The organism is Streptomyces bauhiniae (genome assembly GCF_004784475.1).
GTDB lineage: Bacteria > Actinomycetota > Actinomycetes > Streptomycetales > Streptomycetaceae > Streptomyces > Streptomyces seoulensis.
Window position 1 is genome coordinate 113,393 of sequence record NZ_SRRT01000007.1, and the last position, 385,661, is coordinate 499,053.

The window sequence follows — 385,661 nt, forward strand, 5'->3', positions numbered from 1 at the left end:
CTGCGCGATGCCCTCCGGCGGAATCGGCGGCACGGGCGGCACCGGCGGCAGCGGCGCCCGCACCGGCGCGGGCCGCGCGGGGCCGTCCGCGACCTGGTGCAGCTCGCCCTGATGGGCCAGCAGCTCCTGCATGCCCTCCTGCCGGCTCGCATGGTCGGTTCCGTACGGCGCGATGGACGCGATCCGCGCCTGCGGCCACTGCTCCCGGATCATCCGCGCGCAGTAGGCGCCCGGCAGCTCGCAGGACTCCAGTTCGGTGTGCAGCTCCAGCACCTGGTCCGGCGGCACGTTCATCGCGCGCAGCTCGTGGAAGATCTGCCACTCCGGGTGCGGGGTGCCCGGCGCGGAACGCCGGATGAGCTGCTGCTCCGAGCCGTCGTGGGCGCGGTAGCGCAGCACCGCCTGGTAGCCGGGGCCCACCATGGGCTGCCCCTGCGGCGGATACCCGTACGCGCCGGGCTGCCCCGGCATCGGCGCGGCGGGCGGGGGCATCGCGCCGGGGGGCGGCATGGCACCGGCCGGGGGCGGCATCGCTCCGGGCGGAGGCATGGCGCCGGGCGGCGGCATGGGCGCGCCCTGCGGCGGCGGACCCGCGTGCGGCATCGGCTGCGGCGCGGGCGGCGGGCCGGGCGGCATGCCGGGTACGGGCGGCATCCCGGCCGTCGGCTGGGTGCCGGGCGCGGGGGGCGTGCCGGGGGCGGACGGCGGCGGGGGCACGCCGGGGCCGCCGGGCGAGGGCGGGGACAGCACGGTCTCCGCATGGTGCACGGCACCGGGCGCTCCGGCGGGCCGGGGCGGCGCCGGGGCGTTCGGCGGCTGCGGTGCCCCCTCCGGCCCGGAGGGGCTGTCGAGCGAGGACACAAGCTGCGTCGGTACGTACCCCTCGGCGGCGCCGCCCGGCGTGCCGGGGGCGCCCGGCGGGTGCGGGAGGGCGTTGCCGCGCGGCTTGCGGGGCGGCGGGGCGGCCTTGCTGGTCGCGGCGTCGGCGATGTCACCGGCGTTCGGCGGCAGCGGCCGGGCCGGGGCGGGAGGAGTACCGGTGCCCTGGGCGGGCGTCTTGGTGCCGTCCACCGCAGGGGCGACCGCGGTCGGCGGGAGCTGGCTGCCGCCCGACATCAGGGCCGTCTTGGCGTCCGGCGCGGCGGCGGGCGGGGGCGGGGTGCCGTCGTGCACCGGCGGCGCGAACACCGTCGCGGGCAGCGGCACCGAACGGTCCTCGCCGTCGCCGTTGGTGTCCGTACCGGCCCACGGGGTGTCCCCGTCGCGGCGCTCCTCCTCCGCGTCGCCCTGGGCGGCGGGCCAGGCGGCCCCGGTGTCCGGGGCGGCGGCGGGGAGGCCGGCCTGCGTCTGGGCGAGCCCCGGGGAAGAACCCTGAGCCGGCACCGAGGGCGCACCCTGACCGGACCCCGTGTCGGCACCCTGACGCCGGTCCGGGATGCCCAGCTTGTCCGCCGCCTCCTGCAGCCACTCCGGCGGACTCAGCAGGAACGAGGTCTGGTTGAGGTCCACCCGCGCGGCGGGCGGCACCGGCACCGCGTCCTCGACGTCGTCGGGGCGGCCGTACAGCTCCTCGTACCGGCGGACGACCTCGCCCACCGGCAGCGCGGGCCACAGCGTGGCCTCGCCGCTGTCCCGGGCGATGACCAGGCGCTGGCCGCCCGCGTCGGAACGCGGGCCGTCGGCCCGGTCCTCGCCCCACACCACGAACCCGAGGTCGAACTCCCGCACCCGCACCTCGCGGTGCTGGTACGCCGGGACGTCCCCGTTAATCCATTCCTCGCCGCGCTCCTGCGCGCGCGCAAACGTCACCATGACCCGGACCTCACTCCCCCGCCGGCGCCGACGCCGCGGACACCGGGACGGCGTGCGCGAAGCCGCCGTCCACCATCAGACTCGCCACCGTGTCCAGCTCCGGCGGATCACCGGCCAGCCGGGACAGGAACGCGTCGAAGTCGTCCCCGCAGGGCAGCAGCAGCCGCTCCACGCGCTCCGCCGCCGACCACGACGGGTCGGTGTCTCGTACGTCGTCGTACGCGCAGAACCACACCGAACCGGCCCGCTCGCCCTTCACCTTCACCGCGACCAGACCGCCCTGGACGAACGCGACGCCCAGGTAGTCCTTGGTGAGGTGGTCGCGCAGGCACTTGTTCACGTACACCAGGTCGTTGACCGCGGCCTCGTCGCGGACGGTGAAGAACGGCTGGTCCAGCAGCAGGCCCAGCTCGGCGTCGAGCGCCGCGCCCACCGGGGCGCAGCCGCCGGCCGCCTTCAGGAACGACCGGTAGGCGCCGGGCAGCCGGTAGCCGAGGTCCTCCTCGACGCCCTGCACCTGCGACTCCGTCACCGCGATCCCGGACTTGGGGAGCGCGAAGTGCGCCGGACGCGTCTCGTTCAGCGGGCGGGTACCGCGCTTGGCGTGGTCCACCACCGCCGTCGCCACCCCGCCGTGGTGCCGCAGCAGCGCCTTCACCTCGACCGGGATCAGCTCAAGACGCCGGGAGTTGGCGACGTGGTGCCACGTCCAGCCGTGCGGCGTCGCCACCTCCGGCACCGTGTCCCACAGCTCGTGCCCGGACGCCGCGAGCACCGCGTTCGCCGACACGTAGTCCGTGAGCCGCAGTTCGTCGACGCCGAACCCCTCCGGGGGCTCCGCGATCTCGGCCGCCGCGCGCGCGTACGGCGAGAAGTCGGGATGACCGTGCTCGTCGATCCGTACGCCGCGCGGATGGCGGGCCGCCCGCACCGGGTCCGGGAAGTGCACGACCTGCCCGGCATAGGCCGCGTTCGGCGGCGCGGCTTCCTGCCCGAGCCGACCTGTCGTCATGGCGGTTGCCCCCTGCGGCACTCTGTACGAGCCGGGACGCCCCGACCCGTATCCGACTGTCTTCAACGTCACCGACGCCCTTGCCCGCGCCCCGGCGCGGTGCCGACAGCCTATGCGGTACGCGTACACCGGTCACCGGCCCACCGGACCCCGGCCCTCCGCCCCGCCCTCTCGAACACCCCCGCGAGAGCCCGTCAGTTGTGTGACCAACCGTCACCGCACGTGACGGCGGAGTTCCGCCCCAGCGTGTCGCACCGCCCCAGCTTCCGCAGCCGCCACGGCATTTGGCACTCTGTGTCCTCCGGGCGAGGGCCCAGGGGAGGGAAGACGACCATGAACACGATGCCGACCGGAGGTACCGACGTGCGGGCCGGCGACCCCCGCATCGGCTGGAGCGACAGCAGCGAACCTCCCGCCCCCGCCCTGCTGCACCGCCGCGACGGCATCCTGCCCGCCGTCGCCGCCGCCCTCTCCGTACGCGGCGCCACCCTCACCGGCACCGCCGCCCGCGGCGACCAGCCGACCCCCCTGCACCACCTCGTGCAGGACTTCCTCGACACCCTCACCAGCGGCCAGCGCGACCGCTTCACCGGACGGTGTGCCGAAACGATCCTCATCTCCCGTCACCTCACCGCGGCCGACGCCACCCGCAGCCGGCGCTCCGCCCGCCGCCCCATGACCAACGGCGAGGCCCGCAAGTCCCTGAAGCACGCCAAGCTCACCGCCCGCCGCATACGCGAGGACGGCGACCCGCTGCACGGCAGCTTCGCCACCCCCTGCCGCGCCTGCGCCGCGCTCAGCGCCCACTTCGGCGTCCGCATCGTCGACCCGGCCACCACCGGCGACTGAACCCGCTCCCGCCGGGCCACGTACTCAGCTCACCAGCACGACAACCGATTTCGACAGGGCAGATGCACTCCGACCGCACCTCCTCCCCCCGGCTCACCGCACCCCACGGGCCGGGCGGCACCGCACCCCGCTTCCCCGGCGCCGTCGACAACGCGCTGCGCACCGCGGGCTGGCACCCCGGCCGCTGGGACATAAAGCAGGCCGAGATCTGGGCCGACACCCTGCGCGAACACCTCTCCCCCGCAGGCCACCGGCACGCCGTCTTCCCCGCCGCCGTCGAAGCCTGGGCCGAGTTCGGCGGACTCCACATCACCCCCACCGGCACCGGCCGCCAGATCGCCCCGGCCAACCTCCACCTCGACCCGCTCCAGGGCCTGCACCTCGCCCGCACCCTCGGCGACCTCGGCCGCGCCCTGGCCACCGAACTCAGCCCGCTGGGCGAGGAGACCGACACCGCCGCCCTCCTCGCCATCGACACCCAGGGCCGCGTCTACACCCTCGACCACACCGGCGACTGGTACCTCGGCCCCGACATCGACCACGCGCTGACCGCGCTCATCGCCGGCACCCAGCCCGTCCGCCTCACCACCGGCTGACCCCCGCCGCGCCCTTCACCGCGAACACCCAGCGGTTGGCGGCCAGCGCGTCGTCCGGCTCCGGCCGCGGACCCCGCCCATACCGGCGGACATGGTCGTACGGCGTCCCCACCTCGGTCCGCCAGCCCCGGCCCGCCAGATCCGCCGCCGAGTCCGGACGCGGATCACCGTCGAACAGCGCCAGCAGATCCACCCCCAGCCGCTCCCGCGCCTCCGCGTACACGGGGCTGTCCCGCACCGCGCGGGCCTCCTTCAGCAGCTTCACCTCGTAGCCGAGCATGCTGTCCGGCGCGCTCAACTCGTCGACGGTCCGGACGAGTTGGCGTTCAGCGTCCGCCGGGAGATACAGCAGCAGCCCCTCCGCCAGCCACGCCACCGGCAGCCCCGGGTCCAGACCGGCGCCGAGCAGCGCCGCCGCCCAGTCCCCGCGCAGATCCACCGGCACCGGTACCCGCCCGGCCGACGGCACCGCGCCCGCCTCGGCCAGCACCCGCTCCTTGAAGCCGAGCACACCGGGGCGGTCCACCTCCCACACCGTGCTGCCCGAGGGCCAGTCCAGGCGGAAGGCGCGCGTGTCCAGGCCCGCCCCCAGCAGCACGAACTGCCGGGTACCGGCCCGCGCCGCCGCGCGCAGCGCGTCGTCCAGCACCCGCGTCCGCAGCCCGAAGTACCGGGCCAGGCGCCCCCACACCGGATCGGCGTCCCCACGCGGCACCTCCTCGGGGGACACCGGCCACCGCGCCGACACCGGCGCCGCCCGTACGAAGCGCTCGGCGTACGGGTCACGCGCCAGCGCGTCCGGGCGGCGCGCCTCGATCGCCCGCGCCGCCGCCACCAGCAGCGCGGTCACCCCTACCCCGGCGTCGACTCCGAAGTCACCGGCACCGGACCGGCCGGCCGCATGGACGGTCGTGATGATTCCTCCTCGGTCGAGGGACACGCGGCCCACAGCTCCGGGTCCGCACGCGTCGTCAGCCGGGCCCCGTACACGCGCTCCATGAACGTGAGGATCACCGGCTCCGGCAGATGCAACGGCGTGGTGCAGTCCGTCAGCACCGACACCTCGAACCCCTTCTGGAACGCCGTCCGCGCCGTCGCATCCACACACACATCGGTGAACACCCCCGCGAACACCAGCCGCACCACCCCCCGCTCCCGCAGATACCGCTCGAACCCCTCCGCCAGGAACGCGTCGAAACACGCGTACTTGGTGAACACCCGCTCCCCCGCGGCCGGCACCACCCCGTGGAACTCCGCGCCCCGACTGCCCGTCAGGCACTTCGGCCGCTTGCGCCGCGCCCGGTCCCGCCGCCGCCAGCTCGGCCCCTGATGCTCGACGTCGCCCAGGAAGCGGACGAAGACCACCTCCACCCCGGCCGCCCGCGCCTGCTCCACCACCCCGGCCGCGGCCCCCGCCGCATCCGCCACCACCTGAGGATCGCTGCCGTGGCGGGCGGCGGCCGACGCGTCGCAGAAGTCGTTCTGCAGGTCGACCACCACCAGCACCGACCCGCTCACGCCCCCGCCACCAGCGCCTCCGCCCCCAGCCCCGCCAGCACCCCGGCCACCACCTCACCCGTCGACGCCGAACCCCCCACGTCCGCCGTGCACACCCCCCGCGCCGCCAGCCCCGCCAGCGCGCCCTCCACCGCGGCCACCGCCCCCGCACACCCCGCGTGCCGCTCCGCCACGGCCGCCGCCGCCCGGATCGTCGCCACCGGGTTCACCAGGTCACGGCCCTCGAGATCGTCCGCCGAGCCGTGCACCGTCTGGAACTCCACCAGCCCCGCCACCTCCGGCAGCAGATGCACGTTCTCCGTGAACCGGCTCTCCTGCCGCTCACCCCCGAACCGGTCCAGCAGCACCACATGCATGATGTCCGCCCACTCGTTCCCCGCCACCACCACCGTCCGCGGCGGCAGCCCGTGCGCGATCAGATCCCGGTTCACCGTGTCCGGCTGGCACAACCGGATCTCCACCCCGTGCCGCTCCGCCGCCCGCCGCACCCAGTCGTCCAGCGCCCCGTCCAGCAGATGGAACTTGTACGCCATCACCACCCGCGCCGCCCCGCCCTCGGGCCACACCTGCCGCGCCCGCGCCAGCGCGCAGTCGATCACCTCGTTCGTGATCCCCTCGGCGAACTCCATCGTCCGCACCACCCGCCCCGGCTCGTGCCGGTTCTCCCCCGTGTAGAACCCCTGCGCCTGATCCCGCACCAGCAGCAGCTCCGGCGCTACCCCACCCGGCGGACCCCCCAGCCCGTCCACCTTCACCGCACGAAGACGCTGCCGCACCAGATACAACGACTGCGCGTTGACCGCCGTACGGAACACCGCCGAGACCCCCCGGCCCGCCAGATGCCGGCAGAACCCCTCGTAATGCGCCGCGTCCTCCGCCGTCAGCGCCGCGACCCGCTCCGGCGCCTCACCCCGCAGCGACACATACGAGTGGTAGACCCGCTCCGCACGCTCCACCCGCACCGGCACCCCGTACGCCCCCGCCAGATGCCCCAGCACCCGCTCGAAGACCCCGGCCACCTCCGCGCCCGTACCCCGCCCCACGGCGAGCCCCACGACCGTCACCCCGGACCGCCCCTCTCCCCGAACCGACCCGACGTCCCTCAGACCGCCGCGCCCACCAGGTGGTCCCCCGGAATCCCCGCCTTGTCCGGCGCGTAGAAGTCCTCGATCCCCGCCACCCAGGTCGCCACCGCGATCCGGTCCTCCCCGTCCGGCTCGAACGCGTCGAACAGCGCGTCGATGTTCGGGCCCGCGAAACCGATCGCCCGCATCAGCGCCGTGAACAACGGCCGCTCGATCGCCCCGTCGCCGTCCGGGTCACCCAGCGCCGCCAGCGCCTCCGCGAACTCCCGCACCGTCCCCGAGAACCGCTCCGGCGCCAGCACACACGCCCGGTACTCCTCCAGCGTGATCCGCCCGTCCCCGTCCGCGTCCAGCTCCGCCTCCAGCGTCTCCCAGTACCGCTGGAACGCCGCCGACATCCGCGCCCTCGCCCCCTCCCCCGAACCCTCCGCCGCCGCCGTCACCCGCGACGCCATCAGCTCGAAGTCCTCCGGGTCCAGATGACCGTTGCCGTTCGCGTCGAACAGCGAGAACACCAGCGTCACCCGGTCGATGGCCTCAGTACGCATGACTCCCCAGACCCTTTCGTCGACTCGCCCCGAACCCCTCGGCACGCACCGACACACTGCGTCTGGAGAGCCCCCCGCATGCCGGACGGCGGACACGTTCATCCAATGGGTGGATTCAGCACGTACCGAGGATTGGACGGCGAACACGACATAAGCGGCCACCGGAAAACGCGGCCCCTAGGCCGCCGGAATCACCGCCGACACCCGGAAACCACCGGCGTCCGTCGGTCCCGACACGAACACGCCGCCCAGCGCCACGACCCGCTCCCGCATCCCCAGCAGGCCGTTGCCGCCCGACGGCAGACCCGCCGACGCCGAACCCGGCTCCGGCGGCGAATCGTTCTCCACCTGCATCGCGATCTCCGCCGACCGATGGGCGAGCCGCACATACGTCTTCGCACCCGCCGCGTGCTTGTGCACGTTCGTCAACGCCTCCTGCACCACCCGGTACGCGGTCTGCTCCACCTCCGCCGGATACGACCGCAGCTCACCCTCCACCGACAGCGCCACCACCATCCCGGCCGCCGCCGACTGCCCCACCAGCTCCTCAAGCTCCGACAGCCACGGCCCGTCCACCACGACCACCTCGGCCGCCGCCTTCGACGCCGCCTCCGCCGCGGCCGCCCCCACCGCCGCCAACGGCACCGGAACCGGCTCCGGCTCCACCCGCCGCCGCACCGCCTCCCCCGAGTCCCCCGACCGCAGCACCCCGAGCATCTCCCGCAGCTCGGTCAACGCCTGCCGGCCCATGTCCCCGACCAGCGCCGCGTTCCGCACCGCCTTCTCCGGGTCCTTGCGGGCCACCGCCTGCAACGCCGCCGCGTGCACCACCATCAGACTCACCCGGTGCGCCACCACGTCGTGCATCTCCCGCGCGATCCGCGTGCGCTCCTCGCTCCGCGCCCACTCCGCGCGCTCCTCCGCACGCTCCGCGAGCAACTGCAGCTCCCGCTCCAGGCTGTCCGCCCGCTCCCGCAGGCTCTCCATCAGCCGGCGCCGGGCACCCACGTACATCCCCAGCAGCAGCGGCGGCGCCGTCACACCCAGCGACGTGGCCACCGCGGCGAACGGCACGAACCAGTCGCCCAGCGTCAGATCCCCGCGCGCCATGTCCTGGCGCACCCGCACGAACGTCACGATCATCGTGCCCACCAGCGACATCCCCGCCAGCGACACGATCACCCGGCGCGGCAGCTCGCACGCCGCCAGCGTGTACAGGCCGACGACGCCCATCAGGAGGCCCATCTCGGCAGGCGTCACCGCGACCGCCACCAGCACCACCGCGACCGGCCACTTCCGGCGCACCAGCAGCGTCGAACCCGCCAGCAGCCCGAACACCACACCGAGCCACAGCGGCACGCCCGCGTCCCGCGCGAACGGCACGCCCTCCGCGCCGCACTCCGCCGCCGACGCCAGCCCCAGGCCGACGTCCAGCACCGCACCGCGCCGTCTCTCCCACCACCACGGGCCGGTCGGCGCCCTGGTGTGGTCTTCCCCCGTCGTGGTCATGCCCTCCAGCCTACGGGCGCCCCCGGCCCCATTTCCGGTGACTTTCCCCTACCCACCCGGACCACGGACGCCTCCGTCACTCGAACTACTGAACTCCACCGTCCGCGCCCCCGGAGCCCCACATTCCGCCCGGACGATATGCAAATGGCACATTCACCAGGCAAAACCTCCAAGTACGCCGACTTCGAAAACCTCCGCGCCCAGGCCATCACCCTCCGCCGCCAGGGCATGAGCCTCCGCCAGATCCGCGACCACCTGAAAATCCACAACAACGACCTCCTCAACCGCCTCGTCCACGGCGAACCGGCCCCGGACTGGACCAAACGCCCCAACGCCAAGGACGACCTCCGGGAGCGGGCCCGGGAACTCCGCCGCCAGGGCCATACCTACGACCAGATCGAAGCGGCACTGGGCTGCTCGCGCAGCTCGGTGTCGTTGTGGGTGAGAGACCTGCCGAAGCCCGAGCCCCGGGACCCGACCGAGCAGGCGAAGCTGGCCGCGCGGAAGAGGTGGGACCACGAGCTGGCCATCCGTGACGACCAGCGCCGCAGGACCAAGGCTGCGGCCACCGCGGAGATCGGCGCGATGACCCCTCGCGAGCTCTTCATGACAGGCGTGGCCCTGTACTGGGCCGAGGGAGGCAAGGACAAGCCGTACGCCAGGCGCGAGAACGTGCAGTTCGTCAACAGCGATCCGGGAGTGATCCGGGTGTTCCTCGCCTGGCTCGATCTGCTTGAGGTGGAGCGCGAGCGCCTGCGGTACCGCGTCATGATCCACATGACCGCCGACGTCGAGGGCGCACAGCGCTACTGGGCCGGGCTGGTCGGCGTCGACACGTCGGCGTTCCAGCCGACGACCATCAAGAAGCACAACCCGAAGACCGTACGTAAGAACGTGGGCGAGGACTACCGGGGTTGCCTGGTGATCAATGTCCTACAGGGTGCCGACCTGTACCGTCGCATCGAAGGGTGGTGGACCGGCATGGTCGATGCGGTCTCGGGACTTACGCCGCCACTGTCCTCCGGTAAGGTCTGACGCAGCGATCCGCCGTAGTGTAATTGGCAGCACGACACCCTTTGGAGGTGTTCGGTCTAGGTTCGAGTCCTAGCGGCGGAGCTGCACTTCTGGGTCCTGACAGCACTGTCGGGACCCAGTCTCATGTCCGCCAAAACACCCCCCGGTATTCTGCCGCCAGTCACCACCTTCCCAGAGCCGAAAGGCAACTCCGTGAGCGCCATTCGCCCGGCAGCCGTCGTCGTTCTCGCAGCGGGTGAGGGCACCCGTATGAAGTCGGCCACACCGAAGGTCCTGCACCGGATCTGCGGCCGCTCCCTGGTCGGCCATGTGCTGGCCGCCTCCCGTGAACTGGACCCCGCCGAGCTGGTGGTGGTCGTCGGCCATGCCCGTGAGCAGGTCGCCGCACACCTCGCCGAGATCGACCCCGAGGTCCGTACGGCCGTGCAGGAGCAGCAGAACGGCACCGGGCACGCGGTGCGGATGGCGCTGGAGGAGCTGGGCGGCCCGGTGGACGGCACCGTCGTGGTGGTCTGCGGCGACACCCCCCTGCTGACCTCGGACACCCTGGCGGCCCTCACCGGCACGCACCAGGCGGACGGCAACGCCGTGACCGTGCTGACCGCCGAGGTCCCGGACGCGACCGGTTACGGCCGGATCGTGCGGGACGGCGCGAGCGGCGCGGTGACCGCGATCGTGGAGCACAAGGACGCGACCGACGAGCAGCGGGCGATCGCCGAGATCAACAGCGGTGTCTTCGCGTTCGACGGCCGGCTGCTGGCGGACGCGCTGAAGCAGGTGCGTACCGACAACAGCCAGGGCGAGGAGTACCTGACCGATGTGCTGGGCATCCTGCGGGCGGCCGGGCACCGGGTGGGCGCGTCGGTGGCGGGTGACCACCGGGAGATCGCCGGGATCAACAACCGGGTGCAGCTCTCGGAGGCCCGCCGGACGCTGAACGACCGTCTGCTGACGGCCGCGATGCTGGACGGCGTGACCGTGGTGGACCCGGCGACGACGTGGGTGGACGTGACGGTCGGCTTCGGCCGGGACGCGGTGGTGCACCCGGGTACGCAGCTCACCGGTGCGACGCGGATCGAGGAGGGCGCGGAGGTCGGCCCGAACAGCCGCCTGAACGACACGGTGGTGCACGCGGGCGCCCGTGTGGACAACACGGTGGCGGACGGCGCGGTGGTCGGCGAGGGCGCGACGGTGGGCCCGTACGCGTATCTGCGGCCCGGTACCCGGCTGGGGGTGAAGTCGAAGGTCGGTACGTACGTGGAGACGAAGAACGCGTCGATCGGTGAGGGGACGAAGGTTCCGCATCTGTCGTACGTGGGGGACGCGACGATCGGTGACTTCACGAACATCGGCGCGGCGAGCGTGTTCGTGAACTACGACGGTGAGAGCAAGCACCACACGACGGTGGGGTCGCATTGCAAGACCGGTTCGGACAACATGTTTGTGGCTCCTGTCACGGTCGGGGACGGCGCGTACACCGGCGCGGGGTCCGTGATCAACAAGGATGTGCCGCCCGGTGCGCTGGCCGTGGCCCGTGGTCAGCAGCGGAATATCGAGGGCTGGGTGGCTCGTAAGCGTCCTGGGAGCGCGTCCGCGAAGGCGGCTCAGGCGGCGTCCCGGCCGGGCGTGGACGAGGGCTGAGGGAAGGCTCGCCGGAAACGGCTGCGTCAAACACGGCGTACCGTGATAAGTGCACAACCGCACCCCTACCAGCCGATTCGGCCCTCTCGTGCCCCGTCGAGAGGTCGCTTGGCCGGCGGCTGGCTGAGAACCTCTGAGGAGACAGTGCTGTGACCGGGATCAAGACGACCGGCGAGAAGAAGATGATGTTCTTCTCCGGCCGCGCCCACCCCGAACTTGCCGAGGAGGTCGCTCACAAGCTCGGTGTGGGGGTCGTCCCGACCAAGGCGTTCGACTTCGCCAACGGTGAGATCTATGTGCGTTATCAGGAGTCGGCGCGTGGCGCGGACTGTTTCCTGATCCAGAGCCACACGGCGCCGATCAACAAGTGGATCATGGAGCAGTTGATCATGATCGACGCGCTGAAGCGGGCGTCGGCGCGCTCCATCACGGTGATCGTGCCGTTCTACGGGTACGCCCGGCAGGACAAGAAGCACCGTGGCCGTGAGCCGATCTCGGCGCGGCTGATCGCGGACCTGATGAAGACGGCGGGTGCGGACCGCATCCTGACCGTGGATCTGCACACCGACCAGATCCAGGGCTTCTTCGACGGTCCGGTGGACCACCTGTTCGCGCTGCCGCTGCTGGCGGACTACGTGGGCGCGAAGGTGGACCGCTCCAAGCTGACCGTGGTCTCCCCGGACGCGGGCCGGGTGCGGGTCGCCGACCGCTGGTGCGACCGCCTGGGCGCGCCGCTGGCGATCGTGCACAAGCGCCGGGACAAGGACGTGGCGAACCAGGTCACGGTGCACGAGGTCGTGGGTGACGTCGAGGGCCGTATCTGTGTGCTGGTCGACGACATGATCGACACCGGTGGCACGATCTGCGCGGCCGCGGACGCGCTGTTCGCGCACGGGGCCGAGGACGTCATCGTGACGGCGACGCACGGTGTGCTGTCGGGTCCGGCGGCGGACCGGCTGAAGAACTCGCGGGTGAGCGAGTTCGTGTTCACCGACACGCTGCCGACGCCGGGTGAGCTGGCGGCGGACCTGGACAAGATCACGGTGCTGTCGATCGCCGGGACGATCGCCAGCGCGGTGCGTGAGGTGTTCGAGGACGGCTCGGTGACGAGCCTCTTCGACGAGCAGTGAGGTTTCTGCGGGCCTGCTGAGGCGGTCCGGGAAGATCCTTTTGGGCGCGGCCCCCTTGCCGAGTAGACTGCGACAGTTGCTCGGCGAGGGAGGCCGCGCTCGTGTTTCACGGGTGCCGGTTGTCCGTTATCGACGCGCTCTTCGTAGCAGGCCGTTCGTGGCCGGGTGACCACGTCCGTCTCTACCTGTACGAGGAGTGATCCACATGTCCGAGGTCAAGCTCGCCGCCGAGTCCCGCACCGAGTTCGGCAAGGGTGCCGCCCGTCGCATCCGCCGTGACAACAAGGTCCCCGGTGTCCTTTACGGCCACGGTTCCGAGCCGCTGCACCTGACCCTGCCGGGCCACGAGCTGCTGCTGGCGCTGCGTACGCCGAACGTCCTGATCGCCCTGGACATCGACGGCAAGACCAACGAGCTGGCGATCCCGAAGTCCGTGCAGCGCGACCCGCTGAAGGGCTTCCTGGAGCACGTCGACCTGCTGCTGGTCAAGCGTGGCGAGAAGGTCACCGTCGAGATCCCGGTCGTCGCCGAGGGCGAGCTGGCCCCGGGCGGCAACCTGCTCGAGCACGTGCTGAACGCGCTGCCGGTCGAGGCCGAGGCCACCCACATCCCCGAGTCCGTGACGGTCTCCGTCGAGGGCCTGGAGGCCGGTGCCTCCATCCACGCCAAGGACATCGAGCTCCCCAAGGGTGTCTCCCTGGCCGTCGAGGACGACGCCGTCGTCCTCCAGGTCCTGGCCGCCCAGGTCGAGGAGCCGGCCGAGGACGAGGCCGCCGCCGAGGACGAAGAGTCCGCCGAGGCCTGAGCCGTACCGGCTTGAATCATCCGTCAGCCGTCGTCCCCGTTCTCCGGGGGCGGCGGCTGGCGCATATCGAGGAGAGATGGGTCGTTGAGTACCCCCGCGAACGCCCCTTGGCTGGTGGTCGGGCTCGGTAATCCGGGGCCGGAGTACGCGATGAACCGGCACAACGTCGGTTTCATGGCGGTGGATCTGCTCGCGGAGCGGATCGGCGGGAAGTTCAAGCGTGCGGGCAAGGCGCAGGCGCAGGTGCTGGAGGGCCGGATCGGTCCGGTGGGCCCGGCCAACCGGCGGGTGATCCTGGCCAAGCCGATGTCGTACATGAACCTGTCGGGCGGTCCGGTGAACGCGCTGCGCGACTTCTACAAGGTGCCGCTCTCCCAGGTGGTGGCGGTCCACGACGAGCTGGACATCGACTACGGCGCGCTGCGGCTGAAGCTGGGCGGCGGCGACAACGGGCACAACGGCCTGAAGTCGATGACGAAGGCGATGGGCCCCGACTACCACCGCGTCCGCTTCGGCATCGGCCGTCCGCCGGGCCGGATGCAGGTCGCGGACTTCGTCCTGAAGGACTTCGCCTCCGCCGAACGCAAGGAACTGGCCTACTTCGTGGACCGCACCGCGGACGCGGTGGAGTGCCTGGTCACGGAGGGGCTGGAGCGGGCTCAGTCGGCGTACAACTCGTAGCGCCCGGGGTGTTGGCGGCACCCCGGAGTTGACCCGCCGTAGGGGTATGGCCAATGATCCCGGCCATGCCTGCCTCTGCCAGTTCCGCGCGTTCCGGGTCCGTCGTCCGGGTGGGGCGGGTCGTGGTCGCGGGGGTGTTCGCCGCGTTGATCGTGTTCGCCGGGGCGTGGGGGTCCTGGGGGACCGCGCAGCACGCGATGCTGCCCAAGGGGCGCGAGCGCGGCACCCTGACGGTGACGGACTGTCTGCCCCAGCGCTGCGAGGGCACGTTCAAGCCGCTGTCGCCGGGCGCCACCGCGCGGCCCTCCGTCCGCATCGAGCGGTCGGTGGTGGTGCGCGAGGGACACAGCTACGACGTCGTCCTCGAACCCGGTACGGACGTCGCCGTGCGCGCGGGCGTCTCCGGGGTCCTGCTGGCCTGGCTGCCGCTCGGGGGCGCGCTGCTGCTGGCCTCGGTGGTGGTCGCGGGCGGCATGCGGATGCCCCGGCTCGCCTGGGTGCTGGGCCTGGCAGGCGCGGGCCTGCTGACGGCCGCGTTCGTACTGTCCTGAGAAAGCTGTCCTGAGAAAGCTGTCCTGAGAAAGCTGTCCTGATACGCCGGTGCCCCCGGAGCCGGCCTGCTCCGGGGGCACCGCCGTACACGCGTCGGGTCAGCCGGTGTTGCGCAGGCCCGCCGCGACGCCGTTGACGGTGAGCAGGAGGGCGCGGCCCAGGGTCGGGTCGGGCTCCTCACCGGCGGCGGCCGCGTCGCGCTGGCGCTTGAGCAGGGCGACCTGGAGGTAGGAGATCGGGTCCAGGTAGGCGTCGCGGATGCTCAGGGTCTGGCGCAACTCGGGCTGGGCGGCGAGGAGTTCGGTCCCGCCGGTGATGCGCAGCACCTCGGCGACGGTCAGCTCGTGCTCGGCCTTGATGGTGTCGAAGACGTGCTTGAGCTCGTCGGGGACGAGGGTGTCGACGTAGTGCTGGGCGATGCGCAGGTCGGTCTTGGCGAGGGTCATCTCGACGTTGGAGATGAAGTTCCGGAAGAAGTGCCACTGCTCGTGCATCTCGCCGAGCACGGTGTCCAGTCCGGTCTCGCGCAGGGCCTTGAGCCCGGAGCCGACGCCGAACCAGCCGGGGACGATCTGCCGGGACTGGGTCCAGCCGAACACCCACGGGATGGCGCGCAGTCCGTCCAGCGAGACGCCCGAGCCGGGGCGGCGGGAGGGCCGCGAGCCCAGGTGCAGCTCGGCGAGCTGGTCGACGGGGGTGGAGGCGAGGAAGTAGTTCGGCAGGTCGGGGTCCTCGACGAGCCGGCGGTAGGCGGCGTGGGCGGCGTCGGAGACGACGTCCATGGCCGCGTCCCAGCGGGCGAGCGCCTCGTCGGACTGGCGGGGCGCGGTGTGCAGGGCGGACGCCTGGAGCGTGGCGGCGACCGTCAGCTCCAGGTTCTCCCGCGCGAGGGACGGGATCAGGTACTTGTCGGAGATGACCTCGCCCTGCTCGGTCACCTTGATCTCGCCCTCCAGGGTGCCCCAGGGCTGGGCGAGGATCGCGTCGTGCGAGGGGCCGCCGCCCCGGCCGACGGTGCCGCCGCGGCCGTGGAAGAGGCGCAGCCGCACCCCGTAGCGGTGGGCGACGTCGCGCAGCCGGCGCTGGGCGCGGTGGATCTCCCACTGGCTGGTGGTGATGCCGCCGAACTTGGAGGAGTCGGAGTAGCCGAGCATGACCTCCTGGACGTCCCCGCGCAGCGCGACCAGGCGCCGGTAGGAGGGGTCGGAGAGCATGTCCTCCAGGATGGTGTCGGCGGCCTTCAGCTCGTCGGTGGTCTCCAGCAGCGGCACGATGCCGATCTTCGCCCAGCCGGCGTGCAGGTCGAGCAGTCCGGCCTCGCGGGCCAGCACGGTCGCGGCGAACACGTCGTCGGCGCCCTGGCACATCGAGATGATGTACGACTCGACGACCTCGGGCCCGAACACCTCCAGCGCCCGCTTGACGGTCTGGAACACGCCGAGGGTCTTGGCGGCTGCCGCGTCGACCGGGGCCGGGCTCGGGGCCAGCGGGCGGCGCGAGCGCAGCTCCTTGGCGAGCAGCTTGGCCCGGTACTCGCGCGGCATGTCGGCGTAGCGCCAGGACTCCTCGCCGAGCCGGTCGAAGAGCTGGCCGAGGGCGTGGTGGTGGGCGTCGGCGTGCTCGCGGACGTCCATGGTGGCGAGCTGAAGGCCGAAGGCGGCCAGGGTGCGGATGACGCGGTCGATACGGCCGTCGGCGAAGAGGGCGCCCCGGTGCTCGCGCAGGGAGGTCTGGATGATCCGCAGGTCGGCGAGGAGTTCGGCGGTGCCGAGGTAGTCCCGGCCCTCCTCGTGCGGGGTGTTGCGGGCCAGGCGCTGCTTGGTGTTCTCCAGCTTCTGCCGGATCGCGGTGGCCTTGAGCCGGTAGGGCTCCTCGGCGTTGAGCCGCTTGTAGCGGGGGCTGATCTCCGGCAGCCGCTCCAGGTCGGCCTCCAGGGACTCCAGGAGTTCCCGGGTGGCCCCGGCGTAGCGGATGGAGTTGGAGAGCAGGCCGCGGAGCTGGTCGATCATCTCCAGCGCGTCGTTGATGCCGTGCTCGTGCTGGAGGATCAGCACGTCCCAGGTGACCTGGGGGGTGACGTTGGGGTTGCCGTCGCGGTCGCCGCCGATCCAGGTGCCGAAGGTCAGCGGCCGGGTGTCGGGCGGCAGGGTGACGCCGACCCGCTCCAGCTCGGCGGTGAGGTCCTCCAGGACGTCCCCGACGGCGTCGGCGTGCAGCTCGTCCAGGTAGTAGATGGCGTTGCGGGCCTCGTCGGTGGGCTCGGGGCGGACCACGCGCAGTTCGTCGGTCTGCCAGACGAGGTCGATGTTCTCGGCGAGCCGTACGTCGTGGCGGCGGCGGTCGGAGTCGAGGACGGGGGTGTCCAGGAGTTCCGCGATCCGGCGCAGCTTGTTGAGGACCGAGCGGCGGGCGGCCTCGGTGGGGTGGGCGGTGAAGACCGGGCGCACGTTGAGGTTGCGGACGGTGTCCCGCAGGTGCTCGGGGTCGGCGTCCTTGAGCCGGTCGGCGGTACGGGAGAGCAGGCCGCCCTCGCTGGCCCGGCGGGCGCGCAGCTCGCGGCCCCGGTGCACCTGCTCGGTGACGTTGGCGAGATGGAAGTAGGTGGAGAAGGCGCGCACCAGCCTGGCGGCGGTCTCCAGCTCGGTGCCGCGCAGCAGCTCGGCGGCGGCCTCGCCGTCCTCGCGGGTGAGGCGGCGGACCTTCTCGACCAGTTCCAGCAGCTCGGGGCCCTCCTGGCGGACGAGGGTCTCGCCCAGGAGATCGCCCAGGCGCCGGATGTCGGCGCGCAGCGCCTGGCCGTTCGTGGTGGTCTGGTCGTCGACACTGCTCACAGGTGCGGCTCCTTGCGGTGTTGAAGCTCATCCGGCGGGAACCCGGACACCCATCCATCACACGGCAAAACGCCGCATACCGGCCGGAACGTCCGGGAAGTAAACAGAGCGGACCGCGCTGTCCGACCGCCTCCAAGGATAGGTGTCCCGGTGGACGCGCAGGAGCTCGGGCTCTTGCCGCCGCCCTGACCGCTGACATACTTACGACGCCGTAGGTTACGGAACCGTAGGGACGTACCGTCCGTTCCGTACCTGTCCGGTACCCCCTCGACCCCCGCCCTCGACCCCACAGGGGACGCGCATGACCTCAAGTAGTTCCGATGTGATCGACGAAGCCCGCAGCGACGGCGCCACCGCCACGCTGGGCGGCGAACAGAAGCGCTCGATCGAACAGATCGCGCTCCTGGTGTTCATCGTCGTACCGTTCCTGGCCCTGCTGGCGGCCGTGCCGCTGGTGTGGGGCTGGGGGGTGAGCTGGCTCGACCTGGGCCTGCTGGTGTTCTTCTACTTCCTGGGATGCCACGGCATCACGATCGGCTTCCACCGGTACTTCACCCACGGCTCCTTCAAGGCGAAGCGGCCGCTCAGGATCGCGCTGGCGATCATGGGGTCGATGGCGGTGGAGGGACCGCTGGTGCGCTGGGTGGCCGACCACCGCAGGCACCACAAGTTCTCCGACGCCGAGGGCGACCCCCACTCGCCGTGGCGGTTCGGGGAGACGCTCCCCGCGCTGCTGAAGGGCCTGTGGTGGGCCCACATCGCCTGGATGTTCGACGAGGAGCAGACCCCGCAGGAGAAGTACGCGCCGGACCTGGTCAAGGACCCGGCCATGCGGGCGATCTCCCGGCAGTTCGCGCTGTGGACGGCCGTCTCGCTGCTGCTGCCCCCGCTGATCGGCGGGCTGGCGACGATGTCCTGGTGGGGCGCCTTCACCGGGTTCTTCTGGGGTTCACTCGTCCGGGTGGCCCTGCTGCATCACGTGACGTGGTCGATCAACTCGATCTGTCACGCGGTGGGCAAGCGCCCGTTCAAGTCCCGCGACCGCTCGGGCAACGTGTGGTGGCTGGCCGTGCTGTCCTGTGGCGAGTCCTGGCACAACCTGCACCACGCCGACCCGACCTCGGCGCGGCACGGGGTGGAGCGCGGGCAGATCGACTCCTCGGCCCGGTTCATCCGCTGGTTCGAGAAGCTCGGCTGGGCCTATGACGTGCGCTGGCCGTCGCGCTCGCGCATCGACGCACGCCGTGCGGACGACGACGGTTCCTCCCGGCGCGGGAAGGCTGCCGCGAAGGCGGCATGATGGACGGCGTGGCCACCGACTCCAGCAGCACCTCGAGCAACGACAAGACGCGGCGGACCCGCCGGACCCGGATGACCGGTGCGGAGCGCCGCCAGCAGTTGCTGGAGATCGGCCGGACCCTCTTCGCGGCGAAGGGCTTCGAGGGCACCTCGGTGGAGGAGATCGCGGCCAAGGCCGGGGTCTCCAAGCCGGTGGTGTACGAGCACTTCGGCGGCAAGGAGGGGCTGTACGCGGTCGTGGTGGACCGGGAGATGCGGTGCCTGCTCGACATGGTCACCGGCTCGCTGACCGCCGGCCACCCCCGCGAGCTGTGCGAGCAGGCCGCGTTCGCGCTGCTGGACTACATCGAGGAGTACACGGACGGTTTCCGCATCCTCGTCCGCGACTCCCCCATCCCGCAGTCCACGGGGTCTTTCGCCTCGCTGATCTCCGACATCGCCACCCAGGTGGAGGACATCCTGGGCCGCGAGTTCAAGAGCCGCGGCTTCGACTCCAAGCTCGCCCCGCTCTACGCCCAGGCCCTGGTCGGCATGGTCGCCCTCACCGGCCAGTGGTGGCTCGACGTCCGCCGCCCGAAAAAGGCCGAGGTAGCCGCCCACCTGGTCAACCTCGCCTGGCACGGCCTGGACGGCCTGGAACAGAAGCCCCGCCTGATAGGCCACCGCAAGAACTAGGCCCCCTTCACGGCCACCGCGAACAGGCGCCGGAAGGGCAGGACCGTGCCGTAGGGGGCGGTCGGGTACGCCTCGCGGAGGAGGTCGCGGTATTCGGTGACGAAGGCGTCCCGCGCCTCCGGGTCGTCGGCGAGTGCGGTCAGGGCGGGGCGGAGGCCGGTGCCCTTGACCCAGTCCAGGACCGGGTCGTCGCCGGAAAGGACGTGCTGGTACGTGGTCTGCCAGACGTCGGCGGCGCAGCCCAGGCGGGCCAGGCGGTCCAGATAGACGCCGGGGGCGTGGACGGAGTCGGGGGCGCGCAGGACGCCGGCCAGGCGGGGGGCCCAGCGGGGCGTGGCGGCGAGTTCGCGCATCAGGGTGTGCAGCGGGGCGTCGGTGTTGTCCGGCACCTGGAAGGCGAGGACCCCGCCCGGCTTCAGCGCGCCGGTCCAGTCCGCGAACCGGTCGAGGTGGCCCGGCACCCATTGGAGCGTGGCGTTGGAGAACAGCAGGTCGTGCGGGCCCTCGGGCGTCCAGGTGCGGGCGTCGGCGGGGGCGAAGTCGATGGCGGGCTGCTCGGTACGGGCGCGCTCCAGCATCTCGGGCGAGTTGTCGTAGCCGGTGACCCGGGCGCCGGGCCAGCGTTCCGCGAGCAGCGCGGTGGCGTTGCCGGGGCCGCAGCCGAGGTCGGCGATGCGGGGGCGCTCGGAGGGCAGGCCGGGGACGCGGGCGAGCAGGTCCGTGAACGGGCGCAGCCGATGGCCGGAGTGACGGAGGTACTGGGCGGGGTCCCAGGAGGGCGTCGTCATGACAACCACCTTCCCGGAGAATTTCTCTTGATGTCAAGATACTCAGCTTCAAGAGACTTCACGTCGACACAACCACTACACTGATCTCCATGGAGGACGAGGTCGATCGGCTGGTCGCAGCATGGCGCCGGGAGCGCCCTGACCTCGACGTGGAACCACTGGAAGTGCTGAGCCGGGTGAGCAGGCTGGCCCGGCACCTGGACCGCGCCCGCAGGCTCGCCTTCTCCGAGCACCAGCTCGAGCCCTGGGAGTTCGACGTGCTGACCGCGCTGCGCCGCGCCGGCACCCCGTACCAGCTCTCCCCCGGCCAGTTGCTCACCCAGACGCTGGTCACCTCGGGCACGATGACCAACCGCATCGACCGGCTGGCCAAGAAGGGCCTCGTGGAGCGGCTGCCCGACCCCAGCGACCGGCGCGGGGTACTGGTGCGGCTGACCGACACCGGCCGGGACCGCGCCGACGAGGCACTGGCGGGCCTGCTGGCCCAGGAACGGGCCATCCTCGGCGAGCTGTCCCGCGCCCAGCGCGGCGAACTCGCCGGGCTGCTACGCCAGTTGACCGCCCCGTTCGACAACGTCCCCGGTTAGGTCGACCGGTCCCACCCCGGCCCGCCGGGCCAGCGCCACGGCGGCCAGCGTGGAGTGCACGCCCAGCTTGCCGAGCACGTTCTGCATATGGGTGCGGACGGTGTGCGGGGAGAGGAACAGCCGCTCCGCGACCGCCTTGCGGCCGAGCCCGGCGACCATGCAACGCAGCACCTCCCGCTCGCGCGGGGTCAGCGACTGCACCAGCCGCTCGCTCTCGCTGCGGTGCTTGCGCGCCGCCGTCAGCTCCTTGAGCACGCCGGTGAGCAGCGCGGCCGGCAGATGCGTCTCGTCCCGCAGCACGCCCCGGATCACGGTGAGCAGCCGGGACAGCGAGCAGTCCTTGGCGACCCAGCCGGAGGCGCCCGCCTGGAGCGCGAGCGCGGCCCGGTGCGGGTCGTCCTTCTCGGCGAGGACCACCGTGCGCACCCCGGCCTGCGCCGAGCGCACCCCGGCGACCAGCGAGATCCCGTCGACCAGACCGTCCGCGTCGCCCGCCTGCACCGGTACGGCCGTGCGTCCGCCGGGCAGGGCCCGGCCGAGGTCGGCGTCGACCAGCAGCACGTCGTAGCGGCGGCCCTCGGTGGCGGCGCGCTCCAGGCAGCGCAGTGCGGCCGGGCCGCTGCCCGCTGCGGACACGTCCACGTCGGGCTCGGCGGCCAGCGCCGCCGCGAGGGACTCGGCGAAGATGCGATGGTCGTCGACGACCAGCACTCGGATGCGAACCACGAAACCCCCTTCCCCAGGCTCCACTTGGAGCAGGGGTCACCCACGGCCCGGCAACGGCGCGGCGGCCGCCGTCGCGGGAACAGCTACCCCCGGCGCGGTCGCCGTACCCGCCCGTCCCGCCCCCTGATCGGCCACCCGCCCCCACGGGGACCGCTCTTGAGGGCCCTCAGCGTACGGGCGGCCCCAGGCCGTGGGGAGCCGATTGACGGAACTGACCGGCCGTCGCGTTTATGGTGTGCCGCATGTTTCGGATCGAGACGGAAGTGGACAAGGACCGACGGGATCTGCTGCGCGCGCGGCTGCGGGACACCAACACGGCGGCCTCCCCGGTACTGGCCGCGCTGCGCGGCTCACCGGGCGACCGGCACACCCCGCTGCACGTGTGGGTGCTGGACGAGGCGGGCGGTCTCGCCGGGGGGCTGGTCGGCCATACCTGGGCGGGGTGGCTGCACGTCACGTACCTGTGGGTGGACGCCCGGTACCGGGGCGCGGGACTCGGCTCCCGGCTGCTGGAAGAAGCCGAGCGCGTCGCGCACACCGGCCGGGGCTGCACGCGCTCCCGCGTGGAGACCTGGGACTTCCAGGCACCGGCGTTCTACAAGGACCGCGGCTACGACGTGGTGTCCGTGATCCCCGACTATCCGCCGGGGATCACGGAGTACACGCTGACCAAGCGGCTCGGCTGAAGCCCCGGGGCTCAGCCCAGGCGGCGGGCGCCCGGCGAGGGCACCGCCTCGAAGACGCGCGGGGCGGTGTACCCGGCCGCCGCGAACGCCTCCTCGACCGCCTTGGTGAGGGTGTCCACCGCGGACGCCTCGGCCAGCGCGATCGCGGAGCCGCCGAAGCCGCCGCCGGTCATCCGGGCGCCGAGCGCGCCGGCGGCCAGCGCGGTGTCGACCGCGAGGTCCAGCTCCGGGCAGGAGATGCGGAAGTCGTCGCGCAGCGAGGCGTGGCCCTCGGTGAGGACCGGCCCGATGGCCCGGACGTCGCCCGAGGTCAGCAGCTCCACCACCCGCTCCACGCGCCGGTTCTCGGTCACGATGTGCCGCACCAGCCGACGCACCTCATCCGCGTCCTCGTCGGAGCCGAGTTCCTCCAGCGCCGCGTCCAGCCCGTCGTACGCCACGTCGCGCAGCGCGTCCACGCCGAGCAGCGCGGCGCCCTTCTCGCAGCCGGCCCGGCGCTTGCCGTACTCGCCGCCGCTGTGGGCGTGCTTGACCCGGGTGTCGACCACCAGCAGGCGCAGGCCCTCGGCGGCCAGGTCGAACGGGATCTGCCGCTGGGACAGGTCGCGGGTGTCCAGGAAGAGCGCGTGGCCCTCCTCGCAGCAGGCCGACGCGGTCTGGTCCATGATGCCGGTGGGCGCGCCGACGTAGACGTTCTCCGCGCGCTGGCACAGCCGGGCCAGCTTCCAGCGCGGCAGCTCCAGGCCGAACAGGTCGTCCAGCGCGAGCGCGACGACGACCTCCAGCGCGGCCGAGGACGACAGCCCGGCGCCGGTCGGCACGGTGGAGGCGAGGTGGACGTCGGCGCCGGTGACCGGGTGCCCGGCCTCGCGCAGCGCCCACACCACGCCCGCCGGGTACGCCGTCCAGTCGTCGTCGGTGCCCGGCGCGAGGCCGTCCAGGGCGAGTTCGACGACCTCGCCCTCGACCTCGCCCTCGATGTCGGCCGAGTGCAGCCGCAGGACGCCGTCGGTGCGGCGGGAGACGGCCGCGGTGACCTGGTGCGGCAGGGCGAACGGCATGACGAAGCCGTCGTTGTAGTCGGTGTGTTCGCCGATCAGGTTGACCCGGCCGGGCGCCGCCCACACCCCTTCCGGTGCCGCCCCGTACAGCTCGGCGAAGCGTTCCCGGACCTGCTGTGCCCCCACTAGTGCTCCCTCTGCGTGTCGCGCGCGAACTCCCAGGCGTCCGCGATGATCCCGGCGAGGTCCGCGCGGGACGGGTTCCACCCCAGTGTGGCGCGTGCGGTCTCCGCCGACGCCACCAGGACCGCCGGGTCGCCGGCCCGGCGCGGGGCGGTGACCTCGGGGATGGGGTGGCCGGTGACCTCGCGGGCGGTCTCGACGACCTCGCGGACGGAGAAGCCGTTGCCGTTGCCGAGGTTGCAGATCAGGTGCTCGCCGGAGCGCGCGGCGCCGAGGGCGAGCAGGTGGGCGTCGGCGAGGTCGGCGACGTGGATGTAGTCGCGGACACAGGTGCCGTCGGGGGTCGGGTAGTCGTCGCCGTAGACGGAGATGGCCTCGCGGCGGCCCTGGGCGACCTGGAGGACGAGCGGGATGAGGTGCGACTCGGGGTCGTGGCGCTCGCCGTACGGGCCGTAGGCGCCGGCCACGTTGAAGTAGCGCAGGGAGACGGCGGCCAGGCCGTGGGCGTGCGCCTCGCTGGTGATCATGTGGTCGACGGCCAGCTTGGAGGCGCCGTAGGGGTTGGTCGGCCGGGTCGGGGCGGACTCCGGGATCGGTACTTCCTCGGGCTCACCGTAGGTGGCGGCGGTGGAGGAGAAGACCAGCCGGCTCACGCCCGCCTCGCGCATGGCGGCGAGCAGGGCCATGGTGCCGCCGACGTTGTTCTCCCAGTACTTCTCCGGCTTCACCACCGACTCGCCGACCTGGGAGAAGGCGGCGAAGTGCAGCACCGCGTCGTAGGAGGGGTCGAGCCACTTGGCCGCGTCGCGGATGTCGCCCTCGACGAAGGCGGCACCGGCGGGCACGCCCGCGCGGAAGCCGGTGGAGAGATTGTCGAGGACGGTGACCTCGTGCCCCGCCTCCAGCAGATGCTGGGCGACGACGCTGCCCACATAGCCCGCGCCACCCGTCACCAGGTACTTCATGAACTCGCTACCTCTCGCAGTCGCTCGGCCGCGCGCTCCGGCGGCACGTCGTTGATGAAGACGTTCATGCCGGACTCGGAACCCGCGAGGAACTTCAGCTTGCCGGAAGTGCGGCGGATGGTGAAAAGCTCCAGGTGGAGCGCGAAGTCGTCCCGCGTCACCCCGTCGTAGCCGGGGAGGTCGCCGAACGGGGCCTGGTGCCAGGCCGCGATGTACGGCGTCGGCGCCTCGGCCTCCGGATTCTTCTCACCCTCCGGCCGCCCGAAGATCCGGTCGAAGCGCCTCAAGAGTTCCAGATAGACCTGGGGAAACTCTGTGCGCGCGGCCTCGTCCAGGGCGAGCAGGTCGGGCACCCGACGCTTGGGGTAGAGGTGGACCTCGTAGGGCCAGTGCGCGGCGAACGGCACGAAGGCCGCCCAGTGTTCACTCTCCAGGACGACCCGGTCCCCGGCGAGTTCGCGTGCCAGGACGGCGTCGAAGAGGTTCTCCCCGCCGGTGGCGGCCTTGTGGCCGGCGAGCGAGCGGAGCATCAGTGCGGTGCGGGGGGTGATGAAGGGGTAGGCGTAGATCTGGCCGTGGGGGTGACCCAGCGTCACCCCGATCTCGGCGCCCCGGTTCTCGAAACAGAAGACCTGCTTCACGGAGGGCAGATGCGACAGCTCGGCGGTGCGGTCGGTCCACGCCTCCAGCACCAGCCGCGCCTGCTCGTCGGTGAGGGAGGCGAAGGACGCGTCATGGTCGGAGGTGAAGCAGACGACCTCGCAGCGGCCGGAGTCGCCGGCGAGGGAGGGGAAGCGGTTCTCGAACACGACCACGTCGTAGGTGGAGTCCGGGATCTCGCTGAGCCGCCCGTCCCGGCTGGGGCAGAGCGGGCACTCGTCGGCCGGGGGGTGGTAGGTGCGGCCCTGGCGGTGGGAGGCGACGGCGACCGAGTCGCCGAGCAGCGGGTCCCGGCGGATCTCGGAGGCGGTGACCGTGGGCTCCAGCGGCCGCCGGTCCACCGCGTCGCGCACGGTGTCGTCCCGCAGGTCGTAGTAGACCAGCTCACGCCCGTCGGCCAGCCGGGTCGAGGTCTTCTTCACGCCGGACTCCTCGCTCTCACTCAACACAATCAAACATAACAAACCACAACCCGACAACGGGTCGCACGATCACAATCGAACAAAGAACACCAACAGAACTGTTCAAATAATGAACGCCGCGGCGTAGGTTCCGCTCTGGATCAGTTCGCGCAACGAAGCGAGTTCTCATGCAGACCCCCCCGACCGGACCCGCGCCCCTGGCGGCGGGCCCCAGCTATCTGGCGGCGGAGCTACGGCTCCCCACCAACTGGCTCGACTACACGATCCTGGCCATCTACTTCGTCGTGGTTCTCGGCATCGGCTTCGCGGCCCGCCGCTCGGTGAAGACCAGCCTGGACTTCTTCCTCTCCGGACGCTCGCTGCCCGCCTGGATCACCGGCCTCGCCTTCATCTCGGCGAACCTGGCGGCCACCGAGATCCTGGGCATGGCGGCCAACAGCGCCCAGTACGGCGCGTACACCGTGCACTGGTACTGGATCGGCGCCATCCCGGCCATGGTCTTCCTCGGCCTGGTGATGATGCCCTTCTACTACGGCAGCAAGGTCCGCTCGGTCCCCGAGTTCCTGCTGCTGCGCTTCGACAAGGCAGCCCACCTGCTCAGTTCGATCCTGTTCGCCTTCGCCGCCATCCTGATCGCGGGCGTGAACCTGTACGCGCTGGCGATCGTGGTGGAGGCCCTGCTCGGCTGGCCGCAGTGGGTGGCCATCGTGGTGGCGGGCGCCTTCGTGCTCGGCTACATCACGCTGGGCGGCCTGTCCTCGGCGATCTACAACGAGGTGCTCCAGTTCTTCGTGATCCTGGCCGCCCTCATCCCGATCACCATCCTCGGCCTGAAGAAGGCCGGCGGCTGGGACGGCCTGACCCACAAGCTGGACGCGGCCCACGGCGCCAACTTCACCACTGCCTGGGGCGGCACCGGCATCGGCAGCGCCAACCCGCTGGGCGCCAACTGGCTGACCATCGTGCTCGGTCTCGGCTTCGTGCTGTCCTTCGGCTACTGGACGACCAACTTCGCCGAGGTGCAGCGCGCGCTGTCCGCGAAGAACCTCTCCGCCTCCAAGCGCACCCCGCTGATCGCGGCCTACCCGAAGATCTTCATCGTCTTCCTGGTGATGATCCCCGGCCTGGTCGCCGCCGCCCTGGTCCCGAAGATCGGCCAGCCCGGCTCCGGGCTCCAGTACAACGACGCGATTCCCTACCTGATGCAGGAGCTGCTGCCCAACGGTGTGCTCGGCATCGCGGTCACCGGTCTGCTCGCCGCCTTCATGGCGGGCATGGCGGCCAACGTGTCGTCCTTCAACACGGTGTTCACCACCGACATCTGGGCCCGCTACGTCAAGCCCGGCCAGGAGGATGCCTACTACGTCCGCTTCGGCCGCTGGATCACCGTGATCGGTGTCGCCGCGTCGGTCGGTACGGCCTTCCTGGCGTCGTCGTTCTCGAACATCATGAGCTACCTCCAGACGCTGTTCTCCTTCTTCAACGTCCCGATGTTCGTGGTCTTCATCGTCGGCATGTTCTGGAAGCGCGCCTCGGCCAAGTCCGGCTTCTGGGGCCTGCTCGCCGGTACCGCCACCGCGATGGTCAACTACTTCGTGTTCTACAAGGAGGGCATCATCTCGATCCCCTCCGACCAGGGCGCCAACTTCGTCTCCGCCATCGCGGGCTTCGTCGCGGGCGCGGTCGTGATGGTCGCGGTGTCGCTGTTCACCAAGCCCAAGCCGGCCGAGGAACTCCAGGGCCTGGTCTACGGCACCACGTCGCCGGGCATGTCCGAGGCACCCGCCGAGGGCGACGACGCCTGGTACCGCAAGCCCGCCCTGCTCGGCTGGGGCGCGGTCGTCCTGGCCGCCGCCTGCTACATCCCGTTCTCGTTCTGATCGCGGGAGGATGAGGAAACCATGACCGACGAATCCCCCCGCCCCGAGCACACCGGGTCCGCGCACGGCGCCACCGAGCACGACGTCCAGCGCGAGGTCACCGAGCTGGAGGGCAAGTCCGCCACCGCGGCCCGCATCTTCGACCTGCGGCGCATCATCGGCGGCCTGTTCGTGCTGTACGGCATCATCGTCACGATCACCGGCATCACCGACTCCCAGGCCGCGATCGACAAGGCCGAGGGCGTCAACATCAACCTGTGGACCGGCATCGGCATGCTGATCCTCGGGGTGTTCTTCCTGGCGTGGCTGAAGCTGCGGCCGACCCCGCCCCCGCTGCCCGCCGAGGACGCGGGCGACGAGGAGCCCGTGCACTGACCGCGCGCGGGACCGGAGCCGGAGCTGTGGACTACAGCTCCGGCTCCGTCGTGTGCGGGGTGGCACCGGCGCGGTCCAGCAGGCCGGTACGGGCCGCGAGGGCGGCCGCCTCCAGCCGGGAGCCCACGCCCAGCTTCATCAGCACCCGCTGCACATGGGTGCGGGCGGTGCTGGGCGCTATCCCCATGCCGGCCGCGATCAGCCGGGTGTCCTCGCCGTCGGCGACCCTGACCAGCACCTCGACCTCGCGCGGGGTGAGCAGCCTCAGCAGCCGCTGACCCTCGTCGTCGGGCTGCACGGCCGGGTTCAGCAGCTCGGCGAAGGCACCCTGGAGCAGTTGGGGCGCGACGGCCGCCTCACCGGCGCGGGCCTTCAGGATGGCCCGCTCGACGCCCTCGATGCGCTCGTCATGCCGTACGTACCCGGCGGCGCCCGCCGCGAAGGCGGCCGCGATGCCGCGCGGGGACGGGACCGGGCCGAGCACCAGAACCGCCACCTGCGGGCGCTCCCGCTTGATGCGGGCCACCGGGTCGAACGCGCCCGGCTCGGCGGGTGCCGCGGTGCCCAGCAGGCACACCTCGGGGGCGCGCGATATCACCAGCTCGGCCGCGCCCGCGGCCGGCGCCGCCGCCGCGAGCACCCGGTGCCCGCGCAGCTTCAGCGCCGACGCCAACGCCTCCGCCAGCAGGCGGTGGTCGTCGACGACCATGAGCCGCACTCCCATAGAGCAACCCCCCAGTCCCTCCGATGTCCCGGAAGTTACACGCTCGGGGCGCCTGCCGTGCGGGCTTCGCTCAGTCGCGGGTGCCGAAGGCCACCACGCAGTTCTTGTCCTTGTCGAAGCTCCCGATCGGCTTGGCCGCGTTCGGCGCCGCCATGAACAGCCTGCCCTGGCTGTACCGGTACTCCGAGTAGGCGGGCAGGAGCCCGCTCGTCAGGGACCGGTCGCCCTGCTCGGGGGGCAGGTCCATCAGCGTCGTGGACTTGAAGCTCGTTCCGTCGATGGTGACGACCTGGGCACCCTTGTCGTACGGCGGGTCCTTGTACGCGATCAGGTTGCCGCCGTCCATGCGCAGCGGGAACAGCGTGGAGCCCTCGCCGGCCTCAGCCCGCTGGCCGGTCTGCTTGCCGGTGGCGAGGTCGAAGGCGACGACCTCGTTGGTCTGGACGAGCTTGCTCTTGCCGCTGCCGCTGTGCTCCTTGGTCGCCAGGTACAGCTTGCCCTGGCCCGCGACGACGCCCTTGCACTCCTCGACGAGGGTGATGGTCTCGCACTCGCCGTCGTAGGTGTCGCCGGAGACCGGGATACGGGCCAGCAGCCTGCCGGTGCGGTTGTCGATGGAGAAGTAGTCCGAGACCCCGCTGCCGCCGCTCGCGCTGTGCCCGGCGTCCGCGCCGACCACCAGCGGGTCGGTGGAGACGATGCCCGCGTACTCGATGCCGGCGCCCATCTTGTACTCGGCGATCACCTTGCCCGAGGCGGGGTCGATGTTCTGGATGTTGAGGGTGCGGTTGTCGAACGCACCGCACTTGCGGACCGCGACCAGCTTGGTGCCGCCGCCGTAGCCGACGTCGTTGCACTCGTCGCCGGGCTTGGGCTGCCAGAGCACCTTGCCGGTGCCGATGTCGTAGGCCGCGCCGCCGCCGAGGCCGCCGACCGCGACGGTCTTCCCGGCGACGGTGACGTTGTGGAACTGGGTGGCGAACTCACCCGTGCCGACCGACTTGGTCCACAGCTTGGTGCCGGCCCGCACGTCGATGCCCGCGACCTGGGTGCAGCCGGGGCGGCTGTCCTTGGTCGGCATGGAGGGCTGGTAGACGATGCCGGTGCGGCCGTCGGCGGTGACGTGCTCGGTGGCCGCGCAGACCGGGCCGGGGAACTTGAGCGTCCACTTCTTGTGGCCGTCGGCCGGGTCGTAGCCGGTGATCTCGGCGATGCCGCTCTTGGCGTAGACGCCGGCGCTGAGCCAGGAGCCCGGCGTGCTGACGACGTTCTCCTCGGTCTTGGGCTGCGGGACCTTGAACAGGACGTCGGCGGCCGGGTTGTCCGGCACCTTCTCCTTGCCGCCGGTCGCGGTGCCGGTGCCGTTCCTGTCGCCCCCGGCGCGCGTGCTGCCGCCTGTGTCGGAGGAACGGGAGTACCAGACGCCGGAGCCGATGATCAGGCCGATGGCGACGACGGCCGCGAGGATGATCACGGCGATGGTGCGGTTCTCCTTGGCACGGACGTCACCGCCCGCCACGACCGTGGGCGGCTGGGCGGGGTATCCGTAGCCCGGCTGCTGCGGCTGGGCCGGGTAGCCGTAGCCGGGCTGCGGCTGCGGCGGGGGTGCCTGCGGGTAGCCGTACGTCGGCTGCGGATTGGCCGGCGGGACGGGCGGGGTCGGCGGGGTGGGCGGCTGGTCCTGGGGCGGACCGGAGGGCGGCTGGTCGCTCATCGTGAGGTACCTCGAAGCGGCTGGTGGGGACGGCGGGCGCGGCGGGGAGGAGGGGGTGGGCTACTTGCCGTAGGCCATCATCAGCTTCTCCTCGGAGTCGTCCTGGCCGCTCAGCCGGTCGGTGGCGATGAAGAAGCGGCCGCCGGACCAGACCGTGGTGGCGTCGAAGAAGCCGTTCTCGATCTTCGCCGCGCCGCCCGGGTTCTGGAGCAGCGTGGCCGGCCGGTGCGCGCCGGAGCCGGTCGGGATGGACAGCACCCGGCCGCCCTCGTTGTAGGAAGCGTCGGCGTAGGCGATGAGGTTGCCGCCCTGGAGTCCGACGGGGGCCATCGGGCGGGCCAGCGGGGACTTCACCCGCCACTTCTCCTTGCCGTCGGCCAGGCCGATGGCGATGATCTCGTTCGCGCCGGTGGTGGACTCGGTCGGCAGATACAGGGTCTTGGCGTCCACCGCGACCGCCTTGCAGTTCTGCAGGGCGCGGTCCAGGGAGAGGAAGCCGCAGCCGAGGGCGAACTTCTTGTCGACCTTGACCTCGGAGGTGAAGCGGCCGCGGCTGTCCAGAGTGGAGATGTTCCACGCCTTCTTGTCGCGGTTGGTCAGGTAGACCACCAGCGGGTTCAGGGAGAAGACGCGCTCGGCCCGCCAGCCCTTGGTGACGGTCCGGGTCCACTTCGCCTTGCCGGTGGCCGGGTCGAGTTCGCGGATCTCGTCGCGCTCCTTGGCACCGCCCGCCCCGCAGGAGGCCACCTGGACCAGGCGGCCGCTGTCACCGGCGTACCCGGCCGGGTAGCAGTCCGTGCCGTACTTCTTGAGGTCGTACAGCTTCTTGCCGGTCGACGCGTCGTACGCGGTGCCCGACATGTCGCGGCCGACCACCAGGGTCCTGCCCGCGAGGGTCAGCTCGATGCTGCGGGTGCTGTCGAACAACTGGCTGCCGTCGGCGACTTGGGCGTGCCAGCCCTTCTTGCCGGTGTCCAGGTCGATCTGCTGGAGCTGGTTGCACTTGGCGCGGTCGGTGGTGCCGCTCATGTACGCGACGACGATCCTGCCGTCCGCGTCGGGGCGCTTGGTGACCGCGCACACCTCGTACGGCAGGGCGATCGGGGCCCAGGCGGCCGTGCCGTCCGCGACGCGGAAGCCGACGACCTCCTTGTACGCGGCCTTCACCGCGGTCTTCTCCGTGACCCAGAGGCCGGGCGCGTCCGCGCCGTTGCCGGGGGCGTCGGGGGCGGACTTGTACCAGAGGACCTTCGCCTCGCCGGGCTTGCGGCCCGCGTTGAGATCCTCGGCGTCCGTAGGGCCGTCGCCCTTGCCGTCGCCGGTGTCGGCGGAGGGGGAGGCGGTGGCGGACTGCTTGGTGTCGCCGCTCGGGTGGGCGACGGGCTTGTCGTCGTCCCCGCCGCCGCTGGTGACCGCGTACACGGTGCCGCCGACGAGCAGCAGCGCGACGGCCACGGCCCCGGCTATCAGCGCGGTGCGCTTCTTGTTCCCGGGCGGCTTGCCGGGGCCACCGGGCTGCGGGTACGCCCCGTAGGGGGCCTGCCCGTAGGGGCCGGGGGCCTGCCCGTAGGGGCCGGGCTGGGCGTATGGGCCGGGGGGCTGCTGGGGATAGCCGTAACCGGGCTGCGGCTGCTGAGGTGCGCCGAACCCGCCCTGCGGCGGCGGCTGTTGAGGAGCACCGAAGCCCCCCTGCGGCTGGCCCTGCGGTGGCTGATTCTGCGGCGGGCCGAAGCCGCCGTGCGGCGGCTGACCGGGCGGCGGCTGGCTCATCAGCGCTGCTCCCCCTCGTTCACTGATTTTTAGCCTACGAAGGGTCTTTCTATCACCGACCAACGACGGCACAGGGGCCCGCGAAGGCCCCTGTGCCCAAGGTCGAACCACCCCGTGATGCGGCCGTTACGGACCCGCCGGTATGGCCGGATTGCGTCGTCCGGGCTACGCGTCCTCCGCCAGCTCCAGCCAGCGCAGCTCCAGTTCCTCGCGCTCGCCGACGAGTTCGCGCAGTTCGGCGTCGAGTTCGGCGACCTTGGCGAAGTCGGTGGCGTGGTCCGCGATCCGGGTGTGCAGCTTGGACTCCTTGTCGGAGAGCTTGTCCAACTGCCGCTCGATCTTCTGGAGTTCCTTCTTCGCGGCCCGCTGGTCGGCGGCGCTCTTCTCCGTGGCGGCCGGGGTGGGCGCGGCGGCGGCCGAGCGCTGGGCGACGGCCTCCTCCATGCGCAGCCGGCGCTCCAGGTACTCGTCGATGCCGCGCGGCAGCATGCGCAGGGCACCGTCGCCGAGGAGGGCGTAGACCTTGTCGGTGGTGCGCTCGACGAAGAACCGGTCGTGGGAGATGACGACCATCGAGCCGGGCCAGCCGTCGAGGACGTCCTCCAGTTGGGTCAGGGTCTCGATGTCGAGGTCGTTGGTGGGCTCGTCGAGGAAGAGGACGTTGGGCTCGTCCATGAGCAGACGCAGCAACTGGAGCCTGCGACGCTCACCGCCGGAGAGGTCGCCGACCGGCGTCCACTGCTTCTCCTTGGTGAAGCCGAAGGTCTCGCAGAGCTGGCCCGCCGTCATCTCGCGGCCCTTGCCGAGGTCGACGCGCTCACGCACGCGCTGCACGGCCTCCAGCACCCGCCAGTTGGGGTCGAGTTCGGCGACCTCCTGGGAGAGGTAGGCGAGCTTGACCGTCTTGCCGACGCTGACCTTGCCGCCCGCGGGCTGCTCCTCGCCGCCGGAGCGGGCGGCCTCGGCCATGGCCCGCAGCAGGGAGGTCTTGCCGGCGCCGTTGACGCCGACCAGGCCGATGCGGTCACCGGGGCCGAGCTGCCAGGTGACGTGCTTCAGCAGTTCCTTGGGGCCTGCGGTGACGCTGACGTCCTCCAGGTCGAAGACCGTCCTGCCGAGCCGGGAGGAGGCGAACTTCATCAGCTCGCTGCTGTCGCGGGGCGGGGGCACGTCCTTGATCAGCTCGTTGGCCGCCTCGACGCGGAAGCGGGGCTTGGAGGTGCGGGCGGGGGCGCCCCGGCGCAGCCAGGCCAGCTCCTTGCGGACGAGGTTCTGCCGCTTGGTCTCCTCGGTGGCGGCGATGCGCTCGCGCTCGGCACGGGCGAAGACGTAGTCGGAGTAGCCGCCCTCGTACTCGTAGACCGTGCCGCGCTGGACGTCCCACATGCGGGTGCAGACCTGGTCCAGGAACCAGCGGTCGTGGGTGACGCAGACGAGTGCCGAGCGGCGCTCGCGCAGGTGCCGGGCGAGCCAGGCGATGCCCTCGACGTCGAGGTGGTTGGTGGGCTCGTCCAGGACGAGGAGGTCCTGCTCCTCGATCAGCAGCTTGGCCAGCGCGATCCGGCGCCGCTCACCGCCGGACAGCGGGCCGATGACGGTGTCGAGACCCTTGGGGAAGCCCGGCAGGTCGAGCCCGCCGAACAGGCCGGTCAGTACGTCCCTGACCTTGGCGTTGCCCGCCCACTCGTGGTCGGCCAGGTCGCCGATGACCTCGTGCCGGACGGTGGCCTCGGGGTCGAGCGAGTCGTGCTGCGTCAGCACCCCGCTCCGCAGTCCCCCGGAGTGCGTGACCCGCCCGCTGTCGGCCTCCTCGACCTTGGCGAGCATCCGGATCAGCGTGGTCTTTCCGTCGCCGTTGCGCCCGACGACCCCGATCCGGTCCCCTTCCGACACACCGAGCGAGACGCCGTCCAGCAGGGCCCGCGTGCCGTAGACCTTGCTGACGTTCTCGACATTGACCAGATTGACGGCCATTTCACTCCTGTGCAGGGGGATCGATCAGCCTTCAAGCGTAGGCCCTGCCGGGCGGGGGGCGGGGCGCGCGGGTGCGGTCACTCTTTGTGATGACGTGATCGACGTTCGGCCGCTACCGTGGAGGCTCAGGCAGCAGGATCCCGTTCATGGGAGGAACCATGACCGCCGAGTCCATCGAGCACCGTCCGCACTGGCCGGTGCCACCCAAGGACGGCTACACCGTGGACGACCTGTTCACACTGCCGGATCTCCCGCCGCACACAGAGCTGATCGACGGGAGCCTGGTTTTCGTGACCCCTCAACGGATCTTTCACTCCGACACGATCGACATGCTGATCCACGGCTTGCGCCGAACCGTGCCATCGGAGCTGAAGGTCAAACGAGAGATCACGGTTGTCCTCGACCGCCGGAACGTCCCCGAGCCCGACCTCTGCGTCGTACGCGCCGAGTCCGTCATCGACCGCCGCCAGACACGGTTCGAGGCGGCCGACGTCCTGCTCGCCGTGGAGGTGGTCTCCCCGGACTCCGAGGCCCGGGACCGCGACACCAAGCCGCACAAGTACGCCGCGGCCGGCATCCCCCACTTCTGGCTGGTGGAAATGGCCGGCGAGGACGACCACCCCGTGGTGCAGGTGTACGAGCGCGGCGAGGCCACCGGAACCTACGCCCTGACCGGCATCCACCACGCACAGGTCAAGCTGACCGCGCCCTACGGGATCGACATCGACCTGACGGAGATCGACCGCCTCTGAGGCTCAGAGGATCGTCGCCCCCGGCACCGGCCCCGCAGCCGTGCGCGTCGTGCGGCAGGTGCCGGAGTCTTCGAGGGCCTGGGCGACCCGGGTCGCCGTGGTCGCGTCCGGGACCAGGAAGGCGGTCGTCGGGCCCGAGCCGGAGACCAGGGTGGCGAGGGCGCCTGCCTGGCGGCCGGTGGCGAGGGTGGCTGCCAGCTCCGGGTAGAGGGAGAGGGCGGCGGGCTGGAGGTCGTTGGTGAGGGCGGCGGCCAGGGCTTCCGGGTCGCCCTTCGAGAGGGCCGTCAGGAGGGTCGGGTCGGCCTCCGGGGCCGGAATCTCCCGGCCCTCCGTCAGGCGGTCGAACTCGCGGAAGACCGCCGGGGTCGACAGGCCCCGCTCCGCCATCGCGAACACCCAGTGGAAGGTGCCCCCGACCTCCAGCGGAGCCAGCTTCTCGCCGCGTCCGGTGCCGAGTGCCGCGCCGCCGACCAGGCTGAAGGGGACGTCGCTGCCCAGCTCGGCGCAGATGTCGAGCAGCTCGGCCCGCGTGGCGCCCGTACCCCACAGCGCGTCGCAGGCGACCAGCGCGCCCGCGCCGTCCGCGCTGCCGCCGGCCATGCCGCCCGCGACCGGGATGTCCTTGGCGATGTGGAGGTGGACGGCGGGCTCGATGCCCCGGCGTCCGGCGAGCGCGAGCGCGGCGCGGGCGGCCAGGTTGGTGCGGTCCAGCGGGACCGACGCGGCGTCCGGCCCGGCGCAGGTGACCCGGAGTTCCTCGGCCGGGGTCACGGTGACCTCGTCGTACAGCCCGACCGCGAGGAAGACGTTGGCCAGGTCGTGGAAGCCGTCGGGGCGGGCCGCGCCCACGCCGAGCTGGACGTTGACCTTGGCGGGGACCCGTACCGTGACGCTCACGCGGCTGCTCCCCCATGGCCCTTGTGCTCGGCGATCGCCGCGAACTCCTCGACCGTGAGCGCCTCGCCGCGCGCCTGCGGGGAGACCCCGGCGGCGACCAGCGCGGCCTCGGCGGCGGCGGCCGACCCGGCCCAGCCGGCCAGCGCGGCGCGCAGGGTCTTGCGGCGCTGGGCGAAGGCGGCGTCGACCACGGCGAAGACCTCCGCGCGGGTGGCCGACGTCTTGACCGGCTCGGTGCGCCGGACCAGCGAGACCAGGCCGCTGTCCACGTTCGGCGCGGGCCAGAACACGTTCCGCCCGATCGCCCCGGCCCTCTTGACCTCGGCGTACCAGTTGGCCTTGACCGAGGGCACGCCGTACACCTTGGAGCCGGGCGCGGCGGCGAGCCGGTCGGCGACCTCGGACTGGACCATCACCAGGGTGCGCTCGATGCTCGGGAAGGTCGCGAGCATGTGCAGCAGCACGGGGACGGCGACGTTGTAGGGCAGGTTGGCGACGAGCGCGGTCGGCGGCGGGCCGGGCAGTTCCCCGACGAGCATCGCGTCGGAGTGCACCAGCGCGAACCGGTCGGCGCGGTCGGGCATCCGGGCGGCGACGGTCGCGGGCAGCGCGGCGGCCAGTACGTCGTCGATCTCGACGGCGGTGACCCGGTCGGCCGCCTCCAGCAGGGCCAGGGTGAGGGAGCCGAGTCCCGGCCCGACCTCCACCACCACGTCGTCGGGGCGCACCCCGGCGGTGCGCACGATACGGCGGACCGTGTTGGCGTCGATCACGAAGTTCTGGCCGCGCTGCTTGGTCGGCCGTACGCCGAGCACGGCCGCCAGTTCGCGGATGTCGGCGGGACCGAGGAGGGCGTCGGGGGTGGGGCTGCTCACGGGACAAGGGTACGGGGCGGCACGGGCGCCGCCGCCCCGCCTCAGCCGCGCAGGCGTGCCCCGCAGTGCGGCCAGGGCGAGGTGCCGTGCCGCAGGTACAGGGTCTTGGCGCGCCGGGTCTGCTCCTCGGGCGACGCGTCCTGCGGGCGTCCGCTGCCGCCGAGGCCGTGCCAGGTGGCGGTGTCGAACTGGTAGAGCCCGCCGTAGGTGCCGGAAGGGTCGACGGCGTCGGCCCGGCCGCCGGACTCGCAGACGGCGAGCGCGTGCCAGTTCAGGCCGTCCGCGCCGGAGGCGGTGGCGGGGCGCGCCTTGGTGCCGACCCGGACGAGCTGCCGGCGCGGCTCGCGGACCACCTCGGAGTGCTCGCGGCGGGGGCGCTGCCGGACGCCGTTGACGGTGCGCAGCAGGTAGGTGGTACGCCGCAGCCCCGGCCGCCCGGCCTGGTCGACCACCTCCGTGCCCTTCGGCAGCGTGGGGTCCTCGGTGCGGCGCACGGCGTACGGGATCTCCTCGTCGCGCCTCTCGTGGGTGCCGGTGATCCGCAGCACGGTGACAGTCTGCCCGTCGCGCGGGAAGGAGGTGCCGGGCACGGAGGTGGTGTCCTCGCCGTGCAGGGTGATCCCGGCCTCGCGCAGCGCCTCGGTGACGGTGGCCGCGTTGGTGCGCAGGGTGCGGGTGCGGCCGTCGGCCATGATCGTGACGCTGCGCTCGGTACGGACGTCCAGGGCGAGCCCGGCCCGCCCGATGGGCAGCGAGCGGGACGCGGAGAGGTAGGCGCCCTCCGCCCGTACGCCGAGCTGCCTGAGCGCGCCGTCGACCGTGTCGGCGGTGGTCCACACCACGCGGCGCTCGCCGTCGATGGTGAGCCGGACCGGGCGGCCGTGGCGTACGGCGATCTCGTCGCCGTCGGTGAGGGGGGTGCCGGGGGCGGGGGCGACCACGTCGTGCGGGCCGACCCGGACGCCCTCGTCGGCGAGGAGGCCGGTGACGTCGTCGGCGAAGGTGTGCAGGGTGCGGGGGTGGCCGTCGACGGTCAGCTCGACCGCCTTGTCCTCGGCGACGAAGGCGGCGGTGCCGCCGGCGAGGAACGCGACGACCAGCGCCTGGGGCAGCAGCCGGCGCACCGGTGACTCGGGCCGTTCGGCGGCCCGCCGTCTGCGCCCCGCCGGTCTCGCGCCCTGCGGCGCCTGGCGGGGCGGGGGTACGGCCTCGTAGGCGGGCCGGTAGGTGTCGGGAGGCACGCCGTACGGCAGGGTCAGCGCGCTGTGCACCGACGGCACCGCCGGTTCGTCGCCGAGGGTGCCGTGGGGGCCGTACCGCTCGTACTGCTGGGTCACGCCGACACGCTCCAGGGGGCGTTGGCCGATCGGGCCCCCAGAACCTAGCGGAGCGGGCGTCACTCTCCAAAGCGGCACGGCCACACAGGGTCACGGCTCGAACTGGCGCTCTCAGTATCCGAAAGCGCGCGCCGTGTTGGCGCCGAGGGCCCCGGCCAGAGTGTCCTCGTCGGTCCCGCGTACGGCGGCCATGGCGCGCACGGTGACCGGGATCAGATACGGCGCGTTGGGGCGGCCCCGGTAGGGCGCCGGGGTGAGGAAGGGGGCGTCGGTCTCGACCAGGACCAGTTCCAGCGGGGCCACGGCCAGGGCGTCCCGGAGGTTCTGGGCGTTCTTGAAGGTGACGTTGCCGGCGAAGGACATGTAGTAGCCCTCGCGGGCGCAGATCTCCGCCATGTCGGCGTCGCCGGAGTAGCAGTGGAAGACGGTGCGCTCGGGGGCGCCCTCCTCCTTCAGCACGCGCAGCACGTCGGCGTGGGCGTCGCGGTCGTGGATGGCCAGGGTCTTGCCGTGCCGCTTGGCGATCTCGATGTGGGCGCGGAAGGACCGCTCCTGCGCCTCCTTGCCCTCGGGGCCGGTGCGGAAGAAGTCGAGGCCGGTCTCGCCGACGCCCTTGACCTGCGGGAGCGCGGCGAGCCGGTCGATCTCGGCGAGCGCCTCGTCCAGCGCGGCGTCCCCGCCCGGCACGCGGGCCCCCTGCCGGGACCACCCGTCGGGGTCGCCGTGCACGATGCGCGGTGCCTCGTTCGGGTGCAGGGCGACCGTCGCGTGGACCCGGTCGTGCGCGGCGGCCGTCTCGGCGGCCCAGCGGGAGCCCGCCAGGTCGCAGCCGACCTGCACGACCGTGGTCACGCCGACCGACGCGGCCTTCGCCAGCCCCTCCTCGACGGTGCCGGACTGCATGTCGAGGTGGGTGTGGGAGTCGGCCACCTCGACGCCGAGGGGTGCGGGGAGCGGGGGCGGCGCGTTCTTGTCACCGGCGTTCGAAGGCATGCCCCGATCCTACGGAAGGGGCGCGCTAGCTCGCCCGGCGCTGGAAGGGATGCAGCAGGTCGGAGAGGTGCCAGTGGTGGGTCTCCGGGGCGGGCGCCTCCGGCACCGGCACCGGGCGGCGCACGGAGGACACCTGTCCGGCACGCATGATCCGTACGACGTGCCCATCGCAGTTCTCGCACACCGGCCGGCTCAGCGGGGACGGCACGACGGTGCCCTCCACGACGTACCGGACGCACTCATGGCCCCCGGTGTCGGTGTGGTGCTCTATCGCGTACGACTGCTCCCAGCCGTGCCCGCACCTCATGCAGGCGAACGCGTACGACTCGTGAACGGCGGCGATCTGCCCGGCGACCTCACTCATGCCCAGCTCCTGCGGTCCACTGGCGCCCCCGGTCAGGGAGGCGGGGGACGGCTTTCCGCCCCTTCGCCCAGTGGACGCCCGCTCCGCCCCGAAAGCACGCGACCTGTCGACTGTTGGACCCGCCTTGGCCGACCCTTGCCGAACCGCTCCGCTGAGGCCCCCGATCCCTTTGCCCACCCAACCCCCCGTTTGCCCACCCATGGGGCGCACCCCGGCCCACGCGCCGCCCAAGGGGCGCCAGGGCCCCGCCCCCAGGGGGCCCGCCTCGCGCGGGGCGAAGCCCGCGTCGGCGCCTGGCTGCGGGGCGAACGTCGGGGGCGCCGCAAAGACTCACCCCGCGGCCAACCCCCGCTCAGCCCGCGGAGCGCTTCGCCGCCACCACCGCGTCGAAGACGACCCGCTTGGGGAGGCCCGCCTCGGCCGCGACCGCCGCGATGGCCTCCTTGCGGCGTTCGCCGGCGTCCTCGCGGATGCGGACGCGGCGGACCAGTTCCCCGGCGTCGAGTTCCTCGGGGCCGGACTCGGGGGCGCCCTCCACGACGACGGTGATCTCGCCGCGTACGCCCTCGGCGGCCCAGGCGGCCAGGTCGGCGAGGGGGCCGCGCTTGACCTCCTCGTACGTCTTGGTCAGCTCGCGGCAGACGGCGGCCCGGCGGTCGGCGCCGAAGACCTCGGCCATCGCGGCGAGGGTGTCGTCCAGGCGGTGCGGGGCCTCGAAGTAGACGAGGGTGCGCCGTTCGTCGGCGTTCTCGCGCAGCCGGGACAGCCGTTCACCGGCCTTGCGGGGCAGGAAGCCCTCGAAGCAGAACCGGTCCACCGGCAGCCCGGACAGCGCGAGCGCGGTGAGCACGGCGGACGGGCCCGGCACGGCGGTGACCAAGACGTCGTGCTCGACGGCGGCCGCGACCAGCCGGTAGCCGGGGTCGGAGACCGACGGCATCCCGGCGTCCGTGACGAGGAGCACACGGGCCCCGCCGCGCAGCTCCTCCACCAGCTCGGGGGTGCGCGCGGACTCGTTGCCCTCGAAGTACGAGACCACCCGGCCGCCCGGCGTCACACCGAGGGCCTGGGTGAGGCGGCGCAGCCGCCGGGTGTCCTCGGCGGCGATGACGTCGGCCTCCGCCAGCTCCTTGGACAGCCGGGGCGGGGCGTCCGCGACGTCGCCGATGGGGGTACCTGCGAGGACAAGGGTTCCAGTCACGGGACCATCCTCCCAGGGGCGCCGACCGGCACGGAAAACGATCGCGTCCCAATCGGTACCGCGCTTGCACGGGACTCACACGGCACGTTTCCCTACCATGGCGCGGTGACCAGTACCGCGTCCTCCACGGACCTCCGGCAGGGCCAGGCGCCGCCCGACGACGAGCGGCCCTCCTGGCAGCGGCGGCTGCGCCGATTCGGCTACGTACCTCCCGCGGGCGCCCCCGCGGCCGATGTACGGGACCGGCTCGTGCCGCCCTACGCGCAGCCCTCGCCGAGGGTGTGGCAGGTGCTGGGCTGCCCGCCGCACCTGGCGGACCGGATCACCCGCTGGTCGGGCTGGGGCGGGCCGCTGCTGGTGACGCTGCTCGCGGGCCTGCTGCGGTTCTGGAACCTGGGCAGCCCGCGCGCGGTGATATTCGACGAGACGTACTACGCCAAGGACGCCTGGGCGCTCGTCCACCGGGGCTTCGAGGTCAACTGGGACAAGAACGCCAACGACGCGGTCCTCGCCACCCACGGCCACCTCGCGATCCCGTCGGACGCGGCGTACGTGGTGCATCCGCCGGTCGGCAAGTACGTGATCGGGCTGGGCGAGCTGATCTTCGGCTTCGACCCGTTCGGCTGGCGGTTCATGACCGCGCTGCTCGGCACGCTGAGCGTGCTGCTGCTGTGCCGGATCGGGCGCCGGATGTTCCGCTCGACGTTCCTCGGCTGCCTGGCGGGCGGGCTGATGGCGGTGGACGGCCTGCACTTCGTGATGAGCCGGACCGCGCTGCTGGACGGCGTGCTGATGTTCTTCGTCGTCGCCGCCTTCGGCTGCCTGGTGGTGGACCGGGACCGGGCGCGGGAGAAACTCGCCGCCGCGCTCCCGGTCGGCCCGGACGGCGTCGCCCGCCCGGACGCCCGCCTCGCCGACACCTTCCGCTTCGGCTGGCGCCCCTGGCGCTGGGGCGCGGGCGTGATGCTGGGCCTGGCCTTCGGCACCAAGTGGAACGGCCTGTACATCCTGGCCGCGTTCTGCCTGATGGCGGTGTTGTGGGACGTGGGCGCCCGCAAGGTGGCCGGCGCCCGGCACCCGTACGAGGCGGTACTGAAGTACGACACCGGGTTCGCGTTCCTGGCGACGGTGCCGGTGGCGATCGCGGTGTACGTCGCCTCCTGGACCGGCTGGATTCTCTCCCCCACCGACGGCACCGGCGGCTACTTCCGCAACTGGGCCGCGACCGACGGCCGGGGCGGCTCCTGGACCTTCCTGCCGGACTGGCTGCGCAGCCTGTGGCACTACGAGCACGAGGTCTACAACTTCCACGTCCACCTGTCGTCCCCGCACACCTACCAGTCCAACCCGTGGAGCTGGATCGTGCTGGGCCGCCCGGTCTCGTTCTTCTACGAGTCTCCCGGCCCCGGCTCGGCCGGCTGCCCGATCGGCACCACCGACAAGTGCGCCCGCGAGGTCCTCGCCCTCGGCACCCCCATGCTCTGGTGGGCCGGCTGCGCTGCGATCCTCTACGTCCTGTGGCGCTGGGCCTTCCGCCGCGACTGGCGCGCCGGCGCCATCGCCTGCGGCGTCGTGGCCGGCTACCTCCCCTGGTTCATGTACCAGGAACGCACGATCTTCCTCTTCTACGCGGTCGTCTTCGTCCCCTTCCTCTGCCTCGCGGTCGCCATGCTCGCCGGCGCGATCATCGGCCCCCCTCATTCCACCGACACCCGCCGAGTAATCGGCGCCACCGCCGCCGGCGTCCTGATCCTCCTGATCACCTGGAACTTCATCTACTTCTGGCCCCTCTACACGGGCGAGGCGATCCCGATCGACTCGTGGCGGGGGCGGATGTGGCTGGATACGTGGGTGTAGCGGCAGACACGCCAGGTTTCGCCACCCCCGTAGGCGTCCTGCCTGGGGGTTAGGAATGCGCCACGGGAACGCGCCAGTCGAACGCCACCGGGACCGCCACCGGCAAAACGGGGCGAATCACCATCCGGGGTGGGGCGCGGGGCGGTTGAGTGGGTGGGGGGCGGTGGGGTTGGCTCTCTTGTGGAGGCCCCGGGGGGAGAGCCTTCGGCACGGTCCCCGTAGACGTGGGGTCCGGGTTCGGCCACGCACGCCGGAGCCGGGCGGACGGGCGGGGACGGGGCGGGTCCGGGCGTACGCACGTCGTCCGGGCCCGCCCCTCGTGCGTGGGCCGTTCAACGTCTCCGTTCGGACAAGTATCGGAAACGGCCGCCCCAACTGCCTGTGGAGCACATACAGTTCCGTCCGCACCAGCTTTTGAACACGTTCAGGAAGTCGGTGCGGCAACGGGGACTTCACGGGGAGGAATCGCTTCATGGGCAAGGGAGTCAGAGTCGCGGTCGTCAGCGGCGTGTGCGCCGCGATGCTGGGCGGGGCGGGGTACGGCATGTACAACATCGCCTCCGCGCTGAACGGCACCGCGACCGGCGGCGTCAAGGCCGTACCGACCGGGCCGCCCAGCCGCGAGGAGGTCGAGCAGACCACCGCGAAGTTCTTCGCCGCCTGGGAGAAGGGCCGGCCGGAGCAGGCGGCGAGTCTCACCAACTTCCCCGAGGACGCCGAGTCGCTGCTGACGGCGTACGGCACGGACGCGCACATCACCGGCGTACACATCACCCCCGGCAGGGCGAAGGGCGACACGGTCCCCTTCCAGGTCCGGGCGACGGTGTCGTACGGGGAGGAGTCCCGGCCGCTGGCGTACGCGAGCCGGCTGACCGTGGTGCGCGGGGTCAACTCGCACCGCCCGCTGGTCGACTGGGACCCCGCGCTGGTGCACCCGAAGCTGGCGAAGGGCGACTCGCTGACCGTCGAGGAGTCCGCCACCCCGCAGATCGACGCCGTGGACCGGAACGGCCAGGTGCTGACCAAGGAGAAGTACCCCTCCCTCGGCCCGGTCCTGGACGAGCTGCGCAAGCGGTACGGGGACAAGACCGGCGGCCGGGCCGGCGTCGAACTGGTGGTCCGGCACGAGGGCAGCGGCGCCGCCGACACCACGCTGATGACCCTGGTCAAGGGCAAGCCGGGCAAGCTGCGCACCACCCTCAGCGCGAGCGCCCAGGCGGCCGCCGAAGCGGCGGTCACCGACTACACCAACTCCTCGGTCGCGGCCGTACAGCCCAGCACCGGCGAGATCCTGGCCTTCGCCAACCACCGCGACGACGGCTTCAACGCGGCCTTCCTCGGCGAGCTGGCCCCCGGCTCCACCATGAAGATCGTCAGCGCCGCCACCCTCATCGACTCCGGCATCACCTCGGCCAACGGCCCGGCGCCCTGCCCGCCGTCGGCGGTGTGGCAGAGCCAGACCTTCACCAACCTCACCGGCCTGACGCCGAACGAGAACGCCACCCTCTCCGAGAGCTTCGCCCGCTCCTGCAACACCGCGTTCGTGAAGTTCGCGGACGAGGTGAAGGCGGACTCGCTGGCCATGGAGGCCGCGCAGCGCTTCGGCATCGGGCGGAACGACTGGAAGGTGGGCGTGCCCTCCTTCGACGGCCGGGTCCCCTCACCGGACGGCCCCGACCGCGCGGCCGGCCTGATCGGCCAGGGCCAGGTCCAGATGAGCCCGCTGAACATGGCATCGGTGACGGCGACCGCGAAGACCGGAACGTTCCGCCAGCCGGTGATCGTCCCGCTGAGCCTGGACGGCCGCCGGGCCGCCACCGCGCGCGGGCTGGCGCCGGGTACGTCCCAGCAGTTGCGGGAGATGATGAACCGCACCGCGCGCAGTGGCACCGCGGCAGGCGTGATGGCCGGGCTCAGCGGGAACGTGGGCGCGAAGACCGGTTCGGCGGAAGTCGACGGGCAGTCACGGTCCAACAGTTGGTTCACCGGATACCGGGACGACATCGCGGCGGCCGCGATGACGGAGGACGGCGGGCATGGCATCGACGCCGCCGGTCCGATTGTCGCAAGAGTGCTACGGAGTGCGGGCTGAGATCGGCCGAGTCCGCGCAGACTCTAGGCTGTTGAGGTCGTTGGGGACGTGTGAGGGCTGCGGGGACCCTGGGGAGAGCGCGGAGGACTTGGGACTGTGGGCAAGAGAAGGCGTGCCGCCGAACGGCCGAAGCGGAAACCCGCCGTACTGGGCGGCATGATCGCCCTCGTCGTCGGCGGCGCCGGGTTCGGCCTCTACGCGCTCTACGGCGGCGGGGCGTCCGCCGACGAGGCGTCCACGTTGTCCGACCACAAGAGCGTGAAGACCGGGCCCCCCAGCGCGCTGGAGATCAAGACGGCCACCTCCCGCTTCCTCACCGCCTGGCAGCAGGGCCGTGTCACCGAGGCGGCCGCCGCCACCGACGACGCCAAGGCCGCGACCGCCCTGCTCACCGGCTACACCAAGGACGCCCGCCTGAAGGACGTCACCCTCACCGCGGGCCGGGCGACCGGCGCGAAGGTGCCGTTCGACGTCAAGGCGACCGTCTCCTACCAGGGCGTCAGCAAGCCGCTCGCGTACACGAGTTCGCTGACCGTGGTGCGGCGGGCGAGCGACGGCGCGGCCCTGGTCGGCTGGCAGCCGGCCGTGGTGCACCCGGAGCTGAAGGACGGCGACACCCTGGTCACCGGCGCGTCCGGCACCCCGCCGGTCAAGGCGCTGGACCGCGCCGGCGGCGAGCTGACCGTGACCGCGTACCCCTCGCTGGGCTCGGTGCTGGACGGGCTGCGGGAGAAGTACGGCAAGACGGCCGGCGGCAAGGCGGGCGTGGAGCTGCGCGTGGTGCGCGGCAAGGCGTCCAAGAAGGCCGGGCTGTCGGACAAGACGCTGGTGGAGCTGAGCGAGGGCACACCGGGCACGGTGAAGACCACGCTGGACCCGAAGTTCCAGGCGGCGGCCGAGCAGCAGGTGGCCAAGCGGGAGCAGGCGTCGGTGGTGGCGCTGCGCGCCTCGACCGGTGAGATCCTCGCGGTCGCCAACAGCGGCCACGGCTTCAACATCGGCTTCCAGGGCTCGCTGGCCCCCGGCTCCACCATGAAGGTGATCACCTCCTCGCTGCTGATCGAGAAGGGCCTGGCGGAGGCGGACAAGAAGCACCCCTGCCCGAAGACCTTCACCTTCGGCGGCTGGAAGTTCCACAACGACGACGACTTCGAGATCAAGAACGGCACCTTCAAGGCGAGCTTCGCCCGCTCCTGCAACACCGCCTTCATCAGCCAGGCGAAGAAGCTGAAGAACGACGACCTGACCAAGCAGGCCCAGCAGGTCTTCGGCCTCTCCATGAACAACTGGTCGGTCGGCGTGCCCACGCTGGACGGCTCGGTGCCGGTGCAGTCGGCGGCCCAGATGGCGGCCTCGCTGATCGGGCAGGGCGGGGTGCGGATGAACCCGCTGAACATGGCCTCGGTGGCGGCGACGGTGAAGACCGGCACCTTCCACCAGCCGTACCTGGTCGCCCCGTCCGTCGACCACCGCACGCTGGCGACGGCGTCCCGCACGATGTCCCCCAAGACGCTGGGCCAGCTCCGCGAGCTGATGAACTTCACCGCCGCGTACGGCACGGCGGCCGAGGCGATGTCCGGGCTGGGTCCGGACTACGGCGCCAAGACCGGCTCGGCCGAGGTCGACAACCAGAAGAAGCCCAACGGCTGGTTCACCGCCTACCGGGGCGACCTCGCCTCGGCCGGTGTGGTGCAGGCGGGCGGCCACGGCGGCGACACGGCCGGGCCGATCGTCGCCACCCTGCTCAAGCTCGGGAGCTGATCAGTTCCGTACGGGCTCGGCCGTGTAGGTGCGCAGCAGGAACCGGGTCAGCGACTTCACGTCGAACTGGACCACGTCCACCCCTTCCGGGGAGTGGAACTCCAGGACCGCCTGCACGCGCCCGCACGGCCAGACCCGTACGTCCCCGCTCTCGGCGGGGGCGCGCAGGCCGTCCTCCAGCAGGGAGCGGGAGAAGGTCCATTCGGCGGGGCCGGGCAGTCCGACCTGTACGGCGAGGGGGTCGGCGTCGGGGTCGTAGCGGAGCACCACGCGTACGGCGTCGGGGTCGTCCTCCGCGTCGGTGACGATGTGGGCGCGTGTGTACTGCTCGACTACGGACATCGGATCGCCCTCTCACGTTCAGTGACCGCCACGAAGGCCGCACAGCCGTTTCGTCTCTAATGTCGCATATTTTCTGATTTGCGCCCTCGGGAGCCGACTGGGAGTCCGCTGGGAAGCGAGACCGCCTCGCTCTTGCAAGGCATTCGCAACAAGCGCTTAAAATTGAACGGTGCATGTACCTGACGGATTCATCGACGCCCCCACCTCCGCTGTCACCGGGGTGGTCGCCGCGGGCGCCCTCGCGGTGAGCCTCCGCGGCGCCCGCCGCGAACTGGACGAGCGCACCGCGCCGCTGGCCGGCCTGGTCGCCGCGTTCATCTTCGCCGTACAGATGCTCAACTTCCCCGTGGCGGCCGGAACAAGCGGCCACCTGCTGGGCGGAGCGCTGGCGGCGATACTCGTCGGGCCCTATACGGCCGTGCTGTGCGTGTCGGTCGTGCTGCTCATGCAGGGCGTGCTGTTCGCGGACGGCGGGCTGACCGCGCTCGGCGTGAACATCACGGACATGGCGATCGTCACGACCGTGGTCGCGTACGCCGTCTTCAAGGGGCTGCTCGCGGTGCTGCCCCGCTCCCGGCGCTCGATCACCGCCGCCTCCTTCGTCGCCGCCCTGCTCTCCGTCCCGGCCGCGGCCGTCGTCTTCACGCTGATCTACGCGATCGGCGGCACCACGGACGTGTCCATCGCCAAGGTGGCCACCGCGATGATCGGTGTCCATGTGCTGATCGGCATCGGCGAGGCCGTGATCACCGCGCTCACCGTCGCCGCCGTCGTCGCGGTCCGCCCCGACCTGGTCTACGGCGCGCGCGGACTGCGGCAGAAGCTCCGGCTCCGGGTCAACGGCGAGCTGGTCGACGCCCCCGACGCCGCCCCGGCCCCGGCCGCCGCGCGCACCTCCCGGCGCACCCTGTGGATCACCGGCCTGGTGACCTCCCTCGTCCTCGCCGGGTTCGTCAGCTTCTACGCCTCCGCAAACCCGGACGGCCTGGAGAAGGTCGCCCACGACAAGGGCATCGACAAGAAGACCGAGCCGCACCACTCCTCCGACTCCCCGCTGGCCGACTACGGCGTCAAGGACGTGGCCAACGCCCGGCTCTCCGGCGGTCTCGCGGGCGTGATCGGCGTCGGCGTCACCGTCGTCGCGGGCAGCGCGGTCTTCTGGGCGGTGCGCAGGCGCCGTGACCACGACGCCTCTCCCGCGAACACGAGCGTCTGACATGGGAGCGGGCCACGCCCACAAGCTCTACCGGCACGGGCACTCCGCCGTGCACCGGCTGCCCCCGCACACCAAGCTGGCGGCCGTCTTCGCCTTCGTCGTGGTGGTGGTCTCCACCCCGCGCGAGGCGATGTGGGCGTTCGGGGTGTACGCGGTGCTGCTGGCCTGTGTCGCGTACCGGGCGCGGGTGCCCGCCGGGTTCCTGCTGAAGCGGCTGCTGATCGAGGTGCCGTTCGTCGCGTTCGCGGTGCTCATGCCGTTCGTCGCGGAGGGCGAGCGGGTGCACGTCCTCGGGCTCTCGCTGAGCGTCAACGGGCTGTGGGGCGCGTGGAACGTGCTGGCCAAGGGCACGCTGGGCGTCGCCGCCTCGGTGCTGCTCGCCGCCACCACCGACCTGCGCGAACTGCTGCTCGGGCTCCAGCGGCTCAAGCTGCCGCCCCTGCTGGTGCAGATCGCCTCCTTCATGATCCGCTACGGCGACGTCATCACCGACGAGATGCGCCGGATGCGGATCGCCCGCGAGTCGCGCGGCTTCGAGGCGCGGGGGGTACGGCAGTGGGGGGTGCTCGCCAAGTCGGCGGGCGCGCTGTTCATCCGCTCCTACGAGCGTGGCGAGCGGGTCCATCTGGCCATGGTGAGCCGGGGGTACGCCGGGTCGATGCCGGTCATCGACGAGGTCACCGCCACCCGTGACCAGTGGCTGCGCGCGCTGGCCCTGCCCTGCTCCGCCCTCGTCGTCTGTCTGCTGGGATGGTTCCTGTGAGTACCGCACCGCTGTCGCTGGAAGTCTCCGGCCTCGCCTTCGCCTACCCCGACGGCCATCAGGCCCTGTTCGGCGTCGACTTCACCGTCCCGCGCGGTGAACGGGTCGCGCTGCTCGGGCCGAACGGCGCGGGCAAGACCACGCTCGTGCTGCATCTCAACGGCATCCTGTCCGGCGGTACCGGCACGGTCACCGTGGCCGGACTCCCGGTCGGCAAGCGGCACATGGCTGAGATCCGGCAGAAGGTCGGCATCGTCTTCCAGGACCCCGACGACCAGCTCTTCATGCCGACCGTGCGCGAGGACGTGGCGTTCGGACCGGCGGCGGCCGGGCTGAAGGGGGCCGAGCTGGAGGAGCGGGTGCGGACCGCGCTGGAGCAGGTCGGCATGGCGGAGTTCGCCGACCGGCCTCCGCACCATCTGTCCTTCGGGCAGCGGCGCCGGGTCGCGGTGGCGACGGTACTGGCGATGCGGCCGGAGATCCTCGTGCTCGACGAGCCGTCATCCAACCTCGACCCCGCCTCGCGGCGCGAACTGGCCGACATCCTGCGGTCGTTGGACGTCACGGTGCTGATGGTCACGCACGATCTTCCCTACGCCCTCGAACTGTGCCCGCGTGCGCTGATCCTCAGTGACGGGGTGATCGCGGCCGACGGTCCCACCGGCAAGCTGCTCTCCGACGACGCGCTGATGCGGGCGCACCGGCTGGAGCTGCCGTTCGGGTTCGATCCGCGCACGGTGGCGTTGGACGCGTAGGAGTTGTGGGGCGCGGAATCCAAGGCCGTACGGCCGTGTTTCACTCGTGAGTGCGGGCGAGGAAAGGGATACGGCGTGGATGTGCGGGTGAACGGCACGGTGGCCGAGGGCTTCGAGCCGGTGGCGGAGGCGTTCGCGGCGAACTTCGCCCGGCTCGGGGAGCGGGGCGCGGCCGTGGCCGTGTACCGGGACGGGCACCGGGTCGTCGACCTGTGGGCGGGCACCCGTGACGTCGACGGCTCCGCCCCCTGGGAGCGCGGTACCGCGCAGATCGTGCGGTCCGCGACCAAGGGGGTCGCCGCCGCCGCGCTCCTGCTGCTGCACCAGCGGGGTCTGCTGGACCTGGACGCCCCGGTGGGCGCGTACTGGCCCGAGTTCAAGGCGGCGGGCAAGGAGCGCACCCTCGTCCGCGATCTGCTCGCCCACCGGGCGGGCGTGCCGGTGCTGGACCGGCCGCTGACCCCCGCCGAGGCCGCCGACCCCGACCTCGGCGCCGCCGCCGTCGCCGCGCAGGCGCCGGTGTGGGAGCCGGGCACGGACCACGGGTACCACGCGCAGACGTATAGCTGGCTCACGGGTGAGCTGGTCCGCCGGGTCACCGGGCGCCCCATCGGGGAGTTCATCGCGTCCGAGGTCGCGGCGCCGGCCGGGGCGGACGTGTGGCTGGGGCTGCCCGCCTCGGAGCAGGCGCGGGTGGGCCGGGTGGGGCCGGTCTCGGCGCCCGAGACGCCGGGTGCGCTGAAGGTACGCCCCAAGCGGGCCGTCGCGGACGCCTACACCGACCCCGCCTCCCTGACCCGCCGCGCCTTCGCCGCGATCACCCCGCTGCCGGACGAGAACGATCCCGCCTACCGTGCGGCCGCCCTCCCCGCCTCCAACGGCATCGCCACGGCGGACGGACTGGCCCGCGTGTACGCGTCCCTCATCGGCGAACTGGACGGCGGTACAAGGCTGTTCACCCCGGAAACGATGGAGCTGGCCCGCACCGAGACGTCGGCGGGCCCGGACCGGGTCCTCGTGGTCGGTACCCGCTTCGGCCTCGGCTTCATGCTCCACGGCCCCGCGTCCCCCCTCCTCTCCCCCACCGCCTTCGGCCACCCCGGCCGAGGCGGCGCCCTCGCCTTCGCCGACCCCGCCTCCGGCATCGCCTTCGGCTACGTCACCAACGGCTTCCAGGGCGGAGTGACAGCAGACCCGAGGGCCCAGGCGCTGGTGCGGGCGGTACGCGGTTCGCTGGGCTGACCTCGCCTACACGTGGATGGGGTGCGAGATGCGCCCCGAGTCCGCGTCGATCTCCTCGTGGGCCTTGGTCAGCAGGCGCATGGCGAGTTCGTTCAGGGCGCGGGCGCCGGCGATCTCCTCGCCGACCCTGGGCTGGTTGGAGTCGACCTGGTGCCGGGTGGCGTGGCCGTGCGCCCGTACCTCACTGCCGTCCGCCAGCCGTACGAGCGCCACCGCGCGCGTGTGCTGGTCGTCCTCCTCGAACTCCAGCTCGATGTGCCAACCCACGGTGTTGTGCATCATCCCGACCACCTCCGAAAGCCACCGTGTCCCCTGTTTCCAGGGTGCGCCCGCCTCCGGCGAAGTTCACGTCGGGCCGGTACCGGTCAGCCGGCCGTGTTCTCCTCGAAGCTCGCGAAGTACGCCGCCGCCATGTCCTCGTCCCCGTGGCCCTGGGCGGCGGCTCGGGCGAAGCGGTCGGCGGTGGCTTCGGCGAGGTCGAGGCGGACGCCGCCCCGGTCGGCGGCGGCGGTGATGAGGCGGGCGTCCTTCTCGGCGGTGGCGACGGCGAAGGAGGCCGGAGTGAGCTTGCCGTCCAGGACCAGGGCGGACTTGGTGCGGAGGTAGCCCATGTCCAGCGGGCCGCCCTCGATGAGGTCGAAGAACGAGCGCGGGTCGACGCCGAGCGCCTGCGCGAGCGCCAGCACCTCACCCGTGGCCGCGGTGACCGCGAGCACCCAGTTGTTGGCGACCAGCTTGAGCCGGCTCGCGCTGCCCTCCGCCCCGTCCTCGCCGGTCCACACCGTACGGGAGCCGACCGCGTCGAAGACCGGCGCGAGGGCGGCCCGCCCCGGCTCGGGCCCGGCGGCCAGCACGGTGAGCTGACCGTCCTCGGCGGGCTTACGGGTGCCGAGCACGGGCGCGTCGTAGAACTCCAGCCCGTGCTCGCGGGCGAACGCGGCGAGGCGGCCGGTCAGTTCCGTACCGGCGGTGGTGCTCTGCACCCACAGCGTGCCGGACCGCAGGGCGGGCGCCGCCTCGCGCATCACGTCCAGCACGGTGTCCCCGTCGTACAGCATGGTCAGCACCACGTCCGCGCCCTCGACCGCCTCGGCGGCCGTGCCGGTGACGCGGACGCCGTCCTCCGCGAGCGGCTCCGCCTTGGCGCGGGTGCGGTTCCAGGCGCGTACGGGGAGCCCGGCGGCGGCGAGGTTGCGGGCCATGGCGGCGCCCATGATGCCGGTGCCCAGCACGGCGACGGTCGGCCGGTCGGTGGCGGTCATACGGTGGCTCTCCTTCTCACGGGGTGCGGTCCCAGGAGGGGCTGTCGATCATGCCCCTCGCCCCCATCCTGCCCGCAGACCCGGCCCACCCCGCCGTGACTCAGCGGGCCTGTTCGTCCCGGGTGAAGAATTCGATCAGTTCCGCCGACGTGGGCTTGTGGTGCGCCTCGGCGGCGGCGTCGGCGCTGCGGGGGAACAGCGCCCGCTCGTACGCGGCCAGCGCGGCCTCCGTGTCGGCGGGGTACGCGGCGAGGGCCTCGCCGAGTTCGGCGGCGTCCAGCATGGCGAGGTTGGCGCCCTCGCCGTTGGGGACGGAGATGTGGGCGGCGTCGCCGAGGAGGGTCACACCGGGTACCCGGTCCCAGCGGTGGCCGATGGGCAGCGTGTAATGGGGGCGCAGCAGCGGTGCGGTGTCGGAGCCGGTGATGAGGGTGCTGAACTCCGGTGCCCAGTCCGCGAACTCGGCCGCGATCCGGGTGGTCGACGCGGCGAGGTCGGTGAAGTCGATGCCGGCGAACCAGTCCAGGGGCCGCGCGAGCGTGACGTAGGCGTGGACGGTCTCGCCCTTCTCCCGGTGCGCCCCGATCCAGCGCCCGTCCCCGTCCGGGTCGACCGCGCCGAACATCCCGCCGCCGACCATCTTGGCGACGGCGGGGTGCCGGGTCTCCACGTCGAAGAGGTAGGTCTCGACGAACGCCTCCCCCGCGTACTCCGGCACCGCGTCGGAGAGCAGCGGCCGCACCCGCGACCAGGCGCCGTCCGCGCCGACGAGGAGGTCGGCCGTGACGGAGGTGCCGTCGGCGAAGGTCACCTCGTGGCGCCCGTCGGCCAGCGTCCGGGCGCCGCTGACCTTGTGCCCCCAGCGGACGGTGCCCTCGGGCAGCGAGTCCAGCAGAATCTGCCGCAGCTCACCCCGCTGCACCTCGGGGCGGCCGCCCGTACCGTCGTCGCCCTTGTCGAACAGCAGCGAGCCGTCCCGGTGGAAGAACCGCATCGCCTGCCGGCCCTCCAGCACGATCCCCCGGAACTCGTCCATCAAGTCGGCTGCCTTGACGGCCAGTTGCCCGTTGTAGTCGTGAATGTCGAGCATCCCGCCCTGCGTACGCGCCCCCGCCGACGCCTCCGCCTCGTACACGGTCGCCCCTATCCCGCGCACCTGCAACACCCGAGCCAGCGTCAGCCCCCCGAGCCCCGCACCGATGATCGTGACGTGAGTGGACATGCTCTCTCCTCGCTGTAGGGAACCAGCCGGGCGATCCCTGACTGGCACCCCCAACGTCCCAACCCACCCCGACACCCCACCGACACCGCTCCGACAGCCCCGACAGCGGGCCGACAAGGGTGCGCGTGAGGAGCTTTTACTCGGGCCGCTCCTCGTCCCACGTATGCCGCCCGCCGTGCTCCTCGAAGAGACAGCAGCTCTCCCCCGGCGCGCCGGCGCTCGCCACCGGACAGTCGGCGAGGACGACCAACGCGGCCTCGCTGTCGGACCAGCGCAGCCACGACGCGGTGGCGTACTCGGCATCATCCAGGAAGCCGTAGTGATCACCGGTCCGGTGCTCGGAGAGCTGGCACTGCACGGCACGGTCGACGTGGCCCGAAGATGACCGCTGCTGCGCCTCTCGCAGAATGTCCAGCGGCACCCGCCGCCAATGCGCGCACCTCGTCATCGCGCCGTCCTGACACCGGCTCCGCAGCGCGGACACGAACAGGGCGGAAAGCCGACGGGGTTCTCCGAGAGCCTCCGCCCCTTCTGCTCCAGCACTTCCACGACCCGGCCCCAGGTCCGTCCGGAATCGTGAGAGACCCGGCGCGTCATGCGAACCCGCGGCCGAGAACCGGAGTCCTCCGTGGGTGGCCCGCTGTCACTGGAGTACCCCTGCCCGTCACCTCTGGCAGCCATGGCCTCACCTCTCCGTCGTACAACCCCGATCCGGGACGACACCCAGGAAATCGCCCGAAGCCGGAGATGACCACGGCATCCATGCGGCACTCTGGTCGCATATCCGCGCACGCACCGTAGCCAAGGGCCGGGGTGGGAAGGGAGCGGCCATGGGACTGGCACGACGGCGGAAGGCCCTGGGCTACAGTCAGGAAAAACTGGCCCAGTTGCTCGGCGTGGACCGCACCACGGTCGGGCGGTGGGAAAGCGGCAGGATCGCTCCCCAGCCGGCTCAGCGGCGAGCGTTGGCAGCCGTGCTCGAGATCAGCCTGCACGAGTTGGACGCCCTTCTGGCGCCGCCGCGACCCAGCGGCGGAGCGGACCAGGGACGGCTGTCCGGCGGCCCTCTGGACGCGGGAGACTCCGACGAGATGATCCGCCGCGAATTCCTTCGCCTGCTCACCGTCAGCGGGGCCCTTGCCGTGCTCCCCGCTGAAGAGGCCGAGGCACTGGCCGACGGGGTGCGCAGGGGCGCTCCCGCCGACTTCGCCCGCATGAACGGCCACCTGTGGCAGGTCTACCAACTGGCCCGCTCCAAACGGTCCGTCCATCCTGTCGTGCGCGACCAACTGACCAGACTCACCGAGGCGCTGGCGCAGAACCGGAGCGGGACGCGTCCCATGCTGACCGCAGCGGCGGACCTCTTCCAGTTGGCCGGTGAGGTGGCCTTCGACGCCGACCGGCATTCCGACGCAGTCTCCTCCTACGCACTCGCCGCCTCCCTCAGCAAGGACGCGGGCGCGTACGACCTGTGGGCCTGCGCCCTCGTCCGGCACGCGTACGTCGAGATGGCGGAGCACCGCTACACCCAGGCCGCCGAGATGCTCGGCGCCGCCGAAGCCCTGGCCGCCCAGGGCGACAGTGCCCTGTCGACCCGCTACTGGGTGGCTTCCGTACGGGCGGAGGCCCACGCCGGGCTCGGGGATCTGGACGCGTGCGAGCGAGCGCTGGACCGGGCGGAGGAGGTGCGGGGCCTGAACGGGGACGGCGGCAACGGCGGCTGGCTCAGGTTCGACGGCTCACGCCTGGCCGAGGAGCGCGGGGCACGGTATGTGCGGCTGGGGCGCCTGGACTTGGCGGACAGCACGCTGAAGAAGGCGCTTGACCAGGGGCCCTTGGCCTCCGGTCAGTCGTTCCGGCGGCGGGGCACCGTACTGGTCGGCCTGGCGGCCGTCGGGGCGAAGCGGGGAGACCCCGAGCAGGTGGTCGCGTACGGCAGTCAGGCCGTCGAGCTGGCTCGCACCTCCGCCTCGGGATATGTCGCCCGTAGACTCCGTGATCTGTACGACGAGTTCGGCACCCTGCGCCGTGATCGACGCGTGGCGGAACTGGGGGCGGAGATCGTCGCGCTGAGCACACCGTCACGAGAGGGGTAACCATGTCGGAGACCGAGGGCGCACGACTCTTCCGGGAAGCCTGGATCGCCGGTGTGCATCGCCATTTCCCCGGTGAGCCCAAGCCCGGTTACGTGGCCCCGTGGGACGAGACCCCGCAGTGGGAGCGGGAGGCGGCGGGGGCGGTGGCCGCGCAGGTGCGTCAGTTCGTGAGCCTCAGTGACGGTGCCGCCGCGCGGCTGACCCGCGAGCAGAAGGGCCGGTTCGTCGCCATCTGCTGGACCGCCCAGATGTACCGGCACTTCACCGACCCCAAGCCGGCCTACGTGGCCGACTGGTCCGAACTCCCGGCCTGGCAACAGGAGACCGACGCGGACATCTTCGAGACGATCGAGAAGTCGGTGGACTGACCACCCCCTCGCCTCACCCCGCGTGCAACATCAACCCGATCCCCACCACCAGCAACCCCGCCGCCGCGACGCGCGGAGCGCCGAAGCGTTCCTTGAAGAAGAGGGCGCCGATGGCCGCGCCGACGATGATGGAGGACTCGCGGAGGGCGGCGACGGGGGCGAGGGGGGCGCGGGTCTGGGCCCAGAGGACGAGGGCGTAGGCGGCGACGGAGAGGACCGCGCCGAGGAGACCGAGTTTGGCGTACGGCTTGAGCTGGCGGACCATGTCGCCGCGGACCCGGTAGTACATGTACGCGGGGATGAAGATGCCCTGGGCGGCCATCAGCCAGGCGATGTAGCCGAGCGGGGTCTGCGCGTGCCGGACGCCGATGCCGTCGAGGACGGTGTACACGGCGATGGTGAGCCCGGTGGCGACGGCGGCGCCGATGGCCTTCCAGTCCGGGCGCCGCCCGCGCAGCCCCCACAGACTCACCCCGGTCAGCCCGACGCAGGACACGGCGCCCGGCCGCCGCCCACCCGCCGGGCACCTCGTGCGCGAACAGGGCGGCCAGCACGGTCACCACCAGCGGAGCGGTACCGCGGGCGATCGGGTACGCCTGCCCGAAGTCCCCGAGCCGGAAGGAGGTCATGAGCAGCGCGTAGTACGCGACATGCACCCCGGCGGAGGTGAGCAGATACGGCCACGCGGGCCCGGCCGGCCAGGGTGCGAACAGCGCCATCACCAGCCCGACGACCAGGCCGCCCCCGGCGATCAGTGTGAAGCCGGTCAGCTTGTCGCTGATCCGGTGGGCGATGGCGTTCCACCCGGCGTGGGTGAAGGCGGCCAAGAGGACAGCGGCGGTGACGAGCGGCGTCACCGGTCAGGACCAGTCGTCGTCATGTCCGGCACGCTAACCGATCACTGTGTGGCCTGTACACGGAATTTGACCGGGGTCACCCGGCACTCATCACCCGAACAAACCCGGCCAGTTGCACGGAGTCACTGACTCGGGGCCCGGAACACCCTTAGGCTGCGGAGCATGAATGGGACCGAGGGCGCTCGACTGTTCCGGGAAGCCTGGATCGCGGGGGTCCGCCGCCACTTCCCCGGTGAGCCCGAACCCGGATTCGTCACCCCGTGGGAGGACGTACCGGAGTGGCAGCGGGAGGTCTCGGGGATCGTCGCGGAGCGCATCCAGGGCCTGATGAAACTCAGCGAGGGCAACGCCGCCCGGCTCTCCCGCGAGCAGAAGGGCCGCTTCGTCGCCATCTGCTGGGCCACCGAGGTCAGCGACCAGCTCGACGAACCCGACCCCGCCGAGCTGGCCGAATGGCCCGACCTCCCCGTCTGGCACCGGGAGACGGTGGCGGACGTGTTCGAGGCGCTGGAGAAGACGGCGTGACGACGAACGGCCGGTGAGGCATCCGCCCCACCGGCCGTCCCCCTACAGCACCGTCAGGCGCGGACCAGTTCCCGGTCCCCGTCCGGGTCGGAGTCCGTCTTCAGGCCCTCGCCCTCGACGTCCACGTTGGGCAGGGCGCGGTCCAGCCAGACCGGGAGCCACCAGGCGCGGCGGCCGAGCAGGGCCAGGACGGCCGGGACGATCGCCATGCGGACGATGAAGGCGTCGAAGAAGACGGCGATGGCCAGGCCGAAGCCGATCATCTTGATCATCGACTCGCTGGAGCCGATGAAGCCGGAGAAGACGGCGATCATGATGACGGCGGCGGCGGTGACGACGCGGGCGCTGTAGCGGAAGCCGGTGACGACCGCCTGGCCGGGGTTCTCCCCGTGGACGTACGCCTCACGCATCCGGGTCACGAGGAACACCTCGTAGTCCATGGCGAGTCCGAAGACCACACCGACCATGAAGATCGGCATCATCGACATGACAGGACCGGTCTGCTCGACGTTCATCAGGCCGGACAGCCAGCCCCACTGGAAGACCGCGACGACCGCGCCGAGGGCGGCCAGCACGCTGAGCAGGAAGCCGAGGGCCGCCTTCAGCGGGACCAGGATCGAGCGGAACACCACGATCAGCAGCAGGAAGGCGAGGCCGACGACCAGCGCGAGGTAGGGCAGCAGCGCGTCGTTCAGCTTCTGCGAGACGTCGATGTTCATCGCCGTAGCGCCGGTGACCAGCAGCTTCGCGTCCGTCGCGGAGGCGATCGACGCGCTCTTGCCCCGGATCGCGTGCACCAGGTCCTCGGTGGTGGCCGAGGACGGCTGGGACTTCGGTACGACGGTGATGATCGCGGTGTCGCCCGCCTTGTTGGGTGCCGGCGGGGTGACCGTGACGACGTCCTTCAGACCCTTGATCTCGTCGCCGACCTTGGCGAACGCGGCCTTCTTGTCGGCGCTGCCCTTGGCGTCGACGACGACCATCAGCGGGCCGTTGAAGCCGGGGCCGAAGCCGTCGGAGAGCAGGTCGTAGGCGCGGCGCTGGGTGGTGGAGACGGGCTGGGAGCCGTCGTCCGGGAGGCCCAGCTCGAGTGAGGCGGCCGGGACGGCGGCGGCACCGAGGCCGACCACACCGAGCAGCAGCACGGTGACCGGGCGCCGGACCACGAAGCTGGCCCACCGGGTGCCCATGTTGGGACGGCCGGCCTTCTTCGCCGCGCGCCCCCCGCCGAGCAGCTTGCTCTTCTCGCCGGCCGGCTTGACCGTACGGCCCGCGTACCCGAGCAGCGCCGGGATCATGGTGAGTGCGATCAGCACCGCGATGGCGACCGTGCCCGCGGCGGCCACGCCCATCTTGGTCAGCATCGGGATGTTGACCACGGAGAGCCCGACCAGCGCGATGACGACGGTGAGGCCCGCGAAGACCACCGCCGAGCCCGCCGTACCCACGGCGCGGCCCGCCGCCTCCTCGGGGTCGCGGCCCTCGGCCAGTTCGGCGCGGTAGCGGGAGACGATGAAGAGGGCGTAGTCGATGCCGACCGCGAGGCCGATCATCGTGGCCAGGGTGGAGGTGGTGGAGCCGAGGTCGAGCGGGGTGGCCAGCGCGGTGATCGTGGAGACGCCGATGCCGACGCCGATGATCGCGGTGAGCAGCGGCAGCCCGGCCGCGATGAGCGAGCCGAAGGTGATGACGAGGACGACAGCCGCGATGGCGATGCCGATGATCTCGCTGGAGCCGGTCTCGGGTGCGGTGGTGAGCGCGTCGCCGCCGATCTCGACCCTCAGCCCGGCGTCCCGCGCGTGCCCGGCGCTCTCCTTGAGGGCGTCACGGGAGGAGTCCTCCAGCTCCATCCCGGAGACCTTGTACTTCACCGAGGCGTAGGCGATCGTGCCGTCCCGGCTGACCGCCTTGCCGGTGTACGGGTCGGTGACGGAGGCGACCTCGGAGCCGGAACCCAGCTCCTTGACCGTCTTCTGCACGGCCGCCTTGTTGCCGGCGTCGGTCATCTTCTGGCCCTCGGGCGCCTTGAAGACGACGCGGGCGGTGGCGCCGTCGGCGCTCATGCCGGGGAAGCGCTGCTCCAGCAGGTCGAAGGCGCGCTGCGCCTCGGTGCCCGGGATGGAGAAGGACGAGTTCCCGGCGGGCGGCGCGGAGGCGGCGCCCACCCCGGCGAGGGTGAGCAGCGCCACCCACAGCAGGGCGACGAAGTGCCGTCGCCGGAAGGCGAATCGGCCGAGTTTGTACAGGTACGTGGCCACGAGGGCGTACTCCCGGTCAGGTCGTGGAGAGCATCTGGGCAGGAAAGGTCAGCCCGGCGACGTGAGCGGAGACGTCAGGAGGTGGGCTTGCTGGGGAGGGGTCGGTCAGGTGGTGGGGACGCCGAGAGCGGGGAGGATCACGGCGTCGATGTAGGAGCTGATGAAGTCCTGGGTGGGAGGCTGCTCGTCGATGAGCGCCCGGGTGGCGAACGCGCCGATCATCATGTGCACCACGAAGGGCAGCGCCGGGTTGTCCGGGGCCACTTCGCCCCGGTCCACGGCACGCGAGAGCATCCGGCGAAGCTCGGTGATCTCGGGCTCGATGATCTGCTCCCGGAACGCCTGCAGCAGGTCCGGGTTGGTGTGGGTGGCCATGGCCAGGCCCCGCATGAGGGCGCTGTTCTGCTCCATGGCGCAGTCGTCCTCGCGGTGCACGGCCGCCAGGAAGTCCCCGCGCAGCGAGCCGGTGTCCACGTCGGAGATCCGGCCGGGTTTGGTGTGCCGGATCGCGCGGGCGACCAGTTCGGCCTTGCCGCCCCACTGGCGGTAGAGCGTGGCCTTGCTGGAGCGGGTGCGGGCGGCGACGGCGTCCATGGTGAGGGCGTCGTAGCCGACCTCGCGGAGCAGGTCGAGGACCGCCTCGTACAGCTCGGCCGCGCGCTCGGGCGTGAGCCTGCTGCGGCGCACGGTGGCGGCGTCGGTCATCCGCCTCACCCTCTCCCGCTGATCAAGACGACGCTGTACGGGACTCCGTACAGGATGACGGTACCCCGGCCTTCTACGAAACGAAACCGTTTCGTACGGCCCTGGGGCGTGTCCTGCGTCACGGGGCGCGGGGCCGCACGAGTTGCTGTGCCTCTCGTGCCGGAAAAGCATGGATGGGTGAGCTATCTGCGGCTTCCCCACATCAGTGACGATCTGCTGTGCTTCGTGGCCGAGGACGACCTCTGGCTGGCGCCGCTGGACGAACCGGGCCGCCCCTGGCGGCTCACCGCGGACCGCACCAAGGCCGGACACCCCCGTTTCTCGCCCGACGGCAAGCAGATCGCCTTCACGAGCTGGCGCAGCCTGGTGCCGGAGATCCACCTGGTGGACGTGGCCGGCGGCCCGGCGCGGCAGCTCACGTACTGGGGCAGCGCCGACACCCAGGTGTGCGGCTGGACGCCCCCCGACCAGCACGGAAAGAGCGACATCCTGGCCGTCGCCTCGCACGGCCAGCCCTTCTCCTACTTCACCTGGGCCCACAAGGTCGGCACCGACGGCAGCCCCGGCGGACGGCTGCCCTGGGGCCCGGTCGGTGACATCCAGGTCGCGGACACGGCCGGCGAGCACCAGACCCTTCTCCTCACCGGCACGCCCCCGCACGAACCGGCGTCCTGGAAGCGGTACCGGGGCGGTGCGACGGGACGGCTGTGGCTCCAGGGGCAACGGCTGCTGGAGGACATCGACGGCCAGCTCTCCTCCCCGATGTTCGTCGCGGGCCGCATCGCCTTCCTCTCCGACCACGAGGGCATCGGCAACCTGTACTCCGTCGCCCCCGACGGCACCGACCTGCGCCGCCACACCGACCACGACGCCTTCTACGCCCGGCACGCCGCGACCGACGGCGAGCGGGTGGTCTACCAGTGCGCCGGTGACATCTGGATCGTGGACGACCTCTCCCCCACCGGCACCCCGCGCAAGCTCGACATCGACCTGGGCGGCGCCGCCCCCGGCCGCCGTCCCTACCAGGTGCCCGCCGCGCACAACGTGGACGGCCTCTCCGTGGACGAGACCGGCCGGGCCAGCGCGGTCACCGTCCGGGGCAGCCTGTACTGGCTCACCCACCGCGACGGCCCGTCCCGCACCATCGCCGACACCCCCGGCGTCCGGGTCCGGCTGCCGGAGATGCTGGGCTCGACCGGCCAGCTCGCCTACGTCACCGACGCCGAGGGCGACGACGCGATCGCCATCGCCCAGCTCCCCCGCGCCTCCGGCGGCCGCGAGCCCCGGCTGCTCGGCGAGGGGAGGCTCGGCCGGGTGCTGGAGCTGGTCTCCGACCCGGAGGGCGAACGGCTGGCGGTCGCCTCGCACGACGGCAGGCTGCTGCTGATCGACGTAGCCGAGGACGAGGAGGGGAGGCAGCCCGGCACCGTCACCGAGCTGATCCGCTCCGACAACGGCCCCGTCCGCGACCTCGCCTTCTCCCCCGACGGCGCCTGGCTCACCTGGTCCCACCCCGGCATCGGCCGCTCCCTGCGCAAGATCAAGCTGGCCCGGATCAAGGACCGCCTGATCGTGGACGTCACCAACGGCCGCTTCGAGGACGAGAACCCGGTCTTCACCAGCGACGGCCGCTACCTCGCCTTCCTCTCCTGGCGCGGCTTCGACCCGGTCTACGACGTGCACACCGGCGACCTGTCCTTCCCGCTCGGCTGCCGTCCCTACCTGGTCCCGCTGAACTCGGCCACGCCCTCCCCGTTCGCGCTCAATCCCGAGGGGCGTCCGGCGGCGGGCGGGCTCGATCCGCTGGAGGCAGGGTCCGGCGAGGGCGGCACGGTGACGGTGGAGGTGGAGGGGCTGGAGAACCGGGTGACGCCGTTCCCGGTGATGTCCTCCAAGTACTCGGCGCTGCGCCCGGTCGCGGGCGGCGGGCTGGTCTGGCTGCGCTGGCCGATCTCCGGCGCGCTGGGCGAGACCTTCGTCAACCCGGCCGACATCAGCGGCCGTCCCACGCTGGAGCACTTCAACCTCAGCAAGGCGAAGAAGACCGAACTGGTCGGCCACCTCGACTGGTTCGAGGTGAGCGGCGACGGCACCCGGCTGGTCGTGGTGGACGAGGGCGACCTGCGTGCGGTGCCCGCCACCGAGCCCGGCGACAGCGACAGCACGGTCTGGATCGACCTGCGGCGCATCCTGCACGAGGTGGACCCGGCCGCCGAGTGGCGCGGTGCCTACGCCGAGGGCGGCCGGCTCATCCGGGACTACTTCTGGGACCCCGGCATGTGCGGGATCGACTGGCCGGCGATCCTGGAGCAGTACCGCCCGCTGGTCGAACGGGTCACCTCCCCCGACGAGTTCGCCGACCTGATGCGCGAAGTCCTCGGCGAACTGGGCACCTCGCACGCCTATGTCACCCCGGCCCGGCGCAACGAGGGCCCGCCGCACTACCAGCGCCGGCAGGGCCTCCTCGGCGCCAACTTCGTCTGCCGGGACGGCGCCTGGATGGTCGCCCGCATCCTCGACGGTGACTCCTCCGACTCCCGCGCCCGCTCCCCGCTGGCCGGCACCGGCATCCGTGAGGGCTCCGTGCTGACCCATGTCAACGGGCGCCCGGTGGACCCGGTGACCGGGCCCTACCCGCTGCTCGCGGGGTCCGGCGGCACCACCGTCGACCTCACCTTCACCCCGCCGCCGGGCGAGCCGGGCCCCGCCCGCCGGGTGGCCGTGGTCCCGCTGCTCGACGACCGCTCACTGCGCTACCAGGACTGGGTGGCCAAACGCCGCGAGGTGGTACGGGAGTTGAGCGGCGGCAAGTGCGGCTATCTGCACATCCCCGACCTGGGCGGCTCCGGCTGGGCGCAGTTCAACCGCGATCTGCGCCTGGAGGTGTCCCGGCCCGCGCTGATCGTGGACGTACGCGGCAACGCGGGCGGGCACATCAGCGAGCTGGTCATAGAGAAGCTGACCCGGACCATCCTCGGCTGGGACCTGACCCGCGACGCGGAGGCGGTGTCGTACGCCTCCAACGCGCCGCGCGGGCCGGTCGTGGCGCTCGCGGACGAGGCGACCTCCTCCGACGGCGACATGATCACCGCCGCCTTCAAGCTGCTCGACCTCGGCCCGGTCGTCGGGCAGCGCACCTGGGGCGGGGTCGTCGGCATCACCGGCCGGCACCGGCTCGGGGACGGCACGGTGATCACGGTGCCGATGAACGCGGCCTGGTTCGACGAGTACGGCTGGTCCGTGGAGAACCGGGGCGTCACGCCGGACCTGGAGGCGCTGCGCACCCCGCTGGACTGGGCCGAGGGCCGCTACGCCCAGCTCGACGACGCGGTGGAGCTGGCGCTCGACATGCTGGAGACGACCCCGGCCGCGGTGCCGCCCGACTACAGCGACGTACCGGACCGCTCGCGGCCGAAGCTGCCGCCGCGCGAGGAGGGGGCATAGAAAAGGGCGGGACTTCCCGCCACTTACAACGTATAGCGCAAGGGGGGCCTTGCGGCAAGGCCCCCCTCATGCCGCAGAATCGCTCGCCGAGCCCAGAACCTGCGGAAATGAGTGATCCACTACATGTGTGCGCTGCTGTCCGAGCGTGAGCCCGCGCCGGAGTCCCGCGCGTTCGACCTTCCCGACCGGCTCGCCGCCAAGGCCGACCCGGTACTGATCGCCGCCGACGAGCGGCACTTCGCGGAGATCTCCGCGAGCCTGGAGCAGACCGTCGCCGAGCTGTCCGACACCCTGGACGCCCTGCGCCGGGCACCCGGCGGGGCCGGCCGGGAGGCGCTGGAACGGGACCTGGAGATCCACCGGCTGACCGCCCGGCTGCGCGCCCTGCGCCGCTTCGGCCTCGACCTGTGCCTCGGCCACATCGTGCACGACGGTGATCCCGAGCCGGTCTACATCGGCCGCCTGGGCCTCACCGACCCCACCGGCCGCCGGCTGCTGATCGACTGGCGCTCCCCCGCCGCCGAGCCGTTCTTCGCCGCGACCCACGCCCACCCGATGGGCCTGGCCAGCCGCCGCCGCTACCGCTGGACGCGCGGCCGGATCACCGACTATTGGGACGAGGTGTTCACCGCCGACGGCCTGGAGCACCACGCGGCGCTGGACGACCAGTCGGCCTTCATCGCCACCCTCGGCACCAACCGCTCGGAGCGGATGCGGGACGTGCTGGCCACCATCCAGGCCGACCAGGACGCGATCATCCGGGCCTCCTCGCGCGGCGCCCTCGTGGTGGACGGCGGCCCCGGCACCGGCAAGACCGTCGTCGCCCTGCACCGCTCCGCCTACCTCCTCCACTCCGACCCGCGCCTCGGACACCGCCGGGGCGGCGTCCTGTTCGTCGGCCCGCACCAGCCCTACCTCAACTACGTCGCCGACGTGCTGCCGAGCCTCGGCGAGGAGGGGGTCCAGACCTGCACCGTGCGGGACCTGGTGGCCGAGGGCGCCACGGCGGGCGTCGAGACCGACCCCGAGGTAGCCCGGCTGAAGTCCTCGGCGGACCTGGTGAAGGGCATCGAGAAGGCGGTGCGCTTCTACGAGACCCCGCCCACCGACCCCCTGACCGTCAGCACCCCGTGGGGCGAGCTGCACCTGACCGCCGCCGACTGGGCCGAGGCGTTCGAGGCGGCGGAGGCGGGCGTCCCGCACAACGAGGCCCGCGACCTGATCTGGGAGGCGCTCGTCACGATCCTCCGCGACCAGTTCGACAAGGAGGTCCCGCCCACGCTCTTCCGCCGGGCCCTGGCCTCCGACGGCGAGCTGACCGGCACCCTCCGCCGCGCCTGGCCCCTGCTGGAGGCGGCCGACCTGGTCGGTGACCTGTGGACCGTCCCGGCGTACCTGCGGATGTGCGCCCCCTGGCTCTCCCCCGACGAGGTACGCCTGCTGCGCCGTACCGACCCGCAGGCGTGGACGGTGTCCGACCTGCCCCTGCTGGACGCGGCCCGGCAGCGGCTCGGGGACCCGGAGACCTCGCGGAAGAAGCGCCGCCAGGCCGCCACGGTCGCCGTCGAGCGGGAGCGGATGTCCGCCGTCATCGACAGCGTGATCGCGGCCGACCCGGACGGCGAGGGCGCGGTGACCATGCTGCACGGGCAGGACCTCAAGGACAGCCTGGTCGACGAGGGCGCGCTGCCCGCCATCGAGGCGGACGCGCTGGCCGGTCCGTTCGCGCACATCGTGGTGGACGAGGCCCAGGAGCTGACCGACGCCGAGTGGCAGATGCTGCTCCTGCGCTGCCCCTCGCGCAGCTTCACCATCGTGGGCGACCGCGCCCAGGCCCGGCACGGCTTCACCGAGTCCTGGCGGGAACGGCTCACGCGGGCCGGTCTCGGCCGGGTGGAGGTGGCCTCGCTGAGCATCAACTACCGCACCCCCGAAGAGGTGATGGCCGAGGCGGAGCCGGTGATCCGCGCCGCCCTCCCGGACGCCAACGTGCCCACCTCGGTACGCGCGAACGGCATCCCGGTCACCTACGGTCCGGTCTCCGACCTGGACGCCGTACTGCACGACTGGCTGGCCGAGCACGCCGAGGGGACCGCCTGTGTCATCGGCGATCCCGCGTTCAAGGAGCGGCCCCGCGTCCGCTCGCTCACCCCGGAGCTGGCGAAGGGGCTGGAGTTCGACCTGGTCGTGCTGGTGGACCCGGCCGCCTTCGGCGAGGGCATCGAGGGCGCGGTGGACCGGTACGTGGCGATGACCCGCGCGACCCAGCGGTTGGTCGTACTGGGCGCCCGATAGCGCCGGGGCGGGGCACCCGGACGTGCCGGGTGCCCCGCCGCGTGGCTTTCGCCGGAGCTGCCGCGTCAGGCGGTGTGGTCCGGGTCGAAGCGGTCCTCGACGTCCCGCATGCCGCTCTCGGCGCGGTCACGCTGGGGCTGGCCGGCGCGCTCCTGGTGGTCGCGCCCCTGCGGGCCGCGCTGACCGGCCTTCTCGCGGGCCTGGCCGGCCTTCTCCTTGGCCTGGTCCTGCATCTTGCGGGACTTCTCCTGGAACTGGTCCTTCATACCCATGTGGGTTCACATCCCTGGTGAGAACGGTTGCGGCCCCGGTGGGGCCTCGACCAGATTCACACGGGCGAACACCCTGCGCATGTCGATCAGTTACGCTGCGTAGCGCGAGCCGCCTCGTCGGCCGCGCCGCCCGCCCCGACCAGCCCCGACCGCATCCCGGTCAGCCGGTCCGCGTACCTGCGCATCTCGCGCTGGCCGACGGTGCCGATGAGCGCCGGGAGGTAACCGCGCATGCCCTGCATCCCGCGCAGCCACCACTGTCCGTACACGTGGGGCGACCGGCGCTCGATACCGTCCACCAGCCGGTCGACGGCCGGGCCGAGCGGATAGGTCTTGTTGGACGGCCAGGGCAGCCGCTGCCTCAACTCCCGCATCACGTCGTCCTGGTCGGCGCCGCGCACCATGTCGGTGTCGGTCCAGGACAGGTAGGCGACGCCCACCCGCACGCCCAGGTAGCCGACTTCGCCGCGCAGGCTGTGCGCGTACGCCTCCACGCCGGACTTGGAGGCGCAGTACGCGGTCATCATCGGCGCCGGGGTCATCGCGGCGAGGGAGGCGATCTGGAGCAGGTAGCCGCGGCTCTCGGTGAGCACCGGCAGGAAGGCGCGGGCGGTGACGGCCGAGCCGATGAGGTTGACCTCGATCACCCGCCGCCAGGCCACCGGGTCGGAGTCGGCGAACGGACCGCCGGTCGCCACACCGGCGTTGGCCACCACGATGTCGACCTTGCCGAACCGCTCCTTCACCTCGGCGGCGACCCGGCCCATCGCCTCGTGGTCGGTGACATCGGCGTACCAGTACGCGCTCTCGCCGTACAGCCGCTCGGAGACGGCCTTCAGCTCGTCCTCCTCCAGGCCGACCAGGGCCACCTTGGCGCCACGCGCGGAGAGTTTGCGGGCCAGCAGCTCGCCGACGCCGCGTGCCGCACCGGTGACGACGGCCACCTGTCCTTCGAGACCGACCTTGCTCATGCGCCCTCCTCCAGGCGGACGGGGATGCTCCCCGTGACGTACAGGGTGACGAGTTCCCGTATCCGGCCGTTCACCGCTTCCGGCGCCTCCACCGGGGACATGTGCCCGACGCCGAACAGCTCGGTGAAACCGGCGCAGTTGGGCAGCTCGGCCACGAGCATGCGGGCGTGCGACGAGGGGGTGAGCCGGTCGGCGGTGCCGTGCAGCACGGCGGTGGGCACGGTCAACTGCCGTACGCCGTGGTCGAGATCGAGCCGGTCCAGCACCCCGCCCCAGGCGTGCCGGGCGGCGCGCGGGCAGGCGTGCACGATCCGGGCGCAGGCGTCGACCAAGTCGGGGGCCGAACCGGGGCCCATGGTCGCGTACTTGAGGATCTTCTTGGCCAGGGGTGTGACCGGGCCGAGCGGCAGGGACGAGCCGAGGATGCGCCCGGTGAGCCAGGTGCGGACGCGTCCGGCGCGCAGCGGCACCACGCGTGCCTCGGCGGTGAGCCGTCCGCTTCCCGTACTGCACAGCAGGGCTGCGGCCGCGTGCTCCCGGAAGCGGGGGCGGCCCGAGGCGGACATGATCGTCATGCCGCCCATGGAGTGGCCGACGATCAGCGCGCGTTCGCCGGGCGCCAGGGTCGCCGCGAGCACCGCTTCGAGGTCGTCCGCGAGCGCGTCGGTGGAGCACACCGGGCTGTACGGGCTCAGGCCGTGGCCGCGCTGGTCGTAGGCGATGACCCGGTGGTCGCGGGCGAGTTCCTCGATCTGCGCGGCCCAGAAGGCGGTGGAGCAGGTCCAGCCGTGGGAGAGGACGACCGGGGGCGCGTCCTCGGGGCCGTGCACCTCGACGTGCAGGCGGGCGCCGTTGGTGGAGGTGACCTCCAGGGTGCGGCTCATGCGGTGGCCTCGCTCGGGACGGCGGCCGGCTTCGTGACCGCGGGCTTGCGCAGCACCTCGTACTCGGTGAGGTCCACGCGGCGGGTGGCCTGGCGGAACTCGCTGGTGGTGCCGGGCCAGACGGTGGTGTTGCGGCCGCTGGCGTCCAGGTACCAGCTCGTGCAGCCGCCGGTGTTCCAGACGGTGCGCTTCATCCGCTCCTGCACCCGGCGGTTCCAGCGGTCGACGGCGGCGGGGCGGGCGTCCAGCGCGGTGCGGCCGCCCAGGGTGTCGAGCTGGCGCAGGTAGTCGGCCAGGTAGTTGAGCTGGGACTCGATCATCAGGATCATCGAGGAGTTGCCCAGGCCGGTGTTGGGCCCGATCACGCTCAGCCAGTTCGGGAACCCGGCCGCCGAACCGCCGCGCAGCGCCTCCATCCCGCCCTTCCACGCCTCGGCCAGCGTGACGCCCCCGACGCCGACCACGCGCTCGGCGATGGGCATGTCGGTGACGTGGAAGCCGGTGCCGAAGACGATCGCGTCGACCTCGGTCTCGGTGCCGTCGGCGGCGACCACGGTGGAGCCCCGGATCTCGGTGACCCCGCTGGCCACCACGTCCACGTTGGGCTGGGCGAGCGCCGGGTAGTACGCGCTGGACAGCAGGATGCGCTTGCAGCCGATGCGGTAGTCCGGGGTGAGCTTGGCGCGCAGGGCCGGGTCCTTGATGGCGCGGGCCATGTTGCGCTTGGCGAGCTGCTCCACCAGGCCGAGTTCGTCGGGGTGCTTGGTGAACGCCTGCACCTGGAGTTCCCGGATGCCCCAGAGCAGCCCGCGCCGCAGCCGGGCGGTGAAGGGCAGCGCCTGGTGCAGCCTGCGCTCGGCGGTGCCGATCGCCCGGTCCATGCGGGGCATCACCCAGGGCGGGGTGCGCTGGAAGACGGTGAGCTTCGCGACCTCCGGCTGGATCGAGGGGACGATCTGGATCGCGGAGGCACCGGTGCCGACCATGGCGACGCGCTTGCCGCGCAGGTCGAAGTCGTGATCCCAGCGGGCGGAGTGGAACACCCGGCCGGGGAAGGAGTCCAGCCCCGGGATCTCGGGGATCTTCGGGTCGGACAGCGGGCCGGTGGCGGAGACCACCATGTCGGCGGTGAGCGAGCCGCTCGCGGTCTCGATGTGCCAGCGCAGCTCGTCCTCGTCCCAGGTCATCAGCTTGACCTCGGAGTCGAAGCGCAGATGCGGGCGCAGCCCGAAGTCGTCGGCGACGCGCTCCAGGTAGGCCCGGATGTGCTCCTGCCCGGAGAAGGTGCGCGGCCAGTCGGGGTTGGGGGCGAAGGAGAAGGAGTACAGGTGCGACGGGACATCGCAGGCACAGCCCGGATAGCTGTTGTCCCGCCAGGTCCCGCCGACGCTGCCGGCCCGCTCCAGGACGACGAAGTCGGTGATCCCCTCCCGGCGCAGCCGCACGGCGGCCCCCAGCCCGCCGAACCCGGACCCGATCACCGCCACCCGTACATGCTCGTGCTCGGCCATCCCGACGCCTCCACGCATCCTCGGACTCTGCCAGTGAACACTGGCGCAATGGGACTGTAGAGCAGCTCCGTACTGAGCGGTAGGGGGCGCGGAAAGGAAAGTTACCGGCGGTACGCCATAGGCTGCGGACGTGGCAGAAGACGGCGGACACAGCGGCGGGCAGGCCGGCGGGCGCGAGTACCGCATGGAGGAGCTGGCGCGCATCGCCGGGATCACCGTGCGCACCCTGCGGTTCTACCGCGAGCGCAGACTGATCCCGCCGCCCCGCCGCGAGGGCCGTATCGCCTGGTACGACGACCATCATCTGGCCCGGCTGCGCACCATCGCGGCGCTGCTGGAGCGCGGGCACACCCTGAACGGCATAGCCGAGCTGGCCGAGGCGCTGGACAACGGCCGGGACGTGGCCGACCTGCTGGGCGTCGCGCCCACCGAGGAGGAGCCGGTCCGGCTGACCCCGGAGGAGCTGGCGGCCCGCTTCGAGGGCGAGGTGACCCCGGAGAACCTGGCGGCCGCGATGACCCTCGGCTACGTCGGCACCGACGGCGACGAGATCGTGCACATCAGCCGCCGCCTGCTGGACGTCTCCTCGGCGCTGGTCCGCGAGGGCATCCCGCTGGCCGAGGTCCTGACGGCCGCGGCCCGGGTCCGCGAGCACGCGGACGCCCTCGCGGCCCTCTTCACCGACGTGATCCGCCGCCACGCCCCCGAGGACTCCCTGCACCGCCTGCGCCCGCTGGCCCGCAGCGTGGTGGAGGCGGAGCTGTCACTGGCGATGGACCGGCGGCTGAGCAAGCTCGACTAGCGCTCGTACACCACGGTGACCGGCGCGTGGTCGGACCAGCGCTCGGCGTGGGTGGCGGCGCGCTCTACCCAGCCCTTGACCGCCTTCGCGGCGAGGCCGGGGGTGGCCATGTGGTAGTCGATGCGCCAGCCGGAGTCGTTGTCGAAGGCGCGGCCCCGATAGGACCACCAGCTATACGGGCCCTCGGTGTCGGGGTGCAGGGCGCGGACGACGTCCACGTAACCCCCGTCCTCGGCGGTGAGCACCCGGCTCAGCCACTCCCGCTCCTCGGGCAGGAAGCCGGAGTTCTTGAGGTTGCCGCGCCAGTTCTTGAGGTCGGCCTGCTGGTGGGCGATGTTCCAGTCGCCGCAGACCAGCACCTCGCGGCCGTCGGCGGCGGCCCGCTCGCGCAGTTCCTTGAGGTGGGCGGAGAACTCGCCCATGAAGCGGACCTTCTCGTCCTGCCGCCCGGTGCCGACCTCGCCCGAGGGCAGGTACAGCGAGGCGACGGTCACACCGGGGAGGTCGGCCTCGGCATAGCGGCCCGAGCCGTCGAACTCCGCCGAGCCGAAGCCGACGCGGACGCGGTCGGGCTCACGGCGCGTGTAGAGGGAGACGCCCGCGCGGCCCTTGGCGGCGGCGGGCGCGTGCACGACATGCCAGCCGTCGGGCTGCCGTACGTGCTCCGGGAGCTGCTGCGGCTCGGCACGCACCTCCTGCAGGCAGACCACGTCCGCAGACGTCTGGTCCAGCCACTCCACGAAGCCCTTCTTGGCGGCGGCCCGCAGTCCGTTCACATTCACCGAGGTCACAGTCAGCACCAGGGCACGATACCGGCACACTGGTTTGTGACCGACGCCCCTTCACCGCATAGAAGTACGATGCCCAGCATGAATATACGCCGCGTTCGCTTCGACCACCCCGACGCCGTGAAGCTCAACGACGAGGTCCAGGCCGAGTACCACGTGCGCTACGGCGACGGCGGCGACGCCACCTCGCTCGACCCCGCCGACTTCGACCCGCCCAGAGGCGCGTACCTGATCGCGTACGACGCACACGACCGCCCGGTGGCCACCGGCGGCTGGCGCAGCCAGGACCTGAACGCGGAGGGCAACCAGGACGGCGACGCGGAACTCAAGCGCATGTTCGTCATCGCGCAGATGCGCGGCCATGGCCTGGCCCGCCGCATCCTCGCCGAACTGGAGGCCGACGCCCGCGCGGCCGGCCGCACCCGCATGGTCCTGGAAACCGGCACCGAACAGCCCGAGGCCATCGCCCTCTACACCTCCAGCGGCTACACCCCGTGCACCAAGTTCGGCTACTACCGCCACCACGAGAACAGCCTCTGCTACGCGAAGCCGCTCGGGACGCCGGACGGCGCCAAGTAACCCGGCCCAGTGGCCTGTTGCCGCAGCACAGGCCACTGCCGCCCCTGTGACGCGCCTGTGACGTGATGGCGATCACTCCGCCGAAAGTCGGAACATACGATCAGCTCAGTAGCTGCCGCGCCTTTCGGCCCCACCTGACAGTGCGAGCGGATGCGACTCCCCCTCCTCATCATCGGGTTCTTTCACACCTTCTGGAGTCCTTCATGTCTTCGCTCGGTTTCCGACGCAACTCCGCCGTCCGCGCCGCTTTCGTCGCCGCCTCCCTCACCGCCACCGTCCTGCTGCCGGCCGGTGCCGCGTTCGCCGCGGACGGCGGGACGGCGAGCCCGCAGGCCGCCACCACGGCCCCGAGCGGCACGCCGGGCACCGAGGTCGGCACGCCGACCTCGACCACCAAGCCCAGCACGCCCGCCACCCCCACCGCGTCCGAGGAGCCCGAGGGGCAGCAGGGCCCGGTCCTGACGAAGACCGTCGCGCTGAAGGGCGATCTGACGGCCAAGGTCTACAAGCACACCGACCAGGGCGGCTACTACTCGGCCACCGTCATATTCAAGGGCAAGACCCTCGGCGAGCTGCGCGCCGGCGGCAGCTTCGGCGCCCAGCAGATGAAGGTCTTCAACGGCATCAAGGTGACCCTGCGCGCGGACGGCAGCATGACCTCCGCCGACGAGTACATCGGCAACGGCGGCCAGGGTCCCGTCACCCCGGTCCGCTGCGTCGTCACCGTGACCCGGAACATCGGCGCCGGCACGGAGGCGCTGGTGACCATCAGCCCGTCGGGTCCCTCGGTGCAGTTCCGGGGCGCCGGCGAGACCAAGCTGCTGCCGTACACCCTGAACCGTCTGCACCCGAAGCTGCCGGCGAGCGCGGGCTTCCTGGCCGAGATCCTCGGCCCGAACAGCACCCACCCGCGTCTGCGCACCAACATGGAGGGCGGCGGCCACCCGGCGTCCGTCCAGGACTTCCCGCAGCTCCCCAAGGGCTGCAGCTTCGTCTACCCGACCACCTCCACGGGTTCGGCGGGCTCCACCGGCACCACCTCGACCAGCCAGACGACCGTCGTACCCAAGGGCAGCGTCGCGGCCGGTTACGAAAGCACGCAGGACAGCGACGCCCCCGTGCTGATGGCGGTCGGCGGGGCCGCCGCAGCCGGGGCCGCGGGCATCGGCTTCGTCGTCCTGCGCCGTCGCGGCACCTCGGTCGCCGGCCGCTGAAACGTCGTCCCCACGGGTGCGGGCCCGCCGCCTCAAGCGGTGGCCCGCACCCGTCGTTCCGTCTGGAGTCAGCCTGATGCAGCGCCGTGTCACGACCGCCACGCTCACCCTCGCGCTCGGCCTCGCCCTGGCCGCCTGCGGCACGCAGGACAGCACCGGGCACGCCGCCCCGCCTCCACCTCGCCCCGTCTCCACCCCAGCCGCCGCACCCGCCAAGTCGGCGGCACCCATGGGCCGTTCGCTCCCGGTCCGGGTCACAATCCCCTCGGCGGGCGTCGACACCGGCCCCATCCTGAAGCTGGGCCTGGCCGCCGACGGCACGGTGGAGGTTCCCTCCGTCGCGCAGGCCGACCGGATCGGCTGGTACTCCAAGGGCGTCACCCCCGGCGAGACCGGCCCCGCCGTCCTGATCGGCCACTACGACACCGTGAAGGGCCCGGCCGTGCTGCGGAACGTGGGGAGGATCAAGCAGGGCGCCCGGATCACCGTCGCCCGCGCCGACGGCTCCTCCGCCGTCTTCTCCGTCCGCACGGTCGAGCAGGTCGACAAGGACGCCTTCCCCACCGACAAGGTCTACGGCGACACGACCCGCCCCGAACTCCGCCTGATCACCTGCGGCGGAGCCATCGAGAACGGCCACCGCCCGGACAACATCATCGTCTACGCCGACCTGGTCCCCGCCAAGGGCTGACCGGTGCGAGGCTGACCCGATGACCCCGAACACCACACCGGAGTGGGAACAGCGGTGCACGGCCCTGTGGGACGCCTTCGAGGAGGTGGACGCGGCCCAATTCCGTTCCCGGATGGCCGCGTTGGCCGCCGAACTGCCCCCGGACCACCCTGTGGCCGCCTACGAACTCGCCTCCGCCCACGACGCCACCGACCTCGGCGAGGACGCCGTTCCCCTCTACCGCCGGGCTCTGGACCCCGGCCTGCCCGACGACCGCCGACGCCAGGCCGTCATCCAGTTGGCCAGCACCCTGCGCACGCTCGGCCAACCGGAGGCGGCGGCCGACCTGTTGCTCGCGGAGCGCGACCGCACCTCGGACCACCTGGACGACGCGCTCACCGCGTTCCTCGCCCTGGCCCTCATCGACCTCGGCCGCGAACGCGAGGCAGCCGCCCTCGCCCTGGGCGCCCTGGCACCCCACCTCCCGGCCTACCGGATCTCCGTCGCGCGATACGCGGACGCCGTGATCGAACCGGCCTAAACGACGAGACCCCGTCCGATCAGAAGATCGGACGGGGTCTCGTGAACCCTTCCCGAGCTAACTCGGGAGGAGCGTTACGTGGACCTGAGGGGATTTGAACCCCTGGCCCCCTCGATGCGAACGAGGTGCGCTACCGGACTGCGCCACAGGCCCTTGCAACGAGTGAAACTCTAGCATCCCGATCGGCGTGCTCGGAAATCCGCTCCGGGACTGGTCAGAGGCTCACTCGTTGGCGGCGCGCGGCCGGTCGCCGTCCTCGTACTGGTCGAACAGCGGGGTGCGGCCGCGCTCGCGGGAGCGGCGGGCGGAGGCGCTGCGCCGGGCGTCGCCCCGCGCGTCCTCCGGGCGCTCCCCGTCCGGTGCCGGTTCGGCCGCCGGGACCTCGGGACGCTGCTCCGGGGTGACGGCGCTGGAGCGGGCCGAGCTCCAGGTGCCGGGGGCGCCCAGGTCCACGTCGGCGGTGGCGCGCGGGGCGACCGGCGCGGTCACGTACGTGGGCAGCGGCACCGGCACCGGGTCCCAGCTCTCGCCGTGGCCGGGGCGGCGCTGCCGTTCGCGCTGCTGGTCGACCCACTCGGCGTGGTCGGTCTGCTCGACCAGGGCGCGCCGGTCGGCGGCGAGGGCGGCGGACAGAGCGGGGTCGGTGTGCGGCCCCGTTCCCTCCTCCGGCTCGTCGGCGACGACGGCCGCCTCGGCGGCCGCGCGGCGGCGCGGCTGGCGGGCCCGCTCCCGCAGCCGGGCGGCCGCGTCCTCGGCGCTCCTGCGGTCCATCTGGAAGGCGAACCGGCGCCGTTCCTGCCGGCGCAGATAGCCGATGTACGCGCTGAGCAGCACGGCCGGCACGGCGGGCACCCAGAGGAGGGCGAGGCCCCCCACGGCGGCGGCGATCGCGCCGACGGTGAAGGCGAGGAACAGCAGCACGGTGGTGCGCCGTCTGCGGGCGAGCACCTTCGTGCGCTGGGCGCGCGCCGCGGCCGCCTGCGCCGACGGCGTGCGCCGGGCGGGGACGTGTTCGGGTTCGGGCGCCTGGGCGGGGCGGGACGGATGCGCCTGCGCGGAGGGCGACTTGGAGGCCGCGGGGGCCGCCTGGTCGCGCGGGGCTTCCGCCCGCACCTGCCGCTCGGGCTCGGTGTCCGCCCGGACCTGACGGCGCGTCGGAGGCACGGCGAAGTCCCGGACGTCCACCGAGTCGGTGGCGACGTCCGGGTCACCGGCGTCCGGCTCCCCCTCCTGGGTGGAGCGCGCCCGCAGGTCCTTGGCGTACCGGCGCTCCATTCCCGCCCTTCCGGACAGCAGCCGGATGGCGGTGCTGAAGCGTTCCGTCGGACGGGCCTCGTTCAGCTCGTCCTGCCTACGGAGCCACATCGGCACCAAGTAGGCGGCCCAGGCCCCGACGATGACTGCGTAGATGAGGCCGCTGCTGCTCACGACTCACACGGTAGAGGGGTTTGCTCGGGGCCATCCGCCAATTGAGCCGGTGTGTCGCACGATCTGGCTGATATTTCCAGCTTTTTTTGCGACCGATGCGATCAGCGGACCGTCGAAGGGGGGAATTGAATGCCCGGAGACGGTACCGAGATGGTCGCCTCGGGCATTAATTCGAACAGATATTCAATTCCCGGTGCTGTTCGCATTCCCCGGCTGTCCGGGCCGCCCCGCGCGGGTGCGCCGCCAGCGGTCGACCAGGCCGTCGGGGACCTCCTCGGCGGTGAGCGCGTAGACCATGTGGTCCCGCCAGGCGCCGTCGATGTGCAGATAGCGCGGCCGCAGGCCCTCCTCGCGGAAGCCGAGCTTCTCCACCACGCGCCGGCTGGGCCGGTTCTCCGGGCGGATGCAGACCTCGATCCGGTGCAGCCCCACCGCGCGGAAGCAGTGGTCGGAGACGAGCGCCACGGCGGTCGGCATCACCCCGCGCCCGGCGACCGACTGGTCCACCCAGTAGCCGATGTGCCCGGAGCACATGGAGCCCCAGGTGATCCCGGCGACCGTGAGCTGGCCGACCAGGCGCCCCTGGTACTCGATGACGAACGGCAGCATCCGGCCCGCCGTCGCCTCGGAGCGCAGGTGCCGGATCATCTGCCGGTAGGTGGGCCGGTGCGTGATCGGCCCGGTCGGGGTGGGCGGCGGGATGGTCGCCTCCCAGGGGCGCAGCCAGTCCCGGTTGCGCCGGTTGACCTCGCGCCAGGCGCGCTGGTCGCGCACCCTTATCGGCCGCAGGACGACATCGCCGTCCACCAGCACCACGGGCCAGGCTCTGCCGGTCAGCTCGCACCCCCGGCGCCGGTGTGGCCCGGTGCGTCGGGCCGGGGGTGGTCGCCGCCGCGGATCTGGTCGACGGCGTGCGTCAGCAGCGGCTCCAGCACGGCGAGCCCATCGCGGACCCCGCCGCTGGAACCGGGCAGGTTCACGATCAGCGTGCCGCCCGCGACCCCGGCCAGACCCCGCGAGAGCGCGGCGGTGGGCACCTTCTCGCGCCCGTACGCCCGGATCGCCTCGGCGATGCCCGGTACCTCGTACTCCAGGACCGCGCGGGTCGCCTCGGGGGTGCGGTCGGTGGGCGAGATGCCGGTGCCGCCGGTGGTCACGACCGCGTCGTACCCGGCCGCCACGGCCGCGCGCAGGGCGGCCTCGACCGGGTCGCCGTCCGGGACGACCTGGGGGCCGTCCACGGCGAAGCCGAGGCGGGTGAGGCCCTCGGCGACGGCGGGGCCGCCCTTGTCGGCGTAGACCCCGGCGGAGGCGCGGTTGGAGGCGGTGACGACCAGCGCGCGGTACGGGGTGCCGGTCACGCCCGGCTCCAGTGGCCGGACTTGCCGCCCGTCTTCTCCTCCACCCGCACGTCGGTGATGACGGCGCCCTTGTCGACCGCCTTCACCATGTCGACCACGGTGAGCGCGGCGACGGACACGGCGGTGAGCGCCTCCATCTCCACACCGGTGCGGTCGGTGGTCTTCACGGTGGCCAGGATCTCCACGCCCTCGTCCGTGACCGCGAGGTCCAGCGTCACACCGGACACCGACAGCGGGTGGCACAGCGGGATGAGGTCCGGGGTGCGCTTGGCGCCCATGATGCCCGCGATCCGGGCGGTGGCCAGGGCGTCGCCCTTGGGCACTCCCTCGCCGCGCAGCAGCTCGACCACGCGCGGGGACACGAGCACCCGGCCACTGGCACGGGCGGTGCGCGCGGTCACTTCCTTCCCGGATACGTCGACCATGCGGGCCGCGCCCGCCTCGTCGATGTGCGTCAGTCGGTCGTGCGTACTCATGGTGTGCGGTGCTTCCCGTTCGCGGCCCGCCGGCGCGGGCGATGCGCGGGCCTCCTGTGCGCGCCACGGTACCGCCAAGTCGGCTCGGGCACCGGGCCGGGACCCTCTCCCGGCCCCGCGCTCAGCCGAGCAGGACGACCTCGACCTCGGTGCCGGGCTCCGCCTCCGTCACGTCCTCGGGGAGCACGATCAGCGCGTTGGCGTGGGCCAGCGCGGCGATCAGATGGGAGCCGCTGCCACCCACGGGGGTGACCTCGCCGTCCTCGTAGTTGCCGCGCAGGAACTGGCGGCGGCCCTCGGGCGAGCGCAGCGGCCCGTCCACCGTGAGGGTGGCCCGCGTGCGCGGCCGGTGGACCTCGGGGAGGCCCATCAGGGCGCGGATGGCGGGGCGTACGAACAGCTCGAAGGAGACGTACGACGACACCGGGTTGCCGGGCAGGGCCAGCAGCGGGGTGTGGTCGGGGCCCACCGCGCCGAAGCCCTGGGGCTTGCCGGGCTGCATGGCGAGCTTGCGGAAGTCGACCCCGCCGCCCTCCTCCTCGCCGACCTCGGTGAGCGCCTCCTTGACCACGTCGTACGCGCCGACGCTGACCCCGCCGGTGGTGACCAGCAGGTCGGCGCGGACCAACTGGTCCTCGATGGTGGAGCGCAGCACGTCCGCGTCGTCCGCGACCGCGCCGACCCGGTAGGCGATGGCACCCGCGTCCCGGGCGGCGGCGGTGAGGGCGAAGCTGTTGGAGTCGAAGATCTGCCCGTGCGCCAACGGCTCGCCCGGCTGGACGAGTTCACTGCCGGTGGACATCACGACGACGCGCGGACGCGGCCGCACCCGGACCGTGCCCCGGCCGATCGCGGCGAGCAGCGCGATCTGGGACGGCCCGAGGACCGTGCCCGCGGCGAGCGCCCGGTCACCGGCGCGCACATCGCTGCCGCTGGGCCGGACATGGGCCCCCGTCTCGGCGGGCCGGAAGATCCGGACCTGGCCCTCGGCGCCCTCGGGCGCCTGGGCGCGGGCGCGCATCCCGCTCGCCGGGCCGCCGCCGAGCCCGGCGTCCGTCCACTCGACGGGGACGACGGCCTCGGCACCGGGCGGCAGCGGGGCGCCGGTCATGATGCGCGCGGCCTGGCCGGGGCCGACCTGGACCGGGGCGGCGTCACCGGCGGCGACGTCACCGACCACGTCCAGGACCGCCGGGTACTCCTCGCTCGCACCGGTCACGTCCGCGACCCGTACCGCGTAACCGTCCATGGAGCTGTTGTCGAAGGGCGGCAGGGACACCGGCACCATGACGTCGTCGACCAGCGCACAGCCCTGCGCGTCGGGGAGCTGCAGCTCGATGGGGTCGAGCGGGCGGACGGTGCTGAGAATGTCCTCCAGGTGCTCGTCCACCGACCACACGTGGTCCGGTCCGACGGGACGGTTCGCGGCGGTGCTCAACGTTCCTGCATCTCCTCGGCGACGAAACTGCGCAGCCAGGTCCTGAAGTCCGGGCCCAGGTCCTCACGTTCGCACGCGAGACGGACAATGGCACGCAGGTAGTCGGCACGGTCGCCGGTGTCATAGCGGCGGCCCTTGAAGACGACGCCGTGCACCGGACCGCCGACCTTCTCGTCCTCCGCGAGCTGCTGGAGGGCGTCGGTGAGCTGGATCTCGCCGCCCCGGCCGGGCTCGGTCTTGCGCAGTATGTCGAAGACGTGCGGGTCGAGGACGTAGCGGCCGATGATCGCGTAGTTCGACGGGGCGTCCGCCGGGTCCGGCTTCTCGACCAGGCCGGTCACCTTGACGACGTCGCCGTCCTCGGTGCCCTCCACGGCGGCGCAGCCGTAGAGGTGGATCTGCTCGGGGGCGACCTCCATCAGGGCGATCACGCTGCCGCCGTGCTGCTCCTGAACCTCGATCATGCGCTGGAGCAGGGGGTCGCGGGGGTCGATCAGGTCGTCGCCGAGGAGGACCGCGAAGGGCTCGTTGCCGACGTGCGGGGCGGCGCACAGCACGGCGTGGCCGAGGCCGCGGGGGTCGCCCTGGCGGACGTAGTGCATGGTCGCCAGGTCGCTGGACTCCTGGACCTTGGCGAGGCGGTCGGCGTCGCCCTTCTTGCCGAGCGCCGATTCCAGCTCGTAGTTGCGGTCGAAGTGGTCCTCCAGCGGACGCTTGTTGCGTCCGGTGACCATGAGGACGTCCTCGAGGCCCGCCGTCACCGCCTCCTCGACCACGTACTGGATGGCCGGCTTGTCCACGACCGGCAACATCTCCTTGGGCGTCGCCTTGGTCGCGGGCAGAAAGCGGGTACCCAGCCCGGCTGCCGGAATGACAGCCTTGCTGATCCTCGGGTGCAACTCAGTCATGCGCGCCACTCTAACCGGTGTCCTTAGGGGGAAATCCCCTGCTCCGCTTAGGTGAGCGTGATAATCGCGGACCGAAATGGAGGCGGCCACAGGTGGAATCCGACGAACGTGCGAAGGACCCCGCGAAGAGGGGGCTACGGCGTGAACTCCTGGCGAATAGAAGGGGGTTGAGCGAGGAGGACCTTCTCGCCCATGAGCGGGCCCTCGCCGCGCACGCCCTCGCCCTGCCCGAACTCGCCGCCGCCCGCACGGTCGCCGCCTATGTCTCGGTCGGCACCGAACCCGGCACGGCCGCCCTCCTGGAGGCGCTGCGCGAGCGCGGCACCCGCGTGTTGCTCCCGGTACTGCTCCCCGACGACGACCTCGACTGGGGCCCCTACACCGGACCCGGCTCGCTGACGGTGGTCCGGTACGGCGGCCGGATGGAGCTGGCCGAGCCCGCCGGGCCGCGCCTCGGGCCCGACGCGGTGACGGAGGCGGACGTGGTGCTGCTGCCGGGCCTCGCGGTGGACGGGCGCGGGATGCGGCTGGGGCGGGGCGGGGGGTCGTACGACCGGGTGCTCGCGCGCCTGGAGCGCGCGGGCGCGCGTCCGGCGCTCGTGGTGCTGCTGTACGACACGGAGGTGGTGGCACGCGTGCCCGCCGAGGCGCACGACCGCCCGGTGCACGCCGTGGTGACGCCGGCCGGGGTACGCCGTTTCGCACGCCCCTGATACGCGAGAAGGCCCTCCACGCGCGCGTGGAGGGCCTTCAGCTTCGTACGGGCTTACGGCCGCAGGTTCAGCGTGTCCTTCGTGCTGCCGTCGACCGACTCGGCCGAGAAGGACCAGGGCAGCAGATCGCCGTCGGCCCACTTGTCGGTCTGGTCGGTGTAGTGGGCGTTGAAGGCGTGTCCCGAGGCGCCGCTGAGGTTGATCCAGCGGGACTTGTCGAGGTCGGCCAGGTTGACGACCATCCGCATGGACGGCACCCACACCACCCCGTAGCCCCCGGCGGCGTTCCAGCCGGTGGCGTTGACCGTGGCCTCGCCGCCGCTGAGCTTCCAGGGGCCGCGGTTGAGCGCGTACTGGAGCAGCTCCGGGCCCTCGAGGCCGAGGGTCTGGTTCTTGAGGAACAGCCGGTGCAGCCGGCCCCAGCTCCAGGTGTCGATGTCCTTGCCGAGCTTGGCGGTCAGCTCCCAGCGGGCGTCGATCATGGCGCGGGTGAACAGCTCGTCGCGGTTGTGAGCGGCCGGGCGGTTGCCCGACTTGGGCGCCTGCCACCACTGGCTGTCCGGCTTGTCCATGAGCGTGCGCACGACCTCGAACCAGCGGTCGCCGCCGTCCGGCTGCGCCTGGTCGGCGTCCCGCTGACCGCACTCGCGGACCTTGCTCCGGTCGTCCAGCGGACCGGTGCTGCCCGCGCGCTCCACCCACAGGCACTGGTTCTTGGCGCGCAGCTCCTTGGGGAGCTTGTCGCCGAAGCCGAGCTTGAGGATGTTGCGCCACACGGCGTTGAAGTAGGCGGCCGCGGCCGAGTCGGCATCCTGGGTGTAGTCCCAGCCCTCCAGCAGCTTCTGCGCCTTGCGGACCTCGGGGTCGTCCAGGTCCAGCTTGAGCAGCTTGGGCACCAGCAGCTTGGCGATCTCGCTGCTGTTGTCGAGCTGCATCTGGCGCATGTCGTCGGTGGAGACCTTGCCGCCGTCCTTGATCTTGGACTCGATCAGATCGGCGATGCGCTGGCTGCGGGTGCCGTAGCCCCAGTCGGTGGTCAGGGTGTACGGGTACGCGTCCTTGTCGACCACGGCCTGGTTGGCGGTGACGATGTAGCCGCGCTTCGGGTTGTACTCGTAGGGCAGCTCGTCCTGGTCCAGGAAGCCGGTCCAGCGGTACTTGGAGTCCCAGCCCGGCGCGGGCACCGAGCCGTCGTCGCCCGCGGCGCGGGTGGGGATCTTGCCCGGCAGGGTGTAGCCGATGTTCTCGGAGTCGGCGTAGATCAGGTTCTGGGACGGCACGTCGAAGAGCGCGGCGGCCTTGCGGAAGCCGGTCCAGTCGGACGCCTTGTCCATGGCGAACACCGCGTCCATGGAGGTGCCGGGGTCGAGCGCGGTCCAGCGCAGCGCGATGCCGTAGCCGTCGCCGCGGTCGGGGGCGGCGGTGTCGACGCCGGCCTTGCGGCCGACCTCCACCAGCTCGTCGTCGCGGTCGGAGAGCAGCGGCATGCCGTCGGCGGTCTGGCGTACGACGATCTTCTTGGACGCGCCCCCGGCGACCTTGATGGTCTCCTCGCGGGTGCGGAAGGGGCGGACCTTGCCGTCGGAGAGGTAGCCGTCGCCGGAGATCTTCTCCAGGTAGAGGTCGCTGACGTCCACGCCGGAGTTGGTCATGCCCCAGGCGATCTTGCCGTTGTGGCCGATGACCACACCGGGCATGCCCGCGAAGGTGTAGCCCGCCACGTCGTACTGGCACTTGCTGGAGATGCTCCGGCAGTGCAGGCCCATCTGGTACCAGACCGAGGGCAGCGAGGCGGAGAGGTGCGGGTCGTTGGCGAGCAGCGGCTTGCCGGTGATGGTGTGGGCGCCGGAGACGACCCAGGAGTTGGAGCCGATGCCCTGGCCGTTGACGCCGACGGCGGTGGGGAGGTCGTCGAGGACCTTGGTGAGGCCGGTGAGCTGGCCGGTGAGGCCGGTGCCGGTACCTGCGGTGCCGCCGGTCGTGCCCTGGGTGCCGGTGCCTGTGCCGGTGTTGCCCGTCGTGCCGGTCGAGCCCTGGGAGCCCGTGCTGGTGCCGGTGCTCGTCCCCGACGGGGCGCCGTCCTGCTGGAAGGTCTTGCTGAGCGCGCTGTACTGGCCCTCGCGCACGATCGGCTTGTTCCGGTCGTAGGGGTAGTCCGGGTACAGCTCGCGGATCTGCTGCGGGGTCAGGCGGCTGGTCATCAGGGCGCGGTCGGTCTCGTCGCGCATGTTGCCGCGCAGGTCCCAGGCCATCGCCTTCAGCCACGCGACGGAGTCGACCGGGGTCCACTCGGCGGGCTTGTAGTCGTTGGTGAAGCCGAGGGCCGCGTACTCCAGGGAGATGTCCTGGCCGTCCTTGCCCTTGAGGTAGGCGTTGACACCCTTGGCGTACGCCTGGAGGTACTGCTTCGCGGAGGCCGACAGCTTGGTGTCGTACTCCTGCTTCGCCACCCGGTCCCAGCCCAGGGTGCGCAGGAACGCGTCGTTCTTGACCTGGCTCTTGCCGAACATCTCCGACAGGCGGCCGGAGGTGAGATGGCGGCGCACGTCCATCTCGTAGAACCGGTCCTGTGCCTGCACGTAGCCCTGGGCCATGAACAGGTCGGCGTCGGAGGAGGCGTAGATCTGCGGGATGCCGTAGCCGTCGCGCTTGACGTCGACGGGGCCGGAGAGGCCCTCGAGCGTGACCGATCCCTTGGTCTGCGGGAAGGAAGCACGCACCGTGCTGATGGACCAGAACGCCCCGAAGGCTATGCCTCCGATGAGGGCCAGGACCAGCAGAATCACGACAAGTCGGGCTTTGCGCCCCTTCTTCCTGCCGGACGTGCCGGGCTTGTCACCCGATGTGGCGGTGGTGTTGGGGGGCATCGCTGTCCTTGCTGTCCTCACGCGAGCGGCAGGCGGGGCTGTGACTTTGAATGAGCGCTGGAGCAACCATAGGCGCAGGCCCCGGAACCACTTGACGCGGAGTCGGGAACCAGCGGGCACGGGCGTTCGATCTTGCCAACCCGAGCGTCAAGGAAGCGTCAAGAGTTAGGTAAGGTAACGAAGTAGTCGGGTGCGGTCCGCCGCCCCTCGGTGTCTTGTGTACGCGAGCCCACGTGCGCCCCCGCGCGGGCCAATGAAGGGATGCGCCGCTGACTGTCCACCACCTCAACCAGCTCCTGCTCGCCTGCTCGCTCGTCCTCCTGGTCGCGGTCGCGGCCGTGCGGATCTCCTCGCGCAGCGGGCTCCCCACCCTGCTCGTCTACCTCGGGATCGGTGTCCTCATGGGCTCCGACGGCGTGGGGAACATCCACTTCGACAACGCCGAGATGACCCAGGTCATCGGGTACGCCGCCCTGGTCGTGATCCTCGCCGAGGGCGGTCTCGGCACGAAGTGGAAGGAAGTGCGGCCGGCCCTGCCGTCCGCCTCGGTGCTGGCGACGGTGGGCGTCGCGGTGAGCGTCGGCGCGACGGCCGCGGGCGCGCACTATCTGGTCGGGCTGGAGTGGCGGCAGGCGTTCATCGTCGGCGCGGTGGTGTCCTCGACGGACGCGGCGGCGGTGTTCTCCGTGCTGCGCAAGATCCCGCTCCCCTCGCGGGTGACGGGCACGCTGGAGGCGGAGTCCGGCTTCAACGACGCCCCGGTGGTCATCCTGGTCGTCGCCTTCTGCCAGGCCGGTCCGGTGGAGCACTGGTACATCCTGCTGGCCGAGATCGTGCTGGAGCTGGCCATCGGCGCCGCCCTGGGTCTCGCGGTGGGCTTCCTCGGCTCCTGGGGGCTCAAGCACGTCGCCCTGCCGGCCTCCGGTCTCTACCCGATTGCCGTCATGGCCATCGCCGTCACCGCGTACGCGGCCGGCGCGCTGGCCCACGGCAGTGGCTTCCTCGCCGTCTATCTGGCCTCCATGGTGCTGGGCAACGCCAAGCTGCCGCACTGGCCGGCCACGCGCGGGTTCGCGGAGGGGCTGGGCTGGATCGCGCAGATCGGCATGTTCGTCCTGCTCGGCCTGCTGGTGACCCCGCACGAGCTGGGCGACGATGTGGTGCCCGCGCTGATCATCGGACTGGTGCTGACCATGGCGGCCCGTCCGCTGAGCGTGGTGCTGAGCCTGACCCCGTTCCGGGTGCCATGGCAGGAGCAGGCGCTGATGTCCTGGGCGGGGCTGCGCGGCGCGGTCCCCATCATCCTGGCCACCATCCCCATGGTGAGCGGGGTCGAGGGCAGCCGCCGGCTGTTCAACATCGTCTTCGTACTGGTCGTCGTCTACACCCTGATCCAGGGGCCGACCCTGCCTTGGCTGGCCCGTAAGCTGCGGCTCGGCGAGGAGGGCGAGGCGGCCGACCTCGGCATCGAGTCGGCGCCGCTGGAGCGGCTGCGCGGCCATCTGCTCTCGCTCACCATCCCGGACGACTCCCGGATGCACGGCGTCGAGGTGGGCGAGCTGCGGCTGCCGCCGGGCGCCGCCGTCACGCTGGTCGTCCGGGACGGCAAGTCGTTCGTACCCTCCCCCACGACCGTGCTGCGACACGGTGACGAGCTGCTGGTGGTCGCCACCGACCCGGTCCGCGACCAGGCCGAACGCCGGCTGCGCGCGGTCACCCAGGGCGGCAAGCTGGCCGACTGGCTGGGCACCGGCAGTAAGGAGCACCGGCACTGAGGGTGCTGGTTCTCACAGGTCCCGGCGGCCGGGGCCGCCTGTACGATCAAAGCATCTGATCGAACCAACTCTGTCCGATTCGTCTGACGCAGAGCTGGCGCGACCGTATGGCGGCCGGACCCTTCCACCGGTATCTACCGCAGTTCCGCGCGCAAGAGGACGGCTCTCGGTGCCCCCCGCACGGGCGCGCTACCAGGCGGAAGAGAGGCACGGGCCGTGGCATCCACGGTCACCACCGAGCGGTCGGCGCGTCCGGGTTACGGGCAATTGCTGCGCACGAAGGGCGCGTGGACCTTCCTGGTCCCCGGCTTCGCGGCACGTCAGCCGTTCGCCATGCTCACCATCTCCATCGTGCTGCTGGTGCGGCACACCACCGGCTCGTACGGCGCCGCCGGTGCCGCCGCGGCCGTCACCGGGGTCTCCATGGCCCTGTTCGCGCCGTACAGCGGCCGTCTCGCGGACCGGTACGGCCAGCGGGCGGTACTGATGCCCGGTGTCGTCCTGCACACGGCGGCGGGGCTCACCCTGACGGCGCTCGCGCTGGCGCACGCCCCTCTGTGGGCGCTGTTCGCGGCGGCGGTGCCGACCGGCGCCTCGGTCCCCCAGGTCGGCCCGATGGTCCGGGCCCGCTGGGGCACGCGGCTGAAGGGATCGCCGCTGATGAGCACGGCGGCGGCCTTCGAGTCGGTCACCGACGAGCTGACCTTCGTCGTCGGCCCGCTGCTGGCGACCGCGCTGTGCACCGCCATCACCCCGTCTGCGGGACTGGTCACGGAGGCCGCGCTGACCCTGATCGGCGGCCTGCTGTTCGCCGCCCAGCGGGGTACGCAGCCGCCGGTGCCGCCGCGCGGTGAGGACACGGAGGACGCCGTCCACGCGCGCGTGTCCGCCCTCCGGGTGCCCGGCGTACGGGTGCTGATCGTGACGTTCCTCGGCATCGGCGCCGTCTTCGGCGGGATGCAGGTCTCGCTGGCCGCGTTCACCGAGTCCATCGGGGAGCCCGGTCTGAACGGCGTCCTCTATGGCGTCTTCGCCGCCGGAAACATGCTCTCCGGGGTGATCTGCGGCGCGGTCGCCTGGAAGTCGTCGCCCCGGCGCCGACTGATGGTCGGGTACACGGCGCTCGCGCTGACCACCTCCGCGCTGTGGACGGTGCACTCGGTGCCGCTGCTGGCCGGTCTGGGCCTGCTGGTCGGCATGTGCATCGCGCCCGCCCTGATCACGGGGTACACCCTGGTCGAGGACCTGGTGCCGGCGGGCGCCCGGACCGAGGCGTTCACCTGGCTGACGGGCGCGGTGGCGCTGGGCCAGGCGGCCGCCGTCACGGTCGCGGGACAATGGGAGGACCGGCTGTGGGACGGCGCCGGGTTCCTGGTCCCGATGGCCGCGACCGTACCGGCGCTGGCGACGATTCTCGCCCTGCGTTCCCTGCTGGTGGCGCGGGCCCGGAACCGTACCGTGGCGCGTGGCGTCGGTCACCGCGAGCCGGTCACGGTGGACTGATCCACGGGAATGCGTCACTATGGAGCATCGTTAGCACTCATTGAGTGAGAGTGCCAGGAGGAAGACAGTGCCGACCTACCAGTACCAGTGCAAGGACTGCGGCGAGGGCCTCGAGGCGGTGCAGAAGTTCACCGACGACGCCCTGACCGAGTGCCCCAACTGCGGTGGCCCCTTGAAGAAGGTGTTCTCTGCCGTCGGCATTGTCTTCAAGGGCTCCGGCTTCTACCGCAATGATTCGCGCGGTGCGTCGTCGAGCAGCAGCCCGGCCGCGAAGTCGTCTTCGTCGTCATCGGACTCGAAGTCCTCGTCTTCGTCGTCGTCCTCCTCATCCTCGTCGTCGTCTTCTTCGACGTCGTCCTCGGCCGGCTCCGCCGCCTGAGAACCCCGCTTTCCCTGACCCTGCCGTCAGCCGACGGCGGGGTCTTCGGCGTGCGTGCGCGCGGGTGATCCTGGTGGCCTCTTTCGGGGGCCCGTTAGGGTGCTGGGCATGGCGAACGCAGAGATCGGCGTAATCGGCGGCTCGGGTTTCTACTCGTTCCTGGACGACGTGACCGAGGTCCAGGTGGACACCCCCTACGGGGCGCCCTCCGACTCCGTCTTCGTGGGCGAGGTCGCGGGTCGCCGGGTGGCCTTCCTGCCCCGGCACGGGCGCGGGCACCACCTTCCGCCGCACCGCATCAACTACCGGGCCAACCTGTGGGCGCTGCGTTCGCTGGGCGTCCGGCAGGTCCTCGGACCGTGCGCGGTGGGCGGGCTGCGGCCGGAGTACGGGCCGGGCACGCTGCTGGTGCCGGACCAGATGGTCGACCGCACCAAGACACGCCAGCAGACCTTTTTCGACGGGCTCCCGCTGCCGGACGGCACAGTGCCCAACGTGGTGCATGTGTCGCTGGCCGACCCCTACTGCCCGACCGGGCGGAGCGTCGCGCTGAAGGCGGCCCGTGGGCGGGACTGGACCCCGGTCGACGGCGGCACGCTGGTCGTGGTGGAGGGGCCGCGCTTCTCCACCCGCGCCGAGTCGCTGTGGCACCAGGCGCAGGGGTGGTCGGTGGTCGGGATGACCGGGCATCCGGAGGCGGCCCTCGCCCGTGAGCTGGAGCTCTGCTACACCTCGCTCACCCTGGTCACCGATCTCGACGCGGGCGCGGAGACGGGTGAGGGGGTGTCCCACGACGAGGTGCTGCGGGTGTTCGCGGCGAATGTGGACCGGCTGCGGGGGGTGCTGTTCGACGTGGTGGCGGGGTTGCCGGGCACCGGGGAGCGGGACTGTTTGTGTGTGGGGGCGCTTGGCGGGATGGAGCCGGGGATTCCGTTGCCGTAGCTGTGTTGGGCGGGGCTGCCTTCTCGTTCGGGTGACGGAGTTTTCCACAACCGGTGGGTAGTCCACGGGCTCCGGCGGGGTTCGGCAGGACGGGTCATCGTGGGGATCGCACAGCGTTCCCTCGTCACAGGTGGTGATCCCGATGTCCGTGAACCCGAACACCGTCCCCGCTCCCGCTTTCCGTGTGCCACGCCCGCTGGGGACCGATGCCCCGGCGACCCGTGAGGTCCCCTTCTTCCCACCCCTGCGCGTACGAGGGGGTGGCGGACCTGCCGGCCGGCTGGCGCGGTACCGGGGCCGGGCGGTCGCCGCGGGGCTTGCGGTGACGGCGGCTGCGCTGGTCGCGGCCGGGCCCCGCTCCCCTGGCGGCGGCACTCCGTCCGCCGAGCGGCCCCGAGGGCATCCGGCCGCCGATCCGGTACGGGGGCACGGGCCGGGTGAGCTGGTGCGGGCGCCGGTGCGGATCGCGGATGCGGCCACGGTGCGGCTGCTGCGGCCCGGTGACCGGGTGGACGTGGTCGCGGCGGAGGAGCGGTCGGCGTCGGGGGGTGGCGGGTCGGCGCGGGTGCTGGCGCGGGGGGCGCGGGTGGTCCGGCTGCCGGAGCCTCTTGAGCGCGTCTCGGGTGAGGGAAGCGTCACTGAGGGGGCGCTGGTCGTGCTGGCGGTTCCTCGTGCGACGGCTGCTCGGCTGGTGGGGGCGAATCCCATGGCCAGGCTGGCGGTGACGCTGTGGTGAGCCTTGTCGGGAACATTTCCGGAAGCGTGCGGTCAAGTCGCTCGATCGAGCGACGGGATTGGACAGGGTGGCCGCACCTTGACGTAGGTTGCGGAGCGCTCTGTTCCCCAGCCTGTGTACATGACGAGGAGACTCACCGAGGTGAACGCGAAGAAGGAAGCGGTCAGCATCCTGGACGGCTTCAAAGCCTTCCTGATGCGTGGCAACGTCATCGACCTGGCGGTCGCGGTGGTCATCGGTGCCGCCTTCACCAGCATCGTGAACTCGGTGGTGAAGGGCATCATCAACCCGCTGGTCGGTGCGATCGGCACGAAGAACCTGGATCACTACAGCTACTGCCTGAAGGACCCCTGCAAGCCGGGGACGGACGGCAGCGCCGAGGGCGGCGTGCAGATCCTCTGGGGCTCGGTGGCCGGTGCCGCGCTGAACTTCGTGATCACCGCCGCGGTGGTGTACTTCCTGATGGTCCTGCCGATGTCGAAGTACCTGGCCCGCCAGGAGGCGCGCAAGCAGGCCCGCACCGGCAAGAGCGAGCCGGAGCCGATCCCGGTGACCGAGCTGGAGGTCCTCCAGGACATCCGCGACCTGCTGGTCTCCCAGCGCACGGGCACCGTGGACGGGGTGGTCAAGCAGCAGCGCCCGGCCGGGCCGGACGTGCGCTAGCGGGAGCCCTCCGTACCGTTCAGAGGTGGTGGGGCGGCTTCTCGTCGAGGAAGCGCCTGAGGTCGGCGGCGCTGTCGCCGGCCGGACGCTCGCCCCACCCCCGGTCGGTGTCGTCCGAGGACTGCTGGTTCAGCGGGTCGTCGAAGACGAGCGCGGCCTTGGGGTCGCGCGGCTCGGGTGCGGGGGCGTCACTCATGCCTCCAGGGTACGGTCCGCCGCCCGGCACACTTCGGCGCCCGCCGAACGGTCCCGTTCCTAGGCTCGCTCCCATGAGCAGCCACACGGCGATCGAGCCGAGCATCCTTTATTTCGGCACCCCGGTGGTGCTGCTGTCCACGGAGAACGAGGACGGCACCTTCAACCTCGCCCCCATGTCCTCGGCGTGGGCGCTGGGCCGCACGGTCGTCCTCGGCCTGGGCCGCGACGGCCAGACCGCGCGCAACCTCCTCGCCCGCCCCGACCTGGTCATCAACCTCCCCGCCCCGCACCAGTGGCCCGCGGTGGAGCGCCTGGCCCCCCTGACCGGCCGCGACCCGGTCCCCCCGACGAAAGCGCCCGGCTGCCGGTTCGAACCGGCCAAGTTCGCCGCGGCGGGCCTGCGCGAAGAGCCCTCCGACACCGTCCGCCCACCCCGCGCGGCCGAGTGCCCCCTCCATCTGGAGGCCCGCGCCGAACGCATCCGCCCCGACCTCTCCGGCGACTGCGTCATCGTCGAGACGACGGTCCTCAAGGTCCACGCGGCCCCCGGCCTGCTGATCCCCGGCACCCACCACATAGACCCCGCCGCCTGGAGCCCCCTGATCTACAACTTCCGCCACTACTTCGGCCTGGGCCCGGAACTGGGCAGCTCGTACCGCACGGAGACACCGCGTACGGCCGGTGTCGGCTGAGGAGGGGGTGGGACAGACTGCGCGTATGGCGACGGCTGGGGCGTTGACGGACGTGGGCGGGGTTCGGGTCGGGCATGCCGGGCGGTGGGGTGGGGGGTGGCTCAGCGGGGTGAGCGTGGTGCTCGCGCCAGAGGGCGGGGCTGTGGCCGCCGTGGATGTGCGGGGCGGGGGGCCGGGGACCAAGGAGACCGACGCGCTGGACCCGCGCAATGTGGTGCGGCGGGTGGACGCGGTCGTGCTGGCCGGGGGGAGTGCGTACGGGCTGGACGCGGCTTCCGGGGTGATGGCGTGGCTGGAGGAGCGGGGGCGGGGGGTGCGGGTGGGGCCCGAGGCGGGGCATGTGGTGCCGGTCGTGCCTGCCGCCTGCCTCTTCGATCTGGGCCGGGGCGGGGACTTCCGGGCGCGTCCCGACGCGGCGATGGGGCGGGCCGCGGTGGAGGCGGCGGCCGCGAGCGCACCAGGTGGGCCGGTGGCGGAGGGGTGCGTGGGGGCCGGGATCGGGGCGGTCGCCGGGTGCCTGAAGGGGGGTGTGGGGACCGCGAGCACGGTGCTCGAATCCGGGATCACCGTGGCCGCGCTCGTGGTGGTGAACTCCGCCGGGGACGTGCTGGATGCCGAAACGGGGGTGCTGTACGGGGAGTTGTTCGAGGGGCCGGTCGCGTATCCGAAGCCGGGGGTACGGAAGGCCGCGCGTCGGCGGCTGGCGGAGGTGGCGGCGCGGAACGCTCCCCCGCCGCTGAACACCACGCTCGCCGTGGTGGCCACCGACGCCGACCTCACCAAGGCGCAGGCGCAGAAGGTGGCCGGTACCGCGCACGACGGCATCGCGCGCGCCGTCCGCCCCGTGCACCTGCTGCACGACGGCGACACGGTGTTCACCCTCGCCACCGGCGCCCGCCCACTGGCCCCGGAGCCGACCGCGCTGAACGAGGTCCTGGCCGCCGGCGCGGACCTGGTGACCCGCGCCGTCACCCGCGCCGTGCGCGCCGCGCGCCCGGTGTCGGAGCCGGGCGGGGCGTGGCCGTCGTACGAGGAGTTGTACGGGAGGAGGTAGGGAAAGGTAGGGGAGCAAGAGGCGCAAGGGGGGCGGAAAAGCCTTGGCGCGCACGGCATTTCGGTCGCCGATCGGGAACTCTTCGGCCGTGCCCGGCGTTTACTCCAGTACGTTTCTCGGTTCCCGGACACGATGTCCGACCGAGGGGCTACGGTATGCACCCACCAGGTGACATGCAGCGACGCCGGGAGACACCTTGAGCGTTCCGTACGAGACGGCGGAGTACGAGTCCGCCCAGTCGCCCGAGTCTCCGGAGGAGCACCTCGCGCGACTCCTCGGCCGTGCCCTGAACTCGTTCGAGCTGCCCGACGAGGTGATAAGAGAGCTGGACTGTGCGCTGGCGCACGACAGTTCCCTGCACTCCGCGCACCACAGCGCGGGCCTGCACCGTGAGACGTACCGGCACACCTGGCTGCTCGCGGACGGCTCGGCGGTCACCCTCTGGGAGCTGGCGCACAACACCGCGCCGGGCGAGGAGGCACAGCACGAGGTGTACCTCGACGAGGAGGAGCTGCACACCGCCACGACCCGGCTGGCGCTGCCGTACGACACCTCCGACTTCGAGCTGCCGGTGCTGACCGAGCTGGGCGCCGTGCCCGAGCCCCGGCACGCGTACGTGGCGGACAACTCCCCCGACCACGCCCGCAGGCTGCTGCGCCGGGCGGAGAACCCGGACCGCCCCGGCAAGGAGCTGGCGGCGCTGCTGGCCACGGCGGAGGGGCACGAGATCACCCAGGCGTTCGGCCGTCCCGGCCGGACCGCGCGGGCCGGGGTGAGCTTCGCGCTGTACGAGCACGCGTTCCTGCTGCGGGACGGGCGGGAGATCTCCCTGTGGGAGGTCGAGCACACCGCGACCCCCGACGGCCGCCATATGTGCGAGGTGTACACCACCCCGGACGCGGCCCGCGCCGCCATGGAGCACCGCGCGGCCCGGCACGGCTGACGGGCCCCGACGCACCGCGTCCCCCCGGTGAGTTCACCGAGGGGGCGCGACCGTGGGGACGGAGTCCGAAGGGCCGGAGTCGCTCAGGCGGCGACCGGCTGCTTGCTCCCCTGCTCCCCCGCCGCCGCGCTCTCCGCCGCACCGGCGGCCGGGGTGCCCTGGGCCGGCTTGCGCAGGCCCTTGAGGACGACCACCAGGGCGGTGCTGACGCAGACGCCCGCGGCGATGGCGAGGAGGTAGAGGAACGGGTTGCCGATCAGCGGGACCACGAAGATGCCGCCGTGCGGGGCGCGCAGCGTGGCGTCGAACATCATCGACAGCGCGCCGGTGACCGCGCCGCCCGCCATCGCGGACGGGATGACCCGCAGCGGGTCGGCCGCGGCGAACGGGATCGCGCCCTCGGTGATGAAGGAGGCGCCCAGCACCCAGGCGGCCTTGCCGTTCTCGCGCTCGGCCGGGGTGAAGAGCTTGCCGCGCACGGTGGTGGCCAGGGCCATCGCCAGCGGCGGGACCATGCCGGCCGCCATCACCGCGGCCATGATCTTCATCGCGGAGTCACCGGGGCTGGCGACAGCGATGCCGGCGGTGGCGAAGGTGTAGGCCACCTTGTTGACCGGGCCGCCCAGGTCGAAGCACATCATCAGGCCGAGAAGGGCGCCGAGCAGGACGGCGTTGGTGCCGGTGAGGCCGTTCAGCCAGTCGGTCATGCCCTTCTGGGCGGCGGCGATGGGCTTGCCGATCACCACGAACATCAGGAAGCCGACGACCGCCGAGGAGATCAGCGGGATCACCACCACCGGCATGATGCCGCGCAGCGCCGCCGGTATCTTCACCCGCTGGATCGCCAGCACCACGCCACCGGCGATCAGACCGGCCGCGAGGCCGCCGAGGAAGCCCGCGTTGATGCTGAGCGAGATCGCACCGCCGACGAAGCCGGGGACGAGGCCGGGCCGGTCGGCCATGCCGTAGGCGATGTACCCGGCGAGCACCGGGACCAGGAAGTTGAACGCCATGCCGCCGATCTGGAACAGCAGCGCGCCCCAGCTATCGGTCTGGGTCCACACGAAGTGGTCGATGACGGAGGGCGCCTTGCTCACCCGCCAGCCGCCGAGGGCGAAGCCCAGGGCGATGAGCAGACCGCCCGCCGCGACGAACGGGACCATGTAACTGACGCCGGACATCAGCCACTTGCGGAGCTTGGTGCCGTAGCCCTCGGCGGAGTCGCCCGCGCGGTCCACGGGGGTGGCGGCCGCACCGGCGGGGGCGGTCTTCTCGCCGCGTTCCGCCTTGGCGCGGACCTCGGAGATGAGTTCGGCGGGGCGGTTTATGCCCGCCTTCACACCGACGTCCACCGTGGGCTTGCCGGCGAAGCGGTCCTTCTCGCGCACCGGCACGTCGTGGGCGAAGACCACGCCGTCCGCCGCCGCGATCACCGCCGGGTCGAGCCGGCTGAACCCCGCCGAACCCTGCGTCTCGACGGTCACCTCGACGCCCGCCTCCCGGCCGGCGTTCTCCAGCGACTCGGCGGCCATGTAGGTGTGGGCGATACCGGTGGGGCAGGAGGTGACGGCGACGATGCGGAACGGGCGCGCGTCGGAAGACTCCGGCGTCTCCTGCGTCGTACTGCCCGCTGCGGCGCCGGCGGAGGCCGCCGCGCCGTCGAGAACCTCCGCCGGAGTAACGTCCCCCCGCACCAGCGCCACCGCCGTCTCCGCGTCGGACACCCCCCGCAGGGCGTCCGTGAACTCGGCGTTCATTAGCTGCCGGGCCAGTGAGGAGAGGATCGTCAGGTGGGCGTCGTCCGCCCCGGCCGGGGCGGCGATCAGGAAGATCAGGTCGGCCGGACCGTCCGCCGCGCCGAAGTCGATGCCCGCCGCGCTGCGCCCGAAGGCGAGCGTCGGCTCGGTGACGTGCTCGCTGCGGCAGTGCGGGATGCCGATGCCGCCGTCGAGACCGGTCGGCATCTGGGCCTCGCGGGCGGCCACGTCGGCGAGGAAGCCGTCCAGGTCGGTCACCCGCCCCTTGGCCACCATGCGCTCGGCGAGGGCACGCGCCGCCGCTTCCTTGCTCTCGGCGGACAGGTCGAGGTCGACCAGGTCCGCGGTGATCATCTCGCTCATCGCGGGCTCCTTTGCTCGCGTACCGCCCTGCTGTGTGGGGTGGGCGCACCATGAATGGAGGGGTTGGGGACGTGGAGGTGGAAACAAGAAGGCCACCGGGACGGGCCGTTCATGACACCGGCTCCGTCAGCGCCCGGTCGACCGGCACGTCCGACGTGACCGTGACGGAGGCGGGGTCCAGATCGGCCGGCGTAGGCATCACACTCCCCGGCAACCGCACCGCCGCGGCCCCGTGCGCCACGGCGGAGGCGAGCGCCTCGGGACCGCTCCCCCCGGCGATCAGGAACCCGGCGAGCGAGGAGTCCCCCGCCCCGACATTGCTGCGGACGGCGGCCACGCGCGCGGTGCCGAACCAGGCGCCGTCGTCGCCCACCAGCAACTGCCCGTCGGCGCCCAGGCTGGCCAGGACCGCGCGGGCGCCCATCGCCCGCAGTTCCTCGGCCGCCTTCACCGCATCGCCCACGGTGGACAGCGGGCGGCCCACGGCGGCGGACAGTTCCTCGGCGTTGGGCTTGACCACGTCGGGCCGGGCCCGCAGGGCCTCCAACAGAGCGGGCCCCGAGGTGTCCAGGGCGATGCGGGCGCCGCCGGAGTGGGCGCGGGCCACGACATCGGCGTACCAGGAGGGGGCGAGGCCCAGCGGGAGGCTGCCGCAGCAGGCGATCCAGTCGGCGTCGGCCGAGTGCGTGCGCACGGCGCCGAGGAGCGACTCCTCCTCGGCCGGGGTCAGTTCCGGGCCCGGCGCGTTGATCTTCGTCAGGACACCGTCCGCCTCCGCCAGCGCGATGTTGGAACGGGTGGCCCCGGCGACCGGCACCGGCGCGACCTCGATGCCCTGGGCGTCGAGCAGCTCGGCGATCAGGGCGCCCGGCGCGCCACCCAGCGGCAGGACGGCGAGGGTACGCCTGCCGGCGGCGGCGACCGCGCGGGAGACGTTGACGCCCTTGCCGCCGGGGTCCATGCGCTCGCCGGAGGCGCGGATGACCTCGCCGCGCTCCAGGACGGGGACCTCGTAGGTGCGGTCCAGGGACGGGTTGGGGGTGACGGTGAGGATCATGCGCGTACTACTTCCGTGCCGCCGCGCTCGATGACGGCCGCGTCTTCGGGGCTGAGCCCGCTGTCGGTGATCAGGAGGTCCACGTCGCTCAGGTCGCCGAAGCGGGCGAAGTGCTCCTGGCCGTGCTTGGCGGAGTCCGCGAGCAGGACGACCCGGCGGGCGGCGGCGACGGCCGCGCGCTTGACGGCGGCCTCGGCGAGGTCGGGGGTGGTCAGACCGTGCTCGGCGGAGAAGCCGTTGGCGGCGACGAAGGCGACGTCGGCGCGGATCTCGCCGTAGGCGCGCAGGGCCCAGGCGTCGACGGCGGCGCGGGTGCGGTTGCGGACGCGGCCGCCGACCAGATGGAGCTGGAGGCCGGGGTGGTCGGCGAGGCGGGCGGCGATCGGGAGGCTGTGGGTGACGGCGGTGAGCGTCGCCTCCAGCGGGATCGCGGCGGCCAGCCGGGCCACGGTGGTGCCCGCGTCGAGGATCACCGTGCCGTCGACGGGGAGTTCCGCGAGGGCCGCCTTGGCGATGCGGTCCTTCTCGTCGGCGGCGGTGGACTCGCGCTCGCTGAGGTCGGGCTCGAAGTCGAGGCGGCCGGCCGGGATGGCGCCGCCGTGCACCCGGCGGACCAGGCCCGCGCGGTCGAGGGCCTTCAGGTCACGGCGGATGGTCTCCGCCGTGACCTGGAACACCTCGGCCAGCGACAGCACGTCCACCCGGCCGCCGTCACGGGCGAGCCGGAGGATCTCCTGCTGACGCTCCGGTGCGTACATGTCCGCCTGCCTCCGAACCTCGTCCCACCGCCCCGGCCCATGCCCGAACGTGTGGTTTCAGTGCGAGGCTACGCCCGAGTTTCCGGAAAGTAAACGGGCTCGGGCTTCATTCGGACATGAACGGAACTTCAGCAGGGGTCAGGACACCAACTCGGGCTCGCGCTCCTCCACCGGCTCGCCCCCGCCCTCCACATGCTGCGCGGGCCGCTTGGGCAGCGCCGACATCAGCAGGAAGATCACACCCATGACCCCGGCCACCCACCACAGCGCGTGCTGGAAGGCGCCCACGAAGGCCGGGCCGACCTGGGCCGGGGCGAGCCGGTCCGCGATCTGCCCGAAGAAGACGACGGACACCAGGCCGAGCCCGAGCGCATTGCCCATCTGCTGCACGGTGTTGAGCAGGCCGGAGGCAGATCCGGCGTGCTCGCGCGGCACCTCGGACAGGATCGCGTCGGTCAGCGGGGCCACGATCAGGCCCATGCCGACGCCCATCACGACCAGCGGGAGCGCCATCTGCCAGGAGGCGATGGCCAGGCCGTACCGGTCGGACTCCCAGATGTAGAGGAGGACGCCGAGCCCCATCGTCAGGGCGCCGGCCTGGAGCACCTTGCGGCCGAAGCGCGGCACGAGGAACTGCACCGACAGCGCGGCGGCCGTCGACACCGCGAGCGAGAACGGCACCCCGGTCAGCCCGGCGCGCAGCACGCTCCAGCCCAGGCCGACCTGCATGTACAGCGTCCAGACCAGGAAGAAGACACCGAGCGCGACTCCGAACACGGTCTGTACGGCGATCCCGGCGGCGAAGCTGCGTACCCGGAACAGGGACAGCTCGACCAGCGGGGAGCCGTCGCGGGCCGCCTTGCGCCGCTCGTACGCGACCAGCGCGGCGAAGACCGGCAGCGAGCCCGCCATCAGCAGGTGGCCCCAGAGCGGCCAGCCCAGCTCGCGGCCCCGGGTGAGCGGGTAGAGCAGCATCAGCAGGCCCAGGGTGACCAGGGCGACGCCGACGAGGTCGAGCTTGAGGGCGCGGGGCGCGCGGGACTCGGTGATGTAGCGGCGGCCGAGCAGCACGGCGGCGATGCCGACGGGCAGGTTGATCAGGAAGATGGGCCGCCACTCCAAGCCGAACAGGTTCCACTCGGTGAGCAGGGCGCCGAGCAGCGGGCCGGAGACCGCACCGAGGCCGACGACCCCGCCGAACAGCCCGAAGACCTTGCCGCGTTCATGGGCGGGGAAGGTCGCGTGCACGATGGAGAGGACCTGCGGGACCATCATCGCGGCCATGCCGCCCTGCAGGACGCGGGCCGCGACCAGCATCGCCGGGTCGACCGCGAAGCCGCACAGCGCCGAGGCGAGGGTGAAGCCGCCGACGCCGAGCAGGAACAGCCGCCTGCGGCCGTAGATGTCGCCGAGCCGGCCGCCGGTGATCAGACCGGCCGCGAACGCCAGCGCGTATCCCGCGGTGATCCACTGGATCTGGCTGAAGGAGGCGCCCTCGTCCCGCTGGATGGAGGGGATGGCTATGTTCACGATCGTCACGTCGACGAGGTCCATGAAGGCCGCGGTCATCACGATGGCGAGCGCGATCCAGCGGCGCCGGTCCGCGCCGGAGGTCTGTTCCGTTGAGGTCATGCGGGCCACGCTAGTGACCCAGTAGGACAGAACGTGTCCTAGATGTGCGGCATGCTCGGACGCATGACGACGGACACCCCGGCCCGGCTGCTGACGCTCCTGTCCCTCCTGCAGACCCCGCGCGAATGGCCCGGCGGCGAGCTGGCCGGCCGGCTCGGGGTCTCCCGCCGTACGGTCCGGCGCGACATCGACCGGCTGCGCGAGCTGGGCTATCCGGTGCAGGCCAGCAAGGGCGCGGAGGGCGGGTACCGGCTGGTCGCGGGCAAGGCGATGCCGCCGCTGGTGCTGGACGACGAGGAGGCCGTCGCCATCGCGGTCGGCCTGCGCGCGGGCGCCGGGCACGCGGTGGAGGGGGTGGACGAGGCGTCGGTACGGGCGCTGGCCAAGCTGGAGCAGGTGCTCCCGGCCCGGCTGCGCCGCCAGGTGGCCACCCTGCAGGCCGCGACCACCCCGCTGACCAGCGGCGACGGCCCGACCATCGCCCCGGAGACGCTGACCGTGATGGCGTCCACCATCGCCGGTCACGAGCGGCTCCGGTTCGCCTACCGCGCCGGGGACGGCAGCGAGTCGCGCCGGCTGACCGAGCCGTACCGGCTGGTGTCCACCGGGCGGCGCTGGTACCTCGTCGCCTACGACCTCGACCGCGAGGACTGGCGCACCTTCCGGGTGGACCGGGTCGGCGACCCCTTCGCCACCGGCGCCCGCTTCACCCCGCGCGAACTGCCCTCCGGCGACGCCGCGGAATACCTGCGCCGCTCGATCCAACGGCGCAACGAGACCTGGGAGTTCACCGTCCGCTTCGCGGCCCCCGCCGACCGGATCGCCGCCCGCGTCCCCCACTGGTTCGGCGCCCCCGAACCGGACGGCCCGGACCACTGCCTTCTGCACGGCACCACCGGCGACCCGGTGGAGTGGCTGGCGGTCCGGCTGGCGATGACGGGCCACGAGTTCACGGTCCGGAGTCCGGACGCACTGGCCGACGCGGTACGGGAGCTGGGGTCACGGCTGCTGCGTGCGGCCCCTCAGTCCTGAGGCGTTTCCCACGCGAAGTCGCCCAGGGCCACCAGGTTGCCCAGGGCCAGGGCGGCGGGGCCCGCCGGGCCGGTGGGCGGGGACTCGGTGAGGGCCCAGGTCTCCACGGCGACGCGTACGGCCGCGCCCGCGACAGCGGCGGCGAAGCGGAGGTGGGGAGTGGCGGCCTCGGCAACGTTGTCGGCGTCGTCCTCGGCGGGTGTCAGCCGCGCGGCCAGCGCCTCCGCGAGTTCCGTCTCCGACGCCTGGCAGACCTCCGCCCAGACCTTGCCCAGGGCCGGGCTGGTGTGGGCCATGCGGATCAGGGTGCGGGCCCACTCCCAGGCGGACGCGGAGACGCCGACGCCGGGCGCGAGGGTGCGGTCGACGGCGTGCCGGAGGGCCTCGGGGAGGGTGAGGTGGGCCGGGGCCGCGCGGACGGACTCGGTCCAGAGCTGGGCGCCGGCCGCGTACAGCGGGGCCACGGCCTCCTCCTTGGAGGCGAAGTACCGGTAGAAGGTGCGCGGTGCGATGCCCGCCGCGTGCGCGATGTCCTCGGCGCGGGTGGCCCGCAGGCCCTGCCGGACGAAGAGGGTCGCGGCGGCGCGGGCGATCTCCATCCGGGTCTCGGCCTTGCGGCGCTCGGTCAGGGAGGCCGCCGGAGAGGCCGGGTACGAACGCCTTCGGGCGGTGGTGCCGGTGTTGCCGGTGTTACGGGTGGTACGGGGGGTGCTCACCTCGGCAGGCTATGCCCCTGTGGCAGAATCTGCCATTCGGCGGGTCACCCCGTGGTTCAGGTGCGGGGTGGCCCGCTTTTCCATGCCCGGACCCCGATCGCACAGGCATGAAAAAGCCGGGCCCCGACGCCGGGGGGAAGGCGCCGGAGCCCGGCGGGAAGTCCCGACGCCGGGGGGGGATGACGTCGGAACTGGTCCGTGGGGCCCGCCCCGGAGGGCGGGCCTTACGTGGCGGTGGGGACGCCGCGCGGTGTTCGGTGGGAGTGCGGCCCCCGGAGTCTGGACTCCGGTGCCCGCAAGGGTTGTTCCCGCGCCCGGAGGCGTTGAAGCGACGGGACCGCGCCATGTTGGCACCGCATTCCGCCACCGCGCCGGCGTCCCACCCCCCGGGGTCCTACGCCGCCGCGTCGAACCCCGTGTCGTGGGCGAGCTTCTTCAGCTCCAGCAGGGCGTGCTTCTCTATCTGCCGGATGCGCTCGCGGGTCAGTCCGTGCTCCTTGCCGACCTCGGTGAGGGTCCGCTCCCGGCCGTCCTCGATGCCGTACCGCATCTTGATGATCGAGGCGGTGCGCTCGTCCAGGCGGCCGATCAGGTCGTCCAGCTCCTCGCGGCGCAGCAGGCTGAGCACCGACTGCTCGGGCGAGACCGCGGAGGTGTCCTCCAGCAGGTCGCCGAACTGGGTCTCGCCCTCGTCGTCCACCGACATGTTCAGCGAGACCGGGTCGCGGGACCAGTCGAGCACGTCGGTGACGCGCTCCGGCGTGGAGCCCAGCTCGGCGGCGATCTCCGCGGGTTCCGGGTCCCGGCCGTGCTCCCGGTTGAACTCGCGCTGCACCCGGCGGATGCGGCCCAGCTCCTCCACCAGGTGGACGGGGAGCCGGATGGTGCGGGACTGGTCGGCGATGGAGCGGGTGATGGCCTGGCGAATCCACCAGGTCGCGTACGTGGAGAACTTGAAGCCCTTGCGGTAGTCGAACTTCTCGACCGCGCGCACCAGGCCCGCGTTCCCCTCCTGGATCAGGTCGAGCAGGGGCAGGCCGCTGCGCGGGTAGCGCCGGGCGACGGCCACGACCAGGCGGAGGTTGGAGCGGATGAAGACGTCCTTGGCCCGCTCGCCCGCCTCGAACAGCTCCTCGAGCTCCTCGCGGGACGCCTCGGCGCCGGTCTCCTCCTGGCCGTCGAGGACCTGGCGCGCGAACACGCCCGCCTCGATCGTCTGGGACAGCTCGACCTCCTTGGCGGCGTCGAGCAGGGGCGTACGCGCGATCTCGTCGAGGTACATGCCGACCAGGTCGCGGTCGGCGATCTCGCCGCCGCGCACGCGGACGCTGCTTGCCGAGTTGGCCGTCTGTCCCCCAGAGCCCGGAGCCTGGGAGGTGCCCCCATTGGCGGACTTACGACGGGCGACGGCGCGGGTTGCCATGCGTGCTCCCTTGCGGTGGTGGCTGGCAGGTGGTCCTGGCGAACGCTCGGCACTCCGGACCCTCCCTCGGGACTCTCCTCGGGTGCCCTGCATCCGTGGGAAACAACGACTGGAATCCGGACAGAATTCCCCACCGACCCCCCGATTTTTCTGATCATGCAGTACCCTGTCGCGCCACAGAGGGGGTTCACATGGTGCCGAACGGTACGGAAGTGCAGGTCAGGCCCGGAACCGAGGCCGATCTCGACGCCCTGACCGCGCTGTACAACCACTATGTGACTGAGACGGCCATCACATTCGACCTGACCCCGTTCACCCCTGTGGAGCGCCGCCCCTGGCTGCTCTCCCACCCGGAAGACGGCCCGCACCGCCTCCTGGTTGCCACGGACACGGATTCCCGCCGCGTCCTCGGCTACGCCACCTCGGGCCCCCACCGCCCCAAGGCCGCGTACGCCCCCTCGGTGGAGACCTCGGTCTACGTGGCCCCGGACGCGACCGGCCGGGGCGTGGGCACCCTGCTCTACGGCGCCCTCTTCGCCGCGCTCGCCGAGGAGGACGTGCACCGGGCCTTCGCCGGCATCACCCAGCCCAACGAGGCGTCCGTGAAGCTGCACGAGCGCTTCGGCTTCCGGCACCTGGGCACCTTCGGCGAGGTCGGCCGCAAGTTCGGCCGCTACTGGGACGTGGCCTGGTACCAGAAGGACCTCGACGCCGACTGAGCCACCGGCGCGGTTTCAGCCGAACTGCACGGACCGCTTGGCCAGCCCCATCCAGAACCCGTCGATCACCGACTTGTGCGCGTCCGTGCCGGCCGCGCCGAGCGTGACGAACAGTGGCGCGAAATGTTCGGTCCGGGGGTGGGCGAGTTTCCCGGCCGGGGCCTTGGTCTCGAAGTCCAGCAGGGCGTCCCAGTCGCCGGCGTCCAGCGCGGCCCGGCCCCAGTCGTCGAACTCGGCGGACCAGCCCGGCACACCCTCGCGGTGCCGGAGCGCGGCCAGGTTGTGGGTGAAGAAGCCGGAGCCGACGATCAGCACACCCTCGTCACGCAGCGGCGCGAGCCTGCGGCCGAGGTCCATCAGCCGGGCCGGGTCGAGGGTGGGCAGGGAGATCTGGAGGACCGGGATGTCGGCCTCGGGGAACATCTCGACGAGCGGGACGTAGGCGCCGTGGTCCAGCCCCCGGTCCGGGATGTCCTGGACGGGGGTGCCGGGGGCGCGCAGCAGCTTGCGTACGGATTCGGCCAGTTCGGGGGCGCCGGGGGCGCCGTACCGTACGCGGTAGTAGTGCTCGGGGAAGCCCCAGAAGTCGTAGACCAGCGGGGCGGTGTGGGTGGCGCCGAGGGCGAGGGGGGCCTCTTCCCAGTGGGCGGAGACCATCAGGACCGCCCTGGGCCGGGGCAGGCCGGCCGCCCAGGCGGCGAGCTGGCCGGGCCAGACGGGGTCGTCGGCGAGCGGCGGGGCGCCATGACTGAGGTAGAGGGCGGGCATGCGGTCCGGAGCGGACGGCTCGGCGGTGTGGTGCATGACGGCTCCTCCCACGACGGGGCGTACAGCGTTGCTTTAACTCTCAAGCATTACTCGGTCAGATTACGCCCGACTTGTTCAAGTTTCAAGAAGGTGGCTCGTACAGTGGGAGACATGAACTCGGCATCCACCCCGGCAACGGCGCCGGCATCCGGACACCGCTGGCTCACCGATGAGGAGCAGCGCGTCTGGCGGGCGTATCTGCACGCGACCACGCTGCTGGAGGACCACCTCGACCGGCAGCTCCAGCGCGACGCGGGCATGCCGCACGTCTACTACGGCCTGCTCGTCGGCCTGGCCGAGGCCCCGCGCCGCAGACTGCGGATGACCGAGCTGGCCCGGAAGTCGAAGATCACCCGCTCCCGGCTCTCGCACGCCATCGCCCGGCTGGAGAAGAGCGGCTGGGTGCGCCGCGAGGACTGTCCCTCGGACAAGCGCGGCCAGTTCGCGGTGCTCACCGAGGAGGGCGCCGAGGTGCTGCGCCGTACCGCGCCGGGCCATGTCACCGCCGTACGGCAGGCGCTGTTCGACCGGCTGAGCCCGGCGCAGCAGAAGGCCCTCGGCGAGATCATGGAGATCGTCGCCGAGGGCCTTCAGCCGAGCGAGGCCGGTGCGGATCTGCCCTGGCTGCGCTGAGCTACGCGGGGGTCAGTGCGCGACCACCGGCACCGGGATCTCGTCCTCGGCGCCGTCACCGGAGGCCATCTTGACGGCGCCCGGCTTGCCCGCGTTGACCATGGTGAACGCGATCAGCGAGGCGACCGCCAGGATGCCGACGGCGAACCAGATGGCCGTGCTGTAGCCGTGCACCATGGCCTGCAGCTTGACGAGCTGCTGCTGCGGCACCGCGGTCGCGGACGCGATGTGGTCCTTGACGTACGAGGTGGTCGCGGAGGCGGCGATGGTGTTCAGCAGGGCGGTGCCGATCGCGCCGCCGACCTGCTGCGAGGTGTTGACCATGGCGGAGGCGACACCGGCGTCCCGGGGCTCGACGCCCTGGGTCGCCAGCGACATCGCCGGCATGAAGGCCGTACCCATGCCGAGGCCGAGCAGCACCATCGCGGGCAGCAGCAGGGTGGCGTAGGAGGAGCCGATCTCGAGCTGGGTCAGCAGCAGCATGCCGAGCGCGGCGAGCGCGAAGCCGGGGCCCATCAGCAGCCGGGCCGGGACCCGGATCATCAGACGGGCGCCGATCTGGGTGGAGCCGGTGATCATGCCCGCGACCATCGGCAGGAACGCGAAGCCGGTCTTGACCGGGGAGTAGCCCTTCACGACCTGGAGGTAGTAGGTCAGGAAGAGGAACAGGCCGAACATGCCGATGATGGCGAGGCCGAGGGAGAGGTAGATGCCGCCCCGGCTGCGGTCGGCGACCACGCGCAGCGGCAGCAGCGGCGCCTTGACCCGCTGCTCGACCAGGACGAACGCCAGCAGCAGCACCACGGAGGCGACGAACATCGAGATGGTGACCGCGTCGCTCCAGCCGTCGGACTCGGCGCGGGTGAAGCCGTACACCAGGGAGACCAGGCCGAGCGTGGAGAGGACCACGCCGGGGATGTCGAGCGGGGAGCGGTTGCGGCCGCCCTCGGGCTCCCGGATCACGAACCAGGCACCGGCCGCGGCGACGACGGCGAACGGCACGTTGACGAAGAAGGTCCAGCGCCAGTCGAGGTACTCGGTGAGGAAGCCGCCGAGGATCAGGCCGACGGCACCGCCGCCGCCCGCGATGGCGCCGTAGATGCCGAACGCCTTGGCGCGCTCCTTGGCGTCGGTGAACATCACGGCCAGCAGGGAGAGCGCGGCCGGGGCGAGCAGGGCGCCGAAGACACCCTGGAGGGCGCGGGCACCGAACATCATCACGCCGGTGGTGGCGGCGCCGCCGAGCGCGGAGGCCGCGGCGAAGCCGGCGAGGCCGAGCAGGAAGGCGCGCTTGCGGCCCCACAGATCGGCGATGCGGCCGCCGAACAGCAGCAGACCGCCGAAGGCGAGGGCGTAGGCGGTGACGACCCACTGCCGGTTGCCGTCGGATATGCCGAGGTCCTGCTGGGCGGAGGGCAGCGCGATGTTCACGATGGTGGCGTCGAGGACGACCATGAGCTGGGCCAGCGCGATGAAGACGAGCGCCTTCCAGCGGTTGGCGTCGCCTGCGGGCGCGGTGGCCGGCGGTGACTTGGTGACTGCTTCGGACATGGGGGTACCCCGTTCGGGACTTCGGTCGGACGTGTCGGACATGCGGGGCGCGTTCGTACGGCGTCTCGTACGCGCACAGGGCGTGCGGGGCCCCACCGGCTCGCCCTCGTTGGCGGCCGGGTGGCTAACTGGGATTCCGGGGCGCGGGCCCGGCGGAGTCGTAGGTCTCGGTCGGTCAGGTCGGTCGGGTCAGGACTGGCGGAGATCCTCCATGGTCACGGCCGTACCGGGCAGGACGGAGCGGGCCGGGGCCCGCAGCCCGTCGAGGAAGAGTTGCAGGTGGCGGTGGACGAACCGGTCGGCGTCGAAGCAGGCGGTACCGGCCGGGGGCCGGCTGAGCTGGGCGGCGGCGACCATCAGGTCACCGACACCGACGTCGGTACGGAGCTGTCCGGCCGCCTTGGCGCGGTCCATGACCTCGGCGATCAGGCCCTCCACCCTCTCCCGCGCCGCCTCCAGGTCGGGGTGGTTGCGGTCGAAGGTGCTGGAGACCATCGGGCACAGCGCGCTGATCCGCTCCTCGGCGGCGGCGTGCGCGAAGCGTTCCAGCGCGGCGAAGGCGTCGCCGGTCTCGGCCAGGGCGCACTTGGCGGCCTCGGCCGTGCGGTCCATGACGGAGCACAGGACCTCCCGGACCAGGGCGTCCCGGTCGGGAAAGTTGCGGTACAGGGTGGCGTTGCCGACGCCCGCGCGGCGGGCGATCTCGTCCAGCGGCACCTGGGGGCCGTGCTCGACGAACATCTCCCGTGCGGCGGTGATGATCCGCTCCCGGTTGCGGAGCGCGTCGGCACGGGGCCGGGGCGACGCCCTGCGGGCGGAGGGTGCGGTGCGCACGGCGGACACGGTGGGCTCCCCATCTGTACGGAGTGGCTGTTCGGAAGGCTCTCGTCCGCTGATCCGGGGAGAAGCTCCCCGCTTCGCGCGGACACAGGTCTAAACGGGGAAGCCCTCCCCGGTTATTTCCCTATTTTCATGTGACCTGGGTCACAACACGGTGGGGGCGCCGCCGATCCCCGCTCAGCGGCCCGATCCACCCTCAACGGTAGGCGATTCACCCCTCCCCCTCCCGATATCCCACGATCGGTCTCTCCCAGCGCGCGACCCCGGCCGCGGCGACCCAGGGTGAGCCCAAGGGCGCAGCCGGATCACGGGGGCTGCCGTGGAGCGGGAGGTCCGTGCATGCAGCCGCAGTCGCCCCGCCGCCCGATACGCCCGCGCCGGATACGCCCGCGCCGCGTTGCCGCCCTCGCCTCGGTGACCGTGCTGACCTTCGCGGTCAGCACCTCGGCCGGGTCCGGGCAGCTCACGGCGCGCACCACCGCCGGGCCGAACGGGCTGATACGCACCGCCGCGCTGGCCCCCTGCATGATCCAGGGAGCGTCCGAGGTCCAGATGACCGAGGGCTTCCCCACCTCCACCGGCTACTCCCGCTCCACCGGCACCGTCCACGCCCTGACCCTGATGGTCGACTTCCCGGACACCCCCGGCGAGGGCAAGGCGATGGACCGCTTCCACGAGTTCTTCCCGAAGACCCAGGAATGGTTCGCCAAGGCGTCGTACGGCCGGCTCGACTACCGCGCCGAGACCCCGATCACCTCCTGGCTGCGGATGCCGAAGCCGTTCAAGGACTACGGCATAGAGCGCGGCGCCCCCTTCGACCCCGGCTACCGGCAACTGGTGCGGGACATCGTCTCCGCCGCCGACCCGGACGTGGACTTCCGCTCGTACGACCTGCTGAACGTGCTGGTCACCCCGAACGCCGGCCCCTCCGCCCTGGACACGGTCCTCTCCGTCACCTTCGCCGGCAACGGCGAGGCCCCGGTGGCCGACGGCACCCCGGTCGCCAACGCCTCCTTCGTCTACTCCCGCCAGGACGACGGCTCGGGCGCGTACGCGGACACGGGGTACCGGGTGCTGCCGCACGAGAACGGGCACACCTTCGGGCTGCCGGACCTGTACACGCAGGAGGGGGGCAGCGCGGTCGGGCACTGGGACATCATGAGCGAGGACTGGGGGGCCAACAACGACCTCCTCGGCTGGCACAAGTGGAAGCTGGGGTGGCTCCCGGCGTCCCAGGTGAGCTGCGCGACTGCGGCGGGGAGCGCCGACTACACCCTCTCCCCCCTCTCCCAGAAGTCCGGGGCGAAGCTGGTCATGGTCCCGCTGGACGACCGCACCGCGTACGCCCTTGAACTCCGCACCCAGGGCGGCAACGACGAGGCCGTCTGCAAGCCCGGCATCCTCGTCTACAAGGTCGACGCCTCCGTCGACACCGGCCGCGGGCCCATCACCGTCTACGACGCCCACCGCGACACCGGCGGCTGCACCCACAGCCCCAACGTCCACGCCGAACTCTCCGACGCCCCGTACTCCCCCGGAGAAACCTTCAAGGACCAGTCCTCGGGCATCACGATCCACGTGGCCGCGGCTGACCTGGACGGCAAGTACCGGGTACGAGTGACCCGCACCCACGCGGCAAAGGGCACAACAGCAGCAGCGGGCCCGGTCCGCCCGAACCACGGCTGACCGTTCCGCCCAAGTCACGGCGCCCCACCCCCGATCCGCTACCCTGTCAGGGGCAGCCACCAGCCGGCCGCCACACCCCGCCTTCGTAGCTCAGGGGATAGAGCACCGCTCTCCTAAAGCGGGTGTCGCAGGTTCGAATCCTGCCGGGGGCACCAGTAGCGAGGCCCCGGACCGATCATGGTCCGGGGCCTTTGGCATGCGCGGATGGAGACCTCCTGCGCCGACAAGGACGCCAACTACAAGATGGTCAAGGTCGTCAAGGTCAACCGTCCAGTCTGGTACGGCGGTTCATCCATGCCGCCACCACCGCGCCCGACAGGTTGTGCCAGACCGAGAAGACCGCCGCGGGCAGGGCCGTCAGCGGGCTGAAGTACGTCGCAGCCAGCGAGGCCGCCAGGCCCGAGTTCTGCATGCCGACCTCGAAGGCCATGGCGCGGCGGGCCGCGGGGTCGAGCCCCGCGAGGCGGGCGGCGGCGTAGCCGAGGGCGAGGCCGAAGGCGTTGTGGAGGACCACCGCGAGGAAGACGATCGCGGCGGCCGCCTTCAGGGCGGAGGCGCTCGCCGCGACGACGATCAGGACGATCACCGCCACCGTCCCGGCCGACAGCCAGGGCAGCGCGGGGAGGCAGCGGCGGATCACCGGGGCGGCCAGGTGGCGGACCAGCAGGCCGGCCACCACCGGGACCAGGACCGTCTTCAGGATGTCGACGACCATCGGGCCCGCCTCGACGTCCAGCATGTGTCCCGCGAGCAGCAGGACCAGGTACGGCGTGACCAGCGGAGCGAGCAGCGTGGAGACCGTCGCCACCGACATCGACAGGGCCACGTCGCCCCTGGCCAGGAACGTCACCACGTTGGACGCCGTACCGCTCGGCGTGCAGCCGACCAGGATCACGCCCACGGCCAGCGCGGGCGACAGGTTCAGCAGCTCGGCGATCGCCCAGCCGAGGCCCGGCATGATCACGTAGTGGGCCACCAGGCCGAGGCCGACCGCCCAGGGGCGCTTCACCACGCCCTGGAAGTCCTCCGACGTCATCGTCAGGCCCATGCAGAACATCACGACGCCGAGCAGGTAGGGCACCGCCTCCTTGCCCCCGGCGAACGTCGACGGCATCAGCATCCCGAGGGCGCCCGCGGCCAGCACCAGCAACGGGAAGACGGTCACGGCCCGTTTCGCCGTACGGTCGGCATCCGCCGTACCAGCACTGTCAGTTATCACCTCGGCCGGAACAACCTGGCCCTCTGAGTCCCGCACTTACCGCTCCCGCGTCCGCCGTCCTGTCCTCGCGCACGTCAACCGCGCGCCCGCCGATCGTGTCAGACAGCCCCCGGTCCGTGTACGTTCCACTCACGTATCGAGACGCCTCAAGGGGGACCCGGATGCCCGCATACGGCAGGGCCGACAGCGAATGGGCCGAACTCGTGGAAGCCGGACGGGACTTCCTGATCGAACAGGCACGCCATCGCACCCTCACCCACTACACGGAGTTCTGGGTCAAGCAGGTACAGCGGCTCTACGAACGTCACGCAGCGTGACCACCGTTTAGCCCACCCCCGCACACCCCACGCACCGCGTGCTCGCCGGTCGTACCTCCAGCCGTTCCGCCGGGATCTCCACCCCGCACCGCTCGCAGATGCCGTACCGGCCCTCGCGCAGGCGGGTCAGGGCCTCGTCCAGGTGGTCCAGGTGGAGGCGGGCCTGGGTGAGGAGGGAGGAGACGTGGGCTCGTTCGAAGGCGGTGCTGGAGCCGTCCGGGTCGTGTTCGTCGTCTACGGCGACCAACGCGTTCGCGTCGACGATGGACTGGAAATCCCTGGTCAGGGCGTCGATCTGGGTCAGGGTGGCAGCACGCTCCGCCGCGAGGCGTTCCTCGACGGCGGCGTTTTCCGGCATGTCCGTCACCTATGCCTCAGCGTCCACCCGGACGGCCGTATTCCGGGCCGGAGCACGGCCCGCCAGCGCCAGTCCCAGGGTCACCGCCACCGACGCCCCCGCCATCACCGTCATCCCCGTCGCCGGAGACGTGACCTGGGCCAGCGACCCCGCCACCGCCGCGCTCACCCCCTGCATGGTCAGCATCCCCGCCGAGTGCAGCCCCAGGGCGTGGCCGGACAGCGCGTCCGGGGTCAACGACATCAGCCGCTCCTGCTGGACCAGACTCGCCCCGAACCCCACGGAGGCGACCGTCACGCACAGGAGCGAAACGGCCAGCGGAGGATGCGCCGCGAAGGCCAGGTACGGCACCGCGAGCAGGAGCAGCAGCGGCGTCGCCAGGTGCGCCCGGACCGCCGGAGGCAGCAGGCGGCCCACCGTCACGTCCCCCGCCAGCATCCCCACCGCCCCGCAGGCGAACAGCGTGCCCGCAGCGGCGGGGGCGTACGACACGTACAGCGACTCGCAGCCGACGACCAGGCCGTTGGGGAGCCAGAGGCCGAGGTAGGTGAGGCGGCGGGGGCGGGAGGACCAGAGGGCGGCGTTGGTGTGCCAGGTCGCTGCGACGGACGGGCGGCCGGTGGTGCGGGGCGGGCGGGTGGTGAGGCCGAGGCGGAGGGTGAGGGCGGCGGTCAGGTAGAGGCCGGCGGCGATCAGGAGGCACACGCGTGGGGAGATCGTGGCCAGCAGGAGCCCGCCGGTGGCGAAACCGACCGTCTGCGTCAGGCCATTGAGGATGTTGAAGAGGGAACGCCCGGGCAGATAGCCGTCCTTGGTGAGGATCTCGTTCAGCAGGCCCCAGCGGACGCCGCCGCCCAGCGCGGCCACCAGGCCCAACAGCAGGACAACTCCCAGGAGTACGCCGGGCGGCAGTCCCGGTACCGCCTGGAACGCCGTACCCACCGCGAAGACCGCCGCGATGGCGGACAGCGCCGTGCGCGGGGGCAGGCGGTCGGAGCCGGAGAGCAGGAAGGTCGCGCCGATGACCTGGGCCAGGGCCGGGCCGAACATGCTGAGCGCGGAGAGCAGCGGGGAGCCGGTGGCCCGGTAGACGAGGGTGCCGAGCGCGAGTCCGCCCATCGTCTGGGCAGCGGTCTGTGCGGAGGCGGCGAGGAAGAGCGGGGTGAACTCCGGTGTGCGGAACAGGGATCGGTAGCTGGGCATGCGGGGAGTCTCGGCCGCGCACCAGGGTGCTCGTTATTGTTTCGCCGGACGGCGAAAGGTGGGGCGGGGCATGGGGTGGTGGCTGCTCGACGCGGACACGCTGGCGCGCAGCCGGTTCGTGATCTCCCCGCTCGCCGAGACCTTCGCGAGCCTCAAGCTGCTGCACGCGGCCACGCCCGCACACCCCGGTGAACGGGAGTGGCTGCGCGCCCATCTCCCCGCGTACCAGGCCCGGTTGGCCGAGGACCCCGTCACCGCGCGCCTGATCCGCGCCGGTCTCGGCCGGGCATGGGTCGCCGACTTCCTCACCCCCACCCCGCGCGACGGCGAGACCTTCGCCGAGGAGGTCGGCCGGGTACGGGCCGCCCGCCCCGCCGACGCCCGCGCCCACCTGCTGCTCTCCCTCGCCGGCCCGCTGCCCGCCGTACTGGAGCGGGACGACCTGCCCGAGCGGGCGGCCACGCTGCTGGAGTGGGTGTGGGAGGAGGCGGTACGGCCGTACTGGGAGCGGCGCAGGCGGGTGCTGGAGACGGACGTGCTGGCGCGGACCGCGCGGATGGGGCGCGGCGGCTGGGCCGGGGTGCTGGACTCGCTGCGGCCGGGGACGCGGTGGCTCGGCGAGAGCCGGTTCCAGGTCAACCTGCAGAGCTATCCGCCTCGCGAGATCTCCGGCGCCGAACTCGTCCTCGTCCCGGTGACCCCGCAGCGGCAGGGCTGGGTGGCATGGGAGGGGCGGGAGCGGTACGCGCTGGTCTACCCCTGCGCCGGTGCCCTCGCCGGGCAGGCCGAGCGGCCGGTGCCCGCGAGCCTGGGCGCGCTGCTCGGGCCGGCCCGCGCGAGCGTGCTCACCCTGCTGGAGTCCCCCCTGAGCACCACCCAGCTCACCGCGCTGACCGGCCAGACGCTCGGCTCGGTCGGCCGCCACCTGAAGGTGCTGCGCGAGTCGGGCCTGATCACCCGCCGCCGCGCGGGCCGCTCGGTGCTGTACTCGCGCACGGCGGCCGGGGAGGTACTGGTGGAAGCGGGGCGAGCAGGACCTAGGCTGCCCGCATGACGACCAGCGATCACACCTCTTCCCCCCTCGACGTCGAGATCGGCGCCCTCCAGGGCGGTTCCGCCGAGCTGGCCCGGTACGCCGGGCAGGCCGTGCTCGTCGTGAACGTGGCCTCCAAGTGCGGGCTGACCCCCCAGTACACGGGCCTGGAGCGGCTCCAGGAGCGGTTCGGCGGCCAGGGCTTCACCGTGCTCGGCGTGCCGTGCAACCAGTTCATGGGCCAGGAGCCCGGCTCCGCCGACGAGATCGCGGAGTTCTGCTCGGCGACCTACGGCGTGACCTTCCCCCTCACCGAGAAGGTCGACGTCAACGGCGACACCCGCCACCCCCTCTACGACCGCCTCACCACCTTCGCCGACGCCGAGGGCCACACCGGCGACATCCGCTGGAACTTCGAGAAGTTCCTCATCGGCCGCGACGGCCAGATCGCCGCCCGCTTCGCCCCGCAGACCGAGCCCGAGTCGGCAGAGGTCGTCACCGCGATCGAGGCCCAGCTCGCCTGACGTTGCCGCCGGGCAGGTCGAAGCCCCCTCGGCAAGGACGGCGGGCCGGTCGAGGGGGCTTCTGGGTGGTGCGTGTGTGGCGGGTGAAGCATCGGTCAGGTGCTTCTGCGCGGTGGGACCTCAGACGGTCCCTTACGCCTTGACCGAGGCCACGAAGGCGTTCCACGCGGTAGCGGGGAAGGCCAGGACGGGGCCCGCGATGTCCTTGGAGTCGCGTACGGCGAGTTCGGCGGCGGTCGGCGACTTGACCTCGACGCAGGCGCCGTTGCCCGCGGAATAGGAGGACTTCATCCACGTCTCCGTCGCGCCCTGAATCAGTGCCATGTCCACTCCTGTTGCGAGTTGCGGTGGTGCGGTTCGCGCCAACCCATGCGAGCGATTGGCGTGATCGACGCTACCGGTCAACCTCCCTGTCCGCAGGGGCCGTTCACTCAAGCGGGTGGCATATTCCAAGCGAGCCGTCATGGGAGTGGGGCGACGGTGTACGATCCCTCGCCCCACGTACCGCAATACCGCTCAGGCCCTACTGGGCGAACCTCTTGGCCGCGTCCTGGATGAACTGCTGGGACCGCTCCACCGGGAGCGCCTGCGCCCGCAGATGCTCGTACATCACGGCGTACTTCTGCACGTCCGGCGCCTTCTCCAGGTACAGGTCGCTGGTGACGCCCTCCAGGTAGACCACGCTGGAGTCGGCCGCGTCGGCGAACTCCAGGATGGCGTACTGGCCGTTGAGCCCCGGATGCGCGCCGACCTCGAAGGGCAGCACCTGCACGGTGACGTGCGGGAGGTTGGACAGCTCGATCAGGTGCTCCAACTGCTCGCGCATGATGAGCTTGCTGCCGACCACCCGGTGCAGCGCGGCCTCGTCCAGCACCACCCACAGGCGCAGCGGGTTGTTGGCGTCGGTGACGCGCTCCTGCCTGCGCATACGGACCCTGACGCGCTTGTCGATCTCGGCCGTCGAGGTCTCCGGCAGCGCGCCGCGCACCAGCGCCTCGGCGTACGCGCGGGTCTGCAACAGGCCGGTGACCAACTGCGGTTCGTACACCCGGAGCGACTGCGCGTCGGTCTCCAGGCCGATGTACACGCTGTACGGGATGTCGCCGAAGGTGTGCCACCAGCCCTGCTGGCGGGAGTCGCGGGCCATCTCCATCAGCGAGTCGACCACCCTCTGGTCCTCCACCTCGTAGACCCCGCACAGATCGCGCACGTCGCGCTGGCTGATGCTGCGGCGGCCGTTCTCCAGCCTGCTGATCTTCGACTGCGACACCAGCAGGCGGTCGGCGACCTCTTCGGCCGTCATGCCCTTGAGCTCACGGAGCTTGCGCAGCTCCTGGCCCAGCCGGCGCCGCCGGACGGTGGGATTCACATTGGACGCCACGGGATGCGCACCTCCGGCTGGCTGCCTGTATCTGACACTTTGTGTATCTGCTGTTGAGCAGACTGCCACCAAGGGGGTTTCCACCGCTGGGAAACGTCGGATATGCGGCGCCTACCCGACAGTTCGGGGTACGCGCCGCCCTGCGGCCTGGTATGGGGTGAAGTGGCGGAGCGGGGCGGGGGACTTGGCCGGTCCACCCGTCCCGCTCTTCAACTCGCCTGGTGCCGACCGGGGTTGTTCCCGGCCGGGCCGTTCAGTGGGCCGCCGCGCGGGCCATCGTGCCGTGGTGCGGCTGCATCGGGACCCCGCGCGCGGGTTCCCCGGTCGCCCTGGCTCCCGGTCCGGCCGGCCGGCCGGCCGGGGCCTGGCCACGCCTCGACTGGGCGCCCGCGCCGTTCTGCACGTCCATCACGGCGTGCGCGACCAGGCCGCCCATCGGGTCGTGCCGGATCAGGTCCCTGAGCCGGGAGCGGGACGAGCGTCCCTCGTTCCCCGGGTACAGGTGCTTGCCCAGGCCGACCGCGTGGGCCAGCGCGGCGAGCGCGGCGGTCCGTGGGTCCGGTGGTACGCCGGTGCGGATCGCGGAGTCGAGCCTTCCGCGGATCTCCCGGCTGATGGTGGTGTCCGTCGCCTGGTACCGCGTGGTCGGCAGCACGCCGCACATCTGGCCCGGTACGGCGGCCACCATGCCGCACCTTTCCAGGTGCGACAGATAGGTCTGACGCAGGCCCAGCCGGGGCCCGCCTATCCAATGGACGGCCCGTACCGGAGCGCCGCGCCTTCGCAGCAGCTCCAACGCGCAGTCCAGAGTCGGATCTCCTGTCGGCCGTGGCACCACCACGGCGATACGATCCCCGTCTGGGGCTATCCGTCCGGCCAGCGCCAGCTCCACTAGCTGCGCACCGGCCAGACCGAGGTCGAGCGACTGCGGCTGCGCAGTGGTACCCGTGGCCGGGTCCAGTGCGAGCATCAGAAGCTCTTCCGGAAGTGTTCTGCGGCTCCTGCCCATCCATGCCTCCCCGCGTGGATGAATGACAGGGTGACGCCTCTCACATTCATCTGTCGAGAGCGCGTGCCTGGTTCGTGGGGGAACCGGCAGGTATGTCGTTCTCGTCTGCCACTACGGGCGTACCCCCACACAGGACACTGGTACATGGTTCGGACAGGGCGCGCGAGGGCGCGTGCGGCGCATCAAGGAGGCATCGGTGGCGGGCGAGTCCCCCGACAGGTCGAAGCAGCACGAAGACTCCGTCGGTTCAGCGGGTTCCGGGGCGGACGAGGAACTCCGCGAGGCGGTCTCGGCGTGGGTACGGCCTCCCTCCGGGGGTTCGGCGAAGGCCAACTCGACGTCTCCCTCCGGGGGTTCGGCCGGTACGGGGAAGGTTTCCGACCAGTCGGGGAAGGGTGCCGCGAAGGAAGGTTCCGACACCTCCGGCACCTCCGACAGCGTTGCCGCCGCCGTGCCTGACGACACGTTCAAGGACTCCGGCGGGTCCGGCTCCGCCGAGGGCGCGGACAAGGGCGACGCGGTCGGCTCCGCCAAGGGCGGGAAGAACAGCGACGTATCCGGCTCCGCCGAGGGCGCGAAGGACAGCGACGCGTCCGGCTCCGCCGAGGGCGATGGGGAGGGCAGCGCCGAGGGTGCCTCCTCCGACGCCGAGGGCGCTGCGGCCCCGGCCGCTGAGGGGGGCGCAGAGGGCTCGGGCAACGGTGCCTCCGTCCCGACGGCTGTGGACGGCACGGAGGGCGCCTCCGGCTCTGCCGGCGACTCCCGGAAGGACAGCGGCACTTCGGTTGCCGTGGACTCCGAGACGGACGCCTCCGCACCCGCCGCCGAGGGTGACTCGGATTCCGACCCCGAGGCTGCCCCCGTCCCGGCCTCCAAGGCCGCTGGGGACCACGCCTCGGCCGCCGAGGACGACTCCGAGTCCGCCGCCAAGAACGCGAGCAAGGCCACCGCCGCCCCGGATGCCAAGGGCACCTCCGACGCCGCCAAGGACATTCCGGCCGCCAAGACCGACAGCGCCGCCAAGGACGACTCCGAGACGGACGCCAAGAACGCGGGCAAGGCCACCGCCGCCCCGGACACCAAGGATGACTCCGAGTCCGCCGCCGAGGGCGCGGGCGCCGCCGCCGTTCCGGCCTCCGAGGGCACCCTCGGCTCCGCCGACGACGCCCCGGCCACAGCCGTCCCTGCCGCCAAGGAGGCTCCCGGCTCCGCCGAGGACGACGACAGCACCTCCGGCTCCGTCGATGACGCCCCGGCCGCCGGGACCGACAGCGCCGTCAAGGGTGACTCCGGCTCCGCCGACGGCTCGGGGAAGGCCACCGGCACCACGGCAGCCAAGGGCACCGCCGTCACGGCCCCCACGGGCGACGCCGCGTCCGCCCCCAAGGGCACCTCCAGCTCCGCCAAGGACGCCGAGGGCACCGCCGGCTCCGTCAAGGGCTCCCCGGCCGCCAAGGGTGACTCCGAGTCCGCCCCCCACGGCACCGCCGTCACGACCCCCGATGGAGACTCCGCGTCCGCCCCCAAGGGCACCTCCAGCTCCGCCGAGGGCACCGCCGGCTCCGCCGAGGGCCCGGCAGCCAAGAGCACCGCCACCGCAGCCCCCAAGGGCGCCCCCGGCTCCCTCAAGGGCTCCCCGGCCGCCAAGGGTGACTCCGAGTCCGCCCCCAAGGGCGACGAGGACGGCGCCGATGGTGCGCCCGAGGGTTCCGCCAAGGGCACCCCCCTGCCCGCCCCCAGGGGCGATGCCAAGGGGCCCGGTAAGGCCGTGGACACGCCCACCACCGCGCTGAAGTCGCCCGCCGCCAAGAAGCCGCAGGTGGATCAGCCGACCACGATGCTCAAGGTCGGGGGGAAGGCGAAGCCCGCTGCCGCGGAGCAGGAGGCGGAGCGGACCAGTAAGTTCGTCGCGTTGAAGCCCGACCTCAAGGGGCCGTCGCCCAGGGTCGAGGAGACACGGGCCGTGCCGCAGGTCGGGCCGGAGCGGACGACGCAGCAGCCGTTGCCGCCGAAGCCGCCGCTGGACCTGCTGGCGGAGCTGACGAACACGCCGCCCCCGCCGGAGACCCCGGTGCGCACGCTGGTGCGGCGGGTGAAGATCTGGACGCCGCTGGTGATCCTGCTGGTGGTGATCCTGGGCGTGGTCCAGGCGATGCGCCCCCTGCCCCAGCCCACCCTCGCGCTGACCGCGAAGGACAGCTTCACCTTCGAGGGCGGCAAGCCGGACATCCCGTGGCCGACGGACGGACAGGCCGCGCTGGACGTACAGGGCATCGGTTCGTTCGGCTCCTCCGGTTCGGGCAAGCCCGTGCCGATCGCGAGCGTGGCGAAGGTGATGACCGCGTACCTGATCCTGCGCGACCACCCGCTGAAGAGCGGCGCCGAGGGCCCGAAGATCTCGATCGACAAGGCGGCCCAGGACCAGTCGAAGGCGGGCCAGGAGTCCACCGTTGACGTCACGAAGGGTGACAAGATCACCCAGCGGGAGGCGCTGGAGGGTGTGCTGATCGCGTCCGCGAACAACGTGGCGCGCCTGCTCGCCCGCTGGGACGCCGGCTCGGAGAAGGCGTTCGTGGCGAAGATGAACGCCGCGGCCAAGGGCCTCGGCATGAGCGGGACGACGTACACCGACCCCTCGGGTCTGACGAACTCCACCGTCAGCACGGCCGCGGACCAGGTGAAGCTGGCCAAGGCGGCGATGACGCAGCCCGCGTTCCGCGAGGTCGCGGCGATGATGTCGTACACCGACTACAAGGGCACGTACCACTCCAACTGGAACCAGTTGGTCGGGCACAACAACGTCGTCGGCATCAAGACCGGCACCACCACCTCCGCGCTCGGCAACCTGGTCTTCGCCGCGAAGCAGGACGTCGGCGGCGAGACCCGGATGGTCATCGGCGCGGTGCTGCGGCAGCCGCCGGGCGGCCGGGAGAACACCATCCTCAGCGCCGCGCTGGACCACAGCGACGCGCTGATCCGGGCCGCGCAGGGCGCGCTGAAGTCGGAGACCGTGCTGAAGAAGGGCACGGTCGTCGGGTACGTGGACGACGGCCTCGGCGGCGAGACCCCGGTCGAGGTCACCGAGGACGTGAAGGCGGCCGGCTGGGCCGGGCTGAAGGTGCGGCTGTCCTTCACCTCGGGCACGATCCCGCACACCGCGAAGGCCGGTACCCAGGTCGGCTCGCTGACCGTGGGCGACGGCTCGTCGGCCGGTGCCGTGAAGGTGCCGGTGGCGCTCCGCGCGGACCTGGCCGAGCCGGGCCTGGGAGCCAAGCTGACCCGCATCGGCTGACCCCCGCGGCACCCGCCGCATCCGCACCCCGCCGTCCCCGCCGTCCGGGTTCCCGCCTCGGGAGCCGGGCGGCGGGGTGCGTGCTAGCGTCACGAAACGGGGCAGGTCACCGAGGACCGCGCCAGGCCGCGCAGGGGGCCGAGAACGGAAGAACGGGACACGGGGAGTGCCTGACGTGGCGACAACCGAGCCGAAGCGCGCCGAGAACGCCGAGCCGGACCCGGCGTCCGGCCCCCGGATACCCGGCCCGCCCGCAGAAGGCACCGCAGGCACCCTGCACACCCTCCGCGCCCTCGCGCGCAAGCACCCCGTGCTGTCCGTGACCCTGCTCGCGGGCGTCCTGCACATCATCTGGTTCTTCACGTTCGCCAACAGCGGCGGCGACCTCGCGGCGCAGGACGCGTGGGCGGAGTTCGTCGGCCGGCACCCGGACTCGGCGTACAACCTCGCCTGGTACGGCGGCATGCACCCGGTGTCGTACAGCGTGGTCTCGCCGTATCTGATGTCCGTGCTCGGGGTGCGGACCACGATGATGATCGCCGGTACCGGCTCGGCGGCCCTGCTGACCATGATCCTGGTGCGCAGCCGGGCGGTGCGCAATCCGCTGTGGGCCGCGCTGGCCGGGGTGTTCGCGCTGCTGGGCAACGCGGTCTCGGGCCGGGTGACGTTCGGGCTCGGCATGCTGTTCGCGCTGGGCGCGGTGGCGGCGGTGTTCTGCTGGCCGTACGGCGGCCGGTACGAGCGCTGGGCCAAGCCGATGGCCGCGGCGCCGCTGGCGGCCCTGGCGGGCATCCTGGCGCTGCTCGGCGGGGCGGTGTCCGGCTGGGTGATGTACGGGCTCGCGGCGCTGTTCGCGGCGGGCGCGGTGGCGGTGGTGTGCTGCTGGCCGTACCGGGGGCGGTACAAGCGGTGGGCGAAGGCGCTGGCGGCGGCTCCGCTGGCCGCGCTGGCCACGATGGCGTCGCCGGTGGCGGGGCTGTTCGTGGGGCTGGTGGCGGTCGCGCTGTTCCTGCAGAAGCGGCGGCCGGGCGCGTTCGCGCTGGGGCTGGCGCCGGCGATCGTGGTGGCCGCGTCGGCGTGGCTGTTCCCGTTCTCCGGGACGCAGCCGATGACGTTCGGCTCGGTGGTCATGCCGCTGCTGTACGGGCTGCTGTGCCTGTTCCTGGTGCCCAAGGAGTGGGTGACGGTCCGGCTGACGGCGGGTGTGTACAGCCTGAGCGTGGTTCTGGTGTGGCTGATCAGTTCACAGATCGGCTCGAACATCTCGCGGCTGCCGATGCTGTTCGCGGGCGTCGCCCTGGTGGCCGCGCTGCCGTTCACGGCCCCGCGTTCGCGCCGCTGGTACGTGACGGTGCTGGCGTTCGCCGGGTTCGTGGGCTGGATCGGGTTCAAGTCGGTGGACGACGTGGTTCACACGACCCCGGCCGCGTCCTGGGCGCGTGAGCTGGCGCCGCTGGTGCACCAGTTGCAGCGGGCGGACGCGGAGAAGGGCCGGGTCGAGGTGATCCCGGTCCGCTCGCACCGGGAGGCGTCCGCGCTGGCGCCGTACGTGAACCTGGCGCGCGGCTGGAACCGCCAGGCCGACATGGAGCGCAACCCGCTCTTCTACGACGACACCCTCAACTCGGCGAACTACCACGAGTGGCTCCAGCGGTGGGCCGTGCGGTACGTGGTGCTGCCGAGGGTGGACGACCCGGACGGGGACGGCGGGCTGCGCGAGCGGGAGCTGGTGCTGCGCGGGATGCCGTACCTGGACCGGATCTGGAGCGACTCCAACTGGCAGCTCTACCGGGTGACCGACCCGGCGCCGATGGCCGAGCCGAACGCGGTGGTGCGGCGGGCGGAGCAGGGCGAGATGACGCTGGACGTGAGCAAGCCGGGGCGGGTGCTGGTCCGGGTGCCGTACTCGCCATGGCTGAGCGTGGTGGACGAGCACGGCAAGAGCCTGGCTCCGCCGCAGGAGACGGACGAGTCCAAGGGGCGGCCGGAGGGGTCCCCGAAGTCGTTCGTGAATGTCAACGGGTGTCTTCGGGAGACCCCGGTGGACGCGTCCGGCGACCGGTGGACGGTGCTGCTGGCGCCGAGGGCGGGGACGTACCACCTGGCGGCGCCGTACCAACTGCCGCGCGGGACGCACTGCCCGGACGAGCTGAAGTAACCTTGGCCGATTGTTCACATCTCTGAACCGAGGTCAGAGAGCCGAACGATTTTACCTCCCCTTGACTCGACGGTTCCTTGCCGCGCGTCCATGTTCAAACCCAGAGTTCACATGCCTGACTGGCTGACGCCGGCGGCCGGACCCTGGGAGGGCAGACATGAACGGTCTCGACTGGGCGGTGCTGATCGGCTACTTCGGTGTGATGGTGGCGATCGGGTTCTGGTCGCACCGGCGGGTGGACGACGTGGGGGACTTCTTCACCGCCGGCGGCCGGATGCCGTGGTGGCTGTCCGGGATCTCGCACCACATGTCGGGCTACAGCGCGGTGATGTTCACCGGGTACGCGGGAATCGCCTACACCTACGGGGTCACCTCGTATGTGACCTGGTCGTTCCCGATCGCGCTCGGCATCGCCATCGGCTCCCGGCTGTTCGCGCCGCGCATCAACCGGCTGCGGTCGCGGCTGGGGGTGTCCTCGCCGCTGGAGTACCTGAAGAACCGGTACGACCTCACCACGCAGCAGGCGCTCGCCTGGTCCGGGATGCTGCTGAAGATCGTGGACGTGGGCGCGAAGTGGGCCGCGATCGCCACGCTGTTGTCGGTGTTCACGGGCGCCTCGCTGAACCAGGGCATCCTCATCACCGGCGCGGTGACCGCCGTGTACTGCACGATCGGCGGGCTGTGGGCGGACGCGCTGACCGAACTCGGGCAGTTCGTCATCCAGTTGCTGGCCGGGGTGGCGATGTTCGTCGCGGTGGTGCTGAAGCTGGGCGACCGGGACATCGGGATGTTCGGCGCCTTCGACGAGCCCGCGCTGCACGGACACGGGGAGCCGCTGGCGGGGCCGTACGGGACGGTGTTCCTGCTGGCGTTCCTGTTCATCAAGCTGTTCGAGTACAACGGCGGGATGCTCAACCAGGCGCAGCGGTACATGGCGACTCGCTCGCCGCGCGAAGCCGCCCGCTCCGCCCGGCTCTCGGCGCTGCTGTGGCTGGTGTGGCCGGTGGTGCTGTTCTTCCCCATGTGGATGGCCCCGCTGCTGGTCCACGCGCAGAAGCCGGACGGCTCGGACGCGTACGCCCTGATGACCGAACAGCTCCTCCCCCACGGCCTGTTGGGGCTGGTCGTCGTCGGCTTCTTCTCCCACACCATGGCCATGTGCTCCTCCGACGCGAACGCCATCGCGGCGGTGTTCACGCGCGACGTGGCGCCGGTGCTGTCGCGGCGGGCGCGGGGGTGGGGCGAACGGGCGGGCCTGCTGGCGGCGCGGGTGACGACGGTGGTCTTCCTCGGCCTGTCGATGGCGGTGGCGACCCAGGTGGACTCCCCCGCGTTCAAGGACATCATCACGGTGGTCATCAAGTGGGTGGCGGGGCTGATGGGGCCCATCGCGATCCCGATGATGCTGGGTTTGCTCCACCCGTTCCGCCGCTCCGGCCCCACGGCCGCGCTGACCGCCTGGGCGGCGGGCCTCCTGTCCTTCTGGCTGGTCAACTACTCCCTCAACTGGCAGATCTCCGGCGGAGTCCCCCTCCAGTACCAGGTCTCGGTCCCCCTCGCGGTGTCCCTGCTCCTGTACGTGACGGTCGGCTGGATCAAGCCGGAGGACACCCCGGAGCGGCTGGCGGTGATCGACCGGGTCAACTCGGACGGCGGGGGCGCGGCGGTGGTTCCGGCACCGGGGGTTGCGGGGGACGACGTGGTGGGGGCGCCTCGGAGGGACTGAGGAGCACGGGCGCGGGGCGGGTGGAGCGTGCCCCGGCAGGGCTCCGGACGGTCGGGGGGCCGCCCGGAGCCCGAACCCTGCGGGCGACGACGTACTCGGGCGCTGGCAAACGGCCGCGGCCCTCGGACCGCGGGGCAGCGGCGAGCCGACGCAGGACGGAATGGGCTGCCCCCTGTGCGGCGGAGGCAGGGCCCTCCCGGGCTCCGCCGCCTGCGGGGGTGGGGCGGCTGGCCCGAATGAGGGCGCTGGGGAGCGGCAGCGATTACCCGGCGCCATGACCTGCGGGTGCCGCGCGCAGATGTCGGCCTGGGGCCTGGACCGCCCGGCGCCCTCAGCCGCGAGGGCAGCGGTGCTCCGGGGCGAAGCCGGTGAGCGGCGACCCGGGCGAAGTCGGCGCCGTCAGGCTCGCGGGTAGCGGGCCAGCCAGCCGGGGGCTGAGCCGGCTGGGGTGTGGAGGGCCGGGCCCTGGGTCATTTCGAGGGCGAAGTCGTCGGCCAGTTCGAGGATGGTGGGGCGGCCTTCGAGGTCGGGGAGCCAGGCCGGGGGGAGGGCTGTTTCGCCGTGCAGGGCGCCGAGGAGGCCGCCTGTCAGGGCTCCTGCGGCTGCGGAGGGGCCGGGGTGGTTGACCGCGAGGCAGAGGCCGTGGCGGACGTCGTCGCCGACCAGGGCGCAGTAGACGGCGGCGGAGAGGAGGCCGTCGGCCGTGCCCTCGCCGACCAGCTCCGCCACCCGTGCCGGGGTCGGGAGGCCCTGGCGTACCGCGCCGAGGGAGCGTTGGAGGGCGGTTGTGACGGGCTCGTGGCCGGGGCGGGCGGTCAGGAGGGCGAGGGTGCTCTGGACGGCGCCGTCCAGGCTCTCGCCGCGCGCGAGGGCGTGCACGATGACCGCGTACGCGCCCGCCGAGAGGACCGCCACCGGGTGGCCGTGGGTCTGGGCGGCGCACTCCAGCGCGAGTTGGACGACGAGCTGGGGCTCCCAGCCGACCAGCAGGCCGAAGGGTGCCGAGCGGGCGACGGCCTCCGGGCCCGCCTCGCCGGGGTTCTTGGGGCGTTCCAGTGTGCCCATCACGTCGTTGCCGAGGCCCAGCAGCAGGGCGCGGGTGGGGTTGCGGCGGGCGTACAGCCACTCCTCGCGGGCCAGCCAGCCGTCCTCCGCGCGGCGCTCGTCCGGACCCCAGTCCCGCTGGGTCGCCGCCCAGCGCAGGTACGCCCGGTGCAGGTCGGTCGGCGGATGCCAGGCGCCCGTGTCGCGGCGGACCTGGGCGCGGATCAGGCCGTCCACGGTGAAGAGGGTGAGCTGGGTGTGGTGCGAGACGGTGCCGCGTCTGCCCTGGCCGGGCGCGAGGTCGGTCAGCCCCTCGGGGCCGTACGCGGCACGGATCGCGTCCAGGTCCAGCGAGTCGACCGGTGCGCCGAGGGCGTCGCCGATCGCGGCGCCCAGCAGCGTGCCCCGTACGCGGCCCCGGAAGTCCTGCTGTTCCGCACGGCCCCAGACGGCGCCGCTCGTCGCACCCACCCAGACCTCCTCGCGCCACCGTCCGCCCGCGACGGTCAGCACTGTAATGGACTCGGAACGGTCTGATCGGCGTGCCGAACGATCTCCGCCGGGCCGGTATCGGTCGGATACGGACGCTTCAGCTCCGCCCACACGGTCTTGGCCCCGGCGGGTGCGTCGACCACGCCCCACTGGTGCGCGTACGCGGCGACGATGCGCAACCCCCGTCCACCGTCGGCCAGTTCACCCACCTCCTCCGGCGGCTTCGGCCTCCGCTCACCCCGCGCGTCGGTCACCTCGACACGGAGCGTGCCGTCGTCCCTCCGCAGCAGCTCCAGCCGGAAGTCCCGCCCGGGGACCCTGCCGTGCAGCACGGCGTTGGCCGCCAGCTCGGCCACGACCTGCGTCGCCTCCTCGAACGGCATCCCCCACTCGTCCAGTTGCCGCTCCGTGAGCAACCGGGCGAGCCGGGCCCCTCTCCGCGTCGCGGACAACTGGATGCGCAGCCGTGATTTCTCATTCATGTCACCCAGAGTGGCCGTCTGTCCCTACGCTGAACAGTTACGACCACGGTACGCAGGGTGACTGTACGGGTGGGCGGGGCAGCGGTACGGCTGGTACGAGCGAGAGGGGCGCCGGTGGAGGACGAGGAGGCCGAGGCCGTACTCAGGGCGGTGGGCCGGCAGATCAAGGCGTGGCGGGAATCAGCAGGCATGCGGCAGCCGGAGCTAGGCGCCGCCATCGGATACAGCACGGAAATGGTGTCCTCGGTCGAACGCGGGCGGCGGGTCCCGAAGCCGGACTTCCTCGACAGGTCGGACGAGGTACTGAACGCAGGCGGCAAGCTGTCCGCGATGAAGGAGGACGTCGAGAGGGCCAGGTACCCGAAGAAGGTCCGGGACCTGCAGAAGCTCGAAGAGGAATCCGTGGAGCTGGGGGCGTACAGCGTCCTGAACGTACACGGACTGCTCCAGACACCGGAGTACGCCCAAGCCTTGTACGCGATGCGGCGGCCCGCCCTCACCGAGGAGGAGATCAGCCGTCATGTGGCCGCGCGCATGGCGCGCAAGGAGGTCTTCGAACGGGTGCCCCCGCCGCACCTCACTTTCGTACAGGAAGAAGCGACGCTACGGAGGCCCGTAGGAGGCAGACTGGTACTGCGCCGCCAACTCGAACACCTGTTGGAAGTAGGCGAGTTACGGAACGTGGAGATTCAGGTCATGCCCACTCGCTGGGAGGACCACGCGGGTGTGAGCGGATCGTTCCGTGTGCTGAAACTCAGGAGTGGCGTCGCCATGGGGTACGTGACGGCCGAGCTGTTCAGCAGGGTGATCAGCGACCCCCGGGAGGTCCTGACCTTGGAGATGCGCTATGGAATGATCCGGGCACAGGCCCTGGCACCACGGGATTCCCTGGCGTTCATCAAAGATCTTCTGGGAGAAGGAACATGACCGCCCCTACGCTTACCTGGTTCAAGAGCAGCTACAGCGGGGCGAACGAACCCGACTGCGTCGAGGTCGCCCTCACCCCCGACCACATCCACATCCGGGACTCCAAGGCCACCGACGGAGTCCATCTCACCGTCTCCGCCAGCACCTGGACCTCCTTCCTCAGTCACGCAGGGCACCTCGTCTGAAAGGTGTTCCCCCTCGGCCGGGGTCGGGAAGAATTCCGGTCATGACCATGACCGATTCTGCGGCCCCCGCCGACTCCGCCCGTGCCGCCCGCTCGGGGCTGAGCCTCGCCGCCACCGTGCTCACCGGCGTGCTCGCGCTGTACATCGCCCTCGTCGCCGTAGGCAACATCACGGACTTCGGCACGAACCAGCAGTACGTACGGCACGTCCTGGCGATGGACACCACGTTCAAGGACGACCACCTGATGTGGCGGGCGATCACCAGCACCGCCCTCCAGGACACCGCCTACGTGGCGATCATCGCGTGGGAGACGGCGGCGGCAGCCGTACTCGTGTGGGGCACCTGGCTGTGGGCCCGGCGGGACAACGCCCGCGCGCGCCGCTTCTCCACGTACGGCCTGCTGATGCTGATCCTTCTCTTCGGCGCCGGCTTCATCGCCATCGGCGGCGAATGGTTCGCCATGTGGCAGTCCAAGACCTGGAACGGCGTGGACGCGGCCACCCGCATCTTCCTCCTCAGCGGAGTCGCCTTGATCATCAACCACTTGCCGACCCGCGACGAGCGGTAGGAGCCGACCCCGAGTTACCCGGCCGCACCCCGGAGGTGTCGAAGCGTGTCGGAGAGCCCGACGTTCGAGGAGCTGTTCCGTAACTGCCGGCGGACTGCCGTCCACTTGGAGATGCGTGACGCCTACATGATGACGGACCCGGCCTTCACCGACTGGCAGGCGGGCGTGGATCTCGACCCGGCTGAGCGCTGGGCCGACTGGCACGCCATTGTCACGGAGGCGACCGCGCGCGGGGTCGAGGTGCGCCGCGCGCGGATCGTCTCCGTGCCCGTGAGCGAGTACATCCGCTTCGAGTACGCCGTCACGGACGGCCTGAACATCGCGGCCGGGGAGGACGTGCGCTGGCTCTCGCGGCGCAGGGCGACGGAAATCAGCCTTCCCGGCAACGACTTCTGGCTCTTCGACTCCCGGCTCGTCGTCGTCAACCACTTCGACGGCGAGGGCGAGAACATGGACCTGGAAGTCACTGAGGACCCCGACGTGGCAAAGCTCTGCGAGGCCGCCTTCGAGGCCGTGTGGCAGCGGGCGACACCCCACGCTGAATTTCGGCCGGCCGAGTAGGGGCGCCGGGAAGCGGTCAGGCGCTCAGCGCAGGGTGTGGATGCCTCCAGCGCAGGGACGGTCGGCCGTCGATCCAGTAGGCGTGCGCCTGGGGAGTGATCTCCATGCGCACGGAGGTGATGTCAGGCTCGCCGGCATTGCGCCACGCGGTCACCGCGTTCTCGATGGCGTCCCAGATGGCAACCGGTCCCCCTTGCCGGACCTGCCATTCACCACCACCGGCACTGAGGGCAGCGAATGACTCCCGCCCGGTGTCGAACAGGTACACCGTCTCCCGGCCGTCGCTGACGGCGCGCACGAGCTGGGTGCCGGGGGCGGCGAGCTGGGCCAGGAAGGCAGGCATCCAGTCGTTCAGGACGTCGGGGGAAAGGGCGGTCCGCCGCTCGCTGTCGGCGTAGGCGGCACGGGCGGAGAGGTCTCCGAACAGGGGGGTCACGGCCTCCGCCCGCGCGGGCATGAACGAGGTGCGGCCGATGATCCGGCCCTCGGCGGTGCCGTCGTCCCTGACAGTGAGCTTGGCCAGGCCGGTTCCGTAGGACCAGGCACTGGGTCCCACTGTGGCGAGAATGATCCCGCCGGGTTTGGTCTGGCGCACCCATGCGTACGGGATGCGGCGGACCGCACAGGTCGCGATGGTCCGGTCGTACGGTGCGCGGTGGGGGTGACCGAGAAGCCCGTCACCGACAACGGTCCATGTCGAGTACCCGGCCTCCTCCAAGGCCGCGTCCGCCCGCTCCGACACGGCGCGGTCCACCTCCACGCTGGTGACGTTGTCCTCTCCCAGCCGATGGCACAGCAGGCTCGTGGAGTAGCCGGTGCCGGTGCCGATCTCCAGGACGTTCATGCCGTCCTCGACGTCCAGGGCTTCGAGCATCCCCACGACGGTGGACGGCATGGTGGACGAGGAGGTGGGGAAGCCCGTCACCGGTCCGCCGGCCGCGTCGGCTGTGAGGCGGCCGTCGAGCTGGGTCACCCAGGTCTCGTCCTGGTAGATGAGGGCCAGTCGCTCGTCCTCGTCGGTGGTCCGGGTGACGGGGGTGTACTGGGTGAAGCCGTGAGGGCCGGGCCCGCTCTTGAAGAACGACGGGAGGAACAACTCCCTGGGTACGGATACGACGGCCTTCCGCCAGGCGGGAGTCTTCAGGACGTCGCCCTCTTCCAGGCGATCGGCCAGAGCGTGGCGGAGGCCCGCGGGGTCGGCGTGGGTCACGTTGTGGCTCCTTGTGCCAACACATCGGCGAAGGCAGCGGCGATCGGCAGACCGGTTTCCTCCTCAAGCCAACCCCATTGACCGTTGGGGTTCAGCTCCAGCCAGTGCAGGTCACCATCACGGGTGAGGGCCAGGTCGAAGCTGCCGGAGACAAGGCCGAAGTGTTCCAGGTGAGCGATCAGCGCCTCCTCCATCCTGGACGGCAGGTTCATGGGTTCGTAGGACAAGACGCTGTAATCCGCCCGCCAGTCCTGGGACACCTTGGACTTGTACCAGCCGGCTCTCACGGCGAGGGCCTGGCCGGACAGGCCCGCGTCCCTCCGGATTTCCCGGAGCCGGTCGGCAACCGCCTTACGGGCAGCCTGGGCGCTTGAGGACGGGGACGCGGGCATGGGCGGACCGGTCTATCGGATCTTGTAGTCCTCGTGCGGTGTCGCACGCTCCCACACGGCATCGAACGCGGCCCCGCACAGCTTGGCCACGTCGGGACGCTCATCCAGCTCCGGCCCGGCGGAGCCCCCCTCGCCGGTGAAGTGGTTCCACATGACCAGGCGGCCGTCGAAGAGCCAGAAGTCGTTGCCGGGGAGTGCGATGTCCGACGCCCGGCGGCGCGGGAGCCACCGGACCAGCTCCCCGGCCGCCACGTTCTGGAAAGTGCAGGCGTGTTCGTACCGGATGTACGGGCTCACCGGCTCGGACACGATGCGGGCCCGGCGGAACACCACGCCCCGGGCCGTGGCGTCGCGGACCCAAGTGTGGAAGTTGTTCCACCAGGTGGCCGGGTCCGGGTCTGGCCGCCATCCTGACCGCCACCTCTCGAACTCGGCCGCCTCCTCCCCGATCCCGTAGGAGTCGCGCATCTCCAGATGGACGGCCGAGTGGTGCGTATCGGCGAGCAGGTCAGTGAACGCCAAGTCGGTCCGCGACATCGCATGCCTCCCTGAGTACGGGCACCATGCGGATGGGCGCGCTATTCGACGACCGACACCTTCGTGCCGTAGTCCCCGAAGGACCACAGCGCAGCCCCGTCCTCCTTGTGGAGGCGGATTCCGCCGGTCTGGGCGCCGTTCGCGGGTGGGGGCGAGGAGCCGTCGAGGGCGTTGGAGAAGCCTATGTTCACGCCGGAGACGGCGGTGAAGTAGACGATGTGCTCCACCTTCACGCCGTCCGAGCCGACCGTCGCGGCCGTGCGGGCGGTGATGGAGTAGCGGCCCGGCTTGGGGTCCACCGTGCCCGCCCACACCGGGAACGTCCGCGAAGGCTGACCCGTCGCATCCACCAGCCACACCCGATGCGCCCCCACCGAGTACACGATCCGCCGCCCCACCCCCGACGCCTCCGGCAGCGCGGGTGGGCCGGAGGGGGTGGGGGCGGTGGAGGGGGTCGGGGAGGCGGAGGCCGTCGGGCGGGTGTGGGCCGCGGGGGTCGTGGGGCGGGGGCCGTGGTCGGCCTGGACGGCGAGGGCGACGACGGCGGCGGTCGCCGCGACCGTCAGTCCGGAGACCCAGGCCCAGGAGGGCAGTAGGGCAGCCACGGGTACGCATCTCCTCCGCTGTGGGGCCCCTTCTCAGATCCGGGGTCGGATCATCGTACTCAGTCCACGAGGGGCAGCAGCTCCGGCAGGTGCCCGTCCGAGGCGCGGGCCGCCGAGACCCGCTCCTCGGGCACCTCGCCGTACAGCGTGGTGCGCGGTTTCGCCGGCCGCCCGGCCGCCTCCGCGACCGCCTCCAGGTCTCGTACGGACTTGTACGAGCCGTACGACGAGCCCGCCATCCGGGAGATCGTCTCCTCCATCAGCGTGCCGCCCAGGTCGTTCGCGCCGGAGCGCAGCATCTCGGCCGCGCCCTCGGTGCCGAGCTTGACCCAACTGGTCTGGATGTTGGGGATCAGGCCGTGGAGCAGGAGCCTCGCCATCGCCGTCACCGCTCGGTTGTCCCGCATGGAAGGACCCGGGCGCGCGATACCCGCCAAGTACACCGGCGCGTTGGTGTGGATGAAGGGGAGGGTCACGAACTCCGTGAAGCCGCCCGTCCGTTCCTGGATTCCGGCCAGTGTGCGCAGGTGGCCCAGCCAGTGCCGGGGCTGGTCGACATGGCCGTACATCATCGTGGACGAGGAGCGGATGCCCAGCTCGTGGGCGGTGGTGATGACCTCGGTCCAGGTGGCCGTGGGCAGCTTGCCCTTGGTCAGCACCCAGCGCACCTCGTCGTCCAGGATTTCCGCCGCCGTGCCCGGTACGGAGTCGAGCCCGGCCTCCTTGGCCGCCGTCAGCCACTCCCTGATCGACATACCCGTACGGGTCGCGCCGTTGACGACCTCCATCGGGGAGAAGGCGTGCACATGCATGCCGGGGACACGTTCCTTGACCGCCTTCGCGATGTCGAAGTACGCGGTGCCGGGCAGGTCCGGGTGGATGCCGCCCTGCATGCAGACCTCCACCGCGCCCACGTCCCACGCCTGCTGGGCCCGGTCCGCGACCTGGTCGAGCGAGAGGGTGTAGGCGTCGGCGTCGGTGCGCCGCTGGGCGAAGGCGCAGAAACGGCAGCCGGTGTAGCAGACGTTGGTGAAGTTGATGTTGCGCGTGACGATGTACGTGACGTCGTCCCCGACCACCGACTTGCGTACGTCGTCGGCCACTTGGCACAGCGCGTCCAGTGCGCGGCCGTCCGCGTGGAACAGCGCCAGGGCCTCGGCATCCGTGAGCTTCGCCGGGTCGTCGGCGGCGGTGCGCAGGGCCTCGCGGACGTCGGTGTCGATGCGCTCGGGGACCATGCCGGGGGCGGCGGCCTCGCGCAGCTCGGCCCAGTCGCCGTACACCTCGTCGAAGTCGTCGCGCCGGTCCGAGGTGCGGCCCTCGGTGTCGATGGAGGCGTGCAGGTCGGTGCGGCCGGTGGCGGTGAAGACCTCCTCCGGCTCCTGCCAGGGCAGGCCCTTCGGGAGTACGCCGGGCCGGGCGAGGCCGGTCTCCGGGTCGGCCAGGGCGGCGACGTGCGGGCGCAGCCGGGGGTCGAGCCAGGGTTCGCCCCTACGGACGAACTCCGGGTACACGCACAGCCGTTCCCGCAGCTCGAAGCCCGCCGCGCGGGACCGCTCGGTCAGTTCCTCGATCTGCGGCCAGGGGCGCTCGGGGTTGACGTGGTCGATGGTGAGCGGCGAGACCCCGCCCCAGTCGTCGATGCCCGCGCCGATCAGCCGCTCGTACTCGCTGTCGACGAGGTTGGGCGGGGCCTGGAGGTTGGCGGCGGGGCCCATGATGTGCCGGGCGACGGCGACGGTGGCGATCAGCTCGTCCAGCTCGGCGTCCGGCATGCCGCGCATCGCGGTGTCCGGCTTGGCGCGGAAGTTCTGGATGATCAGCTCCTGGACGCCGTGGTAGGCGCGGGAGACCTTGCGCAGCGCGAACAGGGACTCCGCGCGCTCCTCGTAGGTCTCCCCGATGCCGATCAGCAGCCCGGACGTGAAGGGGACGGAGGAACGGCCGGCGTCCTCCAAAACCCGCAGTCGTACGGCGGGTTCCTTGTCCGGGGAGCCGTGGTGCGGGCCGCCGGGCTCGGACCAGAGGCGCTCGGCGGTGGTCTCCAGCATCATGCCCATGCTCGGCGCGACCGGCTTGAGCCGCTGGAAGTCGGTCCAGCTCATGACGCCGGGGTTGAGGTGGGGCAGCAGGCCGGTCTCCTCCAGGATGCGGATGGAGATGGCGCGTACGTAGGCGATCGTGTCGTCGTAGCCGTGCGCGTCGAGCCACTCGCGCGCCTCGGGCCAGCGGTCCTCGGGCTTGTCCCCGAGGGTGATCAGGGCTTCCTTGCAGCCGAGCGCGGCACCCTTGCGGGCGATGTCCAGCACCTCGTCCGGCGACATGAACATCCCGTGGCCGGCGCGGCGGAGCTTGCCGGGGACGGTGACGAAGGTGCAGTAGTGGCACTTGTCGCGGCACAGCCGGGTCAGCGGGATGAACACGCTCTTCGAGTACGTGATGACTCCGGGCCGCCCCGCCGCGTCGAGCCCCGCGTCCCGTACCCGTGCGGCGGACGCGGTGAGGTCCTCTAGGGCCTCGCCGCGGGCCTGGAGCAGCACCGCCGCCTCGGAGACGTCGAGGGCGACACCGTCACGGGCACGTTTGAGGGCGCGACGCATGGAGTTCTCGGTGGGGCCGGTTCCGGGGGTCGCGGAAGTCGTCATTCCCTGAGCATACGTTCGGCGTGATCGTGAGCTACGGGCGCTTTTCGGGCGGGCCGCCGGCGCCGGAGGCGAAATCGTTCGCGGCGCCTGGCCGGAGGCTCCTAGCCTGCGTCAGGTGATGACCTCCGAGGACGTGCTGTCCGTTCTCGCCCTGCTGCGCCGCGCCGGGGCGGACGTCTGGATCGGTGGCGGCTGGGGCATCGACGCCCTGGTCGGAGCGCGCACCCGCGACCACCGCGACCTGGACCTGATGCACCGCGCCGACCAGGAGCCCGCCGTGCTGGCGGCGCTTCGCGCAGCCGGTTTCACCGAGACGCTGGACCAGCGGCCCGTCCGGTTCGTCATGACCGCCCCGGACGGACGGGAGATCGACCTCCACCCGCTGGTCTTCGCCGGGGACGGGTCGGCGGTACAGGCGTCACCCGACCCCGGCCGTCCCTTCGCCTACCCCGCTTCCTGCTTCGTGACGGGCACCATCGGGGGGAGGCCGGTGCCGTGCCTGTCCGCCAGGCAGCAGGTCTGCTTCCACCAGGGCTACGAGCCGTCGGAGCGCGACCGGCACGACATGGCCCAACTCCGCCGCGTCTTCGGCATCGCGACGCACTTCTGACCGCCACGGACAGCCCCGTCGGCGCCTGACGGCACCGCGCGCGCCACCAGTGCGGCACCACGCGTGGCGCTATGTGGTGCCACTCGGTGCCATGTGGTGCCAATGGGGGTTGCCATGGCGCCACAATGGTGCCAAGCTAACGCCATGGACCTCACCCCGTATGTCGACACCCTCCGCCGCGAACTCGCGGTGGCCGCCGAGGCCGGCGGCGAGGAGGCGCGCGAGCTGGCGGAGCGGCTCACCGCTCCGCTGGAGTCGGCGACCCGCCTGACCATGCTCCACGTGCTCTCCGCCGCGATGGACGAGATCACCCGCGAGCTGGCCCCCGGCTCGGTCGACGTACGGCTGCGGGGACTCGACCCCGAGTTCGTCGTCACCGCGCCCCCGGCCGAGTCCGCCCCGGCGGAAGCGGCCGAGCCGGTCGCACCCCAGCCGGTCCCCGAGGCCGACGAGGGTGGCACCGCCCGCGTCAACCTCCGGCTCCCAGCACACCTCAAGGCGCGCGCCGAGGACGCGGCCGGCCGCGAGGGCCTGTCGGTCAACGCCTGGCTGGTGCGCGCCGTCTCCGCGGCGGTCGACGGCACCACCCGGCCGCGCCCGGCGGAGAAGACCCGCACGATCGGCCAGAGCTTCACCGGCTGGGTGCGCTAGCCCAGCCGCACCACCGCCCCACCTTCACGCCCCCACCTGCGGGGACGACCTGACGAGCCAAGAGGACGGGACAGCCATGCCTACTTTCGACACCCCTCAGCCCATCACCGTCACCGCGCACATCGGCGCCGGTTCCCTTCGGTTCTCCGCGGAGGACCGCGCGGACACCGTGGTCGAGGTCGCGCCCCGCGACCCGAAGCGGGACAAGGACGTACGGGCCGCCGAGCAGACCGAGGTCGGCTTCGCGGCCGGCGCCCTGACCGTCCGGACGCGGGAGCGGCTGCTCATCGGCCCCTCCGGCCTGGTCGACGTCACGGTCCACCTGCCCGAAGGCTCCTCCGCCGAGGTCACCGGCTCCTGGACCCAGGTGCTCGGCGAGGGCCGGCTGGGCGAGGTCCGGGTGAAGACCTCCACCGGCGACGTACGCCTCGACGCCACCGGCCCGCTGAAGCTGACCGTGGCGCACGGCTCGGTCACCGTGGACCGGGTCGACGGCGCCGCCGAGATCACCAGCAGCAGCGGCACCATCCGGGTCGGCACCATCGACGGCCCCGCCGTCCTGAAGAACACCAACGGCGCCACGGTCATCGAGGCCGTCACCGGCGACCTCCGCGTGAGCGGCGCCAACGGCGGCATCGACATCGGCCGCACCGAGGCGTCCGTCACCGGCACCACGAGCAACGGCCCCCTGCGGGTCGCCGAAGTGGCGCGCGGCGAGGTCCAGTTGGAGACCGCGCACGGCTCCATCGAGATCGGCGTCCGCGAGGGCACCGCCGCCTGGCTCGACGTCAGCTCCGCCCACGGCCAGGTGCGCAACGCGCTCGCCTCCGCCGGGGCGCCGGAGCACACCGAGGACACCGTGAAGATCCACGCCCGCACCAACTGGGGCAACATCGACATCCTGCGCGCCCACGCCTGAGCACCGCCACCCCTCTTCCCACTCCCGCCCTCAGGAGGGCCCCATGCCGTCATCTGTCATGCCCACGCCCAGAACAGCCGCCGAACAGACCCCCGCCGTCTCCGTCACCGGCCTGCGCAAGTCCTACGGCGACAAGACCGTGCTGGACGGCATCGACCTGACCATCCCCGCCGGAACCGTGTTCGCCCTGCTCGGGCCGAACGGCGCGGGCAAGACCACCACCGTCCAGATCCTCTCCACCCTCGTCGCTCCCGACGGCGGCGAGGCCCGGATCGCGGGCCACGACATCACCGCCGCACCGGACGGCGTGCGTTCCGCGATCGGCGTCACCGGCCAGTTCGCCGCGCTGGACGACCTGCTCACCGCCGAGGAGAACCTCCTCCTCATGGCCGACCTGCTCCGCCTCGGCAAGCGCGAAGGCCGGGAGCGCACAAGGGAGTTGCTGGAGCGGTTCGACATCGCGGACGTGGCGGACAAGCGGGCTGCGACCTTCTCCGGCGGCATGCGGAGGCGGCTCGACCTCGCCATGACCCTCGTCGGCGACCCCCAGGTGATCTTCCTGGACGAGCCGACGACCGGGCTCGACCCGCGCAGCCGCCGCACCATGTGGGACACCGTCCGCACGCTGGTCGCCGGCGGCACCACGGTCTTCCTCACCACCCAGTACCTGGAGGAGGCCGACCAGTTGGCCGACCGGATCGCCGTCCTCGACGGCGGCCGGATCGTCGCCGAGGGCACCGCCGACGAGCTGAAGGCCCGCATCCCCGGCGCCCACGTCCGGCTGCGGTTCACCGGCCCCGAGGAGTACGAGCGCGCGGCAGCGGCCTTCCCCGGCGCCGCGCGGGACGACGAGAACCTCGCCCTCCGGGTGGCCGGTGACGGCGGCCTGGACGCCCTGCGCGCCCTGCTGGACCGGCTCGACGCGGCCGGGGTCCAGGCGGCCGGCTTCTCCGTGCACACCCCCGACCTGGACGACGTGTTCCTCGCGCTCACCGGCCAGGGCACCACCGGCACCCCGCTCCACGTCAGCGCCGACGACACCCTCAAGGAGACCCAGCGATGAGCACCCTCACCTACGCCGTGCAGGACTCGATGACGATGCTGCGGCGCAACGTCAAGCACGCCGTCCGCTACCCGGCCGTCTCGCTCGGCAGCTCGATGCTGCCGATCCTGATGCTGCTGCTGTTCGTGTACGCCTTCGGGGGCGCGATCGGCGGCGGGATGGGCGGCGGCCGGGACGCCTACCTGGAGTATCTGGTCCCCGGTGTGGTCGTGATGGGCGTGGCGGCGGGGGCCATGTCGACCTCGATCGCGGTCTGCTCGGACATGACCGAGGGCATCATCAACCGCTTCCGCACCATGAACATCACCCGCTCCTCGTTCATGACCGGGCATGTCATCGGCAGCGTCCTGCAGACGATGGTGAGCCTGGTCCTGGTGATCGGGGTCGCGCTCGCCCTCGGGTTCCGGCCGGACGCGTCCCCGCTGGAGTGGCTGGCGGCGGCCGGGTTCCTCGCGGCCATCGCGTTCGCGGTGACCTGGCTGTCGGTGGCGCTCGGGCTGATCTCCAAGACCGTGGAGTCCGCCAGCAACAAGCCGCTGCTGGTGCAGTTCCTGCCCTTCCTGGGCTCCGCGTTCGTGCCGGCCGAGTCGATGTCGCCGGGGCTGCGCTGGTTCGCCGAGCACCAGCCGTTCACGCCGATGATCGAGACCCTGCGCGGTCTGCTCACCGGCTCGGCCATCGGCAACGACGGCTGGATCTCGCTGGCCTGGTGTGCGGGGATCGCCCTGGTCGGCTACCTCTGGTCCCGCTCGCTGTTCAACAGCACCACCAAGCGCTGAGCCGGAGCGGGGAAAGACCCGGAGAGTGTAAAAACTCTGTGGAGTCCCCCGCGCCGCCTTGTGATCGGCGTCTCGCACGGCTGACGCAAGTGGCGTGAAGAAGGCAAACTGGCTCGGGAAGTTGGATTGCCTAGGGGGCGAACGCATGGACGCTGGGCGGCGGATGCCTGAGCAGCGGGTCTCCGGTTCCGCCGTGCTGCGGTTCGGGGTACTCGGGCCGGTGCGGGCCTGGCGCGGGGAAGCGCCGGTGCCCACCGGCTCTCCGCAGCAACGCGCCCTGCTGGCCGCTCTGTTGCTGCGCGAGGGCCGTACCGCCACGGCGGCCGAACTGATCGACGCGCTCTGGGGGACCGAACCGCCCCCCAGGGCGCTCGCGGCCGTCCGGACCTACGCGTCCCGGCTGCGCAAGGTGCTCGAACCCGGCGTCCTGGTCAGCGAGTCCAGCGGGTACGCCATCCGGACGCTCGCCCCGCTGGACCTCGTCGTCGCCCAGGAACTCGCCGCCAAGGCCGAGAAGGCGCGCGGCGCCGGGGAGTTGGGCGAGGCGCGCGAGTCGCTGAACCGGGCGCTGGCGCTGTGGGACGGCGAGGCCCTGGCGGGCGTACCCGGCCCGTACGCGGAGGCCCAGCGGGTCCGGCTGGAGGAGTGGCGGCTCCAACTCCTCGAGTCCCGGCTGGACATGGACCTGGAGCAGGGCAGTCACGCCGAGTCCGTCTCCGAACTGACCGCACTGACCGCCGAGCACCCGCTGCGCGAACGCTTCCGCGAGCTGCTGATGCTGGCCCTGTACCGCAGCGGCCGCCAGGCGGAGGCGCTGGCGGTGTACGCGGACACCCGGCGGCTGCTCGCCGAGGAGCTGGGCGTGGACCCGCGTCCGGGGCTCAGCGACCTCCAGCAGCGCATCCTGCGGGCCGACCCGGCGCTCGCGGAGCCCTCGTCCGCCGCCGAGGAACCTCCCGTCGTCCTCGTACGTCCCGCCCAACTCCCGGCTTCGGTGCCGGACTTCACCGGCCGGTCCGCGTTCGTGACCGAGCTGAGCGACGTGCTGGCGTCGGCCTCGGAGGCGGAGGGCCGGGTGATGGCGGTCTCCGCGCTGGCCGGGATCGGCGGCGTCGGCAAGACCACCCTCGCGGTGCACGTGGCCCACCGGGCGCGGGCCGCCTTCCCCGACGGCCAGCTCTACGTCGACCTCCAGGGAGCGGGCCCCCGCCCGGCGGAGCCCCAGACGGTGCTCGGCTCGTTCCTGCGGGCGCTCGGCACGGCGGACTCGGCGGTGCCGGAATCGCTGGAGGAGCGGGCCGCGCTGTACCGGTCGGTGCTGGACGGACGCCGGGTGCTGGTGCTGCTGGACAACGCCAAGGACGCGGCGCAGGTCAGACCGCTGCTGCCCGGCACCGAGGGGTGCGCGGCGCTGGTGACCTCGCGGGTGCGGATGGTGGGGCTCGCCGGGGCGCATCTGGTGGACCTGGACGTGATGTCGCCCGAGGAGGCGCTGTCACTGTTCACCAAGATCGTGGGCGAGGAGCGGGTCGCCGCCGAGAAGAAGGCCGCGCTGGACGTGGTGGCCGCGTGCGGGTTCCTGCCGCTGGCCATCAGGATCGCCGCCTCCCGGCTCGCCGCCCGCCGCACCTGGACCACCTCGGTGCTCGCGGCCAAGCTGGCGGACGAGCGGCGCCGGCTGGACGAGCTGCAGGCCGGCGACCTCGCGGTCAAGGCCACCTTCGAGCTGGGCTACGGCCAGCTCGAACCCGCCCAGGCGCGGGCGTTCCGGCTGCTCGGCCTCGCCTACGGCCCCGACCTGTCGCTGGCGGCCGCCGCCGCGCTGCTGGACCTCGGCCCGGAGGACACCGAGGACCTGCTGGAGTCGCTGGTCGACACCTCCCTGCTGGAGTCGGCCGCCCCCGGCCGCTACCGCTTCCACGACCTCGTACGGCTCTACGCGCGTCTCCGCGCCGAGCGGGACGAGCACGAGCCCGGCGAGCGGGCCGCAGCCCTCTCCCGGCTGCTGGACTTCTACCTGGCCACGGCCGCGCGGGTGTACGCCATCGAGCGCCCCGGCGACCGGACCGTGGAGCACCTGCACCCCTACGACCACGAGGGGCTGTCCTTCGCCGGGCACCAGGACGCCCTGGACTGGCTGTACGCGGAGGCCGACTGTCTGCTGGCCTGCGTACGGCAGTCGGTGGCCCAGGGCAGTCTGCGCCGGGCGGTGGATCTGCTGATCGTCGCCAAGGACCTCGCCGAATCGGGCGCCAACGCCCACCAGTTCGGGGCGGCGGCCACCACCGTCCGGGACGCGGCGGCCGAGGCCGGGGACGCGCTGGTGGAGGGGCGGGCCCGCACCACGCTGGCCCAAGTCCACCTCAACGCGGGCCGGTTCGACGAGGCGGAGGCGGAGGCCGAGCGCGCGGTGGAGCTGGCCGGGGCGGCCGGGGACCCGTGGATCGACTGCAACGCGCCCAGCGAACGCGGGATCGTGGCCGCGTACCGCAGCCGGCACGCCGAGGCCGAGACCTACCTTCAGCGCACGCTCACCGCCTACCGCGCCGACGGCAACCTGCCGGGCGAGGCGAGCGCGCTGTGCAACCTGTCGCGGGTGCACCTGTCGATGGGGCGGGTGGACAGCGCGGTGGAGCTGGCCGAGTCCGGCGTCGCCGTCTACCGGCACCTGGGCCTCACCGTCCGCCTGGCGAACGGGAGTTACGCGCTCGGGCTGGCGCTGGCCGAGTCGGGGCGGGCGGAGGAGGCGGAGGCGCGGCTCTCCGAGGCGCTGACCATCTTCCGGGACAGCAGGCAGCGGCTCTGGGAGGGCATGACGCTGTTCCGGCTCGCCGAGGTGCGGCTCGGTGAACGCCCGGCGGCGGCCGCGGCGTTGGCCGAGCAGTCGCTGTCGGTGCTGCTGCACGTGGGCGGCGACTGGCGACGGGCGGGCGTGCTCACCGTGCTCGGCAAGTCCCTGGACGCGCTGGGCGAGACGGACCGGGCCCGCGCCTGCTGGACGGACGCGCTGAGCGTCTACGACCGGCTGGGCTCGGCGGAGGCGGCCTCCTTGCGCGAGCTGCTGTCACCCGCGACGGCCGGGTGAGGGAGGCCCGCGCGGAAATGCGCGGGACCCGGCGTTCATCGTTCGTTTATCGTGCCCGTGCAGTCTTCTCGCAGCCGATTCGTCGTCACGGGGGCGGGCGGATCGGTAGTGCCGTCGGCCGCTGACGCGGTGGCCGGCTGTGACCGGGTCCGTCCGGAAGCCCTCGGGGGAGCGGCCGGGCGGCCCCGGCCACAACAGCACACCTCAGAGCAACGGAGTACGTCGATGAGCGACGCCAAGAAGTCCGACGAAGTCACCACGCAGGAGAGCCACATCACCGGTGAGGGCGCCAAGGCGGCGGCCGCCCCGGAGGTGGCGCCGCAGGAGAGCCACATCACCGGCGAGAAGAAGGCCAAGGGCGACCTGGACGACGTCACCACGCTGGAGAGCCACATCACCGTGGGCGACCCGCGCTAGGCGCACCACACGCACGGGGGCGCGCGGCGGAGCGGAGGGGGAGCCGCCGCGACTCACGGGGGAACACGGAACGGCCGGGTCGGGGGACCCGGCCGTTTCCGTATGTCCGGGCGCCCTCAGGTCGTGCGGGCCGTCCCGGTGCCCTTCTCCGCGTCCAGCGCGTACACGCACCGGTCCTTGCTGCACGCGTACACCACGCCGTCCTTGACGACCGGTGAGCCGGTGATCTCGCCGCCGGTGGCGAGCTTCCAGCGCAGCCGGCCGTCGTCGGCCTTCAGGGTGTACAGCAGGTGGTCGGTGGAGCCGAAGTGGATACGGCCCTCGGCGACCGAGGGGGCGCCCACCACGTCACCGCCCGCCTGGAAGCGCCACTTGGGCGTGCCGGTGACCGCGTCCAGCGTGTACAGGCCCTTGCCGCTGCCCACGTGCACATGCCCGGCCGCCACCAGCACCGGTTCCACCGAGGAGCGGGCCTCGGTGGCGATGCGCCAGCGGTCGCGGCCGTCGGTGGCGTCCAGGGCGTAGACGGTGCCGAGGTAGTCGGCGAGGTAGACCCCGCCGCCGGTGACCGCCGGGCCCGGCACGAAGGCGGGCGGGGACAGGAACACCGCCGGGGCCTCGAAGTGCCAGCGCACCCGGCCGGTCGACACCTCGATGGCGAGGACCCGGCTGCCCGCGCTGACGTACACATAGCCGTCCGCCGCCGGGGTCACCCGTACGGGCACCCCGCCGCAGGAGGCCGCGTCGCCGATCGGGTACGACCAGCGCTCGTCGCCGGTGCGGGCCTCCAGGGCGCGCAGCCGGGCGTCCTGCCAGACGTAGACCGTGCCGTCGTGCACGGCGGGGCCGGCCTCGGGCGACTCGAAGTCGGTCTGGCAGCCGGAGATCTCCCACAGCTTGCGCCCGGCCGCCGCCTCCCACGCCTGGACCCCGCCGCCGCGCGTGCCGGTGACGACCGTGCCGTGGTCGGCGTGCAGCGAGTACACCCAGGCGTCGGTGGACAGCCGCCACAGGTCGGTGCCCTCGCGGGCGTCCAGCGCGAACAGGGTGGGCCCGTCGGAGGCGTGGATACGGCCGTCCGCGACCGCCATCGACCAGGCCACGTCCCGCGTCTTGAAGCGGCGCCGACCGGTGGCCACGTCCAGGGCGTGCACCTCGAAGGAGGTGACGTAGACCAGGTCCCCGTCGACCGCCGGGGTGCCCCACACGTCGTTGGACATCCGGAACCGCCAGGGCCGCCAGCCCGCCGAGGTCTCCGGCAACTGCGCCGGCACCGGGGGTACGGCGGGGTCGGCGCCGTTGACGCCGGGGCGCGGCCGGGACCAGCTCGCCACCAGGCCGGCCTCCGGCGGCGGCGCCTTCACGGCGGCAGCGCGGGCGTCGGCGACGCGCGGGCCGGGCCCGATGGGCACCTCCAGACCGGCCAGCCGCACCGGCCCGGTGCCGGGGCCGCCGGACGGCACGGGGGCCGGGGCGGGCGCCGGGACGACCGGGTCGTAGGACGGCGGCGGGGGCACGGCCCGGCGGCCGCCACTGCGCGGGCCGGGCGGCAGCGGGGCGGGCTTGGCGGGCGGACGGCTGCCCCGGCGGGACTCGATGAGGGCGACGGCCTTCTCCGGCAGCCAGGCGGAGGCGGTACCGGAGTCGTCCGAGCCGGAGCCGAACAGATGCGGGGCGAGCTGGGCCTGGAGGTCGGCCGGGGAGGGTCTGCCGGGCGCCTCCATCTGCATGCACGCCTCGATCAGCGGGCGCAGCTCGTCGGGCAGGCCGGTGACGTCGGGGCCCTCCCGGAGCAGCATGAACACCGTCTCGACCGGGTTGGCGCCGTGGAAGGGCGGGTGTCCGGTGGCGGCGAAGACCAGGGTGGAGCCGAGCGAGAACACATCGCTGGCGCCGGTGACGCTGCGGGAGTCCTTGGCCTGCTCGGGCGACATGTAGGCGGGGGTGCCGACCGCGACGTTCGTCATCGTCAGCCGGGTGTTGGACACCCCGGAGGCGATGCCGAAGTCGATGACCCGGGGGCCGTCCTCGACCACCAGCACGTTGGACGGCTTGAGGTCGCGGTGGACCAGGCCCGCGCCGTGGATGGACTGGAGCGCCTCGGCCACGCCCGCCGCGAGCCAGCGCACCGCCTGGGCCGGGAGCGGCCCGCAGTCGTTCACTATCTCCTCGAGCGAGGGCGCGGGGACGTACGCGGTGGCCAGCCAGGGCACCGCAGCGCGCGGGTCGGCGTCGACGACGGCGGCCGTGTAGAAGCCGGAGACCGCGCGGGCCGCCTCCACCTCGCGGGTGAAGCGGACCCGGAAGAGCTGGTCCTCGGCCAGCTCCGTGCGGACCGTCTTGATGGCCACCCGCCGCCCCGACGCCGAGCGCGCCAGATAGACCAGCCCCATGCCGCCGGCGCCCAGCCGGCCCAGCACCTCGAACGGCCCGATCCGCCGCGGATCGTGCTGCGTAAGCTGATCCACCACTTGCCTGCCACCTCCCCGTACGAGCCGCGTCTTCCGCCTTTGGACGCGACCGAAGTGCAGCGTCTCACCACCGCACCGCCCTGGCGGCACGCACCCCGATTCTTCCTGGCCGGGCGGCCGGTTGCGAACCCGGTGGCGAATCGGGGTGTCTCGTGCCCTATCCCGTCATTTCACCGCCCCCGCTTCCGTCCCGTCACCGGGTCAGCAGCGCGAAGGACGCCCCTTGATTGTCCGTGACGACCGCCACCCGTCCGTACGACGCGTCGAAGGGCGGCACCTGGACCCGGCCGCCGAGCCGCCGCACGGTGGCGAGGGCGGCGTCGAGGTCGCCGACGCGGAAGTGCACCAGGAAGTGCGCGGGCATCTCGGCCGGGAAGACGTCGGTGATCAGGGCGCGGCCGAAGTCGGGCTCGGCGCCGGAGCCGAAGAGGGCCTCGTGGAAGAGGTCGCCGTAGAAGGTGTTCGCGGCGGCGGGGTCGGGGGTGTACAGCTCGGTCCACACGAAGGCGCCCGGCTCCCGGCGGCGTCCGAAGCCCCGGTGGCCGTCGGACTGCCACAGCCCGAACACCGCGCCCTCGGGGTCGGTGACCAGCGCGGCGGCGCCGAGGTCGGCCACCGCGAAGGGGCCGGAGATCAGGCGGCCCCCGGCGTCGGTGATCCTGGCGGTCAGGGCGCGGGCGTCCGGGGTGGCGAAGTACACCGTCCAGACGGTGGGCATCCGGCCGTCGGTCTTGGGCGCGAGCGAGGCGACCGGTTCGCCGTCCAGCCGGGCCCAGACGGAGGCGCCGGGGGCGTCCTCGCCGTCGAAGGTCCACCCGAACAGCTCGCCGTAGAACCGCTTGCCCGCCTCGACGTCGGGGAGCTGGGCGTCCGCCCAGCAGGGGGTGCCCTCTCCGTACATCGATGCGCTGTTTTCGGCCATGTCGTCAAAGTAACCGGGACCCGCGCACCCCGCAGGACCAGGGAAAGCTTGCCTCGGCGGGGGTCGCACCCCATTTGCAGTCGGCCGAATCGCGCTCCTGCCCCCCGTCGGTAAGCTGACGGCATGACAGGACAAGTGCGTACCGTCGACGGCCGGGTGGCCGGCCGGCGTGGGCAGGCGACCCGGCAGAAGCTGCTCGACTGCCTCAGCGAGATGCTCAGCTCCTCCCCGTACCGAGATGTCAAGGTCATCGATGTCGCGCGGAAGGCGGGCACCTCGCCCGCGACCTTCTACCAGTACTTCCCGGACGTCGAGGGTGCCGTCCTGGAGATCGCCGACTCGATGGCCGCCGAGAGCGCCGAGCTGACCGAGCTGCTGGCCGGGCGCACCTGGACCGGCAAGGCGGGGTGGCAGACCGCGCAGGACCTGGTGGACGGCTTCCTGGACTTCTACCGGCGGCACGACGCGATCCTGCGCGTGGTGGACCTGGCGGCGGCCGAGGGCGACAAGCGGTTCAACAAGCTGCGGATGAAGATCCTGAACGCGGTGAACGGCTCCCTCTCCGAGGCGATCACCGAGCTGCAGTCCAAGGGCCGGGTGGACAAGGACGTGAACCCGGCGGCGATCGCCGGCTCCCTGGTCACCATGCTGTCCTCGGTCGCGGCCCACCAGAAGGGCTTCACCGCCTGGGGTGTGAAGCAGGCCGAGATCAAGCCGAACCTGGCGCTGCTGATCTATCTGGGAGTGACCGGCAAGAAGCCCACGAAGTAGCGACCGGCACCCGCACCGGCCCCAAGTCCTGTCTGGCAGGCGGTGGTCCACCTCGGCGTGGACCACCGCCTGTCGCCGTGTCCGGGCAGGGACGCGGCGTCGGATACTCGGCGCATGGCACACGACGAACTCGACGGACTGCTGCGCTCCCTGAAGGTCTGGTCCCCGGACACCACCGAGCTGCGGCCCTTCGACCCGGACACCGCTCCCCCGACCCCGCTGCCCCTGTTCACCGCCTGGCTGGCCGACGCGGCACGGGCGGGCCAGCCGGAGCCGCACACCATGTCGCTGGCGACGGCGGACGCGGAGGGCCGGCCGGACGTGCGGATCGTGATGCTGCACGGCGCCGACGCCGACGGCTGGACCTTCGGCACCCACTCCACCAGCCGCAAGGGCCGCGACCTGATCGCCAACCCGTACGCCGCCCTCGCCTTCTACTGGCCCGCGCTGGGCCGCCAGGTCCGCGTCCGCGGCCCGGTCACGGCCGCCCCCGCCGAGGACGCGCAGGCCGACCTCCAGGCCCGCTCCACCGGCGCCCTCGCCGCCGCGCTCACCGGCCGGCAGAGCGAGGACCTGGACTCGCTGGAGGAGCTGCGCCGGGCCTCCGAGGACGCCTGGACCCGGGCCCACGACGACCCCACGGCCCCGGCCCCCACCTGGTCCCTCTACCGCCTCCATCCCCGCTCGGTGGAGTTCTTCCAGGGCGACCCCGACCGCCGCCACGTCCGGCTGGAGTACCGGCGCACGGAGTTCGGGTGGGAGCGGCGGCTGCTGTGGCCGTGAGGGACGTCAGGCGAACGTCCAGGTGGCGAAGTCGGCGACCGGGCGGTACCCGAGCCGCCGGTAGAGCCGGTTGGAGACCGGGTTGGCCAGGTCGGTGAAGAGCAGCACCTCGGCCCCGGTCGCCGCCGCCCGTCCGCTCACCTCGGCGGTGACCGCGCCCGCGTAGCCGTGGCCGCGCAGGGCGGCCGGGGTGTAGACGGGGGCCACCCGGATCTGCCCGGCGCTCTCCGGCAGGTTCCCGGCGAGGGAGACGGGGGTGCCGTCCGGGGTCTCCCAGAGGGTGGCGCCGCCGTGCGCGAGGCGGGAGTCGGCCCACTCGGCGGGGTCCTGGAGTATCCGCCCGCCGGTGTCCGCAGCGAACTCCACGTACCAGCGCGCCAGCAGCTCCCGGTCGGCCGCGTCCGCCACGCGGGCCCGGCCCGGAGGGGTGGATTCGGGCGGGGTCAACTCGGCCAGCCGGTAGAGGCGTTGACGCTCGGACTGCTCGGCGGTCGTACCGGTGCACCGCTGCCAGGCGGTGGCGAAGGCAGCGGCGGTCTCCCGCTCGGCCCAGACGCCGGGGACCTGGTGGCCCGCCTCCGCGAGCCGGTCGGCCAGCGCCGCCGCGTCCTCCGGGTCGAGGGGGGTGAGCTGGAGGGGGCGGGGCGGGGTGTGCAGCAGGGTCGCCCGGACAGAGCCGTCCGGGTCGCGCAGCACGCCGAAGTAGGGCGGTTCGGAGCCGTGGGCGTAGGGGCCGCGCGTGCGCAGCGCCCCGGCGACGGTGAGCGTGACGGTGTGCAGGGCCGGTCTGGAGTGCAGGAAGTCCTCTGCGGCGCGCCGGAATTCGGCGAGGTCGTCGGTCAACTGCCAGTCGCGTGGCTCCATGTGCCCATCTTCAGTCCCGGACTCCCCCTCAAGCGTGGGGATTTCGCTCGCGGCGCGGGCGTTCCGGCACGGTCTGTCCCCATGCCGTACACAGCCGTGATCAATCCGCAACCGATTCCGGTCTTGACCGAGACCCATCAATCGGGTGGGTGAATACGCTCGCGCCATGGCCGACTCGCGTCCCTCGTTCACGGACCTCTCCGCGACCCCCGCCGACCGTCCCGTCTATGTCGTCGGGGCGGGTCCGGGCGGTCTTGCGGTCGCGTACGCGTTGCGGGCGCGCGGGGTGCGGGCGGTGGTGCTGGAGAAGAGCGACCGGGTGGGCGCGTCCTGGCGGCGGCACTACGACCGGCTCCGGCTGCACACCACCCGGCGGCTGTCGGCGCTGCCGGGCCTGGCGATACCGCGCAGGTTCGGGCGGTGGGTGGCGCGGGACGACGTGGTCCGGTACCTGGAGAAGTACGCCGAACACCATGAGCTGGAGATCGTCACCGGCGTCGAGGTGTTCCGGGTGGAGAAGGCTCAGGACGGCGCGGGCTGGCTGCTGCACGCCTCCGGCGGGCGCGAGCTGACCGGCGCGGCCGTGGTGGTCGCCACCGGCCACAACCACACCCCGCGCCTGCCGGAGTGGCCCGGCGCGGAGGGCTACGAGGGCGAGCTGCTGCACGCCTCGTCGTACCGGAACGCCAAGCCGTACGAGGGCCGGGACGTGCTGGTGGTCGGGGTCGGCAACACCGGGGCGGAGATCGCCGTGGACCTGGTGGCGGGCGGTGCCTCGCGGGTACGGCTGGCGGTACGGACCGCGCCGCACATCGTGCGCCGCTCCACGGCCGGCTGGGCGGCCCAGTACACCGGGATCGTGGTGCGCAGGCTGCCGGTGCGGCTGGTGGACCGGCTCGCCCGGCCTCTGGCCCGCGTCAGCACCCCGGACCTCTCCGCGCACGGGCTGCCGCGTCCGGAGGCCGGGCTGTACAGCAGGGTCCGGCAGGGCGCGATCCCCGTGCAGGACGTCGGCCTGATCGACGCGGTACGCACCGGCAAGGTGGAGATCGTGGCCGCCGTCGAGGGGTTCGAGGACGGCAAGGTGGCCCTCGCCGACGGCACCCGGATCGCGCCGGACGCGGTGATCGCGGCGACCGGGTACAGCCGGGGCCTGGACTCCCTGGTGGGCCACCTGGGCGTGCTGGACGAGCGCGGGCGGCCCACCGTCCACGGCGCCCGCACCCCGAAGGACGCCCCCGGCCTGTACTTCACCGGGTTCACCAACCCCATCAGCGGCATGTTCCGCGAGCTGGCGATCGACGCGGAGAAGATCGCCAAGTCGGTGGCTCGGCGCCTGCGTTAAGCGACCGCCACTACCGCGGGCCGGCGCCGGATCACCAGCGACATCAGCGCCGCCGCCGCGCACAGCGACCCGGACGCGTACCAGACCATGTCGTAGCTGCCGAAGACGTCGCGGGCGAAGCCGCCGAGCCAGGCGATGACGGCGGCGCCGATCTGGTGCGAGGCCAGCACCCAGCCGAAGACGATCGCGCTGTCGTCCCCGAACCGCTCCCGGCACAGCGCCAGGGTGGGCGGGACGGTGGCGACCCAGTCCAGGCCGTAGAAGACGATGAAGAACACCATCGGCACCTGCACGGCCGGACCCAGCAGCATCGGCAGGAACAGCAGCGAGATGCCGCGCAGCGCGTAGTAGACGGCGAGCAGCCGCCGGGAGTCGAAGCGGTCGGTGAACCAGCCGGAGGCGATGGTGCCGAGCACGTCGAACACCCCGATCACCGCGAGCAGCGAGGCCGCCGCCGGTACCGGCATCCCGTGGTCGTGGGCGGCGGGCACGAAGTGGGTCTGGATCAGCCCGTTGGTGGACGCCCCGCAGATGGCGAAGCTGCCCGCGAGCAGCCAGAACTGCCCCGTGCGCACGGCGGAGGCCAGCACGGTGAGCGCCCTGCGCGCGGCCCCGGTCACCGGCGGCGGCTTGGGCACGAACTCCGTGGCGCCGTACGGCTTGAGGCCCACGTCGGCCGGGTGGTCGCGCAGCAGCAGCCAGACGAACGGGACGACGGCGAGCGCGGCCAGCGCGACCGTGACGGCGGCCGGGCGCCAGCGGTGGTTCTCCACGATCCAGGCCAGCAGCGGCAGGAAGATGAGCTGCCCGGAGGCGGACGCGGCGGTCAGGATGCCGGTGACCAGCCCGCGCCGCTCGGTGAACCAGCGCCCGGTGACGGTCGCGGCGAACGCCAGCGCCATCGACCCCGAGCCCAGCCCGACGAACAGGCCCCAGCAGAGGATGAGTTGCCAGGGCGCCGTCATCCACACGGTGAGCCCGGCGCCGAGCGCGATCACGGTCAGCGCGACGGCGACGACCCGGCGGATGCCGAACCGGTCCATCAGCGCGGCGGCGAACGGCGCGGTGAGCCCGTAGAGCGCGAGGTTGACGGAGACGGCCGCGCCGATGGTGCCGCGCGACCAGCCGAACTCCGCGTGCAGCGGGTCGATCAGCAGGCCGGGCAGGGAGCGGAAGGCGGCCGCGCCGATGATCGTGACGAAGGTGACGGCGGCGACGGACCAGGCGCGGTGCACACGCCGGCGGCGTGGTGCGTCCTGGACGGGGGCGGGAGCGGGACGGGTCTGAGTCACGTGCTCCAGAGTCCCGGCACCGCCCGTGCGCAACGAGTGGCCCGAAGGACAGTGTTCGCTAGGATCGGGCCATGACCGCTGAGATCCCGCCCGTGGACGGCGAGTTCCGCCCGCACCGCGTCGCCGTCCTCGCCCTGGACGGCCTGATCCCCTTCGAACTCGGCATCCCCCACCGCATCTTCGGCCGCCCCACGGATGCCCACGGCCGCCCGCTGTACGAGGTGGTGACCTGCTCCGTCCGCCCGCCGGGCCCGGTCGAGACCAGCGCCGACTTCGCGGTGGACGTACCGCACGGCCCGGAGGCGCTGGCGACGGCGGACACGGTGCTCGTCCCGGCGTCCTACGAACTCGGCCCGGTCTTCGAGGAGGGACGGCTCACCCCCGAACTCGCCGCCGCCCTGGCCCGCGTACGCCCCGGCACCCGCTTCGCCTCGATCTGCGTCGGCGTGTACGTCCTCGCCGCCGCCGGTCTGCTCGACGGGCGCCCGGCGACCACCCACTGGGCCGACGCCGACCGGTTCCAGGAGCTGTTCCCCGAGGTCCGGGTGGACGCCGATGTGCTGTTCATCGACGACGGCGACGTGCTCACCTCGGCGGGGGTCGCGGCCGGGATCGACCTGTGCCTGCACATGGTGCGCCGCGACCACGGCACGGCGGTCGCCAACGACGTGGCCCGCCGCATGGTCGTCCCCCCGCACCGGGACGGCGGACAGGCGCAGTACATCCACCGCCCGCTGCCCGAGCCGCAGTTGGCCACCACCACGGCCGCCCGCGCCTGGGCGCTCGGCCGGCTGCACGAACCGCTCCAGTTGCGGGACCTCGCCGAGCGGGAGGCGATGTCGGTACGGACCTTCACCCGGCGTTTCCGCGAGGAGACCGGGGTGAGTCCGGGGCAGTGGCTCACCGCGCAACGGGTCGAGCTGGCGCGGCAGTTGCTGGAGTCGACGGATCTCTCGGTGGACCAGGTCGCACGGGACGCGGGGTTCGGCACGGCGCAGTCGATGCGCCAGCATCTCCAGCAGGCGCTGGGCGTGACGCCGACCGCCTACCGGCGCACCTTCCGGGCGGGCGCCACCGCCGGGGCGTGAGCACGGGCGGCGGACCGGCCGGCGGCGCGTCCCCCCTTGCCCCCGTCACCACCGGCCGGTGCGACCCACACTCGACGAGGACTCACCCCCGCATGCCCTCGCCGTCCCCTCGCGGCGAATCGCCGTCCCCAAGCCTCCGCAACGCGCGTACCACCCGTCAACACCGGTACGGCGATTCATGCCCTATGCCCACTTCACGCCGGGCGCGCACGGAAGCACACCCGGCGCACGCCCCCCTCTGAAGACGGGCGAACTTGGCTAGAACGCTTCGAAGAGCAGATCCTCGTAGGCGGCCGCCTGGACCCCGTACGCCGGGGCGGCGCCCTCACGGGGCTGGGAACAGCGGTCCAGTTCGCACCAGATGCTCTTGCCGGCGCCCTCGGGGCTCCAGCCCCAGCGGTCGGCGAGACAGTCGACGAGGGCGAGCCCCCGGCCGCCGGTGGCCTCGCGCCCGGCGCAGCGCGGCACGGGCGCGCGCGAGCTGGCGTCGGCCACCTCCAGCCGGACCGTCACCGAGGCCGCGGGCTCCGCACCGGCGGGCGTCGCGGGCGGCGGGCCGCCGGGCAGCGACAGCCGCAGCAGGGCCGGGCGTCCGGTGTGCACCACCGCGTTGGTCACCAGCTCGGAGACGAGCAGGATCAGCGTCTCGGCCAGTGGCTCGTCGGCCGCTATGCCCAGCCCGGCGAGCCGCGACCGGGCCCACTTCCTCGCCCGCCCCACCTCTTCGGGGTCGGGCCGGATCTCCAGCGTCACTTGAAGCACCTGCACCGCTCACACCATCCGAACCGGCGGACACATGACCGCACGACGACCCGCCGCCGCGGCGCGAACCGCGACGAACCGCACGACGAGGGCCACGATCGTAGCCATTTTCTGCATGGCCAGAACAACGGCCAGAGCAAGCGTTACGGAACGTGATTCCCTTACGGGACAGCATGGTTGACGTACAGTCACCCCAACAAGCGCTTCGGGCATATTCCCGCGCGAAGGAGTACTCGTGCGGCATACTGTGCGACGCACGCGCCGGGGAGTCGAACAGGCGGCGCGCGGGGCCCTGCTGGTGGCACTCGCGGTCGCGGTCACTCGCATTCGACCCAAGGTACCCGAGCGGCCGTCCGACTCCGGGCCGTGACGAGTCACCGTCGGAGTACGGAAATCATCTCCACGCTGCGTGACCCATTTTCGCCACGATCCGCGACATCCATGGCCATGAATCGTGGCACCGAGGGCGCTCACCTCGGCAGTGCCGGCGCTCAGGCCGACAGCGATCCCGCCTCGTCGGCGGTGGCGGCCTCGACGTCCGGGCGCACGTCGAAGAGGCGGCGCACCCCGAGCGCGCCGAGGACCCGGTTCACGTGCGAGCCGTCCTCCGCGCCCCGGTCGGGCAGGATCAGCCGCAGCCTGCCCTGGCAGGAGCGGATCAGCCTGCGGGCCGCGATGAGCACGCCGACCCCGCTGGAGTCACAGAAGAAGACCTCGGAGAGATCGAGGACCAGGCTGTGGTTCCCCTCGGCGACCACGTCGTGCACCCGCTGCCGCAGCACGGGCGAGGTCACCAGGTCCAGTTCGCCGGCCACCTGGAGCACGGCCCACTCGCCCCGTTCGGTGCCGGTCACTTCGAAAGCCACGGCCACACCTCTCCGCTCGGCGGATCTTGCGGAACCACCCGGAAATGGAAGCAGTTCCTTCGGTTCTTTCCGCGCGGCTGCCCAGCGGCCGTTTCCCTGAAACACGGAACCGCAAACCGCGGAGGGATCGACATAGGGCTTGTTTCGGTCACTGTCGATCGGGTTCGATCGTACTTCGATCGGAGATGGGCTTGAGATAAGTGAAGACGGTGTGAAGAGACCCCTATCACCTGCGACGCTGCCAGGGGCGCGCATTGACACAAAGGGGCGTGCACCGTCAGGCGTGCCGACTACATTCGAGGGGAAGCCGGGCACACCCTGGACACGGCGAGGGGAGGAACCGCATGCCGGCCAAGGACGTACCGCCCCGCTGGGACCGCACGATGCAGCAGCGGCTCGCGCGCGGTGAGGCCGCCGCCCTGGGCGAGCTGTACGACCGGTTCGCCTCCCTGGTGCAGGGCCTCGCGCACCGCGTGCTGAGCGACGACACGGCCGCCGCCGCCGTCACGCGCGACGTCTTCGCCCACGTCTGGGAGCACCCCGACACCTACGACCACCGGCAGGGCCCGCTGCGCACCTGGATCGCCGCGACCACCCAGCGGCTGGCCGTGCAGAAGCTGCGCGAGACCGAGACGGCCGCGCTCGGCGGCGACTCCCCGGAGGAACTGGCCGCCTTGGAGAGCCGGGTGCGGCACGCCTCCGTCGCCGCCCGCGCCGACTACATCGCCCACTCGATGCCGCATCCGCTGCGGGCCGCCCTGGAGCTGGCCTACTTCCAGCGGCGCGACTACCGCCAGGCCGCCGCCGACCTCGGCGTCACCGAGGACGAGGCCCGCCGCCGGCTCCGTCTCGGCCTGCAACTCCTCTCCACCGCCCACGACACCGGGGCGCCGCCGGGACTCGGGGGTGCGCGATGACCGACCCGCACCACGCCAAGGCGCCGGACGGACCCACGGACGGCGCGGCCGAGCGCGTGCCCCCGCCCCGCTCCCCCGCCGGGCCCGAGCGGCTCGACCTCCCGCACGAGGTGCTGCGCTCCCTGCTCGGCGCCTGGGCGCTGGCCGCCTGCTCCACGGCGGAGACGGACGCGGTGGAGGAGCACCTCGGCGAGTGCGGGGCCTGCGCGGACGAGGCGCGGCGGCTGCGCGAGGCGGTCGGCCTGCTGCACCGCCCGGAGAGCCTGGAGGTGGACCCGACCCTGCGCAACCGGGTGCTGGAGAACTGCCTGCGCCGCCGCCCGCCCCGCATCCCGGTCCCCGACTGGGCGGCCTCGTACGACGCGGAGACCGCCCGCCTCGACGCGCTGCTCCGGGACTTCGGCGACGCCGAGTGGCACACCCCGGTACGGCTGCGCTGGTTCGAGTCGGGCGTGCCCGCCACCCGTCGTACGACGGTCGCCGGGGTGATCGCGCATCTGCTGTCGGTCGACGGCATGGTGGCGACCGCGCTCGGCCTGGAGGACCCGCTGACCGACGCCGTCGCCAAGGCCGAGCCGGACGTACGCGGCGCTGCCGGGCCCGCCGGGCGGACCGAGGCGTTCTGGCGCGCCTCGCACTTCCCGCAGACCCGCGCGGTACGCGCCCGCTGGCGGGACCAGAGCCACCAACTGCTGCGCACGGTCTCCTTCACCGGCGGCGCGGGCGGATTCCCGGTGGGCTACGGCGACTTCACGCTGCCCCTGCGGGACGCGATGGTGGACCGCGCCTTCGAGTGCTGGGTGCACGCGGAGGACATCGCCAAGGCGGTCGACTATCCCTACGACCCGCCCGCCCAGCGGCACTTGAGCCGCATGATCGAACTCGCCGCCCGCATGCTCCCGTTGGCGGTCGCCGCCCACCGAGGCACCGCCCCGCCGGCCACCCCCGGCCGCAGCCTCCGCCTGGAGATCGAGGGCGCCGCAGGCGGCCAATGGCTCATCCCCCTGGACTCCCCGTCGGACCCCACCCCCGAACACGAGGTCGCCCACGTCGCCCTGGACGGAGTCGAATTCTGCCGCCTGGCAGCAGGCCACCTGACCCCGGAGGAAACGACAGCGGGCCAGAGGGGCGACAGGAAGGCGATCAGAGACGTACTGACGGCAACAGCATCCCTGAGCCGCATGTAGGGCACCTCTGGGACGCCGGTGAACCATGCCCACCTCAGGGGCGCGGGGAACTGCGCGACAAGCCACGACGCACCCGCACCCGCCGAATCACCTAAGCAAAAACGACGGTCCGGCGCCCGTTGAGAAGAATCCTCCGCTCGGCATGCCACTTGACCGCCCGAGCCAACGCCTGACACTCCACATCCCGCCCGATGGCCACCAGTTGGTCCGGCGTCGAGTCATGCCCCACCCGCTCAACCTCCTGCTCGATGATCGGCCCCTCATCAAGATCAGCGGTCACATAATGCGCGGTCGCCCCGATCAGCTTGACCCCCCGCTCATGAGCCTGGTGATAAGGCTTGGCCCCCTTGAAGCTAGGCAGGAAAGAGTGGTGGATATTGATGATCCGCCCACTCAACGCCTTGCAGAGATCATCCGAGAGCACCTGCATATACCGCGCGAGAACAACGAGCTCGACCCCCTCTTCCCGCACCAGCTCCAGCAGCCGCGCCTCCCCCTGCGCCTTGGTGTCCCGCGTCACCGGAATGTGGTGGAAGGGGATGTTGTACGACCCCACCAGTTCCTCGAAGTCCGTGTGGTTGGACACCACGGCCGCGATCTCCACCGGCAGCGCCCCGATGCTGGCCCGGAACAGCAGATCGTTCAGGCAGTGCCCGAACTTGCTGACCATCAGCACGATCCGCATCTTCTGGTCGCCCCGGCTGATCTGCCAGTCCATGTGGAAGGAGTCACCGATCGCGGCGAAGCTCGCCCGCAGCTTCTCCAGCGTGACGGGGGCCTCCGCCGAGAAGTGGACGCGCATGAAGAACAGACCCGTGTCGTGGTCGCCGAACTGCTGACTGTCCTCGATGTTGCAGCCGGTCATGAAGAGGTAGCTCGACACGGCGTGCACGATGCCCTTTTTGTCCGGGCAGGAGAGGGTGAGGACGTACTGGTCCGCCGAGGTGTCGGCCGGGGCGGCGGCGCGGCTGGGCTGCTCGTTCATGCACTACACGATCTCACGCCGGACAGCCCGGCCGGGGCCCGTGTCCGGCAGCCGGACGCCGAGCGGACCCTCAGATGGCCGTCGTCAGGATGCGCAGCGCCTCCAGGCTGCGCGGGACCGCCGCCGGGTCGTCGCCGTCGCTGGCGGCGAGGCGCAGATGGGCGTCCTGCGCGGCTCGTACCGCCTCCGGCCACTGCGGGTGCTCCAGGTAGACGGCGACCGGGGCGTCCGGGCCGACCTGGTGCATGATCCGCAGCACCCGCAGCACGGCGGTGTCCACCAGCGCCGCCTCCTGGGAGTCCCGGAAGATGGTGCCGACGTATTTCTCGGCCGACCAGTTGTCCAGCCAGGTGTCCTCCACCAGCCGGTAGACCGCGTCGGTGACGTCCCCGTACCCCTCCACGCCCGCGAGCCAGACGTCGCGCTGGAAGGCCGGGTCGGAGAGCATGTGCAGCGCGGAGCGCACGTTGCAGCGCCAGCGCCACCACGGCATGTCGTTTAGCGGCATGCCGCCCATGGTGGAGGAGCGACGGCCGCGACGGGAAGAGTTCTCCGAACCTTGCACGGTCATCGATCGTACGTTCCGCACAACATCAGCCACATCCGCCCCCGGTGTTCACCCCCGTGTCACCCCTGGTCGACCGGGCGTCACTCCCCGGTTGGCGATGTGCGGGAATCGTGGCGGCCCATGACCGGCAGGCGACACACCCCCGACAGCTCCCCCTCCTCCCCCCGGCCGCGGCGGGCCGCCCGGTACGCGGGCGCGCTGGCCGTCTGTGCCGTGCTGACCGCCGGCTGCGGGACCGTGCCCGGCACGGGCGGCGCCGGGGACGGCACGGTCAGGGTGATGACCTGGGCGCCGCAGAACACCGGCGCCACCAACAAGCCCGGCATGCCCGCGATGGCCCGCGCCTACGCGAAGTGGCTCAACAGGCACGGCGGGGTCGGCGGCCGCACGCTCACCGTGCTGACCTGCAACGAGCACAACGACAGCGTGGGCGCCGCCAAGTGCGCCCGGCGCGCGGCGGCGGAGAACGTGGTCGCGGTCGTCGGCTCCTACAGCCAGTTCGGCGACTCCTTCCTCGCCCCGCTGGAGAGCGCCGGCATCCCCTACATCGGCGGCTACGGCGTCACCAGCGACGAGTTCACCGGCCCGTACTCCTACCCGGTCAACGGCGGCCAGCCCGCGCTGCTCGCGGGGCTCGGCCAGGCGCTCGCGGCGGGCTGCGGACCGGTCGCGCTGGTACGGCCGGACAGCATCGCCGGGGACGAGCTGCCCGCGCTGCTCGACTCGGGCCTCAAGGCGGGCGGCCACCCGGCGGCCACCGACCAGCTCGCCGCCGAGGACGCCACCGAGTACGGGGCCGAGGCCGACCGGGCTTTGCGCGGCGCCACCGCCGACCCGGCGCGCAAGGGGTGCGTGGTGCCCGCGCTCGGGGACCGCACGGACACGTTCATGGACTCCTTCCGCCGCGCCCGCGCCGACTTCGCCCCGGTCCGTACGGCGACCGTGCTGGGCAGCGTCGACCAGACGGAGATCAACGCGACCGGCGGTGCCTCGGGCCCGTACGAGGGGGCGTACATCACCGGCTGGTACCCGGTGGCGTCCGATCCGCGCTGGAACCCGATGAAGCAGGTGATCAGCGAGGAGGCGTTCGGCGACAACAGCATCGACCCGGCCGACGCCGGGGTGCAGACCACCTGGATCGCCTACACCGTGCTGCGGGCCGTGCTGGAGCGGATCGGCGACGGCGACGTGACCCCGGACGCGGTCCGCCACACCCTGGACGGCGGGCTGAAGGTGTCCACCGGCGGACTGACCCCGACCCTGCACTGGCCGGACGAGACCCGGCTCTCGGCGGTCGGCTTCCCGCGCCTGGTCAACGCCGACGTCACCCTCCAGGTGGTCCGGGACGGCAAGCTCACCGCCGTCCGGCCGGGTGGCACGGGGGCCGCCTCGGACGGTGACATGACGCGGACGCTGGAGAGCGCGGACGTGGGCTGAGGCCCCGTCCGCGCCCGGACCTCAGAGCTGGGTCGGCTGGCGGGTGGTGAGCCCGTACTTGGTGGCGATGGCGTTCCAGAGCTGGGCCGCCTTCGCCTTCTGGGCGCTGGCGGTACCGCTCTGGGCGTTGCCGGCCTGGCTGTGGTTGGTCGAGCGGGCGTGGCCCTTGACGCAGACCTTCTTGCTCTTGGCCTGCCCGGCCCAGACCGCGTAGTGGTTGTCGGCCGCGGCCGACGCCCGCCAGGCGGCGGTCAGCGCCGCGTTCAGCTCGGCGTTGTCCGGCAGCTTGTCCACGGACAGCTTGCCGAGCCGGGTGACCAGGTCGGCGCGCTGCTTGGCGGCGCCGCGCAGGTCGGAGGCAGCCTGGTCGAGGTCCTTGCACTGCTTGATGCGCTCGACCGACTGGATCACGGCGCTGCGGCTGTTGCCGCTGTCGGCGAGCAGCCTGTCCAGCTCGGCCGCCTGCGGCTGCGCCGGGTCGGCGGCCGACGCGGACGGCGAGGGCTTCTCGCTGGCCGGGGTGGTGGAGGCGACCGGCCGGTTGTCGTCGCCGTCGTCCCCGCCGCCGCTGAGCAGGGCGCCCGCGCCGATGCCGAGGACGACGATGCCGACGCCGACGGCCGCGATCAGCGGCACCCGCGAACCGGTACGGCCGCCGCCGCGCCGTCCGCCGTCGTCGTCGTGGTCCATCGGCGGCCGGTAGGCGGGCTGGGCCGAGACCATGGGCGCCGGCGGACGCGGGTCCGGGGCCGGGACGCGCGGCATCTGCTGGGTCGAGCCCTGGGCCGTGTCGGCGCCGTACTGGTTGCCCCGGAAGAGGTTGTCGAACTCGGCGGGCGGCTGCCGGTCGGCGCCGTCGGCACCGGCCTGGTAGGGCGGGATGTACTGGGTGGCCGCCTCGTCCGCCGGCTGCTGCGGGTAGCCGTGGGGGCCGTCGTTGCCGGTGGCCTCGGGCGGCAGCGCGCCCGACGCCACCGGGGGTATGTACTGCGTCGCGGCCTGGTCGGCGCCGCCGGAGGGGACCGGCGGGAGGTACTGGGTCGCGCCCTCGGGACCCTGGCCGGGGCCCACGGGCGGCATGAACTGGGTGGCCGCCTCGTCCATCGGCGGCAGCGGCGCGGCCTGCTGCGGATAGCCGTCGTTGCCGTACCCCTGGTGCTGCTGGGGGTAGGGCTGCGCGCCGCCGTAGCCCTGCGCGTCGTACGCGGGTCCCTCGGGCGGCATCGGGCCGGGGCCGGACGGCTGCTGCGGGGTCTGCCACTCCTGCGCGGCGGCCGGGGGCCAGCCCTGGCCCTGCTGGTGCTGCTGGTACTGGCCCTGCTGGTGCTGGGGCTGCTGCTGGTCCTGGCCGGGGCCCCAGGAGCCGCCCCAGGGCTGGCCGCCGGGGGGCACCGCGGGTGTCCCCGTCATGCCCGGCAACAGGGGCTCCCCTCCGTCGGAGGGCAGCACGATGCCTTCGTGCGCGGGTCGCGCCGAGGGCTCATCGCCCTGTCCACTCTGCGTCACCGGGACTCCTACGATTGAAGGACGTTCGGAATCGTCGGCTCACGCTACCGGGTCCGCGGAGCCCGGTGCCACGCAGCTCAGCGCCCGAGTGCCCTTTCCCACAAGGGCACTCGGACGCACCGACTGCTCAGGCCGCCTGCCGGACGTCGAGTCGCGCCCCGAACTCCCGTACCACCGCCTCGTCCCGGAAGGGCTGCAACCGCTGCTGGAGGTCCTCCAGATACTCGGTGCCGCGCTCGGAGCGGAGCGTCTCCAGCAGCTCCACCGCCTTCATGCCGGTGCCGCACGCCTGCTCGATCTCGCGCTGCTGCACCTGGGCCGTGGCGAGGAGCACATAGCCGATGGCCCGGCGCCGGGCCCGCGCGACGGGATGCCGCTCCAGCGCCTGCCGGGCGTATCTCGCGGCGGCCTCGGCCTGCCCTAGGTCACGGTGGCAGTGCGCCAACTCGTCGGCCAGATACGCCTCGTCGAAGTGGGCGATCCACACCGGGTCGTCCCCGTCGGCGGCGTCCGCCCGCTCCAGCGCCGCGATGGCCCGCCCGGCGGACGCCTGCGCGGCGCGCACATCGCCCAGTACGGCGTGCCCGCGCGCCTCGGCCGCGTGGAACATCGACTCCGCGCGCGGGGTGACCCGGCCACGGGCGCCCTCCTGCGCGGCGCGCGCCAACTGGGCGATCTCGCGCGGGTTTCCGAGCTCGGCGGCGAGGTGGCTCATGGAGGCGGCCAGCACATAGCCGCCGTACCCCCGGTCCCCGGCCGCCTGCGCCAGGCGCAGCGACTGGATGTAGTACCGCTGGGCCAGGCCCGGTTGGCCGGTGTCGACCGCCATGTACCCGGCCAGCTCGGTCAACCGGGCGACGGCGGCGAAGAGTTCACGCCCGACCGCCTCCCGGTACGAGCCCGCGAGCAGCCCGGAGACCACGCTGTTGAGGTAGTGCACGACGACCGGGCGCACATGCCCGCTGCCGTACTGGTGGTCGAGGTCGACCAGCGCCTGGGTCATCGAGCGCACCGCCGCCACGTCGGCCTGGCCCACGCGCGGGCCCGCCTGCCGGGCCACCTGGGCGTCCGGCGCCGAGATCAGCCAGTCCCGGCTGGGCTCGACCAGCGCGGAGGCGGCGACCGAGGAGCCGGACAGGAAGTCCCGCCGCCCCACGTCGCTGCGCCACAGCTCGCAGACCTGCTCGATGGCCCCGAGGACCGTCGGCGAGAACTGCAGGCCCACGCCGGAGGCGAGGTTCTTGCCGTTGGCCATGCCGATCTCGTCGATCGTGACCGTACGGCCGAGCTTGCGGCCGAGCGCCTCCGCGATGATCGCCGGGGCGCGTCCGCGCGGCTGCTGGCCGCGCAGCCAGCGGGCCACGGACGTCTTGTCGTAGCGCAGGTCGAGTCCGTGCTCGGCGCCGCACATGTTGACGCGCCGGGCCAGCCCCGCGTTCGAGCACCCCGCTTCCTGGATGAGTGCCTGCAGCCGTTCGTTCGGCTGCCTCGCCACTAGCGGCCTCGCGGCCATGCGCTACCCCCTGCGAACCCCTGGAGCGTGAAGATCACTGGTCGTTCCGGTCTGCAGATCACTTCCCAGTCGACATAGCGTCAATGCGCGACTTGTGCGGTTTGCCGGGGTAAAGCCGTCGTCGCCGCGCGCCCCGTGCCCTTCCTGGTTACCCGCGCCGCCCGTTCGCCTCTCCCGCGCGCCCCCGCCCGTGCTCCCGTGCGCCCCGGCGACCGGGCCGGTGTGCCGCCCCGGCGCGCGGCCCGGCCGTAACTCCAGGTGGACGCCGCAGTTGAGTGGGACGTGGACGAGACGACCGCGGGCCCCGAGGCGGCCCGGATTCCGCGCCCGCGCGGGGGATCGCTGCTGGAGACCGCCGTTGCGTACGCCGAGGAGCGCCACTGGGACGTGCTGGCGGGAAGCTGGCTGGAGGACGTGGGCGGCGTGCGGTACTGCTCCTGCGGCGACACCGTCTGTCCCGCGCCCGGCGCACACCCCACGCGCCCAGACTGGGCGACCCGCGCGACCGGCAGCCCGGAGGTCGTCCGGGAGATGTGGCGGGAGCAGCCCTCGGCGTCGATCCTGCTGCCGACCGGCCGCACCTTCGACGCGCTGTCCGTGCCGGAGAGCGCCGGATTCCTGGCGCTGGCCCGGATGCGGCGCATGGATCTGAACCTCGGCCCGGTGACCCTCACCCCGGACCGGCGCATGCAGTTCCTCGTGCTGCCGGGCGGCGCGGCGAAGGCGCCGGAGCTGGTGCGGCGGGTCGGCTGGGCGGCCGCCGCGCGCGATCTGGTCGCGCTGGGCGAGGGGCGGTACCTGGCGGCGCCGCCGACCCGGATCGGCTCGCGGGGCGCGGTGCAGTGGGCGTGCCGTCCGACGCCGGCCAACCGGTGGCTGCCGGACGCGGAGGAGCTGATCCCGCCGCTGGCGTACGCCTGCAACCAGGACTGCTGACCGGCGGACGCCGGGGTTCCGCCGCGCGGGTGCCCCGGCCGGGGCCGCCACCGTAGGGTTTCCGGCATGACGGAGGCAGCGGTACGGGTACGGGGACTCTGGAAGCAGTTCGGGCAGCATGTCGCGGTGGGCGGCATCGATCTCGATCTGCCGGCCGGGAAGTTCATCGGGCTGGTCGGCCCGAACGGGGCGGGCAAGACGACCACCCTGTCGATGGTGACCGGTCTGCTCCGGCCCGATCAGGGGTCCGTCGAGATCGTCGGGCACGACGTGTGGCAGGACCCGGTGGCGGTGAAGTCCCGGATCGGGGTGCTGCCGGAGGGGCTGCGGCTCTTCGAGCGGCTGTCCGGACGTGAACTGCTGGCCTACAGCGGGCGGTTGCGCGGGCTGCCGGGCGCCGAGGTGGACAAGCGGGCCACCCAGTTGCTGGACGTGCTGGACCTCGCCGGGTCGCAGCACAAGCTCGTCGTCGACTACTCGACCGGCATGCGCAAGAAGATCGGGCTCGCCGCGGCCCTGCTGCACAACCCCGAAGTGCTGTTCCTGGACGAGCCGTTCGAGGGCGTCGACCCGGTCTCCGCGCAGACCATCAGGGGCGTGCTGGAGCGGTACACCGCGTCCGGCGCGACCGTGGTGTTCTCCTCGCACGTGATGGAGCTGGTGGAGTCGCTGTGCGACTGGGTCGCGGTACTGGCCGCCGGGCGCATCCGGGCGACCGGGACGCTGGCCGAGGTGCGCGGGGAGCACCCGACGCTCCAGGCCGCGTTCCTGGAGCTGGTGGGCGCGAGCGGGCGGGACGCCGGGTCCGATCTGGACTGGCTCGGCGGCGGGGCGGTCCGATGACGACCGCGACGCCCGCCTCCGCGACCTCGGTACTGGTCCGGCTGAAGCTGTCCCTGCTGCGCAACGGGCTGCGCCAGTCCACCGGCCGGCGCGCCGCGTTCGTCGCCTCGGCGGTACTCACCCTGGTCTTCGCGCTGCTGCAACTGCTCGGCTTCGTCGCCCTGCGCTTCCAGTCCCACCCGGAGTCCGTGGCCGTGCCCGGGGTCGCGGTGCTGGCGCTGGGCTGGGCGGTGATGCCGCTGTTCTTCCCCGGCGGCGACGAGACCCTCGACCCGACCCGCCTGGTCATGCTCCCGCTGCGGCCCCGGACGCTGGTACGGGGGCTGCTCGCGGCCTCGCTGGTCGGGATCGGCCCGGTGTTCACCCTGCTGGTGCTGGCGGGCTGCGGGCTGTCGCTGGCGCACGGCGCGGGCTGGGCCTTCGCGGTCATGGGGGTCGCCCTGGCACTGCTGACCTGCGTGGCGCTGGCGCGGGCGGTCGCCGCGGCCAACGTCCGCCTGCTGACCAGCCGCAAGGGCCGCGACCTGGCGGTACTGAGCGGGCTGGTCATCGCCATCGGCGCCCAGCTCGTCAACTTCGGCGCCCAGCGGCTCGGTTCGGGCGGACTGGGCCAACTCCAGCCGGTCGCCGACGTGCTGTCCTGGGTACCGCCCGCCTCCGCGCTGGGCGCGGTCCACTCGGCGAGCGAGGGGGCGTACGGGGTGGCGCTGGCACAACTCGCGCTGTGCGCGCTGCTGTTGGTGGCCCTGATCGGCGCGTGGGCGCGGAGTCTGACCCGGCTGATGACCTCGCCCGACGGTTCCACGCTCCAGGCGGCCGACGACGGTGGCCGGGACCGCCCCTCGGCGGGGCTCGCCCGGCTGCTGCCGGCCGGGCGCACGGGGGCGGTGATGGAGCGCACCCTGCGCTACATCTGGCGCGACCCGAAGACCAAGGCGGCATGGGTGACCTCGCTGGCGATCGGGCTGATCGTGCCGGTGTTCAACGCGATCCAGGGCACCGGCTCGCTGTACTTCGCGTGCTTCGCCTCCGGGATGCTCGGCATCCAGATGTACAACCAGTTCGGGCAGGACACCTCCGCGTTCTGGATGGTGGCGATGACCGTCTCCTCCCCGCGCGACGCCTACGCCGAGCTGCGCGGCCGGGCGCTGGCCCTGCTGCTGATCACCCTGCCGTACGCCACCCTCGTCACCGTGGTCACCACCGCGCTGCTGGGCGACTGGTCCCGCCTCCCCGAGGTGCTGGGCCTCTCCCTCGCCCTCCTCGGCGCCATGCTCGCCACCGGCGCCTGGACCTCGGCCCGCTTTCCCTACTCGATACCGCAGGAGGGCCACAAGAACGTCGCCCCCGGCCAGGCGGGCCTCGCCTGGATCTCCATCTTCGGCGGCATGGTCGCCTCGGCCCTGCTCTGCTCCCCGGTGATCGCGGCGACGATCTGGCTGAACATCAGCGAGGGGGGCGCCCGCTGGTCCTGGCTCCTCCTCCCCGTGGGCGCCGCCTACGGAGCCGCCCTCGCCCTGACGGGCCTCCGCCTGGCGGCCCCGAGGACGGCGGCCCGCCTGCCGGAGATCCTGGTGGCGGTCAGCAAGGGCTAGGCGGCCCTCAGGGGGTGCCCAGGTCGCCCAGGAACTGGTCCAGCACCCCCTGCCAAGCCGCCGGCTGGTCGTAGTGGGGGACGTGGCCCGCGTCGGGGATCTCGGCGTAGTGGCCGTCGGGGAGGACGCGGACCATTTCCTGGGCCTCGGCCCGGCCGAGTTCGCCGTCGAGGCCGCGGAGTACGAGGGTGGGGCAGCGGACCTGGGTGAGTTCGTCCCAGTGGGCGTCGTGGACCCAGGTCTCGCGGGTGCGGAGCATGCGGTCGGGGTCGAAGAGGGGGCGCCAGCCGTCGGCGGACTCGTGCATGACCTCGGCGTAGAAGGCACCGCGCGCGGGGTCGGGGCGTTCGAGGCGGGGATCGTCCTCGGCGAACCAGCGCCGGACGTCGGCGAGGGTGGCGAACGGCAGCGGCCAGGAGCGGAACCAGTCGGCCCACTCGGCCTGCGAGGCGGCGCCCAGGGCGGAGGCCCGCATGTCGCAGATGACGAGGCCGCGCACCAGGTCCGGACGGCGGGCGGCCAACTGCCAGGCGGTGAGCGCGCCCATGGCGTGGCCGACGAGGACCGCGGGGGCGAGGGCGAGCTGTTCCAGCGCGGCCTCGGCGTCCTCGACGTACGCCTCGCGGGTGCAGGCTTCCAGCGGCGGCTGCGCGCTCTGCCCGTGCCCCCGCTGGTCGAGCGCGACCGCGCGGTACCGGCCGGCGAGCCCGCGCGCGGTGGACGCCCAGTGCGCGGCGCGCCCCATCAGCCCGTGGAGGAGTAAGACACCCCGCGCGCCGGACCCGGTCCCCTCCTTGGGCGGGTCCGCGTACTCCCACGCGGCCAGCCGCACCCCGCCCGCCCCTGTGACCTCGATACGTCGTGCCATAGACCTGGCACCCCCCAGCTCCGCCTGCTTCGTACCGTTGTACCGCCGCTGTCGCTGTCGTGCTGTCGCCTGGTGCTGCCGTCGCAGATTATCGAAAACTCATTCGACACGGGCGTTCGCTCCGCCAACACCCCTCGTTCGAGTGACACCGGAAGAGGAATGATCGCCACCGCCGAGGGGATCTTCTCTGGCGTGGGGGGCGGACCGCTCGGGGAAAAACGGTCCGTAGGGACTGACCCTGGGAGCTCGGGGCTCCGGGTCGGTACCGGGGAGGTGAGGCCCCGGCGCCGCGGCGGCGCCGGGGCCTCCTCGCGTCTCAGCGCTTGGCGACGAAGACGTGGGAGGCGACGTCGGAGGCCAGCTCGGCCGCCTCACCGCCGCTGCCCACCAGCACGCCACCCGCCGACTCGGTCACGCTCACCACCGAGCCGGGCTGCACGCCCGCCCGCCGCAGCGTGTACATGAGCTGGGCGTCGGTCTGGATCGGCTCCCCGATCCGGCGCACCACGACCGTCTTGCCGTCCGAGCCGGGGTCCAGCTCCGCGAGCGAGACCATGCCCTCGTCCAGGAACGGATCGGCGCCGTCCTTCTCGCCCAGCTCCTCCAGGCCCGGGATCGGGTTGCCGTAGGGCGACTCGGTGGGGTGGCGCAGCAGCTCCAGTACGCGGCGCTCCACCGCCTCGCTCATCACGTGCTCCCAGCGGCACGCCTCCGCGTGCACCTGCTCCCACTCCAGCCCGATCACGTCCACGAGCAGGCACTCGGCGAGCCGGTGCTTGCGCATCACGCGCGTGGCCAGCCTGCGGCCCTCGTCGGTCAGCTCCAGATGACGGTCGCTGGCCACGGACACCAGTCCGTCCCGCTCCATGCGCGCCACCGTCTGACTGACGGTCGGCCCGCTCTGGTCGAGCCGTTCCGCGATGCGGGCGCGCATGGGGACGACGCCTTCCTCTTCCAGTTCGAGGATGGTGCGGAGATACATCTCCGTGGTGTCGATCAGTCCGGACATACGTGCCCCTCGATTACTTTGCCGAAAAGCTCACCGCTCCCGGCGCGTGCGCTGGCCCAGAATCAATTCTGCCGGATACCACCGACAATCGTGCCGCGCCGGGGAAACAGCGGGAACCGGCCGCGCTTCGGCCGGGAAGCGCGAGGCATATTGACACCGCGCTGGTCCAGACCGCACGGTGATCCGCGACATCGACGCGCGAAGGGGTCCCGCATGAGCGACGGTACGCCGGCCGACCGGTTCCTGGACGCGGCGATCGGCCTGCTGCGGCGGGTGCGCGAGGAGGAGGCCGGGGCCATCGCCGCCGCCGGGACCCTGCTCGCCGACACGGTCGAGTCGGGCGGCCGCCTCTTCGCCTTCGGCGCCGGACACTCCTCGCTCCCCGCGCAGGACGTCGTCTACCGCGCGGGCGGCCTCGCCCTGATGAACCTGCTGGCCGTGCCGGGCGTGGTCGGCATCGACGTCAGCCCGGCCGTCCTCGGCTCCGCCCTGGAGCGGGTCGACGGCCTGGCCTCCGCCGTGCTGGACAGCTCACCGCTGCGCGACGGCGACGCCCTGGTGATCATCTCCCTGTCCGGCCGCAACGCCCTGCCGGTGGAGATGGCCCAGCACGCGCGCGCCCTGGGCATCAAGGTCATCGGCGTCACCTCGGTCGCCTACGCCACCGAGACGGCCTCCCGGCATTCCTCGGGCACGTTCCTGAAGGACCACTGCGACGTCGTACTGGACTCCAAGATCGCGGTCGGGGACGCCGAGCTGACCCTCGACACCGTCCCGGCGCCCTTCGCGCCCGCCTCCACGGTGGTCACCTCGGCCCTGATGCAGTCCATGGTCGCGACGGCGGCGGCCACCCTGGCCGACCGGGGCGTGGAGCCCCCGCTGCTGCGCTCGGGGAACGTGGACGGCGGGCACGACTGGAACGCCCGGATCATGGAGAAGTACGGCGACCGGATCTACTACCACCACTGAGGGCTGAGGGCGCCGTCCCTCTGCCGCCGTCGGCGGTTCAAACCTGCTCGGTGCCCCGTACCGCGTCCGCCAGGTCCAGCGCCGCCGCGATGCGCGCGGCCACCTCTTCCGCGTACGTCGTGTCGGTGCGGTCGAAGCCGTCGCGGGACGTGCCGCGCAGGAAGGTCAGCACGCCCAGCGTCCGCCCCCGGCTGCGCAGCGGGGTGCACAGCGCGTGGGCGGTGTCGGCGGGCCAGTGCCGGGTGCGGGCCCACTCCCGCGACCGCTCGGGCGGCACCCCGTTCACATCGGCGCGCACGCTGCCGCCCCGCTCGGTGCACCGGGGTGCCGGGTGGTCCGGGGCGTAGCGCACGGGCAGCCCGGTGTGGACGTCGGCGCCCGGAGTCCCGGCGGGCGTCGCGGCGAGCCGCTCCAGCCGTACGGTCTCCCCGCGCGAGTCGGTCAGCCGGTCCAGCAGGGCGTGGTCGGCGAAGCCGGCGAGGGCGAACTCCAGGTGGACGACGGCCGCCTCGGCGGGGTCCTCGCACTCGGCGGCGGCGCGGGCGGCCCGGTGCAACTGGTTGGCGCGGAACCGCAGCAGCGACGCCTCGCGCTCCCCCAGCCGGGCCTCGGTGACGTCCTGGAAGAGCCAGCCGACCCCGAGCGGCACCGGTTCCTGCCCCAGCGGCGAGGCCAGCCGCACGAACCCGCTGCGCCAGCAGCGCCGCCGCTCCCCCTCCGCCGTGCGCACGGTCACCCACAGCTCGATGGGTCCGGGCGGCGCGCCCTCGGCCAGCACATGGGTGAGCGCGTTCTCCAGCTCCTCCACCCCCTGGGCGAGGAGTTCGCCGAGCGGCCGCCCGAGCGCGGCGGAGCGGCCGACGCCCAGGGCGCGGGCCGCGTGCGCGTTGACGACCGCCGGGCGCAGGTCGGCGTCGATGAGGACGACGCCCCAGGACGCGTCCTCGAACAGGGCCTCGCTCAGCGCGATGGACCGCTCCAGGTCGATCTGGGTGTGCACCTCGCTGAACGCGCAGTACAGGCCCGCCGGGCGGCCGTCCGGGCCGCGTACGGCGGCCGACTGGGTGCGCACCAGGACCCTGCGGCCGTCCTTGGTGACGAGGGCGAACTCGTGGACCTGGCGGCCGGAGGCGCGCATCGCGGACCGCAGCCGCTCGCGCACCTCCGCGTCGTCGGCGCTGCGCACCGCCCAGCCGGCGAAGCCGGGGCGGCCGACCGCCTCGGCGGCGCTCCAGCCGAGGATGCGCTCGGCCTCGCGGTTCCAGTGGGTGACGGTGCCGTCCGCGTCGAAGGCGCACAGGGCGGCGTCCATGCCGTCCAGCAGGGCGTTCAGCAGGTCGGCGCCGCCCGGTTCCTCCGGTCCCAGCTCGTCGGTGGTCCCACTGCGCCGGGAAGCACTCACCCTGGTCCCCCTTGCACGATCCGTCCGGCTGACGGCGTCGATGGTCATTCAACTCGACCGTGACCCAGCCCACACGCCGTTCCGCCAGATTGCGGCGGTGAAAATCACTTGAACCCCGGGTGCCCGCTTTTTTAGGCTGGCGGCACACGGAAGGGAGGTGGTTCGGCAGATGTATGGAAACCGGACGCGTGAGGTGGCTGCGGGCTAGCGGCCCGTCACCACACCGAGTGCGGTGCCGGACCAGTACGTGATCCAAGCGTGCGGCCGGCCCAATCCCAAGCAGTCACCCGACCCGCGAGTTCGCCGGCACGTCCGGCCGGCTCCCCCGCCGCACGGCGGAGGAACCAGAACTCGCGGGTCGTTCCGTGTTCACCGGGTTTACGGGGTTTACGGGCCCTCGCGCTCTTAAGGGCTCAGCCGTTCGGTCGTCCAGGAGCCGTCCGGCAGGGCGGTGTACAGAAGCCGGTCGTGCAACCGGTTCTCCCGGCCCTGCCAGAACTCCACCGTCTCCGGCGCGACCCGGAACCCGCCCCAGTTCTCCGGCACCGGCACCTCCGCGCCCTCCGGGTACCGCGCGGCCAGCTCGGCATAGGCGTCGTCCAGCACCTCGCGGGAGCCGATCACCGTGGACTGGGCGCTGGCCCAGGCGCCGAGCTGGGAGCCGTGCGGGCGGCTGCGGAAGTAGGCGGCGGTCTCCTCGCGGCCGGTGCGCCGGGCCACCCCGCAGACGATCACCTGGCGGGCGATGGGGTGCCAGGGGAACAGCAGCGAGATGTACGGGTCACCGGCGAGGTCGCGGGCCTTGCGGGAGCCGTAGTTGGTGTAGAAGACGAAGCCGTCGGCGTCGTAGCCCTTCATCAGCACCGTGCGGGAGCTGGGGCGGCCGGTGGGGTCGACGGTGGAGACGACCATGGCGTTGGGCTCGTAGAGCGTGCCCAGGACGGAGGCGCGGGCGGCGTCCTGGAACCAGTGGGCGAACTGGTCCATGGGGTGCGCGGCGAGTTCCTCCACGTCGAGACCGTGCGCCCGGTACTGCTCGCGCATGAACGCGGGGTCCACGGCCGGGTCGGGCTTCGGGGTGAGATCGCGGTCGGTCACGCGGTCATCCTGCCGCATCGCACGAACGTGGCACTGAGTGCCGCAAGGTCTCCCCAAGCGTGGCACTCAGGGCTATCGTGCTGTACCCGCCCCTCGTTCCGGGTGACCTCCGTGCGTATGGGGCAGTACCGGTGATGACCGCCACCGACCCACACCGAGGAGCCGCCTTATGTCCGCGTTCGTACCCGGACTAGAGGGAGTCGTCGCTTTCGAGACCGAGATCGCCGAGCCGGACAAGGAGGGCGGGTCGCTCCGCTACCGGGGCGTCGACATCGAGGACCTCGTCGGGCACGTCTCCTTCGGGAACGTGTGGGGGCTGCTGGTGGACGGCGCCTTCGCGCCGGGCCTGCCGGCGGCCGAGCCGTTCCCGATCCCCGTGCACTCCGGCGACATCCGGGTGGACGTGCAGTCCGCGCTCGCCATGCTGGCGCCGGTGTGGGGCCTCAGGCCGCTGCTGGACATCGACGCCGAGCAGGCCCGCGACGACCTCGCCCGCGCGGCCGTCATGGCGCTCTCCTACGTCGCCCAGTCCGCGCGCGGCCAGGGGCTGCCGATGGTGCCGCAGCGGGAGATCGACAAGGCCCGTACGGTCGTCGAGCGGTTCATGATCCGCTGGCGCGGGGAGCCCGACCCGAAGCATGTCGCCGCGGTCGACGCGTACTGGACGTCTGCCGCTGAGCACGGCATGAACGCGTCCACCTTCACCGCGCGGGTGATCGCCTCCACCGGGGCGGATGTCGCTGCCGCGCTGTCGGGGGCGGTGGGGGCCATGTCGGGGCCGCTGCATGGGGGTGCCCCCTCGCGCGTGCTGGGGATGATCGAGGAGATCGAGCGCACGGGTGATGCCGTCGGGTACGTGAAGAAGGCGCTCGACCGGGGGGAGCGGCTCATGGGGTTCGGGCATCGGGTGTACCGGGCCGAGGACCCTCGGGCGCGGGTGTTGCGGCGGACGGCGCGTGAGCTTGGTGCTCCGCGGTTTGAGATCGCCGAGGCGTTGGAGAAGGCTGCGCTGGAGGAGTTGCACAATCGGCGGCCGGATCGTGTGCTGGCCACTAACGTGGAGTTTTGGGCGGCTATTATGCTCGACTTCGCCGAAGTTCCGTCGCACATGTTTACGTCCATGTTTACATGTGCGCGTACTGCTGGGTGGTCGGCGCATATTCTTGAGCAGAAGCGGACGGGGCGCCTGGTGCGGCCTTCTGCGGAGTATGTGGGGCCTGGGACTCGGAAGCCCTCTGATATTTCCGGGTTTGAGAATATCGCCCACTGAGTGGGGTGGTTGGGACGCGGGGGCGGGTGACTCGCCGTTGTGGCTGGTCGCGCAGTTCCCCGCGCCCCTAACTACCTTTACGCGGGCGTCAGTAGATTTGCGTGGTGTCTTTCCGCTACCAGAGGGTGAGCCCGGAGCTTGCCCTTTAGTTCGTTGTAGCCGTATTCCGCGTACAGCGGGTTTGACGGGTCAGTCGATATACCTCGGGCCTTTTCCGCGTGCGGGAAAGGAACTGGAGTTATCTTCGCGTCCAGGGCCGGGTTGTAGAAGAAGGGGACCGAGAAGCGTTCCGTCGCTGCGGGTGGGCTCACCACTCGGTGGTTGGTGGCTACCAGGTAGCCGTTGGTGGCTACCTCCAGGAGTTCGCCCAGGTTGACGACGAAGGCGCCGTCGAGGGGTGGGACTTCGTGGAAGTTGCCGTCGGCTCGCTGGACCTGGAGGCCGCCGACCGTGTCCTGGAGGAGCAGGGTGAGGAAGCCGTAGTCCTTGTGGGCGCCGACGCCCTGGTCGGTGCCGTCGCCCGCGCTGCCGGGGTAGCGGACCAGCTTGAGGTGCGGGTGGGCGTGGGCGCCGAAGACCGGGTCGTAGAAGCCGGCCGGGGCGCCGATGGCGGTGAGCAGCTCGCGCAGCAGGCGCTGGGCGACCGCGCTGAGCTTCTCGATCCAGGCAAGCGCGGCTGTGCGCAGCTCGGGCAGGGCGGCGGGCCACTGGTTGGGGCCCTGGAGCCACCAGTACGGCGGCTCGCCGGGGCCCGGTACGCGGGCCGGGCGCTCGGCGCCGATGTCGAGCTGGTCGCGCCAGTCGCGGGCGCCGCCGGTGCGCTCGTCGCCGGTACGGGTGTAGCCCCGGAAGTGCGGGGAGTTGACGTTGTCCAGGGCCAGCCGGTCGGCCTCGGGCAGCGCGAAGAAGGCCCGCATGGCCGAGGTCAGGGCGTCGGTCTCGGCCCGGGTCACGCCGTGGCCGGTCAACTGGAAGAAGCCCACGTCATGGGCGGCGCTGTGCAGCCGGGCGTGGAAGAGGGCCCGCTCCTCGGGGCCGCGGTCGGCGGCCGAGAGGTCGATGATCGGGAGCTGGGCGTACGACGGGTCCGTCGCAAAAGTCGTCATGGTGCGTCCGCGAGGTGTACGGGGCACGGGCAGCCGCGAGGGGTGTGGCGGCCCCCTGGTGCCGGACGAAGAGAAGAAGAAGACGAGAAAGAGGGGGCTGGGTCAGGCGGAGCGCCGACAGCCCATGCTCGTGACGCGCACGTAGTCCACGTGGCGGCGTCGGACGAGCATCGGAAGCATGGGCCCAGAGTACTGCGGGCCTTCGAATTCCAGTGTGACGCGGGTCACCGGCCTCGGTCGAGGGCCTCGTCCAGCAGCGCCGCCCACTGGGCCACGACCCGTTCGCGGCGGGCGGTGTCGTCGGTGAGGAGGGTGGCGAGGCCGAGTCCGCGTGCCATGTCGAGCAGCCCCTGCACGCTCTCCCGCACACCGGGCCGGGACTCGTCGGCGCCGAGGAGTTCCACGGCGATCCGGTGGCTCTCCCGGCCTACGCGGGCCTCCAGCTCGGTCACCCGGCCGCGCAACTGCTCCTCGTTGGCGGCGGCCACCCAGAGCTGCAGCGCGGCCCGGAACAGCGGGCCGGTGTAGAGGCCGACCAGGGCGGTGACCACGGCTTTGCGGTCGCCGGGGCCGTCCGGGAACAGGTCGCGCAGGGCGGTGGAGCGCCGTTCCGCGACGTACTCGACGGCGGCCGTGAAGAGGTCCTCGCGGGTGGGGAAGTGGTGCTGGGCCGCGCCCCGCGAGACGCCCGCGCGCTCGGCGACGACCGAGACCGTGGAGCCCGCCCAGCCGTGCTCGGCGAGGCAGGCCACGGCGGCCTCCAGCAGCCGCAGCCGGGTGGCCCGGCTGCGGTCCTGCTTGGGTACGCGGTCGCGTTCCGCCGTACTCACACCACCCATGCCGCATCCCGTCTTTCCAGGAAGGCCGTCATCCCCTCCCGCGCCTCGGGGGCGGAGAACAGCCGGGCCGAGAGCGCGGTGAACCGGTCCGCGTCCCGGTCGAACGTCTGAAGCACCCTAGCCGTGAGCAGCTCCTTCGTCGCGGCCAGGGCCTCGGGCGAGGAGCGGCGCAGACCGTCCAGGACCGGGGCGAGGGCCTCGTCCACGTCGTCGCCGGTGAGCGTGAGCAGCCCGAGCCGTACCGCCTCGGCGGGGCCGAAGCGCTCGCCGGTGAGGTAGTACCGGGCCAGCTCGCGCGGGTCGGCGCGCGGGAGCAGGGGCAGGGAGATCACGGCCGGGGCGACTCCGATGCGGACCTCGGTGAAGGCGAACGTGGCCCCGGCGGAGGAGGCCGCGATGTCACAGGCGCCGACCAGCCCGAGGCCGCCCGCGCGGACGTGCCCGGTGATCCGGGCGACCACCGGCTTGGGCAGCTCCACGAGCTGTCGCAGGAGGCCCACCAGGGCGTCCGGGTGGGGCGGGTCGCGCAGGTCGGCCCCGGCGCAGAAGGTGTTGCCGGTGTGGGTGAGCACGACCGCCCGGACACCGGGGTCCTTTCCGCACTCGGCCAGCGCTTCGGCGAGTTCGGCGACCAGCGGCCCGGACAGGGCGTTGCGGGTGTCCGGGGAGTCCAGGCTGAGCGTCTCCACGGCACGGTCGCGGGTGCGTCCGACGAGGGTCATGGGCGCAGCTCCCGGCGCAGGATCTTGCCGGAGGCGGCACGGGGCACCCCGTCGGTGAAGGTGACCCCGCGCACCCGCTTGTACGGCGCGACGCGCTCCCCCACGTACAGCATCACGTCGTTGGCGCTCAGCTCCGGCGCGGTGGGCTGGCGGACGACGAAGGCGTGCGGGGCCTCGTTGCCGTCCTCGTTGACGACGCCGATCACGGCCGCGTCCGCGATGCCTGGGTGGGTGAGCAGCAGGGCCTCCAGTTCGGCGGGGGCCACCTGGAACCCCTTGTACTTGATGAGTTCCTTCACCCGGTCCACCACGAACAGCCAGCCCTCGTCGTCCACTTGACCGACGTCGCCGGTGTGCAGCCACCCGTCCGCGTCGATCATCGCGGCAGTGGCGTCGGGGCGGCCCAGGTAGCCCTTCATGATCTGCGGGCCCCGGATCAGGATCTCGCCGCGCTCGCCGGGGCCGAGGTCCTTGCCCGGGTCGTCCAGGGAGACGATCCGCATCTCGGTGCCGGCGATGAGCCTGCCGACCGTGCCGGGCGGCGCGTCGCGCAGGTGGGCGAGCGGGACGACATGGGTGCCGGGTGACAGCTCCGTCATGCCGTACGCCTGGCCCAGCGGCGGCAGCCCGAGCCGGTCGGCGCAGGCCGCCGCGAGGGTGGCGTCCAGCGGGGCGGCGGCGCTGATCACGTACTTCAGCGAGGAGAGGTCGTACCGGGCGACCGAGGGGTGTTTGGCGAGGGCGAGCACGATCGGCGGGGCGACGTACAGGCCGGTGATGCGGTGGGTCTCGATCGCCGCGAGGAAGGTGTCCAACTCGAAGCGGGGCAGCACGACCACGGTGGCGCCCTGGCGCAGGGGCGCGTTCATCAGGGCGGTCAGGCCGTAGATGTGGAAGAACGGCAATACCGCGAGGATGCGCTCGTCGGGCTCCACCGTGACGGCGGGCTCCAGTTGGGCGAGGTTGGTGGCGATCTGCCGGTGGGTGAGCATCACGCCCTTGGGCGTGCCGGTGGTCCCGGAGGAGTACGGCAGTACGGTGACGTCCTCGGCGGGGTCGACCGCGACGTCCGGCTCGGGGGCGGTGGTGGCGAGCAGCTCGGTCAGCGAACGGTGGCCGGGTGCCTGGTCGCAGACGAAGATCTCCCGTATTCCGCCCGCGAGTTCGGCGGCTCTGCGGGCGGTCGGCAGCAGCGGGGAGACGGTGATCAGCCAGCGCGCCGAGCTGTCCGCGAGCTGCTTGGCCAGCTCCTCCGGGGTGTGCAGCGGATGCGCGGTGGTGACGGTGGCCCCCGCGCGGGTGGCCGCGTAGAAAGCGAGCGGGAACGCGATGGTGTTGGGGCTGTGCAGGGCGAGTACGTCACCCTTGCGCACCCCCGCCTCCGCGAGCGCGGCGGCCAGTCTCCGGTGCAGGAAGTCGAGTTGGGCGTAGGTGAGGGTGGTGCCGTCCACGCCGTCGATCAGCGCGGGCCGGTCTCCATAGGCGGCGGCTCCGCCCAGGACGGCGTCGTGGATGGGCAGTTCGACGGGCGGGACCTCGGCGTACGGGCTGTGGAACACGGCTCCTCCGAACGTCGGTCGCTCTAGTACGACTTGGGCAGGCCGAGGGTCTGGTGGGAGATGTAGTTGAGGATCATCTCCCGGCTCACCGGGGCGATCCGGGCCACCCGCGCGCCGACGATCAGCGAGGCGAGCCCGAACTCGCGGGTCAGGCCGTTGCCGCCGAGGGTGTGCACGGCCTGGTCGACGGCCCGTACGCACGCCTCCCCCGCCGCGTACTTGGCCATGTTGGCCGCCTCGCCCGCGCCGATGTCGTCCCCGGCGTCGTAGAGGTGTGCCGCCTTCTGCATCATCAACTTGGCCAGTTCCAGGTCGATGTGGGCCTGGGCGAGGGGGTGCGCGATGGCCTGGTGGGCGCCGATCGGGGTCTTCCAGACAGAGCGCTCACGGGCGTACTCCAGCGCCTTGCCGACGGCGTACCGGCCCATGCCGATGGCGAACGCGGCCGTCATGACGCGCTCCGGGTTCAGCCCGGCGAAGAGCTGGAGCAGCCCGGCGTCCTCGTCGCCGACCAGGGCGTCGGCGGGCAGCCGTACGTCGTCCAGGACCAGTTCCCACTGCTTCTCGGCGGCGCTCAGCTCCATGTCGATCGGGTTGCGGGAGAAGCCCTCGGCGTCGCGCGGGACGATGAACAGGCAGGGCTTGAGCTTGCCGGTGCGGGCGTCCTCGGTGCGGCCGACGATCAGGACGGCGTCGGCGTGGTCCACCCCGGAGATGAAGACCTTCCGGCCGGTGAGCAGCCAGTCGTCGCCGTCCCGGCGGGCGGTGGTGGTGATGCGGTGGGAGTTGGAGCCGGCGTCGGGTTCGGTGATGCCGAAGGCCATCAGCTTGGTGCCGTCGGCGAGGCCGGGGAGCCAGGTTCGTTTCTGGTCCTCGGTGCCGAAGCGGGCGATCACTGTGCCGCAGATGGCCGGGGAGACGACGAGCATGAGGAGGGGGGCTCCTGCGGCGCCCAACTCTTCCAGGACGATGGAGAGTTCGGCTATGCCGCCGCCTCCGCCGCCGTATTCCTCCGGGAGGTTGACGCCGAGGTAGCCCAACTTGGCTGCTTCTTGCCAGAGTTCGGTGGGGTAGCGGCCCTCGGCTATGACCTGGGTGATGTAGTCGCGGCCGTAGCGCTTGCCCAGGGTGGAGACTGCTTTGCGGAGGGCCTGGTGTTCTTCGGATTCGATGAGGGTGGTCACTTTTACTCCTTCGGGTGCAGGTTGTGTGTGGCTGGTCGCGCAGTTCCCCGCGCCCCTGGGTTACTTCGACTCGACGACTGCCAAGAGGGTGCCCATCTCCACCTGGCGGCCTACTGCCGCTGGGAGGGCTGTGAGGGTGCCGTCCGTGGGGGCGGTGATTCGGTGTTCCATCTTCATTGCCTCCAGCCAGATCAGGGGCTGGCCCGCCTTGACCTCGGTGCCCTCCGTCAGGCCCTCCGCCATGCGGACGACCGTGCCGGGCATGGGGGCCAGGAGGGAGCCGGGGGCGTGTTCGGTGGTGGGGTCGGGGAAGCGGGGGAGGGCGGTGAGGGTGGTGGCGTTCACGTGGACCCGGTCGCCGTAGCGGGCTATAAGGAACTTCCGCTGTACGCCGTCCACTTCGAGGATGACCAGGTGCGGGGCGGTGTGCACCACGCGTACGCCGTCCGCCGTCGGGCCGGTGCGGGTGTGGTGGTAGGTGGCCTCGTGCTCCTCGCCCGCCATCTCGTACCGCTTCACCTGGGGGCCCGAGGGGACGTTGCGCCAGCCGCCGAAGCGGGAACGGCCGTGGGCGTCGGCCAGGGCTGCGGCTAGGGGGGCGTACGGGTCTGGGGCGGGCTCGGTCAGGGTGGTGAGGTGGCGGTCGTAGAAGCCGGTGTCCATGCGGGCTTCGGTGAACTCGGGGTGCCTGAGCGAGCGGACCAGCAGGTCGCGGTTGGTGACCGGGCCGTGCAGGGCGGTGCGCTCCAGGGCGCCGGCCAGCCTGCGGACCGCCTCGGTGCGGGTGGGGGCGTGCGCGATGACCTTGGCGAGCATCGGGTCGTAGTGCACGCCGATGGTGTCGCCGTCCACGCAGCCGGTGTCCAGCCGTACGCCGTCCGGCACGGTGAAGCGGTGCAGGGTGCCGGTCTGCGGGGCCCAGCCGCGCGCCGGGTCCTCGGCGTACAGCCGGGCCTCGACGGCGTGGCCGCGCGGGGCCGGCTGCTCGGCGGGGAGGGCGTGGCCCTCGGCGACGCGGATCTGTTCGGCGACCAGGTCGACGCCGAACACCGCCTCGGTGACCGGGTGTTCGACCTGGAGCCGGGTGTTCATCTCCAGGAAGTGGGCGCGGCCGTCCGCCACCAGGAACTCCACGGTGCCCGCGCCCTCGTAGGACACGGCACGCGTCGCCCGCTCGGCGAGCGCGTACAACTGCTCGGTGAGCGCGGGCGGGAGGCCGGGTGCGGGGGCCTCCTCGATCACCTTCTGGTGCCTGCGCTGGAGCGAGCAGTCGCGGGTGCCGAGGGTCCACACCGTGCCGTGGGTGTCGGCGAGGACCTGTACCTCGACATGGCGGCCGTTCTCCAGGTACGGCTCCACGAACACCTCGCCGTCCCCGAACGCGCTCGCCGCCTCCGCGCGGGCGTCCTCCAGCGCGCCGGGAAGCGCGGCGAGGTCGCGTACGACGCGCATGCCACGTCCGCCGCCGCCCGCGGCCGCCTTGACCAGGAGCGGCAGGTCGGCCGGGGTGACGTCCTGTGCGTCCAGCGGAGCGAGGCCCATCAGCTCCTTGGCGCGGGTCTTGGACGCCATCGCCTCGATCGCCTCGGGCGGGGGGCCGATCCAGATCAGCCCGGCGTCCCGGACGGCGCGGGCGAAGTCGGCGTTCTCGGAGAGGAAGCCGTAGCCGGGGTGCACGGCGTCCGCACCGGCCGCGAGGGCGGCCTTCACGATGAGGTCGCCGCGCAGATACGTCTCGGCGGGCGCGGCGCCCGGCAGCCGTACCGCTGTGTCCGCCACACGTGTGTGCAGCGCACCCTCATCCGCGTCGGAGTGTATGGCGACGGTACGTATGCCGAGGTCGGCGCAGGTGCGGAAGATACGGCAGGCGATCTCGCCCCGGTTGGCGACGAGCAGGGTGGAAATCATGGGCCTCACATCCGGAAGACGCCGAAGCCGCCACGGGCGCCCTCGTAGGGAGCGGTGTGTATGGCGGACAGGCACATACCGAGGACGGTTCGGGTGTCGCGGGGGTCGATGACGCCGTCGTCGTAGAGCCGCCCGGACAGGAACATGGGGAGCGACTCCGACTCGATCTGCCCCTCGACCATGGCGCGCAGGGCGGCGTCCCCCTCCTCGTCGTACGGCTGTCCCTTGGCCAGGGCCGACTGGCGGGCCACGATCGACAGCACGCCCGCGAGCTGCTGCGGGCCCATGACGGCCGACTTGGCGCTGGGCCAGGCGAAGAGGAAGCGGGGGTCGTAGGCGCGGCCGCACATGCCGTAGTGGCCGGCGCCGTAGGACGCGCCCATGAGGACGGAGAGGTGCGGCACCTTGGAGTTGCTGACCGCGTTGATCATCATCGAGCCGTGCTTCACGATGCCGCCCTGCTCGTACTCCTTGCCGACCATGTAGCCGGTGGTGTTGTGCAGGAACAGCAGCGGGATGTAGCGCTGGTTGGCGAGCTGGATGAACTGCGCCGCCTTCTGCGACTCCTCGCTGAACAGCACCCCGCGCGCGTTGGCCAGGATGCCGACGGGGTAGCCGTGCAGCTCGGCCCAGCCGGTGACCAGGCTCGTGCCGTACAGCGGCTTGAACTCGTCGAAGTCGGAGGCGTCGACCAGCCGGGCGATCACCTCGCGCGGGTCGAAGGGGGTGCGCAGGTCGCCGGGGACGATGCCGAGCAGTTCCTCGGGGTCGTACTTGGGCGGCTCGGCGAAGCCCGGATCGGCGTACGCCTTGCGGTGGTTGAGCCGCGCCACCACCCTGCGCGCCTGCCGGATCGCGTCCCGCTCGTCCACCGCGAAGTGGTCGGCCAGGCCGGAGGTACGGGCGTGCATCTCGGCTCCGCCCAGCGACTCGTCGTCGCTCTCCTCGCCGGTCGCCATCTTCACCAGCGGCGGGCCGCCCAGGAACACCTTCGCGCGCTCCTTGACCATGATCACGTGGTCGGACATGCCGGGGACGTACGCGCCGCCCGCCGTGGAGTTGCCGAACACCACCGCCACGGTCGGGATGCCCTCCGCCGACAGCCGGGTCAGGTCCCGGAAGATCGCCCCGCCGGGGATGAAGATCTCCTTCTGCGAGGGGAGGTCGGCTCCGCCTGACTCGACCAGGCTGATGACGGGGAGGCGGTTGGCCCGCGCGATCTCGTTCGCCCGCAGCGCCTTCTTCAGGCTCCACGGGTTGCTCGCGCCGCCGCGCACGGTCGCGTCGTTGGCGGTGATCAGGCACTCGGTCCCTTCGACCACCCCGATGCCGGTGACCAGCGACGCGCCCACGGTGTACTCGCTCCCCCAGGCCGCCAGGGGGGACAGCTCCAGGAACGGCGTGTCGGGGTCGACCAGCAGCTCGATCCGCTCCCGCGCGAGCAGCTTGCCTCGCTTACGGTGCCGGGCCACATATTTCTCGCCCCCACCTGCGAGGGCTTTGGCGTGCTCCGACTCCAGGTCCGCGAGCTTGGCGAGCATGGTGTCGCGGTTGGCCTGGTGGTCGGGGGCGGTGGGGTCGAGGGTGGTTTGGAGGAGGGTCATGGGGTGCCTCCGGGGTGGGGGGCGGGTGTGCCGGAGTGGGCGGGCGGCCGGGCTTCGCGGGGCGACGGGTAGGGCGGGCGGGAGGTGGCCGGTGCCTGCCCTCGGGGCGGCCGGGGCGGGCGGGAGGTAGCCGGTTCCCGCCCTCGGGGCGGCCGGGGCGGGCCGCAGGTCAGCCCGCGTGGCTTGGGTGGGCGCCGTGGCTTCCGTGGCTGTCGCGGTTGCCGTGGCTGAGCAGGCTTGGGGCGCCGAGGGGGCTTGGGAGGCGTCACAGCAGGTCCTCCGGGATGTCCAGGTGGCGGGAGCGGAGCCACTCGCCGAGGGCCTTGGCCTGGGGGTCGAAGCGGTGCTGGGCGGCCACGCCGGCGCCGAGGATGCCGGTGACGACGAAGTTCAGCGCGCGGAGGTGGGGCAGGACGTGCCGGGTGACCGGGAGGTCGCGGGCCTCGGGGAGCAGCTCCCGGAAGCGCTCGACGGTCAGCTCGTGGGCGAGCCAGCGCCAGGCGTCGGCGGAACGGGCCCAGACGCCGACGTTGGCGTCCCCGCCCTTGTCCCCGCTACGGGCTCCGGCCACATGGCCGAGGGGGGCGCGGCGGGTGCTGCCCACATGGAGGGGCTCGGGCAGCTCGGGCTCGGGCACCTCGCTGAGCGGGAGCGTCTGCTGCGGTGCGGCCACCTCGATACGGCGTCCGTCATGGAGGACGGCCACATGGTCGACGGCACCATGGGGTACGGCCACATGGTCGAACACCCCATAGGGCGAGCCCTTCCCCGGTGGCGCCAGCACATGGAAGCCGGGGTAACTGGCGAGCGCCAGCTCGATCGCAGCCCCGCTCAGCCCCCGCCCGACCACCTCGGGATCGGCGTCCCGCACGACGAGCCGGAGCAGCGCACTGGCCGTCTCCTCCGTGTCGGCGTCGGCCCGGTCGGTGCGGGCCAGCTCCCAACGCACCTCGTCCGGCGCCGCCTTGGCCAGCGCGGCATCCATCTGGTCCCGCACCAGCTCCGCCTTGGCCTCGATATCAAGACCGGTGAGGACGAAGGCGACCTCGTTGCGGAAGCCCCCGAGCCGGTTGAGGCCGACCTTCAGCGTGGGCGGGGGCGCCTCACCGCGTACCCCCTCGATCCGCACCCGGTCCGGTCCGTCCTGGCGGAGCCGCACCGTGTCGAGGCGGGCGGTGACATCGGGCCCGGCGTACCGGGCACCCCCCGTCTCGTACAGCAACTGGGCCGTGACGGTACCGGTGTCCACGAACCCGCCGGTACCAGGATGCTTGGTGACGACACTGCTGCCGTCGGCATGGATCTCGGCCAGCGGAAAGCCGGGACGGCGTACGTCACCGTCCTGGAAGAAGGCGTAGTTGCCACCAGTGACCTGGGTCCCGCACTCCAGCAGATGCCCGGCGACGACGGCCCCCGCGAGCTGGTCGTGGTCCCCCGGCCCCCACCCGAAGTGCGCGGCGGCGGGCCCGGTGACGAGCGCGGCGTCGGTCACCCGACCGGTGATCACCACATCGGCCCCGGCCCGCAGACACTCCGCGATCCCGAAGCCGCCGAGGTAGGCGTGGGCGGCGAGGGTGCCGGGGTGCGCGGCGGTGAGGTCGTCCCCCTCGACGTGCGCGACCCGTACGGGTATCCCTAGCCGCTCAGCCAACTCCCGTACCTTGTCGGCGAGTCCGGCCGGGTTGAGCCCGCCCGCGTTGGTGACGATCCGTACCCCGCGCTCGTGGGCGAGGCCGAGGGTGTCTTCGAGCTGGCGCGCGAAGGTACGGGCGTATCCGGCGCCGGGGTCCTTCAGCCGGTCGCGGCCGAGGATGAGCATGGTCAGCTCGGCGAGGTAGTCCCCGGTGAGTACGTCGACCTCGCCGCCGGTGAGCATTTCGCGCAGGGCGCTGGAGCGGTCGCCGTAGAAGCCGGAGAAGTTGCCGATGCGGAGGGGGGTCGCCGTCGCCGTCACCGGGCGGGCTCCTGGGGTGCGGCGTTCTGGGGCGCGGCTTCCTTGGGGTCGCGGCCGGTGCCGGGCGGGCCCGCGAAGGCTTGGGCGATGTCGAGCCAGCGGTCGGCGTCCGGGCCGACGGCGGTCAGGGCGAGGTCGGCCCGGTGGGCGCGCTGGGTGACGAGCAGGCAGAAGTCGACCGCGGGGCCGGTGACCCTTTGCGCGGCGTCCTCGGGGCCGTAGGTCCACAGCTCGCCCGAGGGGGCCTGAACCTCGACGCGGAACTCGTCCTCCGGCGCGGGCAGTCCCCGTACCGCGTAGGCGAAGTTCCGGGCACGCACACCGATGCGGACCACATGCCGGAGCCGGTCGGTGGGTGCGCGCACCACACCCAGGGCGTCGGCCACATCCTGGCCGTGGGCCCAGGTCTCCATGAGCCGGCCGGTGGCCATGGCGGCGGCCGACATGGGCGGCCCGAACCAGGGGAACCGGGTGTGCCGCACCGCCGCTTCCCGCAGGGCGCGGTCCAGCTCCTGCCGGCCTTCCCGCCAGCGGGCGAGCAGTTCGGCGGGACCGAGCCGGACGCCGTCCTCGGCACCGTCGTCCACGAAGGAGTCGGGCGCGGTGAGCGCCTGTTCGGCGAACTTCTGGAAGGCCGCCTGATCGCTCATGGCGAGCAGGGCAGCCTGGTCGGTCCAGTGCAGGTGGGCGATCTGGTGGGCGATGCTCCAGCGCGGAGCGGGCGTCGCGCGTGCCCACTCGCTCTCGGTCAACTCGGCTACGCGCAGGTCGAGTTCCCGGCTTTCCTCACGCAGGTCGTCGAAGACGGGCGTCGGATCGGACATGGGCAGGAGCATGGCAGCGGGGACAGAAACAATCAAGCGTGCTTGCATTAATTTGTCGGGGCGGGGTGCCGGAAAAGGGGTGCGCTCGGGCCGTCTCCTCCGGCTAGGTTCGCCGGATGCGCGCCTTCACGGACCCCTCGGAGCTGCGACGACTGGTACGGGAGGGGCTGGGACCGGGGTGCCGGGTCACCGGTGTGGAACGGCTGCGCGGTGGCTCGAAGAAGGGGGTCTACCGGTTGACCCTGGCCGGGATGGGCGCCCCGCCGACCGTGATCGCCTATAGCTGGGCCCCACAGGAGAACTACTGGCCCGGTGTGCCGACGCCCCACCCCTCCGGCCTGGCCCCGTTCCTGTCCGCACACCACACCCTCCAAGCGGCCGGTGTACGCACCCCACATGTCCTCTACGCGTCCGAGCCCGACGACCTGGCCCTGGTGGAGGACATCCCCGGCGACACCCTGGAGACCACCTTCACCACCGACCCCTCCCGAGCGGCGAGGGCCCTGTCCAAGCTGGCCGTGGCCCTGGACCACATGGCCGCGCACACCTCTCCGGCGGACCACACCAGCGAGGACGTAACCCTGACCCGAGCCCTCAACGACCTCGCCGAGGCAGCGACCCGCGACCCGCGCATCAACGCGGCGACCCCTGCCCTGACCAACCGCCTCCACGAGCTACACGCAGCGCTGACCCCCCGCCCCACCCACTCCCTGGTCCACGGCGAACTGGGCCCCGACCACATCCTCCTCACCCCCGACGCCCACCCCGTCCTGATCGACATCGAGTCCCTCACCCACGCCGACCCCGAACAGGAACACGCCTACCTCCGCCTCCGCTTCGGCCCCCACTACGCCCCCCTCTCCCGCCTCCTGAACCCCACCCGCCTCGCCCTCCACACCCTCGCCCTCCACCTCTCCCTGATCGCGGGCCCTCTCCGCCTACTGGACGGCGACTTCCCCCACCGGGACGCCATGCGGGGCATCGCGGAACACAACACACGGGAGGCGCTACGGCTGGTGGAGATGTGAGCCGAACCGGCTGGCGGACCCGGCGCCGCCAAGAGCCTCGTACGCCGAGCACTCGCCCAGCCCCAACGCGTCCGACGCACACCGGACCGTGACCGGGGTGGCGCCCGGTGTCGGCCGCCTGCGGCTCCAGCAGAGGCGAGGGTTCAGACGCCGCGAGCGGCAGGGCGCGCTCCGCGTAGTGCACCGCCCCACCATGGGGAGACCGGCCTATCGCCTCCGCCAACACCAAGACGGCACAAGCCCAGCGAGGCACAGGCTGACCCGGTGGTCACACCTAGGTCGGAAACCCCGGCCTGATCACCGCATCCGCCACCCCCGCCCGGGCGTACGGCACTGGTGATCGAGGCGGCACACGGCAGCCATCCGCGCAACGGCACGCCAGGCCGGCCGGGGCGCACACGAGTGGCCGCACATCAACGAGCAGCGCGGCAACACCCCGGCCCCCTGAACGGAGTGCCTACGCCTCCGGCGCCGGCGGCGCCACCCGCCGGGTCTGCGTCCGCACCGCGCCGATGCTCGCCGCGATGACCAGTGCGATGGCGGCGGCCTGCGTCAAGGAGAGGGTCTGGTGGAGGACGAAGAAACCCGCGGTGGCCGCCACGGCCGGCTCCAGGCTCATGAGGATGGCGAAGGTGGGGGCTGGGAGGCGGCGGAGGGCGAGGAGTTCGAGGGTGTAGGGGAGGACCGAGGAGAGCAGGGCCACTGCCGAACCGAGGGCGATGGTGGTCGGGTTCAGCAGCCGAGTGCCCGCGTCGACGATGCCCAGCGGGAGGAACACCAACGCGGCCACGCCCATCGCGAGGGCCAGCCCGTCGGCCTGGGGGAAGCGGCGCCCCGTACGGGCGCTGAAGATGATGTACGCCGCCCACATGACGCCCGCCGACAGTGCGAAGCCGACGCCCAGCGGGTCGAGCCCGCTGAACCCTCCGCCGCCCAGCAGGAAGACGCCCGCCAGGGCGAGGCCCGCCCACACGGCGTTGATCGCGCGGCGGGAGGCGAAGACGGACAGGGCGAGCGGTCCGAGGACTTCCAGGGTGACCGCGAGGCCGAGCGGGATACGGGCGACCGCCTGGTAGAAGAGGCCGTTCATCCCGGCCATGGTGAGACCGAAGACGATCACCGTCCCCCAGTCCGTACGGGAGTGTCCCCGCAGCTTGGGCCGGCACACCACCAGCAGCACGACGGCCGCCGCCACCAGCCGCAGCGTCACCACGCCGAGCGCGCCCGCGCGGGGCATCAGCGTCACCGCGAGCGCCCCGCCGAACTGGACCGATATCCCGCCCGCCAGCACCAGCCCGACCGGCCCCAGCGAGCCGAACCGGCCGGGGGAGTCCGGGGTGGTGGGGGTCTTGGCCGGGGTGGAGGTACGGACGGTGGTCACGGGCTGTCCTGGGGAGCGGCGGGAGTGGGCTTCATACGTACACCTCGATGTACTTCCCGGTCCACGGTAATGGACCTCCGTCAGGTGTGTGAACCCTTATGCCACTGTACGCAGGCGGCGTCTTGGATGCTGAGATCAAGGCCCGGCGGGCCGGTGTCTCAGCGGCGGGACATGTACAGGTCGAACGCCTTGTGCAGCATCTTGTTCAGCGGGAAGCCCCACTCCCCCACGTACTCCGCCGCCTCGCCGCCCGCGCCGACCTTGAAGCGGAGCAGGCCGAGCAGGTGGTTGGACTCCTCCAGGGTGTCGGTGATGCCTCGGAAGTCGTAGACGTGCGCGCCCAGCTCGTGGGCGTCGGACATCATCCGCCACTGCATGGCGTTGTTGGGCTGCACCTCCCGCTTGCGGGCGGTGGAGGCGCCGTACGAGTACCAGACGTGGCTGCCCACGATCAGCATCGTCGCCGCCGCCAGCACCTCCCCGTCGTGGTGGGCGAGGTACAACCGCATGCGGTCCGGGTCCTCGTTGGCCAGCGCGGCCCACATCCGCTGGAAGTACGCCAGCGGGCGCGGGATGAAACGGTCGCGCTCGGCCGTCTCCCGGTACAGCTCGTAGAACACCGGCAGGTCGTCCGCGCCGCCGCGCACCACCTTCACGCCCGCCTTCTCGGCCTTCTTGATGTTGCGCCGCCACTGCTGGTTGAGCCCGCCGTGGATCTCCTCCAGCGACCGCCCGGCGAACGGCACCTGGCACACGTACCGGGGCTGCCCCGCCGCGAAGCCCTCCTCGGCGTCCGGTTCGCTCTGCCGCCAGCCCATGCCGCGCAGCCGGTCGGCGAGGGCCTGGGCGCGTGAGTCCTGCCAGGTCGGCTCGGCGTCCCGGAGCCGGTGCGCGGCCGGGTCGGCGATGGCGGCCTTGACCGCCTCCGGGCTCCAGCGCCGGGCCACCACCGGCGGGCCCATCTTCACCGAGAACGCCCCCCGTGCCTTCAGATGCGCCAGCATCGGCTCCAGCCGGCGCTCCAGGCCGTCCGCGTGCCAGTCGATCACCGGCCCCTCCGGCAGATACGCCAGATACCGCTTCACCTTGGGCAACGGCCGCAACAGCACCAGCCCCGCCCCCACGATCCGCCCGTCCCCGTCGAACCACCCCAGGCTCTCCGCCCGCCAGTCGGGCTTCACCTCCCCCCACGACGGCACCTGCATATGACTGACCGAGGACCGCGAACCCACAAACGCCAGATGCTCGGCCCGGCTGATGGGGCGCAGGGTGAGGGTCATACGGAGGACTCCTTCGCGCAGGCAGACCCGGTCACCCTACGATCCCGACCTCCCGTCCCTGGGCCCGAACGCCGCCAACGCCTCCGTGTCCGTCACCCGTGCGCGCAGATAGCAGTCGGCCCAGGCGGCGATGTCGGGGTACGCGCAGTCGGCCGTGAGCCGGGCGACTGCCTCCGGTATGTCGTACGCCGTCACCCGCAGGTCGGCTCCGGGACCGAGCAGGCCCCAGTGGGCGCCGGGACGGCCGTACGGCATGCCGACGCTGCCGGGGTTGACGATCAGCCGGCCGTGCGCGAGCCGGACGTAGGGCATGTGGGTGTGGCCGCAGACCACGGTGCCGACGCCGGGCGGCACGCCGTCGAGCACCTCGGCCCAGCGGCCGGGGCGGGAGTCGACGAGGACGACCTCCTCGTCGTCGCGCGGAGTCGCGTGGCAGAACAGCACTTCTCCGAGGCCCCGGACGCGCAGGGTCAGGGTGGCGGGCAGCGAGGCCAGGAGGTCCACCTGCTCGGCGCGCAGGGCCCGTGCGGCGAACACCCCGATGGGGTCGGGGATCTCCGTGCGCTCGCCCCGCCGGTACTCGACCAGTTCCCGGTCCGCGTTCCCGCCGAGCCACAGGACCTGGTCGCCCAGTCCGCGCAGCAGGTCCAGCACCTCGGCCGGCTGCGGACCCGCGGCGATGTCGCCGGTGACGACGATCCGGTCGGCGGCCGCCACCTCGGGCTCCGCGAGCACCGCCTCCAGGGCCGGCAGCACGCCGTGGATGTCGGAGAGGACCGCGACCCGCCCGTACTCCTCGCTCACTCCCGCCCCTCCCTCTCCAGCCCCTCAGCCAATACCTCCGCCAGATGCCGGGCCCGTATGCCCGTCAGTTGCTCGATCTGGGTTCGGCAGGAGTAGCCGTCTGCCAGGATCGCCGCGTTTTCGGGGGCGGAGTGGAGGGCGGGGAGGAGTTGGTCTTCCGCGCAGGTGCGGGAGACGTCGAAGTGGCCCTTCTCGAAGCCGAAGTTGCCGGCCAGGCCGCAGCAGCCGCCGGTCAGGGGGCCGGTGAGGGCGGCGGAGGTGCGCAGGTCGCGGTCGGCGGTGTCACCGAGGACGGCGTGCTGGTGGCAGTGGGTCTGGCCGGTGACGGGCAGGTTGAGGGCGGGTGGGGCCCAGTGGGGGGCGTATTGGCGGAGGGTTTCCGCGAAGGTGTGGACGGTGGCGGCCAGGCGGGATGCGCGGGGGTCGTCGGGCAGGAGGTCGGGGAGGTCGGCGCGGAGGGCCGCCGCGCAGCTCGGTTCCAGGACGACGACCGGGACCCCGGCCTCCAGTACCGGTTCCATCAGGTCCAGCGTGCGGCGCAGCACCGCGCGGGCCCGGTCCAGGCGGCCGGTGGAGATGTAGGTGAGCCCGCAGCAGACCTGGGCGCGACGGGCCCCGAGCAGCGCGGCCGGCGTGCGCGAGGTGCCGTCTGCCACCGGGCGCCTGCCGGGCAGCAGGGTCGGCGGCAGCGCCACCCGCAGTCTGGCCGACTCCAGTACCCGGACGGCGGCCCGCCCGACGGACGGCGACAGATGCTCGGTGAAGGTGTCCGGCCACAGCACGACCAGTTGCCCCGAGCCGCCGCTCTCCGGCGCCGGTGGCCGCGCCCGCCACCACCTGCTGAACGTCCCCGACGCCAGCCGGGGGATCTCCCGCTCCCGCGCGATCCCGCCCATCCGTTTCCCCAGCCGGGCCAACGGTCCCACCGCGGCGAGCCGGTTGACCAGCGGCGCCGCCCGCGCACGGGCCACCCACCGCAGCCACACCGGCAGCGAGCCCAGGCTGTAGTGGGCGGCCGGGCGCAGCCGGCCCGCGTAGTGGTGGTGCAGGAACTCCGCCTTGTAGGTGGCCATGTCGACGCCGACCGGGCAGTCCGAGCGGCACCCCTTGCAGGACAGACACAGGTCGAGGGCGTCCCGGACCTCGGTCGAGCGCCAGCCGTCGGTGATCACCTCGCCCGCGAGCATCTCGTGCAGCAGCCGCGCCCGCCCCCGGGTGGAGTGCTCCTCCTCCCCGGTCGCCCGGAACGACGGGCACATCACCGCGGACCCGCCCCCCGACTCCGTACGGCACTTGGCGACCCCGACGCACCGGCGGACGGCCGCGCGGAAGTCGCCGTCGTCGTGCGGGTAGCCGAAGGCGACGTCCACCGGGCGGCGGGGCAGCACCGCGAAGCGGAGGTTGTCGTCCAGCCGGGCCGGGCGGACCAGCATGCCGGGGTTCAGCAGGTCGTCGGGGTCCCACACCGCCTTGGCCCGCTCGAACAGCGCCACCATCTCGGCGCCGTACATACGCGGCAGCAGTTCCGCACGGGCCTGCCCGTCGCCGTGCTCCCCGGACAGCGAGCCGCCGTGGGAGACCACCAGGTCGGCCTGCTCCTCGGAGAAGCGGCGGAACCGGGCCACCCCGGCCTCGGTGAGCAGGTCGAAGTCGATCCGGACATGGACACAGCCCTCCCCGAAGTGGCCGTAGGGAGCGCCGCGCAGGCCGTGGGCGGTGAGCAGGGCGCGGAAGTCGCGCAGGTAGGCGCCGAGGCGGGCGGGCGGTACCGCGCAGTCCTCCCAGCCGGGCCATGCCTCCGTACCGTCCGGCATCCGGGTCGCCGTGCCGCTCGCGTCCTCCCGCAGCCGCCACAGGCCGCGCTGGGCGAGGGGGTCGGTGACGACCAGCGCGTCCACCGCGTCGGCCGCACGCACGACCGCCTCCGCGCGGGCCCGCGCCTCCCCCTCCGAGGCGCCGCCCGTCTCCACGAACAGCCACGCGCCGCCCTTCGGCAGCCCGATCGGCGCCCGGATCAGGTCGGCCGCCATACCCTCCACGGTCAGCGGGCCGTACGGCAGCAGACCGGACGCGGCATCGGCGGCGGCGCTCTCGTCGGCGTACCCCAGCACGGCCAGGGCGTGGACGGCCGGCGCCTCCACCAGGTCCAGCACCGCCTCCGTGAGGACGCCGAGGGTGCCCTCGGAGCCGCAGAAGGAGCGGGCCACGTCGGCGCCGTGCTCGGGGAGCAGGGCGTCCAGGGCGTACCCGGAGATCCGGCGGGGCAGCTCGGGGAAGCCGGTGCGCAGCCGGGCCAACTCCCCCTCCACCAGCGTCCGCAGCCCCTCCGGTGCGCCCGACCAGTCCCGGCCGAGGCGCAGCCGTTCGCCGCGCGCGGTGAGTACGGACAGTTCGCGCACACTGTCGGCGGTGGTGCCCCAGGCCACCGAGTGGGCACCGCAGGAGTTGTTGCCGATCATGCCGCCGAGCGTGCAGCGGCCGTGCGTGGAGGGGTCGGGGCCGAAGCGGAGGCCGTGCGGGGCGGCCGCCGCCTGGAGCCGGTCCAGCACCAGGCCCGGCTGGACCCTCGCCGTACGCCCGTCCGGGTCAAGCTCCAGCAGGCCGTTCATGTGCCGGGTGAAGTCCAGCACCACCCCGGTACCCGTCGCCTGCCCGGCGATGGACGTACCCCCGCCCCGCGCGACCACCGGTGTCCCCCGTGCCCGGCACACCTCCAGCACGGCGGCCACGTCCTCGGCGTCCCGAGGGGCGACCACGCCCAGCGGGACCCGCCGGTAGTTGGACGCGTCCATGGTCATCAGCGCTCGTGCGGTCGCGTCGAAGCGGACCTCGCCCCGCACGACCTCCCGCAGCTCGGCGGCCAGCCCGCCGTCGTCCTCGATCCCCATCTCAGTCCCCCGTCGATCGGTCATGGCTCCAGCATGCATCCGATCACGCAACGTCATCAGAAGTTGTCCACAGGCACACCCCGATCCTCAGATCGTCGTACGACCGCACAAGTCCACGACCCGGAGGAGTCGTCTCATCCGACGGACACGGCTTCGTCCCGTTTCACGCACCCGATACGCTCCGGCTCGTGGCCGACATCGAGATCCCCGCTGACATCAAGCCCGCCGACGGACGCTTCGGCGCAGGCCCCTCCAAGGTGCGGACGGAGGCGCTCGCCGCGCTCGCGGCGACCGGCAGTTCCCTGCTGGGCACCTCCCACCGGCAGGCCCCGGTCAAGAACCTGGTGGGCCAGGTCCGCGAAGGCATCAGCTCCCTGTTCTCCCTCCCCGACGGCTACGAGGTCGTCCTCGGCAACGGCGGCTCCACCGCGTTCTGGGACATCGCCACCCACGGGCTGATCGAGTCCAAGTCCCAGCACCTCAACTTCGGTGAGTTCTCCTCCAAGTTCGCCAAGGCGGCCAAGCTCGCCCCCTGGCTGGCCGAGCCGACCGTCATCGCCTCCGACCCCGGCACCCACCCCGAGCCGAGCGCCGAGGCGGGCGTGGACGTGTACGCGTTCACCCACAACGAGACCTCCACCGGTGTCGCCATGCCGATCAAGCGCGTGGCCGGTGCCGACGAGGGCTCGCTCGTCCTGGTGGACGCCACCTCCGGCGCGGGCGGCCTCCCGGTCGACGTCTCCGAGACGGACGTCTACTACTTCGCCCCGCAGAAGTCCTTCGCCTCCGACGGCGGCCTGTGGATCGGCGTGTTCTCCCCGGCCGCCATCGAGCGCGCCGAGCGCGTCCACGCGTCCGGCCGGCACATCCCGGAGTTCTTCAGCCTGCCGACGGCGATCGACAACTCCCGCAAGAACCAGACGTACAACACCCCGGCGCTCGCCACGCTCTTCCTGCTCAACGAGCAGCTCGAGTGGCTGAACGGCCAGGGCGGCCTGGACTTCGCCACCGGCCGTACCAAGGACTCCTCGACCCGGCTGTACACCTGGGCGGAGGAGTCGAAGTACGCGACGCCGTTCGTCACCGACCCGGCCAAGCGGTCGCAGGTCATCGGCACGATCGACTTCGCGGACGAGATCGACGCGGCGGCCGTCGCCAAGGCGCTGCGCGCCAACGGCATCGTGGACACCGAGCCGTACCGCAAGCTCGGCCGCAACCAGCTCCGCGTCGCCATGTTCCCGGCGATCGACCCGGCCGACGTCGAGGCGCTCACCAAGTGCGTCGACTATGTCATCGAGCGGATCTGAAACCTGTAGATCCACGTGAGAAGGGGCGCCCGGTGGTGAACCGGGCGCCCCTTCGCATGCCGCGCGCCTAGCGCTTGCGCCGCATCAGTCGCATGCCGAACACGGCGGCAACGCCGAGGGCGAGGAGGACGGCGCCGGTCTTGAGGCCGCCCCCGCCGGTCTTCTCCCCCGAGGCGGAACTACCTCCAGTGGACGGCGACTTGGAGGCCACGGCACCACCCTCCGGCGCTTCCAGCGCCCGTACCTGGCTCTGCGCGCCCTCGCTGCCGTACATCAGCTTGGTGCCGTCGGCGGAGTAGCTGACGGACTCGCCCTGGCCCTGGAGGGGTACGTTCAGCCGGTCCAGCTTCTTGATCCGGCCGCCGTTCCAGTCGTAGGAGATGCCGCCGAAGTAGCCGCGTACGGCGAGCTGTTGACCATTCGGCGAGAAGGCCGCGTCGGTGGCCCACAGGTCGACGGGGGCCACCGGGCGGAAGATGTTCGCGCCGGAGGACGACAGTTGGGCGGGGCCCTCGTACAGGTGGCCGCCGTCCTCGTTCTTGTCGATGATGTAGACGCGGCCGGTCTTGGGGTGGACCATCAGCGACTCGGCGTCGCGGGGGCCGTCGGAGTACTTCACGACGTACTGCGTGGCCGTGACCGTCTGGTCCTGCAGGGTCTTGGGCTCGGGCAGGCGGTAGATCCAGACGTAGGGCCAGCGGCCGTGGAAGTTGTCCCCGATGTCGCCGACGTAGATCTGATGGTCAGGCCCGATGGAGATGGCCTCCACGTCGCGCGGGGAGCCGATGCCGCGCAGGGTGAGCGTGGCGACGGTCTTGCCGGTGCGGCTGTCGACGGCGTAGAGGTAGGGGCCGTCGTCGCTGTCGTTGTGCGTCCAGTAGACGCCCGGGTGCAGGTGGGAGGCGGCCAGGCCGCTGGACTCGGTGATCCTGGGGTCCTCGATGGTGAACCCCTGGTCCCCGTCCGCGGCGTGGGCGGGCAGGGCGCAGGCACCCGCGAGCAGGGCCCCGGCAAGCAGGGCGAACGGTCGGCGCATGGTCCAAGACTGCCACCTGGCGCGGGCGTTCACTTGGGGTGGTGGGCCTCACATCGGCCCTGGGTGCGGGCCCATACCGCGATCCGCCATCATGAGCGGATGCTCAGGTTCATGCCCGTAGGTGACTCCATGACGATCGGGAGCGCGGGCGAACACACGTGGCGTTACCGGCTGTGGCAGCACCTGCGGGGCACATACGGCGGCCCGTTCCAGATCGTCGGTCCCCGCGAGACGCTGTACGACCAGGCCACCGGGGAGCCCGACTCCTACGAGTACGCCGACCCCGACTTCCCGCGCGCCCACCTCGCCGGCTGGGGCGAGGGCTGGCAGCACATGGCTCCGCTGATCGGGGAGGCGGTGCGGGCGCACCGGGCCGACGTGCTGCTGGTCTCCCTCGGGCTGATCGACCTGGGCTTCTACACCAACGCGGAGCAGACGGCCGACAACGTGCGGGCGTTCGTGGCGGCGGCCCGTGAGGCGCGTCCGCGTGTCCGCATGGTCCTCCTGCCGGTCATCCCGAACATACGCGCCCAGGAGGACGGCCCCTTCGCCGAACAGGTCGACCTCTTCAACACCCTCCTCGCCAAGACGGCCGCCGACCTGGACGAACCCCGGTCCCCGCTGCTGCTGGCCTCGGCGCCGGAGGGCTGGGACATCCACACGGACACCTACGACGGCACACATCCCAACGCGAGCGGCGAGCACCGGATCGCGGGGGCGTTGGCGGGGGCGATGTACGAGGCGTGGGGGCTGGGGGAGCCGTACGTGGCTTGATCATGTCGACGTGATCGTGGCGTTGCCGGGTGGCTGTGCGTTTCGTTCAACAGCTCACCAGGAGACGGTGGGGAGGAACGCCACATGGCCGGGATCGGTACGCCGACCACGCTGGACGACTGGTTCGCACGTCTCGAAGCGATGCCGGTGCCCGAGGGGTACAAGGCCGAGATCATCGAGGGGACGGTCCAGTTGACCAGCCGACGTGAATCCCAGTGGGAGATCACCGCCGACCTGTACGAGCAACTGCGGACCAGGCACCCCCGTGCGCGGCTGAAGTCCGGTGCCCGGCTCGACCTGCCGGGACCGATGAACAGCTACGCACCAGATCTGATGCTGGTCGCCGAAGAGGCCGAGAAGGATGGCCGGGGCCTCTGGCGCTGCGCGGACGTCCAGTTCGCCGCCGAGGTCCTCCCCCTGGACACGGTGGACCCCGCACCTGGCCCGAAGCAGGCCGCGTACGCCTCGGCGAAGGTCCCGCTATACCTCGTCGTGGACCCCCGACAGGGCAAGTCCCACGTCTACAGCAAGCCGAAGGACGACGAGTACATGGTCCGGGAAACGGTCGCCTTCGGAACCGACCTGAGGCTCACCGGCACCGCGATCGACCTCATCCTCAAAACCCACGACTTCCCCCGCGACTGACTCCCACCGCTTGCCTAGAGCGCGCTCCAAGACGTTGGCTAGGTGGGCATGAGGTATACGCAGCTTGGACGTACGGGTCTGAAGGTCAGCCGGCTGGTGCTGGGGACCATGAACTTCGGGCCGCAGACCGACGAGGCGGACAGCCACGCGATCATGGACGCGGCGCTGGACGCGGGCATCAACTACTTCGACACCGCGAACGTGTACGGCTGGGGCGAGAACAAGGGCCGTACCGAGGAGATCATCGGAACCTGGTTCGCGAAGGGCGGCGAGCGGCGGGAGAAAACCGTCCTGGCCACCAAGGTTTACGGGAACATGGGCACAGAAGGCGAGCCCTGGCCCAACTACGACAAGCTCTCCGCGCTGAACATCCGTCGCGCGGTGGACGCCAGCCTGAAGCGGCTGCAGACCGACTACATCGACATCTACCAGTTCCACCACATCGACCGGAACACCCCGTTCGAGGAGATCTGGCAGGCGGTCGACGTCCTGGTCACCCAGGGCAAGGTCCTCTACGCCGGTTCCTCCAACTTCCCCGGCTACAAGATCGCCCAGGCCAACGAGACGGCCCTGCGCCGGGGCAACACCCTCGGCCTGGTCAGCGAGCAGTGCCTGTACAACCTCGCCGAGCGCCGCGCCGAGATGGAGGTCATCCCGGCCGCCCAGGACTACGGGCTCGGCATCATCCCCTGGTCGCCGCTGCACGGCGGTCTGCTGGGCGGGGTCATCCGTAAGGAGGCCGAGCGCGGGCGCCGCGCCTCCGGCCGCGCGGCCGACGCCCTCGCGGACACGGCCACGCGCACCCGGATCGAGGCGTACGAGGAGCTGCTCGCCAAGCACGGCCTGGAGCCCGGCGAGGTCGCCCTCGCCTGGCTGCTGACCCGGCCCGGCGTCACCGGCCCCATCGTCGGCCCGCGCACCAAGGACCAGCTCGACTCGGCGCTGCGCGCGGTGGAGCTGGAGCTGAGCGAGGAGCTGCTGACGAGCCTGGACGAGATCTTCCCCGGCCCCGGTCCCGCCCCGGAGGCGTTCGCCTGGTAGCGGCAAGCGAGTAGCGGCACAGGAAAGGCCGCTCCGTACGGGGTTCCCCGCGGAGCGGCCTTGGGCGGCAGCCGTCAGTGGATGGCCGCCGCCACGGCGACGACCACCAGCATCAGCACGAGCGCACCGGCCATGATCCGGTTCCGGATTTTCGGTTCCACGACGACGAGCCTAACGGGCCGCGCCCAGTGCCCAGCGGCCGACCGGGTCGTACCGGGGCTGCTCACCGGGCACGTCGGAGGTGGGCAGGTGGCTGCGGACGAGGACCAGTTCGCCCACCGTCCAAGCGGTACCGGCGAATTCGGCGAGGGCGTCGACGTACGGCCGTAGGTCGGTGTCGCCCTTGCCTCGGGCCAGTGTGAGATGCGCCCGGTAGGGCCGGTGCTCCTCGCCGCCCACCCCGGCCCGCCGTCCGGCCGCCTGGGCCCGTCCGGCCAGCCTGCCCAGGGCGGTGAGGTCGCCGGAGGCTCCGGTCCACAGGGCCTTGCCCCGGCCGAAGCTGCCGCCTCCGGCGAGGGCCAGCGGGAAGGGTGCGCTCCGCGTGGCCGCGCGCTCCAGACGGCGTTCCAGCTCGGGCACGGTGTCCTCAGGGACCTCGCCGTAGAAGGCCAGCGTGAAGTGCCAGCCGTCCGGCTGGGTCCACCGCAGCGCGTCGGCCCCGGCGAGCCGCCGTAGCGCCCGTACCTCCCGGCCCAGCTCCGCCACGGCGCCCGGGGGCGGCAGGACGGCGGCGAAGAGTCTCATCCCCTCACCATCCCAGACCGGTACGCTGCGGCACCGTGACCGACGACCTCGACATAGCGACAGCGGGCGCCCTGGCCGGCGCCGAAGTAGTGCGCGAGGGCTACGGCAAGGAACTGGCCCGGATCGACAAGGGCGCCGGGGACTTCGCCACGGCGGCCGACGTGGCGGCCGAGCGGGCCATCCTGGACGTCATCCGCGCGGCCCGGCCCCACGACGCGGTACTCGGCGAGGAGGGCGGCCGACAGGGCGCCACCGACACCGGGCGCCTCTGGCTCGTGGACCCCCTGTGCGGCACCCTCAACTACGCCGTCGGCACCCCGCTCGTCGCCGTCAACGTGGCCCTCCGCGACGGCCCCGCAGCGGTGGCCGACCCCTTCACCGGCGAGGTCTTCCGCACCGACGGCAACACGGCCTGGCTCCACCACGAGGGCACCGACACTCCCCTGCGCCCCACGGCGGCGACCTCCCTGGTGGACGTCAACCTCGACCCGCCCTTCCCGAGCACCCCCGACTTCCGCGCCACGGACCTCCTGGCACACCCGGTGTTCGTGGCGCGCTTCCGCCCTCGGGTGGTCTCCACCACCCTGGCTCTGACCTGGGTGGCAGCAGGCCGCCGAGCCGCGTACGTCACCGACGGCACCGGCCTCTCCGGCAGCGTCCACTTCGCCGCCGGCATCGCCCTGTGCCGGGCGGCGGGCTGTGTGGTCACGGGCATCGACGGCGCACCACTGGGCCCGACCAGCAGGGGCTTGGTGGCGGCAGCGGACGCAGAGACCCACAGCCTGTTGATGAAGCTGATCCGCTGACCGTCCCCTCACGCCGCCGGCGTCAGCTCCTCGCTCCCCCTCGGCACGAACCGCAGATGCGGCCCCCGGTGCCAGCTCAGCCTCAGACGGAGATCCCCCGCGTGGGCCAGGAACAGCCCGATGACCGCGGCCGCAGCCGCCGAGATCACGCCGCCCGCGACGAAACCGAAGCGGGCGCCGTAGGTGTCGGTGACCCAGCCGACGAGGGGAGCGCCGAGCGGGGTGCCGCCCATGAAGACCATCATGAAGAGGGACATCACACGGCCCCGCATGGCCGGGTCGGTGGACATCTGGACGGCGGTGTTGGCGGTGACGTTGACCGTGAGGCCGAACGCGCCGATGGGGACCATCAGGAGGGCGAACAGCCAGTAGGACGGCGCCAGCGCGGCGACGATCTCCACCGTGCCGAAGGCCAGCGCGGCCGCGACCAGCACCCGGAACCGGGCCGTACCGCGCCGCGCGGCGAGCAGGGCGCCGATCAGGGAGCCGACGGCCATCAGGGTGTTGAAGAGGCTGTACGCACCGGCGCCGGCGTGGAACACGTCGTCGGCGAAGGCGGTGAGCCAGACGGGGAAGTTGAAGCCGAAGGTGCCGATGAACCCGACGAGCACGATGGGCCAGATCAGCTCCGGCCGCCCGGCGACATGCCGCAGCCCCTCCCGGAGCTGGCCCTTGCCGCGCGGGGCTCGGTCGACGGAGTGCAGCTCACGGGTGCGCATCAGCAGCAGCCCGGTGATGGGCGCGACGAAGGACAGCCCGTTGGCGAGGAACGCCCACCCGGTGCCCACTCCGGTGATCATCAGACCGGCGACCGCCGGGCCGACCAGCCGGGCGGACTGGAAGTTGGCCGAGTTCAGGCTGACCGCGTTCTGGAGCTGGCCGGGGCCGACCATCTCGGAGACGAAGGACTGCCGGGCCGGGTTGTCCACGACCGTGGCGAGACCGACCGCGAAGGCGGCGACGTACACGTGCCAGACCTGGACGTGTCCGGAGAGGGTGAGGGCGGCCAGCGCGAGGCCGGTGAGGGCCATCGCGGACTGGGTGAACAGCAGCGCGGGCCGCTTGGGCAGCCGGTCGACGAGGACACCGCCGTACAGGCCGAAGAGCAGCATAGGCAGGAACTGCAGGGCGGTGGTGATGCCGACGGCCGCCGAGGAGCCGGTGAGGCTCAGCACCAGCCAGTCCTGGGCGATGCGCTGCATCCAGGTGCCGGTGTTGGAGACGACCTGACCGGCGAAGAACAGCCGGTAGTTCCGGACCTTCAGCGAGCTGAACATCGACGTTCTGCCGGTGGCCGGGGTAGTAGGTGCCGGTGCGGGGACGGAAGCTGCTCCGGGTCCCGTACTCAAAAGGTCGCCTCCTGAAGCGATAGCCGTGGCTACAGTTGCGCGAGCTTCTCCAGGACGGGGGCGGCGGCGCGCAGGGTGGCCCACTCGTCCTCGTCGAGGCCCTCGACCAGGCCGGCCAGGAACGCGTTGCGTTTGCGGCGGCTCTCGACGAGCATCGCCTCGGCCTGTTCGGTCCGGGTGACGACCTTCTGGCGCCGGTCCTCGGGATGCGGCTCGAGCCGGACCAGGCCCTTGGCCTCCAGGAGCGCGACGATGCGGGTCATCGAGGGCGGCTGGACGTGCTCCTTGCGCGCCAGCTCGCCCGGAGTGGCCTGTCCGCAGTTGGACAGCGTGCCCAGGACCGACATCTCGGTGGGGCTCAGCGACTCGTCGACCCGCTGGTGCTTGAGTCGACGGGACAGCCGCATCACGGCGGAGCGGAGGGAGTTCACGGCGGCCACGTCGTCGCCGTGGGTGAGGTCCGACATGTCTTTAGCCTAACTCATTACCCTCACTAAGGAACGCCACCCCGCACGGCACGCCTCGTGATGTCCGCCACTGTGTCCAGTCATCACCCTTACGAGTGAGTCGGTTCCGAAAAGTGACCCATCGGGTGGCGGGATGTGGCGACCCTCTTACGCATGGGGACCAGTGTGCTCAGCCTGCGGATGGACGGGGAGCTGCTAGAGAGGCTCCGGGAACGCGCGGCCAAGAGAGGGATGAGCGTGCAGGACTACGTGATCCGCACGCTCGTCAGGGACGACTTCGACGAGCGGTTCCAGACCGCCGTCGACGAGACCGAGAAGTTCTACGGGGTCACATGAGACTCATGTGACCCCGCAGGAAACTCAGCCGTGCCCCGGTCAGGTCAGACCAAGGGCCGGCATCAGGTAGTAGAAGCCGAAGACGGCCGCGACCACGTACATCGCCACCGGGATCTCCCGGCCGCGCCCGGCGGCCAGGCGGAGCACCACGAAGGTGATGAAGCCCATGCCGATGCCGTTGGTGATCGAGTAGGTGAACGGCATCATCACCATGGTCACGAAGGCCGGGATGGCGATGGTGAAGTCGGCCCAGTCGATCTCCCGGATCGAGCCCGCCAGGATCAGGAAGCCGACCGCGAGCAGCGCGGGGGTGGCGGCCTGGGACGGCACCATGGTGGCGACCGGGGTGAGGAACAGCGAGACGCCGAACAGGGCGCCGGTGACGACGTTGGCGAGACCCGTACGGGCACCCTCGCCGACGCCCGCGGTGGACTCCACGAAGCAGGTGGTGGCCGAGGAGGAGCTGGCGCCGCCGGCCGCGACGGCGAGGCCGTCGATCAGCAGGACCTTGTTGATGCCGGGCATCTGGCCCTGGGCGTCGGTCAGCTTGGCCTCGTCGCTGACGCCCATGATCGTGCCCATGGCGTCGAAGAAGCAGGACAGCAGGACGGTGAAGACGAAGAGGACGCCGGTCAGCACGCCCACCTTGCCGAAGCCGCCGAACAGGCTGACCTTGCCGATCAGGCCGAAGTCCGGGGTGGCGACCGGGTTGCCCGGCCACTTCGGGGTGGTCAGGCCCCAGGACGGCACCTTGGCGACCAGGTTGATGATCACCGCGAGGACGGTCATCGCCACGATGGAGATCAGGATCGCGCCCGGCACCTTGCGGACGATCAGCGCGAGGGTGAGCAGCACGCCCAGCACGAAGACCAGCACCGGCCAGCCGGTGAGGTGACCGCCCGTGCCGAGGGTGAGCGGGACGGTGGTCTGGGCGATGTCCGGGATACGGGTGACGAAGCCGGAGTCGACCAGGCCGATCAGCATGATGAACAGGCCGATGCCGATGGCGATGGCCTTGCGCAGCCCGTAGGGCACCGCGTTCATCACGCGCTCGCGCAGACCGGTGGCGACCAGCAGCATCACCACGAAGCCGGCGAGCACCACCATGCCCATCGCGTCCGGCCACGACATGCGCGGCGCGAGCTGGAGCGCGACGACCGTGTTGACGCCGAGCCCGGCCGCGAGCGCGATCGGGACGTTGCCGATCACACCCATCAGCAGGGTGGTGAAGGCGGCGGTGAGCGCGGTGGCCGTGACGAGCTGGCCGTTGTCCAAGTGGTGCCCGTACATGTCCTTGGCGCTGCCGAGGATGATCGGGTTCAGGACGATGATGTACGCCATCGCGAAGAACGTGGCGAAACCGCCCCGGATCTCCCGCGCGACGGAACTGCCGCGCTCGGAGATCTTGAAGTAGCGGTCGACGGCGCTGTAGGAGGGCTTTCCGCCTGGCTGTTCGGGGGAAGGAGCCTGGGCCGTGGCCGAGGTGGGCATGCGAGTCCTCTTCACCATTCAGGGTTCCCCCGAGCCCCTTTGGAGTTTCGTACGAACAGAAACAGTCAAAGACAAACCGCTTCAGTATGAACGTATGAAGCCTAGATCGCTATCTCCGCGCGTAGATATTCACCGAATGTCCGTGGGGCAGCGGGCTGCCGGGCGTGGCGTGGTGCCTCGTAAGCTGTGCCCATGACGAAGTGGACCCCCAAGCACGAAGCGCCGGAGCCCCTGGAGGGGCCCGTGGTCGCCACCATCACCGGCGGCACGATCGTGTGGTTCGTCCTCTTCCTGGTCCAGCTCCCCTTCTACGGCTGGTTCGAGGACCACGGCCATCTGTGGTGGGTGTGGACCTGTCTGGCCGGGGCCGGTCTCGGCCTGATCGGCATCTGGTACGTGCGCGGGCGGGACGCCGCTATCAAGCGGGCGGCGGCCGAGCGGGAGACCGTCCCCGCCGAGTGACCTCCGGGTCGTGCGGGACCCCTGGACGGAATGCGGATTCCGTGTTGTCATGCCCACTGCTGTCCGATGACAACGTTGTTTTCGCACGCTGAAAACGTTGCCTTGAACCACCCCTGAGCACGTCCGGCCCACCACCTCAGAGGTTTCTGCATGACATGGACACGGCATATCGGTCGCTTCATGGCCGGGACACTGGCGGCGACCGCGCTGCTGGCCACCCCCGCCCACGCGCAGACCGACCCGCCCGCCCGGCTGACCGACCTCGTCAACCCGTTCATCGGCACCCAGAACGAGGGCAACACCTACCCCGGCGCGGCGGTGCCGTTCGGCATGGTGCAGCTCTCCCCCGACACCGGCCACAACACCGGCTACGACTACGCCCAGGACCACATCCGGGGCTTTTCCCTGGTCCACCTCTCCGGCGTCGGCTGCGGCCTCGGCGGTGACCTCCCGGTGCTGCCCACCACGGGCGACGTCACCACCACCGACTACGCGAAGTACGCGGCGAAGTTCAGCCACGACGACGAGTCCGCGAGCCCCGGCTACTACCGGGTCGGCCTGGACTCCGGCATCGAGGCCGAGCTGACCGCGACCGCCCGCACCGGTGTGCAGCGCTACACCTTCCCGGCCACCGACAAGGCCAACGTCCTGCTCAACGCGGGCCAGTCGCTGCACACCAAGGTCGCCACCGAGGTCGAGATCCTGGACGACCACACCGTGCGCACCAGGCTCACCGGCCGCGGCTTCTGCCAGGACACGGTCCCCTACACGCTCTACACGATCACTCGTTTCGACCGCCCCTTCACCGCCCACGGCACCTGGACCGGGGCAGCCGTCACCGACGGCGCGAAGACCGGCGCGGACGGCGCCTACCTGCGGTTCGACACCCGCAAGGACCGCACGGTCGAGGCCACCACCGCGCTGTCCTACGTGGACGCGCGGGGCGCGCTCGGCAATCTGCGCGCCGAGGGCGGCCGCTCCTTCGACGCGGTGCGCGGCGCGGCCCAGCGGGCCTGGGAGGACCGGCTGGACGACGTACGGGCGCGCGGCGGGAGCGACACGCTGCGCCGGACCTTCTACTCCTCGCTGTACCGGTCGTTCCTCGCGCCGAACATCGGCAGCGACACCGACGGCCGCTACACCGGCTGGGACCAGAAGATCCACCGCACCCAGGGGTTCACCTACTACCAGAACTGGTCGCTGTGGGACACCTACCGCACCCAGTCCCAGTTGCTCTCGCTGCTCGCGCCGCGTGAGGCGCGGGACATGGCGATCTCGGTGATCCGGATCGACGAGGAGAGCGGCTGGCTGCCCAAGTGGGGCTACGGCACGGTCGAGACCAACATCATGACCGGCGACCCGGTCACGCCGTTCCTCACCAACGCCTACCAGCAGGGGTTGCTGCACGGCTGGGAGGAGCGGGCGTACAAGGCGCTGAAGAAGAACGCGGACGGCGTGCCGCCCGCCGACTCGCCGGCCGTGGGCCGGGAGGCCAACCGGGAGTACCTCACCGACGGCTTCGCCCCGTACGTGAAGGACCGCCCGCACGCCAAGCCCGGCGACTCGGACTACGACCACGGGGCGTCGGCCACGCTGGAGTACGCGCTGTCGGACGCGATGCTGTCCCGGATGGCCCGCGACCTCGGGCACCGCGCGGACGCGGACCGGTATGCGGCGCGGGCGCAGAACTACCGGAAGATCTTCGACCCCTCGACCGGGTTCTTCCGCGCCCGTGACGCCTCCGGCGCCTTCACCGGTCCCGCCGACCCGGCGAAGAGCGAGGGCTTCCACGAGGGCACGTCCTGGCAGTACCAGTGGCTGGTGCCGCAGGACCTCCCCGGCATGGTGGACCTGATCGGCGGCACGCAGGCGGCCAACGACCGGCTCGACTCCTTCTTCGCCTACGGCCAGTTGACCGAGGACCCGGCGAAGACCGCCCGCGAGGTGTGGGTGAACGGGCCGTACGACTACTACAACGCGGACAAGTACAACCCGCAGAACGAGCCCGACCTGATCGCGCCCTACACCTACCTGTCCACCGGGCAGCCGTGGAAGACCACCGACGTGGTGCACGCCGCGTTGACCCTGTTCACGGACGGGCCGACCGGGATGACCGGCAACGACGACCTGGGCACGATGTCCGCCTGGAACGTGCTCTCCTCCATCGGCGTCTTCCCGGTCCAGCCCGGCTACGACACCTGGGGCCTGTCCACCCCCGTCTTCGACCGCGTCGACCTCACCCTGGACCGCCGTTACTACCCGCACGGCGCGCTCACCATCACCGCGCCGGGCACCTCGGCGGACACCCGCTATGTGCAGTCGGCGCGGCTGGACGGCGCCGCGTACGGGCGGACGTATCTGACCACCGGGGAACTGCGGACGCACCGTTCGCTGTCCTTCACGGTCGGGTCGACGCCCTCCTCCTGGGGCACGGGGGCCGACGCGGGGCCGCCGGCGCTGGGCTGATCCGGGCTTGATCAGGGGCTGGCTCCGGGGCCTGCTCCGGGGCTTGATCAGGGGCGCCCCCGAGACCTCCTCGGGGGCGCCCCTGGCGTTACCCGGAGATCGGTCCGCCCGGCAGGTGAAGCGGGGATTCCGCACGTAACGTCGGATGCATGACGAATGTCGACGCGGGTGCCGGACTGGACCCCGTGCACCCGGTCGCGCCGCCCACCACGGGGCCGGCGGGCCTGACCCGCGCCGAGGTCGCGGAGCGGGTGGCACGGGGGGAGGTCAACGACGTCCCGGTGCGCAGCAGCCGCTCGCTGGGCGAGATCGTGCGGGCGAACGTGTTCACCCGGTTCAACGCGATCATCGGTGTGCTGTGGGTGGTGACGCTGTTCGTCGCGCCGATCCAGGACAGCCTGTTCGGGTTCGTGATCCTCGCCAACACCGGGATCGGGATCGTGCAGGAGTGGCGGGCGAAGAAGACGCTGGACTCGCTCGCGGTGATCGGGGAGGCCCGGCCGACCGTGCGCCGGGACGGCAGCGCGGTGCAGGTGCCGACCAGCGGGATCGTGCTGGGCGACCTGGTGGAGATCGGGCCCGGCGACAAGATCGTGGTGGACGGGGTGTGCGCCGAGGCCGACGGTCTGGAGGTGGACGAGTCCCTGCTGACCGGCGAGGCCGACCCGGTGGTCAAGCACCCCGGCGAGCCGGTGATGTCGGGCAGCTTCGTGGTCGCGGGCGGCGGGGCCTTCCAGGCGACCAAGGTGGGCCGGGAGGCGTACGCGGCCCAACTGGCCGAGGAGGCGTCCCGGTTCACGCTGGTCCACTCCGAGCTGCGGTCCGGGATCTCCACGATCCTGAAGTACGTGACCTGGATGATGGTCCCGGCCGCGCTCGGCCTGGTCGTCACCCAGCTCGTGGTCAAGAGCAACGACTTCAAGGGCTCGGTGGCCCGGACCATCGGCGGGATCATCCCGATGGTCCCGGAGGGGCTGGTGCTGCTGACCTCGGTGGCCTTCGCCATCGGGGTGATCCGGCTCGGGCGCAAGCAGTGCCTGGTGCAGGAGTTGCCCGCGATCGAGGGCCTGGCCCGGGTGGACACCGTCTGCCTGGACAAGACCGGCACGCTCACCGAGGGCGGCATGGACGTGACCGGCCTGAAACCGCTCGACGGGGCCGACGAGGGCCGGGTGCGGGAGGTGCTGGCCGCGCTCGGGGCGTCCGATCCGCGTCCCAACGCCTCGCTCCAGGCCATCATCGACGCCTATCCGGACGGCCACGGCGGAGACCGGCGCCCGGTGAGCACGCTGCCGTTCTCCTCGGCCCGCAAGTACAGCGGGGCCGCGTTCGAGGAGGGGGACGGCAAGGTCGCCGGGTGGCTGCTGGGCGCCCCCGATGTGCTGCTCGCCCCCGACGACCCCGCGCTGGCGGAGACCGGCCGGCTGAACGAACAGGGGCTGCGGGTGCTGCTGCTGGCCCGCGCCGCCCGTGACCTGGACGGTCCCGACCCTGCGCGCGGGGCCCGGCCCGTGGCGCTGGTGGTGCTGGAGCAACGGCTGCGCCCGGACGCGGCGGAGACCCTGCGCTACTTCGCCGACCAGGACGTCCGGGCCAAGGTGATCTCCGGGGACAACGCGGTGTCGGTCGGCGCGGTCGCGCACAAGCTGGGGCTGTCCGGCAAGGCGGTGGACGCGCGGAGGCTGCCCGCCGATCCGGCCGACCTGGCCAAGGCGGTGGACCGGGCCACGGTGTTCGGGCGGGTCACCCCGCAGCAGAAGCGGGAGATGGTCGGCGCGCTCCAGTCGGAGGGCCGCACCGTGGCGATGACCGGCGACGGGGTGAACGACGTACTGGCCCTGAAGGACGCCGACATCGGCGTCTCGATGGGCTCGGGCTCGGAGGCCACGCGCGCGGTGGCGCAGATCGTGCTGCTGAACAACAGCTTCGCCACGCTGCCCTCGGTGGTCGCGGAGGGCCGCCGGGTGATCGGCAACATCACGCGGGTGGCGACGCTGTTCCTGGTGAAGACGGTGTACTCGGTGCTGCTGGCGCTGCTGGTGGTGTGCTGGCAGGTGGAGTACCCGTTCCTGCCCCGGCATCTGACGCTGCTGTCCACGCTCACCATCGGCGTCCCGGCGTTCTTCCTGGCGCTGGCGCCGAACAAGGAACGGGCGCGGCCGCACTTCGTGCGCCGGGTGATGCGGTACTCGATACCGGGCGGGCTGCTGGCCGGGGTGGCGACCTTCGTGACGTATCTGCTGGCCCGGCACCACTACTCGGGTGCGGGCGCGCTGTCCGCCGAGACCAGCGCGGCCACCCTGACCCTGTTCCTGATATCGATGTGGGTCCTCGCCATCGTCGCCCGCCCCTACACCTGGTGGCGGGTGGCCCTGGTGGCCGCGATGGGCGTCGCCTTCCTCTTCGTCCTGACCGTCCCCTGGCTCCAGGACTTCTTCGCCCTGCGCCTGGTCGGCAACGTCATGCCGTGGACGGCGGTCGGAGTGGCGGTGGTGGCGGCGGCCGCCCTGGAACTCGTGTGGAGATGGGTCGGCCGCCGCTTCCCGGTGTGAGGGGCACCCCACGGTGGGAGTTACTGCACGTCCACCGCGTCGCCGCCGGAGGTGACGGCGGCCGTGGTGGAGACGCCGGCGTAGACGTAGCGGAAGGCGCCGTCGACCGAGGCGGTGACGGTGGTCTTCAGCTTGCCGTTGGCGTCCGTCTTGACGGTCTTGAGGGTGCTCCAGGTGGTGGAGCCCTTCTTGGCGAACTGGAGCTGCACGGACTGCGCCCCGTAGCCGTAGTACTTGTTGTAGTCCCAGCTCGCGCGGGTCAGGGTGCCGGTGACCGTGATGGTCTTGCCCTTCTTGACCGGCTCGGGGGAGGCGTCGGTGGTGAGCTTGGAGTAGCGCAGCAGGCTGGTGGTGCCCATGCCGCCCTGGTCCTTGAAGCCGATCTTGCTGTAGTCCGGCTTGGAGGGGTTCTGGCCGTTGAAGGCGGTCGCCTCGGCGGCCACGGACCACTTGCCGGCGTCGGCGGCGGTCAGGTCGCCCTCGGCCGGGTAGACGTCGATGGTTCCGGTGCAGGTCAGCGTGGTGCTGGTGGCGACCTTGCAGGTGGCGAAGTCGTCGCCCTCGACCGTGGCGGTCGGGTCGTCCAGCGAGCCCCGGTAGAGGTAGGCGTCGCTGAAGAAGTCGGCGGCGGTCGCCTTGACGTCGGCGCCGTGGGTCAGCGTGTACGAGTAGGTCGCGCTGACCTTGCTGGTGGTACCGACCTTGATCGACGAGGCGATCTTCAGCTTCGAGAAGCTGACGTTCATCGTGTACGGCGTGGCCGGTGCGGCGTGCGCGGCCGGAGCGGCGAAGGCAGCGAGAGCCAGGGCGCCGGTGACGGCGGCCACGGTGGCACGTATGCGCATGTGCGGTTCCCTCTGGGGGAGAAGTGATCGGTGAGTCGGTCGACTCGGGTGATCAGATCCGTGAGGGGTCTTCCCGGTTGTACGGGCGGGGCGTTCCTCGACCGGAATTTGCCCACTCATTGCCTGGTCAAGGGCCCCGCCCGCACACCACTCACGCGTTACCGGCGACTTACTTCACGTCGACGAAGTCGGCGGTGGAGTCGATCGCCGGGGTGGTCGAGGTGCCGGCGAAGCTGTACCGGAAGTAGCCGTCGGCGGACGCCTTGACGGTGGTCTTCAGGTTGCCCTTGGAGTCCGTCTTGACCGTCTTCAGCGTGGTGTAGGCGCTGGCGCCCTTCTTCTTGAACTGAAGCTTCACGGACTGCTGGGTGTAGCCGTGGTAGCGGGAGTCGTCCCAGTTGGCGCGCGTCAGGGCACCCGTGACCGTGATGGTCTTGCCCTCCTTCACCGGCTCCGGGGAGGCGTTGACCGTCTGGCGGGAGTACCGCTGGAGCTTGTTGGAGGCGGCCTTGTCCTTGACCGCGACGCCGATCTTGCTCGGGTCCTGCGGCTCGAACGGGTCCTGGCCGTTGAAGGCGACGGCGAAGGCCGCGGTCTTCCAGGTGGCCGCGTCCTCGTTGAAGAGGAAGATCGGGTCGATCTCGATGGTGGCCTTGCAGGACGCCACGGTCGCCGACGTCGCGGTGCAGACGGCCGCGTCACTGTCGATCTCGTTCTCGGCGTAGTCGAACGCCGTGCCCCGGTACAGCGCGAGGCCCGTGACGAAGTCGGGGGCGTCGATGTCGACGTCCACGCCGTGCGTCAGCGTGTAGGACACCGGCACCCGGACCAGGTTGGTGGTGCCGACGACGATGTTCTTGCCGCTCTTCACGTTCACCTTCGAGAAGGTGACGTCCATGGTGTAGGGCGTGCCCTTGGCCTTGACGCCGAAGCCCTTGACGCCGTGGGAGGCGTGCAGGACCTTGCTCGCGGCCGACGCCTCGGAGGGAGCCACGGGGTGGGTGGCGGCGTGCGCGGCCGGGACGGCGAAGGCGGAGAGGGCCAGGGCGCCGGTCACGGCGGCCACTGAGGCGCGAATGCGCATGTGCGTTCCCCTGCGTTGTGGAGGGTGAGACCCCCCTGAACGTGTGAGCCTGTTGGCTCACACGTTCAGACGTGCGATACGAGGGGACGGTTGTACGAAACTCGAAGATTCTGCGACCAATTGGTGAAGCCGCAGCTCACGGAGCGGAAGTCAGTCGAACCAGCGGTCCCGTGCCAGTTCCTCCGTGCGGGACGGGTCCTCCAGGAGGGCGGCGACCTCGAAGCGGCGGGGCCACTGGCCGGAGGCCCAGGCGAGGCCGGCGGCGACGCCTTCGAGGGTGGCCGCGTGGAGGACGCCGTCGTCGGTGAGCCGCCAGTCGATCTCGACGCCGTCCACGAGGAGTTCGTCGTGCTCGACATAGCCGGCCGGGGTCCCCGGACCGAGCAACGCCCGCACCGAGTCCGGGACTTCGTGCTCGACGCCCTCGGAGTCCACCGCGCCGGTGACGGACTCGCTCAGCCGCCGCACCTGGAACAGCTCGGCCAACGCCCCGGCCAGGGACGGCCGTACCGGCAGCAGCGGCACCCCGGAGGTGAAGGGCAGCAGATCGGGTGAGTCGACGACCACCGCGTCCCGCGCGTCCACCACGACCGCCCGCCCGTCGCGCACGGCACGCAGCTCGTCGGGGAGGGTCACCTGCTCCGGGTCTAGGTCGGCCAACGCGCTGTAGAGACCGTGCAGTTGGACCGGAGTCACCGGCCGGTCGGGGTCGGCGAGCCGGTCGAGGAGTTCGGCGGCACCGCCCGGCTCGTCCAGCAGCGCGGCCACCGAGGTGCGCACCCCGAGGGCGCGCAGCACCTGCTCGTCGTGGAAGCCGGTGGCGTCCGCCTCGTCGTACAGGCCGCGCAGCAGCGGGTCGCCGCCCGCGGCCAGCAGGCCCGCCGGGCGGCGGCCGTCGAGTACCGGGTGCCCGCGCAGCCACCAGGCGGTGTAGGGCCGCACGACCTCGTGGGTGCCGTCCGGGAGGAGGACGCGGACCGGCTGGACCAGGGCGTCGCGCAGCGGGGGCTGAGCCAGCAGGGCGAGGGCCTCGGGCCAGCGGTCGTCGTCCACCAGGTCCAGGTCGCGCACGGCGACGAGTTCGGTGGCGACGGGCGGTACCGGGCTGTCGGGGAAGCGGTCGAGGATGTCCTCGGACCACACGTCCACGGCGTCCAGCAGCCCGGCGTCGTCCGGTTCGGCGAAGTCGCTGTCGCGGGGCTCCAGTTCGTCCGGGTCGAGGACCACGTCGGTGGCGCGGACCAACGCGAAGTCGGCCAGCACCCCGCAGGCGGCGAGCGGCCGGCCGCCCCACTTCTCGGCCAGCTCGGCGTCGACGGCGGCGAGTTCGCCCTCGCGGATCACGCGGGCGAACGGGCTGCCGGGCAGGACGAGTTCACCGGCCGGGGCGAGTTCGCCGTCCTCGTCGGGCAGGGCGAGCGCGCCGAGCCAGGGCTCGTCACCGGGCTCCAGCCCCGCGTCACGGACCAACGCCAGCACGGTGTCCGCGAGTTCCTCGGCGTCCGGGGCGTCCTCCTCCCACAGCGCCCCGCCGTCGTCGTCCAGCGAGGCGGCGACGGCGGCGCGGACCTGGGGGGTGGTGAGCACCGCGCGCGGGGTGGCGGGCAGCGCGCCGAGCTTCTCCAGCAGCGGGTGGGCGGCGTCCGCGTGGGCCATCTTCAGGCCGAGCCGGCCCAGCACCTCGGCGTCCGGGGCGGTGGCGTCCGGGGCGGGCAGCAGCACCTGGCGCGGGCCGATCGTGGTCCGGCCGGTCCCGGCGAGCGGCACGGGCAGCCCGGACAGCCGCTCGGGGTCGACCCCGGCGAGGCTGTCGTAGAGCCGCCACCACCACTCGGGCTCCTTCTCCAGCCCGGCCAGCCGGTCCACGGCGTCGGCCAGCGGCAGCCGGGTCACGCCCAGCGCGCGCAGCTCGGGGCGGCGCTCCAGGCCCGCGGGCAGCAGGGTCGGCAGCACCTCGGCGAGGACGCGCACGGTGGCCGCGCCCGCGCCCTCCACGATCTCGGCGTCCCTGGGGCGCAGCGCCTCGGGCAGCTCGTCGTCGCCCTCGGGGGGCAGCGCCGGGGGCAGGAACGCGGTGCGCGGCAGCCGGTCCAGCACGGCCTGGCGGAGCGCGCCGTCCAGCTCGCCCTTGCCGAGCGGGCCGGGAACGAGGTCGATGGCGCCCTCGGTCACCGGGCGCCAGCCGGCGAGGAGTTCGGTGTAGGCGTCGGCCGCGCGCGCCACCAGGAAGTCGGTGAGCGGGCCGGGCGCGGCGTGCCGGCGGGTGGTGTCCAGCGGGAAGGACGCGATGAGCACGCCGGGGAAGCCGAGGGGCTCGTCGCTGGGGGTGGGGGCGTGCAGCACGGGCGCGGTGCGGGGGCGTACCGGGCGGCCCTCGCCGTCCTCGGGCACGGCCCAGGTGACCGACCAGTGCGGACGCAGCCGTTCCTCGACCGGGCGGTCCGCGAGGAGGGCGGCGTCGAGCGGGCCGTGGGCGGAGACGGTGCGCCAGCGGGTGGTGCCGTCGCGGGAGTCGTCCACGACGGTGACGGCGTCCTCGGTACGGCGGCGCAGGGTGCGCGGCGCGCGTCCCTCCACCTCGATGACGACCTCTTCGAGGCCGGGCAGGGCGAGCAGCAGGGAGTCGTCCACGGCGTCCAGCAGCCGCTCGGCCAGCGAGGCGGCGGCCGCGTCACGCAGCGGCAGGATGACGGCGGTGTCGTACGGGTCCGGCGCGGTGCCCTCGGCGGCGAACGGCAGGCGCAGCAGCGGGACGTGGCCGTCACGGCGGCGCACCTCGTCACCGAGGCCGGGGCTGTGCCGGGAGGTCTCCGCGGTCAGCTCGCGGGCCTCGGCGAGTGACCAGCGGACCCCGCCGTGCCGGCCGACCAGCGCGGGTTCGTCGGTCACGGAGAGCACGGCGGCGAAGCCGACGCCGAAGCGGCCGACGGTGGCGTGCTCGTCGTACCGCTCCCGCTTGGCGGAGGCGCGCAGGGTGGACAGCGACTCGACCCCGGCGGCGTCCAGGGGCGCGCCGGTGTTGGCGGCGATCAGCACGCCGTCGCGGAGGGTGAGCCGGAGCCGTCCGGGCGTGTTGGCGCGGGCGGCGGCGTCGGCGGCGTTCTGGGCCAGCTCCACCACGAGCCGGTCGCGGTAGCCGCCGAGGACGAGGTCCTCCTCGGCGTTGGCGTCCTCACGGAACCGGGCGGGGCTGGTGGCCCAGGCGTCGAGGACACCGCGGCGGAGACGGGCGGTGCCGAAGGGGTCGGCGCCCTCGGCCGCCGGCCGCACGTACTTGCTCACGTTCACTCTCCATCATCGACGTGAGGTCGAAGGTACAGCGACCTGACGGTCCGTCCTTCGCGGCGTACGTGCGGGCGGGCGTGCCCGCCGTCCGTTACGAGTGGCCCAGTTCCGCCGCTTCGGCGTCGCCCTCGGCCGGGACCGAGCCGGAGTCGGCGGCCGGGCGGAGCGGGAACGGGTCGACCTGCGTCTCGTCCACCACGGGCAGCGGCGGGCGGGGCGGGGTCGGCATGACGGCGGCCTCGGAGTGGGCGCCGCAGCCGTAGGCGAGGGAGACCACGCGGCCGTCGGCCGGGGAGAACTCGTTGCCGCAGACGCCGAACGCCTGGCCCAGCGAGCCGCCGATCGGGGCGAGGAAACCGCAGGTCGCGCAGGTGGCCGGGGCGGCCTGGGCCATCGCGGTCTTCGGGCCGAACGCCTCCTCCCAGCGGTCGGCGGCGACATGGAGGCCGTAGCGGGACAGCACGCGGGCGCGGCGCATGCCCAGTTCCTCGGCGACCGAGGTGATCGAGCCGCGCGCGGGCGGGCCGGCCTGGACGGCGGGGCTGCCCGGGGTGACCTCGGCGTCCTCGCGCTCGGCCACCTCGCTCAGGCCCTCGGCCAGCGCGGAGTTCGGCGGCGGCTCCTCCTCGCCGGAGAAGCCGGGCTCCAGGCGCAGGTCCTCCTCGTCGGTGGGCAGGAGGTCGCCGGGGCCGAGGTCCCCGGGGCGCAGCCGCTCGCTCCACGGCACCCACTCGGGGGCGAGGAGGGCGTCGCTGCCGGGCAGCAGCACGACCTCGTCCAGGGTGACGATCTTGGCGCGGGAGGCGCGGGCGACGGTGGCGGCCCAGCGCCAGCCCCGGTAGCCCGGTTCCTTGCACTCGAAGAAGTGGGTGACCACGCGGTCACCCTCCGACACCATGCCGATGTGTTCACCGACGACACCGGGAGCGGCCGCTTCCTCCGCTGCGGTGCGCGCGAGGTCGATCGCCTCGGCGCACAGGCGGTCAGGGGTGCGGCTTCGCGTGGTCGCTGCGCTCACAGGTATCGCTTCTCTCCTACGCCGTCTACGAGTGCGGATGCACTCCGGCGGTGAAGCGGACGGAGCGGACCTGTGGGCCGCATCGACGTCCGCGTCCGATCACGCGCGGGCGCACCTCTGCCATCCATTCTGCGTTATGGCTGAGATACGCACGCTACCCCGTCGCCCGTGGTGGGGGACAGTCCGCGGCCACCCGGCGGGTTCCGGACAGGTGGATCTTCACGGCTCCGGGTCGACTCGCATGGCCGCAAACCGCCTATCGGACGGTCACTCGGGGCACTATGAAGCACGTGGCAGCCACGGACAGGGGGCGCGGTGGCGGCGGTTCGGGCCGCGTCGGCGGTGTCGTCCGCTCCGTCGGCCGTGCCCTGCATCTGCCGGTGACCGGCACGGCGCGCGGTATCCGGAAGGTCACGCACGCGCACGGGGCGGGCGAGTCGGGGCTCGGCAAGCTGATCGAGCTGCACGCGGTGAACGGTGCCGGGGACGTCATGATCACCGTGGCGCTGGCCTCCACGGTCTTCTTCTCGGTGCCGACCGACGAGGCCCGTGGCCGGGTCGCGCTCTATCTCGCCATCACCATGGCGCCCTTCACCGTCCTCGCCCCCGTCATCGGCCCGCTGCTGGACCGGCTTCCGCACGGGCGGCGGGCCGCGATGGCCGGCGCGATGCTGGCCCGCGCGCTGCTGGCGCTGGTGCTGTCGGGGGCGGTGGCGAGCGGCGGCCTGGAGCTGTATCCGGCCGCGCTCGGGGTGCTGGTGGCGTCCAAGGCGTACGGGGTGGTGCGCAGCGCGGTCGTGCCCCGGCTGCTGCCGCCCGCGTTCTCCCTGGTCAAGGCCAACTCGCGGGTCACGCTGGCCGGGCTGCTGGCCACCGGGGTGGCGGCACCGATCGGGGCGGGCCTCCAGATGGCCGGGGACCCCTGGCCGCTGTACGGGGCTTTTGTGATCTTCGTGGCGGGTACGTTCCTGTCCTTCTCGCTGCCCCACACCGTGGACTCCGCCAAGGGCGAGGACGTGGCGCTGCTCGCGGCGGACGAACGGCATCTGCACGGGCCGCAGCGGCGACAGATGGCCAAGCGGCCGGGGCTGCGCACGGTCGGGCCCGCCGTGACCCACGCGCTGGGTGCCAACGCGGCGCTGCGCTGTCTCTCCGGGTTCCTGATCTTCTTCCTGGCGTTCCTGCTGCGCGAGCATCCGCTGGCCGGGGAGAGCGCGGCCGTCTCGCTGGGCATCGTCGGCGTGGCGGCGGGCGCGGGCAACGCGCTGGGTACGGCGGTGGGGGCGTGGCTGCGCTCCAAGGCGCCCGAGATCATCATCGTGACCGTGGTCGCCGTCGCCCTCGGCGCCGCCGTGGTGGCCGCGGTGTTCTTCGGCGCCGTCCTGGTGGCCTGCCTCGCCGCCGTCGCCGGCTTCGCCCAGGCCCTCGGCAAGCTCTCCCTGGACGCCCTGATCCAGCGCGACGTCCCCGAGGCCGTCCGCTCCTCCGCCTTCGCCCGCTCCGAGACCATCCTCCAGATGGCCTGGGTCTTCGGCGGCGCGGTGGGCATCGTCATGCCCCTCAACGGCACCCTCGGCCTGGCTGTGGCCGCCGCCCTGGTCGCCCTGGGCTGGCTGACGACCCTGCGCGGCCTGCTCGCGGCGGCACGCCACGGGGGCCGGACCCGGCCGCGCGTCGCCTGACGGAGCGGACGTGTCGTACCCCACGTGGACTCCCCGCGCGGGGGGCCCGATAGCCTTCGGCCATGACCTCGCTGCAATCCGCCCCGCGACGCCGCCGGGCGCTCGCCGCCGCCGGTGCCGTTTCCGCCGGACTGCTCGCTCTTTCGGCCTGTGACAAGCCGACGCCTGTCTCCACGGTCACCGTCGGGGACAGCTCGGTCAGTTCCGAGGCGCTCTGCTACAACGGCGACAAGACGCTGACCGCCAAGTCCCTCGCGGCCTGCGCGAAGAAGGCCGGCGACGAGAAGACGATCACGGTGGACCCGGACGGCGACACCGTGCGCGTCGGCGTCGACCCGAAGATCGCGGACGCGGGCTGGGTGCTGCTGGTCAACGGCCGCCAGTTCACCGACGTCAGCAAGAAGACGTACTCCACCATCCCGGGCAGCGCGTTCTTCAACGCGCAGTACGGCACCCAGGGCACCACCAACACGCTGTCCATCCAGATGGGCACGGGTTCGTCGGCCAAGGGTCTGTGGAGCTACAAGCTCAAGAAGGCGACCTCCTGACGGAGGCTTCCGGTCCAGTGAACGCCCGTACGCGCGTCCTCGTCGCCACCGCCGTCCCGGCCGAACGGGATGCGGTGGCACGGGCGTTTCCGGGCCCGGCCGAAGAGGTACGGCTGCCCGGCGCCGCGCTGCTGCGCACGGACGGCATCTACGACCTGCTGGCCGCCGGGGTGGGCCCCGCGCTCGCCGCCGCCTCCACCGCCACCGCGCTGACCGCAGCCGCCCTGACGGGCACCCCCTACGGTCTGGTCGTCTCGGCCGGGATCGGCGGCGGTTTCCAGCCCGAGGCACCCCTGGGCTCACTGGTCGTCGCCGACGCCATCACCGCGGCGGACCTGGGCGCCGAGACCCCGGACGGCTTCCTGCCGGTCACCGACCTCGGCTTCGGCACCGTCACCCATCTGCCGCCGAAATCACTCGTACGGGGAGTCGTGGAGGCCACCGGCGCCCGCCCCGGCACCGTGCTGACCGTCTCCACGGTGACCGGAACCGCCACCCGCGCCGCCGCCCTGCGCGAGCGTCACCCCGGCGCGCTGGCCGAGGGCATGGAGGGCTTCGGGGTCGCGGAGGCGGCCGCCGCGCACGGCGTGCCGGTGCTGGAGATCCGCGCGGTGTCCAACCCGGTCGGCCCCCGCGACCGCGCCGCCTGGCGCATCGGCGACGCGCTCGCCGCCCTCACCGGGGCTTTCGGGAAGATCGCGCCCGCACTGGAGAGTTGGAACACGCATGACGACTGAGCCCCTGCAGATCGCGTACTCGCCCTGCCCCAACGACACCTTCGTCTTCGACGCCGTCGCCCACGGCCGCGTCCCCGGCGCCCCCGCGCTGGACGTGACCTTCGCGGACATCGACATCACCAACGGCATGGCCGAGCGCGGCGAGTTCGACGTGCTGAAGGTGTCGTACGCCGTGCTGCCGTACGTCCTGGACGAGTACGCCCTGCTGCCCTGCGGCGGCGCGCTGGGCCGGGGCTGCGGGCCGCTGGTGCTGACGCGGGAGGCGGACGCCGACCTCACCGGGCGCACGGTGGCGGTGCCGAGCGAGCGCTCGACGGCGTACCTGCTGTTCCGGCTGTGGGCCGCGGACACCCTCCCGGAGGGGGTCGGGGAGATCGTGGTGATGCCGTTCCACGAGATCATGCCGGCCGTGCGGGACGGCAAGGTGGACGCCGGGCTCGTCATCCACGAGGCCCGCTTCACCTACCAGGAGTACGGGCTGCACAAGCTCGCGGACATGGGTGAGCACTGGGAGCGGACCACGGGGCTGCCGATCCCGCTCGGCGCGATCATCGCCAAGCGGTCGCTGGGCGCCGAGACCCTCCAGCGGCTCGCGGACGCCTTCCGGACCTCGGTCCGGGCCGCGTGGGACGACCCGGAGGCGTCGCGCGCCTACGTCATGGAGCACGCCCAGGAGATGGACCCGGCCGTGGCCGACCAGCACATCGGGCTGTACGTCAACGAGTTCACCGCCGACCTCGGCGAGGACGGGTACGCGGCGATCCGGGGGCTGCTGACGCGTGCGGCGGCCGAGGGCCTCGTACCGGCCCTCGGCCCTGATGCGCTGGCGTTCCCCTGAGGGGCCTGGCTCAGACGTCGAGCTGGTCCGCCACGGCGCGGAGGAGGCCGGCGATCTTCTTCCCCGAGGTGCGCTCGGGGTAGCGGCCCTTCTCCAGCATCGGCGTGATGTTCTCCAGCAGGGTGGTGAGGTCCTGCACGATCGAGGCCAGTTCGTCGGGCTTCTTGCGCTGGGCGGCGGCCACGGACGGGGTCGGGTCGAGGACGGTCACGGAGAGCGCCTGGTCACCGCGCTGGCCGGCCACGACGCCGAACTCCACGCGCTGTCCGGGCTTGAGCGCCTCGACTCCGGCGGGCAGGACCGAGGAATGGACGAAGACGTCGCCGCCGTCGTCGCGGGAGAGGAAGCCGAAGCCCTTCTCGCTGTTGAACCACTTGACCTTGCCGGTGGGCACGTCTGTCCTCGTCCTCGTACTCGTCGGGAAAAGCTCGGAAAGGGCTCGGTGTAGCACTGTGGCGGGTCGACCATGACCCGCCGACACCAGGCTAATGGTCTTCGGGCGGGTGACAAGGTGCTCCCCGGTTGTTCTCTCGGGCTGGGAACTACCCTGGTCCGGTGCGTGACAAAACCCAAACGAATTCCGCCGGGCCCGGTGACGGACTGATCCGCGCCGGTGTCATCGTCTTCTTCCTCGGTGCGGTGGCCACGCTGGTCACGGTGGCGCCGTTGTTCCTCGGTCGCCATCCGTTCCCGACGTACATGTTCGGGCTGAGCATGCTGATGGCTGTCGGGTTCCTGATCGCCGGAGCGGGTGTGTTGCGCTCGGTTGCGGCGGGGCGGCGCCAGGCGCGGGGCGCGGGGCGCTGAGGTCGGCCGTGCATCGGTACGTCGGCGGCTGACGGTCCGATGTGGCTGGTCGCGCAGTTCCCCGCGCCCCTTAAGTCGGCACGGTCGACGTATGTCGATCAGTGGCGCTTGGTCGACGTTATGTGGGAGGTCAGCCAGGTCGGGAAGGTTGTCAGGTTGGGGAGGACCACGTCTGCGCCTGCCTCGGTGAGTTCCTTTTCGGTGCAGGGGCCTGTGGCCACCGCTACCGAGAGGGCTTCTGCGGCTCGGGCGCCCCGGATGTCGCCGGTGTGGTCGCCGACGTAGATGTGGGCGCCGTGTTCGCGGAGGGCTCGGGCCTTGTCCTCGGCCCACAGGTCGCCGACCACGACGTCGGGTTCGATGCCGAGGTGGGCGAGGTGGAGCTTGGCGTTGGGCTCGTACTTGGCGGTGACGACCAGGGTGCGGCCGCCGGCGGCGCGGACGGCGGCGATGGCCTCGCGGGCGCCGGTCAGGGCGAGGGTGGGGGCGATGGCGTACTCGGGGTACATCGCGCGGTACAGGTCGGCCACTGCGGGGACGTCGGCGGCCGGGAACCAGTTCACCAGCTCCTCCGCGAGCGGCGGGCCGAGCCGGGTCACCGCGAGGTCGGCGTCCACGTACACCCCGGTCCGCTCCGACAGCGCGAGATAGCAGGCCCGGATGCCGGGCCGGGAGTCGATGAGCGTCATGTCGAGGTCGAAGCCGACGGTGGGCGCATACGCAGAGGGCACGGCAGGCATGACCGCCATTGTGCCCGGCCGGGGTCAGGAGGAGAGGGGGCGGGTCCCGCTACCGCCTCCGCTGCGAGCGCCAGAGCAGGAACAGCGCGGAACTCACCGCCGCCCCCCGCACCACCCACGGCCACATCTCGGCCAGCGCGTCGCTCATGTGCCCCTCGGCCACCGGGGTCCCCCAGTGCCCGGTGTCGCGTCCCCACAGGTAGCCCACCCCGGCCGCGAGGGCGAGGGCGGGCAGGACCAGTACCGCCCACTTGGTCTCGGCCGGGGTCAGCCGGCGGGAGCCGTAGGCGATGAGCCAGCCGAGGAGCAGCGCGTACCAGTTGCCCAGCACCGCCCCGGCCAGCAGCGCGGCGGCGCCCAGCAGCAGGAGGGGGTTGGTCCAGCCGGCCGTGGGGAGCGGGACGAAGCGCCGGAACCGGGAGCGCGGGACCACCTCGACGGGCTCCGCCACGACCTCCTTCGGCTTCACCAACGCTTCCTGCTCGGGCTCCTTGGGGGGACGCCGCAGCATCTCCGGGATCTCCACCCCGCCGACGAACCCCGGCACCGAGTCCGCGGCCGCCGCGCCGAACGGACCGTCCGCCACCCGCCACCAGTCGGGCCGGGTCAGCGAGTCGCCGAGTTCGTCGGCGGACGCCAGATGCGGCGGGGCGGCCCCGTCGGCCGGTACGGCGGGCCCCGGCTCGGCCGGACGTGGCCGGGGCACGGCGGCCCGCAGCCCCTTGAACCCCCTGGTCCTGCGCTCCGGCTTCTCCGGCTCCGGCTGCACGGGCACGGCGGTGGGCGGCGGCTGCGGTGCCGGGCCCTTGCCGCCCGCCGACCGCACCACGTCGTCCGGGCTGCCGAGCTGGTCCAGGATGCGGCGCACGGCGGCCGGGCTGTCCACCGTGGCGCGGGCCCGGTGCCGGTCGATCTCGTTGCGCAGCTCGGACACCAGCCGCATGCGCGTGGACGACGGCAACTGCCGCTGCTGCGCCACGTCCCCGACACGGCTCAGATACTCGTAGACGACCTGGTCGCTCTCGATCCCCAACGGAAACCCCTCCGGGGCGACGGCGGTTGAACCCCGTGGAGGAAGGTAGCGCAGACCGCCACCAATCGGCCCACGCGGGCGGAGCGGCCCCCCGGGACCCTCGGCCGCCGCTTGCCCCAGCCGCTAACGTGGGTCAGATGAGCCCCGAGGCATCCTCAGCCCCCCGGTCCCTTGCGGAGGCACTCCGCGCGCGGGACGACGCCTCGCTGGCCGCGCTGCTGCGCGACCGACCCGACCTCGTCGCGCCCGTGCCCACCGATCTCACCCAGCTCGCCACCCGCGCGGGCACCCGTGCCTCGGTGCTGCGGGCGCTGGAGCACCTGGACCGGTTCGCCCTCCAGGTCGCGCAGGCGCTCGCCGTCGCCCCCGACCCGGCGACCTACGACACGCTGCACGAGCTGCTGGCCGGTGACGACGGCGACCCGGCCGTGACCGAGGCCCTGCCGGACACTGTCACGGCCCTGCGCAGGCAGGCCCTGATCTGGGGCGACGACGACCGGCTGCACCTGGTCCGCACCGCCCGCGAACTTCTCGCGCCCTCCCCCCAGCACCCCTCCCCCACCGGGCTCGGCCCGACCGTGCGGGAGGCGACGTCGGGCATGTCGCCGGGGCGGGTGCAGCAGATCGTCAACACGGCGGGGCTGCCCTCCACGCACGACCCCGTCTCCGCCGTCAACGCGCTCACCGCGCTGTTCGCCGACCGGAAGCGGATGGACGCGCTGCTCGCCGGGGCCCCGGAGGCCGCCCGCGAGGTGCTGACCCGGCTGATGTGGGGCCCGCCGTACGGCCAGGTCACCGCCGACCCCGCCGCCCATCTGCGCTGGCTGCTCGACCGGGGCCTGCTGCTGCCGACCGCGCCCGGCACCGTGGTGCTGCCCCGCGAGGTCGCGCTGCATCTGCGCGGCGGCCGGGCCCACCGGGTGCCCGAACCGGTGCCGCCCGCCGTGGAACCGTCCGTGGCCCACGCCCCCGGGATCGTGGACGCGACGGCTGCCGGGCAGGCGTACACCGCGCTCGCCACGATCGAGGAGCTGCTGAAGCACTGGGACCAGGGGGGTCCGGCCGTGCTCCGGGCGGGCGGGCTCAGCGTGCGCGACCTGAAGCGGACCGCCGTCGCCCTCGACGCGCCCGAACCGCTCGCCGCGTTCTGGATCGAGCTGGCCTACGCCGCCGGCCTGCTCGCCTCGGACGGCGCGGCCGACGAGCGCTATGCCCCCACCCCCGCCTACGACACCTGGCTGGAACGCCCCGTCGCCGAACGGTGGGGCCGCCTCGCCACCGCCTGGCTCGCCGCGACCCGCACCGCCGGGCTGATCGGCGGCCGGGACATCAAGGACCGTGCCCTGTCCGCCCTCGGTCCGGGCCTGGACCGCTCGGCCGCCCCCGAGGTACGGCACCGGGTGCTGGCCCTGCTGGCGGACCTCCCCGCCGGGGTGGCACCGGCGCCGGAGGCGGTGCTGACCCGGCTGACCTGGGAACGCCCCCTGCGCACGCCCCAGCGCGACGGCACCGAGGACCTCCGCGTCCGGCTGGCCCGCTGGACGCTGAGCGAGGCGGAACTTCTCGGTGTCACCGGCCGGGGTGCCCTCGCCGGCCACGGCCGGGCCCTGCTGGGCGCGGCCCCCGAGCCCCTCTCCGCCACGGGGCAGTCCACGGCCACCGCCGTCGGTCTCCTCGCACCCCTCCTTCCCGAACCCCTCGACCACGTCCTGCTCCAGGCCGACCTCACCGCGGTGGCCCCCGGCCCGCTGCTGCGTCCCCTCGCCGAGACGCTCGGGGTGCTCGCGGACGTGGAGTCCAAGGGGGGCGCGACCGTGTACCGGTTCACCCCCGCCTCGGTACGCCGGGCCCTGGACGCCGGGCAGACCGCCGCCGACCTGCACGCCTTCCTCGCCCAGCACTCCCGCACCCCGGTACCGCAGCCGCTCACGTACCTCATCGACGACGTGGCCCGCAGGCACGGGCACCTGCGGGTGGGCGTCGCCTCGGCGTACGTCCGCTGCGACGACGACTCGGTGCTGAACGAGATCATCGCCGACAAGCGGGCCGCCGCGCTGCGGCTGCGCCGCCTCGCCCCGACCGTGCTGGCCGCGCCCTGCGACCCGGCGACTCTGCTGGAGGGCCTGCGCTCGCTGGGTTACGCGCCCGCCGCCGAGTCCGCCCAGGGTGATGTGCTGATCACTCGCGCCGACGCCCACCGCACCCCGCCGCGCACCGCCCCCGAGCCGGTGCCGGAGGGCCCGCCCGCCCCGGACAGCGTGCTGCTGACGGCCGCGGTACGCGCCATCCGGGCCGGCGACCTGGCCGCCACCGCCCCGCTGAAGGCCCCCGGCCCGCAGCCCGCCGGCGGCGAACTCCCCCGCACCAGTCCCGCCGACACCCTGGCCACCCTGCAGGCGGCCGTCATGACCGGCGAGGCCGTCTGGATCGGCTACGTCAACGCCGACGGCGCCGCCAGCCAGCGCGTCGTCGCCCCCATCCGCGTCGAGGGCGGCTTCGTCACCGCCTACGACCACACCGCCGACGAGGTCCGCACCTACCCCCTGCACCGGATCACCGGGGTGGCGGAGCTGGCGGAGGACTGACCGCGAGGACCCGCCTTCCGGCCCCCGTATCAGGCGGGCATCAGGCACACTGGAGGTTTGGCCGCGCGGAAGGATGGCACACGTGAACGGTCCGCTGATCGTCCAGTCCGACAAGACCCTGCTCCTGGAAGTCGACCACGAGCGGGCCGACGAGTGCCGTCGGGCCATCGCGCCCTTCGCGGAGCTGGAACGGGCCCCGGAGCACATCCACACCTACCGGCTCACCCCGCTCGGCCTGTGGAACGCGCGGGCCGCCGGGCACGACGCCGAGCAGGTCGTCGACGCGCTGGTGCAGTACAGCCGGTATCCCGTGCCGCACGCCCTGCTGGTCGACATCGCCGAGACCATGGACCGGTACGGCCGGCTCACCCTGAGCAAGCACCCGGCGCACGGGCTGGTCCTCACCACCACCGACCGGCCGGTGCTGGAGGAGATCCTGCGCTCCAAGCGGGTCACCCCGCTGGTCGGCAACCGGATCGACCCGGACACCGTGGCCGTGCACCCCTCCGAGCGGGGGCAGATCAAGCAGACCCTGCTCAAGCTGGGCTGGCCCGCCGAGGACCTCGCCGGATATGTGGACGGCGAGGCGCACCCGATCGACCTGCGCGAGGACGGCTGGGCGCTGCGTCCGTACCAGAAGCAGGCCGTGGAGAACTTCTGGCACGGCGGCAGCGGTGTCGTGGTGCTGCCCTGCGGTGCGGGCAAGACGCTGGTCGGCGCCGGGGCGATGGCGCAGGCCGGGTCGACCACGCTGATCCTGGTCACCAACACCGTGTCCGCCCGGCAGTGGAAGCACGAGCTGGTGAAGCGGACCTCGCTGACCGAGGACGAGATCGGCGAGTACAGCGGCACCAGGAAGGAGATCCGGCCGGTCACCATCGCCACCTATCAGGTGCTGACCACCCGCCGGAAGGGTGTCTACCCGCACCTCGAACTCTTCGACTCCCGTGACTGGGGTCTGATCGTCTACGACGAGGTCCATCTGCTGCCCGCTCCTGTCTTCAAGTTCACCGCCGATCTCCAGGCCCGCCGCCGCCTCGGTCTGACCGCGACCCTGGTGCGCGAGGACGGCCGCGAGTCCGATGTGTTCTCCCTGATCGGGCCCAAGCGGTTCGACGCGCCGTGGAAGGAGATCGAGGCGCAGGGCTACATCGCGCCCGCCGACTGTGTCGAGGTCCGGGTGAACCTCACCGACTCCGAGCGGCTCGCCTACGCCACCGCCGAGACCGAGGACAAGTACCGCTTCTGTGCCACCACCGCGACCAAGCGGAAGGTCACGGAGGCGATCGTGCGCCGGTTCGCCGGGCAGCAGGTCCTCGTGATCGGCCAGTACATCGACCAGTTGGACGAGCTGGGCGAGCATCTGAACGCGCCCGTGATCAAGGGCGAGACCTCCAACGCCCAGCGGGAGAAGCTCTTCGACGCCTTCCGTGAGGGCGAGATCAGCGTGCTGGTCGTCTCCAAGGTCGCCAACTTCTCCATCGACCTGCCCGAGGCGACGGTCGCCATCCAGGTCTCCGGCACCTTCGGCTCCCGGCAGGAGGAGGCCCAGCGGCTCGGCCGGGTGCTGCGGCCCAAGGCGGACGGCCACCGGGCCCACTTCTACTCGGTCGTCGCCCGCGACACGATCGACCAGGACTTCGCGGCCCACCGCCAGCGCTTCCTGGCCGAACAGGGCTACGCCTACCGGATCGTCGACGCCGACGAGATCCTGGCGGAGGGCACGAAGGAGAACTAGGGCCCGGCTATGGGTCCCCGAGGGCGTCCCCGTATCTGCGGTGGACGCCCGCCTCCTCGCCGTACTCGCCGAGTATGACCACGCCGAAGGCGGCCTGCGCGTAGACCTTGATCGCGCGCAGGGCCTCGCCCAGGACGTGACGGTGGTGTGCGCCGCCGGCCACCGCGGTGGCTCCGGACGGACGGGGTGGGGCGGGGTGAAGGATCGCTGCGCTCATGTCTCCATGGTGAGACTTCCGGCATAAGTCCGGAATACACCCACGGGTCGGTTCTCCAAGCGATCCCTCTGCACCCGAGGGTGGAGCCCGCCCCTACGCCCCGCCGCACAAACCCCCTAGGGGTAGGCGCTCCGGTTCGCTCACGACATCGCTCACGACCCGTCCGCGCGCACGGCGTAGACGTACCGCTTCCCCGCGTACTCGCTGAGGTTCCAGATCACCGACTCGGCGAACGACCAGCCCGAGGCCCCGCTGGTGTGATAGCTGAGGTCCTCGCAGCCGATGGCCAGGTTGCCCACCGTGCTCGCGGTCGAGGCGCCCGAGGTGAAGGTGCGCAGCGCGCCCGTGCCGGAGGGGCCGTTGCTGACCGAGAGGTAGTGCTTGCTGTTGCGGGAGACGACGCCCTGGATCTTCTTCTGGGCGACCGTGACCGCCTCGCTCGGCGTGCCCGAGGACAGCGAGCGGGTGGTGTAGTCGAGGTTCCAGCGCACGACCTTCGGCGTGGTGGTGGGCGCGCCCGTACCGGTCCACGAGGTGCCCGAGTAGTCGACCGCGCCGGCCTCGGAGTACTCGCTGACCACCAGGCTGTCCGGGGTGCTGGCGCGGTCGAGGCCGATCGCCGAGTAGCGCAGGTACTTGCCGGTGTTGTCGTAGGCGCCGCTCTGCGGGAGCACGTACGAATAGCCGTAGCCGTAGTAGGTGCCGTCGACCAGGCCGCAGGAGTCGGCCTGGGTGGTGTCGACCTGGAAGAGGGTGTTGAGGTCGAAGACGCGCAGGCCCTTGTAGGTGTCGACGACGTACAGCAGGTTGCCGTACCAGAGGATGCCGCCGGCGTGCTTGCGTATGGGGTTGAAGGAGAACTCGCCGGCGGCGGTCTTCACCGGCTCGACCAGCAGGACGTGGCGGTAGGTGGGCGCGGAGGCGGAGTTGTAGTTGACGAAGGTGAGCCGCAGGCCCTTGTCGAGGGGGTAGTTGTCCGTGCCGTTGCCGTCCGGGTCGGTCTCGAAGTACCAGGAGACCAGGACGGCCTTGTTGCTGCCGCCGTCGGGGTAGACGCCGTTGCCGTAGGCGTCGGCGCTGGTGGTGACGCCCTGCGGAATCCAGTAGTCGACGGCCTGGTCGCCGCTGTCCCAGGTGAAGCCGGCCTCGAACGCCTGGGCTGTGCCCGCGCTGGTGAGGCGGGTGGCCTTGCGGTTGGTGTCGGCGAGGACGGCGGTCGCGTCGGCCTTGGCCAGCTTGGCCGCCAGGCCCGCGTTCAGGTCGGCGAACTCCCCGTAGGAGTTGCCCGTACGGGTGGTGAGGGCGAACTGCGCCGGGTCGATGGTGGCGGCGTACGCGGTGGCGGGCGCGAGGAGGGCACTCGCCGCTCCGGCGAACGGTGCGGCGGCGATTCCCCGGAGGATGTTTCTGCGCGTCATGGACATGGCGGCGAACGTACGTCCTACATGATCGGCCACACAAGCGCGCCAGTTCGACTCCGGAGCGGTACCGGACGGGATTCGGACGCGCCCCGATATTCATTGGCCCCGCCCCGCCCGACCCGCCTACAATCTCCGCTCTTGCCCGCCTCCCCTCGGAGTGCCGCCGCCCGGCCGGTAACCGGACGGCACCCTTAAGGCCGCATCCGGCCTCGTGACCACGCAGCAGGTACCAACCGGAGGCACTCCCTTGTCCGCGACCGCGCCCGACCCGCTCGACGACCCCCGCGCCCCCCTGACCCGCGAACGCACCCACCTGGCCGACTCACGAGCCGCCCTGCGCGCCATGCGGGAGGACGTGGAGGCGCTGGACATCAAGGACGTCGCCGCGAACTGGGTCAACGCCCAGGTGCTGACCCGCCAGATCGACGAACGGATCAAGGCGCTGGCCGACCTCAGCGACACCCCGCTGTTCTTCGGCCGGCTCGACTATCTGCACGCGCCAGGGGCCGAGCAGGCCGAGGGGGCTGAGGGCGAGCGTTTTTACATCGGGCGCCGGCATGTGCACGACGCGGACGGCGACCCCATGGTCATCGACTGGCGTGCGCCGGTGTCGCAGCCGTTCTACCGGGCGTCCAAGAAGGACCCGATGGACGTCGGGCTGCGCCGCCGCTTCGGCTACACCGGTGGCGAGCTGACCGCGTACGAGGACGAGCACCTGTCCGACCCGTCGGAGACGGCGGCCACCAGCAAGCTGCTCCAGCAGGAGATCGAGCGGCCGCGCGTCGGCCCGATGCGGGACATCGTCGCCACCATCCAGCCCGAGCAGGACGAGATCGTCCGCAGCGGGCTCGGCGGCACGGTGTGTGTGCAGGGAGGTCCCGGTACGGGCAAGACGGCGGTCGGTCTGCACCGGGTCGCCTATCTGCTCTACGCGCACCGGGAGCGGCTCGCCCGCACCGGCACCCTGGTCATCGGGCCGAACCGGTCCTTCCTGCACTACATCGAGCAAGTGCTGCCCGCGCTGGGCGAGTTGAGCGTGCAGCAGGCCACCGTGGACGACCTCGTGGCCCATGTCGAGGTGCGCGGCACGGACGAGGCGCGGGCCGCCGTGCTCAAGGGCGACGCCCGGATGGCCGAGGTGCTGCGCCGGGCGCTGTACGCGCAGGTGACGATGCCGACCGAGCCCATCATGGTGGTGCGCGGGTCACGCCGCTGGCGCGTCCCGGCGTACGAACTGGAGGAGATCGTCCGGGGGTTGCTGGGCCGGGAGATCCGGTACGGCGCCGCGCGCGAGGCGTTGCCGCAGCGGATCGCGCATGCGGTGCTGGTGCAGATGGAGCGGGCCGGGGAGGCTCCGGACGACCGGGTGCAGGACGCGGTCGCGCGCAACAGCGCGGTCAAGGCGGCCGTGAAGGCCGTCTGGCCGCCCGCCGATCCGGCCAAGCTGGTGCTGCGGCTGCTGTCCGACGGGGAGTTCCTCGCCGAGCACGCGGCCGGAATCCTGGACGAGGACGAACAGAAGGCCGTGCTCTGGGCCAAGCCGGTGCGGAGCGTGAAGTCGGCCAAGTGGTCTTCCGCCGACGCGGTGTTGATCGACGAGGCGGCCGATCTGATCCAGCGCACGCACTCGCTGGGCCATGTCGTCCTGGACGAGGCACAGGACCTCTCACCCATGCAGTACCGCGCGGTCGGCCGCCGCTGCACCACCGGCAGCGCGACCGTTCTCGGCGACCTCGCGCAGGGTACGACCCCCTGGGCGACCCGGAGTTGGGACGAGGCACTGGCCCACCTCGGCAAGACCGAGGGCGTGATCGAGGAGCTGACGGCCGGTTTCCGCGTCCCCACGGACGTCATCACGTACGCCTCCCGCCTGCTCCCCCACATCGCGCCGGGCCTCACCCCGGTCGCCTCCGTCCGCGAGAACCCCGGTTTCTTCGAGGTGCGGGCGGTGGACGGGGTGGCCGAAGTGGTGACCGCCTGCGAGGAGTTGCTGCGCAACGAGGGCTCCACCGGTCTGATCGCCGCCGACGCCCGCGTGCCCGCACTCGCCGAGGCCCTGACCGCCGCCGGGATCGGCTTCCTCGCCCCCGGCGAGGAGACCACCGAGCAGACCCGCCTGACCCTGGTCCCGGCCTCCCTCGCCAAGGGCCTCGAGTACGACTACGTCGTACTGGACGAGCCGCGCGCCGTGGTCGACGGCGAACCCGACGAACGCACGGGCCTGCGACGGCTGTACGTGGCGCTGACCCGAGCGGTGTCGGGGTTGATCGTGACGCACACCGGGCCACTGCCCGAGCAACTGGCGGGCTGAGCGGCTGGACAGGGGGCTGAGTCGGCCGGGCCTCCCCCTAGGGCTCCAGCCCCCTCCGCCCCTCGGCGGACGCGAACCCCAGCCACGTGTGCCGGTTGCCTGCCCAGCACCAGCCGGCCTTGGGGGCGTCGCGGCGTTCGTGGCCGTCGCGGCCGGTGCCGTTGCTGATCCAGAGTGCCGGGGTGCGGCCGTCCAGCGTGCCCTTGGGTTTGCGCAGCCGGGAGCCGATGGTCATGAAGCAGTGGTTGCGCTCCAGTACGTCGGGCCGCTGGAGCACCCAGTGGATGCCCTCGGTCAGCAGCAGCGGCGTACGGGACGCGGCGGTGAGCGCCGGAAGTGCCTCGTCCGGGCTCCAGTTGGCCATGTCGTCGCCCCGGTCGACCCCGCCGACCAGGTACAGCGGGGTGTCCGGCAGGTCGATGGTGTCGAGCGGCGCGAAGAGGTCGACGTCGGTCATGTCGGTGACGACGAACCCGGCCTTGTCCCCGCGCCGGAGCAGCGGCGCGAGTACGGAGGCGGGGGCGAGGTCGGGACGGACGGCGAGGAGGGCACCCTCGCCGGCGTCCCCGAGCCCCTCGACGTCGCCGGCCCCCTTCGCCGCCGCCCGGACCTCGGCGGCCGACAGCCCCGCGATCTCGTGCACCCCCAGCTCGATCAGCCGCTCGGCCTGCGTACTCGGCGGGGTGAAGGTCTGCGTGGTCTCGGACACGATGCTCCCAACGACAGCGGTGCGCACGGGCGCAGGCCCAACGAACCAGCCTTCCGGAACATTCCCGGCCGGACCGCCTACGTCCCGTCGACGTTCCCGGCAGGGCCGCCTACTCCCCGTCGAGCATCCCCCGCCACACCCCGACCGCCTCCGCGCACACCGGCCCGGCCCACCCCTGCGGACGGGCCGCGCCCCCGATGTGGAAGGCGTCGATGCCCGCGGACCGCAGCTCCGGCACGTGCTCCAGCCGGAGGCCGCCGCCGACCATGATGCGGGGCTCGTACCCCGGCGTACCCGTGTGCGCGGCCTCGGCCGTCAGCGTGTCCAGGCCCTCGTCCACGCCCGTCGCCGCGCCTGCCGTGAGGAAGGTGTCCAGGCCGGGCAGTCCGGTGAGCCGCTTGCGCAGTGCGTCGCGGTCGGCGGCGCGGTCGATCGCCCGGTGGAAGGTCCACGGGCAGCCGTCCAGCGCGTCGACGACCCGTTCGACCGCCGCGAGGTCCACGTCCCCGTCCGGGTCGAGGAAGCCGAGGACGAACTGGTCGGCGCCGGCCGCCCGCAGCTCGGCGGCCGTGCCGGTCAGCCGGCCGAGGTCGCCCGCCGCGAACCCGTCCGACAGCCGCAGCATCACGCGCAGGTCGATCGTGACGGCGGCGCGGATCGCGGCCACCACGGCGGGGTCGGGGCTGAGCCCGTCCGCCGCCATGTCGGTGACCAGTTCCAGCCGGTCCGCGCCTCCCGCCTGGGCGGCGACCGCGTCCTCGACCCCGAGGGCGATCACCTCCAGGACCGCACGCTTCCTCATGGCACCCCAATTCCGACGGCGGCTACAGGTCTAGTCCAATTCCAGGGTACGCCCCGGCCCCGATCACCGGAACAATGGACACATGGCCGACGCAAGAACCGCAGCAGACCTCGGGCTCCGCTTCGCCCGCGCCCTCGAAGCCGCCCGCGCGCCGGGCGGGGGCCCGGACCCGGCGCCGTACGCCGACAACCTGATCGCCCGCTGGGAGGAGCCGCAGCGGCGCTATCACACGCTGGCCCACCTCACGGCGGTCCTCGACCGGGTCGACGCGCTGGCGGAGTACGCCGACGACCCCGACCTCGTACGGCTGGCGGCCTGGTTCCACGACGCGGTGTACCTGCCGGACCGGTCGGAGAACGAGGAGCGCTCCGCGCGGCTGGCCGAGCGGGCGCTGACCGAGGCCGGGGTGCCGGCGGCGAAGGTCGCGGAGGTGGCCCGGCTGGTACGGCTCACCGTCGGCCACGACCCGGACGAGAGCGACCGGAACGGGCAGGTGCTGTGCGACGCCGACCTGGCGATCCTGGCCTCGGCGCCGTCCGCGTACGCGACTTACACGGCCGAGATCCGGGAGGAGTACCACTTCGTGCCCAACGACGCCTTCCACGAGGGGCGTTCGGCGGTACTGCGCCAACTCCTGGATCTGCCACGGCTGTTCCACACCCCCTACGGGTCGGAGCACTGGGAGGCGACGGCCCGCTGGAACCTCGCGGGAGAGCTGGAAATGCTGTCGCCGTGAGTCAGGGCTCCCCCTAGGGTTCCGTCCATGCGAGCGATGAGCGGGGACCAGGTGACCGAGGCCGTACGCGGCTGCGTGACGACGCTGGGCGCGGCGGTGGACCGGGACTGGACCTCGGTCCGCGCCGGGGGCCTGGACTGGGACTGCCACGCCACCGCCCTGCACCTCGCCGAGTGCCTCCTCGCCTACGCCGGCAACCTCGCCGGGCACGCGCGGGACGCCTACGTGCCCTTCGAGATGCGGCTGGAGGACGGCACCGGCAACGACGGCCTGCTGCACGTCCTTGAGACCACCGGCGCGCTGCTCGCCGCCGCGGTGAACACCGCCGCGCCCGGTGACCGCGCCTTCCACCCGTACCCGTTCCGCAGCGCCGACCGCGAGGGGTTCGCGGCGATGGGGGTGGCCGAAGTCCTGCTGCACACCCACGACATGGCGCAGGGCCTCGGGCTGGAGTACGCGCCCGCCGAGAGCCTCGCCGACGCCGTGCTGACCTCGATCTTCCCGCACGTCCAGCCGGGCCCGGACGCCTGGCCGACCCTGCTGTGGGCCACCGGGCGGGGCGAGTTGGCGGGCCGCCCGGCGGTGGACGACTGGCGCTGGTACAACAACCTCGTCATCCCAGCCGACCGTCTCACCCTCACCGGCCTGCGCCCGGCCGCCGCCCGCGACCTCCGCCTCGGCGGCGACGGCGGCCTCACCTGGCTCGGCGGCGCCCCCTACGAGGGCACCCGCGAGGCCGCCGGCTTCCTGGTCAAGGCGTACGAAGCGGGCCTCCACCGCCCCGAGTTCGGCGTCTTCACCCTCATCCGCACCGAGGACGGCCTCGCTCTCGGCGGCATCGGCTTCCACGGCACCCCCGACTCCGAGGGCCGCGTCGAACTCGGCTACGACCTCGTCCCCGAGGCCCGAGGCCAGGGCTACGCCACGGAGGCACTCCGCACCCTGACGTCCTGGGCCCTCGCCCGCGACGACGTCCACCAGATCGTGGCCACCGTCGACCCCGACAACCCCGCCTCCGAACGCGTCCTCGCCCGCGCGGGCTTCCACCGAGCCAACACGGAACAGGAGGAGACGGCCCGCAGGGAACACGGCATGGAGAGCGGGCTGCGACTGTTCGTGTTCCGAGGCTGACCATGCCACGCCTGCGCACAGAGGAGCACTCATGGCCGTAGGCCCGCTCATTGCGCTCATCGTGCCGCTGTGGCTGATGGCGTCCGGTGTGTTCTGCTTCCTCATCGGCCGCAACTCGGGATCGGCGCGCCTGGGCTGGCTTTTCTTCCTGCTCCTGGGCCCGCTCTCCCTAGGGGCGATGCTCGCCTTCACCGGTGCGATTGCCGCCGCGATCACCGCAGGTGTCGTGGCCGGTCTCCTTCTCTTCCTGCTGATTCTGGACCGGTACGGCGACGACCCGGACGAGCCGGACGCCGATCACTTCACCGGCTGACGACGGCCCGCCCGACTACCCCACCCACACCCCGCCCCGCATGACCACCCGCCCCCGCAGCTCCGGTACGCCCCGCCAGGCGCGTACCGTCTTGGGCTCGACGCGCAGGTAGACGTACGGGGTCTCCTCCGTGCTCGGGTCCCAGCCGAACTTGGTTGTGAAAACGGCGGCTTTTGGGGGTGCCTCCGTAGCCGGGTACAGGTTCGCCACGCCTTGTAGGAGCACCACGTCCACGGTGTCCGGCAAGGACAGGCGTACGCGGGGTTCTTCACGGATGTTGCGGGCCGTCGGGGAGGTCGCGTTCGTGCACATCCAGAGGGCTGCGCTGTCCCAGGCGAACCAGAGGGGTACCTGGTGGGGGCCGTGGGTGGGGTGGGAGGTGGAGAGCCAGAGGTCGCGTTCGGTGTCGAGCCTGGTCAGGGTGTCGCGTATGCGCTGGGCGGGGTCGCGGGGGGTGTGCATGGGGGTCGACCCTAGGGAGCGTGGCCGGGCGGCGCATCGGGCGCTGGCCGGGCGGCGTATCGGGCGCTGGACCTACGTCCCCTTGCGTCGCCGCAACCCCGCCGCGTGCAGCAGGCGTACGAGGTCGCGGCTGCGGGCCTCTACCGCGCCGGCGGCGACCGCGTCGGCGTAGCGGTGGGACGGGATGTCGTAGTGGTCGCGTTCGAAGGCGCGTGGGGGGACGCCGAGGGCCGCCGCGAAGGCGTGTAGCTCGGTGTACGAGGCGTCGCTGATCAGGTGGGACCACAGGCGGCCGTGGCCGGGCCAGGTGGGTGGGTCGATGTAGACGGTCACGCGGGGCCGGCCGTCACTTGGGGGTGTTCCCGTCCAGCGCCTTGGCGAGGGAGCCGACGGGGGCGACGTCCACGCCGGACTCGTGGCAGACCCAGTGCGGGTCGGGGCCCAGCTCCGGCTCGACGTCCAGCGCGTGCGGGTCGCCCGTGGCACACACCGGGCACAGCGGCCAGCGGCCCTTCCGCTCCAGCAGCGCGTCCTGCACATCCTGCGCCACCAGCCCGGAGACGAACGCGGCACCCTCCGGCCACTGCTCCACCCACCAGCGGCGCTGCGCGAGCGACTCCTCCACCAGCGAGACCACGTCCGCCTCGGCCACATCACCGGCCATGAGGTCGGCGAGCACCCGCGCACGGGCCGCGTGCAACGCCTGTTCGAGCGAGCTGACGGGATCTGTGGCGTCGTCCATGCCCCCATTGTGCGCACTCTTGCCCCGCCTGCCGAACCGGAAATATCTTTCAGGGGTGACCCAGGACGTGAAGGAAACTTTCGGCAGCCCCGGCGGCTCGCTCGCCGCCAAGGTGCGCACCCTCACGCCGTCCATGACCCGGTCCATGCAGCGCGTGGCCGAGGCCGTCGCGGGCGATCCCGCCGGCTGCGCCGCCCTCACGGTCACCGGGCTCGCGGAACTGACCGGTACCAGCGAGGCCACCGTCGTACGCACCGCCCGCATCCTCGGTTACCCCGGCTACCGCGACCTGCGGCTCGCCCTCGCCGGTCTCGCGGCCCGCCAGGAGTCCGGCAGCGCACCCGCGATCACCACGGACATCGCGGTGGACGACCCGCTCACCGACGTGGTCGCCAAGCTGGCCTACGAGGAGCAGCAGACCCTCGCCGACACCGCCGCCGGACTGGACACCGCCCAGCTCGGCGCGGCCGTCACCGCGCTGGCCGCCGCCCGCCGTACGGACGTGTACGGGATAGGGGCCTCCGGCCTGGTCGCGCAGGACCTCACCCAGAAACTGCTGCGCATCGGGCTGGTCGCGCACGCGCCGGGCGACCCGCACCTCGCGGTGACCAACGCGGTGCAGCTCCGCGCGGGTGACGTGGCGATCGCCATCACCCACTCGGGCTCGACCGGCGACGTCATAGAACCGCTGCGCACCGCCTTCGAGCGCGGCGCGACCACCATCGCGATCACCGGCCGCCCCGACTCGCCCGTCACCCAGTACGCCGACCACGTGCTGACCACCGCCACCTCCCGCGAGAGCGAGCTGCGGCCCGCCGCGATGTCGTCCCGTACGGGTCAACTCCTCGTCGTGGACTGCCTGTTCGTGGGCGTGGCCCAGCGGACGTACGAGAACGCGGCGCCCGCCCTGGCGGCGTCGTACGAGGCACTGGCCCACCGGCACCGGAGCGCGACGCGGTAGGAGGTGTCGCGTGGGACCAGCCCGACGAGCCGGGCCCCGACGGCGTCGACTCCCGCTTCCGCACGCGCCGCCCCGACGGCACAGCAGCCGGCCCGCCCCCGACAGCACCCTCCCGCTTTCTTCGTTCGGACCCGACCGGAAAGAGCCGCACCAGATGACCGACTCCCTTCGCCTCCAGAGCGAGCTGGCCACCCTGACCACCGAGGCGTACCGGCCGGAGCTGGCCGGGATCGACCAACTGCCCACGCTGGACATCGCCCGGCTGATGAACGGCGAGGACACCGGCGTCCCCGCGGCCGTCGCCGCCCGGCTCCCCGAGATCGCCGCCGCCGTCGACGCCATCGCCGCCCGCATGGAGCGCGGCGGCCGTCTCGTCTACGCCGGTGCCGGTACGGCCGGACGCCTCGGCGTGCTGGACGCCTCCGAGTGCCCGCCCACCTTCAACACCGCCCCCGGTCAGGTCGTCGGGCTCATCGCGGGCGGTCCGGGTGCCCTGGTGACCTCCGTGGAGGGCGCGGAGGACTCCCCCGACCTGGCCCGCGCCGACCTGGACGCGCTGAAGCTGACCCCGGACGACTCGGTGGTCGGTGTCTCCGCGTCCGGCCGTACGCCGTACGCGATCGGCGCGGTGGAGCACGCCCGCGGCGTCGGCGCCCTGACAGTGGGCCTCTCCTGCAACGCGGGCAGTCCCCTCGCGGCCGCCGCCGAGCACGGCATCGAGGTGGTCGTCGGCCCCGAGCTGCTGACCGGCTCGACCCGCCTGAAGGCGGGCACGGCCCAGAAGCTGGTCCTCAACATGCTGTCGACGATCACGATGATCCGCCTCGGCAAGACGTACGGAAACCTGATGGTCGACGTCCGCGCCTCCAACGCCAAGCTCCGGGCGCGCTCGCGGCGGATCGTCTCCCAGGCGACCGGCGCCCCGGACGCGGACATCGAGCGCGCCCTGACGGAGGCGGAGGGCGAGGTGAAGACGGCGATCCTGATCATCCTGGCGGGGGTGGACGGGGGTACGGCGACGCGGTTGCTGGAGGAGTCCGACGGGAGACTGCGGACGGCGCTGGGGAAGGCGGGGGCTTAGGCGTACCGCCATCCGGAGTCGGCCCGCGCGCCGGAACGGCGAGGGCGCGCCCGCAGGCCGGGCAGAGGCTTACGACCACCCATCGCCGACCGAGTCCGACTGCGGCTTGCGGACGCGCGGGCGTGTCGGCCGGACAACGCGTACGGCCGACCGCCTTCCGGAGGAGTCCCGCGCGCCGCACCGGCCGTGGTGGCGCAAGCTCGGAGCGTGCGCAACGACACCGCCACCGCGTCCGCCGTCCTCGCCCTGACGGGCGGGCCCGCCAACGTCCGTCACGTCACCCACTGCCTCACCCGGCTCCGCCTCACCCTCGCCGACCCGGCCGCCGTGGACGACGGGGCGCTACGCGGGCTGCCGGGAGTGCTCGGGGTGATCGGGGCGGGGACGCCGTCGCTGCAGGTGGTGCTGGGGCCGGGGGTGGTGGACACGGTGACGGCGGAGGTGGAACGGCAGCTCGCGGCGGGGGCGGGCGCCGTCGAAGCGAAGAGGGGTACGGAGGCCCCGGCTGCCGAGCCTCGTGCGAAGGGGGCCGCCCCCGCAGCCCTCCGCCGTATCGCCAACGTCTTCGTCCCCCTCATCCCCGCCCTCATCGGCTGCGGCATCCTCGCCGGCGTCAACGGCCTGCTCACGAACGCCGGTTGGCTCCCCGGCCTCACCCCCGCCCTGGCCGCCATCGCCTCCGGATTCATGGCGCTGATCGCGGTGTTCGTCGGCTATCAGACCGCGAAGGAGTTCGGCGGCACCCCGATCCTGGGCGGAGCGGTGGCCGCGGTGATCGTCTATCCGGGCGTGGCGAAGGTGACGGCGTTCGGCGTACACCTCTCCCCCGGCCAGGGCGGAGTCCTTGGCGCACTCGCCGCCGCCCTGCTCGCGACCCGGATCGAGAAGTGGTGCCGGGGACGCCTGCCCGGCGCGCTGGACGTCCTGTTCACCCCCACCGTCACCGTCCTGGTCGCGGGCCTCGCCACCCTGTACGGCCTGATGTACGCGGCCGGAGCGGTGGCCACCGCGATCGGCACCGGTGCGAACTGGCTGCTCACCACCACCGGCCCGTTCGCGGGCCTGATCCTCGGCGGACTGTTCCTTCCGCTGGTGATGCTCGGCCTGCACCAGGCCCTGATCCCCATCCACACCACCCTGATCGAACAGCAGGGCTACACGGTCCTCCTCCCCCTCCTGGCCATGGCCGGCGCGGGCCAGGTCGGCGGCGCGCTCGCGGTGTACGTACGCCTGCGCCACGACACCACCCTGCGCACCACGATCCGCTCGGCACTCCCGGCGGGCCTGCTGGGCGTAGGGGAACCCCTGATCTACGGCGTCTCGCTCCCCCTCGGCCGCCCCTTCATCACCGCCTGCGTGGGCGGGGCGGCGGGCGGCGGCTTCGTCGGCTTCTTCGCCCTGCTCGGCGAAAAGGTCGGCGCCACCGCCATCGGCCCCTCCGGCTGGGCCCTCTTCCCCCTCCTCACCGGCAACCAGGGCCCGGCCCCAGCCATCGCCATCTACGCAGGCGGCCTCCTGACGGCCTACGCGGTCGGCTTCGCCGCAACCCTCGCCTTCGGCTTCCCGAGGGGCACGCCGAGAAGTACGCCCCCGCCACTCCCCAACCGAACCCCGGCCGACACCGCGTGACGCACGCTGCTGCCGACGGCGTAGGAGGCGGGCCGCCCCCCTTCACCCTCGGCTTCCCGAGAGGTACGACGAGGAGTCCGCCCCCGCCGCTCCCCGACCGACACTGCGTGACGCACGCTGCCCCCACGGCGTACGAGGTCTCGCCGCCACCCTCACTCTCGGCCTTCCCAGCGGGTACGACGCCGCCGACCACCGGTCGAGCACCCGCTGATCCCGGGTGGCATCCGCGCCGTTCACCCCTGACACGGGCGGCCTCCTGACGGCGTACGCGACAGGGCTTCCCGGCGCCCCCGCCCTCGGCTTCCCTCAGCGCCGGGTGGGTTCGCCCCAGGCGGCGTGCCGAATGTCGCGCTGGAAGGCGCACCAGCCCAAGCCCTAGGGGCCGTCCCCTAAGCGTGCCCCGCGCATCCGCCGCCCGGCCCCGCGTGACGCCCGCCCCTCCCCCTCGTTGCCCCAGACATGAAGAAGCTGCTGCTAGCCACCCTCGCCGTCGCCGCGTCCTCCGCCGCCCTGGCCGCCCCCGCCCACGCCGCCTCCGCCGACGACCGCTGGACGGCCGAGGACACCACCGCCTGCGCGGCGGACCTCACCGTGGTCCCGGTCGTGAAGGCGGTCTCCCCGCTGCCGATGGCCGAACAGGCCCCCGCCTGCGGCAAGGGCAGCCTGCTGCACCACGGTTAGGCGTACTGGGCGAGCTGGATCAGGTTGCCGCAGGTGTCGTCCAGGACGGCGATGGTCACCGGCCCGGCGGACACCGGCTCCTGGGTGAAGCGCACCCCGAGCCCGCGCAGCCTTTCGTACTCGGCGTGGACGTCGTCCACGGCGAAGGAGGTGGCCGGGATGCCGTCGCCGTGCAGGGCGGCGGTGTACGGCTTGGCCGCGGGGTGGGCGTCCGGCTCCAGCAGCAGCTCGGTGCCGTCGGGCTGCTCGGGCGAGACCACGGTCAGCCACCGGTACTCGCCGAGCGGCACGTCGGCCTTCGGCACGAAGCCCAGCACCTCGGTGTAGAAGCGCAGCGCCTTCTCCTGGTCGTCGACGAACACGCTGGCCAGGTTGATCCGCACGGGGTGCCCTCCAGGTGCCGGGGTCGTGGAAACGTATCCTCGCGCATCCGAAGTCCCGGCGCGCGGGTGAGAAGCTGGAGGCATGAATCACGCCCAGCTCACCGCGCTAGGCCGCGCCCTCCGGCTCGTCGGGGAGCACGGGGAGGCGCTGTCCGCCGACACCCCGGACTCCCGGTTGCACGAGGTCAAGGCCGATCTGCGCCGGGCGCTGGACCTGCTGGACGAGAGTGTCTCGGCCGGCGCCCCCACCACCCGCTGCGCGGAGCACCCGCAGGGCCCCGTGGACGAGAGCGCGCCGGACCTGTGCCTGCTGTGCGAGACCCGTAGGAGGGCCGCCCGCCGCGCGGAGTACGGCGGGCAGGGCCGGGGCCCGGAGGCGCCCGCGACCGCCCCCTCCCGGTACGGCGTCCGCGCCGACCGCCCCCAGCCCCAGCAGCGCTGGCTCCCCGAGGCGTGGAACGGCCGCGAGTGGCAGCTCTGCGGCACCCCGCGCAGGGACCGCCGCGAGGCGGAGGCGTATCTCGCCGCCGCCCGCCGGGGTTCGCGCCCGGCGATGGCCTACCGTCTGGTCCACGAGTTCACCGACTACGAGGTGCTCCGCGTCTGGGGCACCCCCACCCAGGTGGACATCGAACCGATGGGCAACCTCTAGCCGGAGGCGGCAGCATGGACATGGACCAGCAGCTCAGCATGGTCACCCTGGGCGTCGAGGACCTGGCGACGAGCCGCCGTTTCTACAGCGAGGGCCTCGGCTGGACCCCGCTGCTGGACCTGGACGAGGTGGTCTTCTACCAGGTCGGCAGGGGCGTGGCACTGGCCCTGTTCCCGCTGGCCGACCTGGCCGCCGACACCGGCGCCCCGGCCACCCCCGGCACCCCCTTCACCCTCGCCCGCAACCTCGGCTCCCCCGCCGAGGTCGACACGGCCGTGGCCCGCGCCCGCGAGGCCGGGGCGAACGTCCTCAAGGAACCCCAGCGGGCGGCCTTCGGCGGCTACCACGCCTACTTCACCGACCCCGACGGCCACCGCTGGGAGATCTGCCACAACCCCGGCTGGTCGGTGTCGGAGGACGGCACGGTACGGCTGACCGCGGTGGACCCGGAGAAGTGAACACAAAGGCGCCGGGCGGGAGTTCACCCACCCGGCGCCTCACAGAACCTCAGCTCAGCGAGCCCAGCGCGGCCGCGTCGTACGGCTTCAGCTCGTCGAACCGCCCGGACAGCACCTTCGCGGCCCACTCCGGGTCCTGGAGCAGCGCGCGGCCGATGGCGACCATGTCGTACTCCTCGCGCTCGAAGCCGTCGAGGAGGTCGTCGATGTTCTTGACCGGGGAGCCCTCGCCCTGGAACGCGCCCGTGAAGTCGCCGTCCAGGCCGACCGAGCCGACGGTGATGACCGGCTTGCCGGTGATCTTCTTGGTCCAGCCGGCCAGGTTGAGGTCGGAGCCCTCGAACTCGGGGAGCCAGTAGCGGCGGGTGGAGGCGTGGAAGACGTCGGCACCGGCGGCGGAGATCGGGGCGAGGATCGCCTCCAGCTCTTCCGGGGTCTCGGCCAGACGCGCGGTGTAGTCCTGCTGCTTCCACTGCGAGTAGCGGAAGATGACCGGGAACTCGGCGGACACGCGCTCGCGCACGGCCGCGACGATCTCCGCGGCGAACTGGGCGCGGGCGACCGGGTCGCCGCCGTAGCCGTCGGTACGGCGGTTGGTGCCCTCCCACAGGAACTGGTCCAGCAGGTAGCCGTGGGCGCCGTGGATCTCGACGCCGTCGAAGCCGATGCGCTCGGCGTCGGCGGCGGCCTGCGCGAAGGCGCCGATCACGTCGTCGATGTCGGACTGCGTCATGGCCTGGCCCTTGGCCTCGGCACCCGCCTTGTGCACGCCGGACGGGCCCATGGCGGGGGCGTCCGCGAACGGCGGCTCGCCCTGCCGGCGGACCATGCCGATGTGCCAGAGCTGCGGGACGATCGTGCCGCCCGCCGCGTGCACCTCCCGCGCGACCTTCTCCCAGCCCGCGAGCTGCTCCTCGCCGTGGAAACGCGGCACGCTGTCGCTCTGACCGGCCGAGTCGTGCCCAACGTACGTACCCTCGGTGACGATCAGGCCGACGCCGTTCGCGGCACGGCGGGAGTAGTACGACACGACGTCCTCGCCGGGGATGCCGCCCGGGGAGAACATCCGGGTCATCGGCGCCATCGCGATCCGGTTCGGCACGGTGAGGCCGTTCAGCGTGATCGGGCGGGACAGGAGCTGGGCCGCGCGGCTGGCGGCGGACGTCGTGACGGTCACGTGGGGGGCTCCTCGGAGAACGGTGTCGGGTAGACCGGCTGGTATGTGTGCACGCAATGGTGCACGTAGTGAAACAACTGGTCCAGTCGGCTCCGCATTCCGCCCCGCCGGACCGGGCGAGTGTGACCCCGGCCACGCCTGCTGTTCTCAGCCCAGCTCGACCCGCCTGCGGGCATCCCGGTTCAGCAGCCGGACGCGCTCGCGGAGCACGTCGGCGGGGGTGGCCTCGCCGAGACACTCCGGGGGTACGTCCCACTCCCGGCCGCCGCCGAGGGGCCGTAACTGGATGCGACCGCCGACCCGGCCCATGACCTCACCGAGCCGGCCGTCACGCGCGTCCTGTGCGTACGACCCGACGGGCCGGGCCTCTTCGTCACTCACCCTCCCGCCCCGAGAGCGCGGCGGCGAGACGAGCGGCGACGTCGAGGTTGCAACTCCCGAGGTCGACCAGGGTGTTGTGCCCGCCGTACACCTCAGTCACAGGGTCGACCCGCAACGAGGGCAACACGATCCCCGCGTCCCGCAGTGCGCTACGAAGCCGCTCGACCGCCTGATCAGCCGTATCCGTCATTTCGCTTCCTCCACGCTGAGTGTTCCCGTTCTGCACACAGAGTGGCGGCGCCGCTTCTAGCCTGGCCATACAGACAGTGCCAACAACCACACCTGTGGGACAGGGGGCAGCGATGCCAGGCCCGAAGGACCTTGACCCGTCATCGTCACCGCGAGCGATGATCGGCGCCGAATTGCGGTATGCCCGGGAGCGGATGGGCCTGAGCCAGACGGAACTTGGCGAGCCCCTGTTCGTCAGCGGCTCGTTCATCGGCCAACTGGAGTCCGGGACGCGACGGATGCAGCGTGAGTACGCCGTCCAGTTGGACGTGATCCTGCGTACGGACGGCTTCTTCACCCGGCACTGCGAGACCTCTGCCAAGTCCAGGTATCCGGAGCACTTCGAGGAGGAAGCCGAGGCGGAGACGTTCGCCACCTCGATCCGGCATTACATCCCGCTGCTGATCCCTGGCCTGTTGCAGACCCCCGCCTACTCGGCGGCGCTGTTCCGTGCGTACCGGCCGACCGCCCCCGACTCGGAGATCGAGGAACTGGTCGAGATCCGCGCGAAGCGTGGGCGCCTCCTCGACGATCCAACAAAGCCGTTGTTGATGGTGGTCCTGGACGAGGCCGCGATCCGCCGCCCCGTGGGCGGGCCTGCGGTGATGGCCGAAGCACTGCGCCACGTCGCGCACTTGATGCGGAGACACCGGATCATCGTCCAAGTACTGCCCTTCGCCACCGGGGCTCACGCGGCGATGGGCGGCGCGCTCAAGTACATGGAGTTCGCCGACGCTCCCCCGCTGTGCTTCGTCGACGGGCTGGACACGGGGAAGTTGCTGGACGACCCGGCGACCGTCGCCCGCCATGCCCTGACCTTCACACTTCTACAGGTGTCGGGCCTTTCATCGGCCCATTCTCTGGCCCTAATCGAGTCGGTGGCACAGGATTACGACCATGAAGAGCAACCCTCCTGAGTGGCGCAAGTCCACCTACAGCCAAGGTGACGGCAGCGACTGCCTCGAAGTGAACGACACCCACCCCACCCACATCCCCGTCCGCGACTCCAAAGCGCCGCACGGCCCGACGCTCGGGTTCCGGCCGGAGGCGTGGGCCACGTTCGTGGAAAACCTCAAGCACGACTGACCGGCACTCCAAGGCAAGCCGGAAAGGCGGTGACAGTGGCGGCGCTGAAGCGGGCCCGGCTTGCCTTGAACATGACGTTGGAAGACGCTGCCGACGCCCTGAACGCGATAACCGGCGGAGCGACGGACGCGAGCCTGATGAGCGCGTGGGAGTCCGGTCGTCGCCGTACCGGAAAACGGAACCGAGCCGGGCTCTGCCGCCTGTACCGGGAGCGCCCGGAGGTACTCTTCGCCCACCAGGACGGCGCCGAGGCAAGCGTGTTGGAGAGTTCCGGCACCGCCGTGGTCCTGAGGGTGCTCACCCGTTGGACAGACTTGGTCGAGGCGATGACCGGCGTCGTCACGGATGCTCAAGAACAGTTGGTGGTGACGGGCTCCCGCTCACGCGAGGCGGCATATCTGGCCGCGATCGAGACGGCCGTGGCCGAGCGCCCCGACCTGGTGCACTACCGGGTGCTGTACGGAGCGCCCAGGCGCCCGGAGTTGGTCGACCATCTGTCCCGCCTGCTGGAGCTGCGCGATCCCGCGACCCGCCGCAACGGCGTCAAGACCCTGCACATTGGAGTGGTCGAACGGCCGGAGGCCCCGGAGCGCTTCTTCGTCGCCTCGGAGACCGCCGCGGTGGTACCGATGCCGTCCTTCCACGGCGCGGAGGGCTTCGACTGCGGTGTCCTGCTGAACCGGGAGGCGGCGGTGGGCCTGGTCCACCATGGGCGGGAGGCATGCGCCTCGGCGCGGCCGGTGGAGACGATGGAAGCAGTCCGCGCTTTCCGGGTGCGGCGCGAGTGACGTCGTGGGGAGCAGCGTGAACAGGGATTCTCAGCCGCCGGCCGAGTCGCGTACCGCGTCCGTGGTCGCGTTGGCCCAACATCTGATCCGGCACCCGAGCCGGGCGGGCATAGACGACTACGGACCCGTCCTCGGCGTACTGGAGGAGTGGCTCACCGCCCATCGCCTGCCGCACCGGCGCCTGCACGACAGCGCGGGTTCCGTCGTGGGCCTGCTGGTGGAGGTCGCCGGTGGCCGGCCGGGACCGTGGTGGACGCTGGACGCCTGCGTGGACACCGCCCCGTACGGCGACGAGACGGCGTGGTCGTTCCCGCCAGAGTCCGGGGGCATCGTGGACGGCTGGCTGCTGGGCCGGGGCTCGGCCGACTCGAAGCTGGCGGCCGCGCTGTTCTGCCACATCGCGGCCGACCTCGCTCCGCACGCCGGAACACTGCGTGGCGGGCTCGCCGTGCTCTTGGACGTGGACGAGCACACGGGCGGCTTCGGCGGCGCCCGCGCCTACCTGGCCGATCCGCACGCCGCCCGGCCCGCCGGGGTGATGATCGGCTACCCGGGTATGGACGAGGTGGTAGTCGGCGGCCGAGGGCTATGGCGGGCCACGATCTCCGTACACGCTCCCGCCGGGCACTCCGGCTCCCGGAAGAGCGTGGTGGGGGCCATCTCCCGCGCCGCCCACCTCGTGCGCCTGCTGGACGAGGCCCAACTGCCCGGCGTCGATGTCGACTCGGGCTTCCCCCTGTCGCCGAAGCTGTCGGTCACCGCCTTCCACAGCGGTCAGGGCTACTCCGTCACCCCGGACCGTGCCGACCTGAACGTCGACGTCCGGACAACTCCCGGCTTCGGCGCCGAGGACGCCGAGGCTCTCGTACGCGGAGCCGTCTCCGCACTGGACATGGAAGTGCCCGCCCCGGCCCCCACCCGGATCGCCCTGGTCGCCTCTTGGCCCCCTTTCCGTCTGACGGAGGACGAGCAGCCCGCCGCCGCCCTGCTGACCGCAGCCGCCGAGGCCGGGCTTACCGTACGCGCCAAGACAGCGGGCCCCTCGAACATCGGAAACCTGCTGGCCGGCGAAGGCATCCCCGCCACCGCCGGCTTCGGTGTGCCGTACCAGGGCCTCCACGGCACGGACGAATGCGCACACCTCGCGGAACTCCCCACGGTGTACACGACCTACCGACAGGCCGTCCTGGACCTGCTTGACGGCTGACCCCGGTCCCAGAACCGTCCCAGGTTTCTCCCAGATCCACTCCCAGCAAGTCCCCAACTCCGTCTCTGGGAACGGCCCCTCGATCGCGGTGACATGGAGGAAGCACCACCGGCCGCAACCATCGAGACGAAGGAGACCGGGTCGATGACCGAGCAGATCGGAACACGGCGGGAGGCGGGCTGCGGCAGCCTCCCCGAGCTGCACGCGGAGGACACCGACACGGTGACTCTCGGCCGCGACCAGGAGGGCTACCGCGAGGGTGCGGTGGAGTGGTACCGGCTCTGATCCACCTCCTGCCTCCGCACCGCACCGCTGCTCAACGGCCGATGCCGTGCGGCACCGGCCGTACTACGAGAAGGGACGGAACTGCCATGGACGACACCATCAGCACCCCGGCCGGCACCGGCGAACTGCCGGTCCTCGCCTCGGCCGACGCCGACGAGGTCACGCTCGGACGCCAGGCGTTCAACGACTCCGACAAGGCGAACTACTTCGAAGGTTGACCCGCCGCACCTCGGTTCCATGGGGTGGCGTGGCCTTGGTGCCGCGCCACCCCGCTCTTTGTCCGGATGACACGAAGGAGACAGCGAGGTGGTTTCAACATGGCTGGCCGGAGGCGCGTTCACCGCCCCCGCAGGCGCCAAGCGCACTGCGGGCGTGTGGCACTCCCCCGGCTTACGCGTGCGGGCGATGACGGCGGGGGCGGTCGGAGTCGTGGTCGCCGGAGTGTGCCGGGCGGACGACACGGAAGTCACCCGCACCGCTGTCGCGGTCGCATCGGGACGGCCCGAAGCCATCACCGGCATGAGCGGGGCGTACTGGATGGCCGTCCACGACAGTGAGCGAGGGAGGACGGTCGTCGCGGGAGACTTCGCGGAGATCCGGGGTGTCTTCACCGCACGGACCGACAGGGGACCGGTGTGGGCGACGAACGCCGCCATGCTCGCGGCACAACTCGGCCGGGGCCCCGACCTGGAACTGCTGACGGCCCGGATCACCGTGGGATCGGCCGAGCACTGGCCCGACCGGTCGATGTGGTCGGGCATCGAGCGAGTTCCCGGAGGGCACGCCCTGGTCCTTGACGAAGCCGGAACCCGCACCGTCGACATACGCCCTCGCCCGGACGGCCGGAGCCTGGAGGCGGGCGCCGAAGAGGTCGGGGCCGCGCTGTGGGCCGCGACCCAGGGCTATGCCCACGCAGCCGGGCCTCGGGTGAGCGCGGATCTGTCCGGCGGCCTCGACTCCTCGACGGTCGTCATAGCCGCCTCGGCGGTACGCCCGGTCATGGCCGTCACCTACGGCGGTCCGCTCGCCGACAGCACCGATACGCGCCTGGCCCGGCACGTCGCCGCATATGTCGGCGCCGAGCACCGCGTCAGCTCCGGAGGGAAGGGCACCGCTCATTTCTCCCGCTGGCCCCGCTCCCACCCGCACTCCCCGGTCCTACCGGTGTCCTCCTATCCCCTGGACGCCGACTACCTGCCCCCGGCGCGCGGATTCTCCACGGTCCACCTGACCGGGCACGGCGGGGATGTCGTACTGGAGTCCTCGACCGCCGCATGGACCGCGCTCGCACAGGACGGGCAGACGCGGCGAGCACGGGCGGCGGTGACGGCCCTGGCCCGCCGGGTCAACACGGCGCCGGGTCCGCTGTGGCGGGTGGTCCGCGAGGAAGCGCGAGGCCGGCCACCCGCGCTCTACCGGGCGTCCGAGGCCGTCGCACAGGGTCGGCTGCTCGGTCAGGGGCTCGGGGTGTGGACGTGGTGCCCGATCGGTCCGGCCACGCGATGGCTGACACCGACCGGGCGCGAAGCGGTTGCCGGAATGCTGAAGCATTCCGGACGCGCGGTGGGCCACGTCGACGCCGGCGAATGGGACGACTGGAGCGCCCTGCGCTACAACGGCTCTGCCATGCGCGACAGCGAGCCGCTCTTCGAAGAGCACGGCGTCCACCAGGTGTCGCCCTTCCTGGACAACGAGGTCGTGCGGGCGTGCCTGCGCATCGGCGCGGGCGAGCGGCGCCGACCGGATCGCTACAAACCCCTGCTCGCCTTGTCCCGGCCGGACCTGCCGGGCTGGCTGACAGGACGCCAGTCGAAGGGCCACTTCACACCCCTGCTGTACGAAGGGCTGGGAGCCCGGTGCCGGGAATTGCACCGGGTGATCGACGCCAGTGAGCTGGTGAACCGGGAACTCATCGATCCTGCCGCCGTGCACACCGCGTTGGACGAGGCGGTAGCGGGCGTGGGACGGCCTCCGCTGCCTGCCCTGGAGTCCTTCCTGATCACCTCGTGGTGGCTCGGCCGCACCATGGCCCCTGCACGCGGAGAAGGTACGGAGTGATGCGCGTACCGCCCGGTGTACACCGTGCCGATCTCGGCGACGGCTCTCGTGCCGTACTCGTCGAGCGCGATGGGACCTGGCAGTGGATGAACGAGACCACCGAGCGCATCTGGTCGGCCGCTCTGTCCGGCACGCTTCCCGAACTGGCCGCTCGGATGCGGGAGGAGGGGATGCCCGGTGATGCCGAGGCGATCGTCCTCGGCACCGTCGAGCGCTTGGAGCGGGTGAGGCTGGTCACCGACACCGGGCCCGGATCAGCATCCCTGCCAATGCAGTTGCCCGTGATGACGACGGTGGCGGTGCCGTGCGCGCAGTGCGGGCCGGGCATGCGCATGCTGGCCAGGGTGGGACTCGTGCTGGCGCTCGGCGTAATGCGGCTGCCGTTGCGTACCCGCATGTGGCTGCTGGGCGGCCTGCGCGTCCTGCCGCTCGCCCCGCCCGGACTGGTCGCGTCGGCGGCGACCGCGGTACCGCTGATCCGCCCGTCCTGGTGGCCGGGCCGTATCGCATGCATGGAGGTGTCGCTCGCCACCGTCGTCACGATCGCGCTGTGCGGACGACGCGCGCACTGGGTGCTCGGTGCCCGGCGCATGCCGAACGAGGCGCACGCCTGGGTGTGGACGCCCGCCGGAGCGCACGGGCTGTCCGGGCGGGACGCCGACGACGAGCGGCGACCGTGGGTCGGAGTCGCCGCCGCACCGCCCGTTAACCCACACGAGTGAATTGAGCTGCCGGGCGTCGACGCTGCCCGGCCACTCACCTGCCCGTCCTGGACCGGCCCCGTCGAAACCACGGTGCCAAGTGGCGGGCAGGACCTCTACACCGGACAGGTGACCGCAGAACCCCTGACCGCCGAGGTCGGCCCCGCGCCGCTCATGCGCTTCGCCGAGGAACGACAGCACGGCACTCCCGGCCTGGCTGCCACCGCCCGCCGACTGCCCGCCGTCCTCACCCGTACCGTCCGTCTGGCCTGGCACGCCGACCGGCACGCCTTCCTCGCCATGCTCGTCGCGCAGGCCTCGTCCGCCGTCCTGGCCGCTATCGCCCTGGCGACGACCACGAACCTGATCGCCGCCGTCTTGGACGCGGCCACCGCCTACACCCGGAGCACACCTGTCGGGCCCGTTCTGCATGGCATGACCGTCCCGGCGGTGTTGGGTACGGCCGCCCTCGCCGGGGCTGCCCTGTGCGACACCGCCGCCCACGCGGGCGCCGCCCGGCTCAGCCCCCGCGTCTTCCGGGAGGCCGACCTGCGCGTCCTGGACGCGGCGGCCTCCGTGGAACTGGTCGCCTACGAGCACCCGGGCTTCGAGGACCGGCTCGACGCGGCGGGCAAGGGGGCCGAATCAGCGCGTGACCTCGTCCTCGACCTTCAGAGCACCATCTCGGTCATCGCCCAGATCATCGCCGTGGCCGCCGTAGCCGCCGCCCTGAACCCGGTACTGCTGGCTCTGCTCCTGGCCACTGCCGTTCCCCGCGCGTACGCGTCGCTGCGTACCGCGCGTCTGGAGCACGCGGCAGCGACCGCCGCCCGCGCCGACAGCCGCCTGCGCGCGACCCTGCGCGGCTACAGCACGGACCGCAACACCGCCGCCGAGATCCGGGCCGCCGGGATGGGCCGTTTCCTTTCCGTCCGCTACCGGCAGGTGTCCGACCGGCTGGAGGCCGAGGCGCTGACGGCCGCCCTCGGTGGACTGCGGGTGCGGTTGGCGGGTGATGCGATCTCGGCGCTCACCCTCTTCGCCGCCTTCGCCGCGCTCGGCGGTCTCGTCATGACCGGTCGTCTGGAGGCGGCGGCCGCCGGTACCGCGCTCTTCGCGCTGCGGGCCGCGACGGCGGCGCTCACCACGCTCACCCGTGCCACGGCGAGGATCTTCCGCACCGGGCTCCAATTGGAGGACTGGGCCGCGTTCCTCGAGGAGGCGAACCGGCACCATACCCACCGGGGCAACCGGGCACTGCCGTACGGCGGCCCGGACGTCATCAGCGCACGCGGCCTGGTGTTCCGGTACCCGGGAACCGACCGGGCGGCCGTCGACCACGTCGACCTGGACCTCAAGCGCGGGGAGATCGTCGCGCTCGTCGGGGAGAACGGCTCGGGCAAGACGACGCTCGTGCATCTGCTCACCGGCCTGTACCTGCCTGACGCCGGAGAGGTGGCCTGGGACGGCGTCGACCTCAGGGACGCCCCGGCACCCGATGTATGGCGGCGCGTAGCCATGACCCCGCAGGAGTACACCCGTTGGCCGCTGACAGCCCGCGAGAACATCACGCTCGGCACCCCGCGGGACACGGATGACGGCGCCGTCCACGAGGCGGCCCGTGCCAGCGGGGCGGACCATGTGCTGGCCGGCCTCCCGGCAGGGCTCGACACGTCACTAGCCCGCTCCTGGTGGGGCGGCCACGATCTGTCCGGCGGCCAATGGCAACGCCTCGCGCTGGCCCGATCCTTCCACGCCGACGCCACGGTGCACATCCTGGACGAGCCCACCGCCTCGCTCGACGCCCGCGCGGAACGCCAGGTCTTCGACAAGTTCCGCGAACTGGCCGCCGACCGCACCGCCCTGGTCATCACCCACCGCCTCGCCAACGCCCGGGTGGCGGACCGCGTCATCGTGATGGCCGACGGCCGCATCGTGGAGTCAGGCACCTATCCGGACCTACTACAACGCCCCCACGGCCGCTTCGCCGAACTCCACCGCCTCCAGGAGGGGACGGAGAGCTGAGAGGAGCTCAGGCGTGACAGGCACGCCCCGACCCCGTCGCCTGACCCACGACCTCCCGCACACGGGCAGGCCGACGAACACCGGCCGGAGTCCAGAGTTAGTTGCACCTAGATGTAACTAACTCTGCGATTCATGCCCTGCTGGCTGCCACTACGCCGACTCCCGCACCACCAACTCCGGCTCAAAGATCACCGACGTAGCCTCCCCCCGCACCCCCCGCACCTGCTCATCCAACAGCCGGGCCATAGCCGCAGCCATCTCCTCCACCGGCTGCCGGACAGTGGTCAAGGCCGGGCGGCAGCCCACCGCCGCGCTGGAGTCGTCGAAGCCGATCACCGCGACGTCGGAGGGGACGTGGCGGGCGTGTTCGCGGAGGGTTTGGCAGGCGCCCTGGGCCATGAGGTCGTTGGCGGCGAAGACGCCGTCCAGGTCGGGGTGTTCGGACAGGAGGGCGGACATCGCGGACGCGCCGGTGTCGAGGGTGAAGCCGCCCTCGGCGACGGGGACGTAGGGGTACCCCCGGCGGGCCATCGTGTCGCGGAACCCGGCGAGCCGTTCGCGGCTGGCGGCGACGTCGAGGGGGCCGGTGATGGTGGCGATGCGGCGGCAGCCGCGGGCGAGGAGGTGGTCGGCCGCGAGGGCCGCCCCGTCGCGGTGGGCGAGGTCGACGTAGCTGAGGGGGACGGGGCGGGAGGGGCGGGCGAAGAGGACGGCGGGGAGGCCGGCGTCGGCGAGAAGCGCGGGCAGCGGGTCGTCGGCGTGGGTGGAGACGACGAGGGCGCCGTCGGCGCTGCCCTGCCGGAGGTCGGTCAGCACCTGGCGGCGCGTCTCCTCGGACTCGGCAAACATCAGGAGCGGGTGCATGGAGCGGGGGCGGAGGTAGCCCACGACGCCGCTGACGACCCGCCCGAAGAAGGGGTCGGCGAACACCCGCGTCGCGACCGCGTTGTGCACCTCCTCGGGGGTGTCCCCCGCACCCGACACGACCAGCGCCACCGTCTGGCTGCGCCGGGTCACCAGCGAGCGGGCGGCCCGGTTGGGCGCGTACCCCGTCCGCTCGATGGCCCGGCGCACCGTCTCCTGGATGCCGGGGTCGACGTTGCGGACGCCGTTGATGACCCGCGAGACGGTCGCGCGGGAGACTCCCGCCTCCTGCGCGACGTCCTCCAGCGTGGGGGCATCTCTGCTCATCTCGGCACCCTAGCGGCCCTCCCGCGCACCGGGATAGAGCGCTCTCCAGACCCCCGGTCGGCTCAGCCGTACACACCGAACTCGTAGAGCGAGTAACCCCAACCCGTCCCCCGCGCCGTCCCGTTGACCCGCACATACCGCCCGGTCCCGGAGACGTCGAGGTCGTCGACCCCGCCGTTGCCGTCGGTGACACTGCGGACGGTGGTCCAGTTCTGCCCGTCGTCCGAGGTCTGCACGGTGTAGGCCCGCGCGTACGAGGTCTCCCACACCAACTGCACGTGCCGGAAGGAGGTACGGGCGCCGAGGTCGACGCGGAGCCACTGGGGGTCGCTCCAGTCGCTGGCCCAGCGGGTGGCGAGGTTGCCGTCCACCGCGTTGGCTGCCGTGCAGGGGCAGTCCCCGCCGCCGGTCTGGGCCGAGGAGGCGGTCGCGGGCTTGCCCCGGGCGAGGTTCGTACCCGCCGGGACGGGCGGCACCACCCGGAAGGACCGGGTCTCGACGCCCACGTTGCCCTTGCCGTCCTTGGCCTTCACATAGATCTTCCAGACGCCCGGCCGGTCCGGCGCCGTCACCCGCAACCGGCCCCCACCGAGGTCGGTCGCCGGCAGCGTGACCAACTGCTTGCTCTGGTCGAGGTAGTTGCTGTTGTCCTGCACCTCGTACGTGATCGGGTCCCCGTCGGGATCGCTGACCTTGACCGCCAGGGTGAGGTCACCGCCCGCCGGCACCTTCGCCGCGTCGCCTTCGATGCTCAGGTCGGAGATGACCGGCGGGGTGTTGTCCCGCGAGGTGTCCCCGCCGTACGCCCGCTTCACCGCGTAGTACGACAGCCGCTTCTCCCCCGCGGGCAGCAGGTTGAACCAGATGCCGCCGAAGTCGTACTCGGTGCCGTAGTGGAACATCGTGGCGCCCAGCGCGACACCCCGGTGCCCGGTGACGCAGTTCCACGCCCGCGTGTACCCGTCGGCCTTGGCCCGGTCGGTGGGCTCGGCGGGGACCCCGTTCGCGTCGTCCGGCACCTCCCACTCCCCGGCCGGACCGGTCTCGGTGACGATGTAGGGCTTGGTGTAACCCCCCTGTTCCCAGGCCGACTTGACGTCGCACACCGCGTTGTAGGCATTGACGGCGTAGAGGTCGAGGTCGGGCGCGTTCCTCTTGTAATACGGCCAGGCGCCGGTCCACGCGTCGGTGGAGGTGACCGGGTGGTTGGGGTCGACGGCGTGGATCTTCTTCGTGATGTCGTTGACGAGCGTGGTGTACGCGTTCCGCTGGCGCTCCAGTTCGTCGCCGCTGTAGCAGTTCTGCAGGCCGAGCACGGACTCGTTGCCGACGTTCCACATCAGCACGCCGGGGTTGTCCTTGTAGGTGGCGGCCCACTGCGGGAACTCGGTGAGCACCTGGTTCTTGTACGCGGTGTCCGTCAGGTAGTTCACACAGCCGCCGCTGCCGGGTCCGCCGCCCGGCTGCAGCCAGAACCCGGCGATCACCTTGATGCCCTGCGCGGCGGCCGCGTCGAAGAGCGGCTTGCTGGAGGCGTCCGTGCCCCAGGTGCGGACGGTGTTGACGCCCATCGACTTCAGGTCGGGCATGTAGCGCGAGGCGTCGGCGGTGGAAGGCCCCCAGGTGAGGCCCTTGATCTGGTACGGGCTGCCGTCGACGGTCAGTTGCCAGTTGCCCTGCGCGCCGGTGACCCGGACGACGGAGCCTGCGGCCTGCGCGGGCGGGGCGGGCAGCGCGACGAGGGCGCCGGCGGCGAGCAGGCCCGCCGTGAGAGGTGCCGTGACACGGGATGCGGTCATGAGTGTCCGTCCGGTGTGCGGGTGGGGGGATGGAGCCAGGGTCCCGCCGGCCGGTGCCATGTACCGGCCGGCGGGAGAGGTGCGTCAGGGGAGCCGGTAGTTCGCGTCCAGGGCCGCGCCCGCCTCGGGATGCGTCTGGTCGTAGCCCCGCGCGTCGCACTGGAGCGCGCCGACCACGCAGTGGTCCACGAGCGCCTTGAGGGTCGGCGCGTCCCACGCGTTGAAGAAGTCGTAGTGGAACGAGTAGCCCGCCCCGCTCGACAGCTTGACCTGGCTCATGTCCCCGTTGACCGGGAAGGCCATCTTGAACTCGATCATCGGCAGGGCGACGGGGTGGTCGTCCGGGCAGATGTTGTTGTTGGTGCCGGGGTTGACCACCGGATACGCCATGTGGCTCTGGTGGTTCGGGGTGTCCAGGTACTTGCCGTCCCAGCAACTGGGCGCCTGGAAGCGGATGTTGAGCTGGACGTCGGCCCGGTTCGGGCACTGGGCGGGGATGTCGGTGTTGAAGTAGCTGTCACCGCACTCCCAGCCCTCCACGAAGCCGCGGTGGGCGCGGAACTCGGCCGCCGACTGCATCGGGCTGCCGACGACGAAGCGCAGCCCCTTCGGGAAGGGCCGCACGCTGGTGTAGTCGGTGACGCCCGCCTTGTAGTAGATGGTCTGCGGGCCGACCGGCAGCACCGGCGTACTGCCCTTGAGCAGGGTCGGCATCCAGTAGGCCGACTTGTCACCGGGCGCCTTGCAGGTGGTGCCGCCCGCGTCGAGCGAGGCGGTGCTGCTGGCCGCGTTCGTGGTGGTGTTGCCCATGAAGGTGTGGTCGTGCGACTTGCCCGGCTGGCCGGGGTAGACGATCGGGTCGTCCGGGCGGGTGTGGGTCACCGAGCAGTTCGCCTGGAACTCGTGGAAGTACCGGTGCGGCGGCTCGGCCTTGGAGGGGACGACCCCGGTCACCGGCGGGTTCGCCGGAATGTACCCGTCGCCGTCCGGGTCGTCCGGCGAGGACTGCGTGGAGACGGCCATCGCGTGGCCCGCGTGGACCGGACCCGCGACCGGGTCGGCGCTCATCGCCACCCCGGTCAGGCCGAGCGAGGTGAGGACCAGTGCGCTGGACACCAGTAATCCTGAGACGATCTTCGATCTCCGTGCCATGGAGACCTCCTGCCACGTCGATGGGGGACGGTGGGGGTCGGGCGGCCGGGACCGGCGAGGGGAGGCGACGCCGTCCGCGACCGTCCGCGTGACGGTCCATCACATGTGCCGTGGAATCCGGGAGAGCGCTCTCCCGTCGTGGAGTGTTGTGGCGGTCACCGGGGGTGTCAAGGGAGGCGGCGGAAACCGGGTGGGCCCCCGGAGAACGCCGAAGGGCGGCACCTCCCGTGAGGGAAGTGCCGCCCTGGCGAAGGACAGTTGATCCAGAAGGATCAGAAGTCCATGTCACCGCCCGGCATGCCGCCCGGAGCGGCCGCGGCGGCCTTCTCCGGCTTGTCGGCGATGACGGCCTCGGTGGTGAGGAACAGCGCGGCGATGGAGGCCGCGTTCTGCAGCGCGGAGCGCGTGACCTTCGCCGGGTCGATGATGCCCTCGGCGATCATGTCGACGTACTCACCGGTCGCGGCGTTCAGGCCGTTGCCGACGGGGAGGTTGCGGACCTTCTCCACGACGACGCCGCCCTCGAGACCACCGTTGACGGCGATCTGCTTCAGCGGGGCCTCAAGGGCGAGCTTGACCGCGTTGGCACCGGTCGCCTCGTCGCCCGACAGCTCCAGCTTGTCGAAGACCTGGCCGGCCTGCAGCAGGGCCACGCCACCACCGGCGACGATGCCCTCCTCGACGGCCGCCTTGGCGTTGCGCACCGCGTCCTCGATGCGGTGCTTGCGCTCCTTGAGCTCCACCTCGGTGGCGGCACCGGCCTTGATGACCGCCACGCCGCCCGCGAGCTTCGCCAGGCGCTCCTGGAGCTTCTCGCGGTCGTAGTCCGAGTCGGAGTTCTCGATCTCGGCGCGGATCTGGTTCACGCGGCCCTGCACCTGCTCCGAGGAGCCGGCGCCGTCCACGATGGTGGTCTCGTCCTTGGTGACGACGACCTTGCGGGCGCGGCCCAGCAGGTCCAGGGAGGCGTTCTCCAGCTTGAGACCGACCTCCTCGGAGATGACCTCGCCACCGGTGAGGATGGCGATGTCGCCGAGCATGGCCTTGCGGCGGTCGCCGAAGCCCGGAGCCTTGACGGCGACGGACTTGAAGGTGCCGCGGATCTTGTTGACCACCAGGGTGGAGAGGGCCTCGCCCTCGACGTCCTCGGCGATGATCAGCAGCGGCTTGCCCGACTGCATGACCTTCTCCAGCAGCGGGAGCAGGTCCTTGACCGAGGAGATCTTGGAGTTGGCGATGAGGATGTACGGGTCCTCGAGCACCGCCTCCATGCGCTCCATGTCGGTCGCGAAGTAGGCGGAGATGTAGCCCTTGTCGAAGCGCATGCCCTCGGTGAGCTCGAGCTCGAGACCGAAGGTGTTGCTCTCCTCGACAGTGATGACGCCTTCCTTGCCGACCTTGTCCATCGCCTCGGCGATCAGCTCGCCGATCTGGGTGTCAGCGGCGGAGATGGAGGCGGTGGAGGCGATCTGCTCCTTGGTCTCCACGTCCTTGGCCTGCTCCAGCAGGGCGGTGGAGACGGCCTCGACGGCCTTCTCGATGCCGCGCTTGAGGGCCATCGGGTTGGCGCCGGCGGCCACGTTGCGCAGGCCCTCCTTGACCAGGGCCTGGGCCAGCACGGTCGCGGTGGTCGTACCGTCGCCGGCGACGTCGTCCGTCTTCTTGGCGACTTCCTTGACCAGCTCGGCGCCGATCTTCTCGTACGGGTCCTCGAGCTCGATCTCCTTGGCGATGGAGACACCATCGTTGGTGATCGTGGGGGCGCCCCACTTCTTCTCGAGGACGACGTTGCGGCCCTTGGGGCCGAGCGTCACCTTGACGGCGTCCGCGAGCTGGTTCATGCCGCGCTCGAGGCCGCGCCGCGCCTCCTCGTCGAACGCGATGATCTTGGCCATGTGAAGTGGTCCCTCCAGGACTGGGGGTGATTCCTTCGGACCGCGCCCGCGCCCGCGACGGACGGCTCGCCGGCCTCGTGGTTCCTTGCCCCACCCGGCCTGCGGGCCTCACCGACCCGGTCCTTCGTTGTCACTCTCACCTTCAGAGTGCTAACGCAATGATTAGCACTCACCCAGGGCGAGTGCAAGCGCCTTCGGGGGATCAGGACGGGACCTAACAGGACGAAGGGCCCGCACCCTGTACGGGTACGGGCCCTGCGCTCTGCTGGAGACGTTCAGGCGGTGACGCGAACCATGTCGGCCTGCGGGCCCTTCTGACCCTGCGAGATCTCGAACTCGACCCGCTGACCCTCTTCCAGGCTGCGGTAGCCGTCCATCTGAATCGCGCTGTAGTGGACGAAGACGTCCGCACCACCGTCGACCGCGATGAAGCCGTACCCCTTCTCCGCGTTGAACCACTTGACGGTGCCCTGAGCCATGGCTAACTCCCCTATTACTGGCCCTTGCGCAGATCCACACCTCGTGAACCTGGGTCAGACCTCGCCCCCCAATCGGTCGGGGGCGTGCGCCGGAACGCGTCGACCGCGGCTGAATGTATCTGTCCAACTGCCGTCTGCAACAGGTCAATCGGACGAGAATTCTGGACGGACACAGTCCGGAATCTGCCGCAACTTCGGCTGAATTCGGGGCAAGTCGGGCCCCATAAATGCAACAAATGCCGCACATTACCCGCACATTTTGGCTGCTTCTTGTCGGGCAGGCGGCATGAATCAAGGACTACCGGTCCGCGGGACCGGGAGCGCGTTCCCCAACTCTACCGCGCTCAATCACGCAGAATGGCCCCCTCCGTTTCCCTTGTGGAGGGGACCGCGGAGGGGGCCATTACCGAGGGTAAATTTCAGCCGCCGGCGACCGCCGGAATGATGGAGATGCCCGCGCCGTCGGGCGTGGCGGTCTGAAGTCCGCCCTCGAAACGCACGTCGTCGTCATTGACGTAGACATTCACGAACCGGCGCAGCTTGCCCTGGTCGTCCAGGACGCGCGCGGCGATGCCCTGGTGGTGCTTCTCCAGGTCCTCGATGACCTCCGCGAGCGTGCCGCCCTCGGCGGCGACCTCGGCCTGCCCGCCGGTGTAGGTGCGCAGGATGGTCGGGATGCGAACGGTCACGCTCATGCGAGGCCAGCCTCTCGGAAGGAGTCCAGGTTCGGGCGGATGGTCGCGGTCAGACCGGTGCCGGCGACCGCGTCCAGGGTCTTGAGGCCGTCGCCGGTGTTGAGGACGACGGTGGTGAGCGAGGGGTCCAGCGCGCCGGACTCGATCAGCTTCTGCGTGACGCCGACCGTCACCCCGCCCGCCGTCTCGGCGAAGATGCCCTCGGTACGGGCGAGCAGCTTGATGGCGTCCACGATCTGCGGGTCCGTCACGTCCTCCACCGCGCCACCGGTGCGGCGCGCGATGTCCAGCACGTACGGCCCGTCGGCCGGGTTGCCGATGGCGAGGGACTTGGCGATGGTGTCCGGCTTCTGCGGCCGCACCACGTCGTGACCGGCCTTGTACGCGGCCGCCACCGGCGAGCAGCCCTCCGCCTGGGCGCCGAAGATCTTGTACGGCCTGTCCTCGACCAGGCCGAGCGCGATCAGCTCCTTCAGCCCCTTGTCGATCTTGGTGAGCTGGGAGCCGGAGGCGATCGGCACCACGAGCTGGTCGGGCAGCTTCCAGCCGAGCTGCTCGCAGATCTCGTACGCCAGCGTCTTGGAGCCCTCGGCGTAGTACGGCCTGAGGTTGACGTTGACGAAGCCCCAGCCCTCGCCGGCCGGGTCGCCGATCAGCTCGGAGCAGAAGCGGTTCACGTCGTCGTAGTTGCCCTCGATGCCGACCAGCTCACCGCCGTAGACGGCGGCCATGACGACCTTGCCCTGCTCCAGGTCGTGCGGGATGAACACGCAGGAGCGCAGCCCCGCGCGGGCGGCGGCGGCGCCGACCGCGCCGGCCAGGTTGCCGGTGGAGGAGCAGGAGAGGGTGGTGAAGCCGAAGGCGCGGGCGGCCTCCAGCGCCTGGGCGACCACGCGGTCCTTGAAGGAGTGCGTCGGGTTGCCGGAGTCGTCCTTGACGAACAGCCCGCCGGTGACGCCGAGTTCGGCCGCCAGGCGGTCGGCCCTGACCAGCGGGGTCCAGCCGGGGTTGAGGTTCGGCTTGCCGGCCACGTCGGCGGGGACGGGCAGCAGCGGGGCGTAGCGCCAGATGTTCGCGGGGCCGGACTCGATGCGGGCCCGGAGCTTCTCGGTGTCGTACGCGGAGAAGTCGTAGGCGATCTCCAGCGGCCCGAAGCACTCCTCGCAGGCGAAGACGGGACCGAGCGGGACACGGTGTCCGCACTCCCGACAGCTCAGGGCGGCGGCGGGTCCGAGATCGACGGTGGGGGTGGCGACAGTCTGCACAGCCATGGAGGCGAGGCCCTTTCTCCTCATCTTCCTCACGACGCATCTCGCCGTGAGACGGATTTGGCACCTTCCCTAGCCGGGAGCCTCGCGCGTGCGGCGGTGTGTCGCGCACGGGAGACCGGCTGGAGGGTTGCCGGGGCTTCATCGGGCCGTATCCCTCTGCCCCTCTGGATGAGCGGTATTCGGTTGTGAACGCCGTCCGACCTCGACATGCGATGGTCATCGGCGTTGTTCAAGACTGTAACCGAAGGCCAGGAGAGTTGAAGGTGTCGTCCGAACCGCGAGATGGATCAGGCAGTGAGGAGCCGCAGACCATGCTGGAAGAAACCGAGCGCTGGCTGGCCACCCACTCCTGGTCCGTGGCCGACCGCCCGCTGCACCGCGTGCTGGCCGCCAAGCAGCGGTCCGGGCAGCGGGTCTCCGTGGTACTGCCCGCGCTGAACGAGGAGGCGACGGTCGGTGAGATCGTCTCCGTGATCCGCCACGACCTGGTCTTCCAGGCGCCGCTGGTGGACGAGATAGTCGTGGTGGACTCCGGGTCCACCGACCGCACCGCCGAGGTGGCCGCCGCCGCGGGCGCGCGGGTGGTGCACCGGGACGCGATCCTGCCCCGGCTGCCCGCGATGCCCGGCAAGGGGGAGGTGCTGTGGCGCTCCCTGCTCGCGACCAGCGGCGACATCGTCGCCTTCGTCGACGCCGACCTGCGGGAGTTCTCCTCCGACTTCGTGCTCGGCATCGTCGGCCCGCTGCTCACCGATCCGGGGATCGACCTGGTCAAGGCGATGTACGACCGTCCGCTGGGCGGCGCCGCCGGGCAGGGCGGCCGGGTGACCGAGCTGATGGCACGCCCGCTGCTGAACATGCACTGGCCGCAGCTCGCCGGGTTCGTGCAGCCGCTGGGCGGGGAGTACGCGGCCCGGCGCTCCCTGCTGGAGCGGCTGCCGTTCCCGGTCGGGTACGGGGTCGAACTGGGCATGCTGGTGGACTCACTGCATCTGGTCGGGCTGGACGCGCTGGCCCAGGTGGACGTGGGCGTGCGCAAGCACCGGCACCAGGACGGGCAGGCGCTCGGGCGGATGGCCGCCGCGATCTACCGCACCGCGCAGCTCCGGCTGGCGCGCGGGCACCTGGTGCGGCCGGCGCTGACCCAGTTCGAGCGGGGGGTGGGCGGATTCGAGCCGCGTACCTACTCGGTGGACACCGAGGAGCGGCCGCCGATGGCGGAGATCGCGGAGTACGCGGCGCGGGAGGTGGCGTGAGCGGGCCGTATACGGTCCGGCTCGCCGGTCGCGCGTACGTTTGAGCATTTGTGGGCCGGGCTAGGTTGAGGCCATGGCTACGCAGGGTGCTGAGGTGCTGGTCGCGTCCAATCGCGGCCCGGTTTCGTACACGGTGGGTTCCGACGGAGAGCTGAGCTCCCGCCGGGGCGGCGGCGGTCTCGTCTCGGGGCTGTCGGCGATCGGTCCGGACACGGACGCGGTGTGGGTGTGCGCCGCGCTCGGGGACGGTGACCGGGAGGCGGTGCGGCGCGCGGACGGCGGGCTGCTCCCCGCCGAGGACACCGGTGGGCAGCGGGTGCGGATGCTGGACATCGACGCGGAGGTCTATGCCGACGCGTACAACGGGATCGCCAACTCCGCGCTCTGGTTCGTGCACCACATGATGTACCAGACGCCGCTGGAGCCGGTGTTCGACGCGGAGTTCCGCCGGCAGTGGGACGCGTACCGCGCCTACAACCAGGCGTTCGCCCAGGCGCTGGCCGAGGAGGCGGCGCCGGGGGCGGCGGTGCTGATCCAGGACTACCACCTGGCGCTGGCCCCCCGGATGCTGCGCAAGCTCCGGCCCGACCTGCGCATCGGGCACTTCTCGCACACGCCCTGGGCGCCGCCGGACTACTTCCGCCTGCTCCCGGACGACATCGCGGCCGAGCTGCTCACCGGCATCCTGGGCGCGGACCGGGCGGCCTTCCTGACCCGGCGCTGGGCGGACGCGTTCACCGACTGCTGTCACGCGGTCCTCGGTCCGGGCATCCCGTCGGGTACGGAGATCGGGGTGCACGGGCTCGGCGCCGACGCGGAGTTCCTGCGGGAGCGGGCGCACCGGGCGGACGTGGACGAGCGGATGGCGGTGCTGCGGGAGCAGATCGGCGAGGGGCGCCGGTCGATCGTCCGCGTGGACCGCACCGAGCTGTCCAAGAACATCGTGCGCGGCCTCCTGGCGTACCGCCGCCTCCTGGAGGACCACCCCGAGTGGCGCGCACGCGTGGTCCACGTCGCCTTCGCCTACCCCTCCCGCCAGGACCTCGCCCTGTACCGCTCCTACATGGACGAGGTACGCCGGGTGGCGGAGGAGATCAACTCCGAGTACGGCACTGAGGGTTGGACCCCGGTGCTGCTCCACCTGGACGACGACTTCGCCCGCTCCCTGGCCGCGTACCGCCTCGCCGACGTGGCCCTGGTGAACCCCATCCGCGACGGCATGAACCTCGTCGCCAAGGAGGTCCCCGTCGTCTCCGACGAGGGCGTGGCCCTGGTGCTGTCCCGCGAGGCAGGCGCCTACGAGGAGCTGTCGGAGCACGCGATCACCGTCAACCCCTACGACGTCGTCGGCACGGCAGAAGCCCTCCACGAAGCCCTGACCCTCCCGGACCCCGCCCGAGCCGAACGCTCCAAGCACCTCTCCGACGCGGCGACGGCCCTCCCCCCGACCAAGTGGTTCCTGGACCAACTGAACGCGCTGCGGGGCTGACCCCCGGCTGGCTGCCCTGCTCAGTGCCAGGCCAGCCAGCCGATACCCCCGCACCAGCCGGCTGAACCAGGCGATCCTCATGGCACCTCACGCCCCGCTGTCCAGGGCGGGTGCGGCGAGGAGGGTTTCTCGGGCGAGGGTGTCGGTGGCGGAGGCGGGGCCGAGGCGGTGGAGGACGAGCCAGCGGCCGTCGTCGTGGGCGGCGGCCATGACGGACGAGCCGCGGGTGGCCCCGTTGTGCCAGGTGATCGCGGAGCCGCGCTGCCAGCTCAGGGCGGGCGGGCCCAGCCGGCGTTCGACGAGCAGGCCGGGCACGATGTCGGACAGGGTCCGGCAGGTGGCCCAGAGGCCGCCGGCCGGGAGGATCGGGCCGGTCAGGGTCCACAGGGAACGAGTCCGGCCGAACAGTCCGCGCGGCACGAGGCGCCGCTCGCGCGGCGGCAGCGCGGTCACCGCCCCTGCCTCCAGCCCCAGGGGCAACAGGACCAGATCGTCCACGAGTTGCTGGTACGGGCGTCCGGTGACGGTGGTGAGGGCGTACCCGAGCACGGCGTACCCGAGGTTGGAGTACTCCGCCTCCCCCAGCCGGCCCGTGGCCACCCGGTCCAGTTCGCGGAGCGACGTGCGCAAGGCGTCTTCGGTGAAGGTGGCGTACGGGTCGCCGGGCGGACCACCGGTACCGACGGGCAGGCGTGGCAGGCCCGAGGTGTGTTCGGCGAGGTGCCGCAGCGTGATGCCGGTACCGGCGGGCACGTCCTCCAGGCACTCCTCCAGCGGCGTGTCGAGATCGATGACCTCGTCCTTCGCCAGTTGCGCCAGGACGGTCCCGGTGAACACCTTGCTCAGCGAACCGATCTCCACGAACCGATCCGGATCGTGGCCGTGCACGACCCGGTCCTCGATACCGGCGCCGCCGAGCAGGCAGGTGGGGGTGGGCATGTTCTCCTGGCTCCAGTCGGTCAGACGAGTGCGGGGGTGGCCGCTTCCGTTGCGCCCTCTTCATCCGGCTCCGCCGTCCGCGTGCCGGGAAGCCTGCTTCTGATCCGCAGCAGAGCACGGTCGAGAGCACCCGAGAGGAAGACCAGATCGCACGCGATCATCGTCAGTGCGAAGCCCGTCAGTCCCATGAAGAACCCGATCGACAGGTGGAAGCAGATGGACGCGGCGGCGGCCCACGGGCGTAGTGCCGGTACGAGCACACCCAGCGGAAAGTAGACCAGGAAGGCGACCGTCCCGTAGGTGCCGAGCACGACCAGAACGTCGTTCTCGTACACCAGGTGCGACCAGCCGGGCAGCTCGAACTCCGCGACCCGCATGATGTAGAAGAGCGCCGTACCGTCCTGCCACTCCTCGCCCATGACCTTGTAGAGGCCGGAGACGACGTAGACCATGCAGATCTGCGTCGCCACCATGAGGACGCCCAGGTTGTGGAACGGCACCGACACCGCTCGGAGCCTGCCGGGGAGCCGCTGGGCAAGACGGCCGGCGACGCCGGTGGGCAGGGCGAACCGGTCGTAGCAGCGCGTCAGGAGCAGGAAGGGGATGACGACGTACGCCAGGTTGTCACCGCCGTCCAGGAGGCCGGGCTGCCGCTGGTAGACCGACCACAGCAGAGCCCAGTGGAGGGCCAGTCCAGGTCGGCCGCCGATGCCGAGCGTGACGGCCAGCGCGACGGCGATGCCCAGGTGATAGACGGCCTGGAAGTACAGGGGTGACGGCGACAGGGCGTACAGGCTGAAGCCCGTCAGTTGCGCCGTGAAGTCATCGTGCGGCAACACCCCGTCCGGCCCGAACAGATAGTTCCGCTCCTGGTACTGACTCACGTAGTACATCAGCCCGACGAAACCGAGCAGCACACGCGTCCCTGACACTCCGGTGACAGCCACCGGCTTCAAGGACCAGGAGTCCAGTCGGGCTGACAGCCGGTGCAAGGATTTCCTCATCTCAGCCTCCCTGCCTCCTGCCAGGCGAAGTCCTTCACCATGAGCTTTCCTTCGGCGGAGGGATCATGACGCTTGGACCACGGCGGCAATTCGTGCACATACATGCGCACCTGGACTTTGACCGCTTTCCCGTCGCACGCGGTGGGCATCTGGTCGTAGGCGTAACGGGACAGCCCCTTCACCGCTTCCGCCTCGGTGGCCTTCTCATAGGGCAGCGGGGGCAGTACGGGCTTCTTGTCGTTGGTCTGCTGCCGACGAATTCTCCTGAGCAGCTCTTCACTGCTGGTGATGTTCTGGAGGTTGGCGGAGACGAGACGGAATTCCCGAGAGGGAAAGAATCGAGAACTCCGCGCTTTCTCCATGCCATGGGCCGAGACGTCGTAATACTGTGTCACCGAACCGTCCGCGCACGTGGCTCTCGCCAGAATGCCGCGGTTGTCCGAGACCGGCGTCGGCGCGAAGAGCTGCCAGTTCTGGGAGAAGTACGGGTTGAGGTATTCCGCCACTCGGTCTCCGTAGACGAGTTTCGCCGGGCTGAGCGGCGCCTGGGACGAGGCGGCGAGGATCATGTGAGCCCCCAGGAGGGCGCCGCCGACAACGAGCGCCGCCCTCCTGGTGGTGCGATACGCGTTCGTCACGTGGTGCTTACCGGTCGAAGACCGTGTCGGGCGTGACCCCCTGCGGCAGGTCCTCCGGAGGAGCGAAGACACTGCCGTGCGAGAGCATGTTGTCGGCATTGCTCTTCGCCACCACCGCCATGCCCTTGCCGACGGCCGTGGCCTTGTTGGCCGCCTTGGCGGCCACCTTGCCCACGAGAGAGCCGATGGCCTGCGGAGCCTTGTCCTGCGAAGGCTGGACGGCCGCCACCGGCGCGGCCGGCTGGGCGGCGGCCTGAGCGCTGCCCTGCGTGGCGGCGAAAAGGGTGACACCCGCGGCAGCAGCGCCCGCGATGGTGACGATCTTCTTGATGTTCATACGCGTTATTCCCCCAGGATGGTGATCCAGGCTCGGGCAGAGCCATGCGCCCGGCCAGGTACGCCGGGACTTCCGAAGACATGGCGAACAGCGACACCGAGCCTGCCAGGACGGGACAGCCTCTTCCATTGCCTCTTGCGGCAATGCCTCAGGAGGAGGTTGATTCCTCGGCGAGGGCTGCGTAATGGTGGAACGCCACCAGGCCGGCCTCGAACCTGGACCCGACGTCCAGCTTTCGCACGACACTGGTCACGTGGGCGCGCACGGTCCGTTCGGCGATTCCGAGGTTTCGGGCGAGCACGCGATTCGACTCACCTTTCGCCAGATGACGCAGTACCTCGCGCTCCCGTCCGGTCAGACGCGCCAGGGTCTCCCTGTCGACGGAAACGTCGAACGGCCGATTATCTGCGACCGCAGTCAAGTGAAATCTCCCCCTTCACCTTGCCCCTGCCGAACCGAGAAACGGCACGACAGGAACAGCCGTCCGCAACATCGATGGGCGGTGGTCAATCGCCACATCGGGGCTTCATTCGGCTCGTTCCTTTACCCGCACTTTAGTGGCGATGATCGAGTCGAAGCCAGCACGAGTGGCCTGACTCACAATCAGTTTCAGCCAACAGGCGAGGATTTAGCGCAAGGAGATCGCAAGTATCAGTCGGCGTGGGCCGCCAGGCCGTTCAGCAGCGCCACCACGCCCTCCGGGCCGTCCACCACCAGGTCCGCCCGCTCCGCCAACTCCGTCACCTCGCTGCTGCCGCTGCACACCAGGAGGGACGGGATGCCCTCGGAGCGGAGTTTTTCGAGGGCTGCGAAGGCGGGGAGGTCGCCGAGGTCGTCGCCGGCGTAGAGGACGGATTCGGCGCCGGTGGTGCGGAGGTGGTCGAGGAGGGCTACGCCCTTGTCCATGCCCGGGGGGCGGAGTTCGAGGACGAGGCGGCCGGGTTCGACGATGAGGCCGTGGCGGGTGGCGAGGTCGGTGAGGGGGGCGCGGAGGGTGTCGAAGGCGGCTTCGGGGTCCTCGGCGCGGCGGGTGTGGACGGCGACCGCGCGGCCCTTCTCCTCGATCCAGGTGCCGGGCCAGGCGCCGGCCCGGTCCAGGACGCCGGGGAGTTCCGCGCGGACCGCGGCGATGCCGGGGTGCGGGGCGGGCGCGGTGACGGTGCCGGTCGCGGCGTCCCAGCGCTCGGCGCCGTAATGGCCGAGGACGACGAGGTGCTCCAGGCCGGGGACTCCGGCGAAGCCGCCGTTGCGGACCGCGACCCCGGCCGGGCGGCCGGTGACCACGGCGACGGAGGCGACCTTCGGCGCGAGCGCGGAAAGCGCGGGCACCGCGCCGGGGTGGGCGCGGGCCTGGTCGGGGTCGGCGACGATGGGGGCCAGCGTGCCGTCGAAGTCCAGGCCGATCACGGCGGTGCGCGGCCGGTCCAGCAGTGCCCGCAGACCGTCGCGGCCCGCCTGGGTCTCGGGGACCGGCAGCGCGCTGTCCTCGGGGATGTCAGGGGTTCCCATAGAGCGACACTATCCGCGCCGGGCCGCCCGCACGCCTCCGGAAGAGGCTCTACCGTTCCGACCTTCTCGCCTCGCGCACCCGCCGCAGCCGGTTGACCGTCACCGGGTCGTGCGCGAGGGCCCGCTCGTCGTCCAGCAGCGCGTTGAGGAGCTGGTAGTAGCGCACCGGCGCGAGCCCGAGCTGCTCGCGGATGGCGCGCTCCTTCGCGCCGGGACCGGGAAAACTCCGGCCCTCCAGCGCGAGGATCGCCTTCTCACGGCTGCCGAGTTCCATGCCGGCAACCGTAACCCCGACCACCGACAGGGGGCTCAGCCCTGGGACTGGGCCGTGCTGTCGGCGGCCGTGGCGGCGGCCTGGAGCCGGGTGAGGACGCCTGCGGGACTGCCGCCCGGGGAGACCGCCTGCCCGATGTCCTTCTTCACGGCCGCGCTGACCGCCGCCCAGGAGGTCTTGTTCACCGGGTACTGCTCAGCGGTCGGCAACTGCTCCAGGAAGGCGTGCAGCGGCACGTCGGTCTTCGCGTCCGACCCGCTCATCGCCTCGGAGGCGGAGGTGGTGACGGGCAGCAGACCGTACTTGCGGGAGAAGTCGAGCACGTTCTTCTGCTCGTACACGAAGTCCAGGAAGCTGCCGATCTGGCGGGCGTGGCCGTTCTGCCTGAAGGCCAGCATCCAGTCGGTGACGCCCATCGCGGCCCGCGCCCGCCCGGTGCGGCCCGGCGAGGGGACCATGCCGAACTTCACGCCCTTCGCCTCGGCCTGCCGGATCAGCGTGGGGTGCCCGTTGAGCATGCCGACCTGCCCGTCCGCGAACGCGGCGAACGCGGCGGCCCGGTTGAGCCGGCCCGGCGCGACCGGCCCGGTGAGCCCCTTGCCCACCAGGTCGTCCTTGAGCCAGGTGAACGTCTCGCCGTTCACCGCGGAGTCGATCGTGTACGTACCGATGTCGTCGGTGTAGCCGCTGCCGCCGCTGAGCAGCCACTGCATGGTCTCGGCCTGCGCCTCCTCCGGGCCGAGCGGCAGCGCGAACGGGTACTTCACACCCTTGGCCTTGAGCGCCTCGGCGTCGGAGGCCAGCTCCTCCCAGGTGGTGGGCGGGGTGATGCCGGCCTGCTGGAACAGCGTCTTGTTGTAGAAGAGCACGCGCGTGGAGGCCGCGAACGGCATCGCGTACGGCGTGTGGTTCCAGTCCCCCGCGTCGGCGAGCTGCGGCACGAAGTCGGCCTGGGTGCCGATGGAGAGGGTGTCGGACATCGGGTACAGCTTCCCGGCGGCCGCGTAGTCGGCGTACGCGCCGATCTGGGCCATGTCGGGGGCGTTCCCGGCGTCGACCATCGCCTTGACCTTGGCGTCGACGTCGTTCCAGGAGTAGACGCTGACCTGGACCTTCACATCGGGGTGCTTCGCCTCGTACGCATCGACCAGCGCGGCCCAGTACTTCTTGGAGCTGTTGGCGGCGGAGTCGCCGTAGTCGGCGGCCACCAGCTTGAGGGTCGTGTCCGAGGAGTCCGTGCTCCCACAGCCGCCGAGCATCGCCGTCATGCCCAGTGCGGACACCACCGCGATCGTTCCTGCCGTACGCCGACGCACCCTCAAAGCCCCTTGTCCCCTTGGTCAGACCATTCGATTTCGAACGCATAAGGTCTACACCACGTAAGTGGACTAGACCTCTCGCGGGTCGGCGGGTCACACTGGGCCGGTGAGACATGTCGTCGCCCTGGACGTGGGCGGTACCTCGATGAAGGCCGCGCTCGTCGGCGAGGACGGCGCGGTGCTGCACCGCGCCCGCCGCGCGACGGGCCGCGAGGACGGACCGGAGGCGGTCGTCGAGAACCTCCTCGCCTTCGCCGCCGACCTGCTCGCGCACGGCGCCGAGCACCTCGGCGCTCCCGCGCTCGCGGCCGGCGTCGCCGTCCCCGGCACCGTCGACGAGGCGACCGGCACCGCCCTGTACTCGGCCAACCTCGGCTGGCGCGACGTACCGCTGCGCGCGCTGCTCACCGAGCGGCTCGGCATGCCCGTCGCCCTCGGCCACGACGTGCGCACCGGCGGCCTCGCCGAGGGCCGCGCCGGAGCTGGCCGGGGCGCCGGCCGCTTCCTGTTCGTCGCGCTGGGCACCGGCATCGCCGGGGCGATCGGCCTGGCCGGCGGGGTCGAGGCGGGCGCGAACGGCTTCGCCGGGGAGATCGGCCACATCGTCGTACGCCCCGGCGGCCGCCCCTGCCCGTGCGGCCAGACCGGCTGCCTGGAGCGGTACGCCTCCGCCGCCGCCGTCGGCACCGCCTGGGCGGAGGCGAGCGGCCGCGCGGACGCGGACGCCGCCGACTGCGCGCGGGCCGTCGCCGCCGGGGACCCGGACGCGGCCCGCGTCTGGACCGAGGCGGTCGACGCGCTCGCGGACGGCCTCGTCACCGCGCTCACCCTGCTCGACCCCGGCACACTGATCGTCGGCGGCGGGCTCGCCGAGGCCGGTGACGTGCTGTTCCGGCCGCTCGGGGCCGCCATCGAGCGCCGGCTCACCTTCCAGGCCGCGCCCGTCCTCGTCCCGGCCGCGCTCGGCGACGGCGCCGGCTGCCTGGGCGCGGCGCTGCTCGCCCGGGACCTGCTCCCGCACATCCCCCAGACCACGGAGGTACGCACCTGATGGCCGACAACAGCGCACGCCCGCTGGTGCTCACCGGCGGCACCGTGGTGCTACCCACCGGCGAGGTGCCCGGCGGGCAGGTCGCCGTCGACGGCCGCCGGATCGCGGAGCGCGCGCCCGAGGGCGCCGACGTGCTCGACGTGACCGGCCACTGGGTGGTCCCCGGCTTCGTGGACCTGCACAACCACGGCGGCGGCGGAGCGGCCTTCTCCGGCGGCGCCGAGGACGCGCTCACCGCCGTCCGCACGCACCGCGCGCACGGCACGACCACGCTGGTCGCCTCCACCGTCACCGACGACCTGGACGTCCTGGCCCGCCAGGCCGGAATGCTGGCCGAGCTGGCCGAGCAGGGCGACATCGCGGGCGTCCACTTCGAGGGCCCGTTCATCTCCCCGTGCCGCAAGGGCGCGCACTCCGAGGCGCTGCTGCGCGACCCGGACCCGGCCGAGGTCCGCAAGCTGGTCGACGCCGCGCGCGGCCACGCCAAGATGGTCACCCTCGCCACCGAACTGCCGGGCGGCCTGGACTCCGTACGCCTCCTCGCCGAGCAGGGCGTGATCGCGGCCGTCGGGCACACCGACGCGAGCTACGAGCAGACGGTGGCCGCCATCGACGCGGGCGCCACCGTCGCCACCCACCTCTTCAACGCGATGCCCCCGATCGGCCACCGCGATCCCGGCCCGATCACCGCGCTGCTGGAGGACGGGCGGATCACCGTCGAGCTGATCAACGACGGCACCCATCTGCACCCGGCCGCGCTGCAGTTGGCCTTCCACCACGCGGGCGCCGAGCGGGTCGCCTTCATCACCGACGCGATGGACGCGGCGGGCTCCGCGGACGGCCGCTATCTGCTCGGCCCGCTGGAGGTGGAGGTGCAGGGCGGCGTGGCCCGGCTGGTGGAGGGCGGCTCGATCGCGGGCTCCACGCTGACCCTGGACCGCGCCTTCCGGCGGGCGGTCACCGTGGACAAGCTCCCGGTCACCGACGTGGTCAGGGCGCTGTCGGCCAACCCGGCCCGGCTGCTCGGCCTGGCGGACCGGGTCGGCTCGCTGGAGCCCGGCAAGGACGCCGACCTCGTGCTGCTGGACGCCGACTTCGCGCTCAAGGGCGTCATGCGCCGGGGCGAATGGGTGGTCGCGCCCCAACTGCCCTGATCCGTACCCGGCTTCCTCCGACGGCGTCCGTCCCTCAACTGGGCCGGACGCCGTCTCTTTGGCATGATCGGGGCCCCGGAAACCGAGGCGTACGGACCATCGAGGGAGGTCGGACCGGGTGATCCTGACGGTCACGCTGAACACCGCTCTCGACATCACGTACCGCGTGACGTCGCTGCGGCCGCACGCCGAGCACCGGGTGTCGGAGGTCGTGGAGCGGCCCGGCGGCAAGGGCGTCAACGTGGCCCGCGTGCTCGCCGCGCTCGGGTACGGGGTGACGGTCACCGGTTTCGCGGGCGGCCCGACCGGCCAGGTGCTGCGCGAGCGGCTCGCGGGCGCGCCGGGGATCACCGACGCGCTGGTGCCGGTCGCCGGACCGACCCGCCGCACGGTCGCCGTGGTGGACCAACGCACCGGCGACACCACCCAGTTGAACGAGCCAGGACCGCACATCGGCCCCGCCGAGTGGGCCGCCTTCCTGCGCGCCTACGACACCCTCCTCGCGGACGCCTCGGCGGTCGCCCTCTGCGGCAGCCTGCCGCCGGGCGTGCCGGTGGGCGCGTACGCGGGACTGATACGGGTGGCCAGGACGGCCGGGGTGCCGGTGCTGCTGGACACGGGCGGGGAGCCGCTGCGGCGCGGGATCGCGGCCCGGCCCGACATCGTCAAGCCCAACGCGGCGGAACTGGCCGAACTCACCGGCTCCCACGAGCCGGCCCGCGCCACCCGCGACGCCCGGCGCCGGGGCGCCCAGGCGGTGGTCGCCTCCCTGGGCGCGGACGGTCTGCTGGCCGCGACCCCCGAGGGCCACTGGCGCGCCGCCCCGCCCGCCCGGCTGCGCGGCAACCCGACCGGCGCGGGCGACGCGGCGGTCGCGGGCCTGCTGTCCGGCCTGGTCGACGGCCTCCCCTGGCCCGCCCGCCTCACCCGCGCCACCGCCCTCTCGGCAGCGGCCGTACTGGCGCCCACGGCCGGCGAGTTCGACCCGGCGGACTACGCACGCCTGCTGGCCGCGGCCACGGTGACGGACGAGGAATCGGCCGCCTGAGCACCAACTGCCGCCAGCCAGGACCCACGTCGAGGTCATGGGACGGGTCTCGCAGATGCTGCCTGATCGGCTCCAGCACATCGCCTGAAGCCGAGGAAGTTTCCACCATCCAGCCCCCTCACGCAGCAACGGACCCCGATCCCATGGTCCACGGCTTGCCCGACATGATCCATAAGAGAAGCCCTAGGGCGTTTCCTTCGGATCATCGTGCTGATCAGATGAAGATGGCGGCGACCTGGCGTCCGGCGAGGCAGATGGTGGTGCCCTTGTCGTGGCGGCGGCTGCCACGATTGGCTTCTGGTCGGCCTCCGCTACGGGTGGAAGCCGACTTCCGGGTTTTCGGGGGTCGGGCCCGTGAGGAGCGGCCGAGGCGAGCCCTTCAGGTGCAGGTCGAAGAAAGCCGTGACGTACGCGCCGGTGAGGTGAAGGGCGCGGGACGCCGACAGGGAGCGGTCGGGGTCGGGCAGGCCGAGCGCGTCGAGGAGTGCGGGGAAGTCGGTGAACGAGGCGTGGTTGGTGCCGGCCACGGTCAGCCAGCGTTTCCAGCCGTCAAGGTGGGCCCAGCTCTCCGACCAGCTCGGGTCCTCTGCGCCGTTGGGCAGCGGGTGCCCGATCATCAGGAACGGCTTGCCGCCCAGGCCGGTCGGGGGCACCGGCACGTCCATGGTGCCGTCCAGGTCGGCGCCGGCTCTGATCCGGCGGTCGGCGAGCAGTGCCGGGACGGTAGCCGCACCGCCGGCGGAGTGACCGGCCATGCCGATCCGGGCGCGGTCGATCGTGCGGGAGTAGCGCCAGGCGGGGTGGGAGCGGGCGGTCACCTGGTCGACGAGGAAGGAGACGTCGCGGGCGCGGCTGCGGTCCAGGCCCGCCCAGTCCTGCGGCGAGCGCAGTTGGCCGCACATCACGCAGGGCAGTGTGCTGCCGTCGGGGAAGGTCGTGCCCGTGTTCTCGTAGGTGTGGTCGATGAGCGCGACCACGTATCCGTGGCTGGAGAGGTCTTCGGCCAGGCCGGTGAGCGTGGTGCGGGGAAGGGTGAAGCCGGGCGAGAGCAGGACCAGCGGGTGGCGGCCGGGTGCTGGGCGGGCGCCGGAGGCGGCCCAGGTCCGGGTCTCGGTGAGCGCTGTGGTGGGGATGGTGTTGCCGGGGAGTTTGGTGTCCAGCAGCATCCGCGCCGCGGCAGGGGTCATGTACGCGGCCGGGCTGCCGGTACCCGCCTTGGCCGGGTAGTACATCGACACCATGAGCCGGCGCGGGCCCGCCGAAGGCACCCATGGGTCGGGCCGGTTCTGGTCGATGAGTTCCAGGACGTCCTGACCGACGGCGAACGGGCCACTGGGATGCGGGAGTTCGCCCCTGACGACTGCCGGTGCGGACACGGACGAGGTCGGCTGAGCGCCGGCGGCGGGTGGGACTGCGGCTGCCGACAGCGGCAGGGTGAGCAGCAGCGCCGCAAGAACCGTAGGAGCACGGAATCTGGTCATGGGCGGGACCGTACGCAGCTCCCGGCCGGGTGGCGTCACCTTGGAGACGTAACCCTTGCGAGGGAGAACCGGCGCGCCCGCGCCGCGCGGGGTCCTTCCTGCGGGTCGGCACCAGCCCCCGCGACCCCTGCGTGATCCGAAGGACAGGCCCTAGTTGCGCCAGCCCTTCTCCAGCCAGAACTGGTCCAGGTTGACGTCGCACTGGTTGCCGCTGCCGCACGAGATGCTGATGGTGTTCGAGCCCTTCTGGAGCTGGAGGTTGGCCCAGGTGTGGGTCCAGCCGCGCTCCCAGTCGCCCTCGGGGGCGTGGGCGAAGTTCGACATGTTCAGCGGGCGGTTCTGCGAGGTGCCGTTGATCGTCAGCGTGGTGTTGGCGTCCTTGCCCGGCACGCCGTAGTTGACGTTCAGCGTGTACTTGCCCGGCTTCGGCACGTCCACCGTCCAGGTCACCGACGCGCCGACCTGGTTCAGGCCGCCCACGTAGGAGCCGCCCGCCGACTTCGCGCCCTTGATGTCGGAGGCCGGGGCGGCGCCGCCCGCGAGCTGGACCGCGTCGTCGACGGCGTCGGCCTTCGGCAGCTCGCCGGCCTCGCCGGTGCTGGTCGCCTTGGGGCTCGGCGTGGCCTCCTGCGACTGGGTCGGGGAGGCGTCCGCCTGGTTGCCGTTCTTGTCGTCGTCGGAGTCGCCGTTGAGCATCGCGATGCTGATGCCGATGACGACCGCCGCGACCACCGCGATGGCGCCGATCAGCAGACCCTTGGTGTTCGGCCCGCGCCGCCCGCCGCCACCGCCTCCGTGCGACGACTGCCGGGAGGCGGGAGCACCGCCGGGCATCGTCTCCGGCGCCTGGTAGTGGGCCGCGGTCGTCTGCCCGTAGCCGCCCTGCTGCTGCGGGGCGGTCTGCTGCTGGCCGTACTGGCGCTCACCGACCGGACGCACCCGGTTGACCGCGTTGGGATAGCCGTAACCACCGGACGGCGGCTGGGCCCCCCGGGCCTGGCCGTCGGCGTACAGGTAGCCGAACGGGTCGTCTTCCTCGGGCTTGCTCGCGCCGTTGTCGCCGGGCGTCATCCCTGGGTACTCCTCAACAAGTGCGGGCGGGCGGGGTACGGGGTTGGAATGGCGAGCCTACCCTCCCGCACACCCCGATTCGCTCGGACGGGGGACCCCCGAACGGACGCCCGAAGCGCACATCCCCGCACTGTCAGCGCACTGACCTGCGTTTCACCCGGCACGCCGATGCTGTTTGGGACGAGATCGTTTCTCAACGTACATCCGCTCGTCGGCGGACTTCAGCACTTCGTCGGCCGTCATCCCGCAGTGCGCCCAGCCGATGCCGAAGCTGGCGCCCACCCGGACCGCCCGGCCCTCGGCCCGGATCGGCTGGATGATCTCGTTGCGCAGCCGCACCGCGAGGTCGGCGGCGTCGGCCTGGCCGAGGCCGTCGGCGAGGATCACGAACTCGTCGCCGCCGAGCCGGGCCACGGTGTCACCGTCCCGCAGGCCCGCGCTGAGCCTGCGGGCCACCTCGATGAGGACCGCGTCGCCCGCGTTGTGCCCGAAGCGGTCGTTGATCGACTTGAAGCCGTCCAGGTCGCAGAAGAGGACCGCGAGCCCCTTGGTGCCGTCGTCCGGGCCCTGCTCGGGGGCGACGGTGTGCACATGGTGGTCGAAGGCGTCGTACGCCTCCGCGCCCGGCGTGAAGTCGAACCCGTGCGCGTCGCCGGAGCCGGCCGGGTGGCCGTAGGCGGCGTCCAGGGAGTCCAGGGCGTCGAGGTGGGCCGGGCGGCGGCACAGCCGGGCGGCGAGCCGGGAGCGCAGCTCGGCGGAGTTCGGCAGCCCGGTCAGGGAGTCGTGGGAGGCGCGGTGGGCGAGCTGCAGCTCGCGGCGCTTGCGCTCCTCTATGTCCTCGACGTGGGTGAGCAGGAAGCGCGGACCGTCGGCCGCGTCCGCGACCACGGAGTTGCGCAGCGACACCCATACATAGCTGCCGTCGCGCCGGGCCAGCCGCAGCTCGGCCCGGCCGCCCTCGGCGGAGGTGCGCATCAGGGTGCCGATGTCCTCGGGGTGGACGAGGTCGGAGAAGGAGTAGCGGCGCATCGCGGAGGCGGGCCGGCCGAGCAGGCGGCACAGGGCGTCGTTGGTGCGCAGGATGCGGCCGTGCTGGTCGCCGCCCATCTCGGCGATGGCCATGCCGGAGGGGGCGTATTCGAACGCCTGACGGAAGGATTCCTCACTGGCCCGCAGGGCCTGCTGGTCGCGTTCCAGGCGGACCAGGGCGCGCTGCATGTTGGCGCGGAGGTGGGCGTTGCTGATGGCGATGGCGGCCTGGAAGGCGTACATCTGCAGGGCCTCGCGGCCCCAGGCGCCGGGGCGGCGGCCGGTGAGGGGGCGGTCGACGGATATGACGCCGAGCAGTCCGCCGCGGGCGCCGCCCTGGGCGCCGGGGGCGTACATCGGGGCGAAGAGGCGGTCGCCGGGGTGCCACTCCTCGGGGAAGCGGGGCGAGGGGCCGTCGGTGTACCACTGGGGGACGTCGTCGTCGTCCAGGACCCAGCCCTCGGTGTGCGGTATGAACACCAGGTCGCCCCAGAGTTCGCCCATGCCCAGGCGCCGGTCCCAGGACTCGCGGGAGCCGGTGCGGCCGGTGATGAGGGCCTCGGCGGCGGAGTTGCCGGAGACGGCGGCGACGACCAGATCGCCGTCGGGGCGTACGAGGTTCACGCAGGCCATCTCGTAGCCGAGGGCGCCGACCGCGCCGTCCGCGACGATCTGGAGGGTGTCGGCCTGGCTGCGCGCGGTGTTCATCTCGGCCATGACCTGGTGAAGCTGACGCAGTGACGTCAGAGGGACGTACGGCTCCTGATCGGTCTCCATGCTCGCCCTCCCCCTGCTGTCCACAGGCTTTCCGCCACTGAATCACAGCGCGCTGCTCACTCGGTACACAGGGTCAACAATTCCGTACTCCTTGTGACTCAAGTCACAGAAGAACTTGAACAATTGAGTGCAGTTTCCGCACTTTCCCGTTGCGTTCTCCGATCGCAAAGGCTGCGAAGTTGCGCATATGCCGCTGGCCGGTCCGGGCCGCCTCTTCCGCCACAGGTCCGGTCCTTTGGTCCTAGGTCCGGGTTACGCCGGAGGCCCGATGCGGCGGGCGCGGGCGCCCGATTAGCGTTTCCGGCGTGCTGAACCCTCCCTCCCCCACCGCCGCGGCCGCTTCTGTGCATGCTGAGGGGGTGAGCGACGACGAGTTCCGGGCCGCGATGTCCCGGCTGGCCGCGGGCGTGGTCCTGGTGACCGCGCAGGAACCGCCGCTGGACCCCGACGACCCGTACGCGCCGGGCGGCGAGGACGCGGGCATGACGGCCACGGCCTTCATGTCGGTCTCGCTGGACCCGCCGCTGGTGCTGGTCAGCCTGCGCACCGGCTCCCGGATGGACGACCTGCTGGACGAGCAGCCGCTCTGGGCCGTGTCCGTCCTCGCCGAGCACCAGCGGCAGATCGCGGGCCGCTTCGCCATGAAGGGCCGGGTCAGCGACCGCCTCCTCTTCGCCGACCTCGCCTGCGACCGCGGCGAGGCCACCGGCGCCCCCCTGATCCCCGACGCCCTCGCCACCCTGGAGTGCCGCACCGAACAACGCGTAGAGGCCGGCGACCACACCCTCGTCATCGGCCGCGTCCTGACAGCCCGCATCCCCAGCACGGAGGGCGGCCCGCTGCTGTATTACCGGGGGCGGTACCGGCACTTGGGCTGAGGCCCATAAATAGGGGGCGTCAGGCGGACCGCCCGACTTAGGGTGCGCGCATGTCACTCCGTCTTGCCGAGGTCACACCCGCGAACCTGGAAACCGCGCTGGCCGTCCGGGTGCGGGCCGATCAGGAGCAGGCCGTCGAGCCTGTCGCGCATTCGCTGGCGGAGGCGTACGTGCGTCCGGCCGGGGTGGCGTGGCCGCGGCTGATTCTCGACGGGGACAAGGCGGTCGGGTTTCTGATGGCCTTTCTGGACATCGACTGGCGCGGGGACGGCGGGAGTGTGCGGCGGTCCGGGCTGTGGCGGCTGAACATCGACGCGGGCCAACAGGGCAAGGGGTACGGGCGGTTCGCCGTGGAGGCGGTCGCGGCGGAGCTGCGGCGGCGCGGGTGCGGGGAGTTGTACGTCACCTGGCATCCGGGGGCGGACGGGCCGGGCGAGTTCTACCGGCGGCTCGGGTTCCGTACGACGGATGAGACGAGCGGGGGTCAGACGGTCGGGGTGCTCGACCTCGGGGTCTAACCCCAGTCCCGGCCCGAGCGGCCCCGCTTGGTGTCCGCCCGCTGCTTCTTCTCCCTGAGCCGGCGTTCGTTGATGCCGCGGGGGATGCGGGTGGGGCGGCGGGGCTTGGGCGGGGGTGCGGTGGCCTCGGCGAGGAGCGCGGCGAGGCGTACGGCGGCGGTCTCGCGGTTGCGCCACTGGGAGCGGTGTTCGGAGGACCGTACGACGATCACCCCGTCCACCAGGCGCCCGGCCAGGCGTTCCAGCGCGCGTTCCTTCCACACCGGGGGCAGTGCCTCGGTGCGGGTGAGGTCGAAGCGCAGCTCCACCTGGGAGTCGCTGGTGTTGACGTGCTGGCCACCGGGCCCGGAAGACCGCGAGAAACGCCAGTTCAGCTCGGCCTCGGGAAGCGAGACCGAGCCACGGATGAGATAGGGCCCGGACATGCACCCCATGTTCCCGGCTCCGGGCACCCCGAGTCACCCCGATTTCCGGCGCGCCGTGCGACGGCGGCGGAGCAGCTCGGTAAAAAAGGTAAAGCGGGGCGGAACCTGAGGCACCCCTCCCGCCGTTCTACCCGGTGACGTAGCTTCGTCGGCAAGATACTCAAAACGGAAGGGACTCCCAATCATGGCTGTAAGCCTGTCCAAGGGTGGCAACGTCTCGCTCACCAAGGAGGCTCCGGGCCTGACGGCCGTCACCGTGGGCCTCGGCTGGGACGTCCGCACCACCACCGGCACGGACTTCGACCTGGACGCGTCCGCCATCGCGGTCAACGGCCAGGGCAAGGTCTACTCCGACCAGCACTTCGTCTTCTTCAACAACAAGCAGACGCCGGACAGCTCCATCGTCCACACCGGCGACAACCGCACGGGCGAGGGCGCGGGCGACGACGAGGCGATCAACGTCAACCTGGCCGCCCTCCCGGCCGACGTCGAGAAGATCGTCTTCCCGGTCTCCATCTACGACGCGGAGAACCGCGGCCAGAACTTCGGCCAGGTCCGCAACGCCTACATCCGCATCGTCAACCAGGCCGGCGGCGCCGAGATCGCCCGCTACGACCTCTCCGAGGACGCGGCCACCGAGACCGCCATGGTCTTCGGCGAGCTGTACCGCAACGGCGCGGAGTGGAAGTTCCGCGCCGTGGGCCAGGGCTACGCCTCCGGCCTGGTCGGCATCGCCCAGGACTTCGGCGTGAACGTCTGAGAACGGCTGCCGCCGGCTCCGGGGGTTGCTCCTGGGGCCGGTCGCGGAATTCCCTCGGCCGAAGCAAGCGCACGCGTTAGCGTGCGGCGGGTGATCCTCGAACCCGTACTCGCCGGGGGCGTTCCGCCCGTACTCGCCGAACTGACCGCGCTGTACGCCTCCCAGCAGGCGTTCCACACGCTCAGCGGGGAGTTCCCGGACCCGGCGGACATCCGGCCGGAGCAGGTCGCGGAGACGGTCGCGGGCAAACTGGCCCACCCCGACGGCGAGGTGCTGCTCGCCCGCGTGGACGACCGCCTGGTCGCGGTCGTGCACACGCTGGCCCGTCACCCCGATCCGGCCGACCCCGACCCCTGGATCGGCCTGCTGCTGGTCGACGCGGCCCAGCAGGGCAAGGGCTACGGCCGCCAGGCCGCCGAACTGACCGAGGCCCGCTTCCGAGCGGCCGGCCGCCGTGGTCGACCCGGAGGGCGCCGTGTTCCTCTTCCGGTACGACAACTCCGAGGTCGGCGTGCACTGGGCTCTCCCTGGCGGCGGTCTCGAACCCGGCGAGACCCCCCGCGAGGGCGCCGTACGGGAGCTGGCCGAAGAGACCGGCTGGACCGACCTCGTCCCCGGCCTCCTGCTGTGCACGTGGGAACACGACTTCACCCGAGCCGGTGTCCCGGTCCGCCAGCACGAGCACATCTACGTCACCCCCGGCCCCCGCCGCGACCCCACCGCCTCCGCCCACGCGACGCACTCCGCCGAGGGCATCCTGGGCGGCCGCTGGTGGACCCCCGCCGAACTGGCCTCCGCCGCCGAGCCCGTATGGCCGCCGGACCTGGGCCGACTGCTGGCCGAGCGGGCACGCTGAGCCCCCGGCATGGGACCATCTGACGTGCTCGACATCGGCTACGCGCTCTCCAACCGCTTTCCGGACCCCCCGCAGACGGACTACCGGCGGGCGGATGTCCGGGCGCTTCGGCACGATCTGTTCTGCGGGGACGTGTATCTCGCCGACACGAAGTCGGACCGGGAGTTGTCCACAGCCTGGGGATGGGTGCCGGTGCTGGACTTCGCGTGGGCACTCTGCGACATCGCGGAGCAGTTGGACAAGGACCCGATGGGCTCGCGTGCCGCCCGCCCGCAGCGCGCGGAGCTGGACTTCACGGAGTCCACCGACCGCATGCTGTTCGAGCGCCGCTTCGGCTGGGTGGACATCGAGTCGGACTGGATGCCCGCCGAGGAACCCCCGCTGAGCTTCTCGCACGCCGAATTCCGCCGCGAGGCCCGTGACTTCCTGCACGACGTCATCGCGGACCTGACCGACATGCACGAGGACCTCGCCGAGAACCCCGCGATCTGGACCCTCCAGGCCCGCTATCCCCGTATTTCCTAGGCGCCCTCCACCCTGATCCCCAGCTCCGCCGCCAGCAGCGGGGCGAGGTCCAGCAACTGACCCGTGCCGATCAGCGCGCCCGAGAGCCGGTCGAGACCGCGGGTGATCTCCAGCGGAGCGGCCCCCCGCAGGTCGACGTCCTTCAGCGTGGCGCGGGAGAGGTCGGCGGACTTCAGGGCACAGTCGACGAACTCCACCCGTTCCAGCCGGGCCCCGCCGAAGTCGGGCTCCACCAGTACGCAGGACTCGAAGACCACGTCCTTCAGCCGCGCCTCCCGCAGGTTGAGGAAGTCGAGCTTGCCCCCGCGCACCACGACCCGCTCCAGCACCGCCCCGTGCAGTTGGGCGCCCCCGAGCCGGGGCGAGCGGAACTCCACGTCCCGGAAGGTGGCCTCGGCGAACTGCGTACCCACCCCCCGCACCCCGTCGAGCACCGAGTCCAGCACCCGCGCCCGCCCGAGCCCGGTCTCGTCCAGCACGCACCCGGTGAGCGCGCAGTCCATGAACCGGGCGCCCCCGCCCTGCTGCCCCGACAGGTCGGCCTCCTGGAACTCCAGCCCGTCGTAGTCCCCGTCCCGCTCCAGCTCCGCGTCCGCCCAGGGAGCCAGCGGCGGCAGCCGCAACTCCGGGCGCCGCGCACCCCGTACCGCCGTGCCGCCGCCGCCCGTACCCGTCGCTCGCCTCGTCGCCATGCGCCCATGCTGCACCCCCGCACTGACACCGCCTTGACCTCAAGCGCCCTTGAGGTCGAAGAGTGGGCCTTCCGGAAGCGGAGAAACGCGGAAAACCCTGGGGGTCCCATGCACGCCGTCCGTCTGTACGCCTTCGGGCCGGCCGAGAACCTGACGTACGAGAGGACCGACGACCCCTCCCCCGGCCCCGGCCAGGTGCGGATCGCGGTCGCGGCGGCCGGGGTGCATCTGCTGGACACGGCCCTGCGGGAGGGGCGGCAGGGCCCGTTGCCCGAGCTGCCCGCGCTGCCGACCGTGCCCGGCCGGGAGGTCGCGGGAGTGGTGGACGCGCTCGGGGAGGGCGTGGACAGGGCGTGGCTCGGCCGACGGGTCGTCGCCCACCTCGGCTTCGCCCCCGGCGGGTACGCCGAACTCGCCGTCACCGACGCCACCCGGCTGCACCCGGTCCCGGAGGGCCTGGGCTTCGCGGAGGCCGTCGCCATGATCGGCACCGGCCGTACCGCGCTCGGTATCGCCGGGTTCGCGGAGCCGGGCCCGGAGTCCGTGGTGGTCGTACCGGCGGCGGCCGGCGGCATCGGCACCCTGCTCGTACAGCACGCCCGGAACGCCGGAGCGACCGTCGTCGGCCTGGCGGGCGGCGCCGAGAAGACCGCGCGGGTACGGGCGAACGGCGCCGATCTCGCCGTCGACTACACCCGCCCCGGCTGGCCCGCCGAGGTCCGGGCGTGGCTGGACGGGCGGGACGCCACGCTCGTCTACGACGGGGTCGGCGGCGAGGCCGCCCGCGAGGCCGTCGCCCTGCTCGGTCCGGGCGGCCGGCACCTGGTCTTCGGCTGGTCCGCCGAGGGCATCGGGGAGGGCGCCCGGGGCCACTTCACGGACGGGGTGTCAGAGTCCGTGCTCGGCCCGGAGATGCTCCGGCGCGGCGGCGGCCTGCGCGCCCTGGAGGAGCGGGCCCTCGCCGAGGCCGCGGCGGGTCGGCTGCGCCCGGCCGTCACCCGGTTCCCGCTCGCCGAGGCGGCCGCCGCGCACCGGGCGCTCCAGACGCGCGGCACGGTCGGGAAGGTGGTGCTCAAACCATGAGGAACCGTTACGGCACCAGGAACCGCGGCCCCTCCGACGCGGATGCGACCCGCCCCGATCCATGGTCTTCTGGCCAGATGAGCATCGGCCGAACGGGTGAGCGCGGTCCGGTCCCCGCCGGAACCGAGGCAGCCGATCCCCGCCGCTGGTGGGGCCTCGTCGTGATCGCGCTGGCCCAGTTGATGGTGGTGCTGGACGCGACGATCGTGAACATCGCCCTGCCCTCCGCGCAAGCCGCCCTGCACATGTCCGACGGCAACCGGCAGTGGGTGATCACGGCCTACACCCTCGCCTTCGGCGGGCTCCTGCTGCTGGGCGGGCGGATCGCGGACCTGGTGGGGCGCAAACGCACCTTCGTCATCGGGCTGATCGGCTTCGCGCTGGCCTCCGCGCTGGGCGGCGCGGCGGGCAGTTCCGGGATGCTCTTCGGCGCCCGCGCGCTCCAGGGGGTGTTCGCGGCCGTCCTCGCGCCGTCCGCGCTGTCCCTGCTGACCACGACGTTCACCGACCCGCGCGAACGCGGCAAGGCGTTCGGGATCTACGGCGCGCTCGCGGGCAGCGGCTCGGCGATCGGGTTCATCCTGGGCGGGCTGCTCACGGAGTACCTGAACTGGCGCTGGTGTCTGTACGTCAACGTGCCGATCGCGATCATCGCCGTCCTCGGCGCCTTCGCCCTGCTGCACGACCGCCCCGGCCACGGCGGCACCGCCCGGCTCGACGCGCCCGGCGCGGTGCTCGGCTGCGGCGGTCTGGTGGCCATCGTCTACGGGTTCAGCGAGGCCGAGCCGCGCGGCTGGACCGATCCGCTGGTGCTGGCGCTGTTCGCGGTGGGGATCGTGCTGCTGGTGGTGTTCGTGTGGTGGCAGAACCGGGCGCCGGACCCGCTGCTGCCGCTGCACATCGTGCGGGACCGGAACCGCGCGGGGTGCTTCCTCACCATGCTGCTCGCGGTGATCGGCATGTTCGGGCTGTTCCTGTTCATGACCTACTACCTCCAGGTCATCCTCGGCTACTCCCCCGTCCGCGCCGGCCTCGGCTTCCTGCCCCTGACCGCCGCGATCATCATCGGCTCGACCCAGATATCCGCCCGGCTGCTGAACCGGGTGGCGCCGCGCATGCTGATGGTGCCCGGCATGCTGCTGGCCTGCGCCGGGCTGCTGCTGCTCACGCGGATGACGGTGCACTCGTCGTACACCTCGGAGATCCTGCCCGCGCTGCTGCTGCTCGGGCTCGGCATGGGGCTCACCTTCATGCCGGTGTTCGCCACCGCCACGGCCGGGGTCGCCCCGCGCGACTCCGGGGTCACCTCGGCGACCGTCAACACCGCCCAGCAGGTCGGCGGCTCCATCGGTACGGCCCTGCTCAACACCATCGCCACCACCAGCGCCGCCGCCTATGTCACCGCCCACCTGCGCAGCCCGGCCGACCGGGCCACCGTGGTCCCGGCGGGCGTGGTGCACGGCTACACGGTGGCCATCTGGTGGGCGGCCGCGGTGATGCTGCTGGCCGCGGTGGTGGCGGGGCTGATGGTCACGGCGAAGCCGCCCCGGCACGGGGTGCCCGCGAAGGCGCAGGTACGGGAATCAGTCGGCTGAGCGGGCCAGGTCGGTCAGCGCCGCGTCGGTGAGGCGGTACACGGTCCACTCGTCCTGCGGGCGGGCGCCGAGCTTCTCGTAGAAGCCGATGGCGGGGCGGTTCCAGTTCAGCACCGACCACTCCAGGCGCTCGTAGCCGCGCTCGGCGCAGATCCGGGCCAGCTCGGTGAGGAGGGCGCGGCCGTGGCCGCCGCCGCGTGCGGTGGGGCGGACGTACAGGTCCTCCAGGTAGATGCCGTGGACCCCGCGCCAGGTGGAGAAGTTCAGGAACCACAGCGCGAAGCCGGCGGGCTCGCCGGTGGCGTCGTCCACCGCGAGGTGCGCGTACGCCGCCGGGCGCTCGCCGAACAGCGCCTCGCGTAGCTGCGCCTCGGTGGCCCGCGCCGCGTCGGGCTCCTTCTCGTACTCGGCCAGCTCGCGGATCATCGTGTGGAGGACGGGTACGTCGTCGGGGCGCGCGGTACGGATCATGCCCGGCAGCGTAGTCAGCCGGACGGCGCGGCCGGGGTGCGGAACGGGTGCCACGTACTCCCCCGGTCCCGCACCAGCGGATAACAGGCCAGCCCGATCAGCGCGGCCAGGGCGTGCCCGACGTCGGTGAAGGTGCGGCCGTCGACCAGGGGGACGGTGTAGACGGCGAGCAGCACCGCGAGATACGCGTACCGCCAAGGCACCGCGATCCGGTACGTCAGCACCCCCATCACCCCCGCAAGGGCGTAACTCACCCCGATATCCAGCGTGTTCACGGCGGAGGCAGGCGCATGCCCGTCATTTATCGCCCGCAGCAAAGCCAGCTCACTGATCAGTGTCGCCAGCACATGTGCGGCCACACACACCACGAGCCACCGAGCCGTCCCCACCCACCGCTCCACCTGTGCGTGGAACACGCTGTACGCCACCACATACGGCAGCCAGTGGCCCCCGTCGATCCACATCCCACTCGTGATCAACACCCGCACCGGGTTCTGCGACAACTCACGAATATTGGTCGACCGCTGCCGCAAGAACTCCTTCTCGAACTCCGGCGACATGTGATGCAAAGCCACAGTGGTAACAAAAAGAATGGCCAGCCACACATAGGTCCCGGGCGCGGCCCGCACGTAAGCCGCCACCGCCCGACCCACTCGCCCCAACCCGACACCCCGTCTCACACCCGCCAGTATGGTCACCCAGGTGCCCACCCCGCCCTCCGACCGCCCTGCCCTGACCCGCCCCCTGGCCGCCCTCCCCGACACCCGCGAGGCCGCCGCCCTCCTGGATGAACCGCTCGTCATCCCGCCCCACCCGGACTGCACCGAATGGGTGACAGGGCACGCGGAATGACGGCACGCCTACCGCAAGCCCTCCGCGCAGAACTCGCCCCCCCTTCAGCGAGGTGGCGGACGAGCCCGGCGACCGGCTGCTGCACTGGGACCTGCACTACGGCAACGTCCTGGCCGCAGCCCGCGCGCCCTGGCTGGCCATCGACCCCAAGCCGCTGGCCGGCGACCCCGGCTTCGAGCTGCTCCCCGCGCTCGCCAACCGGTACGCCCCGGCCGACACCCGCCACCGCTTCGACGCGCTGACCGCCGCCCTCGGGCTGGGCTGAATGCACAACCAGTCACCCAGCCTCAATCGCCAACAGGCACCCCCGCACACAGACACGCCCCCGGACGGACCATCGCGTGGGATACCGGATAAACCGGTCATACGGTACGCGGTATGAAGAGATGTCACCTCGCATATCTCGCCTGTAGCGCGGCGCTTGTGAGCGCGGGTGTGGGGGCGGTCCCGGCGGCCGCCGCTCACCAGACCCTCGTGGTCCGTCCGGGCGAGTCGATTCAGAAGGCCGTCGACGCCGCGCGGGCCGGGGACACCGTGCTGGTGCTCGCCGGTACCTACCACGAGAGCGTGCAGATCGGCCGGGACCGCATCACGCTGCGCGGCGCGGGCGCCCGTACGGTCGTCAAGCCCGCCGCCGTCAAGACCGGCAAGGACGCCAACACCTGCGCCCAGAACGGCAACGGCATCTGCGTCCTCGGCACCAAGACGAAGGACGTCCGGGGCGTCACCGTCGCCGACCTCACCGTCACCGGGTTCGCCCGCGCCGGCGTCTTCGGCATGGCGACCGACCGTATGACGGTCCGCCATGTGCGCGCCGTCGACAACGACACCTGGGGCATCGCCCAGGAGCGCTCCACGGGCGGCGTGTTCCGCGAGAACGTCGCCGAGCGCAACGGCGACGCCGGACTCTTCCTCGCCAACACCATCAAGGAGGAGGCGGGAGCGTACGACGCGGGAGGCACCCTCGTCGAGCACAACCGCCTCGACGACAACCGCATCGGCGTCACCGTCCGCCGCCTGCGCGACGTGAACGTGCAGGACAACGGCATCCGCGGCAACTGCGCCGGTGTCTTCGTCGTCGGCGACGAGAACACCCCGAAGGCCGGTCACCTCACCGTCGCCCGCAACCGCGTCACGCAGAACAACAAGTCCTGCCCGAAGACCGAGCGCCTGCCCGCCCTCCAGGGCTCCGGCATCGTGCTGACCGGTGTCGAGCAGACCCGCGTGACCGGCAACTACGTACGCGGCAACGCGGGCAAGTCCCCGCTCTCCGGCGGCATCGTGCTCTTCAAGAGCATGGTCGGCACCCTCGGCGAGAACAACCGCGTCGACGGCAACACGCTGTCGGCCAACGCCCCCGCGGACCTGGTGAACACCGACACGGGCAAGGGCAACCGCTTCGAGCGCAACTCCTGCCGGGCCTCGAAGCCCGCGGGCCTGTGCTGACCGCCCGCCCGCTGCCCATCGATGACCGAAGAAGGCCGAAGAACGAGAAAGGGCGGCAGATGACGACCGCTGAGACAGCCCCACCGCCCCCGATGCGCCTGCGCGAGCTGGTGTTCGGGGCGGCCTGCGCCGCCGCCGTCCGGGCCGCCGCCCGGCTCGGCGTCGCCGACGCCCTCGGGGACGACCCGAAGCCCGTGGAGGACCTCGCGGCCTCGGTGAAGACCGAGCCCAAGCCGCTGCGCCGGCTGCTGCGCGCCCTGTCCTGCTACGGCGTCTTCGCCGAGCACCCGGACGGCACCTTCGCGCACACCGACATGTCCCGCCTGCTGCGCGAGGACGACCCGAACAGCCTGCGCGCCATCGCCCTGTGGTGCACCGAGCCGTGGACCTGGGACGCCTGGCCCAAGCTGGACGAGGCCGTGCGCACCGGGGACAACGTCGTGGAGTCCCTCTACGGCAAGGAGTTCTTCACCTACCTCAACGAGGACGCCCCCGAGTCCGCGGACGTCTTCAACCAGGCCATGACCCGCTCCAGCGAGCAGTCGGCCCGCGAGGTCGCCGCCCTGCTCGACCTGTCCGGCGCCGACTCGGTGGCGGACTGCGGCGGCGGCCAGGGCCATGTGGTGGCCTGCCTGCTAGACAAGTACCCGACCATGCGCGGCAGCCTGCTGGACCTGCCCCGCGTGGTCGAGAACGCCCTGCCCCGCCTGCGTACCGGCGACCTCGCCGACCGCGCCGAGATCGTGCCCGGCGACGTGCGCGCCTCGGTCCCGGTGAAGGCCGACGTCTACGTCATCAAGAACATCCTGGAGTGGGACGACGAGAGCACCGCCCGGCTGCTCGGCAACGTCACCGCCGCGGGCGGCCCCGGCACCCGCGTCATCGTCATCGAGAACCTCGTCGACGACACCCCCTCGATGCGCTTCAGCACCGCGATGGACCTGCTGCTCCTGCTGAACGTGGGCGGCGCCAAGCACACCACCGAGTCCATGGTCGGCCGGCTCACCTCGGCGGGCCTGGTCGTGGACGACATCCGTCCGGTCAACCCGTACCTGCACGCCTTCGAGTGCCACGTCGCCGGCTGACGCGGCCCCGTACGGCAACGACCGGCCGCCGGGCCCGCGACGCTGCGGGCCCGGCGGCCGGTGGTCTTCATGAAGGGGAGCCGGACGGCTAGTCGCGCTCCCAGACGTAGAAGCGCTCCGCCATCGCGTCCTTCGGGGAGCGCCAGGTCTCCGGGTCGTACGCGCTGACGTACGCCGACAGGCGCTCGCTGATCCCGCGGAACTCAGGGTGGCCGGCCACCTTGGCGATGGCCGGGGCCGGGTCGCTGTCCGACTCGACGAGGTGCATGTACACATCGCCGAACTGGAACAGGCTGCGGCGGCGCACCCCGACGAGGTGCGGCAGCTCGCCCCGGTCCGACTCCGCGAAGATCTTGGCGATGTCCTGGGCCGAGCCCGGTGCCATCCGGGCCACGATCAGTCCCTGGTGCATGGGAGGTTTCCTCTCTGGCCTGTTCGGCCGCTCGCCGGTCAGTCGGCCAGGGCCGGGGCGGGGCGGTCCCCGGCGGCCTGCTGGATCTTGTCCCGGATGAGCGCCATCTGGACCTTGGAGTTGCGGTTGATGTTGTCGGTCATCCACTCGTCGTCGACCGGCGCCTCGGGCTTCATGGCGAAGTCCTGGGTCCACACCATGCGGGTGCCGGCGGGCACCTCCTCGTACGCCCAGTGGATGTCCATGTGGGCGAAGGGGCCCGTCTCCACGCGGCGGGCGCGGACGGTGCGGTTCTCGCGGTCCGGCTCGCGCTCGGAGACCCAGCTCCACACGGTGCCGTTGTCGTCCGGGTGCATGGTGAGCCGGAACGTCGTCTTACGGCCCTCCCGCTTGAGGACCTCGACGGACGCGTACTCGCTGAACAGCTCCGGCCAGTTCTCCAGGTCGTTGGTCATGTCCCAGACCAGGTCGAGCGGAGCGGCGATGGTGATCTCGTTCCGGGTGTGTCCGGCCATGTCAGGCTCCTGCCATCAGTGCGCTGTTGACGAGGTCGAGGAACGCCTGCGGCGTCTTGCAGCGCTCGGCGTCCGGGGGCATCGGGGTGCCGTGCCGGTTCTCCAGCTCGCCCACGATGCCCAGCAGGCCGAGCGAGTCGAGCCCCAGCGACTCGAAGGGGGTGCCGGGCTGCTCCCGCAGCAGTTCCGGGGCGACGGTGATGCCCGCCGCCTTCTTCATGAGGGCGGCCAGTTCTTCTTCGGTGATCTGCGCGTTCATGCCGTTCTCTCCTTTGCTGTTCGCCTACTTGGCGCCGTGCCGCAGCACCAGCGCCGAGTTCGACCCCATGAGGCCCCGGCTGAGGACCAGCGCCGTGCGCGGCTCGGCCACGCGGGCGCTCCCGGTCACGAGATCCAGGTCGTGGCAGACGTCCACCACGTTCGGCGTCGGCGGGATCAGGCCGTGCTCCATCGCCAGCACCGCCGCCGACACGTCCAGCACCGGTGCCGCGCAGTAGCCGCGGCCGATACCGGTCTTCGGTGCCGTCACCGGCACCCGGCGCCCGTGCGCGCCGAGCGCGTCCACCAGCGCCAGCGCCTCGGCACGGTCCGCCTCCGGCACCCCGAGGGCGTCGGCGAAGACCATGTCGACCTCCTCCGGCGCGCAGCCGGCTTCCGCCAGCGCGTTCCGGATGGCCTGCGCCAGCCCCTCGCGCGACTCCGCCCAGCGGGAGGCCCCGGTGAACGTCGCCGCGTGTCCCGCGACGTAACCCCGGACCTCGGCCCCGCGCTCCCGCGCGGACCGCTCCGCCTCGACGACGAGCATCGCCCCGCCCTCGGCGGGCACGAATCCGCACGCCGCGTCGGTGAAGGGGCGGTACGCGCGCGCCGGGTCGCTCTCCCCGCTCAGCTCCCCGTACCCGAGCTGGCAGACCACCGAGTACGGCGCGAGCGGCGCCTCGGTGGAGCCGGCCACCATCACATCGGTGCCCCGGCGGACCGCGCGGGCGGCGTGCGCGAGGGCGTCCAGACCGCCCGCCTCGTCGGAGGCGACGACCGAGCAGGGCCCCTTGAGGCCGCGCCGGATGGAGATCTGGCCGGTGCTGGCCGCGTAGAACCAGGCGATGGACTGGTACGGGCCGACGAACCGGCTGCCCTTGCCCCACAGTTGCTGGAGCTCGCGCTGGCCGAACTCGCCGCCGCCGGAGCCGGAGGCGGTGACCACCCCGATGGAGAAGGGGTCCGCCGCGGTGTCCGCCTGGCCGAGCCGGGCGTCCTCCAGAGCGAGGTCGGCCGCTGCCATGGCGAAGTGCGTGAAGCGGTCGGTCTGCACCAGGAAGCGTTCCTCGACCACGGCCGGGTCGAACGCGCGGACCTCGCCCGCCACCTTCAGCGGCAGGTCCTGGCAGCCCTCGCGGGTCACCCGGTCCAGGACGCTGATGCCCTCCTGGGTGGACTTCCAGAAGGTCTCGGTGCTGATGCCGTTCGGCGCGACCACCCCGATACCGGTGACGGCCGCGCGCCGTTCCTCGGTTGCGCTCATCGTGTCCTCACTCCCTCGGCCGGGTCAGGATCACCGCGGACTGGAAACCGCCGAACCCGCTGCCCACGGAGAGCACGCCGTTCAGCTTCCGCTCCCGTGCCTCGCGCGGGACGTAGTCCAGGTCGCACTCGGGGTCGGGGGTCTCGTAGTTCGCGGTCGGCGGGACGGCCTGCTTGGCGAGCGCCAGCACACACGCCACCACCTCGATGGCCCCGATCGCCCCGAGGGAGTGCCCCACCATCGACTTGATGGAGCTCATCGGGGTGTCGTAGGCGTGCTGCCCGAGCGCCCGCTTCACCGCGGCCGTCTCGTGGCGGTCGTTCTGCCGGGTGCCGGAACCGTGCGCGTTGACGTAGTCGATCGCGGTCGGGTCGATCCGGGCCTGGTCCATGGCGGTCTCGATCGCGCGGGCCATCTCCAGGCCCTCGGGGGTCAGACCGGTCATGTGGTACGCGTTGCCGAACGTGGCGTACCCGCTCAGCTCGCAGTACACGTGCGCACCGCGGGCCCGGGCGTGCTCCAGCTCCTCGAGCACCAGCACCGCGCCGCCCTCGCCCATGACGAACCCGTCACGGTTGTTGTCGAAGGGGCGGGAGGCGTGCGCCGGGTCGTCGTTGTTCGGGGACGTCGCCTTGATCGCGTCGAAGCACGCCATCGTGATCGGGGATATCGGCGAGTCGGAGGCACCGGCCAGGCATATGTCCGCCCGGCCCTCCTGCACGGTGTGGAAGGCGTACCCGACGGCGTCCAGGCCCGAGGTGCAGCCCGTGGACACCGTCTGCACCGGGCCCCGCGCGCCGAACCGCTCGGCCACCGACGAGGCGACCGTGCTGGGCGAGAACGCCCGGTGCAGTTCGGGCCGGGCCTGGGTGTGGTCCACATCCCAGCGCTGGCCGCCATGGCTGACCAGCACATAGTCGTTCTCCAGCCGGGTGGTGCCGCCGACCGCGGTGCCCACCGACACCGCGATCCGCCAGGGGTCCTCGGCCGCGAGGTCGAGTCCCGAGTCGTGCACCGCCTCGTCGCCGGCCACCAGCGCGAACTGGATGTACCGGTCCGCCCGCTGCACCTGCTCGGCGTCGAGCCCGTAGGCCGCCGGGTCGAAGTCGCACTCGGCGGCGATCCGTGACCGCAGCCCCGAGGGGTCGAAGAAGGTGATGCCACGCGTCGCGGTCCGGCCGTTGGACAGCAGGTCCCAGAACGCGGGCGTACCGATCCCGCCCGGAGCCACGATGCCTATGCCCGTGACCGCCACCCGCCGGGTCATGAGCGCACCTGGTCCCGGCCGGCGGCAACGGCACCACCGGCCTCGGTCACCACCGCGGCGGCCCCGATCATGTCCGTCTCCTCGGTGTCCACGTGACCGAGCTGCGGACGCGGGGCCAGCGGACCCAGGTGGAAGACGAGACGCGCCTCCTCGTCACCCACATTGCGGAAGCGGTGCCGCATGTGGGCGGGGATCATCAGCCCCTGCTCCGGCTTGAGGGGGTGCGCCTCTCCGTCGAGGTCCACCTCCAGCCGGCCGCAGATCACGTACACGAACTCCTCGGAGTACGGGTGGTAGTGCTCCCCGATGCGGTCGCCGGGCTGCACGATGGCCACGCCCATGAAGCCGCTGGTGGAGCCGACCGTCGCCGGGGTCAGCATGGCGCGCAGGTCGCCGCCGCGCCGGGTGTTGTGCTCGGTGTCCTTCAGGTCGATGATCTTGGGACGGTGTTGGATCACAGCTTCCTCCGTGGGATGTGCCGCGTCGGCGGGTGCGGGGTGAGAGGCGGCCACCGGATCAGGCGTCCGAGGCGCGGCGGTCGGTGACGAGGTCCATCCGGGCGGCGTCGCCGGCGAGCAGCGTGCGCAGCTCGGCGGCCGCGGCCGCGTCGGCGGGCAGCGCGTCCACGCTGTTGCCGCGTACGTCCACCAGGCGCACCACCACGTCGTCGCGCTGGAAGACCGTGCTGCGCAGCACCGCGCTCGCCGGGTCGTCGGCCGCTGTCTGGTCGTGCTGGGAGAGCAGCTCGGCCAGTCGCATGCCCTGGCCGGCGCGGGCCGGGTAGAACAGCGCGAGGCGGTTGCCCTCCGCCTGCTCGTCGGCGACCACGTGGTGCACCGCGGGGAGCGCCGCACGGGTGAAGAACATCCGGGCCGACTCCTGGTCGTCCAGGTCCCGGTCCTGCTCCAGGTAGGGGTTGATGGCCTCCTCGACCGCCCGCACCTCGGGCTGCCGGGCCACGTGCCGCAGCGCGGCCAGCAGATCGCCGCGCACCTCGATGGCCCGCACCACCCGGTTGCCCTGCATGAACAGCGAGGTCCGCATGAGCTGCGTGGTGTCGTCCACCCGCGCCTTCGGCGAGGCGTAGTCCGCGAGGATCGCCGCGACCTTCTCCTCGGTGCCGGGCTTCACGGTGAAGGTGAGCGCGTGCCGGATGACTCCGTCACCGATGCGCGGGTGCGCCTGGAGGCGGCGGCCGGCGGCCGGCTCGGCGGGGACCGCCGGGCCGCCCGTCTCGCGGACGATGTGGAAGCGCAGCGAACGGGTGTCGCGCACGCAGGAGTGCAGCGGCTCCACCATGTGCACGTGCTCCTCGCTGTTCACCCAGGTGAGGAACGGCGGGGCGCTCTCCCACTCGCTGGTGATGAGCCACTGCGAGGGGTTCTCGATGGACTGGCAGAGCTGGTCGCTGACGTGTCCGGGCACCTGGGTGACCTGGGAGCAGAGCTGCTCGTACGCCTCCAGGAACTGCTGCTGCGCGCCGTCGTACACGTCGACCAGGAGGACGACCCGCAGCGGGGAACCGTCGAACACGGACTGGGATACACGCCTGGACACCTCGCGTGCCGGCGTTTCTGAGGGACGTTCAGACGTGGTGGTCATCCTGCACACATCTCCTTCGCGGGGCAGAACCGGTGCCGGCCTCTCATCGGGCCCGGCAGCGTTCCTTGATCCTGTGCCGGTCCCCACAAGCCCGCGACTCCTGTGAACCACGTGGGTGATTGGGCACGCGGAGCCGCCGCCACCGGGAAGGAAGAGTCCGAGGCGCCCCACGCGCCCACCCCCAGCCACTGGAGGCTTCGATGCATCAGAAAGCCGACCACCGGGTCCCCGTCCTCATCGTGGGCGGCTCACTGGTGGGCCTGTCCATGTCCGTGTTCCTGGGCCGTCTCGGTGTGCGGCACATGCTCGTCGAACGGCACTCCGGGACCTCGATCCACCCGCGCGGACGCGGCAACAACGTCCGCACGATGGAGCTGTTCCGGGTCGCCGGGGTCGAGCCGGACATCAAGGCGGCCGCCTCACTCCTCGCCGACAACCACGGCATCCTCCAGACGCCCACCCTTGTGGGTGACGCCGGGGAGTGGCTGTTCAAGAACATCGACCCGGGCGGCGGTCTGGCGAGGTTCAGCCCCACCGCCTGGTGCCTGTGCAGCCAGAACGACCTCGAACCGGTCCTGCTGGACAGCGCGCGCGAACTCGGCGGCGACCTGCGGTACTTCCACCAGATGGAGTCCTTCGAGCAGGGTGCGGACGGAGTGACGGCGACGGTCTTCGACCGGAACACCGAGGAACGGTTCACCGTCCGCGCGGACTACCTCGTCGCCGCCGACGGCCCGCGCAGTCCCGTACGGCGTGCCCTCGGCATCGGACAGAGCGGGCCCGGCGACCTGTTCGCCAACGTCAGCGTCACCTTCCGGTCCCGCGCGCTGGCCGACGTGGTCGGCGACCGGCGCTTCATCTGCTGCTACCTCACCCACCCGGACGCGGACGGCGCGCTGCTGCCCGTGGACAACAAGGAGAACTGGGTCTTCCACGCGCCCTGGCACCCCGAGCGCGGCGAGACCCTGGACGACTTCACCGAGGAGCGGCTGCGCGACCACATCCGCCGGGCGGTCGGGGTGGACGAACTCGACGTGAAGATCACCGGTATGGCCTCCTGGCGTGCCGCCGAACGCGTCGCCGACCTCTACTCCTCCGGCCGGGTCTTCCTCGCCGGCGACTCCGCCCACGAGATGTCCCCGACCGGCGCGTTCGGCTCCAACACCGGTATCCAGGACGCCCACAACCTGGCCTGGAAGCTGTCCGCCGTCCTCTCCGGCTGGGCCGGCCCCGGCCTGCTGGAGTCGTACGGTGCCGAGCGCCGCCCGGTCGCGGCCGCCACCAGCGCCCGCGCCTCCGCCCGTTCCGTCGAGCACAGCCACCCCGGCTTCGCCCCGGCCCCCGGGGTGGGCGGCGCCAAGCGCGGCGGCATCCTCAACGTGGTCCTCGGCTACCGCTACCCGGCCGGCGCGGTCCTCGGCGCCGACCCCTACGCCGAGGTCGTCCCGGACGCCCTCGCCCTCGACGGCCGCCCCGGCAGCCGCGCCCCCCACCTCTGGCTCCGCCGGGGCGGCCTGCGCCTGTCCACGCTCGACCTCTACGAGCGCTCGATGGTCCTCCTCACCGACGCCCCCGACGACGCGGGCTGGTACGCGGCGGCCCGCCGCGTCGCGGCCGAGGACGGCATCGCCCTCGACGCCTACCGCATCGGCCCCGGCCCGGACGCCGACCTCACCTACGACACCGAGGACGCCGACTGGGCAAAGGCCCACGGCACCACCGCCGACGGCGCGGTCCTCATCCGCCCCGACGGCTTCGTCGCCTGGCGCGCCACCAACGCGGCGGCGGACCCGGACACGGTGCTGCGGGAGGCACTGAGGTCGCTGCTGACGCCAGCCTGATCCACTGGCGAACGCTGCCGTCGAGTAACCCGAAGGCCCAGGTCAGAGCGCATCTGACCTGGGCCTTTTCGGAGCCCCCTGTCGGATTCGAACCGACGACCTACGCATTACAAGTGCGTTGCTCTGGCCGGACTGAGCTAAGGAGGCGGGGGCCGGTGGGCCCGTGTGTGTGCAGTGTACCCATGCGGGGGTGTGGGGCGGTGGGGGAAATTCGGGGGTGCCCAGGTACTGACAGGGCAGGTGGGGGGCGGGTACCGTCCTGCCAGTTCACCTGGGTGAACCAACGAACCACCTTCCTACAACGGATCGTCCGGCACGTTCCTGCCGGTAGAAGGGGGCCCCTCACCATGGCCACTGTCACGTTCGACAAGGCGACCCGGATCTATCCGGGCTCGACCAAGCCCGCCGTCGACGCGCTGGAGATCGCGATCGAGGACGGCGAGTTCCTCGTCCTCGTCGGCCCGTCCGGCTGCGGCAAGTCCACCTCGCTCCGCATGCTCGCGGGGCTCGAGGACGTCAACGGCGGCGCCATCCGCATCGGTGACCGCGACGTCACCCACCTGCCGCCCAAGGACCGGGACATCGCCATGGTGTTCCAGAACTACGCCCTCTACCCGCACATGACGGTCGCCGACAACATGGGCTTCGCCCTGAAGATCGCGGGCGTCAACAAGGCGGAGATCCGGGCGAAGGTCGAGGAGGCCGCCAAGATCCTCGACCTCACCGAGTACCTGGACCGCAAGCCCAAGGCGCTCTCCGGCGGTCAGCGCCAGCGTGTCGCCATGGGCCGCGCGATCGTCCGCGAGCCGCAGGTCTTCCTCATGGACGAGCCGCTGTCCAACCTGGACGCCAAGCTCCGCGTCTCCACCCGTACCCAGATCGCCTCCCTCCAGCGGCGCCTGGGCATCACCACCGTCTACGTCACCCACGACCAGGTCGAGGCCATGACGATGGGCGACCGGGTGGCCGTGCTCAAGGACGGTCTGCTCCAGCAGGTCGACACCCCGCGCAACATGTACGACCGCCCCGCCAACCTCTTCGTGGCCGGCTTCATCGGCTCGCCCGCGATGAACCTGGTCGAGGTGCCGATCACCGACGGCGGTGTGAAGTTCGGCAACAGCGTGGTGCCGGTGAGCCGGGACGCGCTCTCGGCCGCCGCCGACAAGGGCGACACCACCGTGACGGTCGGCGTCCGCCCCGAGCACTTCGACGTGGTCGAGCTGGGCGGCGGCGCGGCGGCCACCACGCTCACCAAGGACAGCGCCGACGCCCCGGCCGGCCTCGCCGTCTCGGTGAACGTCGTCGAGGAGCTGGGCGCGGACGGGTACGTGTACGGCGCCGTCGAGGTCGACGGTGACGTGCGGGACCTCGTCGTCCGGGTGAACGGGCGTCAGGTGCCGGAGAAGGGCTCCACGCTGCACGTCGTGCCGCGGCCGGGTGAGATCCACGTGTTCTCGACCTCCACGGGTGAGCGTCTCTCCGACTGACCGGCGCACACAGGCAGTTCACAGGGAGGGGGTCCTGCGGGGCCCCCTTCCGCGTACCCCGGCACGGTTGGGTGGATATCCCGGCACAGGGACCAATTCGGGCGCCCGGCGTCAACCCCCTACCCAGAAAGCAGCGCGACTCCATCCCCCGTAAGGGTGACTAAATGTCGCCAAATCAGTACCGAGCGCTACCCTCACTCGCGTGACGCACTCCACCACCCCTCAGACGCGACGCGGCCACCGGGGCGGCCCTGCCCGCCGGATCGGCCGCACTCTCGCCCTCGTCCTGCCCGTCGTCCTGGTGCTCTCCGGAACCCTCGCGGTCACGCGGGTCAACTGGACCGGGGACTCCGAAGGCTCCGTGCTCACCGCCTCGGACGTCGCCCAGGCCCCCGCGAAGGCCGGCACCGCCCGTACGGTCACCGCCAAGAAGGCGGCGCCCCAGGACGTCCTGCGCGACCGGCTGCTGACCGAGCTTCAGCACAAGAACCCCGGCGTGGTCCTCACCCACCTCCAGCAGGCGGTCAACGGCCACCCCGCCCTCGCCGAACACTGCACCTCCATCGCCCGCACCCTGGGCCGAGCCGCAGTCCGCCTCTACGGCGCCTCCCGAGCCCAGTCCTACGCCCGCCCGGTGTGCGACACATCCTTCGCGACGGGTGTACTGGCGGCACATAGCTGACCCCCACATAGCTGACCCCCACATAGCTGGTCCGCACATAGCTGATGGGCACATAGCCTGTCGGCACCCACAGGTAGCCCTGTCGTGCCCCCTGGCCTCCCCCGGGGCGCCACGTACAGTTCGGGGCATGACCCATCCGAACGTCGCTGCGCGCCCCACCCAAGCCGTTGTCCTGGCCGGGGGGCAGGGGTCCCGGCTGCGCCCCTACACGGACGACCGGCCCAAGCCGATGGTCGAGATTCCCGGCACGGGCACCCCGATCATCGGCCACCAGCTCAACTGGCTGGCCGAAGAGGGCGTCACGGACGTGGTGGTCTCCTGCGGCCATCTCGCCGAGGTGCTCCAGAAGTGGCTGGCCACGGCCGAGCTGCCGCTGTCCGTGACCACCGTCGTGGAGACCGAGCCGCTCGGCCGGGGCGGCGGCCTGAAGTACGCCGCCGCGCACCTCCCCCGCCCCGACCGGCCCTGGTACGCCACCAACGGCGACATCTGGACCCGCTTCTCCCTGCGGGACATGGCCGACTTCCACACCGAGCGGGACGCGGTCGCCACCCTCGCGCTGGCCCGGCCGCGCATCCCCTGGGGCGCCGTGCGCACGGACGGCTTCGGACACATCACGGACTTCATCGAGGCCCCGCCGTCCACCGTCGAGATCAACGCCGGTGTGTACGTGTTCTCCCCCGAGTTCCGCGACCTGCTGCCCGACCGGGGCGACCACGAGCGCGCCACGTTCCCCCGCCTGGCCCGTGAGCGCAAGCTCGCCGGGTTCCCGCTCCCCCAGGGCTCCTACTGGCGGGCCATCGACACCGTCAAGGACCTCACCGAGGCCGCCAAGGAACTGGACGCCGGCCGCGCCTGACGAACACACGCCGAAGGGCCTCGTACCTCACCACGAGGTACGGGGCCCTTCCGCGTGCCCAGGGCGTCAGTTGCCGAACAGACCGCCCACCAGGCCCGGCTGACCGGTGGAGGACCCACCCGCGTCGCTCCCGCCGCCCGAATCCGTGCCGCCCCCGCCCGCGGTGCCCGAGCCGGTGCCACCGGTAGCGGTACCGCCCGCGCTGCTCGGCCCCGCCGTGGTGCTGGGGGCACCCCCACCGCCACCGGTGGTCGGAGTGGTCCGCTGGGGCGGCGCCTGCCCTGTGGTGCCCTGGGTCTGGCTGGGCGCGGCAGGAGCCGTACCAGCCGTACGGCCCGCGCCCGGCGTGCCGGCCGCGCCGGACGGGCTCGCGCCCGCCGAGGCACCGCCAGTCGGCGAGCTGGACGCCGACGGGCTGGCCTGCCTGCGCGGAGCGCCGGGCTCCGAGGGCAGCGGCGAACCGGGCTGGTTGTTGCGCGGCGCCTCACCCGGACCGGGCACGACCACCCGGCCGGCATCCCGCACCGCACCGCCGAGCAGCGAACCGACCAGCAGGGTCAGCCCGACCGTCACGGCCGTGATCAGCGCGCCCCGGCGCAGCACGTACCGGCGCAGGTCCCAGAGGGCGGCGCGCGGGCCCAGCGTGCGCCAGGCGCTGCCCGCGAGCCTGCCGTCCACGGAGTACACCGGGGCACCCGCGATGACCAGCGGGGACCAGGCGGCCAGGTAGATGATGTCGGGCGCGTCGTACGCCGGGACCGTCTTCCAGCTCACGGTCACGATGAGCGCGGCCGAGAGCAGCCCGCCCATCACCGCGGCGACCCGCTGCCAGCAGCCCAGGATGGTCAGCACGCCGACCACGACCTGGAGGAAGGCGATGACCAGCCCGGAGCCCACCGGATGGTGCAGCGCGAACTGGCGCAGCGGCTCGGCCACGTCCCACGGGTGCAGGGTGTTGAGCCACTTGACCATCGAGCCGCGCTCGCCGCCGTCGAAGTAGACGGGGTCGCACAGCTTGCCCATGCCGGCGTAGATCGAGATGAAGCCGAGGAAGACGCGCAGCGGGAGCAGGACCACGCCGAGATTCATCCGGCGACCGGGGTAGTACGCGTGCCGCGCCGGGTCGTCACCGCGCCGCGCGGCCCGCGAGCCGGCGGGCCGGACGGAAGGCTCGTCGGGGTCGAACTCGTCGCTCGCGTAGGGCGATTCGTCGTACGGGGGCTCGTCGTAGGGCGGCTCGTCGTAGGCGCTGCCGACCGGGCGCATGTGGGGCAGCAGCCGGGTGCCGCCGTCGGGGCCGGTGCGCTGGTGGCCGAGGACGGGGGTCTCGACGGTCGGGTCGAGCCGGTCGTAGGCGTCCGCGTAGCCGGTATGGTCCGGGCCGAGGCGCGGGATGACCTGGGTGGCACCGGCCGGTTCGTCGGGGTGGCGCACGCTGCTGCCCCGCACGGCCTGGAGCAGGCGGTGGGTGCCGGTGTCGTCGGGCGCGGACCGGCCGGTCCAGACGAGCGGACGGCGCCGGCCCGCGGCCCCGCCCCCCGGACCCCCGGCGGACATGCGCGCGGGGTCCTCGGCGCTCAGATGCCGGGCGATTCTCGGGGACTGGGTGCGCCTGCCCGCCGTCCCCAACTGCACGCGGAAGCTGGCGTGATTGACGATGACCTGCGCCGGATCGCTCGGCACCTTCACCATGCTCAGCGCGGGAGCGTCGTCGAAGCCCGACGAGCGGTCCCCCGTGGGAGTGCGGGGTGTTCTGGTGTCCACACTCATCTAACCGAGTGACGCCGAGTTAGGACACTGCCTTGACCGGCCCGATGTGTCCGGGCCGCGTCAAAGTCGTCGTGTACGCCGGTCATCCCCCGGAATTACCGCATCCGGGGGAATTGCCGAACGGCCGTTCAGGAGCGGCGGCGGGACGCCTCGTACAGCACCACACCGGCGGCGACACCGGCGTTGAGGGACTCCGCGCCACCCGGCATGGGGATGCGGACCCGGTGGTCGCAGGTCTCGCCGACCAGGCGGGACAGGCCCTTGCCCTCGCTGCCGACCACGATGACGACCGGGCCGGACAGCGCCGCCAGGTCGCCCACCTCGGCCTCACCGTCGGCGGCCAGGCCGACCACGGTGATCCCGGCCTTCTTGTACTGCTCCAGGGTCCGGGTGAGGTTGGTGGCACGGGCGACCGGCGTACGGGCGGCAGCGCCGGCCGACGACTTCCAGGCACCGGCGCTCATGCCGGCCGAGCGGCGCTCGGGGACGACCACGCCGTGCCCACCGAAGGCGGAGACGGAGCGGACGACGGCGCCGAGGTTGCGCGGGTCGGTGACGCCGTCGAGGGCGACGATCAGCGGGTCCTCGCCCTTGTCGTAGGCGCCGGCGGGCAGGTCCTCGGGGTGCGCGTACTCGTACGGCGGGACCTGGAGGACGAGGCCCTGGTGGTTCAGGCCGTTGGTCATCCGGTCCAGCTCGGGGCGCGGGGCCTCCATGAGGTGGATGTTGCCGCGCTCGGCGGCGAGCTGGAGGGCCTCGCGGACGCGCTCGTCGTTGTCGATGAACTGCTGGACGTAGAGCATGGTGGCGGGCACGCCGTCACGCAGTGCCTCGTACACCGGGTTGCGGCCGACGACCAGCTCGGAGGAGGAGCGGCCGGCGCCCTTGCGCTGCGGCGGGCGGCCCTGGGCGCGGCGGACCTTGGCGGCGGCGGCGCGCTGCTTGGCGTGGCCCTTGCGCATCTCGGCCGGGGGCGTGGGGCCCTTGCCCTCCAGGCCACGGCGCCGCTGGCCGCCGCTGCCGACCTGGGCACCCTTCTTGCCTGACATGCGGCGGTTGTTCGCCATGAGTTACCCGTCTCCGTGAGCGTTCGTACGTATGTATGCAGTGTGCCGCCCGGATCGCCGGGCGGCACACTCGATCAAGCCGTGAGCTAGCGCGGGCCGAGGCTCCAGCGCGGGCCCTGCGGGCTGTCCTCGACGACCAGGCCGGACTGGCCGAGCTGGTCGCGGATGGCGTCGGCGGTGGCCCAGTCCTTGCGGCCGCGCGCGGACTCGCGCTGCTCCAGGACGAGCCGGACGAGGCTGTCGACCACGCCATGGAGGTCCTCGCCGCGCTCGCCGCCCTCACCGGCCCACTCGGGGTCCAGCGGGTCGAGTCCGAGGACGCCGAGCATGGCCCGCACCTCGGCGAGGCGGGCGACGGCCGCCTCCTTGTCGTCGGCGGCCAGCGCGCTGTTGCCCTGGCGGACCGTGGTGTGCACCACGGCGAGGGCCTGCGGCACGCCCAGGTCGTCGTCCATCGCCTCGGCGAAGGCCGGCGGCACCTCGGTGGCCGGTTCGACCTCACCCCCGGCCTTCTCCAGCGCGCGCTGCACGAAGCCCTCGATGCGCGCGAACGCCACCTCGGCCTCGCGCAGCGACTCCTCGCTGTACTCGATCATCGAGCGGTAGTGCGGGGTGCCGAGGTAGTAGCGCAGGACGATGGGACGCCACTGCTTGACCATCTCGGAGACCAGCACGCTGTTGCCGAGCGACTTGGACATCTTGTCGCCCGCCATGGTCACCCAGGCGTTGTGCACCCAGTACCGGGCGAAGTCGTCGCCGAACGCCTTGGCCTGGGCGATCTCGTTCTCGTGGTGCGGGAAGATCAGGTCCAGGCCGCCGCCGTGGATGTCGAAGGCGGTGCCCAGGTATTTGTGCGCCATGGCCGAGCACTCCAGGTGCCAGCCGGGGCGGCCGGGCCCCCAGGGCGTCGGCCAGCTCGGCTCGCCCGGCTTGACCGCCTTCCACATGGCGAAGTCGCGCGGGTCCCGCTTGCCGGTCTCGCCCTCGCCGGACGGCTGGAGCAGGTTGTCCAGCTCCTGGCGGGACAGCTCCAGGTAGCCGTCGAAGGAGCGCACGTCGAAGTAGACGTTGCCGTCGGCCTCGTAGGCGTGGCCGCGCTCGATGAGGCCCTGCATCATCTCGATCATCTCGGTGATGTGGCCGGTGGCGCGGGGCTCGTAGGTGGGCGGGAGGCAACCGAGCGCGGCGTAGGCGTCGTTGAACGCCCGCTCGTTCTCGTACCCGATGGCCCACCAGGGGCGCTTCTGCTCGTGGGCCTTGTTGATGATCTTGTCGTCGATGTCCGTGACGTTGCGGATGAACGTCACGTCGTAGCCGCGGTACTCGAACCAGCGGCGCATGATGTCGAAGTTCAGGCCCGAGCGGATGTGCCCGATGTGCGGTGCCGCCTGCACGGTGGCGCCACAGAGGTAGATCGAGACACAGCCCGGCTGGACCGGGGTGAAGTCGCGGATCTGCCGGGCGCTGGTGTCGTACAGGCGAATGGTCACGCCACCAGGGTAGTGGGCGCATTGCGATGCAATGCGCCCGGACGGCAAAACGGCCCTCTCAGAGGCTGCCGACCACCTTGCGCGGGCTGATCCGCACGACGACCCGCTCGGCGTCGTTGGCGGAGGCCGGGTTGAACTCGGCGTACTTCTTGCCGGTGTACTTCAGGGACAGCTCGTCGATGAGTGCCTGGCCGCCCTCGGTGGTCAGCTCGGCGGTGCCGCGGATCTCGGCGTACTCGTAGGGGTTCTCCGGGTCCATGACGACGACGGTGACCCTCGGGTCGCGCTTGAGGTTCTTCTCCTTGCGCCGGTCGACCGTGGTGGAGATGAGGACGTCGTCCCCGTCCCGCTTCACCCACACCGGTGACATCTGCGGGCTGCCGTCGGGCTGGACGGTGCCGACGACGATGAACACGGGCGTGTCCAGCAGGGACTTGAGCCGGTCGGACAGCGCAGCGGACATGGAGATCCTCCTCGATCGACGGTGGCTGTGCGGGTACCCTCGCACGCTCCTACGACACGCGCACCACGAGGGCCGTGGCGATCGCCATCAGCCCCTCCTCCCGGCCGGGGAAACCGAGCCCGTCGGTGGTCGCGCCGGAGACGGAGACGGGGGCCCCGGCGGCCGCGCTGAGGATCTGCTGGGCCTCGTCCCGCCGCTTGCCGATCTTCGGGCGGGGCCCGACGACCTGCACCGCGACGTTGCCGATGGCGAAGCCGGCCTCCCGCACGATCCGGGCCGCCTCGGTGAGCAGGGTGACCCCCGACGCGCCGGACCACTCGGGCCGGCCGGTGCCGAAGTGCTGCCCCAGGTCACCGAGCCCGGCGGCGGAGAACAGCGCGTTGCAGGCGGCGTGGGCGACCACGTCGGCGTCGGAGTGCCCGGCCAGGCCCGGCCCGGAGTCCTCCCACTTGAGCCCGGCGCACCACAGCTCGCGGCCGTCCTCGAAGGCGTGGATGTCGGTGCCGATGCCCACCTGGGGCAGGGCGGGCAGCTCAGAAGCCATCGTTGAGCCTCCTGCGGGTGAGGACCGCCTCGGCGAGGACGAGGTCCAGCGGGCGGGTCACCTTGAACGCCTCCTCGTGGCCGGGCACGGTCACGACCCGCTCGCCGAGCCGCTCGACCATGCTCGCGTCGTCGGTGACGTCCTCGGTGACGGTCTCGTGGGCGCGGATCAGCGTGGCCCGGTCGAAGCCCTGCGGGGTCTGTACGGCGCGCAGCCGGGCCCGGACGGGGGTGCCGAGCACCGGCTCGGGCTCGCCGGGGACGGCCGCGGGCTCGACCTCCTTGACCGTGTCGGCCAGCGGCAGCGCCGGGACCACGGCCGGGGCGCCGTCGCGTACCGCCTCGACGACCGTGTCCACGGTGTCGACGGGGACGAGGGGGCGGGCGGCGTCGTGCACGAGGACGACGTCGTAGGCGGGGGGCAGGGCGTCCAGGCCCAGGCGGACCGACTCCTGGCGGCTCGCCCCGCCGGGCACGACCAGGAAGTCCGTGCGCTCGGGCAGCGCGTGCGCGTCCAGCAGCGACTTGACCTCGGCGGCGCCGTCCGGCGGGGCGACGACGACCACCAGGGAGACGTGCCGGGAGGCGGCCAGGGCGCGGATCGCGTGGATCAGAATGGGCGTGCCGTTCAGCGCGCGGAGCGCCTTGGGGGCGCCCGGACCGAGGCGCACGCCCCGGCCGGCGGCCGGGATCACGGCGGCGACACGGCTGTCCTGGCGCGGCTCGGCGGGCGCGGGACGCGATTCGTCAGACATCGGTTCCTGTCAGGTTTGTGTGCTCGGGGCCGGTGGGTATGGCCTGGAGGAGCGCCGGGCGCGACGCCTTGACCGGACCCTTTCCGTGAACCGCGGTCGAGCCGTCCACCCCCGGACGCGACAACGAAACAGGGGAAGCGGCACGACAGGGGCAGTGCACAGGGGAGGCATGCGGGGACGAATATGCCGCAGCGCCCGGCGACAGGGTGAGTGTCATCGGGCACCACGGCATTTTTGCTGCGCTGGACGTGAAGGCGGGCGAAGCACGCCGCCCGCTCCGTGTCAGGAGGCGAGTACCTCGTCGAGCAGCGCCTCGGCCTTGTCCTCGTTGGTGTTCTCCGCGAGGGCCAGCTCGCTCACCAGGATCTGGCGGGCCTTGGCGAGCATGCGCTTCTCACCGGCGGAGAGTCCGCGCTCGCGCTCGCGGCGCCACAGGTCACGCACGACTTCCGCGACCTTGATGACGTCGCCGGAGGCGAGCTTCTCCAGATTTGCCTTGTAGCGGCGCGACCAGTTCGTGGGCTCCTCGGCGTACGGCGCGCGCAGCACCTCGAAGACCCGGTCCAGCCCGTCCTGACCGACCACATCACGCACGCCGACGAACTCCGCATTGTCCGCTGGCACACGTACCGTCAGGTCGCCCTGGGCGACCTTCAGCACCAAGTAGGTCTTGTCCACGCCTTTGATCTGACGAGTTTCGATTGCCTCGATCAGCGCGGCCCCGTGATGGGGATAGACCACGGTGTCGCCAACCTTGAACGTCATGTGACAGGTACCCCTTCCGTGGCTATCCAGGGTAACACGGATACGGCGTCTTCTGAATGGCGTTTTCGCAGGTCAGGGCATATCTCGGGGCTTGACAACAGCAACAGGAACGTGCTGCGGGCCACCCTTGGAAGCGGGAATTCGCAGGTGGGAGCCACTCTGCGTGCAGAGGGAAACATCTACGTCACACGCCCCAGAGAGCCGCCCCGATTGGTTGAATGTCCCGGTTTGCCCGCTTCCAAGCGTACGACTTCCGCTCCTTCGTTCGATGACCGGAGTCGGGTACGAGACGAATCCGGAATTGATCACGCCACCCGGCGGTGATCAATTCCGGACACGCGCGTATTCCTTCACGGAAATGCCAATCCGAATGGCGGACGGGAAGCGCGTGGCGGGTGATCAGGGGGGTGCCCGGTACCCCCAGCGGGAGGGAAGCGGGGCAGTTGGGGAGGGTCGGGTGCGGCGGTGCGTGAACGGCTCGGTAGCCTGAGGGCGCTGACAGATCCTTAGGGCGGCTTTACAGGACAGCCGCCCCTGTGCGTTCAAGGAGTTGCCGCCGCCGTGAGCAGCAGCCTTCGACGCGGCGCCCTCGCCGCATCCGCCCTCGCGTTCTCGATCGCCTCGCTCGCCGCCTGCGGCGCCGGCAACAACGCCCAGACCCTGGAGATCCGGCCGGACAACGCCGCGACCAGCGTCGGGGCCATCAAGGTGCAGAACGCCCTGGTCATCACCCAGCCCGACGCCAAGGCCGACGGCCCGGCCGCCGTCGCCGCCACGCTGTTCAACGACGGCTCGACCGACCAGGACCTCCAGTCGATCTCCGTCGACGGCAGCGACGCGAAGGTCGAGCTGAAGCCCGCCAAGGGCGGCAAGCTCACCGTCCCGGCCCACGGCCGTCTCGTCATCGGCGGCAAGGACAACGCCTCCGCCATGCTGGCCAGCGGCCGCGAGGCGGTCCAGAACGGCAACGCGCAGAAGGTGACCTTCACCTTCAGCAAGACCGGTGCGGTCGGCCTGCGCGCCTTCGTCGTCCCCGCGACCAGCTACTTCAGCGGCTGGGGCCCGAGCGAGGTGCCGTCCGCGCCGGCCGCCGCGACCTCCTCGCCGTCGGGCAGCCCGTCCGCGAGCGACACGCCCGCGGGCGACAAGCCCAGCGCCCCCGCCTCCGCCCCGGCGTCCTCCCCGAGCGACTCCGCGTCGGCGTCCGCGGGGCAGTGAGCACGTACGCATGACTGAGGGGGGCTTCCCGGCCGGGAAGCCCCCCTCAGTCATGCAAGGCCCGTACGGCCTACGGCTCGAACTTGTAGCCCAGCCCGCGCACCGTCACCAGATAGCGCGGCGCGCCCGGGTCCGGCTCGATCTTGGCGCGCAGCCGCTTCACATGGACGTCCAGGGTCTTGGTGTCGCCCACGTAGTCGGCGCCCCACACCCGGTCGATGAGCTGCATCCGGGTCAGCACCCGGCCGGCGTTGCGCAGCAGCATCTCCAGCAGGTCGAACTCCTTCAGCGGCAGGTCGACCTTGGCCCCGGACACCGTCACCACATGGCGGTCGACGTCCATCCGGACCGGGCCGGCCTCCAGCGCCGCCGGGGTGACCTCCTCCGGCTCGCCGCGCCGGCGCAGCACCGCGCGGATACGGGCGACCAGCTCGCGGGAGGAGAAGGGCTTGGTGACGTAGTCGTCGGCCCCTATCTCCAGGCCGACGACCTTGTCGATCTCGCTGTCCTTGGCGGTCACCATGATCACCGGGACGTTGGAGCGGCCGCGCAACTGGCGGCACACCTCGGTGCCGGGCAGCCCCGGCAGCATCAGGTCCAGCAGCACCAGGTCGGCGCCGTTGCGTTCGAACTCGTCCAGGCCGTCGGGGCCGGTCGCGGCGACGGCGACCTCGAAACCCTCCTTGCGCAGCATGTACGACAGGGCGTCGGAGAAGGACTCCTCGTCCTCGACGACGAGCACACGGGTCACGGAAGGACCTCCGGGGAGGGAAGCGAAGCGTACGGGGACTGATCGGCCGTGCCGGACGCGTCGTCGAGTCCGGGGTGCCTGGCCGCGCGGTCGCGGGCGACGCCCGCCTCCGGCAGCCGCAGGGTGAAGGTGGAGCCCTGGCCCTCGGCGCTCCAGACCGAGACCTCGCCGCCGTGCGAGGCGACCACGTGCTTAACGATGGCGAGGCCGAGGCCGGTGCCGCCGGTGGCGCGCGAGCGGGCGGGGTCGACGCGGTAGAAGCGCTCGAAGATGCGCTCCTTGTCCTTGTCGGAGATGCCGATGCCCTGGTCGGTGACGGCGAGTTCGATCAGCTCGCCGCCCGGGGCGGAGATGCGGCGGGCGGAGATGCCGACGCGGGTGTGGGCCGGGGAGTAGTTGACGGCGTTCTCGACCAGGTTGCCCAGGGCGGCGGCGAGCTGGCCGCGGTTGCCCCAGACATGCAGGCCGGCCCGTACCGCGCCGGGCGGGTCCTGGATGGCGGTGGCCATGGTGATCTGTTTCGTGCCGGCCTGGTGGCGGCAGCGGTCGACGGCCTCGGCGACCAGTTCGTCGACGCGCACCGGCTCGGCGTCCTCCAGCGGGTCGTCGTTCTGCACCCGCGAGAGGTCGATCAGCTCCTGGACCAGGTTGGTCAGCCGGGTGGCCTCGATCTGCATCCGCCCGGCGAAGCGCTGGACCGCGTCGGGCTCGTCGGAGGCGTCCATGACAGCCTCGGAGAGCAGCGAGAGCGCTCCTACGGGGGTTTTCAGCTCGTGGCTCACATTGGCCACGAAGTCACGGCGTACCGCCTCGATGCGACGGGCCTCGGTCAGGTCCTCGACCAGGAGCAGCACCAGCCGGGAGCCGAGCGGGGCCACGCGCGCGGACACGGCCAGGGCCTCGCCCCGTCCGGTGCCGCGCCGGGGCAGGTCCAGCTCGACCTGTCGTATCTCCCCGTCGCGCCGGGTGTCGCGCGCCATCTGGAGCATCGGCTCCACGGCGAGCTTGCCGCCCCGGACGAGTCCGAGGGCGTACGCGGCGGAGCTGGCCTTGACCACGGCGTCGGCCTCGTCGAGGACGACGGCGGAGGAGCGGAGCACCGAGAGCACGGTGTCCACGCCGGGCGGGAGCACCGCGTCGGTGTGCAGGGAGGTACGGGTGGGGCGCTTCTGGTCGCGTTCGCTCCAGCGGAACGCCAGCATGGCGATGACACCGGTGAGTACACCGGCGATCGCCGCCGCTGCGGCGACCGCCGCGTTCACGTCCATGTCACCAGGTTAGGCATGGCGTCCACCCTGGCCACAGCCACCGTCGTGCGACCTCGGGCACTCGTCGCCCAGAGTTCACCTTCACGCCAGTGGTGGTTCATTCGGGAGGGCGGAAACGGACGCGTACGGGACGGAACGTGGGAGCGTGGGGTTCGGCCAGGTACTTGGGGCCCCGAAGACACGTAGTAGGAGAGGGAACCTGATGCGGGACGCGTACCACGAGGAACTGGACTCGATCGGCGACGGTCTGGTGGAGATGGCCCGGCTGGTCGGCTCCGCCATCGGGCGCGCCACCACCGCCATCCTGGACGCCGACCTGAAGCTGGCCGAGAGCGTGATCGAGGCGGACCAGCGGGTCGACGAACTCCAGCACGACCTGGAGGCGCGGGCGATAGCCCTGCTGGCGCGGCAGCAGCCGGTGGCGACGGACCTGCGCATCGTCGTCACCTCCCTGCGGATGTCGGCCGACCTGGAGCGCTCGGGCGACCTCGCCCAGCACGTGGCCAAGCTGACCCGGCTGCGGTTCCCCGAGCGCGCGGTCCCGCAGGACCTGCACGCCACTATCCTGGAGATGGGCCAGCTCGCGCAGCGCCTCATGGCGAAGGCGGCGGAGGTCATCATCACCAAGGACGTCGACCTCGCGCTCCAACTGGAGCAGGACGACGACGACATGGACCTCCTCCACCGCACCCTCTTCCAACACCTCATCGACGACCGCTGGAAGCACGGCATCGAAACGGCGGTGGATGTGACGCTGTTGGGCCGCTATTACGAGCGCTACGCGGACCACGCGGTGGCGGTCGCGAAGCGGGTCGTGTACCTGGTGACGGGGGAGCATGCGGACGAGATCCAGCAGGAGGGGACGGGGGGCTGAACGGCCCTCCGGGGGTTCGGCCGGGTTTCGTACGGCGCGAGTCGCTAAGGCCGGGCCTGCCTACCTGCCTCTGCGCACCCCCGTGCAGGTCAGCAGGGTGCGGGCGTCCTGGGAGAGGAACAGCAGGTAGACCCAGGTTCCGTCTGCCGAGGTGACCTGGCCCAGACGTACCGGCAGGTGGTGGGCGGCGAGTCGGTCCACCGCGTGCTCCAGGCCCGCCGTCTCCTGTCCGGTGCGGCGGGTGAGGCGCAGGCGGCGGCGGTAGAGGTGGGCGAGCTGTTCCGGTGCAGTCGTACCGTCCCAGACGATGCACGGGCCGCCGGCGAGAAGGGCGGCGCGGGCTCGGGCCGCTGGCTCGGTGCCGTGGCTCTTCAGGAGAGCGGCCAACTGGGTGGGGTTCATGCCGTGAAGCATGACTGGCGGTGGTAGCGAGGTCCTACGCGCTGCCCAGGAAGTTGCCAGGCCGGTCCAGCCAGACCCGCTCTCGTTCGGCGTCCACAGTCAGACCGAACCGCTCGAACCCCGGTCGACCCTGCGCGTCCCACCAGCGGTAGACGCTCTCCACCTCCTCCCAGAGCCGGCGGGGGCCGGACTGGTAGACCTCGAATTCCTCGTGGCCCGGTATGTAGTCAGTGGTGGCCCACGAGGTGACGGACGTGTCGCGCAGCCACAGGGTGTAGGAGCCGTCGTCGTAGGTCTCCGCCCAGGGGAAGGCGTCGGGGACCTGGACTCCGATGACGAACATGACCGGCCAGTCGCCTACCGCTTCGGGGGAGAGGCTGGTCGTGCTGCGGTGGGCGTCCGCAGGCCAGGGCCGGCCGCCCAGATACTCGCGGATGTGCTTGCGGTCCGTGCGCTGGGCGCGTAGGCGCATGAACGCGGAGGAACCCAGGAAGGGACCCGAGGCAGAGCCGTCGTCCGCCACCGTGAGCCGGACCACGGCTTCGCCTCCGTACGTCGGGCCCCACGGGGCGACGATGATCCCGCCCGGCTTCGTCTGTGCCAGCCACTGCCGGGGGACGCGCCCGATGGAGGCTGTGGCGATCACTCGGTCGTACGGCGCTCCCTGGGCGTAGCCCTCCGCTCCGTCTCCGATGACGGTGGCCGGGTGGAACCCGGCGTCTTCCAGGCGCTTGCGCGCAGTCTCCGCGCTGGACTCGTCCACCTCCACGGTGAACACGTTCTCCGCGCCAAGCCGTTGGGACAGCAGCGCCGCGTTCCAGCCGGTGCCCGTGCCGATCTCCAGCACGCGGTGACCCGGCTCGACGGACAGCGCGTCCAGCATCGAGAACACCATGGTCGGCATGGAGTTGGAGCTGGACGGAAACCTTCCTCGGCCGGGCCCGGTGTACGTCCCGTCGTCCCACTGCGTGGTGATCGGGGCGTCACGGTAGACGGCCTCCCACCATGCCTCCGGCTCCTCGGTGCGGATCAGCCGGTCGCTCTGGCGGTTCATGCCGGCGCGGCCCGGCCAGATCACGTCGGGGAGGAACAGATGCCGGGGTACGGCTCGGTAGGCGGGAAGCCAGTCACTGCTCAGCGCGCCCTTTCGCGTCAGTTCGGAGGCGAGCCTGTCCGGGCCCGCCTCCTTTCCGTTCTCCGTGTCCACGGTTCAGCGACCGTCCGCCGGGCCCTGGCCGTCGTTCGTGTTTCCGCCCTCGTCCGACCCGCCCCCGCCGTGCTTGTTCCCGCTGTCGCTGTCGTCCTGCGGGTTGCCGCCGTCGGTCTTCGTGAGCCACCGTGCACGCATTCCGTACCTCCGTATGTTCAGCCGTCCGTACGACGACAACGCTAGGGAGCGCGGGACCCTGACCGACAGGCGATTGCACAGAGTTGCACGGCAGTTACTCCATGGCTCCCGCTGCTGAAGCGATCAGCTCGTGTGCGGCAGCCCCATGGAGAGCCACATCGGCAAGCTCTGCGAACGTCTCCGCGTACATGGCGACTTCGCTGGGCTGCGTGATCGTGAGATGCCCGGAGACCAGTTCGACGTTCACCTGAGCCGTATCGAAGATCCAGAATCCCTCTACGGGCATGCGCGGCCGGTCGGGACGCATCGGGACCACGCCCAGGCTGATGTTGGGCTGTGCGCCGAGAGTTCGCAGGTGATCAAGCTGTTCGAGCTGGGCCTCGGAGCCACCGAGCCCATTGCGGAGGACTGACTCCTCGATGAGAAAGGCAAAGCGGCGACCACCTTCGCGCAGCACACGTTGCCGTTCCATACGGACGGCCACTGCCTCGGCAACGTCATCCACCGCGACCCGCCGCCGCTGGACGGCGCGCAGTACGGCCTCGGTGTAACTCCGGGTCTGGAGCAGCCCCGGCACGAGCCAGGAGGAGTACGCGCGGAAGCGCTGGGTGCGCTCGAAGAGGGGCAGCCGGGCCTCCTGTGCCCGCTTGAGCCCGGCCCGTTCCATACGCCGCCATTCCACCCACATGCCTTCGGCGGTGCGGAGCATGGCGATCAGGTCTCCGGCCTGCTCTCCGGCTCCGCAGGCTGCACACCATGCCCGGATGTCGCCCTCCGACGGAGGCGTCCGGGCGTTCATGATCCGCGACGACTTGGACCGGCTCCAACCGCAGCGCAGCGCGAGTTCGAGGCCGGTGAGGCCGGCGTCGCGACACAACTCCGTGAGCCGGTCCGCCAGGGCCAGGCGGGCCTGTTGGGCACTGGACGAGGGGGATGCAGGCATGGCAAGCGTCAGACGGGCCGAAAATCCTCGTGCGGGACGGCGCGCTCCCACACCTTCTCGAACGCTTCCGCCGCCGGCTTCACCCACGCCGGGTCCTCGGTGTACTCACGGCCGTCCTCCGCCAACTGCCCTTCTCCGGTGAAGTGGTGGAAGAGTGCCAGCGTGCCGTCGAACACCCAGAAGTCCGTTCCGGGCACCGCGAGATCCGTCGTCCGGCGTCGGGGCAGCCAGCGGACCGACTCGCCCGCCGCGAGGTTCGTGAACGTCAGGTCGTATTCGTAACGCGCGTACGCGCTCAGCGGCTCCGACACGATGCGGGCCCGGCGTACGGTCACGCCCCGCGCGACGGCATCCCGTACCGCCTCGTGCCAACCGCCCCACCAGGACGACCGGTCCGCAGGATCGAGCCGCTTTCCTCGCTGCCAGGCGACAAACTCCGGGTCGTCCAGCATGTAGGAATCGCGCATCTCCAGGTGCACGGCAGAACGTTGGGCCTTCGCCAGAGCTTCACGGGCCGGCGGTGCCTGCACTGTCGTCCTCTCCGTCGTGGGGGCGAGGGATGTACTTCACCATCTCGGCGGGCAGCCTGATGATCGTCTCGTGGTCCGGAACGTCTGTCGAGTGGCCGGGCACGGAACCCACCGCTTGGCAGTCCTCGACCTCCTTCTCCGTCGCCTTGTAGGACTGGATCAGGAGATCTCCGGACTCCTCATGGAGCCAGATGGTGGGTGACTCATCGGTAGGAGTGTTGGAACTGATCCCGAGGAACTTCAGGGTCATGCGTGCTCCCGCTGTCGAGTTGATCGCATCAGCGTGCACGAGCTTCGCCTCGGCGGGTATCCCCCGCAAGGGGGTGAACCGGTCACGCGTTCGCCCATCCCCTGGCGCTGCCCGTACGGCACCATGGCCCGTTATGACCCACCCCACCCCCTGGCACCGCCCCATGCTCCCCCGCCCCAGTACCGAACGGCACCGCACCGCCACCGTGCTGGAGCTGTTCTTCGACCTCTGTTTCGTCACCGCGGTGGCCCAGACCGCCGCGGCCTTCGAGCATGAACTGGCCGCCGGGAAGCTCGGTCACGGGGTCCTCGGGTACGTGCTCGTGTTCTTCGCCATCTGGTGGGCGTGGATGAACTTCACGTGGTTCGCCTCGGCGTACGACACGGACGACGTGCCGTACCGCCTGCTCACGTTGCTGCAGATCGCCGGCGCGCTGGTGCTGGCGGCGGGGGCGTCGAAGGCGCTGGAGGAGTACGACTTCACGGTCATCACCTATGGGTACGTCGTGATGCGGCTGGCCATGGTGAGCCAGTGGCTGCGCGCCGCCCGCAGCGACCCGGAGCGGCGGCGGACGTGTCTGCGGTACGCGGCCGGCATCCTCGTCGTACAGATCGGCTGGGTCGCGCGGCTGTGGCTGCCGGACGGCGCCGGGCTGCCGTCCTTCCTCGTGCTCGTCGTCGCCGAACTCGCCGTCCCCGCCTGGGCGGAGCGCGCCGGGCAGACCTCCTGGCACCCGCACCACATCGCGGAACGGTACGGCCTGTTCACCCTCATCGTCCTCGGCGAGTCCATCACCGCCGCGACCGCGACCGTGCGCGCCGCCCTCGACACCGAGGTGTCCCTCGGCGACATCGCCCCGCTCGTGGTCGGCGGCATCCTCACCGTCTTCGCCATGTGGTGGCTGTACTTCACACAGAGCGCGCCCGAGAAGCTGAACCGGCTGACTACCGCGCTCCGTTGGGGCTACGGCCACTATGTCGTCTACGCCTCCGCAGCCGCCGTCGCCGCCGGACTCGCCGTCGAGATCGCGCACCTCACCGGGCACGCGCACCTCGAACGGCCGGTGATCGCGGCGGCGTACACGGTGCCGGTCGCGCTGTACGTGGCGGTGCTGCGGCTGTTGCACCGGGGAGCGGCCAAGTTCGGTGTCCTGGACGTCATTTGGGCGGTGGGCGTCATCGCCGTGCTCGCGGTCACCTTCACGCCGAGCCCGGTACTGGCCACCGGGTGCGTGATGTCGGTGCTCGTGGCGGCGGTGGTCGGGGCGGTCGGCCGCGCGGGGCGTTGAACGTACCGCCTGAACTGGACGGATTCGGCCAACAAGTGCCGCAGGCAAGCTAGATGGGCCAGGCTGTCGCCTGTGAACACCATTCGCCGCATGATCACGGGGCTGGGAGCGGCGATGCTGCTCCTGCCGGTCGCCGCCTGTTCCGCCGGGCACTCCGGCAAGGGGGAACCCGCGCCGCGCAGTGCGGTGCCGTCGCCTCATAAGGCTGCCGCTGGGACGCCGCTGCCCGACGACCCGAGCCTGACCTCGGGGAGCGCAGTCCGGGAGTTCGGCAAAGGCAAGAAGGGGGACGCGCTTTTCGTCGAGGTGCGGTGCCGGGGCAAGGGGACGATGAACGTGGTCGTACGGCCGGTGCGTATGTCCTTCCCGGTGGAGTGTTCCGCCGGGAAGGACAACACGGTTCACAACGAGATGGCCGTGGCGGGAGCGGACGGTGCCGGTACCGTGGTCGTCACGGCGCCGTCGGCGGTGCGGTGGGCGCTGACCGTGGGTCACGCCACGGCGGCACAGGCGGAGCCGCTCGACCTCCGCTGACCTGCGAAGCCCTCAGCCGCACTGGCAGGGCGCGCCCTGCTGGCAGCCGCAGCCGCACCCCGAGCCGCAGCCGCAGGCGGCGATCAACGGCAGGCTTCTGATCTGGGCGGGCTGTTCGCCGTCGCGGTCCTGGGTGGGGTCGGTCGTGGTGCTCGGGGATTCGGGCATGGGTCCTCCTCGACACGGGGGCCAGATGCCCCCACCCATTCCATGCCCGCTCCCCTGGGCGCATCAACGGCGCACGGATGCGCCCGCACGCCGCAAATCACCACCACGAGCCCCCTGCCGGTGAGCAGATTCCACGCCCCCTGGCGTTCAGGCTGCACATCCACTTTCTGTAACCAGTTGGCAACTGGCATTCCTCGCTGATGGCGCCCCGGCTACGTTGTCCTGCCATTGTGCGACATCGCTCTAGGGGGGATCATGGAAGAGTCGACAGCAAGCGCGATGACAGCGAGCGGCTTCTGGGCTCACCAGAAACAGGCCTGGCTCAGTCTGGGCAGATGGACACGGCAGGCCTACCGAAATCGCCGGGGTGGCTTCGTCGCGACCGTCGCGGCCGTACTGGCGCTACCTACGGGCAGTGGCCTGCTCCTCTGGCCCAACAATGACGACATCCGCATCACCTCACTGGACAACAGCAAGTCCGAGAGCATCCCCCGTTGCTTGCCGAGCCTCAAAGGGAGCGGCACGCTCGCGAAGGGGCACCACCTGTGGATCGCGGTGGAGTTCCCCGACAAGACGGGAAACAACCGGGTGCTGTTCCTCCGGGAGGCCACGATCCGCCGCGGCCACTGGCATGCTGACCAGTTCAACGTCGGTGGCGCCGGACACGAGGGCAACTCCTACACCCTGACCGCCTTGGACGTGGACGGGCCGACGCACACGATGCTTTCCACCGCGGTGATCGATATGTACAAGACCAACGCCGAGACACTGCCCGCTGGCGCCGACCTGTGGAGATTCTCGTCGCACGGCTACCCGACCGGCGCACAGCCCCGCGACGAGGTCAATGTCAGTCGCGGCCATGACCAGCGGTCCTGCGCGGAAATCGCCGATGAGCTGAAGCCCAAGCTCTAAGAACACGGCCCGAGCCCGACTCCCGCAGCACGGACGAACGCTTTCTCCGCAGGAGAATCTGCAGGCGGCAGTCCGGTCGGGCCCCGGTTTCCCGCCTATTTCTTACGGCGCCTGCTCGCCGTCTTCTTGAGTTCGGCCCGGCCGCGCTTCGTCCAGTCACCTTGGTGGCGGTAACACCGCGACGTGCCCTTCATCGTCTTGTTACGGCAACTGCCCCGGTCGGTCGGCCAGCCACACTTCCCCTGCTTCCACTCACCCACGGTCCCTCCCAACGCTTCGCCCCTGATCCGGACATCCAGCCTGGGACACACGGCCTCCGCAGGGCAGGGCGCACAGCGGGGCAACGGGAGTTCCGGGCGTACGCGGGGCTGGGCCACCACCGAGCTGCTGATCGGCGCCGCGCCGTCCACGCCGCCACCACCGCTGTCCGCGTGGACGGGCCCGTCATTGAAGGCCGCGCACCTCATGCCGTCCAGCCAGGAACGGACCGCCATAGCGGTGTCCGAGGTGTATCTGAGGTGTCGGCACCCCGAACCGTGAGATCAGCGGGCAGTACGGCAAGATGCCCGGGCCTCATCACTTCGGGGAAGGAACCCATGGGCTCGACGGATGGCGTCATCAATCTGATCCACCTGGCCGACACGCCCGGCACCAGCGGCCACAGTGTCTCCGTGCGCGTCCTGGGGCGCTTTCAACCCGGAATTCTGACCGGCCACGACTTCCTCGATTGCGAGATCGTCATCGTGGCGGAATCGGTGAACGCCTCCTTCTCCGTGACGCTCCTCCCTGAGGACCTGGAGGACTGGAAGAGCGCCTTGGCAACCCTGGAGTCCGGTCGGTTCGCCTTGTGGCTCGAATCCGGGCGGACCCCCTCGATGAAGTTCGAGCCCGATGAGAGCCGCGGGCTCTGGGTGTCCGTTCACGACGGGCCGTCGTCAGGAGTCACTGTCACCGTCCCGCTGTTCGCGCCACCGGAAGCATGGGCCAGCGAGCAGCGTGACCTACTCGCCCGGGTACGCGAGGTCTATCCGCAAGAGGTCGTCGAGACGTCACCCGGTGCCTACGAGTGGCGGCGTGCCAGTAACGCCTGACGGCCCGGCCGAGCAACTGACGGCCCAGAGACGGCCCAGCCCCACCAAAAAGCCCCCGGCCTGCCAGGAAATAGCAGGTCGGGGGCTTGCTGGTGTCGCGTTACTTCTTCTTGCCTTGATTCTTCACAGCCTCGATCGCAGCCTTCGCCGCCTCCGGGTCGAGGTACTTGCCGCCCGGGGTGACCGGCTTGAAGTCGGCGTCCAGTTCGTAATACAGCGGGATGCCCGTCGGGATGTTCAGGCCCGCGATGTCCTCGTCCGAGATGCCGTCGAGGTGCTTGACGAGGGCGCGGAGGCTGTTGCCGTGGGCGGCGACCAGGACCGTCTTGCCATCGATGAGGTCGGGGACGATGTCGTCGTACCAGTAGGGGAGCATGCGGACGACGACGTCCTTGAGGCACTCCGTCTGGGGGCGCAGCTCCGGGGGGAGGTCCGCGTAGCGGGCGTCGTTGAACTGGGAGTACTCCGCGTCGCGGGGCAGCGGCGGCGGCGGGGTGTCGTAGGAGCGGCGCCAGAGCATGAACTGCTCCTCGCCGAACTCGGCCAGCGTCTCCGCCTTGTTCTTGCCCTGCAGGGCGCCGTAGTGGCGCTCGTTCAGGCGCCAGCTCCGGTTGACCGGAATCCAGAGGCGGTCCGCGGCCTCCAGCGAGAGCTGGGCCGTGCGGATCGCGCGCTTCTGGAGGGACGTGTGGACCACGTCGGGCAGGAGATCGGCGTCCTTCAGCAGCTCGCCACCGCGTACCGCCTCCTTCTCGCCCTTCTCGTTGAGGTTGACGTCCACCCAGCCGGTGAACAGGTTCTTCGCGTTCCACTCGCTCTCGCCGTGGCGGAGGAGGATCAGCTTGTACGGTGCGTCGGCCATGCCTCAGAGCGTAATCCACCCCCAGGACGGGTCACCGCGCCGCCGACGGTTGACGGCTTCTGTTAATCCAGTGGCTTCCCGCGGCCCCGGCTGAGTAAGTTGCGCTTACCGCACGCGCCACTTACCGGGGGGTCCCGTCATGTCCACCGCCGCACCGGGCCGGCTCATCGCCGCCGCCAGGTCCTCCGTCTCCGGGCTCCCCCGCGCCTTCTGGTGGCTGTGGGCCAGCACGCTGGTCAACCGGCTCGGCGCGTTCGTCGCCACCTTCATGGCGCTCTACCTCACCCTCGACCGCGGCTACTCCGCCTCCTTCGCGGGCCTGGTCGCCGCCCTGCACGGTCTCGGCGGGGTCGTCTCCTCGCTCGGCGCCGGGGTGATGGCGGACCGGCTCGGCCGACGCCCCACCCTGCTAATCGCGCAGGTCGGCACCGCGGTCTCCGTCGCGCTGCTCGGCTTCATGCACGACCCCGTCGCCATCGCGGCCGTCGCCTTCCTGGTCGGCGCCGCCAACAACGCCTCCCGGCCCGCCGTGCAGGCGATGATGGCGGACATCGTGCGGCCGGAGGACCGCGTACGGGCGTTCTCGCTGAACTACTGGGCGCTGAACCTCGGCTTCGCGGTGTCCTCCGTCGCCGCCGGTTTCATCGCCGAGTTCAGCTATCTCGCCGGGTTCCTCATCGAGGCCGGGATGACGCTGGCCTGCGCGGTCCTCGTCTTCCTCAAGCTGCCCGAGTCCCGGCCGGCGCCCGTCGCCAAGCAGGCCGGGGAGCCGCGGATCGGCCTCGGTACGGTGCTGCGCGACCGGCGCTACATGGCGGTCGTCGGCCTGTCCTTCCTGGTCGCCCTCCTCTTCATGCAGGGCTCGGTCGGCCTGCCGGTCGCCATGGGCCAGGCCGGGTTCTCCCCCGCCGACTACGGCACCGCGATCGCCGTCAACGGCGTCCTGATCGTCGCCCTCCAGATCCCGGTCACCCGCTTCATCGAGCACCGCGACCCGCGCCGCCTGCTGGTCATCTCCTCGCTGCTCGCGGGCTACGGCTTCGGGCTCACCGCCTTCGCCGGGTCGCTCGGCGTCTTCGCGCTCACCGTCTGCGTGTGGACCCTCGCGGAGATCGTCAACGCCCCGACCCAGACCGGCCTCGTCGTCCGCCTCTCCCCCGTCCACGGCCGCGGCCGCTACCAGGGCGTCTACAGCCTGTCGTGGTCCGTCGCCGCCCTGGTCGCCCCCCTGATGTCCGGCACGGTCATCGACCACCTCGGCGCCGGGTGGCTCTGGGGCGCGTGCGCGGTCATCGGGACGGTGGCGGGGCTGGGGTACGCGTTGCTGATGCGAGGGCTGCCGGTGGAGGAGGCGGAGATCGCCACCACGGCCGTCCCGGACCGCCCCGCCGTAGAGAAGGCCGCCTGACCTACGGATGCATCCTCGCCCCCTTCACCACCTTGTCCACCCCGCCCTTGGGCCCGTACACCGCCAGCCCCACCAGATCCAGGTCGGCCGTCGGTACGGCCCGTACCGCCGCCCGGTTGTCCGTGTCGTTGCCCGTCGAGAAGAGGTCGGCGGTGAACACGGCGCGGGGCAGCGCACGGCTCAGCACCCGCGTGTGGGCCGCTCGCAGAACCTCCTTCGTCGCCTCGAAGACCAGCACCGGCTGGCGGAACATCGGGAGGTAGGCGACGCCGTCGGCGTCCTCGTACGGGGCGCCGATCACCTCGGGGACCTGGCTGCCCAGGCCGCTGACCAGGAACGACGTGACGTTGAGGCGCTGCCAGGGGGCGAGGTCGTCGCGGAGGAGTACGGCGATCTTGGTGTCGAAACGCAGGGGCTGTTCGTCCATGCCCCGAGACTGCCGACCACGCCCCGGCCGGGTCTTGTACGTTTCTTGCGTGGCCGCCGACCAGCCGGAAGTCTCCGCGTGGCGCCCCTCGGTACCGGGGGTCGTCGAGGTCTTCCACGCCCGGTTCACCGAGTACGCGTACCCGATGCACGTGCACGACGCCTGGACGCTGCTGATCGTGGACGACGGCGCCGTACGGTACGACCTCGACCGGCACGAGCACGGCACCCCGCGCGACACCGTCACCCTGCTGCCCCCGCACGTCCCGCACAACGGCTCCCCCGCCACCCCGCACGGCTTCCGCAAGCGCGTGCTGTACCTGGACGGCAGCCGGCTCAGCCACGATCTGATCGGTCCGGCCGTCGACCAGCCCGACCTGCGGGACCCTGAACTGCGCGCACATGTAGGCCAGTTGCCCGGCGCCCTCGCCAGCCCTGGCGACGAACTGGCCGCGGAGAGCGGGCTCGTGCTCGTCGGCGAGCGACTCAAGGACCATCTGCGTCACCGCCACCCCGAACCCCCCCGCCCCGACCCCCTGTTGGCCCGCCGCCTGCGCGAACTCCTCGACGAGCACCTCACCGACGGCCTCACCCTCACCGAAGCGGCCGCACTGCTGCACGCCCATCCCGCCCACCTGGTACGGGCGTTCAGCACCGCGTACGGCATCGCACCCCACCGCTACCTGACCTCGCGCAGAGTCGGCCGGGCCAGGCGCCTGCTGCTGGACGGCCTTACGCCGGGCGAGGTCGCGGTGGCGAGCGGGTTCTACGACCAGGCCCATCTGACCCGGCACTTCAAGAAGTTGGTGGGCGTCACACCGGGCCGCTACCGCAACGGCGCCTGAACCAGGCTCAGTCGCGCTCGATCAGGTGGGTGAAGGCGTCCAGGTTGCGGGTGGACTCTCCCCGCGAGACGCGCCAGGCGTGCTCACGGCGGATCGCGGAGGCGTACCCCAGCTCCAGCAGGGTGTTGAAGGCGCCGTCGGCCGCTTCGAGGATCTGGCCGAGCAGCCGGTCGACCTCCTCGGGGGTGACGGCGGCGAGCGGGAGGCGGGCGGTGACATAGACGTCGCCGAGCCGGTCGACCGCGTAACTCACCCCGTACAGCTTGAGGTTGCGCTCCAGGAGCCAGCGGTGGACGCCCGCCTCGTTCTCGTCGGGGTGCCGGATGACGAAGGCGTTGACGGAGAGGGTGTGGCGGCCCACCAGCAGCGAGACGGTGGTGGAGAGCTTGGCGGTGCCGGGGAGTTTCACCACGTAGGAGCCCGGTTCGGGGTTCTCCCACTCCAGCTCGGCGTCCTTCAGCGCGTCCTCGAGGGTGCGCGCGGCCCGTTCCGTCGCCTCGGTCTCAGCCATGCTGCGAGCGTACGCGACGGCGGTGGGACTGGGTCGCGGCCGCGTACACGTCGGCGGTGGCGGCGGCGGAGGCGTCCCAGCCGAAGCCGAGGGCGTGCCGGGCGGCGGCCGCGCCCATGCGGTCGGGCAGGCCGGGGTCGTCGGCGAAGCGGCGCAGCACGCGCGCGTAGTCGGCGGGGTCGTGGCCCTGGACGAGGAAGCCGGTCTCGCCGTCGCGCACGGCCACCGGCAGCCCGCCGACGGAGGCGGCGAGCACCGGCGTGCCGGCCGCCTGCGCCTCGATGGCGACAAGCCCGAAGGACTCGCTGTAGGACGGCATGACCAGCACGGACGCGGCCCGGAACCAGTCCGCGAGCTGCTCCTGCCCCACCGGCGGCCGGAACCGTACGACGTCCGCGATGCCGAGCCGCGCGGCGAGCTTCTGCAGCCCCTCCGGCTTGGCGAGCCCGCTGCCGCTGGGCCCGCCGACCACGGGGACGACGATGTTCCGGCGCAGCTCGGGACGCTCGTCCAGCAGGTGGGCGACGGCGCGGAGCAGTATGTCGGGGGCCTTGAGGGGCTGTATGCGGCCCGCGAAGAGCGGTACGAGCGCGTCCCTCGGCAGGCCGAGGCGGGCGCGGGCGGCGGCGCGGCCGTCGAGCGGGCGGAAGCGGTCGAGGTTGACGCCGGGGTGGACGACGGCGACCTTCGCGGGGTCGGCCTCGTAGTGCCGGACCAGCTCGGCGGCCTCCTCGGCGGTGTTGGCGATAAGGCGGCGGGCGGCGGAGACGATCTGGGTCTCGCCGATGACGCGGGCGGCGGGCTCGGGGGTGTCGCCGGTGGCCAGGCTGGCGTTCTTGACCTTGGCCATGGTGTGCATGGCGTGCACCAGCGGGACGCCCCAGCGCTGGGCGGCGAGCCAGCCGACGTGGCCGGAGAGCCAGTAGTGGGAGTGGACGAGGTCGTAGTAGCCGGGGCGGTGGCCGGCCCACGCCTGCATCACGCCGTGGGTGAAGGCGCAGAGCTGGGCGGGCAGCTCCTCCTTGGCCAGGCCCTCGTAGGGGCCCGCGTCGACGTGCCGGACGAGCACGCCGGGGGCCAGCTCGACCTTCGGGGCGAGGTCGCCGGAGGTGGCCCGCGTGAAGATCTCGACCTCGATGTTGAGGGCGGCAAGGCGCTGGGCCAGCTCCACGATGTAGACGTTCATCCCGCCGGCGTCGCCGGTGCCGGGCTGGTGGAGCGGCGAGGTGTGCACGGAGAGCATGGCGACCCGGCGTGGCCTGCGGTGCAGTCGCAGCCGGGGGGCGGTCGCCGGGGAGCGGCGCCCGAGCCTGCTGACGTACTGGCTCACTGGGCTTCCTCCTCGCTCGGGCATGCCTGCCGGGGGACCGTCCGAGTCCTCCGAGGGGTGCAACAGCGGAGGGGGTTCTTCCCATTTCCCGATCAAGCGGTTTTACCCAATCATGACCAGCGTTCGCTCAACCGTTCGGCCAGAGGTCGTCACTCCGCCCGCTTACCCTCATAGACATGGCATCCCGCACGACCCGCCCCGTAGGAACGGTGACGCGCGGGACGACCAACCCCAACCGGCTGCGCCGCATGGACCGCTGGATCGCGGCCACGCACGGCGCCGAACTGCGCCGCGCGGCCGACCCGCTGGCCATCGACCTCGGGTACGGGGCCGCGCCCTGGACCGCCGTCGAGCTGCTCGGCAGGCTCCGTACCGTCGCCCCGCACGCGCGCGTGGTCGGCGTCGAGATCGAACCGGAGCGGGTCGCGGCGGCGAAACCGTACGAGCGCGAGGGGCTCGCCTTCCGGCACGGCGGCTTCGAGATCCCGGTGCCCGGCCGGCCGCTGCTGATCCGGGCCGCCAATGTGCTGCGGCAGTACGACGAGGAGCAGGTCGCCGCCGTGTGGCGGGGGCTGTGCGCGCGGCTGGCCCCGGCGGGCGGGGGCTCGCGCGGGGGGCTGCTGGTGGAGGGCACCTGCGACGAGATCGGGCGGCGGCACGTCTGGGTCGCGCTCGGCCCCGAGGGGCCGCGCACGGTCACCTTCGCCACCCGGCTCGGCTCGCTGGAGCGCCCCTCCGACCTGGCCGAACGGCTGCCGAAGGCGCTGATCCACCGCAATGTGCCGGGCGAGCCGGTGCACGCCTTCCTGCGCGACTTCGACCGCGCCTGGGCGGCCGCCGCGCCCTACGCCTCCTACGGCGCGCGCCAGCGGTGGCTGCGGACGGTGCGGGACCTGACGGCCGACTGGCCGGTGACGGACGGCCCGGCGCGGTGGCGGCAGGGGGAAGTGACGGTGGCGTGGGAGGCGTTGGCGCCGCGCTGACGTCAGTTCACCTGACGTTGGTTCACCTGTTCGAGGGAATCGCACGGAATCCGGGATCTCGGGGGAACGATCTCCGGGTCCGGTACGTCAGACGGGCGGGAAGATCGCGGGGGATGCGCGGGGAGCGGGGGCGTGTACGACTTCGTACGACCTCTGTCACTTCGCGCGGGATCGTGGCACGATCCTGCGGACGGACCGTAAGTTACTGACGGTAAATCAGCTTGGGGGGACTGTTATGGGTAGGGGCCAGCGCGGGCTGCTCGCCGCCGCCGTGACCGTGGTCTGCGCGGTGACCGTACTGGCGGTGCCGGGTACGGCGTTCGCAGCGGTACCGGCGGGACCCGCCGAGCCCTCCCCGGCGCCGTCCGCGACCGCGACGCCCACGCCGGCCCCCGTGCCCGACGCCGAGCTGGAGAAGGTCCGCGCCCGGCTCGACGGGCTGTACCACGACGCGGCCGTCGCCACCGACGCCTACAACGCGGCCGAGGAGAAGACGCGGAAGCAGTCCGTGCAGCTCGCCCGGCTGGAGAAGCGGACCGACACGGCCCGCAAGAAGCTGGCCGAACTGAAGGACCAGGCGGGCGCCGCCGCGCGGGCCCAGTACCGGGACAGCGGGATGCCGCCGATGGCGCGGTTCCTGCTCAGCGACAACCCGGAGCACTTCGCGGACGGCGCCGGCACCCTGCTGAACGGCGCGCGGGCCACCAAGAAGCTGATCGCCGAGACCGACCGCGTCGAGCGGGAGCTGAAGCGGGACACCGACGACGCGGCCGCGCGCTGGAAGAAGCTGGAGCGGGACCGCAAGGACAAGGCCGCCGCCCAGAAGACGATCCAGGCGCGGATCAAGGACGCCGAGAAGCTCGAGTCGCGGCTGGAGAAGAAGGAGAAGGAGCGGCTGGCCGAGCTGGAGCGGCAGGCCGCCCGCAAAGCGCAGACCGCCTGGCTGGACACCGGCGTCCTGAAGAAGGAGGCCGACGCCGCTGAGTCCACCGCCACGGCCACCTCGGCCGGGGCCAGGGCGGTCGCCTTCGCCACCGCCCAGCTCGGCAAGCCGTACGTCTGGGGGGCCGAGGGCCCCGACTCCTTCGACTGCTCCGGCCTGACCTCCCAGGCGTGGGCCGACGCGGGCACCCCGATCCCGCGCACCTCGCAGGAGCAGTGGAAGCAGCTCCCGCACGTGGACGTGACCGAGATGCGTCCCGGTGACCTCGTCATCTACTTCGCCGACGCCACCCACGTCGGGATGTACGTGGGCGACGGCAAGATAATCCACGCCCCGCGACCGGGCCGTACGGTCACCGTCGCGGGCGCGGGCACCATGCCGATCCTGGGGGTCGTACGCCCGGACGCGTGACCGGGGCCACACCCCGCCCGGCCCTGTGACCAACGGCACGCGGGCGGGCGGGAACCAAGTGAGCTTCGTCATCCCGCGCCCCCTGTCGCCCCGCCCAACTGCCGTACGGGCCTGGGCATATGACAGTGGTCTACGCGATACGGACGCCGCGCGCCCCATTCCGTCGGGGCGGCCGATGCCGCTAGGGTCACCCGACGGCGTTACGAGGCCCCTCGGCGCCGCCGTGCCCTCGGGGGGAGGGAAGGAAACCAGGACATGCCCGTACCCGTACCGCGGCAGAGAGCAGTCCCGGCCGCCGAGTGCGGTCCGGCGCAGGTCTCGGCCGTAGCCCTCACCGAAGAGGCGCACCGTGACACCGCCGCCCTCGGCGCGGCGCTCACCGTGCTGCTCGTCGAGGACGACCCGTCCGGCGCGCTCGTCCCCGAGCTGCGGGACTCGGCCGGCCGGCCGATCCGCGTACGTACCGCCCGCAACCTCACCGAGGCGGGGCGGCTGCTCACGCCCGACGTGCACTGCATCCTGCTCGACCTCGCCCTCCCCGCCGCCGGCTGCGCCGACACCGAGGACGGCGACGAGCTGGCCGTGCTCCGTCAGGTGCTGGAGCTGGCGCCCCGGCACGCCGTGATCGCCCTGACCGCCTCCGGCGACGCCGAGCGCGGCGCGGAGGCCGTGCGCGTGGGCGCCCAGGACTACCTCTTCCGCGACGAGCTGGACAGCCGGCTGCTGAGCCGCGCCATCCGGTACGCCGTGGAGCGCAAGCGTTCCGACACCGCCGAGCGGCGGCTGGCGGAGGGCCGGCTGCGCGCGCAGGAGAACCGGCGCCTGGAGCGCGGGCTGCTGCCGACGCCGCTGCTGGAGGGCGCCGCGCTGCGGTTCGCCGCGCGCTACCGCCCCGGCCGCTCGCGCGCGCTGCTCGGCGGCGACTTCTACGACGCGGTCCGCACCCCGGACGGCACCGTGCACGCCATGATCGGCGACGTCTGCGGCCATGGCCCGGACGAGGCCGCGCTCGGCGTGGAGCTGCGCATCGCCTGGCGGGCGCTGACCCTGGCCGGGCTGTGCGGGGACGAGCTGCTGGGCACGCTCCAGGAAGTACTGGAGCACGAGCGGTCGGACGAGGAGATCTTCGCGACCCTCTGCACGGTGGACATCGCGCCCGACGGCCGCCGCGCGGGCCTCTGCCTCGCCGGGCACCCGGCCCCGCTGCTGATCCGTCCCGGCGCGACCCCGGTCCCCCGTCTGCTCCCCTTCGACAACAACGGCCCCGCCCTCGGCCTCCTCCCGGGCGCCCGCTGGCCCCGTACCCAGGTCGAGCTGGGCGCCGAGTGGAGCCTCATGCTCTACACCGACGGCCTCATAGAAGGCCGCACCGCCCCCGGCGGCCCCCGCCTCGGCCAGGACGGCATGCTCGACATGATCCACCGCCAGCTCTCCGAGGGTCTGCGCGGAGAGGAGCTGCTGCGAGCCGCGGTCAGCGAGGTCCGCCACCTGAACGGCGACGAACTGACGGACGACGTGGCAGTGGTCCTGCTGGACCGGGTGGCGTAAAGCCCTCTCCGGCCGACTCGTTACTCGCCGAACCGGCGGAGTCCTCAGCCGTTGTACGGGCCGTACGGGCCGTCGCTGCTGCTGCCGCCTCGGCCCTTGCGGCCCCAGCCCCGGTTGCCGCCGGTGAGGGCCTTGACGGCGGGGCGGACGTCGACGAGGTAGACGATGCTGGCGACGGCGCCCGCGGCCGGCAGGATGGACAGGATCGAGAAGAGGTAGCTGACCACGAGGGCGATGCCCAGGATGACCAGCCAGAAGACCTTGGTCTGCTTGCCCGCCGCGCGGAACGCGTCCTCACGCCGGAAGGCCGCGTCGAAGAGTGCGAACGCGGCCAGCGCCATGAGGACGATCTTCAGGAGTCCCATGAACCCCTCGAAGCCCAGCATCAGCATGTCCCACCGCTCCTTGCCTTCGTCATCGCTGCCGTCACGCTACCCGCAGAACGGGCCGGGCACCCCGATGGTGCCCGGCCCGTACCTCTGACGCCGTCCGCCGTCACTTGGCCGGCGGGGTCGGCTTCTTCGGCTGAGGGGCCTTGCGGGCGGCGGCCGGAGCCGGAGCGGGCTTCTTCGCGACGGGCTTCTTCGCGGCGGCCGGGTCGGGCTTGGCGACGGCCGGACCGGCGGCACCGGCGGCCGGCTTCGGGGTCTCCTTGACCACGCCCGGCTCGGGCTGGCCCTCGACCGCGATGGCGAGTTCCTCGATCTCCTCGGCGGCGTCGCCACGCCAGGTCTTCACGGCCTGCTCGCCGTGCTCGGCGACCTTCTCGTACGCCTCACGCGCCTTGACGGCGTACTCGGCGGCCACGCCGACACCGCGCAGGGCGAGGTCCTGGGCCTGCTCGCCGACCTTCTTGAGGTCGACGTCGAGGTTGCCGATGAAGCCGTTGACCTTGGTCTGGATGGTCTCCTGCGCCTCCTTGGCACGGGCGGTGGCCCGCTCCTGCACGACCTTGGGGTCGGTCCCGCGGACCTGCTCGATCCGGGCCGGGGCCTGGGCGCGGAGCTGCTCGACCAGCGAGGGCACCTTGCGGACCTGCCGGATGGCGAGATCGGCGGTACCGGCGGCGAAGTAGAGCGGAGTCGGGTCGCTGAAGGTCTTGCGCAGGTCGTCGGTGATGGCCATGGTGAAGGTCCTCCCGGATTCGCGTTCGGCTGAGGTGGGTGTGGTCCGCGTGCGGTGGCCGGAGCCCTGGTCCGGCTTCATCCGGCCGTCCGCCGCGGACCGGCATCACTGCCGGGGGTGTCGCTGGGCTGCGCTTCCGTACCGTCGGACTCCTCGGGTCGTACGGGGCCTTCGCCGCCGAGTCCGTTCTCCTTGCGGAAGGACTCGTAGATCTGGAGCAGGACCTGCTTCTGCCGTTCGTCGAGCGAGGGGTCGGCGAGGATGACGGCGCGCGTCTCGGCCTCGTCCCGGTCCCGCTCGGCGTCGAGGATGCCCGCGCGGACGTACAGCGTCTCGGCGGAGATCCGCAGCGCCTTGGCGACCTGCTGCAACACCTCCGCGCTGGGCTTGCGCAGCCCGCGCTCGATCTGGCTCAGGTACGGATTCGACACCCCGGCGGCATCGGCGAGCTGCCGCAGCGAGAGCTGGGCGTTGCGCCGCTGCTCGCGCAGATACTCACCGAGATTGCCGACGTTGAGCGATGCCATGCCTCCACCATGCCCACCTTCGCTAACTTTTGCAAGCACCCCGCTTGCAAAAGTGTTGTGCCGGGGGTGTGACGGGATGGTTTCCGCCGCTTTGCCGGTGTCCGTTCTCAGGGAACGTGGCTAAGTCCCATGGTTCTGGCGGTGGGCTTGGCGGAGTCCCACCGATCTGGCGTCTACTGCGTTGCTGACCAGTCGGCGCTGACCTGGTCGGCGACGGAGAAGTGGGTTTCGCAGTCCGGGCACGTCGCGTGACCGAATACGTAGGTCAGCGCGTGGGCGACCTCGTGCTGACTGTCGGAGACTGCGATCTCGTGGAGGCGTCGGCCGATGCCTCCGAGATCGGCCGGGTTCGCCGGGAGCAGGGGCCTCCCCTCAACATCGTCGACCGAGAGCGCATAGTCCTCGCTGGTAGAGAAGAATCCTCGCTCGCCGAGAACGATGAACAGGCCGGCCTCGCAGCCGGGGCAGTCGACCTCGTATTCCTCGTTCCCCAACCCCCAGGCCAGATCTTCGCTCCAGCCCACGACGCCTTCGAAGCCCAGCATGGCTTCCAGCAAGTGGATGTAGTCGGTGCGATCGGATGTCACCCGGAGGTGCTGGTTCACTGCCGCCAGGAGGGTCTCGACCTCCACTGCGTGATCCGTACGGACGTCACCGGCCCCGTGTGGCTGCTCGGCGCCCGCCATGATCGCGCCTGCCAGGGTCAGAGCGTTCACCGCCTGCTCACGGTCGTCACTGTCGGCTACGTCGGCCAGCCAGGGCAGCGCCGCGAAGCTGGCCGGGTAGACGCTGCCCTGGTGGCACAGCGCTGACCAAAGGTCGCTCCAGAGGTCGGGCTTCGGTTCCGATGCGATCCGGTCCAACAGGGCGGGTATGTCTTCCGCCGAGCCGTAGGCGTGGCTGAGTTTCGACCAATCCGTCATGCATGGATCCAACCAGGTTGATGCGCCGGTCCTAGTCCCAGCTTCATCCTCATGAAGGGTTTCGCTTTAGATGATCTGGCGGATTCCCAATGTTTCTGGACAGTTGCGTACATGGGGCTGGGTACGGAGGGGTTCGAGGTCGGTTGGCGCGATGCCGGGGGTGAGTACCGGAGGCCGCTGACCGAAGCGGCGTCCGTGGAGTTCGAGGCGGGGCTGCCGGTACGCGGGTTCCCGTCGTACCGCGGGCAGCGGAACTTTCCAGGGCTGTACTGGGCAGCCACGACCGGCGGGCATGTGGGGTTCGAGTCGTGGCTGGAGCGGGATCACGCGATGCTGCTGGACTGCACGCCCGAGGTGATCGGGCTGCTGTCACAGCCGTTGTGGTTGTTCTGGCGGAACGAGAAGGGCCGGACGGTCTCCCACGCGCCGGACTACTTCGCGCGGTTCGAGGACGGCAGGGGGCCTGTCGTCCTCTGGACCGGGTCGATGAACGGTCGGCGGCCAAGTTCGCGGTCACGCGGCTGGCGTGTGAGTCGGCGGACTGGGGTTATCGGGTGGTCGGGGCGGTGGACGCGGTCAGAATGACCAATGTCCGCTGGCTGGCGGGATATCGGCATCCTCGGCATGGAGCTGTGGCGGGGTTGGTTGAGCGACTGCTGGCGGTGTTCTCGGCGCCCTCGCCGCTGGTGGGGCAGGCATCGCTTCTGGGTGACCCGATCGCGGTGCTGCCAGTGCTGTTCCATCTGCTCTGGCACGACCGTCTGCGGGCGGACCTGTCGCAGCCGCTGACGGACACGACACTGGTGTCCCGGGCGGAGGCGTGGTGAACCGGCAGGCGGTGCTGCGTGTCGGCGATCAGGTCCAGCTCGACGGGGGGGGGGCAGCACACCGTGGTCGGGCTGTCGGGGACGGTGGTGCGGCTGGCCGACGAGGCCGGGCGGGCGAGTCTGGTGCTGCTGTCTCATCTGCTGTCCGCCGAGGACTTCGAGTTCCTCGGTCAGCGGGAGGGCTCACCGGTGGTGGCGCCGTTCGCGTTGCTGGACACGGTCCCGCCACAGGAAGCGGAGAAGGCCGCCGCCTGGGAACGGCATCTGCTGGAGCTGGACTCCGGAGGCGGAGCTGGGGCCGGGCAGCGGCCCGAATACGACCCTCCCTGCACACCTTGGAGGAGCGGATCGCCTCGAAGGCCGCTGAGCTGCGTTCCCTTGGTTGGGTGGTAAGCACGCGGACGGTCGAGCGGATGCGGGCCCGCGGCCGGGTGCGGCGCCGGGTCGAGGCACTGCTGGCCGAGCGGCATGGGGCCGGGGTGGTGCCGATGCCGTCGAGGTCGGCGTTCTACCGGCTGGTGGAGGCGGTGAGTACGGGCACGCACGCTTTCGGCTCGGCCTCTTCCCGTCGCTCCCAGGCCCGGCGGCCCGCAGGGGCATTCACGCCGTCTGCGGCTTGCCGGCCGGGGGAACTGGTGCAGATCGACACGACTCCGCTGGATGTGCTGGTGGTCCTGGAGGACGGGGTGAGTGGCCGTCCCGAGCTGACCGTCGCTGTCGACGTGGCGACCCGGACCATCTGCGCGGCAGTGCTGCGCCCCGCAGGCACCAAGGCGGTCGACGCGTCGCTGCTGCTGGCGAAGATGCTGGTCCCCGAGCCTCTGCGGCCGGGCTGGCCGGAGTCCCTGGCCATGTCGGCGACGCTGATCCCGCACGCGCAGCTGCTGGACATCGACGCCCGGCTGGAACAGGCCGCCGCGAAACCGGTGATCGTTCCGGAGACCCGGACTCAGACCCAGCCCCTTGAGTGCCCATCTTCCTGACGGGACCATGGTCAGAGCTGTTCTCCGCCGCCACATTGATCCGGACTCTCCGGCACGTCCTCACCCACCGAGCCCTCCCGCCACATCAACCGGGACGCTCAGCGCGCGCAACGTCCCCACCGAACTGGCGGACAGCAGCTCACGGTGTGCAGCATCCGCCATCCTCATTGGGAACGGACAGCCGGGTCGTGGACAGCCTCGCTAGGCCCCCGGGAAGCTCACCCGCACCGCCACCACGCCGCCCCTCGCGTCCAGGTCCGCCATGACCGGGAAGTAGCCGTCGCCGCATGCCGTCATCGCGCAGAGGACCCGGGCCGGGCCGAGGTCCAGCGTGCCGGACTCGTGGACGGAGGCACGGAGCCGGCGCATGATCTGCCAGTGGTGGGAGTGGGGGCGGAAGTCGACCATCAGGCGGCGGCCGGGCTCCTGGGCCCAGCTCTGGACGGCGAGGGCCTTCTCCACCGCCTTCGGCACGGTCAGGTCCGTCCAGCCGTGGACGCCGGGTTCGTCCAGCTCGGGGGCGGCGAAGGCCGTGGCGGCGGCGTGCGCGGCGGTGCCCCAGAAGGCGACGTCGGCCAGGCCGTCCACGGGCTCGTCGTGCTGCCAGGCGCTGAGGGCGTCGACGTCGCCGAAGAGGACGCGGGCCCAGTCGACGCCGATGCGGCCCAGCGGTACGGAGGTCTCGGCCGGGGCGTCGCTCATACGGACCGCCATCTCCGTCCAGCCCTGGCCGTCCCCGCTCCGCGTGGCCAGTACCGGGAGGCGGCGGTCGCGCGGCACGCCGCCCACGGCGACGACGGGTACCCCGAACATCAGGAAGCCTCCTCCGCCCTCGGCGGCCGTGCGGTGGGCGCGGTGGGCGTGGGGTTCGCGGCTCGGCATCGCCGCCAAGTGGGCGTCCAAGGCGTTGACTTGGCAGTGGTTCTCGAACATCCGCCTGAGGTCCGCCACCCCCGAGGCCGGGATGTCGTGGAGCATCATGCCGGGCTGGCGGTCGAAGCTCCGGGCGGCGGCGGAGGCGTCCGGGCCCGTCACGGCGAAGTCGACCGAGCCGGTCACCTCCCGGGCCCGTTCCGGGGTGTCGGCGCCGAGCAGCGCCGGGTCGATCTCCGACGGTGAGCGTTCTCCGCTCCACAGCCCCAGATGGCCGCCGTCGATGACGACCAGGGTGCCCGAGGGGCAGCTGATCTCTCCCAGTTCGAAGATCTTTTCCATGGCGGGCGAGTGTACGGGCGGCTGGTCCTCGGACGTCCTGGCGGGAAACCGCCCGCCTGCTGCCCCGGGTGCGGAAGCATGAGGCATGCGGTCAAGTGGCTGGTATCTCACCGACGATGTCGAAGACTTTCTCGCCCGTGCCGGGGGGTTTCTCCGGGCGCGGCCCGCGGAGCATGTCATGCAGCTCACGTGGGCCGAGCGGGTGCGGGTGCGGGGGGTGGGGGCGTTCGGGCGGGCGCCTGTTTTCGGGGTGCTGGAGGAGGGTGGGCAGGTCAGCGGGACCTTCTATCATCTGCCGCCCCGCGCCCTCGGCCTCTCCCCGCTCACGCCCGAGCAGGCCGACAGCCTCGCCGCCCACCTCGCCGACACCGGCCTCTCCCCGACCTCCGTCGGCGCGGACCACGACACCGCCACCGCCTTCGCCGAGGCGTGGCAGCGGCGCACCGGGGTGACGGCGAAGCTCCGTGACGTACGGGTCCGGCAGTACCGGCTCGGCACCCTCACCCCGCCCGAGCCTCACCCGGAGGGCCGGGCGCGTGTCCTCGGTGAGGGGGATCTCGGCCAAGCCGTCTTCTGGTGCGGGGAGTTCGCCAAGGCCGTCGGGGAGGACGTCACCGTCGACGCCGAGACCTGGGCGAGCACGCGGTACGCCGACAAGCGGTACACCCTCTGGGAGACCCCGGACGGCACCCCCGTCTCCATCGCCGGCATGAACCCGCTCATCGGCGGCCAGATCCAGGTGGACATCGTCTACACCCCGGCCCACCTGCGCGGCCACGGCTACGCCGCCGCCGTCTCCGCCGAGGTCAGCCGCGCCGCGCTGGCCGCCGGCGCCCAGGAGGTCGTCCTCTTCGCCGACCAGTCCAACCCCACCAGCAACGCCCTCTACCAACGCCTCGGCTACCGCCGACTGAGCGACTGGTCGGTGTACGACTTCGCCTCCACCGACTGAGCCGACAATCCTTTACGGCCCCGCCAAGCCTCTCGCCACCGGGCGAGCACCTCCCCGCCCGCCCGGTGACCAGCGGCTCCCCCCAGGACGAGGAGGTCCGCGCCGCCGGGGCGAAGCTGCTCAACGTGTGCGGGTGAGTCCTCCGTGCCGGAGCGGGGGTCTCGGCGGACGTGCGCACGTTGCGCGCCTGGGGGGGGGGGAGCCGGGTCGCCACCGTGGCCGAGCTGCTCAGCCTGTGCGGTGAGTCCTCGGTGCCGGAGGAAGAATCTCGGCGGACGCGCGCACGTTGCGCACTTGAGGGCAGCCGGGGCGCCTCCATGGTCGAGCTGCGTGTGCGGGCGATCTTCGGCTCCGCCACGCGGGCCTCCGCAGATCGCGGACCTGAGGAGAGCGCCGGGTCGCCACCGGGGCCGAACTGCTCAGCGTGTGCGGCTGACCTCCGGTTCCGCCACACGAACTTCGGCGGGCGTCCGTAGCCCGCGGACCTGCGGAGCCAGCAGCGCGGCCGACGTCGCCAGGACGACCAGCGTCGCGCACCCGGCCAGGGTCCAGCTCGTGCCCGCCGAAGAGGCGATCGGGCCGGCGATGAGGAGGCCCAGGGGGGCCAGGGCGAGGGAGCCGAACCAGTCGTAGGAGGTGACGCGGGAGAGGACGTGTTCGGGGATCTCGCGTTGGAGGGTGGTGGACCAGAGGACGCCGAAGACGTCGTTCGCCACGCCCGCGCCGAACATGGCGGCCGCCGTCAGCCAGAGGGGGGCGGCGAGGCTGAGCAGGAGCATGGGTACGGCGGCCGGGAAGGTGCTCAACGCCGCGATGAAGATCGGGCGTTGTACTCGTACCCGCGCCGCCAGGCCCGCGCCCGCGATGGTGCCCAGGGCCTGGGCGCCTACGATGACCGACCAACTCCGGGCGCCACCCTGGTGTTCGACGGTGAGGGGGCCGAGGACGCCGACCTCGGCGTTCAGCGCGGCGATCACGACCGCGTACTGGGCGACCACGACCCACAGCCACTGCCGGGACGCGAACTCCCGCCAGCCCTCACGGAGTTCCGTCCAGCCCGACGCCCGTACGCGCGGCCGCCCCGCCACCTTCAGCAACCCCGTGAGGCCCGCACTGACGACGAAGGAGGCGGCATTGAGGGCAAGTGCCCAGCCCGCGCCGACCAGGGCGACGGTCACGCCGGACAGGCCGAGGCCGAGGAGGAGGGAGGTGTTGGTGCCGACGCGGAGGAGGCCGTTGGCCCGCTGGAGCCGGCCGGCGGGGACGATCAGGGGGACCAGGCCCTCCATCGCGGGGGCGAACAGGGAGTTCGCCGTACCGGCCGCCACCGCGAGGAGGCACATCGCGGGCAGCGGGGCGTGCCCGGTCAGCACGAGGGCGGCGAGTGCCGCGTACGCCCCGGCGCCCAGGACGTCGGCCAGCATCATCAGCCGCGACCGTGACATACGGTCCGCGATCACGCCGCCCACCAGGATGAGCGCCAACTGCGGCAACGCCTGGCACGCCAGCACCAGCGACAGCCGCCCCGCGCTCGCCCCCGGCAACGCGAGCACCGCGAACCCGAGCGCGACCCGCGCGAAGCCGTTGCCCAGCACGGAGACGACCCGTGCGCCGAGAAGCAGAACGAAGCGCCGGTCGCGCCAGAGGGGGGTAGCCACGGCCCCGCACCCTACGCCCGCCGGACCAGCTCCTTCTCGACTTCCGCGGGAGCCGCGTCGATCACTCGGGTGAGGGCCGCGCGGGAGGTCCGGAGGTCCTCGATGGCGCGGGTGATGCGGTCGCGTTCGCCGTGGAGGTGCTGGAGGAGGTCGGGGCAGGTCGGCACGAGGCGGTCCGCGTCCTCGCGCAGGCACGGGAGGACCGTGGCGATGGTCGCGGTGTTCAGGCCGGCGGCGAGGAGGGCGCGGATACGGGCCACCGTGTGGACGTCCGCCTCGCCGTACTCCCGGTAGCCGCTGGGGAGGCGGTCCGGGTGGAGGAGGTCCTGCTCCTCGTAGTAGCGCAGCAGCCGTTCGTGGACGCCGGTACGACGCGCCAACTCACCTATACGCACGAGTCGTTCCTCCCTTGACTCTCACATCGATGTGAGAGTTTACGGTCCGGCGTGAGCGAGCGTCCCCTTCATGGAAAGGCTCACAGCCATGCGCGCCGTACAGATCGACCGCCACGGCGGACCCGAGGTACTGACCGTCCGCCACATACCGGAACCCGTCCCGGCCGAGGGCGAGGTACTCATCGCCGTCACCGCCAGCAGCCTCAATCCGGTGGACTGGAAGACCCGCGCCTGGGAGGTGGGCCCGCCGCTCCCGGCCACGCTGGGCTGGGACTTGGCGGGCCGGGTCGTCGCCACCGAGGACCCCGGCTACCAGGTGGGGGACGAGGTGATCGCCATGTCCGCGCAGATCGCCACGGGACGGGGGACGTGGGCCGAACTGGTCTCTCTCCCCGCCCATTTGCTCGCCCCGGCGCCTACGAGCCTGCCGCTGACGGAGGCCGCAGCACTGCCCCTCGCCGGGACGACCGCCCTGCAAGCCCTTCGAGCGGCTGAACTCGGCCCCGGCGAACGCCTCTTGATCACAGGAGCCGTAGGCGGCGTGGGCGCCCTCGCCGTACAACTCGCCCGGCACACTGGCGCACAGGTCGACGCCTTGGTCTCCCGGCCCGAACACCGATCAGCGGCCCTGGAGTTGGGTGCCGAGCGGGCATGGCACCGGACAGCCGACCTCCCCACCGGCCACTACCACGCCATCCTCGACACAGCAGGCGTCGACACCTCCAACGCCCTTGCGCGAAACGGCCGTTACGTCTCCATCTCCGACACTCCCCTACCCGCCGTACCCGGCGCCCGCAAGAGCTACGTCCAGGAGAACGCCACCGACCTGACCCACCTGACCGAACTCATCGACACAGGCGACCTACGCCTCCGCATAGCCGAACACCACTCCGTCACCCACATCCGCACCGCCCACGAGCACTTCGAGGCGGGCGGCCTGCTCGGCAAGGTGCTGATCACCTTCTGATCGCGCCCCCGTACCGCAACCCATCCAGCATCAACCCCACCATCCGCCCCGTATGCCCGTCGTCGTCCTGCGCCGGGAGGGTCAGGTTGGCGACGGCTCGGAGGAGGTCGTTGGGGTCGGTGTCGGTGCGGATCTCGCCGGATTTGGCTGCGGCGGCGAGCAAGCCCGAGAGGGCCGGGACCAGGCGGAGCTGGAAGTAGGACGGGAGGCTGTCGTAGGCCGGGTCGCCGGAATGGAGGGCGGCGCTGAGGCCGCGCTTGGTGGCGATGAAGTGGGTGAAGCGGAGGAGCCAGAGGCGGAGGGCCTCTACGGGGGCGTGGTCGGCGGCGAGGGCGGGCGCGGTGTCGGCGCAGGCGTCGACCTCGTGGCGGAAGACGGCCGCGATGAGGTCGGAGCGCTGCGGGAAGTGCCGGTAGAGGGTGCCCGCGCCGACGCCCGCGCGGGCGGTGATCTGGCGTACGGGCGCATCCACGCCGGACTCGGCGAACACCTCGGCGGCGGCCGTGAGCAGCGTGTCGATGCTGCGCCGCGCGTCGGCCCTCAGGCGCGGGCGGGACGGCTCGGCGTCGGGCATGCCAGACCTCCACTTGCTAACCGGAACAGCGTTCCGTATCGTTCTTCCCGGAACACCGTTCCGTTTTCGTGAGCGTAACGCGCCGCGGCGGGCCCTGGCCACCGCGGGTTGGAGGAGACTCATGAACTACCGCACGCTGGGCCGGACCGGCATGAAGGTCAGCCCCTACTGCCTGGGCGCGATGATGTTCGGCGCCGTCGGCAACCCCGACCACGACGACTCCGTACGCATGATCCACAAGGCGCTGGACGCCGGGATCAACTTCATCGACACCGCCGACATGTACTCGTTCGGGGAGTCGGAGGAGATTGTCGGCAAGGCGTTGAAGGGTCGGCGGGACTCCGTCGTGCTGGCCACCAAGGCGCGGCTGCCCATGGACCCCGACGACCCCAACAGGCAGGGCGCGTCCCGGCGTTGGCTGACCCGCGCGCTGGACGACTCGCTGCGCCGGCTCGGCACGGACCACGTCGATCTCTTCCAGATCCACCGCCCCGACCCGGACACCGACATCGAGGAGACCCTCTCCGCCCTCACCGACCTGGTGCGCGCGGGCAAGGTCCGCGCGATCGGCACCTCCAGCTACCCCGCCTCCGACATCGTCGAGGCGCAGTGGGTCGCCGAACACCACCGGCTCCAGCGGTTCCGTACCGAGCAGCCGACGTACTCGCTGCTCAACCGGGGTATCGAGCGCGAGGTGCTGCCGGTGTGCGAGCGGTACGGGATGGGGACGCTGATCTACAGCCCGCTGGCCGGGGGCATGCTCACCGGGCGCTACCGCAAGGACCAGGCCCCCGACACCCACCGCTCCACCTACGGCTTCCGATATCTGCGCGACGAGCGGCGCCTGGACACCGTGGAGCGGCTGATCCCGGTCGCCGAGGAGGCCGGTGTCTCGCTGACCCACCTCGCGCTGGCCTTCGTCATCAGCCACCCCGGCGTCACCTCCGCGATCATCGGCCCGCGCACGATGGAGCAGCTCGACGATCTCCTCGCGGGCGACAAGGTCACGCTGTCCGACGAGATCCTGGACCGTATCGACGCGATCGTCCCGCCGGGTACGGACGTCGGCGCCCTCGACATGGAGTACGCCCCGCCCGCGATCACCGAGGCGCACCTGCGGCGCCGGTGGGCCGGGGAGCGTTCGGCCGCGTGAGGCTCAGTCCGGGTTCCGGCTCAGCCACTCCCGCAGGGCGGTGAAGTCGGCCGGGGTCAGCCCGTAGTCGTGGTCCACGCGGTGCAGCAGGGCCGGGGCGGGGTGGTGGACGGCGACGTACGCCCGGTCGGCCTCGGTGATCTCGTCGTCGATCCAGATGAACGGCCGGCCCGCCGCGAACTCCACCAGCGGGCGCGTCTTCCAGTGGGTCAGCGCGGGCGGCTCGTCCTCGTCCGGCCACGGCACCACCGGCAACGGCGGCAGCCCCAGCCACGGCCCGACCACCGCGTTGGCGTCATCCAGCCAGGTCGACGCCCACACCAGCTCACAACCCAACTCCAGCAGCCGCGCCCCGAGCCCTGGATCGACCCGCCCCAGCAGCGGATGCCCACCCGTGCCACCACCCCGCTCGAACTCCGGGTACGCGCCGTCGGGCGCGCCGAAGGGAATGAGCGGACCGTCGATGTCGAGAAAGAGCAGCATCACCCCTCAGCATCGGGCATCCCCGGGGCCCTAGCCAGAGAACGGCGCGGACGCCTGCACCGTGTGCCACCGCTCCAGGGCCGCCGCCACCCGCTCCACATCCGGCACCTCCGTCACGCCCAGCGGACGCGCTCCCCGCGCCAGAATCTCCCGCAGCTTCACCGCGAGGGACGAGACCGGGGGCGCGGCCGGGTCCTCCAGGGCCAGGGCCGAGCGGATGACGTCCGTGAAGACGGACTGGGCGCGCTTGTAGGCGAGCAGGGGTGCCAGGTCGTCCGTCCAGCCGCGCACGCTCAGCGGGCGGACCGCGCGGACGGTCGTGTGCCAGCGGGCGGCGATCTCGCGGGACTGGGCGGCGGGGTAGCGCATGAGGTGGAGGTGGGTGGCGAGGTCGTAGAGGGGGTCGCCGACCATGGCGAGTTCCCAGTCGATGGTCCAGAGGCGGTCCACGGGATCGACGATGAAGTTCTCGCGGTGCAGGTCGGCGTGGAGGAGGCAGAAGGGCCGCCGGGACAGCCCGTGCACATGGGCGCGGAGGTGCGTGAACGAGGTCTCGGTGAGGCCGAGTTCGGCGAAGAGCCGCTCGAAGCGGTCGAGGTTGCGGCGGTAGACGCGGTGCTCGGTGAAGTGGACGAGCCGCTCCAGGAAGCCGTCGCTGTCGCCGTCCGCCGGCCGGTCCTCGGCGGCGCAGCGCCGCTCGGCGGTGACGTCGTCCGGGCCGATCGCGGCGAGCCTGCCGAACAGCTCGGTGAGCTGGCGGACGAGCGCCTCCGGCACCTCGGCGCCGGACGGGTGGAGCGCGCCGAGGGTGCTGCCCTCGATGAACCGCATCAGCCGCATCCCGCCGACCTCCACCAGGCCGGGCACGCGCGGTACGCGGTCGCCCAGCGCGGTGAGCAGGCGTTCCTCCGAGGCGAAGCAGCGCCGGTCGAACCAGAGCAGCCCGTCGCGGGGCTCCCGGCACTTCCACCGCCCCGGATGCAGCCGTGCCGCCTCACCGGCCAGCGGGAAGACGTAGGTCTCGTGGTGGTAGCCCTGCAGCGGGCCCTCGACCACCTTGTCGTCGCCGCTGGCCCCGGCCGCGTTCAGCCGGGCAATCGAAACCGTTTCGGGGGACATGGCCCGTTCTCTCGCCGTGCGCCCTGCCGAAAGGGGCGGAAGTGGCAGCACGGTACCGCCTCGGGAGCGGGTCCCGGCCCCACGACTCCGGGCTGGTTCCCCCGTACCGGGGACCGGGCGCACGCGCGTACGAGCAAGCTATCCCCGCAGGGCGAGCAGCAGGGGTTCCAGGGAGGTGAGGACCGTGTCGGCGCCCGAGGCGCGGAGCTGCTTGGCGCGGCGCTCACCGCTCGCGTAGCCGAGGAAGCGCACCCCGGCCCGCTCGGCGGCGACGAGGTCGGTGGGCGAGTCCCCGATCATCAGCGCGGACTCGGGGGCGGCGCCCAGCGCGGCGAGGGCCCGGTCGAGGCAGTACGGGTCGGGTTTGAGGCGGTGCAGCTCGGCGGTACGGCCGTAGATGTGCGGGGCGAAGCAGCCGGTCAGGCCACGGCCGGCGAGGTAGGCGTGGACCACGCGCGGGGAGTTGTTGGTGGTGACGGCCAGCCGGGAGCCGACGGCGGACCAGGTGCGGATCAGCGGGTCGGCGTGCGGGGTCGGCCACGCGGAGGCGGCGGCCAGCAGCTCCTCCTGGGTGAGGCGCTCCTCCAGCTCGGCGACGAGGTCGCTGCCGGGGTGGCGGCGGTCCACCGCGCGCAGCACCACCTGCGGGTCCAGCGTCTCCCGCTCGTCCTCGGTGAGCAGCCCGCGCAGGCCGCGCCCGGCCAGCCACTCCACCAGCCCGGCCGCGACCCGCTCGGCGCGGTGCCGGGCGAAGAGGCGGCAGACCGGGCCGTCGAAGTCCCAGAGGACGACCCGCGCGCCGATCAGTTCCCGTAGCTTCTCGGTCCTCTGGTCGCTCTTTTCCTCGACCGATTCGGTCGCCATCAGCTCATGCTGCGTCGTTTCCGGCGTCTTGGAAGTCACTAGGAGAGTGTCAGGTCCGTCGTGATGGTTTCCCAGAGGGCGTCGAACCACTTCTGCGACTGTTCCACGAAGGAGGCGTCCCGTTGACCCGACCGCTTCTCGAAGGAGAACAGCATCGACTCCGAGCCGAGGGTGTCGAACATCTCCAGGGTGCCGGTGTCGGTGGGCTCCTCGCGCCGGGTAACCATGTAGTACGCGTACAGCGCCTCCGCGCCGTTGAGCAGGTACAGCTTGGCCGGCGGGGTGAAGGGCAGCGCGCGGAAGGTCACGTGGACGTCGATGTCGTGCGTGGCCCGCAGCGCGTTGAGGTTGTACTGGAGCACCTGCCCCTGGGCGTTGCGCATCGCCAGCCAGCGCCGGTGCACCGGGTCCGCGTCGTCCCCCTCGGGGTCCACCGGGACCGGGAAGGCGAGGCTGATGTCGCGCGAGGGCAGCAGCACGCGCACGTCGATGCGCTCGGGGCGCACCCGGCCCTCGTGGATCAGCCGCAGCGGCTCGCCGAGGGCGGGGATCAGGCTCTGCGCGGTCAGGCAGACGGCGTCCACGCGGACGTGGGGCACGGTGAACGCCTCCGCCAGCCGGTGGGCGAGGGCGACCATCGTGGGCTGGGGGCCGTCCTGCGCGGGGGCGGGCTCCGCGACGCGCGGCGGGCTGCCCTTGGTGACGCCGGTGAGCAGACCCTCGTCGTGCAGCAGACGCAGGGCCTGGCGGACCGCACCGCGCTCCACGCCGAACTCCTCAGCCAACTCGGCCTGGGTGGGCAGCCGTTCGCCCGCCCGCAGCTCACCGGCACGGATGCGGGCGCGCAGGGCGTCGGCGATCTCCTGGGCGGTGAACCGTCTGCCGCTCACTGCCACGTTCTCCTGGGTCACGACCAAACGGTACAACCTCAGCCCATCTACGGGCAGTTGTCGGCAAGTAGCTGCCAAGTGCGGACCACAGAACATGAGTTGGCTGCCAACTCGGCTACCCCAGCACCAGTTCCGAGCTGATCGTCTCCCACAGCGCGTCGAACCAGAGCCGGGACTGCGATACGAACTCGGTGTCCCGCTCCCCCGCCCCCCGTGCGAAGGCGAACAGCATCGAGCGGGTGCCCTCGGCGTCGTACAGCGCCAGGTGCTCAGGACCTATGTCCCGCTCCCGCCGGGCCAGCGTGTAGTACGCGAACAGCGCCTCGGAGCCGTTGAGCAGGTACAGCTTGACCGGCGGGGTGAAGGGGAGCGCGCGGAAGCGGACCCGGACGTCGATGCCGTGCGTGGTGCGCAGCGCGAGCAGGTTGTGCCGGAGGACCTGGCCCTGGGCGTTGCGCTGGGCCAGCCAGCGCCGGTGCAGCAGGTCGGTGTCGGCGGCGTCCACCGGCGCGGGGAAGGCGAGGGCGATGTCGCGGCTCGGCAGCAGCAGCCGTACGTCGATCTTGGCCGGTTTCAGCCCTCCCGCGTGGATCTGCCGCAGCGGTTCCCCGATGGCGAGGGTGAGCGAGACGGAGGTCAGACAGAGGGCGTCCACGCGGACGTGCGGGACGGCGAAGGCGGCCGCGACGCGGGGCGCGAGGCCGGCCATCGTGGGCTGCGGCGGCGCGGCCGGGCCCACCGCGCCGGGCGGGACGGCCACCGTGGCCGGGCTGCCCTGCGACGATCCGGCGAGCAGCCGCTCCACCCGCAGGATGCGCAGCGCCTCGCGGACCGTGCCGCGCTCGACCCCGAACTCCTCGGCCAGTTCCGCCTGGGTGGGCAGCCGCTCGCCGGGGCGCAGCACACCGGTGTCGATACGGGTGCGCAGGGTGTCGGCCACCACGCGAGAGGTGACACGTGAGGGATGTGACCGTGGTGACCTCTTCCGCCCAGTGGCGGAGACGTGTTCCGGGTCCACGGACAAAGGCTACAACTTCCCGCCATCTTCCGGCAGTTCGCGGGATGATGGTTATGAGCCGCTTCCACGCGGCTATAACTACAGTGAAGTTGGCAGCCAACTTGACCGACATGGTCGAGCTTTCCGGCGGTTGGCCGACCGGGCTCCCCTCCGGAGGGGAGCCGGGAGCCCGGCAGGGGGCGGCCACGGGAGCGCACAGCCACAACTGAACACCCGCACAGCCACAACCGAAGAACGTCCAGCGCACAGCCACAACAGAACAGCTACGGATGAACGGCCGCCGGCACGGCAGGTGACGACCGGGGCCGGGTCAGAAGGAGTCCGGGCACCACGGGCGCGCGGACGTGCGGAACAGCGCGTCGGCCGCACGGGCGGCGCCCTCCCGCTCCTCCTGGACCCGCCCCAGCGCCGCCAGCCGTGCCGTCGAGCCGTCTCCGAGCCACACCGTGGCCAGCTCGGCCACCGGCAGCGTCAGGTCGGCGGACGCACCGCCCGCCGGGGTGCAGGACGCGCCCTCGGGGGACGCCTCCAGCCGGTACCGCCCGCCCGCCGTGCCGTCCTCGTCCAGCACCTGAAGCACCAGCGATCCGGACCGCTCGTAGCTCCGCGCCTCCAGCGCCCGTACGACGTCCAGCAGCCGGACCCACAGCCAGTCCGTGTGCGTCTCGACGCGGGCCGCGCGGACGTCGGGCAGCAGGAAGGGGAGCAGGGAGTCCGGGGCCCGCCAGCCGGTCTTGACGTGGGCGATCCAGTCGATCGAGCACAGGTAGCGCCACAGCGCGGCCTCGGCCGCCGGGGTCGCGGCGGTCAGCCAGTCCACCTTCGCCGCGTTGTCCGGCTGCTGCCCCTCCCACTTGGCCTCGCAGCGGTACGACACCAGGCCCTCGACCTCGCCGGAGGCCGACCGGTACACCGCGTAGAACGGCTCGGTCCAGTCCCGGCCGAAGCGGGCCACGCCGGTACGGGCGTCCCACCACAGCTCGTCCCGGCCGATCGCGCCCGGCGTCACCGCGCGCACCCGCTCGGACAGCTTCGGGCCCAGCGCGCGCACCTCGGCGCCGTCCACCAGGTCGATCCGGGCGCCGTCCCCGGGGCCGGCCCAGCGCGGGTCGAGCCCCGAACGGCCCACGTCCACGGTCCAGTTGGTCGCCCAGGTCGCGGGGCCGAAGCCGTGCTTGCCGTAGATCGGGTACTCGGCGGCGATCAGGGTGGCGATCACGTCCCCGCGCTCCCGCGCGGCCGCCAGGTCCTCGCGCATCATGCGGGTGAGCAGGCCGCGGCGGCGGTGCGTCGGGGAGACGGTGACGTTGGAGACCGCGTTGGAGGCGACGTACGCGCCGCCGACCGCGGTGACCTCCTGGGCGAAGGAGCGGAAGGTGCCGACGCAACGGGCGCCGTCGAAGGCGCCGAGCAGGCGGCCCGGCTCGAACTGCCGCAGCCTCGCGGCCCGTTGCTCCGCAGTGATCACCGGGTCCTGGAGGAAACCGGTGTCCAGCGCGCGGTGCCAGTTGTCGAACTCGTCTTCGGCCACGGGGCGTACGTCGATCATGGCGCCACGGTAGGCGCGGGACCCGGCGTGTGTCGCGCGCATTTCCCGTGCCCCGGTCCGCTCAGACCAGCAGGTCGTCCACCTGGGCCTCGCCGGCCCGGTACCGGCGCGCGATCTCGCCGCCGCAGTCGTCGGCGGTGCGCTGGAGGCCCTGGCGGCGGTGGGAGATCTCCTGCTCGTACTCCGTCAGCCGGCCCATCGCGGCGGCCAGCTCGGCGTCCGTGCGGGCGGTGAGGTCGGACAGCTCGACCTCGGCGAGCATCTCCGCCGCGAGCTTGCCGTACTCCTCGCTGTGCGGGGTGCCGAGGGTGACATGGCGGGCGGAGGAGCGGTGGCGGGCCGGGGCGTCGGCGAGGATCTCCGACAGCCGCTCCACCACGGACCCGTCCACCGGCGCCGGCACCCGCTCCCCGCCCCGGCGGGCCAGCTCGGCGCGCAGGATGTCGATGCGGCCCTGGAGCAGCCGCCGGACGTAGCTCAGGTCGGCCTCCTCGCGCTGGGCGTCCCGGCGCAGGGCGCGCAGCTCGGGCAGGCTCAGCGGGGCGAGGACGCTCGCGGCGGACTCCGTCGACGGCGCGTTCGGCGGGCTCGGCGGGCTCTCGGCGCGCTGTGCGGGCGGCCGGTGTGTGACCGGACCACTGGTGCTCGGTGTGCTCATGTGCGGTGGACCGTCCCCTCGACCGGCGTGTGGGAAGCATCGTGCCACCCCCGGTGGCCGCTATGTGACCGACTGCCCCCGAACGGCCCTGGATGGGGGGTATGGATATGTTGCGGACCCCCCGGACCGGCGCACCCACCACCGCACGGCATGATGGTTCGCATGCGTGCGGTGGTGCAACGAGTGGACGGCGCGAGCGTCGTCGTGGACGGCGAGACGGTGGGCGCCATCGAGGGCGAGGGCCTGTGCGTCCTGGTCGGCGTGACCCACGAGGACACCAAGGAGAAGGCCGCCCAACTGGCCCGCAAACTCTGGTCGGTGCGCATGCTCGCCGACGAGAAGTCGTGCAGCGACACAGGCGCCCCCCTCCTGGTCATCAGCCAGTTCACCCTCTACGGCGACGCCCGCAAGGGCCGCCGCCCCACCTGGAACGCCGCCGCCCCCGGCCCGGTCGCCGAACCCCTGGTCGACGAGGTCGTAGCCCAGCTCCGCGCCCTCGGCGCAACAGTCGCCACGGGCCGCTTCGGCGCCCAGATGCGCGTGTCGTTGGTGAACGACGGCCCCTTCACGATCCTGGTCGAGGTCTAGCCGGGCCCCTGTGCCAGCACCGCCGTCACCGGACGTCCCGGCAGCGGGCTGGAGTACACGACGCTGGTGGTGACCGCTCCCAGCCCCGAGATGCGGCCCGTGACCCGCTCCAGGTCGCGCATCGAGCGGGCGACGACCTTCAGCACGAAGCAGTCCTCGCCCGTCACATGGTGGGCCTCCACCACCTCGGGAGTGGTGTCCAGCAGGTCGTGGAACGGCTTGTAGTTGCCGGTGGGGTAGCGCAGCCGGACGAAGGCCAGGATGTCCAGGCCGAGCGCCTCCGGGCTGACCGCGGCCGCGTAGCCGGTGAGGGCCCCGCTCTCCTCCAGCCGTCGCACCCGTTCCGTCACCGCGCTCGGTGACATGGCGACGGTGCGGGCCAACTCGGCATAGCTGGCGCGTCCGTCGCGCTGAAGGGCGGTCAGGATGCGTATGTCGGTGGGGTCGAGGGAATCGGCGGCCATGGCCGAGAGATACCACGGATCGCCCGGCGCGGGACGGGGAACGCCGTGGATCACCGGTTCTGCGCGGCGGCCCCCGGTCCTAGCGTCTACGGCATGACAGTCACCGAGACCAGCCCCGCCCTGCGGATGCCCCCGGCCGCCCCCGCCGAGGCCGCCGCCTTCTTCGCCGCCCGCCTCGCCTTCCAGGCCGACGTGTCCGACGTGCACGCCTCGCTGGAGTCCGGCGCGCCCGGCTTCGTCCTGCTCGACTCCCGCGGCCCGGAGGCATGGGCCCACGGGCGCGTTCCCGGCGCGCTGCACCTGCCGACCGCCGAGATCCCGGCACGCGCGGCGGCCGTCCTGGACCCCGCGACTCCGGTCATCACCTACTGCTGGGGCCCGGCCTGCGACGGCGCCACCCGCGCGGCTCTGGCCCTCGCCCGGCTCGGCTACCGGGTCAAGGAGATGATCGGCGGCATGGAGTACTGGACGCGTGAGGGCTTCTCCGTCGAAACCCCGGCCGGCGCCACCCGCCGGACCCCGGACCCGCTAGTAGCCCCGCCACAGGCGGCCCACTGCGCCTGTTAGCACCCAGGCGTACGCCCCGAGCCCCAGCGCGGTGCGGGCCAGGGCGTCGAGCCACATGCCGGTGTCGCCCCGGAACAGCAGCAGGGTGAGGGTGGCGGCCACGGCGACGGACACCCCGTAGCGCCCCCACGTCCCGCGCCCGAGCCACGCGCTGAGCAGCCCGGCGGGGATCTGGACGGCGACGTGCAGGCCGAGTACGAGCAGCGGCACGACGAGCAGCACCATGAACGGGGCGTCCGCCGTCGGATCGCCGGGCGGTGTCGCGTAGGCCGCCTCGGCCAGCCAGAAGGGCGGGACCACGAACGAGCACAGCAGCACCAAGCCGCTCAGATGCATCGCCCCGACGTGCCGCAGCACAGGTCTGCCGCTCACCTACGGCTCGACCACCGTCTCCTGCGCAGCCGCCGTGTCTCCGGCCAGGAGGCGCGCGTCGGTGGGGACGTTTCGCTTGATGACCGCGAGGGCGACCGGGCCGAGTTCGTGGTGGCGGACGGAGGTGGTGACCTGGCCGATCTTGCGGCCGTCGGGGCCGTCGTCGGCGAGGCGGATCTCGGTGCCGGGCGGGGGGAGGTGGACGTCGCTGCCGTCGAGGTGGAGGAAGACCAGGCGGCGCGGGGGCTTGCCGAGGTTCTGGACGCGGGCGACCGTCTCCTGGCCCCGGTAGCAGCCCTTCTGCAAGTGCACGGCGGTGCCGATCCAGCCCAGCTCGTGCGGGATCGTACGGTGGTCCGTCTCGAAGCCGAGGCGGGGCCGGTGCTGCTCGACCCGGAGCGCCTCGTGGGCGAGGAGACCGGCGGCCGGGCCGGAGCGGGCGGCGAACTCCTCCAACTGCTCGCGCGGGAGGAAGAGATCACGCCCGTACGGCGTCTCGCGGACCACCGCGCCCTCGGGCACCTCGGTGATGGACCCGGCGGGCAGGTGGACCACCGCGGTGTCGGCGGTGCGGTCGGCGACCTCGACGCGGTAGAAGAACTTCATCGACTCCAGGTAGGCGATCAGCGCCTCCTGGGTGCCGGGCTCGACGTGCGCCCACACGGTCGTACCGTCGTCCACCAGGTACAGGGCGTGCTCGATGTGCCCGTTGGCGGAGAGGACCAGCGCCTCGGTGGCCTCACCGGCCGGCAGATCGCTGACGTGCTGGGTCAGCAGCAGATGCAGCCAGCTCAGCCGGTCCGCGCCGGTCACGGCGACGACGCCCCGGTGGGACAGGTCGACGAAACCGGTGCCGTCGGCGAGGGCACGCTGCTCGCGGAACAGGTCGCCGTAGTGGGCGGCGACGCCTTCGTCCACGCCCTCGGCGGGAACGGCGCCGGGCAGGGACAGCAGGGGGCTCTTCATACGGGCCAGCCTACGACGGGGTGGTTGAACTCTTCAGCGTGCAGTCCGCGCACCGGCCGAAGATCGCGAAGTGCTTCATGTCGGTGTCGAACCCGAACTGCTCGCGCAGCCGCGCGGTGAAGTCCGCGGCGACCTCCACGTCCGCCTCGATCACGTTCTCGCAGTCCCGGCAGACCAGGTGGAGATGGTGGTGGCGGTCGGCGAGGTGATAGGTGGGCGCGCCATGGCCGAGGTGGGCGTGGCTGACCAGACCCAGCTCCTCCAGCAGCTCCAGCGTGCGGTACACGGTGGAGATGTTGACCCCGGAGGCGGTCTTGCGGACCTCGACGAGGATGTCGTCCGGCGTCGCGTGCTCCAGCGCGTCCACGGCTTCGAGCACGAGCTGCCGCTGCGGCGTCAGCCGGTAACCGCGCTGCCTGAGATCACTCTTCCAGTCGGTGCTCACCACACTGGAAGTGTAGGGCCGCCGGGCCGGACACCCCGCTTGGACGGGACGCCGGCCCGGTTCTCTGCGGGCCTACGTGCCGGGCCTACTTGAAGAACGCGATGCCGTCGTCCGGCATGTCCTCGGGGAGGTCCTTCGCCCAGCGCTCGACGTCCTCGGGGGTGACGGCCTTCTTGAGCTGGGCCGACATGTACGGGCGCAGCTCGACCTCGGGGGTCTGCTTCTCGCCGACCCACATGAGGTCGCCCTTGACGTAGCCGTACAGCCGCTTGCCGCCGGTGTACGCCGGGGACTCGGGGGTGCGGGCGACCGCGTCGGTGACCAGGTCGATCTGGGGCTTCTTGTCCGCCAGCTCGCCGTACCAGATCTCCACCACGCCGTCGTCGCGGGTCATCGTGACCGTGATCTTGCGCTCGGCGTCGATCCGCCAGAAGCCGGCCTCGGACTCCAGCGGGCGGACCTTGTTGCCCTCGTTGTCGAGGACCCAGGTACGGGACCGGTACTCCAGGAAGTCCCGGCCGTCGTGGGTGAAGCTCACCTCCTGGCCGAAGTTGCACTTCTCGGAGCCGGGGAAGTCATGGACACCCGCGCCCGCCCAGTTGCCCAGCAGAAAGGCGAGGGGGACGAGGTCCTTGTGCAGGTCAGACGGGATCTCGATCATGAGCGGCCGTTCCTGTCGGTTCTGGGGCGGTGCTTTCAGCGCTGGCCCTGGTACAGCTTCTTCACGGTCAGCCCGGCGAAGGCGAGCACGCCGACGCAGACCAGGACCAGCAGCAGTTCGAAGAAGATCTCCACGGGTGTGCTCCTTGAGCGGAAGTGGACGTACGACAGAGCCGCGCCCAGCTTACGCGGCCGGGGTCGGAGTCTCCTGGCGAGGTGTCCCTCAGGCGAGCAGCTCGCTCTGCAAGGTCACCGTCTGCCAGAACGGCACGGCCGCCGCACCCCCCGGACGGGACTGCGTGACCATGGCGACGGTGTCCCCGGCGGCCGCGTACGCCAGCCGCGTCCGCTCTGCGCCGTACGGCTTGGCCTCGGCGTACGCGGCGAGCCAGACCTTGTCCAGCCGGGCGGCCTCCGGGAAGCCCTCGGCCTCGAAGACGGGGGCGCCGCGCAGCGGATGCAGGGGCCCGTTGTAGCTCACGAACTCGCTCTCCGACCCCTCGGCGACCTCGGCCGTGGCGAACTGGAGCAGATCGATCCGGGTACGCGTGCCGTCCGGGGTGGTCCAGCCACGGCTCGCCACATGCCGCAGCCCACGGTCGGTCAGCGCCTGCCCCAGTTCCCCGCGCCCCGACGCGTCGTACTGCGCGAGGAAGTCCTTCACCGGCAGCCAGCCGTCCGTGCCGGACAGGGTCTTGTCCACCGTGGCGTTCCTCGGCGCGGGCAGCAGCAGGGCGCGCAGGTCGGCGTAGTGCGTGCCCGCCTTGTTCCCGGCGGCCAGCGGGCCGGGGCTGCCGGACGGCAGCGGGGGCCTGACCAGCGCCGGGTACTCCCAGCGCCCGTCGGAGTGGGTGGCGAGACCGGGCAGGTCCGCGCGGTCCGCCCGGCTGATCCCGTACGCCGTCCCGGTCCCGGTGAGGGCGAACACGGCGACGACGGCGGCCCAGCGCAGGACCGCGCGCGTACGGCGGCGGTCCTTCCCGGCCTGCGCGGGCGGCAGCTCGGGCATCGATGGAGTCTGCGACTCGGTCATACGGCCTCACCCGGTTCCTTGATGCGGTCGAACTGGGCGCGCATCATGTCGGCGGCCCCCTTCAGGTCGAGCGGCGCGGTGCCCTCGATCCAGGCGGTGACGCCGATGTCTCCGACATAGCCGGAGCACGACATCGAGTCGAGCTTGTCCCCGTCGACGGCCGGCGGCAGGAAGCACGCGGCGTGATCCTCGTGGCCCTTGATCGCGGGCCCCTTGCGGAAGACCTTCATGGTGTCGATGAACTGCTGCTGGGAACGGTTGCGCGCGCGCAGGGTGCTCCGGTCCGACCGGCTCAGCACCATCTCCACGGTGAAGACGCGGGAGCCCTCGCCGGCCCAGACCGTGCTGGCGTAACTGCGCACCGCCATGCCCTTGACCGGGTTCTTCTCGAACCGCCGCTCCAGTTGGAGCCGTTGGGACCGGGGCAGGCTCCGGAGGGACTGCCGCAGGAGGTCGGACGTCTGCCGTCCGGTCAGCTCGGTGTCCGAGCCGAACTTCGCCACGTCCGGCCCCCGGACGTACCGCTCCTCGCCGAAGGGCAGGAGCAGGGCGCGCAGCCCGGACTGCTTGTCCGTGGCCTTCTTCTCCTTCACGGCCTGCGGCAGCCGCCAGGTGGGCGCGCCCGGCGAGCGGTCGGCCCCGCGCACCACGACGGCGGTGCAGCCGATCCCGGCAACGGTGGCCAGGGCGACGGCGGCGCCCACGATCCGCCCGGTTCGGCGGGGGCGGGCGGGCTTGCTCGCAGCGTCGGTGCCGGCGACGTCGGTACCAGTCACGTCGGTGTTCACAGCGTCAGTGCTCACAGCCGCTCCATCTGCGCTCGTGCCAGCTCCCGGACCCGGGCGGGCGAGACCGGCTTGGTGTCCCCCACCCACATCTCCATGGCGATGTCCCCGCGATAGGCATGCGCCTCGGCCACGTAACCGGAGCCGAAGCGGCTCTCGGGCCGGTCGTGGACGAAGAACTCGCCGTCGCCCGTGCCCGGAACAGGCCAGCTCCGGGTGTGGGCGTCGTCGGCGGCCCAGCCGCGCCCGCCGAAAGCCTCCTCCTCGGCGGCTTGCGACTCCACCTGCCGGAACTGGATCAGGCGGATCTCCACCGTGCGGTCCCCGGACTCGATCCAGCCCGTGACGGCGGCGCGGCGGAACTCGTCACCGACGAGATCGCGGAAGGCCCCGTCCGGCTTGGTGTACAGCTCCGCGTAGGCGCTGAGGTCCAGCCAGCCGTCGTCGCTCTCGATGGCCGGGTTCGCACGGGTGCCGCCCGGCCTCTTCAGCAGCAGCTTGCGCAGATCGCCGTCCACCTTGACCTGGTGGTCCTGGGCGGCGGACAGCGGCGCGGGGCCGTGGCCCTGGGCCTGCGCGAGGCTCGGCTGGGAGAGCGGGGGCAGCTTGTCCGGCGTGCGGCCGGCCTGGACGAGGTAACCGGCGCAGCTCCCGGCGACCAGCCCGAGCGCAACGGCGAGGGTCAGCCGGCGCACGGTACGACGGCTCCGGCGCCGCGCCGGAACGGGCGCGGCCTCGGCCGGCTCGGGGCTCTCAGCGTGCTTGGGTACGGGTCTTTCCGGACTTTCCGTGGTGCTCAACGTGTCGTCCCCCCACAGGACAGGAAGCACGGACCCGGTGGTCCGCGCTCCACAGCAGACCCATGGCATGTCCATGTAGTTGCAGGGCGCCGGATTACGATTCGGTCATGGCGAACAAGCTCGTGATCAAGGTGACCTCCGGGGCCGATGCTCCGGAGCGGTGTTCTCAGGCGTTCACCGTGGCGGCGGTGGCCGTGGCGAGTGGGGTGGACGTGTCGGTGTGGCTGACCGGGGAGTCGGCGTGGTTCGCGCTGCCGGGGCGGGCGGCGGAGTTCGAGCTGCCGCATGCGGCGCCGTTGGAGGACCTGCTGGAGTCGGTGCTGTCGGCGGGGCGGGTCACGTTGTGCACGCAGTGCGCGGTGCGGCGGGACATCGGGGAGGGGGACGTCCTCGAAGGCGTACGGATCGCCGGGGCGCAGGTCTTCGTGCAGGAGGTCATGGCGGACGGCACGCAGGCCCTCGTCTACTGATCGTCCGCCTGCCAGAATCGGCCCATGCTGAGGCTCGGGACGATCGTCATGGGGGCCGCCGACGTGCGGCGGGCCGCGGAGTTCTGGGGGCGCGCCCTCGGGTACGTCCCGCGTGACGGCGCGGTGGACGAGGGCTGGACCGTGCTGGTCCCGGCGGACGGGCAGGGTCCCGCGATCGCGCTCGGGCTGAGTACCTCGCCGGTGCAGGAGAAGCCCCGCGTGCACCTGGACCTGTACGTGGACGACCGGGCGGAGCAGGAGGCCGAGGTGGCCCGGCTGACCGGTCTCGGCGCCGAGCGGGTCGAGTGGGAGCTGTACCCCGAGAACCCCGACTTCGTGGTGCTCGCCGACCCCGAGGGCAACCGCTTCTGCGTCATCGACGCGAGCCACACCCCGGCTGACTAAGACCGCGGGCGTTTCTTGCCGTCCAGCTCGTCCCACCAGTCGTCGGACTCGGGGTCCCCGGAGGGGGCGTCCCACCACCGGTCCTCGGGCCCGCGCCGGTTCGCGACCATCGCGGCCACCGGCGGGATCACCATGGCGAACAGGCACATCCCGACCGCCGCCGGGACGGACCAGATCCGGACCACCGCCCAGGCGAGGACGAAGAGGACGACGCAGACCCCCATCATCACGAAGTACCAGCGACGCCGCCGTGCGTACATGAGTCCAGAGTAGGGCCGGACAGCCGGAAGGGCCGCGCCCCAGGTGTCCAACCCGGTGGGCGCGGCCCCTGCCCCGGCCGCGAGCGTCCGCGTACGTCTCAGACGGCGATGGCGACCTCGGCCAGACCGCCCGGCTGGGCGACGACCGTGCGGTCGGCGGTGCCGCCGGGCACCAGGGCGCGTACGGTCCACGTGCCCTCGGCCGCGTAGAAGCGGAACTGCCCCGTGGCGGAGGTGGGGACCTCCGCGGTGAACTCGCCCGTCGAGTCCAGCAGGCGGACGTAGCCCGTCACCGGCTCGCCGTCCCGCGTCACCTGCCCCTGGATGGTGGTCTCACCGGGCTTGATCGTTGAGGCGTCCGGGCCGCCGGCCTTCGCTCCACACATGTCTTTCTCCGTAAGGGGTCTGACCGGAAGGCCGGTCGGGATGAACTCTGGCTGCCCAGAAGGGACTTACTTGGCTGCGCCCAACTCGATCGGCACGCCGACCAGCGAGCCGTACTCGGTCCAGGAACCGTCGTAGTTCTTGACGTTCTCCACGCCCAGCAGCTCGTGCAGCACGAACCAGGTGAGCGCCGAGCGCTCGCCGATGCGGCAGTAGGCGATGGTGTCCTTGGCGAGGTCGACGTCCTCCGCCGCGTACAGCTCCTTCAGCTCCTCGTCGGACTTGAAGGTGCCGTCGTCGTTGGCGTTCTTCGACCACGGGATGTTGCGGGCGCTGGGCACGTGGCCGGGGCGCTGCGACTGCTCCTGCGGGAGGTGGGCCGGGGCGAGCAGCTTGCCGGAGAACTCGTCGGGCGAACGCACGTCGACCAGGTTCTGGCTGCCGATCGCGGCCACCACGTCGTCGCGGAAGGCGCGGATCGCGGTGTTCTGCGGCTTGGCCTTGTACTCGGTCTTCGGCCGCTCGGGCACCTCGTCGCCGGGGACCAGCTCGCGGGCGTCCAGCTCCCACTTCTTGCGGCCGCCGTCGAGGAGCTTGACGTTGTCGTGGCCGTAGAGCTTGAAGTACCAGTACGCGTAGGACGCGAACCAGTTGTTGTTGCCGCCGTAGAGGACGACCAGGGTGTCGTTGCCGATGCCCTTCTCCGACAGGAGCTTCTCGAAGCCCTCCTGGTCGATGAAGTCGCGGCGGACCGGGTCCTGGAGGTCCTTGGTCCAGTCGACGCGGATCGCGTTGCGGATGTGGTTCTTCTCGTAGGCGGACGTGTCCTCGTCCACCTCCACGAGGGCGATGGTCGGGTCGTCGAGGTGCTCCTGCACCCAGTCGGCGTCGACCAGGACGTCGCTGCGGCTCATGCTTTTTCTCCTCCGGGGCAGTCACGGTGGCGTGCGGTGAGAGGGGTGCGCGCGCATACGGGTGCGGCGGCGCACGAATGCCCTTCCAGCAGGGCGGCATGGAGATGCGGGAGTGCGGTGACTTCCGCTCAGAAGGGGCGACAGAGCATGGCGGCAACGCGGCACAGGTCCACTGCCCGCCGCTTCGTGAGATCCGCCTGTCGCTTCATGTCGTCGATCGTAAGGAGATCCGGGCGCACGTGTCACCGGCGTGTCGGATGATGAGACACGATCGTCCGGATACTGGTCACTCTGCGAGCAGGCGATCGTACGGAAAGCGCCCCGGCGCCCGGATTCCGGGCCCCAGGGCGCTTCCCCAGGTCTTCACGCCCACCGCACATCTGCTTGACGGACAACGCGTCTCGCCAGTCGGACAGGTGTACGAGGCTCTCGCCGGTCCTACCCGGCCAGCTTCAGGTCCGAACCCGTCACGCCGATCCGCACCCCGTCCGCCGTGGCCCGCACGCTGCTCACCGCGATGCCGCCCGGCAACTGGTCCAGGGCCTGCTGGAAGTCGGTGATCTGGCGGAAGGTGCCGTCCGCCAGGTTAGCGCCCGCGATCTCCGGCAGCGTGTCCGCGTGCACCGAGACCTTGCCGCCCTTGACGTCGAGGGAGCTGAGCACCGGGATGGTCCGCTGGATGTTCAGCGCCGGGATGCCGAGCTTCACCGAGACCTTGATCTTGCCGTCGCCGCCGTCACCGAGGCCGGTGATCTGGGCGGTGATGCCGGGCGCCAGCTCGGTCGGCTCGGTCTTGGCGGCCTGCATGAGCTGGTCGTAGGCGATGGTGGCGGAACCGGTGCCGCTCTTGGCGGTGGCCGAGGAGTAGTCCCCGGAGAACTTCACGTCCTTCAGGTCGGCCTTCAGGTCGTCGATACGGATCGTGCGGCCCTCGGTGCCGGTGGGCACCGGGTACGACTTGATGCCCAGCTCCACGTCGTCCAGCGAGCCGCCCGCCACCTGGGTGAGGAACGGGAAGCCCTGGATGTCCACGTCCGGCGTCGTGGCGAGGTTCTCCCGCGCCCGCACCCGGTCCGCGACCTCACCCTCGGCGAAGTGCACCGCCACCCGGTCCGCGATCACGAAGAGCCCGCCGAGGATCACGACGAGGATCAGAAGTATTCGCAGGGCCCGCATGTTCTCCCCAAGGGTCGGCGGCTCGATTCCGGCGCCGCCACCGTAGCCCCGCCGGAGCCGCCCGGACGGAAATTGTGGATCACCTGTGACGGGCCCACGCCGTACTGCGGCTTTTCCCGCGTTTACCCCCGGCGAATTCAAGAAACCCCGGCCGGAAATCGCTCCCGGCCGGGGGTGTGCACGTCAGGCGAAGACGCGGCCCAGGAGCCAGACCGCCGGGGCGGCGGCTGCGAGGGGGAGGGCTACGCCTGCGGTGAAGTGGACGAAGCGGGAGGGGTAGTCGTAGCTGGCCACGCGGTGGCCGATGAGGGCGCAGACCGCCGCGCCGGCGCCGAGGGCCGCGCCCTGGGAGCCCAGGTCGGTCAGGCCGCCGACCGCGAAGCCGGCGCCCGCAGCGGCGAGCAGGGAGACGACGACCGAGACCGGGGTGGGCATGGGCAGCGCGCGGACCAGGACGGCGACCGCGACCGCCGCAGCGCCGGCCGAGACCGCGGCCGGGGAGGCGCCCAGGTAGCCGGTGGCGAGGATGGCGAGCGCCGAGGAGGCGACCGTGGCCATCAGGCCGTACATCCGCTCGTCCGGCGAGGCGTGCGAGCGGAGCTGGAGGACCAGGGCCAGCAGGACCCAGATGCCGAGCGGGCCGAGGATCGCCACCGGCGCCTGCTCGCGGCCCGCCGCCAGCACGGCCGCGTCGGCGACCAGGCCGCCGAGGAAGGCCAGCGCGATACCCTGCCGGGCGGGCCACATGCCGTTCAGCCGGAACCAGCCGGCCGCCGTCACGGCCTGCAGCAGCACCAGCGGCACCACCAGGGCGTACGAGCCGAGCGGCGCGGCCACCGCGAGCAGGGCGCCGAGCAGCGCGGTGAGCGCGGCGGGCTGGATGCCGGGCTCGATGACCGGCGAACGGCCCTCCAGGCGGGCCCGCTGGGCGTCGGTGATCCGGGCGTTCCCGGCGAGGGTGGCGGGACCGAAAGCGGGCTCCGGCTCAGCGGCCGGGGGAGCCGTGTACGGCTGCTCGGCCACCGGCACCGCGTGGTTCTGGGTGTCCCAGGTCTGCCCCTGCCACTGCTGAGGCGTGCCCTGCTGGGCCCCGTAGGGGTCGGCGTAGGGGTTCGGGAACTGCGGCTGCCCGGGGGGCGGGGCCCAGTTGCCCGGGGTCCGCTGCTGCCCGTAGGGGTCGTACCCCGAGTACGGGCCGCCCTCGTACGACTGCTGGTCGCTCAACGCCTTCATCCTCCTGCGAACGGCGGGAGCACCTCGACCGTGCCGCCCTCGGCCAGCCGTACCGTCTCATGCGCGCGGGTCCCGACGGGAGCGCCGTCGACGAGGAACGCGCACCTCTGCAGCACGCGGGTGAGTTCGCCGGGGTGCCGTTCGCGCACCGAGGCCAGCGCCTCGGCGAGCGTCTCGGCGTCGTACGGTTCGTCGGCGGTCCCGGCCGCGGCCTTGGCGGCGGCCCAGTAGCGCACCGTGACCTTGGGCATCTCGTTCCTCATCGGACAGCGGAAACAACAAAGAAAGAAACAACGAAGAAAGACGGTGCCGCCCAGGCTAGTCCGTCCCCCGGCCGGTGCGCGCCCGTGCCCAGCGGCCGATCCGGGCCAGCAGCTCGTCCCCGGCCGCGTTCTCCGCGTGCCCCATGCCCGGCTCCAGCCAGAGTTCGCCCGCCTCCCCGGCCGCGTCCGCGAGCATCCGGGGGTGGTCGAGCGGGAAGTAGCCGTCGCTGTCGCCGTGCACCACCAGCAGCGGGACCGGTGCCAGCCGGGCGGCCGCCTCCACCGGCGAGAGCGGGACGGGGTCCCAGTCGCGGTGGTGGATACGGGTGCGGAAGCCGTACCGGCCGACCAGCCGGCCCGAGGGGCGGGTGACCAGCCAGTGCAGCCGGCGCATCGGCGCCGTGCCGCGGTAGTACCAGCGGGCGGGCGAGCTGACCGAGACCACCGCGTCGACCGTGCCGGGGTTCAGCGCCGCGTGCCGCAGCACCACCGAGCCGCCCATGGAGAAGCCGACGCTCACCACGCGCGCGTGCCCGAAGCCGCGCGCCCACTCCACGGCCGCCGTCAGGTCCAGCACCTCCCGGTCGCCCACCGTGGAACGCCCGCCGGAGGCGCCGTGGCCCCGGAAGGAGAAGGTCACCACCGCCCCGTACGCGGCCAGCGCGCGGGCCACCCGGCGCACGTGCGGGCGGTCCACGTCCCCGGTGAAGCCGTGCGCGACCACGAAGACCACGTCCGCCGGGCCGTCCGCCGGGCCGTCCGCCGGACCCGTTTCGTATACGACGGGTCCGGGATCGTATACGGAATCGACGGCGATTCCGTCCGCCGTACGCAGAAAAGTCCGGACACCGGGGCCTTGACCCGTCTCGGAGTTCGGACGAATGGTGGAACGTGTCGCATGACCCGCCGGACGGTTGCTCATGTGGGCTATTCTGCTGGGCAGAGGACTCGGGCAGTGAAGCCCCCGAGTCCTCTTGTGCTTTCGGTACCGCACCGGACGCGTCCTCGCAGGGACCGAGGAGGAACCAGACGTATGAGTTCGCTGCTGCTCCTGACCAACGCCCTCCAGCCGTCGACGGAGGTGCTTCCCGCCCTCGGCCTGCTGCTGCACAACGTGCGGGTCGCCCCGGCGGAGGGCCCCGCCCTTGTCGACACCCCCGGCGCCGACATCATCCTCGTCGACGGCCGCCGCGACCTCCCCCAGGTGCGCAGCCTGTGTCAGTTGCTGCGCTCCACCGGGCCGGGCTGTCCGCTCGTCCTGGTGGTCACCGAGGGCGGGCTCGCCGCCGTCACCGCCGACTGGGGCATCGACGACGTCCTGCTGGACACCGCCGGGCCGGCCGAGGTCGAGGCCCGGCTCCGGCTCGCGATGGGCCGCCAGCAGCTCGTCACCGACGACTCCCCCATGGAGATCCGCAACGGCGACCTCTCCGTGGACGAGGCCACCTACTCCGCGAAGCTCAAGGGCCGGGTGCTCGACCTGACCTTCAAGGAGTTCGAGCTGCTGAAGTACCTGGCCCAGCACCCCGGCCGCGTCTTCACCCGCGCCCAGCTCCTCCAGGAGGTCTGGGGCTACGACTACTTCGGCGGCACCCGCACCGTGGACGTGCACGTACGGCGGCTGCGGGCCAAGCTCGGCCCGGAGCACGAGTCGCTGATCGGCACCGTCCGTAATGTGGGATACCGCTTCGTCACCCCGGAGAAGCCCGACCGGGCCGCCGAGGAGGCGCGTGCCGAGGCCCGGCGGGCCGCGTCCGGGCGGGCAAAGGCGGCGGAAGGGGACGCCTCGGCCGTCCGCGAGGACAGCGGGGTCGCGGCAGACGCTTAAAGCCGTCGCGGCCGGGGTAGTGCCAGGGCACCCCCGGCTGCCTCCGGCCCACGGTCCACGCCACGAATGCCCTGCCCAGAGCGGGTCAATCCGCGTAGACTCCGCGCGTGGCGAAGGTGACTCGGGATGATGTGGCACGGCTGGCGGGTACCTCCACCGCCGTGGTCAGTTATGTCATCAACAACGGACCCCGGCCGGTCGCCCCGGCCACGCGCGAGCGTGTCCTCGCGGCCATCCAGGAGCTGGGGTACCGCCCGGACCGGGTGGCCCAGGCGATGGCCTCGCGCCGTACCGACCTGATAGGTCTGATCATCCCGGACGCCCGCCAGCCCTTCTTCGGGGAGATGGCGCACGCGGTCGAACAGGCCGCCTCCGAGCGCGGGAAGATGGTCCTGGTCGGCAACACCGACTACATCGCCGAGCGCGAGGTCCACTATCTGCGGGCCTTCCTCGGCATGCGGGTCTCCGGTCTCATCCTCGTCTCGCACGCGCTGAACGACCAGGCCGCCGCCGAGATCGAGGCGTGGGACGCCCGCGTGGTGCTGCTGCACGAACGCCCGGAGGCCATCGACGACGTCGCCGTCACCACCGACGACCTCGGCGGCGCCCAGCTCGCCGTCCGCCACCTGCTGGAGCACGGGTACGAGTACGTGGCCTGCATGGGCGGCACCGCCGACACCCCGGCCGTGGGCGACCCGGTCTCCGACCACGTCGAGGGCTGGCGCCGGGCGATGTCCGAGGCGGGCCTGTCCACCGAGGGCCGGCTCTTCGAGGCCGCGTACAACCGCTACGACGCCTACCGGGTTGCGCTGGAGATCCTGGCCGGCCCCCGCAGACCGCCCGCGATCTTCTGCTCCACCGACGACCAGGCCATCGGCGTGCTCCGGGCCGCCCGCGAGCTGCGCCTGGACGTGCCGGGCGAGCTGGCGGTGGCCGGGTTCGACGACATCAAGGAGGCGGCACTCGCCGATCCGCCGCTGACCACGGTGGCCTCCGACCGCCCGGCGATGGCCCGCGCGGCGGTCGACCTGGTGCTGGACGACGGTCTGCGGGTGGCGGGCTCCCGCCGGGAGCGGCTGAAGACCTTCCCGTCCCGCCTCCAGGTCCGCGCGAGCTGCGGCTGCGGTCGCTGAAACCGCAGGTCAGCGGGGTCTCATAGGAACCGAAGGCGGTTCTGCCGGGGTTCTCAGCCGGGCCTCAGGAAGCTCTCATGGTCGCGGGACATGCTCCTCGTATGACCGAGAACACGCGCCGCATCGGCGGCCACGAGGACGAGCACCCCGAGGGAACTCCCGCACCGCCGTACGCGGCCTTCCCCGCGGCCGGCGTGCACCCCGAGTGGCCGCCCCCGCCGGCCCACGCCCCCGCCACGGGGGCCGGGCACCGGCGCAAGCGTCCCGGTGGTCCGGTCACGCTGCTCGCGGCGGTCGCGCTGGTCGCGGCCGCGGTCGGCGGAGGCACCGCCTACGCCTTCCAGCAGCTCACCGGGCACGGCACCACCGCCACCGACACGGCCACCCCGGTGGTCGCGGCCGGCAAGAAGGGCGACGTGGCCAATATCGCCGCGGCGCTCACCCCGAGTGTGGTCGAGGTCAACGCGACCCTCGCGAACGGCTCGTCCACCGGCTCCGGCGTGATCGTCAGCAGCGACGGCGAGATCGTCACCAACAACCATGTCGTCTCCGGCGCCTCCTCGGTGAAGGTGCGCACCAGCGACGGCACCAGCCGCACCGCCAGCGTGGTCGGCACCGACAGCTCCAAGGACCTGGCGCTGCTGAAGGTGGAGGGCGCCTCGGGGCTCAAGGCGGCGCCGCTCGGCACCTCTTCGGGCGTCCAGGTCGGTGACACGGTCGTGGCGATCGGCTCCCCCGAGGGGCTGACCTCCACCGTGACCAGCGGCATCGTCTCCGCGCTGGACCGGGACGTGACCGTCTCCACCGACGAGGGCCGGAGCGGGCAGGGACAGGGCGGCGACGAGCAGTGGCCGTTCCAGTTCGGCGGCCGTGAGTTCAACGGCGACACCGGCTCCTCGACCACCACCTACAAGGCCATCCAGACCGACGCCTCGCTCAACCCGGGCAACTCCGGCGGCGCCCTCATCGACGCCTCGGGCCGGGTGATCGGGATCAACTCCGCCATGTACTCCTCGGGTTCCCAGGCTTCCTCGTCCTCGGACGCGGGCAGCATCGGACTCGGCTTCGCCATCCCCGTCGACACCGTCAAGGCCGACCTGGCGAAGCTCCGGGCGGGTTCCACGAGCTGACAAGCAGGTTCACGCGACTCCAGCACAGCGCAGCACCGAGCAGCAGGGAGAACGTCATGATGAAGCGCGTCTCGCACCAGGCCCCTGTCTCCGGACCGGCGAACATCGCCGTCGCCCTCGAGGTGGCGCACGAGCTGCACACCCCCGACCCCAGCCCCCGTCTGCCCGAGCTGCCCACCCCCGCGCCCCAGCTCATGGGTCTGCGCACCTCCGCCGCCCGCCCGCACCGCCGCAAGGTGCCGCTGAACCGCCTCACCGCCCTGACCCGGCTCACCCCGGCCGGGGTCTGACCCCCCGGCCTCGGACGCGGCGGAGCCGAAACGTGCGAGGCTGATAACCGCCCGTCCACGCCCCACCGCACCCACGAGGTACCGCCAGCGATGAGCCCCGCCGAAGGCGACCGTGACCCCCAGCGCATCCTGATCGTCGACGACGAACCGGCCGTCCGCGAGGCCCTGGAACGCAGCCTCGCCTTCGAGGGGTACGACACCCGGGTCGCCGTCGACGGAGCGGACGCGCTGGAGCAGGCCGGGGACTACCGGCCCGACCTGGTCGTGCTGGACATCCAGATGCCCCGCATGGACGGCCTGACCGCCGCCCGCCGCATCCGGAACACCGGGGACACCACCCCGATCCTGATGCTGACGGCCCGTGACACGGTCGGGGACCGGGTGACCGGACTGGACGCCGGGGCCGACGACTACCTGGTCAAGCCCTTCGAGCTGGACGAGCTGTTCGCCCGCATCAGGGCCCTGCTGCGGCGCAGCTCGTACGCGGGAAGCGTGTCCGCCGAGGCCCGCGAGGACGAGGCGCTCACCTTCGGCGACCTGCGGATGAACCTCGCCACCCGCGAGGTCCGGCGCGGCGAGCGGCCGGTGGAGCTGACCCGTACGGAGTTCACGCTGCTGGAGATGTTCATGGCGCACCCGCGCCAGGTGCTGACCCGTGAGCAGATCCTCAAGGCGGTGTGGGGCTTCGACTTCGAACCCTCCTCCAACTCCCTCGACGTGTACGTGATGTACCTGCGCCGCAAGACCGAGGCGGGCGGCGAGCCCCGGCTCGTGCACACCGTCCGGGGCGTCGGGTACGTGCTGCGGCAGGGCGGCGCCGAGTGAGAAGGCTGCTGCGCCGCTACCGGGCGCTGCCGATCCGGGCGCGGCTCGCGATGCTGGTCGCGGCGGCCGTCGCCTTCGCGGTGGCCGCGGTGTCGGTGACCTGCTGGTTCATCGTGCAGGGCAAGCTCTACAGCGAGATGGACGAGCGGTTGCAGAGCCTCGGCCGGCCGCTCAGCCCCGACCAGGTGACCACGCTGCTGCTGACCTGCCCGCAGTCCCCGGGTGCCGACGAGGGCCCGCCGTCCTTCCTGTACCTCCAGATCGTCACCGCCGAGGGCAAGACCTGCGTCACCCCGTTCTCCGAGGGCACGGTCAAGACCACCGACGCGGACATCGCCGCCGCCCGGCACGCCACCCTCGGCCGGCGCACGCTGCGCGACGGCGTCGACTCCAAGGGCGGCGACGTACGGGTGATGACCAGCGCCGTACCCGTCGGCGGGGCGCCGGGGACGCAGCCGTACCCGGAGGTCGCCGTGATGGTGGCCTTCTCCCTCAAGGACACCCAGCGCACCCTGAACGACCTGGCGCTGATCCTGCTGCTCGTCTCCGGCATCGGCGTGGTGGGCGCGGGCGTGGCCGGGCTCGCGGTGGCGCGGGCCGGGCTCCGGCCGGTGGACAAGCTGACCGAGGCGGTCGAGCACGTGGCCCGCACCGAGGACCTGGCCGTCCGCATCCCGGTGGCCGACGACAGCGACGACGAGGTGGCCCGGCTCTCCCGGTCCTTCAACTCGATGACGACCGCGCTGGCCGGGTCCCGCGACCTCCAGCAGCAGTTGATCGCGGACGCCGGGCACGAGCTGCGCACCCCGCTCACCTCGCTGCGCACCAACATCGAGCTGCTGACCCGCAGCGAGGAGACGGGCCGCCCGATCCCGGCCGCCGACCGCAAGGCGCTGCTGGCCTCGGTGAAGGCACAGATGACCGAACTGGCCGCACTGATCGGGGACTTGCAGGAGCTGTCCCGTGCCGAGGGGCAGCGCGGGGAGCGGGTCCAGGTGTTCTCCTTCCAGGAGACCGTCGAGGAGGCGCTGCGCCGGGCCCGGCTGCGCGGGCCGGAACTGACGATCACCGCCGACCTGGAGCCCTGGTTCGTGCGGGCGGAGCCCTCCGCGCTGGAGCGCGCGGTGGTCAACATCCTGGACAACGCGGTGAAGTTCAGCCCCGAGGGCGGCACGGTCGAGGTCCGGCTGACCGACGGCGTGCTGACCGTACGGGACCACGGTCCGGGCATCCCGGCCGACGAACTCCCGTACGTCTTCGACCGGTTCTGGCGCTCCCCCAGCGCCCGCGCGCTGCCCGGCTCGGGACTCGGGCTGTCCATCGTGGCCCGTACGGTCCAGCAGGCGGGCGGCGAGGTCACGCTCGACCGCGCCCCGGACGGCGGCACGGTCGCCACCGTCCGGCTGCCGGGCGCGCCGACGCCCCCGCCGGAGACGCAGCAGGAGCTTTAGCGGGCGCGCTCCACCCGGCGTTCGTCCCACACCGGTTCCGGGGTCTCGCGGACCCGGCCGTCGGAGCCGAAGACCAGGAAGCGGTCGAAGGAGCGGGCGAACCAGCGGTCGTGGGTGACGGCCAGCACGGTCCCCTCGTACGCCTCCAGCGCCTCCTGGAGGGCCTCGGCGCTCTCCAGGTCCAGGTTGTCGGTGGGCTCGTCCAGCAGCAGGGCGGTGGTGCCGGCGAGTTCCAGCAGCAGGATCTGGAGCCGGGCCTGCTGGCCGCCGGAGAGCCGCTCGAAGTTCTGCTCGGCCTGCCGGTCGAGGCCGTAGCGGCGCAGGATCGACATGGCCGGGCCGCGCGCCTGGGAGTGCTCGGACCACAGGATGTCCAGCAGGGTGCGGCCGACCAGCTCGGGGTGGGCGTGGGTCTGCGCGAAGTGCCCCGGCACCACCCGCGCGCCGAGCTTGAACAGCCCGGTGTGCGCGACGTCCGCCCCGGCCAGCAGGCGCAGGAAGTGCGACTTGCCGGAGCCGTTGGAGCCGAGGACCGCGACCCGCTCGCCGTAGAAGACCTCCAGGTCGAACGGTTTCATCAGCCCGGTCAGCTCCAGCGCCTCGCAGGTGATCGCGCGCACCCCGGTACGGCCGCCGCGCAGCCGCATCCGGATGTCCTGCTCCTTGGGCGGCTCGGGCGGCGGCCCGGCCTCCTCGAACTTGCGCAGCCGGGTCTGCGCGGCCGCGTACCGCGAGGCCATCTCGTGGCTGACCGAGGCGGCCTGCTGGAGGGTGACCACCAGCTTCTTGAGCTGGGCATGCTTCTCCGACCAGCGCCTGCGCAGCTCCTCGAAGCGGGCGAAGCGCTCGCGGCGGGCCTCGTGGTAGGTGGCGAAGCCGCCGCCGTGCACCCAGACGTCGGCGCCGCCCTCGGCGGGCTCCACGCTGACGATCCGCTCGGCCGAGCGGGCGAGCAGTTCCCGGTCGTGCGAGATGAACAGCACGGTCTTGCGGGTGGCCCGGATCTGCTCCTCCAGCCAGCGCTTGCCGGGCACGTCGAGGTAGTTGTCCGGCTCGTCCAGCAGCAGCACCTCGTCGTGGCCCCGGAAGAAGTACTCCAGCACCAGCCGCTTCTGCTCACCGCCGGACAGGGTGTTCACCTGGCGCCACTGGGCCTGGTCGTAGGGGATGCCGAGGGCGGCCGTGGTGCAGATGTCCCACAGGGTCTCCGTCTCGTACCCCTGGGCCTCGGCCCAGTCGGAGAGGGCCTGGGCGTACGCCATCTGCGCGGCCTCGTCGTCCACGGTCATGATCGCGTGCTCGGCCTCGTCGACCGCCTTCGCGGCCGTGCGGATGCGCTGCGGGGCGACGGAGACGAGGAGGTCGCGGACGGTCGACCCGTCGCGGACGCCGCCCACGAACTGGGGCATCACCCCGAGTCCGCCGCTGACGCTCACCTTGCCGCCGTGCGCGTCGAGTTCGCCCGCGATGATCCTGAGCAGCGTCGTCTTGCCCGCGCCGTTCGGGCCGACCAGCGCGACGGCCGAGCCCTCGCCGACGCGGAACGACACATCACCGAGCAGCGCCCGCCCGTCCGGCAGGTAGTACTCGAGATGCGCCACGTCCAGATGTCCCATGCCCCGCATTCTCCCCGCTCGACCCCGCCGGGCGGAAACGGATTCCCGCGCACCCGGCGCCGGCCGCGCGCGCCGTACCCTCGTACGCATGAGCAGCGACGACTCCGTACGGTCCTTCCCCGCCCGCTCCCTTCAGACGCACGCCGCACTCACGCCGGACCAGGCCGAGGCCGTGCTCGCCCTCCTCGCCGAGGCCGCCCGCGCGGACGGGCAGCAGCCGGTGTCCGAGCAGGGCCGGCTGCAACTGCGCGGCGGCGCCCGGCCTGGCGTCTCCCATCTGCTGCTGTACGCCGGGGACGAACTGGTCGGCTACGCCCAACTGGAGGACACCGACCCGGTGGAGGCACCCGCCGCCGAGCTGGTCGTGCGCCCCTCGCACCGGGGGCGCGGGCACGGCCGGGCGCTCGGCACCGCCCTGCTGGCCGCCTCCGGCAAGCGGCTGCGCATCTGGGCGCACGGCGGCCACCCGGCGGCCCGGCACCTCGCGCAGGTGCTCGGCCTGACCCTGTTCCGCGAACTGCGCCAGATGCGGCGGCCGTTGACCGGCCTGGAGCTGCCCGACCCCGTCCTCCCCGAGGGCGTGACGGTACGGGCCTTCGAGCCGGGCCGGGACGAGGAGGCGTGGCTCGCGGTCAACGCGGCCGCGTTCGCCCACCACCCGGAGCAGGGCTCGCTGACCCGGCGCGACCTGGACGACCGGGAGAGCGAGGCGTGGTTCGACCCGGCCGGGTTCTTCCTGGCCGAGCAGGACGGCGAGCTGGTCGGCTTCCACTGGACCAAGGAGCACGCCGAGGAGGGTCTCGGCGAGGTGTACGTGGTCGGGGTGCGCCCCGGCCGCCAGGGCGGCGGCCTCGGCAAGGCGCTCACCACGATCGGCCTGCGCCACCTGGCCGGCCGCGGCCTGCCCACCGCGATGCTCTACGTCGACGCGGACAACAAGGCGGCGGTGTCGGTGTACGAGCGGCTGGGCTTCACCACCCACGAGACGGACCTGATGTACCGCACGGAGACGTGAATCTCCGCTCAGCAGGCGTGAGTTGAGGGGCGTCCGGGCTTGACGGGCGCCCCTCTTCTGCACCACCCTTCCACTACTCAATTAGTGAAAGGGTGGTTCAACGCGTGGTCGAATACCGCATCGACCGGCACAGCGGGGTCGCCACCTACGTCCAGATCGTCCAGCAGACCAAGCAGGCCCTGCGCCTCGGACTGCTGCGCCCGGGCGACCAACTGCCCACCGCTCGCGAGGTGGTGGAGGCCACCGCCATCAACCCCAACACCGTCCTGAAGGCGTACCGCGAGCTGGAGCGGGAGGGGCTGGTGGAGGCGCGGCGCGGGATGGGCACCTTCGTCCGCCGCACCCTCGGCGCCGCCCCGGCCGACTCGCCATTGCGGGCCGAGCTGGAGGAGTGGGTGGCGCGGGCGGTCACGGCCGGGTGGGACCGGGACGACATGGCGGCCCTGTTCACGGCCGTCCTCGACAGGAACTTCCAGGGAGAACGTTCATGAGCGACACCGCGATCGAGGCGGCCGGCCTCGGCAGACGGTACGGACGGCGGGGCGCCTGGGCGCTGCGCGACTGCGCGTTCCGGCTGCCGGCCGGGCGGGTGTGTGCCGTGGTGGGCCCCAACGGTGCCGGAAAGAGCACCCTGTTCGCCCTCGCCGCCGGTCTCATGGCGCCCACCGAGGGCGAGTTGCGGGTCCTGGGCACCTCACCGGCCGACGCCCGGCCCCGCGTGGGCTACGTCGCGCAGGCCAAGCCGCTGTATCCGCAGCTCACGGTCGCGGAGACGCTGCGCATGGGCGCCGATCTCAACCCCGGCCGCTGGGACGCGGCGGGTGCGGAGCGGATCGTCGCCGGGGGCGACCTCGACCCCGGTGCGCGGATACGGTCCCTATCCGGCGGCCAGCGCACCCGCGTGGCGCTCGCCCTCGCGCTGGGCAAACGGCCCGAACTCCTGCTGCTGGACGAGCCGATGGCCGACCTCGATCCCCTCGCCCGGCACGATCTGATGGGCGTGCTGATGGGCACGGCCGCCGAGCACGGGACCACGATCGCGATGTCGTCCCATGTCGTCGCCGAGGTGGAGGAGTCGTGTGATCACCTGCTGCTGATCGGCTCCGGCCGGGTGCGGCTGGCCGGGGAGATCGACGAGCTGCTCGACGCCCACCTGCGCGTCGCCGGGTCCGCCGAGGAGGGCGCGCTGACCGGGCACACGGTGGTCGAGTCCCGTACCACCGGGCGCCAGCTCTCCGCGCTGATCCGGCCGACGGGGCCTGTCCCGGGCGACTGGCGCACCGGGCGCCCCACCCTGGAGGACCTCGTCCTCGCCCACCTGCGCGGCGCGGACGCGCCCGCGCTCACCCTGACCGAGGAGCGCGCCGCGTGAGCAGTCTTTCCGTCTCCACCCGCTGGACGTTCCGGCTGCACCGGTGGGCGCTGATCGTGTGGGGCGCGCTGGTGGTGGCGATCGGCGGTCTGCTGCTGTGGGCGGCGGGCCCGCTCGCCGCCCAGGCCGACCGCGTCTGGCGCCGGCTGGAAGCCTGCCCCGACCTCGACATGTGCGGCACCGTCGACATGGGTCCGTACGCCACCACGTACCTGCTCCTGACGTACGCCATGACTCTGCTGCCGTTCGTCGTGGCGGCATGGGCGGGCGCCACGCTGACCGCGCGGGAGCTGGAATCGGGCACCGCGCTGACGGCCTGGACCCAGGGCGTCAGCCCGGTGCGCTGGCTGGCGGTCCGGATGGCGATGCCCGCGGTGGTGCTCGCGGTGGGCGCGAGCCTGCTGGTGGTCGTGCACCGGTCCGCATGGGGAGCGGCCGAAGATCCGGGCCATCGTCCGCCCTGGTGGCAGCCCTTCACCTTCCACGCTAACGGCCCCACGACCGTCGCCGCCTGTCTCGCCGCCCTGGCCGTGGGCGCACTGACCGGCATACTGGTCAGCCGCACCCTGCCCGCCCTCGGCATCACCGTCGGCGCGACCGCGCTGCTGTTCGCCGCCGCCCACTGGCTCATGCCGTACCTCTGGCCGTCGGTGACCGAGGTGTCGCGGTTCCAGGACGGTTACCGGGGGCTGTACACCGGGGTCGAGATCTCGCACGGCATGACGACCCGCTCGGGGACCCGCGTTCCCACCCCGGAATGCGACGCGAGAAGCATGGACGTGTGCCGGCGGATCTACGAGCAGCACGACGGCACCGGCTTCTACACGACCTTCCACCCCGCCTCCCACTTCTGGCCCCTCCAGCTCACCACCACCGCCCTGCTGCTCCTCGTGACCGCCCTGCTCACCGCCGCCTCCTTCGTGGTGCTGCGGCGCCGTACCGGCTGACCGGTGGGGCGGTCCCCTGGGGGCCGCCCCCCGATTTCCCGGACGTCATGTGCCCGTAACCCTTGATTCAGAACCGCTTGCGACCCTCGGGCGATGGAACCCGTGGCCCCCCACTTTCAGCCGCGGCCCGAGGGGGCCGAGGGTGGCGCGTCCGTTCCCGCGGATCACTTGAGAACAGACGCTGCCGTAACGCCCCTGGCGCGGAAGAATGGGTTCATGAGTCAGCGAGAAGCCCAGGTACCGGCCCACCCGTCCCCCGACGCCGCCCTGCGGCCGCAGCCCCCCGTGGGCTCGATCGCCGCCCACCGGCCGCACACGGTCGCGGCGACCGTCTCCGACCTGGAACCCGATCTCGACGCCGACCTCGACGTGTACGAGGAGCGGGCCACCGACGGCGCCCCGCTGCCCCAGGGCCGCTTCCTGGACCGGGAGCGGAGCTGGCTCGCCTTCAACGAACGCGTGCTGGAGCTGGCCGAGGACCCCACCACCCCGCTGCTGGAGCGCGCCAACTTCCTCGCGATCTTCGCCAGCAACCTGGACGAGTTCTTCATGGTCCGGGTGGCCGGTCTGAAGCGGCGTATCGCCACCGGGGTCGCCACCCGCTCCGCCTCCGGGCTCCAGCCCCGCGAGGTGCTGGAGATGATCTGGTCCCGCTCGCGCGAGCTGATGGCGCGGCACGCCGCCTGCTACCACGAGGACGTCGCCCCCGCGCTCGCGGAGGAGGGCATCCACCTGGTCCGCTGGAGCGAGCTGACCGACAAGGAGCAGGCCCGCCTGTTCACCCTGTTCCGGCACCAGATCTTCCCGGTGCTGACCCCGCTCGCCGTGGACCCCGCGCACCCCTTCCCGTACATCTCCGGCCTCTCGCTGAACCTGGCCGTGGTCGTGCGGAACCCGGTCAGCGGCCACAAGCACTTCGCCCGCGTGAAGGTGCCCCCGCTGCTGTCCCGCTTCCTGGAGAGCAGCCCCGGCCGGTTCGTCCCGCTGGAGGACGTGATCGGCGCGCACCTGGAGGAGCTGTTCCCCGGCATGGAGGTGCTGGAGCACCACGCCTTCCGGCTCACCCGCAACGAGGACCTGGAGGTCGAGGAGGACGACGCGGAGAACCTGCTCCAGGCGCTGGAGAAGGAACTCATGCGGCGGCGTTTCGGGCCCCCGGTGCGCCTGGAGGTCGAGGAGGACATCGACCGCGAGGTGCTGGACCTCCTGGTGCGCGAGCTGAAGATCTCCGAGGCCGAGGTCTACCCGCTGCCCGGCCCGCTCGACCTCACCGGTCTCTTCCGCATCCACAGCCTGGACCGCCCGGAGCTGAAGTACCGCAAGTTCGTCGCGGGCACCCACCGGGACCTCTCCGAGGTGGAGTCCGCCTCCGCGCCGGACATCTTCGCCGCGCTGCGCCAGCGGGACGTGCTGCTGCACCACCCGTACGACTCCTTCTCCACCTCGGTGCAGGCGTTCCTGGAGCAGGCCGCGCAGGACCCGGACGTGCTGGCGATCAAGCAGACGCTGTACCGCACCTCCGGCGACTCCCCGATAGTGGACGCGCTGATCGACGCGGCCGAGTCCGGCAAGCAGGTCCTCGTCCTGGTCGAGATCAAGGCCCGCTTCGACGAGCACGCCAACATCAAGTGGGCGCGCAAGCTGGAGGAGGCCGGCTGCCACGTCGTCTACGGCCTGGTGGGCCTCAAGACGCACTGCAAGCTGTCGCTGGTGGTCCGCCAGGAGGGCGAGACCCTGCGCCGCTACAGCCACGTCGGCACCGGCAACTACCACCCGAAGACGGCCCGGCTGTACGAGGACCTCGGGCTGCTCACCGCCGACCCGCAGGTCGGCGCGGACCTCTCCGACCTCTTCAACCGGCTCTCCGGCTACTCCCGCCGCGAGACCTACCGCCGGCTGCTGGTCGCCCCCAAGTCCCTGCGGGACGGCCTGATATCGCGCATCGACAAGGAGATCCAGCACCACCGCGCGGGCCGCCCCGCGTTCGTCAAGATCAAGGTCAACTCCATGGTCGACGAGGCGGTCATCGACGCCTGCTACCGGGCCTCCCAGGCGGGCGTCCCGGTCGACGTCTGGGTGCGCGGCATCTGCGCGGTACGGCCCGGTGTCGCGGGGCTCTCGGAGAACATCCGGGTCCGCTCGATCCTCGGCCGGTTCCTGGAGCACTCCCGCGTGTTCGCCTTCGGCAACGGCGGCGAGCCCGAAGTCTGGTTCGGCAGCGCCGACATGATGCACCGCAACCTCGACCGCCGGATCGAGGCGCTGGTCCGGGTCACCGACCCCGGCCACCGGGCGGCCCTCAACCGCCTGCTGGACACCGGCATGTCCGACACCACCGCCTCCTGGCACCTGGGCCCCGACGGCGAGTGGACCCGGCACGCGACCGACGCCGACGGACACCCCCTGCGCAACGTACAGGAGATGCTCATTGACGCCCGGAGGCGCCGGCGTGGCACCACGACACCCTGACCGTCCCCACCCCGTCGCGGCGGAGGCCGTCCCCGCCGCGACGGACCCCGCCGGGGACGACCTGGCCGCGTATCTCCGGGCGCAGGCGACGGAGTTCCTGCGCGCGCTGCGGGCCCAGCGGGAGCACGGGAACGGGGCGGAGGGAGCCGCCGAGGCGGGGCGCGCGCTGCGCCGTTCCGCCCGCCGGATCAGCGCCGCCCTGCACACCTTCCGGGCCCTGCTCGACCCCGCCTGGGCCGACTCGATGCGGCCCGAACTGGCCTGGGTGTCCGGCACGTTGGCGCTGGAGCACGCACAAGAGGCGCGGCTGGACCGGCTGTTGCTGGCGTTGCACCGGCTGTCCGGGTCGACTCCGGTTCCGGTGGGGGCCGTGGTCCACGCGGGTGCTCCTTCGCCGGTGCCGGAGCGGGGCAGTCTCACCGTGGGGGCGGCCAAGGCGGGGGCGCTGCTGGAGCGCCGGCTCACCCTGGCCCGGACCCGGGCCCACTCCGCCGCGCTGGAGGCGCTGGGCTCCGCCCGCTTCCACGCCGTCGCCGACCGGATCGCCCTGCTGGCCAGCGACGTCCCGCTGGCGCCGGGTGCCGCGACCGCCGGCCTGGGCCCGCTGGCCGCCGCCGCCGAGGACCGCCTCGCCGGTGCCGTATCCGTGCTGCCCCTGGTCACCGCCGGGGACCCCTACAACGCGCAGGCCCTGGTCCACGGCCTCTCCCCCGACCCCGCCCCGCACCCCCAGGACGGCCCCTGGCACCAGGTACGGCTCCTGCTCCGCCTGCACCGCTACGCCCGCGAGATCCCGCACCCCGCCCCCGCCGACCCCCGCCTGCGCCAGGCCGCCGAGGCCCTCACCCGCCACCGCGACGCCGCCGAGGCCGCCGCCGAAGCGGCCCAGGCCGCCCGCACCCCCCGCATCGCCCCCGCCACCGCCTACGCCCTCGGCGTCCTCCACGCCGACCAGCGCCACGAGGTGGAGGCCGCGAGGTTCACCTTCCAGCAGACCTGGCAGTCCTGACCCAGAGGAGCCCCCCGTGCCCAGCGGACCCCACGCGCTCCCCAAGCTCATCCGCGCCGCCGGCTGCGTCCTCTGGCGCCGGGCGCCCGGCACCGGCGCGCTGGAGGTGTGCCTCGTGCACCGGCCCCGGTACGACGACTGGTCGCATCCCAAGGGCAAGCTGAAGCGCGGGGAGTCGGCGGAGGCGGCGGCCGTGCGGGAGGTCGGGGAAGAGACGGGCTACGCGGCCGAGTTGGGGGCCGAGCTGCCGACATTGCGGTATCCGGTCGACGGACGGCCCAAGCAGGTGCGGTACTGGGCCGCCGAGGCCGTGTCCGGGGCGTTCGTGCCCAACTCCGAGGTGGACCAGGTGGTGTGGCTGACGCCCGCCGAGGCACGTACCCGGATCAGCCACCCCCGCGACCGCGATCTCCTCGCCGCGCTCACCCAGCGGCTCGAACACCACTGAAAGCGCGGGCAAAAAGAGCGGAGCGCTCACGCTCCCCCGAGGTGCCCCTCCGCGTCCGTCCGCGCCTGGCTGCGCGCCCGCCGGGCCGGACCCCGCCAGCCGCAACTGCACCGCGCCACACAGAAGCGCCCCTGCTCGGTCGTCTCCGTACGGTGTTCCCGCGCCCCCTCGGGGCCCTCCTCAGACGCCACGGCGCCACGCTACCGGCCGTGCGCCGGGGCGTGCGCGCGCCCCCTCCCGCCTCCTGAAGGGCCGGCCGGCGCGTGACGGCACTCCCTACCCGTCGTTAACCGGAACGACAGGGGGCCAGTGACGGACATAACCGGCTGGGGGTTAGGCAGGCCATGGATCGGCGGCAGCACACGCGCGCGGGCAGGACGGGCGTCGCGGTGGGGATCATGGGACTCACGGTCGGGCTCGGGGCGAGCACCTCGGGGTGTTCCGGCAGCGGAGTCGCCGCCGAGGGGGTGAACGGCGCGGGCGGCGAGCCGGTGGCCGTGCTCCGGCAGGCCGCCGACACCCTGCGCGCGGCGGGCACCGCCCGGGCCACCACCTCCATGGAGATGGCCACCGGCGGCACCCGGGTCACCATCCGGGGCCGGGGCGTCTACGACTTCCGGCGCCGCCTCGGCGAACTGACCGTGGTCCTCCCGGCGGACCCCACCGGCACCCCGGAGCACCGGCCCATCACCGAACTCCTCGCCCCCGGCGCCCTGTTCATGAAGAACCGGGGCGCGGGCGTGCCCGCCGACAAGTGGGTGCGGATGGAGGCGGCCACGGCCTCCGACGGCAACCTGGTCACCGGCGGCGCGACCGACCCGTACGCCGCCGCCGAGGTGCTGCGCGGGACCCGTACCGCCACCTACGTGGGCCGCACCAGCGTCGGCGGCACCGCCGTACGGCACTACCGGGGCACCGCCGACCTGGCGGGCGCGGCCCGCGCGGCCTCGGCGGACAACCGGGCGCCGCTCGCGGCGGCGGCCAAGGGGTTCGCCACGGCCGAGGTCCCGTTCGACGCGTATCTGGACGACGAGGGCCGTATCCGCAAGCTCCGCCAGCGCTTCAGCTTCGTCAACGGACGCCAGGCGGCGGCCGTGGCGGTCGCCTCCACCACCCTGCTGCACGCCTTCGGCACCGCCGTGGACGTGACGCTGCCGCGCGAGGCCGACATCTACGCGGGCCGTCTCGCGGAGGGCCAGGGGGCCCCGGCGGACTAGCCCGTCCGTGCCATGCGCGGCGCGTGGCGCGATCCCTACTCTAGGAAGCCGGTACCGGCAGGCAGGACCAAGAGGAAGAGGTGACGCGCGTGGCTCCGGTCGGCGGTACGGCGGTGCAGGACCACGTGGCCCTCGCGGAGATAGAGCTGTGCGGCGAGCTGATCATCGCCGCCTCGGCCGCCGAGGACCGGCTGAGCCTGGCGAGTATAGACGAGGTGCTCCGGGTCACCGAGGAGCGCGCGGCCGCCGCCTAGCCCAGTGGCTCAGCGGCTCAGGTGCGCAGCAGGCGTCCGATGGCCTTCGTCGCCTCGTCGACCTTCGCGTCGATCTCGTCGCCGCCCTTGACGGCCGCGTCCGCGACGCAGTGCCGCAGGTGCTCCTCCAGCAACTGGAGCGCGAAGGACTGCAGCGCCTTGGTGGAGGCGGAGACCTGGGTGAGCACGTCGATGCAGTACGTGTCCTCCTCGACCATCCGCTGGAGCCCCCGGATCTGGCCCTCGATCCGGCGCAGCCGCTTCAGGTGCTCGTCCTTCTGGTGGTGGTAACCGTGCGTGGCGCCGGCCTCGGTCGTCGTCATCGCGGGCCTCCATCTCGGGACGGGCGGGAACACATACCCCTGGCGGGTATATCGTAACGAATTCCGCGGGGTAGCGGACCGGTCGAAGGTCCCCCGTGCCGAGCACGGTGCCCGATGGGCGACACTGGGGGATGGCCCGATAGCCGTGGCCGGATGATGCGCCTAGCATCAGCCTGACCGAAACCAAAGCATCCCGAGGACCACACGTGCGCTTTCGTCTGACCCCCAGGGAGACGAGCTTCTACGACATGTTCGCCGCGTCCGCGGACAACATCGTCACCGGCTCGAAGCTCCTGATGGAACTGCTCGGGGCGGACTCCTCCGCCCGAGCCGAGATCGCAGAGCGTATGCGGGCCGCGGAACACGCCGGTGACGACGCCACGCACGCGATCTTCCACCAGCTCAACTCCTCCTTCATCACGCCGTTCGACCGCGAGGACATCTACAACCTCGCCTCGTCGCTCGACGACATCATGGACTTCATGGAGGAGGCCGTCGACCTGGTCGTCCTCTACAACATCGAGGAGCTGCCGAAGGGCGTCGAGCAGCAGATCGAGGTGCTGGCGCGGGCCGCGGTGCTGACGGCGGAGGCCATGCCGAACCTGCGCACCATGTCCAACCTCACCGAGTACTGGATCGAGGTCAACCGGCTGGAGAACCAGGCCGACCAGATCCACCGCAAGCTGCTCGCCCAGCTCTTCAACGGCAAGTACGACGCGATCGAGGTGCTGAAGCTCAAGCAGGTCGTGGACGTGCTGGAAGAGGCGGCGGACGCGTTCGAGCACGTGGCGAACACGGTGGAGACCATCGCCGTCAAGGAGTCCTGAGGCGTCGATGGACACCTTCGCTCTCATCGTGACCGTCGCGGTCGCGCTCGGCTTCACGTACACCAACGGCTTCCACGACTCCGCGAACGCGATCGCCACCTCGGTGTCGACGCGCGCGCTGACCCCGCGCGCCGCGCTGGCGATGGCGGCCGTGATGAACCTCGCCGGTGCCTTCCTCGGCTCCGGCGTCGCCAAGACCGTCTCCGAGGGCCTGATCGAGACTCCGCACGGCTCCCGGGGGATGGCCATCCTCTTCGCCGCGCTGATCGGCGCGATCGTCTGGAACCTCGCCACCTGGTACTTCGGCCTGCCCTCGTCCTCCTCCCACGCGCTGTTCGGCGGCATGGTGGGCGCGGCGCTGGCGGGCGGCATCGACGTGCTGTGGAGCGGGGTGGTCGAAAAGATCGTCATCCCGATGTTCCTCTCGCCGGTGGTCGGTCTCATCGGCGGCTATCTGGTGATGACGGCCATCCTGTGGCTGTTCCGCAAGGCCAACCCGCACAAGGCCAAGCGCGGTTTCCGCATAGCCCAGACGGTGTCGGCGGCGGGCATGGCGCTCGGCCACGGTCTCCAGGACGCGCAGAAGACCATGGGTGTCGTGGTGCTCGCCCTGGTGATCTCCGGCAACGAGACCTTCGGCGACCCGATCCCGGTCTGGGTCAAGATCGCCTGTGCGCTGATGCTGTCGCTCGGCACCTACGCGGGCGGCTGGCGCATCATGCGCACCCTCGGCCGCAAGATCATCGAGCTGGACCCGCCGCAGGGCTTCGCCGCCGAGGCGACCGGCGCGTCGATCATGTTCACCACGGCGTTCCTGTTCAAGGCGCCGATCTCCACGACCCATGTCATCACCTCGGCGATCATGGGTGTGGGCGCGACCAAGCGGGTCAACGCGGTCCGCTGGGGCGTCGCCAAGAACATCGTGCTCGGCTGGTTCATCACCATGCCGGCCGCCGCGCTGGTCGCGGCGGGCGCCTTCGAGCTGGTCAACCTGGCCGTGCTGTAGGACCCCCGCGCACGGAGAAAGGGCCCGCCCCCGGAACACCGGGAGCGGGCCCTTCTCACATCCTCGCGGTGGCACCGCCATGCAGCACCGCGAGGGGCTCGGCGGCTCAGCCGAAGCGGCCGGAGATGTAGTCCTCGGTGGCCTGCACCGACGGGTTGGAGAAGATCCGCTCGGTGTCGTCGATCTCCACCAGCTTGCCCGGCTGCCCCACCCCGGCCAGGTTGAAGAAGGCCGTACGGTCCGAGACGCGCGCCGCCTGCTGCATGTTGTGCGTCACGATGACGATCGTGAACCGTTCCTTCAGCTCGCCGATCAGGTCCTCGATCGCGAGCGTGGAGATCGGGTCGAGCGCGGAGCACGGCTCGTCCATCAGCAGCACCCTCGGCTGCACGGCGATGGCCCGCGCGATGCACAGCCGCTGCTGCTGCCCGCCGGAGAGGCCGGAGCCGGGCTTGTTCAGCCGGTCCTTGACCTCGTTCCACAGGTTGGCGCCGCGCAGCGACTTCTCCACCACCTCGTCCAGCTCGTTCTTGCGGTAGCCGCCGTTCAGCCGCAGGCCCGCCGCCACGTTCTCGAATATCGACATGGTGGGGAACGGGTTCGGGCGCTGGAACACCATGCCGACCTCGCGCCGCACCGACACCGGGTCGACGCCGCTGCCGTACAGGTCCTCGTCGTCCAGGAGCACCTTGCCCTCGACGCGGCCGCCGGGGGTCACCTCGTGCATCCGGTTCAGGGTGCGCAGGAACGTCGACTTGCCGCAGCCGGAGGGGCCGATGAACGCCGTCACCGAACGCGGTTCCACGGTCATCGAGATGTCCTCGATCGCCTTGTGGGCGCCGTAGAAGGCGGTGAGTCCGCTCACATCGATTCGCTTGGCCATTGCTTCACTTCCAGTCGGTCACTGAGGGGGGCCGCGGTCAGCGACCGGTCGTGGGGGCCTTCCAGCGGGCGATGCCGCGGGCCACCAGGTTGAGGATCATCACGAACGCGATCAGCGTCAGCGAAGCGGCCCAGGCACGGTCGTAGGCCGCGCCCGCGCCCGCGCTCTGGGCGTACTGCTGGTAGATGTACAGCGGCAGCGACGCCTGGGCGCCCTCGAAGGGGTTGGCGTTGATGAAGGGGTTGCCGAACACCAGCAGCAGCACCGGGGCGGTCTCGCCCGCGATGCGGGCGACGGCCAGCATGACGCCGGTCGTGATGCCGCCGAGCGAGGTGGGCAGGACCACCTTGAGGATGGTCCGCCACTTCGGGATGCCGAGCGCCAGGGACGCCTCGCGCAGTTCGTTCGGGACCAGCTTCAGCATCTCCTCGGTGGAACGCACCACCACCGGCATCATCAGGATCGCCAGGGCCAGCGAACCGGCGAACCCGAAGGGCTGGAGGTCGAGGATCAGCATCAGGCTGAGGATGAACAGGCCCGCGACGATGGACGGGATGCCCGTCATCACGTCGACGAAGAAGGTCACCGCCAGGGCGAGCCGGCCCCGGCCGTACTCCACCAGGTAGATCGCGGTGAGCACACCGATCGGGGCGCCGATCGCGGTGGCGAGGCCGACCTGCTCCAGGCTGCCGAGGATGGCGTGGTAGATGCCGCCGCCGGGCTCGGAGTCGGCGACCAGGCCCATGGAGTGGCTGAGGAAGTAGCCGTCGAGGACCTTCACACCGCGCGAGACGGTCGTCCAGACCAGCGACACCAGCGGGATGAGGGCCAGCAGGAAGGCCACCCAGACCAGCGCGGTGGCGACCCGGTCCTTGGCCTGCCGGCGGCCCTCCACGCGGGCGGCGACCCCGTAGGTGCCGAGGACGAACAGCAGGGCGGCGATCAGGCCCCACTGGACGTGACTGGTGAGGCCGGCCACCAGGCCGATGCCCACGGCCACGACGACCGAGCCGGCCGCGACGGCCCACAGGGACCACTTCGGCAGCCCGGCGCCGCGCCGCACACCGGCGCCGTCACGGGGAGAGAGTGCGGTGCTCATGCGTTGGCCCCCGAGTACTCCTTGCGGCGGGCGATGATCGCGCGGGCCGCGCCGTTGACCAGCAGGGTGATGACGAACAGGACCAGACCGGAGGCGATCAGCGCGTCCCGGCCCTGCACGGACGCCTCACCGAACTTGGAGGCGATGTTCTGGGCGAAGGTGCCGCCGCCGGGGTCGAGCAGGCTGGCCTGGATGTCGTAGCTCGGGGAGAGCACGGTGGCCACGGCCATCGTCTCGCCGAGCGCGCGGCCGAGGCCCAGCATGGCGGCCGAGATCACACCGGAGCGCCCGAAGGGCAGCACCGCCATGCGGACGACCTCCCAGCGGGTGGCGCCGAGGGCCAGCGCGGCCTCCTCGTGCATCCGGGGCACCTGGCGGAAGACCTCGCGGCTCACGTTGGTGATGATCGGCAGGATCATGATCGCCAGCAGGATGCCGACGGTGAGCATCGCGCGCGGGGCGCCGCCGTTCCAGGCGAAGATCCCGGTCCAGCCGAGGAACTGGTCCAGCCAGCCGTACAGGCCCTGCAGGTGCGGGACGAGGATCAGGGCGCCCCACAGGCCGTAGACGATCGAGGGCACGGCGGCGAGCAGGTCGATCACATAGGCGATCGGGCCGCTCAGCCGGCGCGGGGCGTAGTGCGTGAGGAACAGCGCGATGGCCACCGCGATCGGCAGGGCCAGCGCCATGGCGACGACCGAGGAGACGACCGTGCCGAAGGCCAGCACCGCGATGCCGAAGACCGGCGGGTCGGTGTTGGTGTTCCACTCGAAGGTGGTGAGGAAGTTGCCGTCGTCGGCGCTGATCGCCAGGCATGCCCGGTAGGTGAGGAAGACCGCGATCGCGGCCATGATCACCAGCAGCAGGATGCCCGAGCCGCGCGAGAGGGCCAGGAAGATCCGGTCGCCGGGGCGGGTCACGCCCCGTGCGGTCCGCCGCTCGTCGGCACCGGGCCGGGGGGCGGAGGGGGGTACGTGGGTGGTCGTCGATATGTCCATCGGGTTCTCCGGTCTGCTGAGCCGCGCGGGGCGGCTCGGGCGGCGGTGCACCGGACGGTGCGACCGGCCCCGGGCAGCGGGGCCGGCGCGCACTCTCGGGATCGGGTCAGCTCAAGGAGGCGACGGTGGTGCGGACCTTGGCGATGATCTCTTCGGGGATGGGCGCGTAGTCGTTCTGCGACAGCACCTTCTGGCCGTCCTCGGAGGCGAGGTAGGTCAGGAACGCCTTGGTGGCGGGCAGCGTCTCGGGCTTGTTGCCCTTGTCGCAGACGATCTCGTACGTGACCAGGGTGAGCGGGTAGGCGCCCTCGGCCTTGGTGTTGTAGTCCAGCTTCAGCGCGAGGTCCTTACCCGTGCCGACGACCTTGGCGGCCGCGATGTCGGCGGTGGCGGAGTCGGTGGAGGGCTTCACCGGGGCCTTGGCACCGGTGGCGATGGCCACGGTGGTCATGTCCTTTGCGTAGGACAGCTCGAAGTAGCCGATCGCGCCCTGGTTCTGCTTGACGCCCTGGGCCACACCGGCCGACCCGGAGGCCGCCTGGCCGCCCTTGGCCTGCCACGCCTTGCCGCCCTCGTACTTCCAGTTGTCCGGGGTGGTGGCGATCAGGTACTTGGTGAAGTTGTCCGTGGTGCCGGAGTCCTCGGAGCGGTGGAACGCCTGGATCTTCAGGTCGGGCAGCTTCGCCGAGGGGTTCAGCTTCTTGATCGCCGCGTCGTTCCACTTCTGGATCTTGCTGTCGAAGATCTTGGCGAGCGTCGGGGCGTCCAGCACCAGGTTGTCCACGCCGGGCACGTTGTAGCCGAGCGCGATCGGGCCGCCGACCATCGGCAGGTCGATGCCCTGGCCGCCCTTGCAGACCTTCTTGGAGGCGACGACCTCTTCCGGCTTCAGCGCGGAGTCGGAACCGGCGAAGGCGATCTGGCCCTGGTTGAACGAGGTGACACCGGCACCCGAGCCGGCGCCCTTGTAGTTGATCTGCACACCGCACGCCTGGGAGAAGTTCTTCACCCACGCGTCGATCGCGTTCTTCTGCGCCGAGGAGCCGTCGGCCAGAAGCTGGCCCTTGGCGCCGTCGCACTTGATCGAACCGGCGGCGGCCGCCGACGAGGCACCGTCACCCGTCTTGGTGCCCGTGTCGTCGGAACCGCACGCCGTCAGGGCCAGGGCACCGGAGACGGCGACCGCACCGAGCGAGAGGGCGCGCAGCCGGTTCTTGCGCTGAAGCTTCACGTTCGGAAGTTCCTTCCAGGAGCCGCCGCTGGGGGCGGCGTGCGACGTTGGGTGGTACGCGAGTGCATCCTGTCCGCACTCCGTACCGGCTACGGCCGAAATTAGGCAGAACAGGTGAAGCCGCCGATGGCCCGAAGTGAACGAGGGGTGAACCCCTGCCGTCGGCCTGGTGAGGTGACGGAACGCTTACGGCCAGGACACGCGGAGGTCCCGGTGGCCGCCCGACTCTGACGCGTTCTCGCCCCTGTCCGGAACCCCGGCCCCCCGGGCACCGTCTGGCTCCCCGAAGGATCACCGCAAGGGCGAGGGGACGGCGAGCGACATGGACCGGCGGACGTTTCTCACGGGCGGAGCCACCGCCCTCACCGCGCTCACCGCCTGCGCACCGGGCGGCGCCTCGGCCCGGCCGGGGCCCTCCGGTTCGCGGGTGTCCACCACCATGACCACGGCGTCCGTGAAGGCCGCCGCCGACTGGACCGCCCTCGCCCGCGACCTCGACGGCACCCTGGTCCGCCCCGGCGACGCCTCCTGGACCCCGGCCCGCCGCCTCTACAACACCCGCTTCGACTCCCTGCGCCCGGCCGCCGTCGCCTACGCGGCCCACGCGGCCGACATCCGCACCCTGCTGGCGTACGCCCGTGCCCACCGGATCAAGGTGGCGATCCGCAACGGCGGCCACTCCTACGCCGGTTACTCCTCCGGCGACGGCCGTCTGATCGTCGACGTGTCCGCCCTGAACCGGGTCAGCGCCTCGGGCGGGCACGCCGTGGTGGGCGCGGGGGCCAAGCTGATCGACGTGTACCGGACGCTGGGCGCCAAGGGCGCGACCATACCGGCCGGTTCCTGCCCGACGGTCGGGATATCCGGCCTGGTGCTCGGCGGCGGCCACGGGGTCGCCTCCCGCGCCTACGGCCTCACCTGCGACAGCCTCACCCAGGCCACCCTGGTCACGGCGGACGGCAGGACCCGTACCGCCAACTCCCAGGAGAACGCGGACCTGTTCTGGGCGCTGCGCGGCGCGGGCAACGGCAACTTCGGCGTCGTCACCGAGCTGCGCTTCACCACCCACCGCACCCCGCAGGCGGTGACCGCCTCCCTGCGCTGGCCCTGGCCGAAGGCGGCGGCGGTGCTGAAGGCGTGGCAGGAGTGGGGGCCCGCCCAGCCGGACGAGATCTGGTCCGCCCTGCACCTGGAACGCGCCGGGGGCCGCACCCCGACCGTCTCCCTCTCCTGCTTCTCCCTGGGCTCCCGCAGCGACCTGGAGAACGCCGTCGACCGCCTCGCCCACCGCGCGGGCGCCGACGCCTCCGCCGTCTCCCTGCGCGACCACGGCTACGAGGAGGCGATGGAGATCTACGCCGGCTGCTCCGCCTTCGCCACCGACGCCCAGTGCCATCTGCCGGGCACCACTCCCGGCCGCTCCCCGCGCGGCGCCCTGCACCGCGAGACCTACGCGGCCCGCTCCGACTTCTTCGACCGCTCGCTGTCCTCCGCCGGCGTGAACACCCTGCTGAAGCGGGTCGGCGCGATGTCCGGCGGCGCGGGCAGTGTGGCGCTCACCGCGCTGGGCGGCGCCGTCAACCGGGTCTCCCCCACCGCGACCGCCTTCGTGCACCGCCGCTCCCGGATGCTGGCCCAGTACCTCGCCTCCTGGGACGCGGGCACCTCCGGCTCGGCCGCCCGCTCCTGGCTGGACGCCACCCACACCGCGATGCGTCCGCACGCCTCGGGCGCCGCCTACCAGAACTACACCGACGCCGCCCTGACCGACTGGCGCCGCGCCTACTACGGCAGCGCGGGCACCCGGCTCACCGAGGTGAAGAAGCGGTACGACCCGGACCGGTTCTTCGGGTACGCGCAGGGGCTGTGAAAAAGAGGGAAGGCCGCGGCAACCATGTGCCGCGGCCTTCCCGGTAAGTCCGTGGTCACCGCCTACGCGGCCAGGTCCTTCTCCCCCGACCCCGCCGGCTCCCGCCCGCCGGTGAACAGCGCGTCCCCGCGCTCACCGCCCACCGGACGGGCGCTCACCAGCCGTCCCGCGCGCGGGGAGCGGGCGATGGCCCGCACCAGCGGGGTGAGCAGCGCCGTCGCGGGCGGCGAGAGCAGCAGCGCGACCGCCGTACCGAGGGCGAAGCCGCCGATGACGTCGGTCGGGTAGTGCACGCCCATGAAGACCCGGCAGAAGCCCTCCAGCAGGGCGAGCGCGATACCGGCGATGCCGAAGCGGCGGTTGGCGACGAAGAGGCCGACCCCGATCGCCATGGTGATCGTCGCGTGGTCGCTGACGAAGGAGTAGTCGCTCTTGCCCGCGATCAGGACGTCGAGCCCCTGGTGGTCCATGAAGGGGCGGGGCCGCTCCACGAAGCCCCGGATGGGCACGTTCACCAGCACGGCCACGGCCGCCGCCAGCGGCGCCCAGACCAGCGCGGCCACCGAGGACACCGCGTCCGGGCCGCCCCGGCGCCGCACCGTCAGCCAGCAGCCGAGGACCAGCAGGACCATGGCCACCGGGAGGCCGTACTCACCCACGAACTCCATGACCCGGTCGAACCAGTGCGGGGCGGCCTTCGCCAGGCCGTTGATGTCGTAGAGCAGCTCGACGTCGGGGTTCGATCCGGATTCGGCGAGTACAGCCATGGTGCTGCGGCCCCTTCGTCGTCTTACCGGACGCACCCAGTGTGCGTCGCGCCAACCCCCCGTGGGTCGTAGATCCGCTTCCGTTGCACTGGCGCACTGACGTCTGCTCGGCTACGTGAACAGGAACGCACAGCCCCTGGGCATACGTTCCACCCTCCACCGAATGATCACTCAGACGTTATCGAAGAGATACCCGTCCGCGCAGCTCAGGGGGTGGGTTGACGCTCCGCTACACATGCGTCGGGAGCGCTTTCGCGCCATCCTCGGTGACCCTCGTGGCACCGAAGTAGTCGCCCCCGTCGATCGGGTCGAACCGGATCACCGCACCCGTGCGCGGCGCGTCGATCATGTAGCCGCCGCCCACGTAGATACCGACGTGATGGATGGCCCGCGAGTCGTTCGGATCGTGCGAGAAGAACACCAGGTCCCCGGGGAGCAGTTCGTTCCGGGCTGGATGCGGACCCGCGTTGTACTGGTCGTTCGCCACCCGCGGCAGCTTGATCCCGACCTTGTCGTACGACGCCTGGGTCAGCCCCGAGCAGTCGAACCGCCCGCTCTGCGCGGCCGTACCGGTGCCGCCCCACAGATACGGGGTGCCGAGCTTGCTCTGCGCGTACGCGATCGCCCCGGCGGCCTGCCGGGAGGGGTCGACCCGGGCGACGGGCGCGGCGAAGCTCTTGGCCAGCGTCGTGATCGTCTTCACGTAGTTCCGGGTCTCCCGGTACGGCGGCACGCCCCCGTACCGGATGACCGCGTACGCGCCCGCGTTGTAGGAGGCGAGCATGTTGGCCGAGGGGTCACCGGGAACGTCCTTGACGTACTTGGCCAGTTCGCAGTCGTAGGAGGCGGCCGAGGGGATCGCGTCCTCCGGGTCCCACACGTCCCGGTCGCCGTCGCCGTCCCCGTCCACCCCGTGGGTGGCCCAGGTGCCGGGGATGAACTGCGCTATCCCCTGCGCCTTCGCGGGACTGCGCGCACCGGGGTTGAACCCGCTCTCCTGATACAACTGGGCGGCCAGCAGCGCCGGGTTGATGGCCGGGCACAGGTTGCCCCACTTCTGCACGAGCGTCTGGTACGCCGCCGGGACCGCGCCCTTGGCCAGCCCGACACCGCCGGCGGCGGCACCGCCCGCGAGGTTCCCCGCGACGATGTACACCCCGACGACGAGCAGCATCACGAAGCTCAGGCCGAGCCCGATCGCGGCGCCCCCGGCCACCCATACTTTGCGCACGGGTCAACTTTCCCCCATGAAGGGCCGGTTCAAGGCCCCTTTGCCCCCGTGGCCGGCACTCAGGCCAACAATTCGGCCTATCCGCGACCGGTCCGACGCCCTGTCAGCTCCCGGTCGCCGTCCGGTACAGCGCGGCCGCCGCGCGCCCCAGCACCACGCTGTAGGAGACGTCCGCCGTCGACCCGCCCCGCTGGTGGCCGCCGAGCACCCCGACCACCTGACCGGAGCCGTTCAGCCAGGGGCTGCCGCTGGTCCCGCCGGTGAAGCCGGGGCAGTGCACCCGCTGCTGGGTCAGCCCGCGCGCCACCGGCCGGTCGGTGCACATCACCGGCGTCTCGCGGGCGTCCGGCAGCCCGAAGAGGGTGACGGCACTCGCCCCGGCCACGGTCCCGGTGACGAACCGGTTCCCGCCGACCACGTCCTCGACCCGCCGGCCGTCCACCTCACCGACGTGTGCGAAGGCCACGTCGCTGTCCTCGTCCTGGTCCGCCGTCCACCCCGCCGGCAGCACCCACTCCCCCACCGGCCACATCCCGTACGGCGCCCGGCCGTTGCGGTAGCCCGGCGCGAAGAACAGCTTCCCGTCGGAGTGGGTGATGCAGTGCGCGGCGGTGACGAGCAGGTCGTGGGCGGGGCTGTGCACCACCGAGGCGGTGCAGAAGTGGCCGCGCTCGGGACGGCCCGCCGCGTCCGCGCCGAACAGCGCGCCCACCCGGGCGGTCCGCGCGTCGGCGGGCGCGGTGACGGTCACCTCGAGCGGGCCGCGCCCGTCGTCGGCGGCCGCGACGGAGGCCGAGGTGAGGGCGAGCATCACCACCGCGCCGAGCAGGGCGGGCCGCGAGGTGACCGGGTTGCGTGCGCTGCGCTTCATCAGTCCTCACTCTGTCCCCCCAGGGTGAGAAACCGTCCCGGCCGTCGCTGAGTTTTTCCTGTGAACCGCTCCCGGTGCTCACCCGCCATCGGCCGGAGTGCCGTCCAGCCTACCGACGCCGGTCACGCTCCGCCCGTTCTGTGGTCACACCCTGTCAACACCGCCGGTCGCGGGCGCCGTGAGCCCCCAGGTGACGCCGGTCAGCTCCTCCGAGAGGGTCCACAGCCGCCGGGCCGCCTCGGGGTCGCTCGCCGCCGCGCTCCGGCCGACCAGCGCGGGAGCGCCGCGCATCTCGCCGAGGCCGCCGGGGCCGACGTAGGACGCGCCGGGCAGGTCCTGGGTGGCCGCGAAGAGGGTGGGCAGGGAGCCGCCCTTGTCGTCCTGGGCGAACACCTTGTTGCCGACGCCCATGAAGAGGCGGGCCAGCGGGTTCGCGGCATGGCTCTGGAGATTGGTCGCGGCGTAACCGGGGTGGGCGGCGAGGGCACGCACGCCGGACCCCGCCCCGGTGAGGCGGCGCTGGAGCTCCAGGGTGAACAGGAGATTGGCGAGCTTGGACTGGGCGTAGGCGCGGGTCGGGGTGTAGCGGCCGCGCAGGTTGACGTCGTCGAAGCTGATCCGGCCGTCCCCGCTCCGGTGCAGCCCGGAGGAGACGGTCACCACGCGGTCGGTGAGATGCGGCAGCAGCAGGTTGGTCAGGGCGAAGTGCCCGAGGTGGTTGGTGCCGAACTGGGTCTCGAAGCCCTGCTTCGTCCGCCCCTCGGGGAGCATCATCACGCCCGCGTTGTTGACCAGCAGGTCCAGCGGACGGTCCCAGCCGGCCGCGAACTCCCGTACGGAGTCCAGGTCCGCCAGGTCCAGCCGGCGCACCTCGGTGCTGCCGCTCACCCGCCCCGCCGCGGCGGCGCCGCGCGCCAGGTCCCGCACCGCGAACACCACATGCGCCCCGGCTCGCGCCAGCGCGGCGGCGGCCATGAAGCCGATCCCACTGTTGGCACCGGTCACCACGGCACTGCGGCCGCTCAGATCGGGCAGACGGTCCACATTCCACTGGCGCGCACCGCGCGCTTCACTCGTCTCGGCCATGACCTCAATGTAGGCAACGCCAACAATGATGTCAACGACAACAATGCAGTCACCGCCAACAAAGCTGGCGCCGACAACATCGGGATACGATGACCCCCATGCCGCGCATCCCCACCAGCCGCCCGTACCACCACGGCGATCTGCGCGCCGCCCTGCTCCAGAGCGCCGAGCGCACCCTGCGCGAGAAGGGCGCCGCCGCCCTCTCCCTGCGCGAGCTGGCCCGCGCCACCGGCGTCAGCCATGCCGCCCCGGGCCGCCACTTCAAGGACAAGCAGGCCCTCCTCGACGCCCTCGCCCTCGCCGGCTACGAGCGCCTGAACCAGGCCCTCACCGCCGCGGCCGCCGACGCCCCCGAGGCGGACTTCGAGCAGCGCCTGACCGCCCTCGCCCGCGCCTACCTCGGCTTCGCCGTCGACAACCCCGAGCTGCTGGAGCTGATGTTCGCGCGCAAGCACGAGCCCGACAGCTCCGGCCTGCTCGCCGCCGCCGTCGACCAGTCCCTCGGCTCCCTCACCCGCACCTTCGCCCGTGCCCAGGAACGCGGCGAGATCGTCCAGGGCGACCCCGAGCGCATCACCCTGGTCGCCGCCGCCAGCCTGCACGGCCTCGCCGCCCTCATCGCCGGCTGCGCGCTGGACGCCGAGGAGGCCATGGCCGGCCTCGACACCCACGTCCACCTGCTGCTGCACGGGCTCAAACCGCGCTGACGCCGCGTGAGAACATCGTCTCGACGCCTCACCCGACCGGCCGTCAGAAACCGCGCGGGGGACGGAAGGGCCGTAAGAGAGCCCAACGACGGAACCACACCACAGGTTTCGCTCCCGCGTCATTGCCCGGCGTGACCTGCCGTGATACACAGAGTGACCGTACGCGCCAAATGTACGAGACCCGCCTGTGAATGCCGCCAAGTCGACATACGACGGCGACGTTGTCGGCGACAATGAGACCTGACCTCTGCACACCGCAGAGGAGCGGCACAACTACCCACCAGGGGCGGTGACTTACATGCTCTTTGCGGCCGACAAGGGAGACATCAACACCATCATCGGCGGGATCGCTCCGGACTGGGGGCCTTTCGGCAGCCTGGGCAACGAAGCGAAGGTCATGATCGAGGTCGTGATGGCCGTCGCCATCCTTCTCTGCCTCGGCATCGCCATCTGGGGCGCGGCCAAACAGCGCATCGGCGCCACCGCGTTGCGGGACACCTTCAGCGCGGAACAGGGCAAGGGACTCATCATCGCGGGCCTCACCGGGGTCTTCATCATCGGCTCCCTCGGCACGCTGTTCACCATCGTGTACGGCATGGCCGTCTGACGCCCGGACTCGAGGTCGCGTTTCCCTGATGTCCAGTCACCACACCGCGCCCGCGCGAGGACCAGCCCGGCTACCGTCGTATGAACACGAGGCGGAGAGGGCGGACGCGGCATGAGCACCTCAGGCGAACACGGTTACCCCGACACCGGGCACACCCGCACCCACCTCCCCGGCGGCGACCCCTACGGCGGCGCCCCCCGCCGCACCCCCCGCTCCTCCTCCCGCAGCCTCATCACCGTCGTAGGCGTCGTCGTCCTCCTCATCGCAGCCATCGCCTTCGCCAACCGCGACAACTCCTCATCCCCGAACACCCCGGCCAAGGGCCCCAACCAGCCGGCAGCGGCCCCCACCGCGGCCTCCGGCCACACCCCCGTCCCCACCAAGCAGAACGGCATCCCGGCCAACTTCCCCCACACAAAGCAGGGGGCGGAGAGCGCGGCGGCCAACTACGCGGTGGCGCTGGGGTCGGCGGAGATGTTCGACACCGGGTGGCGGCACCAGATCGTGGACACGGTCTACGCCTCCGACACCGCGGCTGCCAAGCAGTCGGCCATGGACCGCGCCTACTCGGACGAGAGGTTCCTCGCCAACATCGGGCTGGCGAAGGACGGCAGCGCCCCCAAGGGCGAGACCTTCGTCTCCCGCACCATCCCGGTCGGCACCAAGACCACCGCGTCCGCGCAGGACAGCGCCACCGTGGAGGTCTGGTACACGTCGCTGTTCGGGCTGTCCGGCGAGACCTCGAAGAACCCGGTCACCGAGAGCTGGTACACCACCACGTACGAGCTGCGCTGGACCGACGGCGACTGGAAGATCACCGACTTCCAGCAGAAGGACGGGCCCGTTCCCGTGGGGCGCGACCAGCGGGCTTCCACCGCCAACGACATGACGAAGGCCGTCGAGGAGTTCGGAGGGTTCACGTATGCGCGCTAACCACCGCGTCCTCAGGATCACGGCGGTCCTCACGGCCGTGCAGACGGCCGCCGTGCTGGTGGCCACCCGCGCCGTCGCCGCACCCAGCCCCAAGCCGACCTCGGGCAACGAGGCGTGTGACCTGATCCGGGGCGCGGCCAAGGAGTTCTGCGAGAAGGAAGACAGCGGAGGCAGCTCCCGTAAGGGCCTCACCACCGACAACCCCCTCACCTCCTCCCTCGACCCCCTCGCATCCCTCGCCAAAGGCTGCGCCGACGCCGCCTCGTGGACGATCGGCAAGCTCAGTGACGCCGTGAAGGAGACCGCGAACGTCGACTTCACCAACCCGAAGTTCCTGCAGCAGTACGCAGTCGTCTTCGCCGCCTCGACGATCCTCACGCTCGTCCTGTGGCTCCTGGCCGTGGCCAAGCGAGCGGTGCGGGGCGTCCCCCTCACCACCGCCATCTCCGAAGCCGTCGGCTTCCTCTGGCTCACGGTGCTGGCCTCCGCCTTCACCCCCCTGATCCTCTACACAGTCGTCTCCGCCGCCGACGGCGTCACCGACGTCCTGGCGAAGGCGACCGGCGACCAGGCCGACACGTTCTTCGGCACCTTCTCCGGCGCCCTGGAGAAGGGCGACAACATCGGCGGCGGCCCCATCATGCTGATCGTCGTCTCCCTCGTCAGCATCCTCGCCGCAGGCGTCCTCTGGCTCGAACTCGTCATCCGCGCAGCCCTGCTGTACGTAGGCGCCCTCCTCGGCACCGTCGTCTACGCCGGCCTCGTCGACAAGAACCTGTGGGGCCACGTCCGCCGCTGGGCCGGCATCATGATCGCCGTCATCATGGTCAAACCGGTCATCGTCATCGTCCTCGGCCTCGCCGGCGCCCTCTCCGGCGACAGCGGCCCCGACGCCTTCGGCGCCGTCGTCTCCGGCCTCTCCATCATCCTGCTCGCCATCTTCGCCAGCGCGATGATCTACCGCTTCGTCCCCGGCTTCGGCGACGAGATCGCCGGCTCCCGCAACAACCGCATCATGCAGGGCGCCGAGGGCAAGGCCGCCGCCGTCATCAGCTCCCCCGCCACCCTCGTCGCCCAGGGCATCAAGACCCACAGCACCCGCGCCGACACAGGCGCGGGCGGCGGCGGACAGGGCGCCAGTACCCCCCGCCCCGCCAACCCCGCCTCCGGCGGCGTCGCCGCCCACAGCGGCCGCACCCCCCAGAACGCCCCCGCCGCGGCCCCCGCACCCCGCGCACCCAGCCCGGTCAACACCCCGCACGCAGGCAACACCCGCAACAGCAGCACCAACCGCTCTGGAGGTGAAGGGCGTTGACGACCGAGGCCCACCTGTCCCATCCGGTCTCGCCCCGCCGTACGTATCTCATCGGCCGCGCCCGGCCCAACGCGATCATCGGCCGCAACCGCGAGTCCGGCGAGATCGCCCTGATCGTCGTCGGCGCGTTCCTCGGCATGATGTGCGGCCTCCTCGTACCCGCCCTCCCCCTGCGCATCGCGCTCCTCAGCGGCCTCCCGATGCTCGCGGTCGCCGCGGTCTACGTGCCGTACAAGCGCCGCACCTTCTACAAGTGGTTCGAGATCAACCGCTCCTACAAGCGCACCGTCAAGCGCGAGGCCGTCTACCGCTCCCCCGTCATGGAGGCCGGCATCCGCCTCGACGGCCGCGAGGTCGAGATCGGCCCGCCCCCCGGCATCGGCCGCATCACCTGGCTCGCCGCCCCCTTCGGCCCCGACGAGATCGCCGTACTGCTGCACGCCGACCGCAAGACCGTCACCGCCGCCATCGAGATCGAGGGCCCCGGCGTCGGCCTGCGCGACTCCGAGGACCAGGAAGCCCTCGTCGACCGCTTCGGCACCCTCCTCAAGCACGTGGCCAACGGCGACGGCTTCGTCACCCGCATCCAGATGCTCGCCCGCACGCTCCCCGCCGACCCCGACGCCCACGCCAAGGACGTCGTCCTGCGCGGCGACGGCCGCTCCCCCGAGTGGCTCCAGCGGTCCTACGACCAGCTCCAGTCCATGGTCTCCACCAGCAGCGAGCAGCACCGCGCCTACCTCGTCGCCTGCATGAACTACAGCCGCGACCTGGCCGCCGAGGCCCACGCCATGGCCCGCGCCGCCCGCCCCCAGGCCGGCCGCAAGCTCGACCGCGACGCCGGACTCGCCATCGTGATGGCCCGCGAGCTGACCGACATCTGCTCCCGCCTCCAGGAAGCCGACATCCGGGTCCGCCAGCCCCTCGGACAGGGCCGCCTCTCCTCCCTGATCCACTCCATGTACGACCCGGACCACCCCATCGACCACATCCAGGCCATGACCCAGCGCAACGCCTGGCCCGCCGAGCTGAACGCCATGGAGCCCACCTACCTCCAGGCCAAGACCCGCGAGTCCACCACCCGCGCCCCCTGGTGCCACGCCACCGCCTGGGTGAAGGAGTGGCCGATGACCCCCGTCGGCGTCAACTTCCTCGCCCCCCTCCTCGTCCACACCCCGGACGTGATCCGCACCGTCGCCGTCACCATGGACCTCGAACCCACCGAGGTCGCCATCGAACGCATGCTGACGGAGAAGACCAACGACGAGGCCGAGGCGTCCCGCGCCGCCAAGATGAACCGCACCGTCGACCCGCGCGACGTCGCCGCCCACTCCCGCCTCGACCAGCGCGGCGAGGACCTCGCCAGCGGAGCCGCCGGCGTCAACCTCGTCGGCTACATCACCGTCTCCGCCCGCTCCCCCGAGGCGCTCAACCGCGACAAGCGCACGATCCGCGCCTCGGCGGGCAAGTCGTACCTGAAGCTGGAGTGGTGCGACCGCGAGCACCACCGCGCGTTCGTGAACACCCTCCCGTTCGCCACCGGCATCCGAAGGTAGAGGCTCTCCATGCGAGACCCGCTGTCCGTCCTCACCGACGCCTTCACGTCCTTCCTCTTCGGGAAGGTCGAGACCACCCGCCTCCCGGTGCGTACCTCCACCGGGCAGGCCCAGGCGGTCTACCTGCCGACGGCCGCCCCCGGCCTCGGCGACTCGGGCGTCATCATCGGCCGCGAGGTCTACTCCGGGAAGGGCTACATCTACGACCCCTTCCAGCTCTACGGCCAGCAGCTCCCGGCCCCGCACTGGCTCGTCCTCGGCGAGTCCGGCAACGGCAAGTCGGCGCTGGAGAAGACGTACGTCCTGCGCCAGCTCCGCTTCAAGGACCGCCAGGTCGTCGTCCTGGACGCCCAGGGCGAGGACGGCGTCGGCGAATGGAACCTCATCGCGGAGGAGCTGGGGATAACCCCCATCCGGCTCGACCCGACCGCCGCGCTCAACCACGGCATCCGGCTCAACCCGCTCGACCCCGCGATCACCACCACGGGCCAGCTCGCGCTGCTCCGCACGATCATCGAGGTCGCGCTCGGCCACGGCCTGGACGAACGCTCCGGCTTCGCCCTCAAGGTCGCCCACTCCTACGTCAACGAGACCATCGTCGACCGCCAGCCCGTCCTCACCGACATCGTCGAGCAGCTCCGCCACCCCGAGCCGGAGTCCGCCGAGGCGATGAACGTGGCCATAGACGACGTACGGGCCTGGGGCCTGGACGTCGCCCTGGTCATCGACCGGCTGGTCGACGGCGACCTGCGCGGCATGTTCGACGGCCCGACCACGGTCGGCATCGACCTGGACGCCCCGCTGATCGTCTTCGACCTCTCGCACATCGACCGCAACTCCATCGCCATGCCCATCCTGATGGCGATCGTCGGCGTGTGGCTGGAGCACACCTGGATCAGGCCCGACCGCAAGAAGCGCATCTTCCTGGTCGAGGAAGCCTGGCACATCATCAACAGCCCCTTCGTGGCCCAGCTCTTCCAGCGGCTGCTGAAGTTCGGCCGGCGCCTCGGCCTGTCCTTCGTCGCCGTCGTCCACCACCTCTCCGACGTGGTCGACGGCGCGGCGGCGAAGGAGGCGGCCGCGATCCTCAAGATGGCCTCCACCAGGACGATCTACGCCCAGAAGGCCGACGAGGCCAGAGCGACCGGCCGGGTCCTCGGCCTGCCCCGCTGGGCCGTGGAGATCATCCCGACGCTCACCCCCGGTATCGCGGTCTGGGACGTCAACGGCAACGTCCAGGTGGTCAAACACCTGGTCACCGAGACCGAACGCCCCCTGGTCTTCACCGACCGCGCGATGACCGAGTCCTCCGCCGACTTCGACGACGCCCTGCGCGCCGCCGAGCTGGAGGCCGAGCAGCGGGCCGCGGCCTTCGTGGAACAGCACGTGGGCGACTCCGAGTCGACCGTGGCGTAGGGAGAGCACGTGCGAGCGGACGAGCGGCGGGACGCCGGACGCGCGGGCGAGGGAGGCGGGATTCCGGACGGCCTCCTGGTCGGCCTGCTCGCCTTCCTCCTCGGCATGACGGTCCTGGTGTGGACGGCCACCGGCCTCGCGGCCCTCTTCGCGCGGGGCACCTGGCCGGCCCCGCTGGCCTTCACCCGCACCCCGCTGGCCATACGCCACCTCGTCGCCCAGCCGCACGACATCGCCGGCGCCTGGGCGGGCACCCCACCGGACCGCCTCCCCGGCTGGGGCCTCTTCTGGGGCCTGTTCATCGGCCAGTTGCTCATCCTGCTGGTCCTGACCGTCTTCGTCCTCGGCACGGTGGCCCGCTGGCGCGCCGGGCGGGTACGGAGGCTCGCGGGGCCTCCGGAGGCGCCGGTGGCGGAGAAGGCGGTGCCGGAGCCACGGATCGAGCAGCCGGTCTTCGCAGCGCCGCCGCCTGTCGTCATGGAGAAGCCCCAGCCCGCCGTGGAACAGCCCCCGCCGGTCGTGGAACAGCCTCAGGGCCCCCTCCGCTACGGCACCCCCGAGATCCGCCACGCCTCCGCGCTCACGGCCCTCCAGGACGCCCCCGGCCCCGCCCTGGTCGTCACCTCCGACCCGGCGCTCTGGCAGGAGACCAAGGACGCGCGGGCCAAGCTCGGCCCCGTCCTCCTCTACGACCCCACCCACCGCTGCGACACCCCGGCCCGCCTGCACTGGTCGCCCACGGCCGGCTGCGAGGACCGCCCCACCGCGCTGAGCCGGGCCACGGCGCTCCTCGCCCCCGTCCGGCCCACGGCCCGTATCGACCAGGCCGTCACCGACACCGCCACCACCCTGCTGCGCAGCTTCCTGCACGCCGCCGCGCTGGACGGCCGCACCATCCGCCACGTCCACCGCTGGACCCAGGGCACCCAGCTCCAGGACGCGGTACGCACCCTGCGCACCCACCCCAAGGCGGCCCCCGGCTCCGCGGGCGAACTGGAGGCGGCCCTCACGTCGTACCCGGAACGCCGGGACATCGCCCAGGAGTTGACCGGCCGGGCGCTCTCCGCGCTCCTCACGGTCAACATCCGCGAATCGTGCACCCCACACCGAACCGACACGCTCGCCCTGGATTCCTTCGTCCACGAAGGGGGCACGCTCTATGTGGTCGGTGAACCCATCGAGGACCCCAGGACGCGGCCGGGCGCGATGCCCCTGCTGACGGCCCTCGTCTCGAGCGTGGTCGAGCACGGCCGGCGCATGGCCGAACGGTCATCCTCCGGTCGGCTCGACCCACCACTCACCCTGATCCTGGACGACGTGGCGGCGGTCGCCCCGCTCCCCCAGCTCCCCGAGCTGCTCGGCACCGGCCCCGCCGAGGGCCTGCCGACGCTGGCCCTGCTCCGCTCCCGCGAACAGGCCCGCGCCCGCTGGCCCCACGAGGACCTACCGGTCTAGCGCGAACTCCAGCTCCCGCTCGTCCTCGTTCTTCGAGAACGACACCACGAGCCCGGTCGGCTTGAACCCCGCCCGCAGATAAGCCCCCTGGGCCCGCGGATTGTCGGCGTGCACAAAGAGCCGCACCCGCTCGGCCCCCTGCTCCCACGCCCAGGCGACACCGGCGTCCAGCAGCTTCTGGATCAGCCCGTTGGCCCGGTGCTCGGGCCGCACGAACACCCCGACGACATGCCCCTGCCGCCGCTCGACCGCATACCCGGCCCAGTCCTCGGACCCGGCCTCCTCCAGCAGCACGGTCACCGACCCGGCCCACTCCCCACCGGGCGCCTCCGCGATGAACTGCCGCACCCCACTCCCCTGAGCGGCCCGCTCCTGCCAGAACGAGTCCGGCCGCGCGGCAGCCACCTCATACGTCTCCAGGAACGCGAGATGAGCGACCGGGTCCCGCAGCGCGTCCAGCCGCAACCGCTTCACCTCACCCCACTCCTCCGCCCGCACACCCCGGACCACATACCCCTGACCACCAGCAACTCCCATGCCCCCCACGGTAATACGCCCGTAGAGTGACCCTCATGACAACCCTCCCCGACCGTGACCGCACGGCCCTCCTCGTGATCGACGTCCAGAACGACGTGGTGGCCGACAACCACGACCGCGACGGCGTCATCGCCCGCATCAACACCCTGATCGACAAGGCCCGCGCCGAGGACGTGCCGGTGGTCTGGGTCCAGCACAACGACGACGAGCTGTGGCGGGACAGCGCCGGCTGGCAGTACGTCCCCGAGTTGCGGCGCCGGGACGACGAGCCCCTCGTGCACAAGAGCTACTACGACTCCTTCGAGGACACCGAGCTGGAGTCCGTCCTGGCCAAGCACCGCGTGGGCCGGCTCGTCGTCACCGGCGCCCAGTCCGACTTCTGCATCCGCTCCACCCTCCAGGGAGCCCTGGTCCGCGGCTACGACGCGCTCCTCGTCGCCGACGCCCACACCACGGAGGACCTCAGCAAGTACGGCGCCCCGACCCCGGACCTGGTGATCGCGCACACCAACCTGTACTGGAGCGGCCAGCACGTCCCCGGCCGCAAGGGCGGCACGGTGAATACGGCCGAGGTCGTATTCTGATTCTTAATTGGTCCTGAACGCAGAAAACCCCCGCACCGTATGGTGCGGGGGTTTCCCTTAAATTTAGTTCGGCGGCGTCCTACTCTCCCACAGGGTCCCCCCTGCAGTACCATCGGCGCTGTGAGGCTTAGCTTCCGGGTTCGGAATGTAACCGGGCGTTTCCCTCACGCTATGACCACCGAAACA

General features: G+C 72.0%; 382 protein-coding genes, 4 tRNA genes, 1 rRNA gene, 4 pseudogenes and 1 riboswitch (1 of these 392 cut by a window edge). Of the genes and pseudogenes, 180 read left to right on the forward strand and 211 right to left on the reverse strand.

Translation table 11 applies throughout. From position 1 onward, the window contains the following. Together E5083_RS23170 and E5083_RS23175 are read right to left on the reverse strand one after the other, a co-directional pair. On the reverse strand, positions 1 to 1,812 hold the 5' portion of the coding sequence (locus E5083_RS23170) for an SUKH-4 family immunity protein (protein WP_135787632.1). The gene continues 546 nt to the left of window position 1, outside the view; the window shows 1,812 of its 2,358 coding nt (coding positions 1–1,812); it begins with the start codon at positions 1,810 to 1,812; its stop codon lies beyond the left edge, outside the window. 10 nt (positions 1,813 to 1,822) lie between these two features. After that, a complete protein-coding gene (locus E5083_RS23175; protein WP_135787633.1) occupies positions 1,823 to 2,824 on the reverse strand; it encodes an SMI1/KNR4 family protein in 1,002 nt (333 codons plus the stop codon). Between the two features lie 333 nt (positions 2,825 to 3,157). Here E5083_RS23175 and E5083_RS23180 point away from each other — a divergent pair, with 333 nt between their 5' ends. Beyond that, a complete protein-coding gene (locus E5083_RS23180; protein ID WP_135787634.1) occupies positions 3,158 to 3,673 on the forward strand; it encodes a YwqJ-related putative deaminase in 516 nt (171 codons plus the stop codon). A gap of 62 nt (positions 3,674 to 3,735) precedes the next feature. Then, positions 3,736 to 4,269, forward strand: coding sequence for an SUKH-3 domain-containing protein (locus E5083_RS23185; protein WP_135787635.1), 534 nt, complete (start codon positions 3,736 to 3,738; stop codon positions 4,267 to 4,269). On the opposite strand, the gene E5083_RS23190 is transcribed toward E5083_RS23185, so the two are convergent. From E5083_RS23190 to E5083_RS23210, 5 genes are all read right to left on the reverse strand, one after another. After that, the gene (locus tag E5083_RS23190) at positions 4,256 to 5,119 is read right to left on the reverse strand and encodes an SAM-dependent methyltransferase (RefSeq protein ID WP_341869882.1); all 864 of its coding nucleotides are present in this window, start codon (positions 5,117 to 5,119) and stop codon (positions 4,256 to 4,258) included. The two genes, E5083_RS23185 and E5083_RS23190, sit on opposite strands and share 14 nt — an antisense overlap. A gap of 2 nt (positions 5,120 to 5,121) precedes the next feature. Then, positions 5,122 to 5,787 (reverse strand): cysteine hydrolase family protein, encoded by a 666-nt coding sequence (locus tag E5083_RS23195; protein ID WP_135787637.1) that lies wholly within the window; start codon positions 5,785 to 5,787, stop codon positions 5,122 to 5,124. Beyond that, the gene (locus tag E5083_RS23200) at positions 5,784 to 6,851 is read right to left on the reverse strand and encodes an isocitrate/isopropylmalate family dehydrogenase (RefSeq protein WP_135787638.1); all 1,068 of its coding nucleotides are present in this window, start codon (positions 6,849 to 6,851) and stop codon (positions 5,784 to 5,786) included. Before E5083_RS23200 ends, E5083_RS23195 begins: the two co-directional genes overlap by 4 nt. Before the next feature lie 38 nt (positions 6,852 to 6,889). Further along, a complete protein-coding gene (locus E5083_RS23205; protein WP_135787639.1) occupies positions 6,890 to 7,420 on the reverse strand; it encodes an EF-hand domain-containing protein in 531 nt (176 codons plus the stop codon). A 177-nt stretch (positions 7,421 to 7,597) separates the two neighbouring features. Then, positions 7,598 to 8,929 carry a sensor histidine kinase gene (locus tag E5083_RS23210; RefSeq protein ID WP_135787640.1) on the reverse strand — a complete coding sequence of 444 codons (1,332 nt, stop codon included), beginning with the start codon at positions 8,927 to 8,929 and terminating at the stop codon, positions 7,598 to 7,600. A 144-nt stretch (positions 8,930 to 9,073) separates the two neighbouring features. On the opposite strand from E5083_RS23210, the gene E5083_RS23215 reads away from it, so the two are divergent. The 7 genes from E5083_RS23215 (at position 9,074) to E5083_RS23245 (ending at position 14,772) form a co-directional block, all read left to right on the forward strand. Then, a complete protein-coding gene (locus tag E5083_RS23215) occupies positions 9,074 to 9,964 on the forward strand; it encodes a hypothetical protein (RefSeq protein WP_135787641.1) in 891 nt (296 codons plus the stop codon). 8 nt (positions 9,965 to 9,972) lie between these two features. Further along, a tRNA-Gln gene (locus E5083_RS23220) sits at positions 9,973 to 10,045 on the forward strand. Positions 10,046 to 10,156: 111 nt separating this feature from the next. Beyond that, complete coding sequence (gene glmU, locus E5083_RS23225) at positions 10,157 to 11,605, forward strand: bifunctional UDP-N-acetylglucosamine diphosphorylase/glucosamine-1-phosphate N-acetyltransferase GlmU (protein WP_135787642.1); 1,449 nt, start codon at positions 10,157 to 10,159, stop codon at positions 11,603 to 11,605. A gap of 149 nt (positions 11,606 to 11,754) precedes the next feature. Beyond that, positions 11,755 to 12,735 carry a ribose-phosphate diphosphokinase gene (locus tag E5083_RS23230; RefSeq protein ID WP_086694654.1) on the forward strand — a complete coding sequence of 327 codons (981 nt, stop codon included), beginning with the start codon at positions 11,755 to 11,757 and terminating at the stop codon, positions 12,733 to 12,735. 205 nt (positions 12,736 to 12,940) lie between these two features. Beyond that, positions 12,941 to 13,540 (forward strand): 50S ribosomal protein L25/general stress protein Ctc, encoded by a 600-nt coding sequence (locus E5083_RS23235; RefSeq protein WP_135787643.1) that lies wholly within the window; start codon positions 12,941 to 12,943, stop codon positions 13,538 to 13,540. 84 nt (positions 13,541 to 13,624) lie between these two features. Beyond that, entirely contained in the window at positions 13,625 to 14,221 is a 597-nt protein-coding gene (gene pth / locus E5083_RS23240) for an aminoacyl-tRNA hydrolase (protein ID WP_135787644.1), read from the forward strand. Between the two features lie 65 nt (positions 14,222 to 14,286). Continuing rightward, positions 14,287 to 14,772 (forward strand): hypothetical protein, encoded by a 486-nt coding sequence (locus E5083_RS23245; RefSeq protein ID WP_244317633.1) that lies wholly within the window; start codon positions 14,287 to 14,289, stop codon positions 14,770 to 14,772. 99 nt (positions 14,773 to 14,871) lie between these two features. On the opposite strand, the gene ppc is transcribed toward E5083_RS23245, so the two are convergent. Then, positions 14,872 to 17,604 (reverse strand): phosphoenolpyruvate carboxylase, encoded by a 2,733-nt coding sequence (gene ppc / locus E5083_RS23250; RefSeq protein ID WP_135787646.1) that lies wholly within the window; start codon positions 17,602 to 17,604, stop codon positions 14,872 to 14,874. Positions 17,605 to 17,905: 301 nt separating this feature from the next. Here ppc and E5083_RS23255 point away from each other — a divergent pair, with 301 nt between their 5' ends. Continuing rightward, positions 17,906 to 18,904, forward strand: a complete 999-nt coding sequence (locus E5083_RS23255) for an acyl-CoA desaturase (RefSeq protein ID WP_135787647.1) — start codon at positions 17,906 to 17,908, stop codon at positions 18,902 to 18,904. After that, entirely contained in the window at positions 18,901 to 19,578 is a 678-nt protein-coding gene (locus tag E5083_RS23260) for a TetR/AcrR family transcriptional regulator (protein ID WP_135787648.1), read from the forward strand. The genes E5083_RS23255 and E5083_RS23260 overlap by 4 nt, the downstream gene beginning before the upstream one ends. Here the strand turns inward: E5083_RS23260 and E5083_RS23265 are convergent. After that, positions 19,575 to 20,366 carry a trans-aconitate 2-methyltransferase gene (locus E5083_RS23265; RefSeq protein ID WP_135787649.1) on the reverse strand — a complete coding sequence of 264 codons (792 nt, stop codon included), beginning with the start codon at positions 20,364 to 20,366 and terminating at the stop codon, positions 19,575 to 19,577. The two genes, E5083_RS23260 and E5083_RS23265, sit on opposite strands and share 4 nt — an antisense overlap. An 89-nt stretch (positions 20,367 to 20,455) precedes the next feature. Between E5083_RS23265 and tamR the strand changes: the two genes are divergently transcribed. Further along, on the forward strand, positions 20,456 to 20,953 hold the full coding sequence (gene tamR / locus E5083_RS23270) for a MarR family transcriptional regulator TamR (RefSeq protein ID WP_030814668.1): 498 nt from the start codon (positions 20,456 to 20,458) through the stop codon (positions 20,951 to 20,953). On the opposite strand, the gene E5083_RS23275 is transcribed toward tamR, so the two are convergent. Next, complete coding sequence (locus E5083_RS23275; RefSeq protein ID WP_135787650.1) at positions 20,912 to 21,679, reverse strand: LuxR C-terminal-related transcriptional regulator; 768 nt, start codon at positions 21,677 to 21,679, stop codon at positions 20,912 to 20,914. The two genes, tamR and E5083_RS23275, sit on opposite strands and share 42 nt — an antisense overlap. A 230-nt stretch (positions 21,680 to 21,909) precedes the next feature. Here E5083_RS23275 and E5083_RS23280 point away from each other — a divergent pair, with 230 nt between their 5' ends. Then, entirely contained in the window at positions 21,910 to 22,365 is a 456-nt protein-coding gene (locus tag E5083_RS23280; RefSeq protein WP_135787651.1) for a GNAT family N-acetyltransferase, read from the forward strand. 11 nt (positions 22,366 to 22,376) lie between these two features. On the opposite strand, the gene galK is transcribed toward E5083_RS23280, so the two are convergent. The 3 genes from galK to galT are packed head-to-tail and all read right to left on the reverse strand — an operon-like array spanning position 22,377 to position 25,596. Then, positions 22,377 to 23,552, reverse strand: a complete 1,176-nt coding sequence (gene galK, locus E5083_RS23285; protein ID WP_135787652.1) for a galactokinase — start codon at positions 23,550 to 23,552, stop codon at positions 22,377 to 22,379. Continuing rightward, a complete protein-coding gene (gene galE / locus E5083_RS23290; protein ID WP_135787653.1) occupies positions 23,552 to 24,514 on the reverse strand; it encodes a UDP-glucose 4-epimerase GalE in 963 nt (320 codons plus the stop codon). The genes galK and galE overlap by 1 nt, the downstream gene beginning before the upstream one ends. Next, positions 24,511 to 25,596 carry a galactose-1-phosphate uridylyltransferase gene (gene galT, locus E5083_RS23295; protein ID WP_135787654.1) on the reverse strand — a complete coding sequence of 362 codons (1,086 nt, stop codon included), beginning with the start codon at positions 25,594 to 25,596 and terminating at the stop codon, positions 24,511 to 24,513. Before galT ends, galE begins: the two co-directional genes overlap by 4 nt. A 167-nt stretch (positions 25,597 to 25,763) precedes the next feature. On the opposite strand from galT, the gene E5083_RS23300 reads away from it, so the two are divergent. Together E5083_RS23300 and E5083_RS23305 are read left to right on the forward strand one after the other, a co-directional pair. Next, the gene (locus tag E5083_RS23300; RefSeq protein ID WP_135787655.1) at positions 25,764 to 27,476 is read left to right on the forward strand and encodes a sodium:solute symporter family protein; all 1,713 of its coding nucleotides are present in this window, start codon (positions 25,764 to 25,766) and stop codon (positions 27,474 to 27,476) included. Positions 27,477 to 27,497: 21 nt separating this feature from the next. Beyond that, the gene (locus E5083_RS23305) at positions 27,498 to 27,851 is read left to right on the forward strand and encodes a hypothetical protein (protein WP_135787656.1); all 354 of its coding nucleotides are present in this window, start codon (positions 27,498 to 27,500) and stop codon (positions 27,849 to 27,851) included. Between the two features lie 31 nt (positions 27,852 to 27,882). Here the strand turns inward: E5083_RS23305 and E5083_RS23310 are convergent, their stop codons facing one another. From E5083_RS23310 to E5083_RS23325, 4 genes are all read right to left on the reverse strand, one after another. Further along, positions 27,883 to 28,575 (reverse strand): helix-turn-helix transcriptional regulator, encoded by a 693-nt coding sequence (locus tag E5083_RS23310; protein WP_135787657.1) that lies wholly within the window; start codon positions 28,573 to 28,575, stop codon positions 27,883 to 27,885. Positions 28,576 to 28,645: 70 nt separating this feature from the next. Then, positions 28,646 to 30,289 (reverse strand): outer membrane protein assembly factor BamB family protein, encoded by a 1,644-nt coding sequence (locus E5083_RS23315; RefSeq protein WP_135787658.1) that lies wholly within the window; start codon positions 30,287 to 30,289, stop codon positions 28,646 to 28,648. A 60-nt stretch (positions 30,290 to 30,349) separates the two neighbouring features. Further along, on the reverse strand, positions 30,350 to 32,059 hold the full coding sequence (locus E5083_RS23320; RefSeq protein WP_135787659.1) for an outer membrane protein assembly factor BamB family protein: 1,710 nt from the start codon (positions 32,057 to 32,059) through the stop codon (positions 30,350 to 30,352). 165 nt (positions 32,060 to 32,224) lie between these two features. Continuing rightward, positions 32,225 to 34,033 (reverse strand): ABC-F family ATP-binding cassette domain-containing protein, encoded by a 1,809-nt coding sequence (locus E5083_RS23325; RefSeq protein WP_135787660.1) that lies wholly within the window; start codon positions 34,031 to 34,033, stop codon positions 32,225 to 32,227. Positions 34,034 to 34,191: 158 nt separating this feature from the next. On the opposite strand from E5083_RS23325, the gene E5083_RS23330 reads away from it, so the two are divergent. Further along, positions 34,192 to 34,785, forward strand: a complete 594-nt coding sequence (locus tag E5083_RS23330; protein WP_135787950.1) for a Uma2 family endonuclease — start codon at positions 34,192 to 34,194, stop codon at positions 34,783 to 34,785. Positions 34,786 to 34,788: 3 nt separating this feature from the next. On the opposite strand, the gene E5083_RS23335 is transcribed toward E5083_RS23330, so the two are convergent. The 6 genes from E5083_RS23335 to rsmI all read right to left on the reverse strand — a co-directional run bounded on the left by E5083_RS23335 (position 34,789) and on the right by rsmI (position 40,452). Further along, positions 34,789 to 35,682, reverse strand: coding sequence for a 4-(cytidine 5'-diphospho)-2-C-methyl-D-erythritol kinase (locus E5083_RS23335; protein ID WP_135787661.1), 894 nt, complete (start codon positions 35,680 to 35,682; stop codon positions 34,789 to 34,791). Beyond that, positions 35,679 to 36,557 carry a 16S rRNA (adenine(1518)-N(6)/adenine(1519)-N(6))-dimethyltransferase RsmA gene (gene rsmA / locus E5083_RS23340; protein WP_135787662.1) on the reverse strand — a complete coding sequence of 293 codons (879 nt, stop codon included), beginning with the start codon at positions 36,555 to 36,557 and terminating at the stop codon, positions 35,679 to 35,681. Before rsmA ends, E5083_RS23335 begins: the two co-directional genes overlap by 4 nt. A gap of 41 nt (positions 36,558 to 36,598) precedes the next feature. Beyond that, complete coding sequence (locus tag E5083_RS23345) at positions 36,599 to 37,894, reverse strand: resuscitation-promoting factor (protein ID WP_135787663.1); 1,296 nt, start codon at positions 37,892 to 37,894, stop codon at positions 36,599 to 36,601. 111 nt (positions 37,895 to 38,005) lie between these two features. Next, on the reverse strand, positions 38,006 to 38,887 hold the full coding sequence (locus E5083_RS23350; protein ID WP_135787664.1) for a TatD family hydrolase: 882 nt from the start codon (positions 38,885 to 38,887) through the stop codon (positions 38,006 to 38,008). A gap of 25 nt (positions 38,888 to 38,912) precedes the next feature. Continuing rightward, positions 38,913 to 39,251 (reverse strand): hypothetical protein, encoded by a 339-nt coding sequence (locus E5083_RS23355; RefSeq protein WP_135787665.1) that lies wholly within the window; start codon positions 39,249 to 39,251, stop codon positions 38,913 to 38,915. Between the two features lie 352 nt (positions 39,252 to 39,603). Next, positions 39,604 to 40,452, reverse strand: coding sequence for a 16S rRNA (cytidine(1402)-2'-O)-methyltransferase (rsmI, locus tag E5083_RS23360; protein WP_135787666.1), 849 nt, complete (start codon positions 40,450 to 40,452; stop codon positions 39,604 to 39,606). A gap of 105 nt (positions 40,453 to 40,557) precedes the next feature. Here rsmI and E5083_RS23365 point away from each other — a divergent pair, with 105 nt between their 5' ends. The 3 genes from E5083_RS23365 to E5083_RS23375 all read left to right on the forward strand — a co-directional run bounded on the left by E5083_RS23365 (position 40,558) and on the right by E5083_RS23375 (position 46,162). After that, positions 40,558 to 42,309 carry a dolichyl-phosphate-mannose--protein mannosyltransferase gene (locus E5083_RS23365; protein ID WP_135787667.1) on the forward strand — a complete coding sequence of 584 codons (1,752 nt, stop codon included), beginning with the start codon at positions 40,558 to 40,560 and terminating at the stop codon, positions 42,307 to 42,309. A 472-nt stretch (positions 42,310 to 42,781) separates the two neighbouring features. Next, positions 42,782 to 44,401, forward strand: a complete 1,620-nt coding sequence (locus E5083_RS23370; RefSeq protein WP_135787668.1) for a penicillin-binding transpeptidase domain-containing protein — start codon at positions 42,782 to 42,784, stop codon at positions 44,399 to 44,401. 96 nt (positions 44,402 to 44,497) lie between these two features. Then, positions 44,498 to 46,162 (forward strand): penicillin-binding transpeptidase domain-containing protein, encoded by a 1,665-nt coding sequence (locus E5083_RS23375; RefSeq protein ID WP_135787669.1) that lies wholly within the window; start codon positions 44,498 to 44,500, stop codon positions 46,160 to 46,162. On the opposite strand, the gene E5083_RS23380 is transcribed toward E5083_RS23375, so the two are convergent. Beyond that, positions 46,163 to 46,504, reverse strand: coding sequence for an SsgA family sporulation/cell division regulator (locus E5083_RS23380; RefSeq protein WP_135787670.1), 342 nt, complete (start codon positions 46,502 to 46,504; stop codon positions 46,163 to 46,165). It abuts the gene before it with no gap. A 169-nt stretch (positions 46,505 to 46,673) separates the two neighbouring features. Here E5083_RS23380 and E5083_RS23385 point away from each other — a divergent pair, with 169 nt between their 5' ends. The 4 genes from E5083_RS23385 (at position 46,674) to E5083_RS23400 (ending at position 50,480) form a co-directional block, all read left to right on the forward strand. Continuing rightward, positions 46,674 to 47,720 carry an energy-coupling factor ABC transporter permease gene (locus E5083_RS23385; RefSeq protein WP_135787671.1) on the forward strand — a complete coding sequence of 349 codons (1,047 nt, stop codon included), beginning with the start codon at positions 46,674 to 46,676 and terminating at the stop codon, positions 47,718 to 47,720. A gap of 1 nt (position 47,721) precedes the next feature. Further along, positions 47,722 to 48,483, forward strand: a complete 762-nt coding sequence (gene cbiQ / locus E5083_RS23390) for a cobalt ECF transporter T component CbiQ (RefSeq protein ID WP_135787672.1) — start codon at positions 47,722 to 47,724, stop codon at positions 48,481 to 48,483. Next, a complete protein-coding gene (locus tag E5083_RS23395) occupies positions 48,471 to 49,238 on the forward strand; it encodes an energy-coupling factor ABC transporter ATP-binding protein (RefSeq protein WP_135787673.1) in 768 nt (255 codons plus the stop codon). The genes cbiQ and E5083_RS23395 overlap by 13 nt, the downstream gene beginning before the upstream one ends. An 81-nt stretch (positions 49,239 to 49,319) precedes the next feature. Beyond that, positions 49,320 to 50,480, forward strand: coding sequence for a serine hydrolase domain-containing protein (locus tag E5083_RS23400; protein WP_135787951.1), 1,161 nt, complete (start codon positions 49,320 to 49,322; stop codon positions 50,478 to 50,480). Between the two features lie 6 nt (positions 50,481 to 50,486). Here E5083_RS23400 and E5083_RS23405 read toward each other — a convergent pair whose 3' ends face one another. The 4 genes from E5083_RS23405 to E5083_RS23420 all read right to left on the reverse strand — a co-directional run bounded on the left by E5083_RS23405 (position 50,487) and on the right by E5083_RS23420 (position 53,412). After that, positions 50,487 to 50,762 carry a DUF1876 domain-containing protein gene (locus tag E5083_RS23405; protein ID WP_135787674.1) on the reverse strand — a complete coding sequence of 92 codons (276 nt, stop codon included), beginning with the start codon at positions 50,760 to 50,762 and terminating at the stop codon, positions 50,487 to 50,489. 83 nt (positions 50,763 to 50,845) lie between these two features. Next, positions 50,846 to 51,742 (reverse strand): NAD(P)-dependent oxidoreductase, encoded by an 897-nt coding sequence (locus E5083_RS23410; protein WP_135787675.1) that lies wholly within the window; start codon positions 51,740 to 51,742, stop codon positions 50,846 to 50,848. A gap of 100 nt (positions 51,743 to 51,842) precedes the next feature. Next, a complete protein-coding gene (locus E5083_RS23415; RefSeq protein ID WP_135787676.1) occupies positions 51,843 to 52,964 on the reverse strand; it encodes an FAD-dependent oxidoreductase in 1,122 nt (373 codons plus the stop codon). A 136-nt stretch (positions 52,965 to 53,100) separates the two neighbouring features. Further along, complete coding sequence (locus E5083_RS23420) at positions 53,101 to 53,412, reverse strand: hypothetical protein (protein WP_135787677.1); 312 nt, start codon at positions 53,410 to 53,412, stop codon at positions 53,101 to 53,103. A gap of 382 nt (positions 53,413 to 53,794) precedes the next feature. Here E5083_RS23420 and E5083_RS23425 point away from each other — a divergent pair, with 382 nt between their 5' ends. Together E5083_RS23425 and E5083_RS23430 are read left to right on the forward strand one after the other, a co-directional pair. Then, positions 53,795 to 55,060: a helix-turn-helix transcriptional regulator gene (locus E5083_RS23425; RefSeq protein WP_135787678.1), complete on the forward strand. Its 1,266-nt coding sequence runs from the start codon at positions 53,795 to 53,797 to the stop codon at positions 55,058 to 55,060. A gap of 2 nt (positions 55,061 to 55,062) precedes the next feature. Further along, complete coding sequence (locus E5083_RS23430; RefSeq protein WP_135787679.1) at positions 55,063 to 55,428, forward strand: hypothetical protein; 366 nt, start codon at positions 55,063 to 55,065, stop codon at positions 55,426 to 55,428. 13 nt (positions 55,429 to 55,441) lie between these two features. On the opposite strand, the pseudogene E5083_RS23435 reads toward E5083_RS23430, so the two are convergent. After that, a pseudogene (locus tag E5083_RS23435) lies at positions 55,442 to 56,285 on the reverse strand (EamA family transporter). Between the two features lie 162 nt (positions 56,286 to 56,447). On the opposite strand from E5083_RS23435, the gene E5083_RS23440 reads away from it, so the two are divergent. Further along, entirely contained in the window at positions 56,448 to 56,810 is a 363-nt protein-coding gene (locus E5083_RS23440; protein ID WP_135787680.1) for a hypothetical protein, read from the forward strand. A gap of 53 nt (positions 56,811 to 56,863) precedes the next feature. Here E5083_RS23440 and E5083_RS23445 read toward each other — a convergent pair whose 3' ends face one another. Then, positions 56,864 to 59,068 (reverse strand): MMPL family transporter, encoded by a 2,205-nt coding sequence (locus E5083_RS23445; protein ID WP_135787681.1) that lies wholly within the window; start codon positions 59,066 to 59,068, stop codon positions 56,864 to 56,866. 105 nt (positions 59,069 to 59,173) lie between these two features. Then, positions 59,174 to 59,773, reverse strand: coding sequence for a TetR/AcrR family transcriptional regulator (locus tag E5083_RS23450; protein WP_135787682.1), 600 nt, complete (start codon positions 59,771 to 59,773; stop codon positions 59,174 to 59,176). 177 nt (positions 59,774 to 59,950) lie between these two features. On the opposite strand from E5083_RS23450, the gene E5083_RS23455 reads away from it, so the two are divergent. Together E5083_RS23455 and helR are read left to right on the forward strand one after the other, a co-directional pair. After that, positions 59,951 to 63,217, forward strand: coding sequence for a S41 family peptidase (locus E5083_RS23455; RefSeq protein ID WP_135787683.1), 3,267 nt, complete (start codon positions 59,951 to 59,953; stop codon positions 63,215 to 63,217). A gap of 123 nt (positions 63,218 to 63,340) precedes the next feature. Beyond that, a complete protein-coding gene (helR, locus tag E5083_RS23460; RefSeq protein ID WP_135787952.1) occupies positions 63,341 to 65,512 on the forward strand; it encodes an RNA polymerase recycling motor ATPase HelR in 2,172 nt (723 codons plus the stop codon). A 65-nt stretch (positions 65,513 to 65,577) separates the two neighbouring features. On the opposite strand, the gene E5083_RS23465 is transcribed toward helR, so the two are convergent. The 4 genes from E5083_RS23465 to E5083_RS23480 form a co-directional block, all read right to left on the reverse strand. After that, positions 65,578 to 65,784 carry a hypothetical protein gene (locus E5083_RS23465; protein ID WP_135787684.1) on the reverse strand — a complete coding sequence of 69 codons (207 nt, stop codon included), beginning with the start codon at positions 65,782 to 65,784 and terminating at the stop codon, positions 65,578 to 65,580. A gap of 86 nt (positions 65,785 to 65,870) precedes the next feature. Beyond that, positions 65,871 to 66,755 (reverse strand): SDR family oxidoreductase, encoded by an 885-nt coding sequence (locus E5083_RS23470; protein WP_135787685.1) that lies wholly within the window; start codon positions 66,753 to 66,755, stop codon positions 65,871 to 65,873. After that, entirely contained in the window at positions 66,752 to 67,639 is an 888-nt protein-coding gene (locus E5083_RS23475; RefSeq protein WP_135787686.1) for an alpha/beta fold hydrolase, read from the reverse strand. The genes E5083_RS23470 and E5083_RS23475 overlap by 4 nt, the downstream gene beginning before the upstream one ends. Then, positions 67,636 to 69,150, reverse strand: coding sequence for a flavin-containing monooxygenase (locus tag E5083_RS23480; protein ID WP_135787687.1), 1,515 nt, complete (start codon positions 69,148 to 69,150; stop codon positions 67,636 to 67,638). Before E5083_RS23480 ends, E5083_RS23475 begins: the two co-directional genes overlap by 4 nt. Positions 69,151 to 69,334: 184 nt before the next feature. On the opposite strand from E5083_RS23480, the gene E5083_RS23485 reads away from it, so the two are divergent. Then, entirely contained in the window at positions 69,335 to 69,952 is a 618-nt protein-coding gene (locus E5083_RS23485) for a MerR family transcriptional regulator (protein WP_135787953.1), read from the forward strand. Here E5083_RS23485 and E5083_RS23490 read toward each other — a convergent pair. Continuing rightward, positions 69,949 to 70,752 (reverse strand): exodeoxyribonuclease III, encoded by an 804-nt coding sequence (locus tag E5083_RS23490; RefSeq protein ID WP_167513609.1) that lies wholly within the window; start codon positions 70,750 to 70,752, stop codon positions 69,949 to 69,951. The two genes, E5083_RS23485 and E5083_RS23490, sit on opposite strands and share 4 nt — an antisense overlap. A gap of 69 nt (positions 70,753 to 70,821) precedes the next feature. Here E5083_RS23490 and E5083_RS23495 point away from each other — a divergent pair, with 69 nt between their 5' ends. The 4 genes from E5083_RS23495 (at position 70,822) to E5083_RS23510 (ending at position 73,744) form a co-directional block, all read left to right on the forward strand. Continuing rightward, positions 70,822 to 71,319, forward strand: coding sequence for a GNAT family N-acetyltransferase (locus E5083_RS23495; protein WP_135787689.1), 498 nt, complete (start codon positions 70,822 to 70,824; stop codon positions 71,317 to 71,319). Positions 71,320 to 71,522: 203 nt separating this feature from the next. Further along, positions 71,523 to 72,533, forward strand: a complete 1,011-nt coding sequence (locus tag E5083_RS23500; RefSeq protein ID WP_135787690.1) for a hypothetical protein — start codon at positions 71,523 to 71,525, stop codon at positions 72,531 to 72,533. A gap of 76 nt (positions 72,534 to 72,609) precedes the next feature. Then, on the forward strand, positions 72,610 to 73,224 hold the full coding sequence (locus tag E5083_RS23505) for a class F sortase (protein ID WP_135787691.1): 615 nt from the start codon (positions 72,610 to 72,612) through the stop codon (positions 73,222 to 73,224). A 19-nt stretch (positions 73,225 to 73,243) separates the two neighbouring features. Next, positions 73,244 to 73,744: a tetratricopeptide repeat protein gene (locus E5083_RS23510; RefSeq protein WP_135787692.1), complete on the forward strand. Its 501-nt coding sequence runs from the start codon at positions 73,244 to 73,246 to the stop codon at positions 73,742 to 73,744. A 79-nt stretch (positions 73,745 to 73,823) separates the two neighbouring features. Here the strand turns inward: E5083_RS23510 and E5083_RS23515 are convergent. The 7 genes from E5083_RS23515 to galU all read right to left on the reverse strand — a co-directional run bounded on the left by E5083_RS23515 (position 73,824) and on the right by galU (position 79,355). Further along, positions 73,824 to 73,897 (reverse strand) — tRNA-Ala (locus E5083_RS23515). A gap of 69 nt (positions 73,898 to 73,966) precedes the next feature. After that, the gene (sepX, locus tag E5083_RS23520) at positions 73,967 to 75,172 is read right to left on the reverse strand and encodes a divisome protein SepX/GlpR (RefSeq protein WP_135787693.1); all 1,206 of its coding nucleotides are present in this window, start codon (positions 75,170 to 75,172) and stop codon (positions 73,967 to 73,969) included. A gap of 183 nt (positions 75,173 to 75,355) precedes the next feature. After that, positions 75,356 to 75,988, reverse strand: a complete 633-nt coding sequence (locus E5083_RS23525) for a GNAT family N-acetyltransferase (protein WP_135787694.1) — start codon at positions 75,986 to 75,988, stop codon at positions 75,356 to 75,358. Positions 75,989 to 76,005: 17 nt separating this feature from the next. After that, positions 76,006 to 76,533: a MogA/MoaB family molybdenum cofactor biosynthesis protein gene (locus tag E5083_RS23530; protein WP_135787695.1), complete on the reverse strand. Its 528-nt coding sequence runs from the start codon at positions 76,531 to 76,533 to the stop codon at positions 76,006 to 76,008. Further along, on the reverse strand, positions 76,530 to 77,009 hold the full coding sequence (gene moaC, locus E5083_RS23535) for a cyclic pyranopterin monophosphate synthase MoaC (protein WP_030814523.1): 480 nt from the start codon (positions 77,007 to 77,009) through the stop codon (positions 76,530 to 76,532). The genes E5083_RS23530 and moaC overlap by 4 nt, the downstream gene beginning before the upstream one ends. A gap of 121 nt (positions 77,010 to 77,130) precedes the next feature. Beyond that, on the reverse strand, positions 77,131 to 78,447 hold the full coding sequence (glp, locus tag E5083_RS23540) for a molybdotransferase-like divisome protein Glp (RefSeq protein ID WP_135787696.1): 1,317 nt from the start codon (positions 78,445 to 78,447) through the stop codon (positions 77,131 to 77,133). Next, on the reverse strand, positions 78,444 to 79,355 hold the full coding sequence (gene galU / locus E5083_RS23545) for a UTP--glucose-1-phosphate uridylyltransferase GalU (RefSeq protein WP_135787697.1): 912 nt from the start codon (positions 79,353 to 79,355) through the stop codon (positions 78,444 to 78,446). The genes glp and galU overlap by 4 nt, the downstream gene beginning before the upstream one ends. 92 nt (positions 79,356 to 79,447) lie before the next feature. Between galU and E5083_RS23550 the strand changes: the two genes are divergently transcribed. Then, complete coding sequence (locus E5083_RS23550) at positions 79,448 to 80,068, forward strand: 5-formyltetrahydrofolate cyclo-ligase (RefSeq protein WP_135787698.1); 621 nt, start codon at positions 79,448 to 79,450, stop codon at positions 80,066 to 80,068. Positions 80,069 to 80,121: 53 nt separating this feature from the next. Here the strand turns inward: E5083_RS23550 and E5083_RS23555 are convergent, their stop codons facing one another. Further along, the gene (locus E5083_RS23555) at positions 80,122 to 82,935 is read right to left on the reverse strand and encodes a penicillin acylase family protein (RefSeq protein ID WP_135787699.1); all 2,814 of its coding nucleotides are present in this window, start codon (positions 82,933 to 82,935) and stop codon (positions 80,122 to 80,124) included. Between the two features lie 269 nt (positions 82,936 to 83,204). On the opposite strand from E5083_RS23555, the gene E5083_RS23560 reads away from it, so the two are divergent. From E5083_RS23560 to mscL, 6 genes are all read left to right on the forward strand, one after another. Next, complete coding sequence (locus E5083_RS23560) at positions 83,205 to 84,710, forward strand: potassium/proton antiporter (RefSeq protein ID WP_135787700.1); 1,506 nt, start codon at positions 83,205 to 83,207, stop codon at positions 84,708 to 84,710. A 216-nt stretch (positions 84,711 to 84,926) separates the two neighbouring features. Further along, positions 84,927 to 86,213, forward strand: a complete 1,287-nt coding sequence (locus tag E5083_RS23565) for an MFS transporter (protein WP_135787701.1) — start codon at positions 84,927 to 84,929, stop codon at positions 86,211 to 86,213. A 67-nt stretch (positions 86,214 to 86,280) separates the two neighbouring features. Then, positions 86,281 to 86,592: an FmdB family zinc ribbon protein gene (locus E5083_RS23570; RefSeq protein WP_135787702.1), complete on the forward strand. Its 312-nt coding sequence runs from the start codon at positions 86,281 to 86,283 to the stop codon at positions 86,590 to 86,592. Positions 86,593 to 86,700: 108 nt separating this feature from the next. Further along, the gene (locus E5083_RS23575; protein ID WP_135787703.1) at positions 86,701 to 87,534 is read left to right on the forward strand and encodes an S-methyl-5'-thioadenosine phosphorylase; all 834 of its coding nucleotides are present in this window, start codon (positions 86,701 to 86,703) and stop codon (positions 87,532 to 87,534) included. Positions 87,535 to 87,676: 142 nt separating this feature from the next. Continuing rightward, on the forward strand, positions 87,677 to 88,270 hold the full coding sequence (locus E5083_RS23580) for an RcpC/CpaB family pilus assembly protein (protein WP_135787704.1): 594 nt from the start codon (positions 87,677 to 87,679) through the stop codon (positions 88,268 to 88,270). A 120-nt stretch (positions 88,271 to 88,390) separates the two neighbouring features. After that, on the forward strand, positions 88,391 to 88,933 hold the full coding sequence (gene mscL / locus E5083_RS23585) for a large conductance mechanosensitive channel protein MscL (RefSeq protein ID WP_244317635.1): 543 nt from the start codon (positions 88,391 to 88,393) through the stop codon (positions 88,931 to 88,933). A gap of 19 nt (positions 88,934 to 88,952) precedes the next feature. Here the strand turns inward: mscL and E5083_RS31280 are convergent, their stop codons facing one another. Next, the gene (locus E5083_RS31280; RefSeq protein WP_086695572.1) at positions 88,953 to 89,129 is read right to left on the reverse strand and encodes a hypothetical protein; all 177 of its coding nucleotides are present in this window, start codon (positions 89,127 to 89,129) and stop codon (positions 88,953 to 88,955) included. A gap of 73 nt (positions 89,130 to 89,202) precedes the next feature. Between E5083_RS31280 and E5083_RS23590 the strand changes: the two genes are divergently transcribed. The 3 genes from E5083_RS23590 to E5083_RS23600 all read left to right on the forward strand — a co-directional run bounded on the left by E5083_RS23590 (position 89,203) and on the right by E5083_RS23600 (position 91,820). Further along, on the forward strand, positions 89,203 to 89,823 hold the full coding sequence (locus tag E5083_RS23590) for a flavin reductase family protein (RefSeq protein ID WP_135787705.1): 621 nt from the start codon (positions 89,203 to 89,205) through the stop codon (positions 89,821 to 89,823). 25 nt (positions 89,824 to 89,848) lie between these two features. After that, complete coding sequence (locus E5083_RS23595) at positions 89,849 to 90,877, forward strand: P1 family peptidase (protein WP_135787706.1); 1,029 nt, start codon at positions 89,849 to 89,851, stop codon at positions 90,875 to 90,877. 196 nt (positions 90,878 to 91,073) lie between these two features. Beyond that, positions 91,074 to 91,820 (forward strand): DUF6227 family protein, encoded by a 747-nt coding sequence (locus tag E5083_RS23600; protein ID WP_135787707.1) that lies wholly within the window; start codon positions 91,074 to 91,076, stop codon positions 91,818 to 91,820. An 83-nt stretch (positions 91,821 to 91,903) separates the two neighbouring features. Here E5083_RS23600 and E5083_RS23605 read toward each other — a convergent pair whose 3' ends face one another. From E5083_RS23605 to E5083_RS23620, 4 genes are all read right to left on the reverse strand, one after another. Further along, the gene (locus E5083_RS23605) at positions 91,904 to 93,940 is read right to left on the reverse strand and encodes a PTS fructose transporter subunit IIABC (RefSeq protein WP_135787708.1); all 2,037 of its coding nucleotides are present in this window, start codon (positions 93,938 to 93,940) and stop codon (positions 91,904 to 91,906) included. A gap of 109 nt (positions 93,941 to 94,049) precedes the next feature. Beyond that, positions 94,050 to 94,997: a 1-phosphofructokinase gene (gene pfkB / locus E5083_RS23610; RefSeq protein ID WP_135787709.1), complete on the reverse strand. Its 948-nt coding sequence runs from the start codon at positions 94,995 to 94,997 to the stop codon at positions 94,050 to 94,052. After that, positions 94,994 to 95,755 (reverse strand): DeoR/GlpR family DNA-binding transcription regulator, encoded by a 762-nt coding sequence (locus tag E5083_RS23615; protein ID WP_135787710.1) that lies wholly within the window; start codon positions 95,753 to 95,755, stop codon positions 94,994 to 94,996. Before E5083_RS23615 ends, pfkB begins: the two co-directional genes overlap by 4 nt. 138 nt (positions 95,756 to 95,893) lie before the next feature. Beyond that, positions 95,894 to 97,387 (reverse strand): MFS transporter, encoded by a 1,494-nt coding sequence (locus E5083_RS23620; RefSeq protein WP_135787711.1) that lies wholly within the window; start codon positions 97,385 to 97,387, stop codon positions 95,894 to 95,896. Between the two features lie 63 nt (positions 97,388 to 97,450). On the opposite strand from E5083_RS23620, the gene E5083_RS23625 reads away from it, so the two are divergent. Then, complete coding sequence (locus E5083_RS23625; RefSeq protein WP_135787712.1) at positions 97,451 to 98,419, forward strand: helix-turn-helix transcriptional regulator; 969 nt, start codon at positions 97,451 to 97,453, stop codon at positions 98,417 to 98,419. On the opposite strand, the gene E5083_RS23630 is transcribed toward E5083_RS23625, so the two are convergent. Together E5083_RS23630 and E5083_RS23635 are read right to left on the reverse strand one after the other, a co-directional pair. Beyond that, positions 98,410 to 99,018: a TetR/AcrR family transcriptional regulator gene (locus E5083_RS23630; RefSeq protein ID WP_135787955.1), complete on the reverse strand. Its 609-nt coding sequence runs from the start codon at positions 99,016 to 99,018 to the stop codon at positions 98,410 to 98,412. The two genes, E5083_RS23625 and E5083_RS23630, sit on opposite strands and share 10 nt — an antisense overlap. Before the next feature lie 511 nt (positions 99,019 to 99,529). After that, the gene (locus tag E5083_RS23635) at positions 99,530 to 100,558 is read right to left on the reverse strand and encodes a sigma-70 family RNA polymerase sigma factor (RefSeq protein WP_135787713.1); all 1,029 of its coding nucleotides are present in this window, start codon (positions 100,556 to 100,558) and stop codon (positions 99,530 to 99,532) included. A gap of 191 nt (positions 100,559 to 100,749) precedes the next feature. Here E5083_RS23635 and E5083_RS23640 point away from each other — a divergent pair, with 191 nt between their 5' ends. Next, positions 100,750 to 101,277, forward strand: coding sequence for a GNAT family N-acetyltransferase (locus E5083_RS23640; protein ID WP_135787714.1), 528 nt, complete (start codon positions 100,750 to 100,752; stop codon positions 101,275 to 101,277). 15 nt (positions 101,278 to 101,292) lie between these two features. On the opposite strand, the gene E5083_RS23645 is transcribed toward E5083_RS23640, so the two are convergent. Next, positions 101,293 to 102,081, reverse strand: coding sequence for a dioxygenase family protein (locus tag E5083_RS23645; RefSeq protein ID WP_135787715.1), 789 nt, complete (start codon positions 102,079 to 102,081; stop codon positions 101,293 to 101,295). Positions 102,082 to 102,195: 114 nt separating this feature from the next. Between E5083_RS23645 and E5083_RS23650 the strand changes: the two genes are divergently transcribed. Continuing rightward, complete coding sequence (locus E5083_RS23650) at positions 102,196 to 102,717, forward strand: MarR family winged helix-turn-helix transcriptional regulator (protein ID WP_135787716.1); 522 nt, start codon at positions 102,196 to 102,198, stop codon at positions 102,715 to 102,717. Between the two features lie 12 nt (positions 102,718 to 102,729). Here the strand turns inward: E5083_RS23650 and E5083_RS23655 are convergent, their stop codons facing one another. Beyond that, positions 102,730 to 104,268: an MFS transporter gene (locus tag E5083_RS23655; protein ID WP_135787717.1), complete on the reverse strand. Its 1,539-nt coding sequence runs from the start codon at positions 104,266 to 104,268 to the stop codon at positions 102,730 to 102,732. Between the two features lie 189 nt (positions 104,269 to 104,457). After that, positions 104,458 to 105,102: a TetR/AcrR family transcriptional regulator gene (locus E5083_RS23660; protein WP_135787718.1), complete on the reverse strand. Its 645-nt coding sequence runs from the start codon at positions 105,100 to 105,102 to the stop codon at positions 104,458 to 104,460. Positions 105,103 to 105,447: 345 nt separating this feature from the next. On the opposite strand from E5083_RS23660, the gene E5083_RS23665 reads away from it, so the two are divergent. Both E5083_RS23665 and E5083_RS23670 read left to right on the forward strand, forming a co-directional pair. Then, complete coding sequence (locus tag E5083_RS23665; RefSeq protein WP_135787719.1) at positions 105,448 to 106,794, forward strand: M6 family metalloprotease domain-containing protein; 1,347 nt, start codon at positions 105,448 to 105,450, stop codon at positions 106,792 to 106,794. A 79-nt stretch (positions 106,795 to 106,873) separates the two neighbouring features. Then, positions 106,874 to 106,949, forward strand: a tRNA-Arg gene (locus tag E5083_RS23670). A gap of 107 nt (positions 106,950 to 107,056) precedes the next feature. Here E5083_RS23670 and E5083_RS23675 read toward each other — a convergent pair. After that, the gene (locus tag E5083_RS23675) at positions 107,057 to 108,013 is read right to left on the reverse strand and encodes a bile acid:sodium symporter family protein (RefSeq protein WP_244317652.1); all 957 of its coding nucleotides are present in this window, start codon (positions 108,011 to 108,013) and stop codon (positions 107,057 to 107,059) included. Between the two features lie 161 nt (positions 108,014 to 108,174). Here E5083_RS23675 and E5083_RS31285 point away from each other — a divergent pair, with 161 nt between their 5' ends. Continuing rightward, positions 108,175 to 108,330: a hypothetical protein gene (locus E5083_RS31285; RefSeq protein WP_167513611.1), complete on the forward strand. Its 156-nt coding sequence runs from the start codon at positions 108,175 to 108,177 to the stop codon at positions 108,328 to 108,330. Positions 108,331 to 108,337: 7 nt separating this feature from the next. On the opposite strand, the gene E5083_RS23680 is transcribed toward E5083_RS31285, so the two are convergent. Both E5083_RS23680 and E5083_RS23685 read right to left on the reverse strand, forming a co-directional pair. After that, positions 108,338 to 108,688, reverse strand: a complete 351-nt coding sequence (locus E5083_RS23680) for a TraR/DksA family transcriptional regulator (protein ID WP_135787720.1) — start codon at positions 108,686 to 108,688, stop codon at positions 108,338 to 108,340. Positions 108,689 to 108,697: 9 nt separating this feature from the next. Further along, complete coding sequence (locus E5083_RS23685; protein ID WP_135787721.1) at positions 108,698 to 109,891, reverse strand: MFS transporter; 1,194 nt, start codon at positions 109,889 to 109,891, stop codon at positions 108,698 to 108,700. 70 nt (positions 109,892 to 109,961) lie between these two features. On the opposite strand from E5083_RS23685, the gene E5083_RS23690 reads away from it, so the two are divergent. Beyond that, positions 109,962 to 110,945 carry an ArsR/SmtB family transcription factor gene (locus E5083_RS23690; RefSeq protein WP_135787722.1) on the forward strand — a complete coding sequence of 328 codons (984 nt, stop codon included), beginning with the start codon at positions 109,962 to 109,964 and terminating at the stop codon, positions 110,943 to 110,945. After that, positions 110,942 to 111,448 (forward strand): glutathione peroxidase, encoded by a 507-nt coding sequence (locus E5083_RS23695; protein ID WP_135787723.1) that lies wholly within the window; start codon positions 110,942 to 110,944, stop codon positions 111,446 to 111,448. Before E5083_RS23690 ends, E5083_RS23695 begins: the two co-directional genes overlap by 4 nt. A 132-nt stretch (positions 111,449 to 111,580) precedes the next feature. On the opposite strand, the gene E5083_RS23700 is transcribed toward E5083_RS23695, so the two are convergent. The 3 genes from E5083_RS23700 to E5083_RS23710 all read right to left on the reverse strand — a co-directional run bounded on the left by E5083_RS23700 (position 111,581) and on the right by E5083_RS23710 (position 113,838). Next, positions 111,581 to 111,772, reverse strand: a complete 192-nt coding sequence (locus E5083_RS23700) for a DUF397 domain-containing protein (protein WP_030804896.1) — start codon at positions 111,770 to 111,772, stop codon at positions 111,581 to 111,583. Between the two features lie 199 nt (positions 111,773 to 111,971). Further along, a complete protein-coding gene (locus E5083_RS23705; protein ID WP_135787724.1) occupies positions 111,972 to 112,829 on the reverse strand; it encodes a helix-turn-helix domain-containing protein in 858 nt (285 codons plus the stop codon). A 253-nt stretch (positions 112,830 to 113,082) separates the two neighbouring features. Beyond that, complete coding sequence (locus tag E5083_RS23710) at positions 113,083 to 113,838, reverse strand: GOLPH3/VPS74 family protein (protein WP_135787725.1); 756 nt, start codon at positions 113,836 to 113,838, stop codon at positions 113,083 to 113,085. 451 nt (positions 113,839 to 114,289) lie between these two features. Here E5083_RS23710 and E5083_RS23715 point away from each other — a divergent pair, with 451 nt between their 5' ends. From E5083_RS23715 to E5083_RS23725, 3 genes are all read left to right on the forward strand, one after another. Then, positions 114,290 to 117,130, forward strand: coding sequence for a D-alanyl-D-alanine carboxypeptidase (locus E5083_RS23715; RefSeq protein ID WP_244317636.1), 2,841 nt, complete (start codon positions 114,290 to 114,292; stop codon positions 117,128 to 117,130). Between the two features lie 175 nt (positions 117,131 to 117,305). After that, positions 117,306 to 119,288: an MFS transporter gene (locus E5083_RS23720; protein ID WP_244317637.1), complete on the forward strand. Its 1,983-nt coding sequence runs from the start codon at positions 117,306 to 117,308 to the stop codon at positions 119,286 to 119,288. A 157-nt stretch (positions 119,289 to 119,445) separates the two neighbouring features. Continuing rightward, entirely contained in the window at positions 119,446 to 121,014 is a 1,569-nt protein-coding gene (locus E5083_RS23725; RefSeq protein ID WP_135787727.1) for a sodium:solute symporter family protein, read from the forward strand. Positions 121,015 to 121,413: 399 nt separating this feature from the next. Here E5083_RS23725 and E5083_RS23730 read toward each other — a convergent pair whose 3' ends face one another. After that, on the reverse strand, positions 121,414 to 122,529 hold the full coding sequence (locus tag E5083_RS23730) for an ADP-ribosylglycohydrolase family protein (protein WP_135787728.1): 1,116 nt from the start codon (positions 122,527 to 122,529) through the stop codon (positions 121,414 to 121,416). A gap of 35 nt (positions 122,530 to 122,564) precedes the next feature. After that, a complete protein-coding gene (locus tag E5083_RS23735) occupies positions 122,565 to 123,032 on the reverse strand; it encodes an ATP-binding protein (protein ID WP_135787729.1) in 468 nt (155 codons plus the stop codon). A 114-nt stretch (positions 123,033 to 123,146) separates the two neighbouring features. Here E5083_RS23735 and E5083_RS23740 point away from each other — a divergent pair, with 114 nt between their 5' ends. Genes E5083_RS23740 through E5083_RS23755 form a run of 4 tightly spaced genes read left to right on the forward strand, consistent with a single transcriptional unit; the run spans position 123,147 to position 125,274 of the window. Continuing rightward, positions 123,147 to 123,959: a helix-turn-helix domain-containing protein gene (locus E5083_RS23740; RefSeq protein WP_135787730.1), complete on the forward strand. Its 813-nt coding sequence runs from the start codon at positions 123,147 to 123,149 to the stop codon at positions 123,957 to 123,959. Further along, a complete protein-coding gene (locus E5083_RS23745) occupies positions 123,956 to 124,144 on the forward strand; it encodes a DUF397 domain-containing protein (RefSeq protein ID WP_135787731.1) in 189 nt (62 codons plus the stop codon). The genes E5083_RS23740 and E5083_RS23745 overlap by 4 nt, the downstream gene beginning before the upstream one ends. A gap of 47 nt (positions 124,145 to 124,191) precedes the next feature. Beyond that, entirely contained in the window at positions 124,192 to 124,713 is a 522-nt protein-coding gene (locus E5083_RS23750; protein ID WP_135787957.1) for a DUF2165 domain-containing protein, read from the forward strand. 45 nt (positions 124,714 to 124,758) lie between these two features. Continuing rightward, positions 124,759 to 125,274 (forward strand): DUF6879 family protein, encoded by a 516-nt coding sequence (locus E5083_RS23755; RefSeq protein WP_208754131.1) that lies wholly within the window; start codon positions 124,759 to 124,761, stop codon positions 125,272 to 125,274. A 16-nt stretch (positions 125,275 to 125,290) separates the two neighbouring features. Here E5083_RS23755 and tgmC read toward each other — a convergent pair whose 3' ends face one another. From tgmC to E5083_RS23780, 5 genes are read right to left on the reverse strand one after another with little or no spacing between them, the layout of a single operon-like run. Beyond that, complete coding sequence (tgmC, locus tag E5083_RS23760; protein ID WP_135787732.1) at positions 125,291 to 126,484, reverse strand: ATP-grasp peptide maturase system methyltransferase; 1,194 nt, start codon at positions 126,482 to 126,484, stop codon at positions 125,291 to 125,293. Then, positions 126,481 to 126,876 carry a helix-turn-helix domain-containing protein gene (locus E5083_RS23765; RefSeq protein WP_483025179.1) on the reverse strand — a complete coding sequence of 132 codons (396 nt, stop codon included), beginning with the start codon at positions 126,874 to 126,876 and terminating at the stop codon, positions 126,481 to 126,483. Before E5083_RS23765 ends, tgmC begins: the two co-directional genes overlap by 4 nt. Before the next feature lie 12 nt (positions 126,877 to 126,888). Then, on the reverse strand, positions 126,889 to 127,413 hold the full coding sequence (locus E5083_RS23770; protein WP_135787733.1) for a DUF6879 family protein: 525 nt from the start codon (positions 127,411 to 127,413) through the stop codon (positions 126,889 to 126,891). A 41-nt stretch (positions 127,414 to 127,454) separates the two neighbouring features. Then, a complete protein-coding gene (locus tag E5083_RS31290; RefSeq protein ID WP_167513612.1) occupies positions 127,455 to 128,018 on the reverse strand; it encodes a hypothetical protein in 564 nt (187 codons plus the stop codon). 59 nt (positions 128,019 to 128,077) lie between these two features. Then, a complete protein-coding gene (locus E5083_RS23780; protein ID WP_135787734.1) occupies positions 128,078 to 130,663 on the reverse strand; it encodes a bifunctional FO biosynthesis protein CofGH in 2,586 nt (861 codons plus the stop codon). Between the two features lie 118 nt (positions 130,664 to 130,781). Between E5083_RS23780 and E5083_RS23785 the strand changes: the two genes are divergently transcribed. From E5083_RS23785 to E5083_RS23815, 7 genes are all read left to right on the forward strand, one after another. After that, on the forward strand, positions 130,782 to 131,273 hold the full coding sequence (locus tag E5083_RS23785) for a nucleotidyltransferase domain-containing protein (protein ID WP_208754149.1): 492 nt from the start codon (positions 130,782 to 130,784) through the stop codon (positions 131,271 to 131,273). A 144-nt stretch (positions 131,274 to 131,417) separates the two neighbouring features. Next, positions 131,418 to 131,924, forward strand: a complete 507-nt coding sequence (locus tag E5083_RS23790) for a hypothetical protein (protein WP_135787736.1) — start codon at positions 131,418 to 131,420, stop codon at positions 131,922 to 131,924. A 76-nt stretch (positions 131,925 to 132,000) separates the two neighbouring features. Further along, positions 132,001 to 132,843, forward strand: coding sequence for a DUF4097 family beta strand repeat-containing protein (locus E5083_RS23795; RefSeq protein ID WP_135787737.1), 843 nt, complete (start codon positions 132,001 to 132,003; stop codon positions 132,841 to 132,843). A gap of 43 nt (positions 132,844 to 132,886) precedes the next feature. Further along, positions 132,887 to 133,906 (forward strand): ATP-binding cassette domain-containing protein, encoded by a 1,020-nt coding sequence (locus E5083_RS23800; protein WP_208754132.1) that lies wholly within the window; start codon positions 132,887 to 132,889, stop codon positions 133,904 to 133,906. Next, the gene (locus E5083_RS23805) at positions 133,903 to 134,685 is read left to right on the forward strand and encodes an ABC transporter permease (protein WP_135787738.1); all 783 of its coding nucleotides are present in this window, start codon (positions 133,903 to 133,905) and stop codon (positions 134,683 to 134,685) included. Before E5083_RS23800 ends, E5083_RS23805 begins: the two co-directional genes overlap by 4 nt. Before the next feature lie 145 nt (positions 134,686 to 134,830). Next, positions 134,831 to 137,770 (forward strand): SARP-family global regulator AfsR, encoded by a 2,940-nt coding sequence (afsR, locus tag E5083_RS23810; RefSeq protein WP_135787739.1) that lies wholly within the window; start codon positions 134,831 to 134,833, stop codon positions 137,768 to 137,770. A gap of 225 nt (positions 137,771 to 137,995) precedes the next feature. Continuing rightward, positions 137,996 to 138,187, forward strand: a complete 192-nt coding sequence (locus E5083_RS23815) for a hypothetical protein (RefSeq protein ID WP_135787740.1) — start codon at positions 137,996 to 137,998, stop codon at positions 138,185 to 138,187. Between the two features lie 116 nt (positions 138,188 to 138,303). On the opposite strand, the gene afsK is transcribed toward E5083_RS23815, so the two are convergent. Continuing rightward, the gene (gene afsK / locus E5083_RS23820; RefSeq protein WP_135787741.1) at positions 138,304 to 140,658 is read right to left on the reverse strand and encodes a protein serine/threonine kinase AfsK; all 2,355 of its coding nucleotides are present in this window, start codon (positions 140,656 to 140,658) and stop codon (positions 138,304 to 138,306) included. A 193-nt stretch (positions 140,659 to 140,851) separates the two neighbouring features. Continuing rightward, the gene (gene kbpA, locus E5083_RS23830; protein ID WP_135787743.1) at positions 140,852 to 141,580 is read right to left on the reverse strand and encodes an AfsK-binding protein KbpA; all 729 of its coding nucleotides are present in this window, start codon (positions 141,578 to 141,580) and stop codon (positions 140,852 to 140,854) included. 123 nt (positions 141,581 to 141,703) lie between these two features. Between kbpA and E5083_RS23835 the strand changes: the two genes are divergently transcribed. Then, entirely contained in the window at positions 141,704 to 142,351 is a 648-nt protein-coding gene (locus tag E5083_RS23835) for a TetR family transcriptional regulator (RefSeq protein WP_135787744.1), read from the forward strand. Positions 142,352 to 142,465: 114 nt separating this feature from the next. After that, complete coding sequence (locus E5083_RS23840; RefSeq protein ID WP_135787745.1) at positions 142,466 to 143,134, forward strand: pyridoxine/pyridoxamine 5'-phosphate oxidase; 669 nt, start codon at positions 142,466 to 142,468, stop codon at positions 143,132 to 143,134. Between the two features lie 6 nt (positions 143,135 to 143,140). On the opposite strand, the gene E5083_RS23845 is transcribed toward E5083_RS23840, so the two are convergent. Further along, a complete protein-coding gene (locus tag E5083_RS23845) occupies positions 143,141 to 143,998 on the reverse strand; it encodes a GNAT family N-acetyltransferase (RefSeq protein ID WP_135787746.1) in 858 nt (285 codons plus the stop codon). Between the two features lie 166 nt (positions 143,999 to 144,164). Here E5083_RS23845 and E5083_RS23850 point away from each other — a divergent pair, with 166 nt between their 5' ends. Then, entirely contained in the window at positions 144,165 to 145,343 is a 1,179-nt protein-coding gene (locus E5083_RS23850) for a flavin-containing monooxygenase (RefSeq protein WP_135787747.1), read from the forward strand. Here E5083_RS23850 and E5083_RS23855 read toward each other — a convergent pair. Then, positions 145,340 to 146,635 (reverse strand): MFS transporter, encoded by a 1,296-nt coding sequence (locus E5083_RS23855; protein WP_135787748.1) that lies wholly within the window; start codon positions 146,633 to 146,635, stop codon positions 145,340 to 145,342. The two genes, E5083_RS23850 and E5083_RS23855, sit on opposite strands and share 4 nt — an antisense overlap. A 71-nt stretch (positions 146,636 to 146,706) precedes the next feature. On the opposite strand from E5083_RS23855, the gene E5083_RS23860 reads away from it, so the two are divergent. Beyond that, positions 146,707 to 147,723 carry a GlxA family transcriptional regulator gene (locus tag E5083_RS23860; protein WP_135787749.1) on the forward strand — a complete coding sequence of 339 codons (1,017 nt, stop codon included), beginning with the start codon at positions 146,707 to 146,709 and terminating at the stop codon, positions 147,721 to 147,723. Positions 147,724 to 147,981: 258 nt separating this feature from the next. Here E5083_RS23860 and E5083_RS23865 read toward each other — a convergent pair whose 3' ends face one another. Beyond that, positions 147,982 to 148,476, reverse strand: coding sequence for an ATP-binding protein (locus E5083_RS23865; protein WP_135787750.1), 495 nt, complete (start codon positions 148,474 to 148,476; stop codon positions 147,982 to 147,984). Positions 148,477 to 148,976: 500 nt separating this feature from the next. Further along, on the reverse strand, positions 148,977 to 149,357 hold the full coding sequence (locus E5083_RS23875) for an STAS domain-containing protein (RefSeq protein WP_135787752.1): 381 nt from the start codon (positions 149,355 to 149,357) through the stop codon (positions 148,977 to 148,979). Between the two features lie 338 nt (positions 149,358 to 149,695). Between E5083_RS23875 and E5083_RS23880 the strand changes: the two genes are divergently transcribed. Continuing rightward, positions 149,696 to 150,268 carry an RNA polymerase sigma factor gene (locus tag E5083_RS23880; protein WP_135787753.1) on the forward strand — a complete coding sequence of 191 codons (573 nt, stop codon included), beginning with the start codon at positions 149,696 to 149,698 and terminating at the stop codon, positions 150,266 to 150,268. Beyond that, a complete protein-coding gene (locus E5083_RS23885; protein ID WP_135787754.1) occupies positions 150,265 to 151,455 on the forward strand; it encodes a maleylpyruvate isomerase N-terminal domain-containing protein in 1,191 nt (396 codons plus the stop codon). The genes E5083_RS23880 and E5083_RS23885 overlap by 4 nt, the downstream gene beginning before the upstream one ends. Before the next feature lie 91 nt (positions 151,456 to 151,546). On the opposite strand, the gene purU is transcribed toward E5083_RS23885, so the two are convergent. Both purU and E5083_RS23895 read right to left on the reverse strand, forming a co-directional pair. Continuing rightward, a complete protein-coding gene (purU, locus tag E5083_RS23890) occupies positions 151,547 to 152,440 on the reverse strand; it encodes a formyltetrahydrofolate deformylase (RefSeq protein WP_135787755.1) in 894 nt (297 codons plus the stop codon). A 70-nt stretch (positions 152,441 to 152,510) separates the two neighbouring features. After that, positions 152,511 to 153,011 carry an SCO4402 family protein gene (locus E5083_RS23895; RefSeq protein ID WP_135787756.1) on the reverse strand — a complete coding sequence of 167 codons (501 nt, stop codon included), beginning with the start codon at positions 153,009 to 153,011 and terminating at the stop codon, positions 152,511 to 152,513. A gap of 117 nt (positions 153,012 to 153,128) precedes the next feature. Between E5083_RS23895 and E5083_RS23900 the strand changes: the two genes are divergently transcribed. Continuing rightward, the gene (locus E5083_RS23900) at positions 153,129 to 154,445 is read left to right on the forward strand and encodes an ABC transporter substrate-binding protein (RefSeq protein WP_167513613.1); all 1,317 of its coding nucleotides are present in this window, start codon (positions 153,129 to 153,131) and stop codon (positions 154,443 to 154,445) included. Between the two features lie 21 nt (positions 154,446 to 154,466). On the opposite strand, the gene E5083_RS23905 is transcribed toward E5083_RS23900, so the two are convergent. Both E5083_RS23905 and E5083_RS23910 read right to left on the reverse strand, forming a co-directional pair. Continuing rightward, a complete protein-coding gene (locus E5083_RS23905) occupies positions 154,467 to 155,951 on the reverse strand; it encodes a hypothetical protein (protein ID WP_135787757.1) in 1,485 nt (494 codons plus the stop codon). A gap of 127 nt (positions 155,952 to 156,078) precedes the next feature. Further along, positions 156,079 to 157,464, reverse strand: coding sequence for an NsdA family TPR-like regulatory protein (locus E5083_RS23910; RefSeq protein ID WP_135787758.1), 1,386 nt, complete (start codon positions 157,462 to 157,464; stop codon positions 156,079 to 156,081). 282 nt (positions 157,465 to 157,746) lie between these two features. Between E5083_RS23910 and E5083_RS23915 the strand changes: the two genes are divergently transcribed. The 3 genes from E5083_RS23915 (at position 157,747) to E5083_RS23925 (ending at position 160,838) form a co-directional block, all read left to right on the forward strand. Further along, a complete protein-coding gene (locus E5083_RS23915; protein ID WP_135787759.1) occupies positions 157,747 to 158,400 on the forward strand; it encodes a bifunctional DNA primase/polymerase in 654 nt (217 codons plus the stop codon). Between the two features lie 66 nt (positions 158,401 to 158,466). After that, entirely contained in the window at positions 158,467 to 159,243 is a 777-nt protein-coding gene (locus tag E5083_RS23920) for an ABC transporter ATP-binding protein (RefSeq protein WP_135787760.1), read from the forward strand. Next, positions 159,240 to 160,838: a transporter gene (locus tag E5083_RS23925; protein ID WP_135787761.1), complete on the forward strand. Its 1,599-nt coding sequence runs from the start codon at positions 159,240 to 159,242 to the stop codon at positions 160,836 to 160,838. The genes E5083_RS23920 and E5083_RS23925 overlap by 4 nt, the downstream gene beginning before the upstream one ends. 7 nt (positions 160,839 to 160,845) lie before the next feature. Here E5083_RS23925 and E5083_RS23930 read toward each other — a convergent pair whose 3' ends face one another. Both E5083_RS23930 and E5083_RS23935 read right to left on the reverse strand, forming a co-directional pair. Then, a complete protein-coding gene (locus E5083_RS23930) occupies positions 160,846 to 161,706 on the reverse strand; it encodes an alpha/beta fold hydrolase (RefSeq protein WP_135787762.1) in 861 nt (286 codons plus the stop codon). Between the two features lie 316 nt (positions 161,707 to 162,022). Further along, the gene (locus E5083_RS23935) at positions 162,023 to 162,715 is read right to left on the reverse strand and encodes an iron-dependent transcriptional repressor DtxR (protein ID WP_086689846.1); all 693 of its coding nucleotides are present in this window, start codon (positions 162,713 to 162,715) and stop codon (positions 162,023 to 162,025) included. Positions 162,716 to 162,928: 213 nt separating this feature from the next. Here E5083_RS23935 and E5083_RS23940 point away from each other — a divergent pair, with 213 nt between their 5' ends. Then, positions 162,929 to 163,684 (forward strand): SIS domain-containing protein, encoded by a 756-nt coding sequence (locus E5083_RS23940; RefSeq protein WP_135787763.1) that lies wholly within the window; start codon positions 162,929 to 162,931, stop codon positions 163,682 to 163,684. Positions 163,685 to 163,721: 37 nt separating this feature from the next. Here E5083_RS23940 and E5083_RS23945 read toward each other — a convergent pair whose 3' ends face one another. Both E5083_RS23945 and pdxH read right to left on the reverse strand, forming a co-directional pair. Next, a complete protein-coding gene (locus E5083_RS23945) occupies positions 163,722 to 165,086 on the reverse strand; it encodes a PAS domain-containing protein (RefSeq protein WP_135787764.1) in 1,365 nt (454 codons plus the stop codon). A gap of 405 nt (positions 165,087 to 165,491) precedes the next feature. Next, on the reverse strand, positions 165,492 to 166,202 hold the full coding sequence (gene pdxH / locus E5083_RS23950; protein WP_208754133.1) for a pyridoxamine 5'-phosphate oxidase: 711 nt from the start codon (positions 166,200 to 166,202) through the stop codon (positions 165,492 to 165,494). A gap of 151 nt (positions 166,203 to 166,353) precedes the next feature. Between pdxH and E5083_RS23955 the strand changes: the two genes are divergently transcribed. Beyond that, entirely contained in the window at positions 166,354 to 167,454 is a 1,101-nt protein-coding gene (locus E5083_RS23955) for a citrate synthase 2 (RefSeq protein ID WP_135787766.1), read from the forward strand. A 77-nt stretch (positions 167,455 to 167,531) separates the two neighbouring features. On the opposite strand, the gene E5083_RS23960 is transcribed toward E5083_RS23955, so the two are convergent. The 9 genes from E5083_RS23960 to E5083_RS24000 all read right to left on the reverse strand — a co-directional run bounded on the left by E5083_RS23960 (position 167,532) and on the right by E5083_RS24000 (position 179,154). Continuing rightward, the gene (locus tag E5083_RS23960) at positions 167,532 to 168,560 is read right to left on the reverse strand and encodes an isopenicillin N synthase family dioxygenase (protein ID WP_135787767.1); all 1,029 of its coding nucleotides are present in this window, start codon (positions 168,558 to 168,560) and stop codon (positions 167,532 to 167,534) included. A gap of 224 nt (positions 168,561 to 168,784) precedes the next feature. Continuing rightward, positions 168,785 to 169,399, reverse strand: coding sequence for a TetR/AcrR family transcriptional regulator (locus E5083_RS23965; protein ID WP_135787768.1), 615 nt, complete (start codon positions 169,397 to 169,399; stop codon positions 168,785 to 168,787). Beyond that, complete coding sequence (locus E5083_RS23970) at positions 169,387 to 170,121, reverse strand: enoyl-CoA hydratase family protein (protein WP_135787769.1); 735 nt, start codon at positions 170,119 to 170,121, stop codon at positions 169,387 to 169,389. Before E5083_RS23970 ends, E5083_RS23965 begins: the two co-directional genes overlap by 13 nt. Continuing rightward, positions 170,118 to 171,680, reverse strand: coding sequence for a 4-coumarate--CoA ligase family protein (locus tag E5083_RS23975; RefSeq protein WP_135787770.1), 1,563 nt, complete (start codon positions 171,678 to 171,680; stop codon positions 170,118 to 170,120). The genes E5083_RS23970 and E5083_RS23975 overlap by 4 nt, the downstream gene beginning before the upstream one ends. A gap of 23 nt (positions 171,681 to 171,703) precedes the next feature. Then, positions 171,704 to 172,864 (reverse strand): acyl-CoA dehydrogenase family protein, encoded by a 1,161-nt coding sequence (locus tag E5083_RS23980; protein WP_135787771.1) that lies wholly within the window; start codon positions 172,862 to 172,864, stop codon positions 171,704 to 171,706. 60 nt (positions 172,865 to 172,924) lie between these two features. Further along, positions 172,925 to 174,772 carry an ATP-binding protein gene (locus E5083_RS23985; RefSeq protein ID WP_135787772.1) on the reverse strand — a complete coding sequence of 616 codons (1,848 nt, stop codon included), beginning with the start codon at positions 174,770 to 174,772 and terminating at the stop codon, positions 172,925 to 172,927. 5 nt (positions 174,773 to 174,777) lie between these two features. Beyond that, the gene (locus tag E5083_RS23990) at positions 174,778 to 176,376 is read right to left on the reverse strand and encodes an acyl-CoA carboxylase subunit beta (protein ID WP_135787773.1); all 1,599 of its coding nucleotides are present in this window, start codon (positions 176,374 to 176,376) and stop codon (positions 174,778 to 174,780) included. A gap of 265 nt (positions 176,377 to 176,641) precedes the next feature. Further along, entirely contained in the window at positions 176,642 to 178,330 is a 1,689-nt protein-coding gene (locus tag E5083_RS23995) for an acyclic terpene utilization AtuA family protein (RefSeq protein WP_135787774.1), read from the reverse strand. Continuing rightward, positions 178,327 to 179,154 carry a TIGR03084 family metal-binding protein gene (locus E5083_RS24000; RefSeq protein WP_135787775.1) on the reverse strand — a complete coding sequence of 276 codons (828 nt, stop codon included), beginning with the start codon at positions 179,152 to 179,154 and terminating at the stop codon, positions 178,327 to 178,329. Before E5083_RS24000 ends, E5083_RS23995 begins: the two co-directional genes overlap by 4 nt. A gap of 116 nt (positions 179,155 to 179,270) precedes the next feature. Here E5083_RS24000 and E5083_RS24005 point away from each other — a divergent pair, with 116 nt between their 5' ends. Then, the gene (locus E5083_RS24005) at positions 179,271 to 180,182 is read left to right on the forward strand and encodes a phosphotransferase family protein (protein ID WP_135787776.1); all 912 of its coding nucleotides are present in this window, start codon (positions 179,271 to 179,273) and stop codon (positions 180,180 to 180,182) included. Between the two features lie 457 nt (positions 180,183 to 180,639). On the opposite strand, the gene E5083_RS24010 is transcribed toward E5083_RS24005, so the two are convergent. The 4 genes from E5083_RS24010 to E5083_RS24025 form a co-directional block, all read right to left on the reverse strand. Continuing rightward, positions 180,640 to 181,563, reverse strand: coding sequence for an EamA family transporter (locus E5083_RS24010; protein ID WP_135787777.1), 924 nt, complete (start codon positions 181,561 to 181,563; stop codon positions 180,640 to 180,642). A 158-nt stretch (positions 181,564 to 181,721) separates the two neighbouring features. Continuing rightward, positions 181,722 to 182,843, reverse strand: a complete 1,122-nt coding sequence (locus E5083_RS24015) for a lipid II:glycine glycyltransferase FemX (protein WP_135787778.1) — start codon at positions 182,841 to 182,843, stop codon at positions 181,722 to 181,724. A gap of 36 nt (positions 182,844 to 182,879) precedes the next feature. Beyond that, on the reverse strand, positions 182,880 to 183,647 hold the full coding sequence (locus E5083_RS24020; protein WP_135787779.1) for a metallophosphoesterase family protein: 768 nt from the start codon (positions 183,645 to 183,647) through the stop codon (positions 182,880 to 182,882). Continuing rightward, positions 183,644 to 186,559, reverse strand: coding sequence for an FAD-binding and (Fe-S)-binding domain-containing protein (locus E5083_RS24025; RefSeq protein ID WP_167513614.1), 2,916 nt, complete (start codon positions 186,557 to 186,559; stop codon positions 183,644 to 183,646). The genes E5083_RS24020 and E5083_RS24025 overlap by 4 nt, the downstream gene beginning before the upstream one ends. A gap of 164 nt (positions 186,560 to 186,723) precedes the next feature. Between E5083_RS24025 and serC the strand changes: the two genes are divergently transcribed. Then, positions 186,724 to 187,842 (forward strand): phosphoserine transaminase, encoded by a 1,119-nt coding sequence (gene serC / locus E5083_RS24030; protein ID WP_135787780.1) that lies wholly within the window; start codon positions 186,724 to 186,726, stop codon positions 187,840 to 187,842. A gap of 67 nt (positions 187,843 to 187,909) precedes the next feature. Here the strand turns inward: serC and E5083_RS24035 are convergent, their stop codons facing one another. Beyond that, a complete protein-coding gene (locus tag E5083_RS24035) occupies positions 187,910 to 188,878 on the reverse strand; it encodes a WD40 repeat domain-containing protein (protein ID WP_135787781.1) in 969 nt (322 codons plus the stop codon). Positions 188,879 to 188,977: 99 nt separating this feature from the next. On the opposite strand from E5083_RS24035, the gene E5083_RS24040 reads away from it, so the two are divergent. The 3 genes from E5083_RS24040 to E5083_RS24050 all read left to right on the forward strand — a co-directional run bounded on the left by E5083_RS24040 (position 188,978) and on the right by E5083_RS24050 (position 191,338). Continuing rightward, the gene (locus tag E5083_RS24040; RefSeq protein WP_135787782.1) at positions 188,978 to 189,652 is read left to right on the forward strand and encodes a GDSL-type esterase/lipase family protein; all 675 of its coding nucleotides are present in this window, start codon (positions 188,978 to 188,980) and stop codon (positions 189,650 to 189,652) included. Between the two features lie 84 nt (positions 189,653 to 189,736). Further along, a complete protein-coding gene (locus E5083_RS24045; protein WP_135787783.1) occupies positions 189,737 to 190,297 on the forward strand; it encodes a Uma2 family endonuclease in 561 nt (186 codons plus the stop codon). A gap of 48 nt (positions 190,298 to 190,345) precedes the next feature. Further along, a complete protein-coding gene (locus tag E5083_RS24050) occupies positions 190,346 to 191,338 on the forward strand; it encodes an aldo/keto reductase (RefSeq protein ID WP_135787784.1) in 993 nt (330 codons plus the stop codon). 171 nt (positions 191,339 to 191,509) lie between these two features. On the opposite strand, the gene thpR is transcribed toward E5083_RS24050, so the two are convergent. Further along, complete coding sequence (gene thpR, locus E5083_RS24055) at positions 191,510 to 192,082, reverse strand: RNA 2',3'-cyclic phosphodiesterase (RefSeq protein WP_135787785.1); 573 nt, start codon at positions 192,080 to 192,082, stop codon at positions 191,510 to 191,512. 35 nt (positions 192,083 to 192,117) lie between these two features. Here thpR and E5083_RS24060 point away from each other — a divergent pair, with 35 nt between their 5' ends. Further along, on the forward strand, positions 192,118 to 192,888 hold the full coding sequence (locus E5083_RS24060) for an inositol monophosphatase family protein (RefSeq protein WP_135787786.1): 771 nt from the start codon (positions 192,118 to 192,120) through the stop codon (positions 192,886 to 192,888). Positions 192,889 to 192,896: 8 nt separating this feature from the next. On the opposite strand, the gene E5083_RS24065 is transcribed toward E5083_RS24060, so the two are convergent. Both E5083_RS24065 and E5083_RS24070 read right to left on the reverse strand, forming a co-directional pair. Next, on the reverse strand, positions 192,897 to 194,165 hold the full coding sequence (locus E5083_RS24065) for an MFS transporter (RefSeq protein ID WP_167513615.1): 1,269 nt from the start codon (positions 194,163 to 194,165) through the stop codon (positions 192,897 to 192,899). A gap of 101 nt (positions 194,166 to 194,266) precedes the next feature. Further along, positions 194,267 to 194,704, reverse strand: coding sequence for a MarR family winged helix-turn-helix transcriptional regulator (locus E5083_RS24070; RefSeq protein ID WP_030804715.1), 438 nt, complete (start codon positions 194,702 to 194,704; stop codon positions 194,267 to 194,269). A 153-nt stretch (positions 194,705 to 194,857) separates the two neighbouring features. Between E5083_RS24070 and E5083_RS24075 the strand changes: the two genes are divergently transcribed. Next, positions 194,858 to 195,040, forward strand: coding sequence for a ribbon-helix-helix protein, CopG family (locus E5083_RS24075; protein WP_086694930.1), 183 nt, complete (start codon positions 194,858 to 194,860; stop codon positions 195,038 to 195,040). Between the two features lie 39 nt (positions 195,041 to 195,079). Here the strand turns inward: E5083_RS24075 and E5083_RS24080 are convergent, their stop codons facing one another. Beyond that, positions 195,080 to 196,531 carry an NCS2 family permease gene (locus tag E5083_RS24080; RefSeq protein WP_135787788.1) on the reverse strand — a complete coding sequence of 484 codons (1,452 nt, stop codon included), beginning with the start codon at positions 196,529 to 196,531 and terminating at the stop codon, positions 195,080 to 195,082. Positions 196,532 to 196,723: 192 nt separating this feature from the next. On the opposite strand from E5083_RS24080, the gene E5083_RS24085 reads away from it, so the two are divergent. From E5083_RS24085 to E5083_RS24095, 3 genes are all read left to right on the forward strand, one after another. Continuing rightward, positions 196,724 to 196,993, forward strand: coding sequence for a DUF2530 domain-containing protein (locus tag E5083_RS24085; RefSeq protein WP_135787789.1), 270 nt, complete (start codon positions 196,724 to 196,726; stop codon positions 196,991 to 196,993). 180 nt (positions 196,994 to 197,173) lie between these two features. Next, positions 197,174 to 199,459 carry a GH92 family glycosyl hydrolase gene (locus E5083_RS24090; protein WP_425276747.1) on the forward strand — a complete coding sequence of 762 codons (2,286 nt, stop codon included), beginning with the start codon at positions 197,174 to 197,176 and terminating at the stop codon, positions 199,457 to 199,459. Positions 199,460 to 199,608: 149 nt separating this feature from the next. Then, positions 199,609 to 202,011, forward strand: a complete 2,403-nt coding sequence (locus E5083_RS24095; RefSeq protein ID WP_135787791.1) for an HAD-IC family P-type ATPase — start codon at positions 199,609 to 199,611, stop codon at positions 202,009 to 202,011. Positions 202,012 to 202,031: 20 nt separating this feature from the next. On the opposite strand, the gene E5083_RS24100 is transcribed toward E5083_RS24095, so the two are convergent. From E5083_RS24100 to E5083_RS24115, 4 genes are all read right to left on the reverse strand, one after another. Further along, positions 202,032 to 202,856 (reverse strand): hypothetical protein, encoded by an 825-nt coding sequence (locus tag E5083_RS24100; protein ID WP_135787792.1) that lies wholly within the window; start codon positions 202,854 to 202,856, stop codon positions 202,032 to 202,034. A 169-nt stretch (positions 202,857 to 203,025) separates the two neighbouring features. Continuing rightward, positions 203,026 to 203,940, reverse strand: coding sequence for a hypothetical protein (locus E5083_RS24105; protein WP_135787793.1), 915 nt, complete (start codon positions 203,938 to 203,940; stop codon positions 203,026 to 203,028). 150 nt (positions 203,941 to 204,090) lie between these two features. Next, positions 204,091 to 207,222 (reverse strand): sacsin N-terminal ATP-binding-like domain-containing protein, encoded by a 3,132-nt coding sequence (locus E5083_RS24110; RefSeq protein ID WP_135787794.1) that lies wholly within the window; start codon positions 207,220 to 207,222, stop codon positions 204,091 to 204,093. A gap of 94 nt (positions 207,223 to 207,316) precedes the next feature. Beyond that, positions 207,317 to 208,243, reverse strand: coding sequence for a DUF3027 domain-containing protein (locus E5083_RS24115; protein WP_135787795.1), 927 nt, complete (start codon positions 208,241 to 208,243; stop codon positions 207,317 to 207,319). Positions 208,244 to 208,524: 281 nt separating this feature from the next. Here E5083_RS24115 and E5083_RS24120 point away from each other — a divergent pair, with 281 nt between their 5' ends. From E5083_RS24120 to E5083_RS24135, 4 genes are all read left to right on the forward strand, one after another. Continuing rightward, the gene (locus E5083_RS24120) at positions 208,525 to 209,925 is read left to right on the forward strand and encodes an MFS transporter (protein ID WP_135787796.1); all 1,401 of its coding nucleotides are present in this window, start codon (positions 208,525 to 208,527) and stop codon (positions 209,923 to 209,925) included. A gap of 62 nt (positions 209,926 to 209,987) precedes the next feature. Further along, positions 209,988 to 210,473, forward strand: coding sequence for a DUF2771 domain-containing protein (locus tag E5083_RS24125; RefSeq protein ID WP_135787797.1), 486 nt, complete (start codon positions 209,988 to 209,990; stop codon positions 210,471 to 210,473). Between the two features lie 17 nt (positions 210,474 to 210,490). After that, complete coding sequence (locus tag E5083_RS24130; protein ID WP_135787798.1) at positions 210,491 to 211,210, forward strand: futalosine hydrolase; 720 nt, start codon at positions 210,491 to 210,493, stop codon at positions 211,208 to 211,210. Further along, on the forward strand, positions 211,200 to 212,048 hold the full coding sequence (locus E5083_RS24135; protein ID WP_135787799.1) for a 1,4-dihydroxy-6-naphtoate synthase: 849 nt from the start codon (positions 211,200 to 211,202) through the stop codon (positions 212,046 to 212,048). Before E5083_RS24130 ends, E5083_RS24135 begins: the two co-directional genes overlap by 11 nt. Positions 212,049 to 212,058: 10 nt before the next feature. On the opposite strand, the gene E5083_RS32055 is transcribed toward E5083_RS24135, so the two are convergent. Continuing rightward, positions 212,059 to 212,442 (reverse strand): cold-shock protein, encoded by a 384-nt coding sequence (locus tag E5083_RS32055; protein ID WP_086694554.1) that lies wholly within the window; start codon positions 212,440 to 212,442, stop codon positions 212,059 to 212,061. A 161-nt stretch (positions 212,443 to 212,603) separates the two neighbouring features. Here E5083_RS32055 and E5083_RS24145 point away from each other — a divergent pair, with 161 nt between their 5' ends. Next, complete coding sequence (locus E5083_RS24145; RefSeq protein ID WP_135787800.1) at positions 212,604 to 212,855, forward strand: hypothetical protein; 252 nt, start codon at positions 212,604 to 212,606, stop codon at positions 212,853 to 212,855. Positions 212,856 to 212,953: 98 nt separating this feature from the next. Here E5083_RS24145 and E5083_RS24150 read toward each other — a convergent pair whose 3' ends face one another. Next, positions 212,954 to 213,595, reverse strand: coding sequence for an HAD family hydrolase (locus tag E5083_RS24150; RefSeq protein ID WP_135787801.1), 642 nt, complete (start codon positions 213,593 to 213,595; stop codon positions 212,954 to 212,956). 49 nt (positions 213,596 to 213,644) lie between these two features. Further along, positions 213,645 to 214,628 (reverse strand): hypothetical protein, encoded by a 984-nt coding sequence (locus E5083_RS24155; RefSeq protein ID WP_135787802.1) that lies wholly within the window; start codon positions 214,626 to 214,628, stop codon positions 213,645 to 213,647. Positions 214,629 to 214,765: 137 nt separating this feature from the next. Between E5083_RS24155 and E5083_RS24160 the strand changes: the two genes are divergently transcribed. Together E5083_RS24160 and E5083_RS24165 are read left to right on the forward strand one after the other, a co-directional pair. Next, positions 214,766 to 217,213 (forward strand): helicase C-terminal domain-containing protein, encoded by a 2,448-nt coding sequence (locus E5083_RS24160; protein ID WP_135787803.1) that lies wholly within the window; start codon positions 214,766 to 214,768, stop codon positions 217,211 to 217,213. Between the two features lie 82 nt (positions 217,214 to 217,295). Then, a complete protein-coding gene (locus E5083_RS24165) occupies positions 217,296 to 218,951 on the forward strand; it encodes a DNA repair helicase XPB (RefSeq protein WP_135787804.1) in 1,656 nt (551 codons plus the stop codon). 7 nt (positions 218,952 to 218,958) lie between these two features. Here the strand turns inward: E5083_RS24165 and E5083_RS24170 are convergent, their stop codons facing one another. After that, entirely contained in the window at positions 218,959 to 219,168 is a 210-nt protein-coding gene (locus tag E5083_RS24170; protein WP_135787805.1) for a hypothetical protein, read from the reverse strand. A 152-nt stretch (positions 219,169 to 219,320) separates the two neighbouring features. Further along, a complete protein-coding gene (locus E5083_RS24175; RefSeq protein WP_135787806.1) occupies positions 219,321 to 220,592 on the reverse strand; it encodes a hypothetical protein in 1,272 nt (423 codons plus the stop codon). 244 nt (positions 220,593 to 220,836) lie between these two features. On the opposite strand from E5083_RS24175, the gene E5083_RS24180 reads away from it, so the two are divergent. Beyond that, on the forward strand, positions 220,837 to 222,900 hold the full coding sequence (locus E5083_RS24180; RefSeq protein WP_135787807.1) for a HelD family protein: 2,064 nt from the start codon (positions 220,837 to 220,839) through the stop codon (positions 222,898 to 222,900). A gap of 37 nt (positions 222,901 to 222,937) precedes the next feature. On the opposite strand, the gene E5083_RS24185 is transcribed toward E5083_RS24180, so the two are convergent. Further along, positions 222,938 to 223,609 (reverse strand): DUF5701 family protein, encoded by a 672-nt coding sequence (locus E5083_RS24185; RefSeq protein WP_135787808.1) that lies wholly within the window; start codon positions 223,607 to 223,609, stop codon positions 222,938 to 222,940. Positions 223,610 to 223,718: 109 nt separating this feature from the next. Next, entirely contained in the window at positions 223,719 to 224,411 is a 693-nt protein-coding gene (locus E5083_RS24190) for a copper homeostasis protein CutC (RefSeq protein WP_135787809.1), read from the reverse strand. 82 nt (positions 224,412 to 224,493) lie between these two features. Here E5083_RS24190 and E5083_RS24195 point away from each other — a divergent pair, with 82 nt between their 5' ends. Genes E5083_RS24195 through E5083_RS24205 form a run of 3 tightly spaced genes read left to right on the forward strand, consistent with a single transcriptional unit; the run spans position 224,494 to position 226,591 of the window. Next, positions 224,494 to 225,147, forward strand: a complete 654-nt coding sequence (locus tag E5083_RS24195) for an HD domain-containing protein (RefSeq protein ID WP_135787810.1) — start codon at positions 224,494 to 224,496, stop codon at positions 225,145 to 225,147. Between the two features lie 27 nt (positions 225,148 to 225,174). Continuing rightward, entirely contained in the window at positions 225,175 to 226,278 is a 1,104-nt protein-coding gene (locus E5083_RS24200; protein ID WP_135787811.1) for a GNAT family N-acetyltransferase, read from the forward strand. A gap of 31 nt (positions 226,279 to 226,309) precedes the next feature. Then, complete coding sequence (locus tag E5083_RS24205) at positions 226,310 to 226,591, forward strand: hypothetical protein (protein ID WP_135787812.1); 282 nt, start codon at positions 226,310 to 226,312, stop codon at positions 226,589 to 226,591. Between the two features lie 15 nt (positions 226,592 to 226,606). On the opposite strand, the gene E5083_RS24210 is transcribed toward E5083_RS24205, so the two are convergent. From E5083_RS24210 to E5083_RS24220, 3 genes are all read right to left on the reverse strand, one after another. Beyond that, positions 226,607 to 227,053, reverse strand: coding sequence for a pyridoxamine 5'-phosphate oxidase family protein (locus E5083_RS24210; RefSeq protein ID WP_135787813.1), 447 nt, complete (start codon positions 227,051 to 227,053; stop codon positions 226,607 to 226,609). A gap of 72 nt (positions 227,054 to 227,125) precedes the next feature. Next, entirely contained in the window at positions 227,126 to 227,386 is a 261-nt protein-coding gene (locus tag E5083_RS24215; protein ID WP_135787814.1) for a DUF4031 domain-containing protein, read from the reverse strand. Positions 227,387 to 227,399: 13 nt separating this feature from the next. After that, complete coding sequence (locus tag E5083_RS24220; protein ID WP_030804650.1) at positions 227,400 to 227,795, reverse strand: hypothetical protein; 396 nt, start codon at positions 227,793 to 227,795, stop codon at positions 227,400 to 227,402. A gap of 55 nt (positions 227,796 to 227,850) precedes the next feature. Here E5083_RS24220 and E5083_RS24225 point away from each other — a divergent pair, with 55 nt between their 5' ends. The 4 genes from E5083_RS24225 to E5083_RS31295 all read left to right on the forward strand — a co-directional run bounded on the left by E5083_RS24225 (position 227,851) and on the right by E5083_RS31295 (position 232,147). Next, positions 227,851 to 228,756, forward strand: a complete 906-nt coding sequence (locus tag E5083_RS24225) for a MurR/RpiR family transcriptional regulator (RefSeq protein ID WP_135787815.1) — start codon at positions 227,851 to 227,853, stop codon at positions 228,754 to 228,756. 154 nt (positions 228,757 to 228,910) lie between these two features. Beyond that, positions 228,911 to 229,837 (forward strand): N-acetylmuramic acid 6-phosphate etherase, encoded by a 927-nt coding sequence (murQ, locus tag E5083_RS24230; RefSeq protein ID WP_135787816.1) that lies wholly within the window; start codon positions 228,911 to 228,913, stop codon positions 229,835 to 229,837. A gap of 207 nt (positions 229,838 to 230,044) precedes the next feature. Next, positions 230,045 to 231,466 (forward strand): PTS transporter subunit EIIC, encoded by a 1,422-nt coding sequence (locus tag E5083_RS24235; RefSeq protein ID WP_135787817.1) that lies wholly within the window; start codon positions 230,045 to 230,047, stop codon positions 231,464 to 231,466. 459 nt (positions 231,467 to 231,925) lie between these two features. Then, a complete protein-coding gene (locus E5083_RS31295; RefSeq protein ID WP_167513616.1) occupies positions 231,926 to 232,147 on the forward strand; it encodes a hypothetical protein in 222 nt (73 codons plus the stop codon). Here E5083_RS31295 and E5083_RS24245 read toward each other — a convergent pair. Continuing rightward, the gene (locus tag E5083_RS24245; RefSeq protein ID WP_135787818.1) at positions 232,144 to 232,530 is read right to left on the reverse strand and encodes a VOC family protein; all 387 of its coding nucleotides are present in this window, start codon (positions 232,528 to 232,530) and stop codon (positions 232,144 to 232,146) included. The genes E5083_RS31295 and E5083_RS24245 overlap by 4 nt on opposite strands. Positions 232,531 to 232,612: 82 nt before the next feature. On the opposite strand from E5083_RS24245, the gene E5083_RS24250 reads away from it, so the two are divergent. Both E5083_RS24250 and E5083_RS24255 read left to right on the forward strand, forming a co-directional pair. Continuing rightward, positions 232,613 to 233,182, forward strand: a complete 570-nt coding sequence (locus E5083_RS24250; RefSeq protein ID WP_135787819.1) for a hypothetical protein — start codon at positions 232,613 to 232,615, stop codon at positions 233,180 to 233,182. A gap of 14 nt (positions 233,183 to 233,196) precedes the next feature. Next, positions 233,197 to 233,640, forward strand: a complete 444-nt coding sequence (locus E5083_RS24255) for a VOC family protein (RefSeq protein WP_244317638.1) — start codon at positions 233,197 to 233,199, stop codon at positions 233,638 to 233,640. A 49-nt stretch (positions 233,641 to 233,689) separates the two neighbouring features. On the opposite strand, the gene E5083_RS24260 is transcribed toward E5083_RS24255, so the two are convergent. The 3 genes from E5083_RS24260 to E5083_RS24270 form a co-directional block, all read right to left on the reverse strand. Next, entirely contained in the window at positions 233,690 to 234,817 is a 1,128-nt protein-coding gene (locus tag E5083_RS24260; RefSeq protein ID WP_135787820.1) for an NADH:flavin oxidoreductase, read from the reverse strand. 147 nt (positions 234,818 to 234,964) lie between these two features. Continuing rightward, the gene (locus E5083_RS24265; protein ID WP_135787821.1) at positions 234,965 to 235,198 is read right to left on the reverse strand and encodes a hypothetical protein; all 234 of its coding nucleotides are present in this window, start codon (positions 235,196 to 235,198) and stop codon (positions 234,965 to 234,967) included. Next, positions 235,191 to 235,388 carry a hypothetical protein gene (locus E5083_RS24270; RefSeq protein ID WP_135787822.1) on the reverse strand — a complete coding sequence of 66 codons (198 nt, stop codon included), beginning with the start codon at positions 235,386 to 235,388 and terminating at the stop codon, positions 235,191 to 235,193. The genes E5083_RS24265 and E5083_RS24270 overlap by 8 nt, the downstream gene beginning before the upstream one ends. A gap of 112 nt (positions 235,389 to 235,500) precedes the next feature. On the opposite strand from E5083_RS24270, the gene E5083_RS24275 reads away from it, so the two are divergent. From E5083_RS24275 to E5083_RS24305, 9 genes are all read left to right on the forward strand, one after another. Continuing rightward, on the forward strand, positions 235,501 to 236,343 hold the full coding sequence (locus tag E5083_RS24275) for a helix-turn-helix domain-containing protein (protein ID WP_135787823.1): 843 nt from the start codon (positions 235,501 to 235,503) through the stop codon (positions 236,341 to 236,343). Then, a complete protein-coding gene (locus E5083_RS24280) occupies positions 236,324 to 236,512 on the forward strand; it encodes a DUF397 domain-containing protein (RefSeq protein ID WP_135787824.1) in 189 nt (62 codons plus the stop codon). The genes E5083_RS24275 and E5083_RS24280 overlap by 20 nt, the downstream gene beginning before the upstream one ends. A gap of 71 nt (positions 236,513 to 236,583) precedes the next feature. Then, on the forward strand, positions 236,584 to 237,300 hold the full coding sequence (locus E5083_RS24285; RefSeq protein ID WP_135787825.1) for an XRE family transcriptional regulator: 717 nt from the start codon (positions 236,584 to 236,586) through the stop codon (positions 237,298 to 237,300). A 16-nt stretch (positions 237,301 to 237,316) separates the two neighbouring features. Beyond that, entirely contained in the window at positions 237,317 to 238,507 is a 1,191-nt protein-coding gene (locus E5083_RS24290; protein ID WP_135787826.1) for a M20 family metallopeptidase, read from the forward strand. Between the two features lie 144 nt (positions 238,508 to 238,651). Further along, a complete protein-coding gene (locus E5083_RS31300) occupies positions 238,652 to 238,792 on the forward strand; it encodes a hypothetical protein (RefSeq protein WP_167513617.1) in 141 nt (46 codons plus the stop codon). 86 nt (positions 238,793 to 238,878) lie between these two features. Further along, on the forward strand, positions 238,879 to 239,010 hold the full coding sequence (locus E5083_RS32060; protein ID WP_279632517.1) for a hypothetical protein: 132 nt from the start codon (positions 238,879 to 238,881) through the stop codon (positions 239,008 to 239,010). An 88-nt stretch (positions 239,011 to 239,098) separates the two neighbouring features. Further along, on the forward strand, positions 239,099 to 240,850 hold the full coding sequence (locus E5083_RS24295; RefSeq protein WP_135787827.1) for an asparagine synthase-related protein: 1,752 nt from the start codon (positions 239,099 to 239,101) through the stop codon (positions 240,848 to 240,850). A gap of 86 nt (positions 240,851 to 240,936) precedes the next feature. Further along, positions 240,937 to 241,572 carry a lasso peptide biosynthesis B2 protein gene (locus E5083_RS24300; RefSeq protein ID WP_167513618.1) on the forward strand — a complete coding sequence of 212 codons (636 nt, stop codon included), beginning with the start codon at positions 240,937 to 240,939 and terminating at the stop codon, positions 241,570 to 241,572. 108 nt (positions 241,573 to 241,680) lie between these two features. Beyond that, positions 241,681 to 243,576 (forward strand): ABC transporter ATP-binding protein, encoded by a 1,896-nt coding sequence (locus E5083_RS24305; protein ID WP_244317639.1) that lies wholly within the window; start codon positions 241,681 to 241,683, stop codon positions 243,574 to 243,576. A 150-nt stretch (positions 243,577 to 243,726) separates the two neighbouring features. Here the strand turns inward: E5083_RS24305 and E5083_RS24310 are convergent, their stop codons facing one another. The 7 genes from E5083_RS24310 to thrC form a co-directional block, all read right to left on the reverse strand. Then, positions 243,727 to 244,767: a LacI family DNA-binding transcriptional regulator gene (locus E5083_RS24310; protein ID WP_135787829.1), complete on the reverse strand. Its 1,041-nt coding sequence runs from the start codon at positions 244,765 to 244,767 to the stop codon at positions 243,727 to 243,729. A gap of 62 nt (positions 244,768 to 244,829) precedes the next feature. After that, on the reverse strand, positions 244,830 to 246,566 hold the full coding sequence (locus tag E5083_RS24315; protein WP_135787830.1) for a discoidin domain-containing protein: 1,737 nt from the start codon (positions 246,564 to 246,566) through the stop codon (positions 244,830 to 244,832). 84 nt (positions 246,567 to 246,650) lie between these two features. Continuing rightward, a complete protein-coding gene (locus E5083_RS24320) occupies positions 246,651 to 247,718 on the reverse strand; it encodes a DUF1996 domain-containing protein (RefSeq protein WP_135787831.1) in 1,068 nt (355 codons plus the stop codon). Positions 247,719 to 247,990: 272 nt separating this feature from the next. After that, complete coding sequence (gene groL / locus E5083_RS24325) at positions 247,991 to 249,613, reverse strand: chaperonin GroEL (protein WP_135787832.1); 1,623 nt, start codon at positions 249,611 to 249,613, stop codon at positions 247,991 to 247,993. A 275-nt stretch (positions 249,614 to 249,888) separates the two neighbouring features. Beyond that, the gene (locus E5083_RS24330) at positions 249,889 to 250,092 is read right to left on the reverse strand and encodes a cold-shock protein (protein ID WP_009189266.1); all 204 of its coding nucleotides are present in this window, start codon (positions 250,090 to 250,092) and stop codon (positions 249,889 to 249,891) included. A 419-nt stretch (positions 250,093 to 250,511) separates the two neighbouring features. Next, positions 250,512 to 250,787, reverse strand: coding sequence for a MoaD/ThiS family protein (locus E5083_RS24335; protein WP_135787833.1), 276 nt, complete (start codon positions 250,785 to 250,787; stop codon positions 250,512 to 250,514). Next, a complete protein-coding gene (gene thrC, locus E5083_RS24340) occupies positions 250,784 to 252,058 on the reverse strand; it encodes a threonine synthase (protein ID WP_135787834.1) in 1,275 nt (424 codons plus the stop codon). Before thrC ends, E5083_RS24335 begins: the two co-directional genes overlap by 4 nt. 17 nt (positions 252,059 to 252,075) lie before the next feature. Further along, positions 252,076 to 252,233, reverse strand: a riboswitch (SAM riboswitch). A 136-nt stretch (positions 252,234 to 252,369) separates the two neighbouring features. Between thrC and E5083_RS24345 the strand changes: the two genes are divergently transcribed. Both E5083_RS24345 and E5083_RS24350 read left to right on the forward strand, forming a co-directional pair. After that, the gene (locus tag E5083_RS24345; RefSeq protein ID WP_135787835.1) at positions 252,370 to 253,314 is read left to right on the forward strand and encodes a glucosyl-3-phosphoglycerate synthase; all 945 of its coding nucleotides are present in this window, start codon (positions 252,370 to 252,372) and stop codon (positions 253,312 to 253,314) included. A 73-nt stretch (positions 253,315 to 253,387) separates the two neighbouring features. After that, positions 253,388 to 254,803, forward strand: a complete 1,416-nt coding sequence (locus E5083_RS24350) for an alpha,alpha-trehalose-phosphate synthase (UDP-forming) (protein WP_208754137.1) — start codon at positions 253,388 to 253,390, stop codon at positions 254,801 to 254,803. A gap of 87 nt (positions 254,804 to 254,890) precedes the next feature. Here E5083_RS24350 and E5083_RS24355 read toward each other — a convergent pair whose 3' ends face one another. The 8 genes from E5083_RS24355 to E5083_RS24390 form a co-directional block, all read right to left on the reverse strand. Beyond that, entirely contained in the window at positions 254,891 to 255,742 is an 852-nt protein-coding gene (locus E5083_RS24355) for a serine hydrolase domain-containing protein (protein WP_135787836.1), read from the reverse strand. A 20-nt stretch (positions 255,743 to 255,762) separates the two neighbouring features. Next, positions 255,763 to 256,635, reverse strand: a complete 873-nt coding sequence (locus E5083_RS24360; protein WP_244317640.1) for an HTTM domain-containing protein — start codon at positions 256,633 to 256,635, stop codon at positions 255,763 to 255,765. Between the two features lie 107 nt (positions 256,636 to 256,742). Next, positions 256,743 to 257,315 (reverse strand): DUF5819 family protein, encoded by a 573-nt coding sequence (locus E5083_RS24365; protein WP_135787838.1) that lies wholly within the window; start codon positions 257,313 to 257,315, stop codon positions 256,743 to 256,745. A 76-nt stretch (positions 257,316 to 257,391) separates the two neighbouring features. Next, positions 257,392 to 257,721 (reverse strand): hypothetical protein, encoded by a 330-nt coding sequence (locus tag E5083_RS31305; RefSeq protein ID WP_167513619.1) that lies wholly within the window; start codon positions 257,719 to 257,721, stop codon positions 257,392 to 257,394. A gap of 148 nt (positions 257,722 to 257,869) precedes the next feature. Further along, positions 257,870 to 258,142: a response regulator transcription factor gene (locus E5083_RS24375; protein WP_135787839.1), complete on the reverse strand. Its 273-nt coding sequence runs from the start codon at positions 258,140 to 258,142 to the stop codon at positions 257,870 to 257,872. Positions 258,143 to 258,372: 230 nt separating this feature from the next. After that, on the reverse strand, positions 258,373 to 259,230 hold the full coding sequence (gene otsB / locus E5083_RS24380; protein WP_135787840.1) for a trehalose-phosphatase: 858 nt from the start codon (positions 259,228 to 259,230) through the stop codon (positions 258,373 to 258,375). Between the two features lie 49 nt (positions 259,231 to 259,279). Continuing rightward, entirely contained in the window at positions 259,280 to 259,504 is a 225-nt protein-coding gene (locus tag E5083_RS24385) for a DUF3263 domain-containing protein (RefSeq protein WP_135787841.1), read from the reverse strand. A 35-nt stretch (positions 259,505 to 259,539) separates the two neighbouring features. Continuing rightward, positions 259,540 to 260,820, reverse strand: coding sequence for an ABC transporter substrate-binding protein (locus E5083_RS24390; protein ID WP_483025180.1), 1,281 nt, complete (start codon positions 260,818 to 260,820; stop codon positions 259,540 to 259,542). 109 nt (positions 260,821 to 260,929) lie between these two features. Here E5083_RS24390 and E5083_RS24395 point away from each other — a divergent pair, with 109 nt between their 5' ends. The 3 genes from E5083_RS24395 to E5083_RS24405 all read left to right on the forward strand — a co-directional run bounded on the left by E5083_RS24395 (position 260,930) and on the right by E5083_RS24405 (position 264,076). Beyond that, on the forward strand, positions 260,930 to 261,874 hold the full coding sequence (locus E5083_RS24395) for an ROK family protein (protein WP_135787843.1): 945 nt from the start codon (positions 260,930 to 260,932) through the stop codon (positions 261,872 to 261,874). Continuing rightward, positions 261,874 to 263,028, forward strand: a complete 1,155-nt coding sequence (nagA, locus tag E5083_RS24400) for an N-acetylglucosamine-6-phosphate deacetylase (RefSeq protein WP_208754138.1) — start codon at positions 261,874 to 261,876, stop codon at positions 263,026 to 263,028. Before E5083_RS24395 ends, nagA begins: the two co-directional genes overlap by 1 nt. Positions 263,029 to 263,146: 118 nt before the next feature. Next, the gene (locus E5083_RS24405; RefSeq protein WP_135787844.1) at positions 263,147 to 264,076 is read left to right on the forward strand and encodes a 1-phosphofructokinase family hexose kinase; all 930 of its coding nucleotides are present in this window, start codon (positions 263,147 to 263,149) and stop codon (positions 264,074 to 264,076) included. Positions 264,077 to 264,387: 311 nt separating this feature from the next. Here E5083_RS24405 and E5083_RS24410 read toward each other — a convergent pair whose 3' ends face one another. The 3 genes from E5083_RS24410 to cdgB all read right to left on the reverse strand — a co-directional run bounded on the left by E5083_RS24410 (position 264,388) and on the right by cdgB (position 268,434). Then, positions 264,388 to 265,557 carry an alpha/beta hydrolase family protein gene (locus tag E5083_RS24410; RefSeq protein WP_135787845.1) on the reverse strand — a complete coding sequence of 390 codons (1,170 nt, stop codon included), beginning with the start codon at positions 265,555 to 265,557 and terminating at the stop codon, positions 264,388 to 264,390. Positions 265,558 to 265,707: 150 nt separating this feature from the next. Next, complete coding sequence (locus tag E5083_RS24415) at positions 265,708 to 266,628, reverse strand: CBM35 domain-containing protein (RefSeq protein ID WP_135787846.1); 921 nt, start codon at positions 266,626 to 266,628, stop codon at positions 265,708 to 265,710. A 153-nt stretch (positions 266,629 to 266,781) separates the two neighbouring features. Then, positions 266,782 to 268,434 (reverse strand): diguanylate cyclase CdgB, encoded by a 1,653-nt coding sequence (gene cdgB / locus E5083_RS24420; RefSeq protein WP_135787847.1) that lies wholly within the window; start codon positions 268,432 to 268,434, stop codon positions 266,782 to 266,784. 386 nt (positions 268,435 to 268,820) lie between these two features. Between cdgB and E5083_RS24425 the strand changes: the two genes are divergently transcribed. Together E5083_RS24425 and E5083_RS24430 are read left to right on the forward strand one after the other, a co-directional pair. Beyond that, entirely contained in the window at positions 268,821 to 269,312 is a 492-nt protein-coding gene (locus tag E5083_RS24425; protein WP_135787966.1) for a flavin reductase family protein, read from the forward strand. Positions 269,313 to 269,362: 50 nt separating this feature from the next. Continuing rightward, positions 269,363 to 269,830 carry a GNAT family N-acetyltransferase gene (locus E5083_RS24430; RefSeq protein ID WP_135787848.1) on the forward strand — a complete coding sequence of 156 codons (468 nt, stop codon included), beginning with the start codon at positions 269,363 to 269,365 and terminating at the stop codon, positions 269,828 to 269,830. Here the strand turns inward: E5083_RS24430 and arfB are convergent. After that, positions 269,827 to 270,255: an alternative ribosome rescue aminoacyl-tRNA hydrolase ArfB gene (gene arfB, locus E5083_RS24435; RefSeq protein ID WP_135787849.1), complete on the reverse strand. Its 429-nt coding sequence runs from the start codon at positions 270,253 to 270,255 to the stop codon at positions 269,827 to 269,829. The genes E5083_RS24430 and arfB overlap by 4 nt on opposite strands. A 184-nt stretch (positions 270,256 to 270,439) precedes the next feature. On the opposite strand from arfB, the gene E5083_RS24440 reads away from it, so the two are divergent. The 3 genes and pseudogenes from E5083_RS24440 to E5083_RS24450 all read left to right on the forward strand — a co-directional run bounded on the left by E5083_RS24440 (position 270,440) and on the right by E5083_RS24450 (position 272,396). Beyond that, the gene (locus tag E5083_RS24440; RefSeq protein WP_030804536.1) at positions 270,440 to 271,015 is read left to right on the forward strand and encodes a TerD family protein; all 576 of its coding nucleotides are present in this window, start codon (positions 270,440 to 270,442) and stop codon (positions 271,013 to 271,015) included. A gap of 90 nt (positions 271,016 to 271,105) precedes the next feature. Then, positions 271,106 to 271,871: pseudogene (locus E5083_RS31310) on the forward strand (GNAT family N-acetyltransferase). Positions 271,872 to 271,895: 24 nt separating this feature from the next. Then, positions 271,896 to 272,396: a hypothetical protein gene (locus E5083_RS24450; RefSeq protein ID WP_030804532.1), complete on the forward strand. Its 501-nt coding sequence runs from the start codon at positions 271,896 to 271,898 to the stop codon at positions 272,394 to 272,396. Here the strand turns inward: E5083_RS24450 and E5083_RS24455 are convergent. Beyond that, positions 272,393 to 273,088 (reverse strand): pentapeptide repeat-containing protein, encoded by a 696-nt coding sequence (locus E5083_RS24455; protein ID WP_135787851.1) that lies wholly within the window; start codon positions 273,086 to 273,088, stop codon positions 272,393 to 272,395. The genes E5083_RS24450 and E5083_RS24455 overlap by 4 nt on opposite strands. Positions 273,089 to 273,196: 108 nt before the next feature. Here E5083_RS24455 and E5083_RS24460 point away from each other — a divergent pair, with 108 nt between their 5' ends. Together E5083_RS24460 and E5083_RS24465 are read left to right on the forward strand one after the other, a co-directional pair. After that, the gene (locus E5083_RS24460) at positions 273,197 to 274,171 is read left to right on the forward strand and encodes a zinc-binding dehydrogenase (RefSeq protein ID WP_135787852.1); all 975 of its coding nucleotides are present in this window, start codon (positions 273,197 to 273,199) and stop codon (positions 274,169 to 274,171) included. 77 nt (positions 274,172 to 274,248) lie between these two features. Further along, positions 274,249 to 275,766 carry an MFS transporter gene (locus tag E5083_RS24465; protein ID WP_135787853.1) on the forward strand — a complete coding sequence of 506 codons (1,518 nt, stop codon included), beginning with the start codon at positions 274,249 to 274,251 and terminating at the stop codon, positions 275,764 to 275,766. On the opposite strand, the gene E5083_RS24470 is transcribed toward E5083_RS24465, so the two are convergent. Together E5083_RS24470 and E5083_RS24475 are read right to left on the reverse strand one after the other, a co-directional pair. Beyond that, positions 275,755 to 276,237: a GNAT family N-acetyltransferase gene (locus tag E5083_RS24470; RefSeq protein ID WP_135787854.1), complete on the reverse strand. Its 483-nt coding sequence runs from the start codon at positions 276,235 to 276,237 to the stop codon at positions 275,755 to 275,757. The genes E5083_RS24465 and E5083_RS24470 overlap by 12 nt on opposite strands. A 14-nt stretch (positions 276,238 to 276,251) precedes the next feature. Next, entirely contained in the window at positions 276,252 to 276,878 is a 627-nt protein-coding gene (locus E5083_RS24475; protein WP_167513621.1) for a rhomboid-like protein, read from the reverse strand. Positions 276,879 to 276,939: 61 nt separating this feature from the next. Here E5083_RS24475 and E5083_RS31315 point away from each other — a divergent pair, with 61 nt between their 5' ends. From E5083_RS31315 to E5083_RS24490, 4 genes and pseudogenes are all read left to right on the forward strand, one after another. After that, a complete protein-coding gene (locus E5083_RS31315) occupies positions 276,940 to 277,089 on the forward strand; it encodes a hypothetical protein (RefSeq protein ID WP_167513622.1) in 150 nt (49 codons plus the stop codon). Beyond that, a pseudogene (locus E5083_RS24480) lies at positions 277,041 to 277,348 on the forward strand (aminoglycoside phosphotransferase family protein); the annotation flags it as partial. The gene E5083_RS31315 and the pseudogene E5083_RS24480, both read left to right, overlap by 49 nt. Positions 277,349 to 277,467: 119 nt before the next feature. Further along, positions 277,468 to 278,535, forward strand: a complete 1,068-nt coding sequence (locus E5083_RS24485; RefSeq protein WP_135787855.1) for a right-handed parallel beta-helix repeat-containing protein — start codon at positions 277,468 to 277,470, stop codon at positions 278,533 to 278,535. Between the two features lie 59 nt (positions 278,536 to 278,594). Then, positions 278,595 to 279,620 carry a methyltransferase gene (locus E5083_RS24490; RefSeq protein WP_135787856.1) on the forward strand — a complete coding sequence of 342 codons (1,026 nt, stop codon included), beginning with the start codon at positions 278,595 to 278,597 and terminating at the stop codon, positions 279,618 to 279,620. Between the two features lie 88 nt (positions 279,621 to 279,708). On the opposite strand, the gene E5083_RS24495 is transcribed toward E5083_RS24490, so the two are convergent. From E5083_RS24495 to E5083_RS24525, 7 genes are read right to left on the reverse strand one after another with little or no spacing between them, the layout of a single operon-like run. Next, positions 279,709 to 280,032, reverse strand: a complete 324-nt coding sequence (locus E5083_RS24495; RefSeq protein WP_030804500.1) for a TcmI family type II polyketide cyclase — start codon at positions 280,030 to 280,032, stop codon at positions 279,709 to 279,711. 38 nt (positions 280,033 to 280,070) lie between these two features. Then, positions 280,071 to 280,547: an SRPBCC family protein gene (locus E5083_RS24500; protein WP_135787857.1), complete on the reverse strand. Its 477-nt coding sequence runs from the start codon at positions 280,545 to 280,547 to the stop codon at positions 280,071 to 280,073. Position 280,548: 1 nt separating this feature from the next. Beyond that, positions 280,549 to 280,806, reverse strand: a complete 258-nt coding sequence (locus E5083_RS24505; protein WP_135787858.1) for a phosphopantetheine-binding protein — start codon at positions 280,804 to 280,806, stop codon at positions 280,549 to 280,551. Positions 280,807 to 280,830: 24 nt separating this feature from the next. Continuing rightward, positions 280,831 to 282,069 (reverse strand): ketosynthase chain-length factor, encoded by a 1,239-nt coding sequence (locus tag E5083_RS24510; protein ID WP_135787859.1) that lies wholly within the window; start codon positions 282,067 to 282,069, stop codon positions 280,831 to 280,833. Between the two features lie 7 nt (positions 282,070 to 282,076). Further along, entirely contained in the window at positions 282,077 to 283,336 is a 1,260-nt protein-coding gene (locus tag E5083_RS24515) for a beta-ketoacyl-[acyl-carrier-protein] synthase family protein (RefSeq protein ID WP_130339064.1), read from the reverse strand. Beyond that, positions 283,333 to 283,794, reverse strand: a complete 462-nt coding sequence (locus E5083_RS24520) for a cupin domain-containing protein (RefSeq protein WP_244317641.1) — start codon at positions 283,792 to 283,794, stop codon at positions 283,333 to 283,335. The genes E5083_RS24515 and E5083_RS24520 overlap by 4 nt, the downstream gene beginning before the upstream one ends. 58 nt (positions 283,795 to 283,852) lie before the next feature. Then, on the reverse strand, positions 283,853 to 284,938 hold the full coding sequence (locus E5083_RS24525; protein WP_135787860.1) for a SchA/CurD-like domain-containing protein: 1,086 nt from the start codon (positions 284,936 to 284,938) through the stop codon (positions 283,853 to 283,855). 200 nt (positions 284,939 to 285,138) lie between these two features. Between E5083_RS24525 and E5083_RS24530 the strand changes: the two genes are divergently transcribed. After that, entirely contained in the window at positions 285,139 to 286,779 is a 1,641-nt protein-coding gene (locus E5083_RS24530) for an FAD-dependent oxidoreductase (protein WP_135787861.1), read from the forward strand. Positions 286,780 to 286,851: 72 nt separating this feature from the next. Here E5083_RS24530 and E5083_RS24535 read toward each other — a convergent pair. Continuing rightward, positions 286,852 to 286,926: transfer RNA gene (locus tag E5083_RS24535), tRNA-Thr, on the reverse strand. A 200-nt stretch (positions 286,927 to 287,126) separates the two neighbouring features. Here E5083_RS24535 and E5083_RS24540 point away from each other — a divergent pair. The 3 genes from E5083_RS24540 (at position 287,127) to E5083_RS24550 (ending at position 289,807) form a co-directional block, all read left to right on the forward strand. Then, complete coding sequence (locus tag E5083_RS24540; protein WP_135787862.1) at positions 287,127 to 288,266, forward strand: ABC transporter ATP-binding protein; 1,140 nt, start codon at positions 287,127 to 287,129, stop codon at positions 288,264 to 288,266. A 202-nt stretch (positions 288,267 to 288,468) separates the two neighbouring features. Next, positions 288,469 to 288,948, forward strand: coding sequence for a hypothetical protein (locus tag E5083_RS24545; protein WP_135787863.1), 480 nt, complete (start codon positions 288,469 to 288,471; stop codon positions 288,946 to 288,948). A gap of 127 nt (positions 288,949 to 289,075) precedes the next feature. Further along, positions 289,076 to 289,807: a nucleotidyltransferase family protein gene (locus E5083_RS24550; protein ID WP_086694994.1), complete on the forward strand. Its 732-nt coding sequence runs from the start codon at positions 289,076 to 289,078 to the stop codon at positions 289,805 to 289,807. A 66-nt stretch (positions 289,808 to 289,873) separates the two neighbouring features. On the opposite strand, the gene E5083_RS24555 is transcribed toward E5083_RS24550, so the two are convergent. From E5083_RS24555 to E5083_RS24585, 7 genes are all read right to left on the reverse strand, one after another. Beyond that, positions 289,874 to 291,577, reverse strand: a complete 1,704-nt coding sequence (locus E5083_RS24555; protein WP_208754139.1) for a DoxX family protein — start codon at positions 291,575 to 291,577, stop codon at positions 289,874 to 289,876. 128 nt (positions 291,578 to 291,705) lie between these two features. Further along, entirely contained in the window at positions 291,706 to 292,644 is a 939-nt protein-coding gene (gene rlmB, locus E5083_RS24560) for a 23S rRNA (guanosine(2251)-2'-O)-methyltransferase RlmB (RefSeq protein WP_030804451.1), read from the reverse strand. An 86-nt stretch (positions 292,645 to 292,730) separates the two neighbouring features. Continuing rightward, positions 292,731 to 294,134: a cysteine--tRNA ligase gene (gene cysS / locus E5083_RS24565; RefSeq protein WP_135787864.1), complete on the reverse strand. Its 1,404-nt coding sequence runs from the start codon at positions 294,132 to 294,134 to the stop codon at positions 292,731 to 292,733. Between the two features lie 58 nt (positions 294,135 to 294,192). Next, the gene (locus E5083_RS24570; protein WP_135787865.1) at positions 294,193 to 294,597 is read right to left on the reverse strand and encodes a PPOX class F420-dependent oxidoreductase; all 405 of its coding nucleotides are present in this window, start codon (positions 294,595 to 294,597) and stop codon (positions 294,193 to 294,195) included. A 49-nt stretch (positions 294,598 to 294,646) separates the two neighbouring features. Continuing rightward, positions 294,647 to 295,141: a 2-C-methyl-D-erythritol 2,4-cyclodiphosphate synthase gene (ispF, locus tag E5083_RS24575; RefSeq protein WP_135787866.1), complete on the reverse strand. Its 495-nt coding sequence runs from the start codon at positions 295,139 to 295,141 to the stop codon at positions 294,647 to 294,649. Further along, positions 295,131 to 295,895: a 2-C-methyl-D-erythritol 4-phosphate cytidylyltransferase gene (gene ispD, locus E5083_RS24580; RefSeq protein WP_135787867.1), complete on the reverse strand. Its 765-nt coding sequence runs from the start codon at positions 295,893 to 295,895 to the stop codon at positions 295,131 to 295,133. The genes ispF and ispD overlap by 11 nt, the downstream gene beginning before the upstream one ends. A gap of 282 nt (positions 295,896 to 296,177) precedes the next feature. After that, positions 296,178 to 296,660 (reverse strand): CarD family transcriptional regulator, encoded by a 483-nt coding sequence (locus E5083_RS24585; RefSeq protein WP_003953493.1) that lies wholly within the window; start codon positions 296,658 to 296,660, stop codon positions 296,178 to 296,180. 561 nt (positions 296,661 to 297,221) lie between these two features. Between E5083_RS24585 and E5083_RS24595 the strand changes: the two genes are divergently transcribed. Beyond that, complete coding sequence (locus tag E5083_RS24595) at positions 297,222 to 297,878, forward strand: copper chaperone PCu(A)C (RefSeq protein ID WP_135787868.1); 657 nt, start codon at positions 297,222 to 297,224, stop codon at positions 297,876 to 297,878. Positions 297,879 to 297,948: 70 nt separating this feature from the next. Here the strand turns inward: E5083_RS24595 and phoP are convergent, their stop codons facing one another. Together phoP and phoR are read right to left on the reverse strand one after the other, a co-directional pair. Continuing rightward, positions 297,949 to 298,620, reverse strand: coding sequence for a two-component system response regulator PhoP (gene phoP / locus E5083_RS24600; protein ID WP_466134857.1), 672 nt, complete (start codon positions 298,618 to 298,620; stop codon positions 297,949 to 297,951). Positions 298,621 to 298,625: 5 nt separating this feature from the next. Further along, positions 298,626 to 299,897: a two-component system sensor histidine kinase PhoR gene (gene phoR, locus E5083_RS24605; RefSeq protein ID WP_135787869.1), complete on the reverse strand. Its 1,272-nt coding sequence runs from the start codon at positions 299,895 to 299,897 to the stop codon at positions 298,626 to 298,628. 202 nt (positions 299,898 to 300,099) lie between these two features. Between phoR and phoU the strand changes: the two genes are divergently transcribed. Continuing rightward, on the forward strand, positions 300,100 to 300,771 hold the full coding sequence (gene phoU, locus E5083_RS24610; protein ID WP_030804416.1) for a phosphate signaling complex protein PhoU: 672 nt from the start codon (positions 300,100 to 300,102) through the stop codon (positions 300,769 to 300,771). 60 nt (positions 300,772 to 300,831) lie between these two features. Here phoU and E5083_RS24615 read toward each other — a convergent pair whose 3' ends face one another. The 6 genes from E5083_RS24615 to E5083_RS24635 form a co-directional block, all read right to left on the reverse strand. After that, entirely contained in the window at positions 300,832 to 301,173 is a 342-nt protein-coding gene (locus tag E5083_RS24615) for a hypothetical protein (RefSeq protein WP_135787870.1), read from the reverse strand. A 34-nt stretch (positions 301,174 to 301,207) separates the two neighbouring features. Then, entirely contained in the window at positions 301,208 to 302,380 is a 1,173-nt protein-coding gene (locus tag E5083_RS24620; protein ID WP_167513623.1) for a methyltransferase domain-containing protein, read from the reverse strand. Between the two features lie 3 nt (positions 302,381 to 302,383). Next, positions 302,384 to 302,521, reverse strand: a complete 138-nt coding sequence (locus tag E5083_RS31320; protein ID WP_167513624.1) for a hypothetical protein — start codon at positions 302,519 to 302,521, stop codon at positions 302,384 to 302,386. A 94-nt stretch (positions 302,522 to 302,615) separates the two neighbouring features. After that, positions 302,616 to 303,464, reverse strand: a complete 849-nt coding sequence (locus tag E5083_RS24625) for a helix-turn-helix domain-containing protein (RefSeq protein ID WP_135787871.1) — start codon at positions 303,462 to 303,464, stop codon at positions 302,616 to 302,618. A gap of 8 nt (positions 303,465 to 303,472) precedes the next feature. Continuing rightward, positions 303,473 to 303,994, reverse strand: a complete 522-nt coding sequence (locus E5083_RS24630; RefSeq protein WP_341869883.1) for a DUF6879 family protein — start codon at positions 303,992 to 303,994, stop codon at positions 303,473 to 303,475. Continuing rightward, positions 303,972 to 304,244 carry a hypothetical protein gene (locus tag E5083_RS24635; RefSeq protein WP_135787872.1) on the reverse strand — a complete coding sequence of 91 codons (273 nt, stop codon included), beginning with the start codon at positions 304,242 to 304,244 and terminating at the stop codon, positions 303,972 to 303,974. Before E5083_RS24635 ends, E5083_RS24630 begins: the two co-directional genes overlap by 23 nt. A 133-nt stretch (positions 304,245 to 304,377) precedes the next feature. Between E5083_RS24635 and E5083_RS24640 the strand changes: the two genes are divergently transcribed. Both E5083_RS24640 and E5083_RS24645 read left to right on the forward strand, forming a co-directional pair. Further along, a complete protein-coding gene (locus tag E5083_RS24640; RefSeq protein WP_135787873.1) occupies positions 304,378 to 305,532 on the forward strand; it encodes a low temperature requirement protein A in 1,155 nt (384 codons plus the stop codon). Positions 305,533 to 305,622: 90 nt separating this feature from the next. Further along, complete coding sequence (locus E5083_RS24645) at positions 305,623 to 306,066, forward strand: hypothetical protein (RefSeq protein WP_244317642.1); 444 nt, start codon at positions 305,623 to 305,625, stop codon at positions 306,064 to 306,066. 12 nt (positions 306,067 to 306,078) lie between these two features. Here E5083_RS24645 and E5083_RS31325 read toward each other — a convergent pair whose 3' ends face one another. Beyond that, on the reverse strand, positions 306,079 to 306,234 hold the full coding sequence (locus tag E5083_RS31325) for a hypothetical protein (protein ID WP_167513625.1): 156 nt from the start codon (positions 306,232 to 306,234) through the stop codon (positions 306,079 to 306,081). A gap of 255 nt (positions 306,235 to 306,489) precedes the next feature. On the opposite strand from E5083_RS31325, the gene E5083_RS31845 reads away from it, so the two are divergent. Beyond that, complete coding sequence (locus E5083_RS31845; RefSeq protein ID WP_244317643.1) at positions 306,490 to 307,146, forward strand: hypothetical protein; 657 nt, start codon at positions 306,490 to 306,492, stop codon at positions 307,144 to 307,146. A 596-nt stretch (positions 307,147 to 307,742) separates the two neighbouring features. Beyond that, positions 307,743 to 308,237 (forward strand): DUF5959 family protein, encoded by a 495-nt coding sequence (locus tag E5083_RS24660; protein WP_135787874.1) that lies wholly within the window; start codon positions 307,743 to 307,745, stop codon positions 308,235 to 308,237. A 100-nt stretch (positions 308,238 to 308,337) separates the two neighbouring features. Here the strand turns inward: E5083_RS24660 and E5083_RS24665 are convergent, their stop codons facing one another. Beyond that, positions 308,338 to 309,099: a phosphoglyceromutase gene (locus E5083_RS24665; protein WP_086693548.1), complete on the reverse strand. Its 762-nt coding sequence runs from the start codon at positions 309,097 to 309,099 to the stop codon at positions 308,338 to 308,340. Between the two features lie 139 nt (positions 309,100 to 309,238). Here E5083_RS24665 and E5083_RS24670 point away from each other — a divergent pair, with 139 nt between their 5' ends. Beyond that, a complete protein-coding gene (locus E5083_RS24670) occupies positions 309,239 to 310,507 on the forward strand; it encodes an MDR family MFS transporter (protein WP_135787875.1) in 1,269 nt (422 codons plus the stop codon). A gap of 1 nt (position 310,508) precedes the next feature. On the opposite strand, the gene E5083_RS24675 is transcribed toward E5083_RS24670, so the two are convergent. Further along, positions 310,509 to 310,934 carry a DUF2000 domain-containing protein gene (locus tag E5083_RS24675; RefSeq protein WP_135787876.1) on the reverse strand — a complete coding sequence of 142 codons (426 nt, stop codon included), beginning with the start codon at positions 310,932 to 310,934 and terminating at the stop codon, positions 310,509 to 310,511. On the opposite strand from E5083_RS24675, the gene E5083_RS24680 reads away from it, so the two are divergent. Next, entirely contained in the window at positions 310,933 to 311,778 is an 846-nt protein-coding gene (locus tag E5083_RS24680; protein WP_135787877.1) for an AraC family transcriptional regulator, read from the forward strand. The genes E5083_RS24675 and E5083_RS24680 overlap by 2 nt on opposite strands. 7 nt (positions 311,779 to 311,785) lie before the next feature. Here the strand turns inward: E5083_RS24680 and E5083_RS24685 are convergent, their stop codons facing one another. Next, entirely contained in the window at positions 311,786 to 312,289 is a 504-nt protein-coding gene (locus E5083_RS24685; RefSeq protein WP_031183986.1) for a type III secretion system chaperone family protein, read from the reverse strand. Then, positions 312,282 to 313,619 carry a D-inositol-3-phosphate glycosyltransferase gene (mshA, locus tag E5083_RS24690; RefSeq protein WP_135787878.1) on the reverse strand — a complete coding sequence of 446 codons (1,338 nt, stop codon included), beginning with the start codon at positions 313,617 to 313,619 and terminating at the stop codon, positions 312,282 to 312,284. Before mshA ends, E5083_RS24685 begins: the two co-directional genes overlap by 8 nt. Positions 313,620 to 313,795: 176 nt before the next feature. On the opposite strand from mshA, the gene E5083_RS24695 reads away from it, so the two are divergent. The 3 genes from E5083_RS24695 (at position 313,796) to E5083_RS24705 (ending at position 317,504) form a co-directional block, all read left to right on the forward strand. Next, positions 313,796 to 314,602, forward strand: a complete 807-nt coding sequence (locus E5083_RS24695; RefSeq protein ID WP_135787879.1) for a class I SAM-dependent methyltransferase — start codon at positions 313,796 to 313,798, stop codon at positions 314,600 to 314,602. Positions 314,603 to 314,837: 235 nt separating this feature from the next. Continuing rightward, positions 314,838 to 315,956, forward strand: coding sequence for a C40 family peptidase (locus tag E5083_RS24700; RefSeq protein ID WP_135787880.1), 1,119 nt, complete (start codon positions 314,838 to 314,840; stop codon positions 315,954 to 315,956). A 255-nt stretch (positions 315,957 to 316,211) separates the two neighbouring features. Further along, complete coding sequence (locus E5083_RS24705; RefSeq protein ID WP_135787881.1) at positions 316,212 to 317,504, forward strand: PP2C family protein-serine/threonine phosphatase; 1,293 nt, start codon at positions 316,212 to 316,214, stop codon at positions 317,502 to 317,504. 44 nt (positions 317,505 to 317,548) lie between these two features. Here E5083_RS24705 and E5083_RS24710 read toward each other — a convergent pair whose 3' ends face one another. From E5083_RS24710 to E5083_RS24725, 4 genes are all read right to left on the reverse strand, one after another. After that, the gene (locus tag E5083_RS24710; RefSeq protein ID WP_135787882.1) at positions 317,549 to 317,896 is read right to left on the reverse strand and encodes a DUF2516 family protein; all 348 of its coding nucleotides are present in this window, start codon (positions 317,894 to 317,896) and stop codon (positions 317,549 to 317,551) included. 103 nt (positions 317,897 to 317,999) lie between these two features. Next, positions 318,000 to 318,629: a hypothetical protein gene (locus E5083_RS24715; protein ID WP_135787883.1), complete on the reverse strand. Its 630-nt coding sequence runs from the start codon at positions 318,627 to 318,629 to the stop codon at positions 318,000 to 318,002. 77 nt (positions 318,630 to 318,706) lie between these two features. Continuing rightward, on the reverse strand, positions 318,707 to 319,156 hold the full coding sequence (locus tag E5083_RS24720) for a helix-turn-helix domain-containing protein (RefSeq protein ID WP_135787884.1): 450 nt from the start codon (positions 319,154 to 319,156) through the stop codon (positions 318,707 to 318,709). 173 nt (positions 319,157 to 319,329) lie between these two features. Next, the gene (locus E5083_RS24725) at positions 319,330 to 320,079 is read right to left on the reverse strand and encodes a hypothetical protein (RefSeq protein WP_135787885.1); all 750 of its coding nucleotides are present in this window, start codon (positions 320,077 to 320,079) and stop codon (positions 319,330 to 319,332) included. Positions 320,080 to 320,190: 111 nt separating this feature from the next. Here E5083_RS24725 and E5083_RS24730 point away from each other — a divergent pair. The 3 genes and pseudogenes from E5083_RS24730 (at position 320,191) to E5083_RS31535 (ending at position 321,889) form a co-directional block, all read left to right on the forward strand. Next, positions 320,191 to 320,906 (forward strand): annotated as a pseudogene (locus E5083_RS24730) (TnsA-like heteromeric transposase endonuclease subunit). Between the two features lie 63 nt (positions 320,907 to 320,969). Further along, positions 320,970 to 321,299: a hypothetical protein gene (locus E5083_RS31530; RefSeq protein ID WP_208754140.1), complete on the forward strand. Its 330-nt coding sequence runs from the start codon at positions 320,970 to 320,972 to the stop codon at positions 321,297 to 321,299. Further along, entirely contained in the window at positions 321,293 to 321,889 is a 597-nt protein-coding gene (locus tag E5083_RS31535; protein WP_208754141.1) for a hypothetical protein, read from the forward strand. The genes E5083_RS31530 and E5083_RS31535 overlap by 7 nt, the downstream gene beginning before the upstream one ends. A 201-nt stretch (positions 321,890 to 322,090) precedes the next feature. Here E5083_RS31535 and E5083_RS24740 read toward each other — a convergent pair whose 3' ends face one another. Continuing rightward, positions 322,091 to 323,104: a hypothetical protein gene (locus E5083_RS24740; RefSeq protein WP_135787886.1), complete on the reverse strand. Its 1,014-nt coding sequence runs from the start codon at positions 323,102 to 323,104 to the stop codon at positions 322,091 to 322,093. Positions 323,105 to 323,189: 85 nt separating this feature from the next. Here E5083_RS24740 and E5083_RS24745 point away from each other — a divergent pair, with 85 nt between their 5' ends. Further along, on the forward strand, positions 323,190 to 324,056 hold the full coding sequence (locus tag E5083_RS24745; RefSeq protein WP_135787887.1) for a GNAT family N-acetyltransferase: 867 nt from the start codon (positions 323,190 to 323,192) through the stop codon (positions 324,054 to 324,056). A 419-nt stretch (positions 324,057 to 324,475) separates the two neighbouring features. On the opposite strand, the gene E5083_RS24750 is transcribed toward E5083_RS24745, so the two are convergent. After that, positions 324,476 to 325,714, reverse strand: a complete 1,239-nt coding sequence (locus E5083_RS24750) for an MFS transporter (protein WP_135787888.1) — start codon at positions 325,712 to 325,714, stop codon at positions 324,476 to 324,478. Positions 325,715 to 325,725: 11 nt separating this feature from the next. After that, complete coding sequence (locus E5083_RS24755; protein WP_135787889.1) at positions 325,726 to 326,109, reverse strand: MerR family transcriptional regulator; 384 nt, start codon at positions 326,107 to 326,109, stop codon at positions 325,726 to 325,728. 70 nt (positions 326,110 to 326,179) lie between these two features. Here E5083_RS24755 and E5083_RS24760 point away from each other — a divergent pair, with 70 nt between their 5' ends. After that, entirely contained in the window at positions 326,180 to 327,076 is an 897-nt protein-coding gene (locus tag E5083_RS24760; RefSeq protein ID WP_244317644.1) for an NADP-dependent oxidoreductase, read from the forward strand. Here E5083_RS24760 and E5083_RS24765 read toward each other — a convergent pair. Further along, positions 327,066 to 327,650 (reverse strand): TetR/AcrR family transcriptional regulator, encoded by a 585-nt coding sequence (locus E5083_RS24765; RefSeq protein ID WP_135787890.1) that lies wholly within the window; start codon positions 327,648 to 327,650, stop codon positions 327,066 to 327,068. The genes E5083_RS24760 and E5083_RS24765 overlap by 11 nt on opposite strands. A 121-nt stretch (positions 327,651 to 327,771) precedes the next feature. On the opposite strand from E5083_RS24765, the gene E5083_RS24770 reads away from it, so the two are divergent. Further along, positions 327,772 to 328,803 carry an aldo/keto reductase gene (locus E5083_RS24770; RefSeq protein WP_135787891.1) on the forward strand — a complete coding sequence of 344 codons (1,032 nt, stop codon included), beginning with the start codon at positions 327,772 to 327,774 and terminating at the stop codon, positions 328,801 to 328,803. Positions 328,804 to 328,806: 3 nt separating this feature from the next. On the opposite strand, the gene E5083_RS24775 is transcribed toward E5083_RS24770, so the two are convergent. The 7 genes from E5083_RS24775 to E5083_RS24805 form a co-directional block, all read right to left on the reverse strand. After that, positions 328,807 to 329,286, reverse strand: coding sequence for an HAD domain-containing protein (locus E5083_RS24775; protein WP_135787892.1), 480 nt, complete (start codon positions 329,284 to 329,286; stop codon positions 328,807 to 328,809). 30 nt (positions 329,287 to 329,316) lie between these two features. Then, on the reverse strand, positions 329,317 to 330,405 hold the full coding sequence (locus E5083_RS24780; RefSeq protein WP_135787893.1) for a phosphotransferase family protein: 1,089 nt from the start codon (positions 330,403 to 330,405) through the stop codon (positions 329,317 to 329,319). Between the two features lie 138 nt (positions 330,406 to 330,543). Beyond that, positions 330,544 to 331,269 carry an HAD family hydrolase gene (locus E5083_RS24785; RefSeq protein ID WP_135787894.1) on the reverse strand — a complete coding sequence of 242 codons (726 nt, stop codon included), beginning with the start codon at positions 331,267 to 331,269 and terminating at the stop codon, positions 330,544 to 330,546. A gap of 38 nt (positions 331,270 to 331,307) precedes the next feature. Then, the gene (locus E5083_RS24790) at positions 331,308 to 332,186 is read right to left on the reverse strand and encodes a GntR family transcriptional regulator (protein ID WP_244317645.1); all 879 of its coding nucleotides are present in this window, start codon (positions 332,184 to 332,186) and stop codon (positions 331,308 to 331,310) included. A gap of 88 nt (positions 332,187 to 332,274) precedes the next feature. Beyond that, positions 332,275 to 333,183 carry a winged helix-turn-helix domain-containing protein gene (locus E5083_RS24795; protein WP_135787895.1) on the reverse strand — a complete coding sequence of 303 codons (909 nt, stop codon included), beginning with the start codon at positions 333,181 to 333,183 and terminating at the stop codon, positions 332,275 to 332,277. Positions 333,184 to 333,487: 304 nt separating this feature from the next. Next, complete coding sequence (locus E5083_RS24800) at positions 333,488 to 334,726, reverse strand: GNAT family N-acetyltransferase (protein WP_135787896.1); 1,239 nt, start codon at positions 334,724 to 334,726, stop codon at positions 333,488 to 333,490. A 61-nt stretch (positions 334,727 to 334,787) separates the two neighbouring features. Further along, a complete protein-coding gene (locus E5083_RS24805) occupies positions 334,788 to 335,384 on the reverse strand; it encodes an RsiG family protein (protein WP_135787897.1) in 597 nt (198 codons plus the stop codon). Between the two features lie 162 nt (positions 335,385 to 335,546). Here E5083_RS24805 and dtd point away from each other — a divergent pair, with 162 nt between their 5' ends. Then, on the forward strand, positions 335,547 to 335,972 hold the full coding sequence (gene dtd, locus E5083_RS24810) for a D-aminoacyl-tRNA deacylase (protein WP_135787898.1): 426 nt from the start codon (positions 335,547 to 335,549) through the stop codon (positions 335,970 to 335,972). Here the strand turns inward: dtd and E5083_RS24815 are convergent. Continuing rightward, positions 335,969 to 336,436, reverse strand: a complete 468-nt coding sequence (locus E5083_RS24815; RefSeq protein ID WP_135787899.1) for an Lrp/AsnC family transcriptional regulator — start codon at positions 336,434 to 336,436, stop codon at positions 335,969 to 335,971. The genes dtd and E5083_RS24815 overlap by 4 nt on opposite strands. 93 nt (positions 336,437 to 336,529) lie before the next feature. On the opposite strand from E5083_RS24815, the gene E5083_RS24820 reads away from it, so the two are divergent. After that, entirely contained in the window at positions 336,530 to 337,003 is a 474-nt protein-coding gene (locus E5083_RS24820) for a rhodanese-like domain-containing protein (RefSeq protein ID WP_135787900.1), read from the forward strand. Here the strand turns inward: E5083_RS24820 and E5083_RS31850 are convergent. The 7 genes from E5083_RS31850 to E5083_RS24860 form a co-directional block, all read right to left on the reverse strand. After that, entirely contained in the window at positions 336,965 to 337,375 is a 411-nt protein-coding gene (locus E5083_RS31850; RefSeq protein ID WP_244317646.1) for a hypothetical protein, read from the reverse strand. The genes E5083_RS24820 and E5083_RS31850 overlap by 39 nt on opposite strands. Then, positions 337,376 to 338,341 (reverse strand): CAF17-like 4Fe-4S cluster assembly/insertion protein YgfZ, encoded by a 966-nt coding sequence (gene ygfZ, locus E5083_RS24830; RefSeq protein ID WP_135787901.1) that lies wholly within the window; start codon positions 338,339 to 338,341, stop codon positions 337,376 to 337,378. Between the two features lie 10 nt (positions 338,342 to 338,351). Further along, positions 338,352 to 338,789, reverse strand: a complete 438-nt coding sequence (locus E5083_RS24835; protein ID WP_135787902.1) for a Fur family transcriptional regulator — start codon at positions 338,787 to 338,789, stop codon at positions 338,352 to 338,354. Between the two features lie 82 nt (positions 338,790 to 338,871). After that, positions 338,872 to 339,447, reverse strand: coding sequence for a heme-binding beta-barrel domain-containing protein (locus E5083_RS24840; RefSeq protein ID WP_135787903.1), 576 nt, complete (start codon positions 339,445 to 339,447; stop codon positions 338,872 to 338,874). Positions 339,448 to 339,669: 222 nt separating this feature from the next. Continuing rightward, positions 339,670 to 340,479 carry a hypothetical protein gene (locus E5083_RS24850; protein ID WP_135787904.1) on the reverse strand — a complete coding sequence of 270 codons (810 nt, stop codon included), beginning with the start codon at positions 340,477 to 340,479 and terminating at the stop codon, positions 339,670 to 339,672. Next, entirely contained in the window at positions 340,476 to 341,282 is an 807-nt protein-coding gene (locus tag E5083_RS24855) for a hypothetical protein (protein ID WP_135787905.1), read from the reverse strand. The genes E5083_RS24850 and E5083_RS24855 overlap by 4 nt, the downstream gene beginning before the upstream one ends. Next, complete coding sequence (locus E5083_RS24860; RefSeq protein ID WP_244317647.1) at positions 341,279 to 341,959, reverse strand: hypothetical protein; 681 nt, start codon at positions 341,957 to 341,959, stop codon at positions 341,279 to 341,281. Before E5083_RS24860 ends, E5083_RS24855 begins: the two co-directional genes overlap by 4 nt. A 212-nt stretch (positions 341,960 to 342,171) precedes the next feature. Here E5083_RS24860 and E5083_RS24865 point away from each other — a divergent pair, with 212 nt between their 5' ends. Next, positions 342,172 to 342,534 carry a DsrE family protein gene (locus tag E5083_RS24865; RefSeq protein ID WP_135787906.1) on the forward strand — a complete coding sequence of 121 codons (363 nt, stop codon included), beginning with the start codon at positions 342,172 to 342,174 and terminating at the stop codon, positions 342,532 to 342,534. 24 nt (positions 342,535 to 342,558) lie between these two features. Next, positions 342,559 to 342,939: a VOC family protein gene (locus E5083_RS24870; protein ID WP_135787907.1), complete on the forward strand. Its 381-nt coding sequence runs from the start codon at positions 342,559 to 342,561 to the stop codon at positions 342,937 to 342,939. Here the strand turns inward: E5083_RS24870 and E5083_RS24875 are convergent. The 8 genes from E5083_RS24875 to E5083_RS24905 all read right to left on the reverse strand — a co-directional run bounded on the left by E5083_RS24875 (position 342,936) and on the right by E5083_RS24905 (position 348,091). Next, complete coding sequence (locus E5083_RS24875; protein ID WP_078858349.1) at positions 342,936 to 343,199, reverse strand: DUF3099 domain-containing protein; 264 nt, start codon at positions 343,197 to 343,199, stop codon at positions 342,936 to 342,938. The two genes, E5083_RS24870 and E5083_RS24875, sit on opposite strands and share 4 nt — an antisense overlap. Positions 343,200 to 343,297: 98 nt before the next feature. After that, positions 343,298 to 343,585 (reverse strand): DUF1416 domain-containing protein, encoded by a 288-nt coding sequence (locus E5083_RS24880; protein ID WP_031183962.1) that lies wholly within the window; start codon positions 343,583 to 343,585, stop codon positions 343,298 to 343,300. A gap of 66 nt (positions 343,586 to 343,651) precedes the next feature. Continuing rightward, positions 343,652 to 344,497, reverse strand: a complete 846-nt coding sequence (locus E5083_RS24885; RefSeq protein WP_135787908.1) for a sulfurtransferase — start codon at positions 344,495 to 344,497, stop codon at positions 343,652 to 343,654. 128 nt (positions 344,498 to 344,625) lie between these two features. Next, positions 344,626 to 344,706, reverse strand: a complete 81-nt coding sequence (locus tag E5083_RS32270) for an Ms5788A family Cys-rich leader peptide (RefSeq protein WP_350751515.1) — start codon at positions 344,704 to 344,706, stop codon at positions 344,626 to 344,628. Between the two features lie 229 nt (positions 344,707 to 344,935). Further along, positions 344,936 to 345,673: an LmeA family phospholipid-binding protein gene (locus E5083_RS24890; protein ID WP_135787909.1), complete on the reverse strand. Its 738-nt coding sequence runs from the start codon at positions 345,671 to 345,673 to the stop codon at positions 344,936 to 344,938. A 183-nt stretch (positions 345,674 to 345,856) separates the two neighbouring features. Next, positions 345,857 to 346,906, reverse strand: coding sequence for a hypothetical protein (locus E5083_RS24895; protein ID WP_135787910.1), 1,050 nt, complete (start codon positions 346,904 to 346,906; stop codon positions 345,857 to 345,859). Continuing rightward, on the reverse strand, positions 346,903 to 347,157 hold the full coding sequence (locus tag E5083_RS24900; RefSeq protein WP_135787911.1) for a MoaD/ThiS family protein: 255 nt from the start codon (positions 347,155 to 347,157) through the stop codon (positions 346,903 to 346,905). Before E5083_RS24900 ends, E5083_RS24895 begins: the two co-directional genes overlap by 4 nt. Before the next feature lie 67 nt (positions 347,158 to 347,224). After that, positions 347,225 to 348,091 carry an alpha/beta hydrolase gene (locus E5083_RS24905; RefSeq protein WP_135787912.1) on the reverse strand — a complete coding sequence of 289 codons (867 nt, stop codon included), beginning with the start codon at positions 348,089 to 348,091 and terminating at the stop codon, positions 347,225 to 347,227. Positions 348,092 to 348,202: 111 nt separating this feature from the next. Between E5083_RS24905 and E5083_RS24910 the strand changes: the two genes are divergently transcribed. The 6 genes from E5083_RS24910 (at position 348,203) to E5083_RS24935 (ending at position 353,826) form a co-directional block, all read left to right on the forward strand. Then, a complete protein-coding gene (locus tag E5083_RS24910; protein ID WP_135787913.1) occupies positions 348,203 to 348,997 on the forward strand; it encodes a winged helix-turn-helix transcriptional regulator in 795 nt (264 codons plus the stop codon). A gap of 107 nt (positions 348,998 to 349,104) precedes the next feature. Next, complete coding sequence (locus E5083_RS24915) at positions 349,105 to 350,130, forward strand: LacI family DNA-binding transcriptional regulator (protein WP_135787914.1); 1,026 nt, start codon at positions 349,105 to 349,107, stop codon at positions 350,128 to 350,130. A 101-nt stretch (positions 350,131 to 350,231) separates the two neighbouring features. Further along, entirely contained in the window at positions 350,232 to 351,260 is a 1,029-nt protein-coding gene (locus E5083_RS24920) for a S1C family serine protease (RefSeq protein ID WP_135787915.1), read from the forward strand. A gap of 56 nt (positions 351,261 to 351,316) precedes the next feature. Further along, positions 351,317 to 351,550, forward strand: coding sequence for a hypothetical protein (locus E5083_RS24925; RefSeq protein ID WP_135787916.1), 234 nt, complete (start codon positions 351,317 to 351,319; stop codon positions 351,548 to 351,550). Positions 351,551 to 351,640: 90 nt separating this feature from the next. After that, positions 351,641 to 352,375 carry a response regulator transcription factor gene (locus E5083_RS24930; protein WP_135787917.1) on the forward strand — a complete coding sequence of 245 codons (735 nt, stop codon included), beginning with the start codon at positions 351,641 to 351,643 and terminating at the stop codon, positions 352,373 to 352,375. Beyond that, a complete protein-coding gene (locus E5083_RS24935) occupies positions 352,372 to 353,826 on the forward strand; it encodes a sensor histidine kinase (RefSeq protein ID WP_135787918.1) in 1,455 nt (484 codons plus the stop codon). The genes E5083_RS24930 and E5083_RS24935 overlap by 4 nt, the downstream gene beginning before the upstream one ends. On the opposite strand, the gene E5083_RS24940 is transcribed toward E5083_RS24935, so the two are convergent. Beyond that, a complete protein-coding gene (locus E5083_RS24940; protein WP_135787919.1) occupies positions 353,823 to 355,442 on the reverse strand; it encodes an ABC-F family ATP-binding cassette domain-containing protein in 1,620 nt (539 codons plus the stop codon). The genes E5083_RS24935 and E5083_RS24940 overlap by 4 nt on opposite strands. Positions 355,443 to 355,530: 88 nt before the next feature. Between E5083_RS24940 and mshD the strand changes: the two genes are divergently transcribed. From mshD to E5083_RS24975, 7 genes are all read left to right on the forward strand, one after another. Continuing rightward, positions 355,531 to 356,457, forward strand: coding sequence for a mycothiol synthase (gene mshD / locus E5083_RS24945; RefSeq protein ID WP_135787920.1), 927 nt, complete (start codon positions 355,531 to 355,533; stop codon positions 356,455 to 356,457). A gap of 104 nt (positions 356,458 to 356,561) precedes the next feature. Then, positions 356,562 to 356,948, forward strand: a complete 387-nt coding sequence (locus E5083_RS24950; protein ID WP_135787921.1) for a GntR family transcriptional regulator — start codon at positions 356,562 to 356,564, stop codon at positions 356,946 to 356,948. Then, positions 356,945 to 357,829: an ABC transporter ATP-binding protein gene (locus E5083_RS24955; RefSeq protein WP_135787922.1), complete on the forward strand. Its 885-nt coding sequence runs from the start codon at positions 356,945 to 356,947 to the stop codon at positions 357,827 to 357,829. The genes E5083_RS24950 and E5083_RS24955 overlap by 4 nt, the downstream gene beginning before the upstream one ends. Next, positions 357,826 to 358,776, forward strand: a complete 951-nt coding sequence (locus E5083_RS24960; RefSeq protein ID WP_135787923.1) for an ABC transporter permease — start codon at positions 357,826 to 357,828, stop codon at positions 358,774 to 358,776. Before E5083_RS24955 ends, E5083_RS24960 begins: the two co-directional genes overlap by 4 nt. A 216-nt stretch (positions 358,777 to 358,992) precedes the next feature. After that, positions 358,993 to 361,245: an RNA degradosome polyphosphate kinase gene (locus tag E5083_RS24965; RefSeq protein WP_135787924.1), complete on the forward strand. Its 2,253-nt coding sequence runs from the start codon at positions 358,993 to 358,995 to the stop codon at positions 361,243 to 361,245. Next, complete coding sequence (locus tag E5083_RS24970) at positions 361,226 to 362,254, forward strand: CHAD domain-containing protein (RefSeq protein ID WP_425276748.1); 1,029 nt, start codon at positions 361,226 to 361,228, stop codon at positions 362,252 to 362,254. The genes E5083_RS24965 and E5083_RS24970 overlap by 20 nt, the downstream gene beginning before the upstream one ends. A 16-nt stretch (positions 362,255 to 362,270) precedes the next feature. After that, positions 362,271 to 362,702, forward strand: a complete 432-nt coding sequence (locus E5083_RS24975) for an NUDIX hydrolase (protein ID WP_135787926.1) — start codon at positions 362,271 to 362,273, stop codon at positions 362,700 to 362,702. Between the two features lie 26 nt (positions 362,703 to 362,728). Here E5083_RS24975 and E5083_RS31330 read toward each other — a convergent pair whose 3' ends face one another. Then, entirely contained in the window at positions 362,729 to 362,893 is a 165-nt protein-coding gene (locus E5083_RS31330) for a hypothetical protein (RefSeq protein ID WP_167513627.1), read from the reverse strand. Between the two features lie 153 nt (positions 362,894 to 363,046). On the opposite strand from E5083_RS31330, the gene E5083_RS24980 reads away from it, so the two are divergent. Together E5083_RS24980 and E5083_RS31335 are read left to right on the forward strand one after the other, a co-directional pair. Continuing rightward, positions 363,047 to 363,919, forward strand: a complete 873-nt coding sequence (locus E5083_RS24980; RefSeq protein ID WP_135787927.1) for an SCO4651 family lipoprotein — start codon at positions 363,047 to 363,049, stop codon at positions 363,917 to 363,919. Between the two features lie 80 nt (positions 363,920 to 363,999). Next, positions 364,000 to 364,173 (forward strand): hypothetical protein, encoded by a 174-nt coding sequence (locus E5083_RS31335; RefSeq protein ID WP_167513628.1) that lies wholly within the window; start codon positions 364,000 to 364,002, stop codon positions 364,171 to 364,173. Positions 364,174 to 364,190: 17 nt separating this feature from the next. Here E5083_RS31335 and E5083_RS24985 read toward each other — a convergent pair whose 3' ends face one another. Beyond that, on the reverse strand, positions 364,191 to 364,496 hold the full coding sequence (locus E5083_RS24985; protein WP_031183941.1) for a metal-sensitive transcriptional regulator: 306 nt from the start codon (positions 364,494 to 364,496) through the stop codon (positions 364,191 to 364,193). A 206-nt stretch (positions 364,497 to 364,702) separates the two neighbouring features. Here E5083_RS24985 and E5083_RS24990 point away from each other — a divergent pair, with 206 nt between their 5' ends. After that, complete coding sequence (locus E5083_RS24990) at positions 364,703 to 365,323, forward strand: DUF47 domain-containing protein (RefSeq protein ID WP_030804247.1); 621 nt, start codon at positions 364,703 to 364,705, stop codon at positions 365,321 to 365,323. Between the two features lie 7 nt (positions 365,324 to 365,330). Further along, positions 365,331 to 366,329: an inorganic phosphate transporter gene (locus E5083_RS24995; RefSeq protein ID WP_135787928.1), complete on the forward strand. Its 999-nt coding sequence runs from the start codon at positions 365,331 to 365,333 to the stop codon at positions 366,327 to 366,329. 106 nt (positions 366,330 to 366,435) lie between these two features. On the opposite strand, the gene pstB is transcribed toward E5083_RS24995, so the two are convergent. The 4 genes from pstB to pstS all read right to left on the reverse strand — a co-directional run bounded on the left by pstB (position 366,436) and on the right by pstS (position 370,540). Next, complete coding sequence (pstB, locus tag E5083_RS25000; protein ID WP_135787929.1) at positions 366,436 to 367,212, reverse strand: phosphate ABC transporter ATP-binding protein PstB; 777 nt, start codon at positions 367,210 to 367,212, stop codon at positions 366,436 to 366,438. 37 nt (positions 367,213 to 367,249) lie between these two features. Then, entirely contained in the window at positions 367,250 to 368,311 is a 1,062-nt protein-coding gene (pstA, locus tag E5083_RS25005; protein ID WP_135787930.1) for a phosphate ABC transporter permease PstA, read from the reverse strand. Then, the gene (pstC, locus tag E5083_RS25010) at positions 368,308 to 369,309 is read right to left on the reverse strand and encodes a phosphate ABC transporter permease subunit PstC (protein ID WP_135787931.1); all 1,002 of its coding nucleotides are present in this window, start codon (positions 369,307 to 369,309) and stop codon (positions 368,308 to 368,310) included. The genes pstA and pstC overlap by 4 nt, the downstream gene beginning before the upstream one ends. Positions 369,310 to 369,415: 106 nt before the next feature. Further along, the gene (pstS, locus tag E5083_RS25015; protein ID WP_135787932.1) at positions 369,416 to 370,540 is read right to left on the reverse strand and encodes a phosphate ABC transporter substrate-binding protein PstS; all 1,125 of its coding nucleotides are present in this window, start codon (positions 370,538 to 370,540) and stop codon (positions 369,416 to 369,418) included. 322 nt (positions 370,541 to 370,862) lie between these two features. On the opposite strand from pstS, the gene E5083_RS25020 reads away from it, so the two are divergent. Then, positions 370,863 to 372,410: an FAD-binding oxidoreductase gene (locus E5083_RS25020; protein WP_135787933.1), complete on the forward strand. Its 1,548-nt coding sequence runs from the start codon at positions 370,863 to 370,865 to the stop codon at positions 372,408 to 372,410. Between the two features lie 62 nt (positions 372,411 to 372,472). Here the strand turns inward: E5083_RS25020 and E5083_RS25025 are convergent, their stop codons facing one another. The 4 genes from E5083_RS25025 to E5083_RS25040 form a co-directional block, all read right to left on the reverse strand. After that, positions 372,473 to 373,177 carry a phosphatase PAP2 family protein gene (locus E5083_RS25025; RefSeq protein WP_135787934.1) on the reverse strand — a complete coding sequence of 235 codons (705 nt, stop codon included), beginning with the start codon at positions 373,175 to 373,177 and terminating at the stop codon, positions 372,473 to 372,475. A gap of 229 nt (positions 373,178 to 373,406) precedes the next feature. Further along, complete coding sequence (locus E5083_RS25030) at positions 373,407 to 374,351, reverse strand: C40 family peptidase (protein WP_208754151.1); 945 nt, start codon at positions 374,349 to 374,351, stop codon at positions 373,407 to 373,409. A 160-nt stretch (positions 374,352 to 374,511) separates the two neighbouring features. Further along, positions 374,512 to 375,279: a trypsin-like serine peptidase gene (locus E5083_RS25035; RefSeq protein ID WP_135787936.1), complete on the reverse strand. Its 768-nt coding sequence runs from the start codon at positions 375,277 to 375,279 to the stop codon at positions 374,512 to 374,514. Between the two features lie 144 nt (positions 375,280 to 375,423). After that, the gene (locus E5083_RS25040) at positions 375,424 to 376,365 is read right to left on the reverse strand and encodes an oxidoreductase (RefSeq protein ID WP_135787937.1); all 942 of its coding nucleotides are present in this window, start codon (positions 376,363 to 376,365) and stop codon (positions 375,424 to 375,426) included. Between the two features lie 98 nt (positions 376,366 to 376,463). Here E5083_RS25040 and E5083_RS25045 point away from each other — a divergent pair, with 98 nt between their 5' ends. From E5083_RS25045 to E5083_RS25075, 7 genes are all read left to right on the forward strand, one after another. Continuing rightward, positions 376,464 to 377,072 carry a TetR/AcrR family transcriptional regulator gene (locus E5083_RS25045; protein ID WP_135787938.1) on the forward strand — a complete coding sequence of 203 codons (609 nt, stop codon included), beginning with the start codon at positions 376,464 to 376,466 and terminating at the stop codon, positions 377,070 to 377,072. Between the two features lie 298 nt (positions 377,073 to 377,370). Continuing rightward, a complete protein-coding gene (locus tag E5083_RS25050) occupies positions 377,371 to 377,679 on the forward strand; it encodes a hypothetical protein (RefSeq protein ID WP_003991275.1) in 309 nt (102 codons plus the stop codon). A gap of 111 nt (positions 377,680 to 377,790) precedes the next feature. Then, positions 377,791 to 378,612, forward strand: coding sequence for a hypothetical protein (locus tag E5083_RS25055; protein WP_135787939.1), 822 nt, complete (start codon positions 377,791 to 377,793; stop codon positions 378,610 to 378,612). Then, positions 378,602 to 379,927 (forward strand): hypothetical protein, encoded by a 1,326-nt coding sequence (locus tag E5083_RS25060; protein WP_135787940.1) that lies wholly within the window; start codon positions 378,602 to 378,604, stop codon positions 379,925 to 379,927. The genes E5083_RS25055 and E5083_RS25060 overlap by 11 nt, the downstream gene beginning before the upstream one ends. Beyond that, positions 379,924 to 381,483, forward strand: a complete 1,560-nt coding sequence (locus E5083_RS25065) for an SCO6880 family protein (RefSeq protein ID WP_030804205.1) — start codon at positions 379,924 to 379,926, stop codon at positions 381,481 to 381,483. The genes E5083_RS25060 and E5083_RS25065 overlap by 4 nt, the downstream gene beginning before the upstream one ends. A 9-nt stretch (positions 381,484 to 381,492) precedes the next feature. Further along, entirely contained in the window at positions 381,493 to 382,899 is a 1,407-nt protein-coding gene (locus E5083_RS25070) for an ATP-binding protein (RefSeq protein WP_135787941.1), read from the forward strand. Positions 382,900 to 382,908: 9 nt separating this feature from the next. Continuing rightward, a complete protein-coding gene (locus E5083_RS25075; protein WP_135787942.1) occupies positions 382,909 to 384,354 on the forward strand; it encodes a type VI secretion protein in 1,446 nt (481 codons plus the stop codon). On the opposite strand, the gene E5083_RS25080 is transcribed toward E5083_RS25075, so the two are convergent. Then, the gene (locus tag E5083_RS25080; protein ID WP_208754144.1) at positions 384,343 to 384,891 is read right to left on the reverse strand and encodes a GNAT family N-acetyltransferase; all 549 of its coding nucleotides are present in this window, start codon (positions 384,889 to 384,891) and stop codon (positions 384,343 to 384,345) included. The genes E5083_RS25075 and E5083_RS25080 overlap by 12 nt on opposite strands. A 35-nt stretch (positions 384,892 to 384,926) precedes the next feature. Between E5083_RS25080 and E5083_RS25085 the strand changes: the two genes are divergently transcribed. Then, the gene (locus tag E5083_RS25085) at positions 384,927 to 385,475 is read left to right on the forward strand and encodes a cysteine hydrolase family protein (protein ID WP_135787943.1); all 549 of its coding nucleotides are present in this window, start codon (positions 384,927 to 384,929) and stop codon (positions 385,473 to 385,475) included. A 66-nt stretch (positions 385,476 to 385,541) separates the two neighbouring features. Here E5083_RS25085 and rrf read toward each other — a convergent pair. Next, positions 385,542 to 385,658, reverse strand: a 5S ribosomal RNA gene (gene rrf, locus E5083_RS25090). Positions 385,659 to 385,661 lie beyond the last annotated feature (3 nt).

Excerpts from the sequence above, each read along its gene's own strand:
- E5083_RS23835 (WP_135787744.1), top strand. The coding sequence starts at position 141,704 with ATGACAGGACAAGTGCGTACCGTCGACGGCCGGGTGGCCGGCCGGCGT.
- E5083_RS24440 (WP_030804536.1), top strand. The coding sequence starts at position 270,440 with ATGGCTGTAAGCCTGTCCAAGGGTGGCAACGTCTCGCTCACCAAGGAG.
- E5083_RS24820 (WP_135787900.1), top strand. The coding sequence starts at position 336,530 with ATGACAGTCACCGAGACCAGCCCCGCCCTGCGGATGCCCCCGGCCGCC.
- E5083_RS24335 (WP_135787833.1), bottom strand. The coding sequence starts at position 250,787 with ATGAGCGTGACCGTTCGCATCCCGACCATCCTGCGCACCTACACCGGC.
- E5083_RS31295 (WP_167513616.1), top strand. The coding sequence starts at position 231,926 with ATGAAGAAGCTGCTGCTAGCCACCCTCGCCGTCGCCGCGTCCTCCGCC.
- E5083_RS24985 (WP_031183941.1), bottom strand. The coding sequence starts at position 364,496 with ATGACGACGACCGAGGCCGGCGCCACGCACGGTTACCACCACCAGAAG.
- thpR (WP_135787785.1), bottom strand. The coding sequence starts at position 192,082 with ATGAGACTCTTCGCCGCCGTCCTGCCGCCCCCGGGCGCCGTGGCGGAG.
- E5083_RS23655 (WP_135787717.1), bottom strand. The coding sequence starts at position 104,268 with ATGTCCGAAGCAGTCACCAAGTCACCGCCGGCCACCGCGCCCGCAGGC.
- E5083_RS23770 (WP_135787733.1), bottom strand. The coding sequence starts at position 127,413 with ATGTCGCGGACCGACTTGGCGTTCACTGACCTGCTCGCCGATACGCAC.
- E5083_RS25045 (WP_135787938.1), top strand. The coding sequence starts at position 376,464 with ATGCCGCGCATCCCCACCAGCCGCCCGTACCACCACGGCGATCTGCGC.
- E5083_RS24425 (WP_135787966.1), top strand. The coding sequence starts at position 268,821 with ATGTCCCGGCTGGCCGCGGGCGTGGTCCTGGTGACCGCGCAGGAACCG.
- E5083_RS23175 (WP_135787633.1), bottom strand. The coding sequence starts at position 2,824 with ATGACGACAGGTCGGCTCGGGCAGGAAGCCGCGCCGCCGAACGCGGCC.
- E5083_RS23430 (WP_135787679.1), top strand. The coding sequence starts at position 55,063 with ATGTCGGAGACCGAGGGCGCACGACTCTTCCGGGAAGCCTGGATCGCC.
- E5083_RS23410 (WP_135787675.1), bottom strand. The coding sequence starts at position 51,742 with ATGACCGCCACCGACCGGCCGACCGTCGCCGTGCTGGGCACCGGCATC.
- E5083_RS24515 (WP_130339064.1), bottom strand. The coding sequence starts at position 283,336 with ATGACCCGGCGGGTGGCGGTCACGGGCATAGGCATCGTGGCTCCGGGC.
- E5083_RS23965 (WP_135787768.1), bottom strand. The coding sequence starts at position 169,399 with ATGGGTGGTGTGAGTACGGCGGAACGCGACCGCGTACCCAAGCAGGAC.
- ispD (WP_135787867.1), bottom strand. The coding sequence starts at position 295,895 with ATGTCTGACGAATCGCGTCCCGCGCCCGCCGAGCCGCGCCAGGACAGC.
- mshD (WP_135787920.1), top strand. The coding sequence starts at position 355,531 with ATGAGCAGCGACGACTCCGTACGGTCCTTCCCCGCCCGCTCCCTTCAG.
- E5083_RS23695 (WP_135787723.1), top strand. The coding sequence starts at position 110,942 with ATGACGACCAGCGATCACACCTCTTCCCCCCTCGACGTCGAGATCGGC.
- E5083_RS24085 (WP_135787789.1), top strand. The coding sequence starts at position 196,724 with ATGACGAAGTGGACCCCCAAGCACGAAGCGCCGGAGCCCCTGGAGGGG.
- E5083_RS24780 (WP_135787893.1), bottom strand. The coding sequence starts at position 330,405 with ATGTCCCCCGAAACGGTTTCGATTGCCCGGCTGAACGCGGCCGGGGCC.
- E5083_RS25050 (WP_003991275.1), top strand. The coding sequence starts at position 377,371 with ATGCTCTTTGCGGCCGACAAGGGAGACATCAACACCATCATCGGCGGG.
- E5083_RS23510 (WP_135787692.1), top strand. The coding sequence starts at position 73,244 with ATGACCCCGAACACCACACCGGAGTGGGAACAGCGGTGCACGGCCCTG.
- E5083_RS24090 (WP_425276747.1), top strand. The coding sequence starts at position 197,174 with ATGGCCGGGACACTGGCGGCGACCGCGCTGCTGGCCACCCCCGCCCAC.
- E5083_RS23895 (WP_135787756.1), bottom strand. The coding sequence starts at position 153,011 with ATGACCGTGCAAGGTTCGGAGAACTCTTCCCGTCGCGGCCGTCGCTCC.
- E5083_RS23555 (WP_135787699.1), bottom strand. The coding sequence starts at position 82,935 with ATGCCCCCCAACACCACCGCCACATCGGGTGACAAGCCCGGCACGTCC.
- E5083_RS24900 (WP_135787911.1), bottom strand. The coding sequence starts at position 347,157 with ATGCCCAAGGTCACGGTGCGCTACTGGGCCGCCGCCAAGGCCGCGGCC.
- E5083_RS24725 (WP_135787885.1), bottom strand. The coding sequence starts at position 320,079 with ATGACGGATTGGTCGAAACTCAGCCACGCCTACGGCTCGGCGGAAGAC.
- E5083_RS24890 (WP_135787909.1), bottom strand. The coding sequence starts at position 345,673 with ATGCGGGCCCTGCGAATACTTCTGATCCTCGTCGTGATCCTCGGCGGG.
- E5083_RS25035 (WP_135787936.1), bottom strand. The coding sequence starts at position 375,279 with ATGAAGCGCAGCGCACGCAACCCGGTCACCTCGCGGCCCGCCCTGCTC.
- E5083_RS31285 (WP_167513611.1), top strand. The coding sequence starts at position 108,175 with ATGCCCGCATACGGCAGGGCCGACAGCGAATGGGCCGAACTCGTGGAA.
- E5083_RS24365 (WP_135787838.1), bottom strand. The coding sequence starts at position 257,315 with ATGATCCTCGCCGCCTCGTCCCAGGCGCCGCTCAGCCCGGCGAAACTC.
- E5083_RS24175 (WP_135787806.1), bottom strand. The coding sequence starts at position 220,592 with ATGTCCATGACGCGCAGAAACATCCTCCGGGGAATCGCCGCCGCACCG.
- E5083_RS23480 (WP_135787687.1), bottom strand. The coding sequence starts at position 69,150 with ATGGCCGAGCACGAGCATGTACGGGTGGCGGTGATCGGGTCCGGGTTC.
- E5083_RS23415 (WP_135787676.1), bottom strand. The coding sequence starts at position 52,964 with ATGTCCACTCACGTCACGATCATCGGTGCGGGGCTCGGGGGGCTGACG.
- E5083_RS24095 (WP_135787791.1), top strand. The coding sequence starts at position 199,609 with ATGACGAATGTCGACGCGGGTGCCGGACTGGACCCCGTGCACCCGGTC.
- E5083_RS24270 (WP_135787822.1), bottom strand. The coding sequence starts at position 235,388 with ATGACGGATACGGCTGATCAGGCGGTCGAGCGGCTTCGTAGCGCACTG.
- E5083_RS23580 (WP_135787704.1), top strand. The coding sequence starts at position 87,677 with ATGTCCGTGAACCCGAACACCGTCCCCGCTCCCGCTTTCCGTGTGCCA.
- E5083_RS24965 (WP_135787924.1), top strand. The coding sequence starts at position 358,993 with ATGAGTCAGCGAGAAGCCCAGGTACCGGCCCACCCGTCCCCCGACGCC.
- E5083_RS24665 (WP_086693548.1), bottom strand. The coding sequence starts at position 309,099 with ATGGCCGACGCACCGTACAAGCTGATCCTCCTCCGCCACGGCGAGAGC.
- E5083_RS24660 (WP_135787874.1), top strand. The coding sequence starts at position 307,743 with ATGGGCTCGACGGATGGCGTCATCAATCTGATCCACCTGGCCGACACG.
- E5083_RS24680 (WP_135787877.1), top strand. The coding sequence starts at position 310,933 with ATGCCCCGAGACTGCCGACCACGCCCCGGCCGGGTCTTGTACGTTTCT.
- murQ (WP_135787816.1), top strand. The coding sequence starts at position 228,911 with ATGACCGACTCCCTTCGCCTCCAGAGCGAGCTGGCCACCCTGACCACC.
- E5083_RS24210 (WP_135787813.1), bottom strand. The coding sequence starts at position 227,053 with ATGCACACCCCCCGCGACCCCGCCCAGCGCATACGCGACACCCTGACC.
- E5083_RS24345 (WP_135787835.1), top strand. The coding sequence starts at position 252,370 with ATGCTGGAAGAAACCGAGCGCTGGCTGGCCACCCACTCCTGGTCCGTG.
- E5083_RS23815 (WP_135787740.1), top strand. The coding sequence starts at position 137,996 with ATGAGCGACGCCAAGAAGTCCGACGAAGTCACCACGCAGGAGAGCCAC.
- E5083_RS24255 (WP_244317638.1), top strand. The coding sequence starts at position 233,197 with ATGGACATGGACCAGCAGCTCAGCATGGTCACCCTGGGCGTCGAGGAC.
- E5083_RS24815 (WP_135787899.1), bottom strand. The coding sequence starts at position 336,436 with ATGGCCGCCGATTCCCTCGACCCCACCGACATACGCATCCTGACCGCC.
- E5083_RS24700 (WP_135787880.1), top strand. The coding sequence starts at position 314,838 with ATGGGTAGGGGCCAGCGCGGGCTGCTCGCCGCCGCCGTGACCGTGGTC.
- E5083_RS23840 (WP_135787745.1), top strand. The coding sequence starts at position 142,466 with ATGGCACACGACGAACTCGACGGACTGCTGCGCTCCCTGAAGGTCTGG.
- E5083_RS24765 (WP_135787890.1), bottom strand. The coding sequence starts at position 327,650 with ATGCCCGACGCCGAGCCGTCCCGCCCGCGCCTGAGGGCCGACGCGCGG.
- E5083_RS24300 (WP_167513618.1), top strand. The coding sequence starts at position 240,937 with ATGAACGAGACCACCGAGCGCATCTGGTCGGCCGCTCTGTCCGGCACG.
- E5083_RS24045 (WP_135787783.1), top strand. The coding sequence starts at position 189,737 with ATGGCCGGGATCGGTACGCCGACCACGCTGGACGACTGGTTCGCACGT.
- E5083_RS24190 (WP_135787809.1), bottom strand. The coding sequence starts at position 224,411 with ATGAGGAAGCGTGCGGTCCTGGAGGTGATCGCCCTCGGGGTCGAGGAC.
- E5083_RS24880 (WP_031183962.1), bottom strand. The coding sequence starts at position 343,585 with ATGTGTGGAGCGAAGGCCGGCGGCCCGGACGCCTCAACGATCAAGCCC.
- E5083_RS24065 (WP_167513615.1), bottom strand. The coding sequence starts at position 194,165 with ATGTTCAGCTCGCTGAAGGTCCGGAACTACCGGCTGTTCTTCGCCGGT.
- E5083_RS24160 (WP_135787803.1), top strand. The coding sequence starts at position 214,766 with ATGAGCCCCGAGGCATCCTCAGCCCCCCGGTCCCTTGCGGAGGCACTC.
- E5083_RS23930 (WP_135787762.1), bottom strand. The coding sequence starts at position 161,706 with ATGGCACGACGTATCGAGGTCACAGGGGCGGGCGGGGTGCGGCTGGCC.
- pstA (WP_135787930.1), bottom strand. The coding sequence starts at position 368,311 with ATGAGCACCGCACTCTCTCCCCGTGACGGCGCCGGTGTGCGGCGCGGC.
- E5083_RS23615 (WP_135787710.1), bottom strand. The coding sequence starts at position 95,755 with ATGTACGCACCGGAGCGTCAGCAGGAGATCCTCCGGCTCGCCCGTGAC.
- E5083_RS24280 (WP_135787824.1), top strand. The coding sequence starts at position 236,324 with ATGAAGAGCAACCCTCCTGAGTGGCGCAAGTCCACCTACAGCCAAGGT.
- E5083_RS24805 (WP_135787897.1), bottom strand. The coding sequence starts at position 335,384 with ATGAGCACACCGAGCACCAGTGGTCCGGTCACACACCGGCCGCCCGCA.
- E5083_RS25060 (WP_135787940.1), top strand. The coding sequence starts at position 378,602 with ATGCGCGCTAACCACCGCGTCCTCAGGATCACGGCGGTCCTCACGGCC.
- E5083_RS23215 (WP_135787641.1), top strand. The coding sequence starts at position 9,074 with ATGGCACATTCACCAGGCAAAACCTCCAAGTACGCCGACTTCGAAAAC.
- E5083_RS23750 (WP_135787957.1), top strand. The coding sequence starts at position 124,192 with ATGACCGATTCTGCGGCCCCCGCCGACTCCGCCCGTGCCGCCCGCTCG.
- E5083_RS25085 (WP_135787943.1), top strand. The coding sequence starts at position 384,927 with ATGACAACCCTCCCCGACCGTGACCGCACGGCCCTCCTCGTGATCGAC.
- E5083_RS24430 (WP_135787848.1), top strand. The coding sequence starts at position 269,363 with ATGTCACTCCGTCTTGCCGAGGTCACACCCGCGAACCTGGAAACCGCG.
- E5083_RS23575 (WP_135787703.1), top strand. The coding sequence starts at position 86,701 with ATGGCGAACGCAGAGATCGGCGTAATCGGCGGCTCGGGTTTCTACTCG.
- E5083_RS24800 (WP_135787896.1), bottom strand. The coding sequence starts at position 334,726 with ATGATCGACGTACGCCCCGTGGCCGAAGACGAGTTCGACAACTGGCAC.
- E5083_RS24510 (WP_135787859.1), bottom strand. The coding sequence starts at position 282,069 with ATGAGCGCAACCGAGGAACGGCGCGCGGCCGTCACCGGTATCGGGGTG.
- E5083_RS24385 (WP_135787841.1), bottom strand. The coding sequence starts at position 259,504 with ATGGAACTCGGCAGCCGTGAGAAGGCGATCCTCGCGCTGGAGGGCCGG.
- E5083_RS25070 (WP_135787941.1), top strand. The coding sequence starts at position 381,493 with ATGCGAGACCCGCTGTCCGTCCTCACCGACGCCTTCACGTCCTTCCTC.
- E5083_RS31305 (WP_167513619.1), bottom strand. The coding sequence starts at position 257,721 with ATGAACATCAAGAAGATCGTCACCATCGCGGGCGCTGCTGCCGCGGGT.
- E5083_RS23590 (WP_135787705.1), top strand. The coding sequence starts at position 89,203 with ATGAGCAGCCACACGGCGATCGAGCCGAGCATCCTTTATTTCGGCACC.
- E5083_RS24920 (WP_135787915.1), top strand. The coding sequence starts at position 350,232 with ATGACCGAGAACACGCGCCGCATCGGCGGCCACGAGGACGAGCACCCC.
- E5083_RS23210 (WP_135787640.1), bottom strand. The coding sequence starts at position 8,929 with ATGACCACGACGGGGGAAGACCACACCAGGGCGCCGACCGGCCCGTGG.
- E5083_RS31325 (WP_167513625.1), bottom strand. The coding sequence starts at position 306,234 with ATGCCCGAATCCCCGAGCACCACGACCGACCCCACCCAGGACCGCGAC.
- E5083_RS24980 (WP_135787927.1), top strand. The coding sequence starts at position 363,047 with ATGGATCGGCGGCAGCACACGCGCGCGGGCAGGACGGGCGTCGCGGTG.
- E5083_RS23300 (WP_135787655.1), top strand. The coding sequence starts at position 25,764 with ATGCAGACCCCCCCGACCGGACCCGCGCCCCTGGCGGCGGGCCCCAGC.
- E5083_RS24220 (WP_030804650.1), bottom strand. The coding sequence starts at position 227,795 with ATGGACGACGCCACAGATCCCGTCAGCTCGCTCGAACAGGCGTTGCAC.
- E5083_RS23685 (WP_135787721.1), bottom strand. The coding sequence starts at position 109,891 with ATGCCCAGCTACCGATCCCTGTTCCGCACACCGGAGTTCACCCCGCTC.
- E5083_RS23625 (WP_135787712.1), top strand. The coding sequence starts at position 97,451 with ATGACGACGGACACCCCGGCCCGGCTGCTGACGCTCCTGTCCCTCCTG.
- E5083_RS23505 (WP_135787691.1), top strand. The coding sequence starts at position 72,610 with ATGCAGCGCCGTGTCACGACCGCCACGCTCACCCTCGCGCTCGGCCTC.
- E5083_RS23470 (WP_135787685.1), bottom strand. The coding sequence starts at position 66,755 with ATGAGCAAGGTCGGTCTCGAAGGACAGGTGGCCGTCGTCACCGGTGCG.
- E5083_RS23665 (WP_135787719.1), top strand. The coding sequence starts at position 105,448 with ATGCAGCCGCAGTCGCCCCGCCGCCCGATACGCCCGCGCCGGATACGC.
- E5083_RS23245 (WP_244317633.1), top strand. The coding sequence starts at position 14,287 with ATGCCTGCCTCTGCCAGTTCCGCGCGTTCCGGGTCCGTCGTCCGGGTG.
- E5083_RS23985 (WP_135787772.1), bottom strand. The coding sequence starts at position 174,772 with ATGATTTCCACCCTGCTCGTCGCCAACCGGGGCGAGATCGCCTGCCGT.
- E5083_RS23205 (WP_135787639.1), bottom strand. The coding sequence starts at position 7,420 with ATGCGTACTGAGGCCATCGACCGGGTGACGCTGGTGTTCTCGCTGTTC.
- E5083_RS23850 (WP_135787747.1), top strand. The coding sequence starts at position 144,165 with ATGGCCGACTCGCGTCCCTCGTTCACGGACCTCTCCGCGACCCCCGCC.
- E5083_RS24320 (WP_135787831.1), bottom strand. The coding sequence starts at position 247,718 with ATGGCACGGAGATCGAAGATCGTCTCAGGATTACTGGTGTCCAGCGCA.
- thrC (WP_135787834.1), bottom strand. The coding sequence starts at position 252,058 with ATGGCTGTGCAGACTGTCGCCACCCCCACCGTCGATCTCGGACCCGCC.
- E5083_RS23425 (WP_135787678.1), top strand. The coding sequence starts at position 53,795 with ATGGGACTGGCACGACGGCGGAAGGCCCTGGGCTACAGTCAGGAAAAA.
- E5083_RS24625 (WP_135787871.1), bottom strand. The coding sequence starts at position 303,464 with ATGCCTGCATCCCCCTCGTCCAGTGCCCAACAGGCCCGCCTGGCCCTG.
- E5083_RS24635 (WP_135787872.1), bottom strand. The coding sequence starts at position 304,244 with ATGACCCTGAAGTTCCTCGGGATCAGTTCCAACACTCCTACCGATGAG.
- E5083_RS24530 (WP_135787861.1), top strand. The coding sequence starts at position 285,139 with ATGCATCAGAAAGCCGACCACCGGGTCCCCGTCCTCATCGTGGGCGGC.
- cbiQ (WP_135787672.1), top strand. The coding sequence starts at position 47,722 with ATGGGAGCGGGCCACGCCCACAAGCTCTACCGGCACGGGCACTCCGCC.
- E5083_RS24640 (WP_135787873.1), top strand. The coding sequence starts at position 304,378 with ATGACCCACCCCACCCCCTGGCACCGCCCCATGCTCCCCCGCCCCAGT.
- E5083_RS24355 (WP_135787836.1), bottom strand. The coding sequence starts at position 255,742 with ATGCCCACCCCCACCTGCCTGCTCGGCGGCGCCGGTATCGAGGACCGG.
- E5083_RS23845 (WP_135787746.1), bottom strand. The coding sequence starts at position 143,998 with ATGGAGCCACGCGACTGGCAGTTGACCGACGACCTCGCCGAATTCCGG.
- E5083_RS24645 (WP_244317642.1), top strand. The coding sequence starts at position 305,623 with ATGATCACGGGGCTGGGAGCGGCGATGCTGCTCCTGCCGGTCGCCGCC.
- E5083_RS24495 (WP_030804500.1), bottom strand. The coding sequence starts at position 280,032 with ATGCACCAGGGACTGATCGTGGCCCGGATGGCACCGGGCTCGGCCCAG.
- E5083_RS25080 (WP_208754144.1), bottom strand. The coding sequence starts at position 384,891 with ATGGGAGTTGCTGGTGGTCAGGGGTATGTGGTCCGGGGTGTGCGGGCG.
- E5083_RS23485 (WP_135787953.1), top strand. The coding sequence starts at position 69,335 with ATGGAGGAGCTGGCGCGCATCGCCGGGATCACCGTGCGCACCCTGCGG.
- E5083_RS23935 (WP_086689846.1), bottom strand. The coding sequence starts at position 162,715 with ATGTCCGGACTGATCGACACCACGGAGATGTATCTCCGCACCATCCTC.
- E5083_RS24470 (WP_135787854.1), bottom strand. The coding sequence starts at position 276,237 with ATGATCCGTACCGCGCGCCCCGACGACGTACCCGTCCTCCACACGATG.
- E5083_RS23630 (WP_135787955.1), bottom strand. The coding sequence starts at position 99,018 with ATGGAGATCGCCCGCGCCGCCGCGACCCTCTTCGTCCGGCAGGGCCTG.
- galU (WP_135787697.1), bottom strand. The coding sequence starts at position 79,355 with ATGACTGAGTTGCACCCGAGGATCAGCAAGGCTGTCATTCCGGCAGCC.
- E5083_RS24710 (WP_135787882.1), bottom strand. The coding sequence starts at position 317,896 with ATGCTGATGCTGGGCTTCGAGGGGTTCATGGGACTCCTGAAGATCGTC.
- E5083_RS24485 (WP_135787855.1), top strand. The coding sequence starts at position 277,468 with ATGAAGAGATGTCACCTCGCATATCTCGCCTGTAGCGCGGCGCTTGTG.
- E5083_RS24850 (WP_135787904.1), bottom strand. The coding sequence starts at position 340,479 with ATGACCGAGTCGCAGACTCCATCGATGCCCGAGCTGCCGCCCGCGCAG.
- E5083_RS24170 (WP_135787805.1), bottom strand. The coding sequence starts at position 219,168 with ATGAGCGCAGCGATCCTTCACCCCGCCCCACCCCGTCCGTCCGGAGCC.
- E5083_RS23795 (WP_135787737.1), top strand. The coding sequence starts at position 132,001 with ATGCCTACTTTCGACACCCCTCAGCCCATCACCGTCACCGCGCACATC.
- E5083_RS23780 (WP_135787734.1), bottom strand. The coding sequence starts at position 130,663 with ATGACGACTTCCGCGACCCCCGGAACCGGCCCCACCGAGAACTCCATG.
- E5083_RS24840 (WP_135787903.1), bottom strand. The coding sequence starts at position 339,447 with ATGATCGAGATCCCGTCTGACCTGCACAAGGACCTCGTCCCCCTCGCC.
- E5083_RS24940 (WP_135787919.1), bottom strand. The coding sequence starts at position 355,442 with ATGGGACATCTGGACGTGGCGCATCTCGAGTACTACCTGCCGGACGGG.
- E5083_RS24905 (WP_135787912.1), bottom strand. The coding sequence starts at position 348,091 with ATGAGCAACCGTCCGGCGGGTCATGCGACACGTTCCACCATTCGTCCG.
- E5083_RS23885 (WP_135787754.1), top strand. The coding sequence starts at position 150,265 with ATGACCGACCCGCACCACGCCAAGGCGCCGGACGGACCCACGGACGGC.
- pfkB (WP_135787709.1), bottom strand. The coding sequence starts at position 94,997 with ATGATCCTCACCGTCACCCCCAACCCGTCCCTGGACCGCACCTACGAG.
- E5083_RS24745 (WP_135787887.1), top strand. The coding sequence starts at position 323,190 with ATGCGGTCAAGTGGCTGGTATCTCACCGACGATGTCGAAGACTTTCTC.
- mscL (WP_244317635.1), top strand. The coding sequence starts at position 88,391 with ATGACGAGGAGACTCACCGAGGTGAACGCGAAGAAGGAAGCGGTCAGC.
- E5083_RS24930 (WP_135787917.1), top strand. The coding sequence starts at position 351,641 with ATGAGCCCCGCCGAAGGCGACCGTGACCCCCAGCGCATCCTGATCGTC.
- pdxH (WP_208754133.1), bottom strand. The coding sequence starts at position 166,202 with ATGCGGCAGGATGACCGCGTGACCGACCGCGATCTCACCCCGAAGCCC.
- E5083_RS24875 (WP_078858349.1), bottom strand. The coding sequence starts at position 343,199 with ATGTACGCACGGCGGCGTCGCTGGTACTTCGTGATGATGGGGGTCTGC.
- E5083_RS24360 (WP_244317640.1), bottom strand. The coding sequence starts at position 256,635 with ATGTACTACGTGAGTCAGTACCAGGAGCGGAACTATCTGTTCGGGCCG.
- E5083_RS31845 (WP_244317643.1), top strand. The coding sequence starts at position 306,490 with ATGGAAGAGTCGACAGCAAGCGCGATGACAGCGAGCGGCTTCTGGGCT.
- E5083_RS23900 (WP_167513613.1), top strand. The coding sequence starts at position 153,129 with ATGACCGGCAGGCGACACACCCCCGACAGCTCCCCCTCCTCCCCCCGG.
- E5083_RS24720 (WP_135787884.1), bottom strand. The coding sequence starts at position 319,156 with ATGGCATCGCTCAACGTCGGCAATCTCGGTGAGTATCTGCGCGAGCAG.
- E5083_RS23710 (WP_135787725.1), bottom strand. The coding sequence starts at position 113,838 with ATGGGCAGGAGCCGCAGAACACTTCCGGAAGAGCTTCTGATGCTCGCA.
- E5083_RS24775 (WP_135787892.1), bottom strand. The coding sequence starts at position 329,286 with ATGCTGCTCTTTCTCGACATCGACGGTCCGCTCATTCCCTTCGGCGCG.
- E5083_RS23605 (WP_135787708.1), bottom strand. The coding sequence starts at position 93,940 with ATGAGCGAGATGATCACCGCGGACCTGGTCGACCTCGACCTGTCCGCC.
- E5083_RS24570 (WP_135787865.1), bottom strand. The coding sequence starts at position 294,597 with ATGTCCGCTGCGCTGTCCGACCGGCTCAAGTCCCTGCTGGACACGCCC.
- E5083_RS24505 (WP_135787858.1), bottom strand. The coding sequence starts at position 280,806 with ATGAACGCGCAGATCACCGAAGAAGAACTGGCCGCCCTCATGAAGAAG.
- E5083_RS23260 (WP_135787648.1), top strand. The coding sequence starts at position 18,901 with ATGATGGACGGCGTGGCCACCGACTCCAGCAGCACCTCGAGCAACGAC.
- E5083_RS24195 (WP_135787810.1), top strand. The coding sequence starts at position 224,494 with ATGGCCGACGCAAGAACCGCAGCAGACCTCGGGCTCCGCTTCGCCCGC.
- E5083_RS24120 (WP_135787796.1), top strand. The coding sequence starts at position 208,525 with ATGAAGCACGTGGCAGCCACGGACAGGGGGCGCGGTGGCGGCGGTTCG.
- E5083_RS24080 (WP_135787788.1), bottom strand. The coding sequence starts at position 196,531 with ATGCCCACCTCGGCCACGGCCCAGGCTCCTTCCCCCGAACAGCCAGGC.
- E5083_RS24250 (WP_135787819.1), top strand. The coding sequence starts at position 232,613 with ATGAATCACGCCCAGCTCACCGCGCTAGGCCGCGCCCTCCGGCTCGTC.
- E5083_RS32060 (WP_279632517.1), top strand. The coding sequence starts at position 238,879 with ATGGACGACACCATCAGCACCCCGGCCGGCACCGGCGAACTGCCGGTC.
- E5083_RS23185 (WP_135787635.1), top strand. The coding sequence starts at position 3,736 with ATGCACTCCGACCGCACCTCCTCCCCCCGGCTCACCGCACCCCACGGG.
- E5083_RS23970 (WP_135787769.1), bottom strand. The coding sequence starts at position 170,121 with ATGACCCTCGTCGGACGCACCCGCGACCGTGCCGTGGAGACGCTCAGC.
- E5083_RS23785 (WP_208754149.1), top strand. The coding sequence starts at position 130,782 with ATGACCTCCGAGGACGTGCTGTCCGTTCTCGCCCTGCTGCGCCGCGCC.
- E5083_RS23380 (WP_135787670.1), bottom strand. The coding sequence starts at position 46,504 with ATGTCCGTAGTCGAGCAGTACACACGCGCCCACATCGTCACCGACGCG.
- E5083_RS23635 (WP_135787713.1), bottom strand. The coding sequence starts at position 100,558 with ATGGCAACCCGCGCCGTCGCCCGTCGTAAGTCCGCCAATGGGGGCACC.
- E5083_RS23880 (WP_135787753.1), top strand. The coding sequence starts at position 149,696 with ATGCCGGCCAAGGACGTACCGCCCCGCTGGGACCGCACGATGCAGCAG.
- otsB (WP_135787840.1), bottom strand. The coding sequence starts at position 259,230 with ATGGGAACCCCTGACATCCCCGAGGACAGCGCGCTGCCGGTCCCCGAG.
- E5083_RS25020 (WP_135787933.1), top strand. The coding sequence starts at position 370,863 with ATGGACCGGCGGACGTTTCTCACGGGCGGAGCCACCGCCCTCACCGCG.
- dtd (WP_135787898.1), top strand. The coding sequence starts at position 335,547 with ATGCGTGCGGTGGTGCAACGAGTGGACGGCGCGAGCGTCGTCGTGGAC.
- E5083_RS24925 (WP_135787916.1), top strand. The coding sequence starts at position 351,317 with ATGATGAAGCGCGTCTCGCACCAGGCCCCTGTCTCCGGACCGGCGAAC.
- E5083_RS23650 (WP_135787716.1), top strand. The coding sequence starts at position 102,196 with ATGAACTCGGCATCCACCCCGGCAACGGCGCCGGCATCCGGACACCGC.
- E5083_RS23910 (WP_135787758.1), bottom strand. The coding sequence starts at position 157,464 with ATGGCCGCGAGGCCGCTAGTGGCGAGGCAGCCGAACGAACGGCTGCAG.
- E5083_RS24200 (WP_135787811.1), top strand. The coding sequence starts at position 225,175 with ATGCGAGCGATGAGCGGGGACCAGGTGACCGAGGCCGTACGCGGCTGC.
- E5083_RS24695 (WP_135787879.1), top strand. The coding sequence starts at position 313,796 with ATGGCATCCCGCACGACCCGCCCCGTAGGAACGGTGACGCGCGGGACG.
- E5083_RS24415 (WP_135787846.1), bottom strand. The coding sequence starts at position 266,628 with ATGACGCCCGGCGACAACGGCGCGAGCAAGCCCGAGGAAGACGACCCG.
- groL (WP_135787832.1), bottom strand. The coding sequence starts at position 249,613 with ATGGCCAAGATCATCGCGTTCGACGAGGAGGCGCGGCGCGGCCTCGAG.
- E5083_RS24205 (WP_135787812.1), top strand. The coding sequence starts at position 226,310 with ATGGCCGTAGGCCCGCTCATTGCGCTCATCGTGCCGCTGTGGCTGATG.
- purU (WP_135787755.1), bottom strand. The coding sequence starts at position 152,440 with ATGAACGAGCAGCCCAGCCGCGCCGCCGCCCCGGCCGACACCTCGGCG.
- E5083_RS24285 (WP_135787825.1), top strand. The coding sequence starts at position 236,584 with ATGACGTTGGAAGACGCTGCCGACGCCCTGAACGCGATAACCGGCGGA.
- E5083_RS23960 (WP_135787767.1), bottom strand. The coding sequence starts at position 168,560 with ATGACGACTTTTGCGACGGACCCGTCGTACGCCCAGCTCCCGATCATC.
- E5083_RS23265 (WP_135787649.1), bottom strand. The coding sequence starts at position 20,366 with ATGACGACGCCCTCCTGGGACCCCGCCCAGTACCTCCGTCACTCCGGC.
- E5083_RS23440 (WP_135787680.1), top strand. The coding sequence starts at position 56,448 with ATGAATGGGACCGAGGGCGCTCGACTGTTCCGGGAAGCCTGGATCGCG.
- E5083_RS25040 (WP_135787937.1), bottom strand. The coding sequence starts at position 376,365 with ATGGCCGAGACGAGTGAAGCGCGCGGTGCGCGCCAGTGGAATGTGGAC.
- E5083_RS24705 (WP_135787881.1), top strand. The coding sequence starts at position 316,212 with ATGCCCGTACCCGTACCGCGGCAGAGAGCAGTCCCGGCCGCCGAGTGC.
- E5083_RS24870 (WP_135787907.1), top strand. The coding sequence starts at position 342,559 with ATGCTGAGGCTCGGGACGATCGTCATGGGGGCCGCCGACGTGCGGCGG.
- E5083_RS24760 (WP_244317644.1), top strand. The coding sequence starts at position 326,180 with ATGGAAAGGCTCACAGCCATGCGCGCCGTACAGATCGACCGCCACGGC.
- E5083_RS24315 (WP_135787830.1), bottom strand. The coding sequence starts at position 246,566 with ATGACCGCATCCCGTGTCACGGCACCTCTCACGGCGGGCCTGCTCGCC.
- E5083_RS23310 (WP_135787657.1), bottom strand. The coding sequence starts at position 28,575 with ATGGGAGTGCGGCTCATGGTCGTCGACGACCACCGCCTGCTGGCGGAG.
- E5083_RS24740 (WP_135787886.1), bottom strand. The coding sequence starts at position 323,104 with ATGGAAAAGATCTTCGAACTGGGAGAGATCAGCTGCCCCTCGGGCACC.
- E5083_RS23940 (WP_135787763.1), top strand. The coding sequence starts at position 162,929 with ATGAGCGACGGTACGCCGGCCGACCGGTTCCTGGACGCGGCGATCGGC.
- E5083_RS23725 (WP_135787727.1), top strand. The coding sequence starts at position 119,446 with ATGAACGGTCTCGACTGGGCGGTGCTGATCGGCTACTTCGGTGTGATG.
- E5083_RS24550 (WP_086694994.1), top strand. The coding sequence starts at position 289,076 with ATGACCCATCCGAACGTCGCTGCGCGCCCCACCCAAGCCGTTGTCCTG.
- E5083_RS23465 (WP_135787684.1), bottom strand. The coding sequence starts at position 65,784 with ATGGGTATGAAGGACCAGTTCCAGGAGAAGTCCCGCAAGATGCAGGAC.
- E5083_RS23860 (WP_135787749.1), top strand. The coding sequence starts at position 146,707 with ATGACCGCTGAGATCCCGCCCGTGGACGGCGAGTTCCGCCCGCACCGC.
- helR (WP_135787952.1), top strand. The coding sequence starts at position 63,341 with ATGTGTGCGCTGCTGTCCGAGCGTGAGCCCGCGCCGGAGTCCCGCGCG.
- E5083_RS23805 (WP_135787738.1), top strand. The coding sequence starts at position 133,903 with ATGAGCACCCTCACCTACGCCGTGCAGGACTCGATGACGATGCTGCGG.
- E5083_RS24615 (WP_135787870.1), bottom strand. The coding sequence starts at position 301,173 with ATGAACCCCACCCAGTTGGCCGCTCTCCTGAAGAGCCACGGCACCGAG.
- E5083_RS24150 (WP_135787801.1), bottom strand. The coding sequence starts at position 213,595 with ATGCCTGCCGTGCCCTCTGCGTATGCGCCCACCGTCGGCTTCGACCTC.
- E5083_RS24275 (WP_135787823.1), top strand. The coding sequence starts at position 235,501 with ATGCCAGGCCCGAAGGACCTTGACCCGTCATCGTCACCGCGAGCGATG.
- E5083_RS23920 (WP_135787760.1), top strand. The coding sequence starts at position 158,467 with ATGACGGAGGCAGCGGTACGGGTACGGGGACTCTGGAAGCAGTTCGGG.
- rlmB (WP_030804451.1), bottom strand. The coding sequence starts at position 292,644 with ATGGCGAACAACCGCCGCATGTCAGGCAAGAAGGGTGCCCAGGTCGGC.
- E5083_RS32270 (WP_350751515.1), bottom strand. The coding sequence starts at position 344,706 with ATGAAGCGACAGGCGGATCTCACGAAGCGGCGGGCAGTGGACCTGTGC.
- E5083_RS23305 (WP_135787656.1), top strand. The coding sequence starts at position 27,498 with ATGACCGACGAATCCCCCCGCCCCGAGCACACCGGGTCCGCGCACGGC.
- E5083_RS23255 (WP_135787647.1), top strand. The coding sequence starts at position 17,906 with ATGACCTCAAGTAGTTCCGATGTGATCGACGAAGCCCGCAGCGACGGC.
- E5083_RS24350 (WP_208754137.1), top strand. The coding sequence starts at position 253,388 with ATGGCTACGCAGGGTGCTGAGGTGCTGGTCGCGTCCAATCGCGGCCCG.
- E5083_RS24955 (WP_135787922.1), top strand. The coding sequence starts at position 356,945 with ATGAGCGACACCGCGATCGAGGCGGCCGGCCTCGGCAGACGGTACGGA.
- kbpA (WP_135787743.1), bottom strand. The coding sequence starts at position 141,580 with ATGGCCGAAAACAGCGCATCGATGTACGGAGAGGGCACCCCCTGCTGG.
- E5083_RS24525 (WP_135787860.1), bottom strand. The coding sequence starts at position 284,938 with ATGACCACCACGTCTGAACGTCCCTCAGAAACGCCGGCACGCGAGGTG.
- E5083_RS24995 (WP_135787928.1), top strand. The coding sequence starts at position 365,331 with ATGGACACCTTCGCTCTCATCGTGACCGTCGCGGTCGCGCTCGGCTTC.
- E5083_RS24035 (WP_135787781.1), bottom strand. The coding sequence starts at position 188,878 with ATGCGCCGACCGTTCGCCCTGCTTGCCGGGGCCCTGCTCGCGGGTGCC.
- E5083_RS23790 (WP_135787736.1), top strand. The coding sequence starts at position 131,418 with ATGGACCTCACCCCGTATGTCGACACCCTCCGCCGCGAACTCGCGGTG.
- ygfZ (WP_135787901.1), bottom strand. The coding sequence starts at position 338,341 with ATGAAGAGCCCCCTGCTGTCCCTGCCCGGCGCCGTTCCCGCCGAGGGC.
- E5083_RS24000 (WP_135787775.1), bottom strand. The coding sequence starts at position 179,154 with ATGTCCGATCCGACGCCCGTCTTCGACGACCTGCGTGAGGAAAGCCGG.
- E5083_RS23420 (WP_135787677.1), bottom strand. The coding sequence starts at position 53,412 with ATGACGAGGTGCGCGCATTGGCGGCGGGTGCCGCTGGACATTCTGCGA.
- E5083_RS25025 (WP_135787934.1), bottom strand. The coding sequence starts at position 373,177 with ATGGCTGTACTCGCCGAATCCGGATCGAACCCCGACGTCGAGCTGCTC.
- E5083_RS23500 (WP_135787690.1), top strand. The coding sequence starts at position 71,523 with ATGTCTTCGCTCGGTTTCCGACGCAACTCCGCCGTCCGCGCCGCTTTC.
- E5083_RS24070 (WP_030804715.1), bottom strand. The coding sequence starts at position 194,704 with ATGTCGGACCTCACCCACGGCGACGACGTGGCCGCCGTGAACTCCCTC.
- E5083_RS31320 (WP_167513624.1), bottom strand. The coding sequence starts at position 302,521 with ATGCGTGCACGGTGGCTCACGAAGACCGACGGCGGCAACCCGCAGGAC.
- E5083_RS24135 (WP_135787799.1), top strand. The coding sequence starts at position 211,200 with ATGACGACTGAGCCCCTGCAGATCGCGTACTCGCCCTGCCCCAACGAC.
- E5083_RS24025 (WP_167513614.1), bottom strand. The coding sequence starts at position 186,559 with ATGACCGATCGACGGGGGACTGAGATGGGGATCGAGGACGACGGCGGG.
- E5083_RS24785 (WP_135787894.1), bottom strand. The coding sequence starts at position 331,269 with ATGGCGACCGAATCGGTCGAGGAAAAGAGCGACCAGAGGACCGAGAAG.
- E5083_RS24865 (WP_135787906.1), top strand. The coding sequence starts at position 342,172 with ATGGCGAACAAGCTCGTGATCAAGGTGACCTCCGGGGCCGATGCTCCG.
- E5083_RS24050 (WP_135787784.1), top strand. The coding sequence starts at position 190,346 with ATGAGGTATACGCAGCTTGGACGTACGGGTCTGAAGGTCAGCCGGCTG.
- E5083_RS23765 (WP_483025179.1), bottom strand. The coding sequence starts at position 126,876 with ATGCCCGCGTCCCCGTCCTCAAGCGCCCAGGCTGCCCGTAAGGCGGTT.
- E5083_RS24555 (WP_208754139.1), bottom strand. The coding sequence starts at position 291,577 with ATGAGTGTGGACACCAGAACACCCCGCACTCCCACGGGGGACCGCTCG.
- E5083_RS23745 (WP_135787731.1), top strand. The coding sequence starts at position 123,956 with ATGACCGCCCCTACGCTTACCTGGTTCAAGAGCAGCTACAGCGGGGCG.
- pstB (WP_135787929.1), bottom strand. The coding sequence starts at position 367,212 with ATGGCCAAGCGAATCGATGTGAGCGGACTCACCGCCTTCTACGGCGCC.
- E5083_RS23280 (WP_135787651.1), top strand. The coding sequence starts at position 21,910 with ATGGTGTGCCGCATGTTTCGGATCGAGACGGAAGTGGACAAGGACCGA.
- E5083_RS23475 (WP_135787686.1), bottom strand. The coding sequence starts at position 67,639 with ATGAGCCGCACCCTGGAGGTCACCTCCACCAACGGCGCCCGCCTGCAC.
- E5083_RS23405 (WP_135787674.1), bottom strand. The coding sequence starts at position 50,762 with ATGATGCACAACACCGTGGGTTGGCACATCGAGCTGGAGTTCGAGGAG.
- E5083_RS23645 (WP_135787715.1), bottom strand. The coding sequence starts at position 102,081 with ATGCACCACACCGCCGAGCCGTCCGCTCCGGACCGCATGCCCGCCCTC.
- E5083_RS23325 (WP_135787660.1), bottom strand. The coding sequence starts at position 34,033 with ATGGCCGTCAATCTGGTCAATGTCGAGAACGTCAGCAAGGTCTACGGC.
- E5083_RS24410 (WP_135787845.1), bottom strand. The coding sequence starts at position 265,557 with ATGACCAGATTCCGTGCTCCTACGGTTCTTGCGGCGCTGCTGCTCACC.
- E5083_RS31280 (WP_086695572.1), bottom strand. The coding sequence starts at position 89,129 with ATGAGTGACGCCCCCGCACCCGAGCCGCGCGACCCCAAGGCCGCGCTC.
- E5083_RS24100 (WP_135787792.1), bottom strand. The coding sequence starts at position 202,856 with ATGCGCATACGTGCCACCGTGGCCGCCGTCACCGGCGCCCTGGCTCTC.
- E5083_RS24895 (WP_135787910.1), bottom strand. The coding sequence starts at position 346,906 with ATGAAGGCGTTGAGCGACCAGCAGTCGTACGAGGGCGGCCCGTACTCG.
- galE (WP_135787653.1), bottom strand. The coding sequence starts at position 24,514 with ATGAAGTACCTGGTGACGGGTGGCGCGGGCTATGTGGGCAGCGTCGTC.
- E5083_RS23700 (WP_030804896.1), bottom strand. The coding sequence starts at position 111,772 with ATGGCACTGATTCAGGGCGCGACGGAGACGTGGATGAAGTCCTCCTAT.
- E5083_RS23315 (WP_135787658.1), bottom strand. The coding sequence starts at position 30,289 with ATGAGCGACCAGCCGCCCTCCGGTCCGCCCCAGGACCAGCCGCCCACC.
- E5083_RS23595 (WP_135787706.1), top strand. The coding sequence starts at position 89,849 with ATGGCGACGGCTGGGGCGTTGACGGACGTGGGCGGGGTTCGGGTCGGG.
- phoR (WP_135787869.1), bottom strand. The coding sequence starts at position 299,897 with ATGGACGTGAACGCGGCGGTCGCCGCAGCGGCGGCGATCGCCGGTGTA.
- E5083_RS24460 (WP_135787852.1), top strand. The coding sequence starts at position 273,197 with ATGCACGCCGTCCGTCTGTACGCCTTCGGGCCGGCCGAGAACCTGACG.
- pstC (WP_135787931.1), bottom strand. The coding sequence starts at position 369,309 with ATGGACATATCGACGACCACCCACGTACCCCCCTCCGCCCCCCGGCCC.
- E5083_RS24500 (WP_135787857.1), bottom strand. The coding sequence starts at position 280,547 with ATGGCCGGACACACCCGGAACGAGATCACCATCGCCGCTCCGCTCGAC.
- E5083_RS24040 (WP_135787782.1), top strand. The coding sequence starts at position 188,978 with ATGCTCAGGTTCATGCCCGTAGGTGACTCCATGACGATCGGGAGCGCG.
- E5083_RS24770 (WP_135787891.1), top strand. The coding sequence starts at position 327,772 with ATGAACTACCGCACGCTGGGCCGGACCGGCATGAAGGTCAGCCCCTAC.
- moaC (WP_030814523.1), bottom strand. The coding sequence starts at position 77,009 with ATGAGTACGCACGACCGACTGACGCACATCGACGAGGCGGGCGCGGCC.
- E5083_RS23355 (WP_135787665.1), bottom strand. The coding sequence starts at position 39,251 with ATGAGTGAGGTCGCCGGGCAGATCGCCGCCGTTCACGAGTCGTACGCG.
- nagA (WP_208754138.1), top strand. The coding sequence starts at position 261,874 with ATGGCCGACAACAGCGCACGCCCGCTGGTGCTCACCGGCGGCACCGTG.
- E5083_RS23640 (WP_135787714.1), top strand. The coding sequence starts at position 100,750 with ATGGTGCCGAACGGTACGGAAGTGCAGGTCAGGCCCGGAACCGAGGCC.
- E5083_RS24585 (WP_003953493.1), bottom strand. The coding sequence starts at position 296,660 with ATGACGTTCAAGGTTGGCGACACCGTGGTCTATCCCCATCACGGGGCC.
- E5083_RS24075 (WP_086694930.1), top strand. The coding sequence starts at position 194,858 with ATGGGGACCAGTGTGCTCAGCCTGCGGATGGACGGGGAGCTGCTAGAG.
- E5083_RS24715 (WP_135787883.1), bottom strand. The coding sequence starts at position 318,629 with ATGGCCATCACCGACGACCTGCGCAAGACCTTCAGCGACCCGACTCCG.
- E5083_RS24455 (WP_135787851.1), bottom strand. The coding sequence starts at position 273,088 with ATGGCGACGAGGCGAGCGACGGGTACGGGCGGCGGCGGCACGGCGGTA.
- E5083_RS24490 (WP_135787856.1), top strand. The coding sequence starts at position 278,595 with ATGACGACCGCTGAGACAGCCCCACCGCCCCCGATGCGCCTGCGCGAG.
- E5083_RS24005 (WP_135787776.1), top strand. The coding sequence starts at position 179,271 with ATGCGCGCCTTCACGGACCCCTCGGAGCTGCGACGACTGGTACGGGAG.
- E5083_RS25055 (WP_135787939.1), top strand. The coding sequence starts at position 377,791 with ATGAGCACCTCAGGCGAACACGGTTACCCCGACACCGGGCACACCCGC.
- E5083_RS24125 (WP_135787797.1), top strand. The coding sequence starts at position 209,988 with ATGACCTCGCTGCAATCCGCCCCGCGACGCCGCCGGGCGCTCGCCGCC.
- E5083_RS24105 (WP_135787793.1), bottom strand. The coding sequence starts at position 203,940 with ATGCGCATTCGCGCCTCAGTGGCCGCCGTGACCGGCGCCCTGGCCCTC.
- E5083_RS24015 (WP_135787778.1), bottom strand. The coding sequence starts at position 182,843 with ATGACCCTCACCCTGCGCCCCATCAGCCGGGCCGAGCATCTGGCGTTT.
- afsR (WP_135787739.1), top strand. The coding sequence starts at position 134,831 with ATGGACGCTGGGCGGCGGATGCCTGAGCAGCGGGTCTCCGGTTCCGCC.
- E5083_RS23955 (WP_135787766.1), top strand. The coding sequence starts at position 166,354 with ATGTCCGCGTTCGTACCCGGACTAGAGGGAGTCGTCGCTTTCGAGACC.
- E5083_RS24330 (WP_009189266.1), bottom strand. The coding sequence starts at position 250,092 with ATGGCTCAGGGCACCGTCAAGTGGTTCAACGCGGAGAAGGGGTACGGC.
- E5083_RS23800 (WP_208754132.1), top strand. The coding sequence starts at position 132,887 with ATGCCGTCATCTGTCATGCCCACGCCCAGAACAGCCGCCGAACAGACC.
- E5083_RS24675 (WP_135787876.1), bottom strand. The coding sequence starts at position 310,934 with ATGGACGAACAGCCCCTGCGTTTCGACACCAAGATCGCCGTACTCCTC.
- E5083_RS23320 (WP_135787659.1), bottom strand. The coding sequence starts at position 32,059 with ATGAGCCAGCCGCCGCCCGGTCAGCCGCCGCACGGCGGCTTCGGCCCG.
- E5083_RS24910 (WP_135787913.1), top strand. The coding sequence starts at position 348,203 with ATGAGTTCGCTGCTGCTCCTGACCAACGCCCTCCAGCCGTCGACGGAG.
- arfB (WP_135787849.1), bottom strand. The coding sequence starts at position 270,255 with ATGTCCGGGCCCTATCTCATCCGTGGCTCGGTCTCGCTTCCCGAGGCC.
- E5083_RS23495 (WP_135787689.1), top strand. The coding sequence starts at position 70,822 with ATGAATATACGCCGCGTTCGCTTCGACCACCCCGACGCCGTGAAGCTC.
- E5083_RS23925 (WP_135787761.1), top strand. The coding sequence starts at position 159,240 with ATGACGACCGCGACGCCCGCCTCCGCGACCTCGGTACTGGTCCGGCTG.
- E5083_RS24465 (WP_135787853.1), top strand. The coding sequence starts at position 274,249 with ATGAGCATCGGCCGAACGGGTGAGCGCGGTCCGGTCCCCGCCGGAACC.
- E5083_RS23620 (WP_135787711.1), bottom strand. The coding sequence starts at position 97,387 with ATGACCTCAACGGAACAGACCTCCGGCGCGGACCGGCGCCGCTGGATC.
- E5083_RS23235 (WP_135787643.1), top strand. The coding sequence starts at position 12,941 with ATGTCCGAGGTCAAGCTCGCCGCCGAGTCCCGCACCGAGTTCGGCAAG.
- E5083_RS23735 (WP_135787729.1), bottom strand. The coding sequence starts at position 123,032 with ATGAATGAGAAATCACGGCTGCGCATCCAGTTGTCCGCGACGCGGAGA.
- E5083_RS24885 (WP_135787908.1), bottom strand. The coding sequence starts at position 344,497 with ATGAGCCGCAGCGACGTCCTGGTCGACGCCGACTGGGTGCAGGAGCAC.
- E5083_RS23395 (WP_135787673.1), top strand. The coding sequence starts at position 48,471 with ATGGTTCCTGTGAGTACCGCACCGCTGTCGCTGGAAGTCTCCGGCCTC.
- E5083_RS24670 (WP_135787875.1), top strand. The coding sequence starts at position 309,239 with ATGTCCACCGCCGCACCGGGCCGGCTCATCGCCGCCGCCAGGTCCTCC.
- cdgB (WP_135787847.1), bottom strand. The coding sequence starts at position 268,434 with ATGGAGACCGATCAGGAGCCGTACGTCCCTCTGACGTCACTGCGTCAG.
- E5083_RS23350 (WP_135787664.1), bottom strand. The coding sequence starts at position 38,887 with ATGCCTTCGAACGCCGGTGACAAGAACGCGCCGCCCCCGCTCCCCGCA.
- E5083_RS23180 (WP_135787634.1), top strand. The coding sequence starts at position 3,158 with ATGAACACGATGCCGACCGGAGGTACCGACGTGCGGGCCGGCGACCCC.
- E5083_RS25030 (WP_208754151.1), bottom strand. The coding sequence starts at position 374,351 with ATGCTGCTCGTCGTCGGGGTGTACATCGTCGCGGGGAACCTCGCGGGC.
- E5083_RS24540 (WP_135787862.1), top strand. The coding sequence starts at position 287,127 with ATGGCCACTGTCACGTTCGACAAGGCGACCCGGATCTATCCGGGCTCG.
- E5083_RS31300 (WP_167513617.1), top strand. The coding sequence starts at position 238,652 with ATGACCGAGCAGATCGGAACACGGCGGGAGGCGGGCTGCGGCAGCCTC.
- E5083_RS24310 (WP_135787829.1), bottom strand. The coding sequence starts at position 244,767 with ATGAGCAGAGATGCCCCCACGCTGGAGGACGTCGCGCAGGAGGCGGGA.
- E5083_RS24685 (WP_031183986.1), bottom strand. The coding sequence starts at position 312,289 with ATGGCTGAGACCGAGGCGACGGAACGGGCCGCGCGCACCCTCGAGGAC.
- phoU (WP_030804416.1), top strand. The coding sequence starts at position 300,100 with ATGCGGGACGCGTACCACGAGGAACTGGACTCGATCGGCGACGGTCTG.
- E5083_RS23680 (WP_135787720.1), bottom strand. The coding sequence starts at position 108,688 with ATGCCGGAAAACGCCGCCGTCGAGGAACGCCTCGCGGCGGAGCGTGCT.
- E5083_RS23990 (WP_135787773.1), bottom strand. The coding sequence starts at position 176,376 with ATGACCCTCCTCCAAACCACCCTCGACCCCACCGCCCCCGACCACCAG.
- E5083_RS23450 (WP_135787682.1), bottom strand. The coding sequence starts at position 59,773 with ATGACCGACGCCGCCACCGTGCGCCGCAGCAGGCTCACGCCCGAGCGC.
- ispF (WP_135787866.1), bottom strand. The coding sequence starts at position 295,141 with ATGGCTTCTGAGCTGCCCGCCCTGCCCCAGGTGGGCATCGGCACCGAC.
- tamR (WP_030814668.1), top strand. The coding sequence starts at position 20,456 with ATGGAGGACGAGGTCGATCGGCTGGTCGCAGCATGGCGCCGGGAGCGC.
- E5083_RS23370 (WP_135787668.1), top strand. The coding sequence starts at position 42,782 with ATGGGCAAGGGAGTCAGAGTCGCGGTCGTCAGCGGCGTGTGCGCCGCG.
- E5083_RS23330 (WP_135787950.1), top strand. The coding sequence starts at position 34,192 with ATGACCGCCGAGTCCATCGAGCACCGTCCGCACTGGCCGGTGCCACCC.
- E5083_RS23690 (WP_135787722.1), top strand. The coding sequence starts at position 109,962 with ATGGGGTGGTGGCTGCTCGACGCGGACACGCTGGCGCGCAGCCGGTTC.